At 44.3% G+C, this 461373-nt stretch carries 385 protein-coding genes, 12 tRNA genes, 3 rRNA genes, 1 other RNA gene, 2 pseudogenes and 2 other annotated features (2 of these 405 only partly in view); of the genes and pseudogenes, 67 read left to right on the forward strand and 336 right to left on the reverse strand.

Features of this window, described 5'->3' with window-relative positions; all coding sequences use genetic code 11:
* On the forward strand, positions 1-347 hold the 3' end of the coding sequence (locus NSQ91_RS23830; protein WP_076191998.1) for a DsbA family oxidoreductase. Its footprint begins 367 nt before the window's first position; 347 of the gene's 714 nt are visible here — the last part of the coding sequence; the start codon falls outside the window, past its left edge; it ends in the stop codon at positions 345-347.
* Between the two features lie 94 nt (positions 348-441).
* On the opposite strand, the gene NSQ91_RS23835 is transcribed toward NSQ91_RS23830, so the two are convergent.
* From NSQ91_RS23835 to NSQ91_RS23845, 3 genes are all read right to left on the reverse strand, one after another.
* Entirely contained in the window at positions 442-2700 is a 2259-nt protein-coding gene (locus NSQ91_RS23835; protein ID WP_076192000.1) for a beta-glucosidase family protein, read from the reverse strand.
* Between the two features lie 144 nt (positions 2701-2844).
* Complete coding sequence (locus NSQ91_RS23840; RefSeq protein ID WP_076304626.1) at positions 2845-3930, reverse strand: phosphotriesterase family protein; 1086 nt, start codon at positions 3928-3930, stop codon at positions 2845-2847.
* Positions 3931-3952: 22 nt separating this feature from the next.
* Positions 3953-5440 (reverse strand): carboxylesterase/lipase family protein, encoded by a 1488-nt coding sequence (locus NSQ91_RS23845; RefSeq protein WP_076192004.1) that lies wholly within the window; start codon positions 5438-5440, stop codon positions 3953-3955.
* Between the two features lie 157 nt (positions 5441-5597).
* Here NSQ91_RS23845 and NSQ91_RS23850 point away from each other — a divergent pair, with 157 nt between their 5' ends.
* Positions 5598-6146: a TetR/AcrR family transcriptional regulator gene (locus tag NSQ91_RS23850; RefSeq protein WP_143762741.1), complete on the forward strand. Its 549-nt coding sequence runs from the start codon at positions 5598-5600 to the stop codon at positions 6144-6146.
* Positions 6147-6206: 60 nt separating this feature from the next.
* Here NSQ91_RS23850 and NSQ91_RS23855 read toward each other — a convergent pair whose 3' ends face one another.
* A complete protein-coding gene (locus NSQ91_RS23855; protein WP_076192008.1) occupies positions 6207-7982 on the reverse strand; it encodes a family 43 glycosylhydrolase in 1776 nt (591 codons plus the stop codon).
* Positions 7983-8725: 743 nt separating this feature from the next.
* On the opposite strand from NSQ91_RS23855, the gene NSQ91_RS23860 reads away from it, so the two are divergent.
* From NSQ91_RS23860 to NSQ91_RS23875, 4 genes are all read left to right on the forward strand, one after another.
* Positions 8726-9112: a sigma-70 family RNA polymerase sigma factor gene (locus NSQ91_RS23860; protein ID WP_076192010.1), complete on the forward strand. Its 387-nt coding sequence runs from the start codon at positions 8726-8728 to the stop codon at positions 9110-9112.
* A gap of 74 nt (positions 9113-9186) precedes the next feature.
* Positions 9187-9399, forward strand: coding sequence for a helix-turn-helix domain-containing protein (locus tag NSQ91_RS23865; protein WP_256716537.1), 213 nt, complete (start codon positions 9187-9189; stop codon positions 9397-9399).
* Between the two features lie 529 nt (positions 9400-9928).
* Positions 9929-10198, forward strand: a complete 270-nt coding sequence (locus tag NSQ91_RS23870; RefSeq protein ID WP_179086289.1) for a helix-turn-helix domain-containing protein — start codon at positions 9929-9931, stop codon at positions 10196-10198.
* A 77-nt stretch (positions 10199-10275) separates the two neighbouring features.
* Entirely contained in the window at positions 10276-11487 is a 1212-nt protein-coding gene (locus tag NSQ91_RS23875) for a tyrosine-type recombinase/integrase (protein WP_076192012.1), read from the forward strand.
* Positions 11488-11658: 171 nt separating this feature from the next.
* Here NSQ91_RS23875 and NSQ91_RS23880 read toward each other — a convergent pair.
* The 6 genes from NSQ91_RS23880 to NSQ91_RS23905 form a co-directional block, all read right to left on the reverse strand.
* Positions 11659-11733 (reverse strand) — tRNA-Leu (locus NSQ91_RS23880).
* A 417-nt stretch (positions 11734-12150) separates the two neighbouring features.
* Positions 12151-15066, reverse strand: a complete 2916-nt coding sequence (locus NSQ91_RS23885) for a RelA/SpoT domain-containing protein (RefSeq protein ID WP_076305303.1) — start codon at positions 15064-15066, stop codon at positions 12151-12153.
* Between the two features lie 180 nt (positions 15067-15246).
* Positions 15247-15663 carry a restriction endonuclease gene (locus NSQ91_RS23890; RefSeq protein WP_256716615.1) on the reverse strand — a complete coding sequence of 139 codons (417 nt, stop codon included), beginning with the start codon at positions 15661-15663 and terminating at the stop codon, positions 15247-15249.
* 27 nt (positions 15664-15690) lie between these two features.
* The gene (locus NSQ91_RS23895; protein WP_076305304.1) at positions 15691-16587 is read right to left on the reverse strand and encodes a glycerol kinase; all 897 of its coding nucleotides are present in this window, start codon (positions 16585-16587) and stop codon (positions 15691-15693) included.
* A gap of 527 nt (positions 16588-17114) precedes the next feature.
* On the reverse strand, positions 17115-17645 hold the full coding sequence (locus tag NSQ91_RS23900) for a flagellin (RefSeq protein WP_340920182.1): 531 nt from the start codon (positions 17643-17645) through the stop codon (positions 17115-17117).
* Between the two features lie 47 nt (positions 17646-17692).
* Positions 17693-18448: a flagellin gene (locus NSQ91_RS23905; protein ID WP_340920185.1), complete on the reverse strand. Its 756-nt coding sequence runs from the start codon at positions 18446-18448 to the stop codon at positions 17693-17695.
* Positions 18449-18952: 504 nt separating this feature from the next.
* Between NSQ91_RS23905 and NSQ91_RS23910 the strand changes: the two genes are divergently transcribed.
* Positions 18953-19546, forward strand: a complete 594-nt coding sequence (locus NSQ91_RS23910; RefSeq protein ID WP_076305306.1) for a recombinase family protein — start codon at positions 18953-18955, stop codon at positions 19544-19546.
* A gap of 458 nt (positions 19547-20004) precedes the next feature.
* Here the strand turns inward: NSQ91_RS23910 and NSQ91_RS23915 are convergent, their stop codons facing one another.
* The 6 genes from NSQ91_RS23915 to NSQ91_RS23940 all read right to left on the reverse strand — a co-directional run bounded on the left by NSQ91_RS23915 (position 20005) and on the right by NSQ91_RS23940 (position 23188).
* The gene (locus NSQ91_RS23915; protein ID WP_076305307.1) at positions 20005-20316 is read right to left on the reverse strand and encodes a hypothetical protein; all 312 of its coding nucleotides are present in this window, start codon (positions 20314-20316) and stop codon (positions 20005-20007) included.
* Positions 20316-21038 carry a hypothetical protein gene (locus NSQ91_RS23920; protein WP_076305308.1) on the reverse strand — a complete coding sequence of 241 codons (723 nt, stop codon included), beginning with the start codon at positions 21036-21038 and terminating at the stop codon, positions 20316-20318. Before NSQ91_RS23920 ends, NSQ91_RS23915 begins: the two co-directional genes overlap by 1 nt.
* A 27-nt stretch (positions 21039-21065) precedes the next feature.
* Positions 21066-21428 (reverse strand): hypothetical protein, encoded by a 363-nt coding sequence (locus NSQ91_RS23925; RefSeq protein ID WP_076305309.1) that lies wholly within the window; start codon positions 21426-21428, stop codon positions 21066-21068.
* Positions 21429-21723: 295 nt separating this feature from the next.
* On the reverse strand, positions 21724-22758 hold the full coding sequence (locus NSQ91_RS23930) for a hypothetical protein (protein WP_076305310.1): 1035 nt from the start codon (positions 22756-22758) through the stop codon (positions 21724-21726).
* Positions 22759-22793: 35 nt separating this feature from the next.
* Entirely contained in the window at positions 22794-22979 is a 186-nt protein-coding gene (locus NSQ91_RS23935; protein ID WP_076305311.1) for a hypothetical protein, read from the reverse strand.
* Positions 22976-23188, reverse strand: coding sequence for a helix-turn-helix domain-containing protein (locus NSQ91_RS23940; RefSeq protein WP_076305312.1), 213 nt, complete (start codon positions 23186-23188; stop codon positions 22976-22978). Before NSQ91_RS23940 ends, NSQ91_RS23935 begins: the two co-directional genes overlap by 4 nt.
* Positions 23189-23891: 703 nt before the next feature.
* Here NSQ91_RS23940 and NSQ91_RS23945 point away from each other — a divergent pair.
* The 3 genes from NSQ91_RS23945 (at position 23892) to NSQ91_RS23955 (ending at position 27229) form a co-directional block, all read left to right on the forward strand.
* Positions 23892-24281, forward strand: a complete 390-nt coding sequence (locus tag NSQ91_RS23945; RefSeq protein WP_256716617.1) for a C39 family peptidase — start codon at positions 23892-23894, stop codon at positions 24279-24281.
* A gap of 13 nt (positions 24282-24294) precedes the next feature.
* Entirely contained in the window at positions 24295-26109 is a 1815-nt protein-coding gene (locus NSQ91_RS23950; protein ID WP_076305313.1) for a VirB4 family type IV secretion system protein, read from the forward strand.
* Positions 26110-26206: 97 nt separating this feature from the next.
* On the forward strand, positions 26207-27229 hold the full coding sequence (locus NSQ91_RS23955; RefSeq protein ID WP_256716618.1) for a hypothetical protein: 1023 nt from the start codon (positions 26207-26209) through the stop codon (positions 27227-27229).
* A gap of 122 nt (positions 27230-27351) precedes the next feature.
* Here the strand turns inward: NSQ91_RS23955 and NSQ91_RS23960 are convergent, their stop codons facing one another.
* A complete protein-coding gene (locus tag NSQ91_RS23960) occupies positions 27352-30108 on the reverse strand; it encodes an ATP-dependent DNA helicase (RefSeq protein ID WP_339244480.1) in 2757 nt (918 codons plus the stop codon).
* A gap of 1078 nt (positions 30109-31186) precedes the next feature.
* Here NSQ91_RS23960 and NSQ91_RS23965 point away from each other — a divergent pair.
* From NSQ91_RS23965 to NSQ91_RS23970, 3 genes are read left to right on the forward strand one after another with little or no spacing between them, the layout of a single operon-like run.
* Positions 31187-31312, forward strand: coding sequence for a hypothetical protein (locus NSQ91_RS23965; RefSeq protein WP_256716619.1), 126 nt, complete (start codon positions 31187-31189; stop codon positions 31310-31312).
* Entirely contained in the window at positions 31306-31551 is a 246-nt protein-coding gene (locus NSQ91_RS32105) for an HIRAN domain-containing protein (protein WP_081391959.1), read from the forward strand. Before NSQ91_RS23965 ends, NSQ91_RS32105 begins: the two co-directional genes overlap by 7 nt.
* Before the next feature lie 27 nt (positions 31552-31578).
* Entirely contained in the window at positions 31579-31818 is a 240-nt protein-coding gene (locus NSQ91_RS23970) for a hypothetical protein (RefSeq protein WP_076305315.1), read from the forward strand.
* A 423-nt stretch (positions 31819-32241) separates the two neighbouring features.
* Here the strand turns inward: NSQ91_RS23970 and NSQ91_RS23975 are convergent, their stop codons facing one another.
* The 13 genes from NSQ91_RS23975 to NSQ91_RS24035 all read right to left on the reverse strand — a co-directional run bounded on the left by NSQ91_RS23975 (position 32242) and on the right by NSQ91_RS24035 (position 48256).
* A complete protein-coding gene (locus NSQ91_RS23975) occupies positions 32242-32412 on the reverse strand; it encodes a hypothetical protein (RefSeq protein ID WP_179088249.1) in 171 nt (56 codons plus the stop codon).
* Between the two features lie 804 nt (positions 32413-33216).
* Complete coding sequence (locus tag NSQ91_RS23980; protein ID WP_076305316.1) at positions 33217-35127, reverse strand: hypothetical protein; 1911 nt, start codon at positions 35125-35127, stop codon at positions 33217-33219.
* 65 nt (positions 35128-35192) lie between these two features.
* Complete coding sequence (locus tag NSQ91_RS23985) at positions 35193-37100, reverse strand: AAA family ATPase (RefSeq protein WP_076305317.1); 1908 nt, start codon at positions 37098-37100, stop codon at positions 35193-35195.
* Positions 37101-37120: 20 nt separating this feature from the next.
* Complete coding sequence (locus tag NSQ91_RS23990; RefSeq protein ID WP_076305318.1) at positions 37121-37594, reverse strand: ABC-three component system middle component 2; 474 nt, start codon at positions 37592-37594, stop codon at positions 37121-37123.
* Positions 37587-38663: a trypsin-like serine peptidase gene (locus NSQ91_RS23995; protein ID WP_076305319.1), complete on the reverse strand. Its 1077-nt coding sequence runs from the start codon at positions 38661-38663 to the stop codon at positions 37587-37589. The genes NSQ91_RS23990 and NSQ91_RS23995 overlap by 8 nt, the downstream gene beginning before the upstream one ends.
* A gap of 22 nt (positions 38664-38685) precedes the next feature.
* Entirely contained in the window at positions 38686-39894 is a 1209-nt protein-coding gene (gene avs1a / locus NSQ91_RS24000) for an AVAST type 1 anti-phage system MBL fold metallo-hydrolase Avs1a (protein WP_076305320.1), read from the reverse strand.
* 670 nt (positions 39895-40564) lie between these two features.
* A complete protein-coding gene (locus NSQ91_RS24005; protein ID WP_076305321.1) occupies positions 40565-40843 on the reverse strand; it encodes an HAD family hydrolase in 279 nt (92 codons plus the stop codon).
* The gene (locus tag NSQ91_RS24010; RefSeq protein WP_143763939.1) at positions 40840-41535 is read right to left on the reverse strand and encodes an MgtC/SapB family protein; all 696 of its coding nucleotides are present in this window, start codon (positions 41533-41535) and stop codon (positions 40840-40842) included. Before NSQ91_RS24010 ends, NSQ91_RS24005 begins: the two co-directional genes overlap by 4 nt.
* Positions 41536-41550: 15 nt before the next feature.
* Entirely contained in the window at positions 41551-42510 is a 960-nt protein-coding gene (locus NSQ91_RS24015; RefSeq protein WP_256716620.1) for a DUF1861 family protein, read from the reverse strand.
* A 17-nt stretch (positions 42511-42527) separates the two neighbouring features.
* The gene (locus tag NSQ91_RS24020) at positions 42528-44099 is read right to left on the reverse strand and encodes an extracellular solute-binding protein (RefSeq protein WP_081391962.1); all 1572 of its coding nucleotides are present in this window, start codon (positions 44097-44099) and stop codon (positions 42528-42530) included.
* Positions 44100-44149: 50 nt separating this feature from the next.
* Positions 44150-45022 (reverse strand): carbohydrate ABC transporter permease, encoded by an 873-nt coding sequence (locus tag NSQ91_RS24025; protein WP_256716621.1) that lies wholly within the window; start codon positions 45020-45022, stop codon positions 44150-44152.
* A gap of 121 nt (positions 45023-45143) precedes the next feature.
* Positions 45144-46076, reverse strand: coding sequence for an ABC transporter permease (locus NSQ91_RS24030; protein WP_076305323.1), 933 nt, complete (start codon positions 46074-46076; stop codon positions 45144-45146).
* A gap of 179 nt (positions 46077-46255) precedes the next feature.
* Positions 46256-48256 carry a discoidin domain-containing protein gene (locus tag NSQ91_RS24035; protein ID WP_076305324.1) on the reverse strand — a complete coding sequence of 667 codons (2001 nt, stop codon included), beginning with the start codon at positions 48254-48256 and terminating at the stop codon, positions 46256-46258.
* A 230-nt stretch (positions 48257-48486) separates the two neighbouring features.
* Here NSQ91_RS24035 and NSQ91_RS24040 point away from each other — a divergent pair, with 230 nt between their 5' ends.
* Positions 48487-50805 (forward strand): AraC family transcriptional regulator, encoded by a 2319-nt coding sequence (locus NSQ91_RS24040; protein ID WP_076305325.1) that lies wholly within the window; start codon positions 48487-48489, stop codon positions 50803-50805.
* 300 nt (positions 50806-51105) lie between these two features.
* A complete protein-coding gene (locus tag NSQ91_RS24045) occupies positions 51106-53427 on the forward strand; it encodes a response regulator transcription factor (protein WP_076305326.1) in 2322 nt (773 codons plus the stop codon).
* A gap of 246 nt (positions 53428-53673) precedes the next feature.
* Here NSQ91_RS24045 and NSQ91_RS24050 read toward each other — a convergent pair whose 3' ends face one another.
* The 6 genes from NSQ91_RS24050 to NSQ91_RS24075 form a co-directional block, all read right to left on the reverse strand.
* On the reverse strand, positions 53674-58623 hold the full coding sequence (locus NSQ91_RS24050) for a discoidin domain-containing protein (protein WP_340920207.1): 4950 nt from the start codon (positions 58621-58623) through the stop codon (positions 53674-53676).
* Positions 58624-58799: 176 nt separating this feature from the next.
* A complete protein-coding gene (locus NSQ91_RS24055; protein ID WP_076305328.1) occupies positions 58800-65303 on the reverse strand; it encodes a discoidin domain-containing protein in 6504 nt (2167 codons plus the stop codon).
* A 130-nt stretch (positions 65304-65433) separates the two neighbouring features.
* Positions 65434-66498: a glycoside hydrolase family 130 protein gene (locus NSQ91_RS24060; protein ID WP_076305329.1), complete on the reverse strand. Its 1065-nt coding sequence runs from the start codon at positions 66496-66498 to the stop codon at positions 65434-65436.
* Between the two features lie 38 nt (positions 66499-66536).
* Positions 66537-68078, reverse strand: a complete 1542-nt coding sequence (locus NSQ91_RS24065) for a DUF3502 domain-containing protein (RefSeq protein WP_076305330.1) — start codon at positions 68076-68078, stop codon at positions 66537-66539.
* A 72-nt stretch (positions 68079-68150) separates the two neighbouring features.
* Complete coding sequence (locus tag NSQ91_RS24070; RefSeq protein WP_076305331.1) at positions 68151-69032, reverse strand: carbohydrate ABC transporter permease; 882 nt, start codon at positions 69030-69032, stop codon at positions 68151-68153.
* 6 nt (positions 69033-69038) lie between these two features.
* Positions 69039-69977, reverse strand: coding sequence for an ABC transporter permease (locus tag NSQ91_RS24075; protein WP_076305332.1), 939 nt, complete (start codon positions 69975-69977; stop codon positions 69039-69041).
* A gap of 374 nt (positions 69978-70351) precedes the next feature.
* On the opposite strand from NSQ91_RS24075, the gene NSQ91_RS24080 reads away from it, so the two are divergent.
* From NSQ91_RS24080 to NSQ91_RS24100, 6 genes are all read left to right on the forward strand, one after another.
* Entirely contained in the window at positions 70352-70576 is a 225-nt protein-coding gene (locus tag NSQ91_RS24080; RefSeq protein ID WP_076305333.1) for a hypothetical protein, read from the forward strand.
* A 398-nt stretch (positions 70577-70974) separates the two neighbouring features.
* Positions 70975-71118, forward strand: a complete 144-nt coding sequence (locus tag NSQ91_RS32110) for a PAS domain-containing protein (protein WP_440941459.1) — start codon at positions 70975-70977, stop codon at positions 71116-71118.
* Between the two features lie 829 nt (positions 71119-71947).
* On the forward strand, positions 71948-72892 hold the full coding sequence (gene manA / locus NSQ91_RS24085; protein WP_076305334.1) for a mannose-6-phosphate isomerase, class I: 945 nt from the start codon (positions 71948-71950) through the stop codon (positions 72890-72892).
* Positions 72893-73022: 130 nt separating this feature from the next.
* The gene (locus tag NSQ91_RS24090) at positions 73023-73421 is read left to right on the forward strand and encodes a sigma-70 family RNA polymerase sigma factor (RefSeq protein ID WP_076305335.1); all 399 of its coding nucleotides are present in this window, start codon (positions 73023-73025) and stop codon (positions 73419-73421) included.
* A 50-nt stretch (positions 73422-73471) separates the two neighbouring features.
* A complete protein-coding gene (locus tag NSQ91_RS24095) occupies positions 73472-73672 on the forward strand; it encodes a helix-turn-helix domain-containing protein (RefSeq protein WP_076305336.1) in 201 nt (66 codons plus the stop codon).
* A 974-nt stretch (positions 73673-74646) separates the two neighbouring features.
* On the forward strand, positions 74647-75858 hold the full coding sequence (locus NSQ91_RS24100) for a tyrosine-type recombinase/integrase (protein ID WP_339244489.1): 1212 nt from the start codon (positions 74647-74649) through the stop codon (positions 75856-75858).
* A gap of 168 nt (positions 75859-76026) precedes the next feature.
* Here the strand turns inward: NSQ91_RS24100 and NSQ91_RS24105 are convergent.
* The 3 genes from NSQ91_RS24105 to NSQ91_RS24115 form a co-directional block, all read right to left on the reverse strand.
* A tRNA-Leu gene (locus NSQ91_RS24105) sits at positions 76027-76112 on the reverse strand.
* Between the two features lie 159 nt (positions 76113-76271).
* On the reverse strand, positions 76272-76748 hold the full coding sequence (locus tag NSQ91_RS24110; RefSeq protein ID WP_052097266.1) for a WGxxGxxG-CTERM domain-containing protein: 477 nt from the start codon (positions 76746-76748) through the stop codon (positions 76272-76274).
* Positions 76749-76823: 75 nt separating this feature from the next.
* Positions 76824-77510: a M15 family metallopeptidase gene (locus tag NSQ91_RS24115; protein WP_036683338.1), complete on the reverse strand. Its 687-nt coding sequence runs from the start codon at positions 77508-77510 to the stop codon at positions 76824-76826.
* Positions 77511-77627: 117 nt separating this feature from the next.
* Between NSQ91_RS24115 and NSQ91_RS24120 the strand changes: the two genes are divergently transcribed.
* A complete protein-coding gene (locus NSQ91_RS24120; protein ID WP_169744799.1) occupies positions 77628-77792 on the forward strand; it encodes a hypothetical protein in 165 nt (54 codons plus the stop codon).
* Here the strand turns inward: NSQ91_RS24120 and NSQ91_RS24125 are convergent.
* Both NSQ91_RS24125 and NSQ91_RS24130 read right to left on the reverse strand, forming a co-directional pair.
* Complete coding sequence (locus tag NSQ91_RS24125; RefSeq protein WP_076128863.1) at positions 77789-78124, reverse strand: YolD-like family protein; 336 nt, start codon at positions 78122-78124, stop codon at positions 77789-77791. The genes NSQ91_RS24120 and NSQ91_RS24125 overlap by 4 nt on opposite strands.
* 214 nt (positions 78125-78338) lie before the next feature.
* Positions 78339-78899 (reverse strand): hypothetical protein, encoded by a 561-nt coding sequence (locus NSQ91_RS24130; RefSeq protein WP_076128860.1) that lies wholly within the window; start codon positions 78897-78899, stop codon positions 78339-78341.
* Positions 78900-79016: 117 nt separating this feature from the next.
* Here NSQ91_RS24130 and NSQ91_RS24135 point away from each other — a divergent pair, with 117 nt between their 5' ends.
* Complete coding sequence (locus NSQ91_RS24135) at positions 79017-79505, forward strand: PH domain-containing protein (protein ID WP_076128858.1); 489 nt, start codon at positions 79017-79019, stop codon at positions 79503-79505.
* Between the two features lie 72 nt (positions 79506-79577).
* Here NSQ91_RS24135 and NSQ91_RS24140 read toward each other — a convergent pair whose 3' ends face one another.
* Both NSQ91_RS24140 and NSQ91_RS24145 read right to left on the reverse strand, forming a co-directional pair.
* A complete protein-coding gene (locus tag NSQ91_RS24140; protein ID WP_076305586.1) occupies positions 79578-81053 on the reverse strand; it encodes a glycosyl hydrolase in 1476 nt (491 codons plus the stop codon).
* Positions 81054-81223: 170 nt separating this feature from the next.
* Entirely contained in the window at positions 81224-81640 is a 417-nt protein-coding gene (locus NSQ91_RS24145) for a cytidine deaminase (RefSeq protein WP_076128854.1), read from the reverse strand.
* Positions 81641-81740: 100 nt separating this feature from the next.
* On the opposite strand from NSQ91_RS24145, the gene NSQ91_RS24150 reads away from it, so the two are divergent.
* Complete coding sequence (locus NSQ91_RS24150; protein ID WP_340920223.1) at positions 81741-82178, forward strand: NucA/NucB deoxyribonuclease domain-containing protein; 438 nt, start codon at positions 81741-81743, stop codon at positions 82176-82178.
* Between the two features lie 81 nt (positions 82179-82259).
* Here the strand turns inward: NSQ91_RS24150 and NSQ91_RS24155 are convergent, their stop codons facing one another.
* A complete protein-coding gene (locus NSQ91_RS24155; protein WP_155288175.1) occupies positions 82260-82409 on the reverse strand; it encodes a hypothetical protein in 150 nt (49 codons plus the stop codon).
* Between the two features lie 149 nt (positions 82410-82558).
* On the opposite strand from NSQ91_RS24155, the gene NSQ91_RS24160 reads away from it, so the two are divergent.
* From NSQ91_RS24160 to NSQ91_RS24190, 7 genes and pseudogenes are all read left to right on the forward strand, one after another.
* Positions 82559-82735, forward strand: coding sequence for a YjfB family protein (locus tag NSQ91_RS24160; RefSeq protein ID WP_076098563.1), 177 nt, complete (start codon positions 82559-82561; stop codon positions 82733-82735).
* Positions 82736-82898: 163 nt separating this feature from the next.
* Complete coding sequence (locus NSQ91_RS24165) at positions 82899-83450, forward strand: ImmA/IrrE family metallo-endopeptidase (RefSeq protein WP_076192141.1); 552 nt, start codon at positions 82899-82901, stop codon at positions 83448-83450.
* Between the two features lie 66 nt (positions 83451-83516).
* A complete protein-coding gene (locus NSQ91_RS24170) occupies positions 83517-83678 on the forward strand; it encodes a hypothetical protein (protein WP_155288176.1) in 162 nt (53 codons plus the stop codon).
* A 365-nt stretch (positions 83679-84043) separates the two neighbouring features.
* Positions 84044-84379 carry a DUF3139 domain-containing protein gene (locus tag NSQ91_RS24175; protein ID WP_076192025.1) on the forward strand — a complete coding sequence of 112 codons (336 nt, stop codon included), beginning with the start codon at positions 84044-84046 and terminating at the stop codon, positions 84377-84379.
* Positions 84380-84493: 114 nt separating this feature from the next.
* Positions 84494-84613 (forward strand): annotated as a pseudogene (locus tag NSQ91_RS24180) (phosphomethylpyrimidine synthase ThiC); the annotation flags it as partial.
* 330 nt (positions 84614-84943) lie between these two features.
* Positions 84944-85438, forward strand: a complete 495-nt coding sequence (locus NSQ91_RS24185; protein ID WP_076136658.1) for an RNA polymerase sigma factor — start codon at positions 84944-84946, stop codon at positions 85436-85438.
* On the forward strand, positions 85435-86424 hold the full coding sequence (locus NSQ91_RS24190; RefSeq protein ID WP_340920233.1) for a hypothetical protein: 990 nt from the start codon (positions 85435-85437) through the stop codon (positions 86422-86424). The genes NSQ91_RS24185 and NSQ91_RS24190 overlap by 4 nt, the downstream gene beginning before the upstream one ends.
* 818 nt (positions 86425-87242) lie before the next feature.
* On the opposite strand, the gene NSQ91_RS24195 is transcribed toward NSQ91_RS24190, so the two are convergent.
* Positions 87243-87746 (reverse strand): hypothetical protein, encoded by a 504-nt coding sequence (locus tag NSQ91_RS24195; RefSeq protein WP_076128844.1) that lies wholly within the window; start codon positions 87744-87746, stop codon positions 87243-87245.
* A gap of 408 nt (positions 87747-88154) precedes the next feature.
* On the opposite strand from NSQ91_RS24195, the gene NSQ91_RS24200 reads away from it, so the two are divergent.
* The gene (locus NSQ91_RS24200) at positions 88155-88520 is read left to right on the forward strand and encodes a hypothetical protein (protein ID WP_339244497.1); all 366 of its coding nucleotides are present in this window, start codon (positions 88155-88157) and stop codon (positions 88518-88520) included.
* Between the two features lie 33 nt (positions 88521-88553).
* A complete protein-coding gene (locus NSQ91_RS24205; protein ID WP_340920238.1) occupies positions 88554-89771 on the forward strand; it encodes a sialidase family protein in 1218 nt (405 codons plus the stop codon).
* 439 nt (positions 89772-90210) lie between these two features.
* Here the strand turns inward: NSQ91_RS24205 and NSQ91_RS24210 are convergent.
* The 14 genes from NSQ91_RS24210 to lspA all read right to left on the reverse strand — a co-directional run bounded on the left by NSQ91_RS24210 (position 90211) and on the right by lspA (position 106241).
* A tRNA-Ile gene (locus tag NSQ91_RS24210) sits at positions 90211-90284 on the reverse strand.
* A 44-nt stretch (positions 90285-90328) separates the two neighbouring features.
* Positions 90329-90405, reverse strand: a tRNA-Met gene (locus NSQ91_RS24215).
* A gap of 82 nt (positions 90406-90487) precedes the next feature.
* Entirely contained in the window at positions 90488-90652 is a 165-nt protein-coding gene (locus NSQ91_RS24220; protein ID WP_167347621.1) for a hypothetical protein, read from the reverse strand.
* A 112-nt stretch (positions 90653-90764) separates the two neighbouring features.
* Positions 90765-92252: an ABC transporter substrate-binding protein gene (locus NSQ91_RS24225; protein WP_076128836.1), complete on the reverse strand. Its 1488-nt coding sequence runs from the start codon at positions 92250-92252 to the stop codon at positions 90765-90767.
* 1162 nt (positions 92253-93414) lie between these two features.
* On the reverse strand, positions 93415-94053 hold the full coding sequence (gene pyrE, locus NSQ91_RS24230; RefSeq protein ID WP_076305581.1) for an orotate phosphoribosyltransferase: 639 nt from the start codon (positions 94051-94053) through the stop codon (positions 93415-93417).
* Complete coding sequence (gene pyrF, locus NSQ91_RS24235; protein ID WP_076185241.1) at positions 94050-94796, reverse strand: orotidine-5'-phosphate decarboxylase; 747 nt, start codon at positions 94794-94796, stop codon at positions 94050-94052. The genes pyrE and pyrF overlap by 4 nt, the downstream gene beginning before the upstream one ends.
* Before the next feature lie 111 nt (positions 94797-94907).
* A complete protein-coding gene (gene carB, locus NSQ91_RS24240; protein ID WP_076185242.1) occupies positions 94908-98135 on the reverse strand; it encodes a carbamoyl-phosphate synthase large subunit in 3228 nt (1075 codons plus the stop codon).
* Position 98136: 1 nt separating this feature from the next.
* On the reverse strand, positions 98137-99318 hold the full coding sequence (carA, locus tag NSQ91_RS24245) for a glutamine-hydrolyzing carbamoyl-phosphate synthase small subunit (protein WP_051491286.1): 1182 nt from the start codon (positions 99316-99318) through the stop codon (positions 98137-98139).
* Between the two features lie 115 nt (positions 99319-99433).
* The gene (locus NSQ91_RS24250) at positions 99434-100717 is read right to left on the reverse strand and encodes a dihydroorotase (protein WP_076128828.1); all 1284 of its coding nucleotides are present in this window, start codon (positions 100715-100717) and stop codon (positions 99434-99436) included.
* A 109-nt stretch (positions 100718-100826) separates the two neighbouring features.
* Positions 100827-101732, reverse strand: a complete 906-nt coding sequence (locus tag NSQ91_RS24255; RefSeq protein WP_036683376.1) for an aspartate carbamoyltransferase catalytic subunit — start codon at positions 101730-101732, stop codon at positions 100827-100829.
* A gap of 4 nt (positions 101733-101736) precedes the next feature.
* Complete coding sequence (gene pyrR / locus NSQ91_RS24260) at positions 101737-102300, reverse strand: bifunctional pyr operon transcriptional regulator/uracil phosphoribosyltransferase PyrR (protein ID WP_036683379.1); 564 nt, start codon at positions 102298-102300, stop codon at positions 101737-101739.
* 1005 nt (positions 102301-103305) lie between these two features.
* Entirely contained in the window at positions 103306-104559 is a 1254-nt protein-coding gene (locus tag NSQ91_RS24265) for an LL-diaminopimelate aminotransferase (RefSeq protein ID WP_076098555.1), read from the reverse strand.
* Between the two features lie 205 nt (positions 104560-104764).
* Entirely contained in the window at positions 104765-105736 is a 972-nt protein-coding gene (locus tag NSQ91_RS24270; protein ID WP_076192046.1) for an RluA family pseudouridine synthase, read from the reverse strand.
* The gene (gene lspA / locus NSQ91_RS24275; RefSeq protein WP_036683603.1) at positions 105729-106241 is read right to left on the reverse strand and encodes a signal peptidase II; all 513 of its coding nucleotides are present in this window, start codon (positions 106239-106241) and stop codon (positions 105729-105731) included. The genes NSQ91_RS24270 and lspA overlap by 8 nt, the downstream gene beginning before the upstream one ends.
* A 245-nt stretch (positions 106242-106486) precedes the next feature.
* Between lspA and NSQ91_RS24280 the strand changes: the two genes are divergently transcribed.
* Positions 106487-107209, forward strand: coding sequence for a TraR/DksA C4-type zinc finger protein (locus NSQ91_RS24280; RefSeq protein WP_076305578.1), 723 nt, complete (start codon positions 106487-106489; stop codon positions 107207-107209).
* A 92-nt stretch (positions 107210-107301) separates the two neighbouring features.
* Here the strand turns inward: NSQ91_RS24280 and NSQ91_RS24285 are convergent, their stop codons facing one another.
* From NSQ91_RS24285 to NSQ91_RS24465, 37 genes are all read right to left on the reverse strand, one after another.
* Complete coding sequence (locus NSQ91_RS24285; protein WP_282579970.1) at positions 107302-107592, reverse strand: DUF5665 domain-containing protein; 291 nt, start codon at positions 107590-107592, stop codon at positions 107302-107304.
* Positions 107593-107927: 335 nt separating this feature from the next.
* Positions 107928-111020 carry an isoleucine--tRNA ligase gene (gene ileS, locus NSQ91_RS24290; protein ID WP_076128823.1) on the reverse strand — a complete coding sequence of 1031 codons (3093 nt, stop codon included), beginning with the start codon at positions 111018-111020 and terminating at the stop codon, positions 107928-107930.
* A gap of 1274 nt (positions 111021-112294) precedes the next feature.
* Positions 112295-112569: a binding site (T-box leader), on the reverse strand.
* Between the two features lie 184 nt (positions 112570-112753).
* Positions 112754-113266 carry a DivIVA domain-containing protein gene (locus tag NSQ91_RS24295; RefSeq protein WP_051491297.1) on the reverse strand — a complete coding sequence of 171 codons (513 nt, stop codon included), beginning with the start codon at positions 113264-113266 and terminating at the stop codon, positions 112754-112756.
* 227 nt (positions 113267-113493) lie between these two features.
* Positions 113494-114276, reverse strand: a complete 783-nt coding sequence (locus tag NSQ91_RS24300; protein ID WP_076129071.1) for a YlmH family RNA-binding protein — start codon at positions 114274-114276, stop codon at positions 113494-113496.
* Positions 114277-114285: 9 nt separating this feature from the next.
* Positions 114286-114552 (reverse strand): YggT family protein, encoded by a 267-nt coding sequence (locus NSQ91_RS24305; protein WP_036683616.1) that lies wholly within the window; start codon positions 114550-114552, stop codon positions 114286-114288.
* A gap of 7 nt (positions 114553-114559) precedes the next feature.
* Positions 114560-115000 carry a cell division protein SepF gene (locus tag NSQ91_RS24310; protein ID WP_036683619.1) on the reverse strand — a complete coding sequence of 147 codons (441 nt, stop codon included), beginning with the start codon at positions 114998-115000 and terminating at the stop codon, positions 114560-114562.
* 11 nt (positions 115001-115011) lie between these two features.
* Entirely contained in the window at positions 115012-115698 is a 687-nt protein-coding gene (locus NSQ91_RS24315; protein ID WP_036683622.1) for a YggS family pyridoxal phosphate-dependent enzyme, read from the reverse strand.
* Between the two features lie 3 nt (positions 115699-115701).
* Complete coding sequence (gene pgeF / locus NSQ91_RS24320; protein ID WP_076129068.1) at positions 115702-116559, reverse strand: peptidoglycan editing factor PgeF; 858 nt, start codon at positions 116557-116559, stop codon at positions 115702-115704.
* 104 nt (positions 116560-116663) lie between these two features.
* Entirely contained in the window at positions 116664-117008 is a 345-nt protein-coding gene (locus tag NSQ91_RS24325) for a YlmC/YmxH family sporulation protein (protein WP_036683628.1), read from the reverse strand.
* A gap of 130 nt (positions 117009-117138) precedes the next feature.
* Positions 117139-117921, reverse strand: coding sequence for an RNA polymerase sporulation sigma factor SigG (gene sigG, locus NSQ91_RS24330; RefSeq protein WP_036683631.1), 783 nt, complete (start codon positions 117919-117921; stop codon positions 117139-117141).
* A 78-nt stretch (positions 117922-117999) separates the two neighbouring features.
* Positions 118000-118722: an RNA polymerase sporulation sigma factor SigE gene (gene sigE / locus NSQ91_RS24335; RefSeq protein ID WP_036683937.1), complete on the reverse strand. Its 723-nt coding sequence runs from the start codon at positions 118720-118722 to the stop codon at positions 118000-118002.
* A gap of 92 nt (positions 118723-118814) precedes the next feature.
* On the reverse strand, positions 118815-119762 hold the full coding sequence (gene spoIIGA, locus NSQ91_RS24340) for a sigma-E processing peptidase SpoIIGA (RefSeq protein ID WP_076217866.1): 948 nt from the start codon (positions 119760-119762) through the stop codon (positions 118815-118817).
* A 268-nt stretch (positions 119763-120030) separates the two neighbouring features.
* Positions 120031-121152: a cell division protein FtsZ gene (ftsZ, locus tag NSQ91_RS24345; RefSeq protein ID WP_076302470.1), complete on the reverse strand. Its 1122-nt coding sequence runs from the start codon at positions 121150-121152 to the stop codon at positions 120031-120033.
* A 61-nt stretch (positions 121153-121213) separates the two neighbouring features.
* Positions 121214-122476, reverse strand: coding sequence for a cell division protein FtsA (gene ftsA / locus NSQ91_RS24350; RefSeq protein WP_076136520.1), 1263 nt, complete (start codon positions 122474-122476; stop codon positions 121214-121216).
* Between the two features lie 343 nt (positions 122477-122819).
* Positions 122820-123575 (reverse strand): cell division protein FtsQ/DivIB, encoded by a 756-nt coding sequence (locus NSQ91_RS24355; protein ID WP_076129061.1) that lies wholly within the window; start codon positions 123573-123575, stop codon positions 122820-122822.
* 65 nt (positions 123576-123640) lie between these two features.
* A complete protein-coding gene (gene murA / locus NSQ91_RS24360; protein ID WP_340920259.1) occupies positions 123641-124924 on the reverse strand; it encodes a UDP-N-acetylglucosamine 1-carboxyvinyltransferase in 1284 nt (427 codons plus the stop codon).
* Between the two features lie 205 nt (positions 124925-125129).
* Positions 125130-126242, reverse strand: a complete 1113-nt coding sequence (gene murG, locus NSQ91_RS24365; protein WP_076192059.1) for an undecaprenyldiphospho-muramoylpentapeptide beta-N-acetylglucosaminyltransferase — start codon at positions 126240-126242, stop codon at positions 125130-125132.
* Positions 126243-126247: 5 nt separating this feature from the next.
* Entirely contained in the window at positions 126248-127345 is a 1098-nt protein-coding gene (gene spoVE, locus NSQ91_RS24370; RefSeq protein WP_036683647.1) for a stage V sporulation protein E, read from the reverse strand.
* Between the two features lie 49 nt (positions 127346-127394).
* A complete protein-coding gene (gene murD / locus NSQ91_RS24375) occupies positions 127395-128816 on the reverse strand; it encodes a UDP-N-acetylmuramoyl-L-alanine--D-glutamate ligase (protein WP_076179293.1) in 1422 nt (473 codons plus the stop codon).
* A 3-nt stretch (positions 128817-128819) separates the two neighbouring features.
* Positions 128820-129785: a phospho-N-acetylmuramoyl-pentapeptide-transferase gene (gene mraY, locus NSQ91_RS24380; RefSeq protein ID WP_036683653.1), complete on the reverse strand. Its 966-nt coding sequence runs from the start codon at positions 129783-129785 to the stop codon at positions 128820-128822.
* Between the two features lie 21 nt (positions 129786-129806).
* A complete protein-coding gene (locus tag NSQ91_RS24385; RefSeq protein ID WP_036683655.1) occupies positions 129807-131213 on the reverse strand; it encodes a UDP-N-acetylmuramoyl-tripeptide--D-alanyl-D-alanine ligase in 1407 nt (468 codons plus the stop codon).
* Positions 131210-132697: a UDP-N-acetylmuramoyl-L-alanyl-D-glutamate--2,6-diaminopimelate ligase gene (locus NSQ91_RS24390; protein WP_038572864.1), complete on the reverse strand. Its 1488-nt coding sequence runs from the start codon at positions 132695-132697 to the stop codon at positions 131210-131212. The genes NSQ91_RS24385 and NSQ91_RS24390 overlap by 4 nt, the downstream gene beginning before the upstream one ends.
* Positions 132698-132752: 55 nt before the next feature.
* Positions 132753-134678 (reverse strand): stage V sporulation protein D, encoded by a 1926-nt coding sequence (locus NSQ91_RS24395; protein ID WP_076129053.1) that lies wholly within the window; start codon positions 134676-134678, stop codon positions 132753-132755.
* A gap of 79 nt (positions 134679-134757) precedes the next feature.
* Positions 134758-136992, reverse strand: coding sequence for a penicillin-binding transpeptidase domain-containing protein (locus NSQ91_RS24400; protein ID WP_076129051.1), 2235 nt, complete (start codon positions 136990-136992; stop codon positions 134758-134760).
* A 46-nt stretch (positions 136993-137038) separates the two neighbouring features.
* Positions 137039-137431, reverse strand: a complete 393-nt coding sequence (locus tag NSQ91_RS24405) for a septum formation initiator family protein (protein ID WP_036683668.1) — start codon at positions 137429-137431, stop codon at positions 137039-137041.
* A 23-nt stretch (positions 137432-137454) separates the two neighbouring features.
* Entirely contained in the window at positions 137455-138408 is a 954-nt protein-coding gene (gene rsmH, locus NSQ91_RS24410; protein WP_340920265.1) for a 16S rRNA (cytosine(1402)-N(4))-methyltransferase RsmH, read from the reverse strand.
* A 36-nt stretch (positions 138409-138444) separates the two neighbouring features.
* A complete protein-coding gene (gene mraZ / locus NSQ91_RS24415; RefSeq protein ID WP_036683674.1) occupies positions 138445-138882 on the reverse strand; it encodes a division/cell wall cluster transcriptional repressor MraZ in 438 nt (145 codons plus the stop codon).
* A 263-nt stretch (positions 138883-139145) separates the two neighbouring features.
* Positions 139146-140417, reverse strand: coding sequence for an adenosylhomocysteinase (locus NSQ91_RS24420; protein ID WP_170914265.1), 1272 nt, complete (start codon positions 140415-140417; stop codon positions 139146-139148).
* Positions 140418-140517: 100 nt separating this feature from the next.
* Complete coding sequence (gene bshC, locus NSQ91_RS24425; protein ID WP_076129044.1) at positions 140518-142149, reverse strand: bacillithiol biosynthesis cysteine-adding enzyme BshC; 1632 nt, start codon at positions 142147-142149, stop codon at positions 140518-140520.
* Positions 142150-142379: 230 nt separating this feature from the next.
* A complete protein-coding gene (locus tag NSQ91_RS24430; protein WP_036683682.1) occupies positions 142380-143300 on the reverse strand; it encodes an ABC transporter ATP-binding protein in 921 nt (306 codons plus the stop codon).
* The gene (locus NSQ91_RS24435; protein WP_036683686.1) at positions 143297-144292 is read right to left on the reverse strand and encodes an ABC transporter ATP-binding protein; all 996 of its coding nucleotides are present in this window, start codon (positions 144290-144292) and stop codon (positions 143297-143299) included. Before NSQ91_RS24435 ends, NSQ91_RS24430 begins: the two co-directional genes overlap by 4 nt.
* Before the next feature lie 11 nt (positions 144293-144303).
* Positions 144304-145239 carry an ABC transporter permease gene (locus NSQ91_RS24440; protein ID WP_036683689.1) on the reverse strand — a complete coding sequence of 312 codons (936 nt, stop codon included), beginning with the start codon at positions 145237-145239 and terminating at the stop codon, positions 144304-144306.
* A 3-nt stretch (positions 145240-145242) separates the two neighbouring features.
* Entirely contained in the window at positions 145243-146175 is a 933-nt protein-coding gene (locus NSQ91_RS24445; RefSeq protein WP_036683691.1) for an ABC transporter permease, read from the reverse strand.
* Positions 146176-146396: 221 nt separating this feature from the next.
* Complete coding sequence (locus NSQ91_RS24450; RefSeq protein WP_340920271.1) at positions 146397-148106, reverse strand: peptide ABC transporter substrate-binding protein; 1710 nt, start codon at positions 148104-148106, stop codon at positions 146397-146399.
* Positions 148107-148256: 150 nt separating this feature from the next.
* Positions 148257-148643: a DUF3397 domain-containing protein gene (locus NSQ91_RS24455; protein WP_076129040.1), complete on the reverse strand. Its 387-nt coding sequence runs from the start codon at positions 148641-148643 to the stop codon at positions 148257-148259.
* 21 nt (positions 148644-148664) lie between these two features.
* Positions 148665-149627, reverse strand: a complete 963-nt coding sequence (locus tag NSQ91_RS24460) for a ketopantoate reductase family protein (protein ID WP_340920274.1) — start codon at positions 149625-149627, stop codon at positions 148665-148667.
* Between the two features lie 107 nt (positions 149628-149734).
* Positions 149735-150385: an RsfA family transcriptional regulator gene (locus NSQ91_RS24465; protein ID WP_036683702.1), complete on the reverse strand. Its 651-nt coding sequence runs from the start codon at positions 150383-150385 to the stop codon at positions 149735-149737.
* 345 nt (positions 150386-150730) lie between these two features.
* Between NSQ91_RS24465 and NSQ91_RS24470 the strand changes: the two genes are divergently transcribed.
* Positions 150731-150967 (forward strand): DUF2626 family protein, encoded by a 237-nt coding sequence (locus NSQ91_RS24470; protein WP_036683705.1) that lies wholly within the window; start codon positions 150731-150733, stop codon positions 150965-150967.
* Between the two features lie 139 nt (positions 150968-151106).
* On the forward strand, positions 151107-152234 hold the full coding sequence (locus NSQ91_RS24475) for a coiled-coil domain-containing protein (protein ID WP_340920276.1): 1128 nt from the start codon (positions 151107-151109) through the stop codon (positions 152232-152234).
* On the opposite strand, the gene NSQ91_RS24480 is transcribed toward NSQ91_RS24475, so the two are convergent.
* Both NSQ91_RS24480 and NSQ91_RS24485 read right to left on the reverse strand, forming a co-directional pair.
* Positions 152226-153452 carry an extracellular solute-binding protein gene (locus tag NSQ91_RS24480; protein WP_340920279.1) on the reverse strand — a complete coding sequence of 409 codons (1227 nt, stop codon included), beginning with the start codon at positions 153450-153452 and terminating at the stop codon, positions 152226-152228. The genes NSQ91_RS24475 and NSQ91_RS24480 overlap by 9 nt on opposite strands.
* Before the next feature lie 380 nt (positions 153453-153832).
* Complete coding sequence (locus NSQ91_RS24485; RefSeq protein WP_036683710.1) at positions 153833-155164, reverse strand: PhoH family protein; 1332 nt, start codon at positions 155162-155164, stop codon at positions 153833-153835.
* A 107-nt stretch (positions 155165-155271) separates the two neighbouring features.
* Here NSQ91_RS24485 and NSQ91_RS24490 point away from each other — a divergent pair, with 107 nt between their 5' ends.
* On the forward strand, positions 155272-155847 hold the full coding sequence (locus NSQ91_RS24490) for a YhcN/YlaJ family sporulation lipoprotein (RefSeq protein WP_076129034.1): 576 nt from the start codon (positions 155272-155274) through the stop codon (positions 155845-155847).
* Between the two features lie 55 nt (positions 155848-155902).
* Here NSQ91_RS24490 and NSQ91_RS24495 read toward each other — a convergent pair whose 3' ends face one another.
* The 6 genes from NSQ91_RS24495 to NSQ91_RS24520 all read right to left on the reverse strand — a co-directional run bounded on the left by NSQ91_RS24495 (position 155903) and on the right by NSQ91_RS24520 (position 161502).
* Positions 155903-156355, reverse strand: coding sequence for a pyridoxamine 5'-phosphate oxidase family protein (locus tag NSQ91_RS24495; protein ID WP_340920284.1), 453 nt, complete (start codon positions 156353-156355; stop codon positions 155903-155905).
* Between the two features lie 101 nt (positions 156356-156456).
* On the reverse strand, positions 156457-157557 hold the full coding sequence (locus tag NSQ91_RS24500; protein WP_340920287.1) for an LCP family protein: 1101 nt from the start codon (positions 157555-157557) through the stop codon (positions 156457-156459).
* An 82-nt stretch (positions 157558-157639) separates the two neighbouring features.
* Positions 157640-157936: a YlaH-like family protein gene (locus NSQ91_RS24505; protein ID WP_076179286.1), complete on the reverse strand. Its 297-nt coding sequence runs from the start codon at positions 157934-157936 to the stop codon at positions 157640-157642.
* Positions 157937-158065: 129 nt separating this feature from the next.
* Entirely contained in the window at positions 158066-159907 is a 1842-nt protein-coding gene (typA, locus tag NSQ91_RS24510) for a translational GTPase TypA (protein WP_076129029.1), read from the reverse strand.
* Between the two features lie 205 nt (positions 159908-160112).
* A complete protein-coding gene (locus NSQ91_RS24515) occupies positions 160113-160622 on the reverse strand; it encodes a hypothetical protein (RefSeq protein ID WP_076129027.1) in 510 nt (169 codons plus the stop codon).
* Positions 160623-160842: 220 nt separating this feature from the next.
* Positions 160843-161502 carry a TerC family protein gene (locus NSQ91_RS24520; protein ID WP_076136549.1) on the reverse strand — a complete coding sequence of 220 codons (660 nt, stop codon included), beginning with the start codon at positions 161500-161502 and terminating at the stop codon, positions 160843-160845.
* A 171-nt stretch (positions 161503-161673) separates the two neighbouring features.
* On the opposite strand from NSQ91_RS24520, the gene NSQ91_RS24525 reads away from it, so the two are divergent.
* Positions 161674-162366: a TerC family protein gene (locus NSQ91_RS24525; RefSeq protein ID WP_076217854.1), complete on the forward strand. Its 693-nt coding sequence runs from the start codon at positions 161674-161676 to the stop codon at positions 162364-162366.
* A gap of 67 nt (positions 162367-162433) precedes the next feature.
* Here the strand turns inward: NSQ91_RS24525 and thiI are convergent, their stop codons facing one another.
* The 6 genes from thiI to NSQ91_RS24555 all read right to left on the reverse strand — a co-directional run bounded on the left by thiI (position 162434) and on the right by NSQ91_RS24555 (position 167157).
* Complete coding sequence (thiI, locus tag NSQ91_RS24530; RefSeq protein WP_081382359.1) at positions 162434-163720, reverse strand: tRNA uracil 4-sulfurtransferase ThiI; 1287 nt, start codon at positions 163718-163720, stop codon at positions 162434-162436.
* A gap of 3 nt (positions 163721-163723) precedes the next feature.
* Positions 163724-164875, reverse strand: a complete 1152-nt coding sequence (locus NSQ91_RS24535; protein WP_340920291.1) for a cysteine desulfurase family protein — start codon at positions 164873-164875, stop codon at positions 163724-163726.
* Positions 164876-164957: 82 nt separating this feature from the next.
* Positions 164958-165662: a lytic transglycosylase domain-containing protein gene (locus NSQ91_RS24540; RefSeq protein ID WP_038572880.1), complete on the reverse strand. Its 705-nt coding sequence runs from the start codon at positions 165660-165662 to the stop codon at positions 164958-164960.
* Between the two features lie 186 nt (positions 165663-165848).
* On the reverse strand, positions 165849-166259 hold the full coding sequence (locus NSQ91_RS24545; RefSeq protein WP_038572882.1) for a hypothetical protein: 411 nt from the start codon (positions 166257-166259) through the stop codon (positions 165849-165851).
* Between the two features lie 12 nt (positions 166260-166271).
* On the reverse strand, positions 166272-166460 hold the full coding sequence (locus NSQ91_RS24550; protein ID WP_445670805.1) for a DUF1540 domain-containing protein: 189 nt from the start codon (positions 166458-166460) through the stop codon (positions 166272-166274).
* Between the two features lie 199 nt (positions 166461-166659).
* Positions 166660-167157 (reverse strand): YpuI family protein, encoded by a 498-nt coding sequence (locus tag NSQ91_RS24555; RefSeq protein WP_036683764.1) that lies wholly within the window; start codon positions 167155-167157, stop codon positions 166660-166662.
* Between the two features lie 316 nt (positions 167158-167473).
* On the opposite strand from NSQ91_RS24555, the gene NSQ91_RS24560 reads away from it, so the two are divergent.
* Entirely contained in the window at positions 167474-169408 is a 1935-nt protein-coding gene (locus NSQ91_RS24560; protein ID WP_340920294.1) for a S8 family peptidase, read from the forward strand.
* A gap of 5 nt (positions 169409-169413) precedes the next feature.
* On the opposite strand, the gene pdxR is transcribed toward NSQ91_RS24560, so the two are convergent.
* Positions 169414-170844, reverse strand: a complete 1431-nt coding sequence (gene pdxR / locus NSQ91_RS24565) for a MocR-like pyridoxine biosynthesis transcription factor PdxR (RefSeq protein ID WP_248549389.1) — start codon at positions 170842-170844, stop codon at positions 169414-169416.
* Positions 170845-170937: 93 nt separating this feature from the next.
* Here pdxR and NSQ91_RS24570 point away from each other — a divergent pair, with 93 nt between their 5' ends.
* On the forward strand, positions 170938-172158 hold the full coding sequence (locus NSQ91_RS24570; protein WP_340920297.1) for an aminotransferase-like domain-containing protein: 1221 nt from the start codon (positions 170938-170940) through the stop codon (positions 172156-172158).
* A gap of 1577 nt (positions 172159-173735) precedes the next feature.
* On the opposite strand, the gene rnpB is transcribed toward NSQ91_RS24570, so the two are convergent.
* From rnpB to NSQ91_RS24720, 30 genes are all read right to left on the reverse strand, one after another.
* Positions 173736-174138: RNase P RNA component class A (gene rnpB / locus NSQ91_RS24575), an RNA gene on the reverse strand.
* Positions 174139-174202: 64 nt separating this feature from the next.
* A complete protein-coding gene (locus NSQ91_RS24580; protein ID WP_076098536.1) occupies positions 174203-175318 on the reverse strand; it encodes a Nif3-like dinuclear metal center hexameric protein in 1116 nt (371 codons plus the stop codon).
* A complete protein-coding gene (locus NSQ91_RS24585; protein WP_340921549.1) occupies positions 175294-176064 on the reverse strand; it encodes a tRNA (adenine(22)-N(1))-methyltransferase in 771 nt (256 codons plus the stop codon). The genes NSQ91_RS24580 and NSQ91_RS24585 overlap by 25 nt, the downstream gene beginning before the upstream one ends.
* A 5-nt stretch (positions 176065-176069) precedes the next feature.
* Positions 176070-176894 carry a hypothetical protein gene (locus tag NSQ91_RS24590; RefSeq protein WP_036683797.1) on the reverse strand — a complete coding sequence of 275 codons (825 nt, stop codon included), beginning with the start codon at positions 176892-176894 and terminating at the stop codon, positions 176070-176072.
* A gap of 110 nt (positions 176895-177004) precedes the next feature.
* Positions 177005-178138, reverse strand: a complete 1134-nt coding sequence (rpoD, locus tag NSQ91_RS24595; RefSeq protein ID WP_036683799.1) for an RNA polymerase sigma factor RpoD — start codon at positions 178136-178138, stop codon at positions 177005-177007.
* A gap of 40 nt (positions 178139-178178) precedes the next feature.
* Positions 178179-179999 (reverse strand): DNA primase, encoded by a 1821-nt coding sequence (gene dnaG / locus NSQ91_RS24600; protein WP_036683805.1) that lies wholly within the window; start codon positions 179997-179999, stop codon positions 178179-178181.
* Positions 180000-180038: 39 nt separating this feature from the next.
* Positions 180039-180518: a YaiI/YqxD family protein gene (locus NSQ91_RS24605; RefSeq protein ID WP_076103766.1), complete on the reverse strand. Its 480-nt coding sequence runs from the start codon at positions 180516-180518 to the stop codon at positions 180039-180041.
* A gap of 162 nt (positions 180519-180680) precedes the next feature.
* On the reverse strand, positions 180681-182756 hold the full coding sequence (glyS, locus tag NSQ91_RS24610) for a glycine--tRNA ligase subunit beta (protein ID WP_076304281.1): 2076 nt from the start codon (positions 182754-182756) through the stop codon (positions 180681-180683).
* Positions 182749-183636 (reverse strand): glycine--tRNA ligase subunit alpha, encoded by an 888-nt coding sequence (gene glyQ, locus NSQ91_RS24615; RefSeq protein WP_036683820.1) that lies wholly within the window; start codon positions 183634-183636, stop codon positions 182749-182751. The genes glyS and glyQ overlap by 8 nt, the downstream gene beginning before the upstream one ends.
* 420 nt (positions 183637-184056) lie before the next feature.
* Positions 184057-184812 (reverse strand): DNA repair protein RecO, encoded by a 756-nt coding sequence (gene recO / locus NSQ91_RS24620; RefSeq protein WP_076304280.1) that lies wholly within the window; start codon positions 184810-184812, stop codon positions 184057-184059.
* Between the two features lie 36 nt (positions 184813-184848).
* A complete protein-coding gene (locus tag NSQ91_RS24625; protein ID WP_076098533.1) occupies positions 184849-184992 on the reverse strand; it encodes a YqzL family protein in 144 nt (47 codons plus the stop codon).
* A 113-nt stretch (positions 184993-185105) separates the two neighbouring features.
* Complete coding sequence (era, locus tag NSQ91_RS24630) at positions 185106-185999, reverse strand: GTPase Era (protein ID WP_036683823.1); 894 nt, start codon at positions 185997-185999, stop codon at positions 185106-185108.
* A 677-nt stretch (positions 186000-186676) separates the two neighbouring features.
* Positions 186677-187096 carry a cytidine deaminase gene (locus NSQ91_RS24635; protein ID WP_076129005.1) on the reverse strand — a complete coding sequence of 140 codons (420 nt, stop codon included), beginning with the start codon at positions 187094-187096 and terminating at the stop codon, positions 186677-186679.
* Between the two features lie 241 nt (positions 187097-187337).
* Positions 187338-187733 (reverse strand): diacylglycerol kinase family protein, encoded by a 396-nt coding sequence (locus tag NSQ91_RS24640; RefSeq protein WP_076129003.1) that lies wholly within the window; start codon positions 187731-187733, stop codon positions 187338-187340.
* Positions 187733-188230 carry an rRNA maturation RNase YbeY gene (gene ybeY / locus NSQ91_RS24645; RefSeq protein ID WP_076129001.1) on the reverse strand — a complete coding sequence of 166 codons (498 nt, stop codon included), beginning with the start codon at positions 188228-188230 and terminating at the stop codon, positions 187733-187735. The genes NSQ91_RS24640 and ybeY overlap by 1 nt, the downstream gene beginning before the upstream one ends.
* Positions 188227-190482 (reverse strand): HD family phosphohydrolase, encoded by a 2256-nt coding sequence (locus tag NSQ91_RS24650; RefSeq protein WP_076185262.1) that lies wholly within the window; start codon positions 190480-190482, stop codon positions 188227-188229. Before NSQ91_RS24650 ends, ybeY begins: the two co-directional genes overlap by 4 nt.
* A 14-nt stretch (positions 190483-190496) precedes the next feature.
* Positions 190497-191468 (reverse strand): PhoH family protein, encoded by a 972-nt coding sequence (locus NSQ91_RS24655; protein WP_036683834.1) that lies wholly within the window; start codon positions 191466-191468, stop codon positions 190497-190499.
* Positions 191469-191483: 15 nt separating this feature from the next.
* Positions 191484-192665: a sporulation protein YqfD gene (gene yqfD, locus NSQ91_RS24660; protein ID WP_076128997.1), complete on the reverse strand. Its 1182-nt coding sequence runs from the start codon at positions 192663-192665 to the stop codon at positions 191484-191486.
* Entirely contained in the window at positions 192662-192955 is a 294-nt protein-coding gene (yqfC, locus tag NSQ91_RS24665) for a sporulation protein YqfC (RefSeq protein WP_036683844.1), read from the reverse strand. Before yqfC ends, yqfD begins: the two co-directional genes overlap by 4 nt.
* Before the next feature lie 171 nt (positions 192956-193126).
* A complete protein-coding gene (locus tag NSQ91_RS24670; RefSeq protein WP_076304276.1) occupies positions 193127-193705 on the reverse strand; it encodes a hypothetical protein in 579 nt (192 codons plus the stop codon).
* 18 nt (positions 193706-193723) lie between these two features.
* Positions 193724-194728: a flotillin-like protein FloA gene (gene floA / locus NSQ91_RS24675; RefSeq protein ID WP_036683849.1), complete on the reverse strand. Its 1005-nt coding sequence runs from the start codon at positions 194726-194728 to the stop codon at positions 193724-193726.
* Positions 194729-194783: 55 nt separating this feature from the next.
* Complete coding sequence (locus tag NSQ91_RS24680) at positions 194784-196169, reverse strand: NfeD family protein (RefSeq protein WP_340920308.1); 1386 nt, start codon at positions 196167-196169, stop codon at positions 194784-194786.
* Positions 196170-196287: 118 nt separating this feature from the next.
* On the reverse strand, positions 196288-196731 hold the full coding sequence (locus NSQ91_RS24685; RefSeq protein ID WP_036683862.1) for a GatB/YqeY domain-containing protein: 444 nt from the start codon (positions 196729-196731) through the stop codon (positions 196288-196290).
* Between the two features lie 15 nt (positions 196732-196746).
* Positions 196747-196920, reverse strand: coding sequence for a 30S ribosomal protein S21 (gene rpsU / locus NSQ91_RS24690; protein WP_036657994.1), 174 nt, complete (start codon positions 196918-196920; stop codon positions 196747-196749).
* A 139-nt stretch (positions 196921-197059) separates the two neighbouring features.
* The gene (locus tag NSQ91_RS24695; protein WP_036683863.1) at positions 197060-197419 is read right to left on the reverse strand and encodes a histidine triad nucleotide-binding protein; all 360 of its coding nucleotides are present in this window, start codon (positions 197417-197419) and stop codon (positions 197060-197062) included.
* 355 nt (positions 197420-197774) lie between these two features.
* Positions 197775-201191, reverse strand: a complete 3417-nt coding sequence (locus tag NSQ91_RS24700) for an AAA family ATPase (RefSeq protein WP_340920311.1) — start codon at positions 201189-201191, stop codon at positions 197775-197777.
* Position 201192: 1 nt separating this feature from the next.
* On the reverse strand, positions 201193-202374 hold the full coding sequence (locus NSQ91_RS24705; RefSeq protein ID WP_076136581.1) for an exonuclease SbcCD subunit D: 1182 nt from the start codon (positions 202372-202374) through the stop codon (positions 201193-201195).
* A 40-nt stretch (positions 202375-202414) separates the two neighbouring features.
* Complete coding sequence (gene addA / locus NSQ91_RS24710) at positions 202415-206458, reverse strand: helicase-exonuclease AddAB subunit AddA (protein WP_076304298.1); 4044 nt, start codon at positions 206456-206458, stop codon at positions 202415-202417.
* A 2-nt stretch (positions 206459-206460) separates the two neighbouring features.
* A complete protein-coding gene (gene addB, locus NSQ91_RS24715; RefSeq protein ID WP_076304273.1) occupies positions 206461-209973 on the reverse strand; it encodes a helicase-exonuclease AddAB subunit AddB in 3513 nt (1170 codons plus the stop codon).
* A 785-nt stretch (positions 209974-210758) separates the two neighbouring features.
* A complete protein-coding gene (locus NSQ91_RS24720; protein WP_076276742.1) occupies positions 210759-212183 on the reverse strand; it encodes a class I SAM-dependent rRNA methyltransferase in 1425 nt (474 codons plus the stop codon).
* A 99-nt stretch (positions 212184-212282) separates the two neighbouring features.
* On the opposite strand from NSQ91_RS24720, the gene NSQ91_RS24725 reads away from it, so the two are divergent.
* Positions 212283-213269, forward strand: a complete 987-nt coding sequence (locus tag NSQ91_RS24725; RefSeq protein ID WP_076218327.1) for a Na/Pi cotransporter family protein — start codon at positions 212283-212285, stop codon at positions 213267-213269.
* Between the two features lie 53 nt (positions 213270-213322).
* On the opposite strand, the gene NSQ91_RS24730 is transcribed toward NSQ91_RS24725, so the two are convergent.
* The 4 genes from NSQ91_RS24730 to NSQ91_RS24745 form a co-directional block, all read right to left on the reverse strand.
* The gene (locus tag NSQ91_RS24730) at positions 213323-214153 is read right to left on the reverse strand and encodes an energy-coupling factor transporter transmembrane component T family protein (RefSeq protein WP_076128979.1); all 831 of its coding nucleotides are present in this window, start codon (positions 214151-214153) and stop codon (positions 213323-213325) included.
* Positions 214150-215856, reverse strand: a complete 1707-nt coding sequence (locus NSQ91_RS24735) for an ABC transporter ATP-binding protein (protein ID WP_076310173.1) — start codon at positions 215854-215856, stop codon at positions 214150-214152. The genes NSQ91_RS24730 and NSQ91_RS24735 overlap by 4 nt, the downstream gene beginning before the upstream one ends.
* Before the next feature lie 81 nt (positions 215857-215937).
* On the reverse strand, positions 215938-216498 hold the full coding sequence (locus NSQ91_RS24740; protein ID WP_076128974.1) for an ECF-type riboflavin transporter substrate-binding protein: 561 nt from the start codon (positions 216496-216498) through the stop codon (positions 215938-215940).
* A 151-nt stretch (positions 216499-216649) separates the two neighbouring features.
* Entirely contained in the window at positions 216650-218875 is a 2226-nt protein-coding gene (locus tag NSQ91_RS24745) for an Ig-like domain-containing protein (protein WP_076128972.1), read from the reverse strand.
* Positions 218876-219084: 209 nt separating this feature from the next.
* Between NSQ91_RS24745 and NSQ91_RS24750 the strand changes: the two genes are divergently transcribed.
* Positions 219085-219819: an AzlC family ABC transporter permease gene (locus NSQ91_RS24750; RefSeq protein ID WP_076281216.1), complete on the forward strand. Its 735-nt coding sequence runs from the start codon at positions 219085-219087 to the stop codon at positions 219817-219819.
* The gene (locus NSQ91_RS24755; RefSeq protein WP_076192109.1) at positions 219810-220136 is read left to right on the forward strand and encodes an AzlD domain-containing protein; all 327 of its coding nucleotides are present in this window, start codon (positions 219810-219812) and stop codon (positions 220134-220136) included. Before NSQ91_RS24750 ends, NSQ91_RS24755 begins: the two co-directional genes overlap by 10 nt.
* A 340-nt stretch (positions 220137-220476) precedes the next feature.
* Here the strand turns inward: NSQ91_RS24755 and mtaB are convergent, their stop codons facing one another.
* From mtaB to NSQ91_RS24790, 7 genes are all read right to left on the reverse strand, one after another.
* A complete protein-coding gene (mtaB, locus tag NSQ91_RS24760; protein ID WP_076220291.1) occupies positions 220477-221820 on the reverse strand; it encodes a tRNA (N(6)-L-threonylcarbamoyladenosine(37)-C(2))-methylthiotransferase MtaB in 1344 nt (447 codons plus the stop codon).
* A 3-nt stretch (positions 221821-221823) separates the two neighbouring features.
* Positions 221824-222588 carry an RsmE family RNA methyltransferase gene (locus NSQ91_RS24765; protein WP_076310172.1) on the reverse strand — a complete coding sequence of 255 codons (765 nt, stop codon included), beginning with the start codon at positions 222586-222588 and terminating at the stop codon, positions 221824-221826.
* A gap of 179 nt (positions 222589-222767) precedes the next feature.
* Positions 222768-223451 (reverse strand): site-2 protease family protein, encoded by a 684-nt coding sequence (locus tag NSQ91_RS24770; protein ID WP_076128966.1) that lies wholly within the window; start codon positions 223449-223451, stop codon positions 222768-222770.
* 2 nt (positions 223452-223453) lie between these two features.
* Positions 223454-224506, reverse strand: coding sequence for a 50S ribosomal protein L11 methyltransferase (gene prmA, locus NSQ91_RS24775; protein ID WP_036683907.1), 1053 nt, complete (start codon positions 224504-224506; stop codon positions 223454-223456).
* A 209-nt stretch (positions 224507-224715) separates the two neighbouring features.
* The gene (locus tag NSQ91_RS24780; RefSeq protein WP_076281215.1) at positions 224716-225294 is read right to left on the reverse strand and encodes a DNA-3-methyladenine glycosylase I; all 579 of its coding nucleotides are present in this window, start codon (positions 225292-225294) and stop codon (positions 224716-224718) included.
* Positions 225295-225398: 104 nt separating this feature from the next.
* The gene (locus NSQ91_RS24785; RefSeq protein ID WP_340920327.1) at positions 225399-227075 is read right to left on the reverse strand and encodes a DUF4179 domain-containing protein; all 1677 of its coding nucleotides are present in this window, start codon (positions 227073-227075) and stop codon (positions 225399-225401) included.
* Complete coding sequence (locus tag NSQ91_RS24790; protein ID WP_076192119.1) at positions 227035-227595, reverse strand: RNA polymerase sigma factor; 561 nt, start codon at positions 227593-227595, stop codon at positions 227035-227037. The genes NSQ91_RS24785 and NSQ91_RS24790 overlap by 41 nt, the downstream gene beginning before the upstream one ends.
* A 154-nt stretch (positions 227596-227749) precedes the next feature.
* Between NSQ91_RS24790 and NSQ91_RS24795 the strand changes: the two genes are divergently transcribed.
* Positions 227750-228082 carry a hypothetical protein gene (locus NSQ91_RS24795; RefSeq protein WP_339169352.1) on the forward strand — a complete coding sequence of 111 codons (333 nt, stop codon included), beginning with the start codon at positions 227750-227752 and terminating at the stop codon, positions 228080-228082.
* 286 nt (positions 228083-228368) lie between these two features.
* Here the strand turns inward: NSQ91_RS24795 and NSQ91_RS24800 are convergent, their stop codons facing one another.
* From NSQ91_RS24800 to NSQ91_RS24815, 4 genes are all read right to left on the reverse strand, one after another.
* The gene (locus NSQ91_RS24800; RefSeq protein ID WP_076304266.1) at positions 228369-229280 is read right to left on the reverse strand and encodes a methyl-accepting chemotaxis protein; all 912 of its coding nucleotides are present in this window, start codon (positions 229278-229280) and stop codon (positions 228369-228371) included.
* A gap of 690 nt (positions 229281-229970) precedes the next feature.
* Positions 229971-230345, reverse strand: a complete 375-nt coding sequence (locus NSQ91_RS24805) for a hypothetical protein (RefSeq protein ID WP_076302449.1) — start codon at positions 230343-230345, stop codon at positions 229971-229973.
* A gap of 97 nt (positions 230346-230442) precedes the next feature.
* Complete coding sequence (locus NSQ91_RS24810; protein WP_036683923.1) at positions 230443-230622, reverse strand: YfhD family protein; 180 nt, start codon at positions 230620-230622, stop codon at positions 230443-230445.
* A gap of 38 nt (positions 230623-230660) precedes the next feature.
* Positions 230661-231020 carry a hypothetical protein gene (locus NSQ91_RS24815; protein ID WP_036683926.1) on the reverse strand — a complete coding sequence of 120 codons (360 nt, stop codon included), beginning with the start codon at positions 231018-231020 and terminating at the stop codon, positions 230661-230663.
* 283 nt (positions 231021-231303) lie between these two features.
* On the opposite strand from NSQ91_RS24815, the gene NSQ91_RS24820 reads away from it, so the two are divergent.
* Positions 231304-235800 (forward strand): S8 family serine peptidase, encoded by a 4497-nt coding sequence (locus NSQ91_RS24820; RefSeq protein WP_340920334.1) that lies wholly within the window; start codon positions 231304-231306, stop codon positions 235798-235800.
* Positions 235801-237411: 1611 nt separating this feature from the next.
* On the opposite strand, the gene dnaJ is transcribed toward NSQ91_RS24820, so the two are convergent.
* The 16 genes from dnaJ to gpr all read right to left on the reverse strand — a co-directional run bounded on the left by dnaJ (position 237412) and on the right by gpr (position 257716).
* Positions 237412-238536 (reverse strand): molecular chaperone DnaJ, encoded by a 1125-nt coding sequence (dnaJ, locus tag NSQ91_RS24825; protein ID WP_036677487.1) that lies wholly within the window; start codon positions 238534-238536, stop codon positions 237412-237414.
* Between the two features lie 253 nt (positions 238537-238789).
* The gene (gene dnaK, locus NSQ91_RS24830) at positions 238790-240637 is read right to left on the reverse strand and encodes a molecular chaperone DnaK (protein ID WP_036677488.1); all 1848 of its coding nucleotides are present in this window, start codon (positions 240635-240637) and stop codon (positions 238790-238792) included.
* Positions 240638-240812: 175 nt separating this feature from the next.
* Entirely contained in the window at positions 240813-241394 is a 582-nt protein-coding gene (gene grpE / locus NSQ91_RS24835) for a nucleotide exchange factor GrpE (protein ID WP_036677491.1), read from the reverse strand.
* 48 nt (positions 241395-241442) lie between these two features.
* Positions 241443-242474 carry a heat-inducible transcriptional repressor HrcA gene (gene hrcA, locus NSQ91_RS24840; RefSeq protein ID WP_036677493.1) on the reverse strand — a complete coding sequence of 344 codons (1032 nt, stop codon included), beginning with the start codon at positions 242472-242474 and terminating at the stop codon, positions 241443-241445.
* Between the two features lie 103 nt (positions 242475-242577).
* Positions 242578-243069 (reverse strand): N-acetyltransferase, encoded by a 492-nt coding sequence (locus tag NSQ91_RS24845; RefSeq protein ID WP_051490987.1) that lies wholly within the window; start codon positions 243067-243069, stop codon positions 242578-242580.
* 93 nt (positions 243070-243162) lie between these two features.
* Entirely contained in the window at positions 243163-244335 is a 1173-nt protein-coding gene (hemW, locus tag NSQ91_RS24850; RefSeq protein ID WP_076105910.1) for a radical SAM family heme chaperone HemW, read from the reverse strand.
* A 185-nt stretch (positions 244336-244520) separates the two neighbouring features.
* Complete coding sequence (locus NSQ91_RS24855; protein ID WP_076304263.1) at positions 244521-246797, reverse strand: FAD-dependent oxidoreductase; 2277 nt, start codon at positions 246795-246797, stop codon at positions 244521-244523.
* A gap of 19 nt (positions 246798-246816) precedes the next feature.
* Positions 246817-247644 (reverse strand): carbohydrate ABC transporter permease, encoded by an 828-nt coding sequence (locus NSQ91_RS24860; protein WP_076129699.1) that lies wholly within the window; start codon positions 247642-247644, stop codon positions 246817-246819.
* Between the two features lie 61 nt (positions 247645-247705).
* A complete protein-coding gene (locus NSQ91_RS24865) occupies positions 247706-248590 on the reverse strand; it encodes a carbohydrate ABC transporter permease (RefSeq protein ID WP_249267723.1) in 885 nt (294 codons plus the stop codon).
* 91 nt (positions 248591-248681) lie between these two features.
* Entirely contained in the window at positions 248682-249986 is a 1305-nt protein-coding gene (locus NSQ91_RS24870) for an ABC transporter substrate-binding protein (RefSeq protein WP_076141557.1), read from the reverse strand.
* A 95-nt stretch (positions 249987-250081) separates the two neighbouring features.
* Positions 250082-250849 carry a response regulator transcription factor gene (locus NSQ91_RS24875; RefSeq protein WP_076141556.1) on the reverse strand — a complete coding sequence of 256 codons (768 nt, stop codon included), beginning with the start codon at positions 250847-250849 and terminating at the stop codon, positions 250082-250084.
* Complete coding sequence (locus NSQ91_RS24880; protein WP_248549491.1) at positions 250834-252639, reverse strand: sensor histidine kinase; 1806 nt, start codon at positions 252637-252639, stop codon at positions 250834-250836. The genes NSQ91_RS24875 and NSQ91_RS24880 overlap by 16 nt, the downstream gene beginning before the upstream one ends.
* Positions 252640-252744: 105 nt before the next feature.
* On the reverse strand, positions 252745-254559 hold the full coding sequence (gene lepA / locus NSQ91_RS24885; protein WP_036677511.1) for a translation elongation factor 4: 1815 nt from the start codon (positions 254557-254559) through the stop codon (positions 252745-252747).
* Between the two features lie 140 nt (positions 254560-254699).
* A complete protein-coding gene (locus NSQ91_RS24890; protein WP_076304261.1) occupies positions 254700-255185 on the reverse strand; it encodes a hypothetical protein in 486 nt (161 codons plus the stop codon).
* Between the two features lie 35 nt (positions 255186-255220).
* A complete protein-coding gene (locus NSQ91_RS24895; protein WP_076129693.1) occupies positions 255221-256558 on the reverse strand; it encodes a stage II sporulation protein P in 1338 nt (445 codons plus the stop codon).
* Between the two features lie 156 nt (positions 256559-256714).
* Entirely contained in the window at positions 256715-257716 is a 1002-nt protein-coding gene (gene gpr, locus NSQ91_RS24900) for a GPR endopeptidase (protein WP_036677518.1), read from the reverse strand.
* A gap of 304 nt (positions 257717-258020) precedes the next feature.
* Between gpr and rpsT the strand changes: the two genes are divergently transcribed.
* Complete coding sequence (gene rpsT / locus NSQ91_RS24905) at positions 258021-258293, forward strand: 30S ribosomal protein S20 (protein WP_036677521.1); 273 nt, start codon at positions 258021-258023, stop codon at positions 258291-258293.
* 149 nt (positions 258294-258442) lie between these two features.
* On the opposite strand, the gene NSQ91_RS24910 is transcribed toward rpsT, so the two are convergent.
* The 6 genes from NSQ91_RS24910 to NSQ91_RS24935 form a co-directional block, all read right to left on the reverse strand.
* Positions 258443-258931: a hypothetical protein gene (locus tag NSQ91_RS24910; protein ID WP_076193273.1), complete on the reverse strand. Its 489-nt coding sequence runs from the start codon at positions 258929-258931 to the stop codon at positions 258443-258445.
* 37 nt (positions 258932-258968) lie between these two features.
* Complete coding sequence (gene holA, locus NSQ91_RS24915) at positions 258969-259988, reverse strand: DNA polymerase III subunit delta (RefSeq protein ID WP_036677525.1); 1020 nt, start codon at positions 259986-259988, stop codon at positions 258969-258971.
* A gap of 276 nt (positions 259989-260264) precedes the next feature.
* Positions 260265-261521 carry an anti-sigma factor family protein gene (locus tag NSQ91_RS24920; protein ID WP_076304260.1) on the reverse strand — a complete coding sequence of 419 codons (1257 nt, stop codon included), beginning with the start codon at positions 261519-261521 and terminating at the stop codon, positions 260265-260267.
* The gene (locus tag NSQ91_RS24925) at positions 261518-262066 is read right to left on the reverse strand and encodes an RNA polymerase sigma factor (protein ID WP_036677530.1); all 549 of its coding nucleotides are present in this window, start codon (positions 262064-262066) and stop codon (positions 261518-261520) included. Before NSQ91_RS24925 ends, NSQ91_RS24920 begins: the two co-directional genes overlap by 4 nt.
* A 308-nt stretch (positions 262067-262374) precedes the next feature.
* Positions 262375-262611: a hypothetical protein gene (locus NSQ91_RS24930; RefSeq protein ID WP_038572950.1), complete on the reverse strand. Its 237-nt coding sequence runs from the start codon at positions 262609-262611 to the stop codon at positions 262375-262377.
* A 238-nt stretch (positions 262612-262849) separates the two neighbouring features.
* Positions 262850-263491 (reverse strand): bifunctional 2-keto-4-hydroxyglutarate aldolase/2-keto-3-deoxy-6-phosphogluconate aldolase, encoded by a 642-nt coding sequence (locus tag NSQ91_RS24935; RefSeq protein WP_038572952.1) that lies wholly within the window; start codon positions 263489-263491, stop codon positions 262850-262852.
* A gap of 346 nt (positions 263492-263837) precedes the next feature.
* Here NSQ91_RS24935 and NSQ91_RS24940 point away from each other — a divergent pair, with 346 nt between their 5' ends.
* Positions 263838-264788, forward strand: a complete 951-nt coding sequence (locus tag NSQ91_RS24940; RefSeq protein WP_076179379.1) for a sugar kinase — start codon at positions 263838-263840, stop codon at positions 264786-264788.
* A gap of 3 nt (positions 264789-264791) precedes the next feature.
* Positions 264792-264977 (forward strand): hypothetical protein, encoded by a 186-nt coding sequence (locus tag NSQ91_RS24945; protein WP_340920340.1) that lies wholly within the window; start codon positions 264792-264794, stop codon positions 264975-264977.
* 377 nt (positions 264978-265354) lie between these two features.
* Here NSQ91_RS24945 and NSQ91_RS24950 read toward each other — a convergent pair whose 3' ends face one another.
* From NSQ91_RS24950 to NSQ91_RS24980, 7 genes are all read right to left on the reverse strand, one after another.
* On the reverse strand, positions 265355-266371 hold the full coding sequence (locus NSQ91_RS24950; protein ID WP_076179378.1) for a LacI family DNA-binding transcriptional regulator: 1017 nt from the start codon (positions 266369-266371) through the stop codon (positions 265355-265357).
* A 72-nt stretch (positions 266372-266443) separates the two neighbouring features.
* Positions 266444-267562, reverse strand: coding sequence for a hypothetical protein (locus tag NSQ91_RS24955; RefSeq protein WP_076278810.1), 1119 nt, complete (start codon positions 267560-267562; stop codon positions 266444-266446).
* Positions 267559-268098, reverse strand: a complete 540-nt coding sequence (locus NSQ91_RS24960; protein ID WP_076129686.1) for an RNA polymerase sigma factor — start codon at positions 268096-268098, stop codon at positions 267559-267561. Before NSQ91_RS24960 ends, NSQ91_RS24955 begins: the two co-directional genes overlap by 4 nt.
* A 133-nt stretch (positions 268099-268231) precedes the next feature.
* Positions 268232-270295 carry a glycosyl hydrolase 115 family protein gene (locus tag NSQ91_RS24965; RefSeq protein ID WP_254848731.1) on the reverse strand — a complete coding sequence of 688 codons (2064 nt, stop codon included), beginning with the start codon at positions 270293-270295 and terminating at the stop codon, positions 268232-268234.
* 727 nt (positions 270296-271022) lie between these two features.
* Positions 271023-273698, reverse strand: coding sequence for a ComEC/Rec2 family competence protein (locus NSQ91_RS24970; protein WP_076304257.1), 2676 nt, complete (start codon positions 273696-273698; stop codon positions 271023-271025).
* Between the two features lie 120 nt (positions 273699-273818).
* Complete coding sequence (locus NSQ91_RS24975) at positions 273819-274337, reverse strand: deoxycytidylate deaminase (RefSeq protein ID WP_076137388.1); 519 nt, start codon at positions 274335-274337, stop codon at positions 273819-273821.
* A gap of 112 nt (positions 274338-274449) precedes the next feature.
* Positions 274450-275151 (reverse strand): ComEA family DNA-binding protein, encoded by a 702-nt coding sequence (locus NSQ91_RS24980; RefSeq protein ID WP_076304256.1) that lies wholly within the window; start codon positions 275149-275151, stop codon positions 274450-274452.
* A 187-nt stretch (positions 275152-275338) separates the two neighbouring features.
* Between NSQ91_RS24980 and comER the strand changes: the two genes are divergently transcribed.
* Positions 275339-276190 (forward strand): late competence protein ComER, encoded by an 852-nt coding sequence (gene comER / locus NSQ91_RS24985; protein ID WP_036677548.1) that lies wholly within the window; start codon positions 275339-275341, stop codon positions 276188-276190.
* A gap of 61 nt (positions 276191-276251) precedes the next feature.
* Here the strand turns inward: comER and leuS are convergent, their stop codons facing one another.
* The 6 genes from leuS to NSQ91_RS25015 all read right to left on the reverse strand — a co-directional run bounded on the left by leuS (position 276252) and on the right by NSQ91_RS25015 (position 283040).
* Positions 276252-278702: a leucine--tRNA ligase gene (gene leuS / locus NSQ91_RS24990; protein WP_076303081.1), complete on the reverse strand. Its 2451-nt coding sequence runs from the start codon at positions 278700-278702 to the stop codon at positions 276252-276254.
* Between the two features lie 517 nt (positions 278703-279219).
* Positions 279220-280287, reverse strand: a complete 1068-nt coding sequence (locus NSQ91_RS24995) for an AI-2E family transporter (RefSeq protein WP_036677553.1) — start codon at positions 280285-280287, stop codon at positions 279220-279222.
* Positions 280288-280466: 179 nt separating this feature from the next.
* Positions 280467-280676, reverse strand: coding sequence for a hypothetical protein (locus NSQ91_RS25000; RefSeq protein WP_036677557.1), 210 nt, complete (start codon positions 280674-280676; stop codon positions 280467-280469).
* Positions 280677-280690: 14 nt separating this feature from the next.
* Positions 280691-281212, reverse strand: coding sequence for a PRC-barrel domain-containing protein (locus NSQ91_RS25005; RefSeq protein ID WP_036677560.1), 522 nt, complete (start codon positions 281210-281212; stop codon positions 280691-280693).
* A 92-nt stretch (positions 281213-281304) separates the two neighbouring features.
* Entirely contained in the window at positions 281305-282456 is a 1152-nt protein-coding gene (locus tag NSQ91_RS25010) for a cysteine desulfurase family protein (RefSeq protein ID WP_076304255.1), read from the reverse strand.
* Positions 282457-282584: 128 nt separating this feature from the next.
* The gene (locus NSQ91_RS25015; protein WP_076129681.1) at positions 282585-283040 is read right to left on the reverse strand and encodes a DUF523 domain-containing protein; all 456 of its coding nucleotides are present in this window, start codon (positions 283038-283040) and stop codon (positions 282585-282587) included.
* A 156-nt stretch (positions 283041-283196) separates the two neighbouring features.
* Between NSQ91_RS25015 and NSQ91_RS25020 the strand changes: the two genes are divergently transcribed.
* Positions 283197-283865, forward strand: a complete 669-nt coding sequence (locus tag NSQ91_RS25020; RefSeq protein ID WP_076129680.1) for an SOS response-associated peptidase — start codon at positions 283197-283199, stop codon at positions 283863-283865.
* Positions 283866-284114: 249 nt separating this feature from the next.
* Here NSQ91_RS25020 and NSQ91_RS25025 read toward each other — a convergent pair whose 3' ends face one another.
* The 3 genes from NSQ91_RS25025 to NSQ91_RS25035 all read right to left on the reverse strand — a co-directional run bounded on the left by NSQ91_RS25025 (position 284115) and on the right by NSQ91_RS25035 (position 286979).
* Positions 284115-285215: a glycosyltransferase family 4 protein gene (locus NSQ91_RS25025; protein ID WP_254847650.1), complete on the reverse strand. Its 1101-nt coding sequence runs from the start codon at positions 285213-285215 to the stop codon at positions 284115-284117.
* A gap of 22 nt (positions 285216-285237) precedes the next feature.
* Entirely contained in the window at positions 285238-286446 is a 1209-nt protein-coding gene (locus NSQ91_RS25030; RefSeq protein WP_076185497.1) for a glycosyltransferase family 2 protein, read from the reverse strand.
* 158 nt (positions 286447-286604) lie between these two features.
* On the reverse strand, positions 286605-286979 hold the full coding sequence (locus NSQ91_RS25035) for a hypothetical protein (RefSeq protein WP_076129677.1): 375 nt from the start codon (positions 286977-286979) through the stop codon (positions 286605-286607).
* 273 nt (positions 286980-287252) lie between these two features.
* Between NSQ91_RS25035 and NSQ91_RS25040 the strand changes: the two genes are divergently transcribed.
* Entirely contained in the window at positions 287253-287696 is a 444-nt protein-coding gene (locus tag NSQ91_RS25040; RefSeq protein ID WP_076179371.1) for a carboxymuconolactone decarboxylase family protein, read from the forward strand.
* A 179-nt stretch (positions 287697-287875) separates the two neighbouring features.
* Here NSQ91_RS25040 and NSQ91_RS25045 read toward each other — a convergent pair whose 3' ends face one another.
* Positions 287876-288328 carry a MarR family winged helix-turn-helix transcriptional regulator gene (locus tag NSQ91_RS25045; protein WP_076105880.1) on the reverse strand — a complete coding sequence of 151 codons (453 nt, stop codon included), beginning with the start codon at positions 288326-288328 and terminating at the stop codon, positions 287876-287878.
* Between the two features lie 128 nt (positions 288329-288456).
* Here NSQ91_RS25045 and NSQ91_RS25050 point away from each other — a divergent pair, with 128 nt between their 5' ends.
* The 3 genes from NSQ91_RS25050 (at position 288457) to NSQ91_RS25060 (ending at position 290041) form a co-directional block, all read left to right on the forward strand.
* Positions 288457-288903, forward strand: coding sequence for a GNAT family N-acetyltransferase (locus NSQ91_RS25050; RefSeq protein ID WP_076304254.1), 447 nt, complete (start codon positions 288457-288459; stop codon positions 288901-288903).
* Entirely contained in the window at positions 288900-289517 is a 618-nt protein-coding gene (locus NSQ91_RS25055) for a YczE/YyaS/YitT family protein (protein WP_076179369.1), read from the forward strand. The genes NSQ91_RS25050 and NSQ91_RS25055 overlap by 4 nt, the downstream gene beginning before the upstream one ends.
* Positions 289518-289585: 68 nt before the next feature.
* Positions 289586-290041 (forward strand): GNAT family N-acetyltransferase, encoded by a 456-nt coding sequence (locus tag NSQ91_RS25060; protein ID WP_076304253.1) that lies wholly within the window; start codon positions 289586-289588, stop codon positions 290039-290041.
* A 202-nt stretch (positions 290042-290243) separates the two neighbouring features.
* On the opposite strand, the gene cymR is transcribed toward NSQ91_RS25060, so the two are convergent.
* Positions 290244-290663, reverse strand: a complete 420-nt coding sequence (cymR, locus tag NSQ91_RS25065) for a cysteine metabolism transcriptional regulator CymR (protein ID WP_036677599.1) — start codon at positions 290661-290663, stop codon at positions 290244-290246.
* Between the two features lie 294 nt (positions 290664-290957).
* Between cymR and mnmA the strand changes: the two genes are divergently transcribed.
* Entirely contained in the window at positions 290958-292079 is a 1122-nt protein-coding gene (gene mnmA / locus NSQ91_RS25070; RefSeq protein WP_076193287.1) for a tRNA 2-thiouridine(34) synthase MnmA, read from the forward strand.
* Positions 292080-292447: 368 nt separating this feature from the next.
* Here mnmA and NSQ91_RS25075 read toward each other — a convergent pair whose 3' ends face one another.
* The 21 genes from NSQ91_RS25075 to NSQ91_RS25175 all read right to left on the reverse strand — a co-directional run bounded on the left by NSQ91_RS25075 (position 292448) and on the right by NSQ91_RS25175 (position 319983).
* Positions 292448-295432, reverse strand: a complete 2985-nt coding sequence (locus tag NSQ91_RS25075; RefSeq protein WP_081387886.1) for a glycoside hydrolase family 48 protein — start codon at positions 295430-295432, stop codon at positions 292448-292450.
* 32 nt (positions 295433-295464) lie between these two features.
* Positions 295465-298197 carry a glycoside hydrolase family 9 protein gene (locus tag NSQ91_RS25080; protein WP_340920357.1) on the reverse strand — a complete coding sequence of 911 codons (2733 nt, stop codon included), beginning with the start codon at positions 298195-298197 and terminating at the stop codon, positions 295465-295467.
* 292 nt (positions 298198-298489) lie between these two features.
* The gene (locus NSQ91_RS25085; RefSeq protein WP_340920360.1) at positions 298490-300340 is read right to left on the reverse strand and encodes an oligopeptide ABC transporter substrate-binding protein; all 1851 of its coding nucleotides are present in this window, start codon (positions 300338-300340) and stop codon (positions 298490-298492) included.
* Positions 300341-300359: 19 nt separating this feature from the next.
* Positions 300360-301265 (reverse strand): ABC transporter permease, encoded by a 906-nt coding sequence (locus NSQ91_RS25090; protein ID WP_076129671.1) that lies wholly within the window; start codon positions 301263-301265, stop codon positions 300360-300362.
* Between the two features lie 27 nt (positions 301266-301292).
* Positions 301293-302255 carry an oligopeptide ABC transporter permease gene (opp4B, locus tag NSQ91_RS25095; protein WP_036677612.1) on the reverse strand — a complete coding sequence of 321 codons (963 nt, stop codon included), beginning with the start codon at positions 302253-302255 and terminating at the stop codon, positions 301293-301295.
* Positions 302256-302259: 4 nt separating this feature from the next.
* Positions 302260-303195 carry an ABC transporter ATP-binding protein gene (locus tag NSQ91_RS25100; RefSeq protein WP_036677615.1) on the reverse strand — a complete coding sequence of 312 codons (936 nt, stop codon included), beginning with the start codon at positions 303193-303195 and terminating at the stop codon, positions 302260-302262.
* Complete coding sequence (locus NSQ91_RS25105; RefSeq protein ID WP_076129669.1) at positions 303182-304198, reverse strand: ABC transporter ATP-binding protein; 1017 nt, start codon at positions 304196-304198, stop codon at positions 303182-303184. Before NSQ91_RS25105 ends, NSQ91_RS25100 begins: the two co-directional genes overlap by 14 nt.
* A gap of 379 nt (positions 304199-304577) precedes the next feature.
* Positions 304578-305882: a replication-associated recombination protein A gene (locus NSQ91_RS25110; RefSeq protein ID WP_076129668.1), complete on the reverse strand. Its 1305-nt coding sequence runs from the start codon at positions 305880-305882 to the stop codon at positions 304578-304580.
* 295 nt (positions 305883-306177) lie between these two features.
* Positions 306178-306459: a CD3324 family protein gene (locus tag NSQ91_RS25115; RefSeq protein WP_076129667.1), complete on the reverse strand. Its 282-nt coding sequence runs from the start codon at positions 306457-306459 to the stop codon at positions 306178-306180.
* A 391-nt stretch (positions 306460-306850) separates the two neighbouring features.
* Positions 306851-309034, reverse strand: coding sequence for a HelD family protein (locus tag NSQ91_RS25120; protein ID WP_076304250.1), 2184 nt, complete (start codon positions 309032-309034; stop codon positions 306851-306853).
* A gap of 46 nt (positions 309035-309080) precedes the next feature.
* The gene (locus NSQ91_RS25125; RefSeq protein WP_076304249.1) at positions 309081-309443 is read right to left on the reverse strand and encodes a hypothetical protein; all 363 of its coding nucleotides are present in this window, start codon (positions 309441-309443) and stop codon (positions 309081-309083) included.
* A gap of 302 nt (positions 309444-309745) precedes the next feature.
* The gene (locus NSQ91_RS25130) at positions 309746-311044 is read right to left on the reverse strand and encodes an NCS2 family permease (RefSeq protein ID WP_036677630.1); all 1299 of its coding nucleotides are present in this window, start codon (positions 311042-311044) and stop codon (positions 309746-309748) included.
* Positions 311045-311283: 239 nt separating this feature from the next.
* Complete coding sequence (locus NSQ91_RS25135; protein ID WP_076130395.1) at positions 311284-312039, reverse strand: tRNA threonylcarbamoyladenosine dehydratase; 756 nt, start codon at positions 312037-312039, stop codon at positions 311284-311286.
* 61 nt (positions 312040-312100) lie between these two features.
* Entirely contained in the window at positions 312101-313885 is a 1785-nt protein-coding gene (gene aspS, locus NSQ91_RS25140) for an aspartate--tRNA ligase (protein WP_076193219.1), read from the reverse strand.
* 55 nt (positions 313886-313940) lie between these two features.
* A complete protein-coding gene (gene hisS, locus NSQ91_RS25145) occupies positions 313941-315194 on the reverse strand; it encodes a histidine--tRNA ligase (protein WP_076304246.1) in 1254 nt (417 codons plus the stop codon).
* A 203-nt stretch (positions 315195-315397) separates the two neighbouring features.
* Positions 315398-315523: a hypothetical protein gene (locus tag NSQ91_RS25150; protein WP_256716501.1), complete on the reverse strand. Its 126-nt coding sequence runs from the start codon at positions 315521-315523 to the stop codon at positions 315398-315400.
* 367 nt (positions 315524-315890) lie between these two features.
* Positions 315891-316340, reverse strand: coding sequence for a hypothetical protein (locus tag NSQ91_RS25155; protein WP_340920373.1), 450 nt, complete (start codon positions 316338-316340; stop codon positions 315891-315893).
* A gap of 48 nt (positions 316341-316388) precedes the next feature.
* Complete coding sequence (locus NSQ91_RS25160; RefSeq protein WP_076105448.1) at positions 316389-316898, reverse strand: type 1 glutamine amidotransferase domain-containing protein; 510 nt, start codon at positions 316896-316898, stop codon at positions 316389-316391.
* Positions 316899-317048: 150 nt separating this feature from the next.
* Positions 317049-317204: a hypothetical protein gene (locus NSQ91_RS25165; RefSeq protein ID WP_175617366.1), complete on the reverse strand. Its 156-nt coding sequence runs from the start codon at positions 317202-317204 to the stop codon at positions 317049-317051.
* 133 nt (positions 317205-317337) lie between these two features.
* Positions 317338-317781 carry a D-aminoacyl-tRNA deacylase gene (dtd, locus tag NSQ91_RS25170; protein ID WP_036677641.1) on the reverse strand — a complete coding sequence of 148 codons (444 nt, stop codon included), beginning with the start codon at positions 317779-317781 and terminating at the stop codon, positions 317338-317340.
* A gap of 21 nt (positions 317782-317802) precedes the next feature.
* Positions 317803-319983: a RelA/SpoT family protein gene (locus NSQ91_RS25175; RefSeq protein WP_036677643.1), complete on the reverse strand. Its 2181-nt coding sequence runs from the start codon at positions 319981-319983 to the stop codon at positions 317803-317805.
* Between the two features lie 313 nt (positions 319984-320296).
* On the opposite strand from NSQ91_RS25175, the gene uraA reads away from it, so the two are divergent.
* Complete coding sequence (gene uraA / locus NSQ91_RS25180; protein WP_038572987.1) at positions 320297-321610, forward strand: uracil permease; 1314 nt, start codon at positions 320297-320299, stop codon at positions 321608-321610.
* Between the two features lie 253 nt (positions 321611-321863).
* Here the strand turns inward: uraA and NSQ91_RS25185 are convergent, their stop codons facing one another.
* The 6 genes from NSQ91_RS25185 to NSQ91_RS25210 all read right to left on the reverse strand — a co-directional run bounded on the left by NSQ91_RS25185 (position 321864) and on the right by NSQ91_RS25210 (position 328668).
* Complete coding sequence (locus tag NSQ91_RS25185; protein WP_036677647.1) at positions 321864-322382, reverse strand: adenine phosphoribosyltransferase; 519 nt, start codon at positions 322380-322382, stop codon at positions 321864-321866.
* 144 nt (positions 322383-322526) lie between these two features.
* Positions 322527-324929 carry a single-stranded-DNA-specific exonuclease RecJ gene (recJ, locus tag NSQ91_RS25190; protein ID WP_076304245.1) on the reverse strand — a complete coding sequence of 801 codons (2403 nt, stop codon included), beginning with the start codon at positions 324927-324929 and terminating at the stop codon, positions 322527-322529.
* Positions 324930-324958: 29 nt separating this feature from the next.
* The gene (locus tag NSQ91_RS25195; RefSeq protein WP_036677651.1) at positions 324959-325909 is read right to left on the reverse strand and encodes a cation diffusion facilitator family transporter; all 951 of its coding nucleotides are present in this window, start codon (positions 325907-325909) and stop codon (positions 324959-324961) included.
* 143 nt (positions 325910-326052) lie between these two features.
* Entirely contained in the window at positions 326053-326955 is a 903-nt protein-coding gene (gene secF / locus NSQ91_RS25200) for a protein translocase subunit SecF (protein ID WP_052097271.1), read from the reverse strand.
* On the reverse strand, positions 326945-328195 hold the full coding sequence (gene secD / locus NSQ91_RS25205) for a protein translocase subunit SecD (protein WP_036677653.1): 1251 nt from the start codon (positions 328193-328195) through the stop codon (positions 326945-326947). Before secD ends, secF begins: the two co-directional genes overlap by 11 nt.
* 221 nt (positions 328196-328416) lie before the next feature.
* Entirely contained in the window at positions 328417-328668 is a 252-nt protein-coding gene (locus NSQ91_RS25210; protein ID WP_036677655.1) for a post-transcriptional regulator, read from the reverse strand.
* A 196-nt stretch (positions 328669-328864) separates the two neighbouring features.
* On the opposite strand from NSQ91_RS25210, the gene spoVB reads away from it, so the two are divergent.
* A complete protein-coding gene (gene spoVB, locus NSQ91_RS25215) occupies positions 328865-330463 on the forward strand; it encodes a stage V sporulation protein B (RefSeq protein WP_076130398.1) in 1599 nt (532 codons plus the stop codon).
* Between the two features lie 4 nt (positions 330464-330467).
* On the opposite strand, the gene NSQ91_RS25220 is transcribed toward spoVB, so the two are convergent.
* Entirely contained in the window at positions 330468-331232 is a 765-nt protein-coding gene (locus NSQ91_RS25220; RefSeq protein ID WP_076130399.1) for a DUF421 domain-containing protein, read from the reverse strand.
* Between the two features lie 226 nt (positions 331233-331458).
* Here NSQ91_RS25220 and NSQ91_RS25225 point away from each other — a divergent pair, with 226 nt between their 5' ends.
* Positions 331459-331851 carry a TIGR04086 family membrane protein gene (locus tag NSQ91_RS25225; RefSeq protein ID WP_036677660.1) on the forward strand — a complete coding sequence of 131 codons (393 nt, stop codon included), beginning with the start codon at positions 331459-331461 and terminating at the stop codon, positions 331849-331851.
* Between the two features lie 94 nt (positions 331852-331945).
* Positions 331946-332785 carry a phosphatase PAP2 family protein gene (locus NSQ91_RS25230; RefSeq protein WP_248549480.1) on the forward strand — a complete coding sequence of 280 codons (840 nt, stop codon included), beginning with the start codon at positions 331946-331948 and terminating at the stop codon, positions 332783-332785.
* A 95-nt stretch (positions 332786-332880) separates the two neighbouring features.
* Here NSQ91_RS25230 and yajC read toward each other — a convergent pair whose 3' ends face one another.
* The 11 genes from yajC to NSQ91_RS25285 all read right to left on the reverse strand — a co-directional run bounded on the left by yajC (position 332881) and on the right by NSQ91_RS25285 (position 345680).
* Positions 332881-333201, reverse strand: a complete 321-nt coding sequence (gene yajC / locus NSQ91_RS25235; RefSeq protein ID WP_036677664.1) for a preprotein translocase subunit YajC — start codon at positions 333199-333201, stop codon at positions 332881-332883.
* A 50-nt stretch (positions 333202-333251) separates the two neighbouring features.
* On the reverse strand, positions 333252-334388 hold the full coding sequence (tgt, locus tag NSQ91_RS25240; protein ID WP_036677666.1) for a tRNA guanosine(34) transglycosylase Tgt: 1137 nt from the start codon (positions 334386-334388) through the stop codon (positions 333252-333254).
* Positions 334389-334409: 21 nt separating this feature from the next.
* On the reverse strand, positions 334410-335438 hold the full coding sequence (queA, locus tag NSQ91_RS25245) for a tRNA preQ1(34) S-adenosylmethionine ribosyltransferase-isomerase QueA (RefSeq protein WP_076130401.1): 1029 nt from the start codon (positions 335436-335438) through the stop codon (positions 334410-334412).
* Positions 335439-335447: 9 nt separating this feature from the next.
* Entirely contained in the window at positions 335448-337547 is a 2100-nt protein-coding gene (locus NSQ91_RS25250; RefSeq protein ID WP_076147855.1) for a SpoIID/LytB domain-containing protein, read from the reverse strand.
* 32 nt (positions 337548-337579) lie between these two features.
* Positions 337580-338587 carry a Holliday junction branch migration DNA helicase RuvB gene (gene ruvB, locus NSQ91_RS25255; RefSeq protein WP_036677672.1) on the reverse strand — a complete coding sequence of 336 codons (1008 nt, stop codon included), beginning with the start codon at positions 338585-338587 and terminating at the stop codon, positions 337580-337582.
* 36 nt (positions 338588-338623) lie between these two features.
* Complete coding sequence (gene ruvA / locus NSQ91_RS25260) at positions 338624-339241, reverse strand: Holliday junction branch migration protein RuvA (protein ID WP_036677675.1); 618 nt, start codon at positions 339239-339241, stop codon at positions 338624-338626.
* On the reverse strand, positions 339238-339741 hold the full coding sequence (ruvC, locus tag NSQ91_RS25265; RefSeq protein ID WP_036677679.1) for a crossover junction endodeoxyribonuclease RuvC: 504 nt from the start codon (positions 339739-339741) through the stop codon (positions 339238-339240). Before ruvC ends, ruvA begins: the two co-directional genes overlap by 4 nt.
* Positions 339742-339986: 245 nt before the next feature.
* On the reverse strand, positions 339987-340712 hold the full coding sequence (locus tag NSQ91_RS25270) for a BofC C-terminal domain-containing protein (protein WP_076130403.1): 726 nt from the start codon (positions 340710-340712) through the stop codon (positions 339987-339989).
* Between the two features lie 680 nt (positions 340713-341392).
* On the reverse strand, positions 341393-343519 hold the full coding sequence (locus tag NSQ91_RS25275) for a CocE/NonD family hydrolase (protein WP_340920384.1): 2127 nt from the start codon (positions 343517-343519) through the stop codon (positions 341393-341395).
* A gap of 11 nt (positions 343520-343530) precedes the next feature.
* Entirely contained in the window at positions 343531-344691 is a 1161-nt protein-coding gene (locus tag NSQ91_RS25280) for a dipeptidase (RefSeq protein WP_340920387.1), read from the reverse strand.
* Positions 344692-344705: 14 nt separating this feature from the next.
* Positions 344706-345680 (reverse strand): ornithine cyclodeaminase family protein, encoded by a 975-nt coding sequence (locus tag NSQ91_RS25285; protein WP_076185517.1) that lies wholly within the window; start codon positions 345678-345680, stop codon positions 344706-344708.
* Between the two features lie 182 nt (positions 345681-345862).
* On the opposite strand from NSQ91_RS25285, the gene NSQ91_RS25290 reads away from it, so the two are divergent.
* The 3 genes from NSQ91_RS25290 to NSQ91_RS25300 all read left to right on the forward strand — a co-directional run bounded on the left by NSQ91_RS25290 (position 345863) and on the right by NSQ91_RS25300 (position 349591).
* A complete protein-coding gene (locus tag NSQ91_RS25290; RefSeq protein ID WP_340920389.1) occupies positions 345863-346798 on the forward strand; it encodes an aldo/keto reductase in 936 nt (311 codons plus the stop codon).
* A 519-nt stretch (positions 346799-347317) separates the two neighbouring features.
* A complete protein-coding gene (fabV, locus tag NSQ91_RS25295; protein ID WP_340920392.1) occupies positions 347318-348508 on the forward strand; it encodes an enoyl-ACP reductase FabV in 1191 nt (396 codons plus the stop codon).
* Between the two features lie 174 nt (positions 348509-348682).
* Entirely contained in the window at positions 348683-349591 is a 909-nt protein-coding gene (locus NSQ91_RS25300; RefSeq protein WP_370510776.1) for an aldo/keto reductase, read from the forward strand.
* Positions 349592-349801: 210 nt separating this feature from the next.
* Here NSQ91_RS25300 and NSQ91_RS25305 read toward each other — a convergent pair whose 3' ends face one another.
* Positions 349802-350584: a hypothetical protein gene (locus tag NSQ91_RS25305; RefSeq protein WP_076281186.1), complete on the reverse strand. Its 783-nt coding sequence runs from the start codon at positions 350582-350584 to the stop codon at positions 349802-349804.
* Positions 350581-351522 (reverse strand): ABC transporter ATP-binding protein, encoded by a 942-nt coding sequence (locus tag NSQ91_RS25310; protein ID WP_179088169.1) that lies wholly within the window; start codon positions 351520-351522, stop codon positions 350581-350583. Before NSQ91_RS25310 ends, NSQ91_RS25305 begins: the two co-directional genes overlap by 4 nt.
* Positions 351523-351678: 156 nt before the next feature.
* On the opposite strand from NSQ91_RS25310, the gene NSQ91_RS25315 reads away from it, so the two are divergent.
* Complete coding sequence (locus NSQ91_RS25315) at positions 351679-352416, forward strand: LytR/AlgR family response regulator transcription factor (RefSeq protein ID WP_076304236.1); 738 nt, start codon at positions 351679-351681, stop codon at positions 352414-352416.
* A complete protein-coding gene (locus NSQ91_RS25320; protein WP_076304235.1) occupies positions 352409-353689 on the forward strand; it encodes a sensor histidine kinase in 1281 nt (426 codons plus the stop codon). Before NSQ91_RS25315 ends, NSQ91_RS25320 begins: the two co-directional genes overlap by 8 nt.
* 275 nt (positions 353690-353964) lie before the next feature.
* Here NSQ91_RS25320 and NSQ91_RS25325 read toward each other — a convergent pair whose 3' ends face one another.
* The 6 genes and pseudogenes from NSQ91_RS25325 to NSQ91_RS25350 all read right to left on the reverse strand — a co-directional run bounded on the left by NSQ91_RS25325 (position 353965) and on the right by NSQ91_RS25350 (position 357993).
* Positions 353965-354972 carry a FecCD family ABC transporter permease gene (locus tag NSQ91_RS25325; RefSeq protein ID WP_076304234.1) on the reverse strand — a complete coding sequence of 336 codons (1008 nt, stop codon included), beginning with the start codon at positions 354970-354972 and terminating at the stop codon, positions 353965-353967.
* Positions 354969-356018: a FecCD family ABC transporter permease gene (locus NSQ91_RS25330; protein WP_081391846.1), complete on the reverse strand. Its 1050-nt coding sequence runs from the start codon at positions 356016-356018 to the stop codon at positions 354969-354971. Before NSQ91_RS25330 ends, NSQ91_RS25325 begins: the two co-directional genes overlap by 4 nt.
* Positions 356005-356694 carry an ABC transporter substrate-binding protein gene (locus tag NSQ91_RS25335; protein WP_256716500.1) on the reverse strand — a complete coding sequence of 230 codons (690 nt, stop codon included), beginning with the start codon at positions 356692-356694 and terminating at the stop codon, positions 356005-356007. Before NSQ91_RS25335 ends, NSQ91_RS25330 begins: the two co-directional genes overlap by 14 nt.
* A gap of 30 nt (positions 356695-356724) precedes the next feature.
* Positions 356725-357027 (reverse strand): hypothetical protein, encoded by a 303-nt coding sequence (locus NSQ91_RS25340; protein WP_340920402.1) that lies wholly within the window; start codon positions 357025-357027, stop codon positions 356725-356727.
* 165 nt (positions 357028-357192) lie between these two features.
* Positions 357193-357279 (reverse strand): annotated as a pseudogene (locus NSQ91_RS25345) (AraC family transcriptional regulator); the annotation flags it as partial.
* Positions 357280-357294: 15 nt separating this feature from the next.
* Positions 357295-357993, reverse strand: a complete 699-nt coding sequence (locus NSQ91_RS25350; protein ID WP_256716498.1) for a helix-turn-helix domain-containing protein — start codon at positions 357991-357993, stop codon at positions 357295-357297.
* Positions 357994-358645: 652 nt separating this feature from the next.
* Between NSQ91_RS25350 and NSQ91_RS25355 the strand changes: the two genes are divergently transcribed.
* Positions 358646-358987: a ParA family protein gene (locus NSQ91_RS25355; protein ID WP_076130415.1), complete on the forward strand. Its 342-nt coding sequence runs from the start codon at positions 358646-358648 to the stop codon at positions 358985-358987.
* A gap of 207 nt (positions 358988-359194) precedes the next feature.
* Here the strand turns inward: NSQ91_RS25355 and NSQ91_RS25360 are convergent, their stop codons facing one another.
* The 6 genes from NSQ91_RS25360 to NSQ91_RS25385 all read right to left on the reverse strand — a co-directional run bounded on the left by NSQ91_RS25360 (position 359195) and on the right by NSQ91_RS25385 (position 365289).
* On the reverse strand, positions 359195-360352 hold the full coding sequence (locus NSQ91_RS25360; RefSeq protein ID WP_143762761.1) for a hypothetical protein: 1158 nt from the start codon (positions 360350-360352) through the stop codon (positions 359195-359197).
* A 71-nt stretch (positions 360353-360423) separates the two neighbouring features.
* Positions 360424-361569: a hypothetical protein gene (locus NSQ91_RS25365; RefSeq protein WP_036687476.1), complete on the reverse strand. Its 1146-nt coding sequence runs from the start codon at positions 361567-361569 to the stop codon at positions 360424-360426.
* Between the two features lie 18 nt (positions 361570-361587).
* Positions 361588-362796, reverse strand: coding sequence for an ABC transporter permease (locus tag NSQ91_RS25370; protein ID WP_036687475.1), 1209 nt, complete (start codon positions 362794-362796; stop codon positions 361588-361590).
* Positions 362789-363652, reverse strand: coding sequence for an ABC transporter ATP-binding protein (locus NSQ91_RS25375; protein ID WP_036687473.1), 864 nt, complete (start codon positions 363650-363652; stop codon positions 362789-362791). Before NSQ91_RS25375 ends, NSQ91_RS25370 begins: the two co-directional genes overlap by 8 nt.
* Positions 363642-364310, reverse strand: a complete 669-nt coding sequence (locus NSQ91_RS25380; RefSeq protein ID WP_036687472.1) for a hypothetical protein — start codon at positions 364308-364310, stop codon at positions 363642-363644. Before NSQ91_RS25380 ends, NSQ91_RS25375 begins: the two co-directional genes overlap by 11 nt.
* 43 nt (positions 364311-364353) lie before the next feature.
* A complete protein-coding gene (locus tag NSQ91_RS25385) occupies positions 364354-365289 on the reverse strand; it encodes a D-alanyl-D-alanine carboxypeptidase family protein (RefSeq protein ID WP_036687470.1) in 936 nt (311 codons plus the stop codon).
* Positions 365290-365693: 404 nt separating this feature from the next.
* On the opposite strand from NSQ91_RS25385, the gene NSQ91_RS25390 reads away from it, so the two are divergent.
* Positions 365694-366047 (forward strand): BlaI/MecI/CopY family transcriptional regulator, encoded by a 354-nt coding sequence (locus tag NSQ91_RS25390; RefSeq protein WP_051491512.1) that lies wholly within the window; start codon positions 365694-365696, stop codon positions 366045-366047.
* A 226-nt stretch (positions 366048-366273) separates the two neighbouring features.
* Here the strand turns inward: NSQ91_RS25390 and NSQ91_RS25395 are convergent, their stop codons facing one another.
* From NSQ91_RS25395 to NSQ91_RS25605, 43 genes are all read right to left on the reverse strand, one after another.
* Positions 366274-368127, reverse strand: a complete 1854-nt coding sequence (locus NSQ91_RS25395; protein ID WP_036687469.1) for an ATP-binding cassette domain-containing protein — start codon at positions 368125-368127, stop codon at positions 366274-366276.
* 331 nt (positions 368128-368458) lie between these two features.
* Positions 368459-368647: a hypothetical protein gene (locus NSQ91_RS25400; RefSeq protein ID WP_036687467.1), complete on the reverse strand. Its 189-nt coding sequence runs from the start codon at positions 368645-368647 to the stop codon at positions 368459-368461.
* A 69-nt stretch (positions 368648-368716) separates the two neighbouring features.
* On the reverse strand, positions 368717-370261 hold the full coding sequence (locus NSQ91_RS25405; protein ID WP_076130852.1) for a radical SAM/SPASM domain-containing protein: 1545 nt from the start codon (positions 370259-370261) through the stop codon (positions 368717-368719).
* A 684-nt stretch (positions 370262-370945) separates the two neighbouring features.
* The gene (locus NSQ91_RS25410; protein WP_036687464.1) at positions 370946-371515 is read right to left on the reverse strand and encodes an RNA polymerase sigma factor; all 570 of its coding nucleotides are present in this window, start codon (positions 371513-371515) and stop codon (positions 370946-370948) included.
* Between the two features lie 200 nt (positions 371516-371715).
* Positions 371716-371794: transfer RNA gene (locus tag NSQ91_RS25415), tRNA-Leu, on the reverse strand.
* Between the two features lie 19 nt (positions 371795-371813).
* Positions 371814-371890, reverse strand: a tRNA-Arg gene (locus NSQ91_RS25420).
* Positions 371891-371900: 10 nt separating this feature from the next.
* Positions 371901-371975, reverse strand: a tRNA-Gly gene (locus tag NSQ91_RS25425).
* 36 nt (positions 371976-372011) lie between these two features.
* Positions 372012-372084 (reverse strand) — tRNA-Lys (locus NSQ91_RS25430).
* 14 nt (positions 372085-372098) lie between these two features.
* A tRNA-Asp gene (locus NSQ91_RS25435) sits at positions 372099-372176 on the reverse strand.
* Between the two features lie 25 nt (positions 372177-372201).
* Positions 372202-372278 (reverse strand) — tRNA-Met (locus tag NSQ91_RS25440).
* A gap of 90 nt (positions 372279-372368) precedes the next feature.
* Positions 372369-372444 (reverse strand) — tRNA-Val (locus NSQ91_RS25445).
* Positions 372445-372533: 89 nt separating this feature from the next.
* Positions 372534-372608: transfer RNA gene (locus tag NSQ91_RS25450), tRNA-Glu, on the reverse strand.
* Between the two features lie 620 nt (positions 372609-373228).
* A 5S ribosomal RNA gene (gene rrf, locus NSQ91_RS25455) occupies positions 373229-373345 on the reverse strand.
* Positions 373346-373491: 146 nt separating this feature from the next.
* Positions 373492-376417, reverse strand: a 23S ribosomal RNA gene (locus tag NSQ91_RS25460).
* Between the two features lie 262 nt (positions 376418-376679).
* Positions 376680-378237, reverse strand: a 16S ribosomal RNA gene (locus tag NSQ91_RS25465).
* Together the 16S, 23S and 5S rRNA genes form the textbook arrangement of a ribosomal RNA operon.
* Before the next feature lie 453 nt (positions 378238-378690).
* Positions 378691-380379 carry a LysM peptidoglycan-binding domain-containing protein gene (locus tag NSQ91_RS25470; protein WP_340920410.1) on the reverse strand — a complete coding sequence of 563 codons (1689 nt, stop codon included), beginning with the start codon at positions 380377-380379 and terminating at the stop codon, positions 378691-378693.
* Positions 380380-380683: 304 nt separating this feature from the next.
* Complete coding sequence (gene ilvE / locus NSQ91_RS25475; protein WP_036685189.1) at positions 380684-381565, reverse strand: branched-chain-amino-acid transaminase; 882 nt, start codon at positions 381563-381565, stop codon at positions 380684-380686.
* A 4-nt stretch (positions 381566-381569) separates the two neighbouring features.
* Positions 381570-382457 carry a prephenate dehydratase gene (gene pheA / locus NSQ91_RS25480; RefSeq protein WP_036685188.1) on the reverse strand — a complete coding sequence of 296 codons (888 nt, stop codon included), beginning with the start codon at positions 382455-382457 and terminating at the stop codon, positions 381570-381572.
* Positions 382454-383431, reverse strand: coding sequence for a homoserine kinase (thrB, locus tag NSQ91_RS25485; RefSeq protein ID WP_076129384.1), 978 nt, complete (start codon positions 383429-383431; stop codon positions 382454-382456). The genes pheA and thrB overlap by 4 nt, the downstream gene beginning before the upstream one ends.
* A gap of 59 nt (positions 383432-383490) precedes the next feature.
* A complete protein-coding gene (locus tag NSQ91_RS25490) occupies positions 383491-384777 on the reverse strand; it encodes a homoserine dehydrogenase (RefSeq protein WP_036685184.1) in 1287 nt (428 codons plus the stop codon).
* A 33-nt stretch (positions 384778-384810) separates the two neighbouring features.
* Positions 384811-385248, reverse strand: a complete 438-nt coding sequence (locus tag NSQ91_RS25495; RefSeq protein ID WP_038573029.1) for an ACT domain-containing protein — start codon at positions 385246-385248, stop codon at positions 384811-384813.
* 158 nt (positions 385249-385406) lie between these two features.
* On the reverse strand, positions 385407-386768 hold the full coding sequence (locus tag NSQ91_RS25500; protein ID WP_076194469.1) for a hypothetical protein: 1362 nt from the start codon (positions 386766-386768) through the stop codon (positions 385407-385409).
* Positions 386769-386834: 66 nt separating this feature from the next.
* Positions 386835-387611: a hypothetical protein gene (locus NSQ91_RS25505; RefSeq protein WP_076281867.1), complete on the reverse strand. Its 777-nt coding sequence runs from the start codon at positions 387609-387611 to the stop codon at positions 386835-386837.
* A 14-nt stretch (positions 387612-387625) separates the two neighbouring features.
* A complete protein-coding gene (locus NSQ91_RS25510; RefSeq protein ID WP_076281868.1) occupies positions 387626-388372 on the reverse strand; it encodes a hypothetical protein in 747 nt (248 codons plus the stop codon).
* Between the two features lie 10 nt (positions 388373-388382).
* Positions 388383-389705, reverse strand: a complete 1323-nt coding sequence (locus NSQ91_RS25515) for an SPFH domain-containing protein (protein ID WP_076186073.1) — start codon at positions 389703-389705, stop codon at positions 388383-388385.
* A gap of 210 nt (positions 389706-389915) precedes the next feature.
* Entirely contained in the window at positions 389916-391226 is a 1311-nt protein-coding gene (gene obgE, locus NSQ91_RS25520) for a GTPase ObgE (protein ID WP_036685174.1), read from the reverse strand.
* 15 nt (positions 391227-391241) lie between these two features.
* Positions 391242-391982, reverse strand: coding sequence for a Spo0B domain-containing protein (locus NSQ91_RS25525; protein ID WP_076105522.1), 741 nt, complete (start codon positions 391980-391982; stop codon positions 391242-391244).
* Between the two features lie 243 nt (positions 391983-392225).
* Complete coding sequence (rpmA, locus tag NSQ91_RS25530) at positions 392226-392537, reverse strand: 50S ribosomal protein L27 (RefSeq protein WP_036685171.1); 312 nt, start codon at positions 392535-392537, stop codon at positions 392226-392228.
* Between the two features lie 17 nt (positions 392538-392554).
* Positions 392555-392890, reverse strand: a complete 336-nt coding sequence (locus NSQ91_RS25535) for a ribosomal-processing cysteine protease Prp (protein WP_036685168.1) — start codon at positions 392888-392890, stop codon at positions 392555-392557.
* A 12-nt stretch (positions 392891-392902) separates the two neighbouring features.
* Positions 392903-393214, reverse strand: a complete 312-nt coding sequence (gene rplU / locus NSQ91_RS25540; RefSeq protein ID WP_036685166.1) for a 50S ribosomal protein L21 — start codon at positions 393212-393214, stop codon at positions 392903-392905.
* Between the two features lie 14 nt (positions 393215-393228).
* Positions 393229-393315, reverse strand: a sequence feature (ribosomal protein L21 leader region).
* Positions 393230-393397, reverse strand: a complete 168-nt coding sequence (locus NSQ91_RS25545; RefSeq protein ID WP_155288184.1) for a hypothetical protein — start codon at positions 393395-393397, stop codon at positions 393230-393232. It overlaps the preceding feature by 86 nt.
* Positions 393378-394619, reverse strand: coding sequence for an Rne/Rng family ribonuclease (locus NSQ91_RS25550; protein WP_076129388.1), 1242 nt, complete (start codon positions 394617-394619; stop codon positions 393378-393380). Before NSQ91_RS25550 ends, NSQ91_RS25545 begins: the two co-directional genes overlap by 20 nt.
* A 54-nt stretch (positions 394620-394673) precedes the next feature.
* On the reverse strand, positions 394674-395516 hold the full coding sequence (locus tag NSQ91_RS25555; protein WP_036685160.1) for a M50 family metallopeptidase: 843 nt from the start codon (positions 395514-395516) through the stop codon (positions 394674-394676).
* Positions 395509-396405 carry a M23 family metallopeptidase gene (locus NSQ91_RS25560; protein WP_076194474.1) on the reverse strand — a complete coding sequence of 299 codons (897 nt, stop codon included), beginning with the start codon at positions 396403-396405 and terminating at the stop codon, positions 395509-395511. Before NSQ91_RS25560 ends, NSQ91_RS25555 begins: the two co-directional genes overlap by 8 nt.
* A gap of 201 nt (positions 396406-396606) precedes the next feature.
* Positions 396607-397401 (reverse strand): septum site-determining protein MinD, encoded by a 795-nt coding sequence (minD, locus tag NSQ91_RS25565; RefSeq protein ID WP_036685156.1) that lies wholly within the window; start codon positions 397399-397401, stop codon positions 396607-396609.
* Positions 397402-397406: 5 nt separating this feature from the next.
* Entirely contained in the window at positions 397407-398066 is a 660-nt protein-coding gene (gene minC / locus NSQ91_RS25570) for a septum site-determining protein MinC (RefSeq protein WP_076280016.1), read from the reverse strand.
* Positions 398067-398145: 79 nt separating this feature from the next.
* Entirely contained in the window at positions 398146-398676 is a 531-nt protein-coding gene (gene mreD / locus NSQ91_RS25575; protein WP_081386380.1) for a rod shape-determining protein MreD, read from the reverse strand.
* Positions 398676-399554 carry a rod shape-determining protein MreC gene (gene mreC / locus NSQ91_RS25580; RefSeq protein ID WP_076305453.1) on the reverse strand — a complete coding sequence of 293 codons (879 nt, stop codon included), beginning with the start codon at positions 399552-399554 and terminating at the stop codon, positions 398676-398678. The genes mreD and mreC overlap by 1 nt, the downstream gene beginning before the upstream one ends.
* A 62-nt stretch (positions 399555-399616) precedes the next feature.
* Positions 399617-400651, reverse strand: a complete 1035-nt coding sequence (locus NSQ91_RS25585; protein ID WP_036685150.1) for a rod shape-determining protein — start codon at positions 400649-400651, stop codon at positions 399617-399619.
* Positions 400652-400689: 38 nt separating this feature from the next.
* Positions 400690-401379 carry a RadC family protein gene (gene radC, locus NSQ91_RS25590; RefSeq protein WP_036685147.1) on the reverse strand — a complete coding sequence of 230 codons (690 nt, stop codon included), beginning with the start codon at positions 401377-401379 and terminating at the stop codon, positions 400690-400692.
* Positions 401380-401404: 25 nt separating this feature from the next.
* On the reverse strand, positions 401405-402001 hold the full coding sequence (locus NSQ91_RS25595) for a Maf family protein (RefSeq protein WP_248549647.1): 597 nt from the start codon (positions 401999-402001) through the stop codon (positions 401405-401407).
* Between the two features lie 34 nt (positions 402002-402035).
* Complete coding sequence (locus tag NSQ91_RS25600) at positions 402036-402281, reverse strand: DUF4321 domain-containing protein (protein WP_036685144.1); 246 nt, start codon at positions 402279-402281, stop codon at positions 402036-402038.
* Between the two features lie 200 nt (positions 402282-402481).
* On the reverse strand, positions 402482-403720 hold the full coding sequence (locus tag NSQ91_RS25605) for an SPOR domain-containing protein (RefSeq protein WP_340920424.1): 1239 nt from the start codon (positions 403718-403720) through the stop codon (positions 402482-402484).
* 216 nt (positions 403721-403936) lie between these two features.
* On the opposite strand from NSQ91_RS25605, the gene NSQ91_RS25610 reads away from it, so the two are divergent.
* A complete protein-coding gene (locus tag NSQ91_RS25610; RefSeq protein WP_038573038.1) occupies positions 403937-404923 on the forward strand; it encodes a diaminopimelate dehydrogenase in 987 nt (328 codons plus the stop codon).
* An 80-nt stretch (positions 404924-405003) separates the two neighbouring features.
* On the opposite strand, the gene NSQ91_RS25615 is transcribed toward NSQ91_RS25610, so the two are convergent.
* The 44 genes from NSQ91_RS25615 to clpX form a co-directional block, all read right to left on the reverse strand.
* Positions 405004-406191 carry a glycosyltransferase gene (locus NSQ91_RS25615; protein ID WP_340392681.1) on the reverse strand — a complete coding sequence of 396 codons (1188 nt, stop codon included), beginning with the start codon at positions 406189-406191 and terminating at the stop codon, positions 405004-405006.
* 337 nt (positions 406192-406528) lie between these two features.
* The gene (locus NSQ91_RS25620; protein ID WP_248549649.1) at positions 406529-407686 is read right to left on the reverse strand and encodes a GGDEF domain-containing protein; all 1158 of its coding nucleotides are present in this window, start codon (positions 407684-407686) and stop codon (positions 406529-406531) included.
* A gap of 33 nt (positions 407687-407719) precedes the next feature.
* Positions 407720-408886, reverse strand: a complete 1167-nt coding sequence (locus NSQ91_RS25625) for a GGDEF domain-containing protein (protein ID WP_076129397.1) — start codon at positions 408884-408886, stop codon at positions 407720-407722.
* Between the two features lie 209 nt (positions 408887-409095).
* Positions 409096-410472 (reverse strand): UDP-N-acetylmuramate--L-alanine ligase, encoded by a 1377-nt coding sequence (gene murC / locus NSQ91_RS25630; RefSeq protein WP_036685137.1) that lies wholly within the window; start codon positions 410470-410472, stop codon positions 409096-409098.
* Between the two features lie 6 nt (positions 410473-410478).
* Positions 410479-411855: a bifunctional folylpolyglutamate synthase/dihydrofolate synthase gene (locus NSQ91_RS25635; protein WP_076129399.1), complete on the reverse strand. Its 1377-nt coding sequence runs from the start codon at positions 411853-411855 to the stop codon at positions 410479-410481.
* A gap of 5 nt (positions 411856-411860) precedes the next feature.
* Entirely contained in the window at positions 411861-414560 is a 2700-nt protein-coding gene (locus tag NSQ91_RS25640; protein WP_076129400.1) for a valine--tRNA ligase, read from the reverse strand.
* 581 nt (positions 414561-415141) lie between these two features.
* Positions 415142-416509: a LysM peptidoglycan-binding domain-containing protein gene (locus NSQ91_RS25645; RefSeq protein ID WP_076194487.1), complete on the reverse strand. Its 1368-nt coding sequence runs from the start codon at positions 416507-416509 to the stop codon at positions 415142-415144.
* 331 nt (positions 416510-416840) lie between these two features.
* A complete protein-coding gene (locus NSQ91_RS25650; protein ID WP_340920430.1) occupies positions 416841-417776 on the reverse strand; it encodes an RluA family pseudouridine synthase in 936 nt (311 codons plus the stop codon).
* Positions 417773-419074 carry a glutamate-1-semialdehyde 2,1-aminomutase gene (hemL, locus tag NSQ91_RS25655; RefSeq protein WP_370511266.1) on the reverse strand — a complete coding sequence of 434 codons (1302 nt, stop codon included), beginning with the start codon at positions 419072-419074 and terminating at the stop codon, positions 417773-417775. The genes NSQ91_RS25650 and hemL overlap by 4 nt, the downstream gene beginning before the upstream one ends.
* Before the next feature lie 82 nt (positions 419075-419156).
* Entirely contained in the window at positions 419157-420155 is a 999-nt protein-coding gene (gene hemB / locus NSQ91_RS25660; RefSeq protein WP_076129402.1) for a porphobilinogen synthase, read from the reverse strand.
* Between the two features lie 831 nt (positions 420156-420986).
* Positions 420987-422534 carry a uroporphyrinogen-III C-methyltransferase gene (cobA, locus tag NSQ91_RS25665; RefSeq protein WP_340920432.1) on the reverse strand — a complete coding sequence of 516 codons (1548 nt, stop codon included), beginning with the start codon at positions 422532-422534 and terminating at the stop codon, positions 420987-420989.
* A 5-nt stretch (positions 422535-422539) separates the two neighbouring features.
* Complete coding sequence (hemC, locus tag NSQ91_RS25670; protein ID WP_076129403.1) at positions 422540-423493, reverse strand: hydroxymethylbilane synthase; 954 nt, start codon at positions 423491-423493, stop codon at positions 422540-422542.
* An 803-nt stretch (positions 423494-424296) separates the two neighbouring features.
* On the reverse strand, positions 424297-424944 hold the full coding sequence (locus NSQ91_RS25675; RefSeq protein ID WP_340920434.1) for a precorrin-2 dehydrogenase/sirohydrochlorin ferrochelatase family protein: 648 nt from the start codon (positions 424942-424944) through the stop codon (positions 424297-424299).
* A gap of 5 nt (positions 424945-424949) precedes the next feature.
* Positions 424950-425777, reverse strand: a complete 828-nt coding sequence (gene ccsA / locus NSQ91_RS25680; RefSeq protein ID WP_076129405.1) for a cytochrome c biogenesis protein CcsA — start codon at positions 425775-425777, stop codon at positions 424950-424952.
* Positions 425778-425782: 5 nt separating this feature from the next.
* A complete protein-coding gene (gene hemA, locus NSQ91_RS25685) occupies positions 425783-427180 on the reverse strand; it encodes a glutamyl-tRNA reductase (RefSeq protein ID WP_076129406.1) in 1398 nt (465 codons plus the stop codon).
* A gap of 650 nt (positions 427181-427830) precedes the next feature.
* Positions 427831-428436 carry a YdcF family protein gene (locus NSQ91_RS25690; RefSeq protein ID WP_340920436.1) on the reverse strand — a complete coding sequence of 202 codons (606 nt, stop codon included), beginning with the start codon at positions 428434-428436 and terminating at the stop codon, positions 427831-427833.
* Positions 428437-428478: 42 nt separating this feature from the next.
* Positions 428479-429474, reverse strand: a complete 996-nt coding sequence (gene rfbB / locus NSQ91_RS25695; RefSeq protein WP_076194495.1) for a dTDP-glucose 4,6-dehydratase — start codon at positions 429472-429474, stop codon at positions 428479-428481.
* 28 nt (positions 429475-429502) lie between these two features.
* On the reverse strand, positions 429503-430063 hold the full coding sequence (gene rfbC, locus NSQ91_RS25700) for a dTDP-4-dehydrorhamnose 3,5-epimerase (RefSeq protein WP_076129409.1): 561 nt from the start codon (positions 430061-430063) through the stop codon (positions 429503-429505).
* 20 nt (positions 430064-430083) lie between these two features.
* Entirely contained in the window at positions 430084-430962 is an 879-nt protein-coding gene (gene rfbA, locus NSQ91_RS25705; protein WP_076179300.1) for a glucose-1-phosphate thymidylyltransferase RfbA, read from the reverse strand.
* Positions 430963-430984: 22 nt separating this feature from the next.
* Complete coding sequence (locus tag NSQ91_RS25710; RefSeq protein ID WP_076224612.1) at positions 430985-432010, reverse strand: SDR family NAD(P)-dependent oxidoreductase; 1026 nt, start codon at positions 432008-432010, stop codon at positions 430985-430987.
* Between the two features lie 17 nt (positions 432011-432027).
* Complete coding sequence (locus NSQ91_RS25715; RefSeq protein ID WP_076305445.1) at positions 432028-433383, reverse strand: UDP-glucose dehydrogenase family protein; 1356 nt, start codon at positions 433381-433383, stop codon at positions 432028-432030.
* 18 nt (positions 433384-433401) lie between these two features.
* On the reverse strand, positions 433402-434820 hold the full coding sequence (locus NSQ91_RS25720) for a lipopolysaccharide biosynthesis protein (RefSeq protein WP_076305444.1): 1419 nt from the start codon (positions 434818-434820) through the stop codon (positions 433402-433404).
* Between the two features lie 44 nt (positions 434821-434864).
* Positions 434865-435764, reverse strand: coding sequence for a glycosyltransferase family 2 protein (locus tag NSQ91_RS25725; protein ID WP_282580026.1), 900 nt, complete (start codon positions 435762-435764; stop codon positions 434865-434867).
* Positions 435765-435796: 32 nt separating this feature from the next.
* A complete protein-coding gene (locus NSQ91_RS25730; RefSeq protein WP_076305575.1) occupies positions 435797-436900 on the reverse strand; it encodes an EpsG family protein in 1104 nt (367 codons plus the stop codon).
* A 119-nt stretch (positions 436901-437019) separates the two neighbouring features.
* Positions 437020-437922: a glycosyltransferase family 2 protein gene (locus NSQ91_RS25735; RefSeq protein WP_081391992.1), complete on the reverse strand. Its 903-nt coding sequence runs from the start codon at positions 437920-437922 to the stop codon at positions 437020-437022.
* 12 nt (positions 437923-437934) lie between these two features.
* Positions 437935-438843 carry an ATP-grasp fold amidoligase family protein gene (locus tag NSQ91_RS25740; protein WP_081391991.1) on the reverse strand — a complete coding sequence of 303 codons (909 nt, stop codon included), beginning with the start codon at positions 438841-438843 and terminating at the stop codon, positions 437935-437937.
* 11 nt (positions 438844-438854) lie between these two features.
* Positions 438855-439940 (reverse strand): glycosyltransferase family 4 protein, encoded by a 1086-nt coding sequence (locus NSQ91_RS25745; protein ID WP_248549659.1) that lies wholly within the window; start codon positions 439938-439940, stop codon positions 438855-438857.
* 54 nt (positions 439941-439994) lie between these two features.
* Positions 439995-441134 (reverse strand): DegT/DnrJ/EryC1/StrS family aminotransferase, encoded by a 1140-nt coding sequence (locus NSQ91_RS25750; protein WP_076305573.1) that lies wholly within the window; start codon positions 441132-441134, stop codon positions 439995-439997.
* Between the two features lie 15 nt (positions 441135-441149).
* Positions 441150-441833: an HAD family hydrolase gene (locus NSQ91_RS25755; RefSeq protein WP_076305572.1), complete on the reverse strand. Its 684-nt coding sequence runs from the start codon at positions 441831-441833 to the stop codon at positions 441150-441152.
* The gene (locus NSQ91_RS25760) at positions 441820-442803 is read right to left on the reverse strand and encodes an ATP-grasp domain-containing protein (RefSeq protein ID WP_076305571.1); all 984 of its coding nucleotides are present in this window, start codon (positions 442801-442803) and stop codon (positions 441820-441822) included. The genes NSQ91_RS25755 and NSQ91_RS25760 overlap by 14 nt, the downstream gene beginning before the upstream one ends.
* 33 nt (positions 442804-442836) lie before the next feature.
* A complete protein-coding gene (locus tag NSQ91_RS25765; protein WP_076305570.1) occupies positions 442837-443451 on the reverse strand; it encodes a sugar transferase in 615 nt (204 codons plus the stop codon).
* Positions 443452-443498: 47 nt separating this feature from the next.
* Positions 443499-444527, reverse strand: a complete 1029-nt coding sequence (locus NSQ91_RS25770; protein WP_076305569.1) for a copper amine oxidase N-terminal domain-containing protein — start codon at positions 444525-444527, stop codon at positions 443499-443501.
* 2 nt (positions 444528-444529) lie between these two features.
* On the reverse strand, positions 444530-445216 hold the full coding sequence (locus NSQ91_RS25775) for a hypothetical protein (RefSeq protein ID WP_076129423.1): 687 nt from the start codon (positions 445214-445216) through the stop codon (positions 444530-444532).
* Positions 445217-445240: 24 nt separating this feature from the next.
* On the reverse strand, positions 445241-447073 hold the full coding sequence (locus NSQ91_RS25780) for a polysaccharide biosynthesis protein (protein WP_076305568.1): 1833 nt from the start codon (positions 447071-447073) through the stop codon (positions 445241-445243).
* 41 nt (positions 447074-447114) lie between these two features.
* A complete protein-coding gene (locus NSQ91_RS25785) occupies positions 447115-447801 on the reverse strand; it encodes a CpsD/CapB family tyrosine-protein kinase (protein ID WP_036685074.1) in 687 nt (228 codons plus the stop codon).
* Positions 447782-448561: a YveK family protein gene (locus NSQ91_RS25790; protein ID WP_036685072.1), complete on the reverse strand. Its 780-nt coding sequence runs from the start codon at positions 448559-448561 to the stop codon at positions 447782-447784. The genes NSQ91_RS25785 and NSQ91_RS25790 overlap by 20 nt, the downstream gene beginning before the upstream one ends.
* 119 nt (positions 448562-448680) lie before the next feature.
* A complete protein-coding gene (locus tag NSQ91_RS25795) occupies positions 448681-450672 on the reverse strand; it encodes an S-layer homology domain-containing protein (RefSeq protein ID WP_076305567.1) in 1992 nt (663 codons plus the stop codon).
* 135 nt (positions 450673-450807) lie between these two features.
* The gene (locus NSQ91_RS25800; RefSeq protein WP_076137818.1) at positions 450808-451590 is read right to left on the reverse strand and encodes a tyrosine-protein phosphatase; all 783 of its coding nucleotides are present in this window, start codon (positions 451588-451590) and stop codon (positions 450808-450810) included.
* 104 nt (positions 451591-451694) lie between these two features.
* Positions 451695-452363 carry a ribosome biogenesis GTP-binding protein YihA/YsxC gene (gene yihA, locus NSQ91_RS25805; protein ID WP_076305566.1) on the reverse strand — a complete coding sequence of 223 codons (669 nt, stop codon included), beginning with the start codon at positions 452361-452363 and terminating at the stop codon, positions 451695-451697.
* Positions 452364-452375: 12 nt separating this feature from the next.
* Positions 452376-454739 carry an endopeptidase La gene (gene lon, locus NSQ91_RS25810; protein WP_076279991.1) on the reverse strand — a complete coding sequence of 788 codons (2364 nt, stop codon included), beginning with the start codon at positions 454737-454739 and terminating at the stop codon, positions 452376-452378.
* Between the two features lie 234 nt (positions 454740-454973).
* On the reverse strand, positions 454974-456683 hold the full coding sequence (gene lonB, locus NSQ91_RS25815; protein ID WP_038573063.1) for an ATP-dependent protease LonB: 1710 nt from the start codon (positions 456681-456683) through the stop codon (positions 454974-454976).
* 1340 nt (positions 456684-458023) lie between these two features.
* Positions 458024-458695, reverse strand: coding sequence for a BlaI/MecI/CopY family transcriptional regulator (locus tag NSQ91_RS25820; protein WP_076305565.1), 672 nt, complete (start codon positions 458693-458695; stop codon positions 458024-458026).
* A gap of 201 nt (positions 458696-458896) precedes the next feature.
* The gene (ispG, locus tag NSQ91_RS25825) at positions 458897-460024 is read right to left on the reverse strand and encodes a flavodoxin-dependent (E)-4-hydroxy-3-methylbut-2-enyl-diphosphate synthase (RefSeq protein WP_036685055.1); all 1128 of its coding nucleotides are present in this window, start codon (positions 460022-460024) and stop codon (positions 458897-458899) included.
* Positions 460025-460136: 112 nt separating this feature from the next.
* Positions 460137-461373: the 3' portion of an ATP-dependent protease ATP-binding subunit ClpX gene (clpX, locus tag NSQ91_RS25830; protein ID WP_036685052.1), read on the reverse strand. 20 nt of this gene lie beyond the right edge of the window; only the last 1237 of its 1257 coding nucleotides appear in the window; the start codon falls outside the window, past its right edge; the stop codon is at positions 460137-460139.

A 461373-nucleotide genomic window follows, 5' to 3' on the forward strand; every position in this document is an offset into this window, starting at 1 on the left:
AAGCCTATTTTACTGATACCTTGCATATAGGTCGTCACGAGGTACTGGCTGAATTAGCGGTTCAAGTAGGCCTGAATCGCGATGAATCGCTCAGAATACTGAAAGGCGAGGATTATACCACAGAAGTCCGTAACGATACTAAAATGGCAACAAAAGTCGGTGTACGCGGTGTTCCATTCTTTCTGATCGCAGGAAAATATGCAATATCCGGTGCACAGACATCAGATGTTTTTCTACAAGAGCTGGAACAAGCATGGACAGATGTACAATCAGTAGAGAATTCTCAGGCTTCTTCAGACATTTGCACTGCAGAAACAGGATGTGAATTGCCTGAACACAATTCTTGAACCGATGCGACATCCTGAATGTTAATTGTTAAGAGGCAGCTCCCTTCGGCTGCCTCTTAACTTAATGTCTATTAAATAGTTTGCTTACCGTTTTTTAATTATTTAATTTCTCGAGCATATCATCCAGCATTTCTTCAGTGAAATCAGCTCCACTGAAATTGAGTAGTGCGTGCAGCGGGATCCCGTTCATCATAGCCTGAAGCATTTCTGAACTGAAAGCATTCTCGTCCATTCCATTTCTGGATTGACTCGAAAGAATTGCTTGAACAATCTGCGCAGCATCCGGATCTGCCATCAAATCACCGACCGTTGAAGTTCTAGTGTAGCTTTTCGGAAGAGAAACTGTAGACTCCACATATACGGATTCTGTCAGTATAATGTCCTTAGAGGACATTCCGATCAAGAGATTGAACTCCCCCGTTTCAACATGCCAATCTTGCAATTTGATATTATAATAAGCGAAGGCGCGCTTTCCAAGTGTGAAGGACACGGTTTTAGTTTCTCCTGGTTTTAGTTCAACCTTTTCAAAGCCCTTCAATTCTTTTGCCGGACGAATAACGCTACTCGCCACGTCATGTACATACAGCTGAACGATCTCTTTACCCGTCATATTACCTGTATTTTTCACTTGTAGTGTAACGTTGACGAAATCAGTATCCTTCAATGTTTTGTTGCTAACCGTAAGGCCAGTATATTCAAAGCTTGTGTAGCTTAAGCCAAAGCCGAATGGGAAGAGCGGTTCAATCTTCTTCATATCATAATAGCGATATCCGATAAATAAGCCTTCCTTGTATTCCACTCTATCGCCTTCCCCTGGAAAATTCAGATGGGACGGATTATGTTCCAGTATCATTGGGAAGGTCTCAGCCAGCTTGCCGGACGGGTTAACATCACCGAATAGCAAGTCGGCGATCGCTCCGCCAAGTGCTTGACCACCCAAATACGCCTCTAGCAGCCCTTTCACCTTACAAAGCCATGGCATCTCGACAGGAGAGCCATTACTCAGTACGACAACGAGATTCGACTGCACTGTAGAAATAGCTTCTATTAGAGCAATTTGATTTGCTGGAATACGCAAGTGCGTACGATCATAGCCTTCAGACTCGTATCGCTCCGGCAATCCAATGAACATAATAGCCACGTCCGATGCCTGAGCCAAATGGATCGCCTCTGCTTCCAAGCGCTCGTTTACCTCATCGCTCGCAATCTCATAACCTTGCGCATACATGACCGCTGCGCCGCCTGCAGATTTTTTAAGCTCCGCGGCGATATCGTCTAACTTAGTAGGATTTACATGAGAGCTGCCGCCACCCTGATAACGTGGAGCTTTTGCAAGCTCGCCGATAACCACTATGTTTCCTTCCTTCTTAAGTGGCAGAATACAATCCTCATTCTTAAGTAGCACCATGCTTTCTCTCGCTACTTCCCGAGCCAGTTGGTGATGATCCTCCACACTATAAGAAGCATTTGGTTTTTTATTGTCAACGGCTTTGAAGATGACCTTGAGTAGACGACCCGCTGCTCGGTTGAGTGCCTCTTCAGTCAAAGAGCCATTGCGTACTGCCTCTATAATCTTATTGTCTCCCTTACCGTTGCTGGACGGCATTTCGAGTTCCAGGCCTGCTGCAAGTCCGCGGACTCTCTCGTTGACAGCCCCCCAATCAGAAACAACAAATCCTTCGTGCCCCCATTCTTCCTTCAAGATATCCGTTAGCAATCGATGGTTTTCCGAAGCGTAATCTCCATTCACTTTGTTATAGGAGCTCATCACTGTCCATGGCTGCGCCTTTTTCACAACCCCTTCAAAGCTTGCCAAATAGATTTCCCTCAACGCACGTTCGTCCACCTCCGCACTGACAGACATTCGGCGATATTCCTGATTGTTGACTGCAAAATGTTTCAGCGATGTTCCCACACCCTGGCTTTGTACTCCCTCAATATGGCCGGTCGCGATCTCGCTTGATAGGTACGGATCCTCAGAAAAGTATTCAAAGTTTCTGCCGCAAAGCGGCGAGCGTTTCATATTGGCACCCGGTCCTAGCAGAATTGAAATGTCCTCTGCCTGACATTCCTCCCCAAGTGCAATTCCTACTTTACGGGTCAGTGACACGTCCCATGAGCAAGCCAGACCTGCTGCGGACGGAAAACAAGTGGAGGGCAAGCTGCCATGTAACCCCAAGTGATCTGCAGGTCCCTCCTGCTTCCGCAATCCGTGAGGTCCGTCTGTCATCATGATGGACGGGATTCCCAATCGTTCAATCGGCTTCGTTTGCCAGAAGTTTAATCCAGAACACAGACCCGCTTTCTCTTCTAAAGTCATTTCCGAAATCAATTGTTCAATATTTCTTTCCATGATTCGTCCCTCCTGGTTATAATCTTTAAGTTGTGCTGCTGCTTCACAACTAACTTTAATGTTAAAAAAAGACCTTAAATCCCGTGGAATTTAGGACTAAGACCCGTGCTACCCTTTTCTGTGAAGATTATATTCATTAGCAGGTTAATATGATAAGAGCTTTGCCGGATTCTCAACGGTGATTTTCTGGATTTCTTCGCCAAGACCGAACTGGTGCAATTGTCCGAGCATCTCCGGGAACCGGGTATATCCATAGGAACCGGCAGTTTTGCCATACGCCTTCGTTATACAATCATGCCCACAGACAATCTGAGAACCATAGCCTTTTTTTAATAAAGCAACCAAGCCCTTCACCCGGTCATAATCATCCGGAAGCGTTGTTACAAATGTCCCCCAGGAATCGAAGCCTATATATACTCCATGATCTAGAATCTTCTCAAGATACTCCGTATTAACGTTTCTTCCCATTTCAGGACAACTCAGATATACATTATTCTCACAGCCTCTACGCAAAAACTGGTCCTGGTGCATCATTAACAATCTGTCAGGATTCATTCCGCATTCCTTAAGAGCCACATCCACAACCTCGTATAGATGTTCATTTGTCATTGGATAGCCCGTATGAACATGAACGGAAAGACCTGTTTCATTAGAGAGTCTTGCTTGTGCACGAAGCGCATCTAATTCACTCTTGTCGATGGAACCATCTTCATTGATCGCATTCACCGCGCATTTCAAAAAGCCAGGTTTAACATCGGTGCCATCGATACCTTCTTCAACTTCCTTTTTGAATACTTCGTACATAAATATATCGTCTTTGCCGATATATTCATCCGGACGGGCGGCTGCAACATAAATTCCGGTACATGTAACAAGGTGGATTCCGCTCCGCTCGGCAGCTTCCTTCAACTGCCCGGCTGGAGCCCTCAATCCTATTGGAGATGCATCAACGACAGCTTGACCTCCAATCTTTTGGAATGCGTTGAATTCAGCGACTGCGAAATCAATATCTCCGGCCAATGAACAATCATCTGAAAAAATGGACATTCCCTGTCTTAAGCCCGCCAGATTTTCCATACGAAGCTCCAGCATATAATCAGGTATTCTGCCCTTAAAATGCATAACCTGTCTATTTAACAAGGAAGCGTCTGCAAGCACATGCTCATGCATCGTGGTATACCCTAATTCGACCGGTTTAATATCCCCTAGCACGGTTGTAATTTTTTTCATGTGGTTATGCTCCTTAAATACCTTATTCTTGATCATAAGGTAAGCCGATTTCGTCCCATATTGCGAATACTTGTTCACTTAATCGCACATCCCTGTTGGATGGCTCGAGGTCAAAGATATGCAGCGGACTGTTCTTACCTTCATATTTCGGCCATTCAATGGATCCGCCATTCGGATTACCCGTCTTAGCGAAATTCAGCCAAGCTCCATTAATCTGGTCACGGATAGCTTCCAGCTGATCCTGCGGTGTTCCTTTCGTGGCATAAGAGAAATAACCTCTATCCAGAGTATCAAGTGCGAAGGGAATCTCAGCTGCATGAACAGCACCCATATTAAGCTGCTGATAAGCAACAGGCACAAAATCAAAGCGATACATCCACACATTACCGTGGTTTACCTGATTGTCTGCACAGATATAGGAATGCATGGCAAAGAAATAATCATTAACAAAGCTGCTAAGCGCTTTACGCTCATCTTCAATATCGGAATAAGCTGCTCTGAGTTCCGGATAATACTGTTCTTTGCCGTTGTTTTTGAGCATAGTCTCAACACATTCCCAGGAAGGAAACCACCCCTGCACCACTTCGGTTGACTGAATGAAGGTATCACCCTCGTCACGATTATATCCGATAATCACATCGACGCCTTCGGCACTGCCATTCTGGATAGCGGTCCAAGGACGTTCTGGCAACAAATCATCACCGAATAAAGGACCAGGCATGTTAATTCCTGCAAATAATGTTGTGAAATCCTCATAAAACTTGCTACCCGCCTTTTTAATGATGTCAATATCCATCGTCTTAAGCTTGTAGACCTCTTCAGGCTGTAACCCGATATATTCAAGAAAACGTGGTATCACTAACTTTGTATATTCTCTGCCACCGCTGAGACGGGGAAGGCCGCTTTGTGAAATCGCTTTTTGAAACAGACCTTTTGCTGCTGGGCTTGCAAGTAAATCAAATACCGCTACTCCGCCGCCGCTTTCTCCAAAAATGGTGACATTGCCAGGATCTCCGCCGAATGCTTCGATATTTTCTTTGACCCATTTTAGTCCCTCAATATGATCGGAAATTGTACAATTTGTATCAAAGGAATCGTCGAACTGGTTAAAATCGTAATAACCGAGCGGCCCTAAGCGGAAGTTGAGATTAACACGGACCACACCGTTTGCTGCCATAGGAGCACCATCATAGCTCGGGTCGGTGTTGAAGCCATAATGAAGGCCACCGCCGTATAGCCACACAACAACAGGGAGGTTTTCAGCATTTTTGGGTGCCCACACATTCACATTAAGGCAATCTTCATCTTCACCCTCTCGGAAAGCGATAAACTGGATAGGATCATGACCGGCAACCTTACAATCTCTAACACCCTCCCACGGATCAGCCGGTTGTGCACGCTTAAAGCGCAGGTCTCCCACCGGTGCTTTACCAAACGGTATACCAAACCATGCGTTGACACCTTCTGTTTCAAAACCTTCTACTTTTCCTTTTTTGGTGTTAATAATCATAAGATTAACCCTCTCCTTAATCAATTTAAATCAACATTTGTTGACTTCGTTACATCTTTACAGTAAGTTTAATGTCATCAGTCGTCAATAAGGTGACCCAGAACGAAGGAATGAACTAGACAGAATCTACTAAAGTTGTTGATTTGAAAGGAATTATATGATGAAAACAAACAAAAAAATACTTCAAACCAAACAAGCTCTACAAAACGCACTCTGGTCTCTTATCGAACGTTTGGACATCAAGGACATTACCGTTTCCCAAATATGCAACGAGGCTCAGATCAACCGGACCACCTTTTATAAATATTATTCGCTGCCGCTAGATATCCTAACGGAATATGTGGAGGAGATGTGTGAACTATCTTTGCAACAAAACAGCGAGAAGAAGGGTACTTCTTCAGAGGAAGATATTTATCGTATGATGTTAGATATATGCCGCATTCATTATGAGAACAAACAAATTATGAAGATTTATATGGAGTTTCATAAAATTTTAATGCCTATTATTCATAAAGCATTATTGGAGAATTTAGGTGATCAGCTAAACGAATCCTCTCTAAATAAATTCATCTCTGGTGGAGTTACTGCAATTATTTATCAGTGGAGTCTGAATGATTATCAGCAATTGCCTGAAGAAATTGCCGTAATGTTGACTACTTATATTCATAGATTATCTGGAGTACCCCATGATGGATTACTTAACTAAAAAGGTACAGTCTCTCTATTTTTATTGAGTGATTGTACCTTGCCTGCTTGCAACCGCTAACTATACTTTGATTACGTCACTTTCTGTAATACCATTGTCGTTGTAGCTATCTACTCTTACATAGACATCCTGGCCTTTCACGAGTGCGCCAATTCTTACGCTCTGTCCGAAAACCTGATAGCTGTGGTAGAGCTTGTCAGGTGAGTAACCCCACTCTACAACATAGCCCGTGCCATTGCCCTTCCAGCTTAATTCAATGTCTAGATCACTTAATCGTTCTATTGTAATAGCCGTTGCTTGTTCGGGGGCCGGTCCGCTGCCAAGCCCGAATATTCGTAATCCGGATACGCAAGCAACCTGTTCGTATGGAAGAGAAGTGATTGTGAGTCTAATATACCTTGCCTTTATCCCCTCCTCTATGACTACCAGGTCGTGGGGGAGATCTGTGTTCACTTCGCTCTTGTCTTCGATAAAGAAGTAGGTGTTCCCGTCTGCCGACCCCTCCAGCTCCCATCGCGTCGGCTGCGGAGTTTCATCTATCCATCGCACCTGACCCAGTTCGCCCCTAAACTCTACTCCATCCGGAGGAGACAGAAATAGACCATCATCCGCAAAATTAATCTGTACAGCATGAACATCATATTCTTGGCCGAGGTCGATCTCGATCCACTCACCCGGCTTGTTCGATGCTGCCTTCCACCAGGTTTGAACGTTTTCGTCTGTTACACTGGTGGTGATATAATCCTCTGCACAAGAAGAGGCATTTGCCGGCTTGGCGTAGGAGAGCAGCATCCATTCCGGTTGTGCCCACGGGTCGTGCTTGGCCAAATCTACCTTGATTGGCCAGTCACCATAACGTTGATTGCAGAACAACTCTCCGTCATCATCCCATCCTGCCGGCCATAAACCAATGCGGCGTTCAAAATTATGGTTCTTGGCTATGCGCATGGTGGCTGTATGCCATAGATTCGCATACTCATCTTTCATAGTGGAGCCGTGCCCAGCTCCAGCTATAAATCCGCCGGGCTTATAGGAGTACGGATTGTTTTTGGCAAGCTTGAAAGGCCCCAACGGGCTATCCCCCACATAAACCCCATCCGCATAAATGTTATAACGGGAGCCAGGACTTGCATACTGCAGATAGTACACATCGTTATGCTTATTCATCCATACTCCCTCGATATAGGGGGCCCCCGTTACATAAGCCAGAGCTGCAGCTCTCAATTCTTCTGGTATGTTGTCTTTACTTTCCTCAAAATTCTTCAGCATCTCGGTCATTTTCCCTGGTGAATGAGGTGGTATGTGGTTTTCCCCCGATCTTTCATATCCAATATCCTCAACATTACCGAAGATCAATTCCTTTTTCTCACCAATAGACGTCATATCTGCAGGGTTAAGTTCGATGCCGTAAAGGGGCAAACTAGTTGACGATCCCCAGTATAAATAGACTCTTCCATCGTCATCTGCAAACAAATTAGGATCCCAAAATGGAAAAGTACTCTTGATTTCCTCGAACTCATCACTGAACAAATCTTTAGTACGGTAGAAGTTGCAGATTTCGTGTGAGGATGCACAGAAATAAACATAATCCCCAACAACTCTCACGTCCGGTGCGTAGTCGTATGCGGGCAAACTTTTAAGCGAATGAAAATTCCATGTAGCGATATCATCGCTATACAAAAAACCGCAAGTCATCGACGGGAACATATAATATCTGCCTTTAAAATTGATCATGGATGGATCAGCCGCCTCACGGGAGACAGATATTTTACCACTTTCAGTCTGGTTAAACTGGTACTTGTAGCCAACGTTAATTGGATTACATAAATATTTCATATTAACCTCCTACAGGAATTGTTGATTATTACTCCGCTGTCAAAGTATTGTAAGTTGCCTAACATCATTTTAAGGAATAACCCATTGGTCTTCTAACGGTTTGACGACTAATAGACTAACACTTTTACGACTAATTAAATAAAAGATAAAAAATATACTCTACAAGCTTATTCTTGACCCAATAACAATTCTTCTACATAACCTTAAATCCATGTACATATTCATAGAATTCAGATTGTTATTTGTTGATGCAATTTAAAATCATATCCTGTAATAGTCGTCAAAGTGTCATTGAAAAAGTCTTCAAACTGTTAGAATGACGATCAATAGTTCTTTAAGATAGAATGAGAAGTTGTGGCCGATTGAACTGCTAAGTGTTTTTTTTCACAACCGAATATATACTCCTTTAAAGAAACATTTCACTTTTTGTGTAACCCTATACACTCGCACTATCATCTGAAATACTTTATTTATTACCTGTAATTTAATCACTAGACATTAAAAATTAAAAACAGCAGGTCTCCTTATTGAGACCTGCTGTTTTTATACTACAAGCTAAGTGGGTTTAATTTTAAAGCAACTAATTAAATCATGCAAAATCCGAATTTGTAAATTTCTTCGATAATGTCACGACGATCAAATTCGACTCTATAATTAATATTTTTTATATTTTTACAATTATTTGTCTGAAGTTGTTTTTTTCGAACTTTTTTTCTATTTGAGAAAGAGAGGAGATGTTCATAATGAACAAAAGACCTAAAATTTCATCCGATGTTGAAAAGGGATTTAGTCGTTACATCCAAACATGTCTGTTCCATACTAGTCGTGAATTTTTCAGAAAAGTGGATCGAGATGCTCAATACCTTCAACCAATGGGCGAAGATATTGATAACTTTCAGCTTATGGTCTATTCTTATTCCCTTTCTCCTACTGTATTAGTAGAGATACAAGATTACTTAGGTTCTGTCATCAGAGCATTAAGTCCAATGGAGAAGAAACTTATAACTTTAAAATATTTCGAAGGAAAGACCGATTCTGAAATTGCTTGTTTATTCGGATTAACTCAACAAGCTGTCAGTAAAGCCAAAAGATCATTATTGGATAAACTTAGGCACCAACTGGAGTTGTAGAGTTAAATTCCCCCCGAATGCCCTCCCCCATTTCTACTATAAACTGGAACCTTCCATAGAAAGGAGGTAATCGTTTGAGGGAAGTAATGGATCTTATTGAGTTAGCTCAGGGTGGGGATAGGCTAGCTGAAGAAGAATTAATTTTTCGATATGAGCGATTAATCTATAAATATGCATGGCACAACGGTCAATATAATGAAGACTGTAGACAGCACCTAATTATTTCTTTTATAATGGCAGTCCGTCGATTTGATCTAGATCGTTATATAAATAATTCATTGAAATAATTTACTTATTTTTGGCAATTTAATTGCCAATGTTATTATTTTTGGTTGTATTCACAAATACTAAATACCATTTAAATACAGAGGAGATTTTTTAATTGTAATAGATAAATAATACATCCTCTATTATTTATCAGTAATTAAATTTTCGGTGTCCTTTGATAATTAAAGAAGTCTTTTATCAAGTACGTTCCTCTTTGCTCTGTAAAAATACAGAAGCGACGCAGCAGAAGCGCCATGATGGGTTTTAGGATTATACATACAAATCCCAAAGCTCTGAGCGATCATCTTCTGGCTCAAATCAATCCATGGTAGGTTTGAATCGCCATAACAAGTAAGAGGGATAATGATACTTCCGCCCGGCCAACGTTACTGTATTGGGGGCGGCCTGCTCGGATGAGGGGGAACTTCGGTACTGCCGGAGTTATGATGTTGCACACCATCAGCAGCTTGATAAAGACTATTTATCTCTGAAAAAACAACTTTCTAAGTTTATTTTACTTAAGATTCCGTTATAAAGGAGAATTTACTAATGAAGAGTGATTTTTACCAACATAAAGAACTTCCAGATATGTACGCTGTAATATATCATGATTTTCCTGACATTGTCACTGTTGTACAGATGCGTGAGATGCTTGGCGGTATAAGTAATAAGACTGCTTATAAGCTTTTACAAGAGAATAAAATTCATCATTTTAAGATTGGGCGCAATTATAAAATCCCTAAAATAAATATCCTACTATATCTTAATTTGTTCAACCACACTTTTAACCCTCCTCACTTTAACACTTTAGTGCATTGAACCGCCCCTTCCACGCGTGTTATAATTAACACGTCAATGGTAGGAGAAATGCGGGCTGCTATGAAGGAGGAATATTCATGGTAGCAGGCCACCTACAAGAAAAAAAAGGTCTTTTTTATATGGTCTTGAATTGCAAGGATGAGGAAGGTCAGAGAAAACCAAAGTGGATTCCTACTGGCCTTACGGTAAAAGGAAACAAAAAAAGAGCAGAAGCATTGCTATTAGAGACAAGGAGGGAATTTACTCTTCTTTTAAATGTTCCTGAGGAAGAACCGATAGTTGAAGAAATTAGCGAAGAAATGCCAGCCGATGAGCCATTTGATCAGGGTCCACTATTTTCTGTCTTCATGCTTCAGTGGCTAGCAATGATGAAACACAAGGTTGAATTTATCACTTACGCATCTTACCACAATATTATAACAAATCATGTTGTTCCTTACTTTGAAGAAAAGGGACTTTTTCTCAAAGAATTATTACCAAGTCATATTCAAGATTATTATCAATATGAGCTTGACAAAAATGGAGTGACAACCAACACAGTTCTCCATTATCACGCTAATATTCGCAAAGCACTAAAACATGCTCTCAAAAATGATTTAATTAACACTAATCCCGCAGATAAAATTGAACGACCTAAGAAGAATGATTTTGTCGGCAGTTTTTACAACAAGCAGGAGATTAATATCCTATTTGAAAAAGTTAAGGGCGAACTGATTGAACTTGCGGTCATTCTTGCTGCATTTTATGGATTGCGAAGAAGTGAAGTGATTGGACTTAAGTGGACTGCCATCAATTTCGTTAACAAAACGATAAGTATTCGTCATACTGTAACTCCGGTTTATTTTGAGGGAAAAGAACACATCATTGAAAAGGAGAGAACTAAAAACAAACCGAGCCGCCGCACCTTGCCTCTTGTGCCAGCCTTTGAAGAATTACTGCTACGTATTCGTGAGCTTCAAGCTCTTAATAAAGCCATATGTGGTAAATCATATTGTACTGATTATGAGGAGTATATCTATTTGGATAAGTTAGGACAACGAGTTAAACCCGGCTATATCACACAAAACTTTACTAGAAATCTTAAAAAAAATGGTTTGCGTCATATCCGTTATCACGACCTGCGTCATAGTTGTGCAAGCCTCTTACTCGCCAATGGAGTCAGTATGAAAGAAATTCAGGAATGGCTGGGACACAGCAACTATTCCACAACAGCCGACATTTATTCTCACTTGGAATACAGTTCCAAAGTATCTTCAGCATCAACAATGAGTAGTATCCTGATCTTTTAATAAAAAAAGATCGAATAACCCTCAATACTACTGAGAGTCATGCGATCTTCTCCTCGTTCTCTCCTCCGGAAAAAGGAGAGAACTGCAGGAGAGAACTCTATAAAAAGTTCTCTCCCAAACTGTTTCAAAAACCAAGGTTTTCCGGAAAAAACCCTTATAAATCAAGGATGCCGAGGACGGGGGTCGAACCCGTACGGTACTCACGTACCGCAGGATTTTAAGTCCTGTGCGTCTGCCTGTTCCGCCAAAGCCTTGATAACACTGGTTTTTTCAGTGATTGTCTTTTCTAGCCACAAAGGACTCCTTTCAATTTAAAAAGTCTAAATCTCAACGATTCTGTGTGTTGATACTAAGTTACTCTATTACCTCTAATTTGTAAATACACTATGTCCTTTGTACAAAAAAACAAAATAGAAATTCCCCTATAACTTGCTGACTCGTTTGCGTTCTTCCCCGTACAAGCCTTTTTACCAAGCACTCACGAAAGGTCATTCTCACACCATCGTTCAGCCTTGATCAGCTCTATTCATTCTAGGCTACAACCTTACCTAACAGCGCATTCAAACATGCTTCAGCAACCTCCCCCACGACTCCGTAAAATTCATATTTCAGATATACAAAGGGGGTACCTGCTATTAACTTATATTTACTGATTCAAACAGCTTACTCACTACTTTTTCTATAATGATTTTGCATCAATCGTACATGTTCATCTGATCTTTTAGTTTCATGAATTATTCCAGAATTTAGCCTATCAACGAAATCCTTTGCAAAACTTTTCAAAGGTCCCTTCTTTGAATTATTCCATTTTTTTATTGTTCTTCTAGTACTTTCCATTGCTTTTACAAACCCATATTCTCCTGTTACAACACCAGTTCTTGATAGTACATCCATAAGATTTGAAAGTAAATCCGCATGACCTTCGTAAGCTATAACAAATTCTTGACAGAACGAAAAAATAGAAGGATTTCCATCATACTTCCCTAATATCTCCAATATTATTTTTCCTTCAACAATATCCTTAGCAACTAAAAGAGTTCTAAGATATGACTCTAGAGGCTCATCAAATGAAGGAAAGATCTTTTGTAGTAAATCGCTAGCCTCATAACTAAAAAACCAATCCTCTCTTTTAAACCAATTAAGAATTTCTGGTATAACTATTTCAGAATGTTCTTTTAAAGGCTCCCCTAAATTATTAAGATGAAAAGGTATAGACTCATATTGAGGGATCAGTTTCTTCCTTTCGTCTTGACTCAGTAATCGCTTCTCAAAAAATCGCACTACCTTTAATGGCTCACTTTTTGCAATAGAAGTCAAAATTTCTTCAGCATGATATTCAATTTGAGGGCAACCAATAAGTGCTTCAATTAATTGATCTTGCTTTACATCATCGAAATGGTTAAGTATAGACTCTTCATCGAACCATATAAAATTAGTCCACCAAAATATATTTTTACTTGAAAGTTCATTTATTGTTCTTATAAAAAGACCCGTACTTTTTTCCTTGTTGACTTTGGTAGTATTTAAGATTCGAACTATCTCAATTAAAACCTCATTTTCATTTTTTTTAGATGCTTTTTCAAATATACGATTTAATATACCTGCTTCAACCTCTTCATCATACAAAAAGGAAAGTACACAGATTAAAAGATTTCTTTCTTCATTGATCCAATCATCTAATTGTTTTTGTGCATAATCACCATCACTTACTTTTAATCCAGCAATTATATGATGGAGAAATCTTTTGAAATCTTTTTCCAAATTAACAATTAATTCTTTTGCAAATTCACGATTGGATTTAGAAATATCAAATAGAAAACCATTGAAATATGAGTATTTGCCTGGTTCAATGAATTCAGATCCTTTGCAAATATCAACAATAAGTTCTATCCAGAATGCTTTATTTTCCTCAGAAATGATTTCCAAGTAATTATTAATTCTTTCATTTCGTATCAATTTCGATCTACGCCAATCCATTTCTTCTAGATAGTCTGAATCATACCCAACTAAATCCTTATAGATTTTATATCTATCGTTCGCCTTAATTAATTTTTTTAGGTCAGCTAATCCTTCGATACTAGTTGAAAATCTCCGCTGAAACCAATTAGCTTGTTCATCAATCTTTTTTATTATTTCTAAAGGGACTTTCCCATTTACAATGAATTGATACCAGTCGATAAGTGAAGTTGTATTTGTTACTACTAAGTTCACAATCTCTTCAGGACACCCCCCTCTATTTGGAGTTTTTGTTGCTTCTTTAAGAATATCCAAAATGCGTAGCTGTTGAGGAATTTCCTTAGCCACAAAATACAAACCCTTTAAAATTTCCACTGATTGCATTCTTAATTGTTTCAACGGTTCATCTACTGTTAGCGATTCATTTCCAAATATTATCGACTTATGATCTATACTCTCAGTAAAATTAAAGTCTAATTTAAAAACTTCCACAAACACGTAATTTACAATTTCTATTCTCGCTAGGCTTTCATAGATATCCCATTTTTTTATTTGTCCAATAATATAAAATTGCACCTGTAATCCAAATTGTTGTAGCACTCCTAACTTGTATTCAGCCAGTCTTTTAATTGAATCTAGAGCTAGCTTACTTATTTTCTCGTTCGTATTACGTGCAAGGTCAATATATATAGGGAATATTTGATCAGTGTAATGGTATTTAACTACATTTAAAATTTCTAAGCACTGCGTTACCACATAGCTAAAGTCGTTACCATAACTTAAAATCTCAGAACTTTCATCACCTTCCTTTACTCCTTGAGCGCGAGTTAACACCTCTTTTATAAAGTCAGTTAATTTGTATCCCGATGGTGTTTTATCTCCATACTTTTTTATATATTTAGATAGCAAACTTAATTTCAAATAAATCCCTCTTAAGTTATTAGTCTGTAGGATATCTTCATAAAAAGCATTTTGAAATATTTCATTCCCCTTTAACAGTTCTAAATATTCTGTATTAATAAATTCAAACTTATAATTTGCTGGTTTAATGTAGTCCTTCATAATAGTTTTCAGTTCGGTTTGGAAGAAATCCATTTTTTCTTTATCAAAATCAATCAAACCTTGAGGGGATTTGTATGTGATATTATGAGAAACCTCAGACCAAGCATGATATAATACAGTAGTTAATTGCAGTTCACATTTCAATCCTTCAAACTGAGCATATTCAGTTAAGTTTAGCCTGTCTTCTTTAAATTTAATTATTAAGTGCTGAGCATTATATCCATCATCAGAATACCTTAAGTTATTTTTCACTACATCAAATTCTTCATATATGCACCGCGAAAACTTTTGAATTTCACTGTCCAAATAAAAAATAACCCTACTACCCGCCATATCATCTAAGTCGAAGATACTGTTAATATTAGATAGGGCTCTATTTGTTGATAGCTTTTTAATTAAAGAGTCTTCTTCTTTTACTCTAGCACTTGCCAATTGAAATTGAAAACCATTGTTTTTTAATAACTTTTTCAATAGGAATAGAAGTGTGTCACAAAACTCATTGTAGATTTTCCGATTTTGATGGTACTCTTTTCTTAATTCGAGTATTCTTTCATTTTCCATAAAACAACCTCCTTAAGATGTCGAATAACTTCTCATTATTACTTCCCCATAACCTTCTTCACGAACTTCTCAGCTTTATAATCCTTTCGAACTTCATGCAACATACCACTATTCGCTTCTGACCACGACTCCAGTATCATCCTAGGCTCCCCTTCGATGATGTCACGTGCTGCTATGATGTCACCAATACTTGGCTGTAGCGAACACGATGGCTTTCTTAGCCTTATAGTACCTCATGCAAGAGAAGACCTCCTGCACAGCACTGATGCCCACTGGATGGTCAACAGAGTACCGCTTCGCCTGTATTACGTTTCTCATGCCCTCTCGATCTGTAAAAATCACATCCGCTCCGAAGTCTCTACTTCCTACAGTCTTATAAACCCCAGAGTAACCAAGTTCAATTAAAAACTTATACAAATACATTTCAAATCCAGAGCCATCTTCCATCTTATCAATATCTCTAATATCAATATCCTTTAAGTTATAGTCGTTAGATTTTAAATGACTCAAGTTGTTCTTTCGATTAAGAACTCTAAATACAATAAATCCAGCGACTACAACAACTGCTATAATCATCAAAAAAATAAATCCCAGCACGATTCAACCTCCATTTATGAGCATTACTTAATACGCCTGAATACCAAATTTCAATAGTTTCTTGGGAAAGATATCATCTAAATTCAATATGTCTTTATCATCAATCTCAATTAGGTTAAATCCATACTTTTTATATATCTCCAGCTTGATTTTTTTCCTTTCATTATATCTAGCATCATTTTCCAAACCCCAAAACTCTATGTATACTTTGCCAACAGGTAAATAAAAATCACAATAAACATCTTCCTCAATGGGTAGCTTTCTCTCATATGCATGAACAATCTCAGACATATACAACCAATTATCAATAAGCATTTCTGCTCTTGATCTTACATAATGCCCATCTGCCGATCTATGTGTTGCTTCAAATTTTTCTCTAAAGCCCACAGCAACTGTCTCAATCTTTTTGTTCTCAATTGCAGTCTCTACATTTTCACCACGTAACTCCTTCATCGTTTCAAGTAGCCGCTTGTTTGTTAAAATACTTGGTTCCCAGCATACATAAGGTACGCCATTTCGGTCATATTCAAACTGTTTTCCGCCTATACTCTCGCCAAGCTTAGTTATTAACCATCCCTTTACTCCTTTTTGCAATAAGCCAAGTTCAGACAGAATTGGATTAATGCGAAGCTTAGAAACTCCAAAGTGTTGGCTTAAAGCTACTATATTTATAAGTTTTTCTTCATTCAAATTTGTCAGGTTCAATTCATCCTTAATCGTCTCATCCCAAGCTATAAATGAGCCGTGTTGGGGATGATTCTTGATAATACCTCCCCTTGCTTTCCCTTGCTCCGTTAGAACCCAAGCATCATTTTCTCTAGTTATCAGTCCTAAGTTCATCATGACTCCAAATAAATCTTTAGATGTAAATCCCATCTCTTTTGACAATGCAGTTGTGGATAAATACTTCACCTTATCTGACATTTCCCGTTTAGTCTCCTATCCCAATTAAATTATTTCACCCCATAGATTATTCCACAATTTTACACCAACCGACTAATTCTTCATATAGGTTCTGCTTTAATAATATTTTGTATTGATCAATACTCGTATCAATATCACCATCGAGTATCTGGCTGTATGTGTACCAGCATTTCGTTACAACAACAATCCCTTTCCAACTGTAAACTAGCCCCCATCTGCTCCTACAAATAAAAAAACCACTCTTATTGAGTGGCTAGTCCTTATAAATTGCATCTACTGCTTTTTGCTTACCTTCTTCATATCGCATAGAATGTCTTAAAATTATGTCTAAACATTCCAAAGAAAGCATCCTTGGGCTTTTCTTATGCCCAATTTAATACAAGTATAAGGCATTAACCATTGTCACTGAGGGCTCATTGTTAACAGGTCAAACAGCCCTAAGATTGACTCCTAGGGCTTCTGGTTGGGATTAAGTTTTATTGAGTTAATCAAAAATAAAATAAGCAGAATCATCTAATGATATTTGCTTATTTTAATAGTTGTAAAACATTTTGTGGTTGTTGGTTTGTTTGAGCCAACATAGCTTGTGAAGCTTGAGATAATATTTGATTCTTAGTTAATTCCATCATTTCTTTAGCCATATCTACATCACGAATACGAGATTCAGAAGCAGTTAGATTTATTTCATAGTTGGAAGCATTATTTAATGCGTGTTCTAACCTATTTTGATAAGAAGCAAATTTACCACGCTCAGATGAAACTTTTTCAATTGCCTTATCTATCTTTGATATTGCAGATTCCGCACCTTGTCTTGTTGAAAGGTCAATATTATCAATTCCAAGTGCATTTATTCTAGCATCAGTAAGTTGAAGTGAGTATGATTCTCCAGAGTTAGCACCGATTTGTAATATTATACTCTCTGGAGTTGTCGTCGTCGTCGTATTAGTGATGGTTGTAGTAACTTCGGAATTGTAATTAATATGCGCAGTAGTTCCCGTCCCGAAAAAATGTCCTCCATTATTTGTTCCTCCTGCACCTCCACCAATTGTAGATGCCATATTTGCATCCGCAATGAGAACCAAATGATTTTCATATATTTGAAGCTTCATATTCTTTGAGAGTATCGTATTCTGTTGTGCCGATGTTCCGCTAGAACCAAGCTTATAGACTCGAAAGTATTCTTAATATTATTTAAAGTCTCTTTTAAATCTGCACCAATAGGAGTGTATATATCATCTGGATTTGATGGTGGATTTGTGAAGGTAAAAACAATTCTTCCATCTCCAGTTGTTTGTGGGAAATATCCAAGACCAAAAACTTCAGTTCCAGTTGGATTTTGTAGAAATTCAGTGTAATAAACAGCCCCTGTGGATAATATACTTACAGTTTGAGGTACCAAGTTAGTTACAGTTGTTGTAGTTGTTGTAGTTATGGTTGTGCCTTCTGTATTCAATAAATTATTTTCATTAAATTTAGTATTATTAGCAATCTCATTAATACCCTCTTTAATTTGTTGAACCTCTTCTTGTATTTGTTGTCTATCCTCATTGGTCAAAGTATCATTAGCAGATTGAATAGCCAACTCCCGTAGTCTTAGTAGGTTAGGGTCTTGAATTTCAGAAAGACCACCCTCAGCAGTTTGAATTAGAGATATCCCGTCTTGTATATTACGTTCAGCTTGTTGCAGTCCTCTTATTTGGGCTCTCATCTTTTCACTTATGGCTAATCCTGCTGAATCATCACTGGCTTTGTTAATTCGTAATCCAGAAGCTAACTTTTCCATAGATGATGCTGTATTTTTGTTGTTTTTATTTAATTTATTTAATGTATTTAATGATGAAATATTATGGTTAATAATCACAAGAAATCTCCTTGAAATGAATGTTTTATAAATTATACCATTTGAAGAAGTATACAACAATTAGTTTGGCTGAAGCAGAAGATTATTAAGAAATGTGGGGTTCGAACTATTTAATAAAGTTAGAAAATATGAGAATTAATTTATATAACAGAATGTCAGAATGACCACTTCATAATTGAAGTGGTCATTTTAATTAGATTGAAATGTAAATTTTTATTTAAATAATACTTTGTATTAGATACTGTACGGTGAACCTTATCATAGATGACAGGTAAGATATTACGCTGCGAAGAACAATAGTTCAATTAGCCCCTTTATCATAAGGCGGTTTTTCTTTTAGTTGAAAACCAACAATCTTACATAGTAGTCTAAAAGTTTCGACTTTTGCCATAGGGTGAAAATAGTTCAAAAGTCTAAAACATCCGTACTTGTAATTGTACAAAAGATAGTCTAGAATTGATTGTATAGAAGTTAACTAACTTTTAGATGAATGGAGTATTTACAATGACAATGTACGGATACGCTAGAACATCGACAGTTGGGCAGGACAATGGACTAGAGACTCAGAAGCAACTTCTTAAAGAAGCAGGATGTGCTAACATCTATCATGAGCAAGTGACTGGAACATCCACAGAGAAGCGTTCTGCATCGAAGGAACTATTAGAAGCAATGTCAGAAGGTGATACGCTTGTAGTAACCAAGATAGACCGACTTGCAAGAAGCATTATCGACTTGAACAACATTGTCAATGACTTGCTTGCTAGAGGTATCAATGTGAAATTCTTAAAGGATAATCTACACTTTGAAGCTGTTGAGAAGGCTAGTCCTATGCAATCTCTAATGTTTAACATGTTAGGCTCATTCGCACAGTTTGAGAGAGACTTGATAGTAGACCGCACAACAGAAGGCAGAGAACGAGCTAAAGCTAAAGGTACTCACATGGGTCGTCCTGCAAAGGATGCAAGCATCATCAAACGTGCTTTGAATCTGTACGCTGAACGTGAGACAAATGCACTGACAGTAAGCGAAATCATCAAGTCCACTGGCATACCTAAAGCTACATTGTATGCTGAACTAAAAAAGCTAGAAAAGTCATAGTAGTTTCAGTGAATTTGAAGTCTATTATTGAATAGGATTTTTTCCTATGATCTTACTCTATCCCCTTTAGGATTTATAGATTACTGTTCAGACTGAATATAAAGGAACCTTAAACAATTTGGAATGATGGAGCTTAGAAAGTGATTATACATTAATAGCCCTAACTCTTAATTACAAGATTAGAGCTAATTGACGTTAACATAGTTTCTTAGTCCAAATCTATTATGGAAGCAGCGATCTTAACTGCACTAGGAGTCACTGTGATGGTACTAGAACCACATCTAAGAGTAACATTCGTATCAGACTCAACTACCACTTCTCACCGACATCCTACATCCTACATCTTAACTGCACCACCTTGTGCCGCATTTAACTCCAACGTTCTCATGTTTCCTACGTCATTAAAGAAAGCCTACGAGCAATAATCGGCTCATAGGCATGTTCTTGTTTAAATCTCATCATTCATCATCATTATCAAACATTGCTTCAATGGTTTCTAATCTGTCTTTTTGGCTCATGAGATGAAATGGTATAACTCGATCCTTATGATATTTCCGTGTTACTAACTGATCTATTAATTCATTTTTAGATAACAAATTCAAGATTTTAGTTTGGTCAACCAATTTACTCTCGATCTTCCACATCAATTTTTCAATTGCTTTGAGTCGTTCATCTGTATAAGACACAGTTGAAAGTACATTGTCAGTCAACACATTGACACTCTCGTTAAGTTGATTAAGTCGCTCCTGAATCATCTGTGCTTCGTGCATTATTTCACCTCTTTTGGATTCTGCTCAGGAAATAGTTCATCAAAGACTTTGGCGAGTTTTAATATAGAATCTGATGTGAGAGTATTAAAATACATTTCATTACACTTTGCACATTTGGCTCCTCTGCAAGTGGAGACGTTAAACAACAACGTCCCTCCAAGTTTTAGTTCAATACTTATATCAGTATTTGGAACCTCATTGCAACCGCACATAGGACAATCAGTTAAATTAATCTCTCCTTCACCATAATCTGACTTTAACTTCCTCTTCTGATGTAGTACTTTCCGTTCTTCTAAATCTCCCTCTCCATATGCCATTACCCATAGTTCTTCAAGGGTCTTGCCTTCAAGTGATTCAGGCACTACGTTTTTGTCATTGACTACAATCGAAATCTTATAATAAACTCCTGTTATGCTTGTCAACACTGTTTTCAGCAATGACAAATACTCACTCTCCAATATTTCCTTTTTCAGAGTAGTATTGGTTCCAAATATGATACTTACATCACTTGATATATCTTCTATACTAAAGCCTGTAAAATAAGTATAGAATGCTGGAATAGTGAGTTGGTTTCGTATAACACCTAAAAGCTTCGTATGCAGGGTATTCATATACTCAATTTTCAAAGTTTCATCGTTTTCTCGGGACTTCTGCCATAACTGCGAAAGAATACTCTCGAAATTTTCAAGAATCCGCTTACTACGCTCTTCTTTACTCTCCATTTAAAAACCTCCCACTATAAATAAAACTCAGATTTTATTTAGTATGAGAGTACTAAGTAGTTCTTTCATGTTTGATGTATTTACATCAAACATAGTCCCATTCTCTACTTCTGATAATTTCACGTTGGAATAACGAATACTGTAACTTGTTTTAAAACCAGCTTGTGATGATTTTGATATTTTGCATCGACTAATAAGCAGGATTCTTAATTTATAATCCCCATTAGAAGACACAGGCTCAATGTGCCAAAGAATTTCAGCTAAATTTTTTTTCTGATTATACATTAGTCTTGTTATAGGTGTTTTTCCAGAAATAATTTTTACGTTTACTTCCTTACCAATCAAATCAGTCAATGGAAAACCCTCCATGGATAATGGAACATCAGACATTTAAATTCCTCCTTTAGAATATAAAATCGAATTAATTTACGAATAAACCATTACTTAATATCTACATTCAGACCACCTCCCTTAAAGGTGCCAAATAAAGTACAGAGCCAAATTTTGACCAAAGAAAAAGCGGAGGGCATATTAGCCACTCCGCTTCTTAAAACCGTATGGTATTGTCTCGAAATCTCGATATATAAAGATGTTCATAAGCACTCTCCTTTTTTTCAAAATAATTATCAAGTGATAATACCACATCAAACAAACTTTTGTAAATTCGTGCCAAATAAAGTACTGTTTAGAAAGGAAGATCATTCAATTCGTCATCATCGTACTCTTCTATTGAAGAATCATCAGATAGATATTTCCCACCAGTCTTTTCATATGTCGATTGACTCATAACTTTCCGTACAGCTACATCCTTTCTTGAATCAGTAAATTGACTGCTGTCCAGAGTTCTATAGCCATTCGCTGGAATTCTTTTATCTTGTGCCAAATAAGGCACAAAAGTGTTATGTGAATTTATAATCATATTATGCGCTTCTAAAGTTACTATAACTTCGGAAAGCTTAGTACTCTTAATACCAGTGTCCGCTACTAATTGTTCAATGGTGCTATTGTATTCACCTCGGAAGTAACCATTCATACACTTGAAGAAAGAATACAAATAGAATCCAACAACTCCTATGTCGCTGTGCTTCATGCAAAATATAAATGTATTTATATCCAAATTAGTTGTGTTTTCGAATTGATAGAAGTACCCTGTCACTTCATTCTCTCTTTCAGATTGTTCATCTCCATATATACCTCTAACAGGTAAGTTAATCTTTCTAGCCTTCGGTGCATTAAATATCCCAGTCAATTTATTTTGAGAAGAATACATGTGCCAATCCACAAAATTATAATCCGTAATTCCATAGTCATCAGTGTAATAGTCAATGTTTATTGGGTAATCGCTCTCCTTTCGCAAATAACCTAATTCGGATAGGATACCTTGTTTTTTGGTGATGTAACTTTTCCCATCCTTTCCTCTGCTATGAGGTGAAGTGTTACAGATCATATACATAACCGCATCATCAATGAAATTCTCTCCGCTTTCCTTATCATAATACGTAAATCTTGCATACCTATACATGTATGAAGCTAAGTAAAGATAAGAAAAGGCAAATGCAATGTGGGTTGCATTTGCCTTTCGTGTTTTGAAGTCTTTACAATTAACTAAGTCGTTAAAAACCTCATTGGGTATGTATATTCTATGTTTACTTTCTCTATCTACATCTAATATCGATCTCAATTCTCTTTCATCATAGTATGTGTCACTCTTGATAGCCAACCAATCACCTCTATATATTCACTAATAAACGTACATTATCTATGCTGATATTTTTTCAACGCTTTCTTTAATTCATCATTCTTCTCAAACATCCAGAAAGGCATAAAAGTTTTATCGTGAAGTGCATAACAAATAAATGAAATGCCCTTGTCCATTTTAAGAAACTTGAACAAAGGTACTGAGTAACAATAATAATATTCTCTCGCTAATGCTTTGCTCACAATGATTCATTCTCCTCGTTGCCAAACCCACCAATAATGTAATCTCGATATTGTTTTTCCTTTTCCTTGTGGAGATTCACGATCTCGTTCTCATACATTGATAACATAGGAACTGATACCCCAATTTTTGATGTCAATTCTTTTAATTTTATCTTCTGTTGCTTTCTCAACAACTGGTAACCTTGTCTTACACTAAACTCAAATTGCATTCTGTAACTCCCCCTCAAAATTGTCTTCTTAACTTATTAAGTGGTAGCAGCTTAAAAAGTTAAGCATTTTGGCAGGGGATGTTGATGCAAAATCAATTACGTGCGATTTGCGGTATATATATAATATATAGATATACAATAATAGATTTATCTATATATAATATATATTCTATATACACCGTAATTCGTACATTTTAGAAATTCCACTTTTGACCACTACCTTCCTAGAGATTGATTCATGCACTGTTACCTTTATAGCTATTCATGGTTTTATATTATTTTAAAGGTTAAAAAGCACTAGAATTGATTCCTTCGAAAGCGTTTCAAATTTATAATGACAATGGAAAAAGTCAGTACCTATCGTGTCGTGGAAATTCTAATAAGGGTTTCTGCGGGTATGTGTATAGCAGATTAACTCTCACCTAAACGTTTTTCCAACTCTAAACCACCCCGTCCCTGAATAAATAGAACTAACATCTCCCCTATATAGTTATGGAGTACTATCTTAAAATCACACGCTAGAGTAAAACTTCAGGGCTAGATATAGCAATAATGTGAATTTGGTCTGGTATGAGGTATTCAAAATCGAGGAAAAAATGATAGAGGGGAGAGGAATCTGACGATTCATTCTCCTCTCCTTTCTAAATTATTATACTGTCTTTACAAATCACAACTTCTTTAGTCTTTTCGTTTCAGGTAACAATTGACAGGGAACACCGTAGATCCAGTGACGATGTCCAAATGGGCTTACGAAAATGCCTACTTGGCTGAAGGAGTTGGTAGTTATCACAGCTTGATTCCTGATGGTGCCAAACACTTTGGCCTCAATGTAACTGGAGCCTCTATTAATGAAACCCAGAAGATTATTAATGCCCTAACGCAAGGAAAGCTTGTAATTGCCATTATGGGAAAAGGCCATTTTACTTCATCAGGGCATTTTATGGTACTACGTGGTGTTACCTCAGAGGGGGAAATTTTGATTGCTGATCCGGCCAGCCGCAAACGTAGCGAACAAGTGTGGGATTTCTCCATCATCTTGAACGAAGCCCGGAAGAACGCTTCTGCCGGCGGTCCGTTTTGGATTATAGGTTGAGGGAGGGAAATAGATGCGAAATGAACAAAAAGATGCGAGCGTAAATGCTTCGTTGCTAAACGTGATTACCCCTTTGGGGTTGGAATTTTCGCGTAACAGTCTGATAATTGGAGAACAAGCAGCCAAGATTTACGGCGTGATTCAATATCCCCCAAAGGCAAATGTTGGCTGGTTATCTGCGCTCACCAATTTACCTTCCACCATGGTCTCCATTGGATTTCACCCCATCGACAATAGCGCACTCATCTCATCCATATCTAAGTCCATTACTCAAAACCGCAGTACAGCGGACAACGCCAAAGATGCGCTCACAAGACAACGAGCAGAAAAAGCTGCAGTAGATGGAGAACGCATTATGCTTCAAATTGACCAAAATGGAGAAACCGTCGGGCTCATGAATGTACTGGTCATGCCCTTTGCTAATGATGACAAGCTATTTGCTCGAACCTGCCGGCGAGTAGAGAATACCTTCAGCCTGATGCGCTGTAAGATTCGAACTCTGGCTCACTTGCAGAAAGAGAGTTTGCAGCAGCTATCCCCCATGTATCCGGCACAGGATACCATTGAAAACATCTTGAACAAAATCATGCCCATGAGCACCTTCGTTGGAGGATTTCCGTTCGCTAGTAGCGGTTTTAATGATGGCACTGGCTATTATCTGGCTAAAGACTCCAGTGGTGGTCTTATTATTATTGATCCCTGGAAACGCGGTGGAGATCGCACAAATTCTAACATCGTCGTTATGGGTGTAGCTGGAGTTGGTAAGTCCACAGCGGTAAAGCATGTTGCACTGAGCGAATATATGAAAGGCACCAAAGTTATCTTTATCGATCCAGAATCGGAGTACAAAGAGCTTTGTCAACAGCTAGGGGGGGATTGGATTAATGCCGGAGGTGGTTCCCTCGGCAAAATTAACCCACTACAGATTCGGCCAGCTCCGCGGGATGAGGAAGGAGAAGAACATCCCCTTTATAAAGATGAAGGAAACGGAATGTCTGACTTGGCCCTACATCTTAAAAACCTGGAGATTTTCTTCAATCTATATCTTCCTGATTTGAATATGATGCAGCTCGCTGTACTCAAGCAATGCCTAATCGAGCTGTATAACCAATTTCACATCACCTGGACAACCGATATTTCGACACTTCAGAGCACCGATTTCCCTACCTTCAGTGATTTGTACACTCTCGTTCAGTTTAAAGAGCAGGCTGTAGGCGATCAGATTTACAAGGAGTTAGTGCTCCTACTTTTTGACATCGCTAATGGCGGAGACTCTTTCCTCTGGAATGGTCACAGCACCATTCAGACCCGTAGCCGCTGCATTTGCTTAGATACGCATTCCCTACAAAACACCAGCGAAAACATCAAACGAACCCAATATTTCAATTTGCTTTCCTGGTGCTGGGAGCAGATGTCGCAGGATCGAACGGAGCGAGTTCTCTTGATTTGTGATGAAACATATTTAATGATCGACCCGAAGGTTCCTCAAAGCTTGGTATTTCTTCGCAACGTTGAAAAGCGCGCTCGTAAATATGAAGCTGCATTAGCTATAGTTTCTCACAGCGTCGTTGATTTTCTTGCTCCAGAAATCAAGATGTACGGACAAGCCCTATTGGACATTCCCTGCATTAAGATATTGATGGGGACTGATGGCAAAAATCTTCAGGAAACTAAAGAACTCTACAATCTGACGGATGCAGAAGAGGAATTATTGGCAGGCAAGAAGCGCGAACACTCTCTGCTTATGATTGGCTCCAAGCGTATCCATGCCCATTTTGAGATCCCCGATTATAAGTTTGCTTACATGGGTTCGGCGGGAGGACGTTAACGATGAATAAACACAAACAGATTATTGAGCTATTCTTTTACATCGGTCTGGTGATCGTTGGAGTCATTCTCTTACTGATGAAATGAGGGGGTAACGTATGATCTTATATTTAACAAGCGAGGCTCATGTCAATTTGCTAGACTTTCTGGAGCAAGAGCTTCCCATTAAAAAATTAATTGGTACCTTTAATCTCCTTTCCTTTGTCGTAAAGGACATGCGGAATTTTTCTCATGCCCAATTTGTTGTACTGGATCGGATGGCAATAAGTGAATCTGACGAGGGTCTGATTCAAGCACTTCTCTCGTATCAAACGATTTATGGAATGCGTGTAGTTATCATAGATGAGGGACTGCCAGCTGGCAGTCCCTTGGTTCAGCAATTAATTCAGATCGGCATCTTTGACATTGTAGCGGCTTCGGAAATTGAAGTACTACAAGACGAGTTAAGACAGTGTTTTTCCGACGGTGGAATGCAACGATTCAAACCGACTGTAGAGACTGTTGAGGTAGTATACGAAAAGCAGTCCCAACATTCCCCCGAACAGACAAAGTATCAATTCTCCTGTACTAATCTTAGAGTAGCTGTCGCGGGTAGTGATCGACGAGTGGGAACTACTATAACAGCAATGAACCTGGTCTGTTGGATCAATACCCACGGTGGAAGAGCCTGTTATGTAGAGGCGAATTCTAATAATCATTTGGCGCATATTATCCATTTATACGAACCGAAAAAAACTGGAAACGCATATAAGTTGGAAGGCAATGATCTTTATATAACAGAAAAATTAAACCGAAATTATAACGTTATTGTAATGGATTGTGGGGTCCTTGGTGAACGCATTCAGGAGAGTTTTTCCACGGCGGACATTCGACTTTTATGCGGGTCTGCTATGCCTTATGATTTGGCACGATTTTATCGAGCTATAGAACGATGTAAAGATCTATCTATACAGTCACTTGGATTGTTTGTTCCTCATGATTTGAGACGATATATGCTTGAAGCAATTGATTCAAGTATTATTTTCGGGGAATTATCTAACAAATTATTTAATTCGACCAGTAATGGTGATTTATATGAATCGCTGCTTAAAGCACACGCCACAATAAATGATATGCCGTGAGCCATTAATGCTTAAACTCCTGATTGATTTTAGAAATTGAAACAGCGATTGTAAAGGAGATAAAAAGAAAGTCTTACTGTCGCTGTTTCTTTTTCAACCACGAAGCTAATCAAATTCTTTACTCATGAGGTTGTATGTTCAGCTAATGAAGTTCTTAGAAATACGATTTCTCGTCTGATATCTTTCGGTTTAATTGCACCGAGAATTCTATTTTCGACCTCAGGTGTCCAATATATCTTCAGCCTTCCTCGAGCTCTAGTGATGGCTGTGTAAAAAATACTATGGGTTATATGGTCTTCGACTTCATCAGTAATAACGACTTTTACAGAATTGAACTCTAAGCCTTGTGCTTTATGAATTGATACTGCATAAGCAACCTGAAACGGTACGAGAGCCGTTGATGGCACTTCAAGATTTTCATCAACTTGTCTCTGGTCGTCGACTATGAAGCGGATTACTGAACGTCCTGCTACTGAATTTTCTAGAAGTTCAAAATCATAGGGCATAGCCTCTAGCCCGTTAATTGATTTATCAACTTCAATATCAAACTGGATTTTATCTTCACCAAGTTTGATACCTACTATCCATCCTTTTATATTGTTATAAATCAAAGGCGTGAAGCGATCAGATTCATTGAATAGTATCGGATCACCAACTTTATACAATTGGAGTCCCCATGGGACGGCGCGGTTGGGATTAGCCTGTTGGAGGAACCGATTAATATTATTTATTCCATAGAGCCCGTCATAATTTAAGCATAAAATAATTTCATCTAGTTCTGAAGGTGTAAATATGGAAGCATCCAGAGATGTTGAATATTGATTTCTAGCTATTGTTTCTACTATTCTATCATCCATGCTACGAACCCTATCCCATAAGGTCTGCAACTCCTCATTATTACTTCGGTAAGGTCTTGTAAGATGATTAATTGATGATGCCGGTAAAAAACCTTCTGCCGCATTAAACCAGTTCCCAAATTGGATAGACTCAATTTGATAAATATCACCTACCAAAATAAGCAACTCAAAATCGGCTTTTTTTAAGATTTCTTTCATATCACTGTTATTGACCGTACTGCATTCATCAATGACTACTATGTCATATTTTGTACGTATACTCTGCTTCTTTATAAATTTTGTGACAGTCATAAAATCCGTATCACCTGTTTGAACTGTAACCCTACGTTTCATGTTGTCCACAGCAGGATTAGTGTTGGCCAAGTATAACCTGCTCTGGTTCATAAATAGATTTGAAATATGGTTAATAAGCGTAGACTTTCCTGTACCAGCCGAGCCGTAAATGAGTGCAACAGAAGATTGTGTGAACATTTGCCGCAACGAGGATCTTTTTTCTTCACAGTCCACTAAATGAACCTCAGAAGTAAGCCAATCGTCTACAGAGTTAGTGTAGTTCTGGATGCCTCTCGTTGACAATTCAGTGAGTTTCTGAATAATCCATACGGTGTCGTTTTCATAACCAGATATATAAAAATGAGCATTCCTTTCTTTCAAGCGGCGAGCCTGATGACGCTCATTATGGTACAACTTTCTATTGAAAGTACTCACAAGCACATCAACATCGCCAAAACGCTCAAGGTCGCTTCGCGAAGTATACAGTTGTCCATTTATTTCAGTATTTTTGAGTACATAGCGTGCAAGCAATTCATGTGTTCTATTCGTAGTGTCAAGGCAGTCAAACAAATCAACTAGCTTCGGATTGTGATGTAAAAGCGAAGTACTAAACGGCATTTTATCAAAGGGAATACACCCATAATTCAGACGAAGATTTGACAAATAACCGTTAGACTCACCAAGTTGATCCTCAATGATCCTTTTATTCATATGATAAAGTAAGTATCTAAGCACATTGGACCCTGCTTGGTGGCTTCCAATAATATTGCGACAACGGTCAAATAAATCAAAAAGATGGCTGACCTTTGCATTAAAAGTCGAGAGGATGCTGGAACGAATTTGCCTATAATGCGCATCCTCAAAACAAAGAATTTCAACTAGGTTAAGTCCGGTCCTTGTCAAGAATCGCATCAAGCCTCGTCCCTCAGCAGAACTTGCATAACCGGGCAAATCTATCGCGAAAATGCTTGAAAACCTCTCTATCTCAATTGGCCGAATTGCCACTTCCCAACTCACAATGATAAAAATAGGCATAGTCCTACCTAAGATAGTGATATTCTCTTCGATCGTTCCTAGCTTTACAGCATAGTATTTCGAGATGTCTAATGTGGTGAAAGCGATTATGCGATCAAATTTACTCGCTTTTCCAGTCGCGGGCATGAAAGTAACTTCATAATAAATTCGTTGATCTACAAAAAATGGCTTAATTTTGTAAACGTAGTATCGCATATTATCGGAAGATGCTCGATCTGCGCTGTGATTTCTGCGTCGTAACCTCTCAGCTATTTTCTCATAGTACTCTTGAAGATTTCTATCTATGTTTAATGGAAACTTGTCCAGATTCGCCAACACATCAAGTCCATACTGAGTTTTTAGGAAATCTTTGATTCTCAACATAAATTCATAGTATTTCAGCATCGCACGTTCTGAATCCTCAGGTTCTAGGGTATAGTGTGAAGCAACAATTTGTAAAAAAGCGTGAAACCTCCATAAGAATTTCAAATGTCCTTTTGTCTTTACAAAACTAATAGCCTGATCTATGTTCGAATAATTATATGTAGTAACATTAGCATGCGCATAGATTTTGAACATTGTGTGTTCAACAAACGTCCGCAAATTGGACAAAATATCTTGTGAAACCGCTCCTCTCCCCAAAGCGTCAAGGTTTTCAATATGACGGCAAATAGCTGCATCGCTTCTAAGAATTTGCTCGTTAATTCTACGAATTGTTTCGGATCCGGTAGTCATTCGCTTGCCTCATTTCTTAGGATTTTTTCGTTAATAGATACCATTTTACCATCAATAGAGGAATTTAAATGTAATAAAATTATATTCGTCTTTCTACAAATTCTTTATTTGTCCCTGCCTTCTCCTACTAATTCTAACTTAAAAAGTTTATATCTAACATGGTGAAAGTATTACGACAACAAACAATAGCCTAAGGATAAATATAATGAATAATTCGAGTGTGTTTGAAGCGTGTATAACACCTACGTCCACATAAAAGTATATATCATTCATTTTGACACAATCTAGCACACATCACATTCCTACTGTTTCAGAAAAGAAGAAAGCCCGATTCACATAGGATCGGGCTTTCTTAAATATGATTACTCTACATGCGTGGACATTTATGATAAACGAGCATTAATCAGCGTAGCTTCTACATTCAACTTGATCTTCTGCTTTACCACTATTTGTGATACGGTTCTCAGTTATTAATCTTCACCAAAATTGCCCATTTGAACAAAGGCAACCAATCATGTGTTGGGCTCTCTTTTTGATTTTAGTAAACTAGTTTCCAAAACAGCTTCTAAAATTGAAGTGCCGTCTGTCTTACCTAATCCTCTGTTAGAAACCTGAGTATACAAATCACGCATATTTTCAATCCCTGCCGCATATACGGCTGTAATTATTTTAAATTTGATACAAGAGGAACAACAGAACTAATTTTAGAAACATCTCCAAAGTTGCACAATTGACTGAATAAGGACCGATGCTTGAAAGAATTTCTACCTAAAAGGACTCATCATCAGCCTTACATGCCAGTATGAAGTAAGCTGCTAGATTACAAAGTTGCTCTGGACCAGCGAGCATTGGCGTTCAGCAAAGCTTCCACCCCATTTTTTCACTTCACCTGCAATACCTAGCGTATCTTATGTGCTTATTGTAGACTTATTCAATAATTTTTCATTTATTATAGCAACTGTGTCTTCATTTAGAAGTACCTCACTAACGCTCACACCGTCGTTAAATTTACAGGATTTCCGCCTTTCTCTGTCGAACATTATGATGTGATTACTCTGATTTTCAAAGGAGGAACAAGATGTTCAAATGGCTATTCGGTTCTACGGCACCTTCTCCTGACCCAACAGGAGAATGGGACCATGAATACCGTGTTGTTGGCGTTACCTTTGATAACCCTAACAAAGTTAACCGTCAAAAATTTTAAGGAAGTGTAGCGCGGGTCAGGACATTACGCTAAAGAGAAAGCCAAGCAAGAAATTTCCCGATGCCATAGAAGTGTGGGTAAAGCAGGAGCAGATAGGGCATATCGACGCTGATGACGCTTCAATCTTGGCCCCTATTCTGGATCGGAGAAAGCGGTTCAAGGTTACGATTAAAAAGATTACTGGTGGAACAGAAAGCAAACCAACTTTAGGTTGTATCATTTCTTTGAAAGAGAATTGATTATCTAATATAGAAAGGAGGAAGACCTTGAATACAAGCTTAAGCAATCAACAACTTGTAGAAATCATACGTACAATTCCTTTAAAGTCTTTTAAGGATCATGGTGCGTTGGTCGCAGTTACCGATATATATGATGCATGTGCAGTACGTGGTTTTCGTAACTTTGACATTATCGCTGCCAAATTGAACAAATTGGAGCAGGAGCATTCTTTCCTAATTGTCCGTGGATATGACGATCTCATTATTGGAGTCAAGGCTTATCATTAGCCAGAGTTTTTATTACAAGCAATAATATTCAAATACTTTTCAATCTTACCAATATCATCAAATTGCTCATGTTTGACTTGTTCATACAAGAACCAATGCAATTATTTTTAATCTCCCGTGGATCGGTGTGTTATTCATGCCATTGATCTTTTTAGTCAGTGCGGTGTAGTCCTAAATATAATACCATCGGCGCGCCGCATTGCTTCATATGTTACATGTATAGCAACTTCCATATCCATGCCGCTATTTTCAATAATCTCCTGAAACTTTACCACCACCTCGTTATTGTCTGAAATGGCTTAATAGACCGCCTTGATGTTGTCTGCCCAGATTTTCAGTATACTTTCCATCCCCTTCATCCATTCCTGTAAATGGACAGCAAAAAAAGTCCGATCATATGACCGGACGCTGAAAAATAAAAAATTACTTTGTATAAAGAACAAGCACATCCCATGATTCTTGAGAACAAGTGAATTTTACATCCGCTATTTCCTCAGCAGGTACACTAGCCAGGAATTCATTAACTTCTTCTTGCACTTCTTTGAGTCCTGTTCCTGAAAAAAATTCAACTTGCATTTTCTTTTTTATCAGCATTCTCTTCCCCTCCCTTCTGTATCAATTTTCGACATGAAGGAAGGTTTCACCTTGAAAAAGAGCCGCTCAAAAGCGACTCTCTGCAAAAAAAAAAATATAATTTTATTTTGATAAGAATAGTCTACTTCTTTATTTTGTCTTTGGACAGGAGTATAGGGAGGCATTAAGCAAAAGGGCTCGGACCGGTTCTGTTAGAAAGACTGACCTTCACCCCTTAGTTAGATATGATGAAGGAATGAAAGGGCTATAATTTATTGAGACATGGGGGCGAGAATCACTAGGACGAATTTGGAGACGTGCATATACTGGAAAAATAAGAGTAATCCGTATTCTCCTTTATTTACGATGCCCAATTCTCCGTCTCCCTCCTGCTGGCTCCTTCATCATCCTCTTTTTCATAATCTCGATGAAAGAGAGGATACAGATTCAAAAAAGCTTTTTACCCATTTATAGAAGATAAGCTTGGATCCACGATGGTCTACTACATGCATGCTTCTTCGCATCCCATTGCATTGTAACTTCAAGACATTGATCTTGAAAGGTATCTCCTGGGCTACTCCCTTTAGAGAATAGATGTTGTTCGATCCAGCGTATGCTCTCTTCCAGGTACCATAGGTTTTTCCCAATGAAGTTCCTGGAAAATATGATCATAGAAGCTATCCAATTTTTTTTGTAAAAGTGATGAGACAGCTCCGAACTTATGATATAGGCGGCTTTAATGTTTCAGGAATGATTAAGCGACAAAGACCTTTTCGCAGGCGATATTCATAATTAGTTTATCGCCTCTAGCAAGAGATAGTTAATTTAATTCTTCTCATAAAACTGACTTTTCCAACTATGAAGGATATCTGATAATTTGCCTTTATAGTTATCATTCGATGAAGGAACTAATAGTATAACTAAAAGAGCAATCATATCCATAAAAAATGAGACTTCAAAATAAAAAGTGAGTTTAATAGCTATATCCAATTTAAAACCAATTAATAAAAATATGTAAGCATTCATCATAGTAATGGGCTTTATCGTTATAATCAAAATAACCAAAATAGGAAAAGATAGTTTCTTTAATTTTTTACTTCCCAAAATATTATCATAAGACATTACTCGGGCAATAATAATAGACAGAAAACTTAGCAAAACAAAAATACCAATTATTTGTTTTAGACTATTTAGAGTGTTATTTACATCAAAGTAATATAAGAAAGCTCCAATCAATGCAATATGAGGTAAAATTAAAATTGCCATCGATAGATAACTTCTTGTCAATGCAAATTTACTATACTCTGGTTTTAAGAAATCTCTAAACAATGCAAAGCTAGTATTAACAATAATTAAAAAAATATATATGATCGCAAAAACCACTCCGAATAAACCCACACCCTCTGATTCCTTGAAAAATATAAGTATAAAGGGGACCAGTGTAAAAAAATAATTAAGAGTAATCGAAGCACTACTCTTCATTGCTTCATCAGTAGTCATTCCTTCATTAATCTTTTGTAATTCAATAGTTTTTGAAATTGAAGTTACAAAGCTTAAAATAGAACCGAATGACATGAGAGTGTAAAACATAAAGTCATTTTTTAATAATTCCACCTTTCCACCTTCAGGAATTATTTGAAGGTAAATAATAATAAGACCGATAAAATGCACCACAAGCATCAAATACGCTAAAATAGGTTTTATTAATTCTGGGCTACTGCCACATAAAAAGTTGAACAAATTTTGACCAAACTTCTTTCCAAAATAGAATTGCAATCCTTCTAATATATTAGTTGAATTAATAAAACTTGAAAAATAAAAATCTTTTGCAAGAGGAGAAAATACTCTAAAAAATGTTAAAAAGAGAAAAATAAAGATTAACAAATAAAATACAATACCAAATCTATTAGCAATGTTAAAGTTTTCAATCAATTTTAGCATTAGGAATACTAACAAGAAAGAAGTGCCAGATGGAATATAGTGTTGAAAGGAAATCGAAAACTTTACCTTCCCAATTAAATATGTAGTACATAAATAAATAGATAACAATCCAATAAATACTGCCAACTGAACAAATAAATCTTCAAAATTAAGTTTTAGCCCACCATTAATAATTAGTGGATAAGAGATCAAGAGAATAATAATCATTGCTGAACTTTCTAAACTATTTCTTACTTTTTCGCTAAATGAAAAAACTTTATCAAAAAATCGTAGTAACAGCATAACAACTATATAAATGAAAACAACTGTAAACATCGCATCCGTTGATTGAGAAATCAAAAACACTGCTAACACTATTCCAAATAAATATCCCATCAATATATATTTACCAATATCAACAAAAAGAATAAATGCTATTACAATAATAGTAAATACAACAGGTTTTAATGGTTGATTATAAGCTGTACCCAACATAACTAAACCAACAGATATGAATGATAATTTCAATAATTTATCTACGATAACTATGAGATTGACTTTGAATACATTTGTTTTTTCTAACCCCCAAGTAACTCCTCGGCTCAGAATAGGAACAATTGGAATAAGAAGACTCTTAATGCCCAATTGATGAAGCCCGTATAATGGCACAACAATAATGGCCACAATTAACGATAAGGTAATAAGTATTTTTGATAATCGACGAATAAAATTATTAGGGTGATAAATATTTAGGATGAAAAATGGGAGCATAAGTAAAGGAAAAATAAATCCTACATAGATTAACGATATCGGCATTAATTCCTCCATATCTTCAAAACACTATCAACAACAAAAACCCTTCAGGCAGATATACAAAAAATTCAGTTCTCGTTTTCAGCATCATCAATTAATCCATAAGGCAAACCTTTGGTACCATCCCCATCAAATTTCGCTACTATATATTCGTCAGACAAAAAATCGGGATAACCATTATTGATTACTATCAATTGAATCTGATGTTTCTTTTCCTTATCCAATTTAAGAAAGAACTGAATTATTGAATTATAGATTCTTTCATCTTTGAATACTGCCTCATCTTTAGGATCTGCCCCTAAATTTTTTCGAGGTGTATCAATTATTAATAGTCCTGGATGTTTAAACTTTTCTTCGGTTCCAACAATTAATACACTAAGATAATATGCCATTGTTAACATGGTTACAGAACCTAGACTACCTATTTGACTATATTTTTTTCCTCTGATATATGGCAAATAGTCTTTTGCAGAGATATAGGCATTTGATAATTTAGGGAAATTAAAAGCCTTAAGAATTTCTTCATAGACCCTACTCACTTTGTTTATAACTGTGTCTTTGTCCATATTACTTGACTCTATATCCCTTACTTGCTGTTTCAGTCCATTTAGTATTGCATTCTCGCCTTGCAACTTATGTAGCATAAAATGAAACTCATTGATAATTCTTAATGTTTGTTCTAACTCTTTAAGTTGATTTTTATTTTCACCTAACTGCATATTTAATTTTTCGATTTCTTCAATATAGGGGCTAATATATTCCATTCTCAAGTGGTTTAATGTATTTTGTTCATTTACTAATAATGACTCTTCGTTAATTTTCTTAAATTCCAAGTCTCTAACAGTCTCATTTTGATCAATAATAAAAGTTGACAGTTTATTAAAACGCAGTTTCAGTCGATTAGATTCACTTTTATACACTCTTTGTTCTTCTTCAGATAAATTCTGAAGTATACTACCACACAACTCACAACCACCTTCATGTGGCACCAATTCATTTAAACATGATGGGCATACTTCAAATTTATAACGATTCAGTGTAATGGAGCCTTCTAATAAAAAATCAATCTTCTCAACTTCATTCCGATATTGATTTCTAAGCAAAGTTAATTTTTCAATATATTGCGCTTGTTCTAGAATATCTTTCTTAAGTTTATTGATTTCAATCTGTCTTTTTATAATAGATTCTTCTATTTCTGCTCCAGGTATTCCAAGTTGCTTTCTATTCGATTTCAAACTATATATATCCCCTTGTAATTCAGCAATATATAATTCAAGTTCATTTTTCTTCTTCCTATATGTCTCTAAATCCAACATATTTAAATTCTTAAGAAATTCAAATACACCTTGTCTTCTTTTTTCCAAGTCTGAAATTTTTTCACCTTGTTCTTTGATTTTCGCTTTGATCTCTGATAACATACTATCGAAAATGTTAAAAATAATTTCAAAGGTTGGTTTTCTTTTAATACTCGGACCCCAATTTTTTTCTTTCATTATATCTTCATTATCAATTTCTGTTTGTTTAAGATAACAGAACTTAAATATATCTCGAAAACTAAAGTTCTGATTGACTACCTTAATATCAATAAAGCCGAGTTGAGCAAGTAAAAAACGAGATAAGGAATCTTCATTTGCGGGAGAGTCAATAGGTAGTAATTTGAACTCATTACTATATTTCATTTCACTTTCCAAATATTCGAAAAGTTTTACTGGTCTGTCAAAGTCAAATAGCGGACGAACAATTTTAAACAATTTATTTCCTAATGTAATTTCCAGTTCAACATCAGTACAGCTGTTTCCAATTTCTATGTAATCTTTATGGTCTTCGGACCCCAAAGCATAATTTATTAATTCCACTATAGAAGATTTTCCAGTAGATGTTGGGCCAGAGATGTAATTTAATCCCCTTCTAAAATTAATTGAATAATTTTTTTTGCGCCCATTTAATGTCAACTTTTGAATGTATATTTTCCCCACTTTAATTTAGCCCCTTTATTTCATCTTTTTAAGCGAGACATACTTTTATAAATTATATCTTCTTCAATTTTAGTATCGCTTAGCTTGGAAACATACTTTTTCACATACATAGCTACAGATTTTAAATCATTAGAGTGTGTTGATTTCAAACTTTCGGTGATCTCTATACCTTTATTTGAAATAATATATACAAATTCATTACTTGCTATGTTTCTTGTAATTAATCGTTTTGCCATTAGATACCTTAGGTACATATGGTACTCTGCTCTGTCTGGTTTCCAATGATAATATGAATAGTAGTCGTAGTAACTTATCTTTTCTTCAGATTTTTCATCGTCAATCATCACCCGAGGATATTTCATGTAAAAATCAAACAGCATAATTTTGTCTAATGTTGTCTTTATAGTTTTTTGATTGTTAAAATTTGATAACAATACTAGAATTCGTGTTACATTTAAGATAAGCTCAGAATTAACTTCGGAAGCTTTATTCATTCTGTTGTTCCTCCTTCCGCAGCCTATATAGCCTTAAATTTTCCTCGTAATTTTTAACCCAGCCAATTTTACAGTTGTCTGACCATTGATGTAACATACCCTTTTTGGCATATAAACTAGCTGATAGATTTTTAGATAATAGAGCCGAATCTGCCATAAGCTCAATTTTTTCATATACACTTGACAATAATACAGCCCCGTTATTTTCATCATTATAACCAAGATGTTTACTGTGCCAATAGCTCCTTACGTCATTCTGCAAACGAGCTAATTCCTTAATTTCACTTTTCACTGATTTGCTTTTAACAGCGTTACTTAACATTTCTGCATGAAAGAATTCTGTTTGACAAAGTTGATGTTCAAAAATCTGCGCCGCTTCTAGTTTTTCAACAAACACGAAATCTTTATAATAATCTTCCTCAAGCTCGTAGAAGTAAGGGTCTATGTACTCATGAATATCAATATGATTATCACTAAGAACTTTCTCAAATTTAGAGACACCAATAGCTCCAAGTGAAATTGCTTTTCCTTTCTCCATCGCTTCAGTTATAAAGACTCCAACCAATCTACCATCAACCATTAAAGGTGCGCCAGATAACCCCGAGAAATCCGAAATTGGAGTTTGATGGCTCAAATCTATATTCCAATCATAGGAATTAAACTCTTCTTCACCAATAACCCTTGATATTTTATTTCCTACCCATTGACCACTTGACCATTTCACTGTTGGATAGCCAAATGTAGAATAATCGTCGCCGGCTCCCACCTCAAAATCTGAGAATCTTAAGTGACTGTGATTTACTGGTGAATCTAACTCAAGAACTACAACAGCGTCTGTAACTTCTCTCGTTACCGGTAATGCTCTCCTTACATTACGTTCACTTCCTATATTTAAAAATTCTAACACAATGGCAATAGAACCATCGTTTAAATGATTTTTAATATTATGAGTTGCGGTTATGACTTTACTCGGTGAAATTAAGAAGGCTGTACCCTTATCTAAACAATCCTCTGGTCCGCAAGTGAGCCTACACACAGAAGATGAGATCTCTTTTGCACTGTGCAACATTTATACACATACCCTTTCACAATCATAATTTAATATTTAAAATATTATTTTCCTTTGGATATACAAACGTACAGTTCAAATTTTTCTTTTCAATCATTTCTTGGATTTGTTGTGAATGAGTCGTTTTATAATTAAGATAAATTGATATTTCTTTTCCACTTGATTTTCCAGCTATTTTTGCAAGGGTACTGAGATCCGGATGACTGTGTTTGCTACCATCAGTTGATATGATGTATGTTGAGCAATTGAGAAGTTCTAATAATCGTGTAGTGGTATTCTTAGAACTTCCGTGATGTGATATTTTAACTAAATCAAACTGAACTTGACCATTCTCATCCTTAGTCATTTTTTCTAATTGATCGACTACTACTTCTGCATGAGAATCGCCTAAAAATAACATTCTTTTATTCGCGGCCTCCAGTATAAACGCAATGGACGATCCGTTTGTAACAGAAGTATCTTTTCTTGGCTTTTCGGAAATGAGGTCGTCAAATGAAACATATTGGGCAGATATTGGTTTGTGTATTTCATCTTCTTCACTTTCGCTTTCCATACGCAAGCTAAATTCGAATGCATCATCAAAAATAATGTCTTCAGAAAAAATAAAGTTATACTTCTCTTTCCTGAGCTCTTTCTCCCATTTCCCTCCTAATCTATTAAGTTTATTCGTATTTGGTGATAGTAATGTCACAGTGAAGTTTGAAAATGGAAAAGGCTCAGAAAAGTCATCAGAATTGACCGCTTTTCCCCCAAACTTTTGATTCCAGGGATATCCGCCCTTTAACAATAATGCCGCTAGTGTAGAACCCTGTTTAGCACTAATATCTTGAGATTCATTATTTATTTGCTCAGCTAATTTCTTCCCTTTCGAGATAATATCATTTAGTATTTCTAGTTCACGGTCTTCAATTTTTTTTTGCTTTGAGAATTGTAAGTGTTTATAACTATTGTGCCATACCTCCTTAATAAAGATGATTCTCGAAGAATTGTAATTAACATTTTCCGAAAACAATTCAACCATTCCTTCAATATGGTCCTCATCTATATGGGTCACTATTAGTAATTCTATCTCCTCCTTATTCAAGGCTAATTCTTGAAGACGAATTTTCAGAAAATCATGATATGTACTGCTAATTCCAGCATCAATAAGAATGTGACTTTTATCAACTGTAACAAGGAAGCAATCCCCTTCTGATGCTGGGAAAACTTCTATCATTAAATTAGATTCCAAATTTCCACTCCTTCCTCTTTTATTCTCTTTATTTCTTTTAATTTTACCAAAATAAGTTGGCGAAAGTTGTCGAATTCAGGGGCAGATGTAATAAAATCATAAACAACTTGTTAATTTCTTAAAATTTTAAAATTCAATAAAATAACGAAGTTTAGCTAAATAAAAAGTTATGATTACACTTGATTAAGAAACAAAAATTCTCTAGCTGGGGTTAATTCCATTAATGTGCAGCGTCACAAATGTGGTTCGATTATCAGCAGCAAGAACGGGAGCAGCTAATGCCAAGGAACCCACAAGGCTGTGTGTATCGTGAAAGCTTGAATATTTTTATCGCTGGACAATTAATTTGAATGAGTTAGATCTTTATTAAAATGCAACTACCACAACAAACAGCGCATAATTAATCTTATGCGCTGTTTATTGTGGGTTCCTACCTTTTAAGTTGATTGATTCTAACTTCTAACCAAGCCCGGTTTTGATGTATCATCAAAATCTGGTGAATCTCCTGCAGACAAGCCGGATCGTCGGAATGCATTCCGATTTTGAGCCATGGATCATCTTCGGGTCGCAGGATCTGCCCGGGCCAATTCTGCGCAGTGAATACTTCATTTACAGTGTAGGCCCAATACCGGCAATTGCTCTCAAGCGCCAGCGCGTAAAGCTCCTGAACCTAGTTATCCTCTAGCGTATGGCGAACCAGCAGGCTACCTGGAGCCCGCCACACCTCACTCCCGTTGACGGCAACAAGCGGAGAACGCAGGCCGAGCTGTTCGACATAAGGCGCAATACTCTGCACCTCCCGGCCCGTAGCGAACATTACGGCAATCCCTTGTTCAATCGCCCGGTGAATCCACTTACGGTTCTCTGTGGATATCTCATGGTTCCGGTTCAGTACTGTCTTGTCCATATCCAGTGCGAGCAGCTTATATTCCATTCCTTCATTCCTCACATTCCGATCTCCATTTGCTGTATTCCTGCGTCACGGTTAAGAGACATGGTGGATATCTTCTGCTTCATATCCGAATGCTTGCTGGATAGGACAAAATGCATTCTTACTGCACCGCCTTCCAGCATATCCATCTTGAAGGACTTCACCTTGATCCCCTCATCGCGGAAGAAGTTCAAAAAGATCCCGGGATCGCCTTCCTTCGCCACCGTTACCGTATACACTGCCGTCTTGCCGGACGGACGGATACGCTTTTCCACCCACTGGAGCACAAACAGACAGACCAGCACAGAAACAAAGGTGAGGATAGCCCCGTAATAGAAGCCGGCGCCAATGGCAATACCCATTGCGGCGACTACCCAGAGCGACGCGGCTGTCGTCAATCCGGAAATCGTATTTCCGGTGCGCAGAATCGTTCCGGCTCCAAGGAAGCCGATACCGCTGATAATTTGTGCCGCCAGCCGGGCCGGGTCCAGCCGGACATTAGGTTCCCCAGCAAATTGGCTGAAGCCGTAAATCGAGGTGAGCGTAATCAACGCCGAGCCCAGGCAGACCAGAATATGGGTGCGGAATCCGGCGTGATGCTGGCCCCGCTCTCTTTCCAGTCCAACGAGTCCACCGATCAGGAGAGCAAGGGCGATCCTGAGGCTAATATCCATATAGCCAATATGCCACACGTCTGGATTGGCAGTCATTATCACTTCATCCCTTTATACAATCTGTCCATATCCTTCGAATGGGTAATCAATCGTAATTCGGCCTGCCTGGCAATCACCGATTCCGCTGTACAGATCCACTTTACCGTCTTGTCGCATCACAATGCCGGAGGTGAAAGCGCAATCGACCAGAGCGGGCGTCTTGGCTGGCCCCGGAGGGTAGCAGGTACGGCTACCAATTAGATGTAGGTCTTCCGCTTTCCGGGTTCCCGGGTCGAAGACGAATGCCATGTTGAGATAGACCTTCACTTCGCCACCGCTTGCATCCTCATCCCGGTAACAGTTATGGCCGATAATACCGATCTTTCCGCTGTCCAGTAAGTATGCCTGATTGACCCCGCCCCACTCACCTTCGCCAAAGATGCCCGGGATATAAGGAGCTTGCTCTATTGTCTCGGCTGTAAGCTGATCTAGGCCGTCAAACACAGTAAAGCCAATCATAGATTCGCTACCATATTTACCCAGAGTCTCCGCTCCACGTGGACGGGAGAAGACTCCTATTCTGCCATCCTGCAATTCGACCAGGCGGATATCCTTCATCTTATTGGGACCTGTAGTGAAATAATACAAATTATGAAGATCCGTTCCCCTGTGAAAATATCCGAAATAGGTCTTCACCTTCCCCCCTTCCCGCTGGACATGAGTGCCGCCCATGACGATTTCGCTGCCGATCAGGCTGACATAAGGGTCTTCCAGCGTATAAATCATACTGCCCTGTACGAGAGTCCATTCATCCTGTCCAGTCTCCTCAAAGAGGCGAACCCAAGACCGTGCCCATTCATCGCGCCGCTCTACCCGGCCGAACAGATAGCGTTTGCCATCACGTTCAAAGGGGATGGTAATGTTGTATACATCAAATCCCTCAACCCCGTGAAAGCTTAGGATTGCACGATCATAAATTTGTTTAGTTACCTCAAATTGAATTCTTTGCTCTAGTAAAGTCAAACTACTCACTCCATTTCTTTTCTCTTTTATTTCCCTTGTTTGGCTTGATATTCATTGAATTGGCGAACATATTCGGCGACGACTTTATCCAAGCCTGCCTTCTTCATCTTGTCGAGTGCGGCGGGGAAGTCCTTGTCGAACTCTTGCACGCCCATGTAGATTGGGGTGATGCTCGCACTGGCTTCCGAGACAATATTAGTGTATTCTGTCCGCACATTGGTCGGATCGAATACAAAGTTAGCAGCGATGCTGTTTACCGCAGTTGGATTCGCTTCATACAGCACTTTATTATTTTCAGGAATGCTGTTCTCTAAATCAAACCGCATAAAGTTTACATTGCCATTCTGTGATTCCGAGCCCCTGTAACCAGGCTTGTTATTGTTGTTCGGATCATTAATAACCTTCATGCCCTTGTCGCCGTCTTTATTGTAATGTTTTCCTTCGATTCCATATTGCACTAGGTCGTAGTTCTCCTGGCTGTCCAGAATCCAATTCATAAACTTGACCGCTTCCTCAGGATGCTTACTTCCCACGGGAACCGCATTACCGTTTTTGAAGGTGAGCGGACGGAGATAGACTTTCTCCGGATTGAACCAAACGACTCCGACGTCATCCACTGTAGCTTGAGGATTGTTCTTCTGCAAAGTGCTCAAACTTCCCGCTGTGCCGAGGTTCACGAACCAGTCGCCGTTGTCGAGTTGAGCCTTAACCTGTTCCTGCTTCATGACGAGAATGTCCGGATTGGTCAGCCCCTTAGTGTACAACTTGCGCATAAATTCGGCGTCCTTCTTAAATTCTGCAGTTTCAATCCAGGACTTGACCTCACCCTTCTGATTTACATAGAAAAATTTATCCTTGACCGTAAACGGGAATGTTTCGTAGGTGCGATGTAGAATTGAGGTGTGCAGACTAACTGGATCGAAATCCGCCTTGGTTGCGAAGTAAGGTTTGCTGCTGCCCTTCCAGTTCTTCATCACTGTTTCCCAAGTGCTGATAAGCTCATCCGGAGTAGTTGGTTCCTCAAGATTATTTGCCCGGAGGATATCCCTGCGGATATTGAACTCGCCTTCACTCGCCATTTCCACCCAATAGGACGGAACTGTGTAGTATTTCCCATCGATTGTAGCACCGTCGAAAATATCATCGGGAATATTTTTTTTCAAATTTTGCCCATATTTCTCAATTGCCCCGCTGATATCAGCTAATGCTCCTCGGTTATAGTAGCTGGAGAACGGAGTACGGTCCTGCATAATATGGAACAGGTCAAAATCCTCACCGGTGGACAGCATAAGATTAAGTTTCTGGTCCCAGGCATCGCTCGGAATATAAATTTTCTCGACTTCCACTCCTACTCCGTCTGCAGCCAGCTTTTCATTAATTTTTTGATAGACTTCCTTGTAGTCTCTCGGTTCCGTGCCTGGAACAACATATTTAATCTTGACCGGTACTGTCTTATTCTCTTCATCGGCTGTCTGTGTGCCGGCAGCATTTCCTTTGCCCTCTTCATTCACCGTATTGCCGGAGTTATTGTTGCCGCATCCGGTGAGTGCGGTAACCGCAAGCATGGCTGCAAGCGCTAGAGAAAGACTTTTTTTCATGTAAAATCGACTCCCTTATAATTTTGTATATAAACCCCAGAGGGATTATATCAACCCTTAACTGATCCTATAACCAGTCCTTTAACAAAATACTTCTGTAAATAGGGATAGAGAAAAATGATGGGTCCAATCGTGACAATTGCTGTAGCCATCTTGACAGATTCAGCTGGGAGAGTGACGTCACCTGCTCCAGCCAGCATCGTCATCTCATTAAGCATGCTGATTTCAGATTTTAATTGCAGGAGCAAGAATTGTAGCGGATACAGACTCCTGTCATTAATCAACATAATTGCGTTCCACCAGTTGTTCCAGTAATCGAGCCCATAGAACAGCGCTATTGTTGCAAGCACAGGTGTACATAGCGGAAGATAGATCCGGAAAGCAATTGTTAAATCGTTTGCCCCATCTATCGTTGCCGATTCTCGCAGCGAGTCTGGCACTCCATTCATGAAATTGCGCACCAGAAAGAGATTGAAAGGGCTGAAAAGTAATGATGGAATAATCAATGCAAGAATATTATCAGTAAGCCCCAGCCAACGGTTCATTAAATACCAGGGCACAATTCCGGCGGAGAAGATCATCGTAATAAAAAAATAAAGTGACAGTGCATTGCGGTACTTCACACTCTTGTTGGCCAAGGTATAACCGGCCATGGAAGTAATCAGAATAGCCAGACTCGTTCCAACGAGCGTAACGAAGATCGATATCATGTAACTGTGCAGGACCTGCGATCCGCCGGTAAAAATTACTTTATAAGCATAAAAAGAGAATTTTTTGGGAAACAGGCTGTAGCCGTTCTTCAGAATTGTATCTTCATCCGTTATCGAAATCATCAGGACCAGCAGCATGGGCAATAGACACATCGCCGAATACAGGGTAACGCAGATATACATAATCATGTTGCTAATGGAACCCTTTTTCACTTTAACTCCTCCTAAAATTTTTGGAGCTTAGCTACCCTGATTAGACATCGTAAAAAACTCACTTTGAAAACATGGTCTCAGGGCATACCTCGGTAGGTTTAACTCAAAACAACACATTTTTCTAGTAAAGCGCACCATCCTTGAAGAATTTTCGTGTAATCGTGTTGGTGCCAAAGACAAGTATGAATCCAACCACCGACTGGAACAGTCCGACGGCCATCGCTTCGGAAGGATCACCAATCTGTCGCAGGGAACGGAACACATAGGTATCAATAATGTCCGTAGTCTGGTATAGGGTTCCGTTATCGCCGACCAAGGCATATATCATCCCGAAGTCGCCGTACATGATCTTTCCGATGGAGAGTAGCGTCAATATGACAACCGTCGGCATCATCAGGGGAATTGTGATTCGCCTGCACATTTGCCAGCGGTTGGCTCCATCGATTTCGGCCGCTTCATACAAGGTATCGTCAATGCCTGTAATGGTGGCCAGGTAAATCACCGCACTCATCCCCGCTCCCTTCCAGACATGCATGAGGGTCAAAATCACTGGCCAGACTCCGGGTTTTGTGTACCAGTTGATGGAAGCTATCCCTAGCTTGTTTAACAGTTGGTTCACAATCCCCATGTCCATGGAAAAGAACGCATAAATCACGTAGCTAATGACGATCCAGGAGATAAAATTCGGAAACAACATAACAGACTGGCTAATCTTAACAAACAGCTTTTTCCGCAGCTCGTTCAATAGCAAGGAAATAGCAAGTGCTGTCAGTGTGCCAAAGAAAATGAACAGGATATTTAGGAAAATTGTATTAAAGGTTACCGTGAATGCCTTGTTGGAGCGAAAGAAAAATTCGAAATTTTGAAAGCCCACCCATTTGCTGTGAAAGATTCCTTCCGTGTAATTGAACCGTTGAAACGCGATCAGCATATAAGGATAGGTCATATACCCGAATATAAACGTGTAGATCATTGCCGGCAAAACCAGCAGATAGGATGTGCTGTTGGCGCGGATATCCGATAGAACCCCCATTCGCCGACGAAACTTTTTCATCAATTTCAAATCCTCCCGTTAACGTTATTGTGGTTTGATTGCTTGCTATGACGCTAACATTAGGCCAGATTCCGGCTGCTGGCTATTTCAAATACCGGACATTTCTTTAACTAATCGGTTATCAGACCTCCATATTAAACGAGTAGCTTCCACTATCCTGATAAACTCATCTGAAGGCACTACTCGATAACGATCGAAGAGGCCTTATCATTCCAACCGTAAGGACTTAACGTCGTCTGATCCGATGTAAGAGTCAGAGAATCCCCCTGAAAGTTATCGTTCCAATAGAGCTTCACTGACACCCCCCCGACAATTCTCAGTGAGGTAATGTCGTCATTGCGAATCCCCGCTTCGATGAGTTGGTCCAGTGAATACCGACCTTTAGGCAAACTTACAGCATATCCGCCATAGCTTCCGTGCTGGTAAAATACCGCTCCTTCCTTCAATCCGTATACTTCAAATTCATATATGCGGGCTGCAGTATCACCGCTTCTTGCTGCGGCGTCTGTAATATAGAGTCGGGCATATCTGCCAAATACGTTCACGTTATGTGTCGTCACATTTGCTTTATTGTCCGTGACATTTACCATACTGTTCCAGTTGGTGCCATCTTCACTCACCTGAATACGGAAAGCCGCGGTATTCAGTTCCGCCGCCTCTCCGCCGGCGGCGGAATGCTTGACGACAAATCGGGTGATGTTGTGACGGACCCCAAGATCCAACTGCAAATAATGTGGCTCCGCTCCTGTAGCAGCCCACTTGCTGTTCCCGGCTACCGTACCGTCAATTGCCTTCTCTGGCCCTTCGCCATATACAAATCCATCTGCGGTGGCGCTTACATTACGTGCCGTATTAACATAGTCGAACAGCTCAATCTCCGAGACCTGCAGGCCGGAGCCGCCGCCGCTCGTAAACTCGAAGCGAATATATTCATAGCCCGCGGTATTGGAGAAAGCATATTCCCTAGTTTGATAGCGCAGCTCAAAGTTCTGATTTGACTGTCCATCGAGAACAGTCCAGTTCACACCATCATTCGAGCCTTTAACCGTCCAGTTCTTCGGATCGCGGAGCTGCGGGTTATCGTTACCGGAGGTCAACCGGTAGCGGTTGATGGCAAAGCGGCTGCCGTTTGCGAACCGAAATTGTACCCAGGCCGAGCCATGGGGGGTGTAATATTTAGTCCGCTTATCATTGTCGAATGCCTTCGCCGCTTCCTCTCCGGCGGGACTGTCACTATATTGCGATGTTGCTGTCCCAAAGCTTGTTCGATCAGGGGAAGGGTCTCCGGTAAGTGGAATATTTACGGTCAATTGAACGGGATAGTGATCGGAAGGATACAATCCGTTTTCGTTATAACGATTGATCTCAATTGACTGGAGACGTGTGGAATTCCGTTGAAAGATCCAATCGATATGGCCTGTATCCACCGAGCCGTCAAAATTGCTATAGGTTCCGTCATTGGTGTAACTATGCCCCAAATCGGCCCAGGTATCGTTCAGATCTGAATTCTGAAGTTGCTGGAACGATGGGCTGGTCTCTTCCATATTGAGATCTCCGCCCAGGAAAACTGGAATTGTAGGCGATGTCACGTATTTGGCGATCCGGTTAAGCAACAGCCCTACCCCCTGAGCTCGTGCTTCATCGGTCAGTCCTAGATGGGTATTGAAATAATAAAATTGTGCCCGGCTATCGTCCAGAGACTGAAATTTGGCCCATGTGCAGATCCGCGGATAGCTGGTTTCGTGAGTACTCTTGCTGCCCGGCACATCCGGAGTGTCGCTGAGCCAGAACTGTCCCCACTCCGCAGCCTGGTATTTATCCGACCGGTAAAGAATGTTGTTGTACTCGTCTGTCGTATTTCCGTAGCGTGACACGCCTACCGAAGCATAAGAGGCGCTTAGTCCATTAAGCAAATCGTGAATTTGATTCTCATAGCCCTCCTGCATCCCAATAACGTCAGGGCCATACGATTCAATTGCATTTACTACCCGCTGCTTGCGGTTCACCCAAGCGATATCTCCCGTCCCCGAGCGGTTGCGGATATTGAAGGTCATCAGCTTCACTTGCTGCGAATCCTCCTCAGCAGCCGCCTTAGCTTTAGGCAGCTCCCCGGTTGTGACTCCAGTAAACGTCATCATACCCACCAATAGCAACATAGTCCATTTTTTTGACATCCTCATGTCCTCACTCTCCTTCTCGATACTGCCTCTTCTCATAGTGGCAGCATTCTTCCATCTTAGGTAGAACCTCCTCTTGCTGTCCATTTCGAAAACAGGAACTTACTTTCACAATCCTGCCTGCATATTTCAAATATACTGAATGACTTTCATTTATAAGTAAGATAGTACCTTTTTCGTAGGTTTTGCCCTATAGTTAAGAGACGATTTCAGCAGCATTGGAGGAAGCTTACATGCGAGGTACCCTAGGCCGGCTTATCCGGTACAAAACATTTCAGAAGCTTACAATTTCATATTTCTTGCTCGTTCTTATTACTGTCAGTCTACTGTCGAGCGTTCTTTTTTCGCTTTTTTCGGGCAGTGCAGTTAATGAGATTGACCGAAATTCCAAATTAATGCTCTCCCAAATCAGCTACGCCTCTGATGTTGTATATAATCAGGTCATGACTATTGGCAACTCCCTAATCAATGACCCTGTAATGATCTCTTTCCTGAACGGTAGAGAGGAGGACAAGACAAAGAACTACCATGTCTTCCAGCAGATGTTTAAGATCAAAAGCGCGTATCCGTTCATCCATAGCATAGGGGTCTACCGACCATCCACAGACAGTAATGTAGATACCTCCGGACTTCCGTTTGACAAATCCCTGTATGCGATCAGCGCACAAAAATATATGGAGTTCTATCCTCGTAAGCTATCTGTCCAAGGGTTCAACAATAATAGTCCACTACAATTTCTTACTTTCCTGCTATATCCCGACTATTCGCTGTATTCCTCGGACAATTCGTTCATTTACATCAATGTGGAGGAACAGTCCATTCTGACGACGATCCGCAACATTAGTAAAGCCAACTCCGCGAACAATGTGTTCGTGATGAACAGTGAAGGGCGCGTGCTATCACATACTGATTCAGGCCTTTTCATGGAGGATCTGTCCGCCAATAACTACGTTCAGCGGATTCTCCATGAGGGTAAGCCGGAACATAGCTTCACAGCGAGCATTACCAAAGAGAAGTATCTGATCACCTATGTTAAGTCATCTGAAATGAATTGGTACTTTGTAAACGTTTCCCCATATGAAAATCTGATTTCCAACATCCGCCAGCTTCGGACCGTGACTCTGTTCGTGACTTTAGCGCTTGTTCTTGCCGGGCTGCTAATTTCCATATTTTTGACCAAGAATATGTACAAGCCGATGTCGTCACTCTTTGATACCATAAAGCCAAAATCCCTGTCCAGCCCGAATTCTCTACTCATTGATGAATATCAAGTTCTAGCAGAAGTCTTCACAACGTTGGAAGAAAAAGGCGAATCGATGCAGTTCGTCATCAGCCGCTCCTCAAAGACAATTCGTGAACATTATCTGCAGGCACTCCTCAAAGGGAATACACGCGATATTGCCGTCCCGGAAGAGATCATCCAGGATATCGACCGAAAGATGACTGGACCTTACTTTTGCGTAATTGTATTCAAGATTGATGAGTTCGAAGCGGTAAAAAAGCGAGTAAGTGTTGAACAGCAGCCTCTACTCCGCTTCGCTCTGGGCAATATTGCCAAGGAATCACTGGAGCAATTCGGGGCATGCGACATCTTGATTACCGAGGAAAACGAGGCGGTGGCGGTCATTCAGTACGAAACCAATGATCTTCCTTTCGAATTAAAAAAAGCCCTGCGCAGCGTTCAGAGCTTCCTCAGCCGCTATTTCAAGCTGACGGTCTCCATCGGGGTTGGGGATATTGTGTATGGCAGAAAAAATATGCAATATTCCTTCACTTCGGCCCAGCAGTACGTAAAATACAAATTGATCTACGGAAACGAGTCCATTCTAGATGCTTCCGCAACACGTTCGCATCTTATGACAACCTTGAGTTATCCGACCGTTACAGAAAAGAAACTGATAGAAGCCATACAATCCGGGAAGGCCGATGTCATTCAGGAAAGTATTGATAATTTCATCCAATTGGTCTCTACGGGCTCATGCAATCAGTTGATTACTTATTGTATCCAGCTACTGCTCTCGCTGCTGAAGCACTTTGAATATTTGCAGTTTTTACCTGAAACCAATTTCAATGAATATCTGGATGCTATAACAGATATTGAAAAGGCGGAGAGCTTGGAGCAGATCGCTCATATCTTCGGAAGCTACTGTGCCAACATAAGTGTTTTAATAGAAGAGAAAAATCAATGGCTAAATGCACAAAAACACAACAGCGTAATCGAGAATGTGCAAAACTACATTCGGGACCATTATACCGAACCAAATCTGTCCCTGGAGTCCGTCTCTAACTTCGCCAGTCTGTCCCCTAGCTATCTGGGCAAGCTTTTCAAAGGCTCGACAGGGCAGTCATTCAACGAATATCTCAACCATACCCGGCTGGAGAAAGCGCGGGAGCTTCTGCTCACCACCAATGAAACGGCCGCTAAAATCAGCGAGTCGGTGGGAATGTACAATATTACTTATTTTTCTACCCTGTTCAAGAAAAAATACGGGCTTTCTCCCTCCGCCTGCAGGGAGCAGGCGACTATTAAGCGGTTGGATTTGCGGCAATAAAGGCAAAGGGAGCGCCAGTTAAGGCGCTCCCTTTGCCGCACGGTTGGATTTACGGTATCCCCTGCGAACATTTGCAGAAAATCGATTCAATTTACCCACCCGACAAGATCCATACCCTTATTTTATCACCCAGGAAATAATAATATCTTATCTGCATCCTTTTTCTGAATGCTCTGCATAATTTTATGCGTTTCTCAAAAGCATCACAGTTTCAAAAACCATCGATTAACTTCATTAGCAGCATCGGTGTGATACAATAATAACGCAACGTGATCCATAATAGAAAGACGGGGGCAGAGCATGCATAAATTCAAACGATCCCGGTTACTTTTTAAACAACGTCCTACTTTTATAAAAATCATAATTTATTTCGTCAGTGCCAATGTATTGGTACTGGCTATTTCCTTTATTGCGCTCTATTCCCTTTCTTCCAAAACGCTGCTTGAGGAAATTGGCGACCACTCAAAATCCTTGCTGATCAACGGCGCCAAAAATACTGCCCAGCTTATGGAATGGTCCATCAATTATGCATACTCCTCCAGTTCTGACGTGCAAATCGAATCGTATGCGCTCTCAGAGGAACATAGTGATCTAGATACCTATGCGGTTTGGAGCCGGCTCATGAATGTTAAGAACGGAAATCCTTCCCTTGACTCCGTCTATCTTATTAATGATTATACGCAGCAAATTCTTGACTCCAGGCTAGGCTTAACCGATTTCAACAGCTTTTATGATCAAGAAGTGCTGCAGCGGTTGCGAAACCGCAAGCTAACCGACGGAGCCTTTTTGATCCCTCGCTCCATACCGCTGCCTTTAGAGTCCGGCAAATTAAAAAAGGTCATTACGGCAATTATTCCTTATGAGACTGGAAAATCCATTTCTGCTTTTGTACTGAATGTCGACACCGACAGCATCATGACTCTGCTTCAGAATAATAGCAATTATCTGGAGACCAGCATCCTTGTGCTCAATGAAAAGAGCGAGCTTATTTTTAGTACCGTAAAGCTGGATCAGGAAAAGATCCGTGAGTTCAGCGAGGCCGGCGGGAGGAGCCCGAACGGTTGGCAGATTTTTAAGCCGCAGGGCCAGAAAGACCTGATGCTAATCTATGCTAATACGTCAATCAACGGTATCCAGAACTGGAAAATTATTGAGACAATCCCCAAATCCATTATTTTAAGCAAAATAACTTTTCTCCGGAATCTGACACTGCTGTTGTTTGCCGGCTTATTTGCCGTATCGTTATGGGTGATTATTCTGTTATCTAGGCGGGTATACTCACCCATTCAGGAGCTCGTGCACAATGTCATGGAGCAGCATCAAGCGCAGCAGCTGGACGGCCAACAGGAGGCTAACGAGCTTGTGTATCTTTCACGGGTTTTTTTCTCGCAGAATGAAAGAATCCTTGAGCTGGCCGAACATGGACGGCATAATAAGGTGCTGGCACGGGAACGGTTTATACGGGAATTATTGGGGGAACCTTCGCAATCCATTTCGGAGATCCGAAACATCTGCAGGGACCTCGGTATTAAAATTCCTGAGGATAATATATCTATTTCCATCTTCCGTATTGATCATTTCGCTGATTTTAGCCTGCGTTATTCGGATAAAGACCAACGACTCCTCCGCTTCGCCATGGCCAATATCATTCAAGAAGCTCTGCAGACCGATGAAGTTTATGGAATTCAGACCGTGGATATGGGCAAGGACCATGTTGCTGTACTTCTCCCTGTGGGCAAGGGGCAGTCTGCAGCTATTTTTAGCGAGAAGCTCCGCCAGGCACAGAAACTCGTAGAGCAGTTTCTATCCATTGGAACCACGGTCGCCTGCGGAAAATATTTGGAAGGTTTACCAGAACTGCATGAAGGTTATATGGAAAGCTATGAAATGACCCAGGAACGATTCCGAAAGGGCCATGGATCATTCATAATTGAGGAAAATTCCGATACAGAGGGTGCAGAGCTTTATCAAATGCCGCTTGATCTTGAGCGCCAGATGGAGCAGGCGATCAATAAAACTGATACCCTCTCCTTCATGGAAAGTCTGCGTACCGCAGTCTCGTCTCTCCGGGAAAGACCTTATTTTGAATGTAAAATGTCATTGATTACTTTATTTATGGATATCCGCCGATCGATGCAGGAGGTGTCTCACCGGTCTTTGCTACCAAGCTCATGGAGTATGACAACACTTGAGAATCAGATCATCAAGCTAGAAACCCTGGAAGCTGTTACATATTGGATGTCAGAGATAGCCGCTCAATTTTTAGATGAACTTGCCAAAGCACGCAGCTTCTCCAAGAACGCCGGTCTGGTTGAGCAGGTAGACAGTATCATTGAGAGACATCTGACAAATGCCAATCTGTCAGTCAAGATGTTATCGGATGAGCTTGGCCTCTCTGTGAACTATATTAGAAATCTGTACAAGAATGAGACTAATCGCTCCATCACTGAGACGATATCCGAGAAGCGTCTGAGTATGATTAGCGAGGAACTAGTAAGAAGCGATGAAGCCATTGAGCCAATTGTGCTGAAATATGGTTTTTCCTCTTTGAATACCTTTTATATTGCTTTCAAAAGAAGATACGGCGTCACTCCGGCTGTGTATCGTAAATCTAACAAGTAAATTCCGAGAACAGCAATCGCTATGCGAAGCTTCAGAGATTCGAGCGTTTGCTGCTGGACAGTAACAATTTCAAGCTGCCCTATCGACCATAAAAGGTCTTTATGTCAGCTTTTTTATACTTCCAAAAAACACGATAAAGAGGCAGATCAAGAATAAACCTCTTGACCTGCCTCTCGCTCTTACTCTTAAAATTTCCACTTAGCTGCCACCCTCGCATTCGAGTGGATCGTCATATCTTGAAATAAGTTACTCTTCAAGCTCCAGCATTCTAAGCAGCATAGTCACGGCCTCGGCCCGAGTCGTCGGCTCGGCTGAAGCAAAGTGGCCTGCGCCGCGGCCTTGGATGATACCCAGCATTTGGATGCCCTTGACTGCAGCCTTCGCCCATGACGGAATTTTCTCGTCATCCGTGAATCCTGTACCGGCTACCGGATCCATCGGCAACCCCAGCGCCTTCGCTATCATGACCGCCATCTCTGTTCGCGTGATCGCCGCGTCCGGACGGAAGCTTCCGTCCTCGTATCCGCTGATGATTCCAGCTCCATACGCTTGGTCCACTGCCTTAGTCGCCCAGGCACCAATCTTCTCCTGGTCCTTGAAAGCTGGGGCTATACCCACCGCTTCGGTCTTCAGCGCGTTCATTAGCATGAACGTAAATTCCGCCCGCGTCACCGTCTTGTCCGGCTGGAAACTTCCGTCAGGATAGCCCCCGACCAGCTTCTGCCCGGCCGCACTGCGGATGAGTTTCTCCGCCCAATGTCCGGCGATGTCCATGAAGGTCGGCAGCGGTTGTTTACTCTCGCTGCTTTCCTCATTCTTCACATCCACTGCCAGCACGGCGAACTTGGTGAAGTGATCCACCTCGGCGGTGATCCGGTTGCCTTCCACCTTTCCGCCCACTTCAACCCATAGCTTTGGGGCTTCGTCATAGTAGAAGATCGCTACCCGCTCGCCTGCCTTCACCGCTGTAGGATCGAACTTCAGCGTCAGCTTGACGTTATGTTTAAAGTTGCCACTCAGATTCTTCAGTATCTCGAACACCTCGCTAACCAATGTTCCCAGGTCGTTCTTCAGTTGTGCCGTATCGCTGACCTTCTCGATGGTGATGCACAACTCCTGCTCCGCTGTTCCTGCAGGCACCGCGATGATTACCTGGTCGCCGTGACTGACTTCGCCTGCTCTTCGAGTCGGGATCACGATGCTGCCCCCGGACGATTTAACAACCGAATTGTCAATGACCGGTGTGCTGTTGTCGACAGGATTCTGTGGGTGCGGCCCCATCGGTGTCGCGGTCGCAGCGGCCGAATAGACACTCTCCCCGCCTGTGTTTACCGCCTTCACCGCAAATACGTAGCGGGTTCCGTTCGTCAATTCCGTCACCGTGTAATTGGTTCCTGTTATACCCTCCTGCACCTTAACCCAATCGGTCAGAGTTTCCGGCGCAGATGTTCCTTCATAATTGAATACCGCGTAACTGTCCGCTCCGGTCGACGCATTCCATGTCAATGCGACCTGACCGTTGCCTGCCACTGTCTGCAGATTGCCTGGCGCGGCTGGCACACCTGGCAATGGCTTAGTCGGCGTCGCCACTGCAGCAACCGAGAAATCGCTCGTGCCCCCGTTGTTTACCGCCTTCACGGCGAACGCGTAGCTCTTGCCGTTCACAAGCTCTGTCACTCTGTAAGTTGTGGTTGTCACAGTTGCCTGGACCAACACCCAGTCCCCTGCACTTACTGGCGCTGCAAACCCTTCATACTTATACACTTCGTAGCTGTCTGCTCCCGTTGACGTGTCCCATGTCAATTCGACCTGACCGTTGCCTACCGCTGTCTGCAAATTGTCCGGTGCGACTGGCGCGCCGGGCAATGGCTTAGTCGGCGTCGCCACTGCAGCTACCGAGAAATCGCTCGTGCCCCCCTTGTTTACCGCCTTCACGGCGAACGCGTAGCTCTTGCCGTTCACAAGCTCTGTCACTCTGTAGGTTGTGGTTGTCACAGTTGCCTGGACCAAGACCCAGTCCCCTGCACTTACTGGCGCTGCAAACCCTTCATACTTATACACCTCGTAGCTGTCTGCTCCCGTTGACGTGTCCCATGTCAATTCGACCTGACCGTTGCCTGCCGTTGTCTGCAGATTGCCCGGTGCGACTGGCACGACGGCTACAGGCATCACTTCATTTGAAGGATCGGAGGATTGGGAATCTCCTGCTGCACTAGTTGCGATTACCGTAAACCTATAAGTCTTGCCATTCTCAAGTCCCGTCATAAGGATCGGACTTGAAGCTCCCGTCTTCGTTATTACAGCCTGATCCCCCTCCCATGCTGTTATCCTATAAGACAATATAGGATTAGTACCGCTGCTCATCGGTGCTGTGAAGCTAACCGTCGCTTCGCGGTCACCGGCTGCCGCACTTACACCCGTCGGTGACGTTGGGACCCATGAACGGTAGATATCGAATTCATAAAGGGAATATCCGTAATTCGTCCCTCTCTGCGTGCCATACATCCGTACATATTGGGCATTGACAGGGTCAAATGTGATCATATCGATCCCCCCGTCGCCCGCCTCTGTTGAATAGACTTCTGTCCAATCGGCAGCATTATCCGATACCTCAATTTTGTAGCTCTTGCTGTAGGCCGCCTCCCAGTTCAGCTTTACTCGGTTCACTTTATAACTTGAACCAAGATCCACATATATCCACTGCGGATCGGATGCTTCTGATCCCCATCTTGAAGCCGGATCGCCGTCTACCGCATAACCTGCTGCTACTTGTGCATTCGGGCTTGATGAAGCGGTTGTTTGTTTACCCTTTGCCAAGTTTTGCAATGCGACCGTAATATTGGAGGGAGTCGATGGCTGAGACTCTCCAACCGCATTAACGGCTGTAACCGTAAATGTATATTCACTGCCGATGTAAAGATCCGAGAGGGTAATCGGACTGGACATACCTTCCACAGTTTTTATAGCTGTTGCGCCCAGCCAGGCTGTCGCCTTGTATTTTTGGATTGCGCTGCCGCCGTTATTTACCGGTGGTACGAAACTTACGATCGCTGTACCATCTCCCCCAATTCCTTGCACGCCCACAGGCGCATCGGGGGCCGTCTCGGGTGCAGCGTATACTTTAAAATCATATAAGGAGTAGCCGTAAGTGGTACCTCTTTCCGTACCACACATTCTCACATATCTGGCATTTGTGGTAGTGAATGAAATGTCGTCGATTCCTCCATTGCCGCTCGTCGTCGAGTATACATCTGTCCAGATTGAAGCATCGTTGGACACTTGGATTTTGTAGCTTTTTCCATATGCTGCTTCCCAGCTTAACCGAACTTTGTTCACGTTGTGAATTTCTTGGAGGTCCACATACATCCATTGTGGATCAGTATTGGTGGATGCCCAACGGGTATTGGGATCGCCATCTACGGCGAGATCTGCTGCTTGTGACTTGTCCACACTTGATACTTTGACCGTTTTTCCTTGTGCCAGATCTTGTGGTGCGTTGGCATATACCACCGGTACTCTATCAATGAGTGTCCGATTATCGGTGTAAGTAAGCTTGCTTCCGGACGGCGCAACAACGAGCACGACAGAGTTGCTCGCGGGAACATGGAAGGTTTGAGAACCTGACACATTTCTCGCTACATATTCACCCGAAATGACATCGAACAAGTCCGATGCAGAACTCAACGAGATTTGGACATTCTGATCCGTTTGATACGGATTATAATACAAGTATGTCGGAAGACTCTTTCCTGTCTGGTAGAAATCTAGCGCATTTAAATCAATCTGCAGAATTTTCTCCACATTTGTGTTTTTGAGGATAGCACCGAAGAATCCAGCCCAACTACTTCCGTATAAACCAAGATCGGAGCAGGTCTCACCGCAGCCCCAGCTGCTCCAGTACTTATGCGGATCACCGGTTGAGCGAGGCGATTGGCCGTCCTGTGTTTTGCGCAGTCCTTCGTAAGCGATTACCTTTTCAGGAGCATCCTGATATTTTGTCCCGTAATACTGCTTGTCTGCTGGCATCTGGTCCGCGTAGAAAAAGCGTGCGGCATTGCTGGAGTTCAGCAGCCACTTGCCTACGACATTCGCATAGCTTGAATCGTATTTCACCACAGGAGCAAAAAACGCAGTCGCGAACGTATTCAGCAAGAAGGCATAGCCGCCTCCGTCTGACCGGCTGCCCTGCAGCCCATAAGCATCATATCCATTCCAATTCTCCTGTATCGTTCCCCAGCCACCTCTTACGCTTGAGCCGGACAGAATCCATTTGAACAGGTGATTTAGATCGTAATTCGTTCCCTCCTCAGCGTTCATTCTGGCTGCAATATAAGGTGCGAACATGGCACCAACCTCATAGTAAGGATTGCTTCCAAGGTCATTGTAATAATTCATGCTCCATTTGGCACCGTTCAAATATTTGGCATCGCCTGTTCTTTTGTACTCCCAATATTGGATTAAGCCGCTGATCATCCCCGCTTCAGGAACCTTCCAACTTTTATTCACGGGAGTTTGCGTATCATGATTATAGGATTGATGCCAAAAGTTAACGTTCGGTCCGCCCAAATTAACCGTCATTTTGTACAACGCATCCGCGATGCCGGTCCTAAGCTCATTCGCATGCGGATCGTCCGGATATAAATCAGCTATAATGTAATACAGCATGTTCGGGGCAAGATCATACCACCAGTCGGTCTGATTCCGCTCATGCGTGGGGTTCGGCCAATTGAAGAACAGTTTCCTGTCATTGAAATCATGCTTAAACGTCCGGATCAGATCAACATAATTCATGCCGTTCTGGTTAGTTTTATCTACGCCGGACAGTGAGGCCCCCGCTATGCTAGCCAGCATATTCACGGCCTCCTGTTCCCCATCCTGGCTTAATCTGATATCTCCCAGGTAAGAAGGCATCTTGAATGTTTTGTAGGGGAGGTTGTAGTGAGTCTCGTCCCACTGAATCGTCGGTAATGGGCTTGTCTTATTCCAATCGTACACAAAAGCATCATAATCCAATGCGCGCTGTTTCCAATCCATATAGCTGTACGGCGCAGGATTATTCGGGAACTTGGAAACATCGGGAATGGCTGCCTGTACGACCTTTCTCGCAGGTTCAGCTGCCCTTGCTTCAGGTGGTACCCCCCACATAGTGGATAACATACTGGCGATGATTACTAATACGGCTGACTTTTTCAACATAATTCTTAACCCCCTTAGCGGCGGAGCACTGACAGACGGCACCACTGTTGTTCTTAGTAACCTATATAGAGCAATTCTTTTTGCACATGCATCGATTTACGTTTTTACATATTAATAAACGGGCACAATGTATAAAACAAGAAATGTTGTTTATGCATGTGCCCGCCAACAAACGATTATTTCCCGTCTTTATGCTCCAGCATTCTAAGGAGCACAGTCACAGCCTCGGCGCGTGTCGCCGGCTCAGCCGGTGCGAACCGCCCTGCGCCGCGGCCCTCTAGGATGCCCAGCGCCTGGGTACCCTTGACCGCAGTCTTCGCCCATGCCAGGATCTTCACATCATCGGTGAAGTTGGTGGCGCCTGCCGAATCCAGCGGCAGATCCAATGCCTTCGCGATCATGACCGCCATCTCTGCCCGCGTGATTAACACATCCGGACGGAAGTTTCCATCCTCGTACCCGCTAATAATTCCCGCCGCTACCGCTTGAGCTACTGCCTCAGCTGCCCAGGCGCCAATCTTCTCCTGGTCCTTGAAGGCCGGGGCTGCACTTGCCATTTCGCTCTTCAACGCGTTCATCAGCATGACCGTGAATTCTGCACGCGTTACCGACTTGTTCGGCTGGAAGCTGCCGTCCGTATACCCCCCGGCCAGCTTCTGGCCGGCCGCTCTGCGGATGAGGTTCTCCGCCCAGTGTCCGGCAATGTCCGTGAAGGTTGGCAACAGCTGCGGTTGCACGCTGCCTTCATCTTTCTTCACGTCCACAGCCAGCACCGCGAACTTGGTAAAGTGATCCAACTCGGCGGTGATCCGGCTGCCTTCCACCTTACCGCCCACTTCGACCCACACCTTCCGGGCTTCGTCATAGTAGAAGATTGCGACCCGCTGGTCTGTCTTCACGGCGGACGGATCGAACTTCAGCGACAGCGTAACTGAATGTTTAAAGTTTCCGATGATGTTCTTCAGCACCTCAAACACATCGCTAATGAGTGTGCCTTGATCGTTCTTCAGTTGGGCAATGTCAGCCACCTTCCCAATGGTGATCCGCTGCTCCTGCTCCGCCGTTCCTGCCGGCACAGAAAGGACTACCTGATCGCCTAGACTGACTTCTCCCGCCCGTCCGGCCGGGAGAACAATCGTTCCGGTTACTGACTTGATGACGGAGTTGTCCGTGGCCGTAGGGAAGCTTGGACTCGGGTTGTTGTCCACCGAAGGCTGCAGTGCCACCGGTACCGCAATCACAGCCCCGGAGAGTTCACTTGCTCCTCCCAGATTGACCGCCTTTACCGTGAACGCATAGCTTGTGCCGTTTGTCAGACCAGCGACCGTATAAGCTGATTCGGTGATCCCTTCCTTCACCAATTCCCACGCTTCCGGAATCTCCGGAGCTGAAGCCCCTTCGTGTTTATACACCGCGTAGCTGACTGCTCCAGCCACACTGTTCCAGTTCAAGGTCACTTGCCCATTGCCTGCCGTGGCACTGAGTGGGTCCGGCGCTTCCGGTAGCTGCGGCTGGGGTGCCCCCGGCGTTGCCACTGCGGTTCCCGAGAAGTCGCTTACGCCTCCCGCATTGGCTGACTTCACCGCAAACACATAACTCAAACCGTTCGTCAGACCGGTTACCGTGTACGATGTGCCCCGCACAGCTTCAACCACCTGAATCCACTGAGCCGGATCTAGCGGTGCTTCGGTACCTTCGAAGCGGTACACTGCATAGGTCACGCTGCGCGGCATAGCGTTCCAGCTCAGAACCACTTGGCCGTCACCCGCTACTGCGGCCAGATGGTCCGGCGCGTCCGGCGCGTCCGGCAATACTGTTGTCGGCACGGCGACTGCCGCCTGCGAGAATTCGCTCTCGCCTGCCGCATTCACCGCCTTCACCGCGAAGGCATAGCTTGTGCCGTTCGTAAGAGCGGTCACAGTAAGCCAGGTGTCCGGGAGCTCGGACTTAACCAGCTTCCAGCTGCTCTGATCCCGGGGTTCAGCCGTACCTTCATAGCTGTACACCTCATAGCTGTCCGCTCCGGCCACGGCATCCCAGGTCAGATCGATCTGACCGTCGCCCGGCACCGCAGTCAGATTGTCCGGCACCGCCGGCACTGACGCCATCGGAGTGACTTCATTCGACGGCACAGACATAGGCGAGCTGCCTTTAGCGTTGATTGCCGAGACCGTGAACGTATAGACCTTCCCGTTGCTCAGACCGGTCACGAAAATGGGGCTCGCCGTTCCCTCTGCCGTCTGGACAGACTCGGCGTTCAGCCAGGCGGTTACCTTGTACTTCAGTATCCCGGAGCCGCCATTGTCAGCCGGTGCCAGGAAGCTCACTTCTGCCGATCCGTCGCGACCGGCGGCCTGTACTCCGTCTGGCGTTCCCGGAATCGTGGCGGGAGCCGTATATACTTCGAACTCCCACAGTGAAGCTCCCCATTCCGTCTTTTTGCTCGTCACATACAAACGCACAAATTTCGCGTTTTGGGCATCAAAGGAAATATCCTCTATGCTTCCTTTGCCGGTTGTGGTTGAATAAACCTCTTTCCATTCGGAGGTATCATTCGATACTTGAATTCGATAGCCGTCGGCATAGGCGGCTTCCCAGTTCAGAACGACTCTGTCGATCTTATAGACGCTCCCGAGATCGACAACAATCCAAGGGTTCGCCTCGTTTCCACTCGAAGCCCAGCGCGTGCCTGTGTTGCCGTCGACTGCTCCTTCCTTGGCGTATGAATCGAACGAGGATACCGTTACAGCTTTTCCCATGGCCGCATTCATTGTATCCTGACCTGTGATGATAACGGTTGCTTCTCCGGTTATGCCCGAGCCGTCAGCCGCCGTCGCCAGGACCTTGACGCTGCCATTGTCTTTAGGCGTCAGCATCCCGCGCGCATCGATTGCAGCAAGAGTCGTCGGGTTCCCGACCACATCTGTAACTTTCCAGCTTACACGCGAATCAGTTGCATCGGCAGGACTGACCGAGGCCGTCATCTGCAGCGGGGCATTCTTTTTAACAATTGCATTTACGCCATCCTTGCCGGAGACGACAATGCCGGTAACCGGCGTTGCCGCAATCGATTCCGGGTCCGGATATACTTTAAATTCATATAAAGAATAGCTGTTGAACGGTCCGTTTGCCGTTGTCAGCATCCGCACGTATCTGGCGGCTGTTGACGGGAATAACAGTACCTCCAGTCCGCCTCCACCGGTCGAAGTTGTATAGGCGTCGCTCCAGTTCGAGGCATCGCCTGATACTTGGATGCGATAGCCTTTGGCATAAGCGGCTTCCCATGACAATACGACTTTGTTGATATTGTATGTCCTGCCCAGATCGACGGAAATCCATTGCTCGCCCCCCGTGCCTGCTGCCCAGCGAGTCGTCGGATTCTCATCCACAGCGCTTGCGGCAGGCAAAGAGCCGGATTCCGAACGGGATGCCGTCGCGGTTTTGTTAAACGCCAGGCTTGTAACGTTCTGATTCGCAATAACCATATCCTTGAAGCCCTTCACGCCCGATGTAGCCGTGGCCACGACTCTGACAGTTCCGTCGCCAGTGGCAGTGAGCACGCCGTCTTTTGTGATTTGGGCAGCGCTTGTCGGTTTTCCGTCCACACCTGACACGCTCCAGTTGAGGCTTTCGTCTGTGTTGTCGGGCTTAATCACCGCCATCATTTGAACGGTGCCATACTTTTCCGTGATCTGATCTCTTTGATTGGCCGTGCTCACGACAACTTCCTGCACTTTGACAGGAAGTGGGACGGACAAGGTCCGGGTCAGGGCGTTCGATTGATCCGATTGCTTTGTAACACGCAGTACTAAATCAACTCGCTCCGCCACGGATGTGTGAATTATACCATCCACGCTGACCGCTGCCGGGTTGCCGGACGATTCAATTGCGATCTCGAATCCCTTCGGAACGGCGGGCAGCTGCAGCTTTTCCGCATTTTTTGCAGGTGTGACAATATACGGGATGCCGTCGGCGATGGATTTCGCGCTTTTATCCGCTGGGTCGATCAGTGCTGTAGGCTTGCCTTGGTCGTAACGCACGCCATTTTTCAGCCAAGTATAATCAATCATGAGAGTAGCTGTGAAAGAGGACGGCGTGACGCCTTGCGGATTAAAATTGCCGGACTCCATCGTTTCGCAGAACTCACCTGTCCGGATTGAATGTCTCATCATGCTGTCGATGAACTGGCGTGCTTCGGCTGTCAGTCCGCTGTCAAACAACCCCACAGCCGTATTCGCCACGTCTCCATATTTGGCGAAGCTCCAACCGAGCAATTCCTTATTCGGGTCCGATGTTTGCTTATAGTAAGCAACAAGCCGTTCTGTCAGATCCTGAGGCAGCTGGTTCACCAGCAGCTCGGCAATATAGTTGGGATCATCCGTCATTCGGTCCGCGTAGTAATGAACGCCCTTGTCTACAAAACTAAAATTGTATATTTTATCCGGTGCGAAAAACCAATCTCTGGCTTGATTTGTCAACTGCATTTGCAGCTTTTGCCACATAGCAACATCCTCGTTGAGCCCGAGTTCCTTCGCGATGTTGATGGCATAATCCGCGTCCTTTAGGAAGTGGGACACAAACGATATATCTTTTTCATCCGAATAATTGTGGCTTCCGTAAATCCATCTTGGATTATCCGCTGAAAATTTCAAATGACGTTTGATTGCGGGATACACTGCCTGAAGGCGATCTTTATCAGGGTCCATGCTGTAAACGACCCATGCCGTATGCGCTTTTTGGGTAGGCAGTCCTTCACCGCTCAGCGAGCCGTTCTGGTCGATCAGTGACATAAATCCTTCCAGTGCACTCCATGCGGTCGCCGGGTCCAGATAGGACACAAGCTGAATGTTGTAAAAGGACTCCCAGGCGGCACTTCTCGGACTTTTTTCGTGTCCGGAATTCCATCCGGAACCGCGTCCCAGCGTGACTTGTCTGTAATTAAAGTCTTTTTCCGGCGTCTCGGTCAGAATAGAATCCAGCAAATACGTCCAGGCTGCATAGTAGCTGCGTCTATGCTGTTCGGGCGTCACGCCTTGACTATCCACCTCCGTAATGCCCCAATTCTGCGGCTTCGGAGCGTGGCCCAAGGTACCGTCCCAATAGGCTTTCGTCTGGGCCAGACGCACGGCAACCGGTTGATCGAAGAGTTGCTTCGCCCTTTCTATGGCTTTTTGGCTGCCTTCCGCAGCTGTCGAGAAACCATATCCGTATGCAACGCTGCTTGTTCCAGCGCCGAACAGAATGCTGATGCTCCAGCTGCTTCCGTCAACAGAAGGCTTTTGCGACAAGGCGTAGATTTGTCCACTGCCGTCTATGCCCGCTAGGTTAATGGCATAGCTGTAGCCGGTGCTTTCGATCAATATCACTTTTTTGTCATCCAGCCAAGTGACTGACCCGTTGCCGACGCCGCTCAGCGTCATTGTTTTTCCGTCAGGACCGTCCAGATTGAACACGCGGATGATCGAATCCTTATCGGCGAAAAATTCATATCCGCTGATCTTGGCATTCAGATTGGAGTACAGGGCATCAAATGTCAGCTTGTACGGGTACCAGCTGGTGCTTACGCTGCTCGCTTCTTGCTGGACTCCGTTGTTCACACTCATGCGGACGACGGATTGCTGTTCGCGTTGTACCGGAGCGGTACCCAGCCCGCCCACCATATATTCCAGCGATAAATCCAGATTGCTCTTCAGCTTGCTTTGCTTGGGATTGAGCGACAGCCGGCTTAACGGATAGCTCAACCAGCGCCATTGATTCGCATCGCTATTCTTAATCGAATCACTGTCAAAGTCCGAATCTCCCCATAGTCTGACATTACCGACATACTCGGGAAGCTCACGAAGGATATCCTTTTGACCGCTGAGGGTCACCGCAGCTTCACCGGAGATCCCGGAGGCATCCTTCGCCGAGGCGATGACCCTGACCTGTCCGTTTCCTCTCGATGTCAGCATGCCAGCTTCGCTAATCTCGGCAAGATCGGTCGGCTTTCCGTCCGTTGCCTTAACCGACCAGTTTACGTTTGTCGTGGTAGCGTTTTCAGGTTTCACTTCGGCTATCATTTGAAGCTTGCCGCCATTGCTTTTAATCTCCAGGGTTTGACTTTCACCCTTCACATGGATCGACGAGACAGGCACATAATCCGAACCGGATATTGCGATTGAGCTGAATTGTACGCCCTTGCCGCTCCCATTTGCAGCGATAACGTACAGACGGATTTTAAATGTTTTTTTGCCGCTCCATCCGGTGAGTGCTTTGAGATTATAGGTTTGTTTACCAGTCTTGGTTGTATCATTTTCCAGCAATTTGTCTGATTGGTCTGCATCTGTGTCATTCACTTTGAGCGCCCACTTCGCCCCCGCGTCAAGTTGAGCGACGTCGACTGTAAGAGTAGGGTATTCCTCCAGGTCATAGGTGACCTTTTTATCTACGGAGCCGTACCCTCTTTCGGTGCCGATTTTTACGTAACCTGTGTTCACGGTGCCGATATTGCTTGCTGCAATGCTTGCCCTGTTGGTTGTCCAGTCGCTTACATCCGTAAAATCCTCGATTGTCTGACTGAGCGCTGCTGCATCAGCTTTGCCGCCGTTCTTATAACCGGGTAATACACTGCTGCCAAGCAACGAAACGATCAGAGTCATAACCAGCAGCTTTGGGATATTGAAGCTTTTCATTGTAAGCATTTAATACTTCCCATTCTTAAGCGTTTTCATTTTTTCAGTATTGTTGCGGGCTGACACACAAATTGGTTAATCCGGTATCCCCCGGCAATACCTTCGGGATACCGGATCGCTTATTTCCTGCGGGCTGGTACTAGATCAACGGCTCTTCGTAAGACAGGGTATCAAAAATATCCTGGAGCGGAATATCGGCAACAGCCATCACTTCATCCGCTGCCCCGTAATACATGCGGACGGTTTCGCCCAGCAGCAGGGCGCCGCAGGAGAAGATCACTCCCCCGAAGAACCCGTTCAGCTCGTAATCGTCCTCCGGCTGCATAATCGGACGCACCGAGCGTGCAAGCACCTTACCTGGATCCTCCAGATCAAGTAGAACCGCTCCCATGCAGTAACGGTGCTTCGTGTCCGCCCCGTGATACAGGGCCAGCCAGCCGCGCTCTGTCCGAAACGGAACGGCACCTCCACCCATTCTCCCTCCGTCCCACTCTCCGGGGCGCAACCCCATCAGAAAACGGTGATTGCCCCAGTGGAACAGATCCTTGGATTCGGCAATCCACATCTCCGGAGCTCCGAAAGAATGAGGAACTGGACGGTGAAGACTATAGTATTTCCCGCCGATCTGCTCTGGAAAGAGCATCACATCCTTGTTCTCCGGGGCGAGTATAACGCCATGACGTGTAAACACCTTGAAATCTTCCGTTTCAGCCAGCCCCACGCCGACTCCACGGATAGAGGCCGCGCTATACGTGATATAGAATTTGCTGCCGATAGCGGTAATGCGGGGATCTTCAATTCCCCAGGATTCTAGTGACCCCTGCGGAAACAGGGCAGGATGATCTTCAACCGTAAAATGGATACCGTCGTGGCTGCGCGCAACCCGAAGATGGGACATGGAGGTCAGCATCATCATCTTCCCGTTCTCGGCGACAAAACGCGAATCCGAGAAATCATACCGTTCATCGTCAAGCGCCAGCTGCTCTACCCTGACTTTCCCGTCCGTTTCGTTCAGTATCGGGATGAGCAGCTTGCCAGGCTCTGTTGACACCGGTGCCTCTGCTACCCTAAGCAGCAGAATGGTCTCATCACCATAGCGGGCAACTCCTGCGTTGAAAGCGCCTAGCACTTTGAAATCAGGACGCGAAGGCTTGACGTCACTTGTTGTAATAATCGGATTATATAAACTGCGTAATTCTATCACATGATCCCCTCTTTCAATTCATAAGTTTTAACTGCAGACTATTGCGCGCTTGTTACAGCATCGATTTGCTTTTGAATCTCGTCGATCACCTTTTGTCCACCTACACCAAAAATTTTATCTTTTAGCATTAATTTTCCTTTATCCACAGACACTACGCCCTGGGACAGCGGCAGATAAACAGAATCAAAGAATGGAGTGACCTTGGCATATTCAGTCTTCACTGCTTCGGCATTAAAGCTGAATCCGGAAACAGGGCTGAGTGTAAATGTCTTTGCATCTCTCGACTTATTGAACCATTCCTTATCGTCGGAGAGCATATTGTCCGGAGTGCGCACAAGCGTTGGACGCCAGGTCATTACATAGCCGGGGAACGAATATCCAGAAAGCTGTTTGAACCCGGTGTCTCCAGAAGCTTCCCAATCCTTGCCTTCAACGCCATACTCCAACAGATCATGGTTTTCCTTGATCGAAAGCCAGTTGGCTACATCCATAACAAGCTCGGCATTCTTAGATGCTTTCGGGATACAGAAGAAATTCCATTGTTGGAAGGTTGAATACGGTTTGGAGGCTTCATCAAAAGGAACAACAACTTCAAGCCCGGCCCCGGGATTTTTAAGGACATCCATATATTTCAGTCCTTCTACACCGTCGCTGGCATACAGTGTTGAGGCATATTTGCCTTGGTTGAACAATGTTACAGCGTTTTGCTCCTGGGCAATGTTTTTGGACAGTATTCCGTCTTTGTAATATTTGGTGGAGCGTTCAAATGCCTGATCAAACGTTTTCGCATCCCAAGCGCCAACAACTTTCTTGTCACTGTTTGAATAGTAAAACATCGGAACGGAGGTTTCGATATCATTCTGTGATGTATTTGCAGAATCCGAGAATATGATAGGCAACTTATCCGCTCTACGTCCATCGATAATAAACGGCTTGATATCGCTTTCTTTCTCTTTGACTGTGTACAGGAATTTCTCCACATCTGCTACCGTTTTCAGTTCAGGCATGCCGTATTTCTCACGCAGATCCTTGCGGATTACGAAGCCGTAGAGCGTTCCTTGGGTGGTTCCCAGCGGAATCCCCATGATTTTGCCGCCGAATTTGTTTGCATCCCACATTTGGTCGGGAATGGATTCCTTCAGTTCCTTGCGCGCCGCTGCCATATCATCCAGTGCAATAATCGAGCCGCTGGCAATCATTTGGGACAGTGACAGCCACGGAGCATCCAGATACATGTCGAATTCTTCACCGGCGGACATTTTCACGGATACCGAATTTCCGTAGTCGGACCAGGGAAGGAAATTAATATTCAGCGAAGCTCCAACATTATCGGCTTTCAGCTTCTCGTTGACGGCCTTGAGTACATCGTCGAAGCCGGTAGGCTTATCCCCCGGGAAAAAGGCTTTCAGCGCCACAACTTCTTTGGGAGTCTCTACCGTAGTGGTTGGTTCGCCAGTCTGTGGAGCATTTGTTGCCTCGGCAGCAGTGCCGTTGTTTCCGTTATTGCCACCACAGCCGGCAAGCAGCATGGAAAGCGACATGGTCGCAGCCAAGGTGGTACTTAGAAATTTTCTTTTCATTTTTATAACCCTCCCTAAATGTGTAATGCTTATATGCGATAACCGGAAACTCCGGTTAATGCCATGATAAGGTCAGCCTTTGACAGCACCGACGGTAAGACCTTTGACAAAATACTTTTGCAAAAACGGATACAGCAGGACGATCGGACCGATCGTCAGGACCGTTGTAGCCATTCGTACTCCGTAGGTCGGAGCCTGGGTGGCAATCGCTGCGGAAGCCGGAATCAGATTCTTCGCCGCTTCCATGTTGGAGACCATCCGGCGCAGAATCAATTGCAGCGGGAACAGCTTCTCGTTGTCAACAAACATCAGGCCCATAAACCAATCGTTCCAATAGTACAGTGCGTAGAACAATCCTACAGAAGCCAGGATCGGTTTGGAGATCGGCAGAATTATCTGAAAGAACACTCTCATCTCATTGGCTCCGTCAATCCGGGCCGCTTCCTCCAGCTCCTCCGGCACGGTCCGGAAAAAGCTGACCAGCAGAAATACCAGGAAAGGCTGGCAGAGCAGCGGAAGAATAAGCGCCCAGATGGTATTCTGCAGATGCAGCCACTGGCTGACCACAATATAGAAAGGAATAATCCCTCCTGAAAAAAGCATCGGCAGGTAGCAAAAGAGCAAAAACGGCGTTTGCAACACATTTCGTTTATTAGCCAGTGAATAGGCCAGCATGGCTGATATGCAAAGTGCGGTCAGTGTGCCCAGGGTCGTAACGATTAGTGTAACACCATAACCCTGGTACAGGGCATCGGAATGCAGCAGCGCCTGGTAAGCGGCAACTGAGAATTTTTTGGGAAAAAGCGAATAACCGTTAACAATCAGTTCACCCTCATCGGTGAAGGATCCGATTACCATCAGTAGAAAGGGAAAAATACAGAACAGGGTGAAGATTACAAGAATAATATAGGCAGCAGCAGTAAATAAGCGGTCAGACAACGACTGTTTCATCATTTCCTCCTAGAACAAAGCAGATTCTTTGGACATTTTGCGAGTAACCGCATTGGCGATTATTACAAAAATCAACCCCATAACGGATTGGAACAAGCCTACCGCAGAGGACATTCCGAAATCATGGAGCTGCCTCATCGAGCGGAATACGAAGGTATCAATAACATCGGTGGTAGGGTACAGCAGAGAATTGTCCCCGATAATAGCATAAATCATGGCAAAATCCCCATTGAATATTTTGCCAACTGCGAGTAGGGTCATAATGGAAATCGTTGGTACCAGCAGAGGCAGTGTGATTTTCATCATGATCTGCATCTTCGAGGCGCCGTCAATGCGGGCAGCTTCATACAAATCCTCGGAAATTCCAGTAATAGCTGCCAAAAAGATAATGGAAAGGTAGCCTGCTCCCTGCCATACCCGGATAACCGTCAGAATCCATGGCCACAGCACCGACTCAAACATCCAGTTGACCGGCTCAAAGCCCAGATTCTGAAGCCAAGCATTCACCGGAGGCGATTCACCACCCAGGAATGACTGGACAAGCATGCCAATCACAATCCATGACATGAAATAAGGAAGAAAGATTAATGATTGTGATATTCTTTTAAAATACTTATTGCGAATCTCATTGAACATCAGGGCGATCAGAACAGCCGCAAGCGTTGTAAATAGAATAAAGAGCACATTCAGCAGTACCGTGTTGCGCAGGATCACCCAAAAATCATCGGATGTGAAAAAATAATTGAAGTTCCGCAGCCCCACCCAGTCACTGCCAGTGATTCCCTTGGAAAAGTCATAATCCTTAAAAGCGATCATGATTCCGTAAATCGGAAAATAGCTGAATACAAGAAAGAACAATAACCCCGGCACCGCCATCCAGTATAAAAAAGGATTTCGCGCTATCTGCCGCAGCTTGTAGCCCATCCCCCGACCTCGCACATGTTGCATTCCTAAAAGACCTCCTAGTTTCGTTGTAATGAGTCATGTCTACTTCTTCTTGTCTGAGCTAACATTAACAAGACCTTATAAACCCCGCAATTGCGAGATTTAACAGGAATTACTATATACATGAATCTCTCCCGTTTCCCGAAAGCATCAAAACTTCAAGAAGCATCAATGTCTGAAATAAAACAATTGATGGCATGCGGAGAACAAGCCTGCACAAAATCGAAATTCCAGAAAAAACCTTAATATATCAACAGGATGTTAAGGATTTATCGTTTTTTTCTGACCGGAGAGCCGTTACTTTAGAGGTATAGAAAAAGGGGGGTGGTAACAGGAGACCATTATTGTAAAATTTGCGCCTTCAAGGAGGAGAATTGATGAGAGCACGAAAAATTCCAAAGATTATGGTGGGTTGGCTATGCGCTCTTTGTGGCGTTTACGGAGCCGCGATACGGAACGTTATGCCAATGCCGCAAGTGCACGCAGCGGCAGCCACGACATTGAATGTGGATGCAGCTACAGTGGGCTCGCCTGTGAGTATCATGTTTCCAAGTACTACAGATATCATTTACTCTCTATATAGAGTGAACTTAAGAATCTAATTTGCTGCATGGACGAAATCCATGCTCTGCAAGGGGTTCGTCCATCGGCTGGCTATCATTCTTAAGTTCAGCTTATATAGTTGTCTTATTGCAATGGATTTTTCTTCAGTGATACGGTATGCAACCGGTCTTGCCTCCAGTTTTGAATGAAGCAGATTCGCGTGTGAAAAAGCCCATAAATATTAAAGACCTTAATACAATAATCATTTGATTTTTTCCGCTTTCTTTGGCGGTTTGCCAGCTTCTCTGTTGACTGCCCGTTTAGTTGTCATTGGCAGATCAACTTTTTTCGGTACTCTTTCCCCTATATCTATAGGGGCATCTTAGTGAGCAGCGGCAGCGGATTAATTATATAGTATATTGAGCAATATTGGCGGTGCTGGCTCCTCTCCCTGCATATGCTTCAAGAAGCCATTTCCCAGTCCTCTGTAGGCAACGTAATTATCGTTTACGATTCTAAAGAACGGATTACACATATAAATAAGAATGCGGAAACGATTCTTGGGTATAAGGGAAACGCCGCTGATTTTTCATGTTCCTGATGAAGTGATCGCTTACTCCGAAGAGTTGTCTATTCTTAAAGGCACGCTATTCATATTGTACGTCATCCCGTCTGCACTCCTGCTCGAGTCTGCTCACCTAAATGAATTGTTATGATCTAAAAGAGTTTCTATCAGTTCTCCTATTTTTTAGCTGAACATATCAGTTATTTTCCATCTCCAGTTTGTCACCCCCTATTCAGCCCACCTTCTGAAGGCCCATCTTCTAACATCGTAGGCGTGCACAGGTCGGCGTCCATTTCGAAATTCGCCTATCGCTTTCATAATTCAGTCGTAGCTTTTTCAAAACGGAGCTACAGCTCTCATTTTTAAGCAAGATGATACCATTTGTGTCTGTTTTACCCTATAGTTTAATAAACAACTCAGCAGCAATGGAGGAATCAACACTCGAATCCTGAAATGTATTCTACGTTAAAAACTTTTCAAAAGCTTACGATCTCCTTTCTACTGCTCGTTCTAATCACTGTTAACCTACTGTAGAGTGCTCTTTTCTCGCTGTTCACTGACAACGACTTAGATGAAATCAACCGCCGCTCCAAAACGACCCTGTCTCAAATCAGCTAAACTTCCAACATGAACTACAGTCAGGTCATGACTATCTGCAATTTTTGATTACCGATCCGAAGATTGTTTATTTCCTGAAGGGCAAGGAGGAGGACAAAACCAAAAAATATATTCCTTTCAGCAAATGGCGCAAATCAAAATGTCTATCCGTTCATCTACAGCATCATTTAATTCTCTATCTCGCTGACTTAATTGGTGTTGCCGGCCTTATATTTAACCATTATTTAAAAAAGGAGTTATAACTTTTATGAATCTACCTATTTTTTTGCAACCTGTTTTTCAAGAACGTATTTGGGGTGGAACGAAACTTAAAGAATTGTTCAATTATCCCATTCCAAATGACTCGACTGGCGAATGCTGGGCGATATCGGCACATCCTAATGGTCAGAGCATTGTAAAAGGAGGCGTATTTCAAGGTATGTCACTAGGGGAGCTATGGAACTCGAAACCTGAACTGTTCGATTCAAGTTCACTAGTGTTTCCCTTACTCATTAAAATTTTGGACGCCTCAGACAATTTGTCTATTCAGGTGCATCCAGATGATAGTTATGCCGATAAGAATGAGAATGGAGAGCTTGGTAAAACGGAATGTTGGTACATTGTTGATGCTGAACCTGGTGCCACTATTATATACGGGCATGAAGCATCATCTAAGCAGGAACTAGAATATATGATTCTAAATGAGGAATGGGAGAAACTACTCAGAAGGATTCCAGTAAAGAAAGGAGATTTTTTCTATGTTCCCAGTGGCACATTACATGCTTTGGGGAAAGGAATTGTTGTATTGGAGACCCAACAAAGTTCTGACACAACTTATCGAGTGTATGATTATGGTCGCCGAGATAATAATGGGAATTTGCGTGAACTTCATTTAGAGAAAGCCGTCGATGTTATAACCACATCACAGATACATACCCAGTCTTCATATGTAACCCACAAATATGACGGACTCAATACAACCATATTTGTTTCGAATTCGTTCTTTACAGTAGAAAAATGGGAAATCTTTAAAAAAACAAAATTACCTGCTCATCCGAAATATTCTCTCGTTAGTGTGATTGAGGGCAGTGGCTTTCTTAGGATCTTAGACGACGAGTATAGACTAAATAAAGGTGATCATCTTATTCTTCCTGTTGATTGCGGGCCTTATGAAATTGATGGAATGCTTCAGCTTATCATTTCATGTGAATAATTTGTACCATATGCTATTGTGCTAATTAAATAATAAAAATACAAAAATTTTTTACATTTTTTTATATGAAAACCTAAGGTTGCCTTTTATTTTCATCACTCCCATTTATTTTATGAGAGGAGATGGATTTATGCATAATATTATTAAAGATCAAAAAGCAACTAAAAATGCTTTTAGTAGTTATGCACAGTCGTGTTTACGTCATGCGAGTCGAGATTATTTTAAAAAAGCTCTTCGCTATAATTCTCATACCACTCTGTTGGACGAAAATGAATTGCATGACATTAGCCCCAGCCTTAATATTTATTTATCGTCCTCTATACGAGTCGAAAATCGTGCTACATTTTTACAAATCATCGATGAATTGAAATTTAATGCTGTAGAAAAGAAGGTATTGGTATTAAAGTACTGTAAGGACCAAACTGACAAAGAAATTGCCAATAATCTTGGTATATCAAGACAAGCTGTCAGTAAAATGAAAGCAAATTTATTACGAAAATTAAAAGAGCATCTTTGTTTATATTGTTAAACTAATAATTCTATTAACCTTACATTAAATTAAAAAGGGATGGAATCATTATGCAAGAAATAGGTACACTTATTGAATTGGCTCAGAGTGGCAATCGTGATGCCGAAGCTAGACTGATTTTTCTTTATCAACCACTTATAAATAAATTTGCAAAACAAAATGGGCATATAGATGAGGATTGCAGACAACACCTTACATTAGAATTCATATTAGCAGTACGTCGCTTTAATCTTAAACGTTATTATCGTTAGATTTTGAAGATTGTGTATTTTTTCAAGAGGCTTTCATTAATAAATATTTTTATAAATAAATCTATGTAATCATTTTTTAACCCCCTGTCTTTATGGCAAGGGGTATCTTTATATTAGTAAAATCATTCTATCCAGATATGTAAAGGAGCAAAAAACAGTTCAAAATTTTAGAATTTCAATTGCTTATTACTTGTCTCATTCCCATTTAAATTATAGGCACTAAGCTTTACTAAACCACTTCTAAGTCCCTTACTCGTTCTTTGATATCTACATATCTTCTGTTCAAGTACTTTCCCATTGCTCCTGTCACAGCAGAAGCGACAAAGAGGAAGCGCCAAGACGGATCACATGTGTCCTGAGCGACTATCTTTCCGACTTGAATCGTCCTATGGTAGGATGAATCGCAAAGATCGGCATTGGGGATTATGATACTTCTGCCTGGCCAGCGTCACTGCATTGGGGGCAGCCTGCTCGGATGAGGGGGAGCTTTTAAAAAAAGCTATGATGTCGAGTAACCGTCGGCAGCTTGAACAGATCTCTATGAATTTGATAAGAATATATTGATTCATTAATAACATCTCCAACCTCCATTTATCTGCAAAAATTATCTTTGATAAGGAAGTGCTTTAGATGCCAAATGATATAGGAAAGCTAGAATTTCAATCTTTACTTCTGTTTATGTATTGTGATTTTCCCGATGTAGTTAATATAGATCAATTGTGTATCATGCTAGGCAACATAAGCACAAAAACTGCTTACAAATTATTGCAAGCAGATCGTATACAGTACTTTAAGATTGGTAGGATATACAAAATCCCCAAAATCTATATTATCAATTACTTAACCTCAGTTGGGAACAGTACTTCATCCTGTAACTTTCACACTTTACCGCATTGAACCACCGTTCTCATACGTGTTATAATTAATACGTCAATGGTAGGGTTAATGCGGGCTGCTATGAAGGAGGAAAATTCATGGTAGCAGGCCACCTACAAGAAAAGAAAGGTCTTTTTTATATTGTCCTGAATTGCAAGAATGAAGAAGGTAAGAGAAAACCAAAGTGGATTCCAACTGGCCTTATGGTAAAAGGAAACAAAAAAAGAGCAGAAGCATTGCTATTAGAGACAAGGAGGGAATTCACTCTTCTTTTAAATGCTGCTAAGGAAGAATCGATAGTTGAAGAAATTATCGAAGAAAAACCAGCTGAAGAGCCAGTTGATCAGGGACCACTATTTTCTGACTTCATGCTTCAGTGGCTTACAATGATGAAACACCAGGTAGAATTTATCACTTACGCTTCATATCACAACGTCATTAATAATCATATTGTACCTTACTTTGAAGAAAAAGGGCTGTTCCTCAAAGAGCTATTACCATGTCACATTCAAGATTACTATCAGTACGAGCTTGAAGAAAATGGAGTGACGACCAATACGGTTCTCCACTATCACGCTAATATTCGCAAAGCGCTAAAGCATGCGCTTAAAAATGATTTAATTAACACCAATCCAGCAGATAAGATTGAAAGACCTAAGAAGAATGATTTTGTAGGCAGTTTCTACAATAAGCAGGAAACTAATATTCTGTTCGAAAAAGTTAAGGGTGAACTGATAGAACTGGCAGTCATTCTTGCGGCTTTTTATGGATTGCGGCGAAGTGAAGTAGTTGGGTTGAAATGGACAGCTATAAATTTTGAAAATAAAACGATTAGTATTAGGCACACTGTAACTCCGGTTTATTTTGAAGGTCAGGAACACATCATTGAAAAGGACCGGGCTAAAAATAAACCAAGTCGCCGCACCTTACCACTTGTGCCAGCCTTTGAGGAATTACTGCTGCGTATTCGTGAGCTTCAAGCTCTCAATAAAGCCATGTGTGGTAAATCCTACTGCACTGATTACAAGGAGTATATCTATCTGGATAAGTTGGGACAACGAATTAAACCCGGCTATATCACACAAAACTTTACTAGAAATCTTAAAAAAAATGGTTTGCGTCATATCCGTTATCACGACCTGCGTCATAGTTGTGCAAGCCTCTTACTCGCCAATGGAGTCAGTATGAAAGAAATTCAGGAATGGCTGGGACACAGCAACTATTCTACAACGGCCAACATTTATTCTCATCTTGAGTACAGTTCCAAAATATCTTCGGCATCAACAATGAGTGGTGTTTTAGTCTTTTAATAAAAAAGATCGCACCACCCTCAATAATTCATGAGAGTCATGCGATCTTCTCCTCGTTCTCTCCTCCGGAAAAGGGAGAGAACTGCAGGAGAGAACTCGTTAAAAAGTTCTCTCCCAAGCTGTTTCTAAAACCAAGGTTTTTCGGAAAAAACCCTTATAAATCAAGGATGCCGAGGACGGGGGTCGAACCCGTACGGTACTCACGTACCGCAGGATTTTAAGTCCTGTGCGTCTGCCTGTTCCGCCACCCCGGCATATTATGTGTTGAAGCTTCATACGTTGTTCACATATAACGCGACAAGAAATATAATATCATGAATATCGATAACGCGCAATCCTTTTTCAAAAAAATTTTATTCACAATAAAAATAACCCGTTCAGCCAGAACCGATACGGGTTATTATAAACGCGGATTATCTACGCTCGTCACTTCTGCTTCTCATTCCGGCAAGTCCCAAAAGTCCAAGCAGACCGAGCCAGCCCCAGTTAGATCCTTTGTTAGTTGCAGCATTCGTTGTTGTACTAGTTGCACGGTATTTGCCGGTCTGTGTGGTGTTGGTTGCCGGGTTGACAGTGCTGTTGGTTCTGTAGTTGTTCCGGGTGTCATTGTAGTTATTGGTGTTGTAGTTGTTAGGTCTGTAATTATCATCGATGCGGATCTTGTCTTTCATAATGCTCTCATGCTGATTCATTGTTCCCGTGGTGCCGTTCATTAAATTGCCTTCCGTGTTCATCATCCGAGTGTGTTCCGCAGTCCCATCCATCCCGGTATTCGCGGCGGGGATACCGCCCAATGCTGCTGATCCCACGGCATTTGATGCATAGCTAGCTCCCATTAGACTCATTGATAATACAGTACCGCATGCAAGGCTTGTTATCAGCTTGTTCACAGTGTTATGCCTCCCTTTAAGGTTAGTTATCACTGATAATTTCCCCTTGGACGACACTGTCTATGCATGGTGGTTTTACTCTTTTACTACATTAACTGTCTTAGTCACAGCATCATAAGTAACCTTTGCTCCAAGCGCCTCAGCCAGCGCACGTATGGGCACATAGGTTATTCCGGTATCAAGAACGCCATCGGTAAGCTTGCGGCCGTTTAGGTTAATGGTCACTGTAACGTCTTTGTTCACTTGATCATCCCCTCCGGTAATCTTTTTTAAAGCCTCTTTGGCTTGGTCCGTCGTTGGACGTTTACCTGCCCGAAGTTGATCTATAGTTAATCCGAAAGTCATTTGCAGATGTGAATAATCTTTAAAAGAGGTCCAGTCCCCGCCCCATTCTAAACCAAGCCGCTTAGCCTCCTGTACAACCTCTTGCCAATCCGCTGTCTTATCCTTATCACCATCACGATTGATATCCCAAGAAAGGCTAGTGCCATTCGGCAGCAAAAGCGCAAAATCAAACGCAAGACCATAATTATGATAGCTGGTACCGCCTTTAGCGTTGGTAACTATCGGTCCTGGTTTGCTTCTACCCTGCGCATACAAAGCATTTTGCTCAGCAATGGTCCGTAGACCCTGAGTAATAACGATAGGGACTCCTCTCGCATGGCTTTGCTGAATCAAAACATTCGCACCTGCCGCCAAGACAGGATGAAGCCCGACCAGACGCGCCGCGGATTTTTCCCTCAATTGCTCCAAAGTCAGCATAGAATCACCCCTTTGGTATATTCAATGATGACGCTGCCCTATTTGCCTGTACCCCTGTCCCCTTTAGGATGATTTCCACAAAAAAGGACAAAATATTTAACGAAAGGTGGGAGACATATGGATATTCATAGCGATAGCTATAAAGTTGCAGCCCTTAGTGAACAGGAAGAAGCACTGGAAATTATTCGGAATGCTGAAGCTTCCATTGCACATCTGACCGGTAATCCTACCGTTACCTTAATCGCTTATGAGAAAAGCGAAGGCAACGGCTCTCAGCATTAAACGATGTAGACCTCGACAATATCATCCACATCGATCCACTTCCATTCCTCCGCCCACTGCAGCTTAAACTCACGCGAGTGGGTGTGAATGGAAGTCACAAAACCACTTAACATAGTATTTTCAAAAGGGTCAAAAAGAACAACTGTCACTCGTACATGACTCCGCAACGACAAAGCCAGTGTACATTCAATCTCCTCCAGCTTCTGCTCATCCAGAATAGGCTTGATGCGGCGCAGCGTTTCCCGTTCATCTCTTATAATTCGTATCTTATGCTCCGGCAGCATCATGCGGCTGCTTTCCCACAGCCCGTTTTTCTCCAGCTTTTTGCCCATGGTAACCCCTCCTTAATTATATATCTATTCCTCTCAACACGAACGTATGTTTGTATTATATCCGCATCTTCGCATATTAATCAATAATCAGGAAAAAGATACCTTTTTAAGGGTCACTCTTTATTCAAAAGATATATATTAATGTATATCTATTCAAGCTAAAATTCGCAGCAAAAAGACGCTGACAGATAAACTGCGCAGCGCCTGATTTGATTTATTCTTGAACAACGTCCCCAGACTCTGAGGTAGCCTGACCTTCGGAGTCTATAAGTCCTGTTGCTTCTCTTGCCTCGTTAAGCTTGGAAATACCGAATAACATCGCTACATCAGCGTTCTGATTCAATTCATTAAATTGCTCAGCCGTAACGTTTGCGGAATCAGCGCCTTGAGAGGCCTCTTCTTTTAAAGAATAAGCACTTTCAAAGGCAACTTTAGACTCTTCGAGCAACTTACGAATGTCTTCAGGCAAGCTGGAGGAAATTTTTACTTTCTCGGCTTGATTCGATAAATCAGTTGCGGTACTCTGGAATTGCTTAATTTTCTTCTCCAACTGCTTGTCCGTGAGTTCTCCTGCTGAATAACCCGCAATGGCTTCGTTGAACTCCGCTAAAGAAGTTTTTCCTGACTCTTCAAGTTTAGACATTTCATTGTAGAAGTTTTGCACGGTTTCCTGCACTTCTTCCTCCGTGGCAGGTGCCGATGAAGTTGAATTATTGCTGCAGGCGCTAAGGATGACAGTCATCATCAGCATTCCTATTAGTAAAGCTTTTTTCATTATTTATCCCTCCACTTAACAGGATAATGTCGGTTTGTGTAAAGCGCAAATGAAATATATGTAAAATGACTGTTATGTTATAATTATTTTAATTGTGATCAGGAAAGGAGAGTATTTATGCCTTATTGCACCACCTGTGGAGCGGAATACAAGCAGGGCGCTAAATTTTGTGGAGAATGTGGAACCAGCCTTGACGGTACCGCTCCAGTAACCGCTCATCGACCAGCAGTAGATAATCATGTCATTCAAGAAGTCGTGCTCTGGAAAGGCAAACCTGCCGGCATCTCGGATCGACTCAAAGGAATCGTAGGACTTAACACAACTTCATATACCATTACAAGTCAGCGTATTATGGTAAAGACCGGACTTATCGGTAAAAATGTTGAAGAAATCGAATTGCTGCGCGTACGCGATTTATCCGTAAAACAGTCTATCATGGACCGGATGCTTGGCATTGGATCATTAACTGTATTTTCTGATGATGCCTCAGCGCCTCAGCTTCTTTTTCGAAAAATCCATGATGCCCAAACCGTCAAAGATGTTCTGCGCAAAGCCGTTCGTGACGAGAAGATCGCCAACAACATTAGCTACCGCGAGCAAATTTAAGACGTTCATACGTAAAAAGGCCCCGGAAAACCGGGGCTTTTTGCTTGCGCTTGCACACTTGAAGTACTCTTTTTATGGAAGATAAAATGCCCCCGCTGGGATAACCCCCTTGATCTGGCTCGGACTCTCCCACTGCAAAACAACCCGGGCGTCGCCCGCATTCTCATAATACTCCACCTTTATTTCATACGGCTTACCTGCAATCAGGTTTATGCTCCCTTTTCGTTCCTGGCCGCTCTGATTCACCCAACTATCAATGACTAGCCCGCCATCAATCCATACCCGTATCCCATCATCAGAGTAGGAATAAATGGTATACACCTCGCTAAAAGCAGCCGTCAGCTTCCCACTCCACCGCACAGAGAACGCATCTACACGAATGGCAGGATCAGGCGAACCTTGTCTCCATGAAAAGTTAATATTGGCATCCGTACGCAACAGTGCAGGCGTGCCGCTAAGCGTCATGTTATTGTAATATTGGCCACAGAGTCCACTCTCCAGCACACTATCCCCGATAGCAGCGAAAGCGGCGGCCTCAGCAGCATACTCCTCTCGTGTGAATACCATTTTATCGTTCATAAAAGCTTTTATCACAGCATCGGTATTCTTCTCATAGAGGAGTTTCCCCCAGGTCAGCTGATAAGACCATTTGGGCTGTGTTTTGGACAACAGTTCAGCAGACGGAAGCTCTCCATTCTCACCAATCGCAATCAGCTTGCCACGACCCAGATCCCATAAATTATCATAATGACTAATCTTGAAATCCGCGTCATAAATGTCGAGCGCCAGCACATCTACCTTATCACTGCCCGGATAGTATTCTGCCGGCTCATCACACCACTGATTTTTTGCATTTGGACTCCAAACCCACAATAAATTATGCAGCTTATGATAATTGGTAAAACGATCGAACATAAGGTTCCACAATGCAGCGTAATTGCTCTTTTGCCCCCACCAAAACCATCCACCATTCATTTCATGATACGGCCGCCAAAGTACAGGAACCCCTGCGTCATTAAGCTTTTTCAGCGACAGGGCTATCTTATCCAGATCAGCTAACAGAGCATTATACTGGGTGGTACCTGGGGTTATATATTTATCAAAATCAGCATTGTTTAGGCTCGTATTTACATTCCCCCAAGTTGGCGCTGTCCCCGGTAATGCAGCGTGATAACACATCGTTACGATCCCACCGGCCCTAGACCAGCGTATCGCACTGCTGACGACCCAATTCCGTTGATTGTCAATTAGAGCCTGTGACTGATTATTGATTGCGCCCAGCTCGTAGCCATGAAGCGCAGCATATTGCCCACTCGTATTTTTAAGCTTCTCCATGAGCTCGTCTGCACTTTCCAAATAATCATGTTGGCCGCTTATCACACCCTTTCCCTGCAAGTAATAGAGGGTATTCAGCAATAGCTGAGCCGAGGACGACAGCCCCGAATCCGCCGGAGCCATTTGTAATCTGCGAAAAGCCATCTGCCACTGCACATCGCCCACGAACCTTGATGCTGAATCAACCATCTGACGAATAATCCGCTGCTCCATCTATTCTCACCATCCTTTTAAATCTTTTTAAGTTATAGTATGGGGACGATAGTGACATGAACTCAGCGAATGGACATGAAGTTGTAAAATAAGTTGGGACGATATAAGGAACTGCTGAATAAATTCACGGCTCAACAAAAAAAAGGAGCTCCGCGGCTCCTCATTATTTCTTATCTTGTGTACCTTAAAGGCAATAGCTCAGTGATTTCATATTTAGCTAATCGGTCATCCTCCGATACAATTATCTTGCAGTCTATTCCGTAATCCGCAATTAACTCTCGGCACATGCCGCAGGGAGAAACTACTTTAATCTCTTTTCCCTCGCTGTCTGGATCAGAATGCCTTACCGCAACAATCGTATCAAATTCCTTATAACCTTCGGATATCGCTTTGCCAATCACCATCGCTTCTGCACAGACTGTAATCCTCCCCATGCTGGCTTCCACATGTACCGCTGTAAAAATCTCTCCTGTTTTAGTACGAAGCGCTGCACCCACATGGTGCCGTCCCCATTCATAACGCCTGGTAATTATATCTTCGGCAGCCGCAATAAGCGTCTGATCCTCAATGGTAATTATGTACTCCATATCCAGTTCCGTCCTCCTTTATTTTACCTAATTATATTAAATCGCACTGAATTATGATATAAGATATACTATTTTAAGTGCCAAAAAAGGAGGAGCAGAATTGAAAGTAAAAAAATGGATCTCCAGTCTCATCATTGTTGCATTACTTGCTTTGGCTAGTTACTGGTTTGAACAAAACGGAGAGCCTACAGACCCCTCGTCTCCATCCGATTCGAGTGTTGTTCAGCTAACCTTCCCATCAGACCGCTATCCTGAGACCGCCAAACATATTCAGGATGCCATTGCGAAGGGTGAATCCGCCACATGTACGATTAACCGAGAGCAGGCTGAAGAGAACCGTAAAGAGTCCTTAAAAGGGATTCCCACTAAAAAGGGATATGACCGGGATGAATGGCCAATGGCTATGTGTAAGGAAGGCGGCGTTGGTGCCGACATTGAATACATAACGCCAAGCGATAACCGCGGGGCAGGAAGCTGGGTTGGCAATCAGCTGGAGGATTATGCAGACAGAACCCGGGTAGAATTTATGTTTAAATAACGGTCTGTCTGACCAGCCCCAGGCAATAGAATAGCCCCACCTGGCATTCGCCAGATAGGGCTACACTGCACATCAGCTAACTTAGAATAAGCAAGCTTTAGTGATGATAACCAGCAAGATGAAAAGTACCAGAATTGCTCCTGTTGAAGTCCAAGGACTACACACCGGACCTACTGATGCTGGACTTACTACCGGACCTACGTTACAACCACAACCATGTTCCATTCCCATTTTCAATTCCTCCTAATGATTAATGACTACAGCACAAGATATGTAAAAAGGAGATAAGCCGTTTGGGCGAATTGGCAAACAAATGCCAATCACCTAATGAATTGAAGGTGGACAGTCGATAAACAGGATATACACAAAGGAGGTGCAATATGGATATAGCTGCATTATCAATGGCAATGAGCCAAGCATCCTTAGCTCAAAATGTTGGGATACAGGTCATGAATATTGCCAAGAATCAGGCTGAAACCCAGAGCCAAACCATGGTGGAAATGCTGGGCAAAAGCGTTGCTCCGAATTTGGGAAAAACACTTGATATTAGTGTGTAATTGCTTTATGCTAAGGATACATGAGAACGAATGTTCCTGTGTATCCTTAGCATTTTTTTACTCTACATAGCCCTTCGGGCTTTTCTTTTGCGCATTTATGCGAACATACGATCCCATTAGTGATTTATTAGTGATTTTAAACGAGGTGAATAAGTTGGAGAACATGAAATCATATTATCAAATGACTGTGCTTGAGAAATGGACGGAGGATTTATACAAGCGATTAAATCTTCATCAGCCTTCACAAATTTCAATATCGTATATTGCAGAACGGCTTAATATCTGGGTTCATTATTTGGATGTGAAAAGCAAGAGCATTGAAGCGTCTGCAGGGATGTACAGCCTGTTTATCGACAACCGCCTTCCAGCCAATCTTCAACGGCTAGAGTTTCTTCATGAACTGTGTCACCTCCTTCGCCATGGCAGTGATAATCAGACCTTGATGCCAGAGCATTTCACGCGGGCACAGGAGGATGAATCCGAGCGTTTTATCTTGTATGCGGCGATGCCTTACTCCATGATCTCCCGCATGACATTGCCTGAGCAACGGGAAGATGCCATCTCCTATCTTGCAGCAGAATTCCAAGTACCTGCCGAGCTAGCCTTACAGCGGATTGATCAGATCCAAAGACGTGTGTTCCAAGGGCAATTATTGGCCGTGATGGGAAGAAACGAAGAACGACTGACACATATTCGCAACGGATCACGGAGATAATAAGCTTAGTTGCAATAGTGCTCTGCATATTCATTTATGGTGGAATTTCTCGTGAGGGGGAACGACATGGAAGCCATTAAAGTAATTGAATTATTACTGACTCATCCGGATTATAATGTAGATGCAGTACACCCCGAAATCCCGGATTTCGTGGGCATTGAGACGATTGAGGTGGATCACGAAACGGGGACCTTCTCCATTTTATTGCAAGAACCCAAAGAGGACTAAAAGAGAATCATTATTCTTCATAAGTTAAAAGGCAGCAAATATAGTATGTCCCGGCAATTCTTCGTTCGCTTACGCCTGGATTACTATCGTTATTTGCTGCCTTTTTGTATAATCTGTTATGCAAATACAAACTGTATCACACTAATAAGAATTAGAATAACGAATACACCTACAAAACCCCATATTAAAAACTAAAAGATTTTCACCCCCGGCAGCCTTGGACTTACCTGATCCTCCAGCATCTTAATTCGCTGCTTCAGCTCCAGTATTTTCTCTTCTTCCTGCGCCATATATCTATGAATGACATACCAGTCTCAGTATATTATCTTATAACTATATACAAATTATTTATATGGAGGGAATTAATGAAGAAAAAAACAAAACTAATCTTCATCGTTCTAATCCTTTTAATCTATGGGATAACATCCTTAGCCTTCCACTACTTCCAAAATCATATGAACAGAGAAGTCATTCATTATCTAGTAGAGACGAGAAATTATAAGAAAGAAGATTTTGATAAAGTATACACCCAGATTGCCAAAGCTCCCCTCGTAAGTACCACGGTGATTTTTGCAGACGAACCCTACGCAAGATACTTTTATCGAAAAGAAAATGGAAGGATCTTTCAATACAGCAGGGCTCCTGTTAAAGGTAATGATCCTAGCTATACATATAAACATATCGAGGAGAATCTCCCGTGAAGGAGTTGCCCTATTAAAAAGACGCGTTTGTCCAGCAGTCAGCACTTGGCTGCTTGGGCAAACGCGTTTTTTTGATCTTCCCTGCTCTAAATAGGTAAACATCGTTTGCGTAGACAGGTGATGGTAGAGGGTTCAGGACATGCGCCGATGCACTTGATTAAAGAGAATATGGATAAGCAACTTGTAACTTGTAACGAAGCCCCTTTTTATACATTAGGTCCACTGACTACAGATAACATTGGCGTGGTTCTTAGCAGCTATCGGACACAGTTGATCTTATGCGCGGTATAACACTCCATTTCAAAGTGTAGCGGACCCCATAGCCTTTATTGGCATGAAAAACACCATATAAGACCTCCTTTTTAAGGAATAGCGTCACTGGAGTCCGCGAACCTGCTCAAAAGCCTATAAATATGCAAATAACGACTTCTGAGTCCGTAAGCCTCTGGAGATAATTTATGAATAGGTATTCTTTACGCTCAAACACAAAGGAATTTCCTCAGGAACAAAATGTGACCTAATGCCGTCCTAAATGGTGTTATAGGTAAAGGGGGGCACAGTATCATGCAGCGATCCATGACCCGGCCGGGAAATCATGTGATGAAGAGTTACGAAATCTACGCAGATATGCTGTTCCGGATCGCTTTGGTCCATCTAGGCAACCGGCAAGATGCCGAAGAAGCCACTCAGGATACCTTCATCAAGCTAATAGAAAAAGCGCCGGAGTTCAAAGATGCCGAACATCAGAAGGCATGGCTGATCCGGGTAATCACCAACCATTGTAAAACACTACTGGGCAGAGGCTGGCGCAAGCGTGAGGTTAAGCTGGAGAGCGCTGAGCCAATTGCGGCAGACAGCCCCGAGGATTGGGCTCTGCTGCAGTTAGTTATGGCGATGCCCATGAAGTATAAAACCGTAATCCATCTTTATTATTACGAGGACTATCCCATCCAGGAGATCAGCAAGATTCTGCAGATTAGTCAGTCTGCCGTGAAGATGAGACTTCAGCGGGGACGGCAACTGTTAAAACTGGAGCTGGAAGGAGCGGAACCACAGTGAAGGAAGATCAGTTTCGAACAACATATAAGAAAGCGGTGGATTCGATGAAACCAGGTGAAGAGATGAAAAAAGAATTGTTCAATAAAATAGAGCAGCGGCAGGAGCGGAAGCGTCCGCGCAAAACCGTTTATATCGCAGCAAGTGTCGTGCTCGCCGCAGGAATAGGTCTGGCTGGGCCTAGTATATGGCAGCAGTTGAACAGTCAGAGCTCCCCAGGGCAGGTTGCCCAGGTAACTCCGGGAGCAAGCAATGCTGGCAATTCAGGCACAGCTACATCCGGCAGCATTGTCATTCCCAAGCTGAAACTGCCAGATAAGGAGTCTGGCGTGAAGGCAGATATGATGGCCTTGGTCGTGTATAAAAATAATATTTATACACAGTCAGCGACTCGCATTGACGCTACCGATGCTGCTGCTCTGCGCGGTGATAAGTTGGGACGCACCACAGGAGGCATCAACGAATGGAGCGGTAACGACGAATATATTGAGTTAGCCTCGAACATCGGCGAAACGGATCTCTATTCCGTGAAGGGCTATGACCCCAGCTTTCTGATTATGTCCTATTCGGTAATCAACGACGAGGTATTCGCCGAACTGTATGAGCACACCAACGGCATCACCATAAACAGCGGCGCCGACCTGTTCGGCAAGCTGAATCTTGAAGGCCGAGTTACTTCAGCTCAATGGGAAAGCTTCAACAGTTGGAACAACGGCCTCCAGCAGCAGGCGCCAATCGCCAATGGCGAGGCGCTTGATGGCTTCCTGACAGCCCTCCAAGCGGCTAAACCGCTGGCAGCAGAGCCGCTGATCGAGCAAGGCATCTACGACAGCGAAGACCGCAAGATCATCTATTTACAGCTGGAAGACAACGCCCGAGTAGAGCTGACGCTGTTCGGTCAAGGACTTGTACGCTACGGTCAAGCACCGGTATTCTTCGAGGTCGAATCCGGGGCATTCCAGCAGCTGTGGAACAGCATGAAACTTTAGGAATGCTGGTGGAAACCCAGGGATAGCGGTTGGGACTGCGATCGGGACTGCGATCGGGACTGCAATCAGAACTGCGATCGGGACTGCGATCGGGACTGCGATCGGGACTGCGATCGGGACTCGATCGGGACTGCAATCAGAACTGCGATCGGGACTGCGATCGGGACTGCGATCGGAACTGCGACTGGGGCTGCGATCGGAAGCAATTGAGAACCTCGTTTCGGTCGCCCTGCTCTCCATTGGACAATTTAGATGACTGCTAACAAAAACGGCGCTGCTTCAAAACCATTTCATGGTTTGGAGCAGTGCCGTTTTATGCTTTACTGAATGGTTTATGAACTCGCATACTAGATATGCTGGTTGTAGAGGTGAGACTACTGATTGTTCCTTTAAAAGCTGCTTCTCATTGTAATTTCTGCAACTAAATCTGTGAAGAGCACGGCACTAACGAGCTAACGAATTAACGAACTAACCTCCTCCACCTCGAGCTATCGGACCCAGATGTCGCTATTTGCTGATTTTCAGCCTTAAGAGCATGGTTTCGGACTCCATGGACGCTAATGCCTAGAAAGAGGCTCACATGCGGTACTTTTTATGCCAATAGCGACTATGGAGTCCGTTAGAATTGCAAATGTGGAAAAAAACCGCTTTAAGGGTCAGCTGTGTCCGACAGGAGAAGCATCGTTCACGTAATTGTTATCGAATCAAATTTCAAAGGAACACAGGGTCTCTCTCGATACTTCCGATTGCTACAAAAAAAGGAACGCCCACCATGGACGCTCCTTGAATTTCTTATTAGTCTACTACACTCTAGCTAGTTACGCATTTACACTTTCTGTTTTACGATCCTGTCTTGCGTGTAATGTTTTCATCGCAAATCTTGCGATCGGCTGCGCAACCAACAGTTCAATCCAAAATGCTATTCCAAAGTTTCTCGGCCAGATGTGAAGGAAGTTTTTAAGTGGATCCAGGCTTATTTGTTTCGTCCCAACCCATGTGCCGATAATTGATAGTAAAATAGATAACACTGTGACATTCAATAAAGTATTCAACAGAATCCTTGCATTAAATCCATCGGTTTGTCCCATGAATTTCGGCATCACTTTCCCGACAATCGGACCTGCAACTAATCTTACGGATAAAACTACGATCATCCACATAAACGGAATAACCTTTAGTGTATCTATATACACTTCCTTACTGAAGCCGCGTTCCAACCCCACAATAATAGGGGCAATAGTGTTAACTGAAATGATTGAAATAATGAGTAAAAATAATATACCTTCTTTTCCGTTTCTGGGCAGTCTTGTGTCTCCATGCATGTTTGTCATCTCCGTGAATAATATTTCAGATGGCAGACGTATCATGAGACATATATTTTTGGCCCAATAAAAAAGACCAATATCTCTACACACTGATATTATAATTATAACATTTATTTAAAATAAATGTCAGACCTTCTATTTAAAATTCTTTAAATTCTCCTGCTGATAGCGAATAGTTACCTGCATGCGCCTTACAAGAGCAGCAGTGGCAGAGAAGTCGTAAAAATCGTCAATTGCTGTTCAACTTATAATCAAGTTATCTTCAGATTTCTGAAAATTTATTTGTATTTCCCCACCTAATTAGACCTCTCAGTATTCATTTCCGCGATTTTTCTGATTCCCTTGTCCAAACACAATGAATCTCAATTCATATATATATAGCAAACTAATAAAGAGGTGAAGCTCATGGCAACAACAACAGGCATCATTACGAACACAGGGACTACCCCAGCATCCAACGTGCTCATTAATATCGATAATGACAACCTTAGTTTTTCATCTAACGTAGTCTATCACGTTTACGTATGGAATACCTTGGTTAGTAAAGGTTTGGTCTACTCCAACTCATTAAATGTTAATGCTAACACCAGCCAGTTTCTCAGTTTTAATATCGCAGGCAATTCAGCTTATGAAGTCCAATTTCTCGTAACTGGAAACGCACCGGCAGACACGATTATCACGGTGTTTGGAACGGATTCGTCAGGAAACGTCATCCCCCATCAAAGAGTGCTGCAATCCGAACTTACTTTCATAGCTCAGCTGAACCCGTAAGTACCAAAAACTCTATGACGAAAGGAGCTTTGCATGGTTAATATTCAACTTTCACCGAGCGCAAGCGTTCAGTTTGAGCCCACCATCGCGGTAAATTGGCTTAATCCTTCAGTTATGGTTGCCGTAGCTGTAGATCTTCGATTAGGCCCTCCTAATATAGGTTTATACAAATCTATTGACGCAGGTGCCACTTGGACAACAACGTTATTGCCGTTACCGACAGGATTTGCAGGCATCGAAGCACCACATATTGATTATATTTTCCCGACCACTTTCGTAGTATTAGCCCACGCCTTCGATTCAGACGGTCTCAGCGGGTCGATCGTCTCCTATACATCTGCCGACAATGCCTCTTCATTCGGACCGCCAGTCATCGTGAATCAAGGGTTTGGGCAGTTTGTAAATGATGATCAGGTGGTCGTTGTCACCGACAAAGCTGGATCAAGTCCCTTTTTTGGAAATGTATATACTGGTTATACGCATGATTACAACACACAATTCATACCGGGAAATACGATATTCTTCAATCGTTCCCTAGATAACGGTAGTACCTATTCCAGTCCCTCCCTGCTGTCTTCGGTCGAAGAATTCGAAGAATTCCCCGGTATAGCAATTACATTAAATGGGATTGTTATCGTGGGATGGATCAATCAGCCTCCCGGTAATACTGATCTTAAAATTCGCACATCCTCAGACGGTGGGGTCACTTTTACTCCTGAAACCATGGTCGCCAGCGTTGTAGTCCCACCAGATCCATTGCCGGGATATACATTTAGATGTCTGACATACCCTTCCCTCGCAGCAGATATTTCTAATGCACCGACGACGCGAGGGAATGTCTATGCTGTATGGCAAGATTTTCGAGAAGGTTATTCCGATATTTTTCTTGCCACTTCCACCAATTTTGGTGTGGATTGGGGGGCACCAATATCCATTACAGGTAGTCCGGTTGGCTCCCAAAACTTTTTCCCAGCCATCACCGTATCCCCTGCGGATGGTGCAATATTCGTTACCTATTACACTAATCGAGTCAACCCCCTCAACCTTGATGTTTATCTAGCAACATCTAGAGATGGCGGTATGACGTATACAAACACCCGGATAACAACAACTTCCTTTGACGTCACCGGCATCCCCCTAATTGGGGACTACATCGGTAATGCCATCGTCCCCCAAACAGGCCGTCTAGTGAGCGTATGGACAGACACGCGGACCGGTACTGAGAACATCTGGTTTGGGGATAATCAATAAGCTATTAATCAACTTCTGATGATAAATTAAAAGGCTGTTAAGTTAGTATATCCATCTTCAATAAAGGATGCCGAGCGAATATACGGCATCCTTTATTGCTTCTTATCAAAATTCAGCATTAACCTTTTCAAAGAAATCATCAATTTCAGCGTATTGGACATGCTTTTAATTCAATCAAAATCTACGGCGTATGGTGCTTGCTACTTAATAGTCTATATGTCATGACTGTCCCCTTTCCTCTACAAGAGTAGGGCAGTTCCACAGAATACATACTTTTTACCGTTTTCCAGATGATCTATGATAAAACCAGTGGATCTAACAACGCCGTGACCAAAATGTGATCATTTTCTATTTTGTCGCTTTTCCAACTCTTCCACTTCTACTTACAAGGAGCCTATAGACAGCAAAAAACCCTTACAAGGTAAGGGTTTTTGATAAGTGGGCCCTGAGGGACTCGAACCCCCGACCAATCGGTTATGAGCCGACCGCTCTAACCAACTGAGCTAAGGGCCCGGATCTAAAAATATCCGAATGTACAATTGCTGTTGTAATAAAATTGGTTGCGGGGGCAGGATTTGAACCTGCGACCTTCGGGTTATGAGCCCGACGAGCTACCGGGCTGCTCCACCCCGCGTCAGAAATAATATTCAAACAGCGACAATAAATAATATACAGTACAAAATGGGTCTACGTCAAGGATGAATTTGTAAAAGTTCTCAAGGCAAAAATCTAACCCCATATCTTCCTTTGCGGGATCGATAAATCTCCACAAAACTTGGGTCATGATAGCCATAAATCCAGCCATCTTGCTCCAGTCTTTTTGCCAAACAGCCTGCTTGAAATCTCGTTCTGAACAGTTTCGCGAAGTATATCCAATTCATGATGCCCTCTTCTCCTTTTCGCAAATTAATCTTACGCTGCTCTGAACTTATCATGCCCAAGTTCCACAAAATAAGCCACCGGAAATCCGGTGGCTTCTACATATTCCAAAACTCAATCCCCTATGGAGTCAAAATAATATGTGGGATCTTTTTCGAGCGTACCCAGCATCGTATTCCCTTGCTTCTCCCAAGCTTTAAGTGCACTCTCGACCGTTCTCTTGCCCTGATAAACTTCTGTGAACAGTTGACGCCCAACATCGTTAATACGGCTAATTCCAGGCTTCTGTGTTTGTAGGACGTTCATCAAAGGATCATTGGCTGGTAATGGTTTAAGCGTATAGAAGGACTCCAGATTTACTGAAGGTACTTTCGTGGTAATGTAATCCTTACGGGAAGTTAGTTCCCCGCGGGTATGGGCTTTAATTTTAGCTACTTCATTACTGTTGACGAATTTGATCAAATCCCACGCATCTTCCTTATTAGCAGCCATAGTGTTGATAGCCATCATATTACCTACCCAAGTACCTACAGCCACTCCTGGTTTCTCCTTAAAAGTAGGTACGGTAACGAAACCCCAATCGACAGGATTATAATTTTTAATTTTTGCTGCATTGCGGCTCACACCTGCAAGCTCATTAAGATAATCGTATTCTCCAATTACCATTGCAGCTTTTCCGGTAAGGAAGAGATCCCCTTGGACAGGACTATAGGTACTCCGTTCTGTTTCTATAAAATCCATACCGTTTAACCCAGGTGTAATTTGCTTTTTCACCAATTGGCTGTAGGTCGTCCAAGCTTGACTCCACTGTGTTTGGTTTACCTCCATCTTATGTCCCTTGTTGTCATACATAGCAAGCTCCAGCGGTGAGACATAGGTCTGCATATCCCAGAAAGGATCGCTCATATAACGGTTCATCGAAAAGCCATATATACGCTTATCTTTATTTGTCGATTTCTTGGTCACCTTTTCGGCCAGCGCGAACACTTCATCCCAAGTCATCCCATCTGTCGGATAACCTACACCAGCAGCATCAAAAATACCTTTGTTAAAATATAACGCACTCGACATAAAAGTCGGCGCTAACGCGTAAAGACTTCCTCCACCCAGCTCACGAACTCCACTTAGCATCGTAGGCGCCATATTGCTTAAATCATATTGATCTCGTGCGATAAGCGGCTCCAGCGGTTGCACCAGATTATGTTCCACCAAACTCTTCACCAATGTACTATCACCGACGATTACATCAACTGGCTCTGCACCGCCCATAATATCTCGGATATTCTCCAGATTATCTGGGTTAACCTCTGGATAGGTGCTGTCAAAACGAAGCTCATTCATATTGATGGCTGGAATAATCTCAAGTTTGATTTCAGGATGCTGCAATTCATACATATCTGTAAACTGCTGACGAAAAGAAGAATCGTCCTCTCCAGACCAGAGGCTGCCAATACGTAACACGCGCTGTTCTGTAGATGGCTTAGAAGCCTCCGCCCAAGCTGTATGCCTGCTTTCAGAAATTAAAGGCAATAGGAGTGCTGCACATATTCCAAAGCTTAACCAGCGCCGCCATAGCCTTCTATTATTATTTATATGATTCATTCTTGAACCCTCCCATAAAATACTCAATCCATCCACCTTATGAATAATTACCCATAATTCTAGTAACAGTATATAGCTTTATTCAGGAGGGGAAGTTACAGGCTGTTTAAAGTTATGCTACGATTTCTTCATATTATTTCTATAAAAAACGTTCCGCGAGTTCCCTGAGGATACTGAAATGCCCTTCTGCGACAGGATAATTGCACTTTGTGCAACTATTACAGCTGAGTGTGTTGTGCTTCTCCTTTTAATTGCACTATGTGCAGTTAAAAAACGTTATTAGGTGCTTTCAGCGGATTTCTGGCTGATTTAATTGCACAAAGTGCAACTATATCGCCAGATCCTCTAAGGAAGGTTAGTTTAAGTGCAGAAACTACAACTATTCGGCGTTTGAGACGACAGCGCAATGGAATCACCGGGGCAGAGTATAGTATTCCAGAGTGTCAGAGTATCAGAGTATCAGAGTGTTCAGAGCCAGAGCATAGAGCGTTAGCGCATAACAGCAGAGTTTCAGAATCCCGAGTGTCAGAGCGCAATATACCAGAGCGACAGAACGCAGGTCAGCCAAGTGTCAGAACGTGAATGTAAATGTAGATGTGAAATGTGAATGCAAACACCAAAACCCTACTCTCCACTCTACTTTTCCTTTTACCAGTACAGCATTCGCCTTCCCTACTAACTAACCTACTACATTTCATGTGACCGGCACAAATAGCCCCTTCTGCGGCAGGATAATTGCACTTTGTGCAACTATTACAGCTGAGTGTGTTGTGCTTCTCCTTTAATTGCACTATGTGCAGTTAAAAAACGTTATTAGGAGCTTTCGGCAGATTTCTGGGTGATATAATTGCACAAAATGCAACTATATCGCCAGATCCTCTAAGGAAGGTTAGTTTAAGTGCACAAACTGCAACTATTCGGCGTGTGTGACGACAGCACGATGGAATCACCGGGGCAGAGTATAGTATTCCAGAGCGCCAGAGTTTACACCTGCCGCGGATGGATAATTGCATCTTTCAGCAATAAATAACAACGTACTTTATGCACCTATACAGCAGAGTGTGCTTTAAGCTTTCCTTTTTATTACACTCAATGTAGTTAAAAAGAAAAGCCTCCCACCAAAAAGTGAGAGGCCCGTCCAATCTATACTCAAATATTTAGTTTAAACGCCAAATGCGGAAGGATCTTTTCTCCAAGATATCAGCAGTTCCACATCTGTAGCTGCGATCTTGCCTTGTGTAAGAGCCACATCAATCAATGTGCTGTAGTTGGACAAACTTTGTAATGGCATCTCTGCTGCGGCAAAAGCATCCACCGCACGGTCCAGCTCGTAGCTGAAGATTGCCAATACAGCCAACGCTTCTGCGCCTGCTTCTTGCACAGCTTGAGCTGCTTTGATGGAGCTTCCACCAGTGGAGATCAGGTCTTCGATAACGACTACCTTTTGCCCCGGCTTAATCAGTCCTTCGATCTGGTTCTGCTTGCCGTGACCTTTAGCTTTATCGCGGATATAAGCCATTGGCAGATTAAGTTTATCAGCTACCCAAGCTGCGTGAGGAATGCCTGCGGTTGCTGTACCTGCGATCACCTCTGCGTCTGGATACTGGCTTTTAATAAGCTCAGCGAAGGCATCAGCAATATAGTTACGTACCTCTGGGTAAGCCATAGTCAGACGGTTATCGCAATAGATCGGGGATTTAATACCAGAGGTCCAGGTAAAAGGCTCCTGCGGACGCAGTGCCACTGCTCCTATCGTAAGCAGATAACTTGCTACTTGTTCACTTCTATTTAATGTACTCATGCTAGGGTCATCTCCTCAATAATATTTAGTGCTGCTTGACGTGGATCAGCCGCAGTTGTAACAGGACGGCCCACCACCAGAAAGTGGCTGCCTTGCTGAATGGCTTTGCCCGGCGTCATCACCCGGGACTGGTCACCTAGGGATGCACCTGCTGGCCGGATACCAGGTGTAACTGTACAAAATGCGGGCCCACAAGCCTCTGCGATCGCTGAAGACTCTTGCGGTGAAGCCACTACCCCATCCAGACCTGCAGCGGCTGCCAGCTTAGCGTATCTGACCACAGTATCTTCTACTTCTCCTGCGATTCCAATTTCGTTATTCATCACTTCTTGGCTCGTGCTGGTCAGCTGTGTAACTGCGATAATCAAAGGCATTTTAAGTGCAGCATTCGCATTAACTACTGAAGCAGCGCCTTCCCGGGCTGCAGCCATCATCGCTGAGCCTCCTGCGGCATGTACGTTAAACATATCCACACCGAGGTTCGTAAGGCTTTCTGCCCCGCCTTTTACCGTGTTAGGAATATCATGCATTTTGACATCTGCAAATACAGAATACCCCCGAGATTTCAGTTCATTAATGAATTCCGGTCCGGCTGCATAAAAAAGCTGCATTCCCACTTTCATATAACAAGGAATCCCTTCCAGCTTGTCAATCAAGGTTCTTGCCCCAGCAACATCAGGGTAATCTAAGGCGATCATCAAGCGATTCGCCATTTCATTCCACTTCGCATCTCCCTGTCCCATAACCGTTCTCCCATCCAGTGCAGACTTAAATCCACACTCTTCATTTATTAGCCCCTAGGCATAGCGGAACGGTCTGCGTAAACGCAAACCGCCCTATACATCTTTATGAGATTAGTTTAATTGACCGACAAAAGCAGGCATGGACTGTGACGAGAAGTTGATCGTCTGCAGCATTCTGAGCAGTGCCGTTACTGTATCGAGTGATGTCATACATACGACACCATTCTCAACCGCTTCACGACGGATACGGAATCCATCACGCTCTGGTGTTTTCCCTTTAGTCAGTGTATTAAAGACGAAGTTGGCTTGCCCACCACGAATCAAGTCGAGAATGTTCGGCGCACCTTCATCCAGCTTGTTCACGTTCATTACGTTGAGACCTGCTTCTTCAAGCGCTTGAGCGGTGCCTCCGGTAGCAATGATCTTGTAACCCAGCGAGTGAAAGCCTTTCATAAGCTCAACAGCTTCTGCTTTATCTTTATCTGCCACTGTAACGATGATAGCGCCGGTTGCTGGAATTTTCATTCCTGCTCCGATTAGACCTTTATACAAAGCTTTTGCATACAATTTATCGCGGCCCATAACCTCACCCGTCGATTTCATTTCAGGTCCGAGCGTTGGTTCTACTCTACGGAGCTTGGCAAAAGAGAACACCGGCACTTTAACCGATACATAATCACTTTCCGGCCATAGACCTTCTGTATAACCGTCATCTTTCAGCTTGCCGCCGAGAATGATTTTGGTTGCCAGATGCGCCATTGGAATTCCAGTTACTTTACTCAAGAATGGAACCGTACGCGATGAACGTGGATTTACTTCAATTACGTACACTTCATTCTGATAGATAACGAACTGGATGTTGACCAGACCAATCGTTTTCAGTTCCTTAGCAATCTTGATTGTGATCTCAGCAATTTTTGCTTTCAGACCTTCATCCAGATATTGCGGAGGATATACAGCGATGGAGTCACCGGAGTGAACACCTGCACGCTCAACATGCTCCATGATCCCTGGAATAACTACCGTCTCACCGTCACAAATTGCGTCTACCTCAACCTCTTTACCTAACATGTAACGGTCAATCAATACCGGATGCTCCGGATTCACCTTAACCGCTTCTACCATGTAGCTAAGCAATTCCGCATCATTATATACAATTTCCATTGCGCGTCCACCAAGTACATAGGAAGGACGTACCAGCACCGGATATCCAAGCGATTGTGCAGTTTCTACTGCTTGATCTACGTTGATAACCGTCTTTCCTTTTGGTTGGGCAATATCCAGACGAGCCAACAAAGCTTCGAATTTCTTCCGGTCTTCAGCTTCGTCAATACTGTCTAGGCTAGTTCCGAGAATCTTAACGCCAGCCGCACTTAGTGGTGCAGCAAGGTTAATGGCTGTTTGGCCTCCGAACTGTACGATAACCCCAATCGGATTCTCTTGCGCAATTACGTTCATTACATCTTCAAAGAACAAGGGTTCGAAATACAACCGGTCCGAAGTATTAAAGTCCGTAGATACAGTCTCAGGGTTATTATTGATAATAACCGCTTCATAACCTGCCTTCTGAATCGCCCACACTGCATGCACAGTGGAGTAATCGAACTCAATCCCTTGGCCGATCCGGATTGGACCCGATCCAAGCACGATAACCTTTTGTTTATCGGAATGAATGACCTCATTTTCAGTCTCATAAGTAGAGTAGTAGTAAGGTGTAGAAGCTTCGAACTCAGCTGCACAGGTATCTACCATTTTGAATACAGGCGTTAATCCTCGCTCTAAACGAAGCGCGCGTACATCAGCTTCTTTGGTGTATTTACCGTTCGCTTGTCCTTCTGCACGTATCTCAGCAATCGCACGGTCTGTAAAACCTCTGCGTTTAGCTTGATACAAGGTTTCTTCTGATAAGCTTTCATCCCCACGGATGACCTCTTCAAAGTTGATCAGTCCCTCGATTTTGGACAGGAACCACCAGTCTACGTTAGTAATGTCTTGAATCTCTTGCAAGCCAAATCCGCGGCGGAAAGCTTCAGCGATCAAGAACAATCGCTCATCATCAGGTTTTGCCAGACGTTCACGCAGGACGCTTTCTTCCAGATCCTCAGCGCCCGGCAGACGGAAACGGTGTACACCGATTTCCAGGGAACGAATTGCTTTATGAATGGACTCTTCAAAGGTACGACCGATGGCCATAACTTCTCCAGTTGCTTTCATTTGTGTGCCCAGCTTACGGTTCGCATGAATGAATTTGTCGAACGGCCAGCGTGGGATTTTGCTTACGATATAGTCAAGTGTAGGCTCGAAGCAAGCATAGGTCTGTCCAGTAACTGGATTGACGATTTCATCGAGTGTGTAACCAAGCGCGATTTTGGCAGCCATTTTGGCAATCGGATAACCGGTTGCTTTCGAAGCCAAAGCCGAAGAGCGGCTGACACGTGGATTTACTTCGATTACATAATATTGATAGCTTTGCGGATCCAGTGCGAACTGCACGTTGCAGCCACCCTCGATATTCAGCGCACGAATGATTTTGAGTGAAGCGCTGCGCAGCATTTGATATTCACGATCGGATAACGTTTGGCTAGGTGCCACAACGATACTATCACCCGTATGCACACCTACCGGGTCAAAGTTCTCCATGTTGCAGACAACGATACAGTTGTCATTCGCATCACGCATAACCTCGTATTCAACTTCCTTCATGCCGGCAATACTTTTCTCCACCAAACATTGTCCAATTGGACTATAACGAATACCTGCTTTGACAGTCTCAAGCAGCTCTTCTTCGTTGTCGCAGATCCCGCCGCCGGTGCCGCCAAGCGTATAGGCTGGGCGTACAATCAGTGGGAAACCAATTTCCTCAGCGAATTTCATCGCTTCATCTACTGTGGTAATAATAGTGCTCTCTGGTACAGGCTGTTCCAATTCGCGCATCAAATCGCGGAACAAATCGCGATCCTCTGCTTTTTCGATGGATTCAAGCTGGGTACCTAGAAGCTTAACATTCTCTTGTTCTAGTACTCCTGCACGAGCCAATTCTACAGCCATATTAAGACCTGTCTGTCCTCCCAAAGTTGGCAACAAGCCATCCGGGCGCTCCTGGCGGATGATGCCAGTTACGAATTCAAGGGTAATCGGCTCGATATAAACTTTATCAGCCATATTGGTGTCAGTCATGATAGTCGCTGGGTTACTGTTGATCAGCACAACTTCCACGCCTTCTTCTTTCAGGGCCTGACAGGCCTGAGTTCCGGCGTAGTCAAATTCTGCGGCTTGCCCGATAACAATCGGTCCAGAACCAATTACTAATATTTTTTTAAGCTTTTCATTCTTAGGCATGTTATAGAGCTCCTTTCACGGCTTCAAGCTGTTTTACTGTAGGTTTTGGCGCCGTGATTCTGGCGTTTGCCGCAAGCTGCGCCTGGCGCGAGCTTACAGGTGTGTTAGCTTTATGATCAGCGATCATCTGTAAGAAACGATCGAATAAATAGCTGCTGTCATGAGGTCCCGGTGCTGCTTCTGGATGGTACTGTACTGAAAATGCAGGGTAACGGGTATGTTTAAGTCCTTCAACGGTCTTATCATTATTATTAATGTGAGTAACTTCTAGATCCGTGCTCTTCACAGAATCTTCATTCACTGTGTAGCCATGGTTCTGAGAAGTAATGAAGCAACGTCCGCTCTCCAATTCTTTAACCGGATGGTTACCTCCACGGTGCCCGAATTTCAGCTTCTCTGTATCCGCGCCACAAGCCAGTGCAAACAGCTGGTGACCTAAGCAGATGCCGAAAATTGGGTATTCACCAAGCAATTCCGAGATCGTCTTCACTGCGTGTGGGACGTCTTTCGGGTCCCCAGGGCCGTTGGACAGCTGGATACCATCTGGATTGAGGCGACGAATCTCATCAGCGGTTACGTCATGAGGTACAACTACAACATCACAACCGCGATTGTTCAACTCGCGCAAGATGCCAGCCTTCGCGCCGTAATCTACCAAGACGATGCGCTCTTTAGTTCCTGGGCTATTGTACATGCTTGGAGTAGATGTGCGAGCTACCTGATTGCGCAATTCTTCAATTGAGGTGTCGCCCATCATTTCCATCAATTCCTCAACACGTTTGTTAGAGGTAGTCAGGATCGCCTTCATTGTTCCGTAGTGGCGAATAATCCGCGTCAACATCCGGGTATCAATCTCGCTGATTCCAGGAATATCATATTCTTTCAGCAGGTCGTCCACACTGTATTCTGCGCGCCAGTTACTTGGAACCTCTTCATGACGACGCACTACAAAACCGTGTACGAAAGGTCGAACAGATTCGAAATCATCCCGCGTAATCCCGTAGTTCCCGATCAATGGGTACGTCATGGTAACGATTTGTCCGCAATATGAAGGGTCAGACAGCACCTCTTGATATCCTGTAATTCCTGTGTTAAAAACAACCTCGCCTGTCTTTTCACCTTCAGCGCCAAATGCGGTACCTGTAAATAAAGTTCCGTCTTGAAGCAGCAATCTCGCCTGCATTCCCTTCCACTCCTTCATGTTCTGTAGTCTAATACGTATGCCTTGCATGCCTTCCGGAGTGTACGCGTTCAAATTGCTGATCTGTAAAGATCAGCAATTTCGCCTCACCAGTCCGCTAGTTTTTCTCAGTCCATACGGCTTTGCCGTCCACCCAAGTTTTTACTGGCCAACCCTTAAGCTTCCAGCCGCCAAAAGGAGTGTTACGTCCTTTGCTTGCGAAGGAACTTGGATCTACTTCTTTTTCCTGCTCCAGATCGATCAGTGTCAAATCTGCAGGAGCTCCGATCTCCATAACCCCGGTGTTCAATCTGAATACCCGTGCAGGATCGGCAGTCATTCTTTGTACTAGTAAGGATAAATCCCATTTTCCGGTTTCTACAAACGCTGTGTATAAGAGTGGGAAAGCTGTCTCGAATCCAACGATACCAAAAGGTGCCAGCTGCATTCCCTTCGCCTTCTCTTCTTCACTATGTGGCGCATGATCTGTAACAATCATATCTAGTGTGCCATCAAGCAACCCTTCGATACACGCCTCAACATCGCGGCGGGAGCGCAGCGGCGGGTTCATTTTCCAATTGGCATCCAGGCCTGGAATATCGTCTTCAGCAAGAAGCAAGTGATGCGGACATACCTCAGCAGTTACTTTAATGCCGATCTCTTTTGCTTGGCGAATCAGCCGCACCGACTGTTCAGTACTGACATGGCATACATGGTAATGAACGCCTGTCGCTTCTGCCAGCAAAATATCGCGTCCAACATGGATCGCTTCTGACTCATTCGGAATTCCTTTGAGGCCATGCTTCTTAGCGAACTCACCTTCAGCTACACAGCAGCCTTCAACCAGCGAATTATCTTCGCAGTGGGCAATGACTGGCATATCAAGCGATGCTGCGATGTTCATTGCATCTTTCATCATTTGAGCACTTTGTACGCCCACACCGTCGTCTGTATATCCAATAGCTCCAGCTTCTTTGAGCGCCGCAAAATCCGTCAACTCACGTCCGAGCTCATTTTTCGTAATGGCTGCATAAGGAAGCACTTTAACTAGTCCTGCTTCACGCGCCTTGTCTTTCACAAATTGCACGATCTCCGGGCTATCTGTCACCGGACGAGTATTTGGCATACATGCAATGGTTGTAAATCCGCCTTTAGCAGCTGAGCGACTTCCGGTTTCCACTGTTTCCTTGTGTTCAAATCCCGGTTCACGCAAGTGCACATGCATATCAATGAGTCCCGGAATGAGCAGCTTACCTTCAGCATCAATGATCTCCGTGGCTTCTCCGATAGCTTCATTTCCGTCGATTATAGCCGAGATCACACCCTCCTGAAGTTCGATGTGTTTGCGCTCAAGCAAGCCTTCCTTATTCAATACGCTGGCGTTTCTAATAATCACTGTCATGATTCTACCTTTACCCTCAGATCACAGCTGCGGGCCCTCTCGTTATTATATAATAAAAATTCATCTTTGTGTATATTTATTAGTCTCTATACGTTAGCATTCTGTAAGCTTATAGTAAAGCTCTTTCGAGAACCGCCATCCGGACCGGTACGCCATTAGACATTTGCGGGAAAATCCGCGATTGACTGCACTCAACTACTGCATCATCAATCTCTAGATTCCGGTTAACCGGAGCTGGATGCATAATGATTGTGTCTTTGGCCAGCTTAGCTGCCCGCTCTTCTGTTAGACCATAGTGGCTACGGTAATCTTCAGCAGACAGCTTAATGCCGGAAGTATGGCGCTCAAGCTGTACTCGAAGCATCATTACTACATCCGCTTTAAGAGCTTCTTCCATAGTTACGTAAGGCGCATACTCCATAAGCTCAGGAGCCTTCATATTATCCGGTGCGCAGAACTGCACCTTGGCCCCCATTTTCGTAAGCCCCCAGAGATTAGAACGCGCTACGCGGCTATGCATAATGTCCCCAATGATGGAGACTGTCAGGCCCTTTAGTTCCCCAAAGGTTTTGGTCATGGTGTATAAATCAAGCAGCGCCTGCGTAGGATGTTCATTGTTGCCGTCGCCCGCATTGATAAGCGGTATGGACACCTTCTCAGCTAACTGCTGCAGCACACCTGCAGGCTTCAAACGCACAACTCCGGCATCGATCCCCATCGATTCCAGTGTTCGGACTGTATCGTAGATCGACTCCCCTTTTTCTACACTAGAAGCTGCAGCCGTAAAATTAAGTACTTGCGCACCTAGTCGTTTCTCTGCCATCTCGAAAGAGAAGCGTGTGCGTGTGCTGTTCTCAAAAAACATGTTAGAAATAAAATGGGAGTTCAAGATGGGCGTTAGCTTTTCACTTTGATTGTCCCAAAATGCTGTTCTGTCAAGCAGTTGGATAATTTCCGACCGGTCAAGCTCTTTGATTCCCAGCAGACTACGTTCCTTTACCTTGGTAAGTGTCATGATGTTATCGTTCCTCCCGGTTTGAAATAATGTAGACCTCATCTTTGCCGTCGTATTCCTTCAGCGCCACTTCAATCTGCTCGTGCTTTGAGGTAGGTACATTCTTACCGATGTAGTCCGGCCGGATCGGCAGCTCGCGGTGTCCGCGGTCAGCCAGTACTGCCAGTTGAATCATTCGTGGGCGTCCGCAATCCATCAAAGCGTCCATCGCCGCGCGGATGGTGCGTCCGGTGTAAAGTACATCATCGAACAAAATGACTTTCTGATCATGGATGCCAGCACTTCCTGAAGTAATAACGACGTTGCTCTTCACTACTGCTTCACTGCCTTCCACTTCACGGTCATCCCGGTAATGTGTGATATCCAGCTCACCGTATGGAATCTCGACGCCTTCAATCTCCTTGATGCGCTCAGCGATACGCTGTGCCAGATACACACCTCGTGTCCGAATGCCGACCAGCAGACAATTCTCGATACCTTTGTTCTTCTCCAAAATCTCATGAGCAATACGCGATAAGGCCCGGCGGATCGCCGTTTCATCCATAATGACATTTTTCTCAGTAACCATAATCTTGTCACCCTCCAGCTTGTTCGCCTATTCAAGTTCCCGGAAATCAAAAAACTCCTTGCCTATAACAGGCAAGGAGTGAAATCCGCAGATGAGGAAGATGACGGCCGCGCGCATAAAAAGACAGTTCCGTATTTACACACGGATACCTTTCTAAGAGTCGCGAACCTCGATTCACGTTACCTTGCCAGCCTCACAGGACTGAATTAAAGGCGCTATTCATTTAACAAGAATTATGACAGAACAACCCCCTCATGTCAACTTTCTCTGCCTAAACTTTTGCACTTCTCTTCCTTACTTCTATTAACAACAAGGGGGAAGCGGTACTCAGTATATCTGCATAAAAAACGAGGCCGGTCCCAAGTTGCCGTTTCATGGCTTTTTGGACAGCCTCGTTTATGTTCTTAACACTACTTAATGTCCAAATGATTCAAAAGGCGCACCTAGTAATGCTGAAAATGATGCAATCGTGAGGTACTTATATAGTAATTAAGGAATTTCTCCCTGAAATTCAGTGATTTCTGTTCATCAGACTTGTTATTAGGGAAAACTTCCCTAATTATTGGCCAGTTCAGTGATTAATATAGAAAACCACCTAATTATTAGGGAGTTTTTCCCTGATTTCGTACATTTAGAGCGAATATCGGCTAATTTCAGGGATTTTTTCCCTAATTAGTTTATAACTCACTCTTTACTTCGCACAAACACAGAACGCATATCGCTCACCACACAAGCCCACCGCAGAAAGTCCACTGCACAAATTCCACCGTCACAGCTACCACAAATCATCTACTGCAAGTTGTACGAAAATCAAACATAGCAGTCAACCAACCACCCACCCGAATAACAGAACACTACACTAAAATGCACTACAATACACAACACGTGGCATATAGTCATAGGGCACAGTAACATCTACAACATTTCCTATTCCATAAAAAAGAAGCTGCCCCCAAGTAGAATTCACTACTTTTGGGACAGCCTCATTAATTTCAATAACAATGCTTAAAACTCAAATTCCACATCGCTAAGACGTCTTTGAATTTCAGAGATGACACGTCTCTCTTCCTCTTCACCTTTAGCAATAAAGGTAACGGAGAAACGAACAAACGGACCTGCATCATCCCAAGGCACAGTGGAGATCAGCTTCTCACGAATGAGGAATTGGGAGAAATCTTCACCGGATTCAAAGCGACGGCCGTCTTTGATTCCCTTAGGTGCAGCGACATACAGGAAGAAGGAGCCTTTTGGCTTCTCAGCTTTAAAGCCGAGGCTGTTCAGTGCATCAACCAGCAGGTTGTGACGACGGGAGTATTTATCCGCAATCGCTTCAGTAATCTCCGGATGAGCAAGACCATAAGCCGCTGCTTTTTGAATCGCGATAAATTGGCCGGAATCGTTGTTATCCTTCACATCGCTGAAGGCTTTAACCACTAGCGGATTACCAGCCACAAAACCAATTCTCCAGCCCGTCATATTGTAAGACTTAGAAAGAGAATGCAGCTCTACACCCACATCCTTTGCACCTGGAACGGAGAGGAAGCTAAGTGGCTTCAAACCGTCATAGGTCAAGGCAGCATAAGGTGCGTCATGAATAACCACTACATCGTATTTTTTCGCCCATGCAACGACCTCAGCAAAAAACTCAGGAGTGGCACTAGCGCCCGTTGGATTGTTTGGATAGTTTAGATAAAGAAGCTTAGCTTTACGAGCAATGTCTTCCGGAATTTCATTCAGATCTGGAAGGAATTTGTTCTCCTTCTTCAGCTCCACTGTAAATACTTGTCCACCCAAATATTTAGTATGTGTACCCAAGACTGGATAACCCGGCACGGTCATAATCGTGATATCACCTGGATTGATGAAACAAGATGGCAACATAGCCAGCGCAGGCTTCGATCCGATGGAGTGAACTACCTCCGTGTCTGGATCAATTCCTTCCACCCGGAAAACTTCCCGCAAATATTCAGCAGCAGCAGTCTTGAATTCGGCAATTCCATTGTCCGCATATCCGCGGTTTTCTTCCTTCGCTGCTTCTTCAGCAAGCTTAGCTACGATACCCGCATCAGCCATCTCATCCGGCTCGCCTACGCCCATATCAATTAGTTCAATGTTAGGAAAATCCTGTTTTGCGGATGCTTTAGCACGTTTGATTTTCTCGAATTTATAAATCGAAGTGTCTTTGCCATAATTGGCACCGCCGATGCGGTCTGCAAAATTAGTCTGAATGAAGCTATCTTGGTATTGTTCAATACTCATACTGTCATCTCATCTCCTGAATATCTATTCTACTTTTAAAAGAAACGGCTTCGCCGTCCCTTGGATGGCGTATGTTTCCGGATATCCGTTTCATTATAAAAATAAGGATAAAGAATAAGGCATTACCCTTTCTTTATCCTTATGTTTTTAAATATGCCGTAAAGTAGTGTTCAATACCATAGACTAATTATCACTTCATTTGTACTTATCTGCTGCGTAGTGTGAACAGCACTTCTTCCATATCCTCTGGAATAGGTCTGCTGAATTCTTTATATTCACCTGTGGTAGGATGAACAAATCCAAGCACCGCCGCATGCAACGCTTGTCCATTCATCGTAGTGCCCTTGCTGCGTCCATATATCGGATCACCTACAAGTGGATGGCCAATGAACTTCATATGTACCCTGATTTGATGCGTGCGGCCAGTCTCCAGCTGCAGCTCCAGCAGTGTACAATCTCCGAAGCGTTCCATTACTGTAAAATGGGTTACGGATTTCTTGCTGTTCTTTTCGGTTACTGTGTATAGCTTGCGATCATGTGGATCTCTGCCAATCGGTGCGTCAACAGTGCCCTTATCATGCGACAAGTTGCCGTGTACGACTGCAATATATCGGCGCGTAACACTATGCTCTTTAAGCTGTGCGGCAAGTGAGGCATGACTGGCATCATTCTTAGCCACCATGATAAGACCAGAGGTATCCTTATCGATCCGATGTACAATACCTGGACGAATCTCACCGTTAATGCCGGACAGATCCTTACAGTGATACATCAGCGCATTTACTAAGGTGCCTGACGGATGTCCCGCAGCTGGGTGCACAACCATGCCCCGGGGTTTATTAATCACAATGACATCGCTGTCTTCATATACAACTTCAAGAGGAATGTTCTCCGCGATCAAATCCGTTACTTCTGCTTCAGGGACAACAACGCTAACCACGTCGCCTTCCGATAACTTATAGTTGGCTTTCACTGGCTTGCCATTAACCGTAACGTTACCGCCGCTGATCCACAGCTGCACCTGAGAACGGGAAATTTCTTCTTCCCATGATTCCGTAATATATTTATCGATTCGCTCCCGCGCGTTCTCTGCCGAAACGGTCCATTCCGTGACGTCCCTCTCTTCTTCGCTCGTAGATGCCGCTTGGTGATTGACGTCTTTATTCAAATCATTCATTCCCTTCTCTTACTTCCTTTGCTTCTTTCACTTCTTTTATTTCCGTAATTTCTTCGCCATTCTTAAGGTCACGAAAAGAATCCAGAAGAATCAATCCAACCCCAATGACAATACAAGAATCCGCCACGTTAAAAATCGGGAAGCTATAGCTCCCAAAATTGAACAGAAGGAAATCAACAACCTCACCATTGATTATCCGGTCCAGGAAGTTACCGATAGCTCCACCCAGTACAAGCCCTAGGGCAACAGATAACAGCTTCCGCGAGTGTCTAGTCTTGTTCAAATACCAAACGATACCACTAACCACTACAACCGTAACTAGAAAGAAGAACCATTGCTGACCTTCGAGAATCCCAAAAGCAGCCCCGCGATTGCGATGAGAGGTAATCAGGAAAAAATCTCCGATAACAGAAATCTGTTCTCCGATCTCCAGACGTGTAGCAATGAGATACTTTGTCCCTTGATCCACCAAAAATACAATAAGAGCAATCAAATAGTACACCACAGAAGTTGTCACTCCGTTCTTATTTTTCCCGCTAAATGCGGTACGAATACTGTTTAAAGACTTGTATATTGTAGCACAGCCCTTAAAGAATCGTCTATTGCGGGACATCCGCTAAGTTCAATCTTGGGGACTATTTTCCAGCGCTAAAATCCCTGCTCTCCGGTCAACCTAACAGAGAACCATCCGGTGTTATCCGGCAAGTCGGAATGATTCTTATAAAAGGTACAGAAAGGAGCTTTCTCATTATGACGCACCTGACAGTACAGCAGCTCTCAGAGCTACGCGCACGATTGGAAAAAGATCGGGATACGATTCAGCACAGGCTTCAGAATAATGAACATTACGGCTTAGATGAATCCATGCGGGATGGCTCCGGAGAACTTTCCGAGAATGACAACCATCCAGGAGATGCAGCCACCGATTTGTATAATCGCTCCATGGACATTTCACTGTTAGAGCGGGACGAGCATGAGCTGGACGATATTGAAGCTGCTTTATCTGCTATGGATAATGGCACCTATGGGATATGCAAGGCTAGTGGTGAGCCGATCCCTTTTGAACGTTTATCTGCCATCCCTTCCACACTTTATTGTAAAGAGCACAACCCGCGGCAAAACGCACCTTTCACTCGTCCAGTGGAAGAGGAGCTGTTATCTCCACCTTTTGGACGAACCAGTCTGGATGAACGCGACGATCAAAACGGTTTTGACGGTGAGGATGCCTGGCAGATTGTTGAAAGCTGGGGTACCTCGAATTCTCCCGCAATGGCGGTGGGCAACAATATTGATTCTTATAATGATATGGAGATTGAAGCCGATGAGCTGGAAGGCTGCGTAGAGCCTTGGGAGAACTTTATCGCCACTGATATCACGGGCAACAATCTAATTGTAGTGCCGGGACGGAGCTACCAGCGTTATTTGGACAGTGACGAGGCAACCCATAGTCTTGATCCTCTCGACGAAGACTAAACACAGATGTCCCCTATACAAAAACATTTAAACAGCGTACTGTTCCAGTTTTGAGGAATGGTTCGCTGTTTTTAATCTTAACGTTTCGATGGCTATTTGAATTCTAGCTGACGCTGTACGATCCGCACAATATCCGCAATATAATCACCAATGATCGGTAGATTGAGGGCGCCTAGTCCCTGAAGGATATAAATAATCGTTGCCGCAAAAAAAGTAAAACCCAGTGCAATCCCAACTCCCCGAGCTGCTCCAAATAAAATATTTCTCCAAATCAACCGCCAAGGTGAATATAGCAGATCCGTATATTGATAAATTCGGGATTTTTCCAAAATATGAGCCCACTCAAAGGTCAAACGGTACATCGTATTCATTTTTTCTTCCAGCGGAATATCCTCGGGATTACGCGGATCTGCTGTTAGATACTCAGGATTAACTTCAGGAAAAGCCTTATTCTCCTTTTCCTTGTCTGGGTTATTCTTATTGCCGGATGTCTTAATGGAGATTCTCCTCTTATTTCCCTCCACAGCTACGGCTCCTCTCATATGTCTTTCCTTCGCTACAAAGTAAACGAGCCCGGCCAAAGAGAATTCATCTCCTTAAGCTCGGGACTCGTTAGTTTTGCGCCGAAATATAAAGACTATATTTCCCGCATAAACGGAAGATCTCCGTTTACACTTATGCCGCTAGTATATGCTGTTTTGGGACAGGTAATGCAGAATTATGCTTCGATATGGATACCGATGGATTTATCACCGACTTCTACCGTCTCAAAAGCATGTTCTCCATCAAAATCAACCGTAGTCACAAGAACATTGTCTCGCAATACATTGTCAAATGCTGTAACAGCTGCTTTTAGCTCATCATCTAACTTCAAAGTGAGTGCGATCCGTTTCTCGATCGGCAGATCCAGACGTTTACGGTAATCTTGAACCGCACGAATGATCTCACGAACCCAGCCTTCTTGTTCAAGCTCAGGCGTGATTTCGGTATTGAGCGCAACCGTAACTCCATATCCGGAAGCTGCGGCGAAACCTGCTTTGGCTTGTTTTTCAACAAGCAGCTCTTCAGAAGTGATTACAAGCTCTTCACCTTCAGGTGTCGCAATTGCAATTTTACCGTCCTGTACCGCTTTGCGGGTAGAATCACTGTCGAGGCTTTTCAGGAAGCCTTGCAGGAAGCCTACATTTTTACCGTATTTTTTACCGGCTACCTTAAGATTCAGCTTGAGTGTGAAATCAACAAATCCGCTGTCACTGTTCTCCAGCACGATGTTCTTGATGTTGATCTCATCTTTGATGATCTCTTCATACTCAGCCAAATGGAAGTCGCGGTTCATCGAAACGATCAGCTCGGACAGCGGTTGACGATTCTTAATGCCTGTTTCGTTACGTACGTTACGCGCCAACTCAACGATCTGTCTTGCACTTTCCATATCCTCTTCCAGCTCTTTATCGATCAAGTTCTCGTCAGCAACCGGGTAGTCTGCCAAATGCACACTTTCTCCGCCGCCAAGGTTCGTGAAGATATCTTCGGACAACATCGGTGTAAATGGAGCCATCAAAGTTGCTGTCGCCAAAAGCACATGAGTCAACGTACGGTAAGCATCCAGTTTATCTTCACCTAGGCCACTCCCCCAGAAACGGTCACGGGAACGACGGATATACCAGTTACTCAGCTCATCCACAAAGTTCTCAATAGCTCTAGATGTATTCACGAAGTCATTTACCGCAAGTCCTTTATCCACCAAAAGAATCAAGCTGTTCAGACGGGACAGAATCCAGCGGTCCAGCTTATGTTTTGATACTTTAAAAGGATGATCGGCTGGATCGTAACCATCAATGCCCGCATACAGCGTCAAGAAGGCATGTGTATTTACCAGCGTATCCACTACTTTAGATTTCGTCTCACCTACAAGACCACGCGAGAAACGTTTATTATTCCACGGTGCACTGTCGGACAAAATAGCCCAACGGAAAGCATCCGTACCATACTCATTCATGATTTCCCAAGGATCAATAACATTGCCCTTGGATTTGGACATTTTTTGACCATTCTCATCGAGGATATGGCCTGTAGCAATTACCGCTTTATAAGGTGCTTTACCCTTGAACAAGGTGGATACTGCAAGCAAGCTATAGAACCATCCACGGGTCTGGTCGATCCCTTCACAGATCATATCTGCCGGATACTGATCATTCAGCTTATCCTCGTTCTCAAACGGATAATGGCTTTGTGCAAAAGGCATCGAGCCACTATCGAACCATACGTCGATCACTTCCGATGTACGAACCATCTCTGCACCTTCGCTAAACGGACTGCGCAGCTTGATCTTATCCACGAAAGGTTTATGCAGCTCGATATCTTCCGGAACATCACCAATCGCCATCGCTCTTAGCTCTTCAATGCTGTGTGGTGCAAACTCTTTGCCCGTTTCTTGACATACCCAGACATTGAGGGGTGTACCCCAATAACGGTTACGGCTGATATTCCAGTCAACCAGTTCATCCAAGAACTTCCCGAAACGGCCTTCACGTACATGCTCAGGGTACCAAGTTACACTGTTGTTGTTAGCAATCAGCTGATCTTTGATCGCTGTAGTGTTGATGAACCAGCTGTCTGTTGCGTAATACAAAAGTGGTGTATCACAACGCCAGCAGAACGGATAGCTGTGCTCGTATTTCTCTTTACCGTAAAGCAATCCTTTTTCAGACAAAACCTTAATGATATCCAGATCGCAATCCTTAACAAAACGTCCCGCAAAATCAGAGACTACATCTGTATACTTACCGGAATTATCAACCACATTTACGAAGCTGATGCCATTCTCACGGCAAGTCTTGTAGTCATCTTCACCATGTGCTGGTGCCATGTGCACGATCCCTGTACCACTGGAATCTGTAACGAAAGAAGCGCCTACGATAACATTGCTTTTCTCTGCCTTAATATATCCGAATGGAGGTGCGTAAGTTTTACCGATAAACTCGGAACCTTTATGTGTAGAAAGGACTGTGTGCTCACCTTTCATTACTTCTTCGACCAAGTTTTTAGCAACGATGTACACACCATCTTCTTGTTGCACACGTACATAATCCATGTCCGGGTTCATAGCTAACGCCATATGGGCTGGCAAGGTCCAAGGTGTTGTCGTCCAAGCCAATACGTAGTCTCCGCTGTCATCCAGCTTGAACTTCGCGGTTGCACTGAGATCCTTAACGGTTTTGTAGCCTTGAGCAACTTCATGTGAGCTTAGTGTAGTCTGGCAGCTCGGGCAATACGGGCTAACACGGTGTCCGCGGTAAAGCAACCCGTTCTCATGCACTGTAGCCAAGATGTTCCATACACTTTCGATATAGGTGTTATCCAAGGTTACGTAAGGATTATCTAAATCCGTCCAGTATCCGATTGCTTCTGTAAATTCACGCCATTGCTTCTCATAACCGAAGACGCTGTCTTTACATTCCTGGATGAATTTTTCTACGCCATATTCCTCGATCTCTTGTTTGCCGGAGATGCCAAGCTTCTTTTGTACGCCTAGTTCTACTGGCAGACCGTGTGTATCCCAGCCCGCTTTACGTACCACGCGGTAACCTTTCATCGTCTGGTAACGACCGATGAAATCCTTGATTACCCGTCCCAGCACGTGTCCGATATGCGGCGCACCGTTTGCTGTTGGCGGACCTTCATAGAATACATAGTTTGGACGTCCCTCACGGTTCTCCATGGACTTGCGGAACGTATTTTCGTCGCTCCATTTCTTTAATATGCGGACATCTCTTGCCCGCGCCTTTTCTCTGACATCTACTTTTTGCATGTGATGGTCAATCCTTTCATGGATTAGTCTATAAAGCTCTTTTCGATCTTCGGGCGATCCTTGCCCAGCTGGTCGCCCACCGCTCTTGCCCCGGCACCCGAGCCGCGATCCCGCAGGGCAGCAATCGCTCGGGGCGCCATACGCGACCTTGCGCAGCTGGTCGCTCACCGCTCTTGCCCGGGCTCCCGAGCTGCGATCCCGCAGGGCAGCAATCGCTCGGGGCGCCATACGCGACCTTGCGCAGCTGGTCGCTCACCGCTCTTGCCCGGGCTCCCGAGCCGCGATCCCGCAGGGCAGCAATCGCTCGGGGCGCCATACGCGACCTTGCGCAGCTGGTCGCGCACCGCTCTTGCCCTGGCTCCCGAGCTGCGATCCCGCAGGGCAGCAATCGCTCGGGGCGCCATTCCGCGACCTTGCGCAGCTGGTCGCACCGCTCTTGCCCTAGCTCCCGAGCCGCGATCCCGCAGGGCAGCAATCGCTCGGGGCGCCATACGCGACCTTGCGCAGCTGGTCGCTCACCGCTCTTGCCCGGGCTCCCGAGCCTCGTTCCCGCAGGGCAGCAATCGCTCGGGGCGCCATTTTCGCGACCTTGCGCAGCTGGTCGCTCACCGCTCTTGCCCGGGCACCCGAGCCGCGATCCCGCAGGGCAGCAATTGCTCGGGGCGCCATACGCGACCTTGCGCAGCTGGGCGCTCACCGCTCTTGCCCGGGCTCCCGAGCCGCGTTCCCGCAGGGCAGCAATCGCTCGGGGCGCCAATGGGCGACCTTGCGCAGCTGGTCGCTCACCGCTCTTGCCCTGGCTCCCGAGTTGCGATCCCGCAGGGCAGCAATCGCTCGGGGCGCCATTCCGCGACCTTGCGCAGCTGGTCGCACCGCTCTTGCCCTGGCTCCCGAGCCGCGATCCCGTTAGGGCAGCAATTGCTCGGGGGGCCAATGGGCGACCTTGCGCAGCTGGTCGCTCACCGCTCTTGCCCTGGCTCCCGAGCCGCGTTCCCGCAGGGCAGCAATCGCTCGGGGCGCCAATGGGCGACCTTGCGCAGCTGGTCGCTCACCGCTCTTGCCGTAAAGGCCCCGCAGGCGAACCCGCCAGGGGAGCCTAAGAAGGGCCGCTCCTTCAGCCACATGAATCCGTTCGTTTCCACCACCGTACCTAGTTTGCACGAGGCTTTACTTTGCGGGTGTCCAGAGGGCAGCAGCCCTTGGGGTCCCCCTTAGAAAGGGGGATTTAGGGGGATGGCCGCCCCGGAACAACAAAATAAGCGTCATCCCACCCCCAAAGGGGCGAGACGACGCTCGCGATACCACCCTAATTCTGCGCATGAGCACATCCTTAAGGGGAGTGTATTCAGCACAATCTCAGTCCTGCGCGTAAATCTTGTGCACAGGTCCGGTGTAACGTCCGGCAGACGGTTAGGCTTACGCACGATCAACGCTTCAGCTTAACTTCTAGGGGAAGATCTTCCGGCAGGGTTCGAACAATCGGCTCGCAGCAATCGCCGACTCTCTGGAGAACGTTACCTTGTCGTACTTGTCCCGTCATCGAATACATATAAACATTATACAGATATGTTCTATTTATAGACTTTTTGAATCTAAATGTCAACAACCATTCACCCAATCTAGCTATTATGAGCGTACTTGCGCATGGAGTTCACTTTATTATGGTCTATTTTATCGGAAAATAAAAATAGAGGGAATAGCTCCCTCTATTTAGCCAATTATCTCTGAAACCTTTAGATCCGATGAAGAACATCATCCTTGAAAGCTACGTTCTCGCTCGCCTCACGACTCTCTAAGGCATTCCAGTCATCCTGTGATAACAGCTCCAGCTGAGCTTCCACTAATGTCCGGAAACGAGTGCGATAGATCGAAGCTTGCTTGCGCAATTCTTCAGTCTCAATAGCAACCTTACGGGATTTGGATAACGCTTCGTTAATAATACGATCGGCGTTTTTCTCCGCTTCCTTGATAATGAGCTGGGATTCCTTCTTGGAGTTGTTCTTCACATCATCCGCCGCTTCCTGAGCGACTAAGATCGTCTTCGATAAACTTTCTTCAATATTCACAAAATGATCCAGACGCTCTTGAATAGACAAAAGCTGATTCTGCAGTTCCTTGTTCTCACGGATGACGCTTTCGTAATCCTTGATCACTTGATCCAGAAATTCGTTGACCTCGTCCTCATCATAACCGCGAAGTCTCCGAGAAAACTCCTTGTTATGTATATCGAGCGGTGTTAATGGCATGCTGTGCACCTCCTAGAAATTTCGGACCTTCTTTATCTCTAAATCGCAACTAAGCGGCAGACAAAGAAGAAAGACTGTACTTCAAGTAAAGGCAGAAGGTATTCCTGTGTTCCGCCTGCCATTCATGGTCCGCCTCTTCTTAAAAGTATCGGCGTCCAGCTTAAAAAATGTTTGATTCCCTCGAAATAATCAATTTCGACAAGTAAGACCGTATTCCTGCAAGGGATTCACACAAATTTACCAATCTGAACACGGTATCGGCCCTTTTTCGTCAAACTGCCGACCTCTAGAACCTTGAAGCGACCAAAGCCTTGAATAGATACCATGTCACCATCCTTAAGACTGCAGGATGGGTCTTCCTCCACTTTCCAGTTTACCCGAACGCGTCCAGCCTTGATGGGAGCAAGAATTTTGCTTCGGCTAAGCCGTGTTACATCTGCGGCAATGCCATCCAATCGCAGGGATGCTACAGTCAAATCCATCAATTCCAGCTTAACCTCACTATTACGCAAGGCGGAAAGGGGTAATACTTCCGTACTTACCTGTATCCGGTGCACTCCAGTTAAATTCATAGCTAAATAATCTGCAATATCAGCAGCGACTACAACATGACAACCATCGTCCAGAACATGAATATCACCAATTTTGCCTCGTTTAACGCCCAGCCCCAGAATAGAACCCATGTAGTCCCCGTGCTCCAGAGCCAGAAACTTCTGCTCCCCTGAGGTTATTGCAAGCACCTTCAGCTCCATGTCTTCCTGATCCAGGTCACGATAATCAGGAGCGACAAGCGCTCGCTTCCGCTCTGCCTCAGCATGTCCACCTTCCCATTTAACAATTACATCAGGATGGCGGTTAACTAAAGTTTGCAGAATAAAACCTTGGCGGGGATCGAGAAATTCAGTTAATTTAGTCTCATGATATTCTCCAGCGTTGGTAACCCATTCGAAGGCCTTGTCCACAAATTGACGTTCATCGGGATGAAAATGCCCGTAAACTTCGTTCTTCATCACAGTTGCCTAAAAAATCAAATGCAGGATAGATTTAAGTCCGCCTGCCGCGAATTCCAAGACAAGTAATGCAATGATTGGAGAGATATCAAGTGTACCGAAGAGCGGTGGAATAAACCGTCTGAAAGGTGTTAAATACGGCTCTACGAGTTTACTTAGCAGTTCTCCAATGAAGTTATCACGAACGTTGGGTAACCAGGACATTAGCACATAGAAAATAATCATGTAAAAATAAATGTTAAACAAAATATCGATAATGTAATCAATTTGAAGCAAAGCCCATTCACCTCATTCTGTTATAGTCTTGATCGTCACCTAGGATTTCTGTAATGGAGCCTTGAATTTCAACAGTATCTGGAGTGCACATAAATATATTGCCCCCAATTTTAGAGATTCCTCCCCCAAGGGCATAAACAGTTCCGCTGAGAAAATCAATAATTCGCATTGCTTGATCATTGCGAACACGCTGCAGGTTAATTACTACCGTCCGATGCGAACGGAGATGATCAGCAATCTCCTGTGCCTCATCATATGAACGTGGTTCATATAATACAACCTTGACATTTTTTTGCGAATGGATACTGACAACGTTGCCCCTCTGATTTTTGCGGGTTTCTACAGGGGCCGGCTCATACTCATCCTCTTCGTGGATTTGCTCCCGCTCCACAACTTCCTCTTCCTCCTGCAAGCCCAAAAAACTCATAAATCGGTTCATAACGCTCATCACGATCCCTCCTAATGGCCTACTAACACCGTACCCAGGCGTACCCAGGTGGCTCCTTCCTGTATCGCCACTTCAAAATCATTCGACATTCCCATGGACAGCTCCGTAATCGGCTCAGGTGTCAAAGCAAGTTGATTAAGCTCATCGCGCAGCTCACGAAGTCCGCGAAATACAGGACGGGTAAGCTCCGGATCACCTTCTAAAGGTGCCATCGTCATAAGTCCAATTACCTTAACGCGGTCCAAACTAGCGATTTCACGTAAAAATCCAGGTACTGCCTCAGGTGACAGACCAAACTTCGTATCTTCGCCAGAGATATTCACTTGAAGAAACACATTCACTTCCTGATCAGCGGCAAGCGCCTTTTTGTGTAATTCTTGCGCCAGAGACATCCGGTCCAAAGAGTGTATATATTGAAATTTGCCAATAACGTCTTTAACCTTATTGGTTTGCAAATGCCCGATAAAATGCCATGTCCCTTTGTCCCCTAAAACCTTCCATTTGTGCTCAGCATCCTGCCAGCGACTCTCAGCAACATGCTCTAGGCCTGCCTCCAATACGGAGGATACCATTTCCAGAGAAACATATTTCGTCACTGCAATTACCTTGACGTCATTACGATCCCGGCCGCTTGCCGCGCAGGCACGTGCTACACGTTCCTCTACCTCAGCAATTCTCTCCTGCAGTGTTAAAGACAACTTTCAACTCTCCTTTATTCCGATCCAGCTCGTCATTCTGCCTGTAATACCGTTTTCTTTGCGATAAGAAAAAAACAAATCACGATTACAGCTTGTACACCATGTTGTACATTCGATATGAGTCGGCAATATTCCTGCTTTTATCATAATGCGTCGATTCATTTCTTTCAAGTTTAGCAAGTATTTACTCTGATCAGTCTCTGAGGCTCTGTAAAGCTCCACAGCATCGAAAGTTTCTATCCCCTCATTCAAGCTGCCCTCCAGCTGCCGAACATGCTCCATCACATAATCATCCACCTCATAACAGCAGTCGCCAATGGATGGACCGATCGCTGCCACAATATCATGTGGATGGCTGCCGTATACCGTTTGCAGCTTACTCACCATGGCTGCGGCAATCTGAGCCACCGTTCCTTTCCAGCCTGCATGCGCAAGACCGACGACTCTACGCACGGGATCATAAAAATAAAGGGGCACACAATCCGCATAAAAAGAAGTCAACAAAACCCCAGGCACATCCGTCAGCAGACCATCCGTAGCTTGAAATGCCGATGCTCTGTCCTGTTGTCCCCGCCCACGGTCTACTTCCCTTACTACAGCTATCTCTGACCCATGAGTTTGTTCTCCACAGGTCCATGCTTCCGGCTTGAAATCAAGAGCTTCGGCAAGCGCTCTCCGATTGCTCAGGACATCTTCAGGAGCATCCCCAACGTGAAACGCACAATTCAGGCTGTCATAGGGCGCCTTGCTAGCCCCTCCCTGTCTACCAGTAAACCCCGCTGTAATTTCGTTATGCTCCACTCGCCAAGGCTCCAGATGGAGCATCATAAGCATTTCTTTCCCCTGCACAAACGGTTCCATTTCCTCACCTCCGCCTTAGTGTACCACATGTAAATACCCGTACAAAGTGACGGTTAAGCCTGATCGCCTAAATTCTAAAATAAAAAAACAAAAAACGCACCTAATTAATAAGTGCGCCGTTCGCTGCGATCTCCCCGTTCCAGATACATCGTTTCACGCTCTTCCTGTCCCGGAGACATCCGCGACTCTTCAATCTTCACGAGCACAACATCGGACCCGATCTTGACTATATTCCGCCATGGAATAATCAGATCTGTCCCGCCTCCGAACAATCCCATAAACCGAGTGTATCCGGGTATAACGATGGCATCAATGACACCACGGCGCAAATCAAGCTCCAGATCACTAATCTGCCCCAACCGCTTGCCATCTACAATGTTGATAACATCCTTCGTCTGAAAATCAGAGATTTTCATTTTTTTGGCAGACCCTTGATAATCCTCGTTCATCTCACCACCCCTGTACAATCCGACCTATAGTCCAATATATGATCCGGAAGCTTGTCAACATGCATTAAAAAGAGGAGACAGCCCAAAATCCTTAAACCGGATTCTGGAATATCTCCTCATGGCTACTGCTCTAAGATTTCACGTGTTTTTGCATTTGCTGAATCGCAGATTTCTCAAGACGTGAGACCTGTGCCTGTGAAATGCCAATCTCATCTGCGACCTCCATCTGTGTTTTCCCTTCGAAAAACCGCATGGATAAAATTCGTTTCTCCCTTTGTCCTAACTTACGCATCGCTTCACGTAATGCAATTTCTTCGATCCACGACACATCCTTATTCTTATCGTCGCTAATCTGGTCCATTACATAAATAGGATCGCCGCCGTCATGATAGATCGGCTCGAATAAGGACACTGGATCCTGAATGGCATCAAGAGCAAATACAACATCTTCCTTCGGCACACCCAGCGCTTCTGATATTTCGAATATCGTCGGTTCCCGTGAGTTCTGATTGGTCAGACTATCACGTACCTGGAGCGCCTTGTAGGCGATATCTCTGAGAGAACGTGATACCCGAATCGGGTTGTTATCACGCAGGTAACGCCGAATCTCACCGATAATCATCGGAACTGCATATGTGGAGAATTTAACGTTTTGTGATAAATCGAAATTATCGATGGCTTTCATCAGACCGATGCAACCCACCTGGAACAAATCGTCAACAAATTCTCCCCTATTATTGAACCTCTGGATAACGCTTAGAACAAGTCTAAGATTACCGTTTACCAATTTCTCTCTGGCGGATCGCTCGCCCTGCTGCTGCAGCGAAGTGAACAGTTGCCGCATTTCCACATTCGTTAGAACAGGCAGCTTAGCAGTATCCACACCGCAAATCTCGACTTTATTACGGGTCATGATGATTTACCTCCCAAGGAGAAACATTACTGTACATTATCTCCCGGGCTCGCCATTTTATTCCTTGCTAATTTCACCTTACACCATCTTGTTAAACTCCTTGCGCAGCCGCTTGATAATTCTTTTCTCCAGCCGCGAAATATAAGATTGGGAGATGCCGAGCAGATCAGCCACATCTTTTTGTGTCTTTTCTTCGCCTCCGCGCAGGCCAAATCTCAGCTCCATAATGAGTCTTTCCCGATCACTCAGCTTTTCCAGTGCCTTTTGCAGCAGCTTGCGATCAACCTGTTCTTCTATGTTCCGATAAATGGTATCATTTTCCGTTCCTAATACGTCAGAAAGCAATAATTCATTGCCATCCCAATCAATATTAAGCGGCTCATCAAAAGAAACCTCACTCCGTGTCTTGCTGTTCCGCCGCAGATACATCAAGATTTCATTCTCTATGCAGCGGGATGCATAAGTAGCCAGTTTTATTTTTTTCTCAGGATCAAAAGTGTTCACAGCCTTAATTAAGCCAATAGCGCCAATCGAAACCAGATCCTCGATATTGATGCCGGTATTCTCAAATTTACGAGCGATATATACTACCAAGCGAAGATTGCGCTCAATCAACATCGCACGAACAGCTGCATCGCCGCTAGACAGCCGCTGAAGCAGATATTCTTCTTCTTCCCGTGTCAGCGGTGGAGGAAGTGCCTCACTCCCGCCAATATAATAGATTTCCTGACTCTTCAGCCCTAGTAGAAACAGCATGCGGTAATATTGCAGCTGCAGAGCAATTTTCCATTTGACCATTATTTGTTCCTCCTCCAAGAAGTGCACGGTTCGCGTGTGAAGCTTTCAAATCCCGCTTTCAGCCATCAGAAGTTTGGTTCAGCTAGCTTTAAAGATTAGGAAGGCAGTGCTGCAACAGTAGCGCTCTCTTTTTGAGCCAAATCAGGATGTATTACAGCCCGATAGGCTCCATCCCCCGACAATGTCCCACCATCCAGCCCAATCAAGACTCTTTTACAATAAAAGATATCTTCACCAAGCTTTATCGTCACCTGATCAGGCTTCAGTGCGAGCATAAATGATGCCCCCCGGTTAACTCCCCTGTAAGGCACCAGTCGCATCCTATCCTGCCAAGCAAACGACTGCCCGTCCGTTTCTAGTAAAAGTTTGTCCGCTCCGTCCTGAGTGAGTCTACCTTTCCATGTTTCAGGCAGATGTCCCTCCCAGAGCGAAGATTCCATAACCATCACCGGTATGCGGGTCAAAGGATCACAAAGCCGGTTACCTGTGTCTAGCAGGCCGGGACAGGAAACAGTCACTCCATCAATTTCTACTACCACCTCACCGATATAGGTTTCAAGCTGCTCCCTTCTGATTCGTGAGGAGTGCACTGCCTTGAAGCAGATTAACACCAGGGGAAATACTGCAATTACAAACCAAAAGCCAATCTTTAGGCGGTAAGCATGCCCTCCTGAAGCAGTGAACATAATACCATTCCAAATATCACCGGAGCTCTGCAGCAAATAGTGAATACCTACAATCCCACCAGCCGCTGCGAAATTGATAATATAAAAAGCTCCCATAGTGCGAAGGTAGCTTTGCAGACTCCCAAAACCAAAGGCAATCCATAGCATAACCACCGACAATCCAAACTTAATGAGGAAGGTATACATGAAAGACAACTCCGGCACAAACATCATCACCACATACAGCGCACCAACCAGAGCTGAGAGGACTAAACGCCACCATGATATCCTCAGCTTGACCATCCAGCCTGTCAGCCACAAAAGAATTCCGTCGATCACTAGATTGGCGGCGAATATCAAGTCAATATAAACAACCAGTGCATTCACCTGCTTACTATGGCGGAATCTATCCTGTAGCCAAAATGGATCAGGCTCTGTTTTTTTGGACGATATGATTAGTATAAAAAGTCTCGCATTCAAAGTCTGTCTAAACTTGGGGGGCATTCTTAAGGTTTTTTTGTCGAGTTATAGCGCGGGAGGGTTTTATTCCTACTGAACAGCATTTCACATAAAAAAAGCACCGCATTGCCCTAGCTCTATTAGCTGGGGAATACGGTGCTTCATATCTCTTAATAAAAATATTTAATTAGTCATTGTTGCCACGATTACGGTTACGCAGGAACGTCGGAATATCTAACTGATCTGACGTGTTCTGATTCCCGAACGGACGCAGATTAGCAGCGTTCTTATCCGGTGTTGCCGCTGGCTCGTTATTCGTCGAGACCGGACGGCGTCCTGGAGCTTCAGGCGATGGTTTATGTTCAAAGCCAGTAGCAATTACTGTTACTTTGATATCATCCTTCAGGCCTTCATCAATTATCGCACCAAAGATCATATTCACTTCAGGATCAGAGGCGGATGTAACAATCTCAGCCGCTTCATTGACTTCGTATAGAGAGAGGTTAGATCCTCCCGTAATGTTCATGATTACGCCGCGGGCGCCTTCAATAGACGTTTCCAAGAGTGGGCTCATGATGGCTTTACGTGCTGCTTCAGACGCACGGTTCTCACCATTTGCAATACCAATACCCATAAGCGCTGAACCGCGCTCTGTCATGATCGTCTTTACATCCGCAAAGTCAAGGTTAATCAGACCAGGAACCTTAATTAGGTCAGAGATACCTTGAACAGCCTGCCGGAGAACATTATCTGCTTCACGGAAAGCTTCCAACATCGGTGTTTTCTTATCAACAATTTCAAGCAAACGGTCATTTGGAATGACGATTAGCGTGTCGACTTTTTCTTTCAAAGCTTCGATTCCAAGCATTGCCTGGTTATAACGTTTTCTTCCTTCAAAAGTGAACGGGCGAGTCACTACACCCACAGTCAGGGCTCCACACTCTCTAGCAATTTCAGCTATAACTGGTGCCGCACCTGTACCTGTACCGCCACCCATTCCTGCAGTAACAAATACCATATCTGCACCTTTAAGGGTATTCGAAATCAGATCACGGGATTCCTCCGCTGCTTTCTTACCGACTTCAGGGTTGGCGCCTGCACCCAAACCGCGGGTCAGCTTGTCCCCAATCTGCAGCTTGTGCTCCGATTTGGCCATATGCAACGCTTGGGCGTCTGTATTAACCGTAATAAATTCTACACCCTGAACGCCGTTTTCAATCATCCGGTTGACAGCATTACTACCTCCGCCGCCCACGCCGATGACTTTTATTTGCGCCAAGCTCTCCATTTCAAAATCAAATTCTAACATATTGTTCCATCTCCCCCTCAATGTGCTTGGATGGCCGGTCCAAGTATATCTGGACTTACACTTATATAAACTCGCTAAACATATTTTTTAGACGCTCCACAAATCCGGGCTTCTGAACAGTTTCCTGACTCGGAGTGGCGTTCTGCTTGCTCCGGTTGACCGTCTTTTTGTTGCTGCTTCCACCACTGTTTCTTCCACGGAAACTACGGACAACATTATGCAGAATACCGACACCGCCGGTAAACCCAGGGTCCCGTACACCGATATAATCCGGCACGGCGATGCGTACAGATGCAGCCAGCTCAGTCTGAGCAGCCTTCAATACACCCGGCATCGAGACAGTCCCACCTGTTAGTATATAACCTCCAGGCAGTTCACTGTAACCAAGCCGTTTAACTTCTTGACGAATCAGGTGGAATATTTCTTGCACCCTTGGCTCGATAATGGCCGCCAGATCCTCTTGGTTAAATTCCTTCTCCACGTTACTGCCAATGCGCAATACCTTGAAGACAACGTCTGAGGCTGCATCGTCAATCCAAGCACAACCATATTTAAGTTTTACCTTCTCCGCTTGATCAGTAAGTGTCCGAAGTCCGTAGGCAATATCATTGGTTACGAATTCTCCTCCGATCGGAATCGTGGAGGTTGCACTAAGAGAACCCTCTTCGTATATGGCTATTGTTGTTGAGCCCGCACCGATATCAACCAGAACAGATCCCATCGATTTCTCGTCCTTGGACAGCGCCAATCCACCAGCTCCAAGAGACATCAGCACAAGATCCTTTACCTTCAGCCCTGATTTCTCAACACAGCGTAGTAGATTATGTATTGGCGTCTTAGCACCCGTAATGATTGTTGCCTCAACTTCCAGACGAACACCAATCATTCCGCGCGGGTCTTGAATTCCTTCAAGACCATCGACGATAAATTGTTTGGGAACAACATCAATCACTTCACGCTCCGGAGGCATAGCAATGACTTCCGCAGCTTTAATTACGCGATCGATATCATCATCGCCGATTTCACGATCCTCATTCTGAACGGCCACAACACCGTGGCTGGATTGCAGGCCAATATGATTACCGGAAATGCCTACATAAACCTCTGATATTTGAATACCCACCATCTGCTCTGCATGATCTATAGCACTTTTGATCGATTGCACAGTTTGGTCGATATCTACAATCGCGCCTTTACGTATTCCTTCCGAATCGGCAGATCCAACGCCAATAATATTAAAGGTTCCATTGGTAACTTCCCCAATTATTGCCCGAACTTTGGATGTACCGATGTCCAAACTAACAATGATGTCATTGTTGCTCAAGTCCTATGGCACCTCCTGTTATAATCATAATTAATTGCATTACCTTATCCCGGTCCCGGGAAACTTCTCTGTACATATTCAACATACCTAATCCTTTCCCTCTTTTTTCTACAAATTTTTTGAACGGAATAATATTCCAACATCCCCAAATGTGAATAGTTACTCATATGTTATTGTAAAAATAGCAATTATCACAAGAAATATCGGCCTAATTGGTCATTTCAACCAAATATAGTACTATATCTCAAAAAAATCGAAGAAAAAAGAGGGATATAGCTTATTGCCCGTAACTCCGATTGTAGCATTTTTTTAACTCTATTAGTAGGGACTATTTACCTCCACACTACTCTTGCGCAACATCTTCTTCATCGCTTACAACCTGAAAGGGAACATATGAATCGGCTTCTAGCATTTTAATCAGTCCAGGCTGTTCAGTCTCTATAATCTGATTCAAATAGGACACCTTGCTCTTTAGCAATGAGATAGCTGTAATCACCTCAAAACGGGATCTAGTATAGAGCTTGATCCGGTCTGGAAAAGACAAGGTCGGCGAGGGAACAATCTCAGAGATATCACTTGTCAATTCATTAGGAATGCTTGCTAATGCTTGACATAGCTTAGCCTTATTCGGATCTTCCGGGTCCCAGTTCGTTAATATGGGTTTCTCAACGGCAATTCCTGTCTCATTAACAGGGACTGCAGCTCCACTGGATAGAATTGCCTTCAAGAGGCCTCCCTGTTCCAGTTCATAGGCTACCGCTGGAAATTCCTCAATCTTCACTGTGATCACCCCGGGGAAATCCTTCTGCACGCTGACGTCTTTAATCGTCTTAAGCTTCAGCAGAGATTCTTCCACAGCTTTCGTTGATACAGCAAAGAATTGCCCACCTATTTTAATTCCACTTTGTGAGAGTAGCTCTTCACTAGTAGAATACTTACTACCTTGAAAATCTATCACTGTAATATGGCTAATAGACGATCTAAAAAAAATCACAGCAAGAAGCGCAGTGAACAGCAGCAGCAGGATCGCCGTAATCTTACGGCTCATTTTTTTCTTAGGCTTGTCCTCTTTAAGAAGAGGTAATCGGGTTGTAGTCATTCTCATATTCTCCGTAATAAGGCCCTGTCTCCTTCTCTGGGAGATCTGGAAGGAGACAGGGAGCTTTAATTGGCCAAATCAAGTGGATCCGTTACAGGCACCTTACGGCTTATACGCGCGCCAAGCTTCTGAAACAGCTTCTCTATTCCATCATAACCACGGTCAATGTGATGCGCTTGCTCAACGACCGTAGTCCCTTTTGCAGCAAGCCCGGCAATGACCAGAGCTGCACCCGCCCGCAAATCAGTAGCTTCCACAGTAGCACCATACAATCTCTGAACGCCGCGAATAAACGCACGATTCAAATCGATAGAAATGTCAGCACCCATCCGGGCCATTTCTTCCACATGTTTGAACCGTCCCTCAAACACCGTCTCCTTGATCACACTAAAACCATCGGCGAGCGACAGCAGCACCATGACCTGAGATTGCAGATCCGTCGGGAAAGAAGGATAAGGAGAGGTTACAATTCTCTCAACCGCACGCGGACGCCCCATGCAACTGACATTAATTATATCATTGCATACTGTGATTTGAACACCAGCCCGCTTAAGCACATGAATAAGCGAAGTCAGATGCCCGGCGTTCGTATGTGTCAAGGTCACATTCCCACGTGTAGCTGCTGCAGCAATCATTACAGTTCCAGCCACTATCCGGTCTGGGATTACCTCGTACGTACAGGGATATAAGTTTTTGACACCCTGGATCGTAATGGTATCCGTGCCTGCACCGATAATCTGAGCACCCATACTATTCAAAAATTGCTGTAGATCCTGTATTTCCGGCTCTCTTGCTGCTCCCGATATCGTCGTTGTCCCCTCTGCCTTGGCGGCAGCCATCATAATATTCTCCGTGGCTCCAACACTTGGATAGTCGAGATGAATATCACTCCCTACAAGCTTTGAGCCCCGACAGGATATTCGTCCGTTGCTTTCCTCGATCTCCGCCCCCAGTGCTTTAAGACCCTGCAAATGAAGATCGATTTTACGCTCCCCGATCGCACAGCCACCAGGCTGATAGATCGTTACCTCACCAAATCTGGATAACAGCGGTCCCATTAAAAAAATGGAAGATCTCATCTGCCGCATCAAATCCTCAGGTACATGAGATGTCCCCACGGCTGACGTATCTATCGTCACCGTATCCTCTTGATGCACGCACCTGCAGCCCAGCCGATCCAAGATGTCTAGCATAGTCTCGATGTCCAGCAGCTTCGGCACATTATGCAGTGAGTGAACTCCTTCGGCCAGCAGGCTTGCCGCTAGAATCGGCAGCGCCGCATTTTTTGCTCCATGGATACGAATGGTGCCTGACAGGGGACTTCCACCCTCAATCACCAATTTGTCCAATGTATCACCTCCGAGATTACCGCTCACCCACCACAAACACTTCCGATACAAGGTCATATGAAATGTACAAGATTATCCTGCACTACCTTTCAGGTTAGGAAGTGTCCTGGGTGATTGTCACGATTATAGGATTATCCTATGTTCGTTCCTCCAAGTGTGTGACAGAGAGCTGCCAATAAGGAAAAACCTCTCAAAGGTTAATGGCTTAAGACTGTTTACCGGCTAGTCTTCGGAGTTCGTTAGTGACAATGGCAGCAGAATCCCTTTTGCCCAGTCGTCTGGAAGCCTCGGACATTTTTTGGCGTACAGCTTCAGTTCCAATGATTGCTTGCACAGCTTCATAAAGCGCCTTACCATTCAAATCCTTCTCAAGCAGCACCACAGCGGCCCCTTCGCGTTCCAGCTGTCTTGCATTCGCCTCTTGGTGATTATTCGTCACATTAGGAGAAGGGATAAGTACAGAAGGAATACCCAGCGCTGTAATCTCAGCGAGAAAGGATGCCCCCGCCCGATTTACGATTAAGGAGGTACAAGCCAAGACCTCCGGCATATTGTGAACATAAGGTAGGACATGCAGCCAGTTCGGTGTGCTACCCAGCTTCTGACGCAATTCAGCACGGGTATCCTCAAAATAAGGCTCACCTGTAACGTAAACATAATGAACACCATTACCCTTACCCACAAATGGGGCCATTTCAATCATGGCTTTATTAATAGCCTTAGCCCCTTGACTGCCGCCAACAACCAAAACAACCGTGCTGTTATCCGGAATGCCCAGCGAGGCAAACCCCCGTTGTGGACTAGCCGTAGTAACCGTCGTTGCCCGAGGATTACCTGTGTAGATTACGTGCTTGCTCCCCGGAAAAGCAGATTCTGTCCCTTCAAAGCTTACGGCCACTGTACTCGCGTAACGACTTAGAAAACGATTTGTTAAACCAGGGATAGCATTTTGTTCATGGATCAAGGTTGGAATACCCAGCCGGGATGCAGCGTAAACGACCGGACCACATACATAACCGCCTGTACCAATTACAACATCAGGCTTAAACTCTCTTAACATTTCTTTGGAAGCCTTAACGCCCTTTAAAAAACGCATCACCGTCTTGACGTTGTCCATGGACAGCTTGCGCCGAAAGCCAGTGATGTCGATAGATTTGAAAGGGATATTCTCTTGGGGAACGAGCTTGCTCTCTAAGCCACGCGTTCCACCAATATACAGGAAGGTAGATTCACTATCTTCTGATTCCAGTTGTCTAGCAACAGCGACTGCGGGATAGATATGACCACCCGTGCCTCCGCCGCTTAATACGATACGCATGTCTTTCACCTCGCATAACGGGATAAGTTCAATAGAATGCCCAGGGAGGTTAACATCAGTGTAAGTGAAGAACCTCCATAGCTAATCAGAGGAAGTGTGATGCCTGTTACAGGCATTAGACCGATGACCACACCAATATTAATAATGACTTGCACAGCCACCATACAGACGATGCCAACGGCCAAATAGCTTCCAAAACGGTCAGGCAGACTCATCGCCACCTTCATTCCGCGCCAGATTAGAATAAGAAACAGGATCAACACAGCCAAACCACCGATAAACCCCAGTTCCTCGGCCAATATAGAAAAAATAAAATCGGTCTGCGGCTCAGGTACATAACTGTACTTCTGCCGGCTCATTCCAAGTCCGAGACCCCCGAGCCCTCCAGGCCCAATCGCGTATAGCGACTGAATAATCTGGTAGCCTGCACCGAGGGGATCGGACCAAGGATCAAGAAAAGCGGTTATACGCTGCAACCGGTAAGGTGCTGCGGCAACCAAAGCAACAAACCCAGCCACCCCAGCTACTCCTAGTGAGAGTAGATGTTTCATTCTTGCTCCAGCTGTAAAGACCATCATTAAGGCTGCGCCAAACATAACGGTACCTGTACCCAGATCCGGCTGGAGCATAATCAGTGCAAAAGCTGATCCGATAAGCGCTAACGGGGGAAGTAAGCCACGAGTGAAGGAGGTGATATCATACTCTTCTTTTCCCAGCCAATTCGCCAGAAATAGAATCATCCCCATCTTCATGAACTCGGAGGGCTGAATCCCGAAGGAGCTGATTCCGAGCCAGCTGCGCGCTCCCCCGCGAACTACACCAATGCCGGGAATAAGCACCATAACGAGCAGGATAAAGCAGACAATCAGTGCCGGCTTAGCCAGCTTTTTTAACACTTTGTAGTCTGTATTCGCTGTAACAAACATTGCAACAAGTCCCAGTCCTGCAAACAAAAGCTGCCTCTTTACAAAGTAAAACGAATCTCCATAATTGCGGAAGCCTAAAACAGATCCGGCGCTGTATACCATCACCATGCCGATCACCAGCAAAGAAAGAATGGGAATCAGCAACCAAATATCGGGAGCATGACGAGTTTTGTTCATCAGGAGCACACCTCTTGCATCCGTAGTAGGGGCTTATCCACCCCCCTACTTAAAGGTTATGCACCGCCTCTTTAAAAATACACCCGCGCTCTTCATAGGATGTAAACATATCCCAACTAGCACATGCAGGAGACAGGAGAACGATATCTCCTTCTTCCGCCAGAGCGGAAGCTTCCCGCACAGCTGCTTGCAGCACGGCGGCGGCGCTCTCCCCATTATCGACGGAGATAATCTGCTTTAATCCTGCCAGCTGTGCTACATTTATTAGCTTGTCCTTGGTTTGTCCTAACGCCACCAAAGCTTTGACGCGTCCGCTCAGGACAGGCAGCAGCTCCATATAATCGGAGCCGCGGTCTAATCCGCCAGCGATCAATACCACCGGCCGCTGAAACGATGTCAAAGCCGTAATTGTCGCTTTGGAGTTCGTTGCTTTGGAATTGTTATAATAAGCGGCTCCAGCCTTATCAGCTACATACTCCAGCCGGTGCTCCACACCGCGAAAAGAAGAAAGCACTCCGCTTAATAAAGAGGGGGCAGCTCCAGCGGCAATAGCAATACCACAGGCAGCCAGCGCATTCCCCACATTAAAGCGACCCGGAAGGGCGATGGAATCCACATCCGCGATTATCGTTTCCTTGTCCGCAGATTCGCGATAGATAATGTGGCGCTTCAGCTCATCATCTTGCCCCGTAATGTAGGACGGGCTAACAAATACTCCATGAGGCAGCTCCTCAAACAAGGAGAATGGAAGAATCGAAGCCTTCATATAGGGTACAAGTTCCCTGCAGACAGGATCATCCCAGTTCAGCACTGCTGTATCCGTAGCTAATTGATTAGCGAACAGCTTGGTTTTGGAATCCACATAATCTTTCATGCTTCCATGATAATCCAGATGGGTCTCTGCAATATTCAGCAGACAGCCTATCTTAGGGCGGAAGGTCTCCGTACCTTTAAGTTGAAAGCTGCTAAGCTCAACTACCATCCAATCATCCTTTGTAGCCTCTTGTGCAGCTTGACAGAGAGGCGTACCAATGTTGCCCGCAACTATAGGGTTCATTCCCGCAGCTTCCAGCATATGGCCAACCCAGGTCGTCGTTGTCGTCTTACCATTGGAACCCGTGATCCCGATCATCGGCGCTGCACAAAGTCGATAAGCCACCTCTACCTCTGTGACCACTTCAATTCCAAGCTCAATTGCCTTTTGTACAGGGGGCGCAGAATAAGGAATGCCTGGATTCTTGATTACCAGACTTACACCTTCATGAATAAGACCTTCCGGATGCCCACCGCATATAACACAAATTCCCAAAGATTCCAATTCGGAAGCTTCGGGACTTTGATCTCTTTCCTTTTTATCGTTCACCGTAACTACAGCGCCGCGTTCATGCAGCACTTTAGCCACCTGGACACCGCTTTTAGCAAGCCCAAGAACCACAACTTCTTCACCACGATACTTATCTGGATGTTTCATTCTCTACAACCCCTTGCTAATAAATAGTCCCACAGCAGCCAACACCAAGCTAACCGCCCAGAACGAAATTACCACACGCCACTCCGACCAGCCACCAAGCTCAAAATGATGGTGAATCGGGCTCATTCTGAATACACGTTTGCCACGGGTTTTAAATGAAACGACTTGAATCACAACGGACAACATTTCAATTACAAAAACACCGCCAATGATGAGAAACAGCAGCTCACTCTTCGTGACAATAGCAATAGCACCTATCGCGCCACCAATACCAAACGAACCCGTATCCCCCATAAATACTTTAGCAGGGTGGGCATTAAACACAAGAAAGCCAAGTACAGCACCAATCATTGCCGCAGCACATACACCTGCCGCAATAGACGTAGCCTGCATTGCCACCACCGCGTATGCTGCCAAAGCAATGGCGCTAACCCCAGACAACAGTCCATCGACTCCATCTGTAAAGTTAACGGCATTCGTCACTGCCATCATCATAATAATGATGAATGGATAATAGAACCAGCCACCCCAATCAAAGCTGAAATCAGTACCTGGAACGCTGATACTTGTACTGTGTCCGGCATAGATCAGAAGACCGCACATTAAAGCACCAACCAGCAGCTGTCCAAATAACTTTTGACGTGCTGTGAGCCCTAAGGAACGCTTAAACACAATTTTGATATAGTCATCCAAAAATCCGATCAATCCAAAACCAAGCGTAGCTACAAGCAGTACATAAAAATCTGTATTCACCACAGAAAATTTCAGATAAGACAAGGTAAAAGCTACGATAATCACGATACCGCCCATAGTCGGCGTTCCCGCTTTCTTCAAATGGGTTTGCGGTCCGTCATCTCGCACCTGCTGTCCGAATTTCATCCTGCGCAGAAGCGGAATGAAGAGCGGAGCGGCAATGACCGCAAGGATAAAGGAAACAGCAATAGTCAATAACAATAGTTGATAATCCATGGGTACACCCCCTCCAATGATTTAGGTCTGTTGAATATCTTTATTTAGGCTCTGAAGCACTTCCTCGAGCTTCATCCCTCTTGATCCTTTAAATAGAACAATATCCTTAGCACTGCATTTCTCTAGAAGGACAGCGGTTAGTTCCGCTTTATCTGTAAAAGCTTTGACGCGCTCTTTGCCGAATTTCTCTTCTGCTGCTTTGGCAATATGAACAGACAATGGTCCGTAAGTACATACAAAATCAGTTAAGGAAGGGTCAAGGTAGTAGCCTATTTCTTGATGAAATTCTACTTCCTCCGGCCCAAGTTCCAGCATGTCCCCGAGCACAGCGATTTTATTGCCACTGCATTTCATAGATTGCAGGACATCTATAGCCGCCTTCATAGAAGTAGGGCTGGCATTATAAGCATCGTTTAAAAGCGTAAGTCCGGAGGAAGTCCGAATCACTTCAATCCGCATGCCCGTCAACTTGAGCTTGCTCAGACCGTCCTTCATATTCTGCTCCGTAACCCCAAAATGACGAGCAACCGCTAGTGCAGCCAGAGCGTTAACAACGTTATGCTGACCTGGCAGCGGTAATGTAAAAGCATGTTCCTTATGACGGCTTGACGTGAACGTCATGCCACCAGTATGGGACATCATCCCTGTTGGATAATCATCATTATCCTCATTTAGACCAAATCGGAAGGTTCTCATCCCTTCTGGAGCCTTAAAAGTGGACTCTTGCATTACCTCAGTCAGCAACGGTTCGTCACCATTATAAATCAGCAATCCCCCCGGCTTCAGCCCTTCAGCAATCTCCAGCTTGGCGCGGGCTATTTCTTTACGTGACCCCAGCTGCAGTAAATGCGACTCGCCTACATTAGTAATTACCGCTACGTCTGGTTCAGCCAAAGAAGCCAGCAGAGCAATTTCTCCCCGCGAGCTCATCCCCATTTCAAGTACAGCGATCTCTGTATCCTCAGCCATGGATAAAATAGTAAGCGGAAGACCGATATGATTATTGAAATTCCCCGCTGTTTTGTGCACTTTGAACTGCACTTCAAGCAGAGACATAATGATATCTTTTGTTGTTGTTTTCCCGTTGCTGCCCGTAACAGCGACAACCTGCGGAGCCACTTCCTTCAGATAAGCAGCGGACAACTTCTGAAGAGCCTCTAGCGTATCTTCAACAATAATAACTCCGCCACCTTCAGGTACCGGTCCTTTATCGCGTTGCCACAAGGTTGCACCCGCACCAGCAGCCAGTGCTGCGGCAGCATAATGGTGACCATCGAATTTGTCTCCAGATAGAGGCACAAACAGGCAGCCGGGTGTGATCTTACGGGAGTCGGTAACGACTCCCGTAAGGGTTGTATTCATAGCTTCGACAGCAGCAGGTTCCCCTGCGCACATGGCAGCAATATTTTCAAGCGTTCTTGTAATCAATAGTTTCGGCCCCTTATAACTTCTTTAGCGACGATGCGGTCATCGAAATCATGAACCACTCCGCCAATCAGTTGATAGGTCTCATGACCTTTCCCCGCAATCAATACTACATCGCCAGGGCTTGCCATTTCAATAGCCTTCCCGATAGCTTCTCGGCGATCAACAATCATATGATACCGGTCAGAGGTGACTCCATCCTCTACTAGTCCTGCTTCTATATCCTTCAAGATTAGTTGAGGGTCCTCCGTCCGAGGGTTGTCAGAAGTTACGAATACCATGTCGCTATATCGTGCAGCGATCTTCCCCATTAATGGACGTTTCGTCCGGTCTCTGTCACCGCCACAGCCAAACACTGTAAGCACTTTGCCGGTAGCAAATTCGCAGACCGTTTTTAATACATTCTCTAGCCCGTCTGGTGTATGTGCGTAGTCAACGATAACAGCAAATTCCTGACCTTCGTCCACTGACTCCACCCGTCCAGCTACACCATCGATTGCCTCAAGACTAGTCTTGATATCAGCCAGAGAGACATCTTCCAATAAAGCAGCTGTAATCGCCGCGAGTGCATTGTAGACGTTGAACTTACCAACCATACGGAGCGAAATGTCCGTCTTCCCCTTAAACGTATCTACATGGAAAAAAGTTCCTTTTGCAGTGATCGATATTTGCGAAGCTCGGACATTAGCGTTGTTATCAATGCCATATGTAATCACTTCCGCCGCAGTTTGGGCTGCAAAATATTGACTGGCTTCATCATCCGCGTTCAACACCGCATATTTGCGTTCTTCCTTCCACGGAGAGATCACATTTCCCAATCTGGAGAAAAAGAGCCCTTTAACCGCCCGATACTCCTCCATTGTATGATGATAATCCAGATGATCTTGGGTTAAGTTCGTAAAAATTGCCGTACGGAAGTCCGCACCCTTCACACGTCCTTGCTGAAGTGCGTGAGAGGATACTTCCATTACGCAACATTCCACACCTTTGGAAGCCATATCATGAAGGGAACGCTGCAGATCTAGCGATTCTGGAGTTGTGCCTGACATAGGGTAGCTTTTGCCGTCATAGCGCATTTGAATCGTTCCAATCAGACCTGTCTTCATATTCTGATCCTGCATAATCCGCTCAATGAGATAAGTCGTTGTTGTTTTGCCGTTTGTGCCCGTCACTCCGATCATTCTCATCCGGCTGCTAGGTGAGCCAAAGAAAGCATTCGACATGACAGACATCGCAAACCGGCAGTCATCCACAACAATCTGCGGGATATCAAGCTCCAGCTTGTGCTCACATACAATAGCCGCCGCTCCGGAGGCTACTGCTTGCGGCGCATATTTGTGCCCGTCCACGGTGTGGCCAGGCAAACAGATGAATAGATCTCCCGGGCCTACACGGCGGGAATCCGTCTGAAGATCAGTAATCTCCACATCTCCATCCCCGTATAGTTGCGAAGTAGCAAGACAAGCAGATAATTCGTTAACTTTCATAGTAATCCCTCACTCTACATTTTCGGATACGAGCTGAAACCTTATACCTTAATCATTATTCACTAGATGCTCCCATATAAATCCTGATGGTTGAGCCCTGTTCTACTCTGGCCCCAGCCTTAGGAGCTTGATTGATGACCGTATTTCCTGTGCCTGAACGTGCAAGATTAAAATTCATATTTAAATCCTCATAGATATCCTGCACCGTTGCTCCGGTAAGATCAGGTACGGTCACTATCGGAGTTTCGCCATACTTATAAGTTTTGGGAAGCTGATCACTGCGCTCCGGAACCTTCATATAGTGCAGCGAGTCTTCCAAAATATTTTGCACGATTGGAGCTGCAACCACACCCCCAAATTGAATCCCTTTCGGATTATCCACGGCAGTGTACACAACGATCTGAGGATCATCCGCTGGCGCAAAGCCAATAAAAGAAACAATGTGCTCTGTTGGAGAATAACGTCCATTTACAACCTTCTGTGCAGTACCCGTCTTGCCACCTACACGATAGCCGTCAATAAAAGCCGGCCGTCCTGTGCCTTTGGCAACCACGCTCTCAAGTGCTGCCCGCACCTTCTTGGATGTCTCCTCCGAAATGACCTGCCGCACAAGCTCTGGCTTCACCTCTGATACAGTCTCTCCAGTAACCGGATTAACCCATGCTTTTGTTACATGCGGTTTATAGAGATTACCGCCGTTGATAGCCGCGGATACCGCAGCAATCTGCTGAATAGGCGTAACCGAAACCCCTTGACCAAAGGCTGTAGTCGAAAGCTCTACCGGACCTACTTGATTAAGCTTGAACAGAATACCATTAGCTTCCCCATTCAGATCAATTCCCGTTTTGCTGCCAAAACCAAAATCCCTAATATATTTGAAAAGTGATTCTTTTCCCAGCCGTTGCCCTAAGGCGACAAACCCAGGGTTACAAGAGTTCTCAACTACCTGTAGAAAGGTTTGACTACCGTGACCGCCCTTTTTCCAGCAGCGCAGCTTTGCCCCCGCCACCTCGATAAAACCCGGATCATAGAAATGATCGTTCTGAAGATCTACTTTACCTTCCTGCAGCGCAGCAGCCAGAGTGATGATTTTGAACGTTGAACCAGGTTCATAGGTCATCCAGATAGGCAGATTCCGGTTGTAAATCTGCGCATCATATTCCTTGTATGATGCTGGTTCATACCCCGGTCTACTAGCCATGGCTAGTATCTCACCATTCTTCGGATTCATAGCTATAGCCCAAGCACCCTGCGCCTGATATTTCACCATAGCCTGATCAAGCTCACGTTCCATAATGGACTGGATCTGTTTATCAATCGTCAGCTGCAGATTAAGTCCGTCTTGAGGGGCAGAATATTTCTCAGATGAGCCAGGCATAAGTCTTCCACCTGCATCAGACAAATAAGAAATATTACCGGCTATGCCTTTGAGCAGATTGTCATATATACTCTCTACTCCTGTAATGCCCTGGTTATCTATACCTGTGAAGCCTAGAATATGCGCGGCTAAATCGCCGTAAGGGTAATACCTTTTGCTATCCTCAGCGACAACGATGCCCGGCAGCTGCAAATCACGGATGCTCGCGGCAAGATCCATCGTAATTTTGCGGCCGCCGGGCTGAAGTTTCACCGACATTTCTTTTTTGGACAGCAATGTCATCAGCTTCTCCTCAGTCATCCCAAGCAGTGGAGCTAATTGCTGTGCTGTCTTTTGCTTCTCTTTTACCTGCACCGGTACTGCATACACTGTAGGTGTGGTGATATTAGAAACGAGCGGCACACCTTCACGATCCATAATTTCACCACGTTTAGCGGTAAAAGGAATATTGCGGCGCAAGGAATCTTCTACCTTCGCAGTCAATTCCTCGCCTTGAGATAATTGCACATACGCAAGACGCACGACCAGCGAACCGAATAACACTGCCAGTCCCAGCAATGTCCACAGCATTCTCCGCCGTGTTACGACTTTGGAAACCTTCATTCCGTTCTCCCCCACTTTCAACAATAGACATGAGCTCTTATCTTCATGACTATTCGGGACAAACAGGGGTTAGAACAAGCTATGTTCCGCTCTCGGAATCTGTCCCCTCATCAGCAGGCGGGGCCACGGGAATATCTTCGCCATAATCATTTAATGGCTTCATTTTCAAAGTGACCAAGGTCTTGCCATTTTGCGTTCCTACAATCTGTTCTGAGACGTAACCTTCACCGTCTACCGCAATCTCTACTTTTAGTAGAGTTAGAATTTCAAGTGCATCACGCAGGGATTCCCCTTTTAAATCTGGAATGGTAGGCTGAGCCCCCTGCGGACTTAATAAATAGATCCGTTGCCCTGTAGCAAGCTTAGTACCTGCCTCAGGATATTGACTCTCTACAGTAGATCCTTCACCGACCACTACATAATCGAAGCCTTGATCCAAAAGTGCTTCTCTTGCTTCCTTCATCGTCTTGTCTGTTAGATCTGGTGTAGTCCGAAGTGCGACTGTTTCAGTCTTAGCCGGCTTTTTACTGCTGCTATCACTAGCCTCAGACGCCAGCTTAGGTACTCCCATGTATTGCAGAGACTGGGATACAATCTCTTTAAATACTGGAGCAGCTGCCTTACCGCCGCCAACCTCAACGTTCGGTTCGTCAATAATGACAATAACAGCGATCTTTGGATCATCAACAGGAGCATAACCAATAAAGGAGACAAGTACTTTGGATTTCACATAATCCTTACCTTCAACCTTGATAGCCGTTCCTGTCTTACCTGCCACGCGATAGCCGTCAATATAAGCGTTGCGGCCTGTTCCTTTTACTTGGTCAGCAACAACCTGCTCCAAATATTCACCCGTTTTCTTGGCGCTTTCCTCATCAATCACCTGACGCACTACACTAGGCTGAGTAACCTTTGTCTCACCAGTGTTAGGGTTTGTGACCTCCTTAACTACATACGGAGTCATCAACTTCCCCCCATTAGCTATAGCAGATACGGCAACTAGCTGTTGAAGTGGGGTTACTAGCACTTTACCGTGTCCATATGCGAGTGTCGCAATTTCTATAGGACGTCCAAGGTTAGGGTTAACTACCCCGCTTACTTCTCCTGGCAGATCGATTCCCGTTTTCTCATTGAAGCCAAAATCATTGATATACTGTAATAGCTTGTCCTGTCCGAGCATTTCATATAGCTTAACGAATAGAACGTTACTAGAACGTTTCACACCTTCAAGAAAACTGATTTGCCCCCATCCAGCATGATTAATATCATGCAGTGCTTTACTATATCCCTTTATCCGGATGGACCCGGACAAAAATGTCGCAACAGGATCAAAAAGCTTCTCTTCTACTGCGGCGGCAAGCGTTACAATTTTGAAAGTGGAACCAGGCTCGTATTTAGATTTAATAGCATGATTATAGAATCCCGCCCCATCGGCCCCGGTCTTCCAAAATTCATTTGGATTATAGGTAGGCATATTGGCTAATCCCAAAATCTCCATCGTGTTCGGATCAGCAGCAATGACACTCATACTTTTTGGCTTATATTGCGCATACGCCTTTTGCATGGCCTCTTCTATATAATGCTGGATCGTACTATCGATTGTAAGCTTGAAATTACTTCCATTTACTACTGGCTTATAGGTGTCTTGTGAATCCGGCAATTTTACCCCTTGACCGTCACTTTGATAAAGCAGCTTGCCATCGGCACCCTTAAGCTCCGTATCAAAGTATTTTTCCAGTCCCATGATAGCATTGCCGTCCCTATCTGTATAACCTAAGATATGTGCAGCTAATTCATCTTTTGGATAATATCGTTTCTGCTCTCTAACAAGCCCAATACCGGTCTCTTGAATTTTATGTTCTTTACCTAGGGCTACATAAAATTCTTTCACCTTATCGGCAAGCTCCTGATCAATCTTCCAGCCTTCATTACGAATCTCACGGTTCTTGAGGTAAGCACCCGTCTTTTCGTCCTTGGCTTCAACCAGCTTACGCAGCTCATCCTCTGGTTTGCCGAGCAATTCGTGTAATCCTGTGATGACCTCTTCCCCGATGCCTTGTTGTTGAATCACTTCAGGATTCACCACCACGGTATAAGCAGGGACATCGCTAGCGAGCACACTCCCGTTACGGTCAGAAATCGTACCTCGCTCCGCTTTGATAGTTGAGGAATGCGCCCAAAGTGTGGCGGCCTTTTCCTGCCATTCCTCACCTTGCATAACTTGAATCCAGAACACTCTAACGATCAAAACAAGAAAAAAGAGGGTAATACACCCTCCTATAAACAGCGTGCGAAGTTTTATTCTTTTCAGCATAAGCGAACCTCACAACTTTTTTTATTGCGATCTTGCCAATCGCTCACTAATTATCACCTGGAGTCGTTGCCGAGCTTGCCGGAATATAGATTGTTGCATTCTCATCCGGGGACACATAACCAAGATCCCGTGCTTTTTGGGCGACTTTCTGCTCTAGATTCTGCTTTTCCATCTGATACGTAGAAATCTGCTTCTTGGCTGTTGCAATATCCTGATCTAATTTCTGAGCCTGCAAGTTCAAATCATAAATTTGGACGTAACGTGAAATCAGGGTGATCGCCACCAGAACGCATACTCCTAGCGTCAGCATATACAAAAGTTTCTCTTGCAGCGGAAGTACTCTTCGTCTGGTAACTACTTTTGTCTTCTCGCGGTAAAGGGGGTTTACCTCTTCTTTTCTTTTGGGCTGAACTGCTAAATTGCCGCGGGTATAGGCCATCTCTGACTCTCCTTTATCGTCAATTACAATTTTTCTGCAATGCGCAGCTTAGCTGAGCGGGCTCGGGTATTAAGCTCAAGCTCTTCTTCAGAAGGCACAAGCGGTTTACGATTGATTAACTTAAGCGTGCCTTTCGCGCCGCATACGCAAAACGGAAAGTCAGGCGGGCATGTACATCTGCTTAAATAGCTGCTAAAAATTTGCTTGCAAATTCGGTCTTCGAGCGAATGAAAGGTGATGACGGATACTCTGCCTCCTGGTGCAAGGCAACGTACTGCACTATGTAGCCCTTCTTCAAAAGCACCCAATTCGTCATTCACAGCAATCCTTAATCCTTGAAAGCTACGTTTAGCGGGATGCCCTCCTGTTCTTCGAGCAGCTGCCGGGATACCTTCCTTGATCAGTTCTGCTAATTCTCCTGTTGTCTCAATAGGAGCTTCTTCTCTTCTGTCTACAATTTTTCTAGCGATTCTCCGCGAGAATTTCTCTTCTCCATATTGGAAAAGAAGACGGGCAATCTCCTGCTCGGACCATGTATTCACAATTTCAGCAGCCGTCAAAAGTGCTGACTGATCCATGCGCATGTCCAGCGGAGCATCATGATTGTAACTAAAGCCTCGTTCCCCTTCGTCAAACTGGGGAGAGGATACGCCAAGATCAAAGAGCACTCCATCTACTTGGGGAATACCATCTGTTTGTGGCACAAAGGGCACATCCTTAAGTACACTCTCCAGATCACGGAAGTTAGTCTTAATAGTCACAACCTTGTCTCCGTATTCCGCTAATCTTTCTTTGGCGTTCTCCAAAGCCCAATCATCTTGATCCAAACAGATTAAACGGCCTTCGCCGCTAAGCTTGGAAGCGATAAGTGAGCTGTGACCCGCTCCACCGAGAGTGCAATCTACATAGATTCCGTCTTTTTTGATGTGCAGCCCTTCTGTCGCTTCTTCCTTAAGCACCGTGATGTGGTGAAACAAGCTGCATCCCTCCAGGACAGTATTCGTTATTGTGTTTTATAGATCAAAATTGAAATCCACCAATTTCTCAGCGATTTCGTTGAACGATTCCTCGGACTGTTCGAAGTACTGTTCCCAAAGCTCTTTGTTCCAGATTTCCACCCGGTTCGAAACGCCCAGAATGACACAGTCTTTGTCCAGTTTGGCATACTGCCGTAAATTGGCCGGCAGATTTACCCTTCCCTGCTTATCCCAAACACATTCAGTTGCACCTGAGAAAAAAAAGCGGCTAAATGCGCGGGCATCTGATTTCATCAGCGAAAGGCTTTTAAGCTTTTGTTCCATGATTGCCCATTCTTCCATGGGATAAACAAACAGGCAGGAGTCTAGGCCGCGGGTCGTCACGAAGGAGGTTCCGAGCAATTCACGGAGTTTAGCCGGAATAATGATTCGGCCTTTGTCGTCAATGCTGTGTTGATACTCTCCCATGAACATCCTTTTTCCCACCCCTAATCCCTGAATCCCCACTTTACCCCACTTTTCACCACTTAAGCATAATAGATTCGCCATTAAAAATCAAAAACCTTTTTCTGGCCAAGGAAATTTTTCCTAAATCAGATAGCTCGTTTCCCGAAAAACATTTCTCCACAGAAAAAAGCCATACAATCGGAATCTTGTCCGTTGCATGGCTTTGTTAAAAAAGTTGCTTCAGTTCAAGGTACACTGGTTAATACACTTTATTGTTATGCGTTCGGTTATTAATCGTTCAAATTCCAGCTGTCCAAATAATCCACTTGTGCCGGAGTGAGGCTATCGATGTTAATGCCCAGACTTTCCAGCTTATAACGTGCTACTTGCTCATCCAGCTCATAAGGAACATTTTCAACTTTTACGCCAATGCTCTTATAATTATCATTTACATATTTCAGCGACAGCGCCTGGAGTGCAAAGGTTGTATCCATAATTTCAGCAGGGTGACCATCAGCAGCACCCAGATTTACAAGTCTGCCTTCGGCAAGCAGATATAATTTACGTCCGTCACGAAGCTGGTACTCTTCGATATTTTTGCGAACGGTACGTTGGGATACGGATCTTTCCGACAGCTCAGGCTTATTCACTTCAACGTCGAAATGGCCCGCGTTGCACATGATTGCTCCATCCTTCATCACATCATAATGTTCACCGCGAATTACATAACGGTTACCAGTTACTGTAACGAAGAAATCACCAACCTTAGCTGCTTCCAGCATTGGCATTACTTCAAAACCGTCCATATGTGCTTCAACGGCTTTAATCGCATCAACTTCTGTGACAACCACTTTTGCTCCAAGTCCTTTGGCGCGCATGGCAACACCTTTACCACACCAGCCATAACCGACAACAACTACTGTTTTGCCCGCTACGATAAGGTTGGTTGTGCGAATAATTCCATCCCATGCCGATTGGCCAGTGCCATAACGGTTATCAAACAAATATTTGCAGTAGGCATCATTAACCGCGACCATTGGGAACTTCAATACGCCTTGCTTTTGCAGAGCTTTTAGACGAATAATCCCGGTAGTTGTTTCTTCAGCACCCCCGCGAATATTCTCCATCAGATCAGGACGCTCCGAATGCAGCAATGTAGCAAAATCCCCACCGTCATCAATAATCAAGTCCGGTTTGCTCTCCAGTGCTTTGATATTAAGGGCTTTAAATTCTTCAGGAGACGGATTGTATTTAGCAAATACTGTGATTCCATCCTCCACAAGCGCTGCACATACATCATCCTGTGTAGATAGTGGATTCGAACCTGTAATGGTTACATCTGCACCACCAGCTTTGACAACCTTCGCCAAATAAGCGGTTTTAGCTTCCAAATGCAATGTAATCGATACTTTCAGACCTTTAAATGGCTGTTCTGCTTCAAACTGCTCACGAATACGGTTCAGTACCGGCATATGCTGGCGAACCCAGTCGATTTTCAAATGCCCTTCCGGTGCGAGTGACATATCAGCCACGATACTATTTTGTTTAGATGAACTCATTATGAAACCTCCTAAAATTTTTATGGGAAATTACTCCAGTGATCTGCTTCGTACAAAACTCACTTCGTAAGCATAAGCTTAGTTTTATGAAGCGATACTTCCATTACATATAAATGATGCGATGTGTTCCACTGTAATCCGGTTCAACCGTCATTAACTCATCCAGCCAAGCAAGTCCGTACCGGTTCAAGTAATACATGATATTGTACACTCTTTCCTGCAGTTTACCCAGTGGCATTAACGACAGCTCGATTCGCTCCCATTGCCGGATTGCAGCTTCGTTCTGTTTTGCCATTGCATCTTGGGCTTTCGCCTGTAAAAAAGTAATCTGATCTAGAATCTTCTCTTTATTGTTATTCCCCAGCTTAAGCAGACCGGCCTGAACCGTTCCAAGCTGCTCAATCAGCGGTTCGTACATGGCGGCGAATGAGGTCTTGGTTTCTTCAAAACGACGTTCAATCCCCAGCTCATCCTGTGCGGCCAGCCATTCATGTCTTTTATGATCCAGTCCTTGTCTTACATCCTCAAAGCTAAGTTGATATTTATCCATATGCTTGTGCAGCGTACCTTCTACGACAGTAAAAGACATTCTAGGGATAATTAACGGCATTTCTCCCCCAATGGTCTCAAACGCACGACGCGGAATGGCCCAGTAAGCAATCTCACCTTGACCCAGCACCGTTGCCAGAACAGGCAACACATAATCCTGCATAAGTGGACGTGTCAGCACATTATTGCTAAAGCGTTCCGGATGTGCCTGCACCTCCTCAAGTAATTCATCACGGGAAAAGGATACCTGACCCTTGCGATCCGTAAAGATTCCGTCCTTCTTGTGAAGCAGAAGCCGTGTACCTTCATGAATATAAAAGAGGTTGGCATTGCCAGCTGTAACATCAGCCTGAAGCTCATATCCGGCGCCCACAATATCAGAAGCAGAATTCATATACGCTGTTTCCAGTGCATCATTCTGCATAATTAGCGAAGTGAAAAATGGCTGTTCTAACTTACGTAAGTTGGGATCAGCAGAATCAAGCAGAATTAGACCAAATTTACCAAATAATGAACCCATCAGCTTGGCAAATGCATCCGTCATACTATCTGCTCTAAAAGAAGAAGTGCGAATGAATTCCATAATCTGCGGCTTAAAGTCGCTTTCCTGAAGCAGACCGTCTAACTGTTCCACTACCTGCTGCCAGCTTTCCTCTTCTACACGAATATCACTTACTGAGGAGCGTTTCTCTTCTGACTTTTCTATCTTAATCTTAGTAATCTCCTGCGTACGATTCAGTACATACGTATGATTCACTTCATCCCAGTCATGATCTTCACCTGCAATCCAGAATAAAGGAACTACTGGTCGGCCGAGTTGTTCAGCTGCTTCTTTTGCCGCCATAATGGTAGTTGCAGCTTTATATACCACTAACAGGGGTCCAGTAAATAGTCCGCTTTGCTGCCCACCTGTCACCACTAATGTCCCCGGCTGCTCTAAGAGCGCCAGCGAAGCCATCACCGCATCATGCGAGTTATGCTTTTCATTATATTGACGCAGACACTCAGCAATCTGAGTCCGGTCGGCACGAAGGCTTTCTCTGCCGTCTAGCCACTCTGCCCTTCTACTTCTACTTTCTTTATTGCGGAAATCCCCACCGTACAAATGACTAACCTTTTCAAAATGATCTATATAGTCGCGCGAGAGTGCAGATCCACCCTTGAGCGGTTCCGTTACAATATTCATTTGCTAGTGCCTCCAGTTCTACTAAGCAGTTATATGTAAATCCAAGTTCGTAAAAACTCTCTATGATTGTATCCAAAGTCAGGAGCCGCGTCAAAGTAAAACATGTCTTGATATCAGCAACACAGGTACAGCCAACTGTTCAATTATACTATAAATTCATTAAATAATATCCTAAATACATACAAGAGGCGAGAGCATAATGCTCCCGCCTTTGAAAACCTAAGTATAAATTATGCGAATTTTTTGCTGACAAAGTGGCCTTTAGATACTTCTACTAATTCAAAGTCACTGTCATTGGTCTTATCGTTAGCAGAATAAATAGGGCTGCCAAGCTCATCATGCAAGTGAATACGTTTTTTGTTGACTTCAATTTCCGGATCCGGAACTGGAATAGCCGACAATAGGGATTTAGTATAAGGGTGGATAGGATTTGCATACAGCTCTTCACTTTCCGCCAACTCAACCATTTTACCCAAGTACATAACTGCTACGCGATCACTGATATGTTTAACCATGGACAGATCATGCGCGATGAAAAGATAAGTCAATCCAAGACGATCTTGCAATTCTTTAAGCAAGTTAACGACCTGAGCTTGAATGGATACGTCAAGTGCGGAAATCGGCTCATCACAAACGATGAACTTAGGATTAACCGCTAACGAACGGGCAATCCCGATACGTTGACGTTGTCCACCGGAGAATTCATGCGGATAACGGGTTGCATGGTCATGGTTAAGACCAACCATATCCAGCAGTTCTTCAATCCGTTTCTTACGTTCTGCACGGCTGCCAGCCATTCCGTGAATGTCCAGTGCCTCGCCAATGATATCAGAAACCGTAAACCGCGGGTTAAGCGATGCGTACGGATCTTGGAAAATCATTTGCATGTCACGGCGCATAGCCTTCATTTGATTTCCAGGCAATTTATAAATGTCTGTACCATTATATTTCACACTTCCAGCAGTTGGCTCATACAAGCGAAGAATCGTACGTCCAGCAGTAGTCTTACCACAACCGGACTCACCTACCATCCCAAGTGTCTCGCCCTCACGGATCGTGAAGTTAATATTATCAACAGCCTTAAGAACCTTACCTTTACCTACATTAAAATATTTCTTAAGACCTTCTACCTCTATTAGGTTCTTACTCAAGAGTACTGCACCTCCTTGGCCATCGAATGCAGATTCCAGCAACGCGCCATATGCGTTTCGCTGAATTCTGTGGCGCCGGGATCGATTTGTTCGCACACATGCATCGCTTCATTGCAACGAGCAGTGAACGGACAGCCGATCGGCGGCTTGATCAGATCTGGCGGTGTGCCGATGATCGGAATAAGCGGCTCGCCTTTCTTTTGGTCCAGACGCGGCATTGAGCGCAGCAGACCTTTGGTGTATGGATGTTGTGGATTTTTAAAGATTTCCCATCTTGTTCCGGTCTCCACAACCTCACCTGCATACATTACAATCACCCGATCACACATGCCAGCAACTACGCCCAGATCATGTGTAATCAGAATAATGGAGGTACCTAGTTTTTGCTGCATCTCTCTCATAACTTCCATGATCTGCGCCTGAATGGTTACATCTAGAGCTGTTGTAGGCTCATCTGCTATCAGCAAAGCCGGACGGCAAGCTAACGCGATTGCGATCATTACACGCTGGCGCATACCGCCTGAGAATTCGTGGGGATATTGGTTAAAGCGAGCCTCCGCATTTTTGATGCCTACTAATTTCAACATCTCCATACCTTGCTTTTTCGCTTCGGCCGCTGACATTTTCTGATGTTTAATCAAAACTTCAGTGATCTGTTTGCCCACTTTGATGGTTGGGTTCAGAGAAGTCATCGGGTCTTGAAAAATCATGCCAATATCTTTACCGCGAATAGATTCCATTTCTTTCATGCTTTTGTCTAGCAGATTCTGTCCTTGAAAAATAATTTCTCCCTTTTTCACTTTAGAAGGTGGAGAAGGGATCAACCGCATAATCGATTGAGCAGTTACACTCTTACCGCTGCCGGACTCGCCGACGATGGCAACCGTTTCGCCTTTGCCAATTTCAAAATTCATACCACGGACAGCTTGTACTTCTCCGCCCTTAACAAAAAAGGAAATATGCAAATCTTTGACTTGTAAAATAGGTTCCATCCATATTCCTCCTATTTCTTCAGCTTAGGATCAAGCGCGTCACGAAGACCATCACCGAAAATGTTGAAAGAAAGCATTGTTAAGCTGATTAGGATCGCAGGGAACAAGAAGCGCCATGGATAGTACAACCAGCCGGTGAGTGAGTCATTGATCATCGATCCAAGTGAAGCAACAGGAGCTTGTACACCAAGACCCAAGAAGCTTAGGAAGGCCTCAGCAAAGATAGCATTTGGTACAGACAGTGTAATGGTTACGATAATCGGACCAACCGCATTCGGCAGAAGGTGCTTGAACAACAGTCTCGCAGAACCAGCACCCATGGAACGGGAGGCCAATACGAATTCACGATTCTTGAGCTGCATAATTTCTCCACGCACAATCCACGACATCGTAATCCAGCCTGTAATGGTTAGAGCTAGGATGATTGTTCCAAGACTTGGCTCAAGAACGACCAAGAGCAAGATTACAACCAGCAAATAAGGAATAGAATACAAAATTTCAGAGAATTTATTCATAATATTATCTACACGGCCGCCGAAGAAGCCCATAATGCCTCCGTAGATAACACCGATGAACAAGTCGATGGCTGCCGCAGCAAGACCAACGATCAAGGAAATCCGTGCACCGTACCAAGTACGAACAAAGATATCACGACCAAGATCATCCGTTCCAAACCAGTGATCGGAGGAAGGGGGCTTATTGGTGCTCATCAAATCATTAGAATAATAGTTATATTTCGAGATAAAAGGTGCAAAAATCGCTGCAAGTACAATCAAACCCAGGATACCGAGCGCAGTCATCGCCATTTTATTTTGACGCAACCGTTGCCAAGAGTCTTTCCAAGCAGAGAGACTCTCACGCTGGATAACTTCGGCTTCTTTTTCATCTACACCGACTTTTTGAAAATCTTCCGGTTTTAGATTTAGCAAGTTATTTTCAGTAGCCACTATTTAGCCCTCCTTTCCTCCACTTAATTTCATACGTGGGTCAATTAATACATAAGCAATATCCGTAATAAAGCGGGCAACCATGAGTAATACACCATAGAAAATGGTTATCCCCATAATAACGGTATAGTCACGGACACCAATCGCTTCCACGAACTGTTTACCAATACCCCCAACACCAAAGATCTGCTCGATAACAACCGAACCAGTTACGATGTTAGCTGTCATTGGACCCATATAAGTAACAACAGGTAGAATTCCGTTACGAAGTACATGGCGGCTCAGAATAGCCATCCAGCTCAATCCCTTTGCTTTAGCCGTTTTGATATAATCCGCATTCAAAACTTCAAGCATACTTGAACGGGTCAAGCGGGCGATAAAGGCGATCGGCTGTGCCGAGAGCGCGGCCACGGGTAAGAAATAATAGATCGGCCCTTTAAAACCTGAAACCGGTACCCAACCCAGTTTGAAAGCAAATACATACTGCAGTAATGACGCGACTACAAAGCTCGGAACCGCAATCCCCAGAACTGCCAGCACCATAGCTGCGCTGTCAATAAACTTTCTGTGATAGAGTGCCGCCAACATGCCGAGAAATACTCCGACAATAACCGCCACAACGATTGCGACGAGTCCCAGCTTCAGCGACGCTGAAAAGGTTTGACTGATCAAATGTGATACATCTTGATTTAGGCGTTTCATTGAGACACCTAGGTCACCTTGGATAATATCACCTAAATACTTAAAATACTGATGAGAGAGCGGCTTGTCCAGACCATATTGTTCCATCAGACGTGCTTTAATTTCTGGCGGTACCTTCTTTTCAGAAGTAAACGGATCCCCCGGAATAGCTTTCATCAAGAAAAAGGTAGCTGAAATCAATACAAATAGAGAAACCAACATATAGAAAAACTTATTTGCGACATAACGAACCATCCCCATCACACCTCCTCCGACAATTTTTGATACACATAATAATGATTTTATGAAAAAAACGGATTTTTGTCTATTTTCTATATATGTTATTAATAACATTAATTAACAAATAGACAGGAATACAAAAAAAAGGGATATATATGGAATTCCACATATATATCCCGAAGTATTCTGCAACTTCAGTCAACTAACTATTCTGTTGTAATTACTAAAGCAATATCTTAGTGCTCAAGCAAGTATCCGCGAGTCAAGTCAATTGCACCACTAAAGTCAAGAGTAACACCTTTAAGGTACTCTTTAGTCAGGGAGTTGTTAGTGTAGTAGTACAAAGGAATCAGAACCATATCTTGCTCAATGAGCAATTTCTCAGCTGCAGCAAACTTTTCTTGACGTACTGCCAAGTCAGTGCTTGTTTTAGCTTCGCTGATCAATTTGTCATACTCAGGGTTAGCGTAACCAGTATCATTGTTACCGCCACCTGTTACCCACATATCAAGGAAAGTCATTGGATCATTGTAATCCGCAGTCCAACCAGCACGAGCAACTTGGTAGTTCAGGTTTTGACGGTTTTCAATAAATACAGCCCACTCTTGGTTAACGGTTTGTACGTCGATACCAAGATTGTTTTTCCACATATCAGCAATCGCCAAAGCGATTTTCTTGTGACCTTCACTTGTGTTGTAAGTCAGGGAGAATGTAGGCAGTTTATCCATACCTTCTTCTTTCAGACCTTCAGCAAGCAATGTTTTAGCTTGTTCTAGATCTTCAGTGAAGTAGCTATCTTTAACTGCTGTACGGTATTCACCATCAGCACCAGCGATACCCGGAGGTACATAACCGTAGGCTGGGAATTGTCCACCTTGTACTACATTGTCAATCAAAGCTTGACGGTTAATGGACATTGCAAGAGCCTTACGGATTTTAGCGTTTGTGAAAGGTTTTTCAGTGATATTGAATTCGTAGTAGTATACGGAAGCAATACCTTTACGGCTGAATTCGTTAGGAAGTTCTTTTTGCACGATTGGAATTTGTTCTGATGGAATTTCACCAGTTGGTCCACCGGCACGATCGTATTCACCGTTCTTGTAGCTGAGCAGCTCAGTTGCACCGCTGTTTACAAGGGAGAAGTCGATTTTGTTAAGTTTAATGGAATCTTTATCCCAATATTTATCGTTTTTAGTTACAACAAGTGTTTGACCTGTAGTCCACTCAGTAAGAGTGAAAGCACCGTTAACGATCATAGTATCTTTGCTTGTTGCCCATTTAGGATTACTCTCAATGGATTTGTGTACAGGGTAATAAGTGTAGAAGGAAAGCAATCCAAGGAAGTAAGGAGTTGGGGCTTCAAGAGTAACTTCAAGAGTTTTCTCATCAACCGCTTTGACACCTACTTGACTGAAATCGGTAATTTCCTTGTTGTAGAACTTTTGAGCATTTTTGATGTAGTACAATTGATAAGCGTAAGGTGCAGCGGATGCAGCAGCAGGATCGAGCACGCGTTTCCAAGCGCGAACGAAGTCTTCTGTTGTTACAGGATCGCCATTACTCCATTGTGAATCACGGAGTTTGAAAGTATATACCAGACCGTCAGCGGAAACTTTCCAGCTTTCAGCAACACCTGGTTCAGCTTGACCAGATTCAGCATTCATGCGAGTCAGACCTTCGTACATTGTTGTCAGGACAGTGTGAGCTTGGCTATCTTGAGCCAATCCTGGGTCAAATGTTGGAGGCTCAGAACTAAGGTTAATTCTCAATGTTTGGTCAGCAGCCAATTTTTCTTCTGTAGCTGCATTACCAGTTGCCGTGTTACCAGTGTTAGCATTGTTACCTTTATTGCCGCTGTTTGCATTGTTTCCGCCGCAGCCAGCAAGCACTGTGCCGATAACAAGTACTAATGCAATCATTAGCAATAGACTTTTACTCTTCTTCATCTAGCAGTTCCCCCTAAATAGAATGTGGTATATGGTTTATGATTATACAACCAGTGGTCAAAAAAATCTAGTGCAATGTTTTCAGAAAATATTTTTTTTTTAAAACTTTAAACTTTTGTGACGTTGACGCTTCACCGAAGCAGTGGAACGTTACATCGCTTGTGATATGTAGGTAATTAGCCCAACAAACATAAATAATAAATATCCGAAGCTCATAAAAAAGAACGAAAGTCTCCAAACTGCCCGAAATAACCGCTTCCCATCTACCTTTCCTTTCATCCGATTTTGAGCTCCGCCAATCAGTCCAGCGGATATTAATACAATAATTAGTATAAGGTAAAACCCAAAACCGGAATTAAAGATGTTATTAAACAATGCGGAGACCGACAATAATAAAAAAAATGTGGTCACGTCCATAGCGAGCATAAAAGTTTTCTTTTTATCTTTTTTTAAGCCCTTTCCAATGAAAAAAACAATCAAAAACGGCACAATCGGAATAACGCTTAAAGTAATAACCGAATCCATCAGCAGTCCCATAGCTTCACCTCTCCCCAGAGATCATACCCCAATACCTTCTACTAATTGGCAGAGCCAGCGATTTAATGGTGCCGACACTCCAGATCGTTCTGCCATTTCTACAAGACTTCCATTGATCCAACGAATTTCTGTGGTTCTTGAAGCAAGTACATCTGCCAGCATAGATGAAATATTGCCAGACGTTAACCGGCACACCTGAAGGATGTTATCCCAAGCATCCTTATCATAAGTAATTTCACAGAAATCATACACCATTATTGCTTCTTCAAAAACTTCCTTCATTAATTGGAGGCGTTGCTCTGAAGACAACAGCTCCCCATTTGGAATACGCCAAATCGCCGTGAGTGGATTAATAACGGCATTGATCAAGAGCTTCCGGTAAATCATGGTATCCACTTCATTCGACAAAAAGGCTGCGAATCCTGCCATTATGAGAACTTCTATTAAATTATTCGCTTTTAAATCATTATGTATGCTATGAGCTTGTCCATCCCCTAAGCTCCATTTTCCTATCCACACCTCCCCTGCTCCTGCATGAATGACCTCAGTTAAGGATTTGCGCTTCGCAGCCTCCGTAGTCACAGCTACATATAAATTGGCGTTTGGCAACAAGCCTCCTAACATCTCCATATGTCCTGTACCATTCTGAAAACAAATCATATGTACTTGCTCTTCCTTAAGTAGGGATAGAAATTCAGGCAAATCATTATGTAGAGTATTCTGTTTAACCGTCACCACGATCCAATCACTCGGCTCTTCTAGATAAGCACTAGCGAACTCCCCTATTGGCGCGGATACAAACTGATCTTCCGAAATTGTTATCGGCTCGCGTCCATCCTCGTAGGTAACCGTTAAGCCATCACGCCCTAATCGTTGGCATTGTTCTATCCCTCGGCACCACAGCCTCACATCATTTCCGGCTTGGATCAGTCTCCCTGCCAGCAGCAGCCCGAGTGAACCTGCACCAATTATATCAATTTTCATATAACCCTCCTGCTGATCTTAAGCACAATTTTTCTAAGTATACCAAAAACCCCGCAAGTGGTGCTTAAAAAGCAGACCACTTGCGGGATTGTTAGTTAACCTATCGTTCATTCAATGCGTTCTAAATTTCCGTTACCATCCATTTTGAAACGAGTCTTCATTTCTTCTTCTTCTTCATTTAAGAAAGCAAGCCTGCGAGCACGATCCATAATCTGAATTAAAGCTTTGTAATCATCGTTGACTACCCGGTAGTCGCTTTGAGCAAGATTAACCTCTTTAGACAACCGCTCATTCTCAGATCGTAATTCTGTTAATTCATCTTCCTTCTCGCGCAGGTCTCTTTCCAGCATTTTCAGCTGACGTCCTGCTTCCTGGATCGTACCCTTCCATTGTCTTAAGAAACGAATGACCGCATCAATGGATAATGTGTTTTCACTTAATCCCTCACCGCGCCCAAATTCCTCATCGACATCACCCAGAATGAGACCAGCTACTTGCGCTCCTCTTACTGACGGCTGCTTTTTCAGGTAGCTACGCTTTTGACGTTGCCCTTTAGCAATACCGATGGCACCTTCATAACTTTTCCGAACACAACTGTTCCAGCGGAATCCGCAAGCGGCCGAAGTTCTGCCGATTTTTTCACCCACCTCTTCAAAAGCGGCAAGCTGTGTGCTGCCCTCCCGAATGTGTCGCAAAGTTACTTCTGCCAATATTAGATCATCTTCTGCACTCCAAGCGTCCTGTCTAACGGCTGTCATAAAGCCAAACCTCCTAACAACGTCATGAAATAACCATCTCCATAACCGGCAGTTCTGCCGGGTAGTGAATAGGGATAAAAGCTGCTTACTCCATTTCTATGCTTCTCATAGAGTTCATAGAATCTATTTGATACTAATTTGTATTTCCATTATCTGCGTACATCATACGCATAAAACTATAAATTCTCTTTTTTAAAGCACTAATCACTCAGGTCAATTATAAAAATCACATTTTTTGAAGATTAGTGCATTTTTTTCAATGAATTCGTTTACACATAATTATGTTGAGGGTATAATAAATCGAAGGAATATTCGTGAGATACATACTGGAAGGGGGACTCTCTCTTGGACCGCATGTTTCGGGTATTAGGTTTTTTCACATTAGCTATTGGATTGATGGCTTTCGCCGGAGGTCTAACAGAAATGGCCTTGCTTTTCTTTTTACAAACTGCATTTTTCGTAATACTTGGCTATATGAAATTTACTGAAAAAACTTATGTTCTTCTCTTCTGGGCATACATGATTCTGACTTTCACCGGATTTAGTTATTGGACGATCTTTCAAATGGGTCTTCCACTATAAATTGCAGTACTCTTTTGGAGCGGATGAGGTCCTTATCTTATAAGGATCACTTCCGTTTTTTTGTTTGTATGCTATTTTAGAAGGGTTAAACATATTATTAGTACATACATATATCATTTCAAAAAAAGGTGGTGGTGTGGTGCGCTCCCGCAATTTACAAAGCCGCATGATTGCAACCATACTAATTCTCTTCTGCTGTACTTTGTTTCCGTTACAACCTGTGAAGTACTTGTCTGCCGACCCTAGCGGTGATTTTTTCAACTCTGCTATACCAGATAATGAAGAAACCCGTAAACTACTTGAACAGACCTTGTCTTCTGCAGAAATTGAACGTGAAATCATCAAGATAACAGCCGAACAAAAAGCGCTTGAGCAAAAGGTAGAAAGCCTGAACAGACAAGCTACCCAGAAAAAAACAGCCATTGCGGACCAACAGGAACGGGCAGGTGCAGTTGTGCGTTCTTATTATATGGGGGATAGAGATAATCTTCTGGCCGCGTTTTTTTCAGCAAAAAGTATCAGCAGATTCCTGGCTCTGTTCGATTATTATGAGATTATTATTGGAAATGACCGCGATATTCTCTCACAATATGAAGAACAATATAAGGATTTGAAGGCTACCCTTCAGACTGCGAAGCGAAACTCGGAAGAGCTCGCCCGATTGCGTACGGCTCTGGAGGAACAGCAAGTTCGGGTAAACGCGCTCAACAAGGATATTGAGGGTGGGATTAAAAATAGCAGCGATCCTGAAAATATGAGTACTCTACTTAAAGAATTCACATTATATTGGGAGAATATCGGCCTGCACGAGGTAAAAACTTATTTCAAGGCGTTATCCTCCGCAATGAATAAACTACCACAGTTTGTTCAGAATCGAGAGGGTGTACTGACTCGAAAAGGAATGACTTATGAGCTAAACCTGAAGGAAGAGGATCTGAATGAATTTTTGCAATCGCAGAATTCGCTGTTTAAAGACTTCGCCTTTCATTTCAATGACGGATCGATTACTGCCACTGGAAAAAGCGGAGTGCTAGCCCTTTCACTGACCGGTCACTATACCATTCAGGAAGAACCGATCAACGGCCTTATATTCCAAGTCGATCATATTGTATTTAACGGTCTTGAATTGCCTGACACAACAAGAAAAACGTTGGAAGAAGAATTTGACTTAGGCTTTTATCCAGGCAAAATAGTATCTTTCCTTCGTGCCACGGCAGTAGATAGCCAAGAGGGCGTCTTGCATGTTAAGCTTTCCATTTCATTTTAGGCCTTCTTTTAGAAATTCTTTGTAGCCTTCCGCATCTATCTGCCCTGTTAATAGTAACGATACAGCTTCAACAACCTTACTCCAGCCGCCCTGTGACTCATCCTCCGGGGCGGTTTCTTCTGTCAGCAATAGCTCAACATCGAAGGGAAGCTTGTATTTAAAAGCATGCTCCGAACGATAAAGAACATCAAGCGCCGGCAAGCTCCCCGTATTCTCCAACCAATCCAGCTGAGCATCCTCTGAGGTGATAAAGGTCAGCCAATTCACAGCTTCCTTTGGACTTTGAGATTGAGCTGGAAGGGCAAAAGATCGACTGTAACAGGATTCAAACCCACCCCCATTATTAGCAGTCAGGGCCGGTACAGCAGCAAGGGATGAATTTCCATGCTTCTGCCACTCGGATAACGGTAATGAAGCAACGGCGACACTACCTCCTTGTAGCATATCCCAGACATCTTTATTGTAGCGGCTGGTGAGATAAAAATAACTGCGGGCGTTCTGAGTCCAATTCAACACCTCTTGGTTATCTGCTAACAAGCTGCTATTCATGCTCTCCATTACCGCTGACAATCCATAAGGATTACGGGTATCCATCGCGAGTAAATATTTCCCTTGCTCTTTAAGCACATTCTGAAGCAGGATATTCCACTCTTCGAGGCTTTTGGGTAATGCATTAAAACCCAGCTCCGCCAGCCGTTGTGGGGAATAAACAAGCACGTAAGGATCTATATCTAACGGGACTCCCCAATTATATCCATTCCACTGCATCCAGGGGATCAACTGTGTTAACGGTGCACTCCCCGGAACGCTCTGATACACATCCATCGGCAATAAATATCCACGTGTGGCCCAGTCCAGAATGCTTCGTCCATCTGCCATGACTATATCCGGGCTGTCCCCGATCGTTAAATCATGCTTCAATACCTCATCGGCATCCTCCATATCCACATTGCTTAAAATAACCTTTACTCCACTTTCTAAGGTATAACGGTTGCTAAGGAGCTCCAGTTCACTAAATTCTTCGCTATTTAACGATACTCTTATGTGTAAGCTATCTATAGTTCCCTCATCTCCGGAAGAGGGATGGGTCGACTGACTTTGTGGTCTTTTCATAGGACGTGGATCGTTACTGGTACTCAATTCCATACTGGGCGACAGGCTTGTCAGCGATAGTAGTAAAATTGCAAAAAGCAGCCAATAATTTTTGCGTTTCAGCACGATTTCCCACCTTCCCTTTTGATTGGTCTCCCCTATTTTACCAAACCCTCCGGTGCTTGTCTTTAGTTTGTGAAACCGTTCTCTTTCTATTATATGGGTGAAACGCCAGAGGCATTAAAAATAGGAAGGTGATCTGACCGCCATTACAAGAAAGCTTTGGACTTCCGATCACTGTTATCCTCAGATTTCCTGATCTAATTACCGCATCATGCGGTTAAAATCCGAGGATAAAGGCGAACGCTTCGCTTCTACAGTTCCAAACTTTCTTTCCATGGCTCTAATCACCACAACCAACTTTAAATTCCTCTGCAGTTTCCAGGCGGGCAGGAAAAAGCCGGGAGTGTTTGCTTCTCCCGGCTGAAAATAGGATTGATGAACGGTTAGAGTAGATCCGCGGCCAATTGCGCCAAGCGGGAACGCTCACCTTTTTCCAAAGTAATATGTCCGCTAATCCCTTGCTGCTTAAACTTCTCGACGATATAGCTCAGTCCGTTGCTCGCAGCATCCAGATATGGATGATCGATTTGCTCTGGATCGCCCATTAGAATGACTTTACTTCCTTCTCCCGCTCTGGAGACAATGGTCTTCACCTCATGGCGGGAAAGGTTCTGCGCCTCATCAATAATAATGAACTGCGATGGGATTGAACGGCCGCGAATATAGGTTAAGGCTTCTACCTGTATACTTCCTAACCCCATTAAGATTTTATCGATATCGCCAGCTTTTTTGGTATCGAACAGGAATTCCAGATTATCATAAATAGGCTGCATCCAGGGTCTAAGCTTCTCATCCTTCTCACCGGGCAAATACCCAATGTCTTTACCCATAGGAACGACCGGACGGGCGATAAGCAATTTTTTGTATTTATGTTCATCCTCCACTTTGAATAGTCCGGCTGCAAGCGCCAATAACGTCTTCCCTGTCCCAGCCTTACCCGTGATCGTTACGAGTGGGATTTCATCATTTAGCAGCAGCTCCAGTGCCATTCGTTGTTGAGCATTACGGGCGCTAATCCCCCAAACCGAATCATTGCCCAGATAGAGTGGCTCCAGACGTGTGGCATCACTATTCACTTTGAGAAGAGCTGATTTGCCAGTGCCAATCTCATCCTTGAGAATCACAAATTCATGAGGGTACAACGGATACGACAACGCAAGCTGTTTTACCGTCAGAGAGCGGTGACTGTAATATTCATCAATCAATGCGGGATGAACCTGCAGAGATTGGTAACCAGTGTATAGTTCATTTAAGTCTCCAGTACGATCTGACAAATAATCCTCTGGCGTAATTCCCAGTACATCCGCTTTAATACGAACCAGTACATCCTTGCTCACAAGCACAACGGGACGCGGATCGGGCTTCTCATTCTCTTCATTCAAATAATTGAGAGCAACAGCCAAAATCCGATTGTCGTTAGACACCTCGCCAAACATTTCCTGTACCTTCACAAAACTGCGATGGTTAAGTTCTACCTTCAGCTTGCCTCCATGCTCCAGTTCCACACCACTATGCAAATGACCTAGTTCCCGGAGTCCATCAAGCAATCGGGATACCGTACGGGCATTCCGACCGATTTCGTCAGCATTGCGCTTCTTGGAGTCGATTTCTTCCAGCACAACAGCCGGAATAACCACCTCATGCTCCTTGAAAGAGAAAATTGAATTGGGGTCGTGCAAAAGCACGTTGGTATCTAGCACAAATATCTTGTTCATATTATCCCCTCCACAGCGCCTGGTTTGATTGATCATACATAACTCTTTCCGCCAAGGGAAAAGATATGGTACAGAAACGATTCTTTGGCTGAAAGGAGTAATCACATATGAGAAAATCAATATGTCTGTTGCTGGTACTGCTGCTACTGACAAGCTGCGGTATCGCTAATAAAAAGACATCACCCTCTCCTCAGAATAAACAATCTGCGAATGCTGTAAAGGGTACGGGGAACCATGAGGTTCGGCAATTGTCCAATGATGGTGCGACTAATCCTAAAGCCACCTCAAAAGCTGGTCAAGCCGTCAATGTTAATGGAGAAAGTGAAATTGCACTTAAGGATCATTTTGAACAGTTGGCCAAAAGAGTTCCCGGTGTAAATGGCGCACACTGTGTAGTCATGAACAAAGTTGCCATAGTTGGTCTTGATGTAGAAGGTTCTCTGGGCCGTTCACGTGTAGGAAGCATCAAATATTCTGTAGCGGAAGCCATCCGCAAAGACCCAAGAAGTGTACGGGCGCTTGTCACTGCGGATATGGATCTCTCCAGCAGATTAGCGGAAATGAGCCGCCATATCTCCAAGGGACATCCGATATCCGGATTCTCATCCGAGCTGGCCGATATTATCGGACGAATCATGCCACAGCTGCCAGAGGATACCAAGCCGCAAAAAAATGCACAGTAGAGATTAAGAACAAAAGATGTTCTTTGAGTTCAAAAAAAGCCCAGTGATATTTTCACTAGGCTTTTTTCATGGCAGCAAATACTTGTCCGTCCAACTTCTCAGCGGCACGTCCATCATAAACTTTCGCATATCTTGGGGCGGAGTCCAGCTGCGCGCCGTAAAAAAGCGCGTTGCGGACCGCTTGAATTTCAACATCAAAACAGCACATCTTAAAAGGAACTTCTTCTAGCGGGTCCTGCCTTACAGCAGCACTACCGTTAATGGCATAGACAGTTCCTTCACCAAACACAGTTATAGTTATTAATGGATTAACCTTCATATTATTCACAAGTCTTGAACGATGATCAATAGCCAAACGCACAGTACTAGGACTAACAGCATAAAGCCACGAAATAGCTGTGGATGTAGGACCGCCTGTCTCCGCATCAACTGTGTTTAGAAGAACAAAGGTTTCCGATTGCAGCATCGATAGCAAAGTTTCATTCAGCTGAGCAACGGCTTCGGACATAAGTACTGGCCCCCTATGCGACGTTAATTCATTCGATTTATTATATTATAGCACAGGCTGAAACTTGCATTCAATTTTAGCTATGGAAGATATTAAGGTCCTCAAGGCGTCTCAGCAGCTGTCGAATCAGCTCCCGTGGAAATTCCTGCAATCCGATCCTGCAAGCTTTTCTTAGCGGCCTCAAACTCCTCATCATTAATATATACATATGGACTTCGCCACGTTCCAGTAACCGGCTTGAATTCGATATTCTCTTTGGAAATCTTCCAATACGTCGCAATCATATCTTTGATTTGCGAATTTTCGATATCTGTCTTCATGTTACTGTCCACTGCATCAAGCACCTTGCCGATTTTTAATACGCCACCAAGCGATTGCATCTGATCCACCAGACTGTTCAGAACTTCGTTCTGGCGTTTGTTGCGATCAAAATCATCTGATGCGTTGGTCTTAGGCTTGCAATTGGATTTACGATACCGCACATAGTCCAGTGCATTTTTTCCATCCAGCTCTGCCGGACCCTTTTTCAGATTGATATTCGTGCCATCCACAGTGTCTGTATAACACATATTTTCACTAATATTTACTTCGACTCCCCCAAGCTCGTCCACTACATCACGGAAGCCCTGAAAATCAAGAATCGTTGTATAATCTACATCAATATCCAAATACTTACCCATCATCGTCTTCATCTCATCTTCAGCCAGTAGACCAGAGGATTTCTCCTTACCCTTGAAGCGAGCATAAAATTCATTAATTTTCGTCTTCTTATAGCCGATTAGCTCCACATAGGTATCACGAGGAAGCGAAACAATAGTCGCTGATTTAGTCTTAGGATTAAGTGCTGCAACCATGATTACGTCAGTCAAATAAGACTCGTGTTTAGGTCTGTTATCCGTTCCCAGTATAAGCATTGTCAGTGGTTTTTCTGAAGCGGAATGCCCTGGAGCAACCGTACCCTCAACCCCTGCATTAAATACGCCATGCTCAAGCTTCCAATACAGATAACCGCCATAACCCAGCACGCCGAGGATCGCAATAATTAGCAAAGTTAACAATACTCTAACTAATCTGCCAAAAAAACCTCTCTTTTTCACTTTCTTTTTCGTTTTTTTCTTAGAAGCACCCTTCACAGGCTGTTTTCTATTAGTAGGTTGTTGCCCGTTTGCTCTTGGAGGTAAACCGCTGTTTCTTGTACTCATAATAGAATAAAGTCCTTTTCATTTCATTTAGAATTAGAATTGCTACATTAATTAGACGATCCTTAAGGTACAAAAGTTGCGATTACGATCTCTTCGCTGCTGCCGCAGCCTTTCTCTTCTGTCGAGCTTCTACTATATAACGTATCCGTACCATCAGCATTAATCCGACAGCAACCAACAGACACTGGATAATCGGAAGCTTATCATGTTGGAAAATGAGGAGCATGCCAGAGCCAACCGCCATCATTATGTAGAGCATGATTTCCTTGCCAATCGATAACTTTTGATTCACACGAAAGACTTGATTATAAACAAAAGTAAGCAATATAAAGATAACAATATAAGCGACGATTGGATGCTCAGCGAACCACACCTGCATAGATAACCGCACTCCTCCCAAATTTAAGATACGTTTACATTATATCATCAGTAGGGGAATTTTTTGTTTCTTATATTAAAAAAAGCCGCCGGATGCAATAATCCGGCGGTCTTATTCATAAGCATGTGTTTACGCGTTGGCTTGTGCTGTTTTACGTTGTTTCTCTACACGTTCGCGTTCGCCTTTGTTCAGAATCTTTTTACGCAAACGAATGGATTTAGGTGTAATTTCACAATATTCATCATCGTTCAAATATTCAAGTGCGCCTTCCAAAGAGAAGGTGCGTGGTGTCTTCATTTTTACAGTATCATCTTTTCCTGAGGTACGCATGTTGGTAAGTGCTTTTTCCTTACAGATGTTAACGATAATATCGTTATCACGGGTATGCTCGCCTACGATCATACCTTCATAAATTTCTGTACCTGCATCCAAGAAGAGAATACCACGATCCTCAACACCCACGATTCCGTATTGAGTTGTTGATCCAGTCTCACTTGCTACAAGCACACCTTGATGACGTCCGCCAACTTGACCAGCAACCAGTGGAGCGTAGCTGTCAAAAGCATGGTTCATAACGCCGTAACCGCGTGTCAAAGTCAAGAAGTAAGTGTTGTAACCAATCAATCCACGTGCAGGAATCAGGAACTCCAGACGTACTTGACCCGTACCGTTGTTAATCATATTGACCATTTCGGCTTTACGAGTACCCAGACTCTCCATAACAGAGCCCATGCTCTCTTCTGGAATATCAATCATTAGACGCTCAAGCGGCTCCATTTTGACACCGTCGATTTCTTTAATGATTACTTGTGGTTTAGAAACTTGCATTTCATAACCTTCACGACGCATATTCTCGATCAGAATACCAAGGTGAAGCTCACCGCGTCCAGAAACGATAAATGCATCAGGACTATCAGTTTCTTCCACACGCAAACTCACGTCTGTTTCAAGTTCTTTAAATAGACGCTCACGTAGTTTACGGGAAGTTACCCATTTACCTTCTTTACCAGCAAAAGGACTGTTATTCACTAGGAATGTCATTTGCATGGTTGGTTCGTCAATCTTCAGAACCGGAAGTGCTTCAGGGTTTGCAGGATCAGCAATGGTCTCACCAATGTTGATGTCCTTGATCCCTGCAATAGCAACGATATCCCCTGCGCCCGCTTGCTCTGTTTCAATACGTTTCAAACCTTGGAAGCCGAACAATTTCTCGATACGTGCAGTTTTGCTCTTACCATCACGCATAATAACTGTTACAGATTGACCTTGTTTGATCACACCGCGGTTAACACGTCCAATCGCAATACGACCCAAGTATTCGTTATAATCCATCAACGTTACGAGGAATTGAAGCGGTTCTTCAACACTTTCGGTTGGAGCTGGAATATGTTCAACAATGGTTTCGTAGAGCGAAAGCATCGTTTCATCTTGTTTCTCAGGAACCATGCTTGATGTACCATTAAGAGCAGATGCATAAACAACAGGGAATTCCAATTGTTCGTCATTTGCTTCAAGTTCGATGAACAAATCGAGCACTTCATCAATAACTTCCTTAGGACGAGCAGCTGGACGGTCAATCTTGTTCACGACAACGATCGGTGTAAGTTTTTGTTCCAATGCTTTACGCAGAACGAATTTCGTTTGCGGCATGCAGCCTTCATAAGCATCAACAACCAGCAATACACCGTCAACCATTTTCATGATCCGTTCTACTTCGCCACCAAAGTCAGCATGTCCAGGTGTATCCACAATGTTGATCAAAAACTCTTTATAAGTAATTGCTGTATTTTTAGCTAGGATTGTAATTCCACGTTCCCGTTCGATATCATTAGAGTCCATAGCACGTTCTTGCAAGTGCTCATGGGCGCTGAAGATCCCCGATTGTTGAAGGAGCTGATCGACGAGTGTTGTTTTGCCATGGTCAACGTGGGCAATGATCGCAATGTTGCGAATATCTTTTCTTGAATGCATGATTTGTATCCAAATCCTCTCATTTATCAAATTAAAACTGTTAAAATTCATAGCATGTCACGGCAGTCTCACAAAAGAAGCGCCAGGCAGAAAGCCGACGCTTCAACATAACATTAATATTATAGTGAAAGTACCATGAAAAGCAAGTCTTTTTATGAAAAAACAGTTACCAATTTCCGTTTTTTTTCACAAGATCCTACAGCAATTAGCTTCGATACCATCTATTCCGGCCACGTGCTCTGCCTCGACCGGTAATCAGCCAAATTCCTACAGCTATTAATACAATCCCGATCAGGTATATCGCGCCGGTGCCCATAAGGCTGAAAATACAAAGCGCAAGGCTTAGTAAGCCTAATGTTACAGCAATTGCTGACAGACCACCCGTCCGTCTTGGTTCATAGATAGAGTATTCATACAAGCCCACGGCAAGACCAAGCAACAGCACAGGCCATAAGTTTCTCATAAGCCCCCATCCCCAAATATTGCAAAGACCAAACAACAAACCATACACCGTTAATATCCCGGCAGGAACCAATACCGAGGCCGAAGCACGACGGCTGAAAAATAACATGTGTAGTACTATTCCTGGAATTAAAATCACTAGAGGCCAAAGCGCGCGCCCCAAAAATCCGAAGACGCCCAGCTTACCTAATAAAATCACGATGCCAGCAGCAACAATAAAAATTCCTAGCTGTATATCTTTCTTTGAAGACATCCTTCACCCATCCCTTCAATTTCACGTCTACCTCATTTCCTCGTCACCTTATAGCCTGAAAGCGACAGGATTCTTACTCATATATTATCCGAAACATACACAAAATGCCATCACTCCCTGTGATTAATCAGTGTCTATAAGCGCTTCTGATCACGCAAAAAAAACGGACAATTCCAATTTATGGAGATGTCCGTTTAGTATTGCCTTTTATTGCAATTTATTAACCTGCAGATGTTTTTCTGCGTTTTATTGCTCCCGTAACGACAACTAATATTCCTAAGGCAATGGGCAAATAGGAATGTGAGGAAGGGAACAAAAAGGAGAGCATCGTCCCTAATTTTGCATCCTGAAGCAACATATCCCCTGCTGTAAACGCCAATATATAAGCACCGATAAATACGAGCACTGGAAACCGGTGCAGCCAGCCTACAATAATGCCGCTTCCCCACACTACTATCGGAATGCTAAGGGCAATCCCGATGACAATTAAAGCCAAATCTCCTTTAGCTACTCCTGCAATGGCTAGTACATTATCCAGGCTCATAATGAAGTCTGCTACAAGAATCGTCCGGATTGCTTTCCAGACTGAGGATGATTCCCTTACTCTGAGATCCTCCTCTTCCTCCAAAAGCAGCTTGAACGCTATCCATAGCAGCAGCATTCCCCCTCCAGCCTGAATATAAGGGATTTTTAATAGCAATACCGCAACAAAAGTAAGCAAACACCGCAGAACAACTGCGCCTGCTGAGCCCCACCATACTGCAGTCTTTCGGTGCTTCGCCGAAAGATCCTTGCTGGCCATTGCAATAACCATTGCATTATCTCCGCTCAGCACCAGATTAATCATCAATATTTCACCAAGGAGCAATAATGAATCCATTCGCACTTACCTCCCCGAGTCACATGTAACTACTTGTATGTTCGGAAATGACAAGCTATGCTTCCTGTCCAACTTTTTTTGAGCGTGAACGCATGTTGGCTCCTTTTTTTGCGTATACAAAACTAAGCATATTTTGAAGCTCAATCTAACAAACTTGGGAGTGACTTCGCTTTGAATACATCCATCTGGGAGTTTATATTATCGCTGCTCAACATTATTTTTCTAGATCTTATTTTGGCGGGAGATAATGCTATTGTGATCGGTCTTGCGGCGCGTAATTTACCGTCAGACACGCAAAAGAAGGCTATCGTATTTGGAACAGCAGGTGCTGTAGTGTTGCGGATCTTCGCAACGATTCTGGTCGTATGGCTGTTGAAAATCCCCTGGTTACTGCTTGCCGGAGGGATTTTACTCATTCTGATTGCCTATAAGCTGTTAACCAGTGAGAACACTTCAACAGATATCAAGGCAGGTCAAAGCTTGTGGTCCGCTGTAGGGACAATCATTTTAGCTGATGCTGCCATGGGCCTTGATAATGTGATCGCCATTGCCGGAGCTGCCAAGCATAATATCTCACTGGTTATCATAGGACTGCTGATCAGTGTTCCCATCGTTGTGTGGGGAAGTACCCTTTTTATTAAATTAATCAACAAATATCCATGGATCATTTATATTGGTTCTGCTGTCTTAGGTTTTACTGCTTCAAGTATGATTACGGATGAACATCAGCTTGCGCCATTTTTTAATCATCATCCGCTGCTCAAATATCTGTTTATAATCGTGATCATTATAGGTATCTTGGCAGCGGGACATTGGAAACGCCAATCAAAACCAGAAGAGCCTCAGGAGGGCACATTCGTCTAAACCACAAAAAAACTGCCTCAGAACGTAGATTTCACTACGCTTCAAGGCAGTTTTTTGGTTTATTACTTTAGAACCATTCTTCCTGTAAACCAGCCTCGACACTTACAACATCACTAGGCTTCTCATCTCCATAGGGAGTGATTAACACGGTCTCTGTGGCTTCAATCGCCGCTTCCAGAAGTTCAGAATATCCCGGAAGCGTAGCCTCTATCTTATCCACAATCCGTAAATTCGGATTTGTTGTAGGTGATTTTGGAACAAATAAAGTACAGCAATCCTCATAAGGAAGGATGGACAAATCATAGGTACCGATGTTCTTCGACAGGTCCACGATATCACTTTTGTCCATCATTACCAGCGGACGCAAAAGGGGGAGGGTTGTCGCACGGCCAATCACGTTCATGCTTGGCAAGGTCTGGCTAGCGACTTGTCCCAGACTATCCCCGGTCACAATCGCCAATGCACCTTCCCGCTCAGCAAGCTGGGTAGTAATTCTCAGCATTGCCCGCCGCATCAGTGTAATAATCAGATTATCCTGGCCGATGCCGGTAAAGGAAGTCTGCACTTCAGTAAAGGGTACCAGATGCAGCTTGATTACACCCGCATAACGTGACAATACCCGCGCAAGATCCACAACTTTTTGTCTAGCAAGCTCGCTTGTATAAGGATAACTGTAGAAGTGCACGCACTCCACTTCAAGTCCGCGCCGCATGGATGACCAGCCTGCTACGGGACTATCAATGCCACCGGACAGCAATAACATCGCTTTTCCGTTAGTGCCTAATGGAAATCCACCTACACCGGCAATATTTTCACAGAAAATATAAGTATGTCCCTGACGAATTTCGACCCTCAGCTCTAATTCAGGCGATTTAACGTCTACGGTGAGGCCAGGATATCCTTGCAATAGTGGTGTCGCGATCAGTTTATTCATCTCAATGGAGCCGTAAGGGAACTCTTTCCATACCCGCCGAGCATTAACCTTAAATCTGGTGCCCGGAGCAGGCGCGATTATCTCCAAAAATTGACGGCTGACCGCTACAATATCCTCAAGCTCTGACTTAGAAACCTTCACTGGACTAACTGAAGCAATGCCAAATACATTCTTCAGTGCTTGTACCAATTCAATCGCAGATTCCCCGTTCAATTCCACGTAAATTCTTCCGAATTCCTTGCTCAGAACTACGTTTGGATAAGGCTTAATCAATTCCTTCACATGACGCAGTACGGTTTTTTCAAATCGGGTACGATTTTTGCCCTTTAAAGTAAACTCTCCAAAACGCAGGAGCAGCATATCAGCGTATTCTATACTATGGGCTCTGCCTTCTGCAGATTCCTTGTTCATCATGCTCATTTGTTACTTCATTCCTCCTTCAGCAATCTTTAAAGCTTGTACCGCAGTGGTTAATGCTTGCTCAAGCGCAGCGACATCCTCATCTGTATGACTGTCGCCAAGGCTAATACGAATCCCACCTGAAGCACTGGAGACATCTTTACCCATAGACAATAATACACGACTAGGCTCAGCCAGTCGTGAGGAGCAGGCCGAACGGGTGGAGACAGCCATCCCCAGTTCCTCCAGCTTGCGGGCGAATACCTCTCCCTTCATGCCAGGGTAAGAGAAATGCACAATATGGGGAGCTCCATCCTCTCTGCTGTTTATAACAAATTCAGGAACGGTGCGCAAGAAGCGTAATAATCGATCTCGGAGTGGAACCAACTGGGCAACGAAGGTTTCGCGCTGCTCACCACTCATGCGGATAGCTTTGGAGGATGCGACAATCGCAGGTACATTTTCAGTTCCAGCGCGTTGTCCTTCTTCATGAAAGCCCCCTGTAAGCAATGGGAATAGCTTAATTCCCTCTTTGATATACAGTAATCCCACTCCACGTGGGCCTCGAAGCTTATGAGGAGACAGGCTATAAAGATCCACCTGCCAATCCTTTAAGTCAACTGCAAGCTTACCATATCCCTGAACACCATCTACATGAAATAAGGTTCGCGGATTCACAGCTTTAATCAGCTTCCCCATCTCTTTAAGCGGTTGTATCGTTCCAATCTCGTTATTGACATGCATCACACTAACAAGCACTGTGTCGCGCCGGACAGCAGCAGCTACGCGCTCAGGATCAACAACGCCAGTGCTATCGGGTGCTACAAAAGTAACCTCCCAGCCCATTCGCTGCAATTGCAGGAAACTCTCATATACAGAGGGATGCTCTATTTCTGTAGTTACCAAATGGCGGCCTCTAGTCTGATATTGCAGAGCAGCGCCTTTTATCGCCAAATTATTGCTTTCCGTTGCACCAGAAGTAAATAGAATCTCCTGCGGTTGTACAGATAAAGCAGCAGCGCATACTTCACGCGACCGTCTGATCAGCTTACCCGCTTCACTGCCCGCACGGTGCAAAGAGGAAGGGTTCGCATAATGCAGCTTCATAATTTGTTCCATCGTCTGCACCACTTCTACATAGGGCGGTGTAGCGGCGGCATAATCCCAGTAAAGCATATGTCAAATGTCTCCTTTACTTCGTTGAGTGAACTTATTATCGAAAAAGGATCAAACGGTGTTTCCCGTTTGATCCTTTTTATTATACCGCGTATTGAGCGCGAGCGCGTTCTATTTTAAAGATATAAGATTGTGTCTCTTTTGGAAGCAGGCTAAGTTTCTCCAATAATTCCTGATCATTGGTTACTCCCAGATCTGTTACCCGTCCCGGCCCTGCGTTGTAAGCTGCAAGTGCCATCTTTTCCTCTCCGCCAAAGCGTTTCAGTTGATAAGATAAATAACGTACGCCGCCATCAATGTTTTGCGCCGGATCGAACGAATCAGTAACCCCTAAGCCGCTCGCGGTCCCATCCATAAGCTGCATTAAACCTTTAGCCCCTGCCGAAGAGACCACATTAGGATTAAACGAAGATTCAGTATCAATCACTGCTTTGATCAGATCAATCGGCACGCCATATTTAGCACTCGCCTTCTGGATGAGATCATCATAGCTCGTAGGTGTGGAACCCGTTATTTCCCCGGAAATTATGTTATTGAAGGTTTCTGTTGTCCCACCTATCTGCTGCCATAACAAGCTGCTGACTGAAGTTGCATCCGGGAGAGAAGTCAAATAGCTTGAACTTTCACTACTCGTTGACATTGCCTGAAGCATTGTCGCAAATCCAGAAGCTGAAACTCCCGTTGACCGTTCATTTCCATTCGCGGAGCTAGTCTTTTCGGTTGTAGCCTTAAGGTTGATCCATTTAAGCTGCCCTAACCCGTCGGTTACAGCGGGATTGATCTGCATGCTGGCGCACTCCTTTTTTGTCCTACTCGAATCATATATAAGGTTTCGCGTTGAAATTTCGATGAATTACGGCTTAATCTTACATTTTATCTGAGATTATTGCTATATGTTGGAATGAAAAAACAGACTTCAGACCCTGATATTTAGGTCTAAAAGCCTGTTTAGATCAAAGCCATTCAGTTCTTTTTAGCGCGCAAAGGGAATCATCACGAAGTAACTTAGTGTCGCAACAATCCCTAAGCCCATTGCCCATGCCCCAAGCGTTTTTTGCTCTTTGACATAGGAATAATAACCAACTACGGCAGCGATGGGTCCGAGAATAAAAGACCAGATGAACAATGAGGCGATCCCCATCCCCAGTCCAACATACCCCATTACCCGGCTTCCACTATATTCCGCTTCACTGTCCTTGCGTTCTTCCACTATCCGCGGGGCATCCCGAACCTGCATTGGAACCGGATTTACCTCAGCAGCGTATTCTTCGCGATGCTCTCTGTCCCGCCGAGGATAGTCCACTCTCCGCGGACGAAGAATGACTTTTCTCGGACCGGATTGTTCCCGTGATGAGCTTGATTCATTATCCTTTTCTGTGTCCATTCTGGCGGCCTCCTAAGCGTTCGGCTTAAACGTCAGACAACATGTTGCAGATGATGTACTGGCATGATCGCGGTGACCTTCATTTGTCATTTCTTCAGCATATTCTTCCATATAACCATTGCCTACGTGCTTATCGATCTCGATGACAATTTCTTCAGCCCGGCATAAATTATGCTCGCCCCAATAATGACAATTGCTCACGCTACATTTTACTAGTGGTTTTTCACTCGACATAATTATCACCTCGGCTTCATTATGTCCGCTCCATTTACCCGCTATTCGACAGAGTGGTTTCCAGTTGATGTATCGAGACAGGGCTTTTAATCCACGCAAAAAAGGACCAGCTCATCGTCATTACAAAATGACAAAGTGCTGATCCCTTTAGATCACTATTTAGAAGTTAAACCTGATTTTGCATACGTTTCTCAGTCAAATAGTCGTTCTCATAATAAATGAGATCATCGCGAAGATCTTCATACGTTTTGGTGATTTCTAGGATGATATCACGTGCGGGACGTACTGGCTTTTTGCGGAAACGGATTGCATCCTGACCAGTATAAGCGTAACGGCCATCTTCAGAATAGCTTTCATTTTTCGGATAAAAGAAGTTGTTCACGCCATAGTGATATACATTATAAAGCGCTTTCTGTGCAAAAGATTCATCGAATGTCGCACGACGCAGCGCAACGCCTAATTTCTCATATGACATTTCCGAGAACACTAATAGGTGACGAAGATCGGACAGAAAACCTTGGTAAAATTGTACAGTTTCCTCATCTCCCTCAACTACAAGCTGAGGCAATGCATGCTCATTTAGAAATACTTCCATTTTGTCGATTACCACTTTAAGTTTATCTCTCGTCGATTCACATAATTTCTGCACATTGGCTGCTGACATAGCGGTTGCTCCTCCTTATTATTCCCTGCTCTTGTAGTCAATAAAGTTAATCCTCTGAAAGAAACCGCCCTAAAGACGTATCTCTTTATTCTTGCAATATCAGGATGTGAACACAGAGAAGTCTAACCTTCTAAACAATTATTAAGAACAACATCTAATGAGGTATCTCTTACAAAATCAAGAAGACAATTCGAGATACTTATTCTCTCTGATATTATCATAAAAAACGTTAGGAAGGTATCCTTTTCTAAGATGCATAAAAGATACGCTCTCTTCTAAACCTATAGACATTACATTGGATAGAGGAGCGGAAATCATGTCACGAAAAAATCTAACAGTTGCAGGTTTGGTTACAGCAGCTTTTACAGTTGGGTTACTTACCTTTGCCCTGCGCCCTGCCACTAATGGGACGACCAGAGATGTCGCAAAAGTCGCTGTTCAGAATCCGGCTCCAACTTCAGCTTTGCATTCACCTCCAAATCCCTCTCAGGAAAAAACATTAAAGAAAACCTCCTTAAGCCAGGATGTGGAGGCGACAGATCATCTGAATAGAGTCGATGTCAGTAGACACTTAACTAAACTCCTGTCTGAAACAGACGGGATGTCTTCGATTCATGATAAATCAGTGTATGCGAAACGATTGCAGCAAGACCACGGGTTTATCTCCATGCTGATGTGGATCGATTTCCGCACACAAAAGACTGAGACCTTTAAGTCGTCTTTTCCAAAAGGAACCGAACAGGAGAACAAACAGCTTCTAAAATATCTCAATACGGCAAAAACAGCAATCCACGGTCATCAATCCTATGAATCTCCAACGTTTACAATCGGTAAAGAAAAATATTACTTTATCGCTCAGCGGAACAAACAGAAAAATGTAGGGATTATTGCTCTTATTAACCAAAAGGTGCTTGGGCGTGTGGCAGACCATCAGCTGAAGAACCTGCGTCTCATTCCGTATCCTAAGGAAGGCAAATACCATGTGGAATCAGTCCATACCGATAACTTAAAGGACATTACAGTCAAGACCGGCCATGATAACGAAAATGCCAGCCATTTTTATGAGAATGAAATTGTAGTCCGTTTTAAGGGAAATGCTCCGACTCAGGGACAGCTCCAGACGATAACCGCCGATATCCACTGCAAGCAGCCACGCAAGCTGGGATATGCCTATATCTTTCGCTCTGAGAAGATGACCTATTATCAGCTGAAATCCTATTTCACCAACAAATGGCATCCCGAGTATACGGAACCTCACTATATGTATTTAACCAATGATACCATCACTAAAAACGCTGAAGGAACTGTCACGCCTAACGACATGTTATTCTCCACTTACCAATGGAACCTCCCGGCGATTGAAACTGAGCTAGGTTGGAATCTTTCCAAAGGCAGCAAAGAAGTGGTTGTAGCCGTAGTCGATACGGGAGTACAGATTAATCATCCTGATTTACAAGGTAAGCTTTTGACTGGTTACAATGCCATTACCAATGGTTCCACACCCGAGGATGATGTAGGTCACGGTACACATGTATCTGGAATCATTGGCGCACTTGTTAACAACGGGGAAGGTGTAGCTGGCATCAGCTGGTACAATAAGATCCTCCCTGTAAAAGCGCTAGATAACTCAGGTGCCGGAACGACTTATTCCGTAGCAGAAGGTATCATATGGGCAGCTGACAATGGCGCAAAGGTTATTAACTTAAGTTTAGGGAATTATGCCGACTCGCAGTTCCTCCATGATGCGATTAAATACGCCTATGACCGGGACATCGTGCTTGTGTCTGCAGCAGGCAATGATAATACAGAACGGCCTGGATACCCTGCAGCTTATCCCGAAGTGATTGCAGTGGCTGCTACAAATGCTTCAGGGGAAAAAGCCTCCTTCTCCAACTACGGCGATTATATTGATGTCGCTGCACCCGGAGAAAGCATCGCAAGCACCTATCCGGACAGCCAGTATGCCGCTTTATCCGGCACGTCGATGGCCAGTCCCCATGTCGCTGCGCTGGCGGGTCTGGTACGTTCACTGAATCCTAATCTGACGAATAAGGAAGTTATGGACCTTATGACCAAAAACGCTGTTGATCTGGGAACTTCCGGCCATGATAAATACTTTGGCTGGGGTCAGGTCGATATTTATAAAACGCTACAAGCGGCAAGCGGCAATCAAGTTCCATTGCAGCTTTTTCCGCAACATGTACGCCAGCAAATGAATCAATTAAAACAAAGAACAAATAACACCCCATAACCGTGTCATTGCAAAAACCGGCCAAGTAAGCGCAGAAACCGCTGTAACCCTTCCTCCATTTCCGATTCCTTCATTTGCGAATAGCAAAGACGGATGTGGCGGGAAGGCGTTTCCGCAGAGTAACAGACATCACCGGGTAAAAAAGAAATGCTCTCCTGCTCCGCCAAGTCATGCAGGCTTGCGATATCAGGAGAAGGGGGCAGCTCCAGCCAGAGATTAAGTCCTCCCTCTGGTAGAATATAGTTCACTCCAGGCGGCGCGTACAGCTTCAGAAGCTTCGCCGCCTTTTCCATACGACCACGGAGTGTTATTCGTAGCTGTGCTGCGTAGGCGTCGTATTTTTCAGCGATGAAGGGTAATACGGCCTTCTGTGTCAGCAAGGGACTTCCTAGATCACTCGCAGATTTAGCGGCGATCAGCCGGGACAGAATATTTCCTTCTGCAGCCACACAGGCGATTCGGCAACCAGGTGCAAGTACTTTGCTAAAGCTTTTCATATAGACTACATGTCCATCGGGATCCATTGATTTAATCGCCCTAGGTGGTGGTGCATGGAAATATAAATCACTAAATGGGTCATCCTCAACAATGAGGCAACGGTAGCTGCGCGCTAATTCCAGCAGTCGTTGTCTTCTTGTGATGCTCATAGTTACGCCGCTTGGATTTTGAAAAGTAGGGATGGTATAAATTAGCTTTGGAGGTCTTTGATCACACATTTTTGTAAGAACATCCACTCGCATCCCTTCACTATCCGTAGGCACAAAAATCATCTCTGCACCTCGTCCCGCAAAAACATCAATAGCACCAGTATAGCTAGGCGCCTCAAGATAGACTGTATCTCCAGGACCAACAAATGTACGAGCCACCAGATCAATGCCTTGCTGGGTCCCGCTGGTTATCATCAAATCGGAAGAAGTTAGCGAAATCCCACGCGATTTCAAATGTTCTCTCATGACATTCCGCAGCTCAAGATCTCCCTGAAAATTCCCGTAGGTTGCCATAAGCTCCGGTTGCTCTTTGACCAAGGATGCGTAGGTGTCACCAATATCTTGAAGTGGCAGCAGCTCACTGTGGATGGCGGCTAAATGAAAGGGATATTTCACTTCTGAAACATCAAAATTCCGCCAAAGCTGAGCCCTCGGCAAATAATCATCATATAAATCCTGCCAGCAACCCTCTTCTTGACGTCTATTATGGGTTGGATCGGCCACAAAGCAGCCTTTGCCCTGTCTGCAGTATATAAGTCCTCGTTTCTCAAGCATATCGTAAGCCTTGCTTACTGTAACCTGACTCACGTTCAATGTTATAGCTAGACTTCTAACGGAGGGCAGCCGGACACCTTGCTGAAGCAGTCCTGATGAGATCCGCTGACTGAGGGTTTCACTGATTTGATGGGGCAGAGTTTTACTGCCGCTGCGATTCAAATCGATATGCATGAACCCTTCACCTCCACTGTTATATTCAACGCTTTACTGTTATACAGCACTCCTATTATGATAGCATCAAATCGAAAGGTGGAGAACTAATTTATGGATATCAAATACTCAACGGCAGCCAATCATCTCGGGTCATCAGCAGTTCGGGAGATTCTAAAAGTTACACAGGGCAATGACATCATTTCACTTGCAGGCGGGCTGCCTGGGGAGGATTTGTTTCCCTTGGAGGCCGTACGTGATGCCTATAATCGCGTGCTCTCCAGCGACACCTCAGCGCTTCAATATGGGCTTACCGAGGGTTTTACTCCACTACGTGACAAAATTGCTGAAAGGCTTACCCGGCAAGGCATCCCGGTTACAGCCTCTGAGATGGTATTGACTACAGGCTCACAGCAAGCTATAGATCTGTTATGCAAAATATTGCTGGATCCCGGCGATGCAGTTTTTGTGGAAGCGCCCACCTATCTGGCAGCACTACAAGTGCTCGGTTCTTACCGGGCTGCTATTCATTCGATACCAAATGATGAACATGGCATTCTGCCGGATCAGTTGGAAGAGCAGATTCGGATACATCGGCCAAAACTGCTATACGCAGTTCCGACCTTCAACAATCCGTCTGGAGCAACATGGAGTAAAGAACGCCGCGAGAAGGTGGTTGAAATCTGCCGCCGTTACGGTGTTCTTATTCTAGAGGACAATCCCTATGGAGAAATAACCTTTGATGAAGATAAAACTCTATATCCACCCTCATTAGCCTCCATCGATAGAAGCTTCGGCGGGGATCATTGTGTAATCTACACAGGGACCTTCTCCAAAATCGTCGCCCCTGCCCTGCGCACCGGCTGGATTATCGGCGATTCCGAACTAATCAAGACCATCGCCAAGGCAAAGCAAGCAGCCGATCTGCATTCCAGCACCATCGACCAGCGTGCTTTAGATGAACTGCTGTTGCATTTTGATATTGAGCAGCATATCCGCCTCATCTCAAGAGAGTATCATTCGCGTATGAAGCTCCTGTCCGCGGAACTCAGATCACATAACTGGAAAGGAGCACATTTCCTCGAGCCAAGAGGCGGCATGTTCCTATGGCTTACCCTTTCCGAAGAGATCAATACTAAGGAATTACTCCCGCTGGCAGTGGAAAACGGAGTAGCGTTCGTACCCGGAGAGGTATTCTATTCAGCGGAGCCTCACAAAAACAAAATGCGCCTTAACTTCACACACACGCCACCAGAGCAAGTTCCTGTTGCTGTCCAGCGTCTAGAGAAAGCATTGGTACAATGGCAGCAAAATCAAAACATCGTTCGGTCGTAAACAACTGCTCGTAATCAATACCTACGATGGCAAAATAAAACGGCTTCTCCATCCTTTATTGGACGGGGAAGCCGTTTTTTGTGAGCAGATTTCTGAGCTTTCACTTTTGCGCATTTGCAGAATGTGACCTTTACGCATTTCTGCACATCTCATTTTTGTATTTTTACTTTTAGTGTTTTTGCACATCACATTTCGCAATACCACATTGAGCGTTTCTGCTCAGCTCATTTCGTATCTTCACATTTCACATTCAGCAATTTTTGCTCTTCACATTTCGAATTGCCATTATTCAGCGCCTCTGTACAGCTTATTTCGTATTTCCACATTTAGCGTCCCTGCACATCTCATTTCGTATTTCCACATTCGCATTTCTACACATCTCATTTCGCATTCAGCAAATTTGCACGTCATATATCCCATTTCCCACATTTCGCTTTCCGCATCACCAAACATCCTCTAGTTACTCAACACATCTACCACTCAATTAACTCCGATTTCACAGGAAGTTACAGCCAGAGGTTACAATTGATATTTCGCTACTAACTCCAATCTTCCCGCAGAAGATTAGCCAAGCTCCGCATTGTTACAGTTTGCTAGCTACTAATCTATTTCTGGCGTCAAAGTAACCATAGCGTTCGGAATTTCGGGAGTTCTGAATTCTGGAGTTCTGAGTTCTGGAGTTCTGGAGTTCTGGAGTTCTGGAGTTCTGGAGTTCTGGAGGTTTGTATCGGACCCCAGCGCTCTTATTTGCATCAATTCCGCTCATTTGGTTTGCTATCGGACCCCATAGTCACTATTCGATCCAAAACGCCCGATATCCACCCTATTTATGCCGAATAACGGCTCTCCAGTCCGAAACTCCTCCAAAAAGGCATAAAATACACAAATAGCTGCATCTCGGTCCGTTAGCATATCAGCTCATCAAACCATCAACCATCAACCATCAACCATCAACCATCATCCATCATCCATCAGCTATCAGCTATCAGCTATCAGCTATCAACTCATCAAGCACCAGCCATCTATTCATCAACCACCAGCCATCTGCTCATCAACCACCAGCCATCTGCTCATCAACCACCAGCCATCTGCTCATCAACCACCAGCCATCTGCTCATCAACCACCAGCCATCTGCTCATCAACCACCAGCCATCTGCTCATCAACCACCAGCCATCTGCTCATCAACCACCAGCCATCTGCTCATCAACCACCAGCCATCTGCTCATCAACCACCAGCCATCTGCTCATCAACCACCAGCCATCTGCTCATCAACCACCAGCCATCTGCTCATCAACCACCAGCCATCTGCTCATCAACCACCAGCCATCTGCTCATCAACCACCAGCCATCTGCTCATCAACCACCAGCCATCTGCTCATCAGCCCATCAGCCGCTAGCAATTCTTCTAAAAAGTCTAATTTCTGCATATCACGTTCCAAATCCCTGCATGTTATCGCATTCACCGCTTTATATATTTGCCGTATCCGCATTTGTTTGCAACAAAAAAGGCGGCGTAAGCCGGGTTACCGGGATACGTCGCCGTTTGTATGGTGTTGTTATTATAACGTTGCAGTTAGGAAAGTTTGCCGTAAGCCGGGTTCTGTGCTCGTCGTGGTTCGATCGGGAACTACCCTCCCACCATAAGCGACAATCATCTATCTAGGCCATACATTACTGCACAGCTCCAGCGACCAACCTAGACGCGCCTCAGGCTAAGGCTGCTTATTCAGCTGCGTCTCATTAGGTCTTGCTCCAGATGGGGTTTACCAGGAACGAAGTCACCAGCGTTCCTCGGGGTCTCTTACACCTCGGTTCCATCCTTGCCTGTGCCGCCCTAAGGCGGCCATCGGCGGTCCATTTCTGTGGCACTATCCTTCAGCTCGCGCCGACTGGACGTTATCCAGCATCCTGCCTTATGGAGCCCGGACTTTCCTCCCGTGACGTCTTCACGTCACCGGCGATTGTCTGTCAAACTTTCCGAACAACATTATATATTATACAGACATCACATGTCTGGCACAAGCATTATTAAATGGCAATTTTATAGGAACTTAAATGGCTCCGTATTCACCTGCGAAGCATGGACAGCTGTATCATACTTATGCTCGGCCAATTTTCCAGCCATCCACTCCGCTACTTTCTCTTTCATGATCTTCTCCGCATTATGTCCTGGATCAATCAGAGTGATTCCGGCGAGCGCAGCATCCTGAACTGTATGATAATCCAGATCCCCAGTAACCAGGACATCCGCACCGCGGAAAATAGCACTGTTATAATACTTTCCACCCGAGCCGCCGAGAACGGCAGCTTTACGAATCGGACGGTCCAAATCACCAACAACCCGTACATGGTCTACCTTCAGGCCTTTTTTTACCGTCTCCACGAATTGTCCAAGGGTTGTAGGCTCTTTGAGCTTTCCTACCCGCCCAAGTCCTAAGCTGCGGCCTTTAAGATCCATTGAGTACAAATCATAGGCAACCTCTTCATAAGGATGGGCCTTAAGCATAGCCTGCACCACTTTATTGCGGATGGAGTGCGGGACGATCGTCTCAATACGAATTTCCTCGGCACGTTCCATCTTACCTTTTTCCCCGATATAAGGATCCGTGCCTTCTCCTGGAATAAAAGTACCGTATCCCTCGATATTGAAGCTGCAATGACTATAGTTGCCAATTGCCCCTGCTCCAGCATTCAGAATAGCATCCAGAACCTTCTGATGATGATCCTTCGGCACAAATACTACCAGCTTTGATAATTGCTCGGAGTGAATGTCTTTGATGGGTACTCCGTTTTCTATGCCAAGAGCTTCAGCCATCCAATCATTCATTCCACCTTCGGTGACATCCAGATTCGTGTGGCTGATGTACACCGCAATGTCATTCTTAATTAATTTTTCATACATTTTGCCCGCCGGTGTGTCTGTCTGGATTCCTTGCAATGGACGGAAAATAATCGCATGATGCGCAATAATCAAATTGCAGCCTAGACGAATCGCTTCTTCAACTACCTCATCATTCACATCTAAAGCAACTAATACATTAGTGATTTCTTTTTGCAGCGTGCCCAGTTGAAGGCCAATTTTGTCCCAATCCTCAGCTAAATGCTTAGGAGCCAGTTGCTCCATATACTGAATTACTGTTTGTCCCTTGGCAAACATTGTAGCACCTCCGTAATTTCCCTGATCTGACCTTGAATCTGTTTCCGTTTATTCTCAGCAGATTCTAGTTCTGAACGTGACAACGATGTTAAAATGCCTTCCAATTTCTGAATCTCACCCTGCCACTTAGCAAAAAACACAGTATTTGGCGCTTGAAGCAGCCATGGTCCCATTTGAAGCAAGGCCTCTTGCCCAAGGACTTTAGCGGAATCCCCCAAGGTTAATTCACGATATACACTTTCATTTGTAATTCCAGCTTCCGTATTTTCTGGTACAGCCGTCAATACTTCATATAGCTTCCCGTCTTCTTCCAAAATTCTCTCAGCTACGAGTACCCATTTATTATTTAATAACCAGCGGCGCAAAATATCCTCGCCTACATTCGGCTGAAGCAAAAGGGTTGTAACCTCTTTTAGCTTCCCCTGGCTTTGACCCCGGTCCAGAATCGCGGCAATTAATGCGCCTCCCATGCCAGCAATCGTGATACAATTGACTTCACCAGGTTCCAGAACCTCAAGGCCATCTCCACGGCGCACCGAGATCACCTTCCCTAGTCCAGCCTCTGCAACGCCCTTACAAGCAGCATCAAAGGGACCCGGGTTTACTTCACCTGCAATTGCAAACACAGCCTTACCGCTTTCGACAGCGGCCACAGGAAGCAAGGCATGATCGGAACCGATATCTGCTAATCTGCTTCCTTGCGGAATTTGCTCCAGCAATTGCTGAAGCCGATCTGATAATTTCACATTGTTCATGTTGCCACCCACGTTATCCATTTTTTTCGAAACCCAAACAACAAAGCTAACCCTGCTGCAATCTTTAGGATCAGCATCAATGAAATCCACTGCGGATAATCCTGTCTTAATAAAAGAGCGTCAAGCTCTGGCATGATCCAAAGCGATACTCCCACTGCAAAATAAACACTGGCAACACCTCTTACCTTATGATGCAAAAGCCAGCTTAACCATACCATCAGCACACACAATGGCAGCCATAGGAACTCCAGTTCAAATATAGAGGCCTCCGGGCTTCTTCCACCGAAGAACCCTGCATACAGTAATGCCCAAAAAGCAAAACCACAGTACTGCAACAAACCTATCCGGAGCAAAAATCCCAAAATACACCATAACAAGCCGCAGCACCCAATTAGAATAGGCCTCCAGAGCTGAGGATCCAGATCATGCAAATCAATCAGCCATAGCCCAAAACCAAGCGTTAAAACACTGCCCAGCCCCGCTAGGATAAGACTGATAACATTGTTCCGGTCCTTATAAACGGCGGAGTATCCATAACAAATAATTAATACAGATAGTGCGGTTGCAAGTTGCAAAGGCCAGGGAAAAACGCTAAAATAAAGACTAATCAAGAAAATCAAGGAAATAATTCCAAAAGAAAACAGCCAAATTTTGATGCTTCCCTGCTGTAAATTTCTCAGCGAAATTGGATTGTTATCCTTATTCGCATCCTCATCGTCATACAGATTGGTTAAGAAATCGCAATACTGCTCTGGCAGCAACCGGCTTTTTCTCCAATACTGAATCTCTTTTATAATGATGTCGCGTTTTTCCAAATTCACTGGCTCATCCTTCTTTCCAGATACACAAGGTCAACACATTTTTTACCAGCGTAAATTCAAATAAAAGAACCTCCTGCCACTGAGCAGCAGAAGGTCCAGTTCATGAAATACTATTCAAGGAAATCCTTAAGCCGTTTACTGCGGCTAGGGTGACGAAGTTTGCGCAATGCCTTGGCTTCGATCTGGCGGATCCGTTCCCGGGTAACACCAAACACCTTGCCGACTTCTTCAAGCGTTCTTGTCCGTCCATCATCAAGGCCAAAACGCAGACGAAGTACATTCTCTTCACGCTCCGTGAGCGTGTCCAGCACATCCTCCAGTTGTTCCTTCAGGAGTTCATAAGCCGCTGCATCCGCAGGAGCCAATGCTTCCTGATCCTCAATGAAGTCTCCTAGATGAGAGTCATCTTCTTCACCAATTGGTGTTTCCAAGGATACAGGTTCTTGGGCAATCTTCATGATCTCTCTAACTTTCTCCACCGTCAGTTCCATCTCAGCCGCAATTTCCTCTGGGGAAGGTTCGCGTCCCAGTTCTTGCAGCAATTGGCGAGAAACCCGAATCAGCTTGTTGATCGTTTCCACCATGTGTACAGGAATACGAATGGTACGCGCCTGATCCGCAATCGCACGAGTGATGGCCTGGCGAATCCACCAAGTAGCATACGTACTAAATTTGAATCCCTTGTTATGGTCAAATTTCTCTACTGCTTTGATCAGACCCATATTACCTTCCTGAATCAGATCCAGGAACAGCATACCGCGTCCGACATAACGTTTCGCGATACTTACTACGAGACGCAGGTTCGCTTCTGCAAGACGGCGTTTAGCTTCTTCATCGCCATTCTTAATCCGCATAGCAAGCTCAACTTCATCGTCAGCCGACAACAAAGGAACGCGTCCGATTTCTTTTAGATACATACGGACAGGATCATTAATCTTGATCCCTGGTGGCAGTGACAGATCGTCATCAAAGCTGAAATCATCGCTGTCTTTATCCTCATTATCCTCACTTGGTCGGAGGCTGTTAACCTCTTCATCGTTCTCGTTTACAACCTCAATTCCCAAATCACTGAGTTGCTCGTAGAACTCCTCCATTTGCTCGGGGTCTTGATCAAACGGCGATAATTTCTCCATAATATCTTTGTAATTTAATGATGATCTTTTCTTACCTTGCTCAATGAGCTGATCCTTCACCTGATCCAAAGTAAATTCTGCTTCCAATTCAGTATGCTGATCGTTCGCCATAATTCGACTCCCTCCTCCCTAGGTACATCCTGTCAACATGTCATTGTCTCTCTAGGGCTATAATCTCACTTGCTATTTGTGCCGCACGCAAAAAGTCACCTGACTTTTCAGCCTGAATCATCTCTTCACGCTTCTGTTCCATTTTGCGTTGCAGTGGGTATTTCCGCACTTCACGAATACAATCATCTAGAACCTGCATATTCCAGTCCGGAGGGGTATCCATCATGGATATTGATGTCGCAGTTTTCTCCAGACGATCATCCTGAAGTGATGATAGAAACCGACTAATGCCGGGTGGTTTGCCTTGCGCGTAATAGGCATATAGATAAGCAGCAATTGCCGCATGATCAACGATGTTGAAATCTTCTCCGAGGCGTTCGCCCACATACGTGGCGGCTTCCGGGTCCTGAATCATAAAGGACAATAGACGCCGTTCCGCGACATGATAAGCGGGTAGTAAGGTCGGTGTCTGCACCTGCCCTTTTTTATGCCTACCATTATTCCACCTTTTGTCGTTATTATCCCCTTCAGGGATGTTTTTTTGCATCGATGCCCTAAGTAAATTACAATCCTGCTTCAAACTATCATATGAAAGTTCGAGTTCAGCAGCGATTTCCTTCAGATAAACCTCTCGCTCTGTTGAGGAATGCAGTGAAGCAATAACTTCTAAGGCTTCCTTGACATAGGCGATTTTGCCATCTTCCTCTAGGAGTATATGGTTTTTTTTCAGATATATAAGCTTAAATTTTATGGATGAAACTGCTGAATCAATAACCTGATCTTTAAATCTTTCTCCTCCATGCTTGGAGATAAATTCATCCGGATCCACCCCGCTTGGCAGTAAGGCGATCTTTACACGCAGGCCGCTGCCTTCAAGCATCGGAATGGCCTTCATGGCTGCTGCTTGTCCCGCCCGGTCACCGTCGTAAGACAGTATAATTTCATCAGCCAGGCTCTTCATCAGTGCCACATGACCCTCCGTCAAGGACGTTCCCATCGTTGCTACGCCGTTATGCACACCCGCTTCCCAGGATGAGATGACATCTCCGTATCCTTCAAACAGGACGATTTGTCGAGTTTTGCGAATGGATGCTTTGGACTGGTGCAAATTGTACAATATCCGGCTTTTGTTAAACAATCTACTCTCCGGAGAATTTAAATACTTAGGTTGACCCTCTCCAAGTATTCTTCCGGCGAATGCGATTACCTTGCCTGTACGGTTGGCAATCGGAAAGATAATCCGGCCACGGAAACGATCCAAGTAGCCTTTGCCCTCACCGCGGGCTGACAGAAGTCCGCCTTTCTCCATTTCCGCAAGGTCAAAATTTCGCTTCTCCAAAAACTGCAGCAAAGTATCCCAGCGGTCCGGAGCATATCCGATCTGAAACTGGTCAATCATTTTATCACTGAAGTTCCGGCCTCTTAAATAGTCCATAGCGGCTTTGCCGTGTTCCGTGTTCTTCAGCAAGTAATGATAGAACTTTGCCGACCATTCATAAGCTTGAATCAACCGGTCGCGTTCCGGATCAGGGGGAGACATCATACCTCCCTTACCTTCTGGAACGGGAATATCACTTTCTTCAGCCATTATTCTGACAGCTTCGGGGAAGGTTAATCCTTCGATTTCCATCCTAAATTTGATGGCATTTCCACCCATACCGCAGCCAAAGCAATGAAATACTCCCCGGTCGGGGGTAACAGTAAAGGAAGGGGTTTTCTCCGAATGGAACGGGCAGAGGCCCCATAAATATTTCCCCTGCTTGGACAAATGAACAACCTTACCGACTGTATCGACTATATCATGACGCGCAAGCACGCTTTCGATAACCTCTTCCGGAATATTCCCGTGTCCGCTAGCCACTTCAACCACCTTCATCTCTTAACAAATAAATATAATTCGCTATTGCTCCACATTCTCCTGCAAAAGTATTAAAAGTTTTGTCAGTTTATGTTGAAAATAAGTTTTTTCTTCTGCCGTTATGGGTTTTGGACCCTTGGAATAATGTCCCCGTCTTCGTTCCACGGCCCTGGCATGTCTACCCTCCAGCATAAAATCCATCTTGAAATTGTCGTATTCCTGACCACGGAATGAAAGCACACTGCACCTTTTACCTAGTGCAAGTGCCGCAAGACCATAATCTTGAGTCAATACCACATCTCCTGCAGTAATATGATTGGCAATATATAGATCGGCACTCTGATCTCCTCGATCCACCTGCACAACCGTTACACCCTCTTCAGCTTTCAGTGCATGGTCATAAGAAGATACCATAAGTACCGGAACACCAAAGGTGCGACCTACCTCAGCGATCTCTTTTTTGACCGGACAAGCATCCCCATCCACCACTATCGTTCTAGACTGGGACTTCTCCATGATCATCACCAATTTCCCGTGTAATATATATACGCCCTCTCCGCAAGAAATCCTTCTTTCTAAGCATAAATACGGAACGGATGTCAAATGACGCATTGGCACCGTTCCGTATATTTATACCCCAAACCAACATTCTATACCATAAGATTCAAATTTTCTTGATTAAAATTACCAGACAAGCTTCGCGAAATCAGCGAACGACTTGGAGTCAGCATCAATACCAGCAAGCAGAGCCAAACGGTTAGCACGCACTTGCTCGTCCTCCGCCATAACCATAACGGAATCAAAAAATGTTGTAACGGCGTCTTTTAGACCCGAAAGAATCCGAAGTGCTTCTTCGGCATTTTTTGCCGCCATAGCTTCAAGGTAAGGTGTGTGAAGCTCCTGCCATGTATTAAAAAGCTGCAATTCAGCATCTTCTTTAAGTAAAGCAGGATCAATCACTTCACTGGTTGCTTTACTTGCCAAATTACTGACACGAGTAAGCGAATCTACGGTAATCTTGAAATCTGCTTGGTCGGACACAGCAGCCATAAGAGCACGGCTTCTGCCCACAACATCTACCACGTCGTCAAAACCAGCCGCTGTAACAGCGTCCACAACATCATAGCGTACATTGTCAGATAAAAGACGTTTTACACGCAGACCGAAGAACTCGTACAGGTTTATACGTAGTTCATCTCCAGAATGTTTCGTATTTCCTGAATTTTCATGAATTTCAATCGCCGCTTCAAAAATTTCGCGCAGCGTAATTGGCAATTTATGCTCAAGCACAATTTGGACAATACCTGCAGCCTGACGGCGCAGGGCATATGGATCCTGAGATCCTGTCGGAATGATGCCGATGGAGAAGCAGCCAACAATCGTATCGATTTTGTCCGCTATGCTGACAACTGAACCTGCTTCTGTTGAAGGTACAGCATCTCCTGCAAATCGTGGCTGATAATGCTCGAAGATCGCTTTTGCCACAGTTTCAGGCTCGCCTGCTTTACGTGCATAATCTTCACCCATTGTTCCTTGCAGCTCAGGAAATTCATAAACCATTTGTGTTACAAGGTCGAATTTACAAATATCCGCAGTGCGACTTACTTCGGACACAGCAGAAGCTGATAGTCCAAGCTTCACAGCCAGACGATCAGAGATTTGGCGAATACGGCGCACCTTATCCCCTACGCTGCCCAAATCTTCATGGTAAACAATGTTCTCAAGCTTGGCTAACGCCTCGTCAATCTTCATCTTTTGATCTTCTTGATAGAAGAATTTGGCATCTGATAGACGAGCACGAAGCACTTTTTCATTTCCCTTAGCGATAACATCCAAGGATTCTGCATTCCCGTTACGTACAGTTACAAAGAATGGCAGTAGCTTGCCAGCTGCATCAAAAACAGGGAAATAACGCTGATGCTCACGCATCGAGGTAATCAGCACATCCTGAGGAATCTCTAAGAAAGATGGATCAAAGGTTCCAAAGAGCACGGTTGGTGTTTCTACCAAGAACAGTACTTCTTCCAAAAGATCTTCTTTAATTGCAATCGTCCAGCTTTTCTCTTCAGCCAATTTGTTGATTTGATCCAGGATAAGCGTTTCCCGTTCCTTCACATCCACAAGTACATGCTGCGCACGCATGCTCTCCACATATTGCGCAGGCTCCGAGATTACAGTCTCTGTACCCAGAAAACGATGTCCACGGCTCACATTATCCGCTTTTACATCCGTAATTTCCAAATCAATAATCTCTTTACCAAAAAGAGCAACCATCCAGCGAATCGGACGAACGAATTTAAAATCGTAAGCTCCCCAGCGCATGTTCTTCGGGAAAGTCATTGCATTTACAATACCCAGAAGTCCTTCTGTGAGCAAAGAAGCAGTCTCTACACCCGCACTATTTTTTGTGGCATAAATATATTCCACGCCAGCTAGCTCTTTAAATGTAAATTGCTCTGGAGATACACCTTGACTGCGGGCAAATCCTAGCGCAGCTTTACTCCAGTCGCCGTTAGCATCCAGCGCGATTTTGCGTGAAGGTCCTTTGACCTCTTCGCTAATATCCTCTTGCTTCTCAGCCGCGTCCTTAACAAATACAGCGAGACGACGTGGCGTAGCATATGCAGTAACTCCAGCATGGTTTATACGTGCAGAATCCAACCACTTGGACATTCTATCTTGCAGCTGTTCCATCGCAGCACGGATAAAACGTGCAGGAATTTCCTCCAGACCGATCTCAAACAGGATATCTTTAGACACGGTCAGCACCTTCTTTCTTCAGCAGCGGGAAGCCAAGCTTCTCGCGTTCCTCAAGATATGTTGCCGCTACGGAGCGGGCAAGATTACGCACTCGGGTAATAAATCCAGTCCGTTCAGTTACACTAATTGCCCCGCGCGCATCGAGTAGATTAAAGCTATGTGAGCATTTCAACACATAATCGTAGGCTGGAAACACAAGATGTTTCTCCATCGCTCTACGTGCTTCCTCTTCATACATGTTGAACAGCGAGAATAACATTTTTACATCCGATACTTCAAAAGTGTAGGTAGAATGCTCGAACTCCGGCTGATGAAAAACATCACCATAAGTCATACCGCTTACCCATTCAAGATCGAACACATTTTCTTTATCCTGAATGTAAGAGGCTAAGCGCTCCATACCGTAAGTGATTTCTACAGCAACAGGGTTAGCTTCGATGCCACCTACCTGCTGGAAGTAAGTAAATTGAGTGATCTCCATACCGTCCAGCCATACTTCCCATCCCAGACCCGCACAGCCCAGTGACGGATTCTCCCAGTTATCCTCTACAAAACGGATGTCATGCAAGAGCGGATCAATACCGAGTGCTTTCAAGCTATCCAAATAGATCTCTTGAATGTTATCTGGTGAGGGTTTGATGATTACTTGGAATTGGTGATGCTGATACAGACGGTTCGGGTTCTCTCCGTAACGACCATCGGAGGGACGACGTGAAGGCTCTACGTAAGCCACTCTCCAAGGCTCAGGACCTAGTGAGCGTAAAAAAGTCATAGGGTTCATCGTGCCGGCGCCTTTTTCTGTGTCATAAGGCTGTACGATGATACAGTTCTGTTCAGCCCAGAACTGCTGCAGTGTCAAAATCATCTGCTGGAAGTTCATAATACCGTCTCCTTCGCTTTACAAGTTTTTTACAACAGCTTGCCTAAAACTTTCTACCATGGAGGCGGCACTTTTAGCTCCTGACAGCAACAAAAAGCCCCCGCCCCCATGCCTGATTAACAGACATAGGGACGAGAGCTTAACTTATTCTCCCGCGGTTCCACCCTACTTGATTTCATACCTTGTATAAGCAAGTTTGCTGCCAAAACAAGAACGAAATCCACTTTCATTCGCCGCATTCGTACTCCCGGGTGCCATGTTCATGAACGTTGTCCCGCTAGGCTTCCACTGCCCCCAGCTCGCTGAATAACGACAATACAGTCCACTACTTTCCCGATCAATGCACGCCTCTCCCCATTTGGAGCATAACGACGATCATATAATAAACTGATCCTATAGTAACGGAAAAATCAGCTTTCGTCAAATCTTGTACTTGTCGAGCTGGTCTAGGAAACTTTGTGACTTCAGCTTTAATCCGAGTTGCACATCCATAAAGGCGCGCATAATTTTTTTCAGCTCATCCCGGCTGCTTTCCTTTACATCCACATTGCCTAGTCTAGTTAGGTCAAGTCTGGCGAATAATCGCAGCAGCTTCAACGCACGAGCAGAGACCTCCATGGCTGGAGGGTCATTATGTTTACAACTGCGGCACAGTGCTCCACCAAGGCGCGGGCTGATCAGCAGTTGATCATCCGGCTTCTCGGCACCACAAATTACACAAGAATCGAATTCAGGACCATAACCGGCTGCCTGTAAGATTTTCATTTCAAAGACATTTATGATAACGCCGGGTTCCTTGTCCTCTTCAAGTGCATTAAGACAGGCCGTAAGCTGGCGAAACCAGAAGCTTCCCGTTTCCTCATCATGCAGAACACGATCAAGCAGTTCACACGCATAAGACGCATAAGCAGCTTTGATCAAATCCTCACGCAGCGGATGGTGCGACTTCGTAATTTCGCCAGAATTCAGTGTCCCAAGTCCTCCATTATTTCTAAAAAAAACAAATTCCCCAACGGTGAACAGTTGGATCAATGCAGCATGGCGGCTTTTGACCTTCTTTGCGCCACGCACCAGAACCCCTACTTTTCCCGCGTTCTCGGTGCAAAGCGTAATAATTGCGTTCCCCTCGCCGTAGTCCATGCTGCGGATGACGATCCCTTCCACCCTGTGTAGCATGCCTCTTCCCCCAACCATTCGGCAAGCAACCAGTCCTTATTGCGCTTCTTCATCACAGGCCTTCTCTTCCTCCACTAGCTGTAATCCACTATCTTCAAGCGGATGGCCAGCTTCCTTATACAGCAGGTAAGCATCGACGTCTCCTGTCATTGCAAAATACTTCCACGAAAAGTTTCGCATTCGTATTCATCCTTTCTTGGGAAAGACGATGTCTCTTATCAAGAATTAGGATGGTGCGATGGAGCAGGTTCTATCCTTGCAATTCCTACCAAACGAGGAATAACGGAATTAACTTAAAGGTCTTTATGGAAGCCCAAATCCCGCAGAACGCGGTCCTGATTGCGCCAATCTTTTTTCACTTTTACCCATAGCTCCAGAAAAATCTTCGAACCCAGCAGGTTCTCAATATCTGTCCGAGCCCGTCTGCCGACCTCTTTCAGCATTGCCCCTTGCTTGCCGATAATAATTCCCTTTTGCGAATCACGCTCAACAAAAATAACAGCTGAAACATGCACCACTCCATTAGGCTCAACCTTCATATCTTCGATGGCTACAGCAATAGAGTGCGGCACTTCTTCACGAGTCAAATGCAGAATTTTCTCCCGGATTAATTCCGCGCAGACAAATTGCTCGGGGTGATCCGTGATTTGATCTTCCGGATAATACTGAGGGCCTTCCGGCAAGTACTTGGCAACCTGCTCTAACAGCGTGTTAACATTGCTGCCCATCTTCGCAGAAATCGGAATAATTTCGGCAAAATCATGCAGCTTGTTATATTGAGCCATAAGCGGGAGCAGAGCTTCCGGCTCTATTTTATCGATCTTGTTGAGCACCAGAATCACCGGTGTCTTCAGACCATTTAATTGCTCGGCAATGTAACGGTCTCCACCGCCCAAGCCCTCTGACGCATCCACAAGGAATAACACAGCTTCTACTTCACCCAGTGTACTCATTGCAGTCTGGTTCATGTAGTCGCCTAGCTTGGACTGTCTTTTATGAATTCCCGGTGTATCCAGGAATACGATTTGTGAAGTGTTTGTTGTGTAAACACCATGGATTTTGTTTCTGGTTGTCTGTGGCTTATCCGACATAATGGCAATCTTCTGGCCAATGACCTGGTTCATGAGTGTTGATTTACCTACGTTTGGTCTGCCGATAATTGCGACAAAGCCTGATTTGAATTTCATATTATCTTCCTTCCATACTTACCTTCTAGTTCAATCTTTTTCAATCATTCAATCTTTTTTTAAAAGCTTTTTAGATCCCCCTAAATCCCCCTTACCCAAGGGGACTCCACGGGTCCCGGTCCTCTGGACACCCGGAAATGGGCGTAACTGCAACGTTAGGCTGGATTAGAGGGACTATGGTGCATGAGCGCTTTCCTCCCCTATCGGGGACACGCTTCACTGTCGCTTATTCACACGGTTCGCATTGCCCTCACCATGAATAAAGATTACTGAGATGATTGGCTTTAGGCTGTGTTACAAGTAACCTTACGTAATTAAAATCGCTGGCGGCTTTTGCCGTGGCGCTTACCTCGTAATGTTACTCTAAAAACACATAGTTTGCACCAGTTTAGCCTAACTTGGTAGAACTAGAACACTTTTAATTGTACTTTGTACAACTAATTTTAGGTTGAGTTTATGTTTTTGGTGTTTAGTTGTATTTTGTGCAATTAAATCCTGTCTTAAGAGCCAAATATGGGCTTTATCATAAATTTAATTGTACTATCTGCAACTAAATTCATTTTTGTCGCGAAAGAGTAGCAATTTAACTGTACATTGTGCAATTAAAGTAGCAACCTTCGTCTAACTATGCCTGATTTGCCCTTAAACAGGCACAGGCATTAAATCAAAACCTCATTTTATTCTGGAGCTTGTCCTTGCTTCAGATCTACGGGACCAAAAGCGCCTGGAAGCAATTCTCCCACCGTAGTCTCAACGATATCACCCTTCATGTTCCCAAGAATAACCTTCATATCCGGCGAACACAACTCAATCATTACTTGCCGGCACACACCGCAAGGTGAAACGGGGCCGTCAGAGTCAGCTACTACGGCAATTGCTTTAAAAGAACCAACAGCGTGTCCATCCGCAATCGCACGGAATAGTGCTGTCCGTTCCGCACAGTTGGTTGGCCCAAAAGCAGCATTTTCCACATTACAGCCGTGGTGAATATGACCATCCTGATCAAGAAGGGCAGCTCCCACTCCGAATCGGGAATATGGAATGTAAGCTTTTGCTCGTGCTTTAATCGCCTCTTGCATAAGAAGAGTAGAATCCATATTTTGACCTCCTAAAGTTTTGTGAGTATTGACTTCATTGATTTTTCTTCGCACAAAACACACTTCGTAAACATCTAATTAGTTTCGTTTATCGTTATTTTTTCAGCGTGCGCTAAATTTTATCAGTGTACTTCATGAGATATATTCGGGTACATAACTCACTTCAAATTATTCAGTAACGAAAGAGGCGGAATCGCAAAACGCGGGTCCGCCTCTCCCCTGAATTGATTTTGTATCCTGATTATGACATAAGTCCGCTAATCCAGTCCATCACAGGGTGATAAAAAACATAGATCCCAACTAAGACAGCAAACACCGCCGTGAGAAGCACAGCTCCTGCGGCGGTATCTTTTGCTCTCTTAGCCAGTGGATGAATCTCTGGCGAGATCAGATCAACCGTCGCTTCAATCGCCGTATTGAGCAATTCGGCAGTTAGGACAAGCGTGATCGAGAACAGCAGCAACATCCAACTGGCCAGCGGAAGTCTGAACACGGCAGCGGCTATTAGCACAACCACCGCTAAACAGCAATGCACCTTCATGTTAAGCTCGGATTTGAATGCCGACACTAAGCCTTGCGATGCAAACCGAAAAGAGTGCCAGAACTTCTTGTGCCCTACCGCCGTGTTCTTCACCATTAGCGCGTCAACCCAACCTGAGATAGTACTTTTTCTTGCTTGGACATCATCTCTGCTTCTGAAGCTTCATCCTGATGATCATATCCTAACAAATGCAGAAATCCGTGAACGAAAAGAAAACCAAGCTCTCGTTCCAGTGAATGGCCATATTCCAGCGCCTGCTCCTGCGCACGAGTTACGGAAATGATTATATCCCCAAGTACGTCTGGAACATCTTCCAGCGCCTCGCCTTCCTCTACCTCGTATATAATGTCCAGCTCGTCCTCTCCGCTTTCATTCATAGCAAAAGAAAGCACGTCCGTCGGACGGTCAATGCCCCGATATTCCAAATTCAACTCATGTATACGAACGTTATCGACAAAAGTAAGAGCTACCTCGCCCCGATCGATCCCTTCCGCTTCACCTGCTTTTTGCAAAATACTCTCCAGCAGCGTAATGAGATCGTCCTTTATCTCGTATTCTTCCTGCTCGTTATCCCAAACGATCTCCAAACTCATGGGTTAGGTGCCCCTTCCTCTTTTTTTGGCTTACGCACATCCTCTGGATATTCGATCCGTGAATGGAAAATCCCCATAACCGTCTCCTTCAGAGTCCGTGCAATAATATCCAATTCTTTAATCGTCAAATCACATTCGTCAAACTGATGATCATCCAGTCGACTTTTAATAATCTTCTCAATCATCGTTTCCACCTGCAGAACAGTTGGCTTACGCAATGATCTCACTGCAGCCTCGACACTGTCGGCAATTCCCACTACAGCCGCTTCCTTCGACTGGGCTTTCGGTCCAGGGTAACGGAAATCTTCCTCGGTAAAATCAGGCTCGACACCTTTTTCTTCCGCCAGCTTCAGTGCCTTATGGTAAAAATAATGCAGGAACGTTGTTCCATGATGCTGCTCCGCAATATCACGGATTGGTTTTGGCAGCTTATATTCTCGTTGCATTTCCACCCCGTCACGGGCGTGGGCAACGATGATAGATTTACTAAGCTTCGGTTCAATAGAGTCATGTGGATTTTCCATATTATTTTGATTCTCGATAAAATAAAACGGACGTTTTGTTTTACCAATATCATGATAATACGATCCAACCCGGCATAATAAGCCATCTGCTCCAATCGCTTCCGCGGCAGCTTCTGACAGGTTACCTACCATTACACTATGGTGATAGGTTCCCGGCGTTTCGGTAAGCAGTTTGCGCAGCAGCGGGTGGTTTGGATTAGACAATTCTACCAGCTTCAATGCCGATAGAATACCAAAGGTTGCCTCGAAAAAAGGCATTAGCCCAATCACAAGTACAGCCGTCAATAGTCCCCCTGCAAAAGCAAAACCAACCGAATACAAGGTACCTACCTCTTTCCATGCTCCTCCACCTAACAGTATCTGCATAAAGACTGTCAGACAGCCAAAAAGCGATACCATAATCCCGCCTTTAAGGAGCGTGGAGCGTTGACCCGCACGGTGAGTCGCAAAGATAGCCACGTACGAAACCACGATAGCAAAGAAACCAAAGTTAAAATCAAAGATTGAGTTCTGCTGCACATTCAAAATAACACTCGCCAGTACACTGAATAGAATGGAGCAAAAATAGGCCAAAGGCATGTCCAGAAGCATTGCAATTAACATTGCGCCAATCGCCACCGGTGCCAGGAATCCGATATAAGATCGGACATCGGTCTGCAAAACAGCGGCCAGCCGCATAGAGATAATAGTTATAACAAATACAAGCACCAGCATCAATAGCTGAGAATTGTTGTACTTAAAGCCTGAGGTGCCGCCTGAATAACGAATGAACGCAAGCAAACCGACGGAGAGCATCGCAGAGAGAATCAATAGGCCTAACTGTGGCCAGTAATTCACCTCATTGCTTAGTAGTCCATTCTCATCCAAAAGAGTGTAGAGCTCTGGAGTAATTAGCTGCCCCTTAGCAACAAGCGTGTCCCCTTGCTCGATGAATACATCAGGTGTGTTCTCCCGGGCTTGTACCTTCGCTTCCTTGGTAGCATCCTCATCGTAGAACTTGTTACTTGTGATCACAAGACGCACAAGCTCCTGAACAACCTCACGCGCTGTACGCTGGCTTAGAGAACTAATACTGACCTGTTCCGCTACCTTGGCGCGAGCGGTCTGCGCATCTGTAATCTGATCATTCATCAGCCTAGTTACAATATCTCGGGCGACAGGCTTCATCTCGATAATGTCCTGAGAGGTCAGGCGCGGAATCTTAATGTAAGTCTCTTCCGGAATGACATAGGTCTGCTCTTTGATGACAGATTGCATTTCATCCAAGAGGTGATCTGAATATGTAGCGCTGCCCCGATTGGAAGCTACGAAATTCAAGATGAAATCGCTGGCTCTCTGCGGGATTTCATCACGATAAATCCCCGTCTTATCGCTTTGCGAGATCAGATCATCCTGATTGAGGCGATCTATCCGGTCCAGCAGCGAGGTCACTAGGTTGTCTGCCCTCATCGGGATAATTTTGTACTTGGGAGATACGCTTTCGGCCGCTTCCTCAGCCGCTTTTAACGTAGCTTTGGTGTCCTTAATTTGCTTCGGTGCCGTTATTTCCTTTGCACTGTAAGTATTCTCTTTAATATCATATTTCTTAGGTAGCAATTCTGGCGACAAGCTGAAGTAGAACACTAGTCCGAGTAACAGGAAAAGAGCATAGCGTGTCACTGCGCTATACTTCCATCCGTTGTTCGTATATACAAATCCGCTTAATTTAGATGGTTGCTTTGAAGCCATGAAGACAATCCCCTTTATTGGAGGTTTTCGGCAGAGCGGTCATAGGCAACGATAATTTTCTGCACCAGGGAATGCCGTACTACATCCTGTTCCGCGAAGTAGACAAAGCCAAGTTCTTCTATGCCGGATAAAATCGCTTTGGCTTCAATCAAACCGGATTTCTTGCCGCGGGGCAGGTCAATCTGGGTAACGTCACCTGTAATCACCATTTTGGACCCGAAGCCGAGTCGAGTCAGGAACATTTTCATTTGCTCAGGTGTTGTATTCTGCGCTTCATCCAAGATGATAAATGAATCATCCAATGTACGTCCGCGCATATAAGCCAGCGGAGCAATCTCAATCAATCCCCGTTCAAGTGCCTTAGCCACCTGGTCGGGCCCCATAACGTCGTATAATGCATCATAAAGCGGACGCAGATATGGATCTACCTTTTCTTGCAAATCCCCTGGAAGGAATCCTAGACTCTCTCCTGCTTCTACTGCGGGACGCGTAAGAACAATACGCTTAACCGAACCTTCTTTCAGTGCCGTAACTGCAAGCACCACTGCCAAGTAGGTCTTCCCCGTTCCTGCAGGACCGATTCCGAATACAATATCACGCTTCTTGATCGTTGTCACATAATGCTTCTGGCCGACCGTTTTGACACGGATAGGCTTTCCGCGAAAAGTTGTAGTAATTTCTCCTTTGAACAAATCGAGCAATTGATCAGCACGAAAATCTTTCGCCAGTTCCACAGCGTACTGCACATCACGTTCAGTAAGTATGTAACCGCTCCGAATGAGGGACAGTAGCACATTAAATAATTGCCCCAGCATGTCTACTTCCCGCTCAGCTCCACGAATCGTTAGCTCTGCTTCACGCGAATCAATAATGGCGGGAATTTCACTCTCGATGATTTTTAAGAATCCATCCTGCGGGCCAAACAGCGATTGCGCTTCTCCCGCATTTTGCAAAGATATACGAATGCTTGCAGTCTGTTCTGACAAGTAGCCTCATTCTCCTCAATTGTTTACTATTGGCAGTTCTTCGGAAATTTTTTCTTCTACTTCAAAGATCACTTTCATATAAACTTTACCATTCTCTTTCTTCTCATGCAAAACTTTTTGACTTTTGATGACGCTATCAACACCATATCGAGCTAAAATATCATTCTTCGCCCGCTCAATTCCCCTCGCAACTCCAGCTTCTGGAGTTATCGTATCCTTTGTTTCATTGATCTCCATTTCTTTCTCAGTCATCAGGCCCAGCGGCAGCTCAATAGAGCGCCAAGACAGCGGATCATGCTCTGTGAGCGTCTTTGAATTCTCAAAGGAGGATTTGCCATAACCCCACAGCTGAATAGCCCATTTCCCCAACACGAGATAGGTGCGATCCTTACGCTCCCCAGTGTAGGTGCTATTGGTTGTTTCAAGCGGAACCTCGATATTGTACTCATGCCAAACCAACCCCTTAACCTCACCCTTGGCTACCACATACTCTACATTTTCTTCGTCTCCAAGAGCACCGGAAATCAGGATATCCCCTTTTTTCACACGCGAATTACGCGCTACTACCGGTCTGCCCTGCTCCGCATATATTTCTGTTACCACCGCATCTGTTCGGCTAATTAAATGCCGTTGGCTAAGCAAAGGTTTGATATCGGGCTGTTTAGCCTCTACAACCTGAATTTTGATGCTCGTCCCCGTCCGTTGCAGCCCTATCCAAGAAACACCCGGTAAATGGGCCAGCAGCCCCTTAGAGAGCTTGTCCGGCTCCTCCAGACGCCATATCCACTGAAAAGGATACACACCCTCCTGGCGAGCGGCAGCCAATATATCCTCAGAAGCAATTTTTTCATTCCCTTCGACTCTAATACTCCATACCATCGTAGATAACATAAAAAGTGTAATTCCAAACATCAAAATACCTATGCCAAAAAATTTCCTTTTCCACAGCCGCGCCATAAGAAATGGAAGTCCGCTTCTACCGGTAACGTGCATACGACAGCCTGTCTTTTTTAAAATCGGCCGGAGGACATAAAAATCATCCAGAAGCAGCTTAAGGGAAGCGCCGCCCTCAGCGGGCCTCACATCCCAAATCATGATTCCTGCTTCAGAAATGAAATTAATAAATCGCTCCACCTGAGGTCCCGTCACATGCAGTGTAACGAACCCCCGCAGTGATGACAGAGGTGGCTCCTTCATGATCTCTCCTCGCTTTCGTTATATCTGATCTCCCCGATAACGCCTTCTACAGCCAATTCCTGGCCTAGAATATTTCGGATGACAAGTCCCTCGCCTGTGATTTCAAGCGATCCTTTAGCTAACGCGAGCTTAAGCTGACCAGAGGAAAAATGCAGCACGCCGCGATGATTCTCAATATGCAGTTCCTTATTGCCGATCAGGGTGATCCGGGGCATTTCCTGTAATAAGTCCTGTGGTAGATCCAGTACCCCGTTTGTCCATCCCCGCAGCCTGCGGCCAATACGGGTCATAAGTAGACGTTCCCCCTTCCTGCCTTCTGTACACCTTATGCGGCAACGCTTTTTTTTATGAGAAGAAGTAACAAAGGAGGACCCTTCCAGTGTGAAAAAAGCAAAAAAAGCCCCGGCAACCTATCGTAAAGATAGGAACCGAGGCTTTATTGTTATTATGATCCGTAAATATTATCTTCGGGTGGAATGCGGCTGACGAGAACGCGGTGGTCCCAGAATCTCTGCCCAGACTACACCATTGCGCAGGTCGTCACGACTCCCTGTTCCATGTGTCTGGTCTCCCGCAGAGGGTGAGTTTGTGTTTTTAGTCTTATTTGATCTTTTGGTATCTGCACCCGCTATCCCGTCAAAAGCAGATTGAAGGCGCCGTACCTCTTCTTGCATTCTTTGTGTGCGTAATTCAACTCCGTCATCGGCATGCTCCAAAGACATTCCTTCTCCAGTAGAATAATCTGGAGTTGGTATATACGCGGGTTCTGGAAAGGCAGGAGAGGCATCATACTCCCGGTTATCCTCTGACCTCGACTGCCGGGAAGAGGTGCTAACAGGAGCAGGAAATCCACTGCCAGACTCCGCTTGGCGCCCTCCATCGATATCCGGGCGTTTTACCCGGCGGAGCGGAGAATCCTCTCCGCCCCCAAAAGTGGGCATTCCCCCGCGAGGAGCTCCTTTGGGCTTGTTTTTAGTTGCTTTATTCACATTGGATACGATCGCGAATATAATAACCGCAATAATATAGATCCAGCTCATGGAGATTCACATCCCCTTTTATTTATTATTGTTAGGACGGTTATTGTCGTCCTGATCATTCATTTTGCCGAGAGAGCCCCGCATTTGGGTATCTGCCTCGATGTTTTTGATATTCATATAATCCATCACGCCGATTTGGCCATTTCTGAGCGCCTCAGCCATTGCCATAGGCACCTGAGATTCAGCTTCCACAACAAGCGCCTTCATCTCTACTACGCGCGCCTTCATCTCTTGCTCGTGAGCGACAGCCATCGCTCTGCGTTCTTCCGCTTTGGCTTGGGCAATGCGTTTATCTGCTTCTGCTTGCTCGGTTTGTAGATAAGCACCGATGTTCTTGCCTACATCGATATCCGCAATATCAATGGAGAGGATCTCAAAAGCAGTACCTGAGTCAAGCCCTTTGGACAATACCGTCCGCGAAATCAAATCCGGGTTCTCAAGGACATCTTTATGGGAATCACTCGAACCTACTGTCGTTACAATCCCTTCACCAACACGGGCAATAATCGTTTCTTCACCCGCACCACCCACGAGGCGGTCGATATTGGCACGAACAGTTACGCGCGCTTTTACCTTAACTTCAATCCCGTTCTTAGCAACAGCCGCAACAACCGGTGTCTCAATTACACGAGGGTTAACGCTCATTTGCACAGCCTGCAGCACATCACGTCCTGCAAGATCAATGGCTGCTGCGCGAGTAAATTCCAAAGGAATATCTGCACGTTGTGCTGCAATAAGCGCATTAACAACACGGTCTACGTTACCACCTGCGAGATAGTGACTCTCCAGTTGATTAATGTTCAGTCCAAGACCTGCCTTAGTCGCTTTAATCATTGGGTTAACGATACGACTTGGGGTTACACGACGCAGTCTCATCGCCACCAGCGTAATAATACTGATTCTAACGCCCGATGCTAATGCTGAAATCCAGAGCATAACCGGGAAGAAACTTAAAAACACGCTCAATACAATAATCACCACTACCGCGATGAACAGAATAGGAATCAAAGATGCTTCACCCATACTATATAACCTCCGTAAATTTATTGTAGAACTATTATTGGTTCCAGTGTTTACCTTATTCCTTGATTTCTTTCACAACAATCCGTCCGCCCTCTACTTTAATAACAGAGACCGGTGCATTAGCACTAATAAAACTACCTTCTGTAACAACATCCACACGTTCGCCGCCTATCATAGCCGTTCCTGAGGGACGAAGTGGAGTAATACTGGTTCCTGTAGCGCCTAATAAGCTAAGCTTCTCTTCTACAGGCACAAATCCCTGATCTTTAGTAAGGCTTTCCTTCAAAATAAATCTGTTCCATATCCCTCGTTCTTTAAAAATGACCGCAACAATTACTACAACTATAGTCGCAGCTACGAAAGAGATACCTAGACTGAGCAGTGCATGCTTATAGCTGTAAGCAGCTCGTACAACACCCGCTACAAGGCTGACAGAGCCTAGGAGCCCCAATATTCCGAAGCTAGGCACAAAGAGCTCCAGCACAAGCATGACAAGCCCAATGATAAACAAGAGCCAAGTTTCCGCTCCGGCGAATCCTGCAACATAGTTGCCGAAGAAATATAACACAAAAGCCAACGTCCCGATAATTCCTGGCGCACCAAAGCCTGGAACAATCAGTTCAATGACAACGCCTGTAATCCCAATGAACAGCAGAATCGTCATAATAATCGGATTGGTCAGAAATTGCGACATTTTTTCCGCACCGGTATGCTCTACGCGAAAGATGTCGTCTGTAGTATATCCAAGCCACTGAATTGCCTCTTCAGGGGTATCTGTAATTTGATCAGCGTAACCAGCTTTTAAAGCTCCTTCACTAGACAAGGCAATGATTTCTCCCTGTGTCTTAGTCACTCCAAGCTCTGGCTTATCCACGACCAAATTACTATCCACCATTCCAGCAGCAATGTCTGGATCACGATCATTCAGAGCAGCAGCGCCGATCATTTTAGATCTCCAGTAGGATATCATTTTGGCATCATCGACTTTTTGACCATTCATGTCTACCAAGGAAGCGGAGCCGATCATACTGCCCGGCTTCATGATTATTGCACCTGCATTAAGTGCTATGTAACTGCCTGCAGAAGCGGCATCACCTTTAATATAGGCAGCTGTTGGTATTTCACTCTCTCTTACCATCGTCCCAATCTCTTCTGCCGATTTCACCAGCCCTCCAGGTGTATCGACCTCTAGTAGAATAAGGACTGCTCCATAATTAGCGGCTTCTTCAAATCCTCTTTCCAAAAAGCTTTGCAAACCCCGTTCAATCTTTTGATCTACCGGAATAATAAACACGGGACCTTTTTTCAGCTCACTGTTCGTAACCCCCGGTGTTTTCGGGGCTGTCCCGTCAGCGCTTACATTCGTTGCAAAGGGTGTCAGGAGGAGTAACAGCAGGACCACAGGAATGCTAGCTAACAGTATTTTCCGTAATCTTCTCAATGATTTTACCTCCCTTCTTTAGCTTGACCCAGAACTCATAACCTTTAATACGCTGAAATTGGATTTACGTTTCATAACATAGAAAAGCACCCCTTTTGCAAGGGGTGCTAGTGCTATATTATTGCAGAAATTGCAGAACCGCCTGGTTCACGAGTTTACCATCAGCGCGACCTTTGACCTTAGGCATCAGTGCGCTCATGACCTTCCCCATTTCGCTCTTCGAAGAAGCACCGGTTTCCTGGATGGTCTGCTGTACAATTACTTTAATTTCTTCTTCGGAAAGTTGCTCGGGAAGATATTTAATAATAATCTCGATTTCTGCTTTTGTACTCGCGGCAAGCTCGTCGCGACCCGCTGATTCAAATTCTTGGAGGGCATCTTTGCGCTGTTTGATTTCACGACTAAGGATATCAAGCACTTCGTTGTCGTCCAATGTTCTCTTCAGATCTATTTCAAGATACTTTATTGTAGAACGAACCATTCGAATCGTGGAGAGCGTGAACTTGTCCTTACTCTTCATCGCTTGCTTCATATCTTCGTTCAATCTCTCGCTAAGATTCATGCGTGGGTAATCCTCCTAAAACTTTCTCTTACGAGCAGCCTCAGACTTCAGCTTTTTCTTAACGCTCGGCTTTTCGTAATGTTTGCGTTTCTTCACCTCAGCCAAGACACCATCTTTTGCGATGGAACGTTTAAAGCGACGAAGTGCAGCATCAATTGTCTCGTTTTTGCGAACTTTCGTTTCAGACACAGGTTTCCCCTCCCTCCGACCATACCGTCCAAGAGCATAACACGGTTTATCAAACTCCATTATAGGTCAAACGGAAATAACGTGTCAACCTTCGTGCTATTCTTTTTTCTGGCAAGTTCTTCAACATTAAATGATTATGCTATGCGTGCGAAGCTGAGTTTCCAGTGAGCGCACCCAGCTTGGCTCCACCCAGCAGGTGATAATGAAGATGAGGCACAGCTTGTCCACTATCAGGTCCGCAATTATTGATTAAACGATAACCAGACTCAGCAATTCCAAGGTCTTTGGCGATCTGTTGGGCTACACTGTGGATTTCAGCAATTAGCGGAAGATCCTCAGGTGTAACATCATTCATTGAAGCAATGAACTTCTTGGGAATGATCAACACATGTACCGGTGCAGCCGGCTCGATGTCGTAAAATGCAAGAATACGTTCATTCTCAAATACTTTTTTGGAAGGAATAGTACCCTCAATAATTTTGCTAAACACGGTCTCCATAGAGTGCTTGCCTCCTAAAAATTGGTGAAATCCCACTTCATCATAAGATAATCATACAGGATAATCATCAATTACGAAAGCAGCAAGCAAACTCAGCATAATCTGCCCTAAACTGTATCTGTTACAGAATGAACCATTAAATAAATATATCAAAACCGTTAGGCCTAAAAAAGACAAAAAAAAAGAGAAACACCCTTCACAGCTTATAAAGCTGATTCGGCGGCGGACGTATGAAAAGGAGTTCATTCCCTGCCATACGTCCGCCGAGGTGTTTCTAAAGTAATGTCGGCTTAGCTGTATTATAACAGCGCGTTGATACTGTATCTGTGATAAGAATCACACACATTGTAGATCTTCACATTTTTTCCAAAAGGATCCGAGATCCCCCTCCACCCTGCTCAGCAGGTACTACTACCAGCTTGCGTGGCAGTCGTGCCCGAAGCTCTGGAACATGGCTGATAATGCCGACAGACAGTTGGTCGTTATGCAGTCTTTCCAATGAGGTGATTACCGTATCGAGCAATTCCGGATCCAGCGTACCAAAGCCTTCGTCCAAAAAGAAAAATTGCAATGGATACTGCCCCCGCAGCTGAATCTGTGCCGAAAGTGCAAGTGCAAGTGACAAGGAAGTTAAGAACGTCTCTCCGCCGGAAAGCGTGGAGACCGGTCTTCTTACACCACCGTTTCCATCATCACGGATTACAAAGCCACCACCCGAATCAACCTCCAGCGCATAACGCTGTTTGCTCAGGAAACGAAGCCGCTGGGAAGCAGACTGGCATACCTGCATCAATTGTTCCTCCGCAATATACTCAACAAAAGCATTTCCACGTAAAACCGTCTGCAATTTGGACAAATGATCCTGTAGAGAAGCATGTTCTAGCCGCTGGGCTTCGAGCTCCATCCAGCGAATATGCCGATGCCGCAGATCCTCCAGATCTCGCTCTGCGCGCGCTCTTGCTTGCAGCGACATTTCATCCTCTGACTTACACACGCTTAAGCTCTCCTGGCTAACTTGCCACTCCTCTTCACTTAAGTTGGCTCCGTCAAGCTTCTCTTCAATATTGCGCAGCTGCAATGAAACTTCAGCTTCTTCCGCACGATGGGCATGTACCCGAGAAGAAGAAATTTCCCGCTCTTCAGGTGCGAGAGCTGCTCCTTCAACCTCAGCGGCGGAACTAAAAGGTGAAGAGGTTAAGCTTTGCTCCCACAGATGGCTTGAAGTCACATAATGCTCTCGAGCAGATTCTGCAGCCTGGCGGGTAATCGCTGCCTCCTTGATCTCATGCTGCGCTTTTTCAGCTGCCGTGAGATGTAATCGTTGGCTGGTCTCCACAGCTGCTAACAATTCCTGCAGACGACGCTCACACTCTGCTAGAAGAGGGGCAGCAGCGCGGCCATTAGTCCACTCCAAAAGACGCCGTTCTTTTTCACGCTGCAATTCTTCTTTGCCTTCCATCTGTGTATTCCACTGAGTAAGCTCTTTATCGAGTCCGGTGATGGTCTCCTGAAGATTCTGCACCGAAGCGCTTTTCTCATCCAGAAACTTGACACTGATTTCCAGTCGGGATCTAATTTCCTCAGCTTGAGCATCCTTGGCTAACAGCTCACGATAAGCTTTTTCTACCTCTTCCGGTGCCAAATCAGGGAACTGCTGTACCCAGTTCTGCCGCAATGCGGCTAGTTGGCCACTCAGTTCCTCGGCTTTGGCGGTTAGGCCTTCTACCCAGCTTCGCTCACCTTCGGCACCCGCTGCTTCTTTGAGGCATAGCTGCTGAACTTCCTGCATCGATTGCTGCCACTGTATCGCTGTACGGCGCAGTTCTCCAGACTGGCTTTTTAATGCTAAAAATGCAGCATCAAGTTCTGCCAAAGCCTTTTCATCTGGAATGGACTTATCGGTAGAGGAAACCTCAGTAGTGCTGACTTCTGAGCCTGCCGCTGCAGGATGATTTACCGTATCAAAAGCTCCATCACCAAACACCTGCTCCAGCCAAACCAGGTCCTGCTCCCGCAGACCACGGAACATATGGCGTGCTTCCAAAGCACGTCTGGACAACACCCGAGCCTGTTGAAGCTTTAACTCCAGTTCCTGTTGCTCTACGTTATCCTGCAATACAGCAGGGGCCGGGTGGTGTTCGCTGCCACATACAGGGCAAGGTTGTCCTGCTTCCAATTCTTTAGCCAATCCAAGCGACAGTCTGTGCAACTCATGCCCCTTGAGGGCCGCTTCCAAAGAACTGATATGTTGCTCCAGACTTTCTGCTGCGGTGCACGCAGCTTCTTCTGTCGCCAGCAGCTTCTCTTGATGCATCGCCGCCTCGCGGATCTGCTGCCCGCGAGAAGCTTCCTGCTGCCCGCGACGGCCCTCGGCCTCCGCGAGGCGCGCCTGCGCAGCCGCGAGTGCAGCGGCACGCTCGCGGCGCTCCTTCTCCGCCTTATCCCACTGGGATTCGGCGGAGTGCAGCCCTTGCAGTCTCTGCATCGCTTCTTGCAGAGACTGCCGCTCCTGGGAGCGGACACCGAGCGGCTGCAAGCTCTGCTGCAGCTCTTGCTGGCGCTTTTGGCCCTTGGCCAAAAGCTCACGCTCCCGGGCCATGCCCTCCCGCAGCTCCGCCAGCTTGCGGGAGGCCTCTTCGCGGCGCTCGCGCAGAGCCGCGAGTTCGCGCCGCAGGGCGCCGAGCTCGGACTCGAGCTCGAGCGCGCGGCGGTAGGTGTCGGCCCCCTGCCGGAGGGCCGGCTCTTCCGCCGCAAGCGCGGCCTGCGCAGCAGCCGCGGCCGCAGAGGCATGCGCCGCCTCCTGCTCGGCAGCGGCGGCCAGCACCTCTTGGCCCTCCGCGCGGGTCAATCGGCTCTTGAAGGCATCTTCCGCGCTTCGCCATGCTTTCAGCGCGGGAAGCCTAGCCTCGGCCTCGTCAGCTTGGCCGAGCTTCCGTTCAAGGAGGAGAATCTCCTCCTCCTTGGAGAGCAGTCCCTGCCGCTGCAATTCGCGGCGGGTCCGTTCCTCTTGCAGCTCGCGAATGCGCGTGAAACGCTCCGCGACCTGCAGTGCCGCCTCCAGCTTGCGGCGGCATTCCGCAGCATGCTGGGCTGCTTGTTCGAGGCGCTCCGCCGCTGCCTTTACATCCTCTTTGCCTGCGTTGCCAAGCCCCTGCTGCTCCGCTTCGAGTGCGCGGAGCGCAGCCTCATTCTCCTTCACCCGTCGGCTAAGCTTCAACGCAAGCTGATCGCCATACTGTTCCAAATGGAACAGGCGCTGCAGCATTTGTCGGCGGTCTACGCCCCGAAGCGATAAGAATTCGGCGAATTTCCCCTGCGGCAATACAACTGCTCGCGTGAAGTCATCCATCTTGAGCCCAATATGCTCTTCCACACAACGTGTAACATCTGCGAGTTTATCCGCCATAACGTTATCCCCGTCAGGTGTAACTTCAATGAAACGGCTAATGGTGTTACTGACTGTTTGCTCACCTGTCCGCTTGAACTTACGTTCAACGCGATAACGATGTGCCCCAGCGGAAGAAGTGAGTTCAAAGGTAAACGCCACGCTGAGTGAATCCTCAGAGTGATTCATAATCCCCTGTGTTCCATTAACGGCGCGCTCCACTTTGCCGTACATCGCCAAAGTAATAGCATCCAGCAAACTGGACTTGCCGCTGCCCGTAGGTCCAAAAATCCCAAACAGCCCGGTCTCACACAGACTTTCAAAATCTATTTCCTGCATTTCTCTATAACTCTGCAATCCTGCAACTTTTAATAAAATAGGCTTCACCTTAGTTCTCCTCTCCTTCCTCCGGCTGCTGCCGTTCTTCTTCGGTTAGCTGTAAGAACAGCTCAATCAAACGATCCTCCGGCTCCGCCCCGCCCGTCTGGCGCTGATAGAATTTACGGAACAATTCTTGTACAGGCATACGTGAACGGGAAATCTGTTCGAGCTCCAGCTCCATTTGCGGATAAATCGGACGAATATGAATGATCCCCTCACGTGATTTACGCAGGCGCTGAATATCATTCATCGACATAGCTTCACTGAGCCGAATCTCCAAATCTATAAAAGCGGAAGCATCTCTACCTTCATCCAACCAGTTATATACCTCTTGCAATCCCCCCGTAGAGCTCCATCTTACAAGTGGACGCCCACAGCGAAGATAGATTTCTTCGAAGGTCGGCTCACCGCCCGGCGCAACATCAATCAGCGTCACCGACTTGGCTTGTCCTGCTTCCGAAAAGCTATATGCCAGCGGGGATCCGCTATAACGGATCATCCCTTCCCCTTTTACACGCTGAGCGCGATGAAGATGGCCTAGTGCAGTATATTGCGCTCCACAGGATAAGGCAGAAGGGTCTACAGTGTAAGCCCCGCCCACCTGAATCGGGCGTTCCGAATCACTCTCTACACCTCCAAGCACATAAATATGGCTCATCGCCAAATTCACGGTTTGTGGCGTAAATTCCCGTCCCAACAGTTGCATAAGTTTGCCTACCCGTGCGCTGTAAGCTAGTCGAAGCTCCTCTTCCCCGCTGTCCCCAGCAAGCAACTCACCGAGACGTGCCTCAGAGGGATAGGGAAGGGCTGCGATTTTGGCAATCTCACCTGTCCGCGCAGCATGAACTGTCACTGGCTCTGAGGTTGGAAGTCCTACCAAGGTAATCCCCTGCCTTAATACAAGCGGGGAGACTGAAGATACGCGCTCCGGTTGGTCATGATTGCCGGCAATCACCACAAGGGGCCTGCCCCCTGAAGTCAGCCTGGCAGCAGCCTCATAGAATAATTGCTCCGAAGCCGCTGGCGGATTAACGGAATCGTACACATCTCCCGCCATCATAATCAAATCCACCTTATGAAAATCGGCGATCTCCACCAATTCATCTATGAACTGCTCTTGCTCCTTCTGGCGGCTTCTTCCCTCCAGCGTACGGCCCAAGTGCCAATCCCCCGTATGCAATATCCGCATCTTCGTCCTCTTTCCCCGCTCCTATGCGGCAATGAATAATTTATAATTTCACAGCATGATCGCCGTCAAAAAAGTACAGCCAAATCTCGCTGATCGGTTCTCCCAAAATATCATGTAATGCCTTGCTGTATAACTCTAGCTGAAAACGATATTTTTCCTTAAGTGCCTCTAAGCCGCCCTGATGTTCTAATACAGAGTCCGTCTTATAGTCTAGCAGAATAATCCGGTCCTCTTCTCGGAACAGGCAGTCAATGACCCCTTGAATCAGTACAGCCTCACTAAAGCCTTCCTTATTGTTCTCAGGGGAAAGCTCCGAGACGGCTTCATTCATATAACCGAGCCCTCGATAAGCCTCACCTGCGGGAACCATATAACTGAACGGCATTTCTCTAAGCTTCCAAGAAGAAGCTATTAATCTACGTCCAAGTTCATTAGTATAAAAAGCTTCTATCTGATCGGGAGCTACAGCCTCCACCTGCTCAGCAGTTAGAATAGCCACTCTCTGAAGTCGGGCTAAGGTTTCTTCCACAACCCTAGGATCAACTGAACCCTCCAGCGGAATATGCTGCATGACTGTATGGTATGCTGTCCCGCGTTCCGCTGGGGTTAGACTGCGTTTTTCCATAAATTTCGGACGCCGCAAATGAAGACTGTCCGCACCTGCAACACTTGGACGTTTATCGGTTTCTATTGAGGTTGTAGAATTGCCTTCTTCCAGCAGATCAAAAGAGGGCTGCTCCTGCAACGACAACAACGCTTTTAACTCCGTAACAGAAGTTTTAGCCGGAATACCTGAGGCTGCCGCATACGGATAATTCCATTCCAGTCTTCTAGCAATTTCATCGCTAGTCTCTGTTTCATATATATTTACAGCTTCACCCTTATGCAGTGCTTCGAGTACAGCTTGCCGTTCCTCTACCTTCTCCTCAGTCTGATCCGTTGGCAGGAACGCCCCAGAATTAAGTTCGGAAGCATTTTGCACACTGATGCTCCAGTTGGAGACATCGTTGTGCAGCACCGTGGAGACGGTACCTTCTGAACCGCCCAGCTTACGAAGAATCGCCGCCGCAGGGTGCCGGATCAATGCCGGTCCAACCCAGTCCAAATAGCTGCGCCCTCGGGCCAGCAGATGATCTGCAAGCAGCAGCTCATCCCGGTTCTGTACGCTGCTCCAGCTAGCGATTTTGCGCGGCAAATCTCTTACAGTGCCTACTAGAATCATTTTATCTCTCGGACGAGTTAACGCTACATATAATACACGCATCTCCTCCGCTAATAATTCAAGCCGTGTACGCCGGTTAATAGCCAGATAAGGAAGTGTTGGGTAGCTAACTCGCGTTTCCCGTTCCACAAAACGCGGCCCAAAGCCAAGCTCTTTGTGCATAAGAAATGGCGAATGCAAATCTTGTCGATTGAACTGTTTTGCCATCCCGGCTACAAAAACAACAGGGAACTCCAGCCCTTTGGATTTATGGATGGTCATGATTCTGACGCCATTGCCTTCTTCACCGCCACCGCCAGCTACACCCAGATCTCCGCCGTTCTCACGAAGCCGTGAAATGAACACCAGAAAACGGAACAATCCACGCGCTGCGGTGTCATTCTCAAATTGCACAGCCCGATCATACAAAGCTTTAAGATTGTTCTGGCGCTGCGAGCCTCCAGGCAGTCCTCCAACCCATTCCAGATAGCCGCTCTCCCCATAGATACGCCAGATCAGCTCACTGAGACTACCTTGTCTAGCCGCATTTCTCCAGCTTTCCAGCTGTTCTAGGAAATGTCTAAGCTTGCGCTTCAGTTCTGGACTGATCTGCGGCAGATCTTTATCAGGTAAAACATTATTCTCGACGGTGCTTGCGGATTCAATCACAGGAGCCGAGAAGAGGTCATACTCTTCTTCAGCCTCTTTTGCATCTTGCATATCCACCGCCATCTGTACTGCTTGAAAATAAGGACCCTGACTACACATACGCACCGTAGCCAATTCTTCTTCCGTTAATCCGACCACAGGTGAACGAAGTACGCCAGCCAGCGGAATGTCCTGCTGAGGATTATCAACTATTTTTAAGAGGGAGAGTGCAATTTCCACTTCTGTAGCTTCAAAATAACCTTTATTCAGATCACCATAAGCAGGGATTCCTTCCATCCGAAGCTCTTCGATGATCAGAGGGGTCCAGATTCTTGCCGAGCGAAGCAGGATTACGATATCACCGTAAATAACCGGGCGCATAATCTTGAGTCCTTTATCGTAGATAAGCAGCGGCGATCCACCGGTCATCCCCGTCATTTGTGAAATACGCCGGGCAATTGCCCGTGCTTCCAGCTGCGCCGTCTCGCTCTCAATGGCTTCACTCTCCTGAAGTGGCGCCTCACCGTCTTCAGAAGTCTCTTCTGACTTCCCTGTTGTTGAACCACGATCTATCAATAATAACTCCGGTGCAAAAAAGGTATCGGGACCCTTCTCTGCTGCACCTGGGAAATTCGCTCCGTAAACAAGCTCAGCGCGTTCGTCATAATTAATCTCCGCTACCGTCTCATTCATAATCTGCCGGAAGATCATATTAACGGCATTCACAACCTCCATGCGACTGCGAAAATTACGGGCCAGATCGATAACCGAACCGCTAGACGATTCATTAGTAATTTCAGATGGATCATCGATTGGGTGTGAGCCAAAGCTGCGGTATTTATCCAGGAATAGCCCCGGCTCCGCCAGACGGAATCGATAGATACTTTGCTTCATATCTCCGACCATAAACCGGTTACCGGGTGTTTCACGGGATATTAGCCGCACAATCTCCTCTTGCACACTATTCGTATCCTGATACTCATCCAGCAGAACCTCATCGAATTGAGCACGGTATTCCATAGCTGCATCAGAAGGCAGGGAATGACCGGGCGTAGAGTCCGGATGGCGTAGAATTTGCAGACAATAATGCTCCAAATCACTGAAGTCGACTAGACCTCTTCCTGCTTTTTCAATTCTATAACGTTCACCGAATGCTATCACTGTCTCTGCAAGCTCTGCCATCAGTGGAGCCGCTTCGTTCAGCTCTTTCAAAAAAACCTCAGGCGGACGGCCAAACAATGCTTTCTGAAGATCTAAAATACTCTTCTTCACACTGTCGCGCAGTTCCTTCACCATCTCCTGCAGTCCAGGATCTGTCGAATCCTTCTTACAAGCCTTTAATTTTCCAAAATATACTTCCATAAAAATATCATATAATTCTGCCCAAGGTCGTTCGTTAACGGCATCCTGCAGTGCATTTACCATCTCAAGATCAGTGGTTAAATTCTCAGCATAGGGTGCCGGACCACCCGGTTGTAGTGCAATCTCCCGGCCTTGCATCAGCTGACTGGCTGCACCCGCAAGTGTCAGCTTCGCTTCTTCAAGAATGCTCAGCACCCATGGCGTTCCACCCAGACTTTCGGTGTCTGGCAATGAGAAATCAGCTGCAGTATCACGGAGCCATTGCGCTGGCCAAGGATGGCTGCGGGCGTAATCATGCAATCGCTGTATGAGCGCATGCACTGCATCATCACTGCGTTCACCACTGAACCAATCAGCGAGCTGCACAAATATGCTATCCTCGCCATCCGCACCTACCTCACCGTACTTTTCCTCCAGCAACTCTTCGAGCAGCTCCTGCCGCATCATCTCCGCTTCATGCTCATTTAATATGCGGAAACCCGGATCAATCGGAATCATTTGATAATAACGCCGGATCACTTCCAGACAGAAGGAGTGCAACGTTGTAATCGAAGCTTTGCCCAGCAGGGATAGCTGACGGCGCAAATGGTCGTTCTCCCCGTTCTCCTCCAGCTCCCGATCAAGGGCTTCCCTGATCCGCTGCCGCATTTCGGCAGCCGCAGCTTTGGTAAACGTGGCTACTAGTAGCCTGTCTACACTGAAGCCGTTCTCTTCCTTACTGATCTTTCGAATAATCCGTTCTACCAGCACCGCCGTCTTGCCGGAACCTGCTGCCGCAGCAACGAGGATGTCATCACCGCTCTCCGCAATGGCCCGCCACTGGTCATCACTCCATATACTTCCTTCCGGTTTCGCTTCTATTTCAGCCTTCATACTCAAGGTGTAGTTCCTCCTTTGCGGGACAGCAGATCCCATATAACGTCCTTCCCTGGCTTACCCAGATTGTTATAGCTGTTACCTTCCACAGCTTCATCGAACTGGCAGACAGGTCTAAAGGAACAGAATGTGCAGGCGGTCTCCTGCCCAATTCGGTACGGCTCAATCGCCACATCACCCTCTGTAATCCGTGTCCCGATATCCGAGATCGTCCCTCTAACGGAGGATAATAGATGGCCCCACTGCTCTGGTGTAGCTACTGAAGCACTGCTATAAAAGCTGCCGTCAGCTTTTACTGCTACAGGCACGATAGAAGAATACCCTTTGTCTAAAGTGGTATCCATCAGGGAGACAACCTCACGATCTGCTGTAAGCAGTCCTTTCATCTTGAAGCGTTTCAACAGCTCTTGCTCAGCCTGTTCCTTGTTCATCCCGTTGGATGAAGTTAACAACGGATCATGCACATGGAAATAAAGTGTGCCTGCTGGAAGTGCCTGCTGCCCCAGCCATTGCTCCGAATATGTCAGCAGCACATCCAAATAAGTCAGCATTTGCAGCGACAAGCCATAATACACCTCATGCAGCTTGAGATCCTTTTGGCTCGATTTATAATCAATTACCCGCAGAAGAATACCGTTCTCTCCACGAGCCATGTCTACACGGTCAATCCGGCCAACGACCTCCATCACACAGCCATTCGGCAGCGTAATTCTTAAAGGCGGCAACTCCTTATCCGGTCCAAAATCCAGCTCCAGCCCTACTGGCTCAAAGCTGCCCCGGCGGGCGTGCTCGCCCAGAATCACAGAAGCACGTCCAACAATATTCTTAAGCTTACGGGAGATGTACCCGTAACGTTTGGAGCTCATTAGAATTTCACCCTGCAGCATCGGAGATAGCCGTTCTACTGTCTCACTGGCCTCACGCCGACATTCATCCGGAGATAAGCTGCCCCAGCCCCTTCCCTCTTGTTTCAGTCTTATCGCCATATCACTTAGCGCAGCATGGAACAGCTGTCCAATATCAGGTGCTTGCAGCTTATATAACTGGCGCTCTTTCAGTCTTAGTCCGTAGGACGCAAAATGGGAAAATGAGCACGCAACAAATTTCTCCATCCGGGACACACTGCCCCGCAGTGTTGAGCCACCATACAATCTGAGGCTTGTGCCACGCTTTAGCTTCGTTCCCTCATTACGATAGAACAGTGAACTTAGCAAACGTTCCAGTTGAAATTTACGATCTTCGTTCTTAGTAAACCAGTTATACACATCCCACCATAGCTCCGGAATTTCTGTTCCTTGGCGCCACTGCCGCAGCTGCATAATCAATGCGCGAAGACTCTGTTCTGGTTGACCAATGAAACCGAGATGGATAGGATTTCCGACTTCTATAGGTAGTCCCGAAGGGGGAAGTGCTGACAAGCTGTGCTCTTGAACCCTTTGGAACATTCTATGCAAATGCCGGATAACCTCAGAGGGAAGGAGAGCTTTGCCCTCATCATCCGCTGTAGCGTAGCTAATCCAGAGCTTTCGGCTTCCTGTCGTTAGTGCATTATAGATCAGAAACCGCTCGTCCAGCAGTTTACGAGAAGCGCCGGGAGCAAGCTCCATTCCAGCATTCTCTAGTACGGAGCGTTCACCTTCCGAGAGAATTCCATCTTCCTTAAACTGCGCAGGCACAACACCTTCATTAAATCCAAGCAAAAAAGCGTATTTAACCCCCGTTGGGCGAGTCCGATCCATATTGCCGACCAATACTTGATCCAGTGCGGGCGGAACTAGTCCCATTTTAAGTTCAGCAAGACCTGTCTCTAGAACTCCAGTGAACACTTCAAACTCAAGTCTTTCATTGCCCATCATTTCTACTATCTGATCTAACAGATCAAGTACCGCACCCCACAACTGGCTATGTTCCCTAGCCTTCTCGGGTTGGCCCTTCTCCATAGACTTAACACTGAGTTTCTCCAGCTTTCGCGCAACATCCGTCTCTTCAAGCAGCTTGTACAATGCCGTACAAAGTTCAAGACCGCTACGACTTTTCTGGATTCTTTTCTCAAAAGCAAATAATGGACCTGTTATACTAGCACGGCATCGTTCCATAGTAGCAAGCAGTTCATCATCCATCTGTCTGCCGCCTTCCAGCGACAAGCTAGGAATACCTTTCCAGGAGCGGCCATCTGTCCAGCGGTACCCCTGAATCCCACAAGCCAGCACATAGTTTTCTAAAGCATCCATATCATCACGCGTAATACTACCGTCTAGCGGAAGCAGAAGCTCCGTCTTTACGCAACGGAATACATCCTCATAACGCCAGCGACGACGCACTACATCCAATGCGGAACGTATAAACTCCACTAGCGGATGATGCAGCTCATTCACCTTCTGGTCCAGAAAAAATGGCACTCCATAATCTTGGAACAACGGCTGAACCAGCTGCTCGTAATCGCCAATATTGCGCATCAATACGGCCATTTCGCCATATTTTGCACCTTCATCCCGCGCCAGTCTAGTCATTTCGCGCAGGGCTCCCTCAACCTCTGCTCTGTGCGAAACTGCGGCGCCTATGGATATAGCCTCTCTTGCCAGTTCATCCGCACCTATCCAAGCCTTCCGGCGATCATATCCCCGTTCAAGGTGAGCAAGTACTGGACTTTCTTCAAAACGCGGAAGAACCGTTGGCTCCAGCAGCTCGTCCCATACATCAATGCCCAGCTCTTCAGCAATTCCTCGCAGTTTAATGTAAGTAACCGCAGTTGGGTGAAACAATTCAAGCTCATTCAACTGATCTCCATAGGGGTAAGGACGATCAATTGTAAGCGAAACCGTCAGCTTCGAAGCTTGCTGCATCAATTCTCGAAGCACTACGAATTCCTGCGGAGTAAATCCATGGAACCCATCTACCCAAATCTCTGCCCCGCGAATGTAGGAGGAATCTGGAATATGCTCAGCCAGTTCTGCTAAACGATCCTCTTCATCGATATAAAGACGGGACATTTCCTTCTCTAAATCCCTAAATACCAGCTGCAAATCATCCAGCTTACCCTCAAGAATAGGACTTCTTGCAATAGCTCCTCGCATAGCGGACAGCTGTTCCTCTAAATCAGTGGAACCCAAACAGCAACGTTTCATCTCCGTGTGCAGTTGGTTCAGACGTTCCACAAAACCCGGTCTGTCTGCTGAGGCACCGAATAATTTCAGTTCCTCTTTGCGGCGACTGATGATTTTGTAAATTAACATTTTCTTACCTTCTTCACTGATTGGCAGACTTGCACTGCCACCAGTTTCCTGCTTCACACGATAGGCAAGCCGCGAAAAACTCAGTGTCTGCGCCCGAAGGCTTCCCTTCACATTCCCTACGGTCAGAAGCCCCCGTTCTGCTCCAAAAGAACCTTGCTCTGGCACAAGAATAATAATCGGCGCACCAAGCGGTTCCTTTTCTAAGGAAGAAGAGATAGATTCCCATATTTTTGTTGTCTTGCCACTGCCCGAGCGGCCTAGTAAAAAGGTTACCGGCATAAATGATAGACTCCTTCCGTAGCGGAGAAAATATATAGAATACAGGGTGAAATATCCACCCATTGATTACACTCCAATTAAAAAAGTTCAGTGATTCCTCGTCCCCTCAGTATATCATAACCACACTAATCGGAACATGTGTTTGCTAGTATTTTCTAATGTTTTACAAAGGATAAACAGCTATGAGTACAAATAAAAAAAGCAAACCTCCGGATTTTGGCGGCTTGCTTTTTAGAGTGTTTAGTTTGTTTTTAATGCCAGTTGTGCAACGTTAGATAGGAGCTGCCAATGTCGGAGCGTAGGGTCAATGTTAGACTGTTGGCGTTCAGCGTTCAGCGTTCAGCGTTCAATACTCAACACCCCGCACTCAACATTAGCACTCTACGCCGATCGTTTTGTAATCCGCATTCCGCATATCATAATTCAATAAGCATCATTCGTTGTTTACTATTTAGTATTCCGAATTTAACACTCAACATTTCGGCTAGGCTTGTTTCATTAATTACTTAGGGACCCAGGAGCCGTTATTCGTGGATTCAGTGCTGTTATGGCAACTTTTCGGACCCCACTGACGCTATTCTTCGAAAATGTGCTGCATTACGGGTGTTATTGGGGCAATAGCGCCTTTAGGGTCCGTAAGAATTCAATAATGGGCTGTTTACACTAAATAGAGTCATCTGAGTCCGTTGGCCACTACTTGCCTTACAGCCGACTCACGGCCACCCTACGACCAGCCCTTTTATCTTATTTGTTACTTGGCACTGTAGACCTTTTGATCTTCAGGCTTATTTTTTACTCCGCACTTCAAAAATCGCAAACTTCAGATAGTGTCCTTCGTTAACGCCAAGTATTTGTGGATGGTCTTTGCCTGCGGCCCGCCATTCTACAAGTCTCAACACCTTGCCAGCATCTTTAGCTGCATCGGCAATCGTTTCGAGGAACAGATCTGGCTGCATATGGTAAGAACAGCTTGCGGTAACCAAATAGCCGCCTTCGTTCACCAGCTTCATCCCGTGCAGATTGATATCCTTGTAACCACGGCAAGCGCCAGCTACTGCACTTTTGGTTTTGGCAAACGCCGGAGGGTCTAGGATGACTACATCCCAAGTTCTTCCTCCACCTGCCGTCATTGGCTTGGATGTGTCGGTTTTGGCTGTTTTGCCTCCGGATTTAGGATTTGTAGCAGCTGCTGCCGTCTCTGTTCCACTGGCAACTGTCGCCCGTTCAGAACGTTCCTCTAGTCCTTTAACCTGATTCCGTAGATATGCAAAAGCATCATCCACTACGAATTCAACACGATCGCTAAAGCCGTTCAGCTCCACATTCACTTTGGCACTCTCAATGGCGTGTGCTGAAACGTCAAGGCAGGTTACTTTTTTCGCGCCATACTTGCAGGCATGCAGCGTGAAGCTGCCCGTATGCGAGAAGCATTCCAGCACTGTCGCACCGTCCCAATAAGGGAACGTTACATGTTTGCCGCTCTTATTAACTGGTAAGGTCTGTAGTGAACCATCCTCAGTTTCAATTTCCTGTAGCGTAATGCCGCTTCGTCCTCCCCAGCCTTTCATGAGCGGAGCAATGGAAGCTCTATTCTCACGTTGGTCAAAGAAGTAACCTGTCTTCTGGCCCTCTTCAATATCAACGACCAGCTTCAGGCCATTCTCGCTCACGGTTACATGCCTTGGACATTCCCCGTACAGCACACCCGTTGTCTGCTCCATACCTTCAAGCTCGCGCACACTAACATCACTGCGCTCATAGATTCCGCGCGGTGCCATAACCTGCACCAATGCTTCGACGATTTCTGCACGCCGCTTGTCCATTCCGAGGGTAAGCAGCTGCACAACCAAAATATCTCCGAATCGATCTACAATAAGCCCCGGCAAAAAGTCCGCTTCACCATAAACCAAGCGATAAGCATCCGCACCCGGAAGGAAACGATTTCTGTGTTGCAGACAATTCGCAAACCGTTCTGCAAAAAAGGCTGTATCCATGATCGCAAGGGGTCCCTGCGATACAATTCTTACCCGAATTTGTGACGCTGGATTGTAATATCCCACGGCCAAAAATCGGCCCTGATGATTAAGGACATCTACTAAACCCCCCGCTTCCGGATTTCCTTCTACCGATGCGACTTCACCTGCATAGACCCATGGATGGCCCTGTTCCAGTCTTTTTTTGCGATTGCGTTCTAAAATAACCGATGGCAATGACTTCAACTCCCTGTTTTTCTAAAAATGTTTTTATACATGTCCCATGCAATACATTCATATATTGGTGTACAACCCTCGTCCAAAGGAGTATGCCCTATGTTCAGTGATTTGCTGTTCCCTATCATATATGGTCTTGTTATCTTTCTAGCCGGCATGAAGCTGATGGAAACGGCGTTGTCCAAGCTAGCAGGCCCTCTATTAACTACAAGCCTAAATAGAGCTACCTCAACCCCTATTAAAGGAATGATTGCCAGCAGCCTGTTGTCCGCCTTACTCCAGAGCAGTACTGCTGTAACGGTGTTGACTATCGGCATGGTCAATGCCGGCCTGCTTACCTATGCCCGCACACTTGGCATTATCCTGGGCAGCAACATCGGCACCACATTAACTACAGAATTGATCGGACTTCAGATCAATACCATGGCCACGCCCTTGCTGGCAGCCTCGCTCAGTCTGTGGGCAGCGGCAGTTATTGCAGGCGAACTGCCGCCTACATCACGAGTGGCAGAGCTCTGCCACAAAATATCCCCGCCGCTGCAATTTATCAGTCTGGCTGTATCAGGCTTCGCCCTCGTCCTATGGGGCATCGCTGTCATGCAGTCTATCGGCGGAATACTTCAGGAAAGTGGCTTATTCCTCTGGTTCCTAAACCATGCCGCTACTAGTGCCTTATGGGGGCTCGCCGCTGGAGCGTGCCTAACAGCCATGCTCCATAGCAGCGCTGCTGTCATAGCTATGGCTATGAGCATTGCCGCCTCGGGTGCCATGCCGCCTGAGCTAGGTATAGCCATTGTGCTGGGCGCCAACGTGGGCACCTGTGTTACAGCGGTCATCGCTTCCATCGGCGGCACGCCATCCGGCGTCTTCGTCGCTTGGTCCCATGTTGCGCTTAATGTAGGTGGTGCACTATTATTCTTGCCCATGATCGGGCTGCTACAAGCAAGTGCTGCATGGATTGGTGGAGGCCCTGCTTCACAAATCGCCCACGCCCAGACCATTTTCAACGTAGTCTGCTCACTTCTAGCACTGCCATTATGCTACCTGCCTATATGGTCAAAACTGGAGAAACGTCTTCAGTCTTAACAAAAAGGTGCCGTTAATATAATCCCAGTTTTCCACAACTGTACTATTATACTTCAATCGAAAATATTATAAAACCGCGAACCGTCGTAAAAAGTGATCACCGTCGAGAAAATTCCAATCAGCGCAAACAAAGCCAATGCAAAATAATCGTCTCTCGTGAACGGGCGACGGCTATACCAAGTTCGTTTGGTCTCAGTGCCAAAGCCGCGCAGCTCCATAGCGGTACTGATATTTTCAATCCGCTCGATACTAGTCAGAATTAGGGGCATCAGAATCGAAATGATATTTTTTAGCCGCTTAGGCAGCTTTTCTTTTCTAGAAATATCTATTCCCCTTGCTTGAGCAGAGAACGATATATTCTCATAATCTCGTTGAATATCCGGAATGTACCGCAGTGCCAGCGATACAGAATATGCAATTTTATAGTTCACTCCAACTCTATTTAAGGATGCTGCAAATTCACTGGGATTGGTCGTTAGAAGAAATAATAATGCCATAGGAATGACCACCGCATATTTCAGGGCAATATTGAATTGATAAAATAGCTGCTCCCAAGTTACCGTATACCGGCCTGCAATATGCATAATATCATGACGTGTCCCGTAAACACGTACGCCCTCCAAAGGAGAAAAGATAAAGATAGCTATATGATTAAGCAAAAAGAAAATCAAGATGAAATATAATACGAAAGCATAATCCTGAAATTGAACTTTGGAAATTCTAAAGGCAAGCAAACTAAATAACAGCATCACAATTAGACATCTTGTATCATATGTAATCATCCCCGTCACAGACCACACTACAAATAAAATCAACTTCGTAGCGCCGGTAAGACGGTGAATAGGTGAATCCTGCTTCGTAAAAGTTAACATTTTGGCCTTCATCCGCCTCGGCTCCTCCTATCATACGCAATGAACCTTCTAACGAACTCCTCCGGTTGTTTCAATCCAGCTTTTATAGCTAGGGCAAAAAGCGAGGTTTCTTTCAAGTTCGCTTTTTTCACCACATCAGTATTCGTTAATATTCGCTCAGGGCTATCATCCGCAAGCTTCACGCCATCAGCTAACACTATAGCTCTATCGGCATATTCCAGCATCAAGTGCATATCATGCGTAATCATAATGACCGTCATCCCCTGCCCCCGCAGCGTCAAGAGAAACTCCATCATTTCGTTATAATGCCTGTAATCCTGAGCAGCAGTCGGTTCATCCAAAATGATCACTTCCGGCTCCAGTACCAGAATGGCGGCAATCGTGACCCGTTTCTTCTGGCCGTAACTGAGCGCCGAGATCGGCCAGCTGCGAAAAAAATAAAGTCCGCACACCTTCAAGACTTGATGGACGCGTTCACGAACGAGCTCCTCAGGGCAACCTCGGAGTCTTAGTCCTAGGGCAACCTCATCATATAAAAGTGTCTTAGAAATCATATGATTGGGATTTTGCATAACAAAACCAATCCGCTCTGCCCGCTCCTTAATCGTGTCCTGAGCAATATCACGCCCATGCATCCGTATTGATCCGGAAGTAGGTTTATAGAAGCCACAAATCAGCTTAGAAACTGTAGATTTCCCAGCCCCATTTCGCCCCGCTATACAGACCATCTCTCCTTTATGAATACAGAGATTGAGCTTATCCAGCACCTGCTGATTTTTTTCGTATCCAAAAGAAATATCTTGCAGTTCAAGGATGGGTGGGCTCTCCAGCTTATCCTGGCGTGATTGATTGCACTCATACCAGATCTTAAGTTTATTAGAACACGCCTCCAACTGAATATTGTTCACATGCTGCGGATTCATATTTGCTGTAATCGAACATCCGGCATACTTCAAAGCCGTTAAATAGAGAGGTTCCCGAATGCCAACTTCTGAAAGCAACGTTGTGCTCAACAGCTCTGCAGCCGGCATATCCGCCGCAATACGTCCTTCATGGATCACAATAATACGATCCACCGCCCGATGCAGCACCTCTTCAAGACGATGCTCGATCATAATAACGGTTTTACCTGTCTCTTTATGCACTCGATCAATAAGCTCAATCGCTTTTGTACCGGTATAAGGATCTAAGCTTGCCAGCGGTTCATCAAAGAGCAGGATGTCCACATCACCTACCAGTACACCTGCCAAGGACGTTTTTTGCTTTTGTCCACCCGATAACTCCTGAGGAGAAGAGGCCAGAAAGTCGTGGATATCCACCGCTCTTGCGGCAGCCGCCACTTTGCTCTTCATTTCTGTCTGCTGAACCACATGGTTCTCTAGACTGAAGGCGATATCCTCACCAACCGTTAATCCTACAAATTGTCCATCCGGGTCCTGCAATACGGTACCTACCTGATTGGACAGCTCTGCGATACTCAGATCCTTCTGCTCCTGGCCTATAACCCGTAATGAACCTGATATTTCCCCTCTGTAAGCAAAAGGGATGAGACCATTAATGCAATGAGCCAGTGTACTTTTCCCAGAACCTGAGGGTCCCACGATAAGCACCTTCTCCCCTTCAACAATCGTTAAGTTAATCCCCTGTAGTGTGGGTTCCTGCTGCGCCCGATATTGAAAGCTGAAATCCTTAAATTCAATCATTACTTTTTTCATCTGAGACCTTCCTCTGGGTTAATGTGAAGAGAAAAAAGCCGGTGATTTCCACCGGCTTTTTAGCTTGGATATGTATTCCACTCAAGCTTCTCTAGTCAAGCTGCCCTGTTTCGTTCTTGTCTTAGCATACGCAATGGCTAGTAAAGATCCGATCACTGCCACCGAAGCTATATTTAATGCACCTGCGGTCAGTCCTTGCGTAAATACTTTATTAGCGGGTTCTGCATAGATCAGAATATCCAACACTGGGGCTACAAGGAACCAAGCTACAGCATTCGCTGCAATCTGAGCCAGATTAAAGCGTATTATTTCCTTCCGTCCGAATTCCCCGTCATGAATAGCGATTCTAGCTACTAACAAGCCAATAACCAGCCCTACAATTCCTGATGATATGACCCAACTGAACCATGGCGATCCATAAGATATCGTATCCTTCAGGGTATGCCCGATCAGGCCTATAAATAATCCGGCAAACGGGCCGTACAATAGGGAGAACAATGCCAGTAATGCGTATGTAGTCTCGATGTTAGTGTTTGGAATACCCGAAGGAATCGAGCCGAATCTCCCCAATATAACGAATAAAGCAGAACCAATACCAATCGCTACAATCGTCTTGATCGACAACACCTTTTGTTTTGCCATGTTTTCATCTCCCCCAACGCATCTATTATGTTTTATGTGATTATACATCGGAATAGTCGGAATTACTATAGAATCTAAATAAAAAAATCTGCAAAGCAACATAATGTTGGCTTTGCAGATTCATAGTTGATAATTCAGATCCTATTCTCTATTACTTCACTGTCACTGATACTGTAACTGTTTTGCCGCCTAGCTTTCCTTTAATGGATGTCGTTCCTTTACTCACAGCTACAATCTGACCACTTGCAGATACTCTCGCTACAGAAGGCTTGGAGCTAGTCCATACCGCACTTCCAGTAACAACAGCAGTCTTACCAGTATCATACTGTGCAGTCACAACTACATTCTGAACGGCTCCCGGAGCCATTTTCAGTCTGCTCTCATTAACGGTCAGCTTTGTTAATTTAGGAACTACAGTAATTTTGACACTAGCAGCAATCCCTTGGTAAGATCCTGTCAACGTAGCAGTACCTTCTGTTACTGCTTTAACGGTTGTAGCTTTAACCGTAGCAACCGCCTCGTTTGAGGACTCCCAATTCATACTGCTGGAGACATTCCCTGTCTTACCATTAGAATAATAAGCCGTTACCTTTATCGCTTTAGAGCCTTTAATGTTCATTTCGATAGCAGTAGGTTCTACAACTAGCTTAGTAACCTTTTGTTCAATGGTAACTGGGATACTGATGGTTTTATTAGCGTAAGTTCCCTTTAAAGTAGCAGAACCCTTCACCAGTCCTTTGATTACCTTACCGGAAGTTGTTGTCTTGATAATCGCATTCGTACCGGTAAGCTCCCATTCCATAGTTGCAGTAGCATCAAGTTCACTGCCGTTTTCCATCACAGCTTTTACTTCAGGAACAGCCTTCTCTTCACCAGTAACAATCACCAGGTTTTCTTCTGGTCCAAGCAAGACAAGGACTTTATCTTTCACTGTAACCTTTACTTCAACACTTTTTTCTCTTACAGCAGTTTTTGAAGTCGTTGGGTTTTCTGATTTTATTTTACCGATAACCTTCACAATACCTGCCGATTCAGCTACAATCTTGCCGTCTTTAATGGTGGCAATCTCATCATCCGCAGAGGTCCACTCAATATCACTACTAAGATCTAGCTTTGTTCCGTCAAGCTTTGTACCATTTACTTTTGGAAGGCTTACGGTGTCATCTGTGTAAAGCTCCAATTCCGTCTTGTCGGCTGCCAGTTCTGTGATCGTAGGATACACTGTCAGCTTAAAGCTTTTATTAATTCCTCTGTACTCTGCTTTAATAACCGAAGTTCCCACTGCTTTAGCAGTCACTGCCGCAGTATCGCTACCAGGCGTAACGGTTGCCGCCAATTGGTTATCCGAAGTCCATACTGCGCTGCCTGAAATGTTCGGAGTAGAATTCGCAGCATCGCGAACCTCAGCTTTAACGTTCAGGGTTTCGCCCATAAACAGGAATTGATCTCCTGTAGGAGTAAGTAGTAGCGCTTCATAAGGAGCACGTACATATACGTCTACTGTTTGTGTAATCCCTAGATAGGATACTGTAATTACAGCTTTACCAGCAGACAACACTTTGATCTCGCCTTTGTCTACTGTAGCTACACTAGCACTAGAAGAGGACCATTCTGCTTTCTCTGAAATATCATTTGCGCTGGATTTTGTAGTTTCTTTAGTCTCTGCAACCAACTTCAAAGGTGCATCTCCGACTAGCATCTCTAGTTCTTTAACGATTTTGTCGTCATGTTTAAGCTCAATTTCAGAATAAGGCAATTTCACTACAGCCTTAAAGGTTGCTGTTAAGGTCTTGTATTTGGCAGTGATCGTTGCTGTACCTTCACCAGCCAAAGTGATCTTACCTTCTGCAATGGTCAACACGCTTGTGTTGGAGCTGCTCCAAGTAGTATCAGCCGTTACATCCTTAGCAGAAGTCGCTGTTTCTCCACCAATCGCATTGGCTTTGACCAGCAGTTTATCCTCATCATCACCCAATTTGTAGTTCCCTTCAGAACTATATTCGAGCTTCAGTTCTTTAACAGGATGGGCTACCTCAACTTCAATGGTAGCAAGTGCATGATTATAAGTCGCTGTAATAATAGCTTTTCCACTGTCAATCGGAGTCAATAGGCCATTTACTACCTTTACAGCGTTTGTGTTAGAAGAATTCCATACAACTGCACCTGTCACATCTCTTTTAGATGAGGACCCTTCCACATTCGCATATACCTTAAGTTGCTTTGGCGTTTGTCCAACCGTAAGCTCTACTTTAGCGGAGCTTTCGAATTCAATCGAGTTGATATCGCCGGTCGCTGCAAAGACACTTACCGGAAAAACCGCAGTAGCTAACAATATCATGATGAGGAGCATTTTCGTCATTTTCCTGTACACAGTCATTTGTTCTCTCCCTTAAGCTATAATGTCGTTCGGTGGTTTATCCCCACACTCTTTTACTTATATCGACAATTGTACCCTAAGTGTTTACCCCCTGGCTCTATAAAGCGAAATTCGGGACTTTCAGACTAGATAATACGGTAAAGGTTGATCAAAATATTAGGAAGTAATATGCTAACTACTAAATTCTTTCTTGAAACAAGGGGGCTACGATGAGTGCAGAGAACGTCCAACTAGAAGCAATCCCGTCTCCTAAACAGGAAGATAGCTTCCTTAAAGGGGTAAAAGATTGTATTCCCACACTACTAGGGTACTTAAGCATCGGACTCGCAGCAGGTGTTGTTCAAAAGACAGCCGGGCTCAGCATTGCTGAGATTGCCTTAATCAGCTTGATTCTTTACGCGGGCTCAGCTCAGTTTATAGCTGCTGGAATGATAGCTGTTAGCAGCTCGCCTGCGGCCATTATTATTACGATATTTATCGTGAATCTTCGCCATATTTTGCTTAGTGCAGCTCTTTCACCTTATTTCCGCCATCTTTCCCCACTGAGAAATATGCTGGTTGGTTCTTTATTGACTGATGAGACCTTTGGAGTTGCCATCAATCAAGCTTTGAATAAGCAGCAAATCAGTGAAAAATGGATGCACGGTCTAAATCTCACCGCTTATTTAAATTGGTTTCTTGCGAATGTAGCGGGAGCTTTTTTAGCCCAGTGGATCTCAGACCCTGATCAATTCGGTTTACAGTTTGCCTTACCTGCGATGTTTATTGGCATTCTTGTAATTTCCATGATTGACCGTAATAAAATCAAACTAGATTTGGTTGTCGCAATCCTTGCCGTGATCATAGCAGTAGGAAGCTCCTTCCTATTCTCCAGCAGTGTTGGAGTGATTATCGCTACAGTCATTGCTTCAACGACAGGGATGGTGTTTGAAAAATGGAAGTAAGATGGGATGTCTTTCTGATCATTCTAGGAGCAGCTTTTGTGACCTTTATTCCCAGGGTGGCTCCGCTCATGATCCTTAGCCGGTTTGAATTGCCAGAATGGGGAATGCGCTGGTTAAACTATGTTCCTATCTCTGTTATGGCAGCATTAATAGGTCAGGAGATATTTTTGAATGATGGGAAATTTTCGTCTTTAGCTAATAACATTGAGCTTTTTGCGGCATTGCCTACTTTTTTGGTTGCGATAAAAACCCGGAGCTTGCTAGGCACTGTACTGGCGGGGATTGTTTCAATCATGATCCTACGGATGTTTTTTTGATCCACTTCTACGCGTTGAAGTCACTATCGGACACAGTTGACCTTATTCGCAGCATTATCCCACTTTTGGAACACTAACGGACACCATAGTCGCTATTGTCATGAAAAACACCTATTATGAACCACTTTCTAAGGAATAGCTGCACTGGAGTCCGAAACTAAGCATAAAAGGCAAAAAAAATGCAAATAACGCCAGCTGGGTCCGAAAGCATCATGAGATTGTTATGAATTGGTGGTCTAGACAGCAATAACTAAAAACAGAGCAGCCCTTCCCCGCTAACGGGAAAATGGCTGCTCTGTTGTCTTTTACTAATATCTATTGCTTAACGGATATCAATTGCTTAACGGACAGCCTGCTGAAGCCCAGTCTGACTAACCCCGACCAACTCACCGCGGCATTCGTTCACGCCAGCTTCCGTTATCTTCACCTGACAAAGTTCTCCTTGGAGTGAATCTTCTCCATCAAAGAACACCTGCAAATAGTTGTCGCTAAATCCATGCTGGATATTGCGCCCCGGAGCCCCTTTTGCGGCTCTTTCCGGAATAACACTTAATGTCTGGCCTACAAATTTGCGAGCATAAGCTATTTGCATTTCTTCCGAAAGATCAATCAATTCCTGCACGCGTACATTTTTGATTTCTTCGTCGATCTGATTCTCCATCCGCGCTGCCGGAGTGCCCGTCCGCTTGGAGTAAGGGAATACGTGCATCTCGGAGTAATTAATAGCCTTCATGAAGTCGTAGCCGGCACGGAACATTTCCTCGGTCTCCCCCGGGAACCCAACGATAACATCCGTAGTAATCCCGACATCTGGCATCGCCTGACGGATCAGCTGCATTTTGGCGTAATATTCTTCTGTCGTATATTTACGGCGCATCGCTTTCAGCACATCATTATGTCCGGCTTGCAGCGGGATATGCAGATGACGGCACATTTTAGAGGAACGGTTCAGCACCTCCAGCAGCTTCTCATCGATCTGGCTAGCTTCGATAGAACTGATACGTACCCGCTCCAGTCCATCCACCTTATCTAGATCCCACAGCAAATCGGCTAGACGGTAATTATCAAGATCGTCACCGTAACCACCGGTATGAATACCCGTGAGAACAAATTCCTTATACCCTGCTTCTACTAATTGATGTGCCTGGTTTACGATACTTTTGGGATCACGGCTGCGGGAAAGTCCACGCGACCATGGAATGATACAGAATGTGCAGAAGTTGTTGCAGCCATCCTGAATCTTCATAAAAGCACGCGTCCGATCCGCAAAGCCAGGTACATCCATCTCTTCGAATTCACGTGTCTTCATAATATTACGAACAGCGTTGACCGGCTGACGTGAGGCTTCAATGTTCTTTACATGCGTCATGATCTGATCGCGGTCCTGGTTACCAATAACAAGATCGACACCAGGAATATCAAGAATCTCACCAGGAGAGGTCTGCGCATAGCAGCCAGTAACCGCCACGATAGCTTCCGGATTGCGGCGAACGGCACGACGAATCATTTGACGGCTTTTTTTGTCACCTGTATTAGTTACAGTACAAGTATTAATCAGATATACATCGGCGGGTCCCTCGAAATCGACCTGCTCGTAACCTTCATTTTTGAATAGCTGCCAGATGGCTTCGGTGTCATAAAAATTCACTTTACAACCTAAAGTATAAAATGCTACGGATGGCATCTCTTAAGCTCCTCCCATTTCTCCCGATTCATATAAAATACAAGCAGCGGCAACCATGCCCGCTGTCTCACAGCGCAGAATACGCCGTCCTAGTCCTACGGAAACCGCACCAGCTTCTTCTGCCTTTTGGCATTCCTCTGGTGTAAAACCCCCTTCAGGACCTACTACAATCAGTACCTTCCCAGCAGCCTGTGGTGAAAGCGAGGATAACCAAGGGGCAACACTGCTGCGAAGCTGCAAGCCTTCTTCTTTTTCATAACAGAAATAAACAGCATCATACTCACTAAAAGTCTGTAGCAGCTGCTTCCAGGATAACGGTGAGCCTACAGCCGGAACGATGTTCCGGTGTGCCTGCTCGGCAGCTTCTTTACAAATTTTACGCCAGCGGTCCAGCCGCTTACTTTCCTTACGTTCATCGTATTGTACAATCGTGCGCTCCGACAGAAAAGGAATAAAACCAACGGCTCCAATTTCTGTACACTTTTGAATGACAGTTTCCATCTTATCGGCCTTGGGTAAGCTCTGAGCCACTGTGATTTTTATCCGCGGTTCATGCGTCATCTCCAGGGTTTCCAGGATGTTCACTGTCACTTCCCCTATTTCGATCTGAGCAATCTCCACTAACGCTTCACGGGAGACGCCATCGCTGACAATAAGCTTGTCCCCAACCTTACCGCGCATGACTTTGGCAATATGCCTTGCATCTTCCCCGTCAACTCTAACGTTATCTGCACCAAACTGCTCTGGTGTAACAAAATATCGCTGCATCTCTTCATCATCCTGTTCATGAATTCAGTAAGAAGAAACGGTAAAGACGCCTTAATAAAGACGTCACCCGTTTCTTAGAGAAATATAACTATGGATCAGGCGAAATTTAACTATCCTATTTTTCAACAAATTACATAATACAATGTTTAAGCAGGGTTGACCAGACTTCAGTCCCTACCTTAGCTGCCAAACATTCTTAGGAATAGCTGCACAAATGTTCTCGACATTTCACTAGCCCAGTGGCCAAGAGGATCGATGGTATAGGTTCGTAACCCTGGAATAAACAGAATTAATAAAAAGATAAATACAGCCCATTGCTCAAATTGCTGTAATCTGCCCCGAATGGAGCGAGGAGCAATATCCTCCACAATCCGGTAGCCATCCAGCGGAGGCAATGGAATCAGATTGAACAAGAATAAAAAGAAGTTCCATTGAATAAAGGTGCCAAAGAACAGATACACTGCCTCTAAAACGCGATCATTGGAGATCGACTCTAATACACCGGTTGCCGCAAGCACCCCATATATTAAAGCACCAATAATCCCTAGTAACAGGTTACTGATTGGGCCCGCAGCAGACACAATGACTCCCATCAGACGGGGGCGGCTAAAGTTATCACGGTTTACAGGAACTGGACGTGCCCACCCGAAACCAGCAACCAGCAGCAGTAAAATACCAAAAAAATCGAAGTGTACAGCAGGGTTAAGCGTCATACGTCCTAATAATCTAGCGGTAGGGTCACCGAACTTATTTGCGAAATAAGCATGACTGAATTCATGTACTGTAAAAGCAATTAAAATCGTAATGAGCAGAAAAGGAAGCTGATCCAGATCTACACGTATTATACTTTGCAATATATCCATTTTTACCTCTTTCCGGCTGTAAATGCCACCCAATCTTCTTCACGGGATACTTCCATAATCTCAAAGCCGGACTCTTGTAGTGCGTTAGCCACAAGTCCTTCTTTATCCTTATAAATACCAGAGGTAATATACAAGCCTCCTGGCTGAAGTGCACGATACACATCATCCGTAAACAATACGATGATTTCTGCCAAAATATTCGCAACTACAATCTTCACCGGGAGTGTAACGCCGAGGCTATCCTCTGTTACTTGCTCCGCAGGTGTTCCCTCAAGAGTGTGACCCGGTCTAGCGGATGGCCACATTTCTCCAGCAGCCGTGTCAGCTACACCTTCACCGCCTAGCAAGGAGAGCAGGTCGCTTTCTTTTACCGTAATGAACTTTTCAAGTTTATTCAGTGCTACATTCTCCCGCGCACTTTCAACAGCTACAGGGTCCAAATCTAACGCCAGCACGGATTTCGCACCGAGCAGCATTGCACCTACAGCCAATATTCCTGAACCCGTACCAACATCGATTACTTCTTCGCCGCCGCTAATATTCTTCTCGAGCGCACGCAGGCACAAAGCTGTTGTAGGGTGAGTCCCTGTACCAAATGCCATACCAGGGTCCAGCTCAATGATTGCTTCATCTGGGCTCTCAGGTGTATATTCCTCCCAAGTTGGTTTAATCGTGAGACGCTCCGATACCCTGAGCGGTTTAAAATATTGCTTCCAAGCATGCGCCCATTCGTCTTCATCTACGGTTTTCCAAGAAATCAGCGATTTGCCCGGATCAATGCCGTACTCACGCAATTCTGCTACCCGTGGAGTCAGTTCTTCTATAACAGCATCCATATCCGTGGAATCGGCATAATAACCTTTGATTACCGCTTCCCCTTCTGGGATATCATTCAAGGGTTGGTCGTATAATTCACCGTAACGCGTATTCCGTTCTTTACTGAGTGTTCCGGATTCTTCAATAGAAACCCCACCCGCTCCTGCTTCATATAAAAAATTCGAAATCATTTCTTGTGCATCTTCTGTTGTATGTATCGTCACTTCATGCCATAACATCTTTATGTGATCCTCCTAAAGTTTTGTGAGCGTTAGCTTCATTGATTAACTTCGTGCAAAACTGGCTTCGAAAGCATAGGCTTAGTTTTGTGAGCGTTAGCTTCATTGATTGACTTCGTGCAAAACTGGCTTCGTAAGCATAGACTTAGTTTTGTGAGCATTCGCTTCATAGTATAACATTTCTTCTTGGGGTAACGCCAAACTACAGATCAACGCTCTGCCATGCCCGTGCTGTTCCTGCAAAAGCAATCGAGCGAATGATCATCTACCATCCCCGATGCCTGCATAAAAGCATAACATATGGTAGAGCCGACAAACTTCATGCCTCGCTTTTTCAATGCTTTACTCATTGCGTCAGACTGAGCCGTTAAAGCAGGGACATCCGCACGTGTCTTCCAATGGTTAAGCGTAGGCGCGCCCCCCACAAAGCTCCAGAGATAATCTGAAAAGCTGCCTGTTTCCGCACTAATTTGCAAATATACGCTTGCATTACGAATGATAGAATCAATCTTTAAGCGATTTCTAATAATCCCGGGATCGTTCATCAGCTCAGCAATTTTCAGCTCATCATAATGCACAATTTTTTCCGGATCAAATCCATCAAATACCTCTCTGTAATGTGCCCGTTTTTTTAAGACGGTGTACCAGCTTAACCCTGCCTGCATGCCTTCGAGCATAAGTAATTCAAACAGCTTCCGGTCATCATACAGAGGTTTGCCCCACTCTTCATCATGGTATGCGATATATAAAGGATCCTCATTAACCCAAGCACAGCGAGTGATTTCCATCCTTTTCTCTCCTTTACGCTAATCCTTGCTGAGTCCACTCAGCATCTACTCACTGTAAACGAAAAAAAGGGAAGAACACAAGGTTCCTCCCTAAAAAAAATTTTCTATGGCCGCAGCTGTACTCTTGTTTCTTTATCCGGATCGTCAGTCGTATAGAAGAATATATAAATAGAAGCTTCTGTACCTTTGAAACCCTTGTAAACATCAATGGCCTTATTGTTTCCATCCCCCGTGAAATTAACGGTCAGAGGTTTACCTAAAATACGCTCTTTCCCCAGTCCGATATGGGTCTGGTTAATTCCACCGAAGCGAGCATCTTCACTTTCAGTCTCTACATAAAGATCGGCACCCTGCATATAGTACGTCCATTTTACCGGGTATCCGCTAAGCTGCTGGATAAGCGTCTGTTTCTTATCAGATATATTCGTCAACAGAAGTGGTGTTTTTTCGTCCTTGTTAATTTTATAGCTGCCGTGCTGAGTCACCTTGTATTTAGCAACAAAGGTAATTGGCGTCTCTTCTGTGATTTCAAGGTCAACTGGCCGCTCAAAACGAAGCACTGTTAATTCCGGCTCACCTTCTGGAGATCTCCAGAAATTGCCCTCCAGCGTCTTGCCTGCTACTTCAAGAGTAGACTTTTGATACGGGAAATTGTTGCCTTTCTCTTTACTTCTAATAGCGATTCGAATTTGAGTAGGCGTCACTACCATTTTCTCCAGCGTGTAATTAGGTTTGCCCTCTTCTAGCGGCAGATTCAATGAAGTATTTATGGTTCCGCTCTCCATCTGCTTTTTGCTTAATTGAAGATCAAAAGCTAGGGGCCCCTCAACCTTTTTCTCTTGTTTCATGTACTGCAGCTTGTAATTCACTTCTCCGCTGGAAATATCAGCCGCCTTAAAATATTGCTGGGACGTATATTCCCCGTTTTCTCCCGGTGTACCGAAAGCACCTCCAGCCAGCGAATTTATGAGCGTTCCGTTTTTGTAAGCGACTATATTTGGAAAGGCCCATTCTTTTGTTTCTGGCTGATCAAAAATGATCGCTGAAGAGAATAATATTTTTTCTTGTCCTTGGGTAAAAGGTTTCACCTCTATGCTGCGCATTCCTTCCTGTCCAATAGGAAAATTTTGTGTCTCCTGCGATTGGATATCCAGCGGTAAATCTAACTCCTGTGTGCTAAAGGCTTGCAGATTATCTGCAACTAGTTGCACATTCACAGTATCCTTTTTCGGTGTCCAATCACTCTCGAAATATCCGTTGTAATGTTGATTTTTCTCATCCCATAACACATAACTGAACTCACTAGGACCATTCGCCTCATCTGCGCCCTTCAAAGTCATTCCATTAACATTCCAATTTTCATTTTCCAAGCGTTTTCCTACATCCAAAGTGAATAAGATAACCGTCCGATTCTCATCCACAATCGCTGTATGTAGCTTCAGAGTTACTCCATCCTGCGTCACTGACTGGTTCAGTTGTTGTCCGAGATTTTGGGCCAGCGCTGCTTGAACGCCTCCTCTCCCATGGAGCAAATTATCCCAATCATAATGCACTGCTGCATATACGGGTGCCGCTGCAATAAGTACTGAAAATGAAGCCACCACAGCTATTTTACTCCAGTTTCTCCCTCTGTTCCCGCTACCATTCGCCATACGAAGTTGTAGGGGAGTCATTGTACTGTTTTCTTGCTCTAAACGTCCCCACATGCGTTCAAAATCTGGATAAGGCACGCCTTTATCTTCATTTAAACGATGCTCCAGCATATTTTCTAACTTTTTCAAAAGCTTCGCCCTCCTTTAGTTCAAGTTGAACCCCAGCCTCCTGCAGGATTCTCCTCATTACCGTTAGCCCTTTATGCAGCCTAGATTTGGTCGTTCCAAGTGGAATGGACAGCAGATCCGAAATTTCAGCCAGACTGAAATCATGCATATACCTAAGTGTGAGCACCATCCTAAGTTTGATAGGGACCTTGCTCATATATTGCGCCCACTCGACCTCCGTCTCACGCTGCTCAATCTGCTGCTCCACAGCTGTTTCTGCCGTTTTATTAAAGAAATGAAGGTTGTCCGTAATCTTCTGTTGTAAAGTCCGTTTTCGTTTCAAATGATTGAGGCAATGGTTGACCGTTATTTTCATAATCCAAGCCTTGATATGCTCCACGTGCTCACGATTACTGCGAAATACGGTAATAAAGACATCCTGAGTCAAATCCTCTGCATCCGCCGCGTCATGCACCATATAGTAGCAAGTCCGGTATACATCTTTATTGTAGGTTTCAAATAACTCCCGGTTACTCTCCAAATTTTACGCCCTCCTTTCTTGACTGAGATATCTATATGACAACCAATCCTTGGAAAAGGTTCGTTTTTCTGAGCATAAACTATCGCTACTCTTAAAGACATAGAGAAAATCAAACAGGCTTAATAATCTGAATGAAGCAAATGGAGGAAGGACAATGACTCTTTTAACTACTGGTCCGATAGAAAACAATGTTAACTCAGAAAACAACACAAGACTTACACAACAGGTCACTGTCAAAATTGCTAATGGTAGCGGTCAGATTGCTTCCACAGTTCTGATCGAAGGCTACTACATGAATGAAAAAAGAATTCAATATGTAGGCGATCTGCTAGATGTGATGCCAAATCAGGTAATAACTAAAAAATATTTTGCGGATTTTAATACCTTCGAATTTTTTTTCACAACTGCTAGTTTGCCAGACCATCCAATCCAAATCTCATTTTGGGGTAAAGACAGTGCAGAGAAATTAGTAGCCCGCATCGATTAGCTACAGCAGAATTACTTGGATATGATGGGGCAACTGGGGCAACTGGAGCGACTGGGGTGACGGGGGGGCTAAAGGTGGGACTGGCTCTGATGGGGCGATTGGGGACACCGGAGTTACTAAGGTTAGTGTTACTGTAGACGGAGTCATCACAAATCATAGATATATGATTCCTACCTTGATTGTTAACAAAATCGGATAATACCAACAATAAAAGGGTCCATCTCTTTTAAGTAGGAGACCGACCCTTTTTTGCTGATATTCAATCTATCAACATACATATTAACAATTAAAGGATATCCATAACCTCGCGCGCTTGTGTGTCGAGATTTTGTGCAGAAGAAGCAATCTTCGAAAAATCCTCCAACGCTACCAGAACCTGCTGCTGACTATCTTCTATATTTTCTTGCACTTGATTTGTTCCTATAGAGATCTTTCCAATTTCCAGCGTGATCGCATCCACACTATCCCGTACCTTTATGATCGAATCTTGTACCATGGAAGATAATTTTCTTACTTCTTTTGCCACTACGTCAAAACCTCGCCCATACTCCCCCGCATGAGCTGCTTCAATAGCTGCATTTAGGGCTAATAATTGCGTTTGCGAAGCAATATCGCGAATCGTTTGCACGATGCTATGAATCGCTACAGCTTGCTTTTCAAGATTAGCTAGAGTATGTGTATTTTCTATCGATACTTCGGCGATTTTGTTGATGCTTCGTAATAATTCTTGACTGCGCTCAATACCTAAATCTGCTCTTTGATTCAAGCTGTCTGCCATCTCTTGCATCCGTTGCACAACATTACTCATGTTACTTTGTCTTTGGGTAATATTAGTTGCTATTTTAGATACTCCGATGACTTGTTCATTGCTTTCATCAAACACTGGCATGTAGGTAGCTTCAAGCCAAACCGCATTTCCTTTCGAATCCATTCGTTCGATCTTATCCTGAAAACTCTTCCCTGTAAAAAGATCCTGCCAAAACCGTTCGTAACCTGGGCTATCTGCGAAATGTGGAAAACAGAACTCTTTATGATGCATTCCGTACATTTCATCTTTTTTATATCCCATGGAATTTGCAAAAACTTCATTCACATAAGCTACCCGGCGATCAAGGTCAAACCGGATAATAGCTAAATTTCTTTCTAAAGATCTAACAACAAGCTCATCAGTAACTCCTTGAGAGTGTACCAGCCCCATTCTAATTCCCCCTGAAAAAATTCAATAGTTGATTGGTCGTAGCTAGTATATTCGAACAATTATACATCCTTAATCTGTAGTGTGATATTAGCTATTTTACTTAAAATATTTATAACATCTGCAGACGTTAATATACTCGAAATGATGATAATTAGGGAAAACATCCCTAATGATGTGCAAGATTAGAAGGTTGATCTATCATTTAGGGAAATACTCCCCAAAAACTCATGAAATCAGGCCTTTTTCTATCTTTTCAGGGGATTTTCAGGGAGGTTTTCCCTAAAATCTCTTTTTTTCGAGCATTTAGAGAAAAATAGAGGGAGGTTTTCCCTAATTTCATTTTCCAACAGAAAAGCATCTACAGCTACGTCGACTATGAGACCCTCAAATTCTTCTTAGCGGTAGCTTTACTTATAAACTAAAAACTTGCCTAACTTAGTTCATTTTTACTGATCCATTACCAAAAACCCCAGCTGCAAATATCAGCTAGGGTTCAAACTCTCAATTTCATTTTCAAATTCCTATCATTCTCAATCCCATGTAGCAAAGTATGGAAGTTCCTCCAATTCAAATGCACTCCAGCCAGACTGCGGCGCAGCAAGCCACGCCTACCCTCGCCTTCGTGCAGCAGTTATCTGCAACCTGGGCGAATATTTTCCTTCTCCCATTGTACGCACAGTCAAAAGTATCTTACTTATTGGAATTATAATCTTTTATTTTAATCCCCAAAACCATATCCTTCTGATATGCGTCAGCTTGCTTCAAACCAATAATCCTTGGGTCTGAAGGGTAGTGACGTTCAAGATATAACAAAAATGCGTGATGAAACCTAATTTCGGCATCCAATTTATTCAGTTCATTCGGATGATTCTCTAGTTCGGTTAATTCTGCTTCCCATCGATACAAATCGCTCGCCTCAGAGCGCTCCATACGAACCTTCTCTGTCAGCTCCCGCAACTCAAGATAGGCGCGTTTTACTTTTGGAGAGTACAACTGCTTCTGGTTCAAATAGGTTAATAATGCGATCAATAAGGCTAACCCTGTCCACAAAATAACGTTATCCATCTTCTCCCCCCACACTTAAGCTCTTCGCCCTAATTATACATGCCCAAACGCAAAAATACCCCACAAAGTGAGGTATCCGCCTTAGCTTTTTTAGCTGCTATTCTTTCTTCATAATCTCATTCAGCTGACGTTTGTCCGCTTCTTGTGCGCGATCCTGAGCTTCAATATCATCAAGATCGGCTTCCGCCGCCGAGAATTCTACATCCTCTGCTTTAGCTTCGTATAACATTTTCAATTTCTCCGTCTTGGAGAAAATTTGTGAGTTCTCTCTATCCATTGTTCGTCTCCTTTCTTCTTACTCAATGAAGTGCCTGATCAGACCATCCCGCCTGCTTCTTCAATTAAGCGCAGAGCCTGATCGTAGGACTCCGTATGCACAATAACCGTAAGCAAAATATCTCTCCCCGTTGGACCACCGTTACCACCATGACTCATCCCGCTAGAGCTGGTGTCCGCAGCTGCAAGTATGCCTGTGTGTGCATGCTCAGCAGTCATGGAGTCCATTCTGGCCACATTGCCTGTCACCGGATTTACCCCTGAGCTAAAGCTGGTACCTCCATATCTACTGAAGCGATCAATGGAAACTTCAATGGCCCGAAGTGCACGAAGCTTGCGCGCGACGCCTTCGGCTTCCTCTGGACTTTTAAAATACGCCAAAATATATCTTTCCGACATCTTATCCCCGCTCTCGCTTGAAATTCAGATATCTGTTGCATTCATTTATATTGTCTTAATTTCATTTGTTTTATGCTCTGATTTTCTTATATTCCACTTATCTACTGGGAATTCGACATTTTCCTCAACGCTTCGCTGCAATATGGTACTAAAGTTGTATATTCGATTTGAAGTTATAGCTGTAGAATAAATTTAATTTTCATAATTTTTTACATTTTATTTTGAGGAGGAGAACCACAGACACATTGCAATACAAAAAATTCATTTGGGAGGATGAACTTATTTGAAACGTACCTTTAAACACTCTATTCAAAGATTCGGTATTGGAGCGGCAAGCTTCGGACTGGCTGTGTCTGTTCTTTTTCCATCAGCTGCATTTGCGAACTCATCCCATGAATCTTCAACCCTGGTTACGGATGTACAGTCTCAAAGTGTAACCCCTCATAACTATGCTGGAGTACTCAAAGGTTCAGCACCAGTTTCAGTAATTGTGGAATTGACTAATAAACCAGTCAGTGTGTATGTAAATGAGGCAAAAACTTATTCTTTACGATCCTCAGTCTCCTCACAACGCAGTAAAATTATCTCAGAGCATAAAAGCTTTATTTCCTCAACACAGAAAATCGATGCCGATATCGGTTTTGAATACAGTGAGATTTTTAACGGGTATTCCATTACGCTGCCAGCCAATCAAGTAAACAAGCTGTTAGAGCTTCCAGGCGTTGCGGCTATCTATCCAAATGAAGAAGTACATGCACTAGCAGACAGTGTTGAAGTAGCGACATTACCTGTTACACGTTCCTATTCAGACAGCGGCAAGCTAATAGGCGCGGACAAACTACATGATTTAGGTTACACAGGCAAAGATATACAGGTAGCTGTTGTCGATACTGGTATTGATAAGAATCACCCTTTGTTAAAAGATAATTATAAGGGTGGCTATGATGTATATGATCAGGATGATGATCCGGCTGAAACAGCCCCTGATGCTAACTTCCCTCCAAGAGCAGGTACTCCTTACGAAACCTCGCATGGTACACACGTTGCCGGGACAATTTTAGATGTGGCACCTGAGGTAGAATTGTATGCGTATCGCGTACTTGGTCCCTATGGATCTGGTTCCACAGCGGATGTAATTGCGGGTATTGAGAAAGCAGTCGATGACGGAGCAGATGTGATTAACCTTTCTCTAGGCTCTAGTGTCAACCAAAGCTATTCCGCGAGTTCAATCGCGATAGACAATACCGTAAAATCGGGCGTGAACGTTATTGTTGCCGCCGGTAACGCTGGTCCTGATGCAGGAACACTGGGCGAACCCGCTGGTGCCCAACTCGCGCTTAGTGTTGGAGCTTCTACTACTCCGATAAATACCCCTTTCTTTGATATTGGCGATGTTAAAAAGATTCCCGGGACATTAGCCAGTTACTCCCCAGATTTAATCGATAATATTGCTGGCAGTAAGATCGTTTTCGCTGGTCTTGGGAGTCCTTCCGATTACAAAAATCTGGATGTCAAAGATAAGGTAGTGCTTGTTGATCGGGGCTCGCTGAGCTTCTCAGACAAATCTCTTAATGCCAAAGCTGCTGGTGCGAAGCTTTTGCTGATTGCCAATAATGAGCCTGGTGAAATCAGCCCCACCCTTGGTGCGCCTGGGGATTACATTCCTACCTACGGAATCAGTCAAGCCGATGGCAAAAAAATAAAAACTCAGATGGCTGCTGCTAAAGATATAATCAGTTACTATATAGCGCTTGAAGTAAATCAGTTAGCAAACTTCAGTTCTATGGGTCCAGGGATGCCCGATTATCTAATAAAACCTGATGTTGTAGCGCCCGGAGTCAATATCAACTCGACGATCCCTAGCTGGGATGGGAACTATGACCATGCTTTCGGCTTAAAAAATGGCACTAGCATGGCAACCCCACATGTTGTAGGAGCTGTGGCTTTGTTACTGAGTAAAAACTCTGATCTGAAGCCAAATGAAATTAAAGCTCTGCTGATGAACAATGCTGATCCTATTTTTAACCGTGATGGGAATTCTTACTCCTTGTACCAACAAGGTGCAGGTTTAATTAATCTGGAGAAGTCGATAAACGCTAAATCCATTGCTAAAGTCGGTGAGATCCTTAACAGCGGTCTTCCGGGTACTGTTGAAATCCCTTATTACACAGGTTCCTTATCCTTCGGCTTACAGCCAAAGGGTGTTACTGTAACGAAAGCTGTCTATGTAGAGGACTTTAAAGGAAACGGAGAAACATACACCCTGTCCACCAAATGGCTGACAGAAGCTCCTACTGATATTAGTATTGATTTTGCACCAAACAGCGTTACCTCAGGGGCAGATCAATATGCACAATTTACACTCAATGTATCTAAAACAGCAAAAGAGGGCGCATATGAAGGCATCCTGTTACTTACCTCTGATACAGAAACCCTTCGTCTGCCATTTAACGTTGTTGTAGGTGACCAATTTAATGTAGCACCTATTAATCAGCTCTCTTTTGAAAGTCCACAAATTTCACCTAATGGTGATGGTCGCTCAGACGACACCACCTTTACCTTTTCTGTCAATGAAGAGCTGGAAGGCATAAGTTTCGTTGCCTCTTCAAAAGATGCTCCCGCAACAGTTTTAGGTGAAGTTTATGCGATCGATGAGAAGATCTATCGTGGTGTATACGAAGTTCCAAATTGGGATGGAACATTAACAGACCTGGAGACCTCCGCCAAGTCTACTTTAGCAGATGGTCACTACTACATCATTCCTGTGCTTCCCAATGGGCAACTGCTCGAGAAACAAAAGGCCGAGTTCACAATTGATACCGAGAAGCCGCTAGTTTCCGGCATCACCATTGAGGAGTATGAACGCGAAGCGCCAACCGATCCTGGCGTGGCACAAATTAGTGGTTTCATTGATGATGACCTAATGGCCTATTATATTTCTAATACAAACCCTATTGGAAACTGGTTTACCGTATATGCCGAAGGCAAACATTATGATGGGAATGCTTATAAATTTGGCGGTGTGATTGCAAATAACGGTGCCTTTACCATTGATGTTCCTGTTAACGAGGGGCTAAATGAGTACAAAGTCCATGTGGTCGATAAAGTTGGCAATGGTGCAGACGACGATGATTACGTTCAGCGGCTGCTTTATAGCACAGGGGACGGTACTTTCACAGTAACTCCGGCTCTTTCTGCATCCACCATTGAAGTAGGACAATCTGTGACCGTTAATTTAGATTATTCCGTGACAGATGAGGTTTATGGCGTCTATGGGGCTTCATTCGGTGTCATATACGATGATTCCCTTGAAACACCGGTAATCCAGCCAAGCGTACAGCTGGTTACGTATCAAGAGGAGCATTTCTCTAGTGTTCCACTTACAGAATATTCACAAACGTATGATCTTGGAGACGGCCACAAACTGACACAATATAGTGTCAATCTGTCAGGAGGTGCTTATCACGGCTCTGGCTCACTAGCCCAAATAACCTTCGAACCAGCAACAGCAGGAGATTATTCCTTTGAGCTATATGATGTCCAGATTTGGAATGATGCCACAACATCAACTATCCCATCTGGTTTGAGAACAGTAAGTGTAACTGTAAACACACCTGAAAAACCTACACCAACGCCGACACCGACACCAACACCATCGCCTACATCGCCTCCATCTTCTGAGTCGTATGTACCTACAGCAACCAGCACTCCCACTCCTGGACCTTCTTCGAAATCCGGGAAGCTAGTAGAGACAGCCGATCCAGCTGGTGGTAAAGCTTCAGCGGTGTTTAATATCTTAGATACTGCATTAACAAATTCGATTCAGAATGCAAAAGATAAGACTTCTGTACTTGATCTTAGCGATGTGAATTTCAATAAGTATAGCCAAGTCGTTATTACGCTTACCCCGGCGCAAGCTGAACAGTTGAAGAAATCGGAGAATGCACTCAGCCTTAACGGTAATGGATTCAATGTTCTTATTCCAGCGGCAACCCTTCCGGATTTCATTAGCAGCAGTGGTTTGTTGCTTACGATAAGTCTGGCTGATGCTAGTGATGCAGCAGTGTTATCAGGAAGCTCAGCTGCGATCAATATTGGTTCTTCCATTCTTACCATCAAAAATGGTTGGACAACCGGAAAGCCGGTTACCCTTCAGCTTAATCTAAAAGACAGCAGTCTACGTGATGCTCGAAAAACTGCCGCCTATGCAGAAACAAAGGATCATAAATGGTCCTATCTGCAACCTGGATCTTTCTCTAAAGAAGGTATTCTACAGTTTACAGTTACTGGCGACGGCTCTTATAGCGTTGCATCCCGTAATGTAAGCTTCAAGGATATCGGCACACACTGGGCTAAAGGCGATATCGAAGTTCTTGCTGCTCATGGCATCATTGCCGGCAAAGGAACCGATGGCAGCTTCAAGCCTGCTGACACCTTAAATCAAGCGGAACTGTTAACGCTCTTCGACCGTCTACTCGGAAAAGGTGACACATGGAATACTCGTATCAAACAAAGTGGTTCACGCGATGTGCTAACTCGCGAAGAAGCAGCCCTTATCATTGCTGAGGCCCTAGGCGCTGATCTTACAGTAGCTAAGACTCCTTTGAGCTTTAAGGATGCCGATAACATCGCTGCAGAAGCACGAAACGCCGTAGCCTATGCTGTAAGCAAAGGTTATCTCAAGGGCGTTGGTGCGGACAACTTCAATCCACAAGGCACTCTGACTCGTGCACAAGCAGCAACGATTCTGAGCCGTGTGTTTGAGGACCTACGTTCTTAAACAGTATCTAGTTGAACTCTCAAAGAAAGCCCCAGCAGCCATTTGGCTGCTGGGGCTTTCTCGTCTTAAGGTCACTTCTGCGGCGCATACGAGACAACTATCGGACACAGTTGCACTTAAACACTGAATTATGCGACATTTGCCATGCCAACGGACCCCATAGTCGCTATTGGCACGAAAGACACCAAATATGAGCGTGTTTCTGGGCAATAGCTGCACTGGAGTCCGAAACTTCGCCCAAAAGGAGAAAAATGTGCTAATTGCATCAGCTGAGTCCGACTTCGCACAAAAGGCGATAAATGTGCAAATAGCGTCAGCTGAGTCCGTATACCTCCAGCCTCTTCTGGGTCCTATCCACTCAGATGATTATACTCAACGCTATCGGACACAGTTGCACTTAAATGCTGGATTATGCGACATTTGCCATGCCAACGGACCCCATAGTCACTTTTAGCACGAAAAACACCAATCATAAGCACTTTTCTAGGCAATAGCTGCACTGGAGTCCGAAACTTCGCTCAAAAGGCGATAAATTTGCAAATAGCGTCATCTGGGTCCGTATGCCTCCAGCGTCTTCCGGGTCCTATCCACGCAGAAGATTATGCTCGGCACTATCGGACACCGTTGCACTTAAACGCTGATTTATGCGACTTTTGCCATGCCAACGGACCCCATAGTCGCTATTAGCACGAAAGACACCAAATATGAGCACTTTTCTAGGCAATAGCTGCACTGGAGTCCGAAACTTGGCTCAAAAGGAGAAAAATGTACAAATAGCGTCAGCTGAGTCCGTATGCCTCCAGCGTCTTCCGGGTCCTATCCACTCGGATGATTATTCTCAGCGCTATCGGACACAGTTGTACTTAAACGCTGAATTATGCGCTATTTGCCATGCCAACGGACCCCATAGTCGCTATTAGCACAAAAAACACCAATCATGGGCACTTTTCTAGGCAATAGCTGCACTGGAGTCCGAAACTTCGCTCAAAAGGAGAAAAATGTGCAAATAGCGTCATCTGGGTCCGTATGCCTCCAGCGTCTTCCGGGTCCTATCCACGCAGAAGATTATGCTCGGCACTATCGGACACCGTTGCACTTAAACACTGGATTATGCGCTATTTGCCATGCCAACGGACCCCATAGTCGCTATTAGCACGAAAAACACCAAATATGAGCGCTTTTCTGGGCAATAGCTGCGCTGGAGTCCGAAACTTCGCTCAAAAGGCGATAAATTTGCAAATAGCGTCTTCTGGGTCCGCAAGCCCACGTAGATAATTCAAAGCATATAGTGTGTTTAAAAAAGCTGGAGACCAGTCGAGGGTTCCAAGGTTAAGGGTTCGCGGTTCGCGGTTCGGGGTTCGGGGTTCGCGGTTCGCGGTTCGCGGTTCGCGGTTCGGGGGTCGGGGTCACCGGATTGGCCAAGTTAGCCAAACGCAGAATTTCGCAGGTTCAAGCATCACAGCTCCTCCAAAGATTTGCATGAGGTTAGTTAACTGGCCCTGCCCTAATCTCATGCCTGGACAAAAACGCAGAGCAGCGATCCCCCAAGAACGGGAGGTCGCTGCTCTGCTGTCTTTTTCTATTCATTTACTGAATGAATGAGTTAGGATATCAGTCCCCGCGAAACGCACGTTTCACACGATCAAAGAAGGACTGCTCGTGCTCATGTGTGTTTTCTCCGTTCAGAGAAGCGAACTGGCGTAGCAATTCTTTTTGCTCTTCATTGAGCTTGCTAGGTGTCACAACAATTACCCGTACATGCTGATCACCTTGGCCAGATCCACGCAGACGTGGAACACCTTTACCTTTGAGGCGGAAGAAAGTGCCTGTTTGCGTTCCGGCAGGAATCTTCAGCTTCACTTTTTCGGTTAAGGTTGGAATTTCAATCTCATCACCAAGTGCTGCCTGTGCAAACGTAAGCGGAACCTCGCACATAATATCATCGTTCTCACGCACGAAGAAATCATGCGATTTGACACGGATAACAATATACAAGTCTCCAGCAGGACCGCCGCGTAAGCCGCCTTCGCCTTCGCCAGTCATGCGCAGCTGTGCACCGTCATCAACACCGGCCGGGATACGCACATGGATCTTGCGTTGCTTTTTAACCTTACCCTGTCCGGCGCAAGTCGTACATTTTTCCTTAATAATCTTACCTGTACCACTGCAATGTGAACAAGGACGACGATTACGCATCTGTCCAAGCGGTGTATTCTGTACGAATTCCTGTTGTCCACTACCATGACATACGGAACAAGTCTCTGGTTTAGTGCCCGGTTTAGCCCCGGAGCCGTAGCAGGTATCGCAAGTTTCTGTACGTGGAATAGTAATATCGGTTTCTTTGCCGAATACCGCTTCCTTGAATTCAATGGTCATGGTATACTGCAAATCCCCACCGCGCTGCGGTGCGTTAGGATCACGGCGTCCGCCGCCTCCAAAGAACATATCAAAGATATCGCCAAGCCCTCCGAAGTCGCCACCACCGCCGCCTCCGAAGCCGCCCATACCTTGGTTAGGGTCAATATGACCATATTGGTCATATCTAGCTCGCTGCTGTCCATCACTAAGAACATCATAAGCTTCTTTTACTTCCTTAAACTTAGCTTCAGCGTCATCTGCTTTATTCACGTCTGGGTGATATTGGCGCGCCAATTTCCGGTACGCTTTTTTCACCTCATCGTCTGAAGCATCTCTACTAAGGCCAAGCACTTCATAATAATCGCGTTTATCTGCCACTGCTTTCACCTCCGTGCATACATACTCAAATTCCTTATTACCTGTCAAACAAACCATTATACGATAAAACCTCAGGATCTGACCATCCAGATTCAGCGATGTTTATTCTTACAATATCAGAAGGCGCATTCGCAAAGAGTGTGCAATCTGATATTACAAAAGGAAAGTCAAAACACGGGATGACCCGGTTTTGACCTTCCCTTCTTAACTATATAAGAATTTATCAGTTTCCTATTACACTTATCGTATAAGGTTACCCTTGATTCTTATCTTCGTCAACAACCTCATAGTCAGCGTCAACTACATTATCTTTTTTAGGAGCGCCTTCAGCGGCTCCAGCGCCACCTTCAGCACCTTGCTCAGCTTGAGCAGCTTGTTCGTACAGCTTCATGGACAACTGTTGTACAATCTCAGTCAATGCTTCTGTAGCTGCATTGATTTCTTCAAGATTGTCAGTTTCAAGTGCTGCTTTAACTTTATCTTTAGCTTCATTTGCTTTTTCAACATCAGAAGCATCAGCTTTATCGCCAAGGTCTTTAATTACTTTTTCAGTAGAATACACGAGTTGGTCAGCACCGTTTTTCGCTTCTACCAGTTCTTTACGCTTACGGTCTTCCTCAGCGTGAAGCTCGGCATCCTTCATCATTTGTTCTACTTCTGCGTCGCTCAGGCCGCTGGAAGAAGTGATAGTGATTTTTTGGCTCTTGTTCGTGCCTTTATCTGTCGCAGATACATTTACGATACCGTTGGCATCAATATCGAAAGAAACTTCGATTTGTGGCACGCCACGTGGTGCTGGTGGAATCTCGTTCAGCATGAAACGTCCCAGTGTCTTGTTGCCATTTGCCATTTGACGCTCACCTTGCAGCACGTGAATCTCTACGCTAGGTTGGTTGTCAGCAAAGGTTGAGAATACTTGGGATTTGCTTGTAGGAATCGTAGTATTACGCTCGATCATCTTCGTGAACACGCCACCTGCAGTTTCAATACCCAGGGAAAGCGGAGTTACGTCAAGCAATACAACGTCTTTAACATCACCAGTCAATACACCCGCTTGAACAGCAGCACCAAGAGCTACTACTTCATCCGGATTCACACCTTTGTGTGGTTCTTTGCCAGTAAGCTTTTTGATAGCATCTTGTACAGCTGGGATACGTGTAGAACCACCAACCAGAACGATTCTAGTAAGGTCTGCAGGGGTCATGCCAGCATCAGACAATGCTTGACGAGTTGGTCCCAAAGTACGTTCTACCAGACCAGCAGTCAGTTCATCAAATTTCGCACGAGTCAAGTTGATCTCTAAGTGCTGAGGTACGCCGTCAACCACAGTGATGAACGGAAGCGATACAGTTGTTGTCAGTACGCCTGACAATTCTTTTTTCGCTTTTTCAGCTGCATCTTTCAAACGTTGCACAGCAGATTTATCTTTGCTCAGATCAATGCCTTGCTCTTTTTTGAATTCGGATACCAGGTAATCCATAACCACTTGGTCAAAGTCGTCGCCACCCAGCTTGTTGTCGCCGCTTGTAGCTTTTACTTCGAAGAAGCCATCACCAAGTTCAAGGATGGATACGTCAAAAGTACCGCCACCAAGGTCATAGACTAGAATGGTTTGATCTTCGGATTTCTCCAGACCATATGCCAAAGCTGCTGCTGTTGGCTCGTTCACAATACGCAGAACTTCCAAACCTGCAATTTTACCTGCATCTTTGGTAGCTTGACGTTGGCTGTCATTAAAATAAGCAGGAACAGTGATAACTGCTTGAGTAACAGTTTGGCCAAGATAAGCCTCTGCATCGGATTTCAGCTTTTGCAGAATCATTGCCGAAATTTCTTGTGGGGAGTAGTCTTTACCATCAATGCTTTCTTTGTGGTTAGTACCCATGTGACGTTTAACAGAGCTGATCGTACGATCAGGGTTAGTAATTGCTTGGCGTTTAGCCGTTTCACCGACGATACGCTCGCCGTCTTTCTTAAAGCCTACAACCGAAGGGGTTGTACGCGCGCCTTCTGGGTTTGGAATTACTACGGCTTCGCCGCCTTCCATAACGGCAACGCAAGAGTTCGTGGTTCCTAAGTCAATACCGATAACTTTACTCACAATAATTTGCCTCCTCTAAAGTTATATGGAGCCTAAGCTCAATAAATTTATAAAAATATCAAAAAAATTCGATTGATAATAAACTATCCGGGCAACAGCCTGCAATCGGATAAATAGTAGGCAAAAGCACTGCTGCTTTATGGCGAGCAGAAACTGCCCGTCCTATATAGACAGACTACATGCTGACTTTGACCATGGCCGGACGAAGAACTCTATCTTTCAGAAGATATCCCTTTTGAACCTCTTCTGTAACGATACCCTCTTCGTACTCCTCGCTCTCAACCTGCATAATAGCCTGATGGTATTCAGGATTAAAAGGCTGTCCTACTGTTTCCATAGCTGTAAGCCCCTCAGCCTTCAATACCCCATCCAGCTGACGGAAAATCATATTAACGCCCTTCGCGAAAGCTTCGGATTCAGGATTAGCTGGAGTAGTGACTAACGCACGCTCGAAATTGTCCAGCACGGAAAGCAATTCCGTCAGGAGCTTGGAGGTAGCATATTGAGCCAACTCTTCTTTTTCCTTCTGGGTACGACGACGGAAGTTATCAAAATCAGCTTGTGCACGCAGTGCACGACCTTGATATTCATCAGCAAGATCCTGTAGGCGTTTCACCTCAGCACCTGTATCTGAAGCACCTTCACTAACGTTTTCAGCTGTAAATGAGTCGGCATCTGAGACTACTTCAGCCACAGGCTCCTCATTGATCAATTCCTCTTTGAATTCATTAGAATCTTGAACTTGTTCCTTTTTCAAGTTGTCTTCACCTCCTTAAAATCATTCACGAAATCATGTTGACTCTGTTCACTTATACCAGTGCGCCAGCATCGCTGTCAAATCTCGGGATAAAATGCCCAAGATCCCCATCACTCTTGCATATTCCATACGGGTCGGCCCAAGGATCCCAATGCTTCCTAGTGCCTGCCCATCAAGTGAATAAGTGGCGGTGATCAGACTACAGTTAGCGAACGCTTCGTGATTGTTTTCTGTTCCTATTCGTACTTGAATACCTGTGCCACCCACTGTAGGGGCCAGCATTTTGAGCAGTGTCGGTGTCTCTTCCAGCAGATCAAGAATACTCTTCACCTTGTCTACGTCTTTGAACTCAGGCTGTGTCAGCATATTCGTTGCTCCGCTGAGATAGATGCGCTGCTCTTGATCGCTTTCCAGCGCGGTGTCCAGCACCTGCATTAATTCTTCATAATGTGAGATGTGACGCTGCATTTCTTCGCCAAGCTCGGAATAGAGCCGAGTCTTCAGCTTATAGAGTGGTACATTGACCAGTTTACTATTCAGTAGGTTAACCACTTTCTCCATCTCGGAAACAGAAATCTCCGGCGGAATGTTCACCGTACGATTCTCAACTTGCCCCGTACTTGTGACGATAATGGCCACAGCGGTTGTATCATCTAGTGGTAACAACTGAAAATGACGCAATGAAGTATGAAAAACCTCCGGTCCCAGCAGGATGGAAGTATAATTCGTCATATTGGAAAGAATCATCGCCGCATGTTGGATTACCTGCTCCATTGCATTTAGCTTCTCGGCAAAAAAAGCGCGGATCGTGCCCATTTCTGCCGTTTCGGCGGAATTCCACGGTACCAAATGATCCACATAATATCGGTATCCTTTATGGGAAGGAATTCTTCCCGCCGATGTATGAGGCTGCTCGAGATAACCTAAATCCTCCAGGTCAGCCATTTCATTTCGAATCGTAGCCGGACTGTATCCTACATCTCCCCGTTTAGAAATGCTGCGAGATCCTACTGGCTCTGCCGATGAAATATAATCATCCACAATTGCATTTAGTATCATTCTCTGGCGATCAGTTAACATGTTATTCCCTCCTATCGGCTGTGGCTCCGATTCGTTAGCACTCGACTCAGATGAGTGCTAACCACTAATACAAAAATACCAAACTGACATTGACATTGTCAAGTCAGTTCAGTATCTTAAGCACTGCTATTTCATCGCAGGCATGCTGCTTTTTACAATTCACGCAATCTGTCCATACTTTTTCAGGGAAAATCTCTTTCTGGACGACTTCAAATCCATTTCTAAGAAAAAAATCAACAGCATAGGTTAGTGCCATAACCTTTGGGATTTTCTGGTTCCTAGCTTCCTCGACCAGCTTCGCCAATATCATGGAGCCTACGCCTTTACCCTTGCCTTCATCATTCAATCCAATTGAACGAATCTCTACGAGATCATTCCCGAGCTTGAAAAGTGAACCACAGCCTACGAATCTGCCTTCGATTTCAGCAACTACGAATTGATCGATCTGGCGTGTCAGCGCCTGCCGGGAACGGGGCAACATGATGCCGCGCTGGGCATACTCTTCTATCATTAGATACAATGGCTCAACGTCTTCTACCACAGCATTTCTACAAATTACCTGTGCGTCTCCCGCTGGAGACGAATGGCGAATCATTTCCGTCTTGGCAAGCACTTTGGTTCACCCCTCTGTTGATAATATGAATAAATATACAACAGAGTGAATTACAATTCAAGGGGTATTTTAAAATTAAACTTCTGTCAGGGCGCCTACAAATTCAGCAAAAACATCGTTCCCAAACAAGATTCCTTGCTTGCTGAGTCGGTAAACCCCTGCTTCTTGTTCCAACAGCCCTGCATGCAGCATTTTATGCAAGGATTTCTCGAATACTTCCTCTATTGAACGCCCGAATTGCGCCTGAAAAGCTTCATTAGAGACGCCCTCATGCATACGCAAGCCGACCATCATAAAGTCTTCCATCGCTTCTGCTTCTGAGATTGGGTATGCATCCAGTCGTGGCAGCCCTTTACGTGTGGCTTCTACATATGGATTTACGCCCTTAACATTAATATGCCGCTGACGTCCCACATATCCATGCGCTCCTGCTCCTAGACCATAATAATCTTCATTACGCCAGTAGGTGATATTATGGCGGCTCTCCATTCCTGGTTTCGCGAAGTTACTGATCTCGTATTGATTGTAACCCGCTTCCTTCATAGAGGACATCAACAGGAGGTACATTTGCAATTCATCTTCTTCATTAGGAAGAGGAAGTTTGTTCTTATTAAACAGCGTGTGAAAAAGAGTATTCTCCTCCACCTTCAAGCTGTAAATAGAATAGTGGGGTAGATCCAGCTCCAACGCCTTGCGGATACTTTCGCCCAACATCTCAACAGTTTGATTAGGCAGCCCAAACATCAGGTCAACCGAAAGATTATTGAGTCCAACTGCACGTGCATTCTCTAGGCTCCGGTATACATCATCTACATTATGAATCCGGCCGATGCCTGTGAGCAGCTCGTTCTGAAATGCTTGAACACCAAAGCTCACCCGGTTCACGCCGCCTTCTTTCATAACCGTCAGCTTGTCCAGATCCGTTGTTCCAGGGTTAGCTTCCATAGAGAACTCAATATCTTTATCCCAGTTGGGGAAATGCGTGCGAACAGACTTTAAGAAATAAGCCATTTCATCAGGTTTTAAAACAGTGGGTGTGCCTCCGCCGACGAAGATCGTTTTGATAACACCCGGAGGGGTGTTCTTGACGGTCTGCTCCATCTCTCGATCCAAAGCTTCGAGATAATCCATAACTGGCTGATCCTTGAGTACATAGGAATTGAAATCACAATAAAAGCACTTATTGGTACAAAAAGGGATATGAATGTATACAGCCTCAGGGGGACGGCCATTAGTCTTCGTTGTCATTAGCTGTCTCCTTTATATAAAAATATCGTTTGAATAGTGTAATCTAAAAAACATGAAAAGGGAAGCCTGACGGCTTCCCTCCGAGGGCGTTCATTTATAAATGAACTCTATTTTATAATATAAGAAAGTATAAGTTTTACGTTATCCTATATATTTTGTATTTCCCGCAGAAACGGATACCGTCCCTATAAGGACGGCAAAGCCGTTGCTTCTTGATAAATCCGCATTTCCACAAGTTCGGCATGTACTCCACCGTTAGTTTCATGAATAACGATCCGGACAGCATCTGTAAGGACAGGCTTCTCTAATCGATGAACATTCTTCCGGCGATGGTTGTCTTTGACACAGAGCATGACTTGCCACGCGCCATCAATGAGCAGCTCTACATCATAGTTCTTTACCAGTTCAGGAATCACTAGAAATGGCGTTTCATGGTGATGTAAGTTGATGAGATCTTCATTGACATCATCATTAAAGGTGAAATGGATTTCGGAGACTGGAACAGCATCCGGGAGACGCGCCTCTACCCACTCCGATCTACCCGCGATCATCGGCGCAGAAACCCAGCTATGCGGTCCCGCGAAAGGTCGAACATACCCATCAATGACTTTAGATGCAGCATATGCCGATGTTTCTACTGCAAAGCAGAAATGCCTGCGTACAAGTTGTTTCATGCTCCACTCTATCACCGGCTGATCTGGCTGATGATCTTCCAGCGCTGAATCAACAACGGATTTAGCACCGCGCTCAAATGTAATGACACCTGTGATTGGGGTTTCTGAAATATGCAATTGAAGGTGTTCATTAGCTCGAATAATAGCGAAGATATTACATTCGCCGATAAGACTACATTTCTCCTCTTGTATCGGAACTTCAATCCATTGCTGCTCTCCAGCCTTTACTGTTATAAAATCAACCTGTTTGCACTCCGCCGGCACGTAATTTTCCGCGCGTCCAGTCGTCCAGATCTCCACGGTCAGCTGCGTCTGAATAGTTGCTGACACAAGCAGCCTTAACCCACGGATACTTCCTTCAACCGGAAACAAAATCCCTACATCATGAGAAAGCTCATAAGCTTCGGCTGGACGATCCAGCAGGATACCATTCAACGTGCTGGATGCATGAATCTCGCTTTTTCTGGCGAGGTCCAGTGGATCTTCGTTACGTAATCCAATAATCGAAGCATCTTGCTTCAACATCACCTGTTGTAATTCATGCATATGATGCTGGCGAATTACACGTGGAGTCACACCTTTGATGACGGATAAAGCGGCACCTGCTCCAGCTGCTTCACCCATGATCGCACAGGTTGCCATAACGCGTGTTGTTCCAAAAGCCACATGAGATGCACTGATATTACGACCCGCGAAGAATAGATTCCGCACATTCTTCGAATATAGCGAACCAAATGGAATATGGTAGATCCCGTCCGCATGCAGATGCTTGGAGCCACTCTCTTCTGCGTACATCCCTTGCGGTGGATGTAGATCAATCGACCATCCTCCGAATCCAATCCGGTCTGCAAATTCACGCTGCGCAAGAATATCATTTTGCGTTAAGATCGTATCGCCAACAAACCGTCTGTATTCACGTTTACCCGGAATTGAGCCAACCCACTCCAGCGTCATATTTTCGGCATCAAAATGACCTGAGTTTTTAATGTAATCCCAAATCCCATAAATAACAGAGGATAGTTCATCACGTATACGTTCATTCTCATCCACCGTATCAAGCTCGCCGCCCCACTCAATCCACCAATAGTGACAGCCTGAATCCCCACTCCGAATGACCCGGCGGATCGGGATAGACGTTGTTGTAATATCCTTCGCGAATGAGGGTGCAACATAACGTACCGGTTTTCCAGTATCCTGTGTATAGAATAATAATGTACTGCCTAATGTAATATTATCAGGCACTTCTGGTGCCCATTCCTCATTAAATTCATGACGGGCTTCACGTCCTAATCGAAAATCCGCTCCTGCTAGGAAGCCCACTAAACCATCACCCGTACAATCGATGAAAGCATCGCTCTCGAACGTGATTAAACGCTCAGATCCCATCATCCAGCCGGTCACACTCTGAATCGTACGCTCCTCTGCCTCACCTTCCGCTTCCACTTCACGTACATCGGTATTTAGGAACAAGCTGATATTCGATTCTGCCTTCACCGCTTCGAGCAAGGTTAGATCCCATAGATATGGATTCCCTTCCGGGTTCCGGTATTGATTCTCGATGAACAGCTCACCCATAATGCCTGTCTCCCGTGCATAGCGATTTACACCATGTCCTGTTGCACCACATACCCATACCCGAACCTCTGAACTCGAGTTACCACCAAGTACAGGACGATTCTGTACCAGTGCTACCTTTAACCCAAGACGTGCTGCAGCAATCGCCGCGTTCATCCCTGCAAGTCCACCCCCGACCACTGTCACATCGGATTTAACCGTTTCTGTTCTCATGTCAGTATCCCTCCTATAGTTAGCCTTTCACAGCCGAGCTAGAAATTCCTTGAATAATATATTTCTGACCTATGAAGAAGATAACAATCATTGGAATGATCGCAGCCGACGAAGCGGCCATCATCCCGTTGTAATCCACATTGTTCTCAAGAATAAAATTCTGCAATCCAAGCGGAATGGTATATAGCTTAGGGCTCTGCAAAAATACAAGCGCATTCTCATAATCATTCCATTGCCAGGAGAAATCAAGAATAGCAAACGTAGCGATTGCCGGCTTCGCTAATGGCAGAATTAAGCGGAAAAATATTTTGTAATGACCGGCTCCATCCAGAAAAGCAGATTCCGTAATTTCCTTAGGAATGCCCATAAAGAACTGCCGAAGCATAAATACACCGAAGATCGAGAACATGGCTGGAAGGATTAGGGCCAAATGCGTATTGTAAATCCCAACCCAGTTAAACATGATAAACTTAGGAACAAAAAGCACCTGCGGTGGAACCATCATCATGGATAGATATATGACAAATAGGCCATCCCGCCCTTTAAACGAAGTACGTGAAAATCCGTAAGCGGCAAGGGCAGATAGAAACACAGCTCCCGCAGTTCCAATAATCGATATCTTAAGTGAATTTAAATAATACGGAACAAAATCATAACTTCCTGTCCACACCCGAATATGATTGCTCCAGTTGAGAGATGAAGGCAGCCATTCGTTAAACACCTCGGCAGGTGTCTGAAAAGATGTGCTGAGCATCCATAGAAAAGGCACAATCATAAATAGTCCTAGAACAAACATGATGATCGTTACTGGCAGCTTCACCTTCATGTTTCCTGCTTTTTCATTCATACCGCCTGCTCCTTTAATTTATGGTTTCGGGGTCCCGCAAAGCACCACTTTGTAGGGTTATTTAGTAATGAACCCAGCGCTTTTGGCCGATCCACTGAATGACTGTAATGACGAGAATGACGGCGAACAAGAACCATGAAATGACTGAAGCATATCCCATATCGTAATAACTGAATGCTGTTTTATAAACGAATAGTGATAAGACCGTCGTACTTCCGCTAGGTCCTCCAGCCGTAATGGCTTGAATAATCGAGAACGATTTCATCGTCATAATTAATCCGGTAATCATTAATAAAAAAGTTGTTGGACTAACAAGAGGCCATACAATTTTCCATGTTGTTTTGAATGTGCTTGCACCATCGATCCGGGCAGCTTCCAGCTGTTCTGTCGAAATTTCCTGTAGTGCTGCTAAATATATGATCATATTGTAGCCAAGCATCAGCCAGATCTGTACGATATCAATGGCATACATTGCGGTTTCCGTATCCGCAAACCACCCTGGCGGCGATGTTATGCCAATCCAGCGAAGCAGTTCATTGATGGGCCCCTGTGAAGGCTGAAATAGCAGCATCCAGACAAATGCAACGGCTACTCCACTAGAGATATACGGCAGGAAAAACATTCCACGCAATAATCCTTTAAGATACACACTGCGGTTTAGAAATAGCGCCACAATAAAAGCGAGCACCATCGATACTGGAACCGATATCAGGAATATCACCGTATATTTGATCGAGGCATAGAAATTATCGTCATGGAACAACCGTTTGAGATTATCCAGCCCGGTAAATTGCCAATTCGGATTTGAAAATTGATAATTCGTAAACATCAGGACAAAGGAAAAGATTGCAGGAATCACAAAGAATAAGAGAATACCAATCATATTCGGGAGAATAAAAGTCATGCCGATCCAGCCTTGTCTGTCCATCCAGCTTCTCCGCTTCACGGTATCGCCGCCTTTCGTATGCTGAAAAATGGGTACACGAAAGAGAAGAACGAAGAATTCTTCCTCCTTCTCTTTTGTGCCAGCTATTTCTTTATTTCATTAACTCTTGCGAACGGGTTTGCATATTTTTCATCGTGGTATCAATATCTTGCTTATTTAAGAAGTATTTTTCATACTCTTCTTTACGTGCATCAATGGCTTGTTGAGGTACATTTAGCTGGAAGGATGGGAATTTGCCGAATACAATATTATTCATTGAATCTGTATCATATTTGTCTTCTACACCATTCAAGAGAAGGCTCATCGCTTCCTTACTGTCCACACTCTTAGAGGCTGGAATACGACCCCCGCTTGCCATTGGCAGCATACCGCCATCCGCATACCATTTTGCGAACTCCCAAGCCGCATCCAGGTTCTTGGACTTTGCATTAAGAGCAAGCATGTCGCCCACACCGCCCGAATATTTATAATCCTTTTGATCTTTATTCACTTTTGGAATAGCGGCGAACGCGGTTTTGAAATCATGCGGATAGTCCTTCAAGTTGTTCGCATTGCGGAAAATAAACTCACCTGCTGCCAGCATTGCCGCTTTGCCTTGCAGGAACATGGTGTCAACCGGCATTTTACTGGTCAGCTGCTCCCCATATTCCGGTGTGGATTTGTCCACGAACATCATGTTATGCAATATTTCCAGTTGCTGTTTCCAGAGATCATTTCCAAAGTTTGAAGTACCATCCGCCTGTTTCACACCCATTCCAGCAAGCGTACCGTCCATCGTTGTTGCGAAGGAGGAATCTGCCTGCAATAATCCGTACACACCAGGTTTCGTTAGCTTCTTCGCATACTCCTCAAGATCTGACCAAGTCCAGTCCACCGCAGGAATCGGTAATCCTGCTGCATCCAGCATATCTTTGTTCAACCATACAAACGCCATGTTTTTCTTTGTAGGAATCCCATAGTATTTATCATTGATTTTCCACATCGCTGCGTCCTCGCCGATCTGGCTGTCGATATCATAATCTGTTTTCGTGCTTAGATCCAAGGCAACGCCTGCATCCATACGTTTCTGTAAATGAGCAAGATCGTAGTTCATGAAAAGGTCTATGTTTTGATTGGTCATCAAAGCAGTGTCCAGCTTTAAGTTGCCTGCATCGTCATTTACATTACGGATATACTCGACTTGAATATCTGGATGATCTTTATTCCAGTTATCAACTACAGCTTGAGGCCCGGCTTCTGCAGGAACTGCCCCCCACATCGTAAGCTTTATTTTCTCCTTTGCTGGTTCTCCATTTGCACTGCCCTGCGATTCATTACTTCCACCACTCCCACAACCAGCCAGCATCGTACCTGCTAATAAGACAGAAAGCACTGCAGGATACCACTTTTTCTTCATAGATAGCTTCCCCCTTGGAAGGATTATGTGTTGTGCTCTACATCTATAACTTTATCATCAGAGCGGATTCTGGGGGATGAACTACATTTGGGAACTTATAGAACGTTTTTTGGTTCTTTACGGAATTCATTTGGCGTGACACCACACCACTTTTTGAAGATTTTTATAAAATAATTATCGTTCTCAAAGCCTACTTGCTGCCCAATCTCGCTAATTGTTAGCTTCGTTTCTGCAAGCAGCATTTTCCCAGCCTGAATCCGACGCTCTTGAATATAATTGGTCAACGTTTTCCCTGTCTTTTTCTTGAATAAGTCACTTATATAGCTGGCATCCATCCGGATCAACTCTGACATGGATTTGAGCGAGATGTCCTCAGCATAATGTTCTTCAATATAAGCTATAATTTTGTTCATCTCCACATGATCTGTCGGTCCCGTTTGTTGCTTCTCAGGAAACCATTTATCGGCTTTCTTCATCTTCACCATTCGCTCCAGCTCGGCCTGAACCTTACCCATCGTCTGCTTCAAACCTTGGAGATCTAAAGATAACTTCAAAATGTAGTCCGAAGCCCCAAATACGAGCGCCTGCCGGGCGTATTCAAATTCACTCAATGCAGTTAACATTACAAACCGGCAGTCGAAGCCTTCCTCTCGCGCAATTTGAAGAAGCTTCACCCCATCCATCACCGGCATATTGATATCCGTCACTACCACATCAGGCTGCAGCTCACGAATCATTTGCAAGCCTACTTCTCCATTCTCCGCCTCACCTATAATTTCAAACGGGATTCCAGCCTTTAAGAATAGCTTCCGTATACTTTTAACCGCAGGTTGTTCATCATCCACAATTAACGTTCTCCACATGTGAGCTTACCTCCATCGTAAGGTTTTGAAATAAGGAATGGAAAATGGATGATCACTTCAGTTCCTGTGTCTGATGACACAATGTCCATACCTGTCCGTTGATTCTTGAACAACAGTTCTAAGCTCTCCCTAATATTCTGAACACCGATTCCTTTACGTTTCCGTATAGCCTTATTCAGCTGTGCTCTTTCTATCCCCATGCCGTTATCTCTAACCTTTAGATACAGCTGTTGCTCAGTCACTTTAGCGGAGATATCAATTCTCCCTTGTTTTACAGACTGACCGAAGCCGTGAATCAAGCTATTTTCAATTAAGGGCTGCAGACAAAATTTAGGGATTAATGCGTATTGCAGTTCCTCGTTGATATCATATTGAATTTCAATCCCATGTCCAAAACGTTGCCGCTGTATCTCCATGTAAGATTCTATTAGTACGATTTCATCCTTTAACAGGATCAAATCGACTTCAGTATTTAAGGTTGTCTCCAATATTTTTCCTAGTGCAACACAAATTCCATAAATTTCATCATCATCTTTATCTAAGGCAATGCTCTTTATCGTATTCAATGTATTTAGTAGAAAATGCGGGTTCATCTGCGAAAGTAATACCTGAAATCGAACGAATTGCTTCTGTTTTTCTTCAAGCTGAAGTCGCTGCAACAGCTCATTTAAATCATGGATCATGATATTGAAACTCTGAGTCAGGGCAAGAATCTCTCCCCGCCCTTGCTCGGGTAATTTCATTTTGAGATTCGTCTTAGCGGTCATTTCCATCTTCTTCTGTAGCTTCTTAAGCGGTACTGTAATCGTCGATGATATGAAATAAGTTAATAGAACAAATAGCAGCAGAATGATTCCAAATCCACCAAAAAACCGTCGTTTCTGCTTGTCTACCTCAAGAAATAGCTGTGCTAGCTGCACCTTTTTAACAACATAGCCATTTAACTCCTCGATGTAGCTGTATGTGTATAAACTTTCCTCCTTCGGATCGACAATGGATGCAGCACGCCCCGTCTGCCGCTGGTTGGCACTCTTCACAATACTCTGCGCAATATCAGGGGAAAAAGTCTCATCCTTAAGCGGATTAAGCATCACACCCCCCAAGGCATCGAGTAGAAATAAAGCCCCTTCCTGTTTACTCCCTAACGTTGATCTGGTAAACCACTCCTCATAATCGATACTTAATCTTGCATAGGCATAAATATTCAAACCATTATCACGCATAACCTCATAAAGACTAAGCATTTTCTTACTTGTTGTACTTTCCCGGACCACATTATTCTTGTCATTCGGATTCCATATATATCGATTCGTTCCTTCTCGCTTCAATGCTTGAACCCAATCCTCCGATTGGATTTCGTCGTAGCTCAAGGTTTCCTTTGGCATAAAGGAAGTGTATGCGTTTCCATGAAGGTCGATTAATGTATAATACACCGTCGCTCCACTCATAAAGAATGTATTTTCAATCGCTCCAAACTTGTTTTCAACGAGTTTTTTTCTCGTGATTTCATCAGATTGCTCGGGATTCTTCATTATCGATAAAATCGTCGTATCTTGTTCGAGTAATGACCCTGTTTTCATCACGAGACTCATGAGATCAACAAAACCATTCTTAATACCAATAAGCTGCTCTATGTTCTTCGTTTCCGCATTATCCTGCAGCATTTGTTCTGTCTCTTTAAAGTTATATAGAACGAGTATGGCAATGGGTGTTAGTACCAACAGCAAGAAGGCTAACAAAATCCGATTCTTAAAGGTACTTGGCGTAAGTTTCAAATATAATCGCTTCACGAGGACTCCCCTCACTTTGTATGTGCTTACAATCCTTCCCCCTATTGTAATCTGCTCCTGCTTAAAAAAATAGAGCCGGGATATTCTCCCGGCTCTACCTATTTTCTACTCATCGATCTTCAGTACTGCCATAAACGCTTCTTGTGGTACTTCTACACTACCCACTTGCTTCATGCGTTTCTTACCTTCTTTTTGCTTCTCCAGCAGCTTCCGTTTACGGGAAATATCGCCGCCGTAACATTTAGCAAGTACGTTTTTGCGCATCGCCTTAACGGTTTCACGCGCAACCACCTTCGTACCCACAGAGGCTTGAATCGGCACTTCGAACATTTGACGCGGGATAATCCCCCGCAGCTTCTCACAAATGATACGTCCGCGGTTGTAGGCACGATCGCGGTGAACGATAAAGGACAAGGCATCGACCTGCTCATTGTTAAGCAAGATATCCATCTTGACCAGATTCGAACGACGGTATCCGCAAATTTCATAGTCGTAAGAAGCATATCCTTTCGTACCGGATTTCAACTGATCAAAGAAATCATAAACGATCTCTGACAGCGGAATCTCGTACGTAATCGTTACACGATTAGTATCTAGATATTCCATATTTACGAACTCGCCGCGTTTGTTCTGGCACAGTTCCATTACAGTACCCACGAAGTCGTTAGGCACAATGATCGCTGCTTTAACATACGGCTCTTCAATGTAGTCAATCGTACCGATCTCCGGATAATGTGACGGGTTGTCGATTTGGATCATTTCGCCATTGGTCAGCATAATTCGGTAAATAACACTCGGCGCTGTTGTGATTAGCGGCAAATTGAACTCGCGCTCAATCCGCTCTTGAATGATCTCCATATGCAAGAGTCCAAGGAAACCGCAACGGAAACCAAATCCAAGCGCGCTTGAACTTTCCGGCTCAAAGCTTAGCGAAGCATCATTCAGCTGGAGCTTCTCCAGCGCCTCACGAAGATCGTTATAATCGGAGGTCTCAATCGGATACAACCCGCAATAGACCATCGGGTTGATCTTACGGTAACCTGGAAGCGGCTCAGCAGTAGGATTCTTTGCGTCAGTGACAGTATCACCGACACGGGTATCTCCAACATGCTTGATCCCAGCTACGATAAAGCCAACATCACCGATGTTCAATTCATCGACAATGGTCATACGCGGCATAAATGCGCCAACTTCAATGACCTCGAAGGTCTTCTCAGTTGCCATCATCTTAATCTTCGAACCCGCACGGATCTTCCCGTCCATTACGCGCACATAGACGATAACGCCTTTGTAAGGATCGTAGTGAGAGTCAAAGATCAATGCTTTAAGCGGCTCTTCTGAATTACCGGATGGCGCAGGAACCTGCTTCACCACCTGCTCCAGAATTTCCTTGATTCCGATACCGGCTTTGGCAGATGCCATAACCGCTTCGCTGGTATCCAGCCCGATAACATCCTCGATCTCCTGCTTTACCCGGTCAGGGTCAGCGTTTGGCAAATCAATTTTGTTGAGCACAGGTAGGATTTCCAGGTTATTATCCAGTGCTAAATACACATTGGCCAGCGTCTGTGCTTCAATTCCTTGAGCCGCATCCACAACCAGCAGTGCGCCTTCACATGCTGCAAGACTGCGGGAAACTTCATAGGTGAAATCGACGTGCCCCGGTGTATCAATCAAGTTGAGATAATACTCTACACCATCGTCTGCACGATAGGTTAAACGCACGGCTTGCAGCTTTATTGTGATACCACGTTCGCGCTCCAGATCCATCTGATCGAGTACCTGTTCCTGCATTTCACGCGTGGTTAGTGCCCCCGTGTATTCCAAAATGCGGTCAGCTAGTGTCGATTTACCATGGTCTATATGTGCAATAATCGAGAAATTGCGAATTTGTTGTTGTCTTTTCTGAACGTCAGTCATTCCTTACCCCCACAGACAGCCTGATATTAATCCACTTATTATAACAGTACAAGCTTACTCCATCAATCCCGCGCTGGCCCAAAACAAAAGAAACAGCTATACACGATCCCGTGAAATAACCGTTTCTTCTAAATTTGCTGTTAATTTTCTGCCGAAGCGAACAATGAAACTACCCAGCGGATTCCCTTCTGGGAAGCCTGCTGCAAGAGACCTGCCGTCTTATCTGCCAGAACATCGACTGTAGGCTTTTGCTCCTCAGGAATTAGAATTTGCTCCGGAGATTTCGTACTATAATCATCCACAACTTGTTGAGGAGGATCTGCGGCTGGCGTTGTATTGCTATTTTGAGGCAAAGGAGAGACGGCCGTATAAGCACCTGTGACAGGATCGATCACCATTGGCACATATACATAAGTCTGCCCACCCTGTGCCACACCATTCTTTTGCAGTTGTGGCTGTGGCTGCATGCCTGTTACTTGACTGGTCGGTGTAGTCGGGCTGGCATTCCAGCCGGGCAGAATCTTAGAGACTGTTGACCCCCCACTTCCGCCGAACTGCATCCCTAAGAGGATGCCAATCCCTGCCCAAATCCCGACCATAACCAGTTTTTTTCCGAAACGCGACATGTACACCACTCCTTTTTAATCCTTGGTAATTTATTTTAAGAAGCTCCGTTTGATTTCTTTGGTGTTGTAGTGGGATTCGCCACTTTTTCAGGTGCGTTCACCTTCTCAGCGTCATGACTGCTCCAGTAAACATCAGCGATAGCATCCGCCAAAATATCAGCCGTACGCTTTAATTCCTCAGCCGAATTATCAATTCCGCCCACTTCAATCAAAACACTATTAGGAGAGAGGGTCTGATTGTACTCCCCGTTATTTCCTTTACCCGCAGCTTTTCCCCATATCCCACGAGATATTCCCGGGTAATTCTTTTCAAGCTGTTGATGAATCTTATTGGCAAACTCTTCGTTCTTCTTCCAGTCTTTATTTGCATGTCCAATGATAAAATAGACCTGTGCATAGCTTTTCCCGTCAATAACAGCTGTTGTTTTGCTATGACGCTGCGAATCGCGGTGAATGTCGATAAAACTATCCATTTCCTCATTTGCGCTGAGTGCTGATTTAACCAAGATCCGGGAATATTTATAGGAAAAGTTCCAGTTATAGTCGGTGATTTTGGTTGGAAAATCTTCTTTGGCATGAACCGTACCAATCCCGAGCTGTTCCAGTCTTTTCGTAATATATGATCCTACCAGCATTACATTTTTAGTTGAAACTCCGGAGCTGGGATTTTCATTTGCTGCCCCTAACAGAGGATTGTAGGCCTCTCTAGGATGTGAATGATAGATTAGAATCCGTTTGATGGAGGTATCCTTAGTGCTGTCTGTGCCGCTTTGCGGATCACTCTTATCCGTCCCTTCCTCCGCTGATGGTTCAGGGGATGGTGCAACCGTCGCTTCAGGCTGCTGTGTTGTAGTATCTCCATGCTTGTCCCCTTCGTCCGGAACAGAAGTTTCTGCATCTTCACCACCCTCAGCCAGTTCATCAGTCCCAGGATGATAATCCACTGGTGCTCCTGTAGATCCACCTGAACCTTTCCGCAAAAGAAATGGATCATCCGCCGCCATCCCCGGCACTTCACGAGAGACTAGACTCTTAGGGTCACCTGGATTCACACTGGTTAGCAACTGAAATACGAAAGAAGTTACCTTTTCACCTGAAAAAGCGGAAGGCTCTTTACCCTGCGGTAAATGCGGCACCTCCATCCCCAGCAGCTCCATGAAAAAACCACTGGACAGGGAGGCGGCAAGCCCCTTCATTGAAGGAATGGGTGAAGAGCTAAGCTTCTGTCCGGCCAATCCACCGGCTCCAAGCAGCATAAAAAATACTAGTGAACCTCCGGCCAACAGCAGCATCGTTCTCCCCAGCGATAAAACATCCAGCATTTTTCCCCTTAAACGGCCGATGTTCCAAAGCTGAAACCATTTTTTATTCATTGTAGTTATGTCCTCCTCCAGCCCTCTGTAATCTCTTATACTCCAAATCTATGAGCGCAAGAGCAATACTAGAACCGAAAATGAGAGAATAGACATAAAGCCCGTACAGGATACCTTAATTCAGCATCCCGCCGGGCTAAACAAACCATAATTCAGTTAGTGGGTATACGCGCCAACATTCTCAGGATCAACCGCATCATGTAAAGCCGCATTCAGACCACTGGCCACAATATTCGCGATCCCTTCAATAAATTCATCGATTTCCTTGGGAGTGACAATCAAATCGTGCCCCAGAGGTTCAAGCACTTCCTTCACTAATGACAAGCGTTCCTGCTCAGAGATATCGTCCAGCATCCCCATGATTTCCTTCGTATGGTTTGCTCCTTGCCCGAAGTGATTTTTCATCATCTCCAGCACATTATTTACAATAGTTGAGGCATAGCAGACAGTGGGCACTCCGATTGCGATACAAGGAACACCCAGAATTTCTTGGGTTAATCCACGTCGCTTGTTGCCAATTCCCGAACCGGGATGGATCCCAATGTCGGCAATTTGAATCGTCGTATTGATACGCTCCAGTGACCGGGATGCCAACGCATCTATGGCGATAATAAGCTCAGGTTTCGTCCGATCCACGATTCCCTGCACGACTTCACTCGACTCAATTCCAGTCAGCCCAAGCACTCCAGGAGCAATAGCGCTCACCTTACGATAACCAGGGGAGATCTGATCCGGAACCAGTTCATAGAACTGCCGCGTAATGAGTGAGTTCTCCACCACCAACGGACCCAGTGAATCCGGTGTAACATTCCAGTTACCAAGACCAACAATCAACACAGATGCATCCTTGCCAATCCCAATTCTGATCAAAAAGTCCTCAAATTCGCGGGCAAAAACTTCTGCCACCTTTTGCTGCAAGCCTGTATCTCCGCCACGCAGAGCGGGTACCTCAAGGGTTACATAGTTGCCAATTGCGCGTCCTATTGCCTGTGATCCGGCAGCATTAGCTACACCAAGACGGGTCACTTTAATCCCATCAGACTCTTCCACTTCTTCGTTCACACCAGGGATCGGCGTTCTTTGTGGGCCTTGAGCCATTTCCTTTGCCTCTAATGCCAAATCGGTGCGCACAGAATATAGCTGCAGATCCGGTTCCATTGTGTACCAGCCTCCTAAAAGTTTTGTAAGCATACACTTCCATGAGTTACTTCGAACAAAACTCACTTCGAAAGCGGCTGCTTAGTTTTGTAAGCATACACTTCCATGAGTTCATCCTCATTTGGCAAGCTTCTGCCTATGCTCTTTTGTCGATAGTGTGCGAGAGAAAGCCAATGTTTATGCAGGATACGGAGGTTTAATTTGAAAGCTTTAAGTATTGCTTTTTGCTACCGGTCATGCTAAACTATTTTAAGTTGTGAATCATTTGATAATGATTTCGAATGTCTTACAGGAGGTGAATGCAATGCCAAATATTAAATCCGCGGTTAAACGCGTAAACACGAACGAAAAACGCCGTGCACTGAATGCTTCCCAAAAATCCGCGCTTCGTACAGCTGTGAAAACTGCTGATGTAGCTCTGACTGGTACGGAAGTAGAAACTGCTCAAGCTGCTTTCCTAGCTGCTTCCAAAAAGCTGGACAAGGCCGTAAGTAAAGGTCTGGTTCATAAAAATGCGGCTGCCCGCAAAAAATCCCGCTTGGCGAAGAAATTGAACGCTCTTACGGCTCAAGCCTAAGACGACATTCATAATGAGCAATTGAAGAACCTGACCGCTATGCTTCATACGGTTAGGTTTTTTTGTGTCTATTAATTAATAATAAGTAGTGTTTAAGAGATGTTTATTAAATGAAAGAAGACCCCCTCAGAGAGGCGGTCTTCTTTCATTTATTTATTCTCTTTTTTCATTTCATAATAGTTACCATCCCATAAAAAAATCATCGTTTGATCGTCTTTAACAATAAAACTGCTGCCGGGATTCGTCCAATTATTTATAGACACCGTCTTAACCGATTCCGTCTCGATGCCAAGGTCGCTTAATTCATTTCTGTATTCGTTAAAAAAGTCATCCTTTGTAATGCTCTCTTCTTTATATTCAGGGTTCATAATTTCATCTTTATCAAAAGATGCCTTTTCTTGCGAATAAGTTACCCGCATGCCAATAAGCTTTTCATCCTCCGCTGCCGAGACAGGTGTAGAACCTACTAGACCTTGTACACTCCATTCCCCAAAATAAGAAGGTGCATCTGCAGAGGTATTCGTATTCGCAGGCGACTCAGAAGCTGAACCTGACGGTGAATTAGTATCCGTTTTGCCACAGGAACTAATTAATAGAACGAGTAACAGCAGTGCCGAATATTGAAATATTCTTTTCATAGTCAGATCATCTCCAATACTTTTTCCCCTTCTTAGCTCAGACACCTAAACGCAGCATGAACAGCTCCAGCCCTAGCACTTTGTCTATAGCCCCTGTTTTCATTTTATAATCCAGATCCGCCAATGCACTTAAGATTTGCCGCAATCGTTCACTGGAGAACTTATGGGCCTGCTCCCCAGCAAGCTTAACCGCATATGGATGCAATCCGATCTGTGACGCAATCTGTCCCTGCGAATAACTATGTGCTGATAAATCCTTAACCTGCAAAATAATGCGGAACTGCCGCGCAACCAACGCTGCGATCTTGATCGGTTCCTCACGCTGCTTCAGCAGCTCATATAAGGTATCAAGCGCCTTATCAAGACGCAGATTAGCGATATCCTCAACAAGCGTAAACACATTTTGTTCTGTACCACGGTGTACCAGACTCTCTACGGCCCCCGCATCCACTGTGCCGCCCTTACCAGCAAATAAACAAAGCTTGTCCATCTCTGCAGATAAACCTTGCAAGCCTGTGCCTGCATTCGTTATAAGAATTTCTGCCGTGCCAGGTGCCATTACACAACCCCGCTCACGAATTCCTTTTTCCACCCAGCGCAGCAGCTCTTCTGCTCCCAGCGGATTAAAGGCTAATACTGTGCCCACTGATTTGACAGTCTTCACAATTTTTTTACGCTCATCCAGCTTATCATTATTCACCATAAAGACGATTACACTGAAGTCTACAGGATGCTGCAAATAGTCACTTAAAAGATCTATACGATGCTCCAGTTTGGCATTTTCTTTGCCCGCTGTAAATAACGAGGCATCCCGCACCAGCAATAATTTACGTTCTACCATAAATGGCACAGTCTCCGCTTCTTCTACCACAGCCTGCACCGGCGTCTCAGAGAGATCAAAGGGAATAACTGCGAAATCACGATCCTCTTTAGCAATCAGCTGTTCTTCCAGCAGTGCCGTGAATTCATTCATTCGAAATTTCTCACTGCCATATAAAACATATAACGGTGAGATCTTCCCTTGTTTGATTTCTTTTATCGCCGTTTTGGCATCCATCCCGCCACTTCCTTTTCCATTCATCTAGCCCATTTTGTCCAGAGTTCTATTGTAGCAAAAAAAACTACAAAAATGCATGCAAAAACGGAGAAACTCTGGCAGCCATGGCCAAAGCCTCTCCGTTTAAGCGGCGCATCTATATAAACGACGGAGTGCGAAGCTCTAGAAACTCCGCATCCGGCGGTCATACCGATGTTCTGCAAAACCTATACTTTCTAGTTCCTGTCCTGTTGATATAGTATATTCAGAAACTTCGAAAAAAGTTCCAACCCCACTTTAATTTGTTGAAGATGAGGTTGGAGTGTTCGTTGGTGTCGCCCCAGGGGATACAGCCGGACTTGAAGAAACTGCTTCCTGTACAGTGTACACCTTGGTTACATTCACACCATCTTTTTCAGTCACGTACGTAAACCTCGAGCTGTCCGCAGACCATTCACCAGAAATCCAATTTCCTTCCAGCGGGTAAGAGTTTACGGCTAACCGTTCTTCCGCTGAGCCCTCTGGCGACTTCTTATAAATCACAAGCTGCAGCCCAACAAATTCTATAGCATACTGACCATCAGGAGAAGTCCAGGTCTGCACATTAGGATCTTCAGAACTGCTTAAGCTCATAACTTCCCGTCCATAGTCATAAGGAATCTTTAAAGAATCCTCCATCAGCGGAGCAGAATCAGCTGCGCTGTCTGAATTCATATCAGCAGTTTGCTCCTTATTATTCACCTTTAGCTGATTGCTACTGGCATTACTAGAATCTGAATTTTGAGATTTCGTGGCGACATCCTGCTTTGGCGAAACAATTTTCTCTGTAGGCTTAGGATCTACGCTTTGAGGCGGTTCGGTGATCGACCGCCCTCCAGCTCCAGCTCCCGCATCAGCTGCATCCGCCGGTGCACTTGGCATCGAGGTAGGGTCCACTGGTCCCGTCGCTCTATCTAAAGCGGCGTTATCTTCGTTCATCTCCGGTGCATCCGTCTTATACTGCGCAGCGCCCTCGTTCTCTCCACCAGCGGCAGGTGAAGCTCCATCAGAGTTAGCAGTAATAGAAGCTTGTGATTCCATTGCTGTATCCTTAGTATCATCGCTGGCTGTTTTAGCACTATCCTGCATCCTTTGTTCTACTTCTGCCCCAGGCATTTTATCGGGCATATTAAATATTGCGATCCCTAATAGAACGGCAGCTGCAATAGCTCCAATGCCTGTCCGTGTTGCTATAGAGGTTCCCTTGGAAGGTTTACCGCGGGAGCTTTCACGTGAAAATGGGACAACAACCGGCTCCTCAGATCTCACAGCACTCTGTTCACGACTGCTTCGATCCAATTCTGCAAGCTGAGGTAAAATAGAGTCAACCAGACTAAACGGGGGTTTCACGTCTGGCAACTGCTCCAATTCATTGGAGAGAAGTGTCAGGCGCTCAAAGACTTCCGCGCAGGAAGGACAATTATCGATATGACGGAACATCTCAACAATCTCATCTTGACTCAAATCTTTGTCTAAATAGCGGTGCATCCATTCCATCACCTCCGCGCATTTCATCCCGATACACCACCTTTCTGGTACTCCTGAAGTCTATTCTGCAATTGCTGTCTAGCCCGAAATAAGTATGATTTCACTGTATTCAAGGGCAAATCCAGACAATCTGCAATCTCGTTGTAAGAAAAATCCTGTAAATAGCGCAGGACGATGACTGTCCGATGATGCTCGGGCAATTGATCAATCGCTTCGCGTATATCCTCAGCTAAATAAGAGGATAGAACCTCACGTTCCACATTGTGTTTATCCTGAAACACCATTTCATGTTCATCAATAGAAACTGTAGGTTTAGTTCTTCTGAATTTATCAATGCAAATGTTAGTGACGATTCGCTGAACCCACGTTTTGAACTGGGCCTTCTCCTCATATGAGCCGATTTTTGTATAAACCCGGATCAAGGCTTCCTGAGATGCATCTAGCGCATCTTGTTCATTATGCAAAATGTAGAAGGCCGTTTTATATACATGTCCTTCAATTTCTCGCAATAGGGTGATTAGAGCGTCGCGATCGCCCGCTTGAGCGGCTCTGATGAGTCCCTGCTCCACCACGAAGGTTCCCCCTCTCTATGCAATCTTACTGACGCGCAAGACTGCGAATTTGTTGCAACCGTGTAATTAATATTTTTAGAATACCAAACTTTTCTTAGAACGTCATGTTAAGCCAGCCGTTACAACGCGCTATCCCGCATTGCACAGCCAATAATTCCTACTAAGCATACAGGGGAAACAACAATCATTCAAATACTCTTTTTCACTATCTTAGTAACAAAAATGACATCAAAAGAAACGGCCTATCCCCTTGTCGGAAATGAAGCCGTCTGTCTTAAATATTACCCTCCGGTATCGAGCAAGAAACTCTATTTATAGAGCGCAATTTTGCAGAGCATGAAGACCGCGTAGTTTTCCCTAGTCTCATCATCCACCACATAGGCTTCTCCATTCTCAAATAATTGAGGGTTATTGTAATTGCGCTCTAATCTGTAGATCTGCCCTTCCGTCACCTTACAACCATGGAATGCCGACTCAATTTCTACGTACTCAGCATCATCTTCATCCGCTGCTTGATACAGCTTTTTATCATTATAAGCAGGCATATACTCACTCCCGGCTGGATAATAAATCCTGACGTTCAGTCCATGTATCACTACTCTTCTATTATATAGTTTATTATCTTTATCCCGATTCTATACTTTCTAAAAAGCATAGAATAAAAGGAATATTGACAGCTCAAAGAAAATCAACATAAAAAGGCTGCATGGCCAACGTCTGTCAGCCACACAGCCTATAAATAAAAACGCAAATCAGGATTTCAATCTCCGTTCAAACTATACATTAAATCCCTTTTATCTCTTTAAACTTCGCCACATATTGGGCAGCAAGATCAGTAATCTGATCGTATCGGCCATTCTTCGCCGGTGCAGTCAAATTCCCCCCAATGCCCACAGCCATGCAGCCGTTTGCAATCCACTTCTCCATATTGTTCAAATCCACGCCACCGGTCGGCATAATATTTACATGTGGCATAGGACCTTTAACCGCTTTTACATAATCCGGCCCGAAAGCACTGCCAGGGAACAATTTAAGCACATCCACGCCGTACTTCAGCGCTTCCTTCATTTCATTTAATGTCATGCAACCAGGCATATAGGGAATGCCATAAAGATTACACATCTTAGCTGTCTCCACTTCAAAAGAGGGACTAACCACAAACTCTGAACCTGCAAGAATGGCTATTCTAGCTGTTAAGGGGTCCAAGACAGTTCCGGCGCCAATCACCGCACGACTTCCGTACTCAGCAACCAATCTCTTAATCGCCACATCCGCGTCTGGTGTAGTAAAAGTTACCTCAATATTATTTAGACCGCCTTCTATACAAGCAACGGACATCTTAAAAGCTTCCTCAGCACTATCTGCTCGAATAACCGCTACAACCCCGACGGATGCCACATTCTGCAATACTTTCATTTTCTTCATCAGTAGACTCCCTTTCTCTTGGTACGATCATAGATAAACAGGAAATACTTTTTTAGATAAACTTTTTTATTAAATTTACTAATTATTGCGTTTTGTTCTATAAGGAAATAGTAATAACAATACGATTAACAGTCAATACATTTTTATTACATCAGGTGGAAATAAGTAATAAAATCTAAGAAAAACCTTTATAAAACAAGGGTTTATGGAAACATTATTTTCTTTTTACGAAAAAAGTTTTTTGGTTAACAATCATTCTTTTATTGTACAAAACCGATTTATGTGATAATTTCAAATTACAAATCATTATACTGGGATAAAATCATTACCCTAGGAGGAACTAAAAATGAGTAAACAGCTGGATGCCGTCACTTTCGGGGAGCCGATGGCGATGTTTTATGCGAATGAGGCCGGTCCTCTGCATGAAGTATTTTCGTTCTCCAAAGCATTAGCAGGTGCAGAAAGCAACGTGGCTACAGGCTTGTCGCGTTTGAATCATCCTACAGGTTATGTTACGAAGCTTGGCGAAGATAACTTTGGCACATTCATTGCTCAGGCGATGAAGAACGAGAACATTAATACGGACAATATTACTTTTACTAAAGAGTATTCAACAGGCATGCTTATCAAATCGAAAGTGGTTACCGGCGATCCAAAGGTCGAATACTTCCGCAAAAACTCCGCGGCCTCCACGCTTAGTCTGGAGGATTTCGACGAGGCCTACTTCAATTCCGCAGGACATCTGCATGTTACAAGTATCTCCGCCGCTTTGTCCAAGAGCTGTCATGAATTTTCTATTCACGCTATGGAATTTATGAAGAGTAAAGGAAAGACGATCTCTCTGGATCCTAATCTGCGTCCCAGCTTATGGCCGGATACAGAAACAATGGTGAGTACCATCAATGATCTGGCTACACGCTGCGACTGGTTCCTGCCGGGACTCGGTGAAGGTAAAATCCTTACCGGACTGAGCACACCCGAAGAGATTGCAGACTATTACCTGGAGCGTGGCGTAAGCTTAGTCGTCATCAAGCTTGGCCCTGAAGGCGCTTACTATAAATCCTCTGCTGGGGAAGGTTACGTGGACGGATTCAAGGTGGAGCAGGTTGTTGATACGGTGGGTGCAGGTGATGGATTTGCGGTTGGCGTAATCAGTGCGATGCTGGAAAAGCTTCCGATTGCTGAGGCCGTCAAACGCGGCAATGCGATCGGTGCGTTAGCCGTCATGTCGCCAGGCGATATGGACGGACTTCCCACCCGTGAGGAACTTGCGAAGTTTATGCAACAAGAAGTCTAATAATTGCAAAAAGACACAGAGCAGCGATTCTCCTGTTATTGGGGGAGCGCTGCTCTGCTTTTTGGGTCGCTGATTGGCTGCTATTGCTATGCTATGCCTTTGGCTTTGGCTTTGGCTTTGGCTTTGGCTTTGGCTTTGGCTTTGGCTTTGGCTTTGGCTTTGGCTTTGGCTTTGGCTTTGCTATGCTAAGCTTTTGCTATTGCTATTGCTATTGCTATACTTCAGCAGTGTAATCACTTACCTCAGGGCTTTCGGACCCAAAAGACGCTATTTGCAATTTTTTTACCTTTGCGGCGTAGTTTCGGACTCCAGTGACACTATTCCTTATGAAAAAGGGCATTTAGCATGTTTTCCATGCCGATAGCTGCGATGGGGTCCGATAGTACTCCAAATATGGGATTATACCGCATATAAGGTCAGCTGAGTCCGATAGTGACTTCCTACGCGAAAATATTACCCAATCAAACCCAAGTTTAGTGTTTAGATAAACTTAGGTCCAATAAAAGGGGGAGTGCCCAACAAGCTAAGAAATAGCTGCTGGGCACTCCCCTTTTTATAGTTCAAACTTATTTGTAAGACTTCACCGACTGCCCTTGCTGCAAGGTCGGCGGGAAACGATATGTAATTGGAACAGAAGCTCCCTTATCCTCGATACAAGAGAGTATAATCTTGGCAGCCTGCATCCCCATCTCGTAAGCAGGCTGACGGATTGTCGTAATGACCGGATTATAAATTTGCGCGAATTCCGCATCATCTATCCCGATGACCGACAACTGTTCTGGAATAGAGATGGCATTTCGATTCGCATATTTCAGAATTTCCGCTAGTGTGATGTCGTTCGTAGCCAGCAGTGCAGTTGGCGGCTCCGGCAGTGCTAATAAGTGTTCCAGCCCCGAAGCTAATTCCTCTTTGGATACACTGCAAATATACTCCTCACGCAGCGTTATGCCCGCTTCTTCCATCGCTTTTTTGTAGCCACTAATCCGCTCTTTCCGAGGGGTAATCGCATGCTCCCCAATTGGAAGGGACACCAGAGCAATCCGCTCATGGCCTTGCTGAATTAGCTGCCCTACGCCTATCTTTGCCGCCATTTCATTATCCAGCAATAGACTCTGCGTGGTGATTCCATCTACCAGACGATCCATAAAGACTAGCGGGAAATCAGCCTCTACCAGCTTGCTATAGGCAGACGGGTTATTCCCTGTAGGAAAAATAATCAGCCCATCCACCTGACGAGCGATTAAGGTTTCTACATATTTGCTTTCTTTCTCCGCATTCTCATCTGCGTTGCATATGATCACTTGGATTCCGTGATGCTGCAGCTCATTCTCAATCGCCCGGATACATTGGATTGACAGCGTGTAGTCAATATTAGCTACGATGATCCCGACCATATGCGTCCGGTTCTGCTTCAGACTGCGTGCCAGACCATTTGGCTGATAATTAAGCTCCTCAATTACGGCCTCAATCCGGTTTTTCGTCGCTTCGCTCATATATTTAAAACGTTTGTTCAAAAATTGGGAGACCGTACTTTTCGAAACTCCCGCTTTTTGAGCCACATCATCAATCGTTAACTTCTTCATCGCTTCGGCTCCACTCTTCTCAAAAGAAAATACTTTATCAAAAAGTATAGCTTTTATTTAGTGATTTATCTACTAGGGAGTCTGACTGTAAAATTCCTGATACAGCTCATTTTGTCGCTCTTCTGATAAAAATGCCCAATCTTCATCTAACCACCCTGGTCCACCTTTCGTAAGAATATCAGCTTTATAAAGTTCTCCATTCATCTCATATTCCATGGTTAACGATTGTCCATTAATGTCTCTAAATCCAATGGTCGATGCAGGTGTTTGAATGCTTAAGGTCTCCATATCATAAAGCACTGTTTTGTCTTGGTATGTCTTATCTACCGGGTATTCTAGGTAACTAAATACGATCTGGTCATGCTCCTTATCCACTGCGATTATTGACTTATATTCTAATAGCTCCCAATCAAAGGACGTAAGCTCTTTCGGTACCACTGATTCTCCTGTCGCTGCTTTTTTAACATTTAGAATAAAAAATCTACCATTCTCCATAATGCCTGAACCTATAGTCTTCGTATAGGTAAATAGCAGAGCGTAATCGCCCGCTCCAAAAAATCCACTCAAATATTGATAAGTACTTGCCCCTCCTGCAAAAAGAGGTAAAGTATAAATCCTAGTAGCTGAAGAAGCCGATAATTCCGTCTGGTCCTTCGAGCTCAGGTAAAGAGTGAACGGTTCTGTAGGATGTGTGTACTTTGGCTTCTTGTAGTCCACCATCGGGGGTGGCGGCGACCAAAGGATTCCCGCTGTTGTCTCAACGGCATACGCTTTACTCTTATCTCTGTTCATTGGCAAAGGCATGTAGTATTTCTTACCGCTAATCTCAAATTCTACTGGACTTGTCGGAGGCTCTATCGCTTTATCATTAGTTGCAGGACTAGAAGAAGGCAGTATGCCTGCGCCTTGTGACTGAACGGATGACGAATGGATTGGCCCTGTGTTTTTCCATATGCCCATAGGGAAGGTAAGCGCACCTATCAACAAAATCGTAGCCAGACTGGTCAACACCACATTTTTATTTATCCAATAACGTTTGTAAGCTGAACTTTTATTCGCAGCAGCCTGTTCGATCCGCATCATTAACTCAGGCGTAAAACCATCTTCAATGAAAGGATTTTTGCCTGCTTGCGCATACCAATCCGTCTGCCCGATCATCACTGGATTACTATCATCGGCGTTGCGTTTCATTCCCTCTCCTCCTTCTGGATAGCCTCTTTAACCTTCTCTCTCGCCCGCGCGAGCCGAGATTTCACGGTTCCTTGTGCTACATTCAGCAAATCTGACATTTCGGCAATGGATAATCCATGTTGAATATCTAGCACAAGCACCTCTCTGTTCTTCTCTGGAAGGGTCATAATAATTTCCCAGATCCGGTTCGCATACTGATTGCCAAGGGCTTCTTTTTCCGCAGAAGGTGCATTAACAGCAGTAGGTTGATCACCCAAAGCTATGAATCTGCGCCAAAAGCTATTTTTGCTCCAACTGAAGGCCGTATTTCTGGTAATCGTAAGCAGCCAGGTTTTCATCGAAGATTGCCCCCGGTATTTCCCAACATTCTTGTACGCCTTCAAAAACACTTCTTGGCTGATATCATTTGCCTGCTCTCGACTTCTAGTTAAGAAAAAAGCATAATTCCACACATCCGAGCCATACGCCTCCATCATTTCCCGCAAACTCATTGCGGGCGCGTACGCTGCTGTATATGGTATATCTTCGCTTAGCATGTTTCGCCTCACCCCTTGCCTAATAAGACTTTCCAAATTTGAAAAAGTTCCCTCTAAAATAAAAAATAGGTCATTCATAAAAAAACACCACCGATGAACGTTTAAGCGTTCACTAGTGGTGTGTGGATATTTTTTAAAGAGAGCTGAATTTCTCCTGTAGCCGCCGTGCAAGCTCATCGTCCGGTAACGGATTACGATGCGTATTTTCCAGATAGATATGCTTTTCGGTCTCGGGCATCAAATATTCCTTATACCATAAAAACATATCCGGACTATCCCCCTGAATCCGCAAAAATTTACGGGCCGTTTCTACATGATCTATAGTGTTGGCAATATTGGTCAACCAATCAGCCCGATAAAAATGCTCCCACTGGCCGATCTCTGCCCGTAAAAGAGCCTGCTGGCCCTCCTTATAATCCCAAACCGCATGAGAAGCTTCGATAAACGCCTCTGGAAATCGCTCTTCTTGGTAACACATATACGCCTGGCAAAGAGAGGATAATCCTCTGCACCCGCTCCAATGCAGCTCAATTTGAACTAGCAGTTGAACATGCAGCCTGTTTCGCTCTTTTTCGGGTAAAAGTTCCATCACCTCTAGGCACTGCTTTCGCAGCAGATACCAGACTAGTACAACTCGCTCAGCTCGATCCCTGAACCATCGAACCTGCTCTACAAAAGGAACATCCCCTGCGGCCCAGCGCAGTCGCTCATCGCTCTCCGTCTTATTTTGCAGCCAATGCCCTATAATCTGCCTTGCCGGATGATGATAGAATTCATCGCCTGCGCGGTCGTCAGCATTAGGACCATATACTATGGTGTTTTTGAAGTAGCTTTTGTACAATTGTGCAATTCGCCCCTGCTGCGCTGTGTAGAAACGGTTAACGAAGGTCTGAAGCTGTTCATCAGCATCTGCTGTTCCATCCATCCACAACTTTGCTGTCAGATCTAATGTATAGAGATGAGGCAAAATATTCCCTGAATTCACTAGCAGATATTCACTAGCCCCTGCCGCAAATGCCCCCTGTAATTCCTCCACTATAAAGGACGGATCCGTTGGGAATTGTGTTAGATGATTGGAGGCCTGCAAGTCGTGGAAGGTGACGTGGTAATATACCCCGTTTTTGCCTTGATCTCCTGCCTCGGGTAGAGCAGGCACGCGCAGATTCAGATGGCCATGTCGTCGCGACACCATTTTACCGTATCCGTTATCCGCCCATATTTTAATAACACCTTCTGGCACTTCGATCTTTCCTTGTTTATACAGCTCCGCAATTTCTCCGTACATCGCCATACAGCACACAGGCTGGTCCACATATTCACAGATCATATCGTATTGCTTGCGAACTACAAATGAGATCAAATCGCCCCGTTTCTCCGGAGTATCAAAAGAGGGATCATTCTCCCAAAAAGGTTTATCACCCTGTCCGCGGAAAGAGAGCACCCAGAGTGTTTTTTCATCTTTTTGCCGCTCAATGGCCTCTCTCCACAGCTGTTCAAATAATTCTGGATATTCTTTATAGCTAGCCTGCTTGCCCGGAAAAGCACGCAGGAACATTTGCGCGCCAAGCGGCTCCGCATGATGATGTGTGATCCACAGTCCCATATCCACCGCAAGCTGATGATGAACTCCGTCTCTCGGCAAATCCGTCCCGGGGATTACCATATTTCCACCACAGCGCAGCAGCGCTTCAAAAACAGGCTCCCATACCTCCGCCGTCGGAGGATAATCCTCCTTCCAGCCGATAAGACACACTTCATCATTCACGAACCAACCTCGGTAGCGTACCTTTGGCTGAATGCTGTTGTAATCAGAAATAGGTAAATTGATCGCATGTTTCTTAACAGGAGGAAGCTCCGCCCAGAACCAGAAGGGATCGACACCAAGCACGTGGCGGCTATAATGAAGCATCCCATAAATAATGCCCAATTCATCGCGGCCGATAATATGCAAGATCCGATCCTCTTCACTACCTGTAAAACGCAAACAAAAACCCTCCGCCCATTCCGGGCAGCCATCATCCTCTGTCGCATAACGAATAATTACAGTAGCTGCTGCTCCTTGTACCGGAGCTTTTCCGAACACCTGCTCATGATCCCTGGCGATCATCCGCCAAGCATATCCAATTGGATTACTGCGTTCCACTTGAACATCATATACACTTTCCGCTGTGACTCTAAATTCTGCATATGTATTCACTATCGCTTCATCTCCTAATTCGCTACAAAACACGGAGGACACAAGCTTCTCACCACCGCACTTTGCAACATAGTTTAAGTAGGCATAGAGTTTACCAGAATCTTCTATCTCTATTATAAAGCGTTTACATAGATTGTGCATGCGTAATAATTACTGGAGGAGGACGACGGCTACTGGATTAGAGCAGCTGGTGCTAGAAAGGACAACAGTTACTAGCATTAGAGCAGCTGGTGCTAGACAGGGACAACAGTTACATACTTAGAACAGCAGGTGCTAGAACAAATGGACTGGGATCATCAGCAAGTAACAGGAACTTATGTGAAAGTTAGTATCGCTACAACGATAATATGTAATTGAGGTGCTTTGATATGTTCATATGGAGCGTTTAGTTGCACTTAGTGCAACTAAAAAAGATCTTTCCAGCTCATAAAGTGATTTAGTTGCACTTCATGCAACTATTTCTGCTCAAAATTAGAAAAATAGGCGTTTTTCCAGATTTTAAGTGTACAAAGTGCAACTAAATGAAGATCCAGCTACTTTAAGGTGCGATCTATTGCACAAAGTGCAACTAAACAAGGTTTTAGATTTTATAGTGGTGTAAAAGACCACGAAAGGAGCTTTAAAGGGGCTTTAAAGGGGCTTTAAAGGGCTTTTAAAGGAGCTTATAGAGCCTGCGAAAATTAACATACACCAACCCAGCACTCAATCACATTACTCGACTACCTCCCTAATCCGCTCCCTCCGCCAACTTATGACGCACAATAATCCCGTCGGCCCGCACACGCATCTGGATCTCTCCCTGCTGATCCGTTCTAAAAATAGCAGCTTGATTAGCTTCCAAACGTTCCAATACCTCAGCTTTCGGATGACCATATAGATTATTTACTCCTGCAGAAATCACCGCAGCGGCTGGGTGCCAAAACTGCAGCCAAGACTCGCCTGTTGAAGTTTTGCTCCCATGGTGAGCTACTTTCAAAACGTCAATGGCAGGTCCTGCGTTAATGCCCTTTTGCAGGGCTTGCTGCACAATCTCCTCCTCGGCTTCCAGATCCATATCTCCGGTAAATAGAAAATTTCTTCCGTTCATCTCTAGACGAAAAACTACAGAATCGTGGTTCTGATCCTCCAGCAGTGGGATGCTATTCAGCATAGAAGAACCTGACGCTGCTCCCTCTCTATCTTGTTCTTCCGGCCATAAAAAGGACAGCTCCGTCTTATCATCCGGGGAAAGCCTCATTCCCTGATGTACGGCATACAGTTGAACATTGTTCTCCAGCGCAGTCCGCATCATCTCCATATAAGATTCACGGTCAGCGAGTGTGCCATTAAAAAGCAGTGCCGAAACCGGAATCGCCTCCATAACGGCTTGGAGTCCCCCGGCATGATCCTGATCCCCATGAGTCAAAATAATCGCGTCCAGACGGTGGATCCCACGTTTTTTAAGCAAAGGCACCAACACTTTAGCCCCTACCTCGAACGGGCTGCGGCGAATGCGCCATTCTTCTTTTTGCCCAAAATTTAACGTTCCTCCACCATCTACAAGAATATGAGCTCCTTTTGGTGTAGTGATGAGGATACTGTCGCCTTGCCCGATATCCAGGTAACTAATCGTCCCTTTACCCGCCTGACGTTCTGACTGATAACCCTTGTACAGCATTAGGCCCAGTCCAACCGCAGATAGTAGAACAATCGCTCCGCTCCAACGTACAATCTTAGGTTCATCCAAAAAATACTGTGCGCTCCCCGTTCCCCCAAACCCGCCGTGCTTGTTCACAGATAAACCAATCTCAGCTAACGGCCTCGTCTCATCCTCCATATACTGAGGTGTTGCGCGGGCTTCTACTCTTAGCCTGGCAGCATACAACAGCCCACACAATAAGACATAATACACTCCAATCCACAGCAGTGAAGGCGAGCGCCAAATCAGAACTCCACCAGCAAAACCATTAATCCATTCAACCGCATAAAAAGTAACGTTATTCAGCAGCTCCGTAATATGTGCCAAAAAAATCGCGGCATCTCCCCACAATCGTCCAAGCAGTAGCGCAAGCGTTCCTAACGGCAATACGATAAAAGTAATAAAGGGCACAAAAACCAGATTAGCCACTAAAGACAGCAGAGAAAATTGATTAAAATAATAAATCGTCAATGGAAATGAGACCAACTGGGCAACTAGAGTCACAGAGACGGCGCTTTTAAGCCAGCGTGGCAGTGCGCTCAGCAGAGGGTCCATAAGCGGAACGTAGACCATTAATCCTAAGGTCACCAGAAACGACAGCTGGAAGCTCACACTGAGCAGCATATAAGGATTCCAAATCAGCATAACCAGTGCCGCTGCAGCCAAAATATTCAGTCCATCCTTCAGCATGCCAACTCGTGCAGCGAGCAATGCAATCATACTCATTAATCCCGCACGCACGATAGACGGACCCGCACCTGTCAACAGGACGTATACAGGAACGAGCACTAAGGTGACTGTTAGCGTAGTTTCTTTTGTCATCCGTAAGCGCCTGAATATAAATAAAAGAACACCAACATACACCGCAACATGCATGCCTGAAATGGCGAGGATATGTGTCAAACCAAGTTGTGAGAACTGCTTAAAGGTATCCGGATCGAGATCCTCCTGCATCCCAATCACCAAACCCTTCATATATCCAGAGTGGCGCGCTTGAAACAGCCGATCCGTCTCCGCTCCAAGAATTGCCCGCGCTTTATCATTCCAGCGTAAGATCATTAACGGATTCCATGAATCTGGAGCAGTTGCTTGTACATTTTCTGCACCTTGACTCTTTAGAAGCCAGTGAATCTTCTGCGTATGCAAATAGGCCCGATAATCAAACCCTCCGTAATTCCGCGCTGTTGCTGGCTCTTCAAGTACACCGTTTAGCGACACCTGATCCCCTCTGCGCCACTCCGCAGCAATAGCGATTTCTTGCTCGGCAAGTAGTTTGATCTGCACCATCATTAACTCCCCATGCACTCTTTTATCTTGTTCATCCCGCGGATCAGGTGAAGCGGCATCTTCCTCAGTAATCAACGATAACTCTGAGAGCTTCATCGTGAAATCAACCCGGTCCCCGTCCCGTTCCACAACGGAAACAATCGTCCCCTTAGCCTCCACGGCAGTCTCATTCAACTCCGACAATAATCTCCCCAACACTTCAAGCAGATGACTTACATTGCGGCCTTCATTCCATTCCCAATATCCAGCGGATAAACTAATCGCCAAACAAAATATCGCCAGCTGTTTCCAGCTCATGTTCACCCAAACTCTCATACTAACCAGTAAAATTAATAAACCAGCCCACGCCAACCACGTTCTAAACCCTGAACCTAAACACGCTGCTGCGCTTCCAGCAATCCAGCACACTGTAAAACTTAATAAGGGTCTCTCCTTCATGCCTCCACTCTCCTCCTTTCGCAAGATTTAACAAAAAAAAAGAACCTCTGCATACGCCATAAAAGCGCACGAGAGGTTCTTCCTCAAGCCATCTTATTCAATTAGGGTTGTACAATACAGCTACTCCGCTACTTTAATCATCGTTTCACTTGGCGGCTCATAGTTCTCCAATTGGCGAAATACGATGCCTTTGGCAGCCATCATTGCTTCTACCTTTTCCATATCCTTACGGTAAGGACGATAATACACAATCTCCACAATACCGCTATTAGCCAGCATATTTGCACAGGTCCAGCAAGGCTCATCCGTCACGTAGACGGTACTGCCTTCCCGGTCAATCCGGTCTGTGAATAGCAAAAGATTCTGTTCGGCATGAATCGTGCGAATGCAGCGCTGTTTCTTCACCATAGTCTCTACGCCATCCACGATCTCCATCTCATATTGCTCCGAGAGCATACAACCTGCCTCTGAGCAATCAGGTACGCCCATTGGCGCCCCGTTGTACGCGGTACCAAGCAGCTTCTTGCCTTGCACCAGTACAGCACCTACATGTCGTCGTGAGCAACGTGAACGAGTTGAGACCATACAGGCAATGTCCATGAAATAAGTATCCCAGTCTTTACGATAGGCAGTAGTCATAATCAATCTCCATATCCTTCTAAATAGTTGTTAACTATTGTAGCACATCCCCGCAAGTTTTCACTAGGACAACGGTTGTGGCACTTCCAACGATCTTCATTTCTTATTATCTTCAAAATATTACTAAAGCTTTTAACTTCTCCAGCATTTTAGGTCCTATCCCCTTTACCTTCCCCAGATCAGACAGGCTGCGAAAGGTCCCTGCACGGTTGCGGTAATCCATAATTGCCTGAGCCTTCTTTTCTCCGATGCCCGGAAGATCCATCAGCTCCTTAACACCCGCAGTATTCACATTTACTTTACCTTCCTGTGAAGCTGCTGATATGGAAAGCTCAGTTGTCTCCTTAGCCGCAACAACTTTATCCCCTGCCGGCGTTTGCTTCCCTGCAATGTTTGGCATTTGAACTTCTGCCCCTGCTGGTGTTTGGCCTTCTGCCATTGGCGTTTGGCCCGCTCCTTCTGCTCTCTCCCCCGCAACTGCTGTCGAAGCTTTTTCATCTGCCGAAGTTTGGACAGCTTGTTCTGCTTGCGCAGCCACCTTAACCTTCTCACCGTCTTCAGCATTCCCAGCAGCTTCAGCCTGCCCTGCATCTTTCTCTAAATGTAGCTTATTTCCCTTCGTCTGATGACCTCCCTCACTGCCCCCAGCAGCTGGAGCGCCACCAGACTCAGCGATTCCAACCGCTTGCTCCATAACAACATTCAAAGTCTCCCACCCGGCAATCCCGGAATCGCCCTTGCTCCCTGCCGCCCATAAAAGCCCACTTCCTATTACAGCAGCAGCCACTCCGAGTACGATACTTCCTTTATTCATATTACTTTCCTCCTCACAAAAATTCTTCTTATGCCTTTTTGTGAATCTTCATACATTCCTGCGGCTGGAAACTCCTTTAATAATTCATACAAAACCTGTCATCTGTCCAAGTCTATCCTGCATACATATAACGAAGAGCATTCATGTCAGTTAGTAAATAAGCAACGCTAGAAAGGAGGAACCACAGGTGAAAGTTGGATTTATCGGAACAGGCAGCATGGGCAGCCTGCTGATTGACGCCTTTCTTTCTTCCGGAGCCCTGAATCCGTGCGATGTACTCGCCAGCAACCGCAGTCTGAATAAACTGCTGGAGCTAGAAGATCGTCATCCCGGCATAAACTTATGCGGAAGCAATAGTGAAACAGCGACTGGAAGTGACATTGTTTTTTTATGTGTAAAACCGCTGGAATTCAAAACCTTAACAGATGAGATCGGTCCTTATCTCCGTAGCGATCAAATCGTCGTATCCATTACAAGTCCCGTTCAATTGCAACATCTGGAATCCGCTTTGCCGTCCAAAATAGCCAAGATCATCCCCAGCATTACACACTGTGTCAAAAGTGGGACATCACTGTGCATATTTGGCAGCAGGCTTAATAAAGAAGACAGGCTCGTGCTGCTGCAGCTGTTGTCTTTCATAGGTGTTCCTTTGGAAATTCAAGAGGCCCATACCCGAATCGCTTCTGATTTCTCCAGCTGCGGACCTGCGTTCTTGAGCTATTTCATTGAACGCTGGATTGAAGCTGCGGTGGAAGTTACCGGGATTGAAGAGACGTTAATCAGCCGGCTTGCAGGTGAAATGCTGCTTGGAACAGGCAAGCTGCTAACAGAAGGAGAATTCACCCCGCAAGAGCTTCAAGAACGTGTAGCTGTCCGTGGTGGGATTACCGCAGAGGCACTGAACCATCTTCGCATTAGCCTTGAGGGCGTATTCGAACGTCTCATCATGACTACCCATGATAAATACGATGAGGATGTTACCAAGCTGGATGCGTTATTTGGGCATGACGGTATTATTCAAAGTCCCGTAGACCGTTAGAAAACAATAAAACCCGCAGCACGGAATTCTCCGTTGCTGCGGGCAATATTGCGTTCTTCGCTTAACCCACTACGATATTTACAAGCTTGCCAGGAACCGCAATGATCTTGCGTACGGTTTTACCTTCTACTGCTGCACTCACATTCGGGAGTGACAACGCATGAGCTTGCATCTCTTCTTGACCCATATCCTGCGGGATCAATGCGCGTTGTACGATTTTACCATTTACCTGAATAACGATTTCAACCTCAGCATCCACCGTCCATGCTTCATCATACGTTGGCCAAGCCACGTAGCTGATACTTCCTTCGTGACCGAGCAGCTGCCACAGCTCTTCAGCGATGTGAGGCGCCAGTGGTGACAACATTTGTACGAAGTGTTCAGCAGCTTCTTGGGACAAAGTTTCTTGCTTATAAGCATCGTTAATAAAAATCATCAATTGGCTAATTGAGGTATTGAAACGCAGATGCTCGAAATCATCAGTGACCTTCTTAATGGTCTTGTGCCAAGTGCGTTTGAACTCGTCAGTGCCACCGTCTGCTGTGATTTTGGTGCTCAGCTTACCATCTTCACTCACGAACAGGCGCCATACACGGGACAAGAAACGGTGAACTCCTTCTACACCCTTTTCATTCCAAGGTTTGGTTGCTTCCAGAGGGCCCATAAACATTTCATACACACGCAGCGTATCTGCACCAAATGCTTCTACAATCTCATCAGGGTTGATGACATTTCCGCGTGATTTACTCATTTTTTCATTATTATTTCCAAGAATCATACCTTGGTTAACCAGCTTATGGAAAGGTTCTTTTGTTTCAACTACGCCGAGATCATAAAGCACCTTGTGCCAGAAACGTGCATAGAGCAAGTGAAGCACGGCATGCTCTGCACCACCAATATACAGATCTACTGGAAGCCATGCTTTTTGCTTCTCAGGGGAGCAAAGCTCTTGATCGTTTTTCGGATCAATATAACGCAGGTAATACCAGCAGCTGCCCGCCCATTGCGGCATGGTGTTCGTCTCACGGCGAGCCTTCATGCCAGTCTCAGGATCGATAGTTTCCACCCACTCTGTTACATTCGCAAGTGGAGATTCCCCTGTACCCGAAGGTTTGATTGCCTCTACATCTGGCAGTACCAGCGGCAGCTGATCCACCGGAACAGTCTTCATTGTGCCGTCTTCCAAATGCAGAATTGGAATGGGCTCTCCCCAGTAGCGTTGACGGCTGAACAGCCAGTCACGCAGACGATAGGTTACTTTGCCTTTACCTACGCCCTTCTCTTCCAACCAAGCAATCATCTTAGCAATCGCTTCTTCATTCTTGAGTCCATTCAGGAAATCAGAATTGACATGCGGACCATCTCCGGAATAAACCTCTTCTTCAACGTTGCCGCCTTGAACGACTTCCACGATATTCAGGCCGAATTGTTTAGCAAATTCCCAGTCGCGAGTATCGTGACCCGGAACTGCCATAATTGCTCCCGTTCCGTAACCAGCAAGCACATAATCTGCAATCCAGATTGGCACCTTCGCACCATTCACAGGATTAATTGCATATGCGCCTGTGAAGACACCGCTCTTCTCTTTCGCCAAATCCGTACGCTCCAGATCGCTCTTACGTGAAGCTTTTTCACGATATTCTGCCACAGCAGCAAGCTGTGCTTCAGTTGTAATCACATCAACAAGCTCATGCTCTGGTGCCAATACGCAGTAACTTGCTCCGAACAGTGTATCTGGACGTGTAGTAAACACGGTCAGGTTAGCTTCGTGACCTTCAATGTTAAAGTTCACTTCTGCACCTGTTGATTTCCCGATCCAGTTGCGCTGCATATCCTTGATGCTTTCGGACCAATCCAGCTCTTCCAGATCCTCCAGCAAACGCTCAGCGTACTCTGTAATTCTCAGAATCCATTGACGCATCGGTTTGCGCACGACAGGGTGACCTCCGCGCTCACTTTTACCATCGATAACCTCTTCGTTGGCAAGTACCGTACCCAGTGCCTCACACCAGTTAACAGGTACTTCTGCTACATAAGCCAGGCCTTTGTTATACAACTGGATAAAAATCCATTGTGTCCATTTATAATAATCCGGATCTGTCGTACTGATCTCGCGGTCCCAATCGTAGGAGAAACCCAGCGATTTGATCTGACGACGGAAATTATCGATGTTCTTATCGGTAAAATCACGTGGATGCTGGCCGGTATCCATCGCATACTGCTCTGCCGGAAGTCCAAAAGCATCCCAGCCCATCGGATGCAATACGTTGAAACCGCGCATCCGTTTGTAGCGAGAAACGATATCCGTCGCTGTGTAACCCTCTGGATGACCTACGTGCAGTCCTGCACCTGAAGGATACGGAAACATATCCAGTGCATAAAAATTGGGTTTTTCAGGATCTTCTCCTGTCTTAAAGCTTTTGTTCTCATCCCAGAACTTTTGCCATTTCGGCTCAATAGCCTGCGCCCGGTAACCAGTAGCGGGTATGCTATTTGTTTGATTGTCGCTCATTGTCTGCTCCTCCTTGGAGTGTTACTTCTTAGATTTCTTATTTCTTAACCAAGCATATACGCCCTCGGTGTCCTTATAAGGACAGTAAGCATTTATGCGGGAAATATAAGACATGAAGTATTGCGTGAAACGTATACTCTCTTATATTTACAAAAAAACCTCCCATCCCTAGCGTATTATCGCTAGGGACGAGAGGTTATAATTCCCGTGGTACCACCCTAGTTAGCGGCTGAATATACTTTATTCTGCCACTCACTTTGCACCCTTTAGCGGGGGTGAGGCGACGGCGGTTCATTCATGACATCCATTATCTCTTATGGATATCCTGTAAACTTGCACCGTTACTCCGAGGTGAGTTCACTCTGTTCCGTTAACCGACTCGCACCTTAGTGCCGGCTCTCTGCAATAACGGTATAGAATTAATAATCCTCATCATCGAACAACTATATACTGAGTCATCAGTAATATTCCCCAACATTATATACAAAACTGTTATCAATAGTCAATGATTATCCCTTTATACAGGCTTTCGTTTGATTAAAAACGCCATAAAGTGTTGAATAACGACTTTTGCAGCTGCAAAGAACGGTACAGCAAGGATCAGTCCAATCATCCCTGCCAGCTCACCACCTACCAGCAATGCAAAGATAATAAGCAGCGGATGCAAATGTAGCGTCCTGCCTACTACCTGTGGAGAAATAATATTGCTCTCCACAATTTGGCATAAAGTGTTTACCACAGCAACCAGTAGAACTAATCGAAAAGAGACGGTCGAAGCCATCACAATAGCAGGTGCAGCCCCTAGAAAAGGACCCATATACGGAACAATATTAAATACTGCCACCACACTGGCGAACAGTAAGGCATAAGGCATTCCGACGATAGCATAGCCGATATAGGCGAGCACACCTATAATGATGCAGACCAGAAATTGTCCGCGAATGTAATTGCCGAGCGCGGCATCAATATCTTTTAACAAAGTAACAATAGACTTGCGGCGTGCGCGGGGCAGACAAGAGACCACCGTCCGTTCAAATACGTCAAAATCCTTCAGAATATAGAACACCAGAAACGGCACGATAAAAGCATTGAACAGCAAGTTAATCGTTGTCCCTATGTTATCGAGAAAATGAGAAATCCCTTCGGCCAGACGATTCTCCAGTTGAAAAAACCAGTTGTTCATCCCCATTTCAACCCCAGGTGGTATTAGCCTTGTATTCATATGGCTCATCAGGCCTTGGGCTTGCAGTGTGATCTCAGGCAGATGTTCATTTAACTCTTCAAGCTGCTCAATAAACATCGGGATAAGGTTGATGGCGATCACGGTAATCGCCGTTAGAAACACTGCATATATAAGTAGAACAGCTACGCTACGCGGCATCTTCCGTCCGGCCAGCATACTAACCACGGGATTCAGCACATAGGAAATAATCATAGCTGCCAGAAATGGAGCGAGGATTGCCTTTAAGAATACAAAAATCCCCTGCAGCATCGGACGAAGCAACCAAACAAAATACAAAATGATCAGGGATAGCAGCACTCCGATCATCCAGCGGAACCATTTACTTTGGGACCATTGTTCCATGAGAGTACCCTCCTGCGGTAGAGCCTGGACTAGCTTCGTAAATAAGTATATGTATGGCCGCAGCAAAATAACCATCAAACACACAAAAAAGCGTCAATAACCTTGCAACTGATTTCAGCTGAAAGGAAATTGACGCTTAAGTACATAGAGCAGTCTTGCTTACAAAGCAAGATTCATAGTTAAGACGACGCATGAATTTGCGGGAAATCCTGAGTCATATCATCCCCGGAGAACAGGTCGTCCAGTGAGCTTAGTGTGCCGTCTTCTTCAACTTGATAAACCGACATTTTCTCGCCATTTACCGTCAATTCGATGAAACAGCCCCAGCAATAAAACTGGTGGGAACCGATCTTTCCGATATCTTTGGAGTTGCAGTTTGGACACTTCATATAATACATTCCACCTATCCGTTAACAATATTAATGGCTTTTTGTAGCCGTTCTTCGCTCATCGCAGGAACCATTAATGCATTCTCACCAATGGACATCTCGTCAGAACAAGGCAGCCATTTGCGGCCTTCGATCAAATCAGTGACAAGCCCGTCACTAATTTCCAGCGCTCCTATTGTGTTTCCCAACTTTTGGTCAAAATAAACATCAGATATTCGTCCGAGTATAGTTCCAGTTGTAGTTAGCACTTTTAAATCCTTAAGTTTGTTCTTTCCAAGTAGAAAAGTACAAGGTATATGATCGGCATCTATCTTATCAATCGACTCTTTACTACGAATCATGACAGCATCCTCGCCGTAGGCCACAATATCTTCCCATGCCACAAATTTCACATGGCCACCAAAAAAAGATTTGCTTTCCAGTTCAATACCCGTAATATTCCAGTTTGAATCGAGCAAAATATCGACAATTTTGCCGATTGCGTTACCCTCTTCAACTTCATATACAGCCAAGCCGATCAGATCTTGAAGTTTCATGGCTGCTCGGTCTCCTCACTTTGAGTGTAATTACGAGTTCTCAAAAAGTGAAAGCCCGAATGATCGGGATACCTATCATAGCCTAGAAGTAACTAGTCTCTGATACGCAGCCGATTCAGAATGGTTTCAACTTTTCGAGCAACGTACTCAATTTCTTCAGTAGTATTACCCAAACCCATGCTAAATCGAATCGCGGACCCTAAAATATTTTCTGGAAGCTCCATTGCTCTCAGAACATGGGATATTTCCAGTGATCCTGACGTGCAGGCTGAACCGCTTGCCGCCGCAATCCCGTCCATATCCAGGTTCATCAGCATAACATCTGTTCTAGCTCCCGGGAAGCTCAAATTCAGTATACTTGGCAAAAAATGCTCGGTATTGCCGTTAATCGAATAACTTTCCCGGCCAATCAGCGCATCCAGCTCTTCAAGTAGTCTATTGCGCAGGAGCTGCACTTTTTGTCGACGTTCTGATAGACCTGTAACTGCTATCTCAACAGCCTTGGCAAATCCAGCAGTACCTGCTAGATTTTCTGTTCCGGCTCGTCTGCCGCGCTCCTGAAGGCCACCGTGGAGTCTTGGATGCAGCGGTGCTCCACTCCGCACATAAAGGCCACCGATCCCCCCAGGTCCATTGATTTTGTGAGCTGTAAAGCTCATGTAATCTACCGGAAGCTCCCGCAGTGTGATCGGTAAGGCACCCAGAGCTTGTACAGCATCAACATGGAACAGAATTCCCCGCTCTCTGGCAAGCTGGCCAATTTCCTGAATCGGCTGAACGGTTCCCACCTCATTATTGGCATACATTACACTGATTAGCACCGTGTCTTCCTGCATCGCTGCTTCTACGTCTGCAACGGATACTCGGCCTGTAGAATCCACAGGAAGATAAGTAACCTTAAAGCCTTCCTTCTCCAGCTCTTCGCAGGTATGTAGCACTGCATGATGCTCTATCGCAGAGGTGATAATATGATTGCCTTTCTGGGCAACAGCAGCGACAGCTCCATAGAGGGCTAGATTGTCGCTTTCGGTTCCGCCGCCAGTGAACACCCACTCTTCCGGCGAGCAGCCTAAAAAGGCGGCGATAGTATCGCGCGCCCCATTTAATATTTTCTTGGCTGAACGTCCGAACTGATGTACACTGGACGCATTTCCATATTGTTCTGTCATTATATTCAGCATGACCTTGGCCACCTCGGGATGAACCGGAGTTGATGCGGCGTGGTCCAAATAGATGGTTTTCATCATTCATTTCTCCACTTCTAGGGTATAGGACAATAGTTCGTTTTTAAGAACTATTAAATTATACCGCGCGAGAAGTTAGTTTTCCACAAACTAAAGAACACAATATTGTAATCAATTCCCTGTATAGGCTAGGATAATGACAGCCAATTCTCTTCAGAGGTAACTTCTATGCCGTTTTTTCTAAGTAAAGCCGCAGTCACGCCGTTGCCAGCGATCTTCTTCCCTTTGAACTCTCCGTTATAAATCATGGTGCTGCCGCAAGAAGGACTGTTTTCCTTGAGGACTACCATCGTGGCTGAAACCTCTTGAGCTTTTTCAAGCGTAATATAGGCCCCTTTTAAATATAGTTCTGTTACATCTGTTCCCGACCGGTCCACTACTTTTGCCGTTCCTGCAAGCACATCCTCACCATCCCCGCCGACAATTTCAGCTGGCTCTCTAGGCGTAGAGAATCCCCCTAATAATTCCGGACACACAGCAATAGCCTGATTCTCATTCAAAAGCTTCTGAATTTTCTCATCCAAACAATCCGTACCATTATATCTTACCTTCATGCCAGCTAAACAAGAGCTTACCAAAATCACCTATATGCACCGCTTTCTTCATTCATTGTGCTTCGTTTATAATAAGATACAACCCTCAACAGCCGTTCAAGCTAAGAAATATTTCGAGCATAACATGCTGATTACAAGCTGTAAACAAATCTAGCCTCAAAAACGACCGAATGGGAAGTGTATAAAATGTGCGGACGATATACAATAACAGTCACCATGGAAGAGCTGATGGTCAGATATTTTGCCAATGATTCTACCATTATCCACTATGCTCCAACATATAACGCAGCACCCATGCAGCAAATTCCGGCAGTCATTAACACAGGGTCCAGCAATAAACTTGGGGAACTGCGCTGGGGTCTGGTTCCTTCATGGGCCAAAGATGACAAAATCGGCAGTAAAATGATCAATGCCCGGGCAGAGTCACTCCTTGAGAAGCCTTCTTTCAAGCGATTAGTAAGCTCCCGCCGCTGCATCATCCCTTCTGATGGTTTCTATGAATGGAAGGCACAGGGCAGCAGCAAACAACCCATGCGAATCGTGATGCGCGATGGGGGTATTTTTTCAATGGCCGGATTGTATGATATTTGGATGGACCCTGAAGGTAATAAATTAAGTACCTGCACGATTATAACGACTACCCCAAATGAACTTATGGCTGAAATCCACAACCGTATGCCAGTTATTTTGAAGCCTGAGGATGAGCCTGAATGGCTAAGCCGGAGCAATCAGGACGCAACTTCGTTAATAAAGCTTCTTAAACCCTATGATCAGCATCAAATGAGAGCCTATCCGGTTTCCACTGCAGTGGGAAATGTCCGGAATAATACGAAGGAATTAATCAATGAGATATAGACAGGAGGAAGTCATATTTATAAAACACATTTAAAAAAGTGGATCGTAGCAGGGTTAGTATTTCTGAGTTTATTTAGAATTCTGTTCTTTATATTAAAAGAGGTTATCTTTTCTTATGTCACTCTCCCTGATCCCTATAACAATATTATTCAAATGGTGGGAATGATTGTCACCCTTTTATTGACACTAATTCTGACCTCGTTGTTAATCCATGAAAAAACATCTTAACCCTGCAGATTAACCGCAGAGTTAAGACCAGCGCCGCTCAATTTGAATTCTACGTCCCATCAATTGATGATACATCTGTAGAAATCTGTCTGCATACAGCTCGGAGGACAGGTTAGTCCGGATATGCCATTCTCCATTCATCCTGATTCTGGCCCGCAGTGCCGGATCATCCATTAAGGATAGAGCAGCATTCACAGCTTCATCCAGCTGCCCTCTCGTGTATATTTTTCCAGTGTGATTGTTAATGACGAGTCTTCGAACGCCGTCTGAATCTGTAGTAAGTACAGGACAACGGCACAACATCGCCTCAGCAACCGCGTATCCAAATCCTTCCAAAATTGAGGTCGAAAGGAGCAACCCTCCCGAATCACCAATAATGCTCATATAATCTGCCATTTGCTCATGAGGAATATTGGAATACGAAATTAATCGTGAAGAAATCCCTGTCTCAGCTACAAATTGATCAAAGCTTTCTTTTTGCTCTGGATCAAACAACGTATCATCCTGAAAAATCCATAAATAAAGCTCGGGATGGATCGTCAGCAGCCTTTGCCCGATTTGCAGAAATTCCCGCCAATTCTTATTCGTTTGAATGCGTCCTACCCAACCGAGGATAGGGAAACTTTTCGCGGGATAATTGGTATATCCAAACTGATCGCAATCGATCGGATCATCAAAACAATATTGTGGAATGGTTGGAAATCCGCCTTTGAAAAGCGCCTGCAAATGGGTTGTTTCCGGATACAGCAGTGCATCGGTGAGCCTGTAAATGCGCTCTGTAAAATTATTAACGACCTGCTCAGCTTCATCTAAGGTACCTAAACCCTGCACTTCAAAAACAAGCGCCCCTTTATACCCAAACTCTCGAATCCGCTCTGCTAAGTTAATATCCGTACACACTACAATTAAGTCAAAAGCTTCCCGAGCAAGCATTGCCCTGATCTCGTCATCACTATTGGTAATATGCGTTTGAATGTTACGGATATTCTGCTGTCCTTTTCCATGGTGTGTATACAGTAAATGGCACTCTACACCGCGAGCATATAACGCTTGGCAGCGAACTCGGTTCAGAGTTTGCATACCACCACTCGGGTTATAAAAAGTGAACAAAATCTTCATCATGATCACTCATTCGCAAATTATTTTAGGTAAAAGAGGTCTTCAACAAATCATACAAATCCGCGCTGCGAAACAGCTCATTATAATAGTGGCTTTTGGTCGAGGGGACATGTCTGTGTCGAAATCCAATCAAGCTATGATCATCCGTGTAGTAGTTGGAAATCGTATCCCCACCCGTAGTAATCAAAGCTTCCAGCATGTACTCAATATCGAGCGCTCCTATAAAAACCTTTGGACCTAAAACTATCGTAAATGGGGTGGATAGCTGCTCAATAGCACTGCAAATCGCGTGTGACTCCACAGCCCCAGGCAGCCAAGCGAACGCTGTCGCAGGATGAGGTATGGTTTCCAATAGAGCTGATGGCTGACGTGTAGTTGATAAATCCAGCACCCGGCATTCATAATTGCTATACGTTTGTTCGTACAGATTCTCTATCCTCGTTATTTCATCCGCACAAGCATTCACTACAGGATATAAAACGGTAATCATCGCCGGAATCCCTCTGCGAAACCGCGCCTGATGGCGGGTCAAATGATAGGCATATCTCCATCTACGATGATTTTCAACCGAATGTAACTGGGCAGATACACTAAAGGTAGAATCTACACGATAATTCACCAGTTCCACCGGTATAAAGCGAATCTCACAATGTTCAGCCAGTCTCAGCCAGTAATCATAATCTTCCACCGGTTCCATTCCATAAGCTCCAACAAGCTTCGCAATCTGTGTTTTGTACATAAAAGATACGCCAATGAGCGAATAATCCAGCAATCTCTCTTTGGGCTGTGACTGATAATTACGCTGCGTAGCCAATTGATGTTCGTTGTGAAGAAACTTTCCCTCGTTATCGATGCTTTGAAAAGAACTGAACACGATGCCTAACTCCTGTGGACCTCTAACTAGCGCCCCCCGAAGGATTTCGAGGAAACGGGGTTCATAAACATTGTCGCTGGAAACCCAACTCAAATATTGAATACTGGGCTCACTAAACAAAAGATCAAAGCCAGTATTCAGTGCATGTGCTATACCCCTGTTCTGTGCGTAAGAGATAACCGTTACCCTCGGATCTTCGACAATAATGGATCTCACGAGCGGTTCCATATCTGGTGCTCCATCGATCACAACAACCAGCCGAAAATTGGTAAAAGATTGGTGTAGAACAGACTGCAGAGCTTGCCGCAGAAACTCCGGCTTTTGGGTATACACAGGCATAACTACTCCTACATCCGCCATGATTTTTACCTCTCTCTACATTGGAGTATAAAATCAGTATATTTTGATTCCTCTCATATGATTGTGTGAATGCCCCTAAAATACTTTATTGCGCCTAAAAAAGCAGCAATCGCCCTATTTCTTTCAGCGACTGCTGCTTAATGGTCTAAACGTTACTATTATATAGGGATAGATAATGCCGTAATCTGCGTCAATTCAGATTGAAGCACTCGCTGATCAGTAACTAGATTTCCGAACTCGTCCAGCCCATACACGGAGGTAACTACTTCTGCCAAAGGAAAAGGACTACTAATTTGTACCTCGTAAGCCAAATTGCCCCCAATGAAAAACTCTCTAATATCAGAACTCTTTGCAGGAACGTAATACCCTGTGACATAAAGCGGAGTAAGAGCTGGCATCGAATATGGAACACCAAAAACTTCGACGATCATCATTGCACTCGCATTACTTGTGTTACGAACACTGACTACTACATTACTTGCTGCAGTACCAGTTGCTCTTGTATTTGTAATAAGACCTGTTGTATAAGGCATTTCCTCACTCCTCCTCTTGGTTTCTATCAACTTATTCACCAGGAAGCCGATAGTTGTGAGGCAAGAGGAAGGGGAAACTCGTGGAATAACAGCCAATTAGACAGGTAGAAGATTATATTGATATCATTTCCGTTCCGCTTTGAGGATATGTCGACGGGTGATTTCTGCCTTCTTATAAATAAAAAAATAAGTACAAATGTTCGCATATAAAGAATAATAGTGTTAAAATAAAGTTATACTATTCCTAAACTAAAGCCTAAGGAGTCTTGCCTAATGAGTCAAAGAGTTGCTTACAATGAAGTTGCACCTGAGGGTATGAAAATCATGATGGATATGGAGATGTACACCAAAAAATCTACGATTAATCGGACTACAAGAGAACTTATCAAAATCAGAGTTTCTCAAATTAACGGATGTGCTTTCTGCATAGATATGCATACATCCGAAGCTCGTAAAATGGGTGAAACCGAACAACGAATTTATTGTTTAAATGTTTGGGAGGAATGTACTTTTTATACACCTGAAGAGAAGGTTGCTCTAGAACTAGCTGAGCATATTACGCTGATCCCTTCCAAAAGAGTTCCGGATGAGCTATATAAACAAGTACGTGAACATTACGATGAGAAACAATATGTTGATCTTGTGCTGATTATTAATCAAATCAACAGTTGGAACAGAATTTCTATTGCAATGGGAAATACCCCCGCAGCACAATAATTAACATTAATTAACCTTAATGAACACTTTAGGGTGTTCTTTTTTTATTCTCCGCTCCGCACGTTCCACGGCTCCGTTGATATATGAATCATCTCATTAAAATGCCTTGCCAGTATAATCACTAGCAAGGCATTTTTTCTTGCGATCGTGTTGGGTTAGTTCAATAACAATTTCTGATTTTAGTACTCTCTTTTATTTCCCTTCTTTACGTACTCCCACTCAACCTCAACATTTTTCCTAACTCTTTGCAAAAGTTGAAACAAGACTTCCGTTTCTTTTTCAGATAATCCTGCTAACGCAACCAAGTCGGTATGGTCCCCTTCTCTCTTCAGAAAAGAGTAGGCTTGTTTGCCTTTTTCAGTTGTGAATAACCTTTTTATTTTTTTGTTCGTTTCATCGTCTTTCTTTTCAATAAAACCTTGGATTTCAAGCTTCTGAATCGCACGTGCTGCTGTTGTTCGGTCCACCTTTATCATTTCCGACAGCTTTTCTTGAATAATGCCCGGATTCTCATATATCCGGACCAGATATAAATACTGCCCCTTTGTAAGCTCTAATTCCTTGAACTCTATATTACTTATGGAATCTAATGCCCTCGCTATCATTCCAACTTCACGAAGGATCTCTTTCATTCAATCACCTACCAGTTCCAATAATGTTGTATTTACAACAATATTGATTGTATATATACTTATAATTGTCGTTAATTCATTATGACGTTTTTCCTAAAAAAAACAAATACAGAATGGAGTAAGCAAGAATGAATCTTAAAAGAATTACACTAATCGAGGAACTTGAAGCTGCATTTTCAATCAGAAAAAAAGTATTTGTTGAGGAACAAGGCGTTCCCCTTAATGATGAATTTGATGAATTCGATACACTGAATGGAGAATGTGAACATGTCCTGGCCTATTATGATGGGCAACCAGTTGCCACAGGAAGGATCCGCGTTCTTAATGGTATAGGTAAGTTAGAGCGTATTTGCATCCTAGAACCTTATCGTAAATTTGGAATTGGGAAAAAAATTATTTCGGCATTAGAAGAGATCGTGGTGGAAAAGGGACATCAAAAAGTTAAATTGCACGGGCAAACTCAGGCGGAGGGCTTCTATAAAAAACTTGGTTATCGGGCTTCATCTACTGAATTTATGGAGGATGGCATCCCTCATCTTTTAATGACTAAAGATCTTTCTGCTTCAAAAGAATGAAGAAGTTTAGTGTAACTACGTTTTCCATTTTCACTTGCGGGATTTTCATCTTAACCCTAGGCGTTTCACTAACAATAATCTCTGACCTTGGAGCATCACCTTTTGATGCACTTTTAGTGGGTCTATCCAAAAATGTCGGTCTTACAGTAGGCAGTTGGGAAGTGCTGATCGCATGCCTATTGATTGGATGTAATTCATGTTTATCCAAGCAAAGACCGGAATTATTAGGGCTGGTAACTGCATTCATAGCAGGCTTAGGTATTGATATGTGGCTTTTTTTGTTTAACCATCTGATCGAGCCTAATCTGTGGATCAGTAAAATTGCTTTTTATGGTTTAGGCTTAATCGCAATTGGATTAGGTACATCCATTTATTTATACGCAAATTTCGCACCGATTCCAGTGGACCGGCTAACATTAGTACTGCAAACGATAACTAGGCTTAGTATACTATTTACTAGAACAATCATTTATCTTGTTTTCTTATTTGCCGCCATTATTTTCAATGGGCCTATTGGGATTGGCACTCTACTTACCATTTGTTTAGGCGGATTAATTCTTAATTACTTTATGCCACTTACACAGAAAGTCTTGGACCGATTGCTACAACATTAATAGCGAACTCCGCTAAAGAAACTTGATTTATACAACAAACCATAATCTTATCATTGGGAGTGAATAATTTGGAGATTAGAATCGATAACTTAACCGGAACCGAAATCATAGCATTGATCAGTGAACATCTTCAGAGCATGTTTGAGCAATCTCCCCCAGAGAGTGTACATGCGTTGAATTTAGATAAATTAAAAACACCTGAAATCACCTTCTGGAGTGCCTGGGAGCAGGGCGAACTCTTAGGTTGCGGTGCTCTTAAAGACATGGGTAGCCATCATGGTGAAATCAAATCCATGCGTACTTCTACCAAGCATCTTAGGAAGGGCATTGCATCTAAAATGCTTGCCCATATTATTAAAGAAGCTAAGCAACAAGGCTATCGGCGGCTGAGCTTGGAAACCGGATCCACTGAAGGGTTCAAAGCGGCTAGAAAACTATATGAACAATATGGGTTTGAATACTGTAGTCCGTTTGCAGATTACATTGAAGACCCCTATAGTGTTTTTATGACGAAAGAATTATAAGTACTGTAGAGGTGCTTACTTGACTACTAATCAATGGATACCGATTCTCGCAGCGTTCATCGGAGCCTTTTGCTGCTGGATTGCGCTCCTTAATAAACGTAAGAACAAATAGAATCACAGATAATAAAAGATAAAAAAAGACTCCCAAATGGGAGCCTAAAGGTTGATTCATAATACTGTTGAGTTATCTTTCATTGGAGATCTAAATATAAAACATGTAATTGTCAGCCAAACTCTCTTCTTTGTAGTTAATCAAATCATAAAGTGTTGTGGAATCCAGCACATCGGCAATACTGTCGCGAATACGCAACCATAAATCCCGTTTCGCTGCATCGTCCTCTTCCGTGAAGTCTACAGGAGAGATAGGGCCCTCCAGCACACGGATGATATCACCGGCAGTGATAGCATTCGCCTCACGCGACAAAATGTATCCGCCATATGCTCCACGAATACTTTTTACAAGTCCTGCATTGCGCAGAGGAGCAATTAGTTGCTCCAGATAATGCTCGGAAAGACCATTTTTCTCAGCGATACTCTTAAGTGAAGTTGGTCCTTCACCAAATTTCAGTGCAAGCTCCATCATAATTGTTAGTCCGTAACGACCTTTAGTTGATATTTTCAAAGGGGCACCTCTTTCAGTTTAATGTCTGATTATTGTATACTATTGATTCGGCAAGTCATTTGGATTGTCATATCAAGGTATTCCGATAATTACTCTCAGTTTATGTTATCATATCCGAAGTCACAAATGAAATGGAAAACAAAACATTTTACGAGAATGTTCACCCCAGGTGGACATTTTGTTGTTTCCAGTCTCTTATTTCAGAGGTTTAGAGTAGACAGGTATGTTATAATACATTTTGAGCCGGGTGTTCCATGAATGACCGGTATTTTGGGTACAGAAATGGTGATTACGATGACAAAAGCAAAACAAGACACCCGTGTCGTCGTCGGCATGTCCGGAGGGGTCGATTCCTCCGTCACGGCGCTTCTGCTCAAGCAGCAGGGCTATGACGTCATCGGCATCTTCATGAAGAACTGGGACGATACCGACGAATTCGGAGTATGTACGGCCGAAAGCGATGCAGAGGATGTTCGCCGCGTATGCGAGCAGATTGATATTCCTTACTATACCGTTAATTTCGAGAAGGAATACTTTGATAAGGTATTTTCTTATTTTCTCGATGAATATAAGGCCGGCCGGACGCCAAATCCTGACGTCATGTGCAACCGCGAGATTAAGTTTGGAGAATTTTTGAACAAAGCTCTTCAGCTTGGTGCCGATTATGTCGCAACTGGACATTACGCACGTGTTATAGAAGAAGATGGTGTGTACAAGCTGCTCCGCGGCGTAGACAACAATAAGGATCAAACCTATTTCCTGAATGCACTGGGGCAACATCAACTCTCTAAAACAATGTTCCCTATTGGACATCTGCCGAAACCTGAAGTGCGGAGAATTGCTGAAGAAGCAGGACTTTACACTGCCAAGAAAAAAGATAGCACAGGCGTCTGCTTTATCGGCGAGCGCAACTTCCGCGAATTCCTCAGCCAATATCTCCCGGCACAAGCTGGCGATATGGTTGACATAGTAACTGGAGAGATCAAAGGCCGCCATGACGGACTTATGTATTACACGTTAGGCCAACGCCAAGGCCTTGGTATTGGTGGCTCTGGCAACGGCGAACCGTGGTTTGTAGCTGAAAAAGATCTTAGCCGCAACATTCTTTATGTAGTACAAGGAGACAAGCACCACAGCCTGTACTCCACTAGCCTGATTGCTTCCGGTGTTAACTGGATTGACGGTCAAGCGCTTGGGCAAGAGCCGCTGAAATGCACCGCCAAATTCCGGTATCGCCAGCCAGATCAAGGCGTGACCCTTACAGCGCGTGAAGATGGAACGATTAATGTAACCTTTGATGTTCCACAAAAAGCGATCACCCCTGGTCAAGCCGTTGTCTTCTATCTCGGTGAGCAATGTCTCGGCGGCGGAACGATAGAATACGCGGAGAAGGTTGTTCCTTCAGCACAAGTGTGAATGTAAACCAAGCTTCTATAAAAGCTTGATCTACAAGTATTCGTAGTAACTCACAATATCTAACTAACATACCAAAAGCACGAAATAGTTGTATTTAATACAGCTATTTCGTGCTTTTTTATTTCTTTTTGGGTTTTAGTTGCACATTGTACAGTTAAACTGAGCTTATATCTCAATAAGTATCCATATACTGATAAATAGTTGTATGAAGTGCAATTAAATTACGTTGGCGCGGCTAGAGCCTATTTTAGTTGTAGGAAATACAATTAAAATGGACATGAAGCCACAATTAGTCGCAGTGCAGTCGCTAACCAGCCAATAACAAAAAAAGCCCCAGCCAAATGGCTAGGGCTTCCCTCATTTAGACTTTAAGGCTCAAGTCCCCATGCTAGAGCACCATTCAAGTACAACGGCACATGATTCCATTCCGTGTACGATGTTTTGGTAGGGTCATAAGAGTAGTCTCCAACCTCGTTGTAATTACTCCAGTCCGTTTTGTTGACCCGGATCTGGATATCACCCGTGTTGGCTCCCGGTGCAAGACTGCCTGCACCTGCGCCGAAGGAGATTTCTAAATAATAGTCCGCTCCAGTTTTGGCAGGGTCTACCTTCACGAATGTTCCCTGTATATTACTTCCACCGATGTTAGCATAGTCAACATTAAATTGTTGAGGTTTATCGCCATCAATCGTGTAATAATACCGCAGCTTTACATCGCTAAGCGCTACAGCCGTATCCCCATTGTTAACAATTTGCAGCTGCGGGCGGAACTGATTATCTCCCGGATTGGTATCACTTGTCCGATACTTCACCACCAAATCTCCTTGTGCCGGAATCGGTACATCCATAGGCTTGGCGTGTGCCTCAGGGGAATTCGGACTCTCCCCAACCACGTTGGAAGCACTAACTACATAGTAATAATCCGTACCGTTAACCACGGAAGCATCACTGTAAGTAGCTTGAGTGACAACAGCCACATCGCTATAAGGACCGCCAGTTGTTGCAGCTCTTTTCACAGTATAGCTTGTAGCTCCAGTTACGTTGTTCCAACTAAGATCTACAACTTGGTTACCAGCGACCGCACTTGGTTTAGAAGGTGCTTTTGGAGCTACTGGCTCAGTAGGCACGCTGCTGTTGATCAGTCGATCGTATTCTGCATAAGCAGTTGCCATATCTACTTGCGACCAGAAGCGATGGTAGGTAAATTCAGGGGCTCCATTGTCCCAAGTTTTAGTCACTTTATTAAAAGAAGTATTGTATTTGTCCAGCAGATATTGCCACTTGGAGTCATTTACGATATTTGGACGGATATCGGTATAGCTTGCATATACCCCATTTCCGCCTTTAGCAGGATCGGAAGGCACTGTTGATGTACCAGGGATCGTATTTCCTTGGCCGAATGTACCTGTCCAGCCGCTTGGGAAATAGACTTCTTTAGTGAAATAGCGAGAATAATCTGCACGGCTTTCGGTAGTTGCAATACCAATTCCATCGTTATAACCCCATGCCGTGTCTAACAAAGATTTAGCCAGTACCTGAGCTTCTCCTCCCAGAGTACTGTAGCTGCCATGTTCAGCTTTGGTGCCAGCCGCATAGAAGGTAAGTGCCTTAATATAGCTGCCCAGTACACCTGTATCTTGGCTTGGACTCTTAGTTACGGCTTTCAGGTTACTGTTTGCGGCAGAACCACTGAAGCCATTCCACGTATTAGGTTGTCCTGTCCATTCCACATTACCTGGAATCCAGAATTCTCCTGGTGCAGAGACTGTAGCCACTTGTGGATTGGCGCCTCCAAGAATTCGATTTCCTTGGCTGTTCAGATAGTAACCTTCTGCATCCGTAACTGGACGTTTGTTGGCAAAGGCATAATCTTTAGACCAATCTACCCAATTTTCTATAACTTGTTTTGCCATTTGGAAGTTTTCAGATGTAGTGTCTCCGTTAGAAGCAAGGATATAGTACAGCTCCGCTACCCGCTCCACACTCCATGCCTGCATTCCGAACCAGTTATTGGATGGAGGATCGTGGTAGACTGGAGCTTCGTCATAGGCCATGCCATAAAAAGTACTGGTTCCAGCTGGATAAGCCTTGTAGGCGCCTTGATAACTATTGGTCGCTCCACCGGCAATTGCCCCTTCAGAGGACTGCAGCCAAGTATAAAATTCCAATTGACGTTTCAGAGAGTTTTCCCAATCCTGCCCAGCTGTAGCTGATGACGGAATCAGACCACCATCCGAATCAGAAAGTGCGTAGGCAGCCACGACATTCTGATACCCTTGGTGGGCATGGCTCGCACCGATTCTCCAAGCCCAGTTTCCTGTTGCTCCAAGTCCACCGCCCCATGCGGTATACCAAGCCAGAAGATATTGATTGGAATCTTTGCCAGTCCCGGCATCAGGGGTGCCGTCAGTAGCTGCACTTCCTACTTTTTGGAAGTATTTATCATACATACCGTACCGCAGGAAATCGCCCATTTTCTTAGCTTTATTCAAATACACTGTATTGTTGTAGCCGAGCTCTTTAGCCCAGTACATTGCTTGCACTGCCCGTGCATCGGCATCTGTAGCATTCGTGTAACGCCATTGAGCGGAAGGCACGTTAGCTTCTTTTGTGAACAGGCTCATGAAGCCTTCGTTTGCTTTTCCGAACGTTTTGTCATCTTGAGACGGGTGAGGGACCGCCTCCCAAACGGACTCTTGTTCACCCCGTTGGAATGTATTCACATAAGCGGCTGTATGCGTAGGATTCAGCAAGTTGCCGAAGCCGTACCAGTTGTCCACGTCTACCAGCCAGTGCATCAAGTAGGTCTGGTTGTTGCCATACGTCGCCTTCAATTCAGCATCTAGCGGATCTTTACCTGCTGTATACTGGCCACCTAGCTGACTTGGATACTGATCCGGCTGAGCATGCTCCGCTGCATACGTAGCCGGGCTGTTCGGATTGTAATAACTCATGGTTGGCTGTTCTTCCTTGCCATCACCTTCGTTAATAGGAATGATATATTTCTCCATGTTGTCCCAAGCTGATTCCAGCTTAGTCCAGTCCCCTGTGTGATAACCATAGAGTACCTCAAGCCACATCCAATAACTGTAAGCTTCTGAGGTCGTCATATGTCCGTAATCAGGGGCTTCACTCATCAAGGTCTCTACCGCATGATAAGGTACTCCTTCGGCAGAGAAATAACCATTTGCGGGGTCTTTTAGCTGCGCATATAATTGCAGAAATCGCGTCTGCTCCGTAGTTGAAGCGTGAGCAGTCTGAGGTCTAAAATTAAATAGACCGGTCATGAGTGAGAGAAACAGGACTGCGGCCATTATTACAGAAACAGGCTTCTTTATTAAGCTCAATTTCATCATCTTAGGCAAGCTCCCTCTCTTGGATATATTTATGGTTCTAAGCCCCATACAAGTGTTTCACCTTGATAAAGTGTAACCTTATTCCAATCGGCAAATGTCTGCTGAACCGCGCTGTAGGAATAATCATCCGTTTCATTATAAGCCGTCCAGTCCGTCTTATTGGTGCGAGCCTGAATCTCGCCGCTATCTCCACCAGGCGCTATACTTCCAGCCCCTGCACCAAAAGAAATCTCCAGATAATAATCCGCGCCCGTACTGGCGGGATTCAGCTTAACAAAACTGCCGCTTAAATTACCACTGCCCACTACAGCATAATCACAATGAAACTGTTGTGGTTTATCCCCATCCACAGTGAAATAATAACGCAGCTTCAAGCCGCTAAGTGCCACAAACTCGGTTCCTGTATTCATAATTCGGAACTGAGGGCGCAACTGTCCATCACTGGCATTCGTATCATTCGTACGATATTGCACCTTCAAATTTCCCGTTGTGGGCTGTGTCGGTTCTTGGGGTTTAGCACTAACCTGTATAGATGGCAAGCTCTCCCCTACACTATTCGTGGCAGTGATCACATAATAATAAGTGGTTCCGTTCACCCGTCCACTATCCATGTAATCCGTTCCCGTGACATTCTCAAGCACCGTATACGGGCCTCCACTCACTTCACTGCGTTTAACGGTATATTCACTGACCCCGCTAATCGCATTCCAAGTCAAATGGACCGTTCCATTACCTGCTACAGCCTGAACATTAGTCGGACGTGCAGGGACTTGAGGTTCTCCAGGTTGTCCGCCACCCGCTGGAAGTTCTCCATACATGTGTACACCTGCATCAAACACCGGAATGTTCGCTGTTTTTACAGGAGTTACTCCTTGAGCTGCCACCCCTTGGAATGAAAAATCATTAGCATTATTCCAGAAGTTAGTGTTCAGCGGAGCTGCAATTCGGAATTGAATCTCCTTACGATGAGCAGATTGTCCACCCGGATAAATCAAAGTACCTGTAAAATCAACCTTAGTATAGTAGATATGGTTAGCTGCATCGTAAGGCTGAAGTGCAGACACCGTTCCACCCTGATTGTAGCCTCCCGCTGTAACCGTAATATCCTCAGGACCATAACCAGCCGCTATCGCTTCACTAAGATCCACATAATAGTTAAAAGACATCTCTTTACTGGCCCTTGCCGGCCAGCCCGTACGGTTATTCAGCAATGCTCGAATCTCTACGAAATTGCTGCCACTAGCATTCACAGAGGCTTCGACAAACATCTCATCTTCACGTGTCTCTGCAGGTGGAAATTGTGCAAGCGGCTGTTGCCCTTGTCCATGCAGCAGCACCATTTTTGCAATAGCTCCTGTAAAAGCTGCATTGTAATCGGTTGCAACTTCATTCGAGACATAATCGTTAATGGAGTCGGTGTAGCTGTCTGTTTTGGACGGGCCTCCAACTAGCGCTCCGTACAAGACATGGCGATGATTTACCGGAACGCTCTGACTATCATTCCATGATCCATGTGAGGTTCGATGATGGGGATGCTGAGGAGAATTGTTACCAAAACCGATAACATAACTGCTGTTTCGTGGATTGTCACCAAGCATATACGTAATTTGTCTCTCCGCGAAAGAGCGCGCCGTATCTTTCTTCACCGGATCGCTCACCCAGTCTGAGTAAACGAAGGCCATAAAAGCCTGATTGGCTGCATAACGCAATGCGCCCCATTGATCCAGATGGGCTAGTCCGCCAGGTGTATAGGCAACACGGTCACTTGTTCCACCAACTCCAGTCGTCCAATACTGCATATTCCGTTCAGTGGATTGAATGAACTTGGTCTGCCCGGTGATTCGTGCCAACAGTAATTGAGCGCCATAATGCTTGTCGTCCCAAGACTGTGTCCACTGATACCCCCAGTTTCCAGCCTGATTCGTTCCCCATTGATCGCTTGCTGCAATAGCCTTATTGAGATACTGCTGATCGTTAGTCGCCAAATACAACCAGACAGCCCCCCAGCTCAATTCATCCGCGTAACCGCTCCAAGAATTATAATATTGTTTGACGTCGGTAATGCTGTCGGAATAGGAGCCGCGATAAGTGTCTGCAAAATTGTAAAGCTGTTTAGCATGCAGCAGCAGCTTGTCCGCGTATACGGCATCCGTATCCCTGAAAATAATGGATGCTGAAGCTAACGCTGCAGCTGTTTCTGCGGCAAGATCTGATCCGGGATGAGTGGCATCAATTTTGTAGGAAGGTCTCTGCATCTGCATGACTTCTGCGGGTCCCCACCAATTATGATCGGTTGTTCCGTTACCAACTTGTCCCCACAGCTCGTTAGGAGCGGTATGAGCTTTCACAAAATAATCGGTTGCCCAGCGAATATTGTCTAAAATTTCCTCCAGCTGCCCAGACCCCTCATATCCTTGCTTGTACTCATAAACTGACCACGCCAGCATCGTTGTAGAATAAGCCATAGGCAAACCGAATTTAACGTGATCACCGGCATCGTACCAACCACCAGTCAGATCATGTCCCACATCCGCCCCGTCCAAAAGACCGGAATCGCCCCGCCATTCCACCCGATTGTTATCTGGCAATTCACCAGACCGCTGTGTTTCGTAGAAATAAATAGATTTTTGTAGAACCTCCGCATAGTTGTAGTCTCCGGCCGCTGCCTCTGCTATCGCCGGTTGAAATGCAGCATTTGAACAAAATGTAAGCGCAAACAACAAACTGAACACCAGTCCTTGTTTCCTATACCTCTTGATCATTTCTACTGCCCCTCTCTTCAGTGAATGCCACAAGAAAGATTACACCTCAGTCCCGTAACACCTCCCTCACTTGAATCAGGTACCCGTCATTGCGATCATCCACTCACCTCACTCTAAGAGCTATATTTAAGCGAAAGTTTCGCTCTCACCCAAAATATACCATATCTTTCATTAAAACACTATATTTTTACAGTAAATAATGCACAAAATATAGGAATTATTGTTAATTTGATGAAAAATAAAAAACAGCAGCTCAGGATCTCTCCTTGAACTGCTGTTCATTAATCCCCTCTTACTGAGCTACCGCAGCTTTATCTGCAGAAACCGCAATGTCGTTATAATAGATTCCAACTCCATCACTAACAGCCCAATAATTCAGGACTCGGTTATTAACCGGCACTATTACAGCACGATAAAGTGTTGGGAATACTGGAATCTCGTCAACCATAAATTGTTGCCACTCTTTATAGATTTCTTTACGTTTGTCTACATCAAATGCAGCCTCGGAGATCCCTTCGGAGAGCAAACGATCGTTCTCTGCACTCGAGTAACGCGGGAAGTTATAGATTGCATCTTTGCCATACAGACCTGATGGGTCAACGTCAATCCCTACACCCCAAGCGCCTTGGTACACATCAACAGTAGGATCATCCTCACCATTTTGACCTATGCGATCATAGAAAGTATTAAACTCTACCATCTCCAAAGTTACATTCAGACCAATCGCTTTCCAGGATTGTACATAATATTGAGCCAACGGCTCAGCAATGTCTCCACCAGTCATCGAAATGAAATTAATCTTCAGCTCGCTGCCATCTGGATTCGTTCTAAATTCACCGTTTAGTTTGTAACCAGCGTCATCCAGGATCTTCTTAGCTGCTTCTGGATCATAAGCTACACCTGGATTGGAAGCATCATGGAATTCAGGATGGGAGGGTGGAATCAAGGTAGTCGCATTCCAACGCAGACCATTATAGAACTTTTTACCAACAGTATCATTGTCAACCGCTGCCCACATTGCTTTACGAAGATTCACATCCGCCATTTTAGCTTTAGGATCGGTAACAACCTCTTTTTTCGTTGCATCCCATTTACCAAGCTTAAAGCCTATATACGTATAAGCACGATCAACCGAACCCAGGAATTCAACGTTTGACATCTTTGCATTATCAGGGTATTGATCAATAGGGAAGGAATCCACCAAGTCAACTCCACCAGATTTCAGTTCTTGTACAATCGTTGTTGGGTTGATAACCTTCAAAATTACTTTATCCAGTTTAGGGGCTCCGCGCCAGTAATCTTCATTCTTAACAAATACTACAGACTCACCAGGAACGATACTCTCTACTTTAAAAGCTCCGAAGCCAATTGGCTTTTGGCGGACTTCAGGGGAAGAGGAGATTTTGGCAACATCCATGCCGCCAAAGATATGTTTGGCTAATGGATAAATCCATATGCTACCCGTTAACAAGGAAGGTGTAGATTGCTTATAAGTAATTTGCAGTTTCTTATCACCCAGCACTTTAATCCCGGATATGGTCTTGGCCTTACCGGAATGGTACTCCTCCATGCCTTCAATATTAGTGAAGTCAGAACCGTAACGAGGACCATCATAAGCAGGATTACCAATAACTTCATGGGCGAACAACCAGTCTTCAGCTGTTACTGGTTTACCATCCTGCCAGTTTACATTGTCGCGAATCGTAAAGGTAAAGGTACGTCCATCTTCTGCAACTTCATAAGTAGCCGCACCATCATTAGTATAAACATAGTCTTTATCCCAAGTTAACAGACCTTCATCAAACCAGTTCAGAACTTGAGCATCTGGATCTCCAGAATAGAAGTTCCAGTTCAAAGTGCCTTCAAATGGACTATCGGAAACAAGTCCAAATGTAATTGTCCCTCCGTCAATAGCTTCACCTTGGTTAGTCTTAACGTTACTGAAATCTTTAATGTTATAAAGTCCGTCTTCTGCCTCAGGCGCGGCCGTTGCTTCTGCGGTTGCCGCAGGTGCGCTGGCATTAGGAGCTGCTGTTGATTCAGCCGCTTCGTTGTTGTTCTTGGAGCCGCAAGCCGCAAGAGCGAACAACATTACAAACATTAATGAAACTAGTAAAGCTTTTGAACGAATGGCTTTTCTCATTTAATCATTTCCTCCCTTATTATCCTTTTCTTTGTCTTGCGTCGGTCGCACGTTTAAGCGCTTGACCCACATTATTTATACTCAACATCAATACCAGGATCAGCAATGATGCGGGTAACCAGATCCACCATCTGAACTCAAGAGTCTGCGGATTTCTCGCATAGCTTACTAGAGTACCCAGACTGGGTGTACTTTCTGGAAAACCAAAACCTAGAAAGGATAGGCCTGATTCCAATCCAATATTAGCTGCCAGATTCAAGGTCATTGTTACGATAATGATTGAGCTTAAGTTCGGCAGAACTTGCGTGAACATAATTTTTAGATTGGAGGAGCCTAGGGTCTTAGATGCCTGAACATAATCCAATTCCTTCTCTTGCAATGTCTTGGAACGAATGAGCCTGGCAATCCCCATCCAAAGAAATGCTGTCATGATAAAGGAGAAGGTCAACGTATTGTATTTAGGAACTGCGCTGACAAAAGCAATAACAATCATTAGAAAAGGTAGAATCATGAAGAAATCTACAATACGCATCGCGACATTATCTACCGTTCCCCCAAAGTAACCTGAGACTAAACCTACCAGAATACCGATAATTCCCGTAAAAAATGTAACCATAAAGGCAATAGACATGGAATTTCGTGTTCCTATAATTAATTGACCGAATACATCCCGTCCTCCATAATCAGTCCCCAGCCAATGCACAGCCGAAGGCTTCTCATATAGGGCGAACAAGTCAACCGTGACAATTTCTTTCTGATCTAAAAATAAGGAGATCCCATATACAGCAGCAATAATCGTAAATAGGAAAATCAATGAGACCAGTGCCAGCTTATCCCGCACCATCTCCCGCCAAACAATTTTGAAGCCCGATGGACTTTTATCAGTTTCCTGCAGCAGAGCTATCTCTGCGCTCGTCTTTGCCATTTCATTCACCCCAAAGTGTTCATCTTCTTATTTAATCCGGATACGAGGATCTACGATACTTAAAATAATGTCTGATAACAACGCACCGACGATGGAAGCAACCCCATACAGAAGAACGAGGGCTGTTACCACGCTGAAATCCCGAATCGTTATCGAACTTAGAAACAGCAAACCCATTCCTGGATAGCTGAAAATCGTTTCAACGAACACCGTACCACCGATTAGCCCAGTGATCTCATATCCAAAAAATGCAGCGATCGGCAGCAAGGAGTTTCTCAAAATATGACGATTGTATACGCGTGACTCCGAAGCCCCCTTAGCTCTAGCAGTGAGAATGAAATCTTTTTGCTTCGTATCAATGATCTCATTTCTCAGATATTGTACGGTCCCAACCGTTGCAATTAGCGCCATAGATAGCGCAGGCAGAAGCAGATGATAGAATTTACTCCAGAAGTGACTTAGTGTACCTGGAACTTCCCCGGGACTGACACTGCCGCTGGTAGGAAACCAATGAAAATGAAATCCGAAAACCCATACCATTAAAAGTGCAAAAATAAACAACGGTGCAGCAAATCCAATATAGGTATAGCCAGTTATCAAGCGATCCAGCCACGAATCGTTATAACGTCCGCTGGTAATACCAAGCGGGATAGCAATAAGGTATGTAAGAATCAGCGTAACAATCGCCAGCCAAAGGGTATTCATCAGGCGTTGTCCGATTAGCTCTGAGACCGGCATTTTGAAACGGAAGGACTGGCCGAAATCCCCTTGTATCGCTTTAGTGATCCAATCCCAGTACTGGATGTACCATGGATCATTTAGACCGAGCTTTTCTCTCATCGCATCAATGGCCGCCGGATCAATATTCGGATCGAGCATTCCTGAGAGTGCGTCACCAGGCATCGCCTTCGCCATAAGAAAAACAAGAATACTTAATAGAACTACTTGAGGGATCATTATAAGAATTCTACGAACGATAATCTTCCACATATTCTCAACCTTTCTCAGGCAAGGCTACCAGATGAGTCTCGGAAATTGATTTTAATGGATAAGCCATGCCTTCTTCATCAAAATAATTCCGGTGCGCTTGTTCATATTCCTTGCTTACTGATTTTCTGAATTCCGTCTGCTTTTCTCTCTGTTTCGGATCAATATCAGGAATGGCGGCAATGAGTCGTTTGGTATAAATATGCTGAGGATTGTCAAAAATATCTTTAGCAGTCCCTTGCTCCACATGTCGTCCTTTATACATAATCCCTATATGATCGCACATATGCCTGATGATCCCGAGATCATGACTGATAAATAGAAAAGTAAGATTCAGCTCTTTTTGAATGTCCTGCATGAAGTTAAGCACCTGTGCCTGTACTGAGACATCTAGCGCAGATACCGGCTCGTCAGCAATAATAAGTTTTGGCTTGAGTGCAATTGCTCTGGCAATTCCGATCCGCTGCCGCTGGCCGCCAGAAAATTCATGCGGATATTTCAGGATGTTCTCAGGACTTAAGCCTACTTGTAAAAGCAATTCCTGCACCCGGCGTTTTTCTTCCCCTGGAGACATTTTTTCGAAATTACGCAACGGTTCTGCAATAATATCGAGTACACGCTTCTTAGGATTTAAGGAAGAGTACGGATCCTGAAAGATCATCTGAATGTCTTTGCGGACATTTCTTTGCTTTCGTACACCCCTCAAGGCCAAATCTTGCCCTTCAAAAATCACGCTGCCGCTAGTAATAGAATTAAGACCTATAATCGCGCGACCCGTTGTCGTCTTTCCGGAACCAGATTCACCAACCAGACCATAGGTTTGCCCAGCTTCAATGGTAAAATTAACATTATCGACAGCCTTAACTACGCCAACTTCCCTTCGAAAAACACCGCCGTGGATCGGAAAATGTACTGCTAAATTTTTAACCTCAAGAAGTCCCATTGTGGATTGCCTCCTCGTTAGTATCAGGGAAATGGAAATTGTTATAACAGGTGCAGCGAACGAAATGTCCGGGTGCGACTTCATGCAGCTGTGGGTTCTCCTCATGCTCCGATTCAGGAATCCAAGGCGTCCGTGCCGAGAAACGGCAGCCCTTACGCGGAAGGTTTTGCAGTGGTGGAACAATCCCCTGAATCACATGCAACCTGGATTTTTCTTCTTTTGCCGTTGGAATGGAGTTTAATAAGGATCTCGTATATGGATGTTTCGGATTAGACGTCAACGTAAAAATATCTGCGATTTCGACGATTTGTCCGGCATACATCACCGCAACACGGTCAGCCATTTCGCTTACAACCCCTAAGTCATGAGTGATTAAGATAATGCCTGCTTCCATATCGTTTTTTAATTTTTTAATAAGTTCAAGGATTTGTAATTGGATAGTCACATCTAGTGCTGTGGTAGGCTCGTCGGCGATCAAAAGCTTGGGTCCATTGGCTATCGCAATGGCGATAACCACCCGCTGCCTCATGCCACCGGATAATTCGTGGGGGTATTGCTGATATGTATGCTCGGGACGGGAAATTCCAACCTTGGTCAAAAGATCAATGACCTTCTCTTTTCGCTGTTTCTTAGAAAGCTTGGAATCATGTAGGATAAGTACTTCTTCAATCTGTGAACCGATGATCATTAGCGGGTTTAAAGCGGATAAAGGATCTTGAAAAATCATAGACATTTCTTGGCCGCGCAGCTTGTTTAGTGCAGCAGGAGACATAGTAACGATGTCCTGGCCCTTGTATTTGATTTGTCCGTCAATTCTGGCTCTGGTATGCAGCCCCATAATGGAAAAGGCGAGCGCACTTTTTCCTGAACCAGATTCTCCAACGATAGCCAGAATTTCATTTTTGCGAACAGACAGGGTAACATCATCAACCGCAGCATAATAGTCGTCTGCAATTCTGAACGATGTCGACAAATTTTTGATTTCTAGTAGTTCTTCGCCCATATTCATCACCCTAACGACAAGGATTTCAAAATTAACACAATGAAAATATTATGTAAATTTTGATATAAATAGTGTTGATTTTCATGAAACATTTTGAAATAACCAATGTGATGATAATTAACACTGTTAAGAATACTACCAGTAGTTCAATCGGAAATAAAAATGAACATCTCGTAACTTTGTAGTTCATTTTAATTAACTTATGGTAAATTATCAATCTTTTCCTATAAAAAATTTTCAATCGATGTGATTAAAAGTAACGTAGGCAACAAAAAAACGGCTCTAGGCCGCCTTTTTTTGGGAATTATTTAGTTCGACTGAAAGTTAAAATCTTTGGCTTTCCAGCATGAAATTGGAAGGTATTACAGTCGCTAGCTGCTCACTGCTCCCGCCGAAGCTTTTGATTATGACGAATCTTAATCTCATTGCCTTGCTCAGTAGCTTGATAAAAAACACGCTGAGAAATCTCCTTAGGCAAATACTCTTGCTTCACATAATGCCCCGGAAAATTGTGCGGATATTGATATCCTTCATGCCCTAACGCAGTTGCACCTTTATAGTGCGTATCACGCAGATGCAGCGGTACCTCCGCTGATTTGATCTCATCCATACTTGCCATTGCATTGGAAATAGCCATAACCACAGCATTAGACTTCGGACTTTCCACTGCAAAAAGAATAGCTTGGGCAATGTTCAGCTTCGCCTCTGGCCAACCATTGTTTCGATACGCATCCAGCGCACTCACCGCTTGAACCATAGCTTGGGGATTAGCCAAGCCGATATCCTCACTGCTGGCTGCAATCAGGCGCCGAATAAAAGTCATAGGGTCCATTCCAAGCTTTTCTACCGCATACAGAAACCAAAACAACGCGGCGTCGCTGGAACCGCGAATACTTTTATGAAAAGCGGATAGCACATCATACTGCGTAGATTCATCAGCCTTCACAATGGGGCGCCGAATGGATTCCTCCGCCACCTCCAGCGTGATATGAACACTTCCATCAACTTGTGGTGCGGTAGTCAGGGCTGCCAGCTCCAGTGCATTTAGTGCCCGCCGGATGTCTCCATTAGCCATTGTTGCAATATGCAACAAAGCCTCCTCATCGACCTGAAGCTCCATAAATCCAAGACCTTTCTCTTTGTCCGCCAAGGCTCTGCGCATCGCGATCAAGCTGTGTTCACTCGTTAATGCCTCCAGCTGAAATAAGGTGGAGCGGCTCATAAGCGCCCCATTAACATAATGGAACGGGTTCTCTGTAGTCGCTCCAATGAAGGTAATAGTCCCTTTTTCTACTGCTGGCAAAAGCGCATCCTGGCGTGAGCTATTAAATCGATGCACCTCGTCCAGGAACAGGATCGTCTTAGTGCCGTACAATGTTTGATTGTTCTGAGCTCGCTCAATAACCTCCCGTACATCCTTCACGGTAGCTTCCACCGCATTCAGACGTACGAACTCTCCTTGCGTGTGATGAGAAATAATATGCGCGAGTGTCGTCTTGCCGCATCCCGGGGGGCCATAGAGCAAAATCGAAGAGACTTGATCCGCCTCAATCGCTCTTCGCAGCAGCTTCCCCCGACCTATGATATGCTCTTGACCAATATATTCATCAAGATTCTCCGGTCTCATCCGGTCCGCAAGCAGCCGTCCGCCCCCGGTGTCCTCTCCGAAAGAAAATAAATCCATAACTCCACTTCCTTGCTATATTCTTGTAAAAGCTCAATGTAAATCCCTCTCTATCATACCATATCACAGGGAAGGATTAGGATGTCCTGCCGGTTCAAGGTAACAGTATCAGCATAGACTTATTTTACGCCAAAATAAAAAGAGCATGATCTCGTCTTAGAAAGGCGGGAGCCATGCTCTTTTTTCAAAATATAAGAAAGTATAGGTTTCACACTACACTTTATCCTTATGATTTCTCGCATAACGCTTACCGTCCTTATAAGGACACCAGAGGCGTTTATGCTTGAATTGCAAGCTAGCAATTTACTGCCAGCCGCATTTTTGATATGATTTTACGAATGCTTTCTTCCGATAGATGGTACTTCTTCTGAAGTTCCGCTACGGAATCACCGCTTCGATGACAACTGAAAATTTCCTTGTTCCGGTTCGCTATTTCTTTCCTCGAACCGCTGTTCTCGCCCCATCGAACCCGCTCTTCCGTCTTCTTAGGGATGTAGAGCAGTTCACCTTGGATGTATCCCTGAAGCTCTTCGAGCAAGCCAGGGGGGAGCACATCCTTCCCATTTACATAACTCAACTTGCATTTCCTCCTTCAACAGGTGTGTCCCTATGCGTCGGTCAACTAAGTTTTTAGTTATAATCACGTCACCTGCCTCCTTTCTTCTCCTCATATTTGGAAAAATCCGTAATTTCATTATATAAAAACCTTTTGGTAGCGTCTACATTCGATTTCATAAATTTCGTTCTTATGGATAAGTGTGGTACTTCTTATGTTAGTAATAAGGAGGCCGTAAGGCCTCCTCGCTTTAAGCAGGTTTCCGTCTTAAACGGAAACCACCTCGTATACTGAAATCATTTCAATCAGCCTCCTTCCAGAAGTGTTCTTGCCCGGCCGGACACTTATTATTAAGCCATACCTATGGGGGAGTTACAAGACCAAGAACAGTTATAACCATTCTCCACCAGTCTTATTCTCCCTCAGAATCGCTTCCAGCCGCCGTTTGCACATAGGAAGGAACTTCCCCATTATGGAGCAGCCACAGCTCATGGAGAGCACGTGTACAGCCGACATACATCAGCTTCGCGTCCCAAGCCGTCGCTCCGTAATGGTCTTGATCGGCATCTGCTAAGATCACCGCATCGAACTCCAAACCTTTTGATAAATAGACAGGCAGCACCGATAACCCGCCCTGATATTGCGTCATACTGCCATCAATCAGATGAATATCTTCAAAATGCTGTGCCAGCTCCGCATATAGTTCTGCAGCCTCATGAAGATTTCTTGTTAGGACAGCCACCGTACGGTATTCCCTTCCTGACAGAGACTTCAGTGAAGAGGTTATTGTCCGCAAGCGAGCTTGCTCATCAGCCACCAGTTCCCCGGCATCCTCGCCATAGACGATCATACGCACGGGATCTCCACTACGAAACACAGGAACAGCCAGCAATGAGCTCTCCACACCTGAAGATAGAATTCCATTAGCGAAGTCTATAATTTCCATAGTAGAACGATAGCTGCGTGTCAGCGCGTGATAAGCCGTGTTCTCAGGTGCAAACAACGTCTGCATCTCTTCCCACGCGTGTACGCCTTTATAGGCATGTATGCCCTGCGAGAGATCACCCAGGATCGTAAAGGAATGGCCTCGCACATATAAATCCAGAACGGCAATTTGGAAAGGTGAAAAATCCTGAGCCTCATCGATTACTACATGGTCAAAGCGAGTAACGCCCTCATCACCATTCAAAAGATAATGGATATACAGCAGCGGAGGTAAATCCTCTTCACGTATGATGCCTTTTTTCAGCTCTTTTGCCGTTTCCTTCAACACAGCTGCCGGAATTTCCTCTGGCGGTTCAACCGGCCAATCCTCAGGAAGTTTAGCTGCTCGGAAAATTTGCTTATAGATCGTTAATGGATCATATTTAGGCCATTTGGCACTATAAGCCTTCTCTCGCTGCGCGCCTTTTTTCTTGCGATCCTTCATAGCAGCAGCTGACGGACTCTTCTTCAGTTCCATCTCAATCCAGCGATGAATCCGCGCCATTACCCGTTCCTTGCGCTTGGCTGGAGGATAGGGAGCATACTCCTCATTATGCCAGCGCAAAATCATAGAACGGCGTAGCACCGCACCCTCCCACGGGCTAAAATCACCCTCAGGTACAGAACTGCTTTCCAATAGCTTGATGCTGGACTCTATGATTCCCATCAGCACCGTGGAACCCTTGAAGCGCCCCGGCGTCTCTTCTGTAATTACCGGCATGCCGCCAGGGGTTTCGAACCAGCGGTTCATCGTCTCTGTCGCATCCTGTTCCGGCAATTCCAGTCCTAGTACATTAGCCGCCCAATCCGGAAATGTACTTTGAGCAATATTACCTACCCCGAGCTCAGGCAATACGTCCGAGATGTAATCCAAAAACATCCGGTTTGGTGCAAAAATGATCATTTTTTCCGCAGAAACCTGATCCTTGTATTGATACAGCAGAAAAGCAAGCCTGTGCAGTGCAACGGTTGTTTTACCGCTTCCTGCCACGCCCTGAATGATTAGCGCTGTATTTTTGGCAGCACGGATAATCTTGTCCTGCTCCTCTTGAATGGTCGATACGATATCCCGTAGACGATTATCCTTGTTCTCCCCAAGTCGATAGACGAGAAACTCATCCGATACAATCGGTGCATCGCTTTCCCGATTGTACGTATCCGCGACCCGCTCCAGAATTTGCTTCCGAATCACCACGTTGCGTTTGAGGTATACCAGCCCCTCTATCAATCCCTCAGGAGCTTCATAGGTGGCTGGCTCCGTACCGCCGGTAAACGAATAGAACAGGCTTGCTACCGGTGCGCGCCAGTCGATGACTAGCGGACGGTCGCTTACCTGCTCGCGGTCTACGCCGATTTTGCCTATATAGAGTGCCTTCCGTTCATTCTCATCATTGCCTTGAAAATCAAGCCGTCCGAAATAAGGCTCCTGCCTAAGCTTGGCAAGATCTTTGCGCTTCTGATCACGGTTCGCTTCCAGCACCTGTTCCGTATAGTCATGTCCCGTGTACACTGGTGTCTGCTGGAGCTTCTCCAGCAAAGTGTCAATTTCAGTAAGCGCTTGATTCAGCCTGTCTTCTTCCTCTTGATAGGCACTTTGAAAGTTGTCTTCCAATTTCAGTTACCTCCTAAAAGTTTATCGAGCTTAAATTTTCATGCTCCTACGCCCATTTCTCACGCAAAAGGATACCCATTGTAGCACAATCAGCACTTAAATACCAAATCTTACAAATAATTTGACTAAACTTATAAGTTGTTCTCCAACCTAAAGCCCTTTGGTGCACCTTAGCATGCACAAGCGCCGAATGTTCGGGACAAACCAAAGGCTTTTTTGCCTTTGGTTTCAGCGTTCGCACACATTTAGCTCCGATCAGAGGCATTTTTGCCTTTGATTTCAGCGTTCGCTCACATTTGGCTCGCATCTGAGGCATTTTTGCCTTTGGTTTCGGCGTTCGCACACTTTTGGCTCCAATCAGAGGCATTTTTGCCTTTGGTTTCGACGTCCAGGCACATTTAGCTTCCATCTACGGTTTTTACACCTTTGTTTTCGTCGTCTACGCGCATTTAGCCCCAATCAACGGTATTTATACCTTTGTTTTCTACGTCTACGCACATTTAGCCCCATTCATCGGTATTTATCCCTTAGATTTCGTCGTCTACGCGCATTTAGCCCCAATCAACGGTATTTATCCCTCTGTTTTCGACGTCTACTCACATTTGACTCCAATCAGCGGCACACGCATTTACCTCTTTGATTTCAACGCGGGCTAATAGAGCTAATAAGTGTGTAACAGGTCCCTCGCAATCAAAGAAACCGGATGCCGCACTATAGCACAGCCTGCAAAATAAAGTTAGCCACAAACAAACCAGCAATTCCATACAACGCAGGTGGCACTTCCTTCCCTTTGCCCAGCGCCAGCTTCACAATTGGGTAGGTAATAAAACCAAAAGCCATACCGTCCACGATGCTATAGGTGAATGGAATCATAACCATGATTAGAAAAGACGGGAACAGCTCGGTCAAATCACTTAAGTCCATCTCACGCACATTTTGTACCATTAGCCCGCCGATCACAATCAGGATCGGTGCGATCGCACTGTCGGGAATATAGGATAACAGCGGTAGGAATAAGAAGGTCGCCCCGAATAGAAGCCCTGTTACCAGCGAGGTGAGACCCGAACGCCCGCCCGCAGCTATTCCTGCATTAGATTCTGCAGCGGCCACGACCGGACTGCTTCCGAAAAGACCTGCGGCGATATTAGCAAGCGAGAGCGCACGCAGGCTGCTTTTGAAGCGTTCTGGACGGCCTGCCATCATCGTCTGCGAGGCTACAAGACCGATATTTTCAAATACAACGATTAACAATAACAGGAATACAGCAATCCAGAACACCAGGCTCACAATGCCGCTCCAGTCCATTCCGAAAAATAGGCCGCCATAACCTGAGAATACATGCCCTGAGGCCTGTTTTTCCGGTGCATGTGCAGCTCCCAGCAGGTAGGCAAGTCCTGTACCGACCAGCATACTTATCAGCAGGCCTCCGTTAGTTCCCCGGATAAATAACACTAAAGCCAGCAATAAAGTCACACAGGATGTAATAACTGCAGGATCACTAAAATGTCCTATGGCAACAAAAGTAGTCTGATGGGCAATCACTATCCCACTCTTTTGCAGCCCTATAAAGGTCAGAAACAGCCCTATACCGACTGTAATGGCATGCTGCAGGTTTTGGGGAATTGCCTCACTAAGAATACGATAAAGTGATGTAAAGGCCACGATAGCGAATAACACGCCTGTTATAACGACTACAGTAAGCGCCTCTCTCCAGTCCAGTTTCATGGAATGAACAAGCGTATAAGTGAAAAATGCGTTAATCCCCATCCCGGGAACCACGATGATAGGCGTCTTCCCGCCAAAAGCCATCAGCAGACAGCCGGTAATTGCGGTCAACAGTGTAGCCACCATTGCCGGTCTAAGCGGCATCCCCGCGTCATGGAGAATCGTCGCATTCACCATAACAATATAAACTGAAGCAAAATAGGAGAGAATCCCTGCAGCCCATTCCCGTTTCCAGTCATTCTCAGGCGCAAGCCCCACACTATTTCGCCAAAAATTCGATTTCATGTACAAAAACCTCCACTGATATTAAGTTCCGCAGGCGGATATTACCCGGATTATAAATCTAATAATCAGCCGTTCATCCCGGTTCAGCTATTATGCCTATTTGTGGCCTGCTTCTTGCAGAACCCGCCTGTTTAAGGACAACAAAAGGGCGTACGCAGCCGGATTCCAGCTACTCGCCCTTTTGTCCATTACTCTAATCCTATAACTATAATTGAAACAGCCTCAGCTCAGCGATCCACTTACAAGCTGACGCCTCCAGCCTCAAGCAAGTCACGCACGGCAACGCTGACCATAATTAGGCCGGCTACCGGTGGAACAAATGAATTGCTGGCTGGCGGTTGTTTCGCTTTACGTCGATCCGGCGCATTCTCCGGAACAATCTTGTCCGTAACATCCTGACGTGGCTTCATTGGCGGCTCCGTAGAGAAAACCACCTTCACGCCTTTCTTAATCCCATCCTTACGCAGCTTCTGGCGAATGACCCGGGCAATCGGATCATACGTTGTTTTGGAAATGTCCGCTACCTGGAATCTTGTAGGATCCATTTTGTTGGCAGCGCCCATGCTTGAGATCATAGGAATTCCACGTGCCAGACATTCTTTAATCAAATGGACCTTGTAGATAATCGTATCCGAGGCATCAATCACATAATCCGGTTTCAGCTTGAACAGTTCCTCATAGGTTTCTTCCGTATAGAACATGTTCAGCGCAATCGCTTCACATTCCGGATTAATCAGCTTCACACGGTCTACCATCAGTTCGGCCTTCTTTTGCCCAACCGTTGTAGTAAGTGCGTGGATCTGCCGATTCACATTGGTAATGTCGACGGAATCCTTATCAATCAGAATCAGTCTGCCGATCCCGCTACGAGCCAATGCCTCAACAGCCATACCGCCAACACCGCCGATACCAAGTACCGCTACTGTGCTGTTCTTCATAATCTCCAGACCTTCCGGTCCGATCGCCAGTTCCGTACGTGAGAACTGATGCAGCATGAGGTCAGCCTCCTTCAAAAGCTATGGCGAAGCAGAAATCTGCCTCGCCCGCTTTATTTAATTATTCTTTTTCTTTTTCTTTCTTTGGTTTAAGAGCCAGCTTAATATGCAGTTGCTCCAATTGTGAACCGTCTACTGGTGCAGGTGCATCCATAAGCAGGTCCGTTGCACTTGCCGTTTTCGGGAATGCGATGGTTTCGCGCAGATTTGTACGACCCGCCAGCAGCATAATTAGACGATCTAAACCGAAGGCAATACCACCATGTGGAGGTGTACCATATTCGAACGCATCCATCAGGTAACCAAATTTCTCGTAAGCAACCTCATCTGAGAAGCCGAGAGCTTGGAACATTTTTTCCTGTACTTCACGTTTGTAAATCCGCATGGAGCCGCCGCCTACTTCATAACCGTTCAGAACGATATCGTAGGCTTGTGCACGAATTGCACCTGGATCTGTGTCGAACAGATGAAGATCCTCTTCACGTGGACGAGTGAACGGATGGTGTTCTGCTACATAACGTTTCTGATCTTCATCATAACCAAGCAATGGGAAGTCAGTCACCCAAGCGAACTTGAACACATTATCGTCGATCAGACCCAGCTGACGTCCGATTTTGACACGAAGGGCGCCTAGAACGTCCGCTACAACCTTTTTGGTATCAGCGGAGAACAACAGTAGGTCACCTTCTTCAGCGCCTGTACGCTCCTTCACAGCTGCAATTTCTTCTTCAGTGAAGAATTTGACAATCGGTCCTTTGAACTCGCCGTCTTTCACTTGAATCCAAGCCAAACCTTTCGCTCCATAACGCGCAGCATAAGGTCCGAGATCATCGATTTCTTTACGAGTCCAAGTCCCACAGCCTTTAGCATTTAGACATTTCACTTCTCCGCCTTTTTCGATCACGGAAGCGAATACCTTTACGCCACTTGTGGCAACAATATCGTTCATTTCTACAAGCTCTAATCCAAAACGCAGGTCAGGTTTGTCTGAACCGTATTTGCCCATAGCCTCAGCATAAGTCAAACGTTGGAATGGAAGCTGAATATCCGCTCCTACAGTTTCTTTAAACAAACGCTGCATCAGGTTCTCCATCATGCCAAGCAGCTCATCCTGAGACAGGAATGAAGTCTCGATGTCCACTTGTGTAAATTCCGGCTGGCGGTCAGCACGCAAATCTTCATCACGGAAACAACGAGCAATTTGATAATAGCGTTCAACGCCACCCACCATCAATAGCTGCTTGTAGATTTGTGGAGATTGTGGCAATGCGAAAAATTCGCCTTCATGCACACGGCTTGGCACCAAATAATCACGCGCACCTTCCGGTGAGCTCTTAGTTAGGATTGGTGTTTCTACATCAATAAATCCTTCACTGTCAAGGAAATCGCGGAAAATCTTAGAAGCTTTCGAGCGTAGCAACAATGTTTTTTGCATTTCTGGACGACGCAGATCCAGGTAACGATATTTCAGGCGAAGAGATTCGTCTACTTCCACTCCATCTTCGATGAAGAATGGAGGAGTCTTAGCAGCGTTCAGCACTTCGATGTCTGTAATTTGAACTTCAATCTCACCTGTTGGCAGATTGCGGTTAATGGTTTCTTCATCACGTTTAACCACTTTTCCTTTGACAGCCAAAACATACTCACTGCGAACCTTATCCGCAATTTGCAGTGCTTCGCCGGAGTAGTCCGGGTTGAATACAACTTGCACAATACCGCTTCTGTCACGCAGGTCAATAAAAAGTACGCCCCCAAGGTCACGGCGGGTCTGGACCCATCCGTTCAAGGTTACCGTTTGTCCAATATGTTCTGGTGTTAATTGCCCACAGTTATGACTTCTTTGCATAATTCACCATTCCCCTTTTTAGTTAAAAATAAGTTTCTATTTAAAAAGTCTTCTTCTATACCAACGCCTGAGCCAGCTCTTCGAGCTTCACAGTCTGCTGTTCCCCTGTGCTCATCGACTTCAGCGCAATTACACCATTCTTCAGCTCGTCTTCGCCAAGAATCGCAGTATAACGTGCCGACATACGGTCAGCTGACTTCATCTGTGCCTTCATCTTCCTGCCGAGGTAGTCGCGTTCTGCCGAGAACCCTTGGCTTCGCAGAAAGTATAGCTGCTTGGAAATTTCAATGTCAGCCTCTTCGCCAAGAGCTACAAAATACACATCCAGTGGCTTTGCAGTCTCCAGTGCTACCTTCTGATCTTCCAGAATAAGAAGAATACGCTCCAGCCCGATCCCAAAACCAATACCCGGTTGATCCGGTCCACCGATTTCTTCAACCAAACCGTTGTAACGGCCTCCGCCGCCTACGGTATCAATAGAGCCAATGCCAGCTGCTTTATATTCAAACGCAGTATGCGTGTAATAATCCAAACCACGTACAAGACGAGGATTAATCGTGAACTCCACACCCATGATGTCGAGATGCATCTTAACCTTCTCAAAATGAGTTATGCATTCATCATCCAAACTGTCCAAAATGGAAGGCGCATCTGTAAATTTATCCTGATCCACCTTGCAATCCAGCACACGAAGCGGATTACGCTCGATTCGACGCTGACAGTCACTGCAGAGGTTATCCTTCATCGGTCTAAGGAATCCCAGCAGCTTCTCCCGGTAAGCCGCACGGCTTGGTGCATTACCCACGGAATTAAGCTCCACTCTTACATCCTTAAGACCTAGATCCTTATAGAATTGATAGCCCATAGAGATTACTTCTGCATCAATAGCCGGATCCACGGCCCCAAACGCCTCAATCCCAAACTGATGGAACTGGCGATATCTTCCGGCCTGCGGACGCTCATAACGGAACATAGGTCCGATATAATACAGCTTGCTTACATCAGGTTCACCGTATAGCTTGTTCTGAACGTAAGCCCGCACGACACCAGCCGTTCCTTCTGGACGAAGAGCCAAATCACGGTCGCCTTTGTCCTTGAACGTATACATTTCGCCTTCCACAATATCCGTTGTTTCGCCTACTCCACGTTCGAATAACCCTGTGTGCTCAAACATAGGTGTGCGAATTTCCCGGTAGTTAAAACGGCGGCATAAATCTCTGGCCTTCCCCTCAATATACTGCCATTTCTCCACAGCACCCGGAAGCACGTCCTGCGTTCCTGTTGGTTTCTCGAATCTTTCTTTAGCCACAGTCTATCCCTCCTAAAAAATAACCCCTCTAAAGCTGTTCTCTTCATCTGTTTCTATTGCAGAAAAAGCAAAAAATCCCTCGCCCTGTTTTATAAAAAAACAGGGACGAGGGATTATCATAACCAATAATACACCACGTGGTACCACCCACATTCCGGATCAGTAAAAATATACTGAAGCCGCTCAAAGCGGTTAACGCCCGCCTACGCGTAACGGCTACTGATCGCGGCAATCAATACTGCCCACTTTCGCCGTACGTTCTCGGGGAGGTCATTCATTCGCTCATCAACAGAATCCTTGCAGCCAAGCGATACCGGTTCATCATCCACTTAAGTAGATGTCATCCGAATCGACAAGGGATTCTTCTCTGGAGTTGTGGGTTCTCGAATTACTTGGTCCCGTCATCAAAACCATATGATAAAATCGTATATTGTTAATATTCTACTGAACTACTGCATTAAAGTCAAGGTAGTAAAAAGGATGCCTGGTATAAATTTTGACAGCTTCCGAGTTTTTTATTCAGCAATTATATTGTAATAAAAAAAATGACCTGCAGCCGAATGCTGCAGGTCCATCATCATATATTATTAAAAAGGGGGTCATGCCTTTATTATAAACACGCTATATTAAGGAATCATGTACGTAATATTACGATTATATTACATTCCATGAAAGCGGTTTATTTTTAATAGAATACTATTCGAATTGTTCAACATAGGCCCCTTTGCCCCGAAGGATTTCCACAACTTCATTATAATTCTCTTCTGCTATACTTAGCTCCATCACATAACGAAGTTCACTTAAATCCCCATCTTCGAGATCTCCTTCTGCCACGTTCGCACTAACCTGATCTTCATTCACACTATAATGTGTTTCAGGGTCAGCCCGAGTGTCGGAAGCGGTAATGCCAGGAACCAGCATAGCTCCAGCTGCAGGTGTGCTAGCCGTTCCAAGCGTTCCAGTTGTGCCTGCGACTACAGATGCACTATCCAGTGGAATGATTGGAAACAGAATATTACGATCATTGCCGATAGGGTCTGTGAGTGGCCAAACCTCCAAGCCATCCACCTTATAGCTAATCAATGCTGTTTTTGCGCCTTCTGCTTCATTTTCAGTTCTGAAATACGCTTGGATTTTTCTGCTCATTGCCATTACCTCCTTGGATTATAAGACTCTAAAATAAAAAATGCTTATTTATTTCAGGACCTTCAATATTTCACGAACAAATGCAGGCTCATCTTTTGGTGTACGCGAAGTAATGTAATTGCGATCAACCACTACTTCCTCATCCTTAAACTCCGCGCCGGCATTCACAACATCATCCTTCAGCGGAGGATAAGAGGTAATGGTGCGTCCCTTAAGCAAGTCTGCACTGATCAGAATTTGCGGTCCGTGGCAAATAGAGGCGATAGGCTTGCCTGCTTCATTTGCTTCTTTTACAAACTTCAAAATATCGGCATTTTGCCGTAAATTCTCGGGGGAAGAACCACCCGGGATGACAATCGCGTCATAATCACTTGCTTGAACATCGGCGATCGCCTTGTCTGCTGCGTAGGAGACTTCTTTCTTTTTACCTAGCAAGGTCTCCCCTTTTTTCAAACCAATAATGTCAGCTTGATGTCCTGCCTTTATAATTTCATCATAAGGAACCTTCATTTCAGAATCTTCAAAATCATTAGCCAGTAAGAAAGCAACGTTACTCATGTAATAGTTTCTCCTCTCTGTCTTTAGCAATTAATGATGTTCTAATTATTCTTTCTTGTGGTCTATTACCCTTATGAGGATGCTTTCTAACCTTTAATCGGAAAAAAGGCTTCCTTCACAACACCGAAAAAGCCGCATTTTCCACCCGCTTCAGGTACGCGGCAAGAGATTGCGGCTTCTTCCTTTCATCACTAGTGGTTCGGTCTCGCCGTCTAGCTTTTTGGCTAATGCACAGGCTTCCATAGGACTCCCAGTCGGTAATGCCGGGATACTTCTCCATACCCATGCCTTCTGTGATTGTCTCATTCTTAAACTCCTGCCTTATGCGTGATATCTGCCTGCATTTAGTTTATCCAGCCCAAAGAAGCTCTATCCGCATAAAAAAAAGATGTCGAAAGTTAGCTCCGGCCAGAAGCAATCTTCGACATCCTCTATTTCGTTAGCTGCGGCTATCCAGAATGAGAGTAACTGGGCCCCAATTGGTCAGCGACACATCCATCATCGCTCCAAATATGCCCGTCTCCACCTGAAGACCTCCAGCTCTAAGCTCTTGATTAAAATAATCATAAAGACGCTCGGCCTCCGCAGGAGCTGCAGCTCCCATGAAATTCGGCCGTCTTCCCTTACGGCAATCTCCGTATAAAGTAAACTGGGACACTGAAAGAATAGCTCCGTTAGTATCCGTGACACTATAGTTCATTTTGCCAGCATCATCTTCAAAAATACGCAGTCCAGCTATTTTATCCGCTAAATATTTGGCATCCTTCTCTGTATCTTCATGGGTAACGCCGACAAGCAGCATCAGGCCATTGCCAATCGCTCCGGTCACTGTCTCATCCACGGTTACTTTGGCGTCCTTACAACGCTGTACTACAACTCTCATCGCACTACTTCGCTCCTTGCCTTATTGCATGATCCGATTCACTGTATATACATCCTTGACTCGTTTCACTTTATCTACAACGGATTGCAGATGCTCCGTATTACGAATAAGGATGGTCATATGAATCATTGCCATCTTATTCTTGTCAGAGCGCCCAGTGACCGCTGAAATGTTCGTTTTGCTCTCGGACACAGCCTGCAGTACTTCATTGAGCAGTCCATTGCGATCATGGCCTGTAATCTCAATATCCACACTATAGTTTGCTTCCATCGTGCCTTCCCATTCCACTTCAATCACTCTAGCTGCTTCTTCTCCGTCACCTTCACCCGGAATATTAGGACAATCCTGGCGGTGTACAGATACGCCCCGGCCCCGTGTAACATAACCTACAATGTCGTCACCCGGAACCGGGTTGCAACATCGTGCAAAACGAACAAGTAAGTTTTCAATTCCTTTTACACTAACGCCATTGGTGGGTTGATTTCTTCTCTCGCCGGAAGACTTGATCTCCTTCATCTCTGAAGTAAGCTCCAAGTGGTTAGCAGCTTCTTCCTGCTCCTTGCGCAGCTTCTCCGTCAAACGGGAGGCAATCTGCGAAGCGGTAATCCCACCAAAACCAACGGCAGACAACATATCCTCTACATCATTAAAAGCAAATTTTTTCGCAGCTTCCAACAGTTTTTCATCAGAAATCCACTCGGAAACTTCAACATTCAGGCGCTTCAGCTCACGTTCAATCGCTTCGCGACCTTTTTCGACATTTTCCTCACGTTTTTCTTTTTTGAACCATTGTTTAATTTTGCTTCTTGCGTGAGAGGATTGTGCAATTTTGAGCCAGTCACGGCTAGGTCCGTAAGAATGCTTAGACGTCAAAATCTCAACAATATCACCCGTCTTCAGCTTGTGATCAAGCGGCACGATCCGCCCATTCACCTTGGAACCAATCGTACGATTGCCCACTTCTGTATGAATGCGGAACGCGAAGTCAAGAGGCACAGAACCGGCAGGAAGCTCAATAACCTCACCTTTAGGAGTAAATACAAACACGAGGTCTGAGAAAAAATCCATTTTTAGTGATTTTACGAACTCTTCGGCATCCTTAGCTTCATGCTGCAGCTCCAATATTTCGCGAAAGAAAGGCATCCGATTCTCCGGATTAGCATTATTACTGCTGCCTTCTTTGTATGCCCAGTGTGCGGCTATCCCGTATTCTGCCGTGCGGTGCATTTCCCAGGTGCGAATTTGCACCTCAGTAGGCTCTCCGCCTGGTCCTACCACAGTAGTATGCAGAGATTGATACATATTGGCTTTTGGCATAGCTATATAATCTTTAAAACGCCCCGGCATTGGCTTCCATAAGGTATGAATAATTCCAAGGGTTGCATAACAGTCCTTGATATTATCCACAATGATACGAATGGCCAGCAGGTCATAAATTTCATTAAACTGCTTATTTTTTGTGCTCATTTTGTTATAAACACTGTAAATATGCTTCGGGCGACCGGAAAGATCACCTTCAATGCCCATTTCATCCAGCTTGGCACGAATACGGCCAATTACGCTGTCGATAAATTGCTCACGTTCAGCCCGCTTCTTATGCACCAGATTAGCAATCCGGTAATACTGCTGCGGGTTCAAGTAACGAAGCGCAATATCCTCCATCTCCCACTTAATCGCGGAAATCCCCAGCCGGTCAGCTACAGGACAGAAGATCTCCAACGTCTCATAAGAAATACGGCGCTGGCTCTCTTCAGATTGGTATTTTAACGTTCGCATATTATGCAGACGGTCCGCCAGTTTAATGACAATGACCCGGATATCCTGGGCCATAGCAATAAACATTTTGCGGTAATTCTCGTTCTGCTGCTCTTCCTTTGAGCGAAAGCGAATACGTTCCAGCTTCGTTAAGCCGTCAACAAGCATTGCGCAGGTATCGCCAAATTTAGCGCGGATTTGTTCCAGTGAGACCGTCGTATCTTCCACCACATCATGCAAAAGCGCTGCAACAATAGATATAACATCCATTTGCATATTGACGACAATATCTGCCACCGCCAGCGGATGCAGAATGTATGGCTCCCCCGACTTGCGGATCTGCCCGTGATGAGCCTGATCGGCAAATTCATAAGCTTCCCGGATGCGGAGAAGATCTTTATCTTTTATATAGGCGCCAGCCTTATCAATTAATCGCTCAATGCCCATTCTCGTCGTATCCGATTCCTTTCTATAATAAAATGAACCCGCAACTGTTCAAAAATCTGCAGGTTCCAATCATTTCATTTGTCCAAGCTTACTTACGCCCTTATTCAAAGTTGTCTATAATTATGAGGCTTAAGGAGGATTACGTCAACACTTGCCATCTCATGGTATTCCAGAAGTAAAAGTAATTAAATTCGGACAAATTAATAACACTTGTGAAAATGTTGTTGTAAAAAAGCCAAGTTCTATTTAATCTAGTAAAGGCGGATTTTCGCCGGACAACCTAATATCAGATAAGAAAGAGGAGTGAACTCCATTGCAACGCGAAATTCAAGTTAACGAAAAACTTCCATGGGGCCCAGGCTTTCTATTAAGTCTCCAGCATTTGTTTGCCATGTTTGGCAGTACAGTGCTAGTGCCTAACTTGTTCGGGGTCGACCCTGGAATGATTTTGCTTATGAATGGTATCGGTACATTGCTGTACATTTGGATCTGTCGTGGTAAAATCCCTGCGTACCTTGGTTCCAGCTTTGCCTTTATTGCACCGGTATTGTCAGTACTCAGTCGTTACCCAAATGATCACATGAAAGGATACTCGCTTGCTTTGGGTGCTTTTATCGTCACTGGTATTATATTCGTGCTCGTGGCATTGATCATTCGTTATGCAGGAACCAAATGGATTGATGTTGTTTTCCCTCCAGCAGTAATGGGAGCGATCGTAGCTACGATCGGACTTGAACTTGTACCTGTTGCCGCACGAATGGCAGGACTTATTGCTCCTGAAGGCGTTGCAGTTGCAGACTGGACTCCAGATGGCAAAACAATCGCACTTTCTATGGTGACACTTGGTGTAACTGTAATTGGAGCTGTACTCTTCCGCGGTTTTCCAAAAATCATTCACATCCTTATTGGTATCGTCACTGGTTATGGTTTAGCATATATTTTGAAAATGGTGGATACCGCTGCTATCTCTAATGCAAAATTTTTAGCGCATCCTTCCATTGTTACTCCTTCATTTGATTGGAATGTAATATTCACTATTATCCCGGTATCATTAGTTGTTATTGTTGAGCATATTGGACATTTACTTGTTACAAGCAATATTGTCGGCAGAGACTTGGCAAAAGATCCTGGACTTGACCGCTCTCTGATGGGGAACGGGATATCTACAATTATCTCCGGTTTTATCGGTTCTACTCCAAATACAACCTACGGTGAAAATATCGGGGTTATGGCGTTGACTAAAGTATATTCGGTATATGTAATCGGCGGCGCAGCGGTGATTGCTATTCTGCTTTCATTCTCTGGTACTTTCTCCTCCGTCATCGCTAATATTCCAACCCCTGTAATGGGTGGTGTATCCCTGTTGCTGTTTGGTGTAATTGCGGCTTCCGGATTACGTATTTTCGTTGAGCAAAAAGTTGATTTTTCCAAGGCTACGAACATGATCATGGCTACGTTGGTACTCGTTGTCGGAATCAGTGGTACAACCCTTACTATGGGCAACGTTAAACTAAGTGGTATGGCGCTGGCTACAATTGTTGGTATCGTATTGGCATTGTTCTTCAAACTCATTGAAGTGCTTGGACTGTCTAATGATGGCGGAGAAAGTGATAAAACTGCCCATTAATCGGTTATAAAAAATAGAATTTTAAAAAAGCTGCTCCAACATCCATTTATGGACTTGGGCAGCTTTTTTTATTAACTCAGATACAAAACAGCAACTCTCCGCCACAAGGCAGACAGCTGCTGTTATTATCTTACATTTTCCAATTAATGTTTAACTTCCACCCTTTGCGTCACGCGCTAATCTTTGCACTTTTCAGCATAATTCGAGCGCCGAATCCCCGTTTATTTCCCGGGAAAAGACAAACTTTACAAGATTAATCCTCGTAATTCACCAAGGAAAGAACTTCAACTCCAGAAAGCTTATTACGCCCAGCAAGCTCAACCAGCTCAATCAGAAAAGCAGCACCTACCACTTTACCGCCAAGCTGTTCTACAAGGTTAACCGAAGTAGCAATGGTTCCACCAGTAGCCAATAAATCATCAGCGATCAATACTTTTTGACCAGGCTTGATAGCATCTGTGTGAACAGCAAGGGTGTCCTTGCCATACTCAAGATCATAACCTACCTCTATAGTTTCATATGGAAGCTTACCGCTTTTACGAATCGGCACAAAACCTACCCCCATCGCATAAGCAAGAGGTGCTCCAACTACGAAGCCACGTGCTTCTGGTCCAGCGATAACGTCGATTTCCAAGTGCGCTACGAGAGCTTTCAACGCGTCAATCGCTTGGCGGTAAGCCTCACCGTCTTTAAGCAATGTGGTGATATCTTTAAAACTAATACCTTCTTTAGGGAAATCAGGAATCACACGAATACTATCTTTAAAATCCAAATTTATCATCTCCTATAAGTTTTGTTAGCATAGCTGCTTTGATTTCAGATCGACAAAACTTGCTTCGTAAGCATTCGCTTTGTTATATGAGCGTTGCATTTTTATACACCATTGGGTACGCTCAGCATCTCATATTCGCATGGATTATGATACGCCTAAACGACGCGATAACATCCAGTCCTGTAACTCTGACAGGCTGCCCTCCATGAAGTATTGCTCCATCTCCGCCATCTGTCCCAGTCGGACAAAATGACTCGATGCTGTCAGACTTTTAGCTACTGGCTGAGTAATAAACGCCACACTTCCCTGACTTCTTTTAATAAAATCAAGCTCCTCAAACACATCAAGCATGTTGTTAAGCATGCGGATACTTAACGAGGACTGGCGGCTTAACCGCAGCAAAACTTCGTTCTCAGGCGTTGCAACTGAGGTGATCGAAGCCAACAGTTTATATAGTATTTTGAAATGATCCCGTGTCGGAGTAATAAGTCGTTCTCGGCCATCCTTGATAGAATGCAATAACGCAATATTATCAGCATTAGGGAAGGTTTGGAGCAGCGCATCCAGTTGTTCAGGAGTCTCCGGCATATCCAGTAAGCATAACAGAGAGACATGCCCTGCTTCCTGAAGGGGCTCATCCTTAACAGCAGCGCTAATGCCAGCTTCTTTATCATATACCCATAAAGACATTCCTATCAATTCACTTGCAGGCTTACTACGTCCGTTCTGAAACACTGCAGCAGCTCGATACGGACCCGCACCGCTATAAGGAAGAAGTAGTTCTCTAATATGTGCGGCTTGCCGTACGGCGTCAGCAGCACCACGAAGATCGAATATCTGAGCATCCTGCACAGATAAATCCTGCAGCATCAGCTGTGATTTGCGTGAGCCATTCCATTCATTGATCGACAGCTCAGCTAACACGTTGATCGTAGTACCCGCCGGTAGCAGCCTGGATAAAGCGCCTTTGCCAAAAGCCAAGGCTTCAATGCTGTTTTTCCCCTGCTGCAATACAATCTTCAGGTGTTTTCCATCTTGACCCATTGTACGTGTCTCTTTCACGGTAGCCCCACGAATAATAAACTTCGGCAACGGATTAGACATTCCGAAAGGTGCAAGCCTTTCCAATTCTAGCGCGGTCTGCAGTGATAAATCTGAGATTGACACCTCTGCATCAGCGGAAGCAACAGGAACGAAATGCTCTGGCGTTAACACCCCGGACGCATATTCATTTAATGCTGCAGCAAAGGCTTCTAATCCATCCCGATGCAGGCTCATTCCCGCAGCGGCTGGATGACCTCCAAAATGATCCATTAAATCAGAACAAGAAGAAAGTGCAGCGTAGATATCAAGTCCAGGTATGGAGCGAGCAGAACCTTTGCACATTCCGGTCTCTGGATGTATATCCAGAATGATCACAGGCCGATAATAACGCTCCAGCAGTTTGGAAGCCACTATACCTACTACACCTACATTCCAGCCATGATCAGCAAGAACAATGATGTCTGGGATTTCGCCACCCTGTGTCATCTGCTCCAGCTTGGCAGTGGCCTCAACAACAATTCTTTCTACCACCAATTGGCGTTCTTTGTTAAGCAGGTCAAGCTCTCCAGCTAGCTGCTCTGCCTCAGCCGCATGCTCGGTAGTGAGGAGGGATACAGCCCGTCCAGCATGGTCCAGGCGACCACTGGCATTGATGCGCGGCGCCATGCCAAAAGCGATATTGACCGCACTCACAGTGCTCATATTCACACCACTGACAGCGAGTAAGGCACGAATCCCCGGGAAACTTGAATGCCGCATACTTTCCAAGCCATTTCTAACAATCTCACGGTTCTCGCCAAGCAGCGGCATTAAATCCGCAACCGTTCCTATCGCTGCAATCTCGGCCCATTCTGTGGGAGTCTCTTCCCCTAGAATAGCCTGAGCAAGCTTATAAGCCACACCTACACCTGCTAATCCTTTGAACGGATAAGGGCAGTCTGGCAGCTTGGGATTAATAAGCGTATAGGCCTCTGGCAAAAGCTCAGGAGGTTCATGGTGATCCGTAACGATCACATCGATCCCCAGTTCATTAGCGTAAGCAACCTGATGATAAGCGCTAATGCCAGTATCTACTGTAATGATTAAGGAGACACCTTGCTGTAAAGCCCAATCCAGGGCATGATTATGCAGCCCATAGCCCTCATTAGAGCGGTGTGGGATATAAATATCAAAGGAAGCGCCTAAATAGCGCAGCAGATGAATCATAAGTGCTGTGCTGGACACCCCGTCGGCATCATAATCGCCATAAATAAGAATATGTTCTTCATCTTTTAAAGCCTTTCTAATTCTAGGAACCGCTTCAGCCATTCCTTTGAGTAGGAACGGATCATGCTGTTCTTCCTCACTGCCATCCATAAAGCTTAGAGCTTCATGAGGCGTGTTCATTCCTCTATTTACTAATAGTGAGGATAAGAGTGGAGAAATAGAAAGGCTCCGGGCCATATCCCTAACTGTGTCGGGATTGGCTGCCGGAGATTGCCATCTTGTTTTTGAATAAAGCAATAGAACTCACCTTTCTCTCACCTTGCAAACTACTGAAGCAACGTAGGAATATCATTATCCGGCAATTCATAATTGCTTTTGTACGGATAGCCGGGATCATAAGGAACAACGTCCATATGCACCTCACCGACATGAACAAACCGGTGCTGCAGCAGCTTCCTAGCGCATTCCGAAATATCCTGTGCTTCCATCACCGTAATCCGCGGATTTACACTGATTTTCACTTGAAGATTCACATAATTCCCTTGCTCAAGTGCCTTCAAATGTTCTACGCGAATGACGCCATGAACGCGTTGCACTGTTTCAATAAAATTAGCGGCTTCCTCCGAAGGAAGCTCCTGCGCATTTTTAGTGTTAATAGAGCTAGCAATGAGTGAATAGCCTTTACGAAGAATTAAAACTCCGGTTAAGAGTGCAGCAATAGGATCCATATAAGATAGAGGATGCCAATAGGTACCACCCATGGATAACGAAATTCCGACTAATACTGTGATAGATGTATATAAGCTGAAACGATGACTGTTAACATATGCAGCATGACTGCCATCACCTATTTTTTTAAAGTAGCGATATTGATATTGAAAAACAGCTTCTTTAAACACAATAGATACTAAGACGGTTACAAACGCCAGCTGTCCGTGTGTAGATGATTTTCCATCTGTTAAGTCGCGGATTGCAGAGAATGCGATCTGCAGTCCCCCCATAAGAATAAATACCGAAAAAAGTATAGCCAGCAGCGGCTCCTTAGTGCCCCGCCGTTCTTCGATCCGTTGCTTACTCTTTCTCCCTTGCTCAGAGCGCCACGGAAGAATATCCGCCAGTTTAGCTGCTGCATCTGCTCCGGAATACAAAGCATCCCCCATTAATGCCTTGCTCCCTGAAATATAGCCAAAACTCCCCTTAGCTACTGCCAAAGTAACATCGCTAATGATCCCTGTCCAAGCAACCGTCTCGCTTTGCGGTGATCGTTCTTTATTCATACGAGGCCCTCCTTACCAATAGCAAGTAATCTCATGATGATTCAATACACATGACATGACCCTAAAGATTTCGAAAGCCGCGTCGCATTTGACGCGGCTTTCTTAAACGTATAAGAAAAGTAGAACTTCGATGCTAATTTCTTCTAACCTTTATTCGGGCTGCTCTTCACTTTAACCTTCTCACGCTTTTTAAGCACTAACCAGAGTGGACTTGCAATAAAGATGGAAGAGTAAGCTCCGAAGAGCAAACCGATTACCATCGCAAGCGAGAACATCTTAATCGACTCGCCTCCGAACAATAACAGGAAGAACGCCGCAATAAATACGGTAAATGCAGTATAGAGAGAACGCATGAGCGTTTGAGCCACACTTTTGTTCACAAGGTGTTTCAAGTCTTCATAAGTTTTCTGTTTACCAAAACGTAAATTCTCACGGATACGGTCAAAGATAACGATCGTATCATTGATGGAATAACCGATGATCGTAAGCACCGCTACAATGAACGTCAAATCCACTTCCAAGCGGAAGATAGAGAAGAGCGCGACTACGATAAAGGCATCATGGAGCAAGGCCACAATCGATGCCACGGCGAAACGCCATTCAAAACGAATACTTACATAAATAATAATCCCCAGACAAGAAATCAGAACTGCATAAATAGCATTACGTGCCAATTCTTTAGCCATTTCAGTGTCCACGGTGTTAATTTCAAATGATGCTTTGTCATCCAGCTTAAGGATTTCAGCTTTTAGGGCTTCATCTTGAGCCTCATCAAGAACTTCGTCATAACGAATATTCACACGCTGATCACCAAACGAAATCGTCGGTTCATGATCGACATCGATTGCACTAGTTGCAGTCTTAACCTGATCCAAGTTCAAATTCTTGGATAGGGAGATGTCCACATTAGATCCAGCTTTAAAGTCAACGCTGTAATTCAGGCCAAATGTCGCCAGGAAAATCAATCCTGCTACTGTCAATGCGATAGAGAAAATATAGAAATATTTACTCAAATGTACGAAATCAAGCTCTTTCTTAAAGCGCACGGATTTCACTCTCCTTAACACCGAAGCTCTTCGGTTTGTTCAGCTTACCCGCTTTGACAAGCTGGCTAAGCAACCAGTGGGAGAAATAAAGATTCGTGGCGATACTCAGCACGATTTCTACAATCAGCACCAATGCAAAGCCTTTGACCGCACCTGTACCGAAGGCAAACATAACTGCTGCCACAATAATAGTAGTCACATTGGAGTCCATTACTGTCCGGAAAGAGGATTTATTCCCTGCCTTAACGGAGGACAGTATACTTTTTCCACTGCGCATTTCTTCCCTTATCCGTTCGTTGGTAATGATATTAGCATCGACCGCCATACCTATACCCAGAATAAATGCGGCTATACCAGGCAGCGTCAAGGTGAAGTCCGCGAAGACGAAGACCGCAATTAGCGCCCATGTATGCAAGAGCAAGGCAAAACTAGCCAAAAGACCTGGCAAACGATACATTCCGATCATGAAAATAAGGATAATCACAGAAGCCAGCAGACCTGCTCGAATCGTTTGATCAAGCGATTGCTTACCCAGGGTAGCACCCACACTTTGGGAATATTTCTCCGTCAGCTTCAGTGGCAATGCACCTAGGTTAATCGTGTCTGCAAGTTCGCGCGCTTCCTTAATTGTATAGTTACCAGAAATAGAAGCACTGCCATCGGTAAGTACTGCTTGTACCGTAGGGTCAGATAGTTTGTTCTCATCCAAGTAAATTGCGAGATTCTTTCCCAAGAGACGTTTAGTAATCTCTGCAAATTTGTCCTTGTCCTTAATCTTGATGCTGATGATTGGCTGATTCAGGTTATCCCGTCCAACTTCTGCAGCACCTTCAACAAAATCACTACCTACCAGTTCGATTTTGCTGTAAGTTCCCTCAGCGTCACCTTCAGCAGCACTACGGAAAGTCAGAACTGCAGGTTCCTTCATTTTTTTACGAACCTCGGCTTCATCCGTTACGCCCGCAATTTTCAAACGGATACGGTCCGTACCTTCAGTAGTTACCTCTGGTTCACTTGTTCCGAGCGCATTCGCCCGTTTTTCTAAGCTTTCCGCTGTCTTCAGCAGAGAAGCTCGGGACAATGCTGCTCCCGCTTCCATAGGCTCAGCATGATACAAAATCTCAAATCCGCCTTTCAGGTCAAGACCAAGTCTAACCTTGTCCAGCAGTCCAGGAGTAGTAAATGCCATAACGCCTGTCAAAACGAGCACGGTAATAAAAAAGCCCATTAGTCTCTTCATGCTCTAGCTAGTTCCCCTTTCATTAACTCAATATTCCTATTATAGCTACACGCGAAATGACCGTCAATTCACAGCATTGATAGAGCTATACTCACACAAAGAAACGGCCGCCCCTGCCTAAATCAGCAAGACATCCGTTTTAATAGGAGATGTGGAGTTATTATTCTCTTACTTTACTGCTTTATCAGGCAGTTCGCAAAAAGAAATATGTGGTTTATTGTTCAGTTCAACCCCCGATAGGCCGCAATAGTCAAATAATTCATGTAACTATTGGCTTTCAAGGAATAAATGTCGTTTACCAGCTTATGTAGGGGAGGCAAGCCTTCCTTATCATAATTACGGCTGATGCAATCCCAAATATCCTTGCTGGTTACATACTCATAGCCGAGGAGCCGGAATTCTTCAGCTTTGCTGCGGCACATGGCTTCGATTTCTTCACTATGTTGATCATGATTCCACTGTTCCGATTCCACGTGTTGACACCTCCAAAGATCGCTCATGTTCGTATGCTCACCATAGATATTCGACTCTTGTTCTTCGCTTTCCTTCTTCCGTCACAAAAAGTTAATGCCACTAAAACAAGGCATGCCGAGATAGGGGTACAGCATATCCATAAGAATAGACAAGTTCGCCAGCGTTTTATTTCATTTTGGGAAGAAGGCGTGACCTTTGAAAAAACAGAGCTTTATACAAGGAACTTTAATCTTGCTAGCCGCCGGCATCATTAATCGGATGCTTGGATTTATTCCCCGGATTGCTTTACCCCGTATTATCGGAGCAGAAGGTGTGGGTCTGTATCAGCTCGCGTATCCTTTTTTTCTTGTGCTGGTTACTGTCATAACAGGCGGGATTCCACTGGCGATAGCCAAGATGGTGGCGGAAGCAGAAGGAGAGAATCGGCCTGAAAAATCACGGCTGATTTTACGTACTGGACTTGCTCTTAGTATTGGACTTGCAATCTTCTTTACATTGGTTGCTTTGGTAAGTGCCTCATGGGTCTCCAATGTTATCTTAACAGACCATCGGGTTTATTATACGTTTATTGCCATGATCCCAATGATTGGGATTGTCGCCGTATCTGCAATTTACCGCGGTTATTTCCAAGGCAAGCAGAACATGATACCATCGGCGCTCTCCTCCATCTTCGAATCTTTAGTTCGAATATTCTTTATGCTCTGGTTCTCCTGGTTGTTGCTTCCTAAGGGTATTGCTATGGCGGCGGCTGGAGCGATGTTAGGTGTGACGGTAGGAGAAATTGGCGGAATGTTAGCGATTCTGTGGCAATATTATGTCATTACTAAAAAAGATAAAAAGCAGACAAATCCGACTCCAGAGCAACCCGCTCTCGAGCCGGAGGTTATCCCATCTGATACACAAGGTGTGAAAGCCAACTCCCCCATATTACGGCGGTTACTAGGCATATCCATTCCCGTTACAGCAAGTCGGCTTGTAGGCTCTTTTTCTTATCTGCTGGAATCTATTATTACTGTGCGCAGTCTCGCCTTGGCAGGTATAGCCGCTGCTGCCGCTACAGCTCAGTACGGGTCTTTACAAGGGATGGTTGTTCCTTTATTGCTGCTGCCCGGGGCATTAACCTCTTCACTTGCTGTGTCTCTGGTTCCTTCCATATCAGAAGCTGCGGCAAGAAAGGACTTGCCCACCATTCACAAGCGTATGCATCAAGCGTTGCGGCTTGCGCTGGTAACAGGGGCTCCTTTTGCTGTTCTTATGTATATCCTGGCGGTTCCGCTATGCAATTTGTTATATGGTAACGCGGATACAGCTCCTATGCTGAAGCTCATGGCTCCATTCGCCTTGTTCATTTATGTTCAAGCTCCTTTACAAGCTGCGCTGCAAGCTATGGATCGACCGGGCAGGGCACTCATCAATACCTTAATTGGAGCAGTAGTCAAAATCATTCTGATCGTAATACTGGCATCGCAACCTGAATATGGAATTTACGGCGCCATCATAGCCATTATTGTGAACAGCATTCTGGTTACGCTGCTTCACGGATACAGTGTGGTCAGTCTTATTTCATTATCTTTAAGAGTAACCGAAACCATAAAAACCTTATGTGCAATGGTCATTATGGGAGCGGGCGTGCATTATGTATACACTTCCATTCCCATTGCAGATGTACAATGGATTCAATTTATATTTGCCTCTGCGATAGGAATGGTCCTGTATTTCGGAATCAGTCTGTTAGCTGGCCTTATCTCAATTCGTGATTTGGACCGTCTGCCGTTTATCAAACGCAGGCTCTAAAAAGCTATCTGTTGTCCAAACGGTCGACATAAATTCTGCCCTTATGATCTATGGAGCATAGAAATACATTTTTGAAATCAGATACTCCTTTTTGACGAATTTGAGTTCTTAACCAAAATCTGGTTTTTCCAATCATCTCTAAATTCTGATCCTGCACCTTGCCATCCATAATCAGAGGGATTGGAAGTCCTTCATATCTGATCTTATTCTTCGGCAGCTCTATCTTACGGTTCTTATTTCCTTTATTATCGTCACTCTTTTTATGCTCAGCAGCTGCACTGCTATTGCCTGATGGGTTAGAGGATGAACTCCCCTTCTCTTTCTCGAATACGGTTAGCTGTCCACTAGGCTCCAGGATTGCAAATTCCACGTCAGCAGGACTGGCGATGTTCTGTCCACGCAACTGCTGCAGCAGATCATCAATATTATATCTCTGCCTACGCATTTCGCCCCGGTGCAGCTTGCCGCCAGAAATGAGTATGCTCGGTTTGCCGTCCATTAAAAGTCTGAGCTTTCTGCTCTTAAGACTGAGCTGAGCCACAATTACCTGTATCAACACCAATGTTGCCATCGGAACGACTCCTTCATAGATCGGCCGATTAATATCCTCAAGCACAAAAACAGCAATCTCAGCAATCATGATGGAGATCGTTAGATCAAATACAGACAGCTTACCTATTTCCCTCTTCCCCATGATGCGCATACACAGGAATATGAAGAAATACATCAGCACGGTCAAGAAAATATGGGTAGAGATATGCTGGAACATATAGCTTCGCTCCCCTCCATTCTCACCCGCAGACTTGTTTCCTCGGGTGGATTAATGTAACCCTATTCTGACCGCTCTGTGCAGGGAACATTCGGAAGCCGGCATATTAATTAATGGTAAAAAGGCTGCAATGCCCTTTCTTGTACTATTGGGGCAAGCCATCCCATACAATGAATAATAACTATGTTGATTCTTTTTCCTCAAAAAAACTTTAGGAGGTTGTACCATGTATTTAATCCGGCGCATGTTCTCGTGGAGAATAGCCAATCCTGTGTTATCTGGCCTATGTCGATCATTCCTTTGGATGCTGATGGGTGCGTTTGTCCTCTCACTTTTGTTATGGGGCAGCAGTCTGAAGGAGCAGGATCTCTCAATGTACACATACATTGTACACGGCATAGCTGCAGCATTCGGAGGACTAACCGCCGGTCGCAGAGCCACGAGCAAAGGCTGGTATCAAGGAAGTCTTACAGGCGCATTTTATGGAATTATCGTTCTGTTGATCGGTTTTTTGGCACTGGACAGCGCACCCTCTGGTGTGGATCTGCTATGGGTTCTGGCAGCTGCTGCAATTGGCGCTCTCGGCGGAATGTTTGGCGTTAATTTACAAAAAAGCTAAAATTATAATTCCATTAAATTCGAAACATTCCTTGAAAATATGTTAAACTGTGATCATCTGACTTCATTAAGAGATCAAGGAGGCTTCGATTGCTTTGTTTTACCAATCAATGAACCATATTGTTTTGTACACAGTTGCATTAGTAGTGATATTAGTATGGATTGGCGCTAAACGTAATCCACTCATGGCATTGGTTGAAATTGGGAAAGAGATGCTGCGATCCTATAAGTTTTTGTTGCTGATTGCAGGAATGTTTGGCGTATTAGCCATAAATAAATATGAACTGCAAATTGAACAAAAAATGCATCTTACCTCTGATTATACGCCGTTTATATTTGGTCTAGAGGGTCATTTTGTCCAAGCCGTTCAGGATATATTCTACAGTCCATGGTTAACACCGATCATCGTCTTTTTCTACATTTTCATGCTTCAGTCTGTTCTAGCAGCATCATTAGGGGTCTATCTGTTAGATAAAAACCGGGTGATGTTATATGCCACCTGCTATGCTATTATTATCAACTATGCCTTGGCGATTCCATTCTATCTTTACTTCCCGGTAAACGAGGTTTGGTCCTATCTGCCAGCGGGCGTCAAATTTACTATGCTGGATGTATTTCCGAAATTCGAACAGGAATATAGACCGCTATCCGGTCTCAATAACTGCTTCCCGAGTCTACATACGTCCATATCTGTTACAATGGCACTTCTGGCCTTCCGTTCAGGGAACCGCCGCTGGATGGCCATCACTAGTATTTCCGCAGTTGTAATCGTCTTTGGAATTTTCTATCTGGGCATTCATTGGCTTACAGATATGATTGGTGGAACCTTGCTAGCTGTACTAGCCTCTACAGTTGGCGTTCAACTCGCCAAATTAACTTTGCGGGGACGTGAAGAGTCGCTTACCGTTCCGAGCCGCGTAACAAATGTACGTTAAAGTTAAACTGCTAAATCTTAATAACCTTAAAGATCAAAAAAGCGGTGTCCTCTCCAATGAGAAGACACCGCTTTTTATGTACTTAAATAACAATTCTATACTTTCTCTTCGACATCCGTCGCCACAGCGTGGCTGATGGAACCGCGATCAAAAGTCAGCTTAGTTACATCGTTGACCCGCAGAACCACGATATCATCGGAAATCTCCATGATCGTACCGTGAAGTCCTCCAATAGTAACGATTTTATCGCCCTTTTTCAGAGCTTTCAACATTGCGTTACGAGTTTTGGTCTTCTTTTGTTGCGGACGAATCAGCAAGAAGTAGAATACTACAAACATAAGGACAAAGGGACCTACCAGGCCTAGTATACTACCTCCACCACCTGCGCCAGTTGCATATTGAAACGATTGAATCATATTTCTCCCCCCTTTCAAAGTACATTAAAGCATGACTCTTAAATCAAACCCTAAAAGCCTTTAAGATTATCATATAATCCGTATTTGGCAAAAAACTCATCGCGAAAATCAAGCAGCCGATCTTCTTTGATGGCTTCACGCACTTTACGCATTAAATCCAACAAGAAGTGCAAATTGTGGTATGTCGTCAATCGAAGTCCGAAGGTTTCATCGGCTTTGATTAGATGGCGCAAATAAGCGCGGGAATAATTCCGGCATGTATAGCAATTACACTCCGGATCAAGCGGCCCAAAATCACGGGCATACTTAGCGTTGCGTACAACGAGTCTTCCCTGACTGGTCATCGTTGTTCCATTACGGGCAATACGAGTAGGCAAGACACAATCGAACATGTCTACTCCTCGGATTGATCCTTCCAGCAGCGCATCCGGTGAACCCACGCCCATCAAATAGCGAGGTTTGCCTTGTGGCAGCAGGGGAACTGTATAATCCAGCACTTCATACATTAGCTGCTTGGACTCTCCGACGCTGAGCCCCCCAATAGCATACCCCGGGAAATCCATGGAAGTCAAATCAGCCGCGCTCTGACGGCGCAGATCTTCATACATGCCCCCTTGCACGATAGCAAAAAGACCCTGATCGTTAGGACGAGCATGACTTTTCAGGCAACGTTCTGCCCAGCGCGTGGTGCGCTCCAGTGATTTTTTCACATAATCATATTCGGCCGGGAATGGAGGACATTCATCAAATGCCATCATTATATCTGAACCCAGAGAGTTCTGAACCTCCATCGCTACTTCCGGAGACAGGAATTTCTTATCCCCATTTAAATGGGAACGGAAATGAACTCCTTCTTCCGTAATCTTGCGCATGTCGCTTAACGAGAATACTTGAAACCCGCCGCTGTCTGTCAGAATCGGGCGATCCCAGTTCATGAACTTGTGCAGTCCACCAGCTTCACGAACAATATCATGGCCTGGTCTTAGAAACAGATGGTAAGTATTGCTCAAAATAATATGGGCATCCATCTCTTTCAGCTCTTCAGGACTCATAGTCTTGACTGTAGCTTGTGTGCCGACTGGCATAAATGCTGGTGTCTCAATCACACCATGTGGAGTGTGGACTCTTCCAAGTCTGGCTCCGGATTGTTTGCACGTTTTGATGTGCTCATAAGTAATTGCTGCCATAAGTTAACCCATCCTCTTACCTTAATAAATAAACATTGCATCTCCAAAGCTAAAGAATCGGTACTTCTGCTCTATCGCTTCTTCATAAGCAGCTAGAATATGTTCCCGACCTGCCAAAGCGCTAACCAACATAACCAAAGTAGACTTTGGCAGGTGGAAATTGGTAATTAGCGCATTTACTACACTGAACTTATACCCTGGATAGATAAAAATATCCGTCCAGCCGCTGCATTCCACAAGCGGACCACCTTCACATTGTCTTCCGACCGTTTCAAGTGTCCGACAAGACGTTGTACCAACTGCAATAATACGGCCGCCTCGTGCCTTAGTAGCATTTATGGTATCTGCCGTTTCTTGAGACATTACGAAGTACTCAGAATGCATAACATGCTCTTCAACCTTCTCTACAGACATCGGACGAAAAGTACCGAGACCTACATGAAGGGTGATATAAGCGATATTTACACCCTTAGCCTCAATCTGTTTCAGCAATTCTTGGGTAAAATGAAGCCCTGCGGTAGGCGCAGCGGCCGATCCCTCATGCCGAGCATACACAGTCTGATATCGTTCACGATCATCCAGTGTTTCCTTAATATAAGGTGGCAACGGCATCGTTCCCAGCCTGTCCAGAATTTCCTGAAAAATACCCTGATATATGAAACGAAGCGTACGGCCACCCATATCAGCTTCATCCTCGATAACGGCACGAAGCTCATCACTAAAGATGATCACCGCGCCTGTCTTGAGCTTTTTCCCTGGCTTTACAAGTGCTTCCCAGCGATCATCCCCAAGATTCTTCAGGAGAAGCACTTCCGCCTTAGCACCAGTATCTTCTTTCACTCCAAACAATCTCGCTGGAATGACTCTCGTATCATTTAGAACAAGCGTGTCTCCGGGATTAAAATAATCAATAATATCGGTAAAATGCCGGTGAGCCAGCTCTCCATCCTCCTTATTCACTAGAAGCAGTCTAGAAGCACTGCGATCAGCGAGAGGTGTCTGGGCAATCAATTCTTCCGGCAAATGAAAATCATAAGCATCTACATTCATGGTCTGTCTTCATTCCTTAACTATAGTAACGTTCTTATAATAGTGTTGCAATATTTGCTTGTAATCATACCCGCTGTCCGCCATGCCTTTCACGCCCCACTGCGACATGCCTAGACCATGGCCGTTGCCTTGTCCAATGAACAGAAAGCCCGAGCTGTTAGTGATCACTCTGGCCGCAGAATCTCCGCCCATCACTACAGTTCCACTGCCATTCACATTAACCTTCCCCGATGCGGAAAGCACGCCAGCACTCTGCGAGCTGCTAATTGTGGCGGTAGCGCCGTCAGCGCCTAATACAGTATAACTTCCGGGTGCCACAATATCAAACAATGTACTAGGTAATCCATTAAACGCGGAGCGGAACATATCAGGATATTTCACATTCAGAGCCTGACCATTAGCTTTCACCTGAATCGCTCTTCCAGAAGGACCGCGCTGGGTGACCTGCAGGTTAGAGATGCTGGAAGGGAGCGTGCTTGTTGTTTTACCCTGCAGGCTTTTTAGAAGTTCAGCAGAGGTATACGGCCCTTTGATCCAGCTATAGCTGCCAGACTCATATACTTTATCCAGAGCCACAGCGTTCTCACCCGGATTCAGCTTTCCGACTGCACTAACACTGCTCTCAATAACTGGCAGAGGACGTATATTCACATCTTTGGTTGTAGCGGTAACTATATCGAGTCCGGCAGCGGTTTTGCTGCCCGTCAATTTAATATTATCTTCACGTGCATAACCAGAGGTACCATTCGCAAGCAGAACATAATACCACTTCTTAGCAGCAGCTGCCGAAACATCTTCAACGCTTGGAACACTAGCAAATACATCGCCACCATTCGCCCAAACCTCTGAAGGGTCAGCTGTCATACCTCCACTATTGGAAGAAAATACAGCCTCAACAACTTTACCACCACTCATCAGCACTTCACCAGCAGTAGTATCTACAGCTTTGATAATGGAGGGAGCTTCAGACCCGATTCCGTTATATACCTGACTAAGAGTGGTATCTACTACATTCGCTACATCAAAACGGTTGCCTTGGGACAGCGCATAGCTGCGGGCGGCGACAGCCTGAGCTTTTAGCGCTTCTTCTGGCCAGCTGGAGGAAACCTCTCCTCCAACTACGGCATACAAATATTGCTCCAGCGGCACTACATTAATTACAGCCAGCGATCCGCTCAAATTGCTCAGTTCCAAATTTCCGCGATATGTACGCTTGGATCTTTCCACTAACTGAATCCCAGCCTCGCTGCCTGCAGCAAGAAATTTAGCATTGCTTCCAGAAACCAGATAATGATCGGCTTGAGTTTCACTGCTAAAATCCAGTCCGGCATCCTTACGCAGTATTAATCCGGGCGAGGTCGCCACCGAAACCGTAAATTGTGGTGCCGCCGTAGACACAGCGGCTTGAACAGCTGTTAAATCACTATCGTTGGCAGCTTCGCCTACCCATACCTCTACTTGTGCACTGCCATCGTTTCCTGCCAGAAACACCTTCCAAGCATCCAAACCAGCTGCAGTGAGGCTATTAAGCGCCACATCTGCTTCCTGCTCCGAAGAATAGCGGCCAGCTGATAAATGTTTATTACCTTTCACCGCTGGGGTTTGGTCAGCAGGAATACTCAACCCTGCTTTGACTACACGGGTAAGCCCATCCTTGGCAGCTGCTTCACTAGCATAGACGCCCGTGTACAACTGATACACAGTCGCTCCATTTCTGGAGATTGCAAAAATCTGCGGTTTATCGGAGGTGGATTGGAGCTTTTTAGCTGCATCCGCTGCTGTCTGCCAGCTTGAAACCTCCATCACCTTAACTCTATATCCGTCCAGACTTATACGAATTTGCTTCTGTGCTGGGACAGATACCAAAGGAGCACTTCCTGCTTGATCCGACAGCAAAGTAAAGCTTTGCGTTGATTGCAGTGTTACTACTGGCACAGTTGATTTATATTTACTTCCAATATCAGCATAAAGAGCAACTCGTATCGTGCTATTAGAATCGGCATGACTGGCACCCGCAGGGATCAGGAAACTTCCTACAGCAAGCGCAGCCGCAAGCAATCCTTTGCTTAGCGGGGCGACCCCTCTCCATTTCCTCTTCGTATGCTTCATCCAGCATCCTCCTTTATAATTGTAGTGACGAACTAGTGCTGCTCCGGAGGGAGCGGAAGCCCTAAATGATGATAAGCGGCCGGGGTTACAATTCTTCCACGCGGACTCCGCTGCAAGAACCCTATCTGTAGCAGGTACGGCTCATATACGTCCTCAATCGTCTGACTTTCCTCACCAATCGTAGCTGCAATCGTATCCAGTCCTACAGGACCGCCGCGAAAGCTTGAAATCATAGCACTTAACATCTTGTGGTCAATACTGTCCAGACCACGTGGGTCCACCTGAAGCATCTTCAATGCTTCCCCAGAAATTTCAGGAGTTATAATTCCATCTCCGCGCACTTGAGCAAAATCACGGACCCGCTTCAATAAGCGGTTAGCAATCCGCGGTGTGCCCCGCGAACGAAGCGCGATCTCTTCTGCTGCATCGCCAACAATCTCAATGCCTAAAAGATCCGCATTTCGAGAAACAATGTAACTCAGCTCATCTATGTTATAGAATTCCAGGCGACTGACCACTCCGAAACGATCACGCAGTGGCGCAGACAGTAGTCCTGCCCGGGTTGTGGCACCTATCAGTGTGAACGGCGGCAAATCCAATCGTACCGAACGGGCACTTGGCCCTTTGCCGATCATGATATCCAGCGCGAAATCCTCCATCGCAGGATACATAACCTCCTCGACCGTGCGGTGCAAACGGTGAATCTCATCAATGAAAAGCACGTCGCCTTCCTGCAGATTCGTCAGCAGAGCGGCAAGATCGCCTGGACGCTCTATCGCAGGGCCGGAAGTTGTTCGCAGGTTCACACCCAGCTCATTGGCGATAATATTAGCGAGCGTTGTTTTGCCCAGACCCGGAGGTCCGTACAGCAGCACATGATCCAGCGCTTCGCTTCTCATTTTGGCCGCTTCTATATATACTTTCAGGTTTTCTTTCACCTGAGTCTGGCCGATATATTCTCCCAGATAACGAGGACGCAAGCTTAGTTCTACCGCCTGCTCATCCATCATCAAATTCGCGGATATAATCCGGTCATCCATTTCCTATCGCTCCCTTTCTTTAGGATGTGTACGGCTTTACTTAGCTATATATAGCAGCCCTAGTGCTTTCTTCATCAGCACATCTACAGTTCCTGTCTCTGCTCCCTCTTTCTTCAACGCGAGCCACACGCGGTCCAATTCGCTTTCGGTATAACCCAGCCCCTTAAGCGCATCCCGCGCCTCTTGCCATGCCAATCCATCCGTTGCTTCCTCCGTTGGCACTGCAAACAATCCCGTTTGCATTGAAGCCATACTGAGTCCGTCCAGCTTGTCCTTCAAATCAAGGATCATACGCTGTGCCGTCTTTTTGCCAATGCCCGGTAATTTCGTTAAGAACGTTATATTCTCTTGATAAATCGCTGAAATCAACTGATCCGGTGTTCCACCTGTCAGGATTCCAAGCGCAACCCTAGGACCGATGCCAGATACCTCTATCAGCTTGCGGAACAATTTTTGTTCCTCACGAGTCGGGAACCCAAATAATAGCGTAGCGTCCTCACGTGTTTGGTAATGAATATAGATCGTTACAGGTCCTTCTACTTTAGCAAAAGCATAAGGATTCGGGCAGAATACCCGGTATCCTACTCCCTGCACATCCAACACCACATATTCCGACTCCAAATGAACGACGGGTCCTCTTAAGAAATCTATCATTTTCGCAATACCTCATTTAATTTAGAATTAAGACTGCTCGAATGGGCATGGCATACCGCTACCGCCAGCGCATCCGCCACATCATCGGGTTTCGGAATCGCCGATAGCTTCAGCAGCAGCTTCACCATTTCCTGGACCTGCCGTTTCTCAGCCTTACCATAACCCACAACAGCCTGCTTTACCATCATAGGTGTATATTCCGAGACGGGGAGACCCCGCTGTACTGCAGCTAATATAGTCACACCGCGGGCCTGCGCCACTGGCAATGCTGTAGTAACGTTGCGAGCGAAAAACAGCTTTTCTATCGCCACAGCATCGGGTTTATATTTATCAATGAGCTGACCCATGCCTTCATAGACATGCAGCAGTCGTTCTTCTTCAGGCGTATGAGCCTCAGTCTGAATACAACCATATTGGACGGGGGTCAGTTTATGTCCTTCCTTATCCACAAAGCCAAAGCCGACGATCGCCAGCCCCGGATCAATTCCCAAAATACGCAAACACGATCTCTCCTCTATAACAGGCAGATTATTCCACCGTTTTCATCCATTCCTCCGCCATGAAGCGAACATATGTATTCCTTCTAACCATTATAGCAAAAATCGCCCTTGCGGGAGAAAAAAAGTTTACTGTTTGCAGCGAAATGGCAACTTTAGGCCTACAGTTAAGACTCTTCCCCGTTTCATTTCACACAAAAAAGCTGCCCTCAGCCATTAATAATGACTTTAGGACAGCTTTATCAAAGCTATTGCTTGTTCTGCATGACATGCTCAGCAGCTTCGCGGGCATAATCACTGAAGGTAGACAGCACACTGTTGTACTCTTCAATATCCTGAACACGAATCCCCTCATGAAGCTCTTTCCAAATATTTTCCGGCAATGAGGATTTCAGGGAACCCATATCCATTTGAAAAAAAGTCTTCAGTACCTTCTCCTGAACTGGCGGACCTTTAAACAAGGTCAAATTCCCAAACGCATCTACACCAATGTAAGCTTCATTTTTTATCATTGTCGATAAATCATTCACTTTTTGTTCCAGCCACAAATCCCCTTCTGAACTAATCCAACCGCTCCATTCAGGGTGTTCATTGATTATAGTCTTCAGCTGAAGCGGGTTCTTTACGCCCGGCAACGTCTGAATCTCTTCTCCGGACACATAGGTTGTTTTTAAATGAACGGTTCTGCTGAGCCCACTTTGGGTGATGGTTTGCAGCAGTTGTTCATTATTTAAAGTGCCCTTCTCTTTTGCCTCATCACTGTCCTCGCCTACTTTAAAGACAGCTGCGGCCAGCTCACTATCGGCACTATCCGCCCAGCTAGAATTCGTCAGCAGTCCACTGATTTCCTCAGGTACCTGCATACTGCGCCAAGCCAGTACAGTAAAAGCTATACAAGCAGCTCCTACCCAAAGCGCCTTTTTCCAACGTCTCCATCGCCGCCAAAGTTGTTTTTTTAAGCGAAACGCGTTCACGTTAATCCCTTCATTCTGGTTTTTCCCTATTGTGACCTAAGAAGGGAGCATTTATGCGCTTTTCTGTGAATAATCGACATTTCTCCAAAAATACAAGGTTGACCTTGCAGTATAGTTCAAGATTTATGGTATAACCAATAGACTATTAGTTCTTAATGTGCTATGCCATTGGATTGGGCGTTTGGGATGGTGGCGATGTAGGCGTTCTGCGTTTGCGGGATGGGGAATGCGTTCTGGTGCTGGGAGTATGTGTTCTGCGTTTGCGCGTTGTGCGGAGTGGATCTAAAACTAATTAGGGAAAAACTCCCTGAAAGTAGGAGAAATTTGCTCTAAATGAACGAAACCAGGGAATTCCTCCCTAATAAATAGGCTGTTTTCCTTATTTCCGGGGAATCAGACATAAAATTAGGGAGTTTTTCCTCAATTATATGCCTGACGACCAGAATCCTAAGAATTTCAGGGAGAAATTCCCTAATCGCTCTATAAGTGTTTTACTTTTCGCTTCAATTGAAGCATAAGTTTATTCTTCACTTTTTGTTTCACCTAGGCCGCACTCGGTGTTCACTCAGTACTCTCTCGGTACGTCACTTGAAGCATCATTTGTCATCAAATGCAGCTTCAGCTTCAAGTGTTAATTCCCTTTACCTTTGTTCAGCCCTTTCTTCGTATTAAAGTCACATTTAAGCGTTAGGAACCACCGGCAGCTTCACATGGCTCGGATACTCACAATTATGGTAAACAGTCTGCAGCACAGTAATCGCTTCTGAATCTTCATACGGATTACTGCCTGTATTTGTATTAGGGAAAGCAACGAATTTACTGGACGAAGTAATCGAGAACCGAATTCGGTGCCCCACAGCAAATCTATGAGCAATATTCGGCATGAAAATATCATATTTCTCCACCTGCCCAGGAATCAGCAGCTCAGGCGCTTCCAATCCATGACGGTATTTAGCTCTGACAATATAATTGGATAACCGGATAGAGTCCCCTTGTTCATTCACGTCACTAAGCGTAACAACCCAATCCGTATCTTTGCCAGTGCTGGCAGCATAGATAACCGCAGACAATTCTCCGGCCACAGTCAGCTCATCCGTCAGAATATCACTAGTGTAGACAAGGATATCATTGCGCAGCTCGTATTTTCGCAAATTCTCAGGCTCTCGTTCACCGCTACCATTCATAGGATCATGAGGATTATAGATATAAGTATCTTCAGGAGAATGTTCCTCAGGCGCTGCAAGCAGTTGCCCATCCCCTTGTCCTGAATTCGCTCGCCCGCCGCTGGAAAGGTAGAAGGAAGAAGTTGTGGCATCAGCAGGTGTCCAATCCGCGGACGTTCTCCACTGATTTTCACCAACAACATAATAAGAGGCTCTAGGCTCCTGATCTATTCCATTTGGAATGCCTTTGAGGAAGCGGTCGAACCAGCGCAGCACAGAAACATCGTAATCATAGACTACGGCATCATTGCCGAAGCTCACGCCTTCGTAGTCTCTAGCTCTGTTCGGCCCGTGCTCCCAAGCGCCCAGACGGATTTTTCGATTTGGCACATCATGTTCTGTCAACATTCTCCATGTTTCCGATACGCCGGCGCTGTCGCCGTCATACCAGCCTGAGATAACATACATAGGCACCTGCACCTGATCACCGCGCTCGGTAAAAGTACAGTTTTTCCAGAAATCATCATACTCCGGATGCTGGCTCCACAGATCCCATGGACCTGATGTTTTGCCAATCATTTGCTGAGGGATCTCTTTAATCGGTCTTGCATCAACGGCTGCTTCCGGATTCACCGTAATGCCTCCAAAGATATCAAAATCCGTCCGAGTACCCACAGATTGAGCAAGAGTCCAAGAGAGCAATGGCCAAGAACAAAGGGTTCCCCCTTTGCGAACGGTATCAACAAATGGAGAGCCCACGTTCACTTCATCCACAACCGCCTTCAGATTCGGGTGCCCACTGGTGGCCGCCGCCACAACAACAAAACCTAGATAGGATGCGCCCCACATGCCGACGTTGCCATCCGACCATTCCTGAGCAATAATCCAGTCAATCGTATCATAACCGTCATCCCGTTCATTATAAAAAGGAATCAGTTCGCCTTCCGAATCTGCCCGACCTCTAACATCCTGCGATACTACTGCATAACCTTTATTGGCCCATCTCATAAAAATCTCTTTTTTTCCGTTGCGGTCATAACATGTTCTTACGAGAATTGTCGGCAGCTTAGTTCCCGGCTTAATGCCCTCTGGTAAAAAAACATCTGTCGCCAACTTCACCCCATCGCGCATCGGAATCAGATCAGTACCCAAATCGTTCACACCATATTCTGCCTTGGATAGAAGAGGATCGTCGTAGACCACTAACGGAGTCAGCTTCTCATAACCTGCTTTAACCATAAGCTCAATACCATACCGATTCGGCGTTAAAAAAGCGATAATTTCCCCGTCCAAAGTCACAATGTCCAGAGCCGTCTCTTTGCGCAGCGCCCATACTTGTGAGGTCAGTTCGCGGCCTTCAATCTGCGCCTGATACTGGATATGCTTTTGATAGATATCGCCATTACTCAGCACTACCTCGTCTTCTGCCCATTCTGCATTAGCATAAGCATCCAAATGTTTATGGATTTTTTGAAGCGGGAGTACGGTCTTGAACTGTCCATCCAGCACATTGTCCTGCATTTGCGTTCTTCTGCGCGGATCGACCTTAGCTAGCATGATCTGTTGCTCTGTAAAATGAATTTTGCCTGTATAAACACCAGAAAAGTAGACGTTAAATGTAGATGTGTGTAAGTAGGTTGTCATCTGTTTATCCCCTATCCGCAAATTTCTTCAAATACGCGCAGCCAGTTGCCGCCCATGATCTTAGCAATATCTGCATCCGCATAACCGCGGGCAACCAAACCTCTAGTAAAGTTAATAAAATAACTATATTTCTCAAGTCCAGCAACGGTTTCTGTAGAAGGACCGTCTCCTTTGGCGAATCCAAGCTTGGGTGCGATATGTTCTTTAAAATAAACCAATGACCAGAGCACATCGCTCATCGGCCAATCCGTTCCAATTCCGACATGATCCACGCCTACAAGCCGGATTACATATTCGATATGATCCAGCACATGGTCAATAGTTGTATGTTTAGGATCTTCATGAACAAACCAAGGCATAGCAAAAATACCAATAACTCCACCCGTCTTGGCTATCGCGATAATCTCCTCATCACTTTTACAGCGCATATGCGGATAGATCGCCTCTACACCCGTATGTGAAGCAATCACCGGAGTTGTGGAATAAGCGCAGGCATCTAACGTAGTCTGTTTCCCGCAATGCCCCGTATCTACAATGATCCCCAGCTTGTTCAAGCGTGCAATGAATCTTTTCCCAAAATTAGTGACCCCGGCGTTCGATTGTTCTGCGCAGCCCGCCCCAATCTGGTTCTGATTGTTGTAGGTCAATTGTATAATTCTTAATCCGAAGTTATAAAGTACATCTAATTGATCGAGATTCGTGCCCAGACCATCCGTTTCTTGTGCTGTGATAATGCCCGCTTTATAACCATTACGCTTGGCAGCACGTATGTCTTCGGCAGTTAAGACTTTGATTAACCAATCTGCAGAATCGAATTGCAGTTGCACCTCTGCCATGCTTGTAATGATGCTGTCTAAGGATTCCAAATGAAGTTCGCGGTTCCCTGCTGTAATTCCGGACTTGTACCACTCTTCCTTATACTCAGGGATCTCTCCGCTCGCAGATAGCTTTGTGATGATTTTTGCAGGCATACTGCTGTATACCATTGGCTCATCTTTATAAGGCTCACATAATTCTTTGATTCTGTCAGAGATAGAGTCTGGAATCGCGCTTGGAGATAAGGGGCCTTGAAACAGCAGATCGATAATAATGTTCTGTTCATGCAAGCGTTTAGCCCGCTCCTCCTCTTGCTCCGTCAACTTGAAATCATACAGACCTTCATAAGTGCTCATCGTGTAGTCGCTCCTTAGAATGCAATTTCAGTGCCTTTATGTAATCTAACAGCTTCATTATATATAAAATTAGCTGCTGCTAAATCCTCAATGGCCAGCCCTAATCCTTTAAAAAGAGTAATGTCAGCTGCGGACCTTCTGCCCTCGATAGTGCCACTGATCAGCTCACCAATCTCCCCGACAATATGATCTGCTGTAATTTTGCCTTCGTTCAGCGGGATTAAATAATCACCAGATTCATTCTGAGCGGATTCCAGCCGATCTACATATAACTTAGCTAATTGGACGGTCTCCGAATCCAGCTCACGGTCATTTGGTCTGCATGCGCCGACAGCATTGATATGTACACCCGGTTTCAGCCATTCTCCCTTGAGCACAGGTTCGGTGGATGCTGTCACGGTACAAATGATATCCGCTGCGCTGACTGCCGCTTGAACTGTCTCGGCAACAATGATCTGCACATCATATTTTTGGCTCATCTCCATTTGAAAATCCTGTGCCTTTGCGAGTGTCCTGCTCCATACTTTTACCTCACGGATGGGTCGAACCCGCAACATCGCTTCCAGATGACTTTTTGCTTGTTCCCCAGTTCCAAGAAGAGCAAGGATTTCGGCATCCTCTCTGGCCAGATATCGGGTTGCTGCTGCACTGACTGCCGCCGTACGAATGGCTGTAATCTTTTGTCCATCCACTATAGCTTTCAGAACACCCGTAGATGAATCGAATAGGGTAACAAGACCTTGATGAGAAGGCAGGCCTGAACCATGATTGCTGGGAAATACACTGATGATTTTGGCACCAGCTACCTCTTCATGCTGCAAATAACCCGGCATTAAGCCGAGCAGATTGCTCTTTTGTAAAGGAAGCACTTGTCTTAAGCTTTGTACCGCTTGTCCAGCGGAAAGAGCCTTCAAAACAGATTCCATAACGGAGATGCAAGATTCCATAGCTAACAGTTCGGCCACTTCATTTTGATTAATGACTAGCATAAGACGGACCTCCTTCTCCTCATCATGATTGCACGAACGCGAATATAAAATTTTCTTACTATCATAACTTATCCGGTTTAAATATTCATGTATAAAGCTGGAAGGCAAAATTTGTCCTGACCCGAGTTATTCTCTATACTTAATATAGTACGTATTATATTTTAAGGAGCTGACTATTGATTATGGCTAATAAAATAACTTTAGGAAAAACCAATCTGCAGGTTCTCCCGCTGGGTCTGGGTGCCAATGCTGTTGGCGGACATAATTTATTTCCGGGTTTAAATGATGAAATCGGCAGAAATATTGTGCGCAGCGCTCTGGATCATGGGATTAATTTTATTGATTCCGCCTTTATTTATGGACCAGGAAGATCCGAGGAACTGATTGGCGAAGTGCTGAAGGAAAGAGGCGACCGCGACAATGTGGTCATTGCTACTAAAGGCGCTCACGTGATTACCGGTGACAAGATTACACTCGACAACTCTCCAGCTTTTCTAAGACAGTCTGTAGAAGACAGCTTGAAACGCCTCCAGACCGATTATATTGATCTTTACTATATTCATTTCCCTGATGAAAGCACACCTAAGGACGAAGCTGTAGGTGAACTTAAGAAGCTGAAGGATGAAGGGAAGATTAGAGCCATCGGGGTGTCTAACTTCTCCATTGATCAGCTGAAAGAAGCCAACAAAGACGGTCATGTGGATGTTCTTCAATCCCACTACAATCTGCTGCATCGTGATGCGGAACAAGATTTGCTGCCTTATACGCAGGAGCATGGCATTTCTTTCGTGCCCTATTTCCCACTTGCGTCGGGTCTGCTGGGCGGCAAATATAAGCAAGGCGATACATTCAGCGACATTAGAAAAAATGACCCGCTATTTCAAGGGGAGACCTTTGCCAAGAATCTGGAGAAGGTGGACAAGGTTCGTCAGATTGCCAATGCTAAAGGTGTCGAAGTCGCACATGTCGTACTTGCCTGGTATTTGACCGTACCTTCCATCGATGCGCTTATTCCGGGCGCCAAACGTCCTGAGCAGATCGTTTCCAACTTAGAGACGCTGAAGGTGCAGCTGACACCAGAAGAGATCAAAACTATAGATTCCATATTTAAGGCGTAATCTAGCCTCATTAGATTAAGGGGTTGTCCCATTGCCACGAAATGGCTGCTGGGGCAGCCCCTTTTCTGCTTGGGTTCATCGGATGATTCGGGTTAGATAGTTCGATTGCCATGATTCGTAAGATTCGTCATTCGTTCGTTTTATTTCCTTCTTACGTTCGGTCGACCTATCACAGCTCCCCGCACAATGCCCCTATCGGACACAGTTGACCCTTAACGCAGCATTATTGCACATTTGGAATTCCAACGGACCTCATAGCCGCTATTGGCACGAAATACACCTAATATGAACCTTTTTCTAAGCAATAACGTCTCTGGGGTCCGAAACCCTGCTGAAAAGGCGATAAATTTGCATATAACGTCATCTGGGTCCGTAAGCGGCAGCGGATGGCAGTCGATCGTAGTGGAGAGCAGTCATTCTTCTCCAATATCCTAAATTCTTTGTATTAGTAAATATTGTTTGCTATACTTTCTCTGAAGTAACATTGGACTTTAATTTTATAAAAAGGGGAATTCCTTGATGATTATTCAACCTAAAACTCGCGGATTTATATGTACAACAGCCCATCCAGAGGGATGCGCCAAACAAATACAACAACAAATTGAATATGTAAAAGCACAAAAGAAAATTGAGGGACCTGCTAATGTACTAGTCATTGGCGCTTCTACCGGATACGGACTAGCTTCCAGAATTTCAGCCGCTTTTGGTGCGGGCTCCAACACCATTGGTGTTTTCTTTGATAAAGCTGCTGAAGGTCAACGTACAGCTTCTGCTGGCTGGTACAACTCTGCTGCTTTTGAACAACAAGCAGCGCAGCTTGGACTTAAATCTCACAGCATAGTTGGCGATGCCTTCTCCGATGCTATCAAAGAGAAGACCATTGAATTGATTAAAGCTGAATATGGCACAGTTGATTTAGTTGTCTATAGTGTCGCTTCACCACGCCGCACTCATCCGGTAACAGGAGAAACCTTCTCCTCCGTCATTAAACCGGTGGGAACCGCTTATTCGAACAAAACCTTGAACTTCCATACAGGTGAAGTATCCATGACCACTATTGAGCCTGCTTCAGAAGAGGAAGTACGTCAGACCATCGCAGTTATGGGCGGCGAAGACTGGAGAATGTGGATCGATCAGCTTCAAGCAGCTGGCGTGCTTGCCGAGGGAGCTACAACCGTTGCTTACTCCTACATCGGGCCTGAAATCACTCACCCTATCTATCGCGACGGAACGATTGGTCAAGCCAAACATGATCTGGAACAAACAGCGATCCAACTGAATGATCGCCTGTCCACTCAAGGTGGACGTGCTTTTGTTTCCGTGAACAAAGCTCTGGTAACCCAATCCAGCTCCGCGATTCCTGTAGTCCCTCTTTATATCTCTGCATTGTATGAAGTAATGAAGGAAAAAGGGCTGCACGAGAACTGTATTGAACAAATGTACCGTTTATTCTCTGAGCATCTTTACAGTGGGGGCGAAGCTACTGCTGACGGAGGCTGCTTGATCCGAATTGATGACTGGGAAATGCGTGAGGATGTTCAGACTGAGGTTATGAAACGTTGGGACGAGCTGACAACCAACAATGCAGGTGAGCTTGCTGATCTTGAAGGTTACCGCCAAGATTTCTTTAATCTGTTTGGTTTTAGAACAGAGGGTGTAGACTACGAAGCTGACATTGATCCTAATGTCGACATTCCAAATATGTATTAATAACTGATCTATAGACAAATGAGGTTATCTCTGAAGTAGTGAATTCTACTGACGAGATAACCTCTTTCTCTTTTAGATAGACATTGGCTTACCTCCCCTCTTTATGATATGGTTTGATTGAATACTGCATGTTCTACTAACATTCGAAGGAGTGAGTCACTTTTGGTTAAAAAAATTAGTGTAGCAAACGGCGCACTTGAGGTGTCACAAATTTCGCTTGGCTGTATGCGGATTGCTGATTTATCTGCAAAAGAAGCAGATACACATGTACATAGTGCCCTCGAGCTCGGAATAGACTTTTTTGACCACGCCGACATCTACGCAGCTGGCAAAGCCGAAGAAGTATTCGCAGGTGTACTGGAGAACAATCCGGGTATGCGTGATAAAATGATGATCCAAACCAAATGCGGAATCCGCAACGGTTTTTTTGATTTCTCCAAGGAACATATCCTGCAATCTGTGGAAGGCAGCCTTAAGCGCTTGAAAACAGACTATATCGACGTCCTACTGCTTCACCGTCCTGATACGCTATTCGAGCCAGAAGAAGTCGCTGAGGCTTTTGATATTCTGGAAAGCAAAGGTATGGTCAAACACTTTGGTGTCAGCAATCAGAACCCGTTGCAAATCGAGCTGCTTAAAAAAAGTGTAAAGCAACCGCTGCTGTTCAACCAGCTGCAATTGAGCATTATGGTCACTGGCATGATTGATACAGGTTTCAATGTGAATATGACTAACTCCGGTTCAGTTGTTCATGATGGCGGGATTTTGGAGTACAGTCGCCTGCATGACATGACCATTCAGCCTTGGTCGCCTTTCCAATATGGCTTCTTTGAAGGCGTATTCTTAGATAACGATAAGTTCCCTGAATTGAACGAGGTCATTAACCGCTTAGCAGCTGAAAAAGACGTAACCAATACAGCGATTGCCATCGCATGGATTCTCAGACATCCGGCAAATATGCAGCCTGTCGTTGGCACAACTAATACGCAGCGCTTGCGTGATATTGCCAAAGCTTCCGATATTACTCTCACTCGGCAAGAATGGTATGAAATCTACCGTGCTGCCGGCAATGTCCTTCCATAAACACCTAAAGCCACGAGGTACGTTATTAACGTACGCCGTGGCTTTTTTACCAGAGAGCGATTCAATCCTCACGTTCTAGTAAAACTAGATAGACAGCGTCAAGATATTCGTATACTCACAAAAAGAACACAAAAAATAATAACTACTACCGAAATACTTAAGATCATAGTGGTTCTTTTGCTATCCTTTTTCATAATCCATCCTTCCTCTCTATAGATGCACATCTCTCTTTTCAAAAGAAATTAAAGCAACGCTCAAGCAAACTCCTATGATTACAACAGGGATTAGGATCATACGAACACCCTCGTTTAGGGTATATATTTCATGTGAATTTACAGCAGAGAATTTAAAAATTTGCGTCGTTAGCGTATTTTCAGAAATCACTCTCAGATATACATACGAAGAGTCTTTCAGATAACCACTGAGCAGAAAATCGCCAAATACAAAAACAAACGTGGCAATAACAGCGGTAGCCGATTTTTTCATCAATACTCCTAACAACAGCACGACAGCGGAATAAGCTGCGAGATACAAAATATTGAATCCAATAGCCCCCATAGCAACGATAAACTTCCCCTCTAAGCTTTCATTTCCGATATGGGAACCCGTAACAAGCGCTGCCAGCATATACAATACATAAAAAAGACCAAAAAATTGAATTACCCACCATAATACAACTTTTAATTCGGTCAGATATTTTCCCAGTAAATATAATGACCTGCTCTGACCCGAAGCGATAATGGTTTGAACCGACCCATACTCAAATCCCTCGGTAGCAAAAAAACAAACGTAAATCGGGATGATAAAATACAGAAAAAAAGATAACTGAATGCTAGTGATTAAAGGCTCTAAAGGACTGTCTATATCAAATCCTACTTGTACCCCCATCCAAACCAGTAATAAGGCACTTCCAAACAGCAAAAGAAGACTTATCCCCTTGAACATGGGATCCTTGGTTACATAATAAGCTTCAGCCTTAAGAAAATTCCTCATTCGTTACCTCCAGCAATTAGATCCATATAATAGTTCTCAAGATTTGGAGCCGACAGGTTAATCCCTTCAATATGGATGCCCCGCTGTAGAAAAAAAGACATCAGTTCTTCCAGATTTGTACTCTCTTTAGGAATTTGAATTTCTCCAGCTTCGCTGATCGTAATGGTTTCTAGTTGGAGTTCACTTTTCAAAATCTGAAGTGTCGCTGCGGGATCAGCCGTTCGAATACAGATCTTTGTTTCCGCCGTATGTAAGAGTTCCTCCGCAGAAGCTTCTTTGATTAACCTTCCTTTATGAATAAAACCGTATTGGGTCGCAAGTAGCTGCAACTCACTTAAAATATGACTGGATATTAGTATAGTCACTCCTTGCTCTTTGGATAGCTTCTCCAGGATCTTTCGCACTTCTACAATGCCTGACGGATCAAGACCATTAATAGGCTCGTCCAATACCAGAAATTTGGGATCGTTAAGTAGAGCAATAGCCAGACCTAAACGTTGTTTCATCCCAAGGGAGTATTCTGAGGTTAGCTTAGAACCGGCATCTGCCAGAGAAACTGCCTGCAATACTTCCGCAATTCTGCTCTTATCCTTAATCCCAAACGCACGGCAATAAAACGTAAGATTTTGCTTCGCATTTAGATTAGGATAAAGCGCTGGCCTTTCAATTAGAAATCCAACCTTTCGCCTCGCCTCGTGAACAGCTTTTGTGTCCTTTTTTTCAAAAAGAGAGATTTCGCCATGTGTCGGATGTACCAATCCGCCTATTATCTTCATTAATGTAGTTTTACCTGCCCCATTTTCGCCAACAAACCCATAAATATCTCCTGCCCCAATCGTCATATAGACATCCTGAAGCGCAAAAGACTCTCCGTATTGTTTGCTTAAACCTCTGGCCTCAAAGATCGTTTGAGTCAAATCAAACACTCCTCTTTTCACTTTTCCACATCCTAACATGTTGTCATGGACACTACATTCAAACTGTAATAATCAAGTTAGTTAATGTAATTATTAAGAAGGATTTGTATAATGTGACTTATATGGTCGACAAATTCCCGGATATTTTGGACAATTCTTGTCGAAAGGAATGATAAAGTGATACGTATTGCTGTCTGTGATGATGACTTTCCCACTACTGAATTAATAGAGAGACTTATTCTGGAGACTCAAAGGAATTTCACAAGGAAAATAGAGGTGTCGATCTTTTATTCCGGAGAAAGCTTCACTAAGGCCATTCAAGAGGCCTGCGCGTTTGAAATTATTTTTATGGACATTGAAATGGCGGATATGGATGGAATAAAAGCTGGGTATGTACTGCGGGGAAATGATGAAAATGATCTAGTGCAGCTTATCTATGTCTCTAGTCATGATGAATATCATCTGCAACTCTTCGATGTTCAGCCCTCGGGATTTATCAAGAAACCTATCGATTCAGAGATATTTAAGCAAAAACTGATTTCTACGATTGAAAAAGTAATTCGCAAGCTGCAGCAAGGCAAAAAAAACTTCTTATCACTACAGCAAAAAGGAAAAGAAATTCTAATCCCCTATCGAAATATCATCTATCTGGAAAGCAACCGGCGGAGAATTATTCTTTATTCCTGCAACGATCAACTCGACTACTACAGTACACTAAACGAGGAAGAGCAGAAGCTTCCTGTGAGCGATTTTGTCCGAATCCATCAATCCTACATCGTTAACTTTTACTTTATTAAAGAAATCAGTAACCAGGGAGTAATTCTCCTAAATGGTGAAGCCTTACCCATTAGTGCAAAATATAGTGCCGATTTTAAGAAAAAATATCTGAAATTCAGGGGGAGTCTTGTTGGATAATATCTTTCTGGAGGAGTTATTCTATCTAGTAACGCTTCCACTTTTACCTATCATCATTCATTACTTCTACAGCCATTGTTTCGTTAGCCGACTTACCACCAAAGCCAATCTTGTTATCTTGTACTCTCTATATTTCCTCTGTATTGTCTTTCTGCACTATAGCTCACTGCCAGGCTCAATCCTACTCACACTCAATATTGGCCTGATTGCTCTCTTATCTTTTTTTTACAATGGAAATATCAAATGGCGGATCGTTGCCGCTCTTTTTCTGGTTGCGCTTATTACGCTTAGTGAGTTATCACTGCCCCTATTTTACTCGACAAAGGGATATATTCTGAACCAGTTTCTTTCCAAGCTGCTGATGTTTATATTAGCTTTTGTATCCGTGCGCGTAGCTAAAGCCTTTGGAAATGGCGGGTTATCTAAATGGTATTGGGTTCTATTATTTATTTGCCCTTCTATAAGCACACTAGGGATCTACAGCTTCGCATCCAGCCTTTATATGCAGTCCTTCCCTACCCTTGTTCCAATCCTATCCACAGGACTACTCATTATAAATTTATTGATATTTATCTTATGCGACCGTATGTTAGTTATCCAATCTGCACAGAACCAAAGTTACTTACTTGAGCAACAAAATGCTTACTATGTAAATCAATATCTTTTGACAAAAGAAATACAGGAAGAATCTTTTAAGTTCCAGCATGATATTAAAAATATTCTCATAGGTTTACGCGCAAAGGTACAATCCGGTGAAGATGCCAATCTGAATGAGTTGGACAACTTACTGGGGCAAATAGACAATCCAATAGGCGTCAGCAATAGCGGGAATACGATTATTGATTCCATTATCAACTACAAGCAGCAGGTCGCTGAGAAGCATCAGATCCCCTTCAAGTTAGACTTGAACATCCCTGTACAGCTGACGCTCGACACCACAGTTATCAGTGTGATTTTAGGAAATGCACTGGACAATGCCATTGAAGCTTGTTGCGATAAAAGAAATGAAGAGTGCTATATCACCATACATATGCATTATCTTAATGAAAGCTTGTTCATCCGGATTCAGAATCCTTATGTGAATGAAATTCATACGAATCGTTTTGGCGACATCTGCTCCACAAAAACTAATAAATCCGGTCATGGTATAGGCTTAAAAAGTATCCAGAAGGTCGTTGAGGATAGTAATGGCTTAGTAGATATTTCATATAACAATAATCTATTTCAAGTCGAAATTGTTCTTTTTATGGTCCCCTGTAAAAAAAGGATTTAGAAGCTTATCATAAGCTTCATCATAAACCCAAGTGATTCCTTCATCTTTACTGGTAAGATATATAGTTCCTGCCACACCGGTATCTTGATCAATTAACGAGATAGGGAACAGTCCTTCCTTTCTATTAAAGATAGGAGAAAGGGGATTTTTTTATATTTATCAAACTTTTCTGGAATTTAATAAGCTCTGAAAATGAAAAAGGTCTATAAAATCGCTTATTAAGCAATCTTATAGACCTTTTTAGTATACGGTGAGAGGCTCGAACCTATCGATATTTATTTTGAACGCATCAATAGATATAGGAAGTAAGGCACACTCAGCATTGTTACAATAATTCCTGCGGGAATATCTGACTTAAAGCTGACCGTTCGAGCAATCGTATCCGCTACAAGCAGCAATAGCGCACCAATAAGCGCTGAAGTAGGTAGAAGCACTTTGTAGTCATGACCTACCAGCTTGCGAGCCACATGCGGACTAATCAATCCAATAAAGAAGATCGAGCCCCCGAGCGCTACACAGCCAGAAGCTATGCCTACAGCCGCAATCGCCAAGCGCAAAAATTTCTTCTTTACAGCGACTCCTAATCCTATCGAAATTTCGTTGCCTAGCACCAAGACGTTCAATGTCCTGAAACTAGAAAGAATATATGCGAATAGCAGCAATACCCAAGGTGCCAACAAGCTGATATAAGACCACTTGTCACCCCATAAATATCCTGCTTGCCAACGCTGCGCAAACTCATACTTCTGGTCATCAAGCTTTAAAGTCAGGAATAGCGATAGCGCACTAAACCCCATATTGATCGCAACACCAGTCAAGACAAGTCGTGTAGAAGAAATCATACGACGTTTTCTATAGGCTAGAACATAGATCAGAGTTGCTGCCAGCAGACCACCTAAGAATGCCATAGACGGCAGTAATAATGTTATAGCGGCGCCTTGAATGCTTACCGTTGAGATAATCAGCAACACCATAAGACCTGAACCTGAGCTAATACCAAGCATGCCGGGATCAGCCAGATCATTGCGCAGCAAAGCCTGCATAACTGCACCTGCCAGTGCCATCCCAAATCCAACAAGTATCGCTAATACGATCCGAGGAAGACGAAACTTATAAACAACGAGATTATGCTCCTCTGGACCTTGTCCAAGCAATACTTGAAATACTTCAAGTGGATTGAGGGACACCTTTCCCATATTAAGACTAAGAATAGCTCCTGCAATAAGCAGTATTAAAAGAGATAGAATCCATATTGTAGCCTTATGCGATTTAACAACATTCATTTGAAGGCTCTCCTCTCTTTGCTCGCAATTAGCAAGAAGAAAGGAACACCAATCATTGCAAAAATAATGCCCAGTGCTGTCTCTGCCGGACGATTAATCAGCCTTCCTGCGATATCCGCTACAACCATAAGTGCGCCGCCGTAAATGGCTGATGCCGGAATAATATAACGATAATCTACCCCTACAAAAAAACGCATAATATGCGGAATAATCAACCCTACAAAGCCGATTGGCCCTACAAGTGCAACAGCTACACCCGCTAGTAAAAGGACCGCAAGCGTAGCTAGCATCTTAACGAGAACGATCCGTTGCCCGAAGCCTTTCGCAATCTCTTCCCCCAAGTTTAAAACAGTGATAGAGCGTGCAATGAATAGTGACAAAGCCAGTCCACCTAAGAACCAAGGTATAACTAGCCTAATTTCCACCCATGTTGCTCCAGCCACACTACCCGAAGTCCAATAAGCAAGGGCACGACCAATTCCATAGTTTAATGAGATAAATGACCCCACAGCTCCAAATAGCATTGTAATTGATATTCCAGCTAGCACCAGTCGTTGAGGTGTCATTCCTGAACGATTCAATGAAGCGGCAAGATACGTTAATCCTGCTCCAAGTCCTGCGCCAATAAAGCTAACCAGCAAGGTTGTTGTCTGCAGTTGCCCTGGAAGAAAAACCAGTGTAACGGCCATTGCAAGAGCTGCTCCTGCATTTACTCCCATTAATCCGGAATCTGCTAAGGGATTTCGCGTATAGCCCTGCATAACCGCTCCTGCTACCGCGAGACACATACCTGCAATAATATCAGCTGCTGTACGCGGAATTCGAAGGGCATGAATAATCTGATGTTCGGTCAGTTCAGGATCAAAATTAAAAATCGCTGTCCATGCCATTTTCAGGCTCATGGAAGCAGAGCCAAATGAGATAGAAGCTGCTACTGAAAGTAGCAGCAGCAGTATCCCTAGGAGTAGAAACAGACCGAAATACGATTTCCCTCTTAAATCAGGGATAACGGTTGTTCTATCATCTAGCTTTCTATTTTTTTTCATACGCTGACACTAGCTTCTCAACTACAAAATCTAGCTGCTTATCAAGAGAGTAGATATCGGAATAATATGAAAAATCAAACCCGATTTCGATCAATCTACCTTCTTTGATTGCTGGAATGCTGTTCCAAATTGGATTGTCTGACAAATCATCAGCCCCATCCCATACAGAGCGGAACACGAAGTCTCCTATATACTCAGGTAACACCTCTAAGGAAACAAACCCTCCAGTAGCCTTCTCTCTGCCATCAATCTTTTTCTGAAGAATCTCTGGTGCTTTTAGCCCTAAATATTCATAAATGATCTGAGAGCCCCTTCCATAAAGCTTGCTATCGATCACCGCCATCTCTTTTTTGCCGCCTTCGATAATGGTTACTGTCTTATCCAAAATTCCAAGTTCATCAAGCTGCTGCTTGCTCTTCTCCAACTTCTCGTGGAAATTATCTAATAGAGCTTGTGCCTCCTGCTCCTTGCCAAATACCTCGCCAATCTTCATTACACGTTCATCCGTCGCCATTTTTTCATAAGGAATTGGAACGGTCGGTGCAATATCCTTAAGGATTTCGTAAGTTTCTTCAGAAGCAGCTATGATCAAGTCCGGCTTTACTGCCATAATAGCCTCTGGATTAGGCTCATACCATGAACCTAGATCTTCAATCCCCCCCAAGCTCTTCTGCAAAGGCCGCTCCTTCAAAGACACTCGAAGTCCCTACTGGCTTAATGCCAAGGCCACAAGATCCCCTTGAAGGTATAACACGACAACCCTCTTTGGATTAGCTGGAACAACAATATCTCCCTTTATTGTAGAGATAGTTCTTGTCTGAGCATCCTTATTGGCATTGTCAGCTGCAGTTGAATTATTTGCTGGTGATGATGATGTAACTTCAGAAGCTTTGGATCCATTAGAATTTGTGACATTAGAACCAACACTTGCAGATCCACATGCACTTAATAGCAAGGTAAAGCTAAGCAGCATCGCTACAATAAAACTTGACGTCTTTGTTAATCTCATAGGTGAAGACCCTCCGGTTATTTCATTATGGTAATAGTAATGATAATGATTATCATACTCAATAACATTATATCGGGAGGATATGTGCTCGCCAATGGAGAATTTGGCGGTGGTAAATGGACGATTGTCCGATGAGCTCACCTGCCTGCTTTCCTTGCGGAACCGGATGGGAGATTGACCATTGTATTTACTGCACATGCGACTGAAGTAATATACATCGTTATATCCAACTTCTTCTGCAATATCGCGAAGTGGAGCATCGGTACATCATAATAGCTCTTCTGCATGTTTAAGCCGGAATCGTATCAAATATTCAATCAAGCTAAACCCTGTCTCCCCTTTAAAGCGGGTTGATAAATGACGAGGGCTGTAATTAAATTGCTCCGCTATAGATTCTAGTGATAAATTATGACGATAATGCTCCTCAATATAACGGACAACCTGCCCAATGACATCCGGTTGCCTGAGGTTAATTCCATCCTTTGTAAACTGCTTTAATAATTCATGTATAAACTGATAGAACAAGCCTTTAACTTGAATTCTTTCCAATTGGCTTCCTTGTGCCCAAAGTTGTTCCATTGCCATTAGTTGATAGTGCAGTGGTAATGGCTCCAAAGACTCGAAGCTATACTGCATCCGAAATGGATTGCTGCGTTCTAAAAGTCTTGCTAAATCCTTTCTTCCTGGCAAGGAGGCTCTATAGAATAATAAATAGTATTCAAACAACTTCCCTGTCTCTATACTTAGTCTCATGCCCTTGCCACCATGCACAATAAAGTGACGGTCTGCGTCGTAATCTATGCCGTTGAGATTCAAGCTGGCCGTACCCCGCACACAGTAGATAAATCCACATGCTGGTAATACATAGCCTTGCAGCTTGTCCCCAGGCTTCATCACAGCATGTCGAATATCAAGTACTTTAACAGCGGCATAATTCCATGCGAAAATATGATCTTCCAGCCTCATCTTTGCAATACACTCCGATCTGCTCCACAATCTATTTGAATTAATTATATTTCACAATAAATGATAATGATTATCAATTAGTATTAGGTAGTTCCTCTATTTTGTCAATCGCTGTTTAGTATCATGATTGCTTATAGCTTTCGAAATGGAGCTTCCTCAGGAATGCCTCTATCTCATTCACATATCCGCTTACATTAATCTTCCTCAGTACAACTAAGTACAATTTCTTATTCACACTTGAAGGATGTATCAAAAGTTTTCCGGCACAGGCATGAACGGAATTGTAAAAAAACAAACAAAAAAGTTCATCAGATATAGTATCTAATGAACTTTGAGTTGATTTAGTTGGTACCGGTGAGAGGACTCGAACCTCCACGGTTTCCCTCTCGATTTTGAGTCGCTCATGCTATCGGGAAGATAGCAGAAACTAAGTCAAAGAAAAGGAATCTAAAGCCCGCGAAAATCCTTGTAAGATCAAGTTTTTTGCGGGTTCTTTCGTTAGATTTAAACGCCGCAAGGCTTCCGAGAATCTTCTCAAATAGTAGTCGCTTTTGCACAAATGAGAGAACTCGGAGAGAACTATAACAGATCAGCCCGCTCCCTATCATTGACAGATAATATCGAAGCTTTGGCTTCAGGGAGGGGAATTGATATGAGAAAAACAACATTAAACACTATCGCTAATCAAAAAGGCAGTACAGGTAAAACCACCACCGCTTATAACCTGGCTTACGCCTTATATAATGAAGGAAAAAAGATATTACTGATTGATTTTGATCCTCAAGGGAATCTAACGATGTACTTTGGTATCGAACAACCTGATAAACTCCCTTACTCTATGTTCAACATCAAGAACGCGATGATGACGGACGAACCGCTTCCATCGCCCGATGAGTGCATTCATTCTCAAGGTAACATTGACCTGATTCCTAGCAACACTTGGCTTACTCAATATCAATGCTTTGGTAGCACTCAACTGCTCAGATCATTGTGAAGGTAAAGAAGCGAATCAATCCACATATTCGCATTGAGGGCGACTTGATGACCAGGTGCGACACCCGTACCAATTTATATAATGAAACCATTCGTCTAGTGAAAGTGTGGTGTATCATAGAAGTCAGTCGTCCGGCAAGTTTATTTTGATCAATGAAAATGGACTCTAGACTCCAAAGCGAGGAAAACTGTCGGCCTGTCTTTTACGTTATTCAAAAATAATTAAGTCATCTATCTCCCCTAACGCAAAATACAAGAATCCTTTGAATTTATCAATCGTAACATTCCGTAAAATATCAGCAAAATCTTCATAATCTTTTATTACTTGAAAATTATTAAAGTAAACTTTATTCAATATCTCTGCTTCGCATTCACTTCGACTTATTGGACTAAATCTATTACTGTATACATTTATCCTTAACTCCTCTTTTAACTCGTGGAAATTTACACTTTCAAGCATGAAATTTATTATCTGTTCCACATCTATGGTTATCTTATTTGGAGTCTCGTAAATATCATTGCTGCTCGTTAATTCAAATATATAGTAAATTCTAGTAGAGTCCTCATTACTAAAAAATATAATTTCAAATTTACAGTTATTTTTGACACCATAAGCTTTATCTAATAATTTGCAAATACTTATCAAGTACAATTCATTGAGAATCGTTTGTTCTTTGTTAAAAATCTTAGAAAAATAAGTACTAGAAAGTGCAACTTTTTTATCACTATTACAAAATAATTTAAATATTTGTACATCTATATATAAATTAGATGCTATCCGTTCCAGTTCTTTGTCATGGAATTCTTGCTTTTCCACACAACCTCTTCGCTTTGTTTTTTGAGGCAAGTCAGAAATAACAAACTCATTTTTTTCATGATTAAAAATGAAATATCTTAAATTTCCTGCTACATAAATACTACTTAAAGTCTCAAATAATTGGTCAACGTTCAAACTTTTTACGTCCTCAAGTAGGCCTATTGGTCGAGAAACAATATCTTTATTTAAAAAATGAATCATTACATTGATCTTTGCCACCTCATTGTGTTTCGATAGTATTTCTTCCTCGACCTCTCTAATGGCCATTAACATTAAGTCATAATATTCATTTTTATTATCTAATATCCTCCCCACATAGTTTTCAAATTCAAAGATAAGGTTTAAACCTACTTGGTACTTCGCATTGCTCCAACTATATAAGCAATAGCAGTAACTTGTTTGTCCTCTCAAATTACTTTCTTTCTCTGTGAAAAAATCTTTGAGCATCGCCAGTATAACAAAGTGCTCTAGAACGTGAGCTAAACCGTTGTTGCTAATACCATCTTTTTCTGATCCAGCTTCGCATAAAATAAAAAATGAATACATCATCTACCTTCTTTCCGAACTTCACTTCATTTTTTTATCCTTGATGTGTTTTAACTTTATGCGTAATGCTCAATCTAAGAAGTAAACCTCATTTTATTAATCCATCTTGGCAAAAATAGTAGGAGTATAAATAAAACTGCAACAGTAATGGAAGGAACGGCAATAATTCTAGAAATACCTCCATAGGGTTCAAAACTTGTGTAATAGCTATTGAACTTGGCTATCTGCATGGGCAGAAAATTGCCCACATAATGTTTCAGAAAGAATACCTCGCTCATCTGAATGGCGTAAGATATGGCTATGGTGAATAGTAACAGGGCGTAGCCAGTATAAATCTGTGTGACTAATACGCTGATCAATAAAGTAATCCCTGTCATCAGTGAGATTGCCACATATCCAATAACCAGGTTGATTAAAAACTGCTCGAAATAATTCACCGCAACCATTGATAAAAAAAATTGTGGACTACTTTGTATAGGCAAATCCGCTCCTTGTAAACCGTACATAAAGAATATAGGCGTAATGTAAATCGCTACCGCCGTCAGATAAAGCAATAAAGAGAGCTGGAAGGCGTTGATAATCCGTATCCTACTCAGCTTACGTTTTCCAAACCTCGTGGATTTGACCAGTCCGTCCACGCCCAAGGTCTCGTCTTCATTAAAAATTGGGACCAGTAGAATGGAAATGAGAACCAGGACAATAAAAACACACTGGCTCATCCCTGAGTTAACGTTCTTCCATCCCTCGGCATAACCCATCCGGATAGGTTCGGAGAGAGAAGCCGCTGCAAAATTCCCGTTGCTGATTCCTTCCCTAGAACTCCCCGCTTCCTTCTGTGCACTTTTGATGATGTCTGCCCTGTCCTGATAAAATTGTTCTGCTGAGACATCCCGTATTCCAGTCCAGTTCCAGCCATACACTTGGATAAGCATATCCAAGGCTGGCAAATCTGCAACATCCGCTTTATTCCTGTCTTCTGGTAGGCTAAGTTCTCTGTATTTTTCCAAAATTTTATTAATCTCAACTTCATCCAATACCTCCGGTTGATAGAAATACCGGTATTCCGTCCCATCTGTTACCTCATATCTTGCCTGATTTAAATAACCTGTTTTGATGGTGTCTAAGTTGTAAAAGGTAAGTATCAGAAACAATGCCAACAAAAAACCGAATATGTTTATGTTTAGGATTTTACTTCTGTTTACTTTTGATAAATAGCTCATGATTTCACCTACCTTCCTCTACTGTAAATAATATCTTCTCATCCATATAGAGATACCGATTCGAGATAAGAGAATGTACACAGTACCCAGAAACAGGGCGACAAAAACATAAGGAAATACAGTATTACCCACAAAATATAATTTCTCTATGCCTATAAGATTATTGATAAAGTTCTGAGGCATGAAGACCATCACTTTTTCAGTCAGCGCCCCCCTCCCCATCTGATAAGTATTTACGAGATAAAAATAAATCAGTGAAAGTGCTAATACCAGTTTCCCTCTTTTAAAAACCACGGACAAAAACAGGATAAGATGCGTCACGACAAGTGTGGAAAAGTATCCCATGGAAATATAGAGTAACCCCTCTTGAAGCTGATTCATAGAATAAAATGTAACTGTTCCGATTTGAACCGAAGAGTCCCAGCCGTGCAGCGTATACACTGCGGTAATAAACAGCAGTATGATCGCAATATACACAAAATAGGCTATCGTAGAAAACACACAAGCGGCACCAAGCTTGTAGCTGAGCAGCCTCCTCCTGCTCTCCTTGGTGGATAAGGTCACCTTGTCAATTCCTTTGCTGCTGTTTTTGGAGAATCCCTCGCATAGGATAAAGGCCAAGAACATAAAGAAAAGGTAGATCGTATTTAATAAACCTATTTTCAGGTACTCCCAGCCACTATCGTATTTGAATAAAAATGGGGTGGGTACTTTTTGCATTTTCTGGGATATGATTTCGATTTGTTTCTCTGTATAAGGAAATAGATTTTGTTCAGTGGATAAATATTCGGTAAAACTGCCCTTCCAATCTACATAAAAATTGGAGAGTTGCTCATCCGTTAAATTTAAGCTGTTATCGAGAACACGGTACTTTATATATGGAAAGTTCAGTTCCCAGTTCAGCGCATCGTGAGGAAAAGTTAATCTTTTTCCCAACTTGCGATCTGTATCTACTTCGCCTTCAATATAAGGTTTGTCCACGCTGTTTTCGTAGTTTTGTTTCATTTGTAATAAATAATCCGTCGTCATCGTGCCCTCAACCGTGCGCTCCCTTAAAATTTTCCAGCCTCCAAGACCGCTATGTATGGTTCCCTCATCATCCAAGACATCTATACTCTTGGCGGTTTGAATCCAGGGGATCAGAATAATAGTGAGAAAGAGTAGGCTGATAATTACTGTATTTTTATTTAATATTTTTTTCAGTTCTAATGGAATGAAATTACGCATGGCTCCCACTCCCTAAGTAGATGTAGTAATCTTCCAGCGTGGGCTCGCATACGATTGCGCCTGATTCCTTTTCTCCCAAGTAACGGACATTAACAACGTTTTCTTCCTGCCGGATCCGTACGATCAGGTGCTCCTTTTTAAAGGAGGCCAGTCGCTCTCTGTCCATCTCCTCAGTAAATACTTTTCCTTTAATCCCGGATAACATCTTTTGCACATTACCTTGCTCTTTAATTTTCCCCTGATTTAGGATGATCACATTGGTGGTAATTGCTTCGATATCCGAAATAATGTGGGTAGAAAACAAGATGATCTTGTCCTGTCCCATTTCGCTTATGATATTTGAAAAACGGATTCGCTCATGGGGGTCAAGCCCAGCGGTGGGCTCGTCAAAAATTAATATCTTCGGATCGTTAATAATGGCTTGGGCAATGCCCACCCGCCTTTTCATCCCTCCGGAAAAGGTTTTGACCTTTTTATTAGCAACATTCTCCAGGTTGACAAACTGTAATACCTCTGGAACTTTGTGCTTCAGTTCTTTTTTTGACAACCCCTTCAGTGCTCCCATATATTCCAGATATTCTGTTGCTGTAAACGCGGAATAAACCTCGAAGTCCTGGGGAATATATCCCACAAGATTCCGGTAGTCGTCGTTCATATGGAAGATATCCTTGCCGTTAAAGGTAACCTTACCACTAGTTTGATGGTCAATTGCCACAAGAATTCTCATCAAGGTGCTTTTCCCTGCCCCATTATCTCCCAAAAGCCCATACACACCTTCAGGCAATGTAAAATTTAGTTCACTGATTGCCCGTTTCATTCCAAATGTTCTTGTTAAATTCTCCGCTTTAATTTCCATCGCTAATTTCCTCTCTCAATTGATATACGTCTCCTTCCGAGAGAACTTGCCATTCTTCTCCCGTAGACTTTCTACCTAACAGGAGGTTGGTATATTCTCCGTCCAGCTTTTTCACTTCCCATGCGAACAAATTTTCATTTTCGAATCCTGCTATGATACCTGTTTTTTCTTCCTTGTATAGAATATTTTGGATTCTCGGATCATCAGTGTTTCCCCTAGTGCCATTGTCCGCTGGTTCGGGAAACCGATCTGAATTTTCTCTCATGTATGCATCAACTGTTTTGTAGATGCCTGTTATATCCTCGATAGAAAGAGATGGAACTTCTATTGTTGGCCTAATTGAAGACTCTTTTCTTCCTTGCTCCCGATAAGTTCTTTCATTTTTTTTCCTCCCTTCATCAAGACGTTTGTCCAAAGCAATATCCTCAAAAGTCCTTTTATCATCTAGCGTTGCATCCTTTGGAGATTCCTCATTGCCCGGATTCTTATTCTCTGACTTTACATCCTTCGGATTATTATCTAAGGTAATTAAATCCTCTGAGATGGTTTTATCATCCTGTATGCTTGCATATTCTGAGTAGCTGCTTTGATTTTGGAAGTAGAGGCTTCCTCCAATCAAAATGGTTATAGTTAATACAAACATTAAGATTTTTTTCACTAAGACACCTCCATTTTTAATATGTAATTCTACATTTTATCGTTTATTTCAACTGACTTAATTTTCCGTATAAATTTAAAGTATCCCTAATCTGAGCCTGATCTGGATGACTAATGTCCTTTAATGGCGCCCCCATGACGATGATTATATACTCACGGTTATTCACTAACCCAAGTGTTGCCCAACATTGTCCAGCAGCAGATGTAGTTCCCGATTTACCTCCAATAATTTTGAAGCCGATTTGCTGATCTTCATTAAGGTACTTCAGTACCGTCGATTCTAACTGAATCCCTTCTGGATGGTCTGTTGTTGATGTCGTCAGGTATGTCTCTTGAGTAAACATCTTTTTAAAATCCTCGTTCGCTAATGCATAATCCAAAAGCTTTCCCACGTCTGAAGCGGTTGTATACTGATTGTCATCATGAAGGCCCTCAGGACTAGTGAAATGTGTACCATTTAAGCTGAATTCAGCGGCTTTATCATTCATCATCAAAACAAAATTTTCCACACTTCCCGCAACATGGACAGCTAAAGTGTTTGCCGCTTCACCACCAGAAGTGAGAAGCGTCCCATATAACAAGTCTTGGTAGGTAACCTCCTCATCTTCGCGAAATCCGGCCATAGAAGAGTTACTTGCAAGAAGCTCACCGAACGTTCTCCGGTCTACCGGCGCGATTACAGATAAGTCATCAACATGCTCAAGGGTGACAATTGCGGTCATAATTTTTGTCAGTGAAGCAGGATAAACCTTGGCTCCCGCACTTTCTTCGTAAATGGCTTGATCAGACTCTCTGTCATAGACATAAATATATGGACTGGCATAAGTGTTCTGTCCAAAGAATGGCAAGACCTTTTGTGAATCTAAATTCAGTTTACTTGCTGTTCCTATTAGCACTCCGAGAAGAACAATTGTGAATACTGATATTCTTACTAACTTGGGTTTCCTGTTCTTTAGCTTGCTACGTTCACCTTTCTCCATTTCCATTTTCTCCCTATTCTTCTTGGTACAAAGTATAGATTCAATACCTTAAAAATCTAGGTGTGTAGATCTTAAATTTTTCTTAAATAAATGGTTTGTGCTTTACTATTCTTCTCTACTTCATTAGTATCCAGCCGTACACGAACTTCAACCGAGCGTTATATATAAAATGTTTCAAATAAATAGTGACATCAAAAAAATATCATCTAAATATTTTACTGCAATGTTGGTATTGCCTAACGTTGATTCTTTCTTTGTAAATCACTCATATATCCCTTAATATGCTCCAATAACAAACCAGTAAATTTTAAGAATAAAAAAATATGATGTCACTATTTTAAGATTGATATATTGCAATTTAGCAATTATAATAAACACAACCTACTATATGAAAGGTGAATGAAATGAAAAAACTGCCTAGAATCAGTCAAAAAGAACAAGATGTGTTATTGGTTTTTTGGCGAGATGGCGGAAATTTAACCGCATCAGCCATCGCAGATAAAGGGGATGGATTGGGTATTAATACCGTTCAAGCAGCGGTTCGGAATTTATTGAAAAAGGAATATATTGAAATTTCTGACATTGTATATAGTGGCACCGTACTAACAAGAAGTTATAAGCCTGTTATAAGTGCAGAACAATATGCTGCATATCAGTTGCAAATTTTAAAAATAAATGCTAAGAATTTTTCAGTATCGAACTTTGTAGAACATTTTAAAGAAAATAATGAGTTAGATTGTTTAAAAGAATTGAAGTAGTTATATAAATCCAAGTTTAATCTCACCGTAGTTAAAGATAAAATTCATATAGGACGAGTATGAAAACTGAAAAATTAAGTATGTCAAGCATTTTGTTGATATATTATATAGACATCTGTTTATTCCTTCTTCGAGAATTACAACAATACAGGAGTATCAGATGTTTTTCCATTTTCACCTTTTGGACACTTTGTCAAGCACTGATTACTGCTTTGAGCTCTTTATATTATTTCAACAACTCACCTGCAAGAGCAGGCTCTTTAATGAATCCTTTATAGTTGTCTGCTTGAATGTCATACAGCTCCGCATATATTTTATTATTGCTAATCAGAAAATCATGATCACCCACAGCGTCTACTTTTCCTTCGTGTATTACAATTATTTGATCAATATTTTTTATATTAGTGAATCTATGAGTAATAATTATATTAATCCTCTCTGTTTTTTTATTTACCATATTTTCAAAGACTTCACTTTCTGTCTTAGCATCTAAAGCTGCTGTTGGTTCATCAAATACCATAACGTCTGCTTCCCGGACGAAACTTCTTGAGATAGCAAGTCTTTGCCATTGTCCTGTTGAAATATCCTCACTATTTTCCCATCCAATCAATAAATTTGTATCAAATTTCCTATTTAATTCATTAATAAAATCATGTGCTTGACCTAAGACGGAAGCTTCTATTATAACTGGCATATTGTTAATATTATCAACCATTGAAATTCCAATATTTTCTCTTATTGTAAGCGGAAACTTCACAAAATCCTGGAACATCGCGCTCATTTTCTCAAAATAGGCTTTCTTGTCGTACATAGTTCTATTAATGCCATTGATTAATATCTCGCCTTTTGTTGGTGCATATAACCCTAAAATGATCTTGATCAACGTAGTTTTTCCACTTCCGTTATATCCGACAACTGCATAATCAAATCCCTTTTTTAATGTCAAATTTATATCTTCTAATATATGGTTACATGAGCTTGGATATTTAAAATAAACTCCTATAAACTCAATTGAATCCACGACAAAATCCTTTATTAAATCCTCCCTAACTTCCTCGCTTTTTATTGAATTTATTTTGTTTAACCTCTCAAAGCTCAATAAATACAAACAATTTTCATATAGTGTCAAAGCACAGCTTATTAAATTGATCAAAGCATTTTGCAGCTTGGTAGCAGTTTCAATACTCATTATGATCACACCGATTGACAGTTTACTCATAATACCATTAACAACTATAATTATTTTCAATAAATAGGTCAGTAAATGTTGAATAGAATCACCTACTGTAGATTTTATAGTCAAAGTTCTTTTTACATTTTTATCTTGCTCAATTATCTTTTCAAAAATATTATTAATGATATTCTGTATAAAAGATATGTTGGAAAATAATTTCATTTCTTTGAAATTTTCATATGTAACTATCATATCCTTTAAAGAACTATAGTACCTAGTTTTTTCATATCGTTTATCATATACTTCAAATAACTTTGACATAGATTTTAAATTAATTATTGTACTTGGGACTATTGATAGTATGATGATAATCACTATACTTATCTGGTAAGATGCCAATATACTTATTGTACCAACGAATAAAGTCATATTCATGATAATCTCAACAATGTTATTCAAAATACCTATACTTCTCACTGTTGACTCGTCATTTGTTTTTTGGATGTCATTATGTAGTCTTGGATCTTCGAAATCTTGCATTTCCATGCTGTCTACAATTTCAATAGTTTTATTTGTTATATACTTATCAACTAATACAGTATAAATTTCCTTTACATAATTTGTAGTTTTATTAATAATTAATTTTATTAGTACAATAATGAAATGAAGAAGAAAGAGATATATTATGATAATATAATCTTTGTTGTCATTTATTAAAAGAGAACCTATTTGATCTATTATATGCTGCCATACAATTAAGTTTATGATATCAGGTAAAGCCATAACAGAACTTAAAACTAAAATTAATATGAAGTATTTTTTTGAAGAGGCGAATAATACGCTTAGAGTAGTTTTTATAATAGCAAAGTAGTTACTAAAGTGTCTAAAATTGTTGAATTTCTTCATCTCAATTATCCTCCAGTATTAATTGTGTTCTAAGTACTAAGGACGTGACTAAACCCTGAAGAATAATGTGGTATGGATATTGTATTTCAATATAGGTCATAGCCTTCTGAAGAGTAACTCCAGTCTAACAACCTTAGATTTGAATACAACAGTGTCTTCGTCGGTATTGGACGAAGACACTGTTGTATTGTGAAACTCAATTTCTTGCCGCGTCGGAGTTATACGCGTTGTTTACAGAACCGACGCAAGAGCAATTACAATCAGGTTCTGAAATTTTATTTAACTGAATAGTTCGTTAATTGAGAATTACACATACTGCTGGTTTGTAAAACTAGTTTCTTGCTGCGTCTTGGTTAGCCGCTTCATTTACAGAACCGATGCAAGAGCATTGACAACCAGTTCCTGAAACCTTAGTAGCTGCTTGGTTCGCTAATTTAGAGTTACACACACATGGCGCACGAAAAGCTATGCTCTCATTGTCAATAGCTTGCTGTTGATATGGATTCATAATTTTCAGCATATTCTCACCTCCTTTCATTATGTATTTATCCAGGTTTAAATGAGAACAATTAAACCGAGAAATTAATTGTTATAAAAGAACATCTTCGTTAAAGATTGCTAATTGTTCCGGTGATGTCCTAAGTAAGTTGTGATAATTCCTTAAACTACGTTCTGTTGTACTTCTATAATATTCACACTCTGCAAGATCAGGTTCCCTGACTCCCGAAGAATCCATTCTGTCTACATAACAACTACTACAAAGTTTAGCAGCCCAACAATCAGAGCAAATATTTTCCCAAACTTCGGAAAATTCATAAACATATTTTTTATAAATCTTTTCCTCAATAATCCCTTGATTTATATTTCCTATTGAAGGACTGTTTCCTATCCTTTCACATGCGAGAAAATCGCCATCTGCGGAAACAAATAATCGTCGGGATCCAACAACACAACAACCGTTCATTGGCACAAAATTAGTAGCTCTTTTTGTTACGCTTCTTTTATGAATTCTATCAAGTGAATTAAAGATAGTTTGTTCTTTAATTTCTTCCAAATTGCTAGTAATACTGATTTGCTTATCCTGCCATTGTCGTAGCGATTGGTCATTATAATCGGAGCTTTTAAGCAATTCTTCAGGCACAGTACCAGGACCGGCATAACCTAATTGATATCGGAAATCTTCATGAGTAAAATCTAAATTTGTAAAAAAGTCATCTATTTGAGAAACCTTTTCTTCGCTAAACGGAGGCATGTACACCGCATTTGCACTTATGTGCATTTCCTTACCATTTTTTCTAGCTACACTATTTAATAATTTGAATTTCTTGAAAACGTCATCAAATGAGCCTGAGCCATTCTTATAGACTCGATACATATCATGTATTTCTTTGGGACCATCAATGCTACAAAGAATAGATAAATTGTCAACGGTAGAAAAATATTCAGCCATTTTGGGGGTTAATACAGACAAGTTAGTAGTAAAAGAAAATTGTATAGTCCTTCCTGCTAAAGCAACCTTCGAGTATTCAATAACTTCTTTTAATAGCTCGAATTCAAGTAAAGGCTCTCCACCGTAAAAAGTAATAGAAACTTCCTGCTGATCCCCATAAAGTTTCATGTAATCAATAGATTTAAGCGCCGTATCAGATGACATTCTTTTTGAAGTAAACGCCCGATTGTGAGGATACCCATCATGGTATATACAATAGCGACAACGCATGTTGCATTTTCCAGTTAATTCTAAAATGAGTTGCGTTGTCCCTGTATTCATTTCATTTTTTATATACTCTAGGGATATGTCATTATATAAGTGCTTAATTTTGAATCCTTTGAATAAATCCTCCTCATTAATTGAAGTCATTAATTCATCTACATTAACGTTGTGAGCATAAATATATTGATTTAATTCATCTAAGCTTTTATTAGAGGAAATTAACAATTCAAATAACTGAGCTATATCATTGTCAAGCATCACAACCTTACTTGTACCACTATCGTAGAAGTAGTAAAAGTTATGTTCAGAGAATATCTTCCCTATGGAAAGTGCTGTTTGTGCTGGTTTTTCTTTTTTGTATTCTTGGATGTAATTAAAGAGTTCTGAAAAGTTTTCGAAGTTATCTTTATATAGATCCATTTCATTACCTCCTGCCATTAAAATACAACTCTTGAATATTATTATAGTAACATATTAAAAAAATATCAACACATTAATTTTTTAATATGTTACTTTCGGTCTTACCACATCTAGGTTATGAAGTTTAGTAGGCGAAAACTCTACTTGATAAGACTAAACCGAGCCCCATATTTTAATAGACAACTTCGCATAGAAACCTGCAACACTCTAAATCAAAAAAGAGCAGCATAAGCGCTGCTCTTTTTTGCTAGGCTAGAATCGGAGTCTTAATACTTGAATTCATACGAATAGGAGTTTATTGTCTCCAGAACCGTACTATTTTCCACAAATTTTGTTATATGTACCACCCGGTAGGTATTCCCGGAATTGACATAGTTAAACCCGTTCGAAGCATGTGAGCCCATGCTCGAGAAAGACTAGGTCCAAGACTTCACATCAGACCATTGATTGCTGCTGTTTTACCTCTTTTGTAGGGTGAGAGTAATAGAAGTATCATAATCCGTATAAATCTTTATTGTTCTCCCACTCTCGATAGTCAGCGAAACAGATGTCACCGAGATATACTATAAAGGGTATTATTATCTTCTCCTGTACAGCAGGTTCAGCATATTCTACTCTCTAAGGTCATGCAAATAAAGATTTCTTCGTAATTCCCCTCTATTTTTTTCTTATTCAGATGTTTCTTCATACTCCACTTCCGCCATTCTTAAGAAGCAGCTTCATTGCTCTGCGCCTGGCTCTGGTCAAATAAGATCTAATATTCACCGCTTGGACATCCATAGAAGCAGCAAGCTTGTGATCACTCCATTCAAGAATGTACTTGTTATACAATAAAGTCTGATCCCGTTCTGATAACTCACTGAGTATCTTGGCAATCTCTGTGTAATCCTCCTTGAGGCTATACATCTCCTCGATGCTAGGCTGCTTGTCGGCTATTTGCTCTATACTGTCAGCGGTTATCCCTGAAGAGGTATGATTCAGATGTCTTTTGCGCTGCTTCGCATGATTAATACTAGTATTATGTACGGTATGGACCAGATAGGATACTTGTTTATGCAGGTCTAGGGAACGCAATAATGCGGCTTTACTGATTAGTCTGACGAAGGACTCCTGTATCATATCATCAACAACATCATAGTCCTGCAAGATCTCATAAGCCTTCTTTTTCATAATAGGATAATACCTATCGTATAGCTCTGTTAGAAATACAACATCCTCGTTAACTTCTACAGTAGATAGGATGGTGAAGAACATGAATATTCTCACTCCCTTTAATTTACATTATAATACATAATAATAGTTTATCCACCTTATTATGGAAGTGATGTATGATTCACAATATATGCTACTAGAAGCATTCAGCGAAACAAAAAGACCACTCTAAATAGCTATATTTAGAAAATAAAAAAAACTTGTAAAATTGCTGGAAGCAATCTTACAAGTTTTTTTCGATATACCGGTGAGAGGACTCGAACCTCCACGGTTTCCCTCTCGATTTTGAGTCGAGCGCGTCTGCCATTCCGCCACACCGGCAAAGTATTAAGTTAAAATATGGCGCGCCCTGAGAGATTCGAACTCCCGGCCTTTTGATTCGTAGTCAAACGCTCTATCCAGCTGAGCTAAGGGCGCAAAATTTATATGGAGCGGACGACGGGAATCGAACCCGCGACCCTCGCCTTGGCAAGGCGATGCTCTACCGCTGAGCCACGTCCGCACACGGTATGTATTGATGTCCGACTCACTAAAGAAGTGAGCCATGAAGGACTCGAACCTTCGACACCCTGATTAAAAGTCAGGTGCTCTACCAACTGAGCTAATGGCTCATAAAGCAAGAAAATGGCGGAACCGACGGGATTCGAACCCGCGGTCTCCTGCGTGACAGGCAGGCATGTTAGGCCAACTACACCACGGTTCCAGAAGAATAATTGCTTAATGAAAATTGGTTGCGGGGGCAGGATTTGAACCTGCGACCTTCGGGTTATGAGCCCGACGAGCTACCGGGCTGCTCCACCCCGCGTCAGTAAAAAAAGTATTAATTCCCTTGGATCCCCCGGAAAGTATCCGGAATCCTCAGTGAAGCATTAACTTCACTTTTGGGGATGTGTTATGGTGGAGGCTGAGGGGATCGAACCCCCGACCCTCTGCTTGTAAGGCAGATGCTCTCCCAGCTGAGCTAAGCCTCCATATAAAGAAGCAACTTAATTATCATAACATAATCAAATCTGTAATGCAACCATTTTTTCTAGAAGTCTGATGCTGTTTCAAGAAGAAGTGGTGACCCGTATGGGATTCGAACCCATGTTACCTCCGTGAAAGGGAGGTGTCTTAACCCCTTGACCAACGGGCCGTTTTAAAAACAAATTGTTTTGACAACAAAAAAGATTATATCATGTATTATTAAGTATAGCAATACCTAAACTAATTATTTTTCTTTTTACTCTTCCCTAGGTAATAGATTGATATGAAGCTTTTGAGCTATTATCTCAACGATTTCACCTATAGTTCTATCATTCGTGTCTAGATGCTGCTTAAATACCTCGTGATCAAGCCCTCTGATGCACCTGTCGATCTGCTGAGCAGCCCAAGAGTCTTTTCCTTCACTCTAATGCTTAATCTCTTAAGCAAGGTCTCTCGGGAGGCACACAAACTAAAATGATAAAGCTCTATACCTCCATCAATTAACTTGCCGATGATTTCCCTGCAATAATCCGGATTCACTAGGGTCATAGGTACGATAATTATTCCATCATATTCGCTAGCTATATTTTTCTTCGATAAATTTCATTTGCGGTTTCTGTCTTCGCTGGACCAAAAGCACCATTTATCCATATAATCATGATCATTTGCCTCCATGATACTAATTTTCATTCAAAAACCACTTCACAGTGATTGCCTATCCTTATAATAAGCTGCTAAATATCGTACAACAAAAAGACCACTGTCGATTACTCAACAGTGGTCTTGCGTGCTTGGCAACGTCCTACTCTCCCAGGACCCTTCGGTCCAAGTACCATCGGCGCTGGAGGGCTTAACGGTCGTGTTCGGGATGGGTACGTGTGGAACCCCTCCGCTATCGCCACCAAACGGGCATTTGCGGTACAAATGCATTATTCAGGTCTCAGCATCGCCAAATGCTGAAAACAAATTCATCATCATACAGTCACTTGGACTATATAAATCTGAGCTTGATGCCTGAAAACTGAATCCGAAACGAATCTGCATTCTACGTATAGGATAAGCCCTCGACCGATTAGTATTGGTCAGCTCCATGCATTGCTGCACTTCCACCTCCAACCTATCTACCTCGTCGTCTTCAAGGGGTCTTACTAATTGGGAAATCTCATCTTGAGGGGGGCTTCACGCTTAGATGCTTTCAGCGCTTATCCCGTCCGTACGTAGCTACCCAGCCATGCTCCTGGCGGAACAACTGGTGCACCAGCGGTACGTCCATCCCGGTCCTCTCGTACTAAGGACAGCTCCTCTCAAATTTCCTGCGCCCACGACAGATAGGGACCGAACTGTCTCACGACGTTCTGAACCCAGCTCGCGTACCGCTTTAATGGGCGAACAGCCCAACCCTTGGGACCTACTTCAGCCCCAGGATGCGATGAGCCGACATCGAGGTGCCAAACCTCCCCGTCGATGTGGACTCTTGGGGGAGATAAGCCTGTTATCCCCAGGGTAGCTTTTATCCGTTGAGCGATGGCCCTTCCATGCGGTACCACCGGATCACTAAGTCCGACTTTCGTCCCTGCTCGACTTGTAGGTCTCGCAGTCAAGCTCCCTTATGCCTTTGCACTCTGCGAATGATTTCCAACCATTCTGAGGGAACCTTGGAACGCCTCCGTTACTCTTTAGGAGGCGACCGCCCCAGTCAAACTGCCCGCCTGACACGGTCCCCGTACCCGGTAAGGGCACTAGGTTAGAACCTAGATACGATCAGGGTGGTATCCCAACGGCGCCTCCACCGAAGCTTGCGCTCCGATTTCTACGGCTCCCACCTATCCTGTACAGATCGTACCCAAATTCAATATCAAGCTGCAGTAAAGCTCCATGGGGTCTTTCCGTCTTGTCGCGGGTAACCTGCATCTTCACAGGTATTAAAATTTCACCGGATCTCTCGTTGAGACAGCGCCCAAGTCGTTACGCCATTCGTGCGGGTCAGAATTTACCTGACAAGGAATTTCGCTACCTTAGGACCGTTATAGTTACGGCCGCCGTTTACTGGGGCTTCGGTTCATAGCTTCGGGTTACCCCTAACCACTCCCCTTAACCTTCCAGCACCGGGCAGGCGTCAGCCCGTATACTTCGCCTTGCGGCTTCGCACAGACCTGTGTTTTTGCTAAACAGTCGCTTGGGCCTTTTCACTGCGGCCCCCTCGTGCTATTCACACTACCGGGGCACCCCTTCTCCCGAAGTTACGGGGTCATTTTGCCGAGTTCCTTAACGAGAGTTCTTCCGCGCGCCTTAGAATTCTCTTCTCGCCTACCTGTGTCGGTTTGCGGTACGGGCACCTTCTCCTGGCTAGAGGCTTTTCTTGGCAGTGTGAGATCATGACCTTCGCTACTACAATTTTCGCTCCCCATCACAGCCCAGCCTTATCGATGTGCGGATTTGCCTACACATCAGCCTCACTGCTTAGACGGACATCCATCAGTCCGCGTCACTACCCTCCTGCGTCACCCCATCGCTCATAGCGGATTACGGTGGTACAGTAATTTCAAACTGTTGTCCTTCGACTACGCCTTTCGGCCTCGCCTTAGGTCCCGACTTACCCTGAGCGGACGAGCCTTCCTCAGGAAACCTTGGGCTTTCGGCGGATCAGATTCTCACTGATCTTTTCGTTACTCATACCGGCATTCTCACTTGTGTAGTGTCCAGCGCTCTTTTCAGTACACCTTCAACCCCTACACAACGCTCCCCTACCCCAGATGCAAAGCATCTAGCCATAGCTTCGGTGGTGTGTTTAGCCCCGTTACATTTTCGGCGCAGAGTCACTCGACCAGTGAGCTATTACGCACTCTTTCAATGGTGGCTGCTTCTAAGCCAACATCCTGGTTGTCTGTGCAACTCCACATCCTTTCCCACTTAACACACACTTGGGGACCTTAGCTGATGGTCTGGGCTGTTTCCCTTTTGACAATGGATCTTAGCACTCACTGTCTGACTCCCGGCAATAAGTATATGGCATTCGGAGTTTGACTGAGCTTGGTAATCCTTGCGGACCCCGCACCCAATCAGTGCTCTACCTCCACTACTCTTATACCGAGGCTAGCCCTAAAGCTATTTCGGGGAGAACCAGCTATCTCCGAGTTCGATTGGAATTTCTCCGCTACCCCCACCTCATCCCCGCACTTTTCAACGTACGTGGGTTCGGGCCTCCAGTGCGTGTTACCGCACCTTCACCCTGGACAGGGGTAGATCACACGGTTTCGGGTCTACGTCCACATACTAAGTCGCCCTATTCAGACTCGCTTTCGCTGCGGCTCCACCTTCTCGGCTTAACCTTGCATGTTAAACGTAACTCGCCGGTTCATTCTACAAAAGGCACGCCATCACCCATAGATCGGGCTCTGACTTTTTGTAAGCACACGGTTTCAGGTTCTATTTCACTCCCCTTCCGGGGTGCTTTTCACCTTTCCCTCACGGTACTGTTTCACTATCGGTCGCCAGGTAGTATTTAGCCTTAGCAGATGGTCCTGCTGGATTCATACGGGGTTTCACGTGCCCCGCACTACTCGGGATCCGTCTCGGAGAGAACACAGTTTAGGTTACAGGGCTTTTACCTCTATCGCGGGCCTTTCCAGACCTCTTCACCTACCATATTCCTTTGTAACTCCATGTGAGACGTCCCACAACCCCTAAGAGCAAGCTCTTAGGTTTAGGCTGTTCCGCGTTCGCTCGCCGCTACTGACGGAATCACTATTGTTTTCTCTTCCTCAGGGTACTTAGATGTTTCAGTTCCCCTGGTCTGCCTCTACATTTCCTATGTATTCAGAAATGAGTAACTGCGAATTACCACAGCTGGGTTTCCCCATTCGGACACCCCCGGATCAAAGCTTGCTTACAGCTCCCCGAGGCAGTTTCGTTGTTCGCCACGTCCTTCGTCGGCTCCTGGCGCCTAGGCATCCTCCGTGTGCTCTTATTAGCTTAACCTTGATTTTTCCGCAGGAAAATATCATACGATGACATTCTCTTTGGAATCATCTCACTAATAACATTTACTTGTTTACACAAGTTGCTAAAAGATGTTCTAAAACGCAAATTCGTTTCGGTATCCAGTTTTCAAGGATCAAGTCTTACTTGAGAGCTTAAACTCTCAAAACTGAGCAACGAGTGAGTAACAGGCCTAAACCTGAGTTTTGGAAGTTAAACTTCCGATTTGAATGTTCTCATTGCAGAGAACGATTCTCCATAGAAAGGAGGTGATCCAGCCGCACCTTCCGATACGGCTACCTTGTTACGACTTCACCCCAATCATCTACCCCACCTTCGGCGGCTGGCTCCCTTGCGGGTTACCCCACCGACTTCGGGTGTTGTAAACTCTCGTGGTGTGACGGGCGGTGTGTACAAGACCCGGGAACGTATTCACCGCGGCATGCTGATCCGCGATTACTAGCAATTCCGACTTCATGCAGGCGAGTTGCAGCCTGCAATCCGAACTGAGACCGGCTTTGATGGGATTGGCTCCACCTCGCGGCTTCGCTTCCCGTTGTACCGGCCATTGTAGTACGTGTGTAGCCCAGGTCATAAGGGGCATGATGATTTGACGTCATCCCCACCTTCCTCCGGTTTGTCACCGGCAGTCACTCTAGAGTGCCCAGCATTACCTGCTGGCAACTAAAGTTAAGGGTTGCGCTCGTTGCGGGACTTAACCCAACATCTCACGACACGAGCTGACGACAACCATGCACCACCTGTCTCCTCTGTCCCGAAGGCCGCTGCTATCTCTAGCAGATTCAGAGGGATGTCAAGACCTGGTAAGGTTCTTCGCGTTGCTTCGAATTAAACCACATACTCCACTGCTTGTGCGGGTCCCCGTCAATTCCTTTGAGTTTCAGTCTTGCGACCGTACTCCCCAGGCGGAGTGCTTACTGTGTTAACTTCGGCACCAAGGGTATCGAAACCCCTAACACCTAGCACTCATCGTTTACGGCGTGGACTACCAGGGTATCTAATCCTGTTTGCTCCCCACGCTTTCGCGCCTCAGCGTCAGTTACAGCCCAGAAAGTCGCCTTCGCCACTGGTGTTCCTCCACATATCTACGCATTTCACCGCTACACGTGGAATTCCACTTTCCTCTTCTGTACTCAAGCCACCCAGTTTCCAGTGCGACCTCAGGTTGAGCCCAAGGTTTAAACACCAGACTTAAATAGCCGCCTGCGCGCGCTTTACGCCCAATAATTCCGGACAACGCTTGCCCCCTACGTATTACCGCGGCTGCTGGCACGTAGTTAGCCGGGGCTTTCTTCTCAGGTACCGTCACTCCGGTAGCAGTTACTCTACCGGACGTTCTTCCCTGGCAACAGAGCTTTACGATCCGAAAACCTTCATCACTCACGCGGCGTTGCTCCGTCAGGCTTTCGCCCATTGCGGAAGATTCCCTACTGCTGCCTCCCGTAGGAGTCTGGGCCGTGTCTCAGTCCCAGTGTGGCCGTTCACCCTCTCAGGTCGGCTACGCATCGTCGCCTTGGTGGGCCGTTACCCCACCAACTAGCTAATGCGCCGCAGGCCCATCCCTCAGTGACAGATTGCTCCGTCTTTCATTCTTCTCTCAGGAGAAAAAAGAAATTATCCGGTATTAGCTACCGTTTCCGGTAGTTATCCCAGTCTGAAGGGCAGGTTGCCTACGTGTTACTCACCCGTCCGCCGCTAAGTTATTTTGAAAGCAAGCTTTCAAAATAACTCCGCTCGACTTGCATGTATTAGGCACGCCGCCAGCGTTCGTCCTGAGCCAGGATCAAACTCTCCAATTAGTATTGAAAAGAGCGATATGCTCATTTTGAAACATCTGACGAGAAAATTAATTCTCTAATTTTGGATTTCACTTACGTGATTTCCTACTCACTCGTTGTTCAGTTTTCAAAGATCAAGTTCTCGTTGGCGCCGTTTAATGTCTCAGCAGCAACTCTTATAATATATCATGCTTTCTGATTTATTGCAACTCTTTTTTTCAAAGTTCTTTGCAATCTAATTCAGATTAACACTCACCAACCGAAAGCTTTATAGTTCCTCTTTGCGACTGGATTTATAATGTACCATATATCCCTATATAAAAACAATACTTAAAAATTTATATTTTATAAATAAGTGCTTTTGCCCCACTTTATTTAACATCTTTTATCCCTATTTACCTATAAAAAAACGTGTAGATTCTTAGGATACAGAATCTACACGTAAGTCAAACAACGGCTTAATATATAAATTTATTAGTTTGAAATCCAAGGATTTCTACGTTTTTTAGTACTCGCTGCTGAACCTTGAGATTTCGTAGCAGCTTTGCTTTTCTTGCTGCTAGGTTGACCTGAAGTCTTTGCTTTTTTGCCTGTTACTGTTTCCTTTGCTACATTCCCCTTATTCTTGAGAGAAGCGTTAGAAGTTGACTCATCAGTCTCTGTTCTAGCCGTTTCGGGAGATTCCTGCACGAACGCTTCAGGTTCTTGAATTTCCGGCACCCGATTATGCTGCGAATAATTACCTATCCCTGGATACTGCGGATTGGATGGAATATTAGAGTTATCCGGTCCACCAAATGCTCCAAGCGTAGAAGTAGGTACCATTCCCTGATTAGGCATTCCTGCTCCATATGCGGAAAAAGCGTTTGGATTCCCATATTCAGGATAGGTGTTATATACAGGCATGTCATATGAATAAGTTTGCACTGGTTGAATATGCACGCCTCCGCACCCACAAGTTGGCCAAGGAAGGTTCGGCGTCTGTCCTCCATATTGAGGAACAGCATACGGTGAGAAATCCCCGCCAACATTCATGCCAGCAACATTAGCCTCCATCGGATTCCACTGTCCTGGACTCATATTAGGGGCAGCATTGGGATTCCATTGTTCTGGGCTTATGTTTGGCGCGGCATTTGGATTCCATTGTTCTGGACTTATGTTTGGCGCGGCATTTGGATTCCACTGTTCCGGGCTTATGTTTGGCGCGGCATTTGGATTCCACTGTTCTGGACTCATATTAGAATACATATTGCCCGAAAAATAACATGGTGAAATACATTCTGGTGCATAAGCCATTGGCTGAACATAACTTGGTGCCCAGTTCATGTTCATATTAGGGCTATTTTGATATGAATCATAGAGATAAGGATTTCCTCCCAGGCCCGGGTATCCGTTGGAATTATCCCATGAGCAATCATTGTCTGCTTTCTTCTCAGCTTTAGGTGCTTCTTGTTGAGCAATCGGTTCTTGATTTGGAACCGTAATCTGAACAAATAAACTCTGCATTTCAATTTCTTGCACTGGTGCAACTTCCATTTGCATATTAGGCGCAGGATTGGGTGCAATATTTTGTGTATTAATAGGGGCGATGTTTAGCGATGGGTGTGGTGCAGAATTGGATTCAGGTGAGATATTTGTCACTGGTTTAGGTGCAGGTTTAGCTTCTGGCTTGGTCTCTGGTTTTACTTCTGGTTTAGTTTCTGGTTTAGGTGCAGGCACTACCTCAGCAGCAGGCTGTTCTTTAGGACCTGTATATTCCTTGCCACCCACCTGCGTTTTCTCTGACGCGTTAGACGGTGTATACCCAGGCTGTGTCGGTGAGGTATTGGATACTTTTTTAGGAATATTAACTACTTCCCCTAGCATAAGTACATTTGGATTCTTTAGTTGGGGATTGGCCTCAACCATATCCTTTAAAGGAATTCCCCAGGCTTTAGATAATTTCCACAAGGTATCTCCTTGTTTAACGGTGTGCTTGTAGTAAACTTCACTGTTCTCCGGTACGGATACAGGGGCCGTAGGTATTTTTACTTTGTCTCCAACCGCTAACACATTCGGATTACTGATCTGCGGGTTTGCTTCAATAATTTTTTGTAACGGCACTCCGTACTTTTGCGATAAGGCATACAAACTATCGCCTTGTTTGACAATGTGTATTTTCACGTAGCATTAACCTCCTAAAAGTTTTGTGGAGTATTGCTTTCTTTACAGCTACACAGCAAAACTGACTTCGAAAGCAAACACCCTTTTCATGGAACATTGCTCTCTTACAAAGTTATATGCGGTACAGCCGCCTCCTTCGTTACTACATCTTATGCAGCCCATGGGCGAATGACATCCCCGAAATAAAAAAAATCCTTTCATGATCCATGAAAAGATTAACCGGAGACTCCCGTTTTCTTCTGCATGTATGCATAAAAGGACTTCTGATGCGTATTCAATGCTATTTACGTTGTATGATTAGTCTTTATTCCCAAACCTTATAGCCATCTTTATCAACCACATTACGGAACTCTTCGAGCAGCTTCAAAGTGATTGGACCCGCTTGTCCTTCACCAATGATCCGGCCGTCAATTTCACGTGCTGCAATAACCTCAGCAGCTGTGCCAGTGAAGAACACCTCGTCCGCTATATAAACATCATGCATTGTGAACGGTTCTTCTTTCAGTTTAATACCTAATTTCTCACAGAGCTCAATGATCGCCAGACGGGTAATTCCTTCAAGGGCTCCCAAGTAACATGGAGGAGTGAAAACTACACCATTTTTGATGATGAAAATGTTATCGCCCGATCCCTCAGTAACATAACCTTGAGCGTTCATCATGATGGCTTCGTCGGCTTCTGCCAAGTTGGATTGGATTTTTACTAGGATATTGTTTAGGTAATTAAGCGATTTGATCTTTGGATTGAGTGCATCCGGAATATTACGGCGTTGGGACACAGAAACTGCACGAAGTCCGTTCAAATACGCTTGTTCTGGGTAAATAGCCAGTTGCTCAACGATAATAATTACACTAGCTTTTGGACAACGACGCGGATCAAGACCTAAGTTCCCTGGTCCCCGGGACACGATCAGTCGAATATAGCCATTCCGCATGTCGTTAAGACGAATCGTTTCAGCCATAGCTTCCAGCATCTCATCATACGTTAGCGGAATGTCCAGCATGATCGATTTTGCCGAATCATACAGTCTGTCCAAATGCTCTTTACATTTAAATATATTGCCGTTATAGATACGGATACCTTCAAAAATGCCGTCTCCATACAAAAAACCGTGATCAAAAACGGATACCTTTGCATTTTCCTTCGTTACGTGTTGTCCATCCAAATAGATCCATTGCTCAGCCATGAATTTACTGCACCTCCGCTTTCTCTTCCTCATAGGTGTATGTGGGATACGAGCCCAGAATCCTTACCTGACAGCCTAAAGCACTAATTTCTTCAATAGCCCCTGGCAGCAGAACAGATTCTATCGGTTCCAGCACATCAATATAAAAATAATAAGTACCCAGCTTCTTCTTCGTTGGTCGTGATTCAATACGCGATAAATTCAGTTTCCGCCAGGAAAAAGCAGCAAGCACCTGATGCAAGGCACCTGGAAAATCCTCTGGCAGCGTTACTAGAACACTCGTCTTTACTCCTGTGCTGCTCCGCGGAAGATCTATCTTCTGTGGACCAACCAGGACAAACCGTGTGTAGTTGTTGTTGTGATCTGTAATTTGCCGATCTACAATCTCCAGCCCATGAGTAGCGGCGCCAAGAGCGGTACCGATAGCAGCCCAGCCCTTACCGGGATTGTTTTTGACGATTTCCACAGCTTCAGAGGTACTTCCGACCGACTCCAGTTCAGCCCAAGGGGCATGCTTACGAACAAATTGCATGCATTGTGCCATTGCTACGGGATGCGAAAGGATTTTTACCATCTTGGTGAAATCCTTGTTGCCGTCTGTATCTGTGAATTCCCTTGGGTTACCGATAAGATTCTGTATCGATGGAAAAATCCATTCCGTCTGCATTGGCAAATCCACTTCATTGATGAGCCAATCGATGTGAAGACTAACTGAGCCTTCAATGGTATTTTCAATCGGAATCACGCTGTAATCGGTGGTACCATTCGCCGTAGAGAGAAATACATCGGAAATTAACTTGTGATGCACAAGCTTTACAGGTTCACCGTTAAACAAATGCAGCAGCGCTTCGTGGGATACCGAGCCCTGCGGCAATACCGCTATTGATTTCATGACCGTACTCCTTTTATCATATCCAAAAATGATACGTTTTGCATCTCGTTTATTTCGAGCAGCTCTGTAGTAACTCCAGAAGCACAAGGTGTTAACCAACATGTCCGAGCGGAAATGCCATGTTCCTGCATCGTATTCTTCAAGAAGGCCTCAAGCTCACTCTTACGGGTCTCTTGGCGATCCACTAAACATAGCAGAGTCGGTCCAGCACCGCTAAGTGCGATCCCTAAAGCACCGTGTTCAGGAGCTTCTGCGAGCAGCTTCTCCATGCCCGGTATAAGCGGTGCACGATACGGCTGATGCAGGCGATCCTGCATCGCTCTGCTAAGCAGGTCAAGCCGACCTGATGCCAGCGAAGCCGTCAATAGAGAGGTTCTGCTGATGTTGTACACAGCATCACTAACTGAGATTTCTGTTGGAAGCAATCCCCGCGCTTTTGTGGTTTCCAGTTCGAATTCAGGAATAACCACCAGCACCTCAAGATTTTGTGGTGGTTCTAGCCGAACATAATCCGCATGTTCACCATCCCACACCGCAGTAATAATGCCGCCAAACAAGGAGGCACCCACATTATCGGGATGTTTCTCAAGCTGGGTAGCCATATCAAACAGCTTAGCATTATCCAGCGGAGAGCCAATCATTGTGTTCGCTGCGGCCATTCCGCCAATAATAGCTGAGGCACTGCTGCCGAGTCCACGCGTAAGCGGAATTTCCGAGTACATGGATATCGATAATTCAGGCACCGTAACGCCCGCCTCTGCAAATACCATTTGAGCGACCTTATAGAGTAAATTGCTCTTATCCTGAGCCACTCCATTCATCTCATCACCATATAGATGAAAAACAGTCTCCTCTGCTTCCTCCATCTCAATCCAGGCATATAGCGGCAAAGCCATACCCAGAGTATCGAAGCCCGGACCAAGATTGGCAGTACTAGCAGGCACTTTAATCCTAGCTCTTCCGTAAATACTCATAACAGGTACAATCTCCTTACTATGTTTTGAAATATGAAAGTATTAGTTCAGTGGCTTGGTTAACCTTCCACACGATAATGGCTCTTAATCCGGCGGATGACTTTCAGCTCCTCGAAATGGCGCAGCACTTTGTTCATGCTTGCTTTACTAGCGTTATGAGTGACAATAATGATCTCCGCATCAGGATTATTGGGATTGGCTTGCTGAACTACTGAATCCAAACTTACATCATATTCGGCAAACACTTGAGTAATCTTAGCCAATACCCCTGCTTTATCATCAACATGCAGAAGCAAAAAGTTTTTATAAAAAATAGCTTCATCACTCTTAAGCTTTTTCTGCTTGTAAGGTACTTTTTGCTTCAATCCATTCACACCTAGTTTAAGGTTCTTAATGACAGCTACCAAATCAGCTACCACTGAGGTTGCAGTTGGCATTGCGCCCGCACCCGCACCGTAGAACATGGTCTCTCCCACTGCTTCCCCGTATACGTAAACTGCGTTGAACACGCCATTGACGGAAGCCAAGGGATGACTAGCCCGAATCAAGGTTGGCTGAACACTGATGCTGAATTCTTCATCCTGACGTTCAGCGATGCCTAACAGCTTAATTTCATATCCGAGACGTTTCGCAAAGGCGATATCCGCCTTACTCACCTGAGAAATCCCACTCACACTTACATCATGCAGCTCCACATTAGTACGGAAACCTAAGGTTCCGAGAATCGCCATTTTGCGGGCAGCGTCCAGGCCTTCCACATCCGAGGTTGGATCAGACTCTGCGTATCCCAGATCCTGCGCTTCTTTTAACACATCATTATAGGATGCGCCTTCTTGGCTCATTTTGGTTAGTATGTAATTAGTCGTTCCATTCACGATACCTATAATCTTCATAATCTTATCTGAGGAAAAGCCCTCGATAAGTGTGCGGATAATCGGAATGCCTCCTGCTACGCTAGCCTCATAAAAGACATCACATTGCTTCTCCTGCGCCTTAGCAAGAATCTCCGAGCCGTGCAGCGCCATCAAATCCTTGTTCGCAGTTACGACATGTTTACCGCGTTCCAAAGCTTCAAGAATATATTCTTTGGTTCCCGCGATTCCCCCCATAACTTCAACGATGACATCAATTTCAGGATCACGAATCACATCCCATGGATCTGTCGTTATTTTAGCAGGATCAACCTCGATTTCGCGTGGTTTATTAGAATTATTCACAGCTATACGTTCAATGACAATTGAAGAGCCTACCTGGCTGCTTAAATCCTCTTGATTCCCTTCCACGATACGAACTACACCTGTGCCTACTGTTCCCAGGCCCAGCAACCCCACTTTAACCGGCTTCATCTGTCTCCTCCTAAAAGTTTACGAATATAGTTCCTATCCCTGTCCAACGATTAAAGCACGCTTCACTCCTGGAATCTCTTTCAGACTATCCAGCATCTCTCCGAGCTCCTCATTTAAGTGTGAAATTTCTACGGAGATCACCACATTTGCCCGGCCTTGCAGCGGAATACTCTGGTGAATCGTCAACACATTAGCCCCATGTCCTGCTACAGAGCCTAGTACCTTGGAAAGCATTCCAGATTCGTGCTCCAAATCCATGGAAATCGTAACGATCCGCTCTCGTTCGAGCTGATGGATCAAGTGAATTCCATCCTTGTATTTATAAAAAGCGCTTCGGCTTAATCCCACCTGCTCTACACCTTCATTTACGGTCTTCGCATCCCCGGCCTCAAGCAATTGTTTAACCTGCATAGTCTTAAGTACAGCATCAGGCAATATGTCCTCCCGGACCAAATAATAGCGTTCTCTCACGAACGTCCTCACCTCAAAGACTTTTGTGTTTTCTTAGTGGACATTATATCGGAAAAGGCTTGTAAAATGCAATAACTTTATCTGGATGCTCCAAGGCCGGGTAGTTAGGTGTAGTAAAACCCCCGGATTCCCGGGGGCAGAAGGCAATCGTATGTACACTAGCTGTATGGAATCGTCGTCCCGCAATAGTCACAGATTTTATCCTGCCCAGGAAGTACTCTACTCTTAGCACCGCAACTCGGACAAACGATGGATTTCGGCAGTTGGACAGGTGGCTTAGGCCTATTCTCCGGCAATGACTGCCGTCCAGATGATGGCTGGTTCTCTGTTGCCGCGGAGGGCTGTGCCCGGTCAGGATGTACAAGATTGGGCGGTTGTTTATCTAAGAGCTTAACACGTCCTTCATAATAGACAAGATCAGAAGCAAGTAACCCCCATCTCACCAAATACCGTAGGTCTCTACGTACATCATCTTCACTTTGTTTCGTGATATCAGCTAAATTACCAATATGCCTAACATCATCCACTACGATCAGCATGAGATACTTCTTGCACAGAAAATCAAAGTTTTCTGTTGCGAAGGTAGCCCTCCCTGCAAAGCTGTCTGCCGGAATTATAAAGATCACGTAGAGGACCACCAGAATGATCAATAAAGTGTACCACTTAAAATCCCCTTTGTAGGTCCCCACGGCGAAGAGGACAGCAAGTTCCATAAAAGCTCCCATACATACATGATAGAGCAATTTGTAGTTAAATGATTTCCGCTCATTCTTATAATGAGTGCTTACAAAACGAAGCATCGCAAGTACAAACCCAAGCGGAGCAAACAAATAGGCAATCGCCATGATGATTCGATCAAACACTGTCTGGTCTCGTTTGTTACGGTAGCGAAGGTTATTCTCAGGCGCACGCACCAGTGCTTGTGCCCGTTTGGAATAAATAAGCTTCGGCGGCAATTTCACAAATGAATTGTCTACACGTCCTTCATAATAAACAATATCTGGAGAAAGCACTCCCTGATCTTTTAAATATTCCAAAACCTCGCGGACATTCTCTTCACTGAATCCGCGGATATCGGATAGGCTGCCGATATGCCTTATGCCGTCCACAAGAACCAATGCGATATAGTCATTGCAAAGATAGGTGAATCCCTCTCTCCATCCTACGGCCCTAACGGATAATTTGATGGCGGGAATCCTAAACAATGCGTAGATAATCACCAGCCTGATCAAGAGTGCGACATAATCGATTTGACCGAGTAGCTTGCTAATAATGAAATAGATCGCCAATTCTACAAAGGCACCCATACACGCATGATAAAACAGGTTAATATTGCTTGCTTTGCGCTGTCTCTTGGAATGTGTAGATAATAACCGAATGGCAGCCAATATAAAGCCAACCGGAGCAAATACATACGCAAACACAATAGTGGTATAATCAAACGCCGTCCGCTCATATTCATGCTTGTACACAGGTTTTCCCGATGCCGGCGGCTGTCTGCGTATATCCAATCCACTCATTTTGTCTTTAATCCCCTTATTTATGTAATCCTATATGCGATGCAGCTAATCTGTTGGTTGACGGCATTAATTGTACGGGATCTTCGTTCCACAGTAATCACAGCTTTTAGATTGGCTTGGGAGCACAGTATTCTGGGCTCCGCACCCCGGACAACGGATAGACTTAGGCAGTTGCGGCGGAGACTGAGGCTGCGCAGGTATTTGCTGCCCCGATGCTTGGGTTCTCCCCGTTCCTCCAAAGCCCGAAGTACTTTCAGGGTAACCTTGATTAGCTGCTGATGGTTCTGGCGTCTGGCGCCCTTCGGATAATGCGACATCAATATCAAGCAGTCCTTTATCCTTCAGATACTGGACATCTCTCCGTACATCACTTTCACTTTGGCCTATTCGTTCAGATATACTGCCAATATGCCGGATATTCTTATTTTGAATCAGCTCTATATAAGAAGTGTTAAGCTTAGAAAGGGTATATTTAGCTTTCGCTGTCACACTGGCCAGTATAAAAGCTGGAGTCAAAAACATGATTGCAATTAAAATAAGCGTTGATACTAATTCAGAAGTTCCAAATTCCCCATTGAGCGCACTAGAAAACATGGCAATAGAAAGTTCAACAAACCCACCAATAAATACATGCATCAGCAGATTGAGGTTAGTCGGTCTACGGTAATTTTTGTAATGCGTTGTCATCAAACGTAACAAGGCAAGCACAAGTCCAACTGGCATCAGTAGATAAGCAGCCGCGAGAATAACATAATCAAACCCGGTACGTTCGTATTTAAGCCGGGGAACGGTTGCATTTCCTCCCGGGAGCGGTGACGGCTCTTGTAGGTTCAAACTGTTCATGTAGTAAACTCCTCCTATTTAAGTGCCGCTAATTCACGGTTACGCCGCTGAAGTGTAGACTTTATACTCTCTGACATCTCATTTACTTCTACCTGCCAGCCCTCATGTGGCTCTTGGGTCGCCAGCAGTAGCTTCACGTGATCATGTAACAGAGAAATCTGCTGCTGCAGAATATCCTCTGTAGCATATAAAGACGGTTCTGATATCGGATCACTGTACTTAAATTTTTCCTCCAACATATCTAACACGTTCACTAGCTGCTCGGATTCGGAATTCTTCCAGCTACTAGCCAGCTCACTCATTTCAGTTAATTCGTTCTGATACCGCCGAAACTTTTGTAAAGACCTTTTGGCTTGCTGTTCCCCTGCCCCAGCATTCCACCCGTAAAGCCCTATCGCGGCCAAAGTGATCGCTCCTAACACAAGAATCAGCAATTGTTCGGCTGCGTACCACAAGGCGGGTAACTCCAGCAGCCAATCGAAGAGTAAGGCCGATACAAATACGATGGCTGCATAGATTCCCGTAATGATTGCGCCGCTGATAAGAACAGGCGGAGTCTGCTGAATGCTACTTGCAGTTCGGAGCCAAAAAATACAATAGCCATAGATTACACTTTCTGCTAGCAGAACCGCGGATAAAGAAATTATGAACCGAAACAGTGAGTCGGAGAAACCTAATCCAATAAACGAGAACACTGTCAGTACTATAGCTACCGCATAAATGACGGTAATAATGTATATATATCTCCTGCTTTTGTTCATTAGGTCCTCCTTAGCCTGCTTTTGTTCCGCACTCTGCACAGAATTTTTGTCCAGCTTTCAGCTCATGTCCACAGCCGCTGCATTTAATCACCATGCTGTCTCCACAATGAGGGCAGAATTTCACCCCTGGCGCTACCATAGTCCCACATTTACCGCAAGCTTTAGGCATTTCTTTTCCACAGGAGACACAAGAAGCCGCTCCCTCAGGATTATCTGCTTTACAGGATGGGCAAGCACGATAAGGATTCCCGCAACCTGGACAGAACTTAGCTCCCGCATTTAGTTCATGCCCGCATTCAAAACATTTGATCTTGTTCGCAGAGGGAGAACCTTGCGGGTTGCCTCCAAGCGCCTGCCCACAACCGCTGCAGAACCGTCCCTCTACTGGATTCATAACTCCACACTTAGAGCAGGAACGCTGCTCTTGACGTATAACTGTAGTCCCTGAATCCAAGTTCATCCCTCTAGTCATACGGTTCACCATATCCATAGCGGGTCCCGCAAATCCCATTCCAAGTCCAAGCCCCATCCCGGTGTTCATCATGCCCACTCCAAGATTGCCGGGATTACCTGCCGCTTCTTCCATCGTGTCAAAACCACGCTCCTGCTGATAGGTGAAGCCCATGATATCCATTTCCGCTTTTTTAGCCAAAGCTTCCTTCAAACGAATCGTTGCCGGATCATCCTCTGGAATATTGATCGAATCAATATAGAAATTATTCAGCTCAATGCCATTATCCAAGAAAGCCGAGGCTAGTCGGCCCTGAATATGTTTGGAGATCTCTGCAACATAAGCATTAATCTCCAGTATGCTGATTTGCTTGTGCACAAGGTAAGAAGAAATAAGTTCATTTATATTCGACATCAGCAGTCCGCGGAAATAACTGATAAGCGTTTCATGATCAAACTGCGGGAGCGTCCCTACGAGCTTCAGCAAGAATTTTCGCGGATCATCGATTTTTACACCAAACTGCCCAAAAGAACGAACAGAAATCATAATTTTGTATTTGGGATCCTGAAGCTGTAAAGGTGAGCTCGTTCCCCATTTGACATTCATCGAATTCGTCTTATTCACATACCATACTTCAGCCGTAAATGGTGATTTTCCACCAAAAGGAAGATTAACGATATTGGATAAAATAGGTATATTAGCAGTGCTTAGCGTGTGCCGCCCAGCTGTAAAAGAATCAAGCGCTTGTCCGCCCTTGAATAGAATCGCTTCCTGGGATTCATTAACGATTAGTTGTGTCCATGTCCCCAGCTCCTGGTTAGGATATTTCCATGCGAATATACCTGGAGGACCGTCATACTTCACCACTTCTATAATTGCCATCTGCTATTCCTTCTTTCATTATCTTATATATAAATAACGTGTACGCTCCCAAATGGGAATTAGTGTATTTCGATATTTATTGTATACGATATATATCGTGTTTTGGGTTCTTTTATTGAAAAAAATTACTGATCTCCTCACAAAAAAAGCGCCAACTATGCTATCCCTTTACAGGAAAACCATAGTTGGCGCTTCATAGTCAGCTAAATATTAATAGTAGCTGCTGTTCTCAACGAATTCGAATTCGAAATCAGCGATACGGACAATCGTTCCTTCTACAGCACCGCGTTTACGAAGCTCTGCATCTACACCCATATGACGCAAAGTCCGTGCCAGCTTGAGAATCGCATCATGTGTGCTAAGCTGCATGCGCTTCAGCATACGTTCGATACGTGGGCTTGTGACCACAAACGCCTCGTTATCCCGTGTAATAGTAAAGGAATTATCCTCTTCTGCTTCCAGCTTATACACCTTACGTTCAGTAGTTTCAGCAACTTCCTCAACCACCGGCGCAACCGGAATGCTGTCGAGAATATCCGTTGCACGATATAGGAGCTCCTGAACACCCTGACGGGTAAGGGATGAAATTGGCATGATTTCTAAATCCGGCCGCACCTCAGCTACGCGTTCGCGGAAAGAAATAAGATTCTCTTCTGATTCAGGCATATCCATCTTATTCGCCGCCACAATCTGCGGACGATCGATTAGACTAGCATTGTACTGCTTCAGCTCATCATTAATTAGAACCCAATCCTCGAAGGGATCACGGCCCTCAGAGCCAGACATATCAACTACATGAATGATGATACGCGTGCGTTCAACGTGACGCAGGAATTCGTGACCCAGACCTATGCCTTCACTAGCTCCCTCGATTAATCCAGGCAGATCCGCCATCACAAAGCTTCGGCCATCCCCAACATCCACTACCCCTAAATTCGGTGTAATTGTTGTGAAATGGTAAGCTCCGATTTTGGGCTGAGCTGCGGACACAACCGACAGCAACGTAGATTTACCCACACTCGGGAAGCCTACAAGCCCTACATCAGCCATTACCTTAAGTTCCATAACAACATAACGCTCTTGGCCTTCTTCACCGTTCTCCGCAAGCTCTGGTGCAGTATTATTAGCTGTGGCAAAACGGGTGTTACCCCGGCCTCCACGGCCTCCACGTGCAACTACAACCTGTTGTCCATGACGCGTCATATCGGCAATGATCTCTTGCGTATCATCGTCAATCAGAATGGTTCCTGGCGGAATACGAACGATCATATGATCCGCATTCGCTCCATGTTGGCTTTTGTTCCGTCCTTTAATCCCTTTGTCAGCTTTGAAGTGGCGCTGATAACGGAAATCCATCAACGTGCGCAGTCCCTCATCTACACGGAAAATAACGTCGCCTCCACGGCCTCCGTCACCACCGGCAGGACCACCCTCCGGTACATATTTCTCCCGGCGAAACGCAACGAGACCATCCCCGCCGTCACCGCCTTTAACATAAATCTTAGCTTTATCTACGAACATAAATGTTCACCTTCCTCACATTTCAAGCGGTAATCGCAGCTCGACATAAGCCCTGCTAGGCTTAAACTGCTCTGCTTTCATGATTTTTCCTTGTACTATATTATAAATTTGCCCTTTGAGCAGCTCGGGATTGCCATGCTCCCCCTCGCCTTCGAAGGAGATAAGAATGTCTCCTCCATCCTGAAAAAAGCCAAGGCGCAGCTTGCGCGTCTCCCCCTGAGGAGCCAGCCCGTTGTACTGATAAGCCCGTATGGTCTGCATAATCACTGAAGTCAGCTCATCTCCTGCTTCTGGATTTAGCTTGTCCTCTAGCTGCAACCCTTCCTCCACCTGAACTTCCAATTCCAGACTAGACCTGTTAGTTCGGAAGGATTGGATATAGAAAACCAATGAAGGAATGCCCAACTTAGCGATACGACTATCAAGTGCTATGCGTTCCTTTATTCTTTCCACACACTCCACGGATTTATTAGGCTTTCCAAGCTGAATATATCCGTATAGAATCTGCAAATCGTTCATCCAATCATGTCGATGATGATTCAGTGTCCGAATCGCCGCCTGTTGCAGAGTGTTCTCTTGTATACGCAGCTCCCGTTCATAATGACGCTGGCTCCAGATAAAACTGAAAGCAACGATTGCCACTACCCAGACTCCGAGTAATAGACACGTCAGAAGAGAAGTATGCCAATACAAAAGACCTAAAGGAAGCATTACGGATAACATGACTGCCCAGATTGCACTTTTCCAGGATTTCATTCTTTCTCCCCGTCCCTCAGTTCGCAAAATTCATGACTTCGTTTAGATAATTTGTTTTGTTAGTATCATTTACCATTTCCTAGTATAACACACGCGTTCACTGTAGTTCACCAGAGATAATAACGAGAATTTCACATCTATCTAACCATTCCAACTTTGCATCACAAATAATTATGAATATTCTACAAAAAAGCCTCCGGCACTCATGCCGGAGGCTTCTACTTGCTCATATGGTCCGTAAGCTTACGCTTCCAGTGCCGCTGCTACCGGAGCGACATCAACTGGGTACACGCTCACTTTTTTGCGATCGCGGCCCCAACGTTCGAACTTCACTACGCCATCCACCATTGCGAACAAAGTATCATCTTTACCGATGCCTACGTTAGTTCCTGGGTGAATTTTTGTTCCGCGTTGACGAACCAAGATGTTACCGCCGGTTACTGCTTGACCGTCAGCACGTTTCACGCCAAGACGTTTGGAATGGGAATCCCGTCCGTTTTTTGTGGAACCTACACCTTTTTTCGATGCGAACAATTGAAGATTCAATTTCAACATGTTGTCAACCTCCTTCTTTAAATATTTACTTGCTGTATTTGAATATACTTCCCGTATGATTCTGCGATATCATTCAGCATTACGACCATGGATTCAAGCAGCAATTGTACCTTCGCGGAAGTATCGAAATCTTCAACAGAACTTAATGTTCCACTTAAGAATCCGTTCTTCATGGATGTATCCATGGAGATTCCGGTCAAGGTCTCAATCGAATTGACGGTTCCAACTGTTACAGCGGATACCCCGGCACATACGATATCTTCGCCACGCTTCGCATAACCCGCATGCCCCTTAACCTCAAAGCCAACGATAGTTCCTAGATCCGATAATCGTGTAATCCGCACGCTAATCATTAACGCACCTTCTTACGCTTGAATCTTCTCGATAGTTACTTTCGTGTACGGTTGACGATGACCTTGTTTCTTGTGGTAGTTCTTCTTAGGTTTGTATTTGTAAACTACAACCTTAGCGCCTTTACCATGTTTCTCGACTTTAGCTGTTACAGACGCGCCGCTTACTAGCGGAGTTCCTGCAGTCAGACCACCATCATTAGAAACAGCCAATACACGGTCAAAAGTTACACTTGCGCCGTCTTCAGCTTCCAACTTTTCAATGAACAAAACGTCGCCCTCTTGGACTTTGTATTGTTTACCACCAGTTTCGATAATTGCATACATTTTACTTGCACCTCCTCATGTCTCAGACTCGCCTAGTCTAGGTGGCAGAATTCCCGTAGGAACTGCGCTTATGTACCCGATCGGAGCGGTTACAGCATGTGCAGGATCAACTGCATCAAACACATACTTGAAGATAGTATCATACTTATGACTTATCGTCAACTCATTCCAGCCATTCTCCAACTTTTCCGGTTCCCCCGCAGCACTGGCAAATCACAGGCGCAAAGCTGGCTGAATCATGCCTTGCCTTCTTTCTGGTCATCTCGAGCAGCCCGAGTCTTGTCCACCCCAAAATATGTGTTTTGGTGCGATCCTTGCAGATCACTTTCTCTAATCGCTCTGTGACCATCTTGCGGTGAAGCTCTTGTTCCATATCAATAAAATCGACAATAATGATTCCACCAGTATCGCGTAACCGGATCAAACGACCGATCTCCTCAGCTGCGAGCAAATTCGTATTAGTAACCGTTTCTTCAAGCGATGCTCCGCCAATGTATTGAGCGGTGTTGACATCAATTACGGTTAACGCCTCTGTCTCATCCCAGATCATTGTTGCTCCGCCCTCCAGCGTGATTTTGCGGCTGAAGCTCTTGAGCAATTGATCCTGAATACCATAAGCAGCGAAAATAGACTCCGCTCCATTATAAAGACAGACTGGCTTGTACCCTTCAGGAGCCATGTCGTCCAGAAAGGCTGTTGCTTCTCTAGCTGCGGCAGATGAATCAATAATCAACTGATCCCGTTGCGGATTAAAGGCATCTCTTATAAAGCGTTGGACAATACTAAGATCACGATGTAGTAAAGCGGGAGCCTCTACCGTTTGTGCCTTACGTGTAATATTCTCCCATTGGGCACGCAAAAAAGAAAGATCACCCTCCACAGCTTCATGTGGCTCGTCCTGAGAAACCGTCCGCATAATAAGCCCTTCTTCTTTCATTCGCAGACGTTCTCCGATTCCTTTGAGACGACTGCGCTCTGCATCCCGGCTTATTTTTTTGGAGACACCGACGTATTCTGCAAAGGGCATGTACACCATCCAGCGCCCGGGCAACGTATAATGAGTCGTTACACGCGCGCCTTTTCCGCCGCTCGGCTCTTTCCGCACTTGAACAACAATATCCTGTCCCGGCTGCAAAAGCGTCTCGATAGAGGGCTTCACATCAGGCTGTTTATCCAAATTAGGATGCAATACATCATCAACATATAAAAAAGCATTCTTCTTCTGTCCGATATCAACAAAAGCAGCCTGCATACCTGGAAGTACGTTAATCACACGGCCCTTGTAATAACTGCCGACCAACCCTTGCTGCTGATCGCGTTCAGCCGCGTACTCCACCAGCCTTCCGTTTTCCAGAAGAGCCATTCGGGTAATGTGCTGCGTGCAGTGAACGATCATCTGTTTCATGGCTTCACCTCTGGTTTCGTTCGTTCATTCCTTCACATTCTCTGCATAAATACACTATATTCCGAAGTAGGTTGATATTAAGCGCTGTTCCGGCACAACAGCAACAACATTTCCTTTACCGTTTAACACATAGATAAAATGATATTGATTACGTTTAAATAGACGCAATATATCATCTAAAGGTTTCGCAGATAATGCAACTATTGGACGAGCTACGCTTCCTGTTCGCAAATGATACTCATAAACAGCCTCCCGATTCATCAAAAAAGCAACAAACCGGTACGGTAAATTACGATGGTCGGTGAAATTCGAATACAGCAGAAAAGCTCCGATCATGACCATATTCAGCCTAAGGCCTCCACCCGCTCCAAGAGGCAGCAGCGCATATATAATCACAAGGACACTTGCGGCTACACTCACCCGTCCAGTCCATAACAAAGTGTAGTAATAAGGAAGTACTAAACTAATAGTGGCCTGAAGCACTTTACCTCCGTCAAGCGGCAGCACTGGCACTAGATTAAAAAGCCCAATAATGGCATTGGCATGAATAAAATAGGTCAGAAATTCCTGATTGCCATAACCGGCTTGTTGAAGTCCAAAAGCAATAACGATCATAATTCCATTTTGCAGTGGACCGGCAAGGGCTATTCCGATCTCACGACTGGCTGTAAGCCGCCCATGATCTTCAATAACAGCCACTCCGCCAAACGGAAGAAGCTGAACCGACTTAACTGTAACACCGGCCAAAAGAGCCGCAACGACATGTCCCATTTCATGAATGAAGACAATCGTAAATAAGGTGAGCAGCTCTAGAAATTGTCCCGTGACCACGGAGAATAACATAATGATCACGAACAGTGGATGTAGTGACAGTTCGATACCAAAGATCCTAATCAAACGATACCACTTCTGTAGGATCAATATAAGTCTTGTCTTTTATCACTGCGAAAAATAGTGTTGAAGCTGAGGATACGTCCTTCTCCATCATCCAACCGAGTGAATCCCCGCTCTGCACCCAGTCATCAACCTCCAGCTTGGTGCCGCTCAAATGTCCGTATTCTGCAGTGACACCGCCTGAATGCTGAACAGCAATTCGAATGCCCCCTTCCAGCTCTTTAGAGATGGAGAGAATACGTCCCATGTCTATACTTTTCACCGTCACATTTAAGGTTGAATCGATTTGAGGCATAATTTCCACCCCTTTTAGCGTAGATGCAAAAGGCTGGACAATGCTCCCAGCTATCGGGGCAGTGAGTTGATGATGAGCGGCCACTTTTTGAGCAGGCTCATCTTTATCCCCAAATATCGGAATGAATGCTGGAGCTCCGTTAAAGTTCTCCTCATACCAGACTCTCACAGCCGTGAAATCCATGTCATTGCTTAACGCATCACTAATAAAAGCTTGCATCTTATAGGACCATGGCTGATGTACCGCAAAAATCCCCCACACTGCTCCAAACACAAGAACACTAGCAACAAAGCGCCGAATAAAACCGGCAGTAAAATTTGAGCCTCCACCGCCGTTATCCTCCCAGCCTCCACGACTCTTTTTCCACATCACCTCTGGATCGGGCTCTACAGAGGATTGATCGGCATTCTTAAATCCTGTTCCCCATTCCTTAAAGCTCGTACTCTTATCTGGCATAATAAATAAAGGGGGAGCCTCCGCTATTTCTAGTTCCGGGACTTCCGAAACTCCTGAGACTGCTGAGACTTCCGGGAGTTCCTCCAATAAACTACGAATACGCTCCTTGCGGCGATTCTTGATATCTGATTTCTGATCCATATTTATCCCTCCGGACGGGCTTGTTTTACTTCCATTTTATGAAGCACGGAAGTCTCTTTAGAACAAGCCCCTCCAAGACAGACCATTTAAATCCCGGAAATGCCATACATTCATATTTATTCAAAAAAATAAGCCCCACCATAGATTTCTCTACTGGTGGGACCCGTGTATGCTTCTTATCATAGGATTGCTTAGTAAAAATTAAGCCATGCCGAAAAATTTCTTAAGTTTCTTAAATGCTCCCGGTTTGCGGTCAAGCTGCATCAGGGGTACAGCATCACCTAGAATTCGGCGTGCAATATTGCGATAGGCAATAGCAGCTGAAGAATCGGGATTCATAACTGTAGGTTCTCCGTTATTTGCGGCTTTAATGACTAATTCATCATCCGGAACAATTCCGATAAGATCAATGTTCAGCACCTGTAATATATCCTCAATATCAAGCATATCCCCAGACTTCACAAGACCTGGGCGAATACGGTTTACCACCAATTTCGGCGATTCCACACTCGACTGTTCTAATAGTCCGATTATACGATCGGCATCCCGTACAGCGGCATGCTCTGGTGTGGTAACCACAATCGCTTTATCCGCACCGGCAATCGCATTGCGGAAGCCGTGCTCGATTCCTGCCGGACAATCGATCAGAACATACTCATATTCCTTCTTTAGTTCAAGAATGATATCTCTTACTTGTTCAGGAGAGACAGCCGTTTTATCCTTTGTTTGAGCTGCAGGCAGCATATACAATTCATCAAAGCGCTTGTCTTTAACGAGCGCTTGATTAAGGCGGCAACGTCCTTCCGCTACATCCACAAGATCATAAATAATACGATTCTCAAGCCCCATAACTACATCCAGATTACGCAGTCCAATGTCGGTATCGACGAGACATACTTTTTTGCCCTGCAGTGCAAGTGCGGTTCCAATGTTGGCTGTTGTGGTTGTTTTGCCAACTCCGCCTTTGCCCGAGGTTACGACTATCGCTTCTCCCATGGAGGCTACACCCCTTTAAACACATTTAAATCCTGACGTAATTTGACCAAATTATGAATCTTATCGATCTGCATAGCTCCGTTTGTTAAATATGCAAATTCCATACTGCTTTCTCGGGTTTCCCATTCATCGGGCGGACGACTAATAATATCGGCAATTCGCAGCTGCGTTGGAGACATTAAAGAAGCAGCTATAATCGCTTCCTCATTCCCGTCTACTCCAGCATGCGCCATCCCTCTTAGCGAACCTAGTATATAAATATCGCCTGAACAGGTTATGGTCCCCCCAGGGTTCACATCCCCCAGATATAGAAGATTTCCGTTATGGTGCAGCACCTGACCGGAACGTAGAATTCCGCTCATCAGAAACAATGCGTCATTATCCTCACCGCCGGGCGCTGGAAGCGCCTCTATAGATCGAATCAACAGATTTCCCTGTCCCTTAAGAATCTCCAGCACAGCTTCCTTGTCTTCCTCAGTTACGGTACGATTGCCCAGCTTTATGTCCACATGTACAATCGGTCCAGTTAAAATATTTTGATGGCTGTGCTCCAGCTTATAGCGAAGCTCGCTCAGAAGATCTTCAAAGGGACATTTGTCGTCTAGCAGGAATATCAGGCCATCCTTGATGCCCTTAATCCTTACATGCTTGGATTTTACTGTCATATGCCTGGCCCCCTATCCTCATTCATTCGTGCCGGGCCCCTTAAATTCCTGCTTTGTATAGAAAGAAAATAGAAGCTCTTTAAGCCGCTTCTTCCTTATTCGTTTCTTTCTTGATTAGCTCAAGCTGGCGCCGAACCGGTATGTAGAAGAGTAGCCCGATGGCAAAATGAAAAAGCATCGTCGGCAGCATGTGATTCAAAATCGCCCAGCTATAAGGTTCTTGATTAAGATTAAATACACTATAGATACCAAATAGTATACTATCCCCAAGTAGACTTCCAAGCAGAACCACAGTCATCATAAGGGGCAGCGGAGCACGTGGAATCTGAAATAAAAGGCCGATTAAATAAGCCGACAATCCCATCGCAAAAGAGTGTGCTCCAAGAATTCTGCCGTAAAAAACGACATCATGCAGCATTCCAAAACATAATCCCAATATAAGTGCTGTATGCCGATGATGATATATAGTCACGAACAATAACACTACAAAAACCAAATTCGGAATGATTCGCATCTGCCACACATCTGGAATCAGCCAAGGTAAGATGGTTCCCTCCACAATAAATAAGAGGAACAGTATCAGAATAAGAACTGATCTGCGCATATTCACTATTCAGCACGCTCCTCCGTAAACACAACAATCAAATGCTTCCAGTCCTGAAATTCTGCTGAAGGCTTTATCACTGCTGTGGAGGTTAATCCAAATTCACCAACATCGACGCTTTCAACTGTGCCTATTGTCAACCCCCTTGGATACAAGCCTCCAATACCGGAAGACAGAATAGTATCCTCCGCTGCAATAGGATCACCCGGTGGAATCTTGGTCATCAGCAGTCTGTTCGTCTCTGGATTATAACTCTCAATCATCCCAAAGGACTTACCCTCTTTATTAAAGGCAGTTGCCGCAATAGGCGGCTGGGAATTAGGATCATTAGTGTCCATCATGGTCATCAGTTTCACAGTAGAAGTGAAATTGCTAACTTGACTGATAACACCTACCAGACCATCGGTTGAAATAACAGACATATTAGGTCTGACACCATCTTTGGAGCCTAAATCAATTACAATGGTGCTGTTGCTTGGTTCTGTAGTCTGGCTAATTACTTGCGCAATACGATATTCATACTTATACAAATTCTTCTGTTCTTTAGTGAATTGCCATTTTTTTTCCAAGTCTTCATTCTGTACTTTAATAAAATTATACTGGGCTTTATCACGTGCATACTGGGCAGCCATAATTTTAAGCTGTTCATTTTCTTTAGCAAGATCACTCAGATTTCCAATATCTTCAAACAAGCCCGCTACATATCCAGCGGGCTTGTAGAACATTTTTTGCACGAAACCAGTCGAATCTCTGAGAAAGTTCTCCGGCCAGGACAAGCCTTTCCTTGTTGCCAAGCTGAAGCCCATTACCACAATGAACAGCACCAGTGTAATCAACAGAATAAACAGACGTTTATTGCTTAAGAGTTTAAACAGTTTCAACACCCTCTAACAACAGTATTTCTCCCATAACAGGGGTTGACTTACACAAGTGGTAGAACATCATCTTATCTCTTCGAACGAAGACTGGATCCGCTGCGGCTCTTGAACAAATGAATGTTCTCAAGTGCCTTACCGGTTCCAATAGCTACACAGTCCAGTGGATTCTCAGCAACAATAACCGGCATTCCCGTCTCACGTGCAAGCAGCTTATCCAAGTTGCGAAGCAAAGCTCCCCCACCTGTCAAAACAATTCCACGATCCATAATATCTGCTGCAAGCTCTGGCGGACATTTTTCCAACGTTACTTTAACAGCTTCAATAATAGCATTCACTGTGTCAGACAAAGCTTCACAGATTTCATCAGAAGTAATTGTAAGTGTTTTTGGCAGACCTGTTACGAGATCACGGCCGCGAATTTCCATGGTTTCAGCCTTTTCAAGAGGAAGGGCAGAGCCAACATCCATTTTGAGCTGCTCCGAAGTACGTTCACCGATCATCAGATTGTATTGACGTTTGATGTATTGAATGATGGACTCATCCGCTTCATCACCTGCAACACGCACTGAACGGCTAGTAACAATACCGCCGAGCGAAATTACAGCAACTTCAGTTGTACCTCCACCGATATCTACAACCATACTACCTGTAGGCTCCCATACTGGCAGATCCGCGCCGATAGCAGCAGCAAAAGGCTCTTCGATAATGTAAGCTTCACGAGCTCCAGCTTGTTTGGTAGCATCTTCTACCGCACGTTGCTCTACAGCAGTAATGCCAGATGGCACGCAGACCATTACATTAGGGTGACGCTGGAACATAGAACGCTGTTTCTGTGCTTGACGAATAAAATATTTAATCATCGTAGCCGTTGTATCAAAATCAGCGATAACGCCATCTTTCATCGGACGGATCGCACGGATATTTCCAGGTGTACGACCGATCATTTTTTTGGCGGATTCACCCACAGCTTCAATCGTCTTAGTATCAGTGTTAATGGCTACAACGGAAGGCTCTCTTACAACAACACCCTTACCGCGTACGTAGACAAGCGTATTCGCTGTCCCCAAGTCAATTCCTAAATCTTTTGTGAAACCACCCAACATGCTAATTTCTCCTTTTCCTAAGTAAATCTACATTTATATTACATATGTCCTTTTTCTTTCAAGCTTACGAAACTGCTATCTCCGATAATTAGATGGTCCAGCACATCTATTCCGATAATCTCACCTGCCTGAAGCAATCTAGCGGTTAGGGAAATATCTTCTGGACTAGGTGTTGGATCACCACTAGGATGATTGTGCGCGCATATAATAGAGGCGCTACTGCATTTTATAGCTGCTCTGAATACCTCACGAGGATGAACGATCGAAGCATTAAGGCTGCCCATGGACAATGTTTCTTGTCCAATCACATGATTCTTCGTGTTCAGAAACAGACAGACAAAATGCTCCTTTTGCAAATAACGCAATTGCTCAGTCAGAATCTCAGCAGCGTCCCCAGGACAGCGGATAATGACCGGCATATTGAACCTGGAATTCGCAAGGCGCCTTCCCAGTTCGATGCCTGCTTTTAGTTGTACGGCCTTGGCAGGACCGATACCGTTGATTTTGGTCAGTTCTTCGATGCTAAGGTCAACTAGCCCACGCAGGCCACCGATCTTCCCCAGCATCTGCTGTGCAATATGAATAGCCGACTCGCGGCGTGTTCCCGTACGCAGCAGAATGGCTAACAACTCCGCTTGACTTAATGATTCCGCCCCATAATGCATCATGCGCTCTCTAGGTCGTTCTTCATGGGGGAGGTCCCGCAGCATAATTGGTTGCGACTCCATCCCTATCCCTCTTTCCCCAGGCTTCCTACCGGCTCAATACAGTTATACCGAACTCGGATAGCATTTCGCCAAGAAGCGACAAAGGCAATCCGACTACATTGAAATAACAGCCTTCAATTCGTTCCACCAAAATGGACCCAAGCCCTTGTATCGCATAAGAGCCAGCCTTATCAGCGGGCTCTCCCGTAGCTATATAAGCAGCAATTTCCTCTTCAGTCATTGCCCTCATCGTTACGGAAGTAACACGGTGCTCCACTATAGTCTTCCCATTCGGGAGTCCGAGGCAGGCTACACCCGTGTATACCTTATGAGTTCGGCCCTGAAGTCTGGTAAGCATCGCTTTGCTGTCCAGCTTGTCCACCGGTTTGCCTAGCACAGTATCATCTAGTACAACAATTGTGTCGCTTCCTATAATGACTGCGTTACGCTCTCCGGCTGTAGCTACTACGGCTTCTGCTTTTCGCAAAGCTAGACTGCGCACGATTCTCTCCGGCGTCCAATCCGGCGGTGTGCTCTCATCAGCTTCGCTGGTAATGACCTCAAAGGGTAAACCCAGTAAGGATAACAGCTCACGTCGACGCGGTGAACCTGAGGCTAGAATAATGAGTGGTGAGTTGTCCACGTTGTAAACGTCCCTTCTTGCTAAGTAACGAGAGTTACAGTCTGCGGTACAGCCATACAGCTGTAATAATACCGGCGAGACTAAGCATGCACAATTTCAAATGAATAGTGATGTCATAGGTTATGATGTCTAAATCGGCTCGCGGAGACCATTTGAGCACAGTCGATGTTGTTAGAAAAGACAGAGCCTTTACGGGCTGCAGCAGCTTGGCGATCCAGGCTCCAGCCAGCCAGCCTAGAATTAGAAATAACAGCAGTGTTCCTACATTTTTCTTCTTCATCTCAGTCTTCCCTCGCCATTTTTTGACACCCTAATTATTATACGGTGAAACGGTGATCAATACAAACGTAAAATCCCCTACGGTAATGTTTACCACCTTTTGCCCTAAAAGTTGCGGAACGATACCCCTCTCCGCAAAAAAACAACAAGCCCCCAATTCCCCGGAGACTTGTTGTTTTTTTGAATCCGCAATCCAAGCATTCAATTCATAGCAGACAGCAGCTGTTTTTGGCTGGTCAAGAAGCTCAGCATGGATTCCTGCACTTCCCAAAGCAGGGCTTGCGCCTTGTTCTTGTTATATTCACTCAGTGCTGAAATTCCTTGGCTCATAGATTTCTCTAGCGCTGCACAAATGCTTTTGGCTTCAGGCGTTATGCCTTGCTCCAGAGCTTTAACAGCTTCACTCCATTGGAGATGAAGATCACTCACAGCTGAGGTATTAGCTGCCGCATCCGTTTGTCCGCCACTGAGTAAAGAAGCGGATTGACTGCTTAGTTCACTGAGCAACTGTCCACTCACCGCAAAATAACTATTCACAGCCTCCGCATTTCCGGCAAATCCTAATCGTTCCACTCCGGGAAGATCCACCTCTCTTACATAAAGCTCAATCCCTTGATTCTTCAGTCCACTGCTGAGCAGCTTAGCTTGTTCACGGTCAGAGGACATTCCGGCATATACACGATTTCCGTCAGCAGGGTCCAAGCCCGCAGCCAAACCAGCGTCCAACAGCTCTTGTCTAGCTTGTTCCGCGCCTGCCGGCGTACTGAATACGCCATACTGCAGCAGGTAGTAGCTTTGCGCAGCCACTTGAACAGGAATACTGTTTTTGCCAGCATCATCTGTGCCCGTAACCGGCAATCCCGAGGTTCCTACACCTGCTGGATCATTAGCTCCGGAAGTCTGCCCTGAAGTAGCCAATGTATCTGTTATCCCGTTTCCTGAACTACTGTCCATGTTTCCTCCATAAAAAAAGGAAAGCGCCGCATACCCTAGCAGTAGACCTGTGCCGATGGCCCCCACCACAGACAGGGATAATTTCCACCAATACGATGGGCGACGAGTATGATATGAGCCCCCATAACCTCCCGTATAAACCTCTGCTGATTTATCTCTATCATCCAGTACCAAATCTGAGAGCAGATACGATTGCTGCGTATTTCTGAAATCTCTATCCTGTTCGTCCCATTCTTGCTGGCGTGGATCTACAGTTCCTGAGTAATAGTCGTAAGCATCCTCCGGTGGTGCCTCACGCATAGAGCGTAGATCAGGTTCTTGCACCCAAGTATGCTGCTGTGCTGGACCGACCTCCTTGCGCAACTCCTCTGCATATTCTTCAGCTGTACCCAGTCCGCCACTGGACCAGCGCTCCACTACCTGCGGTTTTGGCTTAGGCTCGTCCTTATTCACGTCAAATCGGAATGTCATTCTTCCGTTATTCAACAGTAACACCTCACCTCATCTAATCTATATGGAAATATATGATAGACAATAGAGAGATATGCTATTTTTATAGCCAAATGAATAATGAAAGTTATACGGATTCAGTTTACATTACATGTAACTTTTATATACTATATAAAAAGAGCTAAAAGTGTGCACTATACTAGTTAAGCTAGAAATAGGATTTTAGTTCATTACAGTTTAGGAGGGCTTTTTCTGAAACAAAAAATTCAAGCAGCAATTGTGGGCTACGGTAATTTAGGAAAAGGTGTACGTAAGGCTATTAACCAAAGTGAAGATATCGAGCTGGTTGCGATCTTTACGCGCAGAGAGCCTGGACAACTGGAAGCCGGTGAAACCGGTGTGAAATTCGAGCATATCTCTGCCGTCGAACAATATAAGGGAAAAGTGGATGTTATGATTCTGTGCGGAGGATCGGCTACCGATCTGCCAGAACAGACACCAGCTATTGCCCGGATGTTTAATACCGTGGACAGCTTTGACACTCATGCCAAAATCCCTGAGTTCTTTGCGACCGTTGATGCCGCAGCTAAACAAGGCGGAACACTCAGCGTAATTTCTACGGGCTGGGATCCAGGCCTGTTCTCCATGAACCGTCTGCTAGCTGAAGCTATTCTTCCACAAGGTAAAGAGTATACGTTCTGGGGTAAAGGCGTCAGCCAAGGTCACTCTGATGCCATTCGCAGAGTAGAAGGCGTTAAAGGCGGCGTACAATATACGGTTCCAGTACAAGAAGTTATCGAGGCCATCCGTGCGGGTGAAACACCAGAACTTACTACTCGTGAAAAACATCTTAGAGAGTGTTTTGTAGTAGCTGAGGCAGGTGCAGATCAAGAACGCATTCGCGAAGAAATCGTGAATATGCCGAACTATTTTGCAGATTATGATACTACGGTTACTTTCATCACTGAAGAAGAACTGGCAGCTCAGCATAGCGGTATTCCGCACGGCGGGTTTGTTATTCGCAGTGGGGTAACAGGAGAAGGCACGAAACAAATTGTTGAATTTGGCCTGAAGCTGGAGAGCAATCCTGAATTTACGGCTAGTGTGCTTGTGGCTTATGCCAGAGCTGCTCAGCGTATGAGTCAAGAAGGTCAAAGCGGAGCGCGTACTGTATTCGATATTCCACTTGGGATGTTATCTCCGAAATCACCAGAAGAACTGCGCCGCAACTTGCTCTAAAATCCTGTCAACAAATAACCCGCGTAGGACTTTTAAGGGTCCTCGCGGGTTATTTGTTGTCCAGAGCGTCTGACAACCCTCTATACAAGACTAAGAATCTTACTCTTAACATGATTCATTTCGTAATTCTTCAACAAAGTCTCATGCGCACGATCCGCAATAATGGCGCCAAGCTCAGGATTTTTCAGTAAATTCAGTACACTTCCAACCACCTCAACCGAGGTATTAGCCAGCAAAATATTCCGGTTATGCTCACAATTCAGCTTCTCACACATGATAGAGCTGGTAACCACCGGGGTTTTTAGCGCCCAGGATTCCAGTATATTTCTAGAAACTTCGCAGCCTTCAAGGATAGGCACCAGAACAGCTTTAGACCGTCGTATGTATTCAGTAGAGGAATTTACCGGTCCAGTGACTATGACCGATTCATCTTCCTTAATCAAAGTCATGACCTCCGGGTGAACCTCTGAGCTGATAATGTAACTTTTGATATCAGGCACTTGTTCTTTAATCATGGGATAGGTTTTTTTAAAGAATACTCGGGCTGCATCTATTCCCAGTCTCATATTCATATTCCAGTGCAGCACAATTGAATTTTCTTTAATCACAGGCTCTGCAAAAGTCTCATACTCATTCATCTTGATGAAATGGGGGACAACATGAACCTTACGGGCATCGGCAAATGATAGAGATTTGAACGCTAGTGCATCCCATTCCGAGGTTGCTAAAAGTAGTCCCGTCTTATTCATTAATCGCCGTTTATTCCTACGATCCCATGCAGCATTGAGTTTATTATATGGATTCTTCCTGCTTAACTTTCCTGCCTCTCCGGCAGATCCTCCGCTTCCGTTTGCAAAACTATAGGTATCTGTGATCACACTGGCTTCTGGAAGCAAGTTCCGCACCATATCAATGCATTTACCCAATAGGACATGCGATATAAATACATGCTTGTAATTATTCGAACGGCAAAGCTCCAAAATAGTGTTCTTCATATCTTTATCTATATGACTTAAATTTGAGAAATTCCGCAGTTTATGTAAGGGGCGCAGCATTGGCCTCCAGGTCGTATAATCTTCATTAATGTTATGAACCGTAAGTGCCGTCCGCTCATTTATAGACACGGTTTGGTTGGCACTGCCGTACGTCAGCAAATCTATATCAAATTTCCCAAGCAAAATCTCGAGAATACTCCCTGTTCTCATTTCTCCTTCTAGATCCTCTGCGCTTTGATTCTGGGCTGATAGGAACAGCATTCTTTCTCGCATGACTCTGGCTCCTTGTATTTTGTAATAAAAACCCCCATCTACTAACTGAAACTTTAGATGCAGTTCAATAGTAACTCATTTCAATTAAAAGTTTTGTCGATTTATAGGAGAAGTCTAAAATTTTTTAAGTTTTTTTCTGAGTTTCCAAAATTCTATCACGATTTCCCCTTATAAAACGCCACATTTTCTAAAATATAGACCAAAACCCCTTTTTTTACGCCATACATAATCATGAATTGCTCTATGGATAGAAATCGTAATCTTTAGGTAATATGTACTACGCCTCTTTGCATACAAAAAAAGCATCTCCCTCGCTTAATGTCGAAAGGAAGACACTTTAGTTGTCATAGCTTCTAACTACACAGTTCCGGCCCTTTTTCTTAGCCTGATACAATGCAGTGTCACTAAGTTTGTAAAGAGTGTTCAATGCGTATCGTTCACCTGAATCCACCGTGATGATGCCAACACTTATCGTGTAATGCAAGGGCACACCATGAATGACCGCCCCTGTAACGGCTGTGCGCATCCGCTCTGCAATCATATCACTGTTTTGTTCATCGGCTCTATGCAGCAGCACAGTGAACTCCTCACCACCGAATCTTCCGAACAGGTCACCATTGCCAAGCTGCTGTTTTATTTTATGAGCCAGATCCTTCAGAACATGGTCGCCGGTATTGTGGCCGTAGGTATCGTTTATGCGTTTAAAGTGATCCACATCCAGCAGTAAAAAAGAATACGGCAGCTTCTTCATTGCTGAGGCAGCTATTAAAGGCCGGGCGCGCTGTACAAAGGATCTGCGATTCAAAATACCTGTCAACACATCATAAGTGGCCACCCGTTCCAATTCTGTAAAGGAATCCTCCCTATAAAGCAGCATGATGCCTGCAGTTCCTAAGAACATAAGCAAATAAACCCCCAGATAAAAAAATATCTGCAGCCAGTGAGAGGTCTGTGCATTCCATCCTAACATCGAATAAAACGGTTCAAGTCCCTTGCTAACCAGCGCTAAAATTACAACAAAGTACAACAATCCTATGGTTCGCTGGAGAGAGGTTTCTCTAATCTTCACAGCTAATATATAAGCTGGCAAAGCTATGATCATAATCCCAAATAGACAAGTTGCAGCCATAACCAACCGCTCATCTGGCATAATTATATGCAGTAGCACTACGATGACAATGGATACTCCGAACAGGATCGTATAATATCGTTCAATCCTACTCCCAAAAACTCTGAGAAGCATCAGAAGCGCTAAGCTTTCCAGCGTACCTCCAGCTAAAGCAAGCAGCATACTGATTGGAATGGGAAGTCGTGAGTCTGTGAAATCATTCAGCAAAAGGAGAATTAAAGCTGCCAGCTGCAAATATTTTGCCGTGACAAACAAGGTAGAAGTCCGTTCCTGCGCGTAACGCAAACGATAGACGACAATAAGCAATACCGTAAAGGATTGCCACATAAAGAGGCAGACCAGCAGTGTTTTGAGATCCAGATGCATGTTAGTGAATTTCACCCCCTGTATTCTCTAAGCTCAATAAATATAATTGTATCTGACCACTCGGTTTCTTCCTTCTTGTTTGGCTTGGTATAACGCTTTATCGCTCAGCTTGTACAGCTTATTTATCCAAATCTCCTGATCCGGTATGATTGTAATTACACCTATACTAACTGTATAGCCTTGTAAAAGTTTTTGTGTAGGCGTCTTCATTACTGCCTTTCGTAACACTTCAGCTTTCCGGTCACAGCTAGCTTCATCCAGCCCGCAAAGGATAACTGCAAATTCCTCGCCGCCCAGCCTGCCAAATAAATCGCTGTTTTCGAGGTTGTCCTTAATCGTCAATGCGAATTCTTCCAGAACAACATCGCCGGTATCATGGCCGTATGTATCATTGATTTCTTTGAAATGATCCAAATCCAGCAGCATAAACGAAAAGTACTCTTGCTCAGCAACTGCCTTCTCAAGCCGTACCTCAGCTTCCTCAAGAAATGCTCCACGGTTAAGGATTCCAGTCAGATCATCGTAGCTAGCGATTCGTTTCAGTTTTACAAAGGAATGCTCGTTAGAAAGTAGAATAAAGCCTGCGGCTCCCACAATCAACAATAAATACATCCCCAGGTAATATAAATACTGCGAAAGATTAGTTGTGAACACGTTCATCTCTGGCTCCCAGATCAATGCAACAATCGCGCGGAGCAGCATAATCCCTGCAAAAGCGTAAAACAATATTCCGAGTATCTTCTGAAGAGGGGTGCCTTTGGGGTTCACCGTGAGGTGGTAAGCTGGATAGACAATAAACAGTATCGACCATAATGAGGTACAGGCTATGCGCCAGCTGGAATGATGAAAGAAGATCGCAACAATACTAAAAGTAATCGAACTAAGTATGGAAAGCGTTATGTAATACAACTTTATCCGCTGACCAAGGATTCCCATCATCAGCAATAAAGCAATAATCTCCAGACAGCAGCCTAAAAGAATCAAAGCGTTGCTAAGTGGAATGGATAAAGCGCGGGGGATATGACCCCATAATAATAATGAACACCAGAAGAGCAGCTGCACCGCCTTTGAGCGTATGAATAAGGTGGATGCCCTGTCTTTAGGAGCGCTCCTCCGGTAATTGGTTATCAGCAGCAATATAAATAGATTTCCAAAAATAAATAAATACACTAACGTTTTGATATCAAGCTGGGAGTCCATGAGTCACCACCTACACGGAAAAATTGATCCTCTACTGACAGCACTATAGCACTCAATGGCTGGTTCAGCAAATACCCTATTTATTTCATTTTTTAGAATGTACATACACCGCTTAAGTATACAAAAAAGCACTTCCCCCTGCACGGAGCTCGGGGGGAAGTGCTATGGTCAAGAGAATATGAATATTCTCGTGTAGGCCTGTGTTTGTATTAACGCTTCTTCAAGCCGTCCGCCAATGCGTATCCAACCTTCCAGATATCGCCTGCGCCCATCGTAATCACTAGGTCACCTGGGGCAATACGAGGTTTCAGATCAGCAAGCACATCTTCTTTGGTTGGCAGATGTCTTGCACCAGCGTTACTGTTCTGCACAATAAGCTCAACCAGCTTCGCAGATGTAACCCCCTCAATCTGCTTCTCACCTGCCGGAGAGTAGATGTCGGTGATGATCACCTCATCTGCTTCGCTAAAGGCGCGGCTGAAGGCATCTAGCAGGAAGAACGTACGTGTATACCGCTGAGGCTGGAATACGGCAATAATCCGTTTCCCCGTTGCCTTAGCAGCACTGATTGTCGCCTGAATTTCAGTTGGGTGATGCGCATAATCATCGATGACCAGAATGTCATCGACTTCTCCGAGCACTTGAAAACGGCGCTTCGCACCATGGAATTTCACGATCGCTTCAGCGATTTTTTCAAAAGAGATTCCTGATTTCAGACAAGCGATAACCGCAGCCATTGAGTTATACAGATTGTACTGACCTGGCACGGACAGTTCAATTTGTCCCAATACTACGCCATTATGGTTCATCGTATACGAAACTTGACGGTCGCCAAGAACGATGTCTGTGGCAATATAATCTGCTGTCTTCGACTTGATGCCGTAAGTAATCACCTTACCTGACACTTCAGGCAATAAAGAAATCACATTCTCGTCATCTGCACACACAATCGCAGTGCCGTCTTCACGGGTCTGGTTCATAAACTGTACATAAGCAGCCTTGAGACGGTTAAAATCTCCGCCGTAATTCTCCAAGTGATCTGCTTCCACATTCGTGACAATTCCAAGCCAAGGGTGATAGTGCAAGAAAGAGCCATCACTCTCATCCGCTTCCGCCACTACATAATCGCCTTGTCCTGCCTTTGCATTCGTACCGACGTTCATAATCTCTCCGCCGATAATATACGTAGGATCAACTTCACACTCTTCCATTACAAGTGCGATCATAGAGGATGTAGTTGTTTTACCATGCGCTCCGGCAACGGCTACCCCTTTACGTTCGTTCAATAAACGGGCTAACATTTGTGAGCGGTGCAGAATTGGAATCTTAAGACGCTCTGCTTCCACCCATTCCACATTATCGCTGGACAAAGCCGTAGAGTACACGACGAGATCCGCACCTTTTACTTGTTCTGCTGTATGCCCAATATAAATCTTGGCACCTTTAGCAATCAATTTATCCGTCAATTCTTGGGCAGCCACATCGGAGCCCGTAACCGTATATCCCATTTCTAGCATTACTCGGGCAATCGCGCTCATACCGTAGCCGCCGATCCCTATAAAATGCACACGTTCAGTAGTATCCAACAGTCGTCACCAGCCTTTTTCAGTATCGGGTTGCTGCAAAAGTGTACCGCGCACGTCAGAAATCAAATACAGCGTACCAGATACGACGGCAAGGTCATCCTCCGCTGTAATCGACTTCAGTTGTTGCAGCGCTTTTCCCCAATTATGTTCTACTATGATTACCAAGTTTTCCTTGGCATATTTATCCCGCAGACTTTCTGCGATAACCTGCAGATGCTCCGCGTCCATTTTGTTCTGGAAATCCGGTTCGGTCAGGATGAGCGTATCCACTATAGGCAGTATATGCTTAAAGTAGGATTCATGATGCTTATTTGCCATCATTCCCATAAGTAAATTTAATTTACCGTATTTATAGAGCTGTGGCAGGCTTTTGGCAAGGCTCTCCGCGCCTTCCGGATTATGTGCTCCATCCAGTACGATCCTCGGAGATTTACTTACCTCTTCCAGCCTTCCAGCCCAAAATGCATGACGCAATCCTTCCAGAACATCTTCATCCTCTAGCATGAACGCCATATACTGGCGCAAAACTTCAAGAACCATCATAGCTCCCGCCGCATTGCTAATCTGGTGTTCGCCTTTCATCACAATCCCAAGTTCAAGCGAACGGAAGGGACCCTTAAAGTTAAAGGTCTGCACATCCCCATGGATTCCAGTAGCTTCATAGCTAAAATCTTCTCCGGCAAGATAAAGAGTAGAGCGGCAAGCCGCCGCTTTCTCCTTGAGTACAGCCACGACTTCCGGTTGATTTACGCAGCTAACAACAGGTACACCGGGTTTGATAATCCCGGCTTTCTCCATTGCAACCTTCTCAAGCGTATCTCCCAGAATATCCATATGGTCATGGCCGACATTTGTAATCACCGACACGATCGGAGTAACGATGTTCGTTACATCCAGCCTTCCCCCAAGCCCAGTCTCCCATACGACAACATCCGGACAAGAAACACCCGCAAAAAATAGAATGGCCACAGCTGTAGTTACCTCAAACATCGTTGGTGAGCCAAATTCCGTTTCTGCAATCTCATCTACCAAAGGACGAAGGGTATTCACTAGCTCAAGAAGAGTTTCTTCAGGAATGTCCGTATTATTATATTGGAACCTGTTCGTGAACTTCGTAATATACGGAGACGTGAAGGTGCCGACAGAATAGCCGCTTTGCAAAAGTGCGCTTGTCAAAAAAGCACAGGTGGAGCCTTTGCCGTTGGTACCCGCCACATGAATAAATTTCAGCCGACGGTGCGGGTTTCCCAGCTTGTCCATCAACATCTCAATTCTGTCTAAACCTGGCCGGATTCCAAAAGGAATCAGGCCCTTGATCCAGTTAACCGCTTCGGTATATGTCGCAAGAGGGGCGGTGCTCCCGCCCCGATTTAGGTCATCCATGTCTCTTATCCTCTCAGCTCTGCTATGCGGGCAAGTACTTTCTCACGTTTGGCAGAATAATCTGCCTGCTTCGCCTGCTCCTCTTCGATAACTTTTGCGGGAGCTTTGGCCACGAAGCCCTGATTGCTCAACTTTTTCTCTACGCGTTCTACTTCGCTGTTCAGCGTCTGCACTTCTTTTTCCAGACGAGCGATTTCTTGTTCAATATCAATCAGCCCCGACAAAGGCAGAAGCAGTTCCGCTCCCGTTACTACAGCGGACATTACCTTGTCTGGCGTTTCCGGATTCAGGCCAGCTTCGAAAGAAGAGGTATTGCAGAAACGTCCGATGTAGTTGTCGTTACGAGTAATGATGCTCAGTGTTTCCTCATTGCTCGCTTTAATAATCAAATCAACCTTTTTGCTCATCGGTACATTTACTTCAGCACGGATATTACGAACTGCCCGGATTACATCCATCAGCAGGTTCATTTCCGCTACCGCTTGCGGGTTCTCCAGAGCAGCATCATACTCAGGCCAAGCAGCCAAAGTGATTGTCTCTCCTTCATGCGGCAGATGCTGCCAGATTTCCTCCGAAATAAACGGCATAAACGGATGGATCAAGCGCATCGTGCGGTCGAGTACATAAGCAAGTACGGACTGTGTCTTCGCTTTGGCTGCGGCATCCGTTCCGTAAAGCGACAGCTTCGCGAACTCAATATACCAGTCACACAAATCGTCCCAAATGAAGTTGTACAGCTGGCGGCCGGTCTCGCCGAACTCGTACGAGTCAATTAGACGCGTAATTTCACGAGAAGTTTCGTTCAGACGGTGTAAAATCCAACGGTCAGCCGTAGTTAGCTCCCCAGTAATGTCAATATTCTCGAAGCTAACTCCTTCAAGATTCATGAGGGCGAAGCGTGACGCATTCCAGATCTTATTAGCGAAATTACGCGCCTGCTCTACCTTTTCCCAACGGAATCGTAAATCCTGACCCGCTGTGCTGCCGGTAGAAATCATATAACGCATAGCATCTGCGCCATACTTCTCGATAACCTCAAGCGGATCTACACCGTTGCCGAGTGATTTGGACATTTTTTGTCCTTCAGCATCCCGTACCAAACCATGCATCAATACGTCCGAGAATGGTTTCTCTCCGGTGAATTCCAGTGCCGAGAAGATCATCCGCGCTACCCAGAAATAAATAATATCGTAGCCCGTTACGAGCACATCGTTCGGATAGTAACGTTTGAAATCTGCACTGTCTTCATTCGGCCAGCCTAGGGTTGCAAACGGCCAGAGGTTGGAGCTAAACCAAGTATCCAGCACATCCTCGTCCTGTTTCAGGTCGGTTAAGCCGCTGATCCGGCGCGCTTCTTCCTCGTCATTCGCCACAACCAGCTCACCGGTAGATTCAGAATACCAAGCCGGAATACGATGCCCCCACCAAAGCTGACGGGAAATACACCAGTCGCGTACGTTTTCAATCCAGTTCAGGTAGGTTCTCTCGAACCGTTCAGGTACAAAGTTAACCCCATTACCATCCTTCTGTGCATTGATGGCAGCTTCGGCGAGCGGCTGCATCTTCACGAACCATTGTGTGGACAGGTACGGCTCAACAACCGCTCCTGAACGTTCACTGTGTCCAACTTGATGCACATGATCTTCAATAGAGATCAGAACGCCTTGCTCCTTCAGATCCGCCGTGATGGCCTTACGGCATTCACTCCGGTCTTGACCTTGGTAAGGTCCTGCTTCTTCGTTCATCGTACCGCTCTCATCCATTACGTTGATCTGCGGCAAATTGTGCCGTTGACCTACCTCGAAGTCATTTGGATCATGAGCTGGCGTGATCTTAACCGCACCGCTACCAAACTCTTTATCTACATACTCGTCAGCGATAATTGGAATCTCCCGGCCGATAATCGGCAGGATCAGGGTTTTACCAATCAGATCTTTATAACGATCATCCTCAGGATGAACAGCAACTGCCGTATCACCCAACATCGTCTCCGGACGTGTGGTCGCTACAGTGATATGTCCACTGCCATCTTTAAGGGGGTAACGCAGGTGGTACAGATGACCGTTAACTTCCTTATATTCAACCTCGATATCCGACAACGCCGTACGAGCCGCCGGGTCCCAGTTGATGATACGTTTACCGCGATAGATCAAGCCTTTATTATAAAGCTTAACAAATACCTCGCGAACTCCCTTCGACAAACCCTCATCGAGGGTAAAACGCTCGCGGGAGTAGTCAAGGGAAAGTCCCATTTTTGCCCACTGCTCATGAATGGTGTTCGCGTATTTATCTTTCCAATCCCACACCTGCTCCAGGAACTTCTCACGTCCGAGGTCATGTCTGGAAATCCCCTGCTCGCGCAGCTTCTGCTCTACCTTCGTTTGTGTTGCAATACCTGCGTGGTCCGTACCTGGTAACCAAAGCGTATCGAAGCCCTGCATCCGTTTAGTACGAATCAGGATATCCTGTAATGTGAAATCGAGCGCATGCCCGATGTGCAGCATTCCTGTTACGTTTGGCGGCGGGATCACAATACTATAGGCTTTAGCATCCGGACGTTGGCCTGCACGGAAATATCCGCCCTCTGTCCAGTAGGAATACCATTTCTGTTCTGCTGCCTTCGGATCATACGTTGTTGGCATCTCGTTTTTAGATTCATTCGTAGCAGCAGCATCTGCCGCTGTTAGATGGTTTTGGTCAGCCATTCTCTGATACCTCCACTAGTTTACTTGTAGTTGCTTATAGTTGTTAATAAAGTTGCTGTATAGAGCGCACAGGTCTCTGAAAAAAACAAAAAGACCCCTCGTCTCAAAGGACGAAAGGTCATTCTTTCGCGGTACCACCTTTGTTTCGCGCCAATGAAAAATAAAACTACACTTCTTACCCTACGGATTCAGAAGCTTAGCGCGACACTCGTACAGATAACGGCTGCTACCGGCCACAACCTAACTTATCCTTCACAAATATGAAGATAAGCTCAGAAGGGCGACTCCGGGGCGACTTCGGGGGCTGTTTCCTACGGAATGTCACAGCACTTGCAATTCCGCTCTCTGAAGGGCTGACCGCCTACTCTTCCCGTTCCCAGTCTTTACTTAGATATTGCTTACTCCATAATACATTTTGAGCCCCCCCTAGTCAACCTGGATACGCCTTTGCAGCGGGACTTTAGGCTGAATTTCGACTTATTTCTTCTGAAGCATCCCTTCCAACAATGAAACAGCAAAAATCCCGATCCTAATACCTGATCGGGATTCACCTATTCATGTGTGTACGCATCACGATTCGATTACGGGATGTACAACACTTGACCTTCCTCTACACTCTGCCCGGATAAGCGATTATACATTACCAGCTCCCGCGCACTTAGCTGATACTTCTCTGCTATGGTATCCAGTGTTTCTTCACGCTGCACAATACACAGCCGAACTTTGCGGAACATGTTAGCTCCATCCGCGCTGGCAATGAATCTGCTCTTCCATTCCGTATTATTGCCAACCTCTGGAACGTCCACTGCTGCAGATGTGTTTCCTTCCGACTGCAGAGCTTCCTGCTCTTTACGGACACGACTGGAGCTTAGTAAAGAGGAGAAGGTGAGATGTTCTTTTTCCGGAATTTCTGCTTCTTTTTTACTGCCCAAGGCGATCTTAAGATCTTGTTTCTCCTCATGAGAAGCCACACTCTCTTGTGAAACAAAAACTTCGTTCGCATTCTCATTAATCGGCGCAGTATTCTCTTCTTGCTTAGGAAGCTCATTATTAGCCTCATTTTCAGAAGCGAACACAGGGATATCCTGAATTGCATCTGCACTAACGGCTAGAACAGCGGTCTCTCTAGGAGTAAAATATTCCTCTGCCGACTGTTGGTTCTCTTCGCTCACATAGCTTGCTTGATTCAGCTGAGACACCTCAACCTCTTTGTTCTGGGCCTCGGCTTTAAACCAGTAATCGGATAAACCCGCTTTAGCATCCTCAACTTGGGACTCCAGACTATGTGTCCGTGCTTTAGCTCCCTTGTCCTTCTCCTGACCGGATGAGAAATTGACTACAGGGGACGTATGAGCGGCTCCACTTGAGACTAATGATTCTTCTGCTTCCTGTTCATTCGCTTCGGCATGCTCATGTTCTTCTACAGCAACCTGTGAGGCATCCTCACCGAAGGTCCACTGAGAATTTTCATAAAGTGCATCATTTTCCTGTTCTTGTAGCTCCGTAGTAGCTTCTACCCTGTCATCATTCACAGGAGAATAGGCGACTGTATACTCCTCTTGCTGCCAGGCTGGTTGAGGTTGAGGGTCCGCACCACCGATCCCCCGCAGCGATAACACACCTGTTATATTCACAGTGCGCATCGTGAGCAGATCGATATCAAAATTCTCAATCTCTACCCCAATATCTTCAATTGAGCTGACGCGTGTAAGCGGAACAGTGATTTCCACGGGAATGGCATGCTCCAGACGTTGTGTTCGGTCATCTTCACTCCGGTAAAGCCCGGTAAGCAACAGCTGACCATATAACTCGGCCCGATCCTCCCGCTGAATCACCTGAATTTCCGGAAGTAGTTCAACCTCCTCCAGCTCAGCTATTCCCGGAAGCTCTTCCGAAAGGTGAATGCGTTCGTAAATATCAAACCGCAAGCCGTGGGACTGATCAAACACGGGATATGTCCTCCTTCTTGGCATAATCTAACCCTGAGACAGGCCCAGAGCATAAGCCCAAAATGTTACTCCCCACATGTATATGCTTCAAACAGAGAGGCATGACAACTTTGGTAGTACTAACCGGACAGGATGCTAATAAATTTCATGAATTTAAGAGCTCACCAAACCCTCAGCCTGCTGATAGATGCACTACTTCGTAAGAACAAAGTATTATATGCTGCTTTTATTAATAAGACATGGATAGATGTTTTTTTTCTGAAAAAATAGAAAAAGAACAGCAGAACCAGCTTTTGCTGATTCTACTGTTCCTTAGCCACTTACGTATCTGTCAGGGTGCTTCAGACAGCAGCTCTCGCAGCTGCAGCATATCCTCCGGCCACGGATCGCTAACTTCCAGCTGTTCTCCGCTCCAAGGATGGCGGAAGGACAATGCCTCGCCATGCAGGGCATGGCGGCCGGCAGCGCTGGAAGCCCAGATCGGACCGCCATATAGTTCATCCCCATACAAGGGATGACCCATATGGCTGAGATGAACGCGAATCTGATGCGTCCGTCCAGTCTCCAGCTGCACATGCACTAGGCTTCCGCCATGCAGTGCCTCGCGCTCGATGATTCGCGTCACGGCAGATTGTCCGCCGGGCGAGACCCGTCTGCGCGCAGCGTGATGCCGATCGCGCCCAATCGGGGCATCGATCACCTTAAGCGCGGGCGGCACGATGCCTTCAACGATCGCGGCGTAGTGCCGCGAGATGCTTTTTTCACGCATATTCTCGTCCAGGACTAACTGTGCGAACTCATTTTTCGCATACATCACCGGACCCGTTGTATCTTTGTCCAAGCGGTGAATATGGCGCACAGCCACATTTTCGCCGGAAGTGATATAATGCGCAGCTACGAGGTGATCCAGAGTTACACCTGTTCCACTGCCATCGGGATGTACCGCCAGCCCAGCTGGTTTATGAGCTACCAGGCAAAAATCATCCTCATACAGCACCTCAAGCTCTTCCCATATCGGTTCAAGCCCCGCTTCACGATCGGGAAAAAGCGCCAGCCGAAGCCGGTCGCCTTTCCACTGAATGCCTCCCTCGCGGCGTAACCGCAGATGAAGTTTCTCGGGCATGCCTACAGTTTCTAACAGCCACTTGTCAATCATTGCCTGCGTATCCTCGGCTCCAGTAATGATTTTGCCGGGTGTTACCTCCAGCCACTCTCCACGCCGGGTCCAAGCGCCACCACCGGTTCTTTCTCCGGCTCCGATGCTCAAAGGGCCTTCAGGGCATTATAATGGCCCTCAATGGTATCATCAATATCTTGCTCACTATGTGCAGCCGATATGAACATCCCCTCAAACTGTGAAGGTGGCACACTGATGCCTTGGTTTACCATATGACCAAAATAACGACGGAAAAGATCCGTGTCACTGGACTTAGCCGTTTCAAAATTGATTACAGGTCCTTCAGTAAAGAATGGGCAAACCATTGATCCTACCCGGTTGATAGTGAGCGGAATGCCAGTCTCAATTGAATTCTTTTTCAAACCCGCTTCCAGACGTGCACCCAATTGTTCCAGACGATCATATACTTCCGGGGTCAACAGCTTGAGCGTAGTATATCCGGCTGCCATCGCTAAAGGATTACCACTAAGTGTGCCCGCCTGATAAATCGGTCCAGTAGGAGCGATTTGCTCCATGATCTCTCTTTTGCCGCCATAAGCACCCACTGGAAGTCCGCCGCCGATAACTTTGCCAAAACAAGTAATATCCGGAGTAATCCCGAACAAGCCTTGAGCACAGCCACGATTAACACGGAAGCCTGTCATAACCTCATCAAAAATAAGCAGCGAACCATTGTCAGAAGTTAATTTACGAAGCCCTTCCAGGAAGCCTGGAAGCGGTGGAACCACGCCCATGTTGCCGGCAATCGGCTCTACGATCACTGCGGCAATCTCATTGCCAAAACGTTCGAAAGCAATCTGAGTGGACTCCAAATCATTGTAAGGAACCGTAATGGTATTCATTGCAACGCCTTCTGGGACACCCGGGCTATCCGGCAAGCCCAATGTAGCTACACCAGAGCCAGCCTTAATAAGCAGACTATCCGCGTGACCGTGGTAGGAGCCTTCAAATTTCAAGATTTTGCTGCGTCCAGTGTAACCACGTGCCAAACGAATCGCGCTCATCGTAGCTTCCGTTCCAGAGTTAACCATGCGTACGATATCTACAGATGCCACTCGTTCAACAACGGTTTTTGCCATTTCCGTTTCCAGTAGCGTTGGAGCGCCAAAGCTTGTCCCTTTTACCGCTGTCTCCTGCAATGCCTTCACAACCTCAGGATGCGCATGACCCATAATCAGCGGACCCCATGAGAGCACATAGTCGATAAAGCTGTTGCCGTCGATATCAAAAATACGCGAACCTATCCCATGATCCACATAAATCGGAGTCAGACCTACGGATTTAAACGCCCGTACAGGGCTGTTCACCCCGCCGGGAATATATTGTTTTGCTTCATCAAAAGCCTTCCGGGACGCTTCCTCTTTACGCGCCATTGGCACATTACTCATGTATCTTCACTCCTATTCTCTTCTTGGTTACACAAGCTTGTACAAACATATATTAGCTGCCGCGATGTCGGTGTGATGAAGATTAGCCGCGCAGCCAGCGGGCTGCATCTTTTGCAAAATAAGTAATAATAATGTCCGCACCAGCACGTTTCATGCCCGTCAGCATTTCCAGCACAACGGCTTGCTCGTCGATCCAGCCTTGCAATGCCGCTGCTTTTACCATGGAATATTCTCCACTCACATTATAAGCCACCAAAGGAAGATCAAACTGATCACGAATCGTACGAATCACATCTAGGTAAGCCAGAGCTGGCTTCACCATTAACATATCCGCGCCTTCCAGCACATCGGATTCTGCTTCACGGAGTGCTTCGCGCAGATTGGCAGGGTCCATTTGATATGTTTTGCGATTCCCGAACTGTGGTGCTGAATCCGCTGCTTCGCGGAAAGGGCCATAAAATGCCGAAGCATATTTGACCGAATACGACATAATCGGCACATGCTCAAAGCCGTTCTCATCAAGTCCCGCACGAATTGCGTGAACAAATCCATCCATCATGTTGGAAGGGGCGATAATATCTGCTCCAGCTTTTGCTTGGGATACCGCCGTACGAGTCAAAAGCTCCAGCGAGGCATCGTTGATAACATCGCCATGGACCACACCATTCACCGTATGCGTATGCACCATTCCACAATGTCCGTGATCCGTAAATTCACAAAGGCAGGTATCTGCAACGACCAACAGCTCTGGGTACCACTGCTTGATCAAGCGAGTAGCCTCTTGCACAATTCCATCCTCTGCAAAACCGGAAGAACCGATAGCATCCTTCGTCTCAGGAATCCCGAACAACAATACAGCCGGGATGCCTAGTGCGGCAATCTCGTCCACTTCTGCTTTTAACGTATCCAGCGAAAAATGATACACACCCGGCATCGAGCTAATCTCATTCTTCACACCTGTTCCATAAGTCACAAAAATAGGCTGTACCATATCCAGCACATTCAGTATCGTCTCCCGCACCATGCCACGAATTCCAGCAGAGCCGCGCAAACGGCGGTGACGTGTAATTGGAAAGCTCATTTGTTCATCCTCCTGAAAAATAAAATATAAAACCAAATTATGTGTCTGGCAGCAAACTACAACTATCCGCAGCCAAGTCTAAATTAGCTACAACCAAACCGCCGACCACAGGCTAACTGCGTATAGTTGTAGTTTGTGCAACTATCTCGATGTTTTGTCCTAATTGTAAGCTTTAGTTGCATTCTCTACAGTTATTTATTACAAAAGTGCGAAGATTCCTCATTTAGCGGATATTTAATTGCACATACTACAACTAAACTCGGCTTTAGCTGATATATAGGAAATTTAATTGTATAAAGTACAACTAAACCTAAACCTCAAGCAGATCTGCTCACATTAACCTACTGCATATTCTCTACATACCAGTTAGTTTACAACCAAATATTATCCTCCGGACTCCATAAGTCACTACGTTCGGAGTTCAATTTATATGTTACTTGAAGGTGGCGATGTGGCACTTTTGAGCGTAGATATAACGGCGCGTAAACCAACGGCGCGTAAACCAACGGCGCGTAAACCAACAAATGTTAGTTAGTAAAAGTAACCGCTAACTCATTAATAACTACCAACTCACGTGTAACCACGAACTCACATGTAACTACGAACTATTTAGTAACCACGAACTATTTAATAACAAAGAACAAACTCTAGCCTGTAATGTAACTAATTATAAGCTGAGCGCTATATTTCTAAGCAGGCACTGCCTTTCTCCGTTGAACAGCTACTACTCTCCCCGCAGAGTAATCAGCTTCTACCTTCCCACCAGAAAGTAAGCTGCGTAAACTAAGCACACCTGTAAACTATTGCTTCGTTCTATCCTCGATCCGAGCGCTACTGCAGCTGAGTCTCCGCATTCCAGCGGCAGAGCTCCTGCACCAAACCATCTATGGTTGCCTCTTCAGGCAAGAGTCCCGGTGTCAGTCCCGCGTCTACCGCAGTCAGCTCCGTTAACGGGCCGATGCAGGCGATTTTCACATTTGCAAGCAGCGGGAGCGGATCTTCAAGCCCCATCCGTTTCAGGATGTGTATGAAATTACGTACGGTTGACGAGCTGGTGAAGGTTACCGCGTGAACGCGACCTTCCTCTAGCAGCTTCAGCAGCTCGACGTCATCCTCACCCGTGACAACCGTCTCATAGGTATCCACGTCTGTCACCTGAAGGCCAAGCTCTCTCAGCTTGTCCAGCAGCCAGTCCCGCGCCAGATCGCCGCGCGGCAATAGCACGTTCTGCCCCGGCAGCAGCTGGGGACCGAACGTCTCAATCAGACCTTCCGCCTGAAACTTCGCCGGAAGTTCCTCAGCAATCACCCCGCGCTGCGCCAGCGCGGCGGCTGTGCCTGGCCCCACCGCTGCAATACGCGCGCGGTGTAGCCCGCGAATGTCCGCCCCCAGCTCCGCCAAGTGGCGCCAAAAAAACTCCACGCCGTTCGGGCTAGTGAAGAATACCCAGTCGTACGATTCCAGCGCGCCAAACGCCGCTGCAATCTTCGCCTTCTTCTCTGCCCCTTCTGGCATGATCGTCTCGATCACCGGGAACTCGTAGGGTTCCCCGCCGAGTTCTTCAATTCTATCCACCAGCTCGCTTGCTTGGCTGCGAGCCCGTGTCACCACGATGCGTTTGCCGAATAACGGCATCGCCTCGACCCACTTCAGCTGCTCACGCTGCAGCACCACGTCGCCGACGACGATGACTGCCGGCGGCTGAAAATCCGCCGCCTTCACCTTCGCCTCAATATCGGCGAGGGTTCCCGTCAGCGTCTCCTGATCCGCTCGTGTGCCCCAGCGCACAAGTGCCACTGGTGTTTCTGGCAGCCGCCCGTGCTTGATCAGCTGAGCGCTGATGTAACCTATTTTAGCTACGCCCATTAGAAACACTAACGTTCCCGTGGCGTTCGTTACTTTATCCCAATGAATGGAATGATCCAGTTTATCCGGACTTTCATGCCCGGTGATAATCGACAGGGAAGAGGCATGATCGCGGTGCGTAACAGGTATACCCGCATAGGCAGGTACACTGATCGCTGACGTGATGCCCGGTACGATTTCGTAATAGATCCCATTTTTGCGCAGCAGCTCCGCTTCTTCACCCACCCGGCCAAAAATCGTAGGGTCCCCACCCTTAAGCCGCACCACTGTTTTCCCCTGTAAAGCCAAATCAACTAACAATTGATTAATCTCTTCCTGCTTCATCGTGTGGCGATCCGGCAGCTTACCTACATAAATCTTCTCCCCGCCGGGTTTCATGCATTTCAGCAATCTAGGACTTGCCAAGCGATCATACACCAGCACGTCGCTTTTTTGGATACACTCGAGGCCTTTCACAGTAATCAGCTTTGCGTCCCCGGGACCTGCACCTACCAAATAAACCTTCCCCGTCAATCCACTCATCCCCTAACGTCTGACAGTATCTTCTCCGCTCCTCTTGCAATCAGCTTTTTAGCGACTTCTTCGCCGAGCTGTACCGGGTCAATCCCCGTGCAAGTTTCTTTCAAAATCGTTGAACCGTCCGGTGTTCCCACCATCCCCGTTAACGAGATTACTTTGTGCTCAGCGGTAGCAGCTTTGGCGGCTGTGTCAAGCACCGCATGAGCACCAATCGGCACTTGGCAGCCGCCATTCAGCACGCCAAGGAACGTGCGCTCCGCCGCTACCGTCAATGCCGTATCGGCATCGTTGTATAATGCCAGCAGCTTCCGCAGGTCAGCGTCATCTGCGCGGCATTCGATGCCGAGTGCGCCCTGCCCTACAGCGGGCAGGCAAACCTCCGGCGGCAGGTAGGCGCTCACGCGATCCTGCCAGCCCATGCGCGACAGCCCCGCCGCTGCCAGCAGGATTGCGTCGTATTCGCCGCTCTCCAGCTTGCGCAGCCGCGAGTCAATGTTGCCGCGCACGGGCTCAATGACCAGATCAGGCCGCAGCGCAGCGAGCTGGCTGGATCGGCGTAGGCTGCTTGTGCCTACGCGTGCACCCTGAGGCAGCTCGTCTAGCGAGACGCCTCCGTTAGAGATCAAAACATCACGCGGATCGACACGCTTCGGCACAGCACCATTGATCAACCCATCCGGTAACTCGGATGGCATATCCTTCATGCTGTGCACCGCCATGTCGATTTCTTTTTCCAGCATCGCTTGCTCGATTTCTTTCACGAACAACCCTTTGCCGCCTACCTTGGATAAAGTAACGTCAAGAATGCGGTCACCTTTGGTGACGATCTTTTTCACTTCAAAAGTAAAACCAAAACCATGCTCCTCGCTAAGTCGCTCCAGATCAGCAATCACATGTCCCGTTTGCGTCAACGCAAGCGCGCTTTGTCTACTCCCCACTATAACCTTACGCATTTGTCCATTCCTCCTGGTAACGTTCGCCTCTTACTCTTCACCGCAAAACCTTGCACTAGAAATCCAAACCCAAACTAACCAATTAACTACTCTCACTCTAAAAAAGGCATTATTGCCTTTGAATTCGCTACTTCGGATAATTCCCGCCGAATTTGAGGCATTTTTGCCTTTCATAAGCTCCTTCGGCGATTGTTGCTCATTTATAGGGCATTTTTGCCTCTCTTTTTGCTAATTTGGCTGTTGTTGTTCAATTTAAAGGCATTTTTGCCTTTCTTTTAGCTCCTTCGACGACTGTTGCTTATTTAGAGGGCATTTTTGCCTCTCTTTTTGCTAAATTGGCTGTTGTTGCTCAATTTAAAGGCATTTTTGCCTTTTATTTAGCTCATTCGGCGACTGTTGCTTATTTTAAGGGCATTGTTACTATACATTCCGCCATCCCAGCCACTTAAGCCCAATTCAACAGTATTTATACCGTACATTCCACCATCCAAGCTACTTAAGCTCAATTCAACGGGATTTATACCGTACATTCCACCCTCTAAGCTACTTCATCCCAATTCAACGGGATTTATACCGTACATTCCACCATCTCAGCTACTTAAGCTCAATTCAACGGGATTTATACCGTACATTTCACCATCTCAGATACTTAAGCTCCATTCAACGGGATTTATACCGTACATTCCGCCATCTAAGCTACTACGAGCCAAATCAGCCATATATCATGTTACTCAAAACCGCTCATCCACTTCATATCTTAATCTAACCCAATTTTCTAATCTTTACAGTGTCCACGCGCACTTTTACTCCACCCGTTGCTCAGCAATCCAAGCGTCCATATCCTCCGGACTCCACGCTATGAAGGTACCCATACTCATCTCGTTCAACACATCCAGCGTGCCAAGCTTCCGCAAAAGCCTTCCACGAACTTCAGCAGAAGGTTCATTTTCCTTAATCCGGGTACGCATAGCATGCACAAAATCCAAATATGGTTCATATGCCGCATCCAGCGCTTTTTCAAGCACATTTTTGATCTTCGTTGCCGCAAGCGGGCCAGCACCCGAAGTAGATACAGCTACTGTCAAACGTCCCCTCCGAACCACTCCGGGCGTGATAAAGTTTCCCACTTCCGCATGGCTGGCCACATTCACATGAATTCCAAGCTGCCTTGACTCCCGCGCAACCTCTTCATTAACCGCCCTATCGTTAGTGGCTGCATATACGAGAAAGGCCCCACGGAGATCTCCGGGAGCATAAGTACGGTCCATCCAGATCAGAAGACCTTTTTCAGCTAGAGAATCAAGCGGATCTGTCAAAGAAGGACTAATCACCTTAACCGCCGCTCCAGCTTCCAACAGTCCGCTCACCTTACGTTCAGCCACGACACCACCGCCAATAACCACACAGTGCTGCCCTTCACAATCCAGCATTATGGGTAAATAACGCGCCATGCCCCTCACTCCCCGCTCCAACCGTGAAAATCAGACCAAGAATTCAACAGAAAATTTAAGATAATAAAAGCATATCCTAAAATCGCCCAGCGAGCCATACTTACTCCACTTTTCCGCCCGGACTTCTTAAAGATAATATAAAATATGTAAATCCCAAGACCGATAAGAGTCGTTAATACTTTTAAATCCTTCAATAAAAGCGTCCGTCCCTCAGATACTATAGATAAACCCGCCACCACCAGTGATATTCCCAGCAAAGGAGTGCCCACCAAAATAGCGGTGTAAGAGTATTTATCTGTAGTCTCCAGGTTCGGCAAACGACGGATCCGGTCGCTCCATTTCTTGCTTTTGAGTCTGGTGTGCAGGAACAAGTATAATATTGCAAAAACCGTCCCTAACGTCAGTGCTGCAAAACTCAAATTTGCCAAAATCACATGCATCGTCAGCCAGCCATACACCGCACTCCAAGTCTCGAGCGTATGCCCACCCGCCGTCAGCCAGACCCGATTAAGCAGAAAAACACTAAACCCGGCCATACTGAGCAGCAAAATCGTAAACTCGCCACCACGTGTAAACGCCACCGCAAGCGAAGTCAGCACAATACTAAACGCAAACCAAAACAAGAAATCATAAGGTGTAAAAATAGGCAGGCCTTTCTCCTGAGAGAAACGAATTCCAAGCCCTGCAACTTGCAAAAGACCCACAACAACAAGAAGCCCCGTGCCTAACCGCTTCCCACCCGGACTCCTTTTAAGGCAATCCGAGAAAACAAACAGCAGGCTCAGGGCATAGACCAGCAGAGCGGCGTCATATATTCCGTTCAGCAGTTGCATATTATTCACCCACCCAGCAAGCCTGCCGGAGCAAGCGCCGTTTTAGGCACAGAGAAATCAGCGCTGCCAGCCGTACGTTCTCCAGAACTAGACTGCTTAACCGGGGCAATGTCTCCATCATCTGAATCGGATTTGAGCTGTTCCTGCAACGCAAAGATTTTGGAAAAATAATCAAGAGCTTCATTCCCCTGCTTACCACCGGACAGCTCTTTAATTACATTGATCGGATCATGCATCATCTGGTTCACGATACTTTTAGTCAGGCGGCGGATTACTTTCCGCTGATGCTCGTCCAGCTCGGGCAGCTTGTTGAACAGACTCTCCATCGTTTCTTCATGAATCGTATTCGATTTATCCTGGAGCGCCCGGATCACCGGTCTTACCCCAAGCGTCTTGAGCCACAGCTGGAACTCATCCATTTCCTCGCTGATCATCACTTCAATCTTCGCAGCTTCACTTCGGCGCATTTCCAGATTGTTCTCCACAATGCCCTCCAGATCGTCAATATCATACAAAAAAACATCCGGCACATTTGCCGCCGCAGGATCAATATCACGTGGTACAGCAATATCAATCATAAAAAGCGGCCGCGAAGGGCGGCGTTTCATAGCATGCGCTACCTTATCAGCCGTAAGCACATACCCGTCTGCTCCTGTCGAGCTGATCACGATATCTACTTCATTTAGAGTTGTTAACGCATCTTCAATCGTGCTCGGCTTACCCGAGAACTTCTCCGCCAATTCAATCGCACGCGACAGCGTACGGTTAGCGACAATCACTTCTGCCGCACCACTACTGTATAGATGCTTCACGGTAAGCTCGCTCATTTTGCCGGCGCCGAGAATCAGCACTTTTTTCCCAGTGAACATGCCAAAAATCCGCTTGCCCAGCTCCACAGCCGCATAACTGACCGATACTGCGCTCTCGCCGATTGACGTTTCACTATGTGCTCTTTTGCCGAGCGTCACCGCTTGCTTGAACAACCGATTGAACCAAGTTCCAGTTACACCCTCAGCCTGAGCTGTGAGAAAAGAACTCCGTACCTGTCCCAGGATCTGCGTCTCCCCAATCACCATGGAATCCAGACCGCAGGTCACGCGGAACAAATGCGCAATCGCCTGTTCGTCTTCATAAATATACATATGCTGAGCAAATTGCTCACTTTTCACACCAAACCATTGCTCCATAAAGCCGCGGATGAAATAACCAGCCATATGAAGGCGGTCCATCACCACATAAATTTCCGTACGGTTGCAGGTAGCTACTAAGACCCCTTCTAGCACACCCTTCGTCTTCATCAGTTGATGGAGCGCTGCCGGAAGATCACTTTCCGCAAAAGCAAACTGTTCCCGAACCTCCACGGGAGCCGTACGATAATTCAGGCCAACGACGACGATGTGCATCGATAGTTCACCATCCTAGTCTCTATAAGTTGCTGAAATCCAATTATATAAATTAATATCTTACATACCGTTCACTTTCACAACATCTCAAAACACTGTGTTAAGTATATCACACGAAAATAAGACTTTTTACAGATTTTTTGAACGCTTTATGAAATCCAGATAATAATTATTATAAATAAAAAACCGTAGGTTCGCTACGGTTAGGATGAGTTATTTTTAGCTAATTTATAAGGTTGTGATAGCAAAAAGGAAACATTAGGGCCTACTAGTTCTTAAAATCGTCAAAAATTCCGTTCTCCAAAAAAATAAGTCACTGCTCAGTGACTTAAAACTTCTCAGCCAAAAGAGATAGACCTCGGAAGTTATATAGTAGACTCTACTCTTTTTAGAAGTCGCCGATGCTTAGACCAAACTTTAACCCAAACACGATTTTCATCATCCAGATAAAAACGAATATTCACTAATTTTAAAGGCGTCCATATCTCCTTAAAATAGTAATTTGGCATTTGGCGTCTCTCCCACGAGAATAATATTGATATAGTTATAAGTATAAAACTATTAAACAATATTGTTTGTCGTAATGCGCCTTAAGCCAAGATAAGAAAAAAACTGTTTTTGTCGGATTATAGTGAACATTCTACAGCAGATTAGCGAAACCAGTTCTTAATCTGATCAAGAGTACTTTTTGCCTCCGGACCATTGTAACCAAAGGTGTTGCCGATCATTTTCACATACTCGTTGAACGTTGTTTCTCTACTTTTTCGGTCACTCCACCAGCGTTTAGCGTTATATCCTGATGCAGAACCCACATATGTCAGCTCAATCTCCGATTTTTTGTACACACGACCAAAAATAAATTTCACCCTCCGCATGTGAAAATCAGAGGAAACAACAATCGCAGATTTAAAACCGTATTCCTTCATTATAGGAAGAGTGTACTCGGCATTCTGATAAGTGCTATCCGCCGCGTTCTCGGTATAAATAACGTCCTGGGGTATGCCTAAAGCTAGGGCGGTTTGGACCATGTCACCTGATTTACTCGTTAACTCTTTAGCATTGGAAAGAATTATATAAGGAGCATAGCCTGCTTTATATAACTCAGCTGCCTTTTCCACACGGCCTTGGCCTCCGCTTAGGACGATGATGACATCTGATTGTTTGGGAGATTCAGATAGAACTAAGAAACGGCCTGCACTGAATAAACCAGTAATTAACAATAGCAAGCATACGAAAAGGACAAATCTTTTATTCATTAAATTACCTTTTCTTTTCTTAACCGTTAAGTCGTGCATAAATCACTTATGCGATTCGTTACTAAGGATTTGTTGCCACCATTCAGCATTATCAATATACCATTGGATCGTCTGCGCAATTCCGGTCTCAAAAGTATAAGTTGGCTTCCAACCTAAATTCTCAAGTTTCGTTGGATCAATGGCGTAGCGTTTATCATGTCCTAATCTATCTGTTACAAATTCAATCAAATCTTCAGATTTTCCCAAGGTACTGATAATCGTCTTAACTACTTCAAGATTAGTTCTCTCATTATGACCACCCACATTATAAACTTCACCACTTACTCCTTCGTGCACGACAAGGTCAATGGCCGCACAGTGATCCCAGACATGGAGCCAGTCGCGAATATTTTTCCCGTCTCCGTATACAGGAACCTTCTCTTCATTTAATACTCTTGAGATGGTCAGTGGAATCAGTTTTTCAGGAAAATGATACGGTCCGTAATTATTCGAGCAGCGTGTTATGTTCATTGGTAAACCAAAGGTCTCATAATACGCACGGACTAGTAAATCAGACGCCGTTTTACTAGCACTATAAGGACTGTTAGGCTGCAAAGGTGTTTCTTCGGTAAAAAATACAGTAGGATCAAAATCGAGTTCACCATACACTTCATCCGTAGAGACATGGAGGAATTTAGTAATGCCGAATTTTTTAGCTGCATCCAGTAGTACCTGTGTCCCCATAACATTCGTACGAACGAATATCGCAGGATCACTAATTGAGCGATCCACATGACTCTCCGCAGCAAAATGAACAACATAATCGAATTTCTCCAACTCAAAAAGAGACAATATTGCCTCTCGGTCAGCAATATCAGCTTGAACAAACCGATAATTGGATTTGGACTCAATATCCTTATGTTTCGTTAGATCACCCGCATAAGTTAGCAAATCCAAATTCACAATATCATAATGCGGATATTTATCTACCATATACTGTACGAAGTTGCCTCCAATAAATCCGGCACCACCCGTAACCAGCATCTTTTGCTTACTCAATGAACGCACTCCCGATCTATTAGCTTTATTAGTTATTGTAAAAAAAATTCAAATTAGCATCTTTTAATAAAGGCGCCTTCTCATCCTTGGCAGATAATACAGGTGTAATATGAAGAGGCCATTCGATGCCAATAGAAGGATCATTCCACAGAATACCCCCATCACATTCCGGGGCATAAAGCTCATCGCACTTATACTGAACCTCTACGTCTTCTGTTAGTGTCATGAATCCATGTGCGAATCCTTTTGGGATCAGCAGTTGCTTTTTGTTCTCAGCATTCAGTTCAATGCCGAACCATTTACTATAGGTAGGACTACCTTTTCTGATATCTACGGCTACATCAAAAATAGCACCACGTGTACAACGAACCAATTTCGTCTGTGCCTTGGGATGTAATTGATAGTGCAAACCACGTAATGTTCCTTTAGTCGCAGAGTAGGATTGGTTATCTTGTACAAACTCCATATCTATTCCATGCTCTTTAAACTTAGCTCCGCTATACGTCTCCATAAACCAACCGCGGTGGTCCCCAAAAACAGCCGGTTCAACGACTAATACGCCTTGCAATAAGGTTTCTGTAATTTTCATCACTGCCACACTTTCAGTTATTAGTATTGTATTTTACCTGTAGCTACTTTCATCAAATACTGACCATACCCCGTCTTACTTAACTTCTCCCCGCAATTCCACAAGTGTTCTTTAGTAATCCATCCATTAATATATGCAATTTCCTCCGGAGCGGCGATCTTGATTCCTTGATGATCTTCAATAGTCCGTACAAAGTTAGTTGCGTCGACAAGACTTTGATGAGTTCCTGTATCTAACCAGGTGAATCCCCGACCTAGAAGTTCCACATCAAGCTCACCAAGATTTAAGTAAGCTTCATTAATGGAGGTAATCTCCAATTCTCCACGTGAAGAGACCTCAACGTTCTTAGCAATCTCAATAACTCTGTTATCATAAAAATATAGACCAGTAATTGCGTAGTTAGATTTTGGCTGTGTTGGTTTTTCTTCTACGCTCAATACTTTACCTTCTTCATTAAATTCTACAACACCGAATCGCTCTGGATCTTGCACGTGATATCCGAACACCGTTGCTCCTTGTTGTTTAGAAGAAGCACGTTGCAACATCTTCCGCATTCCATTTCCATAGTAGATATTATCTCCAAGGATCATGGCAACTGAATCACTACCTATAAAATCCTCACCCAGAATAAATGCCTGAGCTAAACCGTCAGGTGTAGGTTGCACTATATATTGTAATGATATTCCAAATTGGGAACCGTCACCTAATAAGCTCTCGAACCTAGGCGTGTCCTCTGGAGTGGAAATAATAAGAATCTCTTTAATACCCGCTAGCATTAATGTGGATAGTGGATAGTAAATCATTGGTTTGTCGTAAATAGGTAAAAGCTGCTTACTTGTGACCATTGTTAATGGGTATAGGCGCGTACCGCTGCCGCCTGCTAGGATAATGCCTTTCATAATGTCGTAACTCCTCTTTGTATTATTTCTCTTTATAATAATCTACATACCAATTAGCGAATCTCTGTAAACCTTCTTCAATGGAAGTTTTTGGCTTAAACCCTACAGCTTGTTGTAATAAATCTGTAGATGCGTATGTTGCGGGTACATCCCCTGGTTTAATAGGTTCAAATACTTTATTAAATATCACTTCTCTGCCAGTAGCCTTGCTTAAACACTTTTCTAATGTTTCAATAAATACCATTAACTTTTCTGGGCTGTTGTTTCCTATATTAAACACCTTATGAGGAACCGCTTCTGTCGGTGCTTTACTTAGAAGTCTCTCAATACCCTCAACAATGTCGTCTACGTAAGTAAAGTCCCGATAAAGATCGTTTTTAAAATCACCATTATTAAATATTTTAATAGATTCACCAGCAAAATATTTCTGAGTAAATCCGAAATATGCCATATCTGGACGACCCATTGGACCGTAAACAGTAAAGAAGCGTAGACCAGTAGTCGGTATCTTATACAGATGACTATAAGTATGCGCCATTAGCTCATTCGACTTTTTCGTAGCTGCATAAAGCGATTCCGGATGATCCACAACATCTGATTCTTCAAAAGGAACCTTTTTATTAGACCCATAAACTGAGCTAGATGAAGCATATACAAGATGGTCAACTGGATAATTTCTACAAGCTTCAAGAATGTTAAAGAAACCTACAATATTGCTTTGAATATACACATCTGGGTTCTCTATAGAGTAACGCACTCCAGCCTGAGCTGCAAGATTCACTACAATATTCGGTTTATATTCTTCAAAGATCTTTGTAATCTTGTCCTTATCTGATATATCAACTTTTATGAATTCAAAACGGCTAAATAACTTTAGTTGCTCTAAGCGAACGTGTTTGAGGTTGACATCATAATAATCATTTATATTATCAACACCGATCACACGGCTCCCTTGCTCCAATAACCTTTTAGATAAATAAAATCCTATAAAGCCAGCTGCTCCAGTAATTAGATATGTTTTTGTGTGATCTACAGGTATATCATTCAAATAGCTCGCCCCTTCAACTATCTTCCGATGGAATAATACTCCACGCCAGCTTCTTTCATATCTTGAACACCATACAAATTCCTGCCGTCATACACTAACGGCGTTCTCATTAAATCTTTATAAACTTCCGGCTCTATTGCTTTAATTTCTCCCCACTCAGTAAATACAAAACAGACATTCGCACCTTCAAGAGCTTCTTTTATGCTCTCAACATATTTGATACTCCCCTTACCGTTCCCACCTTCTGGGTACTCCTTAGAAAAATTCACTTTACCTACAGGATCAAAAGCATAGATTTCTGCTCCCTGATTTAATAACAAAGGTATATTTTCTAGCGAAGCAGCTTCTCTTAAGTCATCGGTCCCAGGTTTAAATGTCAATCCTAGCACCGCTACTTTTAGACCGTTAAAGGTAATAAGTCTTTTAGATGCTTTTTTAAACAGAATTGTCTTTTGGCTAGTATTGACATCAATAGCTGCTTTAACGGTTTTAAGCTCATATCCATTTTGTCTCGCTAAGTACTCTAGTGCCTTCGTATCCTTAGGAAAACAGCTACCTCCATAACCAATACCTGCATTTAAGAACTTGCTTCCGATGCGTTCATCAAACGACATTCCTCTTGATACATCTTGAATATCTGCTCCTACCAATTCGCAAAGATTAGCAATATCGTTCATGTAAGATATTTTCAGAGCAAGAAAATCGTTAGATGCATATTTGATCATCTCTGCAGATCTTCTTTTAACAGATACAACTGGGATATTAAACGGCTCATAGATTTTCATAAGAATATCTTCTGCCCATTTGCTCTCAGTTCCAATTATGATTCTTGCTGCTTGCAAAGTATCTCTAACAGCTGTTCCTTGCGCTAAAAACTCTGGATTAGATGCTACTTCAACTCTGATGTCTCTACCTACTCCATTACCGTTACCAACAAGTTTTTCTCCTTCACGAGGTAGAAAATCATGTATAAACTGCTGCACCTTATCATTTGTTCCTACAGGAACAGTAGATTTAACCACAACAAGGCAATCTTTTTCTATTGTTTCTGCTATTTGTCTTGCAACTGTAGCTATGTATGAAAGATTAGCCGATCCATCAGGCTGCTCAGGAGTTCCAACACCAATAAATATCGCATCTGCTTCTTTATAAGCTGACTTATAATCAGTAGTATATTCAAGTCTACCTGCTGCATAATTCTTTTGCATAAGTTCTTCTAAATCTGCTTCATAGATTGGTGACACACCAGATTTCATCAACTCAACTTTGTTTTCATCGATGTCCACACAGGTTACTTGATGACCTACTTCGGCGAAACATACGCCTGCTACTAAGCCGACGTAGCCAGTTCCAGCTACTGCTATTTTGTACATGGTTACCTTCCTTTTCATCTAGGATTTCAATAGAAGCTTTACATTTTTAATGGTGCCAATAATATCTTTACGCTTAATAAATATATACATTACATATGATAGACCATACATCATAAATGCAACCCAAGAATCGAAAAACCAACCTAGTAATATAAATATCACTACCATTATTGATTCTAAGAGAATTTCTTTATAAATTGAAATTCCTAATATTTTTGTTAAGAGAATCTCCGCCAAAGCACATCTAAAAGCCAAGATAATAACAATAGATAGTATCGCAAGGTTTAAATTTTTTAATATTATTGTTGTAATAAGAGTAGATAGTACACTAATAGCTAGAGATGTTAAATTTATTTTCAGCATTAACTTTTCTTTTCTCAGGGTTTTCAGATACGTATTTATCAAAAGTGACATCTTACCTTCATAAATACACATTGGAAATAGTATGGCCATATACATTAGGGTGTCAGAATACTGTGGGAGCCACACAGACAAGGTCTCTTTTAACGGGTAAAACAACATAAGAATAGCAAATAACATAGCCATTAATAATGTCCTCAAAATTTCATAAATACTTGGTAATTGAATCTCATTAGTTCTTCTTAGTATAGGAAATACAATTAATCCAACAGCATTAATAAATAGCATCATTAAATTCGATATGCTTAGCGTAAGGGAAACTTTTCCGAATGTCGAAACATCCCAAGAGCGTTCAATACCGAACCTAATCACTCCGATTATTAATACACTAGCAATATTTGCAAACATTAACTTGACCCCAACGCTAGTGTTCTTTATAGTTTCATTTATGCTAAGATAAAATGTCGAAAATCTTTGAAATACAATGTCTTTGCAATAATACATTGCATAGAATAATGATATAAGCTTTCCAGTCAAATCAGCGGCTATCATCAATTTATAATCCCTGATACCCATTATTAATAAAATTAAAATTATTATAAAATATAAAATCCTGTCAAGCATTGTAATACGTGCATACTCTCGAATTCTATTCGTACCTTGTAAAATATATAATAAATTATATCTAACATTAACTATCAACATGCATATTGCAGTCATTTGGAAAATAAATATTTTACTAACTTCAATAGGAAACAAATGTAAAAAGGTGAATATAGTTGAAACTATCAATAGTTGCATAAACACTAACATGTAAAACTGTGAAAAGAAAAGGCCTTTATTCAATTCTTGATATTCCCTTCCGCCATATCTCAGATAGATGCCGTCGTTCCAACCAAATTGCAAAAATCCAACATAAGATGAATAGAACAAATACAATTGCCAATGACCATAATTTTCAACGCCAATTAATTTTGGAATTAATAAAATTACCAATGTGGAAATAATCAGAGAAAGCAAATTCGAACTTATTGTATATGAAAAGTTTTTAATGAAAATTATCGCTTTATTATTCAATTTTTTATCCCCATTTTTTTCTTACAGTTTGCATGCATAAATACCTAATCTAATATATTCATTTTATATATTTGATCATCTTTAATAATTTTCAAAAATTCTATTGCTGATTTTCTAATATTCTTATATATAAATCTTCTTTTCATAACTTTATTGTCAAATAATGTATTAGTAGAAGAATCCTCTTTGTGTAATATTTTAACAGAAGGACTATAAATCATCTTCAACCCCTCTTTTTTTGATATGTAATATAGTATATCTTCCTCCATATATAAAAAGGTTTTATCATATAAGCCATTGTATTTTTTCACATAGTCTGGAGAAAAAATAAGACAACTCCCATGAAGTCTAACATTGCTTTGCTCATATTTATAGTTTTCATTATTACTAACAGTTTCATTTCTTTTCTTGCGCATAATCTTAAATGTTTTTTTCATCATTTGATCTAAATTCAAATAATTAAATAATATGAATATATTATATTTAAATATTACCTTCTTTAATTTCCTTTCATTTAGACTATAATTTACTATTCCGTATGGATTTTGATGGCTATTATCTATCAAAGAAATAATATCAGGACCTAATATATCAAATTTATGTGCTTTATATTTTTTAATAACTATTTCTATAAAGTTATCTTGATTAATGATTGTATCGTTATTTATCATAATAACAAAATCAATATCCATTATCTTTTTCGCATAGATGAATCCTAAATTATTGCCTTTAGCAAAACCTAGATTAACTTTTGAATCGATAATATGTACCTTTATATTATTATCATACGCTTGGTGTAATAACATACTGCTGTCATTAGCAGAACCATTATTCACTATGATAATTTCGTAATCTTTGTATGATATATTCTGTAAAATAGAATTAACACAATCAACAGTATCTTCCGTTGTCATATAATGTAATATTACGAAAGCTACTTTCATTCTTCCTCACCCCATCAGATAAATATTTCAACTCATTGCCATAGATAATTATTTTCCAATATTTTTACAAAGACATCTTCAAAGTGTGGACTATATATTTGAATTATAAAAAAACATAAAGTATACGCAAAAACAAAAGTATTATAAATAACTTTCGATTCTATTCTACTTTGAGAAATCGCTTTGTTAGTAATAGTAAAGGATATGTAGTTAAGTAAAAATAAATTTCTCATTAATCTTGTGAATTCTATAGAAACCATATAAAAAGGGAACCAAATAAATCCAATCACGAATACCCAATAAGTAATATTCACAAATTTAATATGAATTGGATTTAATTTATCACTATTGGTAAGAACAAGATTTCTCGAAGCTCTTATCATAAAAAAAGACAGGAAGTGCATTCCCCAGAATAATAAAAAACCATATTCAGTTTTCTTATCAAACCACGATATAATATATTGATTGTCAATAAATAATCGCATTATATCTTTTATAAAAGGAATTTCATTGCCATTCAAAAATATGATTATTGAAAAAAGAAAACAAAATAGGACTACCCCTTTTATTAGATTATTCTTATTATTCTTTTTTATAAACAATAGGGGTAAATATAAAATTGCAGCTGAGTGCATTAGAACAGCAACCATGTTAAACAGGAAATACTTTAAGTTAGAATATTTAGAATCTTGCAATAAAAATCTTATACTATAAATAATAATAGCCATCATTAAGAAGTTCCTTACTTGTACAACATCCAGGAAGAAAGGATATATAAAATATAGTAAATACACAAAACTAGAATTTGTTGAATATTTTTTCACAGTGCTATGTATTAATAATATTCCAACAATTGATGTTATAATCAAAAAACCCTTATAATCAAGACCTATTAGACTGGAGATATTCATCAACAACTTAAAGCCAATATCTCTTCCTGTTAATGTGAGACCATGACTAAAATATATTACGTTATAGGAACGAAAATAATTAACATAATCGGGATTATTGTTATTCCATCCAAATAAAACCCACATTGCAATAATTGATAAACAAATAATTATTTTGGAATTTTTTTTGACTGTAGTTCCCAGTAAATTCACAATGATGATAAAACATGTAATAATATATCCCATAAGTTAACCTTTCCCTTTACACAATAAATTTAAATGGTCGTTTCAACTAGAATCTCACATATGCTAAACTATGAGTTTTATTTAAGGAGTTATTTTAAGATCAATATTCGATAAATCCTTTATTGAATTTTTGAAGCAATCGCACCAAAACGTATTTTATAAGCTATCCACCCCAATGGATAATAGAGAGTCGTCATTTTTTTATTTGGAGAATTTCTAATACATTCTTTATCCCCACTTAAAATACAACCGGCAATGTACATAACACAATGCTTACTTTTAATAATAAAATTTGTAGAAACTTCAAATGCTTCACGTATTACTAATGTATAACCTTTGGGATTTTTAATTATTACCTCTATTTTATTTCTAGTTAACCCGTCAGGTAAATACTCACAAATACAATAGGATTCTCTAGACGCAAGATATTTGTAATCCTTACCAATTCTATGTTCTAAATACGCTGGTGAGATGAATTTTTCCCCATCAATTTCAGGAAATCGATATTTCATTACCATATGCGTCTTATAAAAACAAATCAGTTCGGATTTAATTTCATATTTATTAGTTAAATCACTTAAAGTAATATCTTTAACCTCAGAAGGTATTTGTTTCCCACCTAGAACTTGCCCATTTGGTTTAGTTCTCAACGCAAGAATACCACAGTATTTCTTGTCATATTTAATCTCATCTAAACGCTTAATTGCAATGTCTATAGCGTTAGAAGTAAAAGTATCATCTGAATCTAAGCATACATAATAATCAGTGTAAACCCTATTGAAAGATAAATTCAAAGCTGATGCTTTACCTCCATTTTCTTTTTTTAGGTATATAATTTTAAAATCTGTTTCTTGCTTAATCCACTCTCCAACTAAACTTTCTGTTTCATCTTTTGATCCATCATCTATAATCATCCATATAAATGATTTACATGTTTGTTTTCTTAACGAATTATAACTATTTTCAAGTGTGTATGCCCTATTGTAAGTAGGCGTTACAACAGTTATCATTGGATTACTCAAAATTTCTACCTCCTATACATTCTTAAGTGGAAGATTAAACTGCTCACCTAAGATAAAATCAAACTCATCTGGTTCAAATTTCGTATATCCACTAGCATTGAAAAACGTCAATTCACCGAATATTATTTCACCATTAATATTGTATAAATCTACTCTAACATGAGGGAAATCTTTTGACAGAAGCTCAGCAATTTCTATCATTCTTTTAAAGTTTTTTGGCATTTCCAAATATTTGTCTATCGGCATAAAATCCATTCTTCTATATGGTAGTTTATTAAAATTCGAATCATAGAACCCTAGCTTTCCATTGCTGTGATTTTCTGTATAATCTATCATTGTGTATAGACAATATACTTTTCCGTAAAAACAAAAAAACTTATAATCTGGCAGATCATTATTTTCATCTAAAGGTAATAGTCTCTCAGCTATAATTTTAACTTTTGAATTATAATATACCCATTCTCTTCCGCCATTTTTCTTCTTGGGTTGAAGCCATGAAGTAAGTAATCGTTTATTTTCCTTATCATCAAATGTCCTTTTATCTCTGCAAAGTATTACATTATTACCTCCACCTCCATTTGTAGTTTTAAGTACAAATTCGTTGGGCAACTCATTTAAATCGATTTCTGATACATCGTCATAAACTCTATACATTACATTAAGAATATCACTGAGTCCTTTAGACTTTACATATTCTCTAACACTGTATTTGTCAGCACATTGTGCCATAATTGGATCTCTATAAAATATCTTGTACCACTGAAGTTTCTCAGTGTATCTTTTAGGTTTTTCCAAATCGAGTTTTTTACCAGTTTTAATTTTATATTGGACCTTTATCATTAATTTATCTGGAACAAAATTGAGCGCATTCAATATCATCAAACGAACCTTTTGATTTTTGATAATTTTTTTATAATCCATTCTAAATCACCTCAAGCCTTCTTAATTTCATCTAAGTAAGCTTTAACAACAATTTTCTTATCAAATTCTTTTTCAACTTTTTCTCTACTAGCTAAGCCCATCTTTTTCTTAATTTCATAATCTAAAGCTATAAATTTCTCAATTTGATCAATTAAATCTTGACTATTCTGCTGCTCTACAATGTATCCGTTAATCGTATCATCTACGATTTCACGACATCCACTCCTATTAGTTGTAATAACTGGTCTACCACAGGCTGCACTCTCAAGTAACACATTAGACATACCTTCCGGATAGTATGTTGGATGAATTGTACAATGTGAGATTTGATGAAAATCACGCACATCGTTCTGCATTCCATGGTATTTTATTAATCCGCTATCTTCCATATCCTTCAACCTATTCTCGTAAGCCTCTTCACAGAAACCCAGAATATGAAAGACTGTATTTTGATATTTCTCTCGTATATGTTTTGCAGCATCTAAATATTGTTCTATCCCCTTTTCTTTCATAATTCGTGCGATAAATAAAAAATGGATCTTGTCGTCTGGAGGATAATCTAACAATTTATATTCATTCAGGTTTACTCCCGATCCTGGGATTAATCTATCATTATTCTCAATAACTCTCATACTTCGAAAAAACTGTTGATTCTCTTTGTTTTGAAAAAAAACACAACTAGCTTTTTTTAGTGAGGTTTTATATAAAAATAAACCTATCCTTTGCATTATTCCACCGTTCTCTATTGCGGAACCTAAACCTGTTATGTTAGTTATGTAAGGTACACGTTCCATTCTACACGCCATACCACCATAAACATTCGGCTTAATTGTATACGTTAACACCACGTCTGGTTTAATTTTTTTTATAATATCTTTATATTTGTAAAACAATTTAAAGTCTGTTAATGGATTAGTTCCACGTCTATTTATCGAAGTTTCAATATATTCACATCCCAATTCTTCGAGTTTCGGGATAAATTCTCCATAAGGTAGTGATATGAATACTTTATATTCTTTAATCAATTCTTGTATAATTTCTTTTCTAAATTTATATAATCCTATATCATTATTTGCTAATATCAGTATTTTTTTCATTGATATAACTTCCTATCATATTTATTACTTATCTGACTCACTCATTTTTATCATTCAGTTTATCTGTCTCATTATCTTTTTTATAACAGCAATAATACTTTCTAGTTGTTCACGATTCATTGCAGTTCCAGAGGGCAAGCAAATCCCTGTTTCAAATAAACTTCCTGAAAAATCGTTTTCATGAGTAAAAAATAAACACTCTTTAAACAAGGGCTGTAAATGCATCGGTTTCCATACAGGGCGAGATTCAATGTTAAACTCTTCAAGTGTATTAATAACATCATTCGTCGTAATTATTGTACTATCAACAATAGTAATCACAGATAACCAAAAGTTTGGAAGTCCATTACTGGATATTGGCATAAAAGAAACAGGGATATCTACAAAGCTCTCCTTATACAAATTATTAATAGACTTACGTTGCTGGATAAAGAAGTCTAATCCTTCTAATTGTCCTCTTCCTATCCCTGCACAAACATTGGACATCCGATAATTATATCCAACTTCCTTATGTTCATAATGTTTTGCCGACTCTCTTGATTGAGTCGCCCAAAATCGCATTTTCTTTATAGCATCTTCATCATTGGAAACAACCATACCTCCACCTGATGTGGTAATAATTTTGTTACCATTAAATGAAAAAATACCAATATGCCCAAATGAGCCGCATTTCTTACCTTTGTACGTTGCACCTAGCGCTTCAGCCGCATCCTCTATAACTGGAACACCATATTGTTCACATATCGGAAGTAGCAAATCATAATCAGCGCTCTGACCATATAAGTCAACTATAATAACTGCCTTAGGCATTTTATTTTCTTTTTTAGCCCACTCAAATGCTTTCTCCAGAGCTATAGGAGACATATTCCAAGTTTCCGGTTCAGAGTCAATAAATACTGGATTAGCATACTGATATAGAATGGGGTTACAGCTTCCTGCGAAGGTTAGGTCTGAGCAAAACACATAATCTCCTGGACCGACACCAAAATACTTCAGTGCTAAATGAATACCTGCTGTGCCAGAAGATAAAGCCAGCCCATGATCTACGCCTACGTACTCGCATAGTTCTTCTTCAAATTTATCCACATTTGTCCCCAGGGGAGCAATCCAGTTAGTATCAAACGCTTCTTGTATGTACTTCATTTCACTCCCACTCATATGAGGTGGGGAAAGAAATATTCTGTCTTTTTTCATAACTCTACCAACTTTCTAACTTTCTAGTATGTGCTTAAGTTCATAAAGATCCTGAATAGATGTTTTCGCATAAAATGATGAATCTCCTACTACTTGTGGGTGAATGCTTTCCTTATTTTCCAACATAATTGTATGTATTCCCAATTTATTTCCTGCCACAAAATCCTTTGCAGGATTATCTCCGACATAAATAGACTCTTCAGGTTTAATGTTAAAGTGCCTGAGCATATTAATGAATGCCGTCTCGTTAGGCTTACGGAATTCAATTCCTCCTAGTTCATCTGTAACAATGATATAGTCGCAATATTTATGCAAAAGAAGAGCCTCAATCTTGCTTCGCTGCCCTTCTGGCCTTCCATCTGTTATAATCCCAATATGCATTCCTTTTTCTCTCAGCCATTCTAGTAACTCTATATTTTTGCGAGCTAGAGTGAGCATTGGTAGGTGAAACCTATATTCATGAATCATCTGCGTTTCTAATTGTGAATTTCGTAAACTATGAATGTCTAAAAAACGTTTAAAGACATCGCTTTTATCTTCTTTAAATAGTAAAAAAAATTGTTCAAATACATAATTTTTATCAAGTGAAGTTTTTTCACTAATAAATCTAGAAACATGTAAAAAACCACTTTTCACATATTCTTCTTCTTGATAGAGGGTGTCATCGAGATCAAATATAACGGCTTTAGGGTATTGCATAATGATCGTTATCCCCTTGTTTTATTACAATATTCTGATCAAATCTTAAAAATACTAAATCTACTTGGGCGGCTTCTTCACTATAAATAAGATGCTTTCCTTCAAGAAGATCGTATAACGCCCAAGCTGAATTCGCACCTGCTATCATACTTAAAGGACATCCTCCTCCAAAACGAGCATTAATCTCAATAAAATAATATTCTCCATCATTCCTATTCTTAATTGCCTGAATGGTCAATGGCCCTTTAGGTTTAAGCTCATCGATAATTCTAATAATTTGGTTTGTTAATATTGGATCACTTACTATTTTAGTCTTTAACACCTCACCACTGCGGGTAGCAATTCTCAAACGAGAAGTAATATAAATTGGCTTCCCTTCGAAATCACAAAAAACATCGATAGTGAACTCTTCACCTTCAATTAAATCTTGAATGATATAATCATTAATATAATATTTAAAAAATTCCAATTCTTTATAGTTTTGAACCTTGAATGCATTGACACTTGAACTTCCGGAAAGTGGTTTAATGAAACAAGGAACAGTGCCCGTATATTCCATCCCAGCGATATAACTTTTTGGTGTGTAGAGTCCTAGCGAGTCAAAAAATTTAAAAGTCTTCATTTTATCTTGAGAAACTCGTATTGTATTTTCATTTGAAATCAATATTTCTACATTATGTTCCTTAAACAAAAATACATTCTCAAGCATTATTTCAAGTTCAGTATCAATTGTAGGAATTATTAAGTTCACATTTTCCTTAATACAAACATCTAACAATTCATTGATATATTGAGGACTGTTTAACGATGGCAAGTTAATTGCCTTATCAGTAAAATATAATGTAGGTGCTAATTCACTTAAATCAGCACAAAGTATATTTCCAATGATATTCTTCTTATTTCTTGCATTAATGAATTGCTGTATAAGTTCAACTCTTCTTCCAGCACTAGTAAATAATATATTATACATATTCAAGCCTCTTTCTTTACTTTATATAAGCTTTCATACATTTCTCGAATTAGAAAAAACAGGCATAGTATCATTCTGAGAATTATTTATTCCTTCTCTTACTAGAACGTTTTTTATGGTTTTAAAGACAATTTTAGTATCCAAACTGAGACTAATATGATCTACATACCAAACGTCATATTGAAATTTTTCTTCCCAACTGATGGTATTCCTACCGTTCACCTGGGCCCACCCAGAAATGCCAGGGACCACTTCATGTCTACGATTTTGTTCAGGAGTATAATGTTTAAGATATTGCACTAGTAAAGGACGGGGACCAATAAAGCTCATGTCGCCTTTGAGAATATTGAATAATTGCGGCAATTCATCTATACTACATTTTCTCAAAAAGGAACCTACTCTAGTCATTCTTAGTATGTCAGGTAATAGATTTCCATCTTGGTCAGTCTCTAATGACATTGTTCTGAACTTATACACTGTAAATATCTTTCCCATCTTACCAGGTCGCTTCTGACGAAATAAAACAGGACCTTTCGAACCAATCTTGATAGCTATAGTTGCTGCTAACATGATAGGTGAAGATAAAATGATTAAAAAACAAGCAGTGATCCAATCAAGTGTTTTTTTTACAACTAAGTAAGGCTTCATCCATCACTCAACCTCTGCATATATATTGATAAAGAAACAGCGGATATTTAATCCGCCATTCCCGCAGCCAGATCTTTCCCTAACTGAAGCTGTGATTCAAATTCACTTTTATATTGACTAATAATTTCTGTACTGTACCCATTGCTGTTCAGTTTTTGTTCAGCATCAGCAACTATACTATTGAAGCTAGCAGTGAATGAGGCTAGTTGTTGTACCCCTTTAGCTTTTATACTTTTCTTACTCGCCTCATCTGTTGCTCCAACATACTCAAATGCAATACTCATTAATGTCGATTGGCTTTGATTTTTAAGCGCCGTAAGCTTGGCTTCTGTATCACTAGTGATAGTTTCATATGAAACCTTTCCAGTTCCTGCAGAACCACCACCTGCTGCACCTGTTGTATCCGTTGGCGCTGGTGTCGCTACTGGAGATGGGTCCTTGCCATTGTCATTGTTTGTCGACCCATTAGGGGCTTGTTCCTGATAAGCCTTGGAAGCTGCAGTAATGGTCTTCGTCTTCTGATCCCAGCTAATGTTATGACCTACAGATTCCGATAAAAAACGTAGAGGCACATATAAAGAACCATTCAGGATGAAGCTGGATTGACCTGTAGGCAAAGCCTTGATTGCATCGTTAAATACATAACTTGCCTTAACTTGATTGAGGACAATATTCTTTGCTGCTGCTGAAGTACTATTCCCGTTCTTTGCATTCATTAGATATTCTTTAATCACAACTAGCTCTGAGCTACTAGGCTCTGCTACGGTAACTTTAACGTTTTTAGCATCCCAAACTACACTCTTCTGTAAAGCATATGACATAAAGCGCAATGGAACATACGTTGTATTGTTGTACATGAATACATACTGGCCTGCGGGTGGCTGAATACTCACGCCATCAAAAATCATATTCACGTTCATACTTTGCACTTTAATCGTATTATTTGCAGCCTTAGGCGTTGCACTCGGTACCGCAGCCGCTGCTGATACAGATATAGGTGCGGATGCTGTTAATGGTGCTAACCCAATTGAAGCAACTAATGATAAAGCTACGACTGATAGTGTTGCTTTAGTCATATTTATTCACTTCCCTTTTCTTTAGCTTTTAATTGTTCTTCTTCGGTAATGATTTGGTCACGTGTCTTCCCTTGACTAACGCCGTACTTCTTAGCAATTTGAGATAGCTCATTGTATTGCTCTGTAGATACTTTACCTAGGATGATACTACGTGCTTCACGTTTCTCATCAGTCGTTAAGCCACCCTTTGCCAAATCTTTAAGACGATTAATATCTGATACACTAAGTTGACCAAGTACGATAGAAGCTACATCAGCTTTATCCTTAATCGTTACATTCTCTTGAATTTGCTTAGCTTTATCCGTGGAGACCTGTGCTGTATAACCATCTTTTTGTTCTGAAGATGGAGCTTTGGTCGGTTCACTAGTAGTAGAAGCTGTTGTTTCTCCACTAGGTTTATCGTTATTTTCACTACTTTGATTACTACTTCCCTCATCATTTGCTGGTGGAGTAGTAGGCACCGCGGACTCTACAGGATCGACATTACTATCATCAACTGTATCAGTTGGCGCTGTTCCGTGATCCTGACCACCACCAACATTATCCTCAGACTCCAGATCAAAACCATCTACCATTGAATTCATCAGCTTATCGACAGCATAATTCGCAGCGAACAAGCCGCCAACACCCAGTACTACAATTACTGACAGCGTCCATAAAAGGATCTTTTTCCATCGTTTGTTGAACACTTTATATCCTCCTTTATGAATTACTTAGCTAATAGCGACTTGGGCAACGGGCTGCATCGGTACAATCTGATTGATTATTTCGCGGATAACTTCTGGTTCCTCAGCGAGAACACGTTCCAATCGTTTAAACTCCAACTCTAACTGATTCAGACTTATTACATTAGGTCTACCAATGAAAATTCTTCCATGATCTGTAGAACCTAGATTTTCTTCATCTGTAAGCAACTCTTCATATAACTTCTCACCCTCACGAATACCGGAGAAATGAATATCAATGTCCTTATAAGGTTCATATCCAGAGAGCGTAATTAAGTCTTCCGCCAACGTTAGAATCTTAACCGGCTCTCCCATATCCAGAATGAACACTTCTCCGCCTTTGGCGAAAGAACCAGATTGGATGACAAGCTGAACAGCTTCCGGAATCGTCATGAAATAACGCACCATTTCTGGATGAGTGACAGTGACTGGACCTCCGGCAGCGATCTGCTGCTTAAAGGCTGGAATTACACTACCACGACTGCCAAGAACATTCCCAAAACGCACAGCAGAAAACTTCGTTTGACTTGTAGTGTGCAGGCTCTGCACATACATTTCTGCAATCCGTTTAGTAGCACCCATTACACTGGTTGGGTTAACCGCCTTATCCGAAGAGATCATTACGAATCTCTCGGCACCATATTTATCTGCACAATCCGCAACATTTTTGGTGCCAAAAACATTATTTTTAATGGCTTCCGAAGGATTACGCTCCATTAAAGGAACGTGTTTATGTGCTGCTGCGTGAAAGACTACATGCGGTCTATGGCCACTGAATACATCCATCATCCGACTACGATCCTGCACATCTGCTATCACGGTTACAATGTTCAACTCCGGAAAACTCTTACGAAGCTCCATTTCAATCGTGTAAATACTGTTCTCACCGTGTCCAAGTAACATCAGCTTGTCCGGACCAAAAGGAGCAATCTGCCGGCATAACTCTGAACCAATAGAGCCGCCAGCCCCCGTAACTAACACCGTCTTATGATGTACATAACCTAAAATACTGTTCAAATCAGCTACGATCGGTTCACGACCTAATAAATCCTCTACGCTAACATCCCGAAGTTTCTTAACTGATATTTTTCCAGCGATCAGATCATTAAGAGCCGGTATAATCTTCAGCTTTGCTCCAGTCTTTTTGGCAAGATTAATAATTTCAGAAATCTCAGTACGTGAAACAGAGGGCATGGCGATAATTATCTCATGAATTTCTCTTTCTTTCACAATAGCTGGGATTGCGTAACGATTTCCAATTACAGGAACACCCATAATGTACATATGGTATTTATTCGCATTATCATCAATGAAACCGACTAATTTGGTATGCGCAAAAGAGGATCCCATCATTTCCCGAGCAATTAATATCCCACAATCACCAGCACCTACAATTAGTGTATGGGTCTTAGTGTCTTTGTAATTGATTCGATCGTTATGAAGTACTCTCCACAAAAATCGGACTCCACCTACTAATAAAAGAATAGTCTCCATCGACCGAACTTCTATGGCAAGAGGTACTCTATCCGGCAAAATTAGATATGCCAGTGCAAATGAAAATAAAGACCCTACTACAATAGCTTTAGAAACCGATATAATTTCACCGATGCTGGCATATTGCCACATTCTTCGGTAAAGACCGAAGTATATCAGGCTTCCACCAAATGCAAATGTTGCAATCAAACCAAATTGCAGCATCTGTACAACGTATTCCTGAAGAGCATGGTTAGGGTACCGAAACAAATAAGATGTCACAATACTGAACCAAATGATCGCAAGATCAATGAAGAATAAAAGAATCACTCTAGATTTCGCTGTCATTTTCAGTGCCTCCAAAAATAACATTTTTAATTATGAATAAATCAATTTCCATAGTAGTAGTAATAGTACCCTTCACTAGCTTTACGTTTTACATTATTGAGAACAACGCCGAGCATTTTTGCACCTACACGATCTAGATTAGCTTTAGCTTTTACTGCGATATCGCGTTTTACCTTACCATAGCTGACAACCATAATAACGCCATCACTCTTGGAGGCCACAATTTGTGCATCCGTAACCGCTAATAGTGGTGGAGTATCAATAAGAATGACATCATACCGCTGACGCAAATCCTGTAAAAGAGTGCTCATCCGATTAGATGCCATCATTTCCGCCGGGTTGGGCGGGATTGGTCCAGAGGTCATGATTGAAAGATTATTAACACCGGAATCTTGGACAGTGTCCTCAAGAACTGCCTGCTGAGACAGTAGGGAGGATAAACCAAAACGGTTACTTAGTGTAAAAGTCTTATGTGCCGTTGGCTTCCGCAAATCGGCGTCAATCAACAATACTCTTTTATCTGCTTGTGCGTAAGCTGCCGCCAGGTTAGCAGATACCGTAGATTTACCTTCTTCCGGTCCGGATGAAGTGACCATAATCACTTGAATAGTCTGATCTACAGAAGAAAAATCAATATTCGTGCGCAATGCGCGAAATGCTTCAGAGACAGGAGAGCGTGGGTTCGTAACGGTGATCAGATGGCGTTGTTTATTTGGAAGCTGTGACATGTTCGAGGTCCCCCGCCTTTCTGGATGATTGTTTCTGTGTTTGTGCGGCACCTTGCTTGCTTTCATCTTGACCCAATCTTGTAATCATAGCTATGGTAGGCAAACCAAGATACTTCTCAATATCAGCTTCTGTCTTCAGGGTGTCATCCATATATTCCAGCAGGAAGGCAATCCCTAATCCAATCATCAAAGAGACGATAAAAGCAATAGCCATGTTCAGTAAAACATTTGGTTCTACCGGCCGTGGCTCAACAGTTGGATTCACTTTAGCTTCATTCAGAATCGATACATTTTCCACATTAAATAGACTTGGAATTTCTTCCTTGAACACAAGTGAAATGGCATTCACGATTTCAGCAGCCCGCTGATAAGAATTATCTCGAACGACAAGTGTCATCACCTGCGTATTATTTACGGAACTCACATTAACCTTTTTTAATAGCTCTTCCGCAGTAATATTGAATTGCGGATAATCCTTTGTAACAATATCAAGGATGGCCGGAGTCTTAATAATTTCCTTATACGTATTAATTAATTGAATATTGGTATTAATCTGGTTTAAATCAAGCTGCCCCACCGCTGACTGCGTCGGTGTTTGGTTAACGATAATCTTCGTGGATGCCTCATATACCGGGTTTTTAATATACAGACTATATACACCAGCAATACCGCACACCAATACAACTATGCTGAAAATGAGCCATAGTCTCTTCCTGACGATCTGAAAATAATCGCGAAGATCCAATTCTTGTGATGACAAGTGAAATTACCCCCAAGCTATTTCTGAAATATTTCGATGCCTGTTCAAATCTTCCCTATTTGCAAAAAAATCGCCTCCTCTCACCTACATGAGAGGAGGCTGTATACTATAAGTTTTATTTACTTGAAGTTAATAGTACGGTAGATAATTACTGCTGCTTCAGCACGGGTAGCTGTATCGTTCGGGTTGAACTTGCCAGCATTTCCGATAACCAGGTTGTGGCTTGCTGCAAACGCTACGCCATCTCTTAGGGATGCGCTGATCTTAGCAGCATCAGAGAATTTGCTGATTGCAGTAGAATCGGTTTTTGCATCAGGATTGATAGATTTCAACGCACGGGAGATCATTGTTGCCATTTCTGCACGTGTAATAGTTGCATTAGGATCAAATTTGGCCGCACTGCGTCCAGTGATAATCCCTTTTTCTGCTGCAACTGCTACATATGGTGCATACCAAGCAGTTGAACTTACATCGCTAAAGCTTTGTACAGCAGAGTTGTTTTCCAGGTTAAGCGCACGAATCAACATTTTGGAGAACTCAGCACGAGTTACGTTGCTCTTCGGTGCAAATTTACCTGCTCCGACTCCTTCAATCGCACCTTTAGCAGCTACGACTTGAATTTGTCTACCAGCCCATGCTTGTACAGCAGAAATATCATTAAAGGAGACTTTATTCTCAAGTACTGCGTAAGAAGAGAATGTATCACGTGGTTCTACGATGAAATCTCCATCAAGAACTCCACCTTGGAATTGCAGGTCGCCGTATACAAGCTTACCAACGGAAAGCAATTCTTTATCAAGACCATCAGTATTCTTAAGTGGCAGTTTGATAGTAATTGGTTGTTTAAATGTGCTTTGTACTACACCGTTCACACTAAGTGTGAATTCGTACACATCCGAAGCCAATTTCAGCTTGGTAACGGAAGTTACAACTTCTGGTTTAGCTGTAGTTACTGTCAATGAAATCGCTGTGCTGAATTGGCTTACAGGAATCGTTACAGTTACACCGTTGAAAGTAACGGCGATATTCGCAATACCTTTAGCTTTTGCAGCTTCAATAATGGCTTGGGAAAGTGGAACTTCAACTGTAGTAGCGTTTACTGTTCCCAGATTCAGGGTCAAAGTAAGACCAGTTTTACCAGGGTTCGCTGCAACCAGTTTATCAAATTCTTTAATTACATCAGCATCAACCAATTTCAAGGTTGCTTTACCGTCAACAATGCTTACGAGCTTAGATACGTCATAGATTCCTGGAGTTTGAACAGGAGCTACAGGCGTTGTAACACTTCCATTTCCGCTTCCACTACTACCATTACCGTTGCCGTTGCCATTACCGTTGCCATTATCGCCTAATCCGTAGGCTTTAATATAAGCAAATGCAAGTGATTTCGCCGCAGGTTTCGCGGATTTAATATTATTGTTCAGGTTTTTCAGTGTTTCTTTCACATCACTAGCAGTAACTCCAAGCTTGTCCAACGCTTGACTTACTGTGAGTGCTCCTGTTCCTGTTGTATGGCTCAATACTTTCGCAATAGCTTCATTCAGCAAAGTATCGTAACCAGATTCGGATGTGAGAATTGCCAACAAATCTGAAGTTGACTTGCTGCTTACCAGATCACGAAGTTCTGTTTCAATACTGCTCAAGAATTCAGCAACACTATCAACAGTAAGTCCAGACACACCCGCTTTAGCTGCAATTTTGCTTACCAAAGCAATGTTTTTGTCATCGTTACGGATCACTTGGATTCCGGAGAAGTCATTTCCATAGACATCGTAGACTACACTAGTAACGCTTTGGAACAATTTAAGTGATGTTTTTGTTTCTTCTCCATCCAGTGAAAGCTTGTTCAGTACTGGAGCAAAAATTTCTGTAAATTCTTTCTCATTCAGTGCTGCAACCTCAGTCTTCAAATTGTAGAGATAAACTGCATCTGTTGCGGTCAATTGTTTGTAAACAGCAAGAACCTTATCCTTAACTGCTGTACTGCTACTAACTGTAGCCGCAGATGCTGTGCCTACTGCTCCAAGGCTTCCCAACGGAAGACCCGCTACGGATGCTGCTACCATACTTGCTGCTAATGTTGATACTACTAGTTTCTTTTTCAAAGTCACTAAATATCCACCTCTTCTTATGTATTAAAATACTGTACTACCATAGACCTAGAACAATTCGCCCAAATGCTACGCTATTACGTATAGCATTAAATCACCCAATAAAACCCATTCTACCACTATTAGGTAGATTAGTCAGCCCTTTCGGAAAAAAAATCCAAACAATTTTTGTCGGTTTCCCCTTGTTTGTACGTGTTTTCCATGAATAACCTCGCCATTGGTCATAATTTGCTGAGCATTGCCGCGAACATAGTCACGCATCTCAGGGCCTAATTCTTTCTCCATAACCACATAAGCAGCGTTTAATCCAAAAGGACGATGAACACTGTCATGTGCATCAGAGGCCAACACATGTACTGCATTTCTACGGCATAGCTCCAGCGACAATTTCTGTAGCTTATTCCCGAAAACGCCTGCAAGACTCTGTGCGGTTACCTGCCCAAGTGATCCTAGCTCTATCAGTCTCTCTAGTTTAGAAGGATCAGCAGCTATTTCAGCATTGCGCTCCGGATGGGCGATGACCGGAACGAACCCTTGAATGATCAGCTCGTGGCAGATTTCTTCCATGTTACGTGGTACTCGTGAAGAAGGCATTTCCAGTAAAATATACCGCGAATCTGCAAGACTCAGCAGTTCCCCCCGCTCCAGATCATTCAGAAGTTCACCGTAGATACGGATCTCTTGACCTGGAAGAACAAGCAGTGGATTACCAGCCTGACGAAGTCTCTCATTCATCATCTCCACAGCTTCTTTAATCTTGGGGGCATTATTCATATATTGACCGTTGGCATGATGTGGCGTGGCGATGACTGAAGTAATCCCTTCTCTGTGGGCGTCTTGCGCCATGGCAAGAGCAGCTTCCCAATCAGAGGCTCCGTCATCCAAAAAGGGTAAGATGTGGCAATGAATATCTATCATATGTTATCTATCGGTCCTTTTCCATAGAAATTTTAGTTTTATCAACAAAAAAATACAACCATTCCCACCAGGAATGGTTGCTTGATTGTAAATGAGTTCATATCTTACGCTTCGGTTGACTCCTCTTGCTGAGATTCATTTGCTATCATTTCAGCATCCTCTGAATCCGGAGATTCATTCTCAGAAGGGCGAATATACCCATCGATTAAGCCCCAAAGCTCGTCTTTGCCGAGACCAATTTCCGAGGAGAATGGAATAAAATTATCCCCTGGCAGCACGCCCAGCTCCTGCTTCATGGTCTTGATATGCTTTCGCCAGCGTGTCTTAGGAATTTTATCCGCTTTGGTCGCTACAACGCACATAGGAAGATCATAATGCTTCAACCAGTCGAACATCATCTTATCATTGCTGGTAGGCGAATGCCGCAGGTCCACAATAAGCAGAACAAGCTTCAACGTATCGCGCTCAGAGAGGTATTTTTCAACCATTTTACCCCATACCGCGCGTTGCGTCTTGGAAACCTTGGCATACCCGTAACCTGGAAAGTCAACAAAATACATGCTGTCTTCATTGATACGGTAATAGTTCATGTGTTGTGTCTTACCAGGCGTGGAGCTTGTCCGAGCCAGATTCTTACGGTTAATCATTCGGTTAATGAGGGAAGACTTCCCCACATTGGAACGCCCTGCCAGAGCAACCTCTGGCAAGGAATCATCAGGGTACTGATCAGGGCCAACGGCACTGATAATAAATTCGGCAATATTAACTTTCATAGGACTTCCTTTCTAATGCACACTACTCGGTGGCTCACTGCTAATTTCATTATGATGCTCAACTAACGCATGATGCAAGACCTGATCCATATTAGATACCGGTACGAACTCAACATCATTACGTACGCTCTCAGGAATATCTTTCAAATCCCGTTCATTGTCTTTGGGAAGAAGGATCTTTTTATATCCAGCTCGGTGAGCCGCAAGGGATTTCTCTTTCAATCCACCAATTGGCAGTACACGTCCCCGCAAGGTGATTTCCCCTGTCATCGCCACATCCTTCGAAACATAACGTTTCGTGAGCGCGGAGATCAATGCGGTTGCAATCGTAATCCCTGCAGACGGACCGTCCTTCGGAATTGCACCTTCCGGAATATGGATATGAATATCAATCTTCTCATAAAAATCGGGCTGGAGCCCCAGCTCCTCCGCCTTCGAACGAGTATAGCTGAATGCGGCCTGTGCCGACTCCTTCATTACATCGCCAAGCTGTCCGGTGAGGGTTAGTTTACCTGTTCCCTGCACAACCGTAACTTCGATCAGCAATGTATCGCCGCCAACCTCAGTCCAAGCCAGCCCAGTGACCGTACCGATCTGATCTTCAAGCTCGGCCATACCGTAACGATATTTAGAAGCCCCAAGATAATCCTTGATGTCGTCAGGAAGAATGACCACTTTCTCTTTTTCCTCAGACACGATTTGTTTCGCAGCTTTGCGGCATAATGCTGCAATCTGCTGTTCCAAATTACGAACACCGGATTCACGGGTATATTCGCGGACAATGCGTAATAAGCTATCGTCTTCGATAATCAGTTGATCTTCTGCAAGACCGTGGTTTTTCTTCTGCTTAGGCAATAGATAACGGCTGCCGATTTGCAGTTTCTCCAGTTCCGTATAACCTGGAATGAACAGCATTTCCATCCGATCCAGCAAAGGACGCGGAATATTATGCACTACGTTCGCTGTTGTTACAAACATTACGTTCGACAAGTCGAACGGCAGCTCTACAAAATGATCACTAAACGTGTTGTTTTGTTCTGGATCCAACACCTCAAGCAGCGCTGAAGATGGATCTCCACGGAAATCCGCAGCCATCTTATCGATTTCATCCAATAGGATAACCGGATTAATCGTACCCGCCGTCTTCATGCCTTGGATAATCCGACCCGGCATCGCACCTACATAAGTCCGGCGATGACCTCGAATCTCCGCCTCATCACGTACACCACCTAACGAGATACGGACGAACTTGCGATTGAGCGAACGGGCGATGGAACGAGCCAGTGAGGTTTTCCCCACCCCTGGAGGACCTACAAGACATAAAATCGGACCCTTAAGCTTCTTAACCAACTGCTGAACGGCCAAATATTCCAATACCCGTTCCTTCGGTTTTTCCAAACCGTAGTGATCCTCATCAAGTACCTGCTCGGCCTTTTTGATGTCAAGATCATCCTCTGTCTGTTCACTCCAAGGGAGACTGAGCAGCCAATCTACATAGTTGCGAATAACGCCGCCTTCCGCAGAGCTGACTGGCATTTTTTCCAGACGGTCGATTTCTTTCTCCATCTTTTCTTTCACGCGTTCCGGAACATTTTTCTCTTCCATTAGCGTCCGCAGCTCTTCCGCTTCTCCTACCCGGCCTTCCTTCTCGCCGAGTTCTTTCTGGATCGCTTTCATTTGCTCACGCAAATAATATTCCTTCTGCGTCTTTTCCATCTGCTTTTTGACACGTTGATTGATCTTACGTTCAAGCTCCAGCACTTCACGCTCATTATTAAGAATATCAAGAAGCTTCTCCAGCCGTTTACTAACATCAATCGTCTCGAGAATTTCTTGCTTATCCTTAATTTTTAGCGATAAATGACTCGTAATGACATCCGCAAGTCGACCAGGCTCTTCTATATCGGATACAGCAGCGAGGGTCTCTGGGGTCACTTTTTTGGATAACGTAATATAGTGTTCGAACTGATTGAGTACTGTACGCATCAGCGCGTCACATTCTTGATCGCTATCTTCTTCTTCCGGCAGCTCACGCGCCATAACCTCATAGTACTCATCATTATCGATATAATTAATAATTTCGGCCCGTTCTACACCTTCAACCAGTACACGTATCGTACCGTTTGGAAGCTTCAGCATTTGCCGCACATTGGCGACAGTACCGACCCGAAAAATATCGTCCTGACCTGGCTCTTCAATATTCACTTCCGACTGGGAACAAAGAAGAATCAAATTATCTTCAACCATAGCTTTCTCTAGCGCCCGAACTGACTTCTCACGGCCCACATCCAAGTGAAGAACCATGCTTGGGTACACAAGAAGCCCTCTTAGCGGCAATAAAGGAAAACGACGACCTTTTGTTTTATTTGTCATCATCGCTTTCGCACCTCCCATGGCTCTCAATTAATCTCATATGCATTCATTCTAACAAAAGCAGCCCCAAAACACCAACAGAGTCCTTAGATTTCAAGAAGAACCGACTTGCTTTTCCATAAATAGAGACAACGTTTCTTGTAGCATTTAAAAAGGAAGCAGCAGAAATGCCTGCAGCCTCCTTTATTTTACAGCGACAAATCTCACCTTATTCTTCGAATTAGGGATCAATTTAGTTTAACCCTTTGCAGATTCACCAGCGGCATCGGCCTTTAGGAGTGAAGGTGCAGCGGAGAACAGCTCTCCAGCAACTGCAGGCAACCTTACATCAGCTGTATCGGCACCGAACAGGTGACGGAACACCTCTTCTACTGTTTCCATTGGAATAACGCGTAATGGCGCGAGGTCAGCGAAGAGAGACTGCCAGTTTTCTTTTGGAATAAGCACTGTAGTGGCACCAGCTTGAAAAGCAGCTTCTACTTTGGCAATTACACCGCCCACTGGCTTAACTCGACCATGGATGCCTATCTCACCTGTGATCGCTACCGTGTTATCCACGGGAAGTCCACGAATAGCGGAGACAATTGCTACTGCCATCGCTACTCCAGCAGAAGGTCCGTCAATCGGTGTACCCCCTGGGAAATTCACATGTAGATCATAACGATCGGGCTCCAGATTCATCGTACGCAGTACGGTCAATACATTCTCAACTGAGCCCTTTGCCATACTTTTTCGCCGAATCGTGCGGGAGCCTCCACCGATCTCTTCTTCATCCACCACACCTGTCACGTTCAATCTGCCTTGGCCGTTCACAGCAGGCGCTGCGGAAACTTCGATTTCGAGCAGAGTCCCCATCCCCGGTCCATACACAGCAAGACCATTGACTAATCCAATCTGCGGTGCCGAAGGAATCTTGCGTTCCGTACGCAGCGGAAGCTGGCTGCTGCCTGCCACCCATTCCACATCAGCAGCATTTAGTGTATCTCTCTGCTCAGTTAAAGCTAATCCGGCAGCCAACTGAATCATATTAACTGCCTCCCGGCCGTTGGTTGCATACTGTTGCACCACAGTGACTGCTTCCGGACTTGGTTTAAGCCCAATTTTCTGTATCGCGTCACGCGCGATGACGGCAATCTCATCCGGCAGCAGCGGGCGGAAATAAATCTCCATGCAGCGCGATCGCAGCGCAGGTGAAATCTCATCCGGAGAGCGCGTAGTAGCGCCAACTAGACGGAAATCGGCAGGCAATCCATTTTGAAAAATATCATGAATATAAGCCGGAGTATTATTATCCTCCGAATTATAATAAGCGCTCTCTAGCAGGACCTTCCGGTCCTCAAGCACTTTAAGCAGCTTATTCATCTGAATAGGGTGAAGCTCTCCTATCTCATCCAGAAAAAGAATCCCGCCATGCGCCTTAGTCACCGCGCCCGGTTTCGGCTGTGGCACACCCGCCACACCCATGGCCCCTGCACCTTGATAAATAGGATCATGCACAGAGCCGATCAACGGGTCAGCAATACCACGCTCATCAAAACGAGCGGTAGTGGCGTCAATCTCTGTGAATTTGGCGTCACTTTTAAAAGGAGAAAGCACATTCTTTTTCGCCTCTTCCATGACAACACGTGCTGCCGCAGTCTTGCCGACTCCCGGCGGACCATAAATAATCACATGCTGCGGATTAGCACTGCAAAGTGCGGCTTTCAGGGCGCGCAGCCCATCTTTTTGCCCGACAATATCTCCAATAGAAGCCGGACGTGTTTTCTCCGACAATGGTTTAGTTAATGTAATCATCCGCATTTTCCGTAACTTGTCCAGTTCCTTGCGCGACTCTCGTTCTACCGCTGTCTTATTTGTCTTCTGACCCCGCAGCAGATTCCAAAAGTATACGCCGATAACCAGCGCGAAAAAGAGCTGCACGATCATCACAACTATACTTAATTCCATAGGTCATCCTCCTGTTTCGTTCAGTCTACCTTTCCACCCTTGGCTACTATTAGGTAGTATAGCCGTTTCGGTAATTAGTAAACGCGAATTTGAGGATTTGTTGAATTGTTGCAGTAGGATAGACTCTGATAATTAACTATAAGGGCATTAATGAGTATGGGGAGTACGAATGTAGCTTAGATAATTTTAAAAAAAGGAGATTGTTGAGGAGGTTGGAGAGGAAGGAATGCGGAGGAGTGCGGAAGTAAAGGAGGGATGAAGAGATGAAGAGGAATGAAGGAGAAATGCGGAGAAATGAGGGAGAGATTAGTGGAAGGGAATTTGAGTAACTGTGGTGGTAGGAGGAGCCGTTGAACTTAGTAACTGAGGATCGTGATCGGTGCTACGTGGGGGTAAGGAACCTAGTTGTGCGTACCGCTAAGGGTAAGGGCGTCGGGAGTTTCCTGTAGACGTTTAGTTTGTTGAGTTCGATGAGGTACTTTTAGAAGCTGAGTCAGCTGGACGCAGTGGGTTACTTTTAAAAGCTGAGTTAACTGGGGATGGTGAGCTACTTCTAGAAGCTGAGTTAGCTGAGGACGGTGAGCTACTTCTAGAGGCTAAGTCAGCTGGGCACGGTGAGCTTCTTTTAGAAGTTGAGTTAGCTAGGGACGGTGGGTTACTTCTAGAAGTTACGTCAGTTTACCTCTAAGATGCAGACTTAACTTAATTTGCTGAACATATCCGTTTGTATCTCCTATGTTCTTAGAAACATCCTATTCAGTACAAAAATCTAAGTATCATTGGTACCCAGCCAAATAATTAGGGAAATCCTCCCTATTTATCAGTGATTCACGACCTCAAAGCTGCCAATTAGGGAAATCCCCCCTGATTATTGGACGAATCACACATAAATGGGAGAAATGCTCCTTTTATTAGGGAGTTTTTCCCTAATAAGCTTGATTTTAAGCCATATCTCGCTTATTTCAGGGAGAATTTCCCTAATTGTTGCGTTTTACTTCATAACGGACTTCACATCGAGCTCCTTCACATACCTTCTTTTCAAATTTCCGCCTTCAGCAAAAGTCATGACCAACATTGTTACGCCTATATGATCAGCCCCATCAAACCACTTCTGCTACACCTGCTCCATCAGCCACTTTTACAACTTTATCCACTTCAAAACATTAGCTACGTCATCTACACCAGTTACATCAGCTACCTCAGCTACACCAGCTACAATAGCACCACCAACTCCATAAGTTCCACCAGATACCTCAATTACATAGGCTAAACTGTTCCATTACTCCTTCATAAACTACTTCAATAATATAGCCTCCACCAGCCATCAGCCTTTACAAATATCAATCCCAGTAATAAAGAACATCACGAGCCAGCTTATACTCAACATTTTTGACGCCGATTCCCCTCTTCACAGGAGTAAGCCAGCCTTTTTCACAGAGATTCTTTAGCATCATGCGTACTGTTTTGGGATCTAGCGTGAAATAATCAGCGACTTCTTTAGGGCGTATCACCCCAGCTTGACGCACCACTAAACGCATGATTTCCTTCTCAGCGATTAGCAGTCTGCCACGCGGTGCATCTACAATTTGGTAGCGGCTTAGCGCCAAACGCAGCAGTGTAACACATAACTCAGGGCGCTGTTCAACATCATCATAGGCAAATGAAATTACTTGATAACCCATTCCGTACAGAAAAGTTTCACGATTTACCTCATTACAATACTTCAGCCTATCCATGTCTCTTACATGAGCTGCATACCCTTTGATCTCAAACAAAAGCTTGATCGGCCCCGGCAAAAAAGCAAAATCAGCAAAATAAGCTCGTCTTTGTAAATCCAGCACCTCATACTCCGGATGAAGATCATTGAAATCACCACAAAGCGGCCACCAGACATTCTGCAAAAATAATTTTTCGGCGTGGCCATGACCTCTTTCCAACCTCCCCCGCCGTTCGCCCGTTCTGCTTGCAAGATGATGCGCAATAAATTTTTCATGGGCTTGTTCATAGTTCATGTTTACTCATCCCTTCCTCCAAAATAGAAATAAACGCAAAAAAAAAGCCCCATGAGCCCCGGATATACCGGAACTGCACAGGACGTTCTTCGCCACTTAGATCACTACTTACCTAACGTCGCCCAAAATTACTATACGATGCTAAGAAGTGTTTATAATATTATGAGATTGAAAATTCTTATAAATACCATTCAGACCAAGTTACTTCGATTGCACCGGAGGTGCAAGGTTAGCGTGGGCGCGGCCTGGGATTTCGCCCGTTGCCTCGTAAGCCACCACGATCGCATCAATTTCCTTTTTCAGCTCGTTCACGAGTTCTGCTTCAGGCACTTTACGGATCATTTGTCCGTAGCGGAAAAGCAAACCTTCCCCACGAGCGCCAGCAATACCGATATCTGCTTCACGTGCTTCACCAGGACCGTTAACAGCACAGCCAAGGACGGAAACTTTAATAGGCACCTTAAGCTTCGAAATGTATTCTTCCACCTCATTAGCGATGGAGAAAAGATCGATATCCAGCCGTCCGCAAGTCGGACAAGAGATCAGCGTCGCCGCGTTAGAGATCAGACCAAACGTCTTCAGCAACTCACGCGCCACCTTAACCTCTTCAACCGGATCGGCACTAAGCGAGATACGCAGTGTGCTGCCGATGCCCATAGAGAGCAGTGCACCAATACCTGCGGAGCTCTTCACTGTACCAGCAAACAATGTGCCAGATTCTGTAATCCCCAAGTGCAGTGGATAAGGGATAACTTCCGCAGCCTGACGGTAAGCTTCGATGGCCATTGGCACATCGGATGCTTTTAGAGAGACGATAATGTCGTGGAAATCCAGTTCCTCTAGAATCCCAATATGGTATAACGCACTTTCTACCATAGCTTCTGGGGTTGGGTATCCGTATTTCTCCAAAAGGTGATTCTCCAAAGAACCGGCGTTTACACCAATCCGAATCGGAATTCCTTTTTCTTTACATGCTTTAACTACCGCTTCTACCTTTTCGCGACGACCAATGTTCCCCGGATTAATCCGTACCTTATCGATGCCGTTCTCAATAGCCATCAACGCTAGCTTATAGTTGAAATGAATATCCGCTACGAGTGGGATATGAATCTGTTTCTTGATCTCCTTGATTGCGGCAGCCGCCTCTTCATTGTTGACAGTTACGCGTACTAGCTGGCAGCCTGCTTCCTCAAGCCGCAATATTTCAGCTACAGTAGCCTCCACATCAGCGGTTTTGGTTGTACACATGCTTTGAATCGCAACCTCGTTGTTTCCCCCAATAATGAGCCCGCCAACATTGACAGGACGGGTTTGGTGTCTCAAGAACATGATTTTTCTCCCCCATAACGCCAAAGCTCCACCCCTTCGCTCCCGCTAATGTGAAGCGGGATAAGCGGAAGAAAGGTGGAGACTGTGACATGTATTGTTAAGGAAAAGCGGCTTACGCGCTTTCCTCTTTCTTCTTGTCTTTCTTAAGGTTGAGCTCAGGCAAAGCTTTCTCCTGAACGACCTGTTCCGTGATCACACAATCCTTAATATCATCGCGTGAAGGAACTTCATACATCACATCGAGCATGATGCTCTCAATAATCGCGCGCAGTCCACGGGCTCCCGTATTACGTTTGATCGCTTCCTTGGCAATTGCTTCGAGTGCCAATGGTTCGAACTTCAACGCTACGTTGTCCATTTCCAGCAGCTTGATATATTGTTTAGTGAGTGCATTTTTAGGCTCGGAAAGGATACGTACAAGCGTATTCTCATCAAGCGGCTCCAAAGTCGAGATGACTGGCAGACGGCCTACAAATTCAGGAATAAGACCGAATTTGAGCAAATCTTCAGGCAATACCATTGACAAATATTCGCCAGGCTTAAGATCCTTTTGTCCTTCAACTGCTGCGTTGAAGCCAATGATTTTTTTACCGATACGGCGTTTAATCATTTGCTCCAGACCGTCAAAGGCACCGCCAACGATGAACAGGATGTTCGTCGTGTCGATCTGAATAAACTCCTGGTGAGGATGCTTACGTCCGCCCTGCGGAGGCACAGAAGCAACAGTTCCTTCCAGAATCTTCAGAAGCGCTTGCTGCACACCTTCGCCGGAAACGTCACGAGTAATGGACGGATTCTCGGATTTACGTGCTACTTTATCAATTTCATCAATATAGATAATGCCGCGTTCGGCTTTCTCCACATCGTAATCTGCAGCTTGAATGAGTTTGAGCAGAATGTTCTCAACATCCTCGCCAACATAACCAGCTTCCGTTAAGGAAGTAGCGTCTGCAATAGCAAAAGGAACGTTGATAATCTTCGCCATCGTTTGTGCTAACAAGGTTTTACCAGAACCTGTTGGACCGAGCAAAAGGATATTACTCTTCGTCAGCTCAACATCTTCGATCTTGCTTTGGCTGTTCACGCGCTTGTAGTGGTTATAAACCGCTACAGAAAGAGATTTCTTCGCTTGCTCTTGACCGATTACATATTGATCCAAAATATCACGAATTTCCTTTGGTTTTGGAATATCCTTCAGATCAAGCTCTTCCTCATGACCGAGCTCTTCTTCCACAATTTCCGTGCAAAGCTCGATACATTCGTCACATATATAAACGCCCGGTCCTGCTACAAGCTTACGAACCTGCTCTTGTGATTTACCGCAAAAAGAACATTTCAATTGCCCTTTT

Source organism: Paenibacillus sp. FSL R7-0048, assembly GCF_038004505.1.
In the GTDB taxonomy this organism is placed as follows: Bacteria; Bacillota; Bacilli; order Paenibacillales; family Paenibacillaceae; genus Paenibacillus_AQ; species Paenibacillus_AQ odorifer.

Bases quoted from the DNA above. Each gene is read 5' to 3' on its own strand.
- era (WP_036683823.1), bottom strand. From the start codon at position 185,999: ATGAAATTCAAATCAGGCTTTGTCGCAATTATCGGCAGACCAAACGTA.
- ruvA (WP_036677675.1), bottom strand. From the start codon at position 339,241: ATGATAGATTTCTTAAGAGGACCCGTCGTTCATTTGGAGTCGGAATAT.
- ilvE (WP_036685189.1), bottom strand. From the start codon at position 381,565: ATGGCTGAGCAATGGATCTATTTGGATGGACAACACGTAACGAAGGAA.
- yihA (WP_076305566.1), bottom strand. From the start codon at position 452,363: ATGAAAGTTAATATTGCCGAATTTATTATCAGTGCCGTTGGCCCTGAT.
- NSQ91_RS25000 (WP_036677557.1), bottom strand. From the start codon at position 280,676: ATGAAGTGTCCAAACTGCAACTCCAAAGATATCGGAAAGATCGGTTCC.
- NSQ91_RS25045 (WP_076105880.1), bottom strand. From the start codon at position 288,328: ATGAAAGAGATCCTTCGTGAAGTTGGAATGATAGCGAGGGCATTAGAT.
- leuS (WP_076303081.1), bottom strand. From the start codon at position 278,702: ATGAGCGACAATCAAACAAATAGCATACCCGCTACTGGTTACCGGGCG.
- NSQ91_RS25330 (WP_081391846.1), bottom strand. From the start codon at position 356,018: ATGAAAAAAAATAGAAAGCTAGATGATAGAACAACCGTTATCCCTGAT.
- NSQ91_RS24045 (WP_076305326.1), top strand. From the start codon at position 51,106: ATGCATAAATTCAAACGATCCCGGTTACTTTTTAAACAACGTCCTACT.
- NSQ91_RS24520 (WP_076136549.1), bottom strand. From the start codon at position 161,502: ATGGATTCATTATTGCTCCTTGGTGAAATATTGATGATTAATCTGGTG.
- NSQ91_RS24140 (WP_076305586.1), bottom strand. From the start codon at position 81,053: ATGGAGCAGCGGATTATTCGTCAGATGGTTGATTCAGCATCAAGGTTC.
- NSQ91_RS25090 (WP_076129671.1), bottom strand. From the start codon at position 301,265: ATGGCAAAGACGAGCGCAGAGATAGCTCTGCTGCAGGAAACTGATAAA.
- NSQ91_RS25250 (WP_076147855.1), bottom strand. From the start codon at position 337,547: ATGAAGCATACGAAGAGGAAATGGAGAGGGGTCGCCCCGCTAAGCAAA.
- NSQ91_RS25285 (WP_076185517.1), bottom strand. From the start codon at position 345,680: ATGCTAGTCATTAATCAAAATGAAGTGGCCGAACTGTTAGCTATGGAA.
- NSQ91_RS24125 (WP_076128863.1), bottom strand. From the start codon at position 78,124: ATGGGCAAAAAGCTGGAGAAAAACGGGCTGTGGGAAAGCAGCCGCATG.
- spoVE (WP_036683647.1), bottom strand. From the start codon at position 127,345: ATGAACAAAACTCGTCATGCTCCCGATATTTGGTTGCTGATTCCCATT.
- ileS (WP_076128823.1), bottom strand. From the start codon at position 111,020: ATGCAAAAAGTAGATGTCAGAGAAAAGGCGCGGGCAAGAGATGTCCGC.
- rpoD (WP_036683799.1), bottom strand. From the start codon at position 178,138: ATGGCGAACGATCAGCATACTGAATTGGAAGCAGAATTTACTTTGGAT.
- NSQ91_RS25410 (WP_036687464.1), bottom strand. From the start codon at position 371,515: ATGTTCTTCACCATCCTATCTACTGTAGAAGTTAACGAGGATGTTGTA.
- NSQ91_RS25510 (WP_076281868.1), bottom strand. From the start codon at position 388,372: ATGAACAAAAGCAGGAGATATATATACATTATTACCGTCATTTATGCG.
- rpmA (WP_036685171.1), bottom strand. From the start codon at position 392,537: ATGTTGAAATTGAATCTTCAATTGTTCGCATCGAAAAAAGGTGTAGGT.
- sigG (WP_036683631.1), bottom strand. From the start codon at position 117,921: ATGACCCGTAATAAAGTCGAGATTTGCGGTGTGGATACTGCTAAGCTG.
- NSQ91_RS23940 (WP_076305312.1), bottom strand. From the start codon at position 23,188: ATGCAATTTGAGTTTAGTGTAAGACAAGGTTACCAGTTGTTGAGAAAG.
- NSQ91_RS24625 (WP_076098533.1), bottom strand. From the start codon at position 184,992: ATGCGAAACTTTTCGTGGAAGTATTTTGCAATGACAGGAGACGTCGAT.
- aspS (WP_076193219.1), bottom strand. From the start codon at position 313,885: ATGCAAAGAAGTCATAACTGTGGGCAATTAACACCAGAACATATTGGA.
- NSQ91_RS24265 (WP_076098555.1), bottom strand. From the start codon at position 104,559: ATGAGTATTGAACAATACCAAGATAGCTTCATTCAGACTAATTTTGCA.
- pheA (WP_036685188.1), bottom strand. From the start codon at position 382,457: ATGAAATCAATAGCGGTATTGCCGCAGGGCTCGGTATCCCACGAAGCG.
- rplU (WP_036685166.1), bottom strand. From the start codon at position 393,214: ATGTATGCAATTATCGAAACTGGTGGTAAACAATACAAAGTCCAAGAG.
- NSQ91_RS24225 (WP_076128836.1), bottom strand. From the start codon at position 92,252: ATGAATCATATAAATAATAATAGAAGGCTATGGCGGCGCTGGTTAAGC.
- NSQ91_RS24095 (WP_076305336.1), top strand. From the start codon at position 73,472: ATGCAAGAAATAGGTACACTTATTGAATTGGCTCAGAGTGGCAATCGT.
- NSQ91_RS24930 (WP_038572950.1), bottom strand. From the start codon at position 262,611: ATGCCTGCTTATAATGATAAAAAGCTGTATCAAGCAGCGGATGAAGAT.
- NSQ91_RS25755 (WP_076305572.1), bottom strand. From the start codon at position 441,833: ATGCAATACCCTAAAGCCGTTATATTTGATCTCGATGACACCCTCTAT.
- NSQ91_RS24735 (WP_076310173.1), bottom strand. From the start codon at position 215,856: ATGAAAAAAGTAATGATTGAATTTAAGGATTTCAGCTTTCAATATCGG.
- NSQ91_RS25625 (WP_076129397.1), bottom strand. From the start codon at position 408,886: ATGGACTCCCAGCTTGATATCAAAACGTTAGTGTATTTATTTATTTTT.
- hrcA (WP_036677493.1), bottom strand. From the start codon at position 242,474: ATGTTAACTGATCGCCAGAGAATGATACTAAATGCAATTGTGGATGAT.
- NSQ91_RS25280 (WP_340920387.1), bottom strand. From the start codon at position 344,691: ATGAGCACTTATGAAGGTCTGTATGATTTCAAGTTGACGGAGCAAGAG.
- recO (WP_076304280.1), bottom strand. From the start codon at position 184,812: ATGCTACACAGGGTGGAAGGGATCGTCATCCGCAGCATGGACTACGGC.
- NSQ91_RS24325 (WP_036683628.1), bottom strand. From the start codon at position 117,008: ATGAACGAGGATTATCAAGGGTCTGCCAAAAAAATGAAAATCTCTGAT.
- NSQ91_RS25155 (WP_340920373.1), bottom strand. From the start codon at position 316,340: ATGAGCAGAAAAATCCAAGCGTATTTCAGAACTGAAAATGAAGCAGAA.
- NSQ91_RS23960 (WP_339244480.1), bottom strand. From the start codon at position 30,108: ATGACTACCGGATCCGAAACAATTCGTAGAATTAACGAGCAAATTCTT.
- NSQ91_RS25535 (WP_036685168.1), bottom strand. From the start codon at position 392,890: ATGATTAGCGTGCGGATTACACGATTATCGGATCTAGGAACTATCGTT.
- mraY (WP_036683653.1), bottom strand. From the start codon at position 129,785: ATGGATTATCAACTATTGTTATTGACTATTGCTGTTTCCTTTATCCTT.
- lepA (WP_036677511.1), bottom strand. From the start codon at position 254,559: ATGACTGACGTTCAGAAAAGACAACAACAAATTCGCAATTTCTCGATT.
- carA (WP_051491286.1), bottom strand. From the start codon at position 99,318: ATGCAGGCGAGATTGCTGCTTCAAGACGGAACTTTATTTACAGGTACC.
- NSQ91_RS25515 (WP_076186073.1), bottom strand. From the start codon at position 389,705: ATGGCAATTATAGAAGTGGTGAAGTATGACGGTCCTCCAGGTATATTC.
- NSQ91_RS24165 (WP_076192141.1), top strand. From the start codon at position 82,899: ATGAAATCATATTATCAAATGACTGTGCTTGAGAAATGGACGGAGGAT.
- NSQ91_RS24500 (WP_340920287.1), bottom strand. From the start codon at position 157,557: ATGAGTACAAGAAACAGCGGTTTACCTCCAAGAGCAAACGGGCAACAA.
- NSQ91_RS24780 (WP_076281215.1), bottom strand. From the start codon at position 225,294: ATGGAAATCACTCGCTGTGCTTGGGTTAATGAGGATCCTTTATATATC.
- NSQ91_RS23860 (WP_076192010.1), top strand. From the start codon at position 8,726: ATGAACAAAAGACCTAAAATTTCATCCGATGTTGAAAAGGGATTTAGT.
- NSQ91_RS24205 (WP_340920238.1), top strand. From the start codon at position 88,554: ATGGTTAATATTCAACTTTCACCGAGCGCAAGCGTTCAGTTTGAGCCC.
- NSQ91_RS25750 (WP_076305573.1), bottom strand. From the start codon at position 441,134: ATGAAAAAAGACAGAATATTTCTTTCCCCACCTCATATGAGTGGGAGT.
- NSQ91_RS24805 (WP_076302449.1), bottom strand. From the start codon at position 230,345: ATGGATAACGTTATTTTGTGGACAGGGTTAGCCTTATTGATCGCATTA.
- minD (WP_036685156.1), bottom strand. From the start codon at position 397,401: ATGGGAGAAGCGATAGTCGTAACCTCGGGCAAAGGCGGAGTTGGCAAA.
- NSQ91_RS24490 (WP_076129034.1), top strand. From the start codon at position 155,272: ATGAGAAAATCAATATGTCTGTTGCTGGTACTGCTGCTACTGACAAGC.
- NSQ91_RS23870 (WP_179086289.1), top strand. From the start codon at position 9,929: ATGAAGAGTGATTTTTACCAACATAAAGAACTTCCAGATATGTACGCT.
- NSQ91_RS25275 (WP_340920384.1), bottom strand. From the start codon at position 343,519: ATGACAACCTACTTACACACATCTACATTTAACGTCTACTTTTCTGGT.
- NSQ91_RS24890 (WP_076304261.1), bottom strand. From the start codon at position 255,185: ATGTCGCGTTTCGGAAAAAAACTGGTTATGGTCGGGATTTGGGCAGGG.
- pgeF (WP_076129068.1), bottom strand. From the start codon at position 116,559: ATGGAACCGTTTGTGCAGGGGAAAGAAATGCTTATGATGCTCCATCTG.
- NSQ91_RS24220 (WP_167347621.1), bottom strand. From the start codon at position 90,652: ATGAATTGGATATACTTCGCGAAACTGTTCAGAACGAGATTTCAAGCA.
- NSQ91_RS24405 (WP_036683668.1), bottom strand. From the start codon at position 137,431: ATGGCCTATACCCGCGGCAATTTAGCAGTTCAGCCCAAAAGAAAAGAA.
- hemL (WP_370511266.1), bottom strand. From the start codon at position 419,074: ATGAGTAATGTGCCAATGGCGCGTAAAGAGGAAGCGTCCCGGAAGGCT.
- NSQ91_RS25165 (WP_175617366.1), bottom strand. From the start codon at position 317,204: ATGAGACAATCACAGAAGGCATGGGTATGGAGAAGTATCCCGGCATTA.
- rfbC (WP_076129409.1), bottom strand. From the start codon at position 430,063: ATGAAAATTACAGAAACCTTATTGCAAGGCGTATTAGTCGTTGAACCG.
- NSQ91_RS24010 (WP_143763939.1), bottom strand. From the start codon at position 41,535: ATGACTGCCAATCCAGACGTGTGGCATATTGGCTATATGGATATTAGC.
- NSQ91_RS24160 (WP_076098563.1), top strand. From the start codon at position 82,559: ATGGATATAGCTGCATTATCAATGGCAATGAGCCAAGCATCCTTAGCT.
- NSQ91_RS24395 (WP_076129053.1), bottom strand. From the start codon at position 134,678: ATGAAGGTTTCCAAAGTCGTAACACGGCGGAGAATGCTGTGGACATTG.
- NSQ91_RS24845 (WP_051490987.1), bottom strand. From the start codon at position 243,069: ATGATTCGCCATTCGTCTCCAGCGGGAGACGCACAGGTAATTTGTAGA.
- NSQ91_RS24980 (WP_076304256.1), bottom strand. From the start codon at position 275,151: ATGAATAAAGGAAGTATCGTACTCGGAGTGGCTGCTGCTGTAATAGGA.
- pyrF (WP_076185241.1), bottom strand. From the start codon at position 94,796: ATGGGACAGGGAGATGCGAAGTGGAATGAAATGGCGAATCGCTTGATG.
- NSQ91_RS23885 (WP_076305303.1), bottom strand. From the start codon at position 15,066: ATGGAAAATGAAAGAATACTCGAATTAAGAAAAGAGTACCATCAAAAT.
- NSQ91_RS24055 (WP_076305328.1), bottom strand. From the start codon at position 65,303: ATGCTTACAATGAAAAGCTTCAATATCCCAAAGCTGCTGGTTATGACT.
- radC (WP_036685147.1), bottom strand. From the start codon at position 401,379: ATGGAGTCGCAACCAATTATGCTGCGGGACCTCCCCCATGAAGAACGA.
- NSQ91_RS24485 (WP_036683710.1), bottom strand. From the start codon at position 155,164: ATGAACAAGATATTTGTGCTAGATACCAACGTGCTTTTGCACGACCCC.
- NSQ91_RS24065 (WP_076305330.1), bottom strand. From the start codon at position 68,078: ATGAAAAGAAAATTTCTAAGTACCACCTTGGCTGCGACCATGTCGCTT.
- NSQ91_RS25055 (WP_076179369.1), top strand. From the start codon at position 288,900: ATGAAGAAGTTTAGTGTAACTACGTTTTCCATTTTCACTTGCGGGATT.
- NSQ91_RS24545 (WP_038572882.1), bottom strand. From the start codon at position 166,259: ATGGACACAGAAAAGGATAATGAATCAAGCTCATCACGGGAACAATCC.
- NSQ91_RS25225 (WP_036677660.1), top strand. From the start codon at position 331,459: ATGTATTTAATCCGGCGCATGTTCTCGTGGAGAATAGCCAATCCTGTG.
- NSQ91_RS24435 (WP_036683686.1), bottom strand. From the start codon at position 144,292: ATGGAACCTATTTTACAAGTCAAAGATTTGCATATTTCCTTTTTTGTT.
- NSQ91_RS23950 (WP_076305313.1), top strand. From the start codon at position 24,295: ATGCGAAATGAACAAAAAGATGCGAGCGTAAATGCTTCGTTGCTAAAC.
- NSQ91_RS24030 (WP_076305323.1), bottom strand. From the start codon at position 46,076: ATGAAAAAGTTTCGTCGGCGAATGGGGGTTCTATCGGATATCCGCGCC.
- NSQ91_RS24895 (WP_076129693.1), bottom strand. From the start codon at position 256,558: ATGAATAAAAAATGGTTTCAGCTTTGGAACATCGGCCGTTTAAGGGGA.
- hemW (WP_076105910.1), bottom strand. From the start codon at position 244,335: ATGACAACGAAGACTAATGGCCGTCCCCCTGAGGCTGTATACATTCAT.
- NSQ91_RS25085 (WP_340920360.1), bottom strand. From the start codon at position 300,340: ATGAGAAAAGCCATTCGTTCAAAAGCTTTACTAGTTTCATTAATGTTT.
- NSQ91_RS25800 (WP_076137818.1), bottom strand. From the start codon at position 451,590: ATGATAGATATTCATTGCCACATCTTACCCTTTTTGGATGACGGAGCC.
- NSQ91_RS24170 (WP_155288176.1), top strand. From the start codon at position 83,517: ATGGAAGCCATTAAAGTAATTGAATTATTACTGACTCATCCGGATTAT.
- NSQ91_RS23850 (WP_143762741.1), top strand. From the start codon at position 5,598: ATGATGAAAACAAACAAAAAAATACTTCAAACCAAACAAGCTCTACAA.
- NSQ91_RS24255 (WP_036683376.1), bottom strand. From the start codon at position 101,732: ATGACACTTACCAAGGTAAAGGAACGTAGTCTGCTGGGAATCAAAGAG.
- NSQ91_RS24970 (WP_076304257.1), bottom strand. From the start codon at position 273,698: ATGAAGGAGAGACCCTTATTAAGTTTTACAGTGTGCTGGATTGCTGGA.
- murG (WP_076192059.1), bottom strand. From the start codon at position 126,242: ATGCGTATCGTATTAAGCGGCGGAGGCACGGGTGGTCATATCTATCCC.
- NSQ91_RS24725 (WP_076218327.1), top strand. From the start codon at position 212,283: ATGTTCAGTGATTTGCTGTTCCCTATCATATATGGTCTTGTTATCTTT.
- NSQ91_RS24175 (WP_076192025.1), top strand. From the start codon at position 84,044: ATGAAGAAAAAAACAAAACTAATCTTCATCGTTCTAATCCTTTTAATC.
- NSQ91_RS24855 (WP_076304263.1), bottom strand. From the start codon at position 246,797: ATGAGAACAGAAACGGTTAAATCCGATGTGACAGTGGTCGGGGGTGGA.
- NSQ91_RS25640 (WP_076129400.1), bottom strand. From the start codon at position 414,560: ATGGCTGACCAAAACCATCTAACAGCGGCAGATGCTGCTGCTACGAAT.
- mnmA (WP_076193287.1), top strand. From the start codon at position 290,958: ATGACAAAAGCAAAACAAGACACCCGTGTCGTCGTCGGCATGTCCGGA.
- NSQ91_RS25405 (WP_076130852.1), bottom strand. From the start codon at position 370,261: ATGGATCTATATAAAGATAACTTCGAAAACTTTTCAGAACTCTTTAAT.
- NSQ91_RS24250 (WP_076128828.1), bottom strand. From the start codon at position 100,717: ATGACAGTGATTATTAGAAACGCCAGCGTATTGAATAAGGAAGGCTTG.
- NSQ91_RS25075 (WP_081387886.1), bottom strand. From the start codon at position 295,432: ATGAAATTGAGCTTAATAAAGAAGCCTGTTTCTGTAATAATGGCCGCA.
- NSQ91_RS24570 (WP_340920297.1), top strand. From the start codon at position 170,938: ATGGATATCAAATACTCAACGGCAGCCAATCATCTCGGGTCATCAGCA.
- NSQ91_RS23980 (WP_076305316.1), bottom strand. From the start codon at position 35,127: ATGCCGATATCGTTAATCTATGTAGGATTTATTTTTCCTTTACTTATG.
- NSQ91_RS25350 (WP_256716498.1), bottom strand. From the start codon at position 357,993: ATGAGGCTGGAAGATCATATTTTCGCATGGAATTATGCCGCTGTTAAA.
- thrB (WP_076129384.1), bottom strand. From the start codon at position 383,431: ATGAGTATTTACGGAAGAGCTAGGATTAAAGTGCCTGCTAGTACTGCC.
- NSQ91_RS23845 (WP_076192004.1), bottom strand. From the start codon at position 5,440: ATGATTATTAACACCAAAAAAGGAAAAGTAGAAGGTTTTGAAACAGAA.
- floA (WP_036683849.1), bottom strand. From the start codon at position 194,728: ATGGGTGAAGCATCTTTGATTCCTATTCTGTTCATCGCGGTAGTGGTG.
- NSQ91_RS24705 (WP_076136581.1), bottom strand. From the start codon at position 202,374: ATGCGGATATTGCATACGGGGGATTGGCACTTGGGCCGTACGCTGGAG.
- mraZ (WP_036683674.1), bottom strand. From the start codon at position 138,882: ATGTTCATGGGAGAGTATCAACACAGCATTGACGACAAAGGCCGAATC.
- NSQ91_RS24935 (WP_038572952.1), bottom strand. From the start codon at position 263,491: ATGAAGAAAATGAAAGTATTGCAGAATGTGGCATCCGTCGGGGTTGTA.
- NSQ91_RS25770 (WP_076305569.1), bottom strand. From the start codon at position 444,527: ATGACTAAAGCAACACTATCAGTCGTAGCTTTATCATTAGTTGCTTCA.
- NSQ91_RS24540 (WP_038572880.1), bottom strand. From the start codon at position 165,662: ATGCAGATCAATCCCGCTGTAACCGACGGGTTAGGGCAGCTTAAATGG.
- NSQ91_RS23840 (WP_076304626.1), bottom strand. From the start codon at position 3,930: ATGAAAAAAATTACAACCGTGCTAGGGGATATTAAACCGGTCGAATTA.
- NSQ91_RS24745 (WP_076128972.1), bottom strand. From the start codon at position 218,875: ATGACTGTGTACAGGAAAATGACGAAAATGCTCCTCATCATGATATTG.
- tgt (WP_036677666.1), bottom strand. From the start codon at position 334,388: ATGGCAGCAATTACTTATGAGCACATCAAAACGTGCAAACAATCCGGA.
- NSQ91_RS24145 (WP_076128854.1), bottom strand. From the start codon at position 81,640: ATGGAGTACATAATTACCATTGAGGATCAGACGCTTATTGCGGCTGCC.
- NSQ91_RS23835 (WP_076192000.1), bottom strand. From the start codon at position 2,700: ATGGAAAGAAATATTGAACAATTGATTTCGGAAATGACTTTAGAAGAG.
- ruvB (WP_036677672.1), bottom strand. From the start codon at position 338,587: ATGGATGACCGGATTATATCCGCGAATTTGATGATGGATGAGCAGGCG.
- addA (WP_076304298.1), bottom strand. From the start codon at position 206,458: ATGAAGGCTGAAATAGAAGCGAAACCGGAAGGAAGTATATGGAGTGAT.
- hemA (WP_076129406.1), bottom strand. From the start codon at position 427,180: ATGCACATCGTCGTCGTTGGCCTGAATTATCGTACGGCTCCCGTGGAG.
- NSQ91_RS24995 (WP_036677553.1), bottom strand. From the start codon at position 280,287: ATGGAACAATGGTCCCAAAGTAAATGGTTCCGCTGGATGATCGGAGTG.
- NSQ91_RS24310 (WP_036683619.1), bottom strand. From the start codon at position 115,000: ATGAGCGTTATGAACCGATTTATGAGTTTTTTGGGCTTGCAGGAGGAA.
- NSQ91_RS24515 (WP_076129027.1), bottom strand. From the start codon at position 160,622: ATGTCTTCAAAGAAAGATATACAGCTAGGAATTTTTATTGTTGCTGCT.
- NSQ91_RS24800 (WP_076304266.1), bottom strand. From the start codon at position 229,280: ATGGGGCTGGTACACTCTCAAGGAGTTACTGATGAGCTTGTTGTTAGA.
- NSQ91_RS24875 (WP_076141556.1), bottom strand. From the start codon at position 250,849: ATGTGGAGAACGTTAATTGTGGATGATGAACAACCTGCGGTTAAAAGT.
- NSQ91_RS25340 (WP_340920402.1), bottom strand. From the start codon at position 357,027: ATGAGATTAACAAAGACGTCAAGTTTTATTGTAGCGATGCTGCTTAGC.
- NSQ91_RS24960 (WP_076129686.1), bottom strand. From the start codon at position 268,098: ATGCTAAGCGAAGATATACCATATACAGCAGCGTACGCGCCCGCAATG.
- NSQ91_RS24115 (WP_036683338.1), bottom strand. From the start codon at position 77,510: ATGCTGACTTTGGAGCAATTGAGGGAAAAATCCGCGGCGCGTCTGGTC.
- NSQ91_RS24270 (WP_076192046.1), bottom strand. From the start codon at position 105,736: ATGAATGATTTGAATAAAGACGTCAATCACCAAGCGGCATCTACGAGC.
- NSQ91_RS25355 (WP_076130415.1), top strand. From the start codon at position 358,646: ATGAGAAAAACAACATTAAACACTATCGCTAATCAAAAAGGCAGTACA.
- NSQ91_RS25620 (WP_248549649.1), bottom strand. From the start codon at position 407,686: ATGCATCTGGATCTCAAAACACTGCTGGTCTGCCTCTTTATGTGGCAA.
- NSQ91_RS25160 (WP_076105448.1), bottom strand. From the start codon at position 316,898: ATGAGTAACGTTGCTTTCTTACTGGCTAATGATTTTGAAGATTCTGAA.
- NSQ91_RS25125 (WP_076304249.1), bottom strand. From the start codon at position 309,443: ATGGAAGCTAAATGTGCCTGGACGTCGAAACCAAAGGCAAAAATGCCT.
- NSQ91_RS24450 (WP_340920271.1), bottom strand. From the start codon at position 148,106: ATGAAGAAGAGTAAAAGTCTATTGCTAATGATTGCATTAGTACTTGTT.
- NSQ91_RS24090 (WP_076305335.1), top strand. From the start codon at position 73,023: ATGCATAATATTATTAAAGATCAAAAAGCAACTAAAAATGCTTTTAGT.
- NSQ91_RS25010 (WP_076304255.1), bottom strand. From the start codon at position 282,456: ATGAAAACCATCTATTTGGACCACGCCGCATCAACTCCGGTTCATCCC.
- NSQ91_RS25740 (WP_081391991.1), bottom strand. From the start codon at position 438,843: ATGGATTATAAAAAAATTATCAAAAATCAAAAGGTTCGTTTGATGATA.
- NSQ91_RS24185 (WP_076136658.1), top strand. From the start codon at position 84,944: ATGCAGCGATCCATGACCCGGCCGGGAAATCATGTGATGAAGAGTTAC.
- NSQ91_RS23975 (WP_179088249.1), bottom strand. From the start codon at position 32,412: ATGCTGATAAAAAAGAAAATGCAAGTTGAATTTTTTTCAGGAACAGGA.
- NSQ91_RS24580 (WP_076098536.1), bottom strand. From the start codon at position 175,318: ATGTTTGCCAAGGGACAAACAGTAATTCAGTATATGGAGCAACTGGCT.
- NSQ91_RS24535 (WP_340920291.1), bottom strand. From the start codon at position 164,875: ATGCTTTACTGGGATTATGCCGCCGCTACACCGCCCTATGTAGAAGTG.
- NSQ91_RS25725 (WP_282580026.1), bottom strand. From the start codon at position 435,764: ATGAAAGTAGCTTTCGTAATATTACATTATATGACAACGGAAGATACT.
- NSQ91_RS23900 (WP_340920182.1), bottom strand. From the start codon at position 17,645: ATGGCATCTACAATTGGTGGAGGTGCAGGAGGAACAAATAATGGAGGA.
- holA (WP_036677525.1), bottom strand. From the start codon at position 259,988: ATGGATGCCAAAACGGCGATAAAAGAAATCAAACAAGGGAAGATCTCA.
- NSQ91_RS24035 (WP_076305324.1), bottom strand. From the start codon at position 48,256: ATGAGGATGTCAAAAAAATGGACTATGTTGCTATTGGTGGGTATGATG.
- NSQ91_RS24870 (WP_076141557.1), bottom strand. From the start codon at position 249,986: ATGAAGAAAAAGTGGTATCCTGCAGTGCTTTCTGTCTTATTAGCAGGT.
- NSQ91_RS25400 (WP_036687467.1), bottom strand. From the start codon at position 368,647: ATGCTGAAAATTATGAATCCATATCAACAGCAAGCTATTGACAATGAG.
- NSQ91_RS25290 (WP_340920389.1), top strand. From the start codon at position 345,863: ATGGCTAATAAAATAACTTTAGGAAAAACCAATCTGCAGGTTCTCCCG.
- minC (WP_076280016.1), bottom strand. From the start codon at position 398,066: ATGACAGTAAAATCCAAGCATGTAAGGATTAAGGGCATCAAGGATGGC.
- rfbA (WP_076179300.1), bottom strand. From the start codon at position 430,962: ATGAAAGGCATTATCCTAGCAGGCGGCAGCGGTACGCGCCTATACCCA.
- NSQ91_RS24810 (WP_036683923.1), bottom strand. From the start codon at position 230,622: ATGGATAGAGAGAACTCACAAATTTTCTCCAAGACGGAGAAATTGAAA.
- NSQ91_RS24765 (WP_076310172.1), bottom strand. From the start codon at position 222,588: ATGCAGCGATATTTTGTTACACCAGAGCAGTTTGGTGCAGATAACGTT.
- NSQ91_RS24555 (WP_036683764.1), bottom strand. From the start codon at position 167,157: ATGTCAGCAGCCAATGTGCAGAAATTATGTGAATCGACGAGAGATAAA.
- NSQ91_RS25785 (WP_036685074.1), bottom strand. From the start codon at position 447,801: ATGTCACAGCTTCCAAATAAACAACGCCATCTGATCACCGTTACGAAC.
- NSQ91_RS25730 (WP_076305575.1), bottom strand. From the start codon at position 436,900: ATGGGATATATTATTACATGTTTTATCATCATTGTGAATTTACTGGGA.
- NSQ91_RS25305 (WP_076281186.1), bottom strand. From the start codon at position 350,584: ATGAGGAATTTTCTTAAGGCTGAAGCTTATTATGTAACCAAGGATCCC.
- NSQ91_RS24280 (WP_076305578.1), top strand. From the start codon at position 106,487: ATGACGCACCTGACAGTACAGCAGCTCTCAGAGCTACGCGCACGATTG.
- NSQ91_RS25585 (WP_036685150.1), bottom strand. From the start codon at position 400,651: ATGTTGGGTGGTTTCACAAAAGATTTAGGAATTGACTTGGGGACAGCG.
- NSQ91_RS24445 (WP_036683691.1), bottom strand. From the start codon at position 146,175: ATGGTTCGTTATGTCGCAAATAAGTTTTTCTATATGTTGGTTTCTCTA.
- queA (WP_076130401.1), bottom strand. From the start codon at position 335,438: ATGAATGTAGATGCTTATGATTTTCATTTGCCGGAAGAATTGATTGCC.
- NSQ91_RS24155 (WP_155288175.1), bottom strand. From the start codon at position 82,409: ATGGGAATGGAACATGGTTGTGGTTGTAACGTAGGTCCGGTAGTAAGT.
- NSQ91_RS24640 (WP_076129003.1), bottom strand. From the start codon at position 187,733: ATGGTGAAGAACACGGCGGTAGGGCACAAGAAGTTCTGGCACTCTTTT.
- NSQ91_RS24455 (WP_076129040.1), bottom strand. From the start codon at position 148,643: ATGGGACTGCTGATGGATTCGGTTATTACTTTAAGCGTTATTCCGATT.
- NSQ91_RS24300 (WP_076129071.1), bottom strand. From the start codon at position 114,276: ATGAAGAACGAAGTTTACGGGCATTTTCATCCCGATGAACGTCAATTT.
- NSQ91_RS24650 (WP_076185262.1), bottom strand. From the start codon at position 190,482: ATGGCTTCAAAGCAACCATCTAAATTAAGCGGATTTGTATATACGAAC.
- NSQ91_RS23920 (WP_076305308.1), bottom strand. From the start codon at position 21,038: ATGGAGAGTAAAGAAGAGCGTAGTAAGCGGATTCTTGAAAATTTCGAG.
- NSQ91_RS23995 (WP_076305319.1), bottom strand. From the start codon at position 38,663: ATGTTGCACAGTGCAAAAGAGATCTCATCTTCTGTGTGTAGGCTCACT.
- NSQ91_RS24130 (WP_076128860.1), bottom strand. From the start codon at position 78,899: ATGAAAAAAGCTTTACTAATAGGAATGCTGATGATGACTGTCATCCTT.
- lon (WP_076279991.1), bottom strand. From the start codon at position 454,739: ATGATGACAAATAAAACAAAAGGTCGTCGTTTTCCTTTATTGCCGCTA.
- NSQ91_RS25365 (WP_036687476.1), bottom strand. From the start codon at position 361,569: ATGAGCTATTTATCAAAAGTAAACAGAAGTAAAATCCTAAACATAAAC.
- thiI (WP_081382359.1), bottom strand. From the start codon at position 163,720: ATGAGCATGATGAACAAGGAATCTGCAGAAGGCAGAGCCCATAGTATA.
- NSQ91_RS23965 (WP_256716619.1), top strand. From the start codon at position 31,187: ATGTTCAAATGGCTATTCGGTTCTACGGCACCTTCTCCTGACCCAACA.
- NSQ91_RS25600 (WP_036685144.1), bottom strand. From the start codon at position 402,281: ATGAAGAAGAAAAATGTAGGAACACTGCTGTTATTTCTAATTCTAGGC.
- NSQ91_RS25080 (WP_340920357.1), bottom strand. From the start codon at position 298,197: ATGATCAAGAGGTATAGGAAACAAGGACTGGTGTTCAGTTTGTTGTTT.
- NSQ91_RS25100 (WP_036677615.1), bottom strand. From the start codon at position 303,195: ATGGGACTTCTTGAGGTTAAAAATTTAGCAGTACATTTTCCGATCCAC.
- NSQ91_RS24050 (WP_340920207.1), bottom strand. From the start codon at position 58,623: ATGTTGAAAAAGTCAGCCGTATTAGTAATCATCGCCAGTATGTTATCC.
- NSQ91_RS24120 (WP_169744799.1), top strand. From the start codon at position 77,628: ATGGATATTCATAGCGATAGCTATAAAGTTGCAGCCCTTAGTGAACAG.
- NSQ91_RS24200 (WP_339244497.1), top strand. From the start codon at position 88,155: ATGGCAACAACAACAGGCATCATTACGAACACAGGGACTACCCCAGCA.
- glyQ (WP_036683820.1), bottom strand. From the start codon at position 183,636: ATGAACTTCCAGCAGATGATTTTGACACTGCAGCAGTTCTGGGCTGAA.
- pyrE (WP_076305581.1), bottom strand. From the start codon at position 94,053: ATGAGTACATTAAATAGAAGTGAACAAGTAGCAAGTTATCTGCTTACG.
- NSQ91_RS24400 (WP_076129051.1), bottom strand. From the start codon at position 136,992: ATGCTGAAAAGAATAAAACTTCGCACGCTGTTTATAGGAGGGTGTATT.
- NSQ91_RS25390 (WP_051491512.1), top strand. From the start codon at position 365,694: ATGAAAAAACTGCCTAGAATCAGTCAAAAAGAACAAGATGTGTTATTG.
- NSQ91_RS25005 (WP_036677560.1), bottom strand. From the start codon at position 281,212: ATGAAACTTCAAGATCTGATCGGCTTGGCTGTATATGAAGTTGAAGAG.
- NSQ91_RS25020 (WP_076129680.1), top strand. From the start codon at position 283,197: ATGTGCGGACGATATACAATAACAGTCACCATGGAAGAGCTGATGGTC.
- lonB (WP_038573063.1), bottom strand. From the start codon at position 456,683: ATGGAATTAAGTATAGTTGTGATGATCGTGCAGCTCTTTTTCGCGCTG.
- ispG (WP_036685055.1), bottom strand. From the start codon at position 460,024: ATGTTCTTGAGACACCAAACCCGTCCTGTCAATGTTGGCGGGCTCATT.
- NSQ91_RS24505 (WP_076179286.1), bottom strand. From the start codon at position 157,936: ATGCAGGTGTGGTTCGCTGAGCATCCAATCGTCGCTTATATTGTTATC.
- NSQ91_RS24795 (WP_339169352.1), top strand. From the start codon at position 227,750: ATGACTCTTTTAACTACTGGTCCGATAGAAAACAATGTTAACTCAGAA.
- NSQ91_RS24295 (WP_051491297.1), bottom strand. From the start codon at position 113,266: ATGCCATTAACACCGCTCGATATACATAACAAGGAGTTTTCTCGGAGA.
- NSQ91_RS25135 (WP_076130395.1), bottom strand. From the start codon at position 312,039: ATGCTGCATCAGTTCTCACGTACGGAACTGGCGATCGGACCGGAAGGT.
- yqfD (WP_076128997.1), bottom strand. From the start codon at position 192,665: ATGAAGGAGCCACCTCTGTCATCACTGCGGGGGTTCGTTACACTGCAT.
- NSQ91_RS24920 (WP_076304260.1), bottom strand. From the start codon at position 261,521: ATGAAATGCGCGGAGGTGATGGAATGGATGCACCGCTATTTAGACAAA.
- NSQ91_RS24075 (WP_076305332.1), bottom strand. From the start codon at position 69,977: ATGCAACATGTGCGAGGTCGGGGGATGGGCTACAAGCTGCGGCAGATA.
- NSQ91_RS25500 (WP_076194469.1), bottom strand. From the start codon at position 386,768: ATGAGTGGATTGGATATACGCAGACAGCCGCCGGCATCGGGAAAACCT.
- NSQ91_RS24670 (WP_076304276.1), bottom strand. From the start codon at position 193,705: ATGAGCTGGATCTATATTATTGCGGTTATTATATTCGCGATCGTATCC.
- NSQ91_RS25360 (WP_143762761.1), bottom strand. From the start codon at position 360,352: ATGATGTATTCATTTTTTATTTTATGCGAAGCTGGATCAGAAAAAGAT.
- NSQ91_RS24635 (WP_076129005.1), bottom strand. From the start codon at position 187,096: ATGGATTCTACTCTTCTTATGCAAGAGGCGATTAAAGCACGAGCAAAA.
- NSQ91_RS23955 (WP_256716618.1), top strand. From the start codon at position 26,207: ATGATCTTATATTTAACAAGCGAGGCTCATGTCAATTTGCTAGACTTT.
- NSQ91_RS24020 (WP_081391962.1), bottom strand. From the start codon at position 44,099: ATGAAAAAAAGTCTTTCTCTAGCGCTTGCAGCCATGCTTGCGGTTACC.
- NSQ91_RS25690 (WP_340920436.1), bottom strand. From the start codon at position 428,436: ATGAATAAAAGATTTGTCCTTTTCGTATGCTTGCTATTGTTAATTACT.
- NSQ91_RS25820 (WP_076305565.1), bottom strand. From the start codon at position 458,695: ATGAACTATGAACAAGCCCATGAAAAATTTATTGCGCATCATCTTGCA.
- NSQ91_RS23925 (WP_076305309.1), bottom strand. From the start codon at position 21,428: ATGTCTGATGTTCCATTATCCATGGAGGGTTTTCCATTGACTGATTTG.
- NSQ91_RS24100 (WP_339244489.1), top strand. From the start codon at position 74,647: ATGGTAGCAGGCCACCTACAAGAAAAGAAAGGTCTTTTTTATATTGTC.
- NSQ91_RS23895 (WP_076305304.1), bottom strand. From the start codon at position 16,587: ATGTCAGATAAGGTGAAGTATTTATCCACAACTGCATTGTCAAAAGAG.
- NSQ91_RS25765 (WP_076305570.1), bottom strand. From the start codon at position 443,451: ATGAAGCCTTACTTAGTTGTAAAAAAAACACTTGATTGGATCACTGCT.
- ybeY (WP_076129001.1), bottom strand. From the start codon at position 188,230: ATGAGTTTGGAGATCGTTTGGGATAACGAGCAGGAAGAATACGAGATA.
- NSQ91_RS24860 (WP_076129699.1), bottom strand. From the start codon at position 247,644: ATGAATGAAAAAGCAGGAAACATGAAGGTGAAGCTGCCAGTAACGATC.
- NSQ91_RS24955 (WP_076278810.1), bottom strand. From the start codon at position 267,562: ATGAAACGCAACGCCGATGATAGTAATCCAGTGATGATCGGGCAGACG.
- NSQ91_RS24910 (WP_076193273.1), bottom strand. From the start codon at position 258,931: ATGAAAAGAATATTTCAATATTCGGCACTGCTGTTACTCGTTCTATTA.
- NSQ91_RS24080 (WP_076305333.1), top strand. From the start codon at position 70,352: ATGAGAGCACGAAAAATTCCAAAGATTATGGTGGGTTGGCTATGCGCT.
- NSQ91_RS25130 (WP_036677630.1), bottom strand. From the start codon at position 311,044: ATGAAATCGAATTTTTGGCGAAATAGTGTGGGGCTTGCGCCTGAGAAT.
- NSQ91_RS25760 (WP_076305571.1), bottom strand. From the start codon at position 442,803: ATGTATAATATATTATTTACTAGTGCTGGAAGAAGAGTTGAACTTATA.
- NSQ91_RS24460 (WP_340920274.1), bottom strand. From the start codon at position 149,627: ATGAAAATTGATATAATTGGTGCAGGTTCACTCGGGCTGCTGCTGGCA.
- hemC (WP_076129403.1), bottom strand. From the start codon at position 423,493: ATGCGTAAGGTTATAGTGGGGAGTAGACAAAGCGCGCTTGCGTTGACG.
- yqfC (WP_036683844.1), bottom strand. From the start codon at position 192,955: ATGACCCGTATTGGCCGCAGGCTGCGGGGATGGACAAACGGGGTACTG.
- NSQ91_RS25745 (WP_248549659.1), bottom strand. From the start codon at position 439,940: ATGAAAAAAATACTGATATTAGCAAATAATGATATAGGATTATATAAA.
- NSQ91_RS25715 (WP_076305445.1), bottom strand. From the start codon at position 433,383: ATGTACAAAATAGCAGTAGCTGGAACTGGCTACGTCGGCTTAGTAGCA.
- NSQ91_RS25780 (WP_076305568.1), bottom strand. From the start codon at position 447,073: ATGACAGCGAAATCTAGAGTGATTCTTTTATTCTTCATTGATCTTGCG.
- mtaB (WP_076220291.1), bottom strand. From the start codon at position 221,820: ATGCCATCCGTAGCATTTTATACTTTAGGTTGTAAAGTGAATTTTTAT.
- NSQ91_RS25550 (WP_076129388.1), bottom strand. From the start codon at position 394,619: ATGAAACAGATGATCGTTCACTGCACGCAGCACATTACCCGAATGGCT.
- NSQ91_RS24040 (WP_076305325.1), top strand. From the start codon at position 48,487: ATGCGAGGTACCCTAGGCCGGCTTATCCGGTACAAAACATTTCAGAAG.
- NSQ91_RS24195 (WP_076128844.1), bottom strand. From the start codon at position 87,746: ATGCATGGAGACACAAGACTGCCCAGAAACGGAAAAGAAGGTATATTA.
- obgE (WP_036685174.1), bottom strand. From the start codon at position 391,226: ATGTTCGTAGATAAAGCTAAGATTTATGTTAAAGGCGGTGACGGCGGG.
- NSQ91_RS25325 (WP_076304234.1), bottom strand. From the start codon at position 354,972: ATGAATGTTGTTAAATCGCATAAGGCTACAATATGGATTCTATCTCTT.
- ftsZ (WP_076302470.1), bottom strand. From the start codon at position 121,152: ATGTTAGAATTTGATTTTGAAATGGAGAGCTTGGCGCAAATAAAAGTC.
- addB (WP_076304273.1), bottom strand. From the start codon at position 209,973: ATGCCGGTAACCTTTTTACTAGGCCGCTCGGGCAGTGGCAAGACAACA.
- NSQ91_RS25050 (WP_076304254.1), top strand. From the start codon at position 288,457: ATGAATCTTAAAAGAATTACACTAATCGAGGAACTTGAAGCTGCATTT.
- NSQ91_RS25635 (WP_076129399.1), bottom strand. From the start codon at position 411,855: ATGGATGACCTAAATCGGGGCGGGAGCACCGCCCCTCTTGCGACATAT.
- NSQ91_RS24355 (WP_076129061.1), bottom strand. From the start codon at position 123,575: ATGACTACAACCCGATTACCTCTTCTTAAAGAGGACAAGCCTAAGAAA.
- NSQ91_RS25105 (WP_076129669.1), bottom strand. From the start codon at position 304,198: ATGGGCGAAGAACTACTAGAAATCAAAAATTTGTCGACATCGTTCAGA.
- NSQ91_RS25025 (WP_254847650.1), bottom strand. From the start codon at position 285,215: ATGATGAAGATTTTGTTCACTTTTTATAACCCGAGTGGTGGTATGCAA.
- NSQ91_RS25370 (WP_036687475.1), bottom strand. From the start codon at position 362,796: ATGCGTAATTTCATTCCATTAGAACTGAAAAAAATATTAAATAAAAAT.
- NSQ91_RS25040 (WP_076179371.1), top strand. From the start codon at position 287,253: ATGAGTCAAAGAGTTGCTTACAATGAAGTTGCACCTGAGGGTATGAAA.
- rpsT (WP_036677521.1), top strand. From the start codon at position 258,021: ATGCCAAATATTAAATCCGCGGTTAAACGCGTAAACACGAACGAAAAA.
- NSQ91_RS25490 (WP_036685184.1), bottom strand. From the start codon at position 384,777: ATGAAGCCGGTTAAAGTGGGGTTGCTGGGCCTGGGAACAGTAGGCACA.
- pyrR (WP_036683379.1), bottom strand. From the start codon at position 102,300: ATGGTTACTGAGAAAAATGTCATTATGGATGAAACGGCGATCCGCCGG.
- gpr (WP_036677518.1), bottom strand. From the start codon at position 257,716: ATGGAACCGGATCTGCAGCTATATTCTGTGCGCACCGATTTGGCATTA.
- NSQ91_RS25525 (WP_076105522.1), bottom strand. From the start codon at position 391,982: ATGAAATCCTGGAAAAGTGCAATCTGGGCAGTCATGTTATCCGTAATG.
- NSQ91_RS24695 (WP_036683863.1), bottom strand. From the start codon at position 197,419: ATGGAGACCGTGTTTAGCAAAATTATTGAGGGTACTATTCCTTCCAAA.
- NSQ91_RS25615 (WP_340392681.1), bottom strand. From the start codon at position 406,191: ATGCGAGAAAGAATGCTGTTCCTATCAGCCCAGAATCAAAGCGCAGAG.
- murD (WP_076179293.1), bottom strand. From the start codon at position 128,816: ATGAAACATCCAGATAAGTATCGTGGTGAAGAAGTTGTGGTTCTTGGG.
- hemB (WP_076129402.1), bottom strand. From the start codon at position 420,155: ATGAGCTTTCCAATTACACGTCACCGCCGTTTGCGCGGCTCTGCTGGA.
- NSQ91_RS24685 (WP_036683862.1), bottom strand. From the start codon at position 196,731: ATGAATCTTAGCGAGAGATTGAACGAAGATATGAAGCAAGCGATGAAG.
- typA (WP_076129029.1), bottom strand. From the start codon at position 159,907: ATGCATTCAAGAAAAGATATTCGCAACATTGCGATCATTGCCCACGTT.
- pdxR (WP_248549389.1), bottom strand. From the start codon at position 170,844: ATGCATATCGATTTGAATCGCAGCGGCAGTAAAACTCTGCCCCATCAA.
- NSQ91_RS25560 (WP_076194474.1), bottom strand. From the start codon at position 396,405: ATGGATCAGAAATCAGATATCAAGAATCGCCGCAAGGAGCGTATTCGT.
- NSQ91_RS25195 (WP_036677651.1), bottom strand. From the start codon at position 325,909: ATGAATAAAGAACGATCACCGCAAAGCGAGACGGTTGCTTGGACAGGG.
- NSQ91_RS23875 (WP_076192012.1), top strand. From the start codon at position 10,276: ATGGTAGCAGGCCACCTACAAGAAAAAAAAGGTCTTTTTTATATGGTC.
- NSQ91_RS24770 (WP_076128966.1), bottom strand. From the start codon at position 223,451: ATGGATATATTGCAAAGTATAATACGTGTAGATCTGGATCAGCTTCCT.
- NSQ91_RS25375 (WP_036687473.1), bottom strand. From the start codon at position 363,652: ATGGAAATTAAAGCGGAGAATTTAACAAGAACATTTGGAATGAAACGG.
- manA (WP_076305334.1), top strand. From the start codon at position 71,948: ATGAATCTACCTATTTTTTTGCAACCTGTTTTTCAAGAACGTATTTGG.
- NSQ91_RS23915 (WP_076305307.1), bottom strand. From the start codon at position 20,316: ATGCACGAAGCACAGATGATTCAGGAGCGACTTAATCAACTTAACGAG.
- NSQ91_RS24950 (WP_076179378.1), bottom strand. From the start codon at position 266,371: ATGAAGAAGTTAACGATTGATGATGTGGCTCAAAAAGCGGGAGTTTCG.
- prmA (WP_036683907.1), bottom strand. From the start codon at position 224,506: ATGTTATGGCATGAAGTGACGATACATACAACAGAAGATGCACAAGAA.
- NSQ91_RS24815 (WP_036683926.1), bottom strand. From the start codon at position 231,020: ATGTCGGAAAGATATATTTTGGCGTATTTTAAAAGTCCAGAGGAAGCC.
- NSQ91_RS25030 (WP_076185497.1), bottom strand. From the start codon at position 286,446: ATGGCGGATGTAGGAGTAGTTATGCCTGTGTATACCCAAAAGCCGGAG.
- ccsA (WP_076129405.1), bottom strand. From the start codon at position 425,777: ATGCAACTGCTGAACGGAATATATGACGCCGCTCTGCTGGTCTATGCC.
- fabV (WP_340920392.1), top strand. From the start codon at position 347,318: ATGATTATTCAACCTAAAACTCGCGGATTTATATGTACAACAGCCCAT.
- NSQ91_RS24135 (WP_076128858.1), top strand. From the start codon at position 79,017: ATGCCTTATTGCACCACCTGTGGAGCGGAATACAAGCAGGGCGCTAAA.
- bshC (WP_076129044.1), bottom strand. From the start codon at position 142,149: ATGAATATTGTAACGGAACCGCTCAAGGGTGGATCTGCACTCTCGCGC.
- NSQ91_RS24750 (WP_076281216.1), top strand. From the start codon at position 219,085: ATGAGTGCAGAGAACGTCCAACTAGAAGCAATCCCGTCTCCTAAACAG.
- NSQ91_RS24495 (WP_340920284.1), bottom strand. From the start codon at position 156,355: ATGTCCGAAGCCGTTGCTCAGCTGAATGAAACTTTGCTATCGATGCTG.
- NSQ91_RS24465 (WP_036683702.1), bottom strand. From the start codon at position 150,385: ATGACAGCCGTTAGACAGGACGCTTGGAGTGCAGAAGATGATCTAATA.
- NSQ91_RS24755 (WP_076192109.1), top strand. From the start codon at position 219,810: ATGGAAGTAAGATGGGATGTCTTTCTGATCATTCTAGGAGCAGCTTTT.
- NSQ91_RS23855 (WP_076192008.1), bottom strand. From the start codon at position 7,982: ATGAAATATTTATGTAATCCAATTAACGTTGGCTACAAGTACCAGTTT.
- NSQ91_RS24740 (WP_076128974.1), bottom strand. From the start codon at position 216,498: ATGGCAAAACAAAAGGTGTTGTCGATCAAGACGATTGTAGCGATTGGT.
- NSQ91_RS25505 (WP_076281867.1), bottom strand. From the start codon at position 387,611: ATGAACAGTTTGAACCTACAAGAGCCGTCACCGCTCCCGGGAGGAAAT.
- opp4B (WP_036677612.1), bottom strand. From the start codon at position 302,255: ATGTGGAAGATTATCGTTCGTAGAATTCTTATAATGATCCCTCAAGTA.
- NSQ91_RS23910 (WP_076305306.1), top strand. From the start codon at position 18,953: ATGACAATGTACGGATACGCTAGAACATCGACAGTTGGGCAGGACAAT.
- NSQ91_RS32110 (WP_440941459.1), top strand. From the start codon at position 70,975: ATGCTTCAAGAAGCCATTTCCCAGTCCTCTGTAGGCAACGTAATTATC.
- NSQ91_RS24975 (WP_076137388.1), bottom strand. From the start codon at position 274,337: ATGACTACTGCCTATCGTAAAGACTGGGATACTTATTTCATGGACATT.
- yajC (WP_036677664.1), bottom strand. From the start codon at position 333,201: ATGATTCAATCGTTTCAATATGCAACTGGCGCAGGTGGTGGAGGTAGT.
- NSQ91_RS24070 (WP_076305331.1), bottom strand. From the start codon at position 69,032: ATGATGAAACAGTCGTTGTCTGACCGCTTATTTACTGCTGCTGCCTAT.
- NSQ91_RS24560 (WP_340920294.1), top strand. From the start codon at position 167,474: ATGTCACGAAAAAATCTAACAGTTGCAGGTTTGGTTACAGCAGCTTTT.
- NSQ91_RS24940 (WP_076179379.1), top strand. From the start codon at position 263,838: ATGAGTAAACAGCTGGATGCCGTCACTTTCGGGGAGCCGATGGCGATG.
- NSQ91_RS24390 (WP_038572864.1), bottom strand. From the start codon at position 132,697: ATGAAAGTTAACGAATTATCTGCTTGTCTTGCTACTTCGCAACTATAC.
- NSQ91_RS25675 (WP_340920434.1), bottom strand. From the start codon at position 424,944: ATGGCGCGTTATTTACCCATAATGCTGGATTGTGAAGGGCAGCACTGT.
- NSQ91_RS25035 (WP_076129677.1), bottom strand. From the start codon at position 286,979: ATGCCTTATACAACAGGTCTTATTACAAATACAAGAGCAACTGGTACT.
- secD (WP_036677653.1), bottom strand. From the start codon at position 328,195: ATGAAGAGACTAATGGGCTTTTTTATTACCGTGCTCGTTTTGACAGGC.
- NSQ91_RS23990 (WP_076305318.1), bottom strand. From the start codon at position 37,594: ATGAATAAAGCTTCCGAAGTTAATTCTGAGCTTATCTTAAATGTAACA.
- NSQ91_RS25395 (WP_036687469.1), bottom strand. From the start codon at position 368,127: ATGAAGAAATTCAACAATTTTAGACACTTTAGTAACTACTTTGCTATT.
- NSQ91_RS24730 (WP_076128979.1), bottom strand. From the start codon at position 214,153: ATGAAGGCCAAAATGTTAACTTTTACGAAGCAGGATTCACCTATTCAC.
- NSQ91_RS24605 (WP_076103766.1), bottom strand. From the start codon at position 180,518: ATGATCATGGAGAAGTCCCAGTCTAGAACGATAGTGGTGGATGGGGAT.
- NSQ91_RS25110 (WP_076129668.1), bottom strand. From the start codon at position 305,882: ATGGATTTATTTTCTTTCGGAGAGGACACCGGGGGCGGACGGCTGCTT.
- NSQ91_RS25175 (WP_036677643.1), bottom strand. From the start codon at position 319,983: ATGGGCATTGAGCGATTAATTGATAAGGCTGGCGCCTATATAAAAGAT.
- NSQ91_RS25385 (WP_036687470.1), bottom strand. From the start codon at position 365,289: ATGGAGAAAGGTGAACGTAGCAAGCTAAAGAACAGGAAACCCAAGTTA.
- carB (WP_076185242.1), bottom strand. From the start codon at position 98,135: ATGCCTAAGAATGAAAAGCTTAAAAAAATATTAGTAATTGGTTCTGGA.
- NSQ91_RS25220 (WP_076130399.1), bottom strand. From the start codon at position 331,232: ATGTTCCAGCATATCTCTACCCATATTTTCTTGACCGTGCTGATGTAT.
- dtd (WP_036677641.1), bottom strand. From the start codon at position 317,781: ATGAGAGTTGTAGTACAGCGTTGTAAGGACGCCAAAGTAACCGTGGAT.